Consider the following 452409-nt stretch of genomic DNA (forward strand, 5'->3'; position numbering starts at 1 on the left):
GATCCGGCGCTGCGCGCCCCGCAGTACTTCGCGTACGCCGACTGGCCCGGCTACACGATGGTCAACCCGGTCATCGCCTCCACCCGCTCCGGCGGACCGATCGCCGCCGCGTACGCCACCGTGCGCCACCTGGGCGACGACGGCTACCTGCGGCTCGCGACGGCCACCCGGGACGCCGTCGCCGGCCTGGCCGACGCCGTGCGCGCCGTCGACGGGCTGCGGCTGATGGCCGAGCCGGAGTCGACCGTCGTCTGCTTCACCACCACCGACCCGGGCCTCGACCTCTTCGTCCTGGTCGACGAGCTGGCCGCCCGCGGCTGGCACACCCAGCCCCAGCACTCGTACGCCGACCTGCCGCGCAGCGTGCACCTGACGGTGACGGCCGCGGTGGCGCCCCGGGTGGCGGAGTTCGGCCCCGACCTCGCCGACGCCGTGGCCGCCGCCCGGGCCGCCGGGCCGGTGGCGCTCCCCGCCGAGCTGCTCGCCCTCGCGACCACGCTCACCCCCGAGGCGCTCACCCCGGAGCTGGTCGCCGGCCTGGCGGGCGGGCTGGGCCTGGGCGGGCCGGCCGACGCCGCCGGTGCGGCCCCCGAGCGGATGGCGCTGGTGAACACCCTGCTCGACGCCGCGCCGCCGGCGCTGCGGGAACGGCTGCTGGTCGAGTTCGTCGGCCTGCTGCAACGCCCCACCTGGTGAGCTGGCGCCGGTCGCCACCGCGTCGGATGGCCGCCACAGACGGATCGGCCGGTGCCACCAGCGGCTGTGGTTGACTGGGGGGCGGTGCTCGGGAAGGGGGCGGTCGTGCAGGTGCCGGGAGTGCTCGGTGAGCCGATCCGGTTCGTGCTGAACTGGGGCCGCCGCTACTCGCTCTGGGTCTTCAACTTCGGCCTGGCCTGCTGCGCGATCGAGTTCATCGCGACCAGCATGGGCCGGCACGACTTCATGCGGCTGGGTGTCATCCCGTTCGCGCACGGGCCCCGGCAGGCCGACCTGATGGTGGTCTCCGGGACGGTCACCGACAAGATGGCCCCCGCCATCAAGCGGCTCTACGACCAGATGCCCGAGCCGAAGTACGTCATCTCGTTCGGCGCGTGCTCCAACTGCGGCGGTCCCTACTGGGACTCGTACTCGGTGACCAAGGGCGTCGACCAGCTCATCCCCGTCGACGTCTACGTGCCCGGCTGCCCGCCCCGGCCCGAGGCGCTGCTGCACGGCATCCTGCGCCTCCAGGAGAAGATCGCCGCCGAGCAGTCCGGGATCGGTGGCGTGCCCCGGCCGGATCCCCTCGCCGCGCCGGTCGACGCCCCGCCGGCCGACGCCGGGTCCACCGGCGCGCTGCCGCGCTCGGCGGAGTCGCTGACCGCCCCGCCGGTGCGCCCGCCCACCCCCTGAACCGCCGACGGTCCATTCCTGAGCGGCGGACCGTCCATCCCTGAGCTGCCTCGCCCGGCCGGCGCGTTCGTCCGCCCGCCCGCCTGAGCCGCCTCGCCCGGTCGGCCGAGAGTCCGGGTTGGCCGGCGGGGGCTAGCCTGCGCACCATGAACCACTCCGCCGACCAGCGTTCCGCCTACATCGTCGACGTGCTCACCGAGGAGTTCGGTGCGTCGATGGCTCTCGACCCGGCCGCCTTCCGGCGCAAGTTCCGCAAGATGGCCGCCTCGCCGTTCGCCTTCTACCGGGGCAGCGCCTCGCTCTTCTACGCCGACCAGGTCGGCGACTTCGCCGACGACCGGTTCCTCGACGACCGCACCAGCCGGGTGTGGATCCACGGCGACCTGCACGCGGAGAACTTTGGCACGTACATGAACGCCTCCGGGCAGCTCGTGTTCAACGTCAACGACTTCGACGAGGCGTACGTGGGGCCGTTCAGCTGGGACCTGAAGCGGCTGGCGGCCAGCGTGGCGCTGCTCGGCTACGCCAAGGCGCTCTCCGACCGGGCGATCAGCGACCTGGTCACCGGCTTCGCGCGGTCGTACCTGACCGAGCTGCGCGCCATCGCCGAGGGGGGCGACGACGCGATCGGCTCGATCACGCTCGACAACGCCGACGGGGTGCTGCGCCGGGTGCTCCAGCAGGCGCGGCTCAACACCCGGGTCGACCTGCTCGCCGCGCAGACCACCATCGACAACTACGAGCGCCGGTTCTCGCTGGGCGACGGCGTCTTCGAGATCGACGCCGAGACCCGGCAGCGGGTCTGCGCCGCGTTCGAGGAGTACCTCGGCACGCTGCCGGCATCCGGCGCCCAGGTGCGTCCGGTGGCCACGCACGTCAAGGACGTGGTGCTGCGCAAGGGGGTGGGCATCGGCTCGGCCGGGCTGCCGTCGTACAACCTGCTGCTGGAGGGGCACACCCAGGCGCTGGAGAACGACGTCGTCATCTACATGAAGCAGGCGCAGGTGCCCGCGGTGGCCCGGCACATCGCCGACGAGGCGGTCGCGAGCTACTTCCAGCACCAGGGACACCGCACCGCCGAGTCGCAGCGGGCACTCCAGGCGCACGCCGACCCGTGGCTGGGCTTCACCGAGCTGGACGGGGCCGGCCAGCTCGTCGCCGAGGTCTCCCCGTACGCGGCCGACCTCGACTGGGCCGACGTGAACGAGCCGGAGGAGCTGGCCGGGGTGCTGGCCGACCTCGGCCGGGCGGTCGCCCGGATGCACTCGGTGGCCGACGACGAGTCCAGCCACGACCTGGTCGACTACTCGACCGAGGAGGCGATCGTGGCGGCGGTGGACGCCGACGAGGCGGGCTTCGTGGCCCACCTGGTCGAATTCGCCCACACGTACGGCGTCCGCGCCCGGCAGGACCACCAGCTCTTCGTCGACCTGTTCCGCAACGGCCGGCTGCCCGGCCTCTGAGCGGGGATCAGGAGGCGAACTCCAGCACCACCTTGATGTCGTCCGGCTCGGGGGTGTACGCCTCGGCGTACGCCTCCACCGGCACCCGGCGGGTGATCAGCGAGTCGAGCCACGTGCGGTCGGCGCGGGCCAACGCGGCGGCGGCCAGGTCCCAGTGCCGGCGGTTGGCGTTCACCGAGCCGAACACCACGTTGTTCTCCAGCACCAGGGAACGGTTGAGCGCCCCGGCGTCGAGGTCGATGGTCCGCCCCCCGCTGGAGACGCCGGTCAGGCAGACGATGCCGGTCGGCGCGATCTTGTACATCGCGTCGAGGACGACGACCGGCGCCCCGGTGCACTCCAGCACCACGTCCGGTTCGAAGCCCAGGTCGCAGACGGATTCGGTGTGGTAGGTCGCCCCGAGCGCGCGTACCAGGTCCGGCTTCGGCCCGGTGGTGTTGCGGTCGAGCACGTGCACGTCGAGCCCGCGCTGCGTCGCCAGCAACGCGGCCAGCAGGCCGATCGGGCCCGCCCCGGTGACCAGTACGGTCCGTGGCTGCCACTCGGCGCGGGCGCCGATGCGCTCGATGTGCTCCCACGCCTTCGCCACCACGCTGGTCGGCTCCAGCAGCATGCCGACCGGGGCGAGGGAGCGGTCGAGCCCGACGGCGAAGCGGGGTTCCAGCCGCCACCGATCCCGCGCGAATCCGGGCAACCCCTTGATGCCGTGCTCGGTGAAACGGCCGTTGCGGCACATGTCCCACTCGCCGACCGCGCAGTTCGGGCAGGGCACCGGGTCGGGGTGCCGGACGACGCCCGCCACCAGGTCGCCGGGTCGCAGGCTGCCCGACGGGTCCTCCAGCACCCGGCCCAGCGACTCGTGCCCCAGCACCAGTCGGTCCGTGCCGGGCGGCGCCTCGCCGTACGCGCCGGCGATGATCTCCTGGTCGGTGCCGCAGATCCCCACCGCCAGTGCCTCGACCAGGATCGGGCCCTCCTCGGGCGGCGGCTCCGGATGGTCCTCGACCAGCCGCAGGGAGCCGGCTACACCTGGGTCGACAGTCACAGCACGCACGACCTCATCCTTCCCCGACCGACCGTTCCCCCGCCGCCAAAGCCCCACATCCCCACCCGGCCTCCACCCCACGCCACCCACCCCAGCAACACCCGCCCGGCCACGCCCACCTCACGCCCGCCCGGCCACGCCCACCCCACCCCGCCCGCGCGATCATGCAGTTGTGGTGGGGGACGGAGGGGGTGTTCCCGGGTGAACCGGGCACCACGACTGCATGATCGACGCGGTAGGGATGCGGCAGGGATGCGGCAGGGATGCGGCAGGGTGGAGGCGGGGGAAGGGAGGGGTGGGGCGTTCGGATGGGTGGGGGTGGTCGGGCAGGACCTAGGATCAGCGGCATGACTCCGGAAGAGGTCGGCCAGCGGATGGTCGCGCTGCTCGCGCCCGCCGAGGTGACCCCGTCGGTCTCCGGCGGCCAGGCGTACGCCCGGGCCACCGTCGACGTACCGCCGGTGAACTGGCCGGACGCGCTCCGCGCGGCCCGCGACGACGCGGAACTGGCCTGCGACTACTTCGACTGGCTCTCCGCCGTCGACGAACTCGCCGGTGGCTTCGACGTGGTGGCGCACCTCTGGTCCACCACCCGCCGGCACGGGCTGTTGCTGCGCACCCGGGTGCCGCGGGAGGCACCCGCGGTCGCCTCGGTGGTCGACGTCTACCCCGGCGCCGCGTGGCACGAGCGGGAGACACACGAGATGTTCGGCATCGACTTTCCCGGCCACGCCGGGCTGGCGCCGCTGCTGCTGCCGCCCGAGTTCGAGGGTCATCCGCTGCGCAAGGAGTTCGTGCTCGCCTCCCGGGTGGCGAAGCCCTGGCCGGGCGCCAAGGAACCGGGCGAGTCCGAGGCCGGCGGCGGGCGCCGCCCGATCCGCCCGCCGGGCGTACCCGCGCCGGGGGAGTGGGGGACGACGCCCACGCCGGCCGGCGCGGGCGGGGTCGGGGAGGGACCGCGCGGCGGTACGCCGGCCCGCCCGGCCCGGGAGCGGCCCGCCCGGCCGGCCCCGGGGGCGCGTCCACCCCGTACCGCCCGGCCCGCCCCCACCACCGACGGCCCGCCGCCCGGTCCGGCCGCCGCAGGTCCGGCGGACCGGCCGCCGGAGGAGCCGGGCGCTCCGGAGCGCTCCGGCGACGACGGAGGTACGCCCTGATGCCACTGTGGTTGGAGCTGGTCATCCGGCTGGGTGGCGTGCTGGTCGCCTTCCTCACCCTGCCGCTGTTGGTCGGGCAGGCCGAGCACAAGGTGATGGCGCACATGCAGGGCCGGCTCGGCCCGATGTACGCGGGCGGCTTCCACGGCTGGGCCCAGCTGGTCGCCGACGGCGTGAAGTTCGTGCAGAAGGAGGACGTCACGCCCCGGGAGGCGGACCGGGCGGTCTTCCGGCTCGCCCCGGTGGTCGCGCTCGTGCCCTACCTGCTGGTGCTGCTGGTGATCCCGCTCGGCCCGAACGACCTGGTCGGGCAGCCGCTGGACATCGGCCTGTTCTTCGTACTGGCCGTGGTGGGCGTGGGCGTCGTGGCGGTGCTGATGTCGGCGTGGGCGTCGGCCAACAAGTACAGCCTCCTCGGCGGGATCCGCGGGGCGGCCCAGCTGCTCGGCTACGAGTTGCCGCTGGTGCTGGCCGCCGCGTCGGTGGCGATGGCGGCCGGCACACTCAGCCTCTCCGGCATCGTCGAGGCGTGGCAGCCGTGGTGGCTGCTCTGGCAGGCCCCCGCCATGGTCGTCTTCTTCCTCGCCGGGCTCGCCGAGATCCGCCGCCCCCCGTTCGACATGCCGGTCGCCGACTCGGAGCTGGTCTTCGGCTACATGACGGAGTACACGGGCCTGCGGTTCGCGTTCTTCCTGCTCGCCGAGTACGTCGGCATCGTGGTGATCGCCGCGCTCACCACGGTGCTCTTCCTCGGCGGCTGGCAGGGGCCGTTCGCCGACGCGCAGCTCGGCTGGCTGTGGACGCTGCTGAAGGTCTTCGCCGTCTCGTTCCTGGTCATCTGGATCCGGGTCTCCTACCCCCGGCTGCGCGAGGACCAGCTCCAGCGCCTCTGCTGGCTGGTGCTCGTCCCCGTCTCCCTCGGCCAGCTCGTCCTCACGGCCGCCGTCCGCGTCGCACTGTGAGGAAGGGCCCCTCCGACGCGTCCGGTCAGGAAGGGCCCTTCCGCACATCTCAGGCGGTCAGCGCAGCGGGGTGTGGGCGGGGTCGACGCGCTCGGCGGGCGGGGGCGGCGGGGGCGGGGTGCCGTCGCCGAAGGGCCGGCCACCGAGGGCCTCCCGGCCGTGTGGGGTGAGCCAGTTCGCCAGGTCGGGACCGAGCGGCACCACGCCGGTCGGGTTGATGTCGCGGTGCACCTCGTAGTAGTGCCGCTTGATGTGGTCGAAGTCGACCGTGTCCCCGAAGCCGGGCGTCTGGAACAGGTCCCGGGCGTACGCCCACAGCACCGGCATCTCGGTCAGCTTGCTCCGGTTGCACTTGAAGTGGCCGTGGTAGACCGGATCGAAGCGGACCAGCGTGGTGAACAGCCGGATGTCCGCCTCGGTGATGGTGTCGCCGACCAGGTAGCGCTGCCCGGCCAGCCGCTCGCCCAGCCAGTCCAGCCGGTCGAAGAGCCGGTGGTACGCCTTCTCGTACGCCGCCTGGTCGCCGGCGAAGCCGCACCGGTAGACGCCGTTGTTGACGTCCCGGAACAGTGTCGCGCTCATCTCGTCGATCTCGTCGCGCAGCCGCTCCGGGTAGAGGTCGGGCGCCCCCTCGCGGTGGTACGCCGTCCACTCGGTGGACAGGTCGAGGCTCATCGGCCCGAAGTCGTTGGTGACCACCTGCCCGGTCGGCACGTCCACGATCGCCGGCACGGTGATGCCCCGCTCGTAGCCGGGGAAGCGGGCGAAGTACGCCTCGGCCAGCCGCTCGATGCCGAGCACCGGGTCGCGCCCGCCCGGGTCCAGGTCGAACGTCCAGCTCCGCTTGTCGTGGGTCGGGCCGGCGACCGCCAGGGAGATCGCGTCCTCCAGCCCGAGCAGCCGCCGTACGATGATCAGCCGGTTCGCCCAGGGGCAGGCGCGGCTGACCGCCAGCCGGTACCGGCCGGGCTCCACCGGCCAGCCGTCCCCGGCGTCGGCGGTGATCCGGGTGGCGATGTAGCGCTGGTCCCGGGTGAACTCGCCGCCCGGCTCGACGTACCTGCCGCCGGTGCGCATCAGCACCTCGTCTCCGTTGGTTGCCGCGCCGCCCTCGGTCCTGCCGTCCATGCCCGCCCCTCCACCGTCGTCCGTCGCTCGTCCCATCATGGCGGCTACGTCGCCCCCAGGCGCGCCGAGTCCCGGCCTCCGTCGTCGGGCGATCCGGCCGGTTAGGCTGCCGCGATGATCGATGTGGAGGTGGCGGCCCGACGCTTCATCGCCGACGTGTGGAACGCCGCGCGGGAGGAGTCGGCGTACGAACTCGTCTCGCCGGAGTGCCCGGGGCTGGGCGGGGCCGGCCCGGAGGCGACGCTGGCGTGGCACCGGGACCGTCGCGCCGCCTTCCCCGACCTGCGCTACAAGCTCGTGGACGTGGTGGCCGCCGGGGACCGGGTGGCGGTGCACTGGCGGGCCGCCGGCACCCACGCCGGCCAGTTCGGGCCGGTGCCGCCGACCGGGCAGGTGGTCAGCTACTCGGGGGCGAGCTTCCTGCGTTTCGACGACGCGGGGCGGATCGTCGACGTGTGGAGCTGCAACGAGCTGTTCCAGCTCCTCCAGCAGTTGGGCGTCGAGATGCTCCCGCCCGCGCCCGGTGGCGTCAGCGGGACCGGGGCGTGATCCTGGCGAGCGGGATGTCGATCTCCCACGGCTCCGGGACGAGGATGCCGTCGGTCATCCGGGCCTGCTCGACGTAGACGCGCTTCGCCGGGTCGAGCTTGTAGGCGTGCACGACGATCCCGGACTCGGTCTCGATCCGCCAGAAGTAGGGGATGTCCGCCTCGGCGTAGAGCGCGGGCTTGAGCACCCGGTCGATGCTCCGCGAGCCCTCGGAGACGATCTCGACCACCAGCATGACCTCGTGGGGCTGGTAGTACGACGGGTTGCGCGAGGCCGCGTCCAGCTCGGTGACCAGCACGTCGGGGATGAAGGACCGGGTCCGGGAGAGCCGCACCTCGACGCCCTGCGTGGCGTCGAGGTCGGGCGGGCAGGTTTCCTCGAGCGCGGCCATGAGGCGGCCGGCGATGGACTGGTGGAGTCGCGTGGGGGAGGGCGACACGATGAGGTTTCCGTCCAGGAGTTCGTGGCGGCGGCCGTCTTCGGGCAGGCGGTCGAGGTCGTCGACCGTCCACCCGCCCGGCGGCGGATGGTCGCCCTGCAGCGCGGCGGTCATGGCGAGCCCTTTCCGGTGCGTCGTTCTCCCCGCCTCACCGTACCGCTGGCAGACCCCGGGTGGTGGTCGCGCGCGCCGCGGCCACAGGGCAGGATGGTCGGCATGACCGACCGCAGCGAGCGCAGCGAACCGGGCGCCGACGCAGACCGTGGCCTGCCGGGCGCGGGCCTGGTCAAGGGGCTCGCGGTCACGTTGAAGACGATGACGCGCCGCTCGACCACCCAGCAGTACCCGGACGTCGCCCCCGAGCTGCCGCCCCGCTCGCGGGGGGTGATCGCGCTGCTGGAGGAGAACTGCACGGTCTGCATGCTGTGCGCCCGGGAGTGTCCGGACTGGTGCATCTACATCGACTCGCACAAGGAGGAGGTGGCGGTGCCCGGCGCCGCCCGCCCCCGCCAGCGCAACGTGCTCGACAAGTTCGACATCGACTTCTCGCTCTGCATGTACTGCGGCATCTGCGTCGAGGTCTGCCCCTTCGACGCCCTCTACTGGTCGCCGGAGTTCGAATACTCCGAGTACGACATCAAGGACCTGCTGCACGACAAGGACCACCTCGGGCAGTGGATGGGCACCGTGCCGCCGCCGCCCGCGCACGACCCGAACGGTGAGCCGGCGAAGGAGGAGACCGCCGCCGCGCGCAAGGCCGCGCCCGCCGCCCGTCCCGCCGCCCCGGCCGTACGCCCCGAGCCCGAGGCCGGCGCATGACGGGTGTGGACGTGCTGCTGCTCGCCCTCGGCGCGCTGGCGGTCGGCTCGGGCGTGCTGGTGGTGGCCACCCGGCACCTGGTCCGGGCCGGCCTCTACCTGGTGCTCTGCCTCGGCGCGCTGGCCGGGATGTACCTGGTGCTCACCGCCGAGCTGGTGGCCTGGGTGCAGGTGCTGATCTACGTCGGCGCGGTGGTGGTGCTGCTGCTCTTCGCGGTGATGCTCACGCGCGCCCCGATCGGCGCCTCCGACGACCTGGACCGGCCCGGCTGGGCGGCGGCGCTGATCGGCGGCGGCACCGGGCTCGGGCTGGCCGCGCTGCTGGTCGACGCGTACCGGTGGACGGCCGTCAGCCTGCCCGACGCGGGCACCACGGAACGGCTGGGCGACCAGATCTTCCGCAGCTGGGTGCTCCCCTTCGAGGTGCTCTCGGTGCTGCTGCTGTCCGCCCTGGTCGGCGCCATCGTGATCTCCCGCCCCGACATCGGCCGGCCGAGGGCCGCGCAGCCGGACGACGACGGCGGGCGGTCGCGGTGAGACCCGTCATCCCGTACGTCACCGCCGCCCTGCTGTTCGGCCTCGGCGTCTACGGCGTGCTGCGCCGGCGCAACGCGGTGCTGGTGCTGATGGCCGTCGAGCTGATGCTCAACGCGGTCAACCTGATCCTGGTCACCGCCGACACCACCGTGCGCGCGCAACTGCCGCACGGCGGGCAGGTCTTCGCGCTCTTCGTGATCGTGCTGGCCGCCGCCGAGATCGGGGTCGGCCTGGCGATCGTGCTCCAGCTCTACCGGCTGCGGGCCACCGTCGCCGTCGACGAGGTGCCGCTGACCGAGGGCCAGCCGGCCGGGCACCCGGAGGGGGAGCGGTGAGCACGACCACCCTGCTCGGCGCGCTGCTGCCGGCCGTACCGCTGGTGGCGGGTCTGCTCGGCCTGCTGCTGCCGCCCGCGCCACGCGCCGCCGGGACGGGCCCGGACCGGGCGCGGCGGGTGGCGATCGCGCTCGGCGTGGCCGGGGCGGCCGGTGCGCTGGCGCTCGCCGTGGCCCTGCTGGTCGCTCTCGACCGGCCCGCCGAGGCGTCCACCACCTGGGTGCGGCTGGGCGGGCTGACGGTGAGCCTCGGGGTGCGGCTGGACGGCGCCGCCGCGCTGGTCGCCGTCGCGGTCGCCACGGTGGCCCTGGCCGTGCAGGTCTACTCGGTCGGCTACCTGCGCCGGGGGCCGCACGACGACGTCGACACCGACCACCGCTACCCGCCGTACGCGGCGCAGATCAGCCTCTTCACCGCCGCCATGCTGCTGGTGGTGGTCGCCGGCGACCTGATCCTGCTGCTGGTCGGCTGGGAGGTGATGGGCATCTGCTCCTACCTGCTCATCGCCCACGACCGCCGGCTGCCGGAGGCGCCGGCCGCCGCCATGAAGGCGTTCCTGGTGACCCGGGTCGGCGACGTCGGCTTCCTGCTCGGCATCGCGCTGCTCGGCGTCTCGGCCGGCAGCTTCCGGATCGCCGACGTGCTCGCCCACGACCACGCCACCGGCACGCTGACCGCCGCCTGCCTGCTGCTGCTCGCCGGGGTGGCCGGCAAGAGCGCCCAGTTCCCGCTGCACACCTGGCTGCCGGACGCGATGGCCGGCCCGACGCCGATCTCGGCGCTGATCCACGCCGCCACGATGGTCGCCGCCGGCGTGTACGCGGTGACCCGGCTCTACCCGCTGTTCGAGCTGACCCCGGCAGCGCTGGCCGTGCTCGGCGTGATGGCCTCGGTGACCCTGCTGCTCGGCGCGTTCGCCGCCACCGCCCAGGACGACCTCAAGCGCGTGCTGGCCTGGTCGACGGTCTCCCAGATCGGCTACATGACGGGCGCGCTCGCGGTCGGCTCGCCGCCGGCCGCGTTGTTCCACCTGCTCACCCACGCCGCGTTCAAGGCGCTGCTCTTCCTCGCGGCCGGCGCGGTGATCCACGCCGTCGCCACCACGCTGATGTCCCGCATGGGCGGGCTGCGCCGCAGCATGCCGGTCACCTTCTGGTGCACTGTCGTCGGGCTGGGCGCACTGGCGGGGCTGCCCCCGCTGTCGGGCTTCTGGAGCAAGGACGGCGTACTCACCGTCGCCCAGGAGGCCGCGCTGCACGGCGCCGGCCCCGCCCCGGCCTGGGTGGGCTGGCTGGTCTGGCTGGCCGGGCTCGTCGGCGTCGCGGTCACCGCCTGGTACGCCACCCGGCTGCTGCTGCGCACCTTCTTCGGTGAGCCGCGGCTGCCGCTGGCGCACCCGCACGACCCGCCCGCCGTGATGCGCTGGCCGGTGCTGCTGCTCGCCGTACCGGCCGCCCTGCTCGGCCTCGCCGGCTTCGACTGGGCCTTCGCCCGCCGGTTGCTGCTCGCGCCAACCGCGGGCGAGCCGGGCGAGCACCTCCTGGTCCACGTCGGCCCGGAACTGCTGCTGCCGCTGGCGCTGCTGGCCGCCGGGGCGGGGCTCGCCTGGCTCCGCTGGCGGCGGGACCCGGCCGCCGACCCGGCGAGCGCGCTGGGTCCGCTGCGCCCGGTCTTCGCCGCCGCGTTCCGGCTCGACGACGTCCAGCGTGCCCTGGTCGTACGCCCGACGACGGCGCTGGCGCGGGCGGCGCGTACGACCGACGAGGTGGTGGTGGACGGCGCGGTCGAGGGCAGCGGCCGGGCCGCGCTCGGCCTCGGCGGCGGCCTGGCGGCGCTGCACCGCGCGGCGCTGCCGCGCGCGACGGTCGGCGTGCTGGCCGGGGCGCTGCTGATCGGCCTGGCGGCCGTCCTGATCGGAGTCTCCGCATGACCCTGGGTGAGTTCCTGCTGGTGGCGGTGCTGGCGCTGCCGGCGGTGGGCGCGCTCGCCGTGGCGGCGACACCCCGGGACCGGGCGGCCCGGATGGTCGGCACGGTCGTCGCCGCGCTGACCCTGCTGGCCGCCGCGCTGCTCTACCTCGGCGACCGCGCCTGGACCACGTACGCGGCGGACGCCCCCGCCGTGCGCCCCTGGCACCGGCTCGACCTGCCCTGGGTGCCCGGCCTCGACCTGCGCTTCCACCTCGGCGTGGACGGCATCTCCTGGCCGCTGGTCGTGCTGACCGCCCTGCTCACCCTCCTCTGCTGCGGCTACACCCTGTGGAAGGTCCCCGACGGCGGCAGCGGGCGGGCGCTGGTGGCCCTGCTGCTGGTCGTCGAGGTCGGCATCCTCGGCACCTTCCTCGCCCTCGACCTCGTGCTGTTCTTCGTCTTCTTCGAGGTCGTCCTGCTCCCGATGTACGCGATCATCGCCGGCTGGGGCGGCGCGGACCGGCGGCGGGCGGCGGCGAAGTTCGCCCTCTACACGCTGCTCGGCTCGGTGCTGCTGCTCGTCGGCGTCTTCGTGGTGGTGGCCGCCGCCGGCACGGCCGACGTGGTGGCGCTCACCGGCGGGACGGGGCTGTCCCGGGGCACCCAACTGGCGGCGTTCACGCTGCTCGCGCTGGCGTTCGCGGTGAAGAGCCCGCTGTGGCCGCTGCACTCCTGGCTGCCCGACGCGCACACCCAGGCGCCCACCGTCGGCAGCGTGCTCCTCGCCGGGGTGCTGCTCAAGATGGGCACGTACGGGCTGGTCCGCATCGCCGTCGGGGTGGCTCCCGAGGGCGCCCGCTGGGCCGCCCCGGTGCTCGGCGTGCTGGCGGTGGCGGCGATCCTGGTCGGCTCGCTGGTCTGCCTCGCCCAGCGCGAGCTGAAGCGGCTGATCGCGTACTCCAGCGTCGGGCACATGGGCTTCGTGCTGCTGGGGGTCGCCACGCTGACCGCCACCGGCATCCAGGCGGCCCTGATCGGCAACGTCGCGCACGGGGTGATCACCGGCCTGCTCTTCTTCCTCGCCGGGGCGGTCAAGGACCGTACCCACACCGGGTCGCTGGACGAGCTGTCCGGGCTGCGGGAGACCGCCCCCCGGCTCGCCGGGCTGCTCGGCTTCGCCGCCGTCGCCTCGCTCGGCCTGCCCGGGTTGGCCGGCTTCTGGGGTGAGGCGTTCGCCGTGGTCGCCGCCGTCGAGGTCGGCGGGGCGCTCTGGACCACCCTGGGCGTGCTGGCGGCGATCGGCGGGGCGCTCACCGCGGCGTACCTGCTGCGGCTGCTGCGTCGGGTGACGCACGGGCGGCCCAGCCCTGCGGTCGGGCGGCTCGCCCCCGGCCTGGCCGGCGTGGAATTGGCCGCGTGGGCGCCGCTGGTGCTGCTCGCCCTCGCGGTCGGGCTGGCCCCGACCCTGGTGCTCGGCGTCGCCGAGGCCCCCGTCGACGCCCTGGTGGAGGTGCTGCGATGAGCGAGCAGATCATGGGGGCCAGCGTGGTGCAGAGCGTCGACAACGTGGCGCTGCTCCCGGCGTACCTGGCCGCCGGCACGGCCGTGCTGGTGCTGCTCGCCGACCTGCTGGTGGCCCGGGGTCGGGTCACGCTGGCGACGGCCGCCGTCGGTTCGGCGGCCACGGCGCTGGGCGCGGTCCTGGTCGGCACGCGGGGCGAGCGGCGGACGTTCTGCGTCGGCCCCGACTGCTCGTACGTCTTCGGCGGCCGGGCCGCCCTGGTCGCCGTCGTCGTCGCCCTGCTCACCCTCGGCGTGCTCGCCTTGTCCGGCCCGCTGCTGCGGGCGGGGCAGTCGCCGACGGGCGAGTACTGCTTCCTGCTCGCCTGCTCGATGACGGGCGGCGTGGTGCTCGGCGCGGCCGGCGACCTGATCACCCTGATCGTGGCGCTGGAGACGCTCACCCTCCCGCTGTACGTCCTCGTCGGGCTGCGCCGGGGCAGCCTGGCCAGCGCCGAGGCGGCCGTCACCTTCTTCGTGGTGAGCGTCGTCGCCACCACGCTGACGCTGCTCGGGGCGGCGCTGCTCTACGCGGCCACCGGCGGGCTGCACCTGGGTCGGATCGGCACGCTCCTCGCCGACCGGCCGGAGGTGCTGGACCTGCCGCTCACCACCGCCGCCGTGGCGCTGATCCTGCTGGGGCTGGCGTTCAAGGTGGCGGCGGTGCCGTTCCACGCCTGGGCGCCGGCCACCTACGACGGCGCGCCGCTGCCGGTGGCGGCGTACCTGTCCACCGCCTCCAAGCTGGGCGGCGTGGTGGCCCTGCTCGCCGTCGTGCAGTACGCGCTGCCGGCCGACGTGACGGGCCCGGTGCTCGCCCTGCTCGCCGTGCTGACGATGACCGTCGGCAACCTGGTGGCGCTGCGCCAGCGGCGTACGGTCCGGCTGCTCGCCTGGTCCTCGGTCGCCCAGGCCGGTTACATCCTCGCCCCGCTCGGCGCGCTGGCGCTGGCCTCGGGGCGCACCGCCGACGCCCGCACCGCCGCGTACGCGGCCGCCGTCGCGTACGCCGTCTTCTTCGTGGTGCTGGAACTGGCGGCCTTCGCGGCCGTGGTGGCGCTGCGCCCGGCGGGCGCCGACGGCGGCATGGTCGACGACCTGCGCGGGGCGGCCCGGCGGCACCCGTGGCGGGCGGCGGCCCTCGGGCTGGCGCTGATCGGGCTCGCGGGCCTGCCGCCCGGCCTGGCCGGCCTGTTCGCCAAGGTGACGGTGGTCCGTTCGCTGCTCGACGGCGGCGCGGGCTGGCTCGCCGTGGTGGTGGCCGTGAACGCGGTGATCGGCCTCGCCTACTACCTGCGCCTCACCGCCGCCCTGTGGTCCGCGCCGTCGGACGGCAAGGCCCTCGCGTCGGGCGGCGCGGCCCTCGCGTCGGGCAGCCCGGCCCGCGCGGTCGACGACTCGGCCCTCCCGGCGGGGGCGGGCGCTCGTCTGGTCGGGGCCGTCCCGGTGGGCGTCGCAGGCGGCGGTACCCCGGCCGTGGCGCCCGTGCGGGCCTGGACGGTCGGCGTGGTGCTGGCCGTGGCTACGGCGGTGGCGCTGCTGCTCGGCTTCGCCCCGCAGCTCGTGCTCGACATCGCGGCCCGCTGACGCCTCGACTCCGCCGTCTCGGCACCCCATCTCGGCACTGACATCTCGGCACTGACGCCGCAGCACCGGCGGGCGGTCTTCCCGTTGTCGGGGGCGGCAATCATCACGGGCACTTCCGACATCTCAGGCAACTCCCAGCCATGAGACGGATGGTTGACGGGTACCGGGTTGTTGAACCGGTCAGCGGATCCCGTCATCCGTGCTGCACCGAAGGAGTTGATCGTGCACCACAACCGTCTGAAGACCGCCGCACTGCTCGGCCTGCTCACCTCGCTGATCCTGGCGGTGGGTTACTGGTTCGGCGGCAGTGGCGGCCTGGTCATCGCCGTCGTCGTCTCACTGGTGATGAACGGCGTCACCTACTTCTACTCCGACAAGCTCGCGCTGCGCTCGATGCGGGCGCAACCGGTCAGCGAGGCACAGTTTCCCGAGCTGTACCGGATGGTCCGCGAACTGGCCACGGAGGCCGGGCAGCCGATGCCCCGCCTGTACGTGAGCCCGACGTCGCAGCCCAACGCGTTCGCCACCGGGCGGAACCCGCAGCACGCGGCCGTCTGCGTCACGCAGGGGATCACCGAGATCCTCGACTACCGCGAGCTGCGGGGCGTGATCGGGCACGAGCTGTCACACGTCTACAACCGGGACATCCTCATCTCCAGCGTGGCGGCCGGTCTGGCCGGCATCATCACCATGCTGGCGAACATCGCCTGGTTCATCCCGCTGGGCGGGGGCAACGACGAGGACGCCCCGAACCCGGCCGTGCTGCTGCTCACCATCATCCTGGGCCCGATCGCGGCCACCGTCATCCAGCTGGCGATCAGCCGCAGCCGGGAGTTCCAGGCGGACGCCTCCGGCGCCCAGCTCACCCGGGACCCGCTCGCTTTGGCCAGCGCCCTGCGGAAGATCCACATGGGTGCCCAGCGCCGGCCGCTGCCGGCCCAGGGACAGCTCACCAGCACCGCCCACCTGATGATCGCCAACCCGTTCAAGGGCGGCGGCGTTGCGGCGCTCTTCTCCACCCACCCCCGGATGGAGGAGCGGGTCGCCCGGCTGGAGCGGATGGCCGCGAACAGCGGACCCGTGCAGTTCCAGCGCTGAGGCGTTGATCACCTTTCCGCCCGTGTCCGGTCCGCCGGGCACGGGCGGAAAGCCGTGTGAGCGCGTTAACCGTTCCTCTTCCGCCGCTGGCGGCGTTAGGGTCGAAAGGTTTCCCGCTCATTACATCCACTGGAGGTCGACCGTGGCCGCACTGCGCCAGTACCTGGGCGTCTGGCGGATCCCCGGAGCGCCGATGCTGCTGCTCACCGGCATCCTCGGCAGGCTCGGGATCGGCATGACCCCGCTGGCGCTGCTGCTGGTCGTCGAGCAGGTCACCGGCCGCTACTCGCTGGCCGCCGTCGCGGGGGGCATCTACGCCCTCTCCGGCGCCGCGCTCAGCCCCGTGGCCGGCCGGGTCGCCGACCGGATCGGCCCCACCCCGGTACTCGTCGGCACCGCGATCGCCCACCCGTTCGCCCTGCTCGGACTGCTCTGGTCGGCCCGCTCCGACGCCGGCAACCTGACGCTGGTCTTCGTGGCCTCAGGGGTCGCCGGGGCCACCTACCCGCCGCTGACCGCGGCGATCCGCGGCGCCTGGAACGACCTCACCTCGCCGGCGTCCGGCCGGTGGCACCTGCGCAACACCGCCCTCGCCGCCGAGACCACCCTCTTCGAGATCGTCTTCGTGCTCGGTCCGCTGCTGGTCGCCGGCTTCATCCTGTTCGCCGACGCCGGGGCCGCCCTGGTCGGTTCAGCCGTCGTGACCCTGGTCGGCACCATCGCGGTGGCGCTCGGCCGGGTCATGCGCGGCTGGCAGCCGCACCCGCGCGAGCACCAGACCAGAGGGCTCGGGCCGCTGCGCGTACCCGGCTTCCCGGCACTGCTGGTCTGCGTGGCCACCCTGGGCATCGCCTTCGGCGCGGCCGGCGTGACCGTGCCGGCGTTCGCCACCGCCTACACGGCCGACGACCCCGACAGCCTCGCCGGCGTACTGCTGGCCGTCTGGGGTGTCGGCAGCGCCGCGGGCGGTTTCTGGTTCGGTGTCCGCAAGCCGTCCCGGAACATGACCCGGCAGTTCTCGCTGCTGCTCGGCGGGGTGGCCGCCAGCTTCGCCGTCTTCGCGGTGATGCCCACCCCGCTGGCGCTGGGCACCGCCCTGGTGATCGGGGGCGCCATGATCGCGCCCGCGCTCACCCTGGAGAACACCCTGGTCGGCCGGGTCTCCCCGACCAGCATGCTGAACGAGGCGTACACCTGGGTGGTGACCATGTCCGTGGGCGCCAGCGCCGCCGGCGGCGCGGTGGCCGGCCTCATCGTCGATCACGGCGGCGGGGTGCCCTGGGCGTTCGTCTTCGCCGGGGCGGCGGTCGCCGTCGGGGCCGGGGTCGCCGCGCTGCCCTCCGGGCCCATCGCCCGCGCGGAGGCCACGGCGGTACGCACCGAAGAGCTGCTGCCCGCCTGACGCCCTCGGGGTTTCCGCCGGGCTGGCGGGGTACCACCCGGTCATGTTCGTCTTCTTCTCGAACCGGGTGGGCTGCCTCGGATCGCTGCTCATCAGCGCGATCCTGACGGTGGTCCTGCTGCTCGTCTTCTCCCGCTGACCGGCGCCTCCGCCGGGCGCTGAACGCCCTGGCCGGCCCTGTTCGTCGCAGGGCCGACCAGGTGCGCCGTCAGCGGTAGTTGGTGAACTGAAGGGCGACGCCGAAGTCCTCGCCCTTCAGCAGCGCGATGACGGCCTGGAGGTCGTCCCGCTTCTTGCCCGTGACCCGCAGCTGGTCGCCCTGGATCTGGGCCTGGACGCCCTTCGGGCCCTCGTCGCGGATCTTCTTGCTGATCGCCTTGGCCTTGTCCGAGTCGATGCCCTGGATCACCTTGCAGTCGATCTTGAAGATCTTGCCCGACGACCGGGGATCACCGGCGTCCAGCGACTTCAGGGAGATGTTCCGCTTGACGACCTTCTCCTTGAAGACCTCCAGCGCCGCCCGCACCCGCTCCTCGGTCTCCGCCTGGAGGCTGATGGCCTCCTCGCCCGACCAGGAGATCTCGGCGCCGGTGCCCCGGAAGTCGAACCGCGTCGCGAGCTCCTTCTCCGCCTGGCGGAGAGCGTTGTCGACCTCCTGGCGGTCGACCTTGCTCACGATGTCGAACGACGGGTTCGCTGCCATGCTCATGCTCCTGCTGTCCGGCGGTCTGTGGTCCTTCGTCCCCCGCTGACCAGCGGTACGACCCCCTGACGGTACCCGGTTGCGCCGAGGCCGGGGGGAGCCGCTATCCTTGCTTCCGCTGCCGCGTTACGACGCGGCGGGGTGCCCTGGCGGGTTGCCCGAGCGGCCAATGGGAGCGGACTGTAAATCCGTCGCGAAAGCTACAGAGGTTCGAATCCTCTACCCGCCACCAGGAGCACCAACGGCCCCTGACCAGCAGGAATGCTGATCAGGGGCCGTTGTCGTTGGTATGGCCGAGTCCGGCTGCGTCCAGCCGTTGACGACTGGTTGTGGGCAGATGGTGGGCAGGTCGATCTTGCCTCTGAGGGCTTCTCTGGAACTGCGACTGTTGATGTTGCTGGCTCTTGCCGGGGTGGCGTGGGCCGCGTGCGTAGCGACCGGCTGAGGGCTCCGGGCTGGCGTCTCGCTGGCTACGGGAGGTAGGTCGGGGGCAAGCCAGTCCCGGGGTTGGACTGGCGCGGCAGTCGGAAGCCCCGACTCTCGACCAGGTCGACCCGTTCGGCTTCCGTACCGCCTGGCCGTGATCGTGCCGCTCTTGGGGGCGGCGGTCCGGCGGCAGTCGGTGGCTCTCCGCCCCGGCGCCGAAGGCAGCCGGGGCGGCTTGCCGCCGGCCGGGTTACCGCCCCGCGCCGCGCGGAGCGCGGCGCCTTGATCCAGAAAAGAGTAAATCGGCAGCAGCGTGGTGGCGAGGGGTGGTAGCGAGGGGAGGGGGGAACGGGTACCTGATCTGTCCCTCCACAGTCGTCCCCGGGTCCTGCCGTGCGGTTGCCTGCTGAGTGGCGTGTCGTGGCCCGTGGCCCGTGGCCTGCCCGAGCGCATTTCCCTGGGCCGGTGGGCGGGGACGAGTCATCAGACGACGAGATTAGAAGGCTCGATGGCCTCCGGGGGGAAGCCCGCTTGAAGCCCAAGATCGGGTATGGCGTGGCGTCTTCTAGAGGTCCGACCTCCTCCAGGTGTCCGGCGCCATTACCCGCCCACCCGGTTGCAGGACCTCGTCGCACCCGGCGGCTAGAGTGCCGGGGTCGGGTAGTCCCTGCCCGCCGCAAGACGAACCGAGGAGTGCGCCGTCCTGTGAGTACCGAGGATGTACAGGGAACGGTCCGCCTGGCAGCGAAGACGTTGCTTCACACCCTCGACCCGAGCAGCTACCCTCATGGGGTGGACCGGCGCGACGAACTCATTATTCCTGTCAACAAACTCATTGATTTTGCGCCGGCAAAGCTCGGTGCGCGGATCATCGAGTTTGACGATGTGGTGTGCTCAATCACGGGGCTTCCGCAGTCGCAAATCCCGGCGCGGCTGGAAGGTGCTGTGGCTGGCATCGGTGGCGACAATACTTCGTCGCGAGCGCTCCGTCTATCGCTGTTAATCCTTCGAGACTACATCAACTCGGGATACTATCCACTTGTCCAGGACCGAAAGTTGCTCCTTGCTCCGCTCCTCGAGGCTCAGAACCTGGATGATATCCGCAGGCGGCAGGCGCTGAGGATGCTCTATCGCCAGGCGCGCCTCAACGCAGTAAGAGAGGCTAGTCAGCGCAAAGCGCTTGAAAAGTTCATTACCAGTCTGACCATAGCGGATTATCAACCGGGAAAGGTTGTATCCGCGCTGGAGGAGGCTCCTCCGGATCTGTCCATTCAAATCGCGCAGTCGGGGTCTGCTCGCCTGCTTTGGCGGGGTGTACGGACAACTTGGTCCATGACACCCGACGCCAGTGCGCCAGGCCGCGAAGTGTCAATCGTGCTGGCTGATCGACGTTGGCCGAGCACTCCGATAGCCGTCGCTCAGTTCCGCAATGTCGTTCCCGGTGTTCGGCAGCGAGACACCTGGCTGGGGATGACAGCCCGGAATGCGACTGGCGGGGCAGGCGGATATGTCGATCGGCTTGCAAAGCAACCCGACGAACGAACCGCAGTCGAGGCAACTGCAGCGGTGCTCCGAAACCTCCTCGGATCAGTGAACCTGGAGGGACTTCCCAGTATCTCGATGAAGGGCGGTGTGGATCAGGCGGATGAGTTGGCTAGGCTCGCCAGCGCGTCTCGTGATCGTTACAACAGCCTTCGCCGAGAGGGTCGCCCGGCCGAAGCCCGCAAACATCTGGCCGTTACGAAGCGAGCAGAAACAGCTGCCAACCTTAGCCTAGGGCTTGCTGGTCTTTCTGAATGTCAGTCCGATCCCTGTCCGAGTCGACTATTGCGAGCTGATTCAGAACTCCGCCGCAGGGTTGACGCGGGTCTGAGGAAGCTCTGGCATTACCACATGGGATTTGTTGCGCTTGAGATGAGCATCTGCGGGGCGGCGCCGCCATTCGGGGCATTGCGTGTTGGTAAATTGGCTGCCGCACTTGCCGGAAGTGAAGTCGTGTTGAACGCCTGGGGCAGGGATCGTCCACTTGGGGAGATCGCCGCCACGGTGTATGAGCCCCACGTACGTGAGAAGGTGCCTAACCCTGGTCCCCTTGTGGTTTTCACGAGTGGTCTCTACCCAGGGCACAGCTCTCAATACAACCGCGCTTCCAGTGGCGCACGGAAGTGGCGCCGAATCGGCGAAACCATGGGTTACGGCTCTTTCCATGTGGCGGCGGACACGGTCGATGCGGTGAACGCCTTCAACGAGGCGGTAGATGGGTACTCTCACATCACGCGAACCTTTGGAGAGGGGGCTAGCGCTCGTTTCCGGGCGATCGGGAAGGCGCTGTCGGGACTAGGCCTTCCCGACCTCCGCCGACACGACACGCGAAGGCCTCTGTACGCCTTGTCGTTAGTTGAGGATCCTGGTGGAGTATTGCTGGGCTGGTGCCCTGCGCCGGTGCCGAGCCGATTGGGTATCTCTGCCCACGAGATCGCACACCAGTGGTGGCAGCGGTGGGTCAGAGGGCAGGTCCCCCAACTTGCCCGAGAAGCCCGTGTGGCACCTGACCTCCTGGATGAGTTGCACGGGCTGCTACGCCAAGTCAACGAGTTGGAACCATCGACGCCACAGCCCCAATATGCGGCACGCCAATTGTCGCTTTTGGACCAAATGGGACAACGGCCTGTTGGTCTCGACGAGGTCGGGTAGATTCCCCGGACTGGTTCTCTAGAGGCTGAAGGGGTTGTGATTCCGACGAGCGAGAGACATGAAGCCCTCACTGCGCTGTTCAGGCGGGGCGAGATCTACGCCGACTCATGGCCCGAGGACGTACGTCGGCGTCTCAACGTCGAAGACCCTCTGGCTGACCTCCTGGCGACCGCTCTCGACAGTGGACGCCATGTAGTTCTTACAGGGAACGCCGGAGACGGAAAGAGCCACCTTGCTGTTACTGCTATGGCCGCAGCGAGGCGAAAGAACACTCTCGAGCCCGACTCGGATGAGCCGCCACGCGTACGAGCTGGCGAGAGGGTGTTCATCCGCGATGCCGCGGCCGTAAGCGATGAGGCGATCCTTGCTTGGACCTCGGCTGCGCTCAGCGCAAGCGCTCAACTCGTCATTACCTTGAATGAGGGCCCGCTAGCCTCACTGGCCGCTCTTCAACCTAACGGCGTCTACGCTGAGTTGCGGGATGTGGCCCACGCGCGGGCGCGAGGTGACGAAGCCCTGGACCCCGATGGCTTCTTGTTGGTCAATCTTGCTGGGCGCCAACTGGTCCATGGCGAATTCGTCGTCAAGGCCTTGGACCGATTGTTACCCGCCGTGGTGGCTTGCGACGGTTGCCAAGATGCCACCACATGTCCACGGACTGTCGGGCGCGACCTGCTACAAGCATCTAACACAGCAGCAATTCGTCTAACAGAGTTGCTGCGCCTGTTGGCTCACTCCGGTACACGGATGACGGCTCGGGACCTCTGGATGTTCCTGGTCGACCTCTTCTTCGGCTGGGAGTGCCCCCCCGCCGCCGGCGACGTGGAGAGGCTTCCGGGATGGTGGTGGTCTCGCGTCTTCTCGGATGAGAACTGGCTCGGGAAGGCGATCTCTAGGGAATTTGACCCGGTCAACGCAGCTGAGGGCTCGGTTGACGTTCAATTGTGGCTCGGAGATGCCATAGGCGCGGCCGTGCCACCTGCAGCCCTGCTGGTTGCCCCGTTTCGTCAGCATGCCGAAGAGTCAGGTGAAGCTCTCCGCGCCTTCAGTGCAGCAAAAAGAGCTTGGTTTTTCCTTTCGCCCCATGTTGACGCTGCGGCATTGGTGGCACGGCAATCCCGGATCCCGGGCTATACACGCCTTCTAGAGGTAGCGCGGGAGGATTCTCTCGCTGCTGCTCGCCGCATCGTCGCCCTAATTAATATGTACCGACTTAACGACAACGACGATCGGCGCCTCTACCTCAGCCAGCATCACGTGCTCACTGCTATCGAGCGCCCACGCGTCCTGGCAGCCAGTCAGACATACAACAGCGACGCCGTTCAGGTTAGAATTCCCTATGCATCCGAAGATCATGGAGTGGACACCGCCGGGTTTGCTCCTACTCGCCTTGAATTTAGATGGCCGGGGCAACGGGGCAATGTTTTAGTCGTCGACTACCCAACCTGGCTTCAGTTGCAGGAACAAAGGTCGATTCACGCAGATCGACGCCAGGAGGCGTTGGACGCCGCGCTGGACCTGTTTATCGGCAGTGCACCTGCCCGGCCTGACGGTGATCCCCAGATTTCTGTCTTTGACCACCGAACGGGCATTAAAACACGGATCACTGCCTTCAGCGGTAAGCATCCCGCATTCGAGGTGAACCGATGGTAGAAGTTGCTGGTCTCGAGCTGACGCCCTGGTTCCAGAACAATGTATCCATGAAGCTTGGGTTTAGTATTGCGACCACAAGCGCAGATCCAGTCCATGTTCTTAACGGCTTCCTTGGCGCTAGCTTTAAGGGTCCTCGTGCTCCACAACTAGCCAGGCAGATGATCGCAAAGAAAGAGCGGTCATGGTCCATCCCGAATGAAGATATCGCTTCGGTCGCCGCTGCCGCCGAGCGGCCGGTCAACCTGTCAGGCAGTCTCGCAGATATAGAGGTCCTGCGTCAGGTAATCCGGTCGCTCATAGCCAGCGACGGTGCCGTCTTTCCTTCCAACCAGTCGTATCAGGTAGCGCATCCTGGATTTGTTACGAATGATTGGACCGGAGGGGACATCGGCAAGCAGTGTGCGGCGCTCCTTCTGGAATACGGGGACGGCACTAAGGCGATGTCCTCGCTGATTGAGAGACTCTGCTCGCCGCAACCGAACCCGTTGTGGGCGCTTCAGTCGGTTTTTTCCGGCCAGCCTACCCCACCGGACTTCTCGATAGCGGCACCTGTGAAGGTACCGTGGGCCGAAGCAGAATCTTGCCGTCAGTTGGCACATAATTTGGGCCGCCTCCTGCATCGCTGCGTAACCCTAGGCGCGACTGGCGTTGATAGCCTTTCCGGTTTGCGAGTCCTCGCAAGCGCCTGCGAGTTTGTCTCCACCCTCATATATGCTCAGGTCCCTAGTTTGATGGGCCGTAGTCAATCCCTTGCACCCCTTCTTGTCGCGGTGTCGGATGAGGCGCCAACTGTCAGGGAGGTCTCAGCGCGCGTCTCGGTCCCAGCAGTGCATGGGGCAATGGATACGTGGATTGCCGAAATGCTTCAAGCCGAGGTTGCCGAGCGGCTGGGTGGGGCGGTGTCAGACCGCAGGGCCGTCGAGAAATTCCTGTTGAGGACGCTGCCTTACTCGCGAGGCGCAAAGATTGCCCGCTCGGCGCGAAGCGAACAGATGATAGCGAACGCTCCGGCAATGCTAAGCCAATTAGAATCTGGCCGCCAAAATGAAGACCTGGCCCTTCCGGCGGCTCTCGTGTTGCTCGACCTTCTGCGGACAACTATGTCCCAGAGCTACGATGGATGGTTTGACCACCACGCCCGCCGCTGCGGCTTTCTTGCGCCGCGCCGCGGCCGATCAGCCAAGCGTTTGTGTGTAGAGGCCCCTCTCGTCACGACGTTGGTTTTGGCGGGGCTCGACGACGATGAGACCCAAGTGGAGTACGGCTTATGGCTCGAACGGCTATCGTCGCGATTCGGTATTCACGTGGGGCCGAATGACGTTACGAGGACAATGGTTCCGCGGGCGTCTGAGGCTGACTTGGAGTCAAACCATGATGCCCTTTCTTTGCTCCTTGCGCGGGTTGGTCTGGCGCGCGCATACAGCGACAATACGGTGGAAGTACTAAGCCCGCTTCCGGTACGAACGGAGTACGATGGCTCCTGATGCATCCCCGGTCACCGGAGGTAGCTTGCTCGCCCAAGCAGTTACCGACACAATCGTTCGGCGCCTAGGATCGGGACTAGGATTCCTGCGGCTTCCACAGATCGCAACTCCGCTTCCAGTGGGCCAAATCCTCGGTCGGGTCTCACTGTCCGTTCCCGACCTTTGGATCTGCGATTTCACTGAATCTGTAATGTCGAACGACCGATCTACCAGCGACGTCCGCACCACCGTTCGGTGGCGCAATGAGGGCCGGATGCCCTTGCTGATAGTTGGAGATCTAAATCGAAATCGCGCTCGGGGCCTAGCTAACGTCGCGCAGGTTTCGGCGACTGAAGTGCGGGGACGCATCTTCGATACCCTCACAGGCAGTGCAGCCTCTGATTTTAGTGTGCAGATCCGACCGCTACTTCGATCGCTGCGTTCGTGGGACTTACCCTTGGACATGGTTGCAAACTACTGCGCGTCCCTTTCTCCCCTGGGAGCTGGCAGCGGCGACCAAGCGCGACAAGAGCTCTGGCGTCTCGGCTTCTTGCCGGATCTCTCTTTCTCAAAGATCGAACGTAGCCGACTTCGACTGAACCAACAGACGGTTGACCGGATTAGATCCTCGGATCTGGCCGAGTTGCAGCGACTAGTCTCTTCTAGCGCCCCAAGCTATTCTGTACTCCGCAGGTTCGCCAGGACTAACGACATTAGGCTCCTCGCTCGCTTGAATCTCGACGACGTGATAGAGGCGATCTCACAGTCGAAGCGCCGGCAGGCCGTGGGCCGCCCTGAGCGCAAGCCGAAGCAGACACCTGAGCCTTCCCGTACGCCCGACCTTGTTGATCTGGTCTTGGGCGACGGTGTTGAGGAAGAAGCGCTTCTGCAGGCCGTGCAGTCTCAGTCCGGGCAGACACTTGAGGTTGGCGGTGACCGCGTTGCGTGGTCTGGTTCGACCCTTACAGACATCCTAGATGACCCATCCATTTCCGAAGCGGCTGCAGGTACTCGCGAGACGGGTGCCGTAGAAAGCACAATGCCCGACCTGCGGCCTGACGGAAATGGCGCAAGTTTTGAGGGACCCGATGAAAGCGGCCTGACGGACACAGAGGAAGTCCCTGTTAACTGGCAGGCGGACTTCTATTCTCAGGTTGCCGGTGGCGTCAAAGGAGGGGGTGGCGTTCAATGGGTTGAAATGAGGCAAATCGCTGAATTTATTGAAGAACTCGCGTTAGATGCCCCTGCTCCTGCATCTGACGCATTGGCAGCGTTCCAGCAAATCGCCAACGCTCGTGCGGAGTTGTCGCCTTACGCGGGCTCGATAGCCAGCGAGGGCGTCCGCCTCCTGTTTGCCTCAGAGAGGCTGCTGAGTCAAGCCGACAACCTAATCTCCGGCTGGGACGACTTGTGGGATGCCCTACGCCGACTACGGGATAACCTGCCGCCCGAGGTCCGTACAGAAGTCCGCCGCATAGCGAATGACCTTACCCTTGTCGACCTCGTTGTTGAGTCGCCTGGTGACGGCCTCCAGGCACGGCTTCTGCCCCTTCATCCGGCTGTTATTGAACCACGCGCCCGCGCCGCGCGACTCTTCCTGGATGAGGCAAGGTCGGGTGAGGTTGATCCCGAATTCGTCGAGACCGTTTCTGTTAATCTTGACCCCGCTGCGCCGTCCATCGGAATCGTTTATCAGAACACGCCGGAGGCGTTGGCCTTCGCCGGTATCCACGGCACGGGCCTCCCGATTTACGCTAAGCGTCGGCTTGCGTCGGGAACGGAGGAGACAGTTCGGCTGGTAAGGCAGCTAATCGACAGATTTGTAGCTGTTCATCCCTTTGCCGAGGTTAGCTTTAGTGTAGCTCTTGTCAACCCTACGGCGGCGGTGGTCTCTCGTCTGTATCAGGCCTATGCGCACGATCCTAAAACGCGATTCGACCGGATTCGTGTCCGAGTCTTCGCTGAGATTGGCGCTGCTCAAGTTCGTGAAGACATCGCTAAGACGGCAGCCAGCGATGTAGACGAACCCGCAGGCAACATCCTCATCGACGTGGTCGAGGGATCACCCAGTCCCGAAAGCCTACGGGCGGGAGGCTCACCTCACCTTCTAGTGATGTTCAACGTCTCCGACAAGGGTGACGCGACGTTTGGGGCGCTCTGGGAGTCTCCGCAGCAGGGCAGTGTTGTGTCGAAGTGGAAGTTTGTTCCGCTACGTAGGATGACCGTAATCAAGCCGTCGCCCTCCGGACGTCTAGCGACGCTCCTCAACAAGCAGGCCGAACTCGCAGCCGGTGGTCAGGCTGAGTTGCAGCGAAGCCCATTACTTCGGGATCGAGAAGAGGTGGAACTCGCCGCACTTGGAGGAGAGGCTACCTGGCTCGTCCTCGTCGAGCCGACTAGCGCCTTGGCGGCACCTGAGAAACTTGACAATCGTCTGACTCTGGTCGGGCGACTGGGTAGCGGTGCCCACACTGCTTACATATACGGTCATAGCCCTCGCCTACTGGTTCAGCCGGCGTTGTCGATGCTGCAGGGCAACAGTTGGCTGGATCCCGAACCGGACGCTCTTCTGACGTTCCTCACAACGACTGTGCAGAGAGCGTTACCGGAGGGGCTGCTCGGATTCTTTGGATCCAATGGGGCTTTCCGGGATGACGCGGTGCTCGGACGAGTTGGCGTAGCGGCGGTGTTGGCTGATCTCCAAGACCGCGATGACGATGCACTGGTGATCAGCCTTGATACGGAAACCGCAAGTCAGTGGCTTCAGAGGCGTCCCACCAACAAGCGAGCCGATCTTCTTTCCTTTAGTTGGCCAGATGGTCGGCCGCGGGTCGAGGCGATAGAGGTGAAGGCGACTAAGGATCTTCATCCTGATCGCATTCCTGGGCCAGTTTTCGAAGCAGCCAAGCAGGTTCGTGAGATGCTCGATGTGCTTCGCGGCATCTTCGGCGCATCCACTGGTGATCCGTTCGCTGCGAGTCGTCGTGAGATTTTGAAGAGACAGGTTTTCCTCGAGGCTTTGCAACAGTGGGAAGTTCTGCGTCTTGACGACTGGGAGAGATACCGTCAACGCATCGCCAAACTGAACGCGGCGTTTGAGGTGGGCCCGCCGAATGCTTCTGTCGAGATTTCAGGTCGCGTTGTAGTAGTTGGTCCAGATGCCCCGAGAGGACCCTACCCTTCGCACGTAGGTGACGATAAACTCCCGCTTGAGGTGCTTGGTGGAGAGTGGCTTCGGCGCGCCTTGCGGCATGGCCGTAGCTATACAGTCATCCCTGCCGAACTCGGTGATCTGCTACCGGATGCAGTCAACCCACTTGGGGATTCGTCACACGAAAGAGGCGGTGATGTCGATATAGCTGACCGCGCAAGCGGCTCCGACACAAAAGATCTGGCGCAGACAACAGCGGATGAGACTGGCGAAGCGAACAGCCCGGCGGTCACGAGTAGTAGTAGTAGCGAGGCACTTTCCCGACGCGTCGCTGCCGCTTTGCATGCCCGACAGGTCCCTGTACGTCGGCTGGACCCAGCTGACATTACGGAGGGACCGTCCGTAATCCGAGTCCCGTTCGAGCTAGAAGCTGGCGCCCGCCTCTCCACGCTCGCTTCTCAGGAAGCGGATCTCGCCCGTGATCTGGGAGTGCCGAGCATCCGCGTTGATAACCTGCCCGGACGGGCCCGATATGCCGTTCTTGAACTGCCGCGGGAGAACCGTACTATCGCGGATGTGGCCTTATTGAATAGGCCAACTGGACCTGCTGTATCTATCGCCTTAGGAAGTGATCTTAGCTTCGCTCCGTTCTGGCTTCAGCTTTCGGAGCTACCGCACCTGCTGATTGGTGGCACCACAGGTAGCGGAAAGAGTATGCTAATTCGATCGATACTGTGGCAACTGACGCGGTTGTACGGGCCGGACGACCTAGATCTTATCCTGATTGACGCCAAAGGCATGAATGACTATCGAGACCTTGCCCGAGCGCCGCAGATCAGGAGTTCAGCGGACTATCATCTCGGCGCGACGGGTGCGTTCGATCTTCTACTGGATATCGTTGATCGCCGGCTGCCTGACAGGGTTGCAGAGTTTAACCGGTATGCAGAGGAAGCCCTTGGGCGCCCGGTGCCTCAACTTTTCACCGACATCGTATCGCTGGCCAAGGACTCGCTAGATCAAGGTTTACGCCCGCCGATGCGTCCTTTCGTAGTAGTGATTGATGAGTTTGCTGAGCTCGCGTTGTCCTCTGCCGATAAGCGGCGGTTCGAGACAGTTGTTACGCGATTCGTCCAACGGGCGCGGGCGGTGGGGGGGCACTTGATTGCAGCCACCCAGCGTCCGAGTGTTGAGATCGTTCCTGGAATCATGAAGGCCAACTTCGCTCGAGTCAGTTTGCGCGTTCAAAGCGCGGTAGATAGCCGAGTGATCATTGACTCGGCCGGCGCTGAGACTCTCCTGCCGCGAGGTGACTTGTTGTATTCATCTCCAGAGCTTGGCCTCGTGCGGCTTCAGGGTTTTGCCGCTCACGGGCCTTATCCGCCCGTGGAATAGGACGGACTTCGGATTTGAAGGCTGTCAACACGAGGACTTTCTGGCACTACCGTCTGCTTGGTAGCGGTCCGCTCTCTTCCGGCGGGTCGCTGCCCGGCCAGCCACGACGGCCCGGAAGTTGGCGGCTTATGCGGGGCAACTGCAGCAGGTGCGGGCCCTATCTGGCGTCGCCGTAGGTGTGGCGACGATGAATACTGCGAGTCCTACCGTCTTGTCGTGAGTAGCCTGTAGGTCCTGACGACTTCCCCGACGTAGCCATTTGTCCGGCTAACGCTCTCTTGTTCGATCAGGGTCGTGCCTACCTCAACAGCAAAGAGGGCGGCGAGTTCCGCGTCGGCGGCGACTTGACGGTGTCGCACTTCCGAAGCGGCACGCTTGTCTGACCCGCTCGTGTGCAATCGAGGGTTTGCGTAGGTGCCGCGACCGTGTTGGGTGGCAACCCAGCCTGCTTCTCGCAAGACCGAGATGGCTTGGCGAATTGTGCCACGGCTTGCCCGAAACTCGGCGGTAAGCACAGTCTCAGTTGGAAGGAGAGCGCCGGGCGGGATTCGGCCGCTTTCGATTTGCTCTCTCAACTCGTCGGCGATCGAGCGGTAGCGGGGCTGTCCGTAGTGCGGGGTGGGCACCTGCTCACCGTACCTGGCACTTGTCTTACCAAGTGCCAACCAAGTGACCTGTTTCGGAACCTAGACAACTCGTCCACTTGTAGATACGTTTCTTTGTGTGCGGCTGGGGTGACGGCTCGGTCAAGGTGGTCACGTGCCCGCCCTGGTCGCATCTGATGCGCGGCGTCCTGTCGGACCGGTTGCGGTAGCCGCGCGTACAAGTGGGCTTGGCGATACCCGACCCGTCTGTGTCGGACGGTGCGCCGTGCCTTCATCCGGGCCGGTGGCCGGCTGCATTCCCCCGTGGCTGGCCACCGGTCCCCGCCTACCTGTGGAGGTGCGATGTCCGGCTCTCATCGTCGACGCCGCTGGTTCTCGTCCTGGTGGTCCTGGTGGCGTCCTCCGACTCGGGCTGCCAGCTTCAACGCTCTGTCGAGTTCGCGCCCGAGTTCTGTCCCGCCCTCGCATCGGTGGGCCTTGGGACCGACGCGGGAGTTGCCCGCGCTGCGGTACGCGCCGCCGATGACGCGGGCGCAGGCCTACCGGGGCAACGGTGGGCGGTGGCCGCGGTGAGCCGTACTAGCAGACCGGCGGACGTCACGAGCCATCCGGACTGGTGTGCTCCAGATCGCTGCGGTCACGTGGTGCCGCCGCTGATGGCGCATATGGCCCGGCGCCATCGCGGGCCGATGTACCGGGTCGGCGACACCCGGGCGAGCGGCCACATCGTCACGTACCTCATCGGTGCCGATGCCACGGCGCCCTTGATCGCGGTTCACGCGACGTGTCGGGCCGGGATGGGCTGGGCGGAGTTGCCGTTGCCGCAGGTTGCCAAACTGGTCGAGCAGCTTCGCGGACTCCTGAAGCAAGCTGGCGGCCAGCAGGGGGCCGACGATGAGTGAGGGCGAACCCATGACGGAACGTCAGCCGTTGTCCTCGATCGAACCGGTCGTGTGCCCGATGTGGTGCCGGGGCTGCGGACCGAACGACCCGATGCACCGGGGCTTGCCCTCCACCATCGGGCGGGAGCGGACTGGCTGGGTCACCGTTCAACTGCTCGTCGACCGGTTCTCGCGGCGGGACCTGGCCGTGAAGCTCGACGCGACCCGCGACGGCGCAACGCAGACCGTGCTCATGTCGCCGGTACAGGTGGACCGGCTCGTTGACGAGCTGACGCGAGCCCGCCTGGAGATGCTGGCACCGATTGGCCGACACGAACGGGCGGAGGAGGCACGGTGAACTCCAACAGCCGGCGGGGCGTAGCGGCTCCTCGTACTCCCGCCCCTCGCCGCACGCAGTCACCGCGAGTGGCGGTACCGGTCTCTCCGGTTCCTGAGCGGCCCGCCGGGGGGACCACCTGGCAGACGTTGCAACGTCTAGGGGGTACGGTGACCGGTGTGCATAGCCGGGACTGGCGCCCTCGTTACCTGCAACTCGCTGAGGAGTTGCGGGCAAAGATCATGAGCGGTGAGCTGCCACCGGGCATCCTGATGCCGAGCGAGACCGAGCTGGCCGACTCGTCCGGCCTGTCCCGCACCAGCGTCCGCAACGCGATCAGGCAGCTTCGGGAATGGGGCCTGGTCCGGGCGGAGCAGGGGCGCGGCACCTACGTGCGGGCACCCCGCCAACGGGTACGCCGTCGCAACACCGAGCGATACCAGTGGGAGAAGGACCGGGTCCTACTCGACGAGGCCGAGCGGCTGAAGACCGGCGCCACCGAGCACGACACCGGCCTGACCGTCGATGATCTGAAGTTCCACGCCGAATACTCCCGGGTGAACGCTGACGAGGAGATGGCGGCGGCTTTGCGCGTCGAGCCGGGTACGCCGCTGCTGCGCCGGGTCTACTGGACGTCCTCCCGGCACGAGAACGCGCCGCTGACGGTGTCGTACTCATACCTGCCGTATGACCTGGTGGCCCCGAACCCGGACCTGCTCGACGAGAGCAAGGAACCCTGGCCCGGCGGTACGCAGCATCAGCTCTACACCCTCGGTATCGAGCTGGACCGGATCGACGACGAGGTTCGCGCGCGTCCTCCGTCGCCGGATGAGGCCGAGCTGTTGGACATCGACCCGGGCGTCTCCGTGCTCACCGTGCGGAAGACCTCCGTCGACACCACCGGCCGCGTCGTCGAGGTCGCTGACGTGGTGATGCCGGGTGACCGCACCGAGCTTGTCTACTCCCACAAACTCCAGCGGTGGAAAACTTGACGCAGTTCGTCTCGGTCATCACGCCGGTCCACGCGCCCAGCATCGAGTACCTGGCTGGCGCCTACGAGTCGTTGGCGAAGCAGGAGATGCCCGCCGGCTGGGACTGGCAATGGCTCGTCCAGGAGGACGGACAGACCGGCGCCTTGGTCGACGCGCTGCCCGACGATCCTCGGATCAGTCACGGCACTGGCCGTCCCGGTGGGCCTGGTGTGGCTCGCACCCTCGCGCTGTCCCGCGTCTCCGGGCAACTCATCAAGGTTCTGGACGCCGACGACCAGTTGACCCCCGGCGCGCTCGCCCGGGACATCGCCGCGTTCGGCGCGCACCCGCAGATCGGTTGGGCTACCTCGCGGGTACTCGATCTGCTGCCTGACGGGTCGACGGCCGGATGGGACCAGGACCCGGCCGGCGGGGTCGTCGACCGCGGATCGGTCCTGTCGTTCTGGCAAGCGAACGGCTATCGCGCGTCCGTGCACCCGGCGACGCTGTGCCTACGGCGGGATCTCGTCTTCGCCCTAGGCGGCTGGATGGCCCTGCCCGCCTCCGAGGACACCGGCCTTCTGCTCGCCGCCAACGCGGTCAGCGAGGGCTACTTCATCCGGGAGTACGGCCTGCTCTACCGCAAGTGGCCCGGTCAGGTCACCAGCCAGGCCGCACACCGGGAACCGGCCGAGTACCAGGGACGCATGAAGATTATCGAGGCCAGAGCCAACGCCCTGGCCTCGATGCTGCCCAACGGATTGCCGCTCACGCCTCCGGCGTAGCCTCGTGCCCCGGCATCCCGTGGGTACGCCGACGCTCCTTCATCTCCGCCTCGTAGATGTGCCGCCGCCCGCCGGCCAACTCCTCCCGCGCGTCCCGCTCGACCTCCTGGAACGCCGCGTAGTAGCCGTCGTCGAACTCCTCCATGATCTGGAACGTCCACCGACCCGGTAGCACGTTACGCCCCAACAGCTCGTGCTCAACCCGGTCGGCCACCTCATCGTGCCCAGCCTCGCGAAGCAGCTTCACCACCCGGTCAAGGGTGAGATCCGCGCCGCCGACGAGCTGGTGCGCTGAGTACAGGTGACCGCGTACCCGGTGGATCGTCTCCAGCGCCTTGCTCAACTCACCCAGAGCCTCAATCGTCGTATCGTCACAACCTGGTGGGCGAGAGTGCCTCGCATCTACCGTTGCGGAACGCTTATCTTCGGTCATTCCTAAACGGTATCAATGAATCTGCCCGACATGCCTGCAGCAAGATTGAGAAATCAGGGCTTTCCTGGCTTGCCGTGGACGTAAGCCCTAGGGCATGGAGAACGGATCGAAACCCTTCACCCACTTTTTCTGTTGCGGGTGCCAATCATACGCTTCGTCATCGTCCGCGCCGACGAACTCGCCAGTCTCGTCTTCGACCCACCTAAAGGGTGAATCTTTGGTGCCCCAGACGTAAGTTTCCTCCACTCCATTCACTATGGCATCTACGATGATTTGACCTTCGTAAAGATGGCCATGCTTTGAGTCGAGGGTTATTTGAGCGTTTAGGAATCCGGCGTCCCCTTGGCCGAGGGTGATGGAACCCGGTGGCATGACACGAGTCTCGTCACTGTCAAATTCCGAGAAGGTTGTTCGCTGCTTTACCGTATCGACAACAACGGAGACGCCCGCGTTCGAGCCGCCCCCGTAGCTGCACTTGATCAGGGTCCCTGCTGAGGCTGCCTTCCTGTTGAAAATCTTTGATCGTACGTCTTTGATCACGACGAGGTCCGAACTTCCAGCTTGAATCTCCAGCTTGAAACTTGCCCCCACGGTGTATATGTCAGGAGTGGCCGCGAACCAGCCGCTCCAGTCGTCGCAGTGACTCTGAGCCTCGTCTTCTGGGTAGTCGAGGGGGCGAGGTAAGTCCTGAGGGTGGCCGATATAAAAGGCGCGGAAAATGTTGTACAAGCTCAGCTTGACGTCGCCATAAGTGCGGGGAAGGACAGCGTTGCAAACGACCTGGTTGTTGTCGCCTTGCGCATTGCATTCGCCATTAATCCCTTCCTTGGAATCAGTGCATGCGGCCGCTATCGAGACTACAAGGGCCGCCAACCCCACCAGCGCAGCAACACCTTGCCACCAGGGGCGACCAAGCCAAAGGGGTGTTGAGAGAGTGAAGGATGGCGTGCGCCCTCCCTCGCCCTCGACTCTAGGCGAATTCATGTATCGCAGTATTGCTCCACTGTGGTCGCCTCAAACCGGCTGAATAGTTATGCCTGCTGTCTGATTGCGGACAGCTGCCGAGTAGAGGCACAACCGGGGCGCCTCTGCCTCGCCCGCTCCGCATCTCGCCGAACCACTTGTTGACTTGTCTGCCAAGTGCCGTCTACCTTGGTGTCTCAACTTGGCAGACATGCCAACAACCTGGAGGTTGAGCGATGGCTCTGCGTGGCGGTACGAGGTTCGCCGTGCGTTGTGAGGACGTGTTCCCGGCGGGATGCGCCCTGGTCCCCGAGTCCCTCGGTGAGGTCGAGGACTACGACGAGAAGACCGGTCGCCGGTCGCCGGCCAAGGACAAGCTGACCGGCCAGCGGGTGTGGCAGGTCCGCGTGATGGACCTGGACCCGGAGCTTGGCAAGCGGTCGCGGGAGACGACGGTCAAGATCTCCGCCGACTACCAGCCGGTCCCGCCGACGGGGGCGCCGTTCGAGGCGGTGGAGTTCGAGGGCATGACGGTCACGCCGTACGTGACCAATAACGGTCGGATGGCGTACTCGCTGCGGGCGACCGGGATGCGTGCCCCGGCGGGTGTGGCCGGTAAGGCGGCGGCGTAGCCGCATCTGGTGGGGGCGGGGCTGTCAGGTCTTGGCGGACGGCAGCCCCGCCCTCTGTCTCTTCCCCCTGCTCTGTCGAGAGAGGTAGTGACGTGTCCAAGCGTAGGCGTTCGCCTGCCCCGGCTCAGCCTCGGTGCGGCGTGTGTCAGTCCCGGTTCGACCCGGCCGCCGGTGCGGCTGACCGCTGCCCGCTCTGCCTCGGGCAGCTCGTTCTTCCCCTTCCCCCGGTTCGCAACTCGTCGGGTCGGTTTGTGTCGCTGCGGGGTGCGCGATGATCCGCCGGCCCCGTGGCGGGGTAGTGATGGTGACCGCCGGGGATCTGATGGTGATCCGGCCGAAGCGGTTCAAGCTGCCGATGTGGGTGGTCGTGCTCGGCCTGGTGCTGCGCTGGCTCGCCCTGGCCTGCTGGTGGTGCCTGCGTCACCCGGTCACCGTGGGCCTGGCCGTGCTCGCCGTCGTCCTCTACGTCGAGTATGGCTGGGCGGGTCTGATCGTGCCGCTGGTCCTGGCGTCGACGGTGTCCGCCGTGTGGCGGTGGCGCAATGAAGCGTCCTGGTGGCGGTGGTGCGCCGGGCCGCTGCTCGGCCGGTTCCGTCAGGTCTTCGTGTACCGGCGGGCGTGGCGTGAGGCCATGACCCTGTGCGGCCTGACCGAGACGTACGACCTCCAGCCTGTCTTTCCCACGCTGCTGCGGGTGCGCTCGGATCAGGCCCTCGACGTGCTGACCATCCGCATGGTCCGCGGCCAGACCCCGGCCGACTTCCAACGGGTCACGGCGAACCTCGCGTACGCCTTCGGCCGGCGGCACGCCCGCGTCTACTCCGAGCGGCCCGACGACCCGCCGACGCGTACCGGCTACTGGGCGCTGGTGCTGCGGCTGGTGGATCGGGTGCGGTTCCGGGACCGGCCGACCGTGGTCCACCTGGTGATCGTCCGTACTGATGCGCTGCGGCCGGTGGTGGCGCCGTTCGAGACTCCGGCGGTCCCGGATTTCACCGCTCTGCCGCTGGCGCGGCGGGAAGACCTGGGCACCTGGTGCCTGCACCTGCTCGCCACGCACGTCCTCATCGGCGGGGCCACCCGGTCCGGCAAGGGCTCGGTGCTGTGGTCGCTGGTCCGCTCGTTGGCCGGCGGCATCACCTCGGGCCTGGTGCGGCTCTGGGTGATCGACCCCAAGGGCGGGATGGAGTTCGCCATGGGTCGGCCGTTGTTCGCCCGGTTCGCCTGCAAGTCCTTCGAGGCCATGGCGGACCTGCTCGACGAGGCCGTGACGGTCATGCGGGAACGTCAGACCCGACTGGCCGGCAGGGTCCGGGTGCACACGCCGACTGAGGCTGACCCCCTGGTCGTGGTCGTCGTCGACGAGATGGCCGCGCTCACCGCGTACCTGCAAGACACCGACCTGCGGAAGCGTATCGCGTCCTCGCTGGGGCTGTTGCTGTCGCAGGGTGCCGGCGTCGGGGTCCTGGTCGTGGCGGCGTTGCAGGACCCGCGCAAGGAGGTGCTGCCGTTCCGGGACCTGTTCCCGACCCGCATCGCGCTGGGTCTGACGGAGGCGGCACAGGTCGATCTGGTCCTCGGCGACGGTGCCCGCAACCGGGGCGCGTTGGCTGACCAGATGCCCCGTTGGGCCAAGGGCGTCGGTTACGTGATCCTCGACGGCACCCCCGAACCCCTGCGGGTCCGGTTCTCGTACATCAGCGACGACGACATCCGCGACATGGCCCAGCAGTACCCGGCGCCGGTCGACGCGTCGGACATCCTCGCCCAGGTCGGCCGCGAGTCGGCCCCGGAACCGGTGCGCCCTCCGTTGCCCCGCAAGCCGTCCGGGCCGCTGCTGCCCGATGCGCTGCGCAACCTGCTCGACCGGGACAGCGGGGGTGATCCGCGGTGACGGCCACCCCGAACGGCCGCCGGTTCTACCGGCTCCGCACCCCCGAACCTACTACCGCCGTCTCCGTCCGGGTCGACCCCGAACGGCCCGACCCGTACCCGGTCTATCTGGCGGTCGGTGCGGGCCGACGGCGGATGTCCCTGACCCCCGACGAGGCGTGGGCGCTGTGGCGCTGCCTCTCCGAAGCGGTCGCCGCGCTCGGCACCCCTCCCGACTACATCCGCACCGACATCCGACCGGCCAGGAGGTAACCGCCATGACCACCCTCACCCGCTTCATCAACCGGCTCCGGCGTCCGCTGCGCATCCAGCTCGTCGGCCCCGCCGACCAGACCGCCGCCGCCCTGCACGGCCTGGCGCAGATGGTCAACCGCCGGACCGACATGAACGACCGGCGCATCCGCATCGACGTGACCATCCGCGAGAAGCCGTTGGAGGAGTGGCGATGACCGAACGCACCGAATCGGCCGTACGCCTGGTGATCCTGCTCGCCATCGGCACCATGGCCGGCGCCGCCGCCTTCACCCACGTCCACGACCTGTCCGTGGCCCACGGCCAACCGCACTGGATCGGCTGGGCCAACGCCGTGGCGGTCGAGCTGATGGCGATCTACCTCGGTCTGGAACTGCGCGCCCGCCGTCGTGCCCGCCGCCCGGTCGGCCTGGTCGCCTCGCTGCTCGTCGCGTTCGCGCTGCTGTCCCTCGCTGTCCAGGTCGCCGAAGCGGAACCCTCGGTGTGGGGCTGGATCGTGGCAGCCGTGCCGTCCCTGGCATTCCTCGCCCTGGTGAAGGTCGTTCTCTCCAACGCCCCGGCCACCCCGCCGGCCCCCGAACCGGACCAACCCCCGGTCGACTGGTCCGAGGTGCCCGAGCAGGTCGCTCCCGACCTTGAACCGGAGCGTCCGGCCGACCCCGTACCGCCGACTGTCCCGGCTCCCGCCGCCATCTCCGCCCCGGCGACGGTGCTGCCCCCGCGCGGCGTCGTCCAGCCCAACCGGCCGCACGTCGTCGGGATCATCCGATGACCGCAGCGACCCTGCCTGGCCTCGAACCCGCCCCGACCCCGGCTACTGCTTCTCGGCCGGGGTCGCGGGCGGCCCGCATGGCACTACCCCGCTCGGTCGACGTACTCAAAGAGATCGCCGCTGAGTATGGCGTCTGCGTCCGCCCCCTCGCGATGCGTCGCACCGACCTCGACACCGGCCTGACCGAGGTCATCGACCTGCCCTGCGGAGCCACCCGCGAGGACAAGTGCGCGCCGTGCGCGAAGAAGAACCGCCGGCTGCGGCAGGCCCAGATCCGCGAGGGCTGGCACCGTGACGACGAGCCGCTACCCGGCCCAGAACCCGCGACCGAGGAACAGAAGGCGCTGATCCTGCTTCGGGCACACTTCGAGTTCGCCCGCGACGAAGCATGCCGGGCCAGCCAGTACGACCAGGTCGCCGATCTCGACGAGGCAATCCGCGAGGTAGAGGAAGCCATTGCCGCTGAGGGTCTGCGCGGTCGCGTCGGGCCACCCCACGGCAACATCGACGAGGACTCCGACGATGAGCCCGGCCGCCGGCGCAAGCGCTCCACCCGGCGGCGTCAGGATGCCCCCGACCTGCCCCGGCGCAAGGTCGAACGGCGCACCATCGGCAAGACCTACACCGCCCCCGACGGCTCGACCTTCCGACCGTCGATGTGGCTCACGCTCACCCTCGACTCCTACGGGCCGGTCCGCCCGGACGGTACCCCGGTCAACCCCGACCGGTACGACTACCGCCGCGCCGCCTGGGACGCCGTGCACTTCCCCCGTCTGCTCGACCGGTTCTGGCAGAACCTCCGACGCTGCGAGGGCTGGAACGTCCAGTACGCCGGCTGCGTCGAGCCCCAACGCCGACTCGCTCCACACGCACACTTCGCCATCCGCGGCACCATCCCCCGCGACGTGCTCCGCACCGTGGCCGCCGCGACCTACCACCAGGTCTGGTGGCCGAGCGTGGATGTCCAGCGGTACACCCTCGACCGCCTCCCCGTCTGGGACGAGCAAGCGGCCGCATGGATCGACCCCGACACCCGAGAGCCGCTGACCACCTGGACGGAAGCCCTCGACGCCATCGACGACGACCCGGACGCCGAACCCGTGCACGTCGTCCGCTTCGGCTCCCAGGTCGACGCCCGCGGCGTCATGCCCGGCACCGAGGACGCTGAACGGACCATCCGGTACGTCACGAAGTACATCACCAAGCACACCGGCGACTGCCACAAAGCGACCACCGACCGGCAGCGCAAGCACCTCGACCGGCTCTGGCACCAACTCCAACTCACCCCCTGCACCGACCGCTGCGCGAACTGGCTCCTGTACGGCGTCCAACCGAAGAAGGCGCACGCGAAGCTCAAGCCCGGCCGCTGCAAGGGCAAGGTCCACCAGCGCGACACCCTCGGCATCGGCGGTCGGCGGATCCTCATCTCCCGCGACTGGTCCGGCAAGACCCTCGCCGACCACAAACACGACGCACGGGCCTGGGTACGGGCACTGCTCGGCGCCACCACCGACAGCGGCCCGGCCGGGCAGGTCGTCGACGACCAGGGCGCCACCGCCGAACGGGTCCGGCACGCCTGGGAACTCGCCCGCCCCGACGATCCCGACGTCGGCCCGCTGTCCCACAGGCTCATGCGCTCGATCAGCGAACGCGCCCGCTGGCGGACCGAACTACTCGCCGCCAAGGACCGCGCCGCCCAGGGGTCCGCAGATCTTTCGGCAACTCAGCACAACGCACAGCACCACGGGGAGGAAAGACAGTGAACGAGGAGTTGTTGACCGTGTCGGAAGTCCTCGCCGAGCTGCGCGTACCGCGCTCGACCTGGTTCTACTGGCGGCAGACCGGCAAGGGACCACGGGTGATCAAGCTCCCGAACGGGCAGCTTCGGGTCCGCCGGTCCGCGCTCGGTCGGTGGCTCGGTGAGCTGGAGCAGGACGCGGCGTGAAGAGCTACGAGGTCCAGATCTGGGAGATCGGCAAGCGCGCAGACCGGAAGGCTCGGCCGTGGCGGGTCCGCTGGGCGGTGAGCAGCCAGCGCTTCGAGGAGATGTTCCGTACCAAGGCCCTGGCGCACTCGTTCCGCGCCGAGCTGGTCCAGGCGGCCAACGCGGGGGAGCCCTTCGACCCAGCCACCGGCCGCCCGGTCTCGGAGGCCAGAACCAAGAACCCCACGACGTGGTACGCGCACAGCCGCGCGTACGTCGAAATGAAGTGGCCCCGGGCGGCGGCCAAGACCCGGCGGTCGATCGTCGAGGCGCTGACCTCGATCACGGTGACCCTGACCCGGTCGACGAAGCGGGGCCGACCGGATGACGCGCTGCTCCGTGAGGCGCTGTACCTCTACGGGCTCAACCCGCGTCGCTGGTCCGACGAGATCCCGGCCGACCACGCGGCGGCCCTGGCCTGGCTGGAAACCGCGTCGCTGCCGGTCGTCGAGCTGGACTCACCCGCGATGGTCCGCCGCGTCCTGGACAGCCTGTGCGTACGCCTCGACGGCAAGCCGGCGGCTGCCTCGACCGTCCAGCGCAAGCGGGCCACCTTCTACAACGCGCTCGGGTACGCCGTCGAGCTGGAACTGATCGACTCCAACCCGGTCGACCGGGTCCAGTGGACGGCCCCCGAGGTGGCACAGTCCATCGACCGGCGGGTTGTGGCGAACCCGGCCCAGGTCGCCACGCTGCTGGAGGCGGTGAAATCTCTCGGCAAACGCGCCGACAAGGTCACGGCCTTCTTCGGCTGTCTCTACTACGCGGGGATGCGACCCTCCGAAGCGGCCGATCTGCGGCGGGAGGACTGCGACCTTCCCGGGCACTGTCTCGGCTGTGGGACCGACTTCGACGACCTGGCGGCGGTCAAGCCTTCGGCCTCGTGTGACCACGAGAAGGTCGAGTACCGCTGGGGTCGCCTGGTGCTCGCCGGGACCGCCCCACGCGCCGGCTCGCACTGGACCGATGACGGCGGCTCTCACGAGCGGCGCGGACTCAAGCACCGAGGCCGACAGGAAACCCGGACGGTCCCCATCCCGCCCCGGCTCGCCGAGCTGCTGTGCGCGCACGTCGAGAATCACGGCGTTGGTCCGGATGGTCGGTTCTTTCGGGGCCTGCACGGCGGCCCGCTCTCCGAGTCGGTGTACGACCGGTGGTGGAAGCTCGCCCGCGAGAAGGCGCTGACCGAATCGCAGGTGGCCTCGCCGCTCGTGCGTCGGCCCTATGACCTGCGGCATGCGGCGGCCTCGCTCTGGCTGAATGCCGGCGTGCCGCCGACCGAGGTCGCCCGGCGCCTGGGCCACGGCGTCGCCGTCCTCCTCCGCGTCTACGCCAACTGCATCGACGGGGGAGACGACACCATCAACGACAAGATCGGGAATGCCCTCGGGTGACCCGTTGTTGCCGACAGGGCTGCGGCAGGTGAGGGCAGAGTGGCTGGCTGAAAGGGCAACGGCGCTTCGTGAGTGATCCGATGAATTTCCTGGGGAATTATGGGCTGCGGCCCACCGTGTCCAGCCGGTTGGCGGACGAGGTCGCAGAGGCCATGGCCGCGCGGGCGGCCGAGGAGGCAGAGCGCCACGAGCGGGCCGAGCAACGTGAGACGGAACTCTTGGAGCAGAACGTTGCCCTTACGCAGCGGTTCTCGGACTTCGTGACGAAGGTGGAGCGCGACCGGGCTGACGACCAGCAACGGCTTGAGCGTGCTGAGCAGAGAGAGCTTGAGGCTCTCGGGGTGGCCAAGGACAGCCGGCGTGTGGCCTGGATCTCGGCGATGGTCGCGATCGTCGCCCTGCTGGTCGCAGTCGCCGCGATCGTTGTACCCCTGGTCTGGCCCTCCAGCGAGATGCGCGCACCGGTGGTGACCCCTTCTGGTGCCGTGCCAGCGTCCACCAGTGCTCCTGCAGCGCCTCACGCTTCTCCAAGCTCGTCCGGGGACGCTGGCAGGCCGTCTGGTTCACCATCGCCCTCGGCGTCCTGAGACCTCGGCGAGTCTGGTGGGCGTGGGCAGGTGGTGGGCGGTTCACCGAACGGCGCGAGCGCAGCGGGAAGGGTCAGCAGCTCAGAGGCACTGAACCGGCCAAGATCGCGGACGCCCTGTAAATCCGTCGCGAAAGCTACAGAGGTTCGAATCCTCTACCCGCCACCAGGAGCACCAACGGCCCCTGACCAGCAGGAATGCTGATCAGGGGTCGTTGTCGTTTGTCCGGCTGCATCCAGCCGTTGACGACGGGCTGTGGGCAGGTCGATCTTGCCTTTGGGTCTTGTCCGGGCTGGGCCGGGGCCGGTGGGAACTGGTAAGGGTAATCGCGCCCGCCCTCGACCTCCGAGGGCGGGCACGGGCTCGCAGCGGTCAGCAGCAGTTTCCCTTGGCGCCAGCCGTGGCCGGTTCCTTGTCGTTTGCGGGGGTGCAGCACGCGCTCTCGGTGGCCTTCTTTAACTGGTCGGAGTCGGCCTTGACGGTGTAGACCTCCCAGGGCTCGTTGCCGGGGCCGCGTACCCAAACCTTGTCCTGGAGGGCGTAGCAGCATTCCGTGCTGTTTTCTTCGAGGGTGATCAGGCCGGAGTCGGTGAGCCGCCTGGTGGCGGCGTTGACCTCGTCGGTGCTGAACACCTCGATGCCCAGGTGGTCCATGACGGTCGGCTGGTCGGGCTCGCCTTCGAGCAGTACGAGCTTCAGCGGTGGGTTTTCGATGGCGAAGTTGGCGTAGCCGGGGCGACGCTTGGCCGGCTCAGTGTTGAACAGCTTCGAGTAGAAGGCGATGGAGCCTTCGAGGTCCGATACACGCAGGGCGAGTTGGGCGCGGGACATGGTTTCCCCTCCTGGCGGGTTCAGCGGATGTGGTGGCTGGTGAAAGCAGTGGTACGGGTGCACAGGGCGTCAGTCGTGGCAAGCCGCAGCGCAGACCTGCCCGTACGACTCGCCGGGTGTCACGGGCGGGCCGTGGCCGGGGCGGCGACGTGAACGCGGCGTGACCATCACTTCGTCCTTGCCTAGATGGTTTTCGAAGCAGGGCCTACGTTGCACGCTGTTTCGAGGTCTGTCAACCTAGAGGTGTGTCGAAACAAGCGCTGCCGGTGGTGGATCTCCAAACCGTGGCCTGCTGCTCCCCGATCGCGGTCCGCCCTCTGGACGCCGATCAAGCCGCGATGGTCGCGCCCATGTTCAAGGCCCTGGGTGACCCGATCCGGCTGCGGCTGATGTCGATGATCGCCTCGGTGCCGGAGATCTGCGTCTGCGATCTGACGCCGGCATTCGACTTGTCCGGGCCGACCATCTCCCACCACCTCAAGGTGCTGCGCGAGGCTGGCCTGGTCGACTCCGACCGACGCGGCACCTGGGTGTGGTATCGGGTCCGCCCGGAAGCGTTCAGGCAACTCGGCGCGCTGCTGGACATCTCCGCATCCGCGCAGGCCACCGCGTGACCCTCACCCGCGCCCGCCGGGCATGGGCCGAATTCACCGGTACGGCCCTGCTGGTCGCCGCGGTCGTCGGGTCCGGGATCGCCGCCGCCCGGCTATCGCCCACTGACGTCGGGCTCCAGTTGCTGGAAAACGCGATCGCCACCGCCCTCGCCCTGGGCGCGCTGATCCTCATGTTCGGGCCGGTGTCGGGGGCACACTTCAACCCGGTCGTCTCCGCCGTCGACTGGTGGCTCGGCCGTCGTGCCGGCACCGGCCTGACCGCCCGGGACCTCGCGGCCTACGTCCCCGCACAGGTCGCCGGGGCCATCGCCGGGGCGGTGCTGGCTGACCTCATGTTCGGACTACCCGCCGTGACCTGGTCGGGCACCGTCCGGGCCGGCGGGAACCTGTGGCTCGCCGAGGTGATCGCCACCGCAGGCCTGGTTCTCCTGGTCTTCGCCCTCGCCCGCACCGGTCGTACCACTGCGCCCCCGGCCGCCGTGGGCGCCTACATCGGCGCGGCCTACTGGTTCACCTCGTCCACCTCGTTCGCCAATCCCGCCGTCACCATCGGCCGTGCGCTCACCGATACCTTCGCCGGCATCGCCCCGGCGTCCGTGCCTGGCTTCGTCGCCGCCCAGCTCGCCGGCGGACTGGTCGCCGTCGCTGCCGTCGCCGCCTGGTACCCCCACGCGGCCGACTCCGCCGACTCCGTCGTGGTGCCGCACCTCGCTCGGGAGGGCCGATGAACGCCCCCGCCAGCAGCACCGGCATCACCATCGCCGCCATGGGCAACCAGCACGCCGACGCCGTGCTGGAGATCTACCGGCTCGGCATCGCCACCGGCAATGCCACCTTCGAAACCGAGCCGCCAACCTGGGAGCAGTTCACCGCCAGTCGGCTACCCGGTCATCGCTGGGTGGCCGTCGACCCCACCGGCCGAGTCCTTGGCTGGGTCGCCTGCTCCGCCGTGTCCGACCGGTGCGTCTATGCCGGGGTGGTAGAGCACTCCGTCTACGTCCACCCCGACGCCCGCGGCCAGGGAGTCGGCCGCCTTCTGCTCGACGCCCTGATCGCCTCGACCGAGCAGGCCGGCGTCTGGACCATCCAATCCGGCGTCTTCCCGGAGAACAACGCCAGCCTCGCCCTGCACACCGCCTGCGGCTTCCGCACCGTCGGCACCCGCGAGCGCGTCGGCCGTCACCATGGCGTCTGGCGCGACGTCACCCTCCTCGAACGACGCAGCCCCACCATCACCTGACAGGGACCTGTCCATGCGCCGAAAGCCCAGCGTCCTGTTCGTCTGCGTCCACAACGCCGGCCGTTCCCAGATGGCCGCCGGCTGGCTCCGCCACCTGTCCGGCGACAGGATCGAGGTCCGCTCCGCTGGTTCCGAACCGGCCGACCAGATCAACCCCGTGGCCATCGAGGCCATGCGCGAGGTGGGTATCGACATCACCGGTCAGACTCCGGCCCGGCTCACCTGGGACGCCGTCGAAGCCAGCGACGCCGTCGTCACCATGGGCTGCGGGGACGCCTGCCCCGTCTTCCCCGGCAGACGCCACGAAGACTGGAAGCTCACCGATCCCGCCGGCCAACCCCTCGACGTCGTACGCCAGGTCCGCGACGACATCAAGGCTCGGGTCATGCAGCTGCTGGCCAGCATCGAGCAACACGGTTGAGCAGGAGCGTGCGAGGCGGCGGCGACCGATTCGGTGACCGACGCCCAACTGAGGACCTGGCAGACTGACGCGCCCGTACCCGAAGGAGACGCATGGCGAAGCTCATCTACTCGATGATCTCCTCGCTCGACGGCTACGCCGAGGCGGCGGAGGGCGATCTCGGCGTCGGTGCCGAGGTCGAGGAGGTGCACACCTTCATCAACGACGTCTTCCGCCCCGTCCGCACGTTCCTCTACGGCCGGCGGATGTACGAGACGATGGTCTTCTGGGAGACCGCGCACACGCTGCCCGACGCGCCGCCGCACATCCTTCGGTACGCCCGCGACTGGCAGGCCGCGGAGAAGGTCGTGTACTCCACGACGCTGGAATCGGTGTCGAGCGAGCGGACCAGGATCGAGCAGAGCTTCGACCCCGACGCGGTACGCAGGCTCAAGGCCGAGTCCGAGCACGACCTCTCCGTCGACGGCCCGACCCTCGCGGCCCAGGCGATCAGGGCCGGCCTGGTGGACGAGTACCACCTGTTCATCACCACGAGCGTGGTCGGCGGCGGCAAGCGGTTCTTCCCCGACGGCGTACGCCTCGATCTCGAGCTGGTCGAGGAGCGTGCCTTCGACAGCGGACTCATCTACGCGCGCTACCGGACCCGCGTACTCCCGTCGTGATCGGGTGGGGGCATGAGTCTGAGCGTGGATGTCTTCGTCCTCGACGAGCACGGCGGGAGGCGGTTGGCGGAGTCTCCCGCCGACGGGTCGGACCTCGCGGGCTTTGAGAGCTGGCGTACGGAGGTGTGGGGCTCGCCCGCCGTCAGCTCGCTGGGGGCCCGGTACTTCCCGACGCTGGCGACGGGCGACCTGGTGGTCGCGCCCGACGAGGTGCCCGATTTCCTCGCCGAGTGCGACCTGATCCGCGCGAACCTCCACGCCATCGCCCCGGCCGACGGCGTGCGGAAGCCACACCAGTGGTACGTGGCGCAGATATCTGCGCGCCTGTCGAACGTCCGCGACGCGGCCCTACGGGCGCAGCGGATCGGCGGCGGAGTGATCGTCTGGTAGCGGGACTGGTGCGGACGTTTCCGGCGAAGCCGCGCTCGTGACGTGGACGGGTTTGTCACTCCGCCGTCAGAGCCCTGGCGCGATGGCGCAGAACGAGTATGGTGGTCGATGTCCGCTTGCGCCTCCTCCGCGGCAGGAGGTCACCCATGGTGAAGGCAGGTACGTCTGGACTCCCGGATCTTCCCCGAATTGCGCGGAAGGTCGCATTCCGCAATGTGCGAAGTGCACGGTGGCCGCTCAGCCCCGTGATCAGGGCTCGGTCGCAGCGACCCGTGGGCCGAACGGCGCAACGTCTCCGACGCTCGTCCGGTCGGTACGCGCACTGCTTTCCTGGGTACCTGCCTTGTGGCACGATCGTGGAACCTCCACCATCCCCGTGACACTTCCCCTGCAGGAGCAAACATGTCTCGTCGAAGGCTCGGCCGGCTGCTCGGCTCGCTTTTCGCGCTCGCCGCTGTCGCGAGCGGTGTCCTGGTCGGTGACCTCCAGGGTCTCGGCGACCTCCAGACCGCCGACATCATCTGGAACATGCCCGCGCCTCGCTGAGAGTCAAACAGCGCTCGATGACGTGAAGCCGGTGGGCCGGTAAAGGGGGACACGGGATGGCGGGTCGTGGCCCCACCGGCCCCCGCTCCACTGAATACGCATGGCTGATCACCGGGCCGCTGGCCCTGATCGCCATCGTCTGCGCGACGGCGGTCGGCCTGGTCGCACCGCAACCGTTCGGCGGGTGGTCGCTGGCGGTGCCACTCCTCGTGACCATGGTGGCCGCCGGGCTTCCGGTGCTGAACTTCACCGTGCGGCGGCAGTCCCTCGGCGTGGCCCTCACCGAGATCCCGCTGATCCTCGCGTTCTATCTCGTCGAACCGCTGACGGTCGTCGTGATCTACACGGTCGCGACGGTCGTGACCCACCTCAGGCACCGGTTCGGCGCGACGAAGTTCTGGTTCAACGTGGGCCGGGCGGCCGCAGGCTCGTCCCTGGCCGTCCTCGTACTCCAGGCCCTGCCGCCCATCGAGGGCGTCGGACCGGCCACCTGGCTCAAGCTGGCCTTCGCGGCCAGCATGGTCAATCTGCTGAGCATGGCCTCGGTCGCAGGCGTGCACACGCTCCTGCAGGGCTGGGCGGCGGGGCGCGGCGCGCTCCGGCAGTCCATGCCGGCCCTCCTGGCGGCGATGATCAACATCGCGAGCGGGATCATCGTCCTCATCCTCATCGTGAGCACCTGGTGGTCGTTGCTGCTGCTGGGGGCCCTCCTCGTCGCGCTGGCCTTCGTCTACCGCGCGTACGCCCAGTTCTTCCGGCAGCACCGCACCCTGACCGACATGTACGAGCTGAGTCGCGCGGTGAGCGAGAGCGGCGAGTACGGCACCCTGCCCGACGCCCTCCTGGGCCGCGTGCGGGCGCTCATGCAGGCGGAGTACGCCACGCTCTGGCTGCCCGCCCAGGGCCGACACCCGGAGGTGCTGCTGACCGCCCGCAACGACGCCCCCGGCCTGCTCGACTTCGCCAAGACCCCGGCCGCCCTGCGGGAACGGGCGCGCGACGAGGGTCGCACGGTGGCCGTCGGTAGAGGACTGACGACCGACGGTGACCTGCGCGCCACGCTCTCGGCGCACCGGGTCAAGGACGTGATCGTCCTGCCGCTGCGGTCCGGTCAGGCGGTCATCGGCACGCTGGAGGTGGCCAACCGGCTGGGGGACAGCAACTACTTCGTCCGCACCGACGTGCCCCTCTTCGAGACGGTGGCGGCGCACGCGGCGGTGGCGCTGGAGAACTCGCGGCTGGTCGACCGGCTCCGGCACGACGCCAGCCACGACGCGCTGACCAGGCTGCCCAACCGGCGGCGGATCACGGACGCGCTGGACGAGGCCGTCAAGATCCGGGCGCCCGGCGAGGTGGTGGCCCTGCTGTTGTTCGACGTCGACCGGCTGCGCCAGGTCAACGAGTCGCTCGGGCACGCCGCCGGCGACAAGGTCCTGGTGGAGGTCGCCAACCGGCTGCGCTCCTGCGTACCCTCGTCGGCCCTGGTCGGTCGGGCCGGCGGCGACGAGTTCCTGGTGACGCTGCGGTTGGAGAGCGCCGAGGCGGCGGTGGAGCTGGCCGCGCAGCTGCGCGAGCAGATCCGCGACGAGATGGTCTTCGACGCGCTCACCCTCGACGTGGACACGGCGGTCGGCGTCGCCGTGCACCCCGACCACGGCAGCGACGCCGCGTCCCTGCTGCAACGGGTGGACCTGGCGGCGACGGCGGCCAAGTCCGTGCCGGGGAGCGTGCAGCTGTTCAGCCCCGCGCTGGAGTCCCGGTCGCTGCGCCGGCTCGGCCTCGCCGGCGACCTGCGGCGCGCGCTCGACGACGACCAGCTGGAGGTCTACTTCCAGCCCAAGGTGACGCTGCGGGACCGCCGGCTGGTGGGCGTGGAGTGCCTGGCCCGGTGGGAGCACCCGGCGCACGGCACGGTCGCCCCGGAGGACTTCGTGGCGGTGGCGGAGCACACCGGCCAGCTCGGCCGATTCACCGAGTTCGTGCTCCGCGAGGGGCTGCGGCGCAGCCGGGACTGGACGCACGCCGGCCAGCCGCTCGCCGTCGCGGTCAACCTCTCCGCCCGTACGCTCACCGACCAGCACTTCCCGGCCCGTGTCAAGGAGCTGCTCGACGAGTACGGCGTACGGCCGCAGCTGCTCACGTTGGAGATCAAGGAGGCCGGGGTGCTGGACGGCACCGACCGGCCCATCCCGACCCTGCGGCGGCTGCGTGACCTCGGCGTACGGCTGTCGGTGGACGACTTCGGCACCGGCGACTCGTCCCTGGCCCACCTGCGCCGGCTGCCCGTGCACGAGGTGAAGGTCGACCGCTCCTTCGTGCAGGGCATGGCGACGGATCCGGGCGACCTGGCCATCGTCAACGCGGTGGTGACGCTCTCCCAGCAGTTCGGCCTGGCCGTGGTCGCCGAGGGCGTGGAGAGCGAGCTGACCCTGGAGCTGCTCCAGGACATCGGCTGTGAGATCGGCCAGGGCTTCCTGTTCAGCCGACCGCTGCCGTACGAGCGGCTGGAGGCCTGGTTCGGCGCCCAGGTTGACCCGGAGACGGTCTCGCCGGGGGAGCTGCCCCGGTTGCGCGCCGTGCCCTGATCTGCGGAAACGCCTTGGTGGGGGATCCGATTTCATCTGCGCCGCATGGCCGTGTAATGTATCCCCTGCGCGTCGCCCCCCGGGGAGATCGCGCAGGCCCCCTTAGCTCAGTCGGCAGAGCGTCTCCATGGTAAGGAGAAGGTCTACGGTTCGATTCCGTAAGGGGGCTCAGAGGGTCCGGCTGGACCCGCCACGGCGGTGTAGCTCAGATGGCAGAGCAAGCGGCTCATAATCGCTGTGTCGCCGGTTCAAGTCCGGCCACCGCTACTCTCGTCCACCGGGCCAGTTCCGGCGGTCGGTGGGATGGGCGCCACAGGCGCCCACTTTGCATGTCCGCGCCATCAGCGCGTAGGCTGATGCGCCGTAGTTGTTACCCGTAGCGAGGAAGGCACTCCGCCGTGGCGAAGGCGACCGATGTCCGGCCGAAGATCACTTTGGCGTGTGTGGAGTGCAAGGAGCGCAACTACATCACGCGCAAGAACCGTCGTAACGACCCGGACCGCATCGAGCTGAAGAAGTTCTGCCCGCGGGACGGCAAGCACACGGTCCACCGCGAGACCCGCTGACCCGTCGCCGGCACCGCCGGCCTGGTCTCCGACGCTTTTCGATCGCCGGTCCGTAGGGACGGCGCGGCTCTGGCCGCCGCCGCCCCGTACGGACCGGCGATCGTCGTTTGCGTGTAGGTTCGCCGCATGTCCCTGGACCCGTCCTTCGTCGGCCGGACGTATCCGCCGACCGCCCCCTATCAGGTGGGCCGCGAAAAGATCCGCGAATTCGCCACGGCGATCGGCGCCGCCGATCCGGCCCACCACGACCCGGAGGCCGCCCGTGCGCTCGGCCACCCGGACGTGGTCGCCCCGCCGACCTTCCCCATCGTGGTCACCATGGCGGCCAACCAGCAGATCATCGACGACCCGGACCTCGGCGTCGACTACAGCCGCGTCGTCCACGGCGACCAGCGCTTCGCCTACACCCGGCCCGTGGTGGCGGGGGACGAGCTGGTCTGTGTCAGCGTCATCGACGACGTCAGCAGCCGTGGCGGGCACGGCTTCCTGACCACCCGCACCGAGGTCGCCACCCCGGCCGGCGAGCCGGTGGTCACCGTCTGGTCGAAGCTCGTCGTACGCGGGGAGGGCTGAGATGGAGCTGCCAGCCAGGACGTTCCGGGTGACGCGTGCGGACCTGGTCCGCTACGCCGGCGCCTCGGGGGACTTCAACCCGATCCACTGGAACGAGCGGACCGCCACGAAGGTGGGTCTGCCGGGTGTGATCGCCCACGGCATGTACACCATGGCGCTGGTCGGCCGCGCGGTGGCGGAGTGGGCCGGCGCGCCCGACGCGATCGTCGACTACAACGTCCGCTTCACCCGGCCGGTGGTCGTACCGGACGACGACGAGGGCACCGAGATCGAGGTCACGGCGGTGGTCCGCGAGGTCACCGAGGACGGCCTGACCAGGCTCGACGTGACCGCCGTCTGCCGGGGCGAGAAGGTGCTGTCGCAGGCCCGGGCGACCGTCCGGACGGCCCGCTGACCAGGCTCCCGACGCGCGAGGGGCAGACCGGTTGGGAAAGTCGTGCCGCTACCCGTACACTGGTCCGCCGTGGGGCAAGTAACCCCTGCACGGTCGTGTGTGACCGGGCAGGGTGAGCATTGCCGCACAGGGGTGTAGCTCAATTGGCAGAGCAGCGGTCTCCAAAACCGCAGGCTGCAGGTTCAAGTCCTGTCACCCCTGCGCCTCAGGCCTGACCGTTCCCGTGGGTCGCGCCGCCGTACGGCGGCGTCCGGCCCGTGGTGGTGGCATCGGCGGGGTGGGCCCGAGGCATTCGGGCCCTACTCTGGCTGATCCGCCGGCCGCGGCCCGTCGCGGGACGGTTGGTCCGGCCGGCGTGACCAAACGCCGCGCACGCCCGACAGCGTGCGACCCCGACATCCCGCGACGGAGGGCGAAGTGGCCGACAAGAAGCGGCGCGGCGAGGACGCCGGCGACGACCGTCTGCACGACGAGGTCGTCGACGACGTGGCCGACGACGACGCCACCGACGCCGAGGAGCCGGTTTCCCGCGGCGGCACCGCGACGCGCTCCCGGGCGAAGGCGGATTCGGCGGACAGCCGCCCGAAGACCAAGGCGGAAACCGATCGCGTGGGTGTGTTCGGCCGCATCGCCCGATTCATCCGCGAGGTCGTGGCGGAACTGCGTAAGGTCATCTGGCCGACCCGCAAGGAGCTGCTGACCTACACGGCCGTGGTGGTCGCCTTCGTCGCGGTGATGCTGACGATCGTGGCCGGCCTTGACTTCGCCTTCGCGAAGGGCGTGCTGTGGGTCTTCGGCAACCCCAGCTGACCGGCCGACTGAGCCGATAGTGACGGAAGTGAGCGAGCGTGCCTGAGTACGACGAGACCGCCGAGACCACGGACGAGCAGTCCACGGTGGCGACGGCGGCTGGTGACGAGTCGGTCGAGGCCGCCAGCGAGCCGGAGTTCCCCACCACCGAGCCCGCCCCGGACGAGGACTACGACCCGGTGGCCGAGCTGCGGCAGAAGCTGCGCTACGCGCCGGGCGACTGGTACGTGGTGCACTCGTACGCCGGCTACGAGAACAAGGTCAAGACCAACCTCGAGACCCGGATCACGAGCCTCGACATGGAGGACTACATCTACCAGGTCGAGGTGCCGACCCGGGAAGAGGTGGAGGTCAAGAACGGGAAGCGGTCGCAGGTCCAGGCCAAGGTCTTCCCGGGCTACATCCTGGTCCGGATGGAGCTGACCGCCGAGTCCTACTCCTGCGTACGCAACACGCCGGGCGTCACCGGCTTCGTGGGCGCGACGGACCGGGCCGACCGCCCGGCCCCGCTCTCGCTCGACGAGGTGCTGAAGTGGCTGGCGCCGGCGGTCGAGACCGAGCAGAAGAAGGCCAAGCCCGAGATCAAGGTCCTCGACTTCGAGGTCGGCGACTCGGTCACCGTCACCGACGGCGCCTTCGCCTCGCTGCCGGCGACGATCAGCGAGATCAACGCCGACCAGCAGAAGCTCAAGGTGCTGGTGTCGATCTTCGGCCGCGAGACGCCGGTCGAGCTGAACTTCAACCAGGTCGCCAAGATCTGACGTCCGGATCGCCGGCGGTGGGCAGCGGCCCGCCGCCGGCGTATCCGTTCCGCCCTCCAGCCCGACCTCGGCGCAGGCGGCGGCGGGACGCTGCGCTACCCTAGAACGTCGCCGCTGTCGCATCGCGCTGACCGTGCGCGCCCGCGGCCGGCACCTTTCCCAGTTTCAAGCCCCAGGAAGAGACATGCCTCCGAAGAAGAAGCTCGTCAAGACTTTCACGCTTCAGCTGCCGGCGGGCCAGGCCACTCCGGCGCCGCCGGTCGGCCCCGCGCTCGGCCAGCACGGCGTGAACATCATGGAGTTCTGCAAGTCCTACAACGCGCAGACCGAGTCCCAGCGGGGCGACATCGTCCCCGCCGAGATCAGCGTCTACGAGGACCGCAGCTTCACCTTCGTGCTGAAGACCCCGCCCGCCGCCCGGCTGCTGATCAAGGCCGCCGGCGTGCAGAAGGGCTCGGGCGTCCCGCACAAGGAGAAGGTCGGCTCGGTCAGCCGCGCCCAGGTGCGTGAGATCGCCGAGAAGAAGATGGCCGACCTCAACGCCAACGACATCGACCAGGCTGAGAAGATCATCGCCGGCACCGCCCGGTCGATGGGCCTCAACGTCACCGACTGACCTCGGTAACCACCGGATCCAGTTCGTGGGAGGGCGCGCGGACCCCGCGGCCCGCCATAGACCACAGGAGTACGCAGAAAATGCAGCGCAGCAAGAGCTACCGCAAGGCCGCCGAGGTCATCGACCGGTCGAAGCTCTACACCCCCGCCGAGGCCGTGAAGCTGGCCAAGGACACCACCACCGCCAAGTTCGACGCCACGGTCGAGGTCGCCATGCGCCTCGGCGTCGACCCCCGCAAGGCGGACCAGATGGTCCGTGGCGTGGTCAACCTGCCGCACGGCACCGGTAAGACCGCCCGTGTGATCGTCTTCGCCGCTGGCGCGAAGGCCGAGGAGGCCGCTGGCGCCGGTGCGGACGAGGTGGGCACCGACGAGCTGGTCGCCCGGATCCAGGGCGGTTGGCTCGACTTCGACGCGGCGATCGCCACGCCGGACCAGATGGCCAAGATCGGCCGGATCGCGCGGATCCTGGGCCCGCGCGGTCTCATGCCGAACCCGAAGACCGGCACCGTGACGATGGACGTCGCCAAGGCCGTCGCGGACATCAAGGGCGGCAAGATCACCTTCCGGGTGGACAAGCACTCCAACCTGCACCTGATCATCGGCAAGGCCTCGTTCTCCGAGTCCCAGCTGATCGACAACTACGCGGCGGTCCTCGACGAGGTCCTGCGGGCCAAGCCGTCCGCCGCGAAGGGCAAGTACCTCAAGAAGGTCACCCTGACCACCACCATGGGCCCGGGCGTCCCGGTCGACCCCAACGTGGTGAAGAACCTGCAGGAGGCCCCGGCCGAGGGCTGATCCTCCCGTACCCGTGACGGGGCGTCGCCACATCGTGGCGGCGCCCCGTTCCGTGTGTCTGTGGATGGCAGGCCCGGCGTGTGCCTGGAGGACATCTGGCGGGCCACCGGGTGCCCGTTCCGGTCCTCAGTCCACGCCGCCGCGTCCGCCGGCGCCTGTCCGTCCTCCGGGCACACGACGGCCACGGGCGGGAGCGCCGCGAGAGTGCGGCGTCGGCCTGGGCGGGCGTGGCGGCCAGGCGGTGACTGCCCCGCTGCGGCTGTCGGCTGTCCCGTGGTGCCCTGGTGCTCCCCGGCTGCGGCTGGCAGCCTCCTGCGCTGCCCGTGCTACCTCCGCTGCGGCCGGTGGCCTTCGTGTTGCCCGTGCTGCCTCCGCTGCGGCCGGTGGCCTTCGTGTTGCCCGTGCTGCCTCGCTGCCGCTGGCGCCCTCTACGCAGCCGCGCTGCTTCCGCTGCCGCTCGGTCGGCCTCCTGCCTGCCAAGCGGGCGCTGGCTGCGGCGGGGAGTGACCGAGACACGCGATCCTCGCCGGTGTGACGTGGCGCACCGGGGGCGATTTGGTGGTCGCGGGGGCGCTCGCGTAACCTGGGCCGCGAAGTTCCACCCAGAGACCGCTGGTCACCGTGCCCCGGCACGGTCGAAGGTCCCGCGACTACGGGCGACCCGCGCAGGGCGGTAAGCGAAAATCGGTGCTGAGCATGGTCCGCGACCGTGCCCGTGTGCCGGCCCTCGCCCCGTGCGCCCTGCGCCGGGGCTTTTCTCGTTGTCGTGGCGCCTGCGCTCCCGTCGAAAGCTCCGGCCGACGACGGTGACCGGCCTCGAGTAACGAGAGAGGAGGGACATGGCGGACAAGCCGATCCGGGCCGACAAGGCCACGGCCGTCGCTGAGCTGACCGAGAGCTTCCGCAACGCGGGTGCCACGGTGCTGACCGAGTACCGCGGTCTGACGGTTTCCCAGCTCACCCAGCTGCGGCGCTCGCTCGGCAAGGAGACCAGCTACACGGTCGCGAAGAACACGCTGGCGAAGCGTGCCGCGACGGACGCTGGTATCTCCGGCCTCGACGAGATGTTCACCGGTCCTACCGCGCTGACTTTCGTTTCGGGCGACGTCGTCGAGGCGGCGAAGGGGCTTCGCGACTTCGCGAAGGCCAACCCGAAGCTCGTCATCAAGGGCGGCGTCTTCGAGGGCAGGGCCATCACCGCGGCCGAGGTCACGAAGCTCGCCGACCTGGAGTCCCGCGAGGTGCTGCTGGCCAAGCTGGCCGGCGCGATGAAGGGCAACCTGAGCAAGGCCGCGGCCCTGTTCCAGGCCCCGCTGTCGAAGACCGCCCGCCTGGCGGCCGCCCTGCAGGACAAGCGCGAGAAGGAGGGCGCCGAGGCGGCCTGAGGCCCCGCGGCGCACCCAGTTCTTACCTAACAGATTCAGGAAAGGACGCCAGACATGGCGAAGCTCAGCACCGACGAGCTGCTCGACGCGTTCAAGGAGATGACGCTGATCGAGCTCTCCGAGTTCGTGAAGCAGTTCGAGGAGACCTTCGAGGTCACCGCCGCGGCTCCGGCCGCGATGATGGTCGCCGGCCCGGGTGGCGGCACCGCTGCGGCCGAGGCCGAGCCGGAGAAGGACGAGTTCGACGTCATCCTCGAGGCTGACGGCGGCAAGAAGATCCAGGTCATCAAGGTCGTGCGCGAGCTGACTGGCCTGGGCCTCAAGGAGGCCAAGGACCTGGTCGAGGCCGCTCCGAAGGCCGTCCTGGAGAAGGCCAACAAGGAGACCGCCGACAAGGCCAAGGCCAAGCTCGAGGGCGAGGGCGCCAAGGTCACCCTCAAGTGACCTGACGCACCACCACGGCGCGTCCGGCTCGGGTGAGCCCGGGCACATCGCGTCACGGCGGGCGGTGATCCGACACCGGATCACCGCCCGCCGTCTTGGTGGATTCGGCGGCAGGCGCGGTGAGCAGGGCTTTGACGCTCCGGAACGGTCGGCGGCGGTAGCCCGTCGGTGGGAAAGACGCGGCGACCCGGATGCCGGGCCTTGACGCGGCCCCGGCCTGACAGGCACGCTGACACAGCAAGACCTTCCGCGCTTGCAACGGCCACCACTTGGGTAATGGCAGCGGCGACATCGTCGGCTGCGAGCACCTGAGCGGCCCGGCAGGAACGTCGCGTTCCGAGCGGCCCGGTGAGACCCCGTTCGAGGAGGTCCCGAGGCACGTTCCGCGACGACCTGCGGGGTGGGCTGGACAGCGGTTAGCCTCTCGGCTACACTGCTAGTTTGCGCTGCCTTCCGACTTGACCCCTGCTCGGAAATGTCCGGTTACGGATATTTCTGGTGGGGTCATTGGAGTGCACGCGTACCAGCCGTTCTGCAGCACCGGTCCTCGGAAGGACGCATCTTGGCAGCTTCCCGCCCTGCGAAGACCAGTCGTACGTCGAGCGCATTCGCTCCCCGCCGAGTTTCATTCGGCAGGATCACCGAACACCTCGAGGTCCCCAACCTCCTCGCCATCCAGAACGAGTCCTTCGACTGGCTCGTCGGCAACGAGGCTTGGCAGGGCCGGTCGGCGGACGACCCGCACGCACGCTCGGGTCTCGCGGAGATCCTCGACGAGATCAGTCCCATTGAGGACTTCTCCGGCACCATGTCGCTCTCCTTCTCGGCTCCGCGCTTCGACGAGGTCAAGGCCTCGATCGAGGAGTGCAAGGAGAAGGACCTGACCTACTGCGCCCCGCTGTTCGTGACCGCGGAGTTCACCAACAACACCACCGGCGAGATCAAGAGCCAGACGGTGTTCATGGGTGACTTCCCGATGATGACGCCGAAGGGCACCTTCATCATCAACGGCACCGAGCGCGTCGTCGTCAGCCAGCTCGTCCGGTCCCCGGGCGTCTACTTCGACAAGCAGCCGGACAAGACCTCCGACCGCGACCTCACCAGCGTCAAGGTCATTCCCAGCCGGGGCGCCTGGCTGGAGTTCGACATCGACAAGCGCGACACGGTCGGCGTCCGCATCGACCGCAAGCGCCGGCAGGCCGTCACCGTCCTGCTCAAGGCCGTCGGTTGGTCCGCCGAGCGCATCCGCGAGCGGTTCGGCTGGTCCGAGCTGATGATGACCACGCTCGAGAAGGACCACATCGCCGGCGCCGACGAGGCGTTGCTCGACATCTACCGGAAGCTCCGCCCTGGCGAGCCGCCGACCCGCGAGAACGCCCAGACCCTGCTCGACAACCTCTTCTTCAACCCGAAGCGGTACGACGTCGCCAAGGTCGGTCGTTACAAGTTCAACAAGAAGCTCGAGCTGGAGGTGCCGATCACGACCGGCACCCTGACCGAGGACGACATCGTCGCCACCGTGGAGTACCTCTGCCGGCTGCACGCCGGTGAGGACGGCTACGAGGCCGACGACATCGACCACTTCGGCAACCGGCGCCTGCGTACCGTGGGTGAGCTGATCCAGAACCAGGTCCGGGTCGGTCTGTCCCGGATGGAGCGCGTCGTCCGTGAGCGGATGACCACCCAGGACGTCGAGGCGATCACGCCGCAGACCCTGATCAACATCCGCCCGGTGGTGGCGGCGATCAAGGAGTTCTTCGGCACCTCGCAGCTGTCCCAGTTCATGGACCAGACCAACCCGCTGGCGGGCCTGACCCACCGGCGCAGGCTGAGCGCGCTCGGCCCGGGTGGTCTGTCCCGGGAGCGGGCCGGCTTCGAGGTCCGCGACGTGCACCCGTCCCACTACGGCCGGATGTGCCCGATCGAGACGCCGGAAGGCCCGAACATCGGTCTGATCGGCGCGCTGTCCACCTTCGCCCGGGTCAACCCGTTCGGCTTCATCGAGACGCCGTACCGGAAGGTCGTCGACGGTCGGGTCACCGACCAGATCGACTACCTGACCGCGGACGAGGAGGACCGGTTCGTCAAGGCGCAGGCCAACGCGCCGTTGAAGGCCGACGGCACGTTCGCCGAGGACCGGGTCCTGTGCCGTCGTAAGGGCGGCGAGACCGAGGACGTGGTGCCGAGCGCCGTCGACTACATGGACGTGTCGCCGCGGCAGATGACGTCGGTCGCGACCGCCATGATCCCGTTCCTCGAGCACGACGACGCCAACCGGGCACTGATGGGCGCGAACATGCAGCGCCAGGCGGTGCCGCTGGTCAAGGCCGAGTCCCCGCTCGTCGGTACCGGCATGGAGTACCGCGCCGCCGTCGACGCCGGTGACGTGGTCGTCGCCGAGGTCGGCGGCGTCATCGAGGACCTCTGCGCCGACTACATCACCATCCACCAGGACGACGGCCACCGCCGCACGTACCTGCTGCACAAGTTCCGCCGCTCCAACGCCGGCTCCTGCGTCAACCAGAAGCCGGTCGTCTTCGAGGGCGACCGCGTCGAGGCCGGTCAGGTCATCGCCGACGGTCCGTGCACCGACGAGGGCGAGATGGCGCTCGGGCGCAACCTGCTCGTGGCGTTCATGTGCTGGGAGGGCCACAACTACGAGGACGCGATCATCCTGTCGCAGCGCCTCGTGCAGCAGGACGTGCTCACCTCGATCCACATCGAGGAGCACGAGGTCGACGCCCGGGACACCAAGCTCGGCCCGGAGGAGATCACCCGCGACATCCCGAACGTCAGCGAGGAGATGCTCGCCGACCTCGACGAGCGCGGCATCATCCGGATCGGCGCCGAGGTCGTCCCCGGTGACATCCTGGTCGGCAAGGTCACGCCCAAGGGCGAGACCGAGCTGACCCCGGAGGAGCGGCTGCTCCGCGCGATCTTCGGTGAGAAGGCGCGCGAGGTCCGCGACACCTCGCTGAAGGTGCCGCACGGCGAGACCGGCACGGTCATCGGCGTGCGTACCTTCTCCCGCGAGGACGGCGACGAGCTGCCGCCGGGCGTCAACGAGCTGGTCCGGGTCTACGTCGCCCAGAAGCGGAAGATCCAGGACGGCGACAAGCTCGCCGGCCGGCACGGCAACAAGGGCGTCATCTCCAAGATCCTGCCGATCGAGGACATGCCGTTCCTGGAGGACGGCACGCCCGTCGACATCGTGCTCAACCCGCTGGGTGTGCCGTCCCGGATGAACATCGGCCAGGTGCTGGAGACGCACCTCGGCTGGGTGGCGAAGACGGGGTGGAGCGTCGACGGCGACGACGCCGAGTGGAAGCGCCAGCTGCGCTCCATCGAAGCGCACGAGTCGGAGCCGGACACCAACGTGGCCACGCCGGTCTTCGACGGTGCCCGCGAGGAGGAGATCTCCGGCCTGCTGGCGTCGACCCTGCCCAACCGGGACGGCAAGCAGCTCATCGGCTCCTCCGGCAAGGCGCAGCTGTTCGACGGCCGCTCCGGCGAGCCGCTGCCGGACCCGATCGCGGTCGGCTACATCTACATCCTCAAGCTCAACCACCTGGTCGACGACAAGATCCACGCCCGGTCGACCGGTCCGTACTCGATGATCACGCAGCAGCCGCTGGGTGGTAAGGCGCAGTTCGGTGGTCAGCGCTTCGGTGAGATGGAGTGCTGGGCGATGCAGGCGTACGGCGCCGCCTACGCCCTGCAGGAGCTGCTGACGATCAAGTCCGACGACGTCCTCGGCCGGGTCAAGGTCTACGAGGCCATCGTCAAGGGCGAGAACATCCCGGAGCCCGGCATCCCGGAGTCGTTCAAGGTGCTGCTCAAGGAGCTGCAGTCGCTGTGCCTCAACGTCGAGGTGCTCTCCAGCGACGGCGTGGCCCTGGAGATGCGCGAGACCGACGACGAGGTGTTCCGCGCCGCGGAGGAGCTGGGCATCGACCTGTCCCGGCGCGAGCCGAGCTCGGTCGAAGAGGTCTGAGGTGGTGGTTCGGGGCAGGGTCACCCTGCCCCGGACCCCGCTGGTTAGCTAGCAGTACAGACGACGACATAGGGGACATAGTGCTCGACGTCAACTTCTTCGACGAGCTGCGCATTGGCCTCGCCACCGCCGACGACATCCGTCAGTGGTCCCACGGTGAGGTCAAGAAGCCTGAAACGATCAACTACCGCACCCTGAAGCCGGAAAAGGACGGGCTCTTCTGCGAGAAGATCTTCGGTCCGCAGCGCGACTGGGAGTGCTACTGCGGTAAGTACAAGCGGGTCCGGTTCAAGGGCATCATCTGCGAGCGCTGCGGCGTCGAGGTGACCCGGTCGAAGGTCCGCCGCGAGCGGATGGGCCACATCGAGCTCGCCGCACCGGTGACCCACATCTGGTACTTCAAGGGCGTGCCGAGCCGGCTGGGCTACCTGCTGGACCTCGCCCCCAAGGACCTCGAAAAGATCATCTACTTCGCCTCGTACGTCGTGACCAGCGTGGACGCGGAGTCGCGTCACCGTGACCTCTCGACGATCGAGAACGAGATCCTGGCCGAGAAGCGGCAGGCGGAGAACAGCCGCGACTCGGAGATCGAGAAGCGGGCCACCAAGCTCGAGGCCGACCTGGCCGAGCTGGAGGCCGAGGGTGCCAAGGCGGACGTCCGGCGCAAGGTCAAGGAGGGCGGAGAGCGCGAGATGCGCCAGATCCGCGACCGGGCCCAGCGCGAGATCGACCGCCTGGACGAGGTGCTGGACACCTTCCGCAAGCTGGAGCCGAAGCAGCTCGTCACCGACGAGTTGCTCTACCGCGAACTGCGGGACCGCTTCGGCGAGTACTTCACCGGCGGCATGGGCGCGGAGGCCATCAAGGCGTTGGTCCAGAACATGGACCTCGACGCCGAGGCCGAGAACCTGCGCGAGACCATCCGCTCCGGCAAGGGTCAGCGGAAGATCCGGGCGCTCAAGCGGCTCAAGGTCGTCGCGGCGTTCCTGAACACCCGCAACTCGCCGCTCGGCATGGTGCTCGACTGCGTGCCGGTCATCCCGCCGGACCTGCGCCCGATGGTGCAGCTGGACGGTGGCCGCTTCGCGACCTCCGACCTGAACGACCTGTACCGCCGCGTGATCAACCGGAACAACCGCCTCAAGCGGCTGATCGACCTCGGCGCGCCCGAGATCATCGTCAACAACGAGAAGCGGATGCTCCAGGAGGCCGTCGACGCGCTGTTCGACAACGGCCGCCGCGGTCGTCCGGTCACCGGGCCGGGTAACCGCCCGCTGAAGTCGCTGTCCGACATGCTCAAGGGCAAGCAGGGCCGGTTCCGGCAGAACCTGCTGGGCAAGCGCGTCGACTACTCCGGCCGTTCGGTCATCGTCGTCGGCCCGAAGCTCAAGCTGCACCAGTGCGGCCTGCCCAAGCAGATGGCGCTGGAGCTGTTCAAGCCCTTCGTGATGAAGCGGCTGGTCGACCTCAACCACGCGCAGAACATCAAGTCCGCCAAGCGGATGGTCGAGCGGCAGCGCCCGGTCGTGTGGGACGTGCTGGAAGAGGTCATCGGCGAGCACCCGGTCCTGCTGAACCGGGCGCCGACCCTGCACCGCCTGGGCATCCAGGCCTTCGAGCCGCAGCTCGTCGAGGGCAAGGCCATCCAGATCCACCCGCTGGTCTGCACCGCGTTCAACGCCGACTTCGACGGTGACCAGATGGCGGTGCACGTGCCGCTGTCCGCCGAGGCCCAGGCCGAGGCGCGGATCCTGATGCTGTCGTCGAACAACATCCTCAAGCCGGCCGACGGCAAGCCGGTCACCATGCCCACCCAGGACATGGTCATCGGTCTCTACCACCTCACCCACCTCACCGCGGGTGAGAAGGGCGAGGGCCGGGTGTTCAGCTCGGACGCCGAGGCGCGGATGGCGTACGACAACGGCGAGCTGCACCTGCAGGCCCCGGTGAAGATCCGTCTGCGGGGCGTGGTCGGGGTCGACAACGGCGCCGGCGCCGAGGCCTGGAGCGCCCCGGAGGGCTGGGTCGAGGGCGAGCCGCTGACCGTGGAGACGACCCTCGGTCGGGTGCTGTTCAACGAGACGCTGCCGCAGGGCTACCGCTTCGTGAACTACGAGATCCGCAAGGGTCAGCTCTCCGCGATCGTCAACGACCTCGCCGAGCGCTTCCCCAAGGTGGCGCTGGCCGCCACCCTGGACGGGCTCAAGGAGGCCGGCTTCCACTGGGCCACCTGGTCCGGCGTGACGATCGGCATGGAGGACGTCATCGCCCCGCCGCGCAAGCGGGAGATCCTGGAGCGGTACGAGAAGGAAGCCGACCAGATCGACAAGCAGTACCAGCGCGGTCTGATGACGCCGGAGGAGCGCCGCGGCGAGCTCATCCAGATCTGGACCAAGGCGACCAACGAGGTCGCCAAGGAGATGGACACCGCTCTGCCGCAGGAGAACCCGCTGTGGAAGATGATCAACTCGGGCGCCCGCGGTAACCTCCTCCAGCTCCGGCAGATCGCGGCGATCCGTGGTCTGGTGGCCAACCCGAAGGGCGAGATCATCCCGCGGCCGATCAAGGCCAGCTACCGGGAGGGTCTGTCTGTGCTGGAGTACTTCATCTCCACGCACGGTGCCCGTAAGGGCCTCGCGGACACCGCCCTGCGTACCGCCGACTCGGGTTACCTGACCCGTCGTCTGGTGGACGTCTCGCAGGACGTCATCATCCGCGAGGAGGACTGCGGCACCGACCGCGCCATCCCGATGCAGATCGGGGAGCGGCTCGACGGCAAGCTCGTCGTGCACGAGCACGCCGAGACCAGCGTGCACGCCCGGACGCTGGCCGACGACATCAAGGGGCCGGACGGCGTCGTCGTCGCCGAGCGGGGCCAGGACATCAACTCCGTCCTGGTCGACAAGATCGTCGCCGCCGGTACGGAGACGGTGCGGGTGCGCAGCGTGCTCACCTGCGAGTCGAAGCTGGGCGTCTGCGGGGCGTGCTACGGCCGCTCGCTGCCGACCGGCAAGACCGTGGACGTCGGCGAGGCGGTCGGCATCATCGCCGCCCAGTCGATCGGTGAGCCGGGCACCCAGCTCACGATGCGTACCTTCCACACCGGTGGTGTCGCGGGTGAGGACATCACCCAGGGTCTGCCGCGTGTCACGGAGATCTTCGAGGCCCGGGTCCCGAAGGGCAAGGCGCCCATCGCCGACACCCCTGGCCGGGTCCGGATCGAGGACGGCGAGCGCTCGCGGAAGATCATCGTGGTGCCGGACGACGGCAGCGACGAGATCGTCTACGACAAGATCTCCAAGCGGGTCCGGCTGCGGACCCACGACGGCGGTCACGTCGAGGTCGGCGAGAAGCTCACCGAGGGCACCATCGACCCGCACGAGCTGCTGCGCATCCTCGGCCCGCGCGCGGTCCAGGTCCACCTGACCCAGGAGGTCCAGGAGGTCTACCGCTCGCAGGGTGTGCTCATCCACGACAAGCACATCGAGATCATCATCCGCCAGATGCTCAAGCGGGTGACGGTCATCGACTCCGGCTCGACCGAGTTCCTGCCGGGCGTGCTGGTCGACCGGGCGCTGTTCGAGTCGGAGAACCGCCGACTCGTCTCCGAGGGCGGCGAGCCCGCCGCCGGCCGGCCGGTGCTGATGGGTATCACCAAGGCCTCGCTGGCCACCGACTCCTGGCTCTCGGCGGCCTCCTTCCAGGAGACCACCCGGGTGCTGACCGACGCGGCGATCAACTCGCGCAGCGACTCGCTCGTCGGCCTCAAGGAGAACGTGATCATCGGTAAGCTCATCCCGGCCGGTACGGGCATCAGCAAGTACCGCAACGTCCGGGTCGAGCCGACCGAGGAGGCGAAGGCCAAGGTCTACTCCATGACCGGCTACCCCGAGACCGACTACGGCTTCGGGCCGGCCAGCGGCCAGGCGGTTCCGCTGGACGACTTCGACTTCGGGTCGTACCGCTAACAGCACGATCGACGAGGCCCCCGGCACGTGCCGGGGGCCTCGCCGTGTCCCGGGACCGGGTGGCCCGTGCGGGCGCCGTGGCGCAGCGGGCCGGGGCATGATGGGGGCATGACGACCGCACCCGGGCAGGCGCCCGTCGCCCAGCCGGGGCCGCCCCGCCATCCGCTCGACCCCGATCCGACGCGGGCCACCAAGGCGCGGGCGGTCTTCGCGCTGGGGTTGATGGGCGCGCTGACCGGCCTGTTCATCGGCGGCGTGGTGCCGGCCACGGTGGCGCTCCAGCTCGCCCGCCAGGCGCGTCGGGAGGCGTACGCCTCGGGGGGTTTCCTGACCGGTGCGGCCTGGCTGCGCCGGGGGGAGCGGCTGGCCTGGACGGGCCTGGTGCTGGTGGCCGTCAGCCTGGTCGCCGCGGTGGTCCTCGGCGTGGTCCGGCTCGCCGACACGCCCTACGGGCAGGACTTCGCACCCAACGTGGACTGACCGACCGCCGGGGGAACGGTTCGCGCCGGGCGCCGCCCGCCGGACCGTCGGCGGTAGCCTGGCCCGGTGTCCGTCGCGCGGCGGTGGACGCCGCGACGTCGACAGGAGGACCCGTGACGGAACCGGCGCGCCACCCCGGCGGTGATCCCGTGGCGCCCCCCTGGGGTGGCCCGCCGGTGGGCGCGGGCCCGGCGCCGGGTTGGGGCCCGGGGCCGGCTGCCCCGCCTCCGCCTCCGCGCGAGGCCGCCCGGCCGCCGAAGCGGGTCGACCCGGTCGCTGGTACGCCGTTCGGCGTGGTGCATCTCGACGTGCCGCCGGTCACCTCCGGCCTCGCCGTGGGTTCGCTGGTGGCCGGGATCGTCTCGACCCTGGTCTCGATGCTGGTGATCTGCATCGGCGCGGTCGGCGGGGCGGGCGGCGCGTGGGCGGCGGGAGCGTTCACGGTGCTGGGCGTGCTGGCCGGCGCGGGCGCCGTCGTCGCCGGCCTGCTGGGGCTGCGACAGATCCGGCGCCCGGCGGCCCCGCCGGCGGTCCGGTTCTCCGGCCGGGGCCTGGCGCTGGCCGGCGTCTGCTGCGGCGCGGCGGGGCTGTTGCTCAGCCTGTTCGGCTTGGGGCTGGCGTTGCTGCTGGGCCTGGGGTGACCGCTGCGGCGCACCGGGGGAGGTGGCCGCGGTCGTGACGGGGTCGACGGGCTGGTCCGCGGGGAAGCCGGTACACTCGGGTCCGTAGGTGCCCACCACGGGCGGGTAGGCGCGACGGGTTCGATCGGCGGGCGGTGGACGTCCCGCCAGCCGCTCCGTTTTGACCTGTGCGGTTGTGGTAGGTACTCTTTCCCCTTGTGCCCGGGCAAGCCCGGGCGACTCGTGCGTGCGCTGGATCCGGCAATCCGGAGATCCCGTGGGAGCACGACAAAGCCAAAGATCCGGCGCGCGGCCTGCCGTGTGCCGGTGCAAGACCCCGGTCGACACGCGCGAGCGTCGGCGCCGGGACCGTGAGCTGGGCGACACGCCCGACCGCGGGTGCCGGGACCGCCGCGAGGTGGCCCTGGCGGGAATGTAGGAGAGTCGGCCATCAGGTCGGCTACGGCAGACGGTGCGGCCGCCACCAGGCGGTCGAAGGGAGCGGAGAAACCCGGTGCCCACGATCCAGCAGCTGGTCCGAAAGGGCCGCCAGGCGAAGACGAGTAAGACCAAGACCCCGGCGCTGAAGGGTTCCCCTCAGCGGCGCGGCGTGTGCACCCGCGTGTACACCACCACCCCGAAGAAGCCGAACTCGGCGCTGCGCAAGGTCGCTCGTGTCAAGCTCAGCAGCCAGATCGAGGTGACCGCCTACATCCCGGGCGTCGGCCACAACCTGCAGGAGCACTCGATCGTGCTCGTCCGCGGCGGCCGTGTGAAGGACCTCCCCGGCGTGCGTTACAAGATCGTCCGCGGCTCGCTGGACACCCAGGGTGTCCGCAACCGCAAGCAGGCGCGCAGCCGTTACGGCGCGAAGAAGGAGAAGAGCTGACATGCCGCGTAAGGGACCCGCTCCGCGGAAGCCGCTGGTCGCTGACCCGGTGTACAACTCGCCGCTGGTCACCCAGCTGGTGAACAAGATCCTCCTGCGCGGTAAGCGTCAGCTCGCCGAGCGCATCGTCTACGCCGCCCTCGAGGGCTGCCGCGAGAAGTCCGGCACCGACCCGGTCGTCACTCTCAAGCGGGCGATGGACAACGTCAAGCCGACCCTCGAGGTGCGCAGCCGCCGCGTCGGTGGCGCCACCTACCAGGTCCCGGTCGAGGTCCGCCCCGCCCGGGCGACCACCCTGGGCCTGCGCTGGCTGGTCACCTACTCCCGCGCCCGTCGCGAGAAGACCATGGTCGAGCGGCTGATGAACGAGCTGCTGGACGCGAGCAACGGCCTCGGTGCCGCCGTCAAGCGGCGCGAGGACACGCACAAGATGGCCGAGTCCAACAAGGCCTTCGCGCACTACCGCTGGTAACACCCTGGTTCCGGCGCCCTCGTGGCGCCGGAACCGCCACCAGTTGTGTCGAGACGACGATAAGTAGGGATTGAAGTGGCCGCCGCAGACGCGCTCGCCAACGTACGCAACATCGGCATCATGGCCCACATCGATGCCGGTAAGACCACCACCACCGAGCGGATCCTCTTCTACACCGGTATCACGTACAAGATCGGTGAGGTCCATGAGGGCGGTGCCGTCATGGACTGGATGGAGCAGGAGCAGGAGCGTGGTATCACCATCACCTCCGCTGCTACCAAGTGTGAGTGGAAGGGCCACACGATCCAGATCATCGACACGCCCGGCCACGTCGACTTCACGGTCGAGGTCGAGCGGTCGCTGCGGGTGCTGGACGGCGCGGTCGCGGTCTACGACGGCGTCGCCGGCGTGGAGCCGCAGACGGAGAACGTCTGGCGGCAGGCGGACAAGTACAACGTCCCCCGGATGTGCTTCGTCAACAAGCTCGACCGGACCGGTGCCGACTTCTTCCGCTGCGTGCAGATGATGATCGACCGGCTCAACGCCACCCCGCTGGTGCTCCAGATCCCGATCGGCGCCGAGTCCGACTTCATCGGCGTGGTCGACCTGGTCGAGATGCGGGCGCTCACCTGGCGCGGCGAGACCCAGAAGGGTGAGGACTACGCGGTCGAGGAGATCCCGGCCGACCTCGCCGACTCCGCCGCCGAGTGGCGCGAGAAGCTGATGGAGACCCTGGCCGACGTCGACGACGCGGTGATGGAGAAGTACCTGGAGGGCGAGGAGATCTCCGTCGAGGAGATCCGGGCCGCCATCCGTCGGGCCACCATCGCCGGCAAGGCCAACCCGGTCCTCACCGGCACCGCCTTCAAGAACAAGGGCATCCAGCCGATGCTGGACGCGGTCATCGCGTACCTGCCGTCGCCGCTGGACATCCCGGCGATCGAGGGTACGGCCACCGACGGCGAGACCCCGATGCAGCGCAAGCCGTCCAAGTCGGAGCCCTTCTCGGGCCTCGCCTTCAAGATCCAGACGGACAAGCACCTCGGCAAGCTCACCTACGTCCGGATCTACTCCGGCACGCTCGAGTCCGGCTCCCAGGTGGTCAACTCCACCAAGGACCGCAAGGAGCGGATCGGCAAGATCTACCAGATGCACGCCAACAAGCGGGAAGAGCGCAGCTCGGCCCAGGCTGGCGACATCATCGCGGTGCAGGGTCTGAAGCAGACCACCACCGGTGACACGCTGTGCGACCCGGCGAACCCGGTCATCCTGGAGTCGATGACCTTCCCGGAGCCGGTCATCGAGGTCGCCATCGAGCCGAAGACCAAGGCCGACCAGGAGAAGCTCAGCACCGCCATCCAGCGGCTGGCCGAGGAGGATCCGACCTTCCGCGTCAAGCTGGACGACCAGACCGGCCAGACGGTCATCTCCGGCATGGGCGAGCTGCACCTGGACATCCTGGTCGACCGGATGCGCCGCGAGTTCAACGTCGAGGCCAACATCGGTAAGCCGCAGGTGGCGTACCGCGAGACCATCCGCCGCAAGGTGGAGAAGGTCGAGTACACCCACAAGAAGCAGACCGGTGGCTCCGGCCAGTACGCGCGGGTCATCATCAGCGTGGAGCCGCTGCCGCTGGGCAACGACGCGCCGACCTACGAGTTTGCCAACGCGGTGACCGGTGGCCGCATCCCCCGGGAGTTCATCCCGTCGGTGGACGCGGGCGCCCAGGACGCCATGCAGTACGGCATCCTCGCCGGCTTCCCCCTGGTGGGCGTCAAGCTCACCCTGGTGGACGGCCAGTACCACGAGGTCGACTCGTCGGAAATGGCATTCAAGATCGCCGGCTCGATGGCGATGAAGGAGGCGGCCCGCAAGGCCGACCCCGCTCTCCTCGAGCCGATGATGGCCGTTGAGGTCACCACTCCTGAGGAGAACATGGGTGACGTCATCGGCGACCTCAACTCCCGCCGCGGCATCATCCAGGCGATGGAGGAGCGCAGCGGCGCCCGCGTCGTCCGGGCTCTGGTGCCGTTGTCGGAGATGTTCGGCTACGTCGGCGACCTGCGGTCGAAGACCCAGGGCCGGGCTAGCTACAGCATGCAGTTCGACTCCTACGCCGAGGTTCCGTCCTCGGTCGCGAAGGAGATCATCGCCAAGGCGACGGGTGAGTGACCCTCACCTGACGTGACTGATGATCCGGGGCGGTCGCGGGAGGGTGCTCCCGCCCGCGACCACCTCGGTCGGAACGCGTGAGACCGGGCCTGTAGGCTTCATCGCCGCAGAACCCACCAAAGCTCTCCGGCCGTCAGGCCGGAAAGGCTGTCGACAGAGTCCTAAGCGCCGACCGGCGCGCCGGGGCGAACGAACCAAGAAGTCCACAGGAGGACCCAGTGGCGAAGGCGAAGTTCGAGCGGACTAAGCCGCACGTCAACATCGGCACCATTGGTCACATCGACCACGGTAAGACGACGCTGACGGCGGCCATCACCAAGGTCCTGCACGACCAGTACCCGGACCTGAACCCGTACACGCCGTTCGACGAGATCGACAAGGCGCCGGAGGAGAAGGCCCGCGGCATCACGATCTCCATCGCGCACGTCGAGTACCAGACCGAGGCGCGGCACTACGCGCACGTCGACTGCCCCGGTCACGCCGACTACATCAAGAACATGATCACCGGTGCCGCCCAGATGGACGGCGCGATCCTGGTGGTCGCGGCGACCGACGGCCCGATGCCGCAGACCCGCGAGCACGTGCTGCTGGCCCGCCAGGTCGGCGTGCCGTACATCGTCGTGGCGCTCAACAAGAGCGACATGGTCGACGACGAGGAGCTCCTGGAGCTCGTCGAGCTCGAGGTTCGTGAGCTGCTGTCGAACCAGGACTACCCGGGTGACGACCTGCCGGTCGTCCGGGTCTCGGCGCTGAAGGCCCTCGAGGGTGACCCCGAGTGGACCGGCAAGCTGCTGGACCTGATGACCGCGGTCGACACCGCGATCCCGCAGCCGGAGCGCGAGACCGAGAAGCCGTTCCTCATGCCGATCGAGGACGTCTTCACGATCACCGGTCGTGGCACGGTCGTCACCGGTCGCGCGGAGCGCGGCGTGCTCAAGCCGAACGAGGAGGTGGAGATCGTCGGCATCCGCGAGAAGTCGATGAAGACCACCTGCACCGGCATCGAGATGTTCCGCAAGCTGCTCGACGAGGCCCGCGCGGGCGAGAACGTCGGTCTGCTGCTGCGTGGCATCAAGCGCGAGGACGTCGAGCGCGGCATGGTCGTCATCAAGCCGGGCACCACGACCCCGCACACGGAGTTCGAGGCGACGGTCTACATCCTCTCCAAGGAGGAGGGCGGCCGGCACACCCCGTTCTTCCAGAACTACCGTCCGCAGTTCTACTTCCGGACCACGGACGTCACCGGTGTCGTCACCCTCCCCGAGGGCACCGAGATGGTCATGCCGGGTGACAACACCACCATGACGGTGAAGCTGATCCAGCCCATCGCCATGGAGGAGAACCTCAAGTTCGCGATCCGCGAGGGTGGCCGCACCGTCGGCGCCGGGTTCGTCACCAAGATCATCAAGTGAACTAGGTAACCCCGATTAGACCCGCCGCCGGTCGTGCGGCATACTAGTCAGGTTGCGTAACGACAGTTCGCTGCCTGTGTTCGGCTTCCGCTGAACCTCCGGGTGGTAGGACAGTCGAGCGTGGGGTGGTTGGCGGCCCGTCCGCCAACCACCCTCGCGCGGCGTTCAGGTCGCGGTAGTGCGATCGACGCCTTGACCCACCGCGCGGTCAGAGTCGCTCCGGAGTCCCGGGGCGGAGCCTGGCCCGAGGGCGCGACACGCCCGACCGCGGGGGTCGGCGAAGTGGGCCTGTGCCAGCCGGTACAGGCGCCCGCAACACAGCGGCATCGAGAGAAGGAACAGAAGCCACCATGGCGGGACAGAAGATCCGCATCCGGCTCAAGGCCTATGACCACGAGGTCGTCGACTCCTCGGCGCGGAAGATCGTCGAGACGGTGACGCGTACCGGGGCGCAGGTCGCGGGCCCGGTGCCGCTGCCCACGGAGATCAACCGTTTCTGCGTTATCCGCTCGCCGCACAAGTACAAGGACTCGCGCGAGCACTTCGAGATGCGCACGCACAAGCGGCTGATCGACATCATCGACCCGACCCCGAAGACGGTCGACTCGCTCATGCGCCTCGACCTGCCGGCTGGCGTCGACATCGAGATCAAGCTGTAGGGACCGGACAAATGGACAGGCAAGTCAAGGGGATCCTGGGCGCCAAGCTCGGCATGACCCAGGTCTGGGACAACAACCGCGTTGTCCCGGTGACCGTGGTCGAGGCCGGCCCGTGCGTCATCAGCCAGGTTCGTAGCGCCGAGAAGGACGGTTACTCCGCGGTCCAGCTGGCGTACGGCAAGATCGACCCGCGCAAGGTCAAGAAGCCGATCAGCGGGCACTACGCGAAGGCCGACGTCGCGCCGCGTCGTCACATCGTCGAGCTGCGCACCAGCGACGCCGCCGACTACTCGCCGGGCCAGGAGGTCACGGTCGAGGAGTTCCCGGCGGGCATGTCGATCGACGTGACCGGCAAGACCAAGGGCAAGGGCTACGCCGGCCCGATGAAGCGGCACGGCTTCCACGGTCTGCGCGCCAGCCACGGTGTCGAGCGCAAGCACCGCTCGCCCGGCTCCATCGGCGCCTGCGCCACCCCGGGTCGTGTCTTCAAGGGCACCCGGATGGCCGGCCGGATGGGTGGCGTGCGCTACACCGTCCAGAACCTGACCGTCCAGGCGGTCGACACCGAGAACAACCTCCTGCTCGTCCGTGGCGCCATTCCCGGCCCCAAGGGCGCGCTGGTCCTGGTCCGTACCGCGGCCAAGACCAAGGCGAAGAAGGGCGGTGCGGCCAAGTGACCACCGTTGACGTCCTCACCGTCGAAGGCTCCAAGAGCGGCTCCGTCGAGCTGCCCGCCGACATCTTCGACGTCCAGGCCAACGTCGCGCTGATGCACCAGGTCGTGGTGGCCCAGCTCGCGGCGGCCCGGCAGGGCACGCACAAGGTCAAGACCCGCGGCGAGGTCGCCGGTGGCGGCAAGAAGCCGTACAAGCAGAAGGGCACCGGTCGCGCCCGGCAGGGCTCGATCCGCGCGCCGCAGTTCGCCGGCGGTGGCGTCGTGCACGGCCCCGTGCCGCGCGACTACAGCCAGCGCACCCCGAAGAAGATGAAGGCCGCCGCCCTGCGTGGCGCCCTCTCCGACCGGGCCCGCGCCGGGCAGGTGCACGTCGTCGAGGCGTTCGTCTCGGGCGAGAAGCCGTCGACGAAGGCCGCTCTGGCCACGCTGGCGAAGCTGACCGAGGCCCGCCGGGTCCTGGTCGTGCTGAGCAGCACCGACGAGCTGAACTGGGTGTCGCTGCGCAACGAGCCGCGGGTGCACCTGATCGAGGCCGGCCAGCTCAACACGTACGACGTGCTGGTGGCCGACGACGTGGTCTTCACCAAGGACGCCCTCGACGAGTTCCTGGGTGTTCCCGCCGAGACCACCGAGGAGGGTGGCAAGTGAGCACGATCGCCGACCCGCGCGACATCATCGTGGCGCCGGTCGTCTCGGAGAAGAGCTACAGCGAGCTGAACCGCAACTGGTACACCTTCCTGGTGCACCCGGACGCGAACAAGACCGAGATCAAGATCGCGATCCAGCAGATCTTCGACGTCCGCGTCCTGACGGTCAACACGCTCAACCGCCAGGGCAAGCGCAAGCGGACCAAGACCGGTTTCGGGCAGCGCAAGGCCACCAAGCGGGCGATCGTGAAGCTGGCTGACGGTGACCGTATCGAGGCCTTCGGCGGCCCGGTCAGCTGAGGGGTGTAGACAATGGCTATCCGTAAGTACAAGCCGACGACGCCGGGCCGGCGTGGCTCCAGCGTCGCCGACTTCGCTGAGATCACCCGGTCGACGCCCGAGAAGTCGCTGCTGGCTCCGCTGCCGAAGAAGGGCGGGCGTAACGCCCACGGCCGGATCACCACGCGGCACCACGGCGGCGGTCACAAGCGCCAGTACCGTCTGATCGACTTCAAGCGGGTCGACAAGGACGGCGTGCCGGCGAAGGTCGCCCACATCGAGTACGACCCGAACCGCACCGCGCGCATCGCGCTGCTGCACTACGCCGACGGCGAGAAGCGCTACATCATCGCGCCGAAGGACCTGAAGCAGGGCGACCGCGTCGAGTCCGGTCCGGGCGCCGACATCAAGCCGGGCAACAACCTGCCGCTGCGCAACATCCCGGTCGGTACCACGATCCACAACGTGGAGCTGCGTCCGGGCGGCGGCGCCAAGCTGGCCCGTTCGGCCGGCGTCGGCATCCAGCTGCTCGGTCGTGAGGGCGCGTACGCGACCCTGCGTATGCCGTCGGGCGAGATCCGGCGCGTCGACGTCCGCTGCCGCGCGAGCATCGGCGAGATCGGCAACGCCGACCAGTCGAACATCAACTGGGGCAAGGCCGGCCGCATGCGGTGGAAGGGCAAGCGCCCGACCGTCCGTGGTGTCGCGATGAACCCGGTCGACCACCCGCACGGTGGTGGTGAGGGTAAGACCTCCGGTGGTCGCCACCCGGTCAACCCGCAGGGTAAGCCCGAGGGCCGCACCCGTCGTAAGGGCCAGCCGAGTGACCGGCTGATCGTCCGCCGCCGCTACGCCACGCGTAAGCGCGGCTGAGGGAGATAAGACATGCCTCGCAGCCTGAAGAAGGGCCCGTTCGTGGACGACCACCTGCTCAAGAAGGTGGAGACGCAGAACGACAAGGGCTCGAAGAACGTCATCAAGACCTGGTCGCGGCGTTCGACGATCATCCCGGAGATGCTGGGTCACACGATCGCCGTGCACGACGGACGCAAGCACGTCCCGGTGTTCGTGACCGAGGCGATGGTCGGGCACAAGCTCGGCGAGTTCGCGCTGACCCGCACGTTCAAGGGTCACGAGAAGGACGACCGGAAGAGCCGTCGGCGCTGACGCCGCGGGCATACGGATAGAGGAACAAGGGGTTACAGCGATGCCAGGAAAGGGCGACGCTCCGGTGCTTCCGGGCGCGCGGGCGGTTGCGCGACACGTGCGCATCTCGCCGATGAAGGCGCGCCGGGTGGTCAACCTCGTCCGCGGCCTGCCCGCGAAGGAGGCGCTCACGGTGCTGCAGTTCGCGCCGCAGGCTGCGAGCGAGCAGGTGTACAAGGTGCTCGCGAGCGCCATCGCCAACGCGGAGAACAACGAGCGGCTGGACCCCGACGCGCTGCTCGTCAGCGAGGCGTACGTCGACGAGGGCCCGACCATGAAGCGGTTCCAGCCGCGGGCGCAGGGCCGGGCGTACCGGATCCGCAAGCGCACCTGCCACATCACGGTCGCGGTCGAGGCGGTTGCGCCGGCCGCGCCGAAGAAGGCGGCCGCGAAGAAGGCGGCCCCGGCGAAGCAGGCGGAGCCGGCGGAGACGGCCGAGACGCAGAGCAAGACGGAGGGCGCCGAGTAATGGGTCAGAAGGTTCACCCGCACGGGTTCCGGCTCGGCATCTCGACCGACTGGAAGTCCCGCTGGTTCGCGGACAAGCTCTACAAGGACTACATCGGCGAGGACGTCAAGATCCGCCGCATGATGTCCAAGGGCCTCGAGCGCGCCGGCATCTCCAAGGTCGACATCGAGCGCACCCGCGACCGGGTCCGCGTCGACATCCACACCGCCCGGCCGGGCATCGTCATCGGCCGTAAGGGTGCGGAGGCCGACCGGATCCGCGGCGAGCTCGAGAAGCTGACCGGCAAGCAGGTCCAGCTGAACATCATCGAGGTGAAGAACCCCGAGTCGGACGCGCAGCTCGTCGCACAGGGTGTGGCCGAGCAGCTCTCCAGCCGGGTCAGCTTCCGTCGGGCGATGCGCAAGGCCATGCAGTCCGCGATGAAGAACCCGGTCTGCAAGGGCATCCGGGTCCAGGTCTCGGGTCGCCTCGGCGGCGCCGAGATGAGCCGGACCGAGTTCTACCGCGAGGGCCGGGTTCCGCTGCACACGCTGCGGGCCAACATCGAGTACGGCTTCTTCGAGGCCCGTACGAGCTTCGGCCGGATCGGCGTGAAGGTCTGGATCTACAAGGGCGACGCGGTGCCGGGTCGGGAGACCCCGACCGAGGCTCCGTCGCGTCCGCGCCGTGACCGTGGCGACCGTCCGGAGCGGCCGCGCCGTGGCCGGTCCGGTTCGTCCGGGACGACCGCCGGCGGGACCGAGGCCGGTAGGGCCGCCGCCGCGACGACCATCGCGCAGCAGGCCGAGACGCCGAGTGGTGACGCGGTGGATCCCGCCGCCGTCGCCGCCGCGGCAGAAACGCAGCAGGAGGGCTGACAGATGCTGATGCCGCGCAAGCCCCCGAAGGGCTTCCGCAAGCCGCACCACCCGGACCGCAGTGGCGCGTCCAAGGGTGGTAACCGGGTGGTGTTCGGCGAGTTCGGAATCCAGGCTCTCGAGCCGGCGTACGTGACCAACCGCCAGATCGAGTCGGCGCGTATCGCGATGACCCGCCACATCAAGCGTGGTGGCAAGGTCTGGATCACGATCTTCCCGGACCAGGCTCTCACCAAGAAGCCGGCGGAGACCCGGATGGGTTCCGGTAAGGGTTCGCCCGAGTGGTGGGTCGCCAACGTCAAGCCGGGGCGGGTTCTCTTCGAGATGTCCTTCCCCAACGAGCAGATCGCGCGAGAGGCGATGCGTCGCGCGATCCACAAGCTCCCGATGAAGTGCCGCATTGTTACGCGCGAAGTGGGTGAATCCTGATGGCAGCGGGCGTTAAGGCCTCCGAGCTGCGTGAGCTCTCCGAGGAGGAGCTGGTCACGAAGCTGCGCGAGGCCAAGGCGGAGCTGTTCAACCTCCGCGTGCAGGCCGCGACCGGCCAGCTGGACAACAACCGGCGGCTGCAGGTCATCCGTCGGGAGATCGCCCGGATCTACACGATCATGCGTGAGCGCGAGCTGGGTCTCTCGGCCGCGCCGACTGAGGTGACTGCATCATGAGCGAGAACACCACCGCCACCGCGCGGGCCCGCCGCAAGGTGCGTGAGGGCCTCGTGGTCAGCGACAAGATGGAAAAGACCGTCGTCGTCGAGGTCGAGGACCGGGTCAAGCACGCGCTGTACGGCAAGATCATGCGCCGTACCAGCAAGTTGAAGGTGCACGACGAGCAGAACACCGCCGGCATCGGCGACCGGGTCCTGATCATGGAGACCCGGCCGCTGTCCGCCACCAAGCGGTGGCGCCTCGTGGAGATCCTGGAAAAGGCCAAGTAGCGAAGGCTCGAGCTCGCCCGGCGTCAGTCGGGCGCGGGTTCCGCCAGGCTCCGGCCGCCGTGCGCGGCCGGAGAACCGGCAGACATAGGAGATAGACGTGATTCAGCAGGAGTCGCGACTGCGCGTCGCCGACAACACGGGTGCTCGGGAGATCCTGTGCATCCGGGTTCTCGGTGGCTCCGGTCGGCGCTACGCGAGCATCGGCGACGTCATCGTGGCCACCGTCAAGGACGCGATCCCCGGTGCCGGTGTGAAGAAGGGCGACGTCGTCAAGGCCGTCGTCGTTCGTACCGCCAAGGAGAGGCGGCGGCCGGACGGTTCGTACATCCGCTTCGACGAGAACGCCGCCGTCATCATCAAGGACGGCGGGGACCCGCGCGGTACCCGTATCTTCGGCCCGGTGGGCCGGGAGCTGCGGGACAAGCGGTTCATGAAGATCATCTCTCTCGCGCCGGAGGTGTTGTGACCGTGAAGGTCAAGAAGGGCGACACGGTCGTCGTCATCGCCGGCAAGGACAAGGGTGCCAAGGGCAAGGTCATCGCGGCCTACCCGCGGCAGGACAAGGTCCTGGTCGAGGGCGTGAACCGGGTCAAGAAGCACACCCGCATCAGCACCACCCAGCGTGGCGCCAAGACCGGTGGCATCGTCACCCAGGAGGCCCCGATCCACGTCTCGAACGTGATGGTCCTGGACTCCGACGGCAAGCCGACCCGCGTCGGTTACCGGATCGACGACAACGGCCAGAAGGTCCGCATCGCGCGTAGCACCGGTAAGGACCTGTGATGACCACGGCTACCGAAACCAAGACCATGCCGCGCCTCAAGGAGCGGTACCGCAACGAGATCGTGGCGCAGCTGCAGGAGCAGCACCAGTACGGCAACCCCATGCAGGTGCCGCGGCTCGTCAAGATCGTCGTCAACATGGGTGTCGGCGAGGCTGCCCGGGACGCCAAGCTGATCGACGGCGCCGTCCGGGACCTGGCGACCATCACCGGCCAGAAGCCGCAGGTGCGGCGGGCGACCAAGTCCATCGCGCAGTTCAAGCTCCGCGAGGGCATGCCGATCGGTGCGAAGGTGACCCTTCGCGGCGACCGGATGTGGGAGTTCCTGGACCGGCTGCTGTCGATCGCGCTGCCGCGTATCCGTGACTTCCGTGGTCTGGACGGGCGCAAGCTCGACGGGCACGGCAACTACACGTTCGGTCTGACCGAGCAGTCGGTGTTCCACGAGATCGACCAGGACAAGATCGATCGGCAGCGGGGCATGGACATCACGGTGGTCACGACCGCCACGACCGACGACGAGGGCCGGGCGCTGCTCAAGCTCCTGGGCTTCCCGTTCAAGGAGAACTGAGATGGCCAAGAAGGCGCTGATCCACAAGGCGGCCGCGAAGCCGAAGTTCTCGGTTCGCGCGTACACCCGCTGCCAGCGGTGCGGGCGTCCCAAGGCGGTCTACCGCAAGTTCGGTCTCTGCCGGGTCTGCATCCGGGAGATGGCCCACCGCGGTGAGCTGCCGGGCGTGTCCAAGGCTTCCTGGTAAGGGCGACCGCGTCCCGGCCCCAGGGCCGGGACCCCTTGCACCGATCACGTATTGCTCTTCGCCGTAGGCCCGGGGCGGAAGGCCCCGGGAACCCCGGCGAGAAAGGCTGACGAAATCCATGACGATGACCGACCCGATCGCAGACATGCTCACGCGTCTGCGTAACGCCAACCAGGCGTACCACGACCGGGTGACGATGCCCTACTCGAAGATCAAGGCGAACATCGCCGAGGTCCTCAAGGCCGAGGGCTACATCGCCACCTGGTCGGTCGAGGAGCCCGAGGAGGGCGCCGTCGGCAAGCGACTGGTCGTCGAGCTGAAGTACGGCCAGAACCGGGAGCGGAGCCTGGCCGGCATCAAGCGAGTGTCCAAGCCCGGTCTGCGGGTTTACGCCAAGTCGGACGGGCTCCCGCGGGTGCTCGGCGGGCTGGGCGTGGCGATCATTTCGACGTCCCAGGGGCTGCTCACCGACCGGCAGGCCCGCAAGCGGAGCGTTGGCGGGGAAGTCCTCGCCTTCGTCTGGTAACGGGAGACAGGTAGAAATGTCGCGTATTGGACGTAAGTCGATCCCGGTGCCAGCCGGCGTCGACATCACGATCGACGGGCAGACCGTCAAGGTCAAGGGCCCGAAGGGCGAGCTCTCGCACACCCTGGCCGAGCCGATCACGATCGACCGGGCCGAGGACGGGCAGCTGAACGTCAACCGCCCGAACGACGAGCGCAAGGCCAAGGAACTGCACGGCCTCAGCCGTACCCTGGTCGCCAACATGATCGTCGGCGTCACCGAGGGCTACCGCAAGAGCCTGGAGATCGCCGGCACCGGTTACCGCGTGACCGCCAAGGGCCAGGACCTGGAGTTCGCGCTCGGGTTCTCGCACCCGGTGCACGTGGCGGCCCCGGCCGGCATCACCTTCACGGTGGAGAAGCCGACGCTGTTCCACGTGGCCGGCATCGACAAGCAGCTCGTCGGTGAGGTCGCCGCCAACATCCGGAAGATCCGCCCGCCGGAGCCCTACAAGGGCAAGGGCGTGAAGTACCAGGGCGAGGTCATCCGCCGTAAGGCTGGAAAGGCAGGTAAGAAGTGAGCGCCACGCTGCTCAAGCGCCGCCGCGGCGTCGCCGCCAAGCGTGCTGTCGGGCGTGCGCGCCGGCACTTCCGGGTCCGCAAGAACGTCAGCGGCACCGCCGAGCGTCCCCGCCTCGTGGTCACCCGCTCCCTGCGGCACATCGTCGCCCAGATCGTGGACGACACCAAGGGTCACACCCTGGCGTCGGCCTCGACCCTGGACGCCTCGCTGCGCGGCGCGGAGGGCGACAAGAGCGCCCTGGCCGGCAAGGTCGGCGCCCTGCTCGCCGAGCGGGCCAAGGCTGCCGGCGTCTCCAAGGTCGTCTTCGACCGCGGTGGCAACCGGTACGCGGGGCGGGTCGCCGCGCTTGCCGATGCCGCCCGCGAAGCCGGGCTCGAGTTCTAGAAACCCCGTCACGAGAGAGAAGGAAGGCTGCTGATGCCAGGTCAACAGCGCCGTGGCGGCGGGTCCGGTGGCAACGAGGGTGGTCGCCGCGACAACCGCCGTGAGGGCGGCCGCGGAAACGCGCCCGTCGAGAAGACCCCGCACCTCGAGCGGGTCGTCGCGATCAACCGCGTCGCCAAGGTCGTGAAGGGTGGTCGTCGCTTCAGCTTCACCGCCCTGGTGATCGTGGGCGACGGCGACGGCACCGTCGGTGTGGGCTACGGAAAGGCCAAGGAGGTGCCCGCGGCGATCGCCAAGGGCGTCGAGGAGGCCAAGAAGCACTTCTTCAAGGTGCCGCGGATCGCCTCCTCGATCCCGCACCCGGTGACGGGTGAGGCCGCGGCCGGTGTGGTGCTGCTCAAGCCGGCTTCCGCCGGTACGGGTGTCATCGCCGGCGGTCCGGTGCGTGCCGTGCTGGAGTGCGCGGGTATCCACGACGTGCTCTCCAAGAGCCTCGGTTCGTCGAACCCGATCAACATCGTGCACGCCACCGTGGCGGCGCTGAAGGGGCTCGAGTCCCCGGAGGCCGTCGCCGCCCGTCGTGGCCTGCCTGTCGAGGACGTCGCGCCGGCCGCCATGCTGGCGTCGCGGGCGGGGGTGGCGTCCTGATGGCTCGCCTGAAGGTCACCCAGGTCCGGTCCGAGATCGGGACCAAGCAGAACCAGCGTGACTCGCTGCGTTCGCTCGGTCTCAAGCGGATCAACGACGTGGTGGTCAAGGAGGACCGTCCGGAGATCCGCGGCATGATCTTCACGGTCAACCACCTCGTGAAGGTCGAGGAGGTCGAGTAATGACGATCAAGGTCCACCACCTGCGCCCGGCGCCCGGTGCCAAGACCGCGAAGACCCGGGTGGGTCGCGGTGAGGGCTCCAAGGGCAAGACCGCCGGTCGCGGTACCAAGGGTTCCAAGGCCCGCAAGAACATCTCGGCGGCGTTCGAGGGTGGGCAGATGCCCATCCACATGCGCCTGCCGAAGATGAAGGGCTTCAAGAACAAGTTCAAGGTGGTCTTCCAGGTGGTCAACCTGGACCGGCTCGCCGAGCTGTTCCCGAACGGCGGCCAGGTCGGCCCGATCGAGCTGGTCGAGGCCGGCGCGGTCCGCAAGGGCCACCCGGTGAAGGTCCTCGGCACCGGGGACCTGGGCGGGGTCGCCCTCCAGGTGTCGGCGCACGCGTTCAGCGCGTCGGCCAAGGAGAAGATCACCGCCGCCGGTGGCTCGGTCACCGAGCTGTAGGGGCTGTACGACCCGTGGCGCCCGCTCAGTTGTCGCAACTGGGCGGGCGCCATGGTCTGCCTGGCATGTGTGCGCCGGGTAACATCGGATTCGGTTTATGTAGCCGGGCACATCTGCCCGGACCGGGATCGGGCTGTTAGAGTCCCTTCCCAGCCATGGATATCGGGCACTCGCCCGGCAACCACCCGACCGCCAGGGATGACCGGCGGCCCGCCTCGCGCAGGAGGAAGAAGTTGCTGTCCGCCTTTCTCAGTGCGTTCCGAACGCCTGACCTGCGCAAGAAGCTGCTGTTCACAGTAGGCATCATCGCGGTCTACCGGCTCGGGGCGACACTGCCCAGCCCGGGCGTCTCGTACGGCAACGTCCAGAAGTGCCTCGACGCCATGGAGAGTGGCTCCACCGGCGTCATGAACCTGCTCAACCTCTTCTCCGGCGGAGCGCTGCTGCAGCTCTCGGTCTTCGCGCTGGGCATCATGCCCTACATCACAGCGTCGATCATCCTGCAGCTGCTGACCGTGGTGATCCCCCGGCTGGAGCAGCTCCGCAAGGAGGGCCAGGCCGGCCAGGCGAAGATCACCCAGTACACCCGCTACCTGACCCTGGGCCTCGGTGTCCTCCAGGCGTCGGCGTTCGTGGCGCTGGCCCGCTCCGGGCAGCTCTTCAACAACCAGTGCGACCAGTTCCCGATCATCCCCGAGGGGACCGGGATCCCGGACTGGCTGACGCTCAGCCTCCTGGTCATGACGATGACCGCCGGCACCGGCGTGGTGATGTGGCTCGGCGAGCTGATCACCGACCGGGGCGTCGGCAACGGCATGTCCGTCCTGATCTTCACCTCGATCGCCGCCCGGCTCCCCAGCGAGGGCTGGCAGATCAAGCAGACCGGCGGCTGGGGCAAGTTCCTGCTCGTCATCGCGCTGGTCCTGGTGGTCATCACCGCGGTCACCTTCATCGAGCAGGCGCAGCGCCGCATCCCGGTGCAGTACGCCAAGCGCATGATCGGCCGGCGGTCGTACGGCGGCACCTCGACCTACATCCCGCTGAAGGTCAACCAGGCGGGTGTCATCCCGGTCATCTTCGGTTCGTCGCTGCTCTACCTGCCCCAGCTGGCGCTGCAGTTCTTCGACCAGAACAACCCGGGCAAGACCCAGGCGTGGATCCAGAACAACCTGGTCGACCCGACCAGCCCGATCTACATCTCGGTCTACTTCCTGCTGATCATCTTCTTCACCTACTTCTACGTCTCGATCACGTTCAACCCGACCGAGGTCGCGGACAACATGAAGAAGTACGGCGGCTTCGTGCCGGGCATCCGCCCCGGCAAGCCGACCGCCGACTACCTCGACTTCATCCTCAGCCGGATCACGCTGCCCGGCGCCCTCTACCTGGGCATCATCTCGATCCTGCCGAACTTCTTCTTCATCTGGCTGGACAAGCAGCAGTACCTGAACTTCCCGTTCGGCGGCACCGCTGTGCTGATCATGGTCGGCGTCGGTCTGGAGACCACGAAGCAGATCGAGAGCCAACTCATGCAGCGGAACTACGAAGGGTTCCTGCGGTAGATGAGACTCGTTCTGGTTGGCCCGCCGGGGGCGGGCAAGGGCACACAAGCCGAGTTCATCGCCGCGCACCTGTCGGTACCGAAGATCTCGACCGGCGACATCTTCCGGTCGAACGTCTCGCAGGGCACGCCGCTCGGCGTCGAGGCGAAGCGCTACATGGACGCCGGTGAGCTGGTGCCCGACGAGGTCACCATCAACATGGTGCGCAGCCGGCTCGCAGAGCCGGACGCCGCCGAGGGCTTCCTGCTCGACGGCTTCCCGCGTACCACGCCGCAGGCCGCCGCGCTGGACAAGCTCCTCGCCGACCTGGGCACCGCGCTGGATCTGGTGCTGGAGCTGGTCGTCGACGACGACGAGGTGATCCGGCGGCTCTCCGGCCGGCGTACGTGCCGGGGCTGCGGCAAGATCTGGCACGTCGAGTTCGACGCCACCTCGCGCGAGGGCATCTGCGACCGGTGCGGCGCCGAGCTGTTCCAGCGCGACGACGACAAGCCGGAGACGATCGCCACCCGCCTGCGGGAGTACGCGGACAAGACCGCGCCGTTGGTCGACTACTACGGCGCCCAGGGCAAGCTGGTGGGCATCGACGCCACCGGTCCGGTGGAGGACGTCACGGTCCGCGCCATCGACGCCCTGCGGTCGTACGGCGGCTGAGGTCCCGCCGGACCACGGCGGATAGAGTGCGAAGAGCGGGGTACGTCCGACGTGCCCCGCTCTTCGGCATCAGCAACGAAAGGTATCGGCTCCATGCGTCGTCCCCAGCTGGACATCCAGCTGAAGACCCCTGACCAGATCGAGAAGATGCGGGCTGCCGGGCTGGTGGTCGCCGAGGCGCTGCGTCGGATGCGGGAGGCGGTCGCCCCCGGGGTCAGCACCGCCGACCTGGACGCCATCGCCGAGTCGACCATCCGCGAGGCCGGTGCCGTCCCCTCGTTCAAGGGCTACCACGGCTTCCCCGCGTCGATCTGCTCGTCCGTGAACGAGCAGGTGGTGCACGCCATCCCATCGGCACAGCAGGTGCTCCGCGACGGCGATCTGATCTCCATCGACTGCGGTGCGGTGCTCGACGGCTGGCACGGCGACGCCGCCATCACCGTGGGCGTGGGCGAGGTCGACCCGGCGCTGCTGAAGATGACCGCGGTGGCCGAGGACGCCATGTGGGCGGGCATCGCCGCAGCCGCCCGGGGCGCCGCCAGCGGCAAGGGCCGCCTCACCGACATCTCGCACGCCGTGGAGGACGCCGTCCGCAAGGGCGGCCGGTACGGCATCGTCGACGGCTACGGCGGGCACGGCATCGGCACCGAGATGCACCAGGACCCGCACGTGCTCAACCACGGGCGGCCGGGCAAGGGCCCCCGCCTGGTGCCGGGCATGGCGCTGGCAATCGAGCCGATGATCACGATGGGGTCGCCCCGGACGGTCGAGCTCTCCGACGGCTGGACGGTCATCACCCGGGACCGGTCGATGGCGGTGCACGTCGAGCACACGATGGCGCTGCTCCCGGACGGGGTCTGGGTGCTGACCGCGCCGGACGGCGGACGCGCCCGCCTGGGCGAGCTGGTCACCTCCCGCCAGCCCGCGGACTCGCCGACCCGCTGATCCGCCGGGCGCGCGCCGCAACGGGTGCAACGCCACCGCCTGGCCCGGTGCCCGCTCGCCCGTCGGCCGACCCTGTCGACCGTGCAGGGGTGGGCCGGTGGGAGGGGCGTGGCTGGTGGGGTGGTGGCATGCTTGCGGGCATGGATGGACGCGACCGGATGCGGGCCGCCGACGCCGACCGTCAGGCGGTCGCGGAGCGGCTGAGGGCGGCCGTGGACGAGGGCCGGCTGGATCTGCACGAGTACGACGAGCGCCTCCAGCGGGCGTACGCCTCGCGGACGTACGGCGAACTGGACGCGCTGGTGACCGACCTGCCGGCGAACGGACACCTGCCGGTGCCGGCCGCCCCCGCGGCGTCGCAGCTCGCCACACCCTCGCCCGACGTCGCGTCGCCGGCCGAGGGGGACGGGGCGCGGGACACCTCGTCGGTGGTCGTCCCGTGGCTGGCCGAGGTCTGGCTGCCGTACCTGCGGGTGGTCGCGATCGTGGTGAGCGTCTGGGCGGTGACCTCCGTGCTCTCCGCCGACCTGCTCTACTTCTGGCCCGCCTGGGTGGCGGGACCGTGGGGAGCGGTGCTCGTGGTGCGCACGGTCGCCGGCCTCACCGGGGGAGAGCCGCGGCGACAGGCGGTGAAGCGGGAACGGCGACGCGAGCGCCGGCTGGCGAAGCGGGCGCGGAAGCGCGAGCTGGCCGCCGCCGACGGAGAGCGCCGGCCACGGGAGCTGGCGGCCACGGAGGCGGACCAGCCCCGACCGGAGGAGCTGGCGCCCGCCCAGGAGGACCCGCCCCGACAGCGGGAGCTGGCGGCGGTCGACGGGGACCGTCAGGAGCGGGAGCCGCGGGTGGGGGAGGCGCGACGGGGGCCGGAGGCGGAGTTTCCGGCGGCCCGGCGGGACCGCCTGCCCGACGCCGACGCCGAGCTCTGAACGGCCCCTTCTGTCCGATTCGACGCACCGATTCCCGGCCGGTTTGGCGACGGCCCGCAGGCGGGCGTACACTTTCTGATCGGCGCACAGCGTCCACTCCGGCATGCCCACCCTGCGCTTCGGTGGGAGTCGGAGCCGCGGCTGGCGCGGGCAATCTGATCTTGATCGGTGGCCCGTGTAAGACGTTGTGGGCCGTCCGGAGCAACCGACGTCAGGACAGCGGAGGACATGCCGAAAAAAGACGGAGCCATCGAGATCGAGGGTCGGGTCATCGAGCCCCTGCCGAACGCCATGTTCCGGGTGGAGCTCGCGAACGGCCACAAGGTGCTGGCTCACATCAGCGGCAAGATGCGGCAGCACTACATCCGTATCCTGCCGGAGGACCGGGTCGTCGTCGAACTTTCGCCGTACGACCTGACCCGCGGGCGCATCGTCTACCGCTACAAGTAAGCCTGACGACGGCCGGGACGTCCCCGTGTCCGTCTTCGACGTCCGGTGTCGCGCCTCGGCGCGTCGTCGGGCCAGATGGGAAGTAAGGCAACCGTGAAGGTCAAGCCGAGCGTCAAGAGGATCTGCAACAAGTGCCGGGTCATCCGTCGGCACGGCCGGGTCATGGTCATCTGCACCGACCCGCGCCACAAGCAGCGCCAGGGCTGAACCAGTTCCGGCCGACCGTGTGACAACGGTCGGTCGAAATCGGTCCGGGCCGCGGATCCAGGCAACGAATCACATGCTCGTCCCAGCCGCGGGCGGTGCGCGTCGCGTACCTCATCGTGGTTGACCCCCGGTCGGAGGCCGGGGCCCGCTCGGGCAACGACCGACCCCGGTCGCCGGCGCACGACGCCGGAAGGACAGGGGCGGCCGGTAGCGGGGTGGGACGGGTCCACACCTCCGCACAACACCACGAGGAGCACGCCCGCACATGGCACGTCTAGTCGGCGTCGACCTCCCCCGCGAAAAGCGGATGGAGATCGCGCTCACCTACATCTTCGGCGTGGGCCGCACCCGCGCCCTGGAGACGCTCGCCGCGACCGGCATCTCGCCGGACAAGCGCGTTCGGGACCTCACTGACGAGGAGCTCGTGCAGCTCCGGAATCACATCGAGGGCAACTACAAGGTTGAAGGCGACCTGCGCCGCGAGGTCGCCGCTGACATCCGCCGCAAGGTCGAGATCGGCTGCTACGCGGGTATCCGGCACCGCCGGGGCCTGCCCGTGCGTGGCCAGCGGACCAAGACCAACGCGCGGACCCGTAAGGGCCCGAAGCGGACCGTCGCCGGCAAGAAGAAGCCCGGCAAGAAGTAACTAGGAGCGCACAGACTTATGCCACCGAAGGCTCGTGCCGGAGCCGCCGTCAAGAAGGTCCGGCGCAAGGAACGCAAGAACGTCGCCCACGGGCAGGCGCACATCAAGAGCACCTTCAACAACACCATCGTGTCGATCACCGACCCGACCGGTGCGGTCATCTCCTGGGCCTCCTCGGGCCAGGTGGGCTTCAAGGGCTCCCGCAAGTCGACCCCGTTCGCCGCGCAGCTGGCCGCCGAGGCCGCCGCGCGTCGGGCGATGGAGCACGGCATGCGCAAGGTCGACGTGTTCGTCAAGGGACCCGGCTCCGGCCGGGAGACCGCCATCCGTTCGCTGCAGGCGGCCGGGCTCGAGGTCGGGCAGATCTCCGACGTCACGCCGCAGCCGCACAACGGATGCCGTCCGCCGAAGCGTCGCCGGGTCTGAGAGGTTAGAGAGAGATGGCTCGTTACACCGGTGCTGACTGCCGCCGTTGCCGGCGGGAGAAGATGAAGCTGTTCCTCAAGGGCAGCAAGTGCGATGGTCCGAAGTGCCCGTTCGAGTCCCGGCCGTTCCCGCCCGGGCAGCACGGCCGCGGCCGCACCAAGGAGACGGAGTACCTGCTCCAGCTTCGTGAGAAGCAGAAGGCCCGCCGCGTGTACGGCGTGCTGGAGAAGCAGTTCCGTGGCTACTACGAAGAGGCCGTCGGCAAGAAGGCCAAGACCGGCGAGGTTCTCCTGCAGATCCTCGAGTCGCGGCTGGACAACGTGGTCTACCGGGCCGGCTACGCCGGTTCCCGTGACATGGCCCGTCAGCTGGTCAAGCACGGTCACTTCACCGTGAACGGCAAGAAGGTCGACATCCCGTCGTACCGCGTCAAGGAGCACGACATCATCGAGGTCCGGGGCAAGAGCAAGCAGCTCACCCCGTTCCTGGTGGCGCAGGCTCAGGCCGGTTCGCGGTCGGTGCCGGCGTGGCTGGAGGCGATCCCCAGCCAGATGAAGATCCTCGTGCACTCGCTCCCGGCCCGCCAGGTCATCGACACGCAGGTCCAGGAGCAGCTGATCGTCGAGCTCTACTCCAAGTAGTCGGAGCTCGTTGCGGTGGCCCGCCCTTCCGGGGCGGGCCACCGGAACAGTTTGTCGTGGGCGTCATATGGCGGGCGCCCCGGAAGAGAAGAGAAGACATGCTCATCAGCCAGCGACCGACTCTCTCCGAGGAGTCGATCAACGAGACCCGGTCCCGGTTCACGATCGAGCCGCTGGAGCCGGGCTTCGGCTACACCCTGGGCAACTCGCTGCGGCGCACGCTGCTGTCGTCGATCCCGGGTGCGGCGGTCACCTCGATCAAGATCGACGGCGTGCTGCACGAGTTCACCACGATCCCCGGTGTCAAGGAGGACGTGGTCGAGCTCGTCATGAACATCAAGGAGCTGTGCGTCAGCTCCGAGCACGACGAGCCGGTCAGCATGTACCTGCGCAAGCAGGGCCCGGGCGACGTCACGGCGGGCGACATCCAGCCGCCGGCCGGCGTCTCGGTGCACAACCCGGACCTGAAGCTCGCCACCCTCAACGGCAAGGGCCGGCTCGACATGGAGCTGACCGTCGAGCGGGGTCGCGGCTACGTCACGGCGGCGCAGAACAAGCAGGCCGGCGCCGAGATCGGCCGGATCCCCGTCGACTCGATCTACTCGCCGGTGCTGAAGGTCACGTACCGCGTCGAGGCGACCCGTGTCGAGCAGCGGACCGACTTCGACCGGCTGATCATCGACGTCGAGACCAAGCCGTCGATGGGCCCGCGTACCGCGCTGGCCTCCGCCGGCTCGACGCTGGTGGAGCTGTTCGGGCTGGCCCGGGAGCTGGACGAGACCGCCGAGGGCATCGACATCGGGCCGTCCCCGCAGGACGCCCAGCTCGCGGCGGACCTGGCGCTGCCGATCGAGGAGCTGGACCTGACCGTCCGCTCCTACAACTGCCTCAAGCGCGAGGGCATCAACTCCGTTGGTGAGCTCATCGGGCGTACCGAGGCCGACCTCCTCGACATCCGCAACTTCGGTCAGAAGTCGATCGACGAGGTCAAGATGAAGCTCGCCGGGATGGGGCTGGGGCTGAAGGACTCGGCCCCGAACTTCGACCCGGCGCACGTCGTGGACGCCTTCGGTGAGGCCGACTACGACACCGACGACTATCGCGAGACCGAGCAGCTCTAGTCCGCGCTGCCGCCACACCTGAGGAGCACCAAGCATGCCCACGCCCACCAAGGGCCCCCGCCTCGGCGGCAGCCCCGCGCACGAGCGGCTGATGCTGGCCAACCTGGCCACCGCGCTGTTCCAGCACGGCAAGATCCAGACCACCGAGACGAAGGCCCGGCGGCTGCGTCCGCTGGCCGAGCAGCTCATCACCAAGGCCAAGCGCGGCGACCTGGCGTCCCGCCGGCGGGTGCTGGGCGTCGTCAAGGACAAGGACGTGGTCTACGCCCTGTTCGACCAGATCGCGCCCCGGTTCGCCAACCGCAACGGTGGCTACACCCGGATCGTGAAGACCGGTCCGCGCAAGGGTGACGCCGCCCCGATGGCGATCATCGAGCTGGTCGAGGAGCTCCAGGTCGCCGAGCCGAAGGCGAACAAGAAGACCGCCGCCCGCAAGGCCGCGCAGCAGGACAAGGTCGAGGCGCTCGCCCCGGCCGAGGAGGCCCCGAAGGCGACCTCGGGCGACCAGGACGCCGAGGCGCCCGTGTCGGCGTCCGGCGACACCGCCGCCGCCCGCGAGGACAGCGACGAGGCCGGCGAGAACGACAAGGCCTGATCCAGGCCACCGTCGGGCCCGGCACCCCTTCGTGGGGTGCCGGGCCCGACCCCGTGAGGCGGAGGTACGAGTGGACGAGCGCACCCGGCTGCGGCTGGACGTCGCGTACGACGGGTCGGGCTTCTCCGGCTGGGCCGCCCAGCCGACGCGGCGTACGGTCGCCGGGGTGCTCGTGGAGACCCTCGACCTGGTCCTCGGCGCGGGTACGGCGACCGGGCTGACCGTGGCGGGCCGCACCGACGCCGGCGTGCACGCCACCGGGCAGGTCTGCCACGTCGACCTGCCGAGCGTCGTCTGGCGGGAGCACGAGGGGCGGCTGCTGCGCCGACTGGCCCGACTGCTCCCCACCGACGTCCGGGTACGCGCCATGGCCGAGGTGCCCGCCGACTTCGACGCCCGGTTCTCGGCGACCTTCCGTCGCTACGAGTACCGGGTCACCGACGCCACCTGGGGTGCCGAGCCGCTGCGCCGGCACGAGATCCTGGCCTGGCCGAAGCCGCTCGACCTGGCGGCGTTGAACGCCGCCGCCGCCGGGCTGGTGGGGGAGCACGATTTCGCCGCGTACTGCCGGCGCAAGGAGCACGCCACCACGCTGCGCGAGGTGACCCGGCTGGACTGGCGGCGGGACCCGGACGGGATCCTCGTGGCCACCGTGCAGGCCGACGCGTTCTGCCAGGCGATGGTGCGCAGCCTCGTCGGCGCCATGCTGGTCGCCGGGGACGGGCGCCGGCCGGTCGAGTGGCCGGGCAGCCTGCTGGCCCGCCGGGAACGCTCCAGCGAGGTGACCGTGGCGCCGGCGCACGGGCTGGCCCTGGTCGCCGTCGGCTACCCCGAGGACCCGGCCGAGTACGCCCGCCGCGCCGAGGCGACCCGGCAGCTGCGCGTACCCGTGGAGGGCTGACCGCCCGCCTCCCCGGCCGTGCCGCCGGAGCGGCCAGGGCGGGGCCGCCCGTTTCCGGTAGAGCGTCGTCGAGCGTCAAGGAGTGGAAGCCGTGCAGGAACCTCGTCGTGGGCGGGATCTCGGCATCGTCGTGGGGGTGCTGCCGACGGGCCCCCTGAACGCCGTCACCGACGTGCCCGGCGTACGGGTGGGCCACACCACGCTGGTCGTCGGGGAGAGCATCCGCAGCGGGGTGACGGCGATCGTCCCGGACCAGCTCACCGACCGTCGGTCGTTGCCGGCGGGGCTGTTCGTGGGCAACGGGCACGGCAAGATGGTCGGGTCGACCCAGGTGGCGGAGCTGGGCGAGATCGAGACGCCGGTGGTGCTGACCGCGACGCTGTCGACGTTCCGGGCGGCGGACGCGCTGCTCACCTACATGCTCCGGCAGCCGGGCCGGGAGACGGTCGAGTCGCTGAACCCGGTGGTGGCGGAGACCAACGACGGTCTCCTGTCGGACATCCGGGCGCGGCCGGTGCGGGAGGAACACGTCCTCGGGGCGCTGGAGGAGGCTCGCGGCGGACTGCCCGCGGAAGGTGCCGTCGGCGCCGGTACGGGCACGTCGGCGCTCGGTTTCAAGGCCGGCATCGGGACGTCCTCGCGGCTCGCCACCACATCCCGCGGCACCGTCACCGTCGGTGTGCTGGTGCAGGCCAACTTCTCCGGCGTGCTCCAGGTGGCCGGGGTGCCGATCCGGCCCGAGCAGGTGGGCGTGCCTGCCCCCGCGTTCCCGGAGCGGCCCGCGCAGCCGGGCAACTCCTGCGTCATCGTGGTCGCCACGGACGGCCGCCTCGACGCGCGGCAGTTGGGCCGCGTCGCCCGCCGGGCCATCTTCGCCATGGCGCGGGTCGGCTCGGACTTCGCCGGGGGCAGTGGCGACTACGCCCTGGCGTTCTCCACCGCCGACACGCAGACGCCGACCGCGCCGGAAGCCGATCTGGAACCCGTCTTCGCGGCGGTGCTGGAGGCCGTGGAGGAGGCGCTGCTGAACTCGCTGTTCATGGCGCGTACCACCGTCGGCGTCAAGGGACGGGTCAGGTACGCGGTCCCGCACGACCGGATGCGCGACCTGCTACGGGCGCACCGGGTGCAACTCGGGGCGTGACCGGGCCGACCCGGCAGCCCGCGCATGGGGCTGCGCCGGCGGCGGCAGCGGTTGCCGCTCCGGGCCCCGCCACCGCCCGCTACGCGGAACGGGTGCGTGGCCCGTGGCCCACGCACCCGTCGCGGCGCGATCCGGTCAGTCGTTCCCGTCCTGCGTACGGGTGTCGTCCACGCCCTCGTCGGTCGGCTGGCCGGCCGTACCGCCGTCGGCCCGCCGCTCCAGCACGCCCCGGTTGAGGTGCAGCTCGATCATGTCGAAGAGGATCTCCCGGGCCTTCGTGTCGCCGGACCGGATCGCCTCGCCGTCGCTGCGGGCCACCACCGCGTACGCGAGGTAGTGCCCCCGCACCTGCCAGCCGACGCGGGCCGGAGCGGTGGCGATCGCCGCGCTGTCGTCGCTGGCCGCCATGCCCCGCAACCGGCCCTCCCGCTCGTCGAGCAGCACCCGGATCCGGTCCCGGGCGCGTTCGGCGTTCGCCCGGTCGATGAGGTTGAACAGCCCGGTGGTGACGAGGTGGTCGCCGTCGGGCGTCCGCAGCGTGGCCCGGACCACCTGGGTGCAGCCGAGGCGACCCAGCAGGTCCGCGACCTCACCGGTGGCCGCCACCGCGCAGCTGGCGCTCGACTGGGTCTTCAACACGCGGTACGCGGGCTCGCCGTCGGCGACGACGAGCTGCTTGCCGGGGAAGAGCTCCTTGGCGGTCAGTGGCGCCGCGTCGGTGTCCCGGGAGTCCAGGGCCTGCGTCTCCGTGTCGCCGGGCGCGGCCGCCTCCGGCTGGGTCGTCTCCGTGGTCAGCGGGTTCTTGTCGCGTTCGGCCAGCAGGGCGGCGGCGCCGAGGCCGCAGAGCGCGAGCAGCGCGAGGACGGCCGCGCCGCCGACCACGACCTGCCACAGCCGACCACCGCCGCGCCGCTGCTGCGGCAGCCCGGCCGACCGGGACGGCTCGGCCGACGTCGGTGGCTCGACGGGGGGCGGTTCGGCCGGCGACGGATGCGGGACCATGGGCGGTTCGGCCGGTCGGATCGGCGACTGCGCCTCGCTCGGCGGGGCCGGCGACTGCGCCTCGCTCGGCGGGGCCGGCGACTGCGCCTCGGCGGCTGTCCGCGCGTGGTCCGGCAGCGGCGGTGGCTCCTGCGGCGCGGCGCGGAGCGGCTCGCGCGCGGCGACGGGCGGCGCGACCCGGGTGGCGCGGGGCAGCGACGGCGTCGGGAAACGGGACGGGGAAGGACCGGCCGGGGGAGGCGGACCGGCACCGAGCACCGACCGGTCGGACCCAGGCTCCGGGTACTCCATGAATGCGTCCTCATCGGACTCGTACCGATACACCATGCCGCCCAGACTAGGAGGCATTGTCCCTTTAGGGGTGAATAATGGAAAATTGTGCGTGGGTCGTGCCGCCCCGTGGTGGGCTCGCGCCGCAGACATCCGCCGTAGAGCCCTGCGGCCCCGCGCCGCCGCGGACCCGTGGTGGGCGCGCGCCGCCGTGCCGGGCGGCGGTGCGAGAATTGCCCGCGTGACCGGCGAACACTACTTCACCGCTGAGCCCTCGGCCGCCGCCAACCCGCGCGAGGTCGAGTTCTCCGTCGCCGGCCGCGACTACACGCTGGCCTCCGCCGCCGGCGTGTTCTCCGCCGCCCGCCTCGATCCTGGCACGGCGGTGCTGCTGCGCAAGGCCGACCTGCCGGCCGCCGGGACCGCCGGTGCCCTGCTCGACCTCGGCTGCGGCTTCGGGCCGATCACCTGCGTACTCGCCAGCACGGCACCCGCGGCGACCGTGTGGGCCGTCGACGTCAACGAACGGGCCCGGGAACTCACCGCGGCCAACGCGGCGCGGATCGGCGCGGCCGACCGGGTGCACGTCGCCGCGCCGGACGACGTACCGGCCGAGCTGACCTTCGCCGAGATCTGGTCCAACCCCCCGATCCACGTCGGCAAGGACGAGCTGCACGCGATCCTGCTGCGCTGGCTGCCCCGGCTCGCCCCGGACGGCGTCGCCTGGCTGGTGGTGGCCCGCTACCTGGGCGGGGACTCGTTGCAGCGCTGGCTCGTCGAGCAGGGCTGGCAGGTGGGGCGGCACGCCAGCCAGAAGGGCTTCCGGGTGCTGCGGGTCACCCGGTAATTGGTTGGGCCGCCCGGCCCGCGCTCAGGCAGGATGCCGACGTGGGATACGTGGACGTGGCAGCGGTCGGGCACATCCTTCCCGACGGTCGGGAACTCTTCTCCGACGTGTCGTTCCGGGTCGGGGAGGGCGCCAAGGTCGCCCTGATCGGGCCCAACGGCGCCGGCAAGACGACGCTGCTGCGGATGGTCGCCGGCGACCTGCCGGTGCAGACCGGCGCGATCGCGCGTACCGGCGGGCTGGGCGTGATGCGCCAGTTCATCGGCATGATCGGCGACGAGTCCACGCTGGCCGACCTCGCGCTGTCGCTCGCCCCGCCGGCGCTGCGCGACGCCGGCCGCCGCCTGGCCGAGACCGAGCAGGCCATGCGCGCCGCCGAGGTCCGCGGCAAGTACAGCACCGCCGCCGGCAAGGCCCAGCTGGCGTACGCGGACGCGCTCGCGGCCTGGGGCGAGGTCGGCGGGTACGACGCCGAGGTGCTCTTCGACACGGTCGCCACCACCGTGCTCGGGCTGCCCTGGGACGGTGCCCGGGACCGGGCAGTCCGCACCCTCTCCGGCGGGCAGCAGAAGCGCTTCGCCCTCGAACTGCTGCTGCGCGGCCCCGACGAGGTGCTGCTCCTCGACGAGCCGGACAACTTCCTCGACGTGCCCGGCAAACGTTGGCTGGAGGGGCGGCTGCGCGAGTCCGGCAAGTCGGTGCTCTACGTCTCGCACGACCGGGAACTGCTCGCCCACACCGCCGACCGGGTGGTGGCCGTGGAGGGCGGCAGCGCCTGGGTGCACCCGGGCGGCTTCGCGAGCTGGCACTCCGCCCGGGTGGCCCGGCACGCCCGCCTCGACGAGCTGCGCCGGCGCTGGGACGAGGAACACCAGAAGCTGCGCGAGCTGATGCTGATGTACAAGCAGAAGGCCGCGTACAACGACGGGTTGGCGTCGCGCTACCAGGCCGCGCAGACCCGGCTGCGCAAGTTCGAGGAGGCCGGGCCGCCGCCCGTACCGCCGAAGGACCAGGACATCCGGATGCGGCTGACCGGCGGGCGGACCGGCAAGCGCGCGGTCATCTGCGAGCAGCTGGAGCTCGACGGCCTGACCTACCCGTTCGACCTGGAGATCTGGTACGGCGACCGCGTCGCGGTGCTCGGCGCAAACGGCACCGGCAAGTCGCACTTCCTGCGGCTGCTGGCCCGGGGCGGCACCGATCCCGACCCCGCCAACGGCCCGGTCGACGGCGCCGCCGCGCTCGCGCCGGTGGCCCACGACGGGGTGGCCCGGCTCGGCGCGCGGGTACGCCCCGGGCACTTCTCGCAGACCCACGACCGGCCGGAGCTGATGGCGAAGACCCTCGTCGAGATCCTCTGGCGGGGCGACGAGCACCGGGCCGGCATGGACCGGCACGCGGCGATGGCGGCACTGAGCCGGTACGAGCTGGCGGCGCAGGGCGACCAGCGCTTCGGCACCCTCTCCGGCGGTCAGCAGGCACGCTTCCTGGTGCTGCTGCTGGAGCTGTCCGGCGCGACGCTGCTGCTGCTCGACGAGCCCACCGACAACCTCGACCTGGCGTCGGCGGAGGCGCTGGAGGCCGGGCTGACCGCGTTCGAGGGGACCGTCGTGGCGGTGACCCACGATCGCTGGTTCACCCGGACCTTCGACCGGTTCGTGCTGTTCCGGGGCGACAACGAGGTGGTGGAGACCCCGGAGCCGGTCTGGGACGTGGCGTGAGCCCCGCCGACCTGGCGACCGCCTTCGCACTGTCGGCGGCGTGTCCCGGGCGGCGGGCATAGGGTGGATCACGTGACTGAGATGACCTACCGCCGGTTGGGCGACTCCGGGCTCGTGGTGTCCGTGGTCGGCATCGGCTGCAACAACTTCGGCCGCAAGCTCGACCTCGACGGCACCCGGGCGGTGGTCGACGCCGCGCTCGACGCGGGGATCAACTTCTTCGACACCGCCGACATCTACGGCGAGCCCCAGGGCGGCTCCGAGGAACTGCTGGGCCAGGCGCTCAAGGGCCGGCGCGACGACGTGGTGGTGGCCACCAAGTTCGGGATGGACATGCACGGCATGAACGGTCCCGACTTCGGCGCCCGGGGCGCGCGCCGTTACATCGCCCGGGCGGTCGAGGCGTCGCTGCGTCGGCTCGGCACCGACCACATCGACCTGTACCAGATGCACGAGCCCGACCCGGGCACCCCGATCGACGAGACCCTGGCCGCGCTCGACGACCTCGTCCGCGCCGGCAAGGTCCGCTACCTGGGCAACTCCAACTTCGCCGGCTGGCAGATCGCCGACGCCGACTGGGTGGCGTCGTCAAACGGCCGGTCCCGGTTCATCAGCGCCCAGAACCACTACAGCCTGCTGGAGCGCTCCGTCGAGACCGAGGTGGTGCCGGCGTGCGAGCGGTTCGGCCTCGGGCTGCTGCCGTTCTTCCCGCTGGCCAACGGGCTGCTCACCGGCAAGTACAAGCGCGACCAGGCCCCGCCCGCCGGCAGCCGCCTCGCCGGTGGCGGCCGGTACGCCGAACGCCTCGCCGCCGCCGACTGGGACACGATCGAGGCCATCGAGGCGTACGCCGCCGAGCGGGGGCTGTCGATGCTCCAGGTGGCGATCGGCGGGCTGGCCGGGCAGCCGGCGGTGACCTCGGTGATCGCCGGCGCCACCACGCCCGAGCAGGTACGCGCCAACGCGGAGGCCGGCACCTGGCAGCCCACCGACGAGGACCTCGCCGCCCTGCGCGCCATCCTCTGACCCACCCGCGCTGGCTGCCGCGCCCGCCGCCCGCGCCCACCCCGCCCGTGCCCGGGCGGGAGGCGGTGCTTCCACGGGTGGAACATCAGGGACCTTTCCCGCCCCGGGAGACAGCCCTGGTGTTCCACCCGTTCCCGTCGGCTCCGTCATGACTGCCGTTCGAGTTGGTCGATGTTGAGGGTGTGCGGCGGCGGTGGGCGTAACGGCACTCTGCCGGTGTGGACATCTGCCGGCGGTGGAACGCCACGGCTGTCACCGGGGGCGGTTGACCGACCTGGCGTTCCACTCGTCGGCGCGTTCGCGGAGGGCGGCCGTGACGAGGCGTACCGTCCGGTTTCGGTTCCGGAGCACGTCGTCGGCGGTGAAGCGCAGGACGATCCAGCCGGCCGCGCGTAGCGCGTTCAGCCGGGCGACGTCCTGCCGGAAGTGGACGCGTTCCCGGTGGTGGTCGCCGTCGTACTCGACCGCGACGCGCAGGGCCGGCCAGGCCAGGTCGACCCGGCCGACGAAACGGCCGGCGGCGTCGCGCACGTCGTGCTGCGGCGTGGGCGGGGGCAGCCCGGCGTCGAGCAGGAGCAGCCGGAGACGGGTCTCCATCGGGGACTCGGCCAGCGGCTCCGCCAGCGCCAGGATCTCCCGCAGCAGAGGCAGGCCGGGCCATCCGTGCCGCGCGTCGGCGTACGCGCGCAGTGCGGCGAGCTTCACCACCCGGCGGTGCAGCAACGCGTCCACGGCGACCAGAGCCTCGTCCCGAGGGGCCTGGCGGCCCAGGTCGAAGGCGGTGCGTAGGGCAGTGGTGACGGGCAGGCCGCCGAAGCGCGTGCGGTCGGAACCCGGCACCACGGATCGGGTCACCCGAAGACGAGGATGGGGTCGCATTCGCGCGGCGCGTGGTACCAGTACGGTGACCGGCGCGTCCCGGGCCAGCAGGTCGACGCCCCAGAGGTACGCGGCACTCCTTCCGGCGATCGCGGCGCCGGAGGGCAGGAGCAGGGCCACCGCATCGCACCAGAGCCGATGATCTGGCGCGAGCAGCGCGTCCCGATGCACGTACACATCGGGTAGCAGGCGTTGCCAGGACGGCCCGCGCAGCATGGCGCGGGTCAGGAGTCCGTCGGCGACGGCGGCGCTGGCGCGGAACGGCAGGAAGGCGAGGCCGGGCGGTACGCGGGCGGCTGAGGGCATCGGGACAGCGTGGCGTGACGAGGTTCTCGCCCGCCGCCCCACTCGCCGGGATCGGGTTGTCGGTGTGAGATCCGCGCTCCGACCTTGGCGGATCCGGCGATCCGTCGTACGGTGACAGCCGCAAGTGACCCACGGGAGCCCGGTGGACCGGGCTGAGAGGGGGGCTGTCAGCCCCCGACCGTCGAACCTGATCCGGGTAATGCCGGCGCAGGGAGGAGTGTTGCCGTGCCGTCCCTCGGGCGACTGCATCTCATCACCGACACCCGACCCGGGCGGGATCCGCTGGCCGTGCTGCGGGCCGCCCTACCGGTGGCCCGCACGGAACTCGTCGTGCAGGTCCGGATGACCGACGACGCCACCGACCGGGAGGCGTACGACCTGGCCTGCCGGGTCGTGGCGCTCTGCGCACGATACGGCGCCACCTGTCTCGTGAACGACCGGCTGCACGTGGCGCTGGCGGTGGGTGCCGCCGGTGGGCACGTCGGCGCGGAGGACCTGCCGGTCGCGGCGGCCCGCCGGGTGCTCGGCCCGACGGCCGTGCTCGGCGCCACCGCCCGCGAGCCGGCGACGGCCGCCGAGGCGGTCGCCGCCGGGGCCAGCTACCTGGGCGTGGGCCCCTGCCACGCCACCAGCACCAAGTCGGGGCTGCCGGCACCGATCGGCCCGGCGGGGGTTAGCGCCGTCGCCACCGCCGTGGACGTGCCGGTCGTCGCGATCGGCGGGGTGACCGCCGCCGACGTGCCCGCGCTGCTGGCCGCCGGGGCGTACGGGGTGGCGGTGGTCGGGGCGCTCTCCGGGGCGGAGGATCCGGGGCGGGCGACGGCGGAACTGCTGGGAGCGCTGGGGTGCTGAGCCGGCCGGACGTCGCCGTGGTGGGGGCGGGACCGGTCGGGCTGGCGATCGCCTGGCGCTGCGCGCAGCGCGGACTGCGGGTCGTCGTGCACGACCCCGCCCCGGGCACCGGCGCGTCCCACGTCGCCGCCGGGATGCTCGCCCCGGTCGCCGAGGCGTACTTCGGCGAGCACGAGCTGACCGGGCTGCTGACCGCCTCCGCCGCCCGCTGGCCCGCCTTCGCCGCCGAGCTGACCGCCGCCACCGGCGTCGACGTCGGCTACCGCACCGAGGGCACGCTGATGGTCGGGCTGACCGCCGACGACCTGGCCGAGGCGCGCCGGCTGTGGGCGTACCAGCAGGGGATCGGACTGCCGGTGACGCCGCTGCGCCCGTCGGCGCTGCGGGACCGCGAGCCGGCGCTGGCACCCCGGGTGCGCGGCGGCGCGCTCGCCGCCACCGACCACCAGGTCGACCCGCGGCGGCTGGTGCCGGCGCTGCGCGCGGCCGCCGAGCGGGCCGGCGCCACGCTGGTCCCCGCCGTCGTGCGCGCCCTGTCCGACGTGGACGCGCGGGTCACGGTGGTCGCGGCCGGTTGCGGGGCGGCGGCCCTGACGGGGCTGCCCGTGCGACCGGTGAAGGGGCAGGTGGTCCGGCTCCGCGCGCCCGGCGGCGGTGCGCCGGGCTTCCGGCACGTCATCCGGGGGTACGCCGACGGCGAGCCCGTCTATCTCGTGCCCCGCGCGGACGGGGAGGTGGTGGTGGGCGCGACCGTCGAGGAGCGCGCCGACACCGACGTCTCCGCCGGGGCGGTGCTGCGGCTGCTCCGCGCGGCCGTCGACCTGCTGCCCGAGTTGGCCGAGTACGACCTGGTGGAGACGGCCGCCGGCCTGCGCCCCGGCACCCCCGACAACGCCCCGATCCTCGGTCCGCTGCCGGGCCGGCCCGGCGTGCTCGCCGCGACCGGACACCACCGGCACGGCATCGTGCTCACGCCGGTCACCGCCGACCTGATCGCCGACCTGGTCGTCACGGGGACGGCGGACCCGCTGCTCGCCCCCTTCACCCCGGCCCGGTTCGCGCCGCCCGAGCCCGCCGAACCCGCCCCCGACCCGGCCGCCTTGCCCGGTCCGGCCGCTGTCTCTGGTCCGGCCGCCGCTCCCGGTCCGGCCGCCTTGCCTGGCCCGGCCGTCAGCGTCGGTCGGGCGCCTTCCGGCGGGCCGGGGGTCGTCGCCGGGCCTGTCGTCCCGGCCGTCGAGAGCCGGTCCGGTGCCGGACCGGCCGTACCCGAGGAGGAGCACACGTGGAACTGACGGTGAACGGCACCGGGCGCAGCCTGCCCGGCGGGTCGACCGTGGCGGACCTGGTCCGGGTGGTCACCGACCAGCAGCGTGGGCTCGCCGTCGCGGTCAACGGTGAGGTCGTGCCGCGTGCGGGCTGGCCGGCGACCGTGCTGCGCGACGGCGACCGCGTCGAGGTGCTCAGCGCCGCGCAGGGCGGGTGACGCGGTGAGCTTCGACCTGGGCGGCGTGAGCTTCACGTCCCGGCTGATCCTCGGTACCGGCGGCGCGGCCAACCTGCGCGTGCTGGAGGACGCGATCCGTGCCTCCGGCACCGAACTGGTCACCCTGGCCCTGCGCCGGGTCGACACCGCCCCGGGCGCCGCCGGCGGGCTGCTGGACCTGCTGGACCGCTGCGGCGTACGGCTGCTGCCGAACACTGCCGGCTGCTACACGGCGGGCGAGGCGGTCAAGGTGGCGCACCTGGCCCGGGAGGCGTTCGGCACGGACTGGGTGAAGCTGGAGGTGATCGGCGACGAGCGCACGCTGCTGCCCGACGGGGTGGAACTGCTGCGCGCCGCCGAGGAACTCGTCGCCGACGGGTTCGTCGTGTTGCCGTACACGTCGGACGACCCGATCCTGGCACGCCGGCTGGCCGACGTCGGCTGTGCCGCGGTGATGCCGGCGGGCGCGCCGATCGGCTCCGGCCTGGGCGTGTCGAATCCCCACCACATCCGGCTGATCCGGCAGGGCGTCGACGTGCCGGTGATCCTGGACGCCGGCATCGGCACCGCGTCCGACGCCGCGCTGGCCATGGAGTTGGGCTGCGACGCGGTGCTGCTCGCCAGCGCGGTCACCCGGGCCGCCGACCCGGTGGCGATGGCCACCGGGATGCGGTACGCGGTCGAGGCCGGCCGGCTCGCGTACGGGGCGGGGCGGATAGCGCGCCGCTTCCACGCGCTCGCCTCCACTCCGGACGAGGGACGGCCGGACCTGTGACCCGCCCCATCCCCACCAGCCCACCCCCGTCCCCGGCCCTGTTCCCAGCCCCGCCGCTGGCTCCGGCTTCGACCCCGGCAGATCTTGGTAGGAAACGGCCCTTCGAGGGGCCAGTTCCTACCAAGATCTCGGACGGTCCGGCGATTTCGGATCGTCCGGGGATCTCGGGCGGTCCGGTCGGCGTCGTGTTGCTTACCGACCGGAGGCAGGCTCGGCGGCCATTGGCGGAGGTCGTGGCGGGGGCGGTGGCCGGGGGAGTGCGATGGGTGGTGCTGCGGGAGAAGGACCTGCCCCGTGCCGAGCGCGCCGCGCTCGCCGTCGACCTGCGCGCGGTCCTCGCCGACGCGGGCGGCACGCTGGTCGTCGCCGGCCCCGACCCGCTCGGCGGGGACGCGGTGCACCTGCCGTCTGCGGGGCCGTACCCGCCGCCGTCCCTGGGCCTCGTCGGCCGCTCCTGCCACAGCCGCGCCGAACTGGCCCGACTGACCACCGAGGATTACGCCACCCTGTCACCGGTCTTTCCCAGCCGGACCAAACCAGGCTACGGCCCGCCACTGCGCGCCGACGGGCTGAGCGAGCTGATCGGGGCCAGCCCTGTTCCGGTCCTCGCGTTGGGCGGAGTGCAGAGCCCGGAGCAGGTGGTCGCCTGCGTCGAGGCGGGAGCCGTCGGCGTGGCGGTGCTTGGCGCGATCATGCGCGCCGACGACCCGACCGGGGACGCCGCCACGCTCACCGCCGCCTTCCGGTCGGCGGTCCCACCGCAGCCTCGCGGCCAGTGGGCACGCGCGGAGGTCTCCACGACGGGGCTGCGGCCGACCGTGCCCACGGAGGGATCAAGCCTGACCGCCCGGAGTGGGCACGGTCGGCCGCAGCCCTCAAGCGCCACGACCGTCCACGCCCGGCCCGAGATTCGGAGTGAAGACGGTTGGCCGGAGCCCTCAAGCGCCACGGTCGTGCAGGCCCGGCCCGAGCGTCCGTCCGCCATCACGGAAGAGGAACGATGACCCCGACGACCGTGCTCACCATCGCCGGCTCCGACTCGGGCGCCGGTGCCGGGATCCAGGCCGACCTGAAGGTCTTCGCGGCCCTCGGCGCGTACGGCACCAGTGTGCTCACTGCGGTCACCGCGCAGAACACGCGGGGCGTCGACGCCGTGCTGCCCTTGCCGCCGCGAACGGTCACCGAGCAGCTCGACAGCGTACTCGCCGACTTCACCGTCCGCGCCGCCAAGACGGGCATGCTCGGCACCCCGGCGGTCGCCGAGGCGGTGGCCGACGCCGCGAAGGACGGGCGGCTGCCGCACCTCGTCGTCGACCCGGTGCTCGTCGCCACCAGCGGGCACCGGCTGGGCGTGGTCGCCGCCGTCGAGCGGCTGTTGCCGTACGCGCAGGTGGCGACGCCGAACTGCGCGGAGGCCGCAGCCATCACCGGACGCCCGGTGACCACGGTCGAGGAGATGGTCGCCGCCGCCGAGGCCCTCGCGGCCGGCGGCCCGCCGCACGTCGTGGTGACGGGCGGCGACGTGGACGCCGACGGCGAGGCGATCGACGTGCTGCACGGCGGCGGCGTCACCACCCTGCTCCGCGCGCCCCGGGTCGACACCCGGCACAACCACGGCACCGGGTGCTCGTTCTCGGCGGCGATCGCCGTCCGGCTGGCCCTCGGCGACCCGGTGCCGACGGCCGTCGCCGCCGCCAAGGAGTACGTCCTGCGCGCGCTGACCGGCGCGCGGGACTGGGAGCTGGGCGCCGGACGCGGACCCCTCGACCACTTCGGCTGGTCCGCCTGACCAGCGGGGACGGCGCGTCCCAAGGGCACGTGGAGGGCGCCCCTTCAGTCGCGGTGGTGGCGGCCGGTGGAGCGCAACGACCGTCGGCCGGTCTCCTGCTCCGGCTCGTTGTCCGGAACCGGCTTGCTCAGGCCGGTGACCCAGTCCACGTACTCCTCGTCCTGCGCCGGCAGCGGTTCGGATTCGCGGTCGGCCGGAGCGTCCTCGATGCGGGCCCGGTTGCGGCGGAACAGGCCCAGCCGCCCCCGGCCTCGGCCGGTGGGCTGTTCGGGCGCGGCGGACGAGGTGGACCCGGCCGGTGTCTTCGCCTCGGCGGCGTTCTCCGGTACGGCGTCGGCGGACGTTGAAGCGGGGCCGCCCCGGCGTGCGGTGGCGAGCGCCTCCCAGCTCGCGGCGCGGGCCAGGTCGGGAATCGGCGCCCGATGACGGGGCCGGGGCGTCGACTCGGGCGAATGCGCCGTGGTCGGTTCGGTCCTCCCGGTGGTGGCTTCGGTCTCGGGCCGGGGCGTCGGCTCGGACGCGTGCTCCGTGGTCGGTTGCGCCGCCGCAGTGGTGGTTCCGGGCCGGGGCCGGGACGGGGACGGCTGCGCCGGTGCGGCTGGGGGCACGGTGACGGGCCCGGGAGCCGCCGTGCTGTTCGCGGCGGTCGTTCCGGCTGCGGCGGCGGTCGTTGCGGGGGAATCGACCGACGTCGACTCGGGCGCGGAGGCGGCACCTGCCGGCGACGTGTGCGGCGAAGTCGTGGACGACGAGGCGTCGACCGGCGCGGGCTGTGGTGCGGTGGCGGCGGAGGGCGCGGCGGCGTCCGGGGACGTCGGCGGGGCCGCAGCTACCGGCGGAGGCGCAGCTACCGGCGGTGTCACAGCGTCCGGCGGGGGCGTAGCGACCGGCGGTGTCACAGCGTCCGGCGGGGGCGTAGCGACCGGCGGGGGCGCCGCGGTCACGGGGCCCTCCGCGGCTACGGGCGTCGGGTCCGTACCTCCCGGTGTCGCGGCGGCGGGCTGGCGCGGCGACCGGGGCTTGCGGGTACGGCGGGGCTTGGGTGCGCTCGGGGCGGCCTGCTGTTCGGCACCAGCCTGCACCGGCCGACCTGCGGACGTCGGTCCCTCGGCCGGCTGCGCAACGAACGCCGGTCCCTTGGCCGGCTGCGCGGCGGGTGTGGGTCCCTCGGCGGGCATCGGTCCTTCGGCAGGCTGGGCGGCGGACGTCGGTTCCACGGCGGGCGGCGCTGCGGACGTCGCTCCCTCGGCCGGTCGGTCCTCGGCTTCCGGTGCTTCGGTCGCCGGCGCCGCTGCGGCGGTCGGGGTCGGCAGTGACGATGACCGACCTGCCGGGGCCGGCGAGGCGGTCGAGCCGGGCGCACTCGGGGCGGACGGGGCGCGCTCGGCGTCGTCCCGCGCGCGGGCGGGCTGCGGCGTGAGCGGGCGGTCGGCTGCGGTTGCGTTGTCGGTCGCGGGTGGGTTGTCGACCGGTGTGGCGGACGTCCGCCGCGCATCCGCGCCCGTCCGGGCTCCGGCGGGAGCGGGGGCGGTTCCTCCGTCGGCGGGCCAGTCCCAGTGCGGCGGGACGGCCCGGGGCGCGGGGACGTCGCCGCCGGTGGCGGTGCCCGACCCGGAGCCCGTACCGCTGGCCCGGCCGGCGACCACGTCAGCACGAGGCCCGTCGGCGGCGACCAGGTCAGCACCAGGCCCGTTGGCGGCGACCAGGCCGCCGCCAGCCTGGTCGCCGGCCAGATCGGCGCCGGCCAGGTCGACCGTCTCCGGCTCGTCCCCACGGGCGGACGCGGACGCCTGCGGCAGGTCCGGACCGGCGGGCAGCGGACGCAGGATGTCGGTGGGCTCGATGGCCCCGGTGGGGGCGGTGTGCGTGCCGAGCGGCCAGCGCAGCAGCGCGGCGGCGGCCGCTCCGAGCGCACCGGTGGCCACGGCGAGCAGCGCCGCGTAGTACGGCATGAGCTGGTAGCGGTCGACGTTGTCGCCCGGGCCCGCGGTCAGGTAGGCGAACGCGACCAGCACCGGTCCCGCCACGCCCGTCGCGCCGCTGACCAGCGGCGGGTGGCCGCGCCACCGGGACACCGCGCCGGTGGCCGCGCCGGCCAGCAGCGCCACCAGCGGCAGGACCACCAGGGCCAGCCGCTGCGCCGCGTCGGCGTCGAGCGACGCCGGCTCCAGCACCCCCAGCCGTACGGTGTCCAGCGGCCCGGTCGAGAACAGCGACGGCGCCACCGAGACCAGGGCCAGCAGCCAGACCACGCACGCGACCGCCGCCATGTTCCATCCCACCGGCGGCCGGAGCAGTACGGCGATGGCGGCGCCGGCACCGGCCAGCGCACCGAGGACCGCGCAGATGCCGACGGCCCAGACGGGGTCCACGGAGACGAGTTCGGCGGCCCGTGCGGGCTGCATGCAGAGCGGCGCGACGACGGTGGCGCCGAGCGCGGCGCCTCCGGCGACGGCGAGCAGCTGCCCGGTGCCGGCCAGCCCTCCGTCCCGGCGGGCCAGGCGTTCGGTCAGCACCGCGCCCACCACTGCGGCGTTCGCGGCGAACCAGCCCGCCCAGACGAGCTGGGCCGGCCACTGGTTGATGGTGGCGCCGGTGAAGGTGCCGGTGAGCCGGACGATGCCGAAGCCGAAGGCGACGCCGAGCTGACCGGCCCCGGCCAGCAGGCTCACCCCGAGCGCGGTGAGCAGCAGTCTGCCCCAGGTCCGAAAGGCCATGTCCGGCACGTTACGCACCTGTTGACCAGCCCGCCACCGGCGCGCCGCGAGCCGGTGGCGACCCGCCGGCCAGCGGGTTACTTCAATTCGACAAGCCGGGCCAGGTACGTCGTGTCGCCCACGTTGGTCAGCATGTGCACGGCGCCCGGATCCCGGTAGACCACCCCGCCCGTCGGCTCGTCGGCGTCGATGAGGGTGCCGTCGATCGTCTGCACGACGTTCTTCGCCCCCTGGATCGCCACCACGAGGTACGGGTGGTCGTGCCGGTGCAGCGGCTGGCGTTCGCCCGGCTCCAGCCGGATGTGCCAGACCCGGACCCGGTCGTTCTCGTACACGATCTCCTGGCCCACCGGGCCGAGTTCGAGGTGTGTGTCGGTCATCGGATTCCGTCCAGTCGGGGGAGCACCTCGGCGGCGATGAGCTCCAGGTGGTCGAGGTCGGCGAGGTCGGTCAGCCGCAGGTGTACGCGGGTGGCGCCGATGGCGGCGAACTCGCCGATGCGGTCCACGAGCTGCGCGGGCGAGCCGACCACCGTGTCCTCCGGCGGCAGCGCGCTCTTGGTGTGCAGCGGTGCGGCACGGCGGTGCGCCTCGGCGTCGGTGCGGCCGATCGCCACGACGATCCCGGCGGAGAGGGTGAGCGGGGCGCGTCCCGACTCGGCCCGGCCGGCCCGGTCGCAGGCCTCCCGCACCCGCTCGTACGCGGCGGCGGTCTCCGCGACGGTCTTGAACGGCAGGTTGAACTCGTCGGCGTAGCGGGCGGCGAGGTCGGGGGTGCGCTTCGGGCCGCGCCCGCCCACGATGACCGGCGGGCCGGGCACCTGCACCGGCTTCGGCAGGGCGGGGGCGTCCACCAGCCGGTAGTGGTCGCCGGTGAAGCTGTACGTCTCGCCCGGGGGCGTGCGCCACAGTCCGGTGAGGATCTCCAGTTGCTCGGCGAGCCGGTCGAATCGCTCGCCGACGCCGGGGAACGGGATGCCGTAGGAGGTGTGCTCGCGCTCGTACCAGCCGGCGCCGATGCCGAGGTCGACCCGGCCGCCGCTCATCTGGTCCACCTGGGCGACCATCACGGCCAGCGGGCCGGGCAGCCGGAAGGTGGCGGAGGTGACCAGGGTGCCGAGCCGGATCCTGCTGGTCTCGCGGGCCAGCGCGGCCAGCGTCAGCCAGGCGTCGGTGGGGCCGGGCAGGGCGGGCTCGTCCCCCATCGCCTGGTAGTGGTCGGCGCGCAGGAACCCCTCGAAGCCGCCGTCCTCGGCCAGCCGGGCGAAGCGGAGCTGGTCGTCGTAGCTGGCGCCCCGGTGCGGCTCGGTGAAGACGGTGACCCGCATGCTCATGGCCGTTCCGCGCCGGCTGTCGCCGGCAGGTCCCGTTCCATGAGGAGTTCGTGCAGGTCGGCGCTGACCCGGGCGACGTCTGCCAGGTGCGCGTTGCGGCCGAGGGTGCGCGGTCGCGGGATGTTCACGTCGACGACCTTGCGGATCCGGCCGGGCCGGGGGCTGAGTACGACCACCCGGTCGGCCAGCAGCACCGCCTCGTCGATCGAGTGGGTGACGAAGACGACGGTGGCCCCGGAGGTCATGTGCACGCGTTGCAGCTCGCCGGAAAGTTCCTCGCGGGTGAGCGCGTCGAGCGCGGAGAACGGCTCGTCCATCAGCATCACCCGGGGCTCGCCGATCAGTGACCGGCACAGCGACACCCGCTGCTGCATGCCGCCGGAGAGCTCGTGCGGCAGCCGCTTCTCGAAGCCGCCCAGTCCGGCGAGTTCCAGCAGCTCCCGGGCCCGGTCGCGGTGCTTGGCCCGCTTCCAGCCGAAGATCTCCACCGGCAGCAGGACATTGTCCAGGACGGTGCGCCAGGGGAGCAGGGCCGGTCGCTGGAAGAGCATCGCAATGTCCGGGCGCGGCTTGGTGATCGGCGTACCGGCCACGGTGATGCTGCCCTCGGTCACCGGGAGCAGACCGGCGATCAGGCGCAGCAGCGTGGACTTGCCGCATCCGGAGCGGCCGAGCACGGCGACGAACTCGCCCGGCGCCACGTCGAGGTCGATGCCGCGCAGCGCCTCGACGCGGCCGCTGCGGCCGTCGAAGGTACGGGACACCCCGGAAAGCTTGATCATCCCGGCGGCCTCCTGAGTCGACGATCAGCAATCGCGGCCCAGGGTAACCGGCCCGTGTGGATGGTATGGCGTCCGGGGTGGACGCGAGGATTTTTGCGTAACGAAACCCATACGCCTGGCATTGTGAAGGATGGTTTCTCGTACGCTGTGCCAGCTAGTCCCCTCCAGACGGTTGGTGTCGGCTCAACCCCTCGGCCGGCCCCGCCAGACAACCCCCCTCCGGCGGCGGCGTGCCGCTCCGGTCGGAAAGGACATGGTGCACAGATGAGAAGGCTGACCCGTACGGTCGCTGCCGTTGCGCTGGCCACCGCCCTCGCCCTGGTCTCCGGGTGCAGCGGCGACTCGGACTCCGGCGCAGACAAGGGCGGCAACGGCGCGGCGTTGGAGAAGGTGACATACCTCACCTCGTTTGGCAACTTCGGCCGGGACTCCTACGCCTGGGTCGCGAAGGAGAAGGGCTTCTTCAAGGAGGCCGGGTTCGACGTCGACATCAAGCCCGGTCAGGGCACCGGCGCGGTGATCCAGCAGATCGTCGGCGGCCAGGCCCAGTTCGGCCCGATCGACCTCACCGGCGGTCTGCTCCAGGTCGGCAACGGCCAGGCCAAGGACTTCGTCGCGGTCGCGGCGATCCAGCAGCGCACGATGGCCGCCATCGCCACCGTCGAGGGCAAGGGCATCGCGTCGCCGAAGGACCTCGAGGGCAAGAAGCTCGCCGACACCGAGGGCTCCGTCGTCCGCAACCTCTTCCCGACGTACGCGCGGATGGCCGGCGTGGACGCGAGCAAGGTGACCTGGGTCAACGGCCAGGCGCAGGCCCTGATGGGCATGCTCGGCTCCGGCACGGTGGACGGCATCGGCCAGTTCGTCGTCGGCCAGCCCACCATCGAGACGGTGACCAAGCAGAAGGCCGTCATGCTGCCCTACAGCAACGTGATGCAGGACCTCTACGGCAACGTGCTGATCACCTCCTCCAAGCTCGCCAAGGAGAAGCCGGAGATGGTCAAGCGGTTCACCGGTGCCCTGTTGAAGGGCCTGGACTACGCGCTGACCAACCCGCAGGAGGCGGGTGAGCTGCTGAAGAAGAACGTCGACGCCGCGAACCCCGCCGCGGCCGCCGCCGAGCTCCAGCTCATGGCCGGCTACGTACGCTCCAGCAACTCCGGCACCCAGCTCGGCACCCTGGACAGCGGCCGGGTCGCCAAGAGCATCGCGATCCTGCAGGGCGCCGGCTCGCTCAAGCAGAACATCACCCCCGACCAGATCATCGACTTCAGCCTCGCGCCGAAGGCCTGACGGACGCCGACCACGGCACGGGGGTGCGGTCCACCCGGGGCGACCCGGGGGCCGCACCCCCGTCGCGTGCCGGCCCGGCCGGCAGGAGAGGAGAACCCGTGACGGAGAAGACCGCTACCCGGTCCGGCCACACCGGGAAGCAACCCGCGGGTGCCGGTGCGCCCCGACCGGCACCCGCGCGCCGGTCCGGTCTACGCCCGGCGGCCGTCGGGCTGCCGCTGCTCGGCGCCGTGATCACGCTGGCCGCCTGGTGGCTGGTCACGTCGGGCCTGGAGCTGGTGCACCCCGTGTCGCTGCCCCCGCCGCAGGCGGTGTGGCAGGCACTGGTCGCGGGCGGGGACGTGCTGATGCCGTCGCTCGGCGTGACCACCATGATGACGGTGCTCGGATTCCTGCTGTCGACGCTCGCCGGCGTGCTGATCGGGATGGCCCTGGCCGCGTCCCGGCGCGTCGAGCGGATGTTCGCGCCGCTGCTGGTGGCGGTCAACGCGGTGCCGAAGATCGCCCTCGGTCCGCTGCTGGTGGTCTCGGTCGGCTGGGGTACGAAGCCGATCCTGACCATGGTGTTCCTGCTCTGCTTCTTCCCGATCGTGCTCTCCACGGCGACCGGCCTCACCACCACCCCGGCCGACCTGGCCGAGCTGGCCCGGTCCCTGAACGCCTCGTGGTGGCAGGCGTTCCGCAAGGTGCGTCTCCCCGCCGCGCTGCCGCAGATCTTCGTCGGGCTCAAGGTGGCCATGCCGCTGGCCGCGATCGGCGCGGTGATCGGCGAGTTCTATTCGGACAAGCCGGGGCTGGGCTACCAGATCCTCCAGTACAACGGTGTCGGCGACACCGCGACCGCCTGGGCGGCGATCATGCTGATCGCGCTGATGAGCATCGCGCTCTACAGCGCACTGTCCCTGGTCGAGCGTCTCGCCCTGCCCTGGGTCCGGGCCACCACGTCGGCCCGCTGACCCGCCGCGACGGGGCGACGGTGTGGCCCGCCGGACAACGGCGGGCCACACCGCCCGGTCAGCTCGCGAGGCGCCAGCGCCCGTTACGCGCCACCAGGGTGGTGAGGGCCTGCGGCATCAGGCCGGAGTGGTTGTCCGGCGTCATCCGGATCGGCCCGGAGAGACCGTCCAACTGGGTCGTCTCGAGCACGTCCCGGATGCCGTCACGGTCGACCTCGCCGGGCTCGCTGCCCGCACGCAGCTCGGCGTCGGCGATGAGCTGCAAGGCGTCGGCGGCGAACGAGGAGGACCCGTTGTAGCCGCCGAAGCGGGCGGTGTAGTCCTGGAACCACTGCCGCCGGGCCGCCTTGGCCGGCGTGGTGGCGATCACGTCGTCGATCACCATCGTCTGGGTGAAGACCAGCGTGGCGCGTTCGGTCGCCCCGGACGCGGCACCGAGGAAGAGGTCGCCGGCAGCCGCCGCGTCGAAGAAGAGGTCACCCTCGAACTTGGCCTGCTTCGCGGCGGTGGCGGCCAGCGTCGCCTGCTCCGCCGAGGTCCAGATGACGATCGCGTCCGGCTTCTTCCCGACCAGTGCCTTGACCTGCGGGCCGACCTCCGTGTCGGTGGTGCGGACGGCCTCCTCGCGCAGCAGCTTGACGCCGCTCTTGGCGAACTCGGCGCGCAGCGCGGTCAGCCCCTCGCGGCCGTAGGCGTCGTCGCTGTGCAGCACGGCCGCCTTGCGTACGCCCTTGCGGCGCATCTCCCCGGCGAGGGCGGCGGCGCTGTCGGCCGCGTTCGGGGAGAGCTTGAACACGTACCGCCGTTCGGCGACCGGGGTGGTCACGGCGCTGGACGCGGCGAGCGCAATGGTGGGAATTCGCTTCTCGTTGATGGTGCGTACGGCACCGACGGCGCATTCGTTGCAGCCGCCCATGATGATGGCGCTGACTTGGGAATCAGCGCTGAAATCACCGATGTTGCGCAGCGACTCGCTCGCGTCCGACCGGTTGTCCTTCACCCGCAGCTCGACCTTGCGGCCGTTCAGCGCACCGGAGGAGTTCAGCTGGTCGACCTTCAGTTCCAGCGCCCGCTGGTACGCCTTGCCGATGGGTGCCGCCGCGCCGGAGAGTTCGAGGTCCGCAGCGATGACGATGGGACTGGTGTCCTGCTCGTCCGCCCCAGACTGGCAGCCGGTGAGCGTGGTGGCCAGCACGGCCGATGCGATCGCCGCGGCGGTCGCGGAGCGGATGGGGCTCAACTCAGTCCTCCAGATGCGGCCCGGGACGATGCCCGGTCACCGCCGGGTTGTCCGTCCTCAGTGGAGGAACGGGATCGGTCTGCCGTACGGTGTGCGCGAAGCCTGCAAAACCTTGCCAACGCCGGGCCCTGTGGTCAAGCGGAGCGTCGGAAGCGTTTCGGGACGCGTATCCCACATGGTGGGGCAACGGGAAGTTTGCAAACGCTTACTAATACGACACGGATGACCACTCTGGAGTTACATGCCCTGTTCACGGGCATGGAGAAATGAAGGTATTAGTTGACCGGATCGCGGGATGCGTGCCCTCCAACCGTTTCCTACCCCACTGTGGCTTCCCAAACAGGATCACTTCTGATGAAATCGCGGCCGTGCCGCGTGTGGCGCAGTCCGCTGCACCGGGCGCGAGTCGGCGGGGCAGGCGTGGAAGAAACGACGGAGGCGATGTCGTGAGCACCGGACCGACGACCCTGCCCGCGGGTGGCGACACCGAGCAGCCGAAGCGGCGCTGGTTGCCCCGGCTCCGTGACGTGCGGATCCGCTCCAAGCTCGCGCTGATCCTGGTCGTGCCGGTCGCCGCGGTGCTCGCGTTGGCCACGGTGCGACTCGTCGCCGTCGGCGAGAACACCTTCGACGCCAACCAGGCGCGCGCGCTGACCGCGCTCTCCATCAACGTCTCCGCGCTGACGCAGGACCTGCACCAGGAGCGGATGGCCGCCGCGGCCTTCCTCTCGACGCCGCAGCAGAAGGCCGACGCCTACAACCTGCGGGTGCGCAGCACCGACCAGCGGGTCGAGGCGTACCGGGCCGAGCGCGGACGCGTCGGCGAGGTGCCGGCCGCCGTGGGGGAGCGGCTGGCGAGGATCGACGATCACCTGGAGACGCTCGCCAGCACCCGGCAGGAGGTGCTGGACCGCCAGCAGATGGCGGTCGCCGAGGCCGCGCTCCGTTACGGCGTCATCATCACCGACCTGGTCGCGTACGGCGACGGCCTGGCCCAGCTGCCCGGTGACGAGCGGCTCTCGGACGCCCGGCGCGCGGTCGCCGCGTTCGCCCGCGCCAAGGCGGCCGTCGCCGAGGAACAGTCGGTCGTCTACACCGCCCTCGTCGCCGGCCGGCTCGACGAGGAGCAGTTCTCCTCCTTCGTGGCCACGCTGACCAGCCAGCAGGAGGCCCTGGTCTCCTTCTCCCTGGCCGCCGAGCCGGCCCAGCGCGCCCTGGTCGACAGCACGGTCTCCGGTGACGCGGTCACCCTCGCCGACCGGGTGGCCGCCGACATCACCCGCTCGGTCGGGCAGCCCTCGCTGGTGAGCGCCCAGGACGCCACGGCCGCCATCGGCGCCGTCAACGACCTGATGCGGTGGGCCGAGATCCGGCTCCAGGACCGGTTGCTCAGCCAGGCCGACCAAGCCCGGTCGGACGTCATCCGGCAGGCCATCATCGAGTCGGCGCTGGTCCTGCTGACCCTCATCGTCGCGGTGACCCTCGCCGTGGTGCTGGCCCGCTCGCTCAACCACTCGCTGCGCAGGCTGCGGGAGGGTGCCCTCTCGGTGGCGAACCACGACCTGCCGGACGCGGTGCAGCGGCTGCAGAACGTCGGCAACGTCGGCGACGGCGGCGTCGAGGAGATCGTCCGGCAGGTACGCGATCCGATCAAGCTCACCAACCGCGACGAGGTGGGCCAGGTGGCGCTCGCCTTCAACGTCGTGCACCGCGAGGCGGTCCGCGTGGCGGCCGAGCAGGCCGCGCTGCGTACCAGCGTCTCGGCGATGTTCCTCAACCTGGCCCGCCGTAGTCAGACCCTGGTCGACCGCATGATCGGCGAACTCGACGCGATCGAGCGCGGCGAGGAGGACCCGAAGCGGCTCGCGCAGCTGTTCGAGCTGGACCACCTCGCCACGCGAATGCGCCGCAACGACGAGAACCTGCTCGTGCTGGCCGGTGCCGACTCGGCCGTGCCGCGCCGCGACGACGCCCTCCTGGTGGACGTGCTGCGTGCCTCCCAGTCCGAGGTGGAGCTCTACAACCGGATCGAGTTCGGCACCGTCGACACCGACATCTCGGTCGCCGCGCACGCGGTCAACGACGTGGTCCGGCTCGTCGCCGAACTGCTCGACAACGCCACCCGCTTCTCGCCGCCCACCACCACCGTGGTGGCCGACGGCCGGCGGATCCGGGACTACGTCCTGATCCAGGTCGAGGACCGGGGCCTCGGCCTCACCGACGACCAGCTCGACTCGCTCAACCGGCGGCTGGCCGCCCCGCCGAGCGTCGACGTCGCGGCGTTCCGGCTGATGGGTCTGGCCGTGGTCAGCCGGTTGGCGTCCCGCTACGGCATCCGGGTGGAGCTGCGCCGCAACGTGGAGGGCGGCACGGTCGCCCAGGTGACGCTGCCCGCCGCGACGGTCGTACTGCCGCCCGTGCACAGCCGGGACCAGCAGATCACCCGCCCCCGGCAGCCGCTCGCGGTCGAGCAGAGCCCCCTCACCCCGGCCGGCCTCGCCGAGCCGGCCAGCGCGGGGCGTACCGCCTCGGCCACCCTCACCGACCAGTGGCGCTCCGCCGCCCCGGCGCCCTGGCAGGCCCCGGAGCAGGCGCGGGACACCGCGGCCCCCGTGCAGGCCGGCGGCCTGACCGCGCCGCAGCCGACCGTTCCGCAGGCGCCCCCGGCGCGGCCGGCCTTCCCCGGCGGCGCCTCGGTCGGCACACCGACCGTCGCGTACCCCACGGTCGAGTCGCTGCCCAGGCGCGTCCCCGGCGGGGAGTCCGCGGCGCCGGGCACGCCGGGCCTGCCCGCCGGCCCGATCGCCGGGTCGCCGGGTGCCACCGGGCTGAGCGCGGATCCGGGTGCCGGCCGTGGCCTCGGGGCCGGCCTGGCCGCCACGGCCCCGCTCGCCCCGCGCCCCGCCGCGCCGATCACCCCGCGCCCCGAACTGCCGGCCGAGGCACCGATCTTCCGGGAGATGGAGGCGGTGTGGTTCCGGTCGCACGGTAACGACGCCACGGCCATCTTCACCCGCCCGGACTTCAGCCAGTCGCCCGCGGCGCAGCAGGCCGCTGCGGCACAGGCCGCCGCGGCACAGGGCGCCGGAGCGCCCGCAGCCGGGATGCCGGCCGCCGCCCAGCCGGCACCGGCACAGCCCCGCACGCCCCGGCTGCCCACCCGCACGCCGGGCAGCACCGACACCGCCCCGCCCCCCGCGCAGCCGGCACCGCCGTCGTACGCCCCGCCGGCCGCGACGCGGCCCAGCATGCCGGACACACCCCCCGCGGCGGCGCCTCCCGCAGACCCGCCCTCGGCGGCATCCGCCGACGCCTGGCGGACAGCGGCAGACGAAGGCTGGTCCCGGGCCAGCCGGGCGGCGGCCCCCGCCACCGCCGGCACCACCCGCTCCGGGCTGCCCAAGCGGCAGCCGCAGGCACAGCTCGTGCCCGGCGGGATCGAGCCCCGGGCCGGCCGCGACCGCAGCCGGCGTACCCCGGACGAAGTTCGGGGCCTGTTGTCGGCCTACCACCGCGGCGTGCAGCGCGGCCGGGCGGCCGGAACGGACCAGGACAGCACCTCGACCAAGGAGACGAGTCGATGAACAGGCCAGCGGCCATGCAGGACATGAGTTGGTTGCTCACCAACTTCGCCGACAGCGTGGCGGGAATCGCCCACGTGGTGGCGGTGTCCGCCGACGGGCTGCTGCTCGCCTCCTCGCGGGACCTGCCCCCGGACCGGGCGGACCAGCTCGCGGCGATCACCTCGGGCGTGGTCAGCCTGACCGAGGGCGCCGCCCGGATGTTCAGCGCCGGCGGCGTGCTCCAGACGGTCATCGAGATGGACAGCGGCTATCTCTTCCTGATGTCGATCAGCGACGGCTCCTCCATGGCAGTGCTGGCGGCCCGTAGCTGCGACGTCGGTCAGGTGGGTTACGAGATGGCGTTGCTGGTCGAGCGGGTCGGTGCGGCGCTGGTGCCGCTGCCCCGGGACGCGGTGCGGTCCTAGCGGAGGACGCGACGTGCGGGCCGTACGTCGCCAGGACGAGAAGATCCGGTGCCCGACCAGGGGCCCCGGCCGGGAAAGGAGGTGATCGTCGATGGACCAACGGCGCGTGGACCCACGTGGTGCGCTGGTACGGCCGTACGCGGTCACCCGCGGCCGGACAGAGGCCCGGATGGACATCGCCCTGGAGGCGGTCCTGACGGCCAGCGCGACCCAGGCCGCGGAGGCCCGCTTCGCGGGGCACGACAAGCACCGCATCGCCACTGTCTGCGAGGGCCGGGCACAGTCGCTGGCCGAGATCTCCGCGTACACCCGGATGCCGCTGGGCGTCACCCGGGTGCTGGTCGCCGACATGGTGGCCGAGAGCCTGCTGACGCTACACACTGCCGCTCCCGCCGAGGGGTTCGAGGAGCGGATGGAAATCCTTGGAAGGGTGCTAAGTGGACTTCGCAGGCTATGACCCCGCCGGGGCCCGCCGAAACCGGGGAATCATCTCCGCGAAGATCGTGGTCGCGGGTGGCTTCGGCGTGGGCAAGACGACGCTGGTCGGCGCGATCTCGGAGATCACCCCGCTGAGAACCGAGGCGGTGATGACCGCGGCCGGTGTCGGCATCGACGACCCGTCCAAGGTGCCGGGGAAGCAGACCACCACGGTCGCCATGGACTTCGGCCGGATCACCATGGCCGAGGACCTGATCCTGTACCTCTTCGGCACGCCGGGCCAGACCCGCTTCTGGTTCATGTGGGACGAGATCATCAAGGGCGCGGTGGGGGCCGCCGTGCTGGTGGACACCCGCCGGATCACCGACGCCTTCGCGCCGCTGGACTACTTCGAGAACCGCCGGCTGCCGTACGTGGTGGCGTTGAACCGGTTCGACGGCGCGCCGCAGTACGAGCTGGAAGAGGTCCGCGAGGCGCTGGCCATCTCGCCGGACGTGCCGCTGGTGCTGACCGACGCCCGGCACCGGGACGCGGTCAAGCAGGTGCTGGTGACCGTCGTGGAGCACGCCATGCTCCGCCTCGAGGCAGAGCACGGCCGGGGCTACCCGACGCCGGTCGGCTGACCGGGTCGGCTACCGCCTCCGGGTCCCCGCTCAGTCGACCCGGAGGCGGTAGCCGCGCTTGACGACCGTCTGCACCACCCGGGGCGCGCGCAACCCGGCGCGCAGCCGGGCCACCGCCATCTCCACGGCGTGCTCGTCGGCGCCGCGGGGCAGCGTACGCAGCAGGGCGGTCCGGGACAGCACCCGACCGGGCGAGGCGCACAGTGCCCGCAGCACCGCCATCGGCGCCGGCGCGAGCGGGCGCAGCTCGCCGTCGACCACGGCGGCGTGCCCCCGCAGCGTGAGCAGGTGACCGGCCACCTTCAGGGTGACCGTGCGGCGCGGCAGCTCGTCGACGATCATCCGCACCAGGGCACCCAGGCGGGCCCGCGCCGGCGCGCTGACCGGCACCCCGCGCCGCAGCAGCGGCCCGGCGGTGACCGCGCCCACGCAACTGGCGAGCACGTCTCCCCGGAACGCGTCGAGCACCGCCTCGCAGCGGTCCCCGGCGGCGTGCAGCAGCGCCTCCGTCGCCGGGGCCGAGGTGAAGGTGACCGCGTCGACCAGCCGGCCGGCGACCAGGTCGATCAGCCGGTGCAGCGGGGCCGGGTCGGTCGGCGGCGCCCAGCGGTAGACGGGCACCTCGATCACGGTCGCCCCGGCCGCCTCCAGCGCCAGCGTGCACTCCGGCTGCCGGTCGCCGTGCAGCTGCATGGCGACCACCTGCCCGGCCACGCCGCGCCGGCACAGGTGCTCGACCACCTCCTCGCAGCTCTCCGAGTCCGGTGACCACTGGTCGTGCAGGCCCGCGGCCCGGATGGCTCCGCGCGCCTTGGGACCCCGGGCGACCACGTACGCGTCGGCGAGCACGCCGCGCAGCGGCTCGGCCAGCCCCCAGCCCTCGGCCGCCTCCAGCCAACCGCGCATCCCGATGCCGGTGTTGGCCATGAGGACGTCGGGCGGCCGTTCCAGGCAGGCCCGGGTGGCCGCGCGCAGGTCGGTGTCGTCGGCCAGCGGCACGATCCGCAGCGCCGGGGCGATCACCACCCGGGCGCCGCGCCGCTGCAGCAGCGCGGCGAGTTCGTCCCGCCGGCGGTCGGCGGTCACCCCGATGGTGAAGCCGGCCAGTTCGTCGCGCATTCACCCCTCCCGTCGCAGCCGCACCTCGACCAGGCCGTCCCGGCAGCGCACGTCGTGCCGGGGCACGGCGACGCCGGGCAGGTCCAGGCAGACTCCGGTGCGCAGGTCGTACACCTGCTTGTGCAGCGGCGAGGCGACCGTCGGCACCTCGCCCCGGCTACCGACGAGCCCGCGCGACAGGACGTACGCCCCGGCGACCGGGTCGCGGTTGTCGAGGGCGAACAGCCCGTCGACGGTGCGGAAGAGGGCCACCTGCACGCCGTCGACGAGCGCGGCGACGCCCCGCTCGGGCTCCAGCCGGTCAAGGGGGCAGACCGGCGTCCAGGCGCGCGTGGCGGTGGGCAGTGTCGTGGTGGTCACGGCCGTACCTCCGGCATGCCCAGCGCGACCGGCTGCCGGCCCGCACGTGGGCGTTCTGGTCGGGGATCCCCGGTGCCCGCCGGCCGGCGGGCCGGGACGGGTTGGCCCCGTTCGAGGGCGAACGTGATGGACGGGTCGGGAACCTCCGGGGCGTTGACGAAGGAGGCGAACCGGCGCAGCCGTACCGGGTCCTCCAGCACGTCGCGCCACTCGTCGGAGTACGACTCGACGTGCCGGGCCATCGCGGCGTCGAGTTCGGCGCAGAGGCCGAGCGAGTCGTCCACGATGACCGCGCGGAGGTGGTCGAGCCCGCCCTCCATCGCCTCGATCCAGGCGGCGGTACGTTGCAGCCGGTCGGCGGTGCGGACGTAGTACATCAGGAACCTGTCGACCAGCCGGACGAGCGCCTCGGTGGACAGGTCGGTGGCGAAGAGGTCGGCGTGCCGGGGCCGGAAGCCGCCGTTGCCGCCGACGTAGAGGTTCCAGCCGGTGTCGGTGGCGATGACGCCGAAGTCCTTGCTGCGCGCCTCGGCGCACTCGCGGGCGCACCCCGACACCGCCGACTTGATCTTGTGTGGGGCGCGCAGTCCCCGGTAGCGCAGCTCCAGGGCGATGGCCAGCCCGACCGAGTCCTGCACCCCGTACCGGCACCAGGTCTCGCCGACGCAGGACTTCACCGTGCGCAGCGCCTTGCCGTACGCGTGGCCGGACTCGAAGCCGGCGTCGACCAGCCGGCGCCAGATCTGCGGCAACTGCTCGACCCGGGCCCCGAACAGGTCGATCCGCTGCCCGCCCGTGATCTTCGTGTAGAGCCGGAAGTCCCGGGCCACCTCGCCGATCACGATGAGCTTCTCCGGGGTGATCTCCCCACCGGGGATCCGGGGCACCACCGAGTAGCTGCCGTCGCGTTGCAGGTTGGCCAGGAAGTGGTCGTTGGTGTCCTGCAACGACGCCTGCTCCCCGTCCAGCACGTGGCCGGCGCCGAGGGAGGCGAGGATCGAGGCGACCACCGGCTTGCAGATGTCGCAGCCGCGACCCCGGCCGTGCTCGGCGACGAGCCGCGAGAAGGTGCGGATGCCGCGTACCCGCACGATGTCGAACAGTTCCTGCCGACTGGCGTCGAAGTGCTCGCAGAGCGCCGTGGACTGCCGCACCCCGGCCGCGTCGAGCAGCTGCTTCAGCATCGGCACGCAGGAGCCGCAGCTCGTCCCCGCCCGGGTGCACGCCTTCAGCGCCGGCACGTCCGTGCAGCCGCCGGCGATCGCCGTGTCGATGTCGGCGCGGGTCACCGCGTTGCAGGAACAGACCTGCGCGGCAGCGGGCAGGGCGCCGGCCCCCGCGCCCGCCGCGCCGGCCGGGGCGAGCAGCGCCAGCGGGGGAGCGGGCAGGGGACCGCCGACACTGGCCCGCAGCGCCGGGTACGCGCTCGCGTCGCCGACCAGCACCCCGCCCAGCAGGGTCTGCGCGTCGTCGGAGAGAACCAGTTTGGCGTAGACGCGGGTGGCCGGGTCGGTGAACGTGACGTCGAGGCAGCCCGGCGTGGTGCCGTGCGCGTCGCCGAACGAGGCCACGTCCACGCCGAGCAGCTTCAGCTTCGTGGCGGTGTCCGCGCCGGGGAAGGTGGCCGCCCCGCCCACCAACCGGTCGGCGACCACCTCGGCCATCGCGTACCCGGGGGCGACCAGGCCGTGACAGGTGCCGTCGACCGCCGCGCACTCGCCGACCGCCCAGATCCGCTCGTCGGCCGTCCGGCAGGTGCCGTCGACCAGCACCCCGCCGCGCGGGCCCAGGGCGAGACCGGCCGCCCGGGCCAGCTCGTCGCGGGGCCGGACGCCGGCCGCGACCACCACCAGGTCGGCGTCGACCACGGTCCCGTCGGCCAGTTCCAGCCCGGCGACCGCGCCGTCGGGGCCGGGCCGGACGGCGGTGGTGGCCACGCCCAGGTGGGTGCGTACGCCCAGCTCGTCGACGTACCGGCGGAGCATCGCGCCGCCGGCCGGATCCACCTGCACCGGCATCAGCCGGGGCGCGAACTCCACCACGCTGGTCGCCAGCCCGAGCAGCCGCAGCGCGTTCGCCGCCTCCAGCCCGAGCAGCCCACCGCCGATCACCGCCCCGGTACGCCGGCCGCGCGCGTGCTCCCGGATCGCCGCCAGGTCGTCCAGGGTCCGGTAGACGAACACCCCCGGCAGGGTCGCGCCCTCCACCGGCGGCACGAACGCGGACGAGCCGGTGGCCAGCACCAGGGCGTCGTACGGGTGCTCGCCGGCCGCCGTGCGCACCAGCCGCCGCTCCCGGTCGATCTCCGTGGCCGGCTCGCCCAGGCGCAGGTCCACCCCGTCGTCGGGGGTGTGCAGGTTCAGCTCCTCGGCGCCGACCCCGTCGAAGAAGGCCGAGAGCCGCACCCGGTCGTACGCGGGGCGGGTCTCCTCGGCGAGGACGGTGACCCGCCACCGTCCGTCGGGGTCGCGGGCGCGCAGCGCGTCCACGAGGCGTTGCCCGACCATCCCGTTGCCGACGACGACCAACCGACCACCGCTCATGACGGCACTCCGCTGCGCTGCGTGCCGTCATGAGGCACCGTCGCACCGAGCCTGCTGATTCGCTCGCTCCGCTCGCTCATCGCGTCACCTCCACCGATTCCACTTCCGACAACCAGCCGACGATGCCGGCGACCGCGTCCCGGCAGCTCCCGCATCCAGTGCCGGCCCGGGTCGCGGCGACCACGGCGTCGACCGTCCGGGCCCCGGAACGCCAGCAGCTCACCAGCGCTCCCTTGCTGACGTCGTTGCACCGGCAGACGGTCGCCGCGTCCGGCATCAGCGCCGGGGTCGCGGCGGGCGTGGCCGCCGCGCCGAACGACCGGCCGAGCAGCAGGCCGCGCCGGTCGGCCGGCACCGGCTGGCCCCGGTCGAAGAGCTGGATGACGGTGCCGACCGCCGGGTTGTCGCCGAGCAGGATCGCGCCGGTCAGCCGCTCGTCGCGGATGCGCAGCCGGGCGTACGTGCCCCGGGCCGGGTCGGCGAAGGTCAGCTCCTCGCCGGTCCCGCCGTCGCCCGGGTCACCCATGGCGGCGAGGTCGATGCCGGCCGCCTTGAGCCGGGTCACCGCCGGGCGGGGCCGGTAGCGGGCCCCGGCGTCCTCCCCGGTGAGCACCTGCGCCACCACCCGGGCCTGCGCCCACGCCGGGGCGACCAGCCCGGTGAGGGCGCCGTCGTGCTGGGCGCAGTCGCCGATCGCGGAGATCCGCGGGTCGCTGGTGCGCAGCCGGTCGTCGACCAGCACGCCCCGATCCACGGCCAGCCCCGCGGCGGCGGCGAGGGCGGTGTCGGGGCGTACCCCGCAGGAGAGGACCAGCAGGTCGGCGGCGAGCGAGCGGCCGTCGGCCAGGTCGAGGTGGACCCCGTCGGCGTCCGCGACCACCCCGGCCGCCGCCACGGCCAGGTGGGTGCGCACCCCGAGGCCGGCGAGCGTGTCGGCCAGCACGGCCGCGCCGGCCGGGTCGAGCTGCCGTTCCATCAGGTACGGCACCGGGTGCACCACCGCGACGTCGAGGCCCCGGGCGGCGAGCGCGCGGGCCGCCTCCAGCCCGAGCAGCCCGCCGCCGAGCACCAGGGCGCGGCGCGCGCCGGCGGCCACGGCGAGGATCCGTCGGCAGTCGTCCAGGGTGCGGAACGGCACCACCCGCTCCGGCAGCCGGGGCCCGTCCAGCCCGGGCAGCGGGGGCACCACGGCCCGGCTGCCGGTGGCGAGCACCAGATGGTCGTACGCGACGCGGTCGCCGTCGTCGGTGCGGACCGTGCCGCTGGCGCGGTCGACGGCGGTGACGCTCACCCCGGTACGCAGGTCGACGCCCTGCCCGGCGGCCTCGGCCAGCTCCACGTCCGGCTCGCCGACCTTGCCCGCCAGCAGGGTGGAGAGCATGATCCGGTTGTACGCCCGGTGCGGCTCCGCGCCGAGCACGGTGACCTTCCGGTCCCCGCCCCGGGCGTGCAGCTCGCCGGCCAGCCGGGAGCCCGCCATCCCGTTGCCGATGATCACGATGCGCTCGGTCATGGCACCCTCTCCAGCCGGACGGCGCAGATCTTGAACTCCGGCATTCCGGAGACCGGGTCGACGGCGTCGTTGGTGACCGAGTTGGCGCGCGCGGCGCCGCCCCAGTGGAACGGCGCGAAGACGGTGTCCGGCCGGATGGCGGTGCTGAGCCGGGCCGGCGCGCGCAGCTCGCCCCGGCGGGAGACCACCCGCACCGGTTCGCCGTCGCCGATGCCGAGCCGCCCGGCCAGGTCGGGGTGCAGCTCGACGAACGCGTCCGGGGCGGCCCGGCGCAGCGCGGCGACCCGGCGGGTCTGGGTGCCGGACTGGTACTGCGCGAGGACCCGGCCGGTGGTGAAGTGCAGCGGGTACTCGGCGCAGACCTCCTCGGCCGCCGGCCGGTGCTCCACCGCGTGGAACCGGGCCCGCCCGTCCGGGGTGGGGAAGCGGTCGGCGAAGAGCCGGGGGGTGTCCGGGCCGTCCTCGGCGGGGCAGGGCCAGAAGACGCCGTCGTGCTCGTCGATCCGTTCCCAGCTCACCCCGGCGTAGTCGGCGATCCCGCCGGCCGAGGCCCGCCGCAGCTCCGCGAACACGATCCGCGGATCGGCGGCGTCCTCCCCGCCGGCGCCACCCCGGAGCCGGGCGGTGAGGTCGGCGAGGATCCCCAGGTCGGTACGGACACCCGGCGGCGGCGTACGCAGGGCGCGGCGGCGCAGCACCCGGCCCTCCAGATTGGTCATCGTGCCGTCCTCCTCGGCCCACTGGGCGGTGGGCAGCACCACGTCGGCCAGCGCGGCCGTCTCGGAGAGCAGGAAGTCGGCGACCACCAGCAGGTCGAGATCGCGCAGCCGGCCCTCGATCCGGGCGGCCCGGGGCGCGGAGACCACCGGATTCGAGCCGAAGACCAGCAGCGCCTTCGGGCCGGCGGGCGTGCCCAGCGAGTCCAGCAGCTCGTACGCCGGCACGCCCGGCCCGGGCAGGTCCTCGGCCGGCACCCCCCAGACCCCGGCGACGTGTTCCCGGGCGGCCGGGTCGTCGATCCTGCGGTAGCCGGGGAGCTGGTCGGCCTTCTGCCCGTGCTCCCGTCCGCCCTGCCCGTTGCCCTGCCCGGTGAGGCAGCCGTACCCGGAGCCGGGGCGGCCGGGCAGGCCGAGGGCGAGCGCCAGGTTGACGAAGCCGGTGACCGTGTCGACGCCCTTGGCATGCTGCTCGGCGCCGCGCGCGGTCAGGATGATCACGCGCTCGGCGGTGCCGAGGGCCCGGGCGGTCGCCTCCACGTCGGCCACCGGCACCCCGGAGAGCGCCTCGGCGCGGGCCGGCCACCAGCCGGCCGCCACGCGGCGGACCGCCTCGAAGCCGACGGTGCGCCCGGCCACGTACTCCCGGTCGATCCAGCCCTCGGTGAGCGCGATGTGCAGCAGCGCGTTCGCCACCGCCAGGTCGGTGCCCGGCAGGGGTTGCAGGTGCAGGTCGGCTTGGCGGGCGGTGGCGGTGACCCGGGGGTCGACCACGATCAGCCGGCCGCCGCGCTCGCGCTGCTCGGTCAGCCAGCGCACCAGCGGGGGCATGGTCTCCGCCGGGTTCGCGCCGACCAGCAGCAGCGTGTCGGCCCGGCCCAGGTCGGCCAGCGGGAACGGCAGGCCCCGGTCGATGCCGAAGGCGCGCATGCCGGCGGCCGCCGCCGAGGACATGCAGAACCGTCCGTTGTAGTCGATGTGCCTCGTACGCAGCGCCACCCGGGCGAACCTGCCCAGCGCGTACGCCTTCTCGTTGGTGAGTCCGCCGCCGCCGAAGACGGCGACCGCGTCGGGTCCGTGGCCCTCCTGGACGGTGCGCAGGCCGGTGACGATCCGGTCGAGGGCGGCGTCCCAGGTCGCCGGGTGCAGCTCGCCGTCGGCCGGGTCCCGCAGCAGCGGGGTGGTCAGCCGCTCGGGGTGGTCGAGCAGCTCGGCGGCGGTCCAACCCTTCTGGCAGAGGCCGCCCCGGTTGGTGGGGAACTGCCGGGGCAGCACGCTCACCCGGCCGGGCTCCTCGCGCAGCGTCATCCCACACTGGAGGGCGCAGTACGGGCAGTGCGTCGCCACCTGGCGGGGCGTCCGGCCCGGTCCGGTCGCCGCGTGTGCACCGTCTGTCATGTCGGCAAAGCGTGCCGGTGAGCGGTTTCCGGTCCGGGTCCCGTTTGTTTCGGTCCTGTCAAGAGCGGCTCACACCGCACGCTGGCAGCGGGCAGGTTCGCAGCGTTTACAATGTGGGAGCTTGTTCCTATATTTTGGGAGGCGCGATGGACGTGGCCGAGGCCTTCGACGCGGTGGCCGGCAGCTACGACGAGGCCCGCCGGCGCCTGGTGCCCTGCTTCGACGCCTTCTACGGCACCGCCGTCGAGGTGGCCGCGCCGCCGCTGCGTGCCGCGCTCGCCGCAGGGCGTACGCCCGAGGTGCTGGACCTGGGCGCGGGCACCGGGCTGCTGTCGTTGCTGCTCGCCGCCGCCGTGCCGGGGATCCGGCTGACGCTGGTCGACGCCGCGCCGGCCATGCTCGCCGTCGCCGCCGACCACCTGCGGACCCGTGGGGTGGCCCATCGGACGGTCCTGGCCGACCTGGCCCACCCGCTGCCCGCCGGGCGCTACGACGCGGTGGTCAGCGCGCTGGCCGTGCACCACCTCGACGACGCCGGCAAGCGTGAGCTCTACCGCCGGGTGCCGGCGGCGCTGGCGCCCGGTGGCGTCTTCGTCAACGCCGAGCAGGTCGCCGGCCCCACCGAGGCGCTGGACCGGCGCTACCACGAGGTATGGCTGGCGCAGGTCGCCGCACTGGGATCCGACGCCGACGAGATCGCCGCCGCCGAGGGCCGGATGGCGTACGACCGGCCCGCGCCGGTCAGCGCGCAGTGTCGCTGGCTGGCAGAGGCCGGCCTGGTCGACGTCGACTGCCACTTCAAACAGTGGCGGTTCGCCGTGTTCGGCGGTCGGCGCGGGTGAATGACGCACGGATGCCGAACTGACACCGACGTGGCCGTAGCCGGCGCACCTGCCCCGGCTACGGCCGGTCGGTGCGCCCGTCGAGGTGGCCTTCAAGGCGTTGGGCGAACCGGTGCGCCCCGGCCTTGCGCAGGTGGGCGATCAGATCCTGCTCATCGCGATCCTCGGTGACCAGGCTGCGTCGGTAGTAGGAGACCTGTTTCAGGACGACGCGCTGGACCAGTCCCATCGACGTGTCGGCGACGTAGGCGAGGCAGTCGCTCTCCAGCGAGAGCAGGCTGATCCAGTCGCGCAGGGTCCGTGAGTACAGGATGTTGGCGTCCAGGAACACCAAGGGGGCGCCGAGCGTCACAGTGGACACCGTATCCAGCGCCGGAGGGTGACCGCGCTATTCGTCGACGTTGAGCCCGAGCGCGTCGGATTCCAGCATCAAGGCCTCGTACGACTTCCGGCGCTCCCGCATCTGGCGCTGCCGGAACGCCAGGACGTCGGAGAGGAGCAGCCGCCGGTGGCTGCCCACCCGATGGCAGGGGATGGCAGCGGTCTCCAGCAGGCGGACCAGCGTCGGGCGGGACATGCCGAGGAGCTTGGCCGCCTCGGTCGTCGACAACTCCCGGGCAACGGCGCTCACGGCGACTCCGTCGCCACGGGCGAGCAGTGCCGATGCGTGCCGCAGGACGTCGAGCAGTTGGGCGGGGAGTTCGACCTCCTCGCCGTTCGGCGAGACGAGGCGAGCCTTCGCTGTCGGGGCCTCGTCCGGATGGCGCCTGAGGAGTCTGTCGACCGCGGCGACCTGGCTGCGCTCGGCTCCCGCGCTGGGCATGACGGACGTCGTCCTGGCGGTCGGGCTCACGGGCGTCCCCCCCTCGTGCGGCAGGCCGTTCCAGAAGCTGTCCTGACGCTTCGGACATCGTCTCCTGCAAGCGCAACAACCGCAAGCGCAATCGAATATTTCAGTTATGTGGCAGTGGCGGTTTGCCGTGTTCGGCGGTCGGCGCGAATAGGTGGGGTCGACGGGATGACTGCCGGTCATACCGATGGGTAGTCTGCTCGGCATGACTGCCAAGGTGACCCTGTCGTTCTCAGACGAGACGATCGAGGAGGCCCGGCGGTTCGCGAAGCGCGAGGGGCTCTCCCTGTCGGCGTGGATGGACCAGGCGGCCCGCGAGAAGGCGCTGCGCGAGGTCTTCACCGCGCACGCCGCCGCCGTCGGCCGGGCCGGTCTCGACCTCGAAGCCGCCGCCCTCGCCGACGCCCGCGAGGTGGGCATGGTCGACGACGTGCTCTTCGGCGGGCGCCCGCGTGCTGCGTAGGGGCGAGGTCTGGCGCATCGACGGCGCCCGGGAACGGCTCGGACTGGTCATCAGCTCCGACGTCTACAACTCCACCGACGTGCCGATCGTGATCGTGGCCGAGGTGGTCGAGGAGGCGCTGCTGCGCGACTCGCCCCTGGCGGTGCCGATGGGCGCGTACGTGGTGATGCCCGACCGGCTCTCCTCGCCGATGAAGAAGTGGTTCACCGAGTGCGTGGACGTCGCCGACACCGAGACCATGCACCGGGTCGGCCGGGCGCTACGCATCCTGCAAGAGCTCTGACATCTCACCGGCGGCGTCCGCCCGTGGTGCGGTCTCCGTTGCCGTCCCGACCCGCGACGGGCACGGCGGGGTAATCCCGGATTCCTAGCGTTCCTCCAGGTCGCACCGACGAGGAGGAGCCGCCCGTGAGCGCACTCGCCCCCACCACACCCCTGGCCCCGGTCGCGCCGCCGGCCGCCGGCCGCCGGCGCCGCATCGACGACTGGCGCCCCGAGGATCCCGAGTTCTGGCGTACGACGGGGGCGCGGATCGCCCGCCGCAACCTCTGGGTCTCGATCTTCGCCGAGCACGTGGGCTTCTCCGTGTGGAGCCTCTGGTCGGTGACGGTGCTCTTCCTCGGCCCCGGGTACGGCATCGACCCGGCGGGGAAGTTCCTGCTCACCGCGGTGCCGGCCGCCCTCGGGGCGGCGCTGCGGCTGCCCTACACGCTGGCCGTGGCACGCTTCGGCGGGCGTAGGTGGACGATCGTCAGCGCGCTGCTGCTGCTCGTCCCGGCCGTGCCGATGACGGTGCTGCTGGAACCCGGCGTCTCCTACTCCACCCTGATGGTGCTGGCCTGCCTGACCGGCGTGGGCGGGGGCAACTTCGCCTCCTCGATGGCGAACATCAACCTCTTCTACCCGCAGCGGCTCAAGGGCCGGGCGCTCGGGCTCAACGCCGGCGGTGGCAACCTCGGCGTGCCGGCGGTGCAACTGGTCGGCCTGGCGGTGCTGGCGACGGCGGGCGCCGCGTACCCCCGCCTGGTGCCCGCCGTCTACCTGCCGCTGATCGTGCTGGCCGCTCTCGCCGCCGCACGCTGGCTGGACGACGTCCCGGGGGCGCGCAACGAGCCCGGCGCGCTGCGCGAGGCCGCCCGCGACCCGCACACCTGGGTCGTGTCGCTGCTCTACGTCGGCACCTTCGGCTCCTTCATCGGTTTCGGCTTCGCCTTCGGCCAGGTGCTCCAGCTCCAGTTCGCCGAGCGCTTCCCGACCCCGGTCGACGCCGTCTGGCTGACGTTCCTCGGCCCGCTGATCGGGTCGCTGGTCCGGCCGGTCGGCGGCCACCTCGCGGACCGCCTCGGCGGGGCCCGGGTGACCTTCTGGAACTTCGTCGCGATGGCGGCCGGCGCCGCCGTGGTGCTCCTCGCGGCCCGGGACCGCTCGTTCTGGCTCTACCTGCTCGGCTTCCTGTCGCTCTTCGTCTTCTGCGGGATCGGCAACGGCTCGACGTACAAGATGATCCCGGCGATCTTCCGGGCCCGCGCGGCGGCCGACGTGGCCGCCGGCCGGCGGGACGAGGCCACGGCGCGGCGCTGGGCCGGGCGGATGACCGGTTCGCTGATCGGTATCGCCGGGGCGGTCGGGGCCTGCGGCGGACTGCTGGTGAACGTCGCCTTCCGGCAGTCGTTCCTGGCCCGGGGCAGCGCGGACGCGGCGTACGTCGCCTTCGTCGTCGCGTACGCGGTCTGCTTCGGGGTGACCTGGCTGGTCTACCTGCGCCCGGGCGTACGCCGGGCAGTCGGGGTGTGAGCACCGCCGGGTATCCTTCGGGGGCCAGGCGGGGGCGTACCCCCGTTTTGACCTGCCGATGGGGCGGCGGGTATCGTTGCCTGCTGTTGTACGACATCCAGAGGCGTGCCGCCTGAGGTACGCTTGGTCGTTCGTGCGCGCCCGGTAACCTCGGCGCGCGACCCCAGACCGACGACGAGACAAGGTATACCTGTGCGTACGTACAGCCCGAAGCCGGGTGAGATCGAGCGTCAGTGGCACGTCATCGACGCCTCTGATGTCGTGCTGGGCCGCCTGGCCACCCACGCCGCCACGCTGCTGCGCGGCAAGCACAAGCCGACTTTCGCGCCGCACGTCGACACGGGCGACTTCGTCGTCATCGTGAACGCGGGCAAGGTCGCGCTGACCGGCAACAAGCGCCAGACCAAGATCGCCTACCGCCACTCCGGTTACCCGGGTGGTCTCAAGCAGGTCGGCTACGACGAGCTGCTGACCAAGCGTCCCGAGCGGGCCATCGAGCTGGCCGTCAAGGGCATGCTCCCGCACAACAAGCTCGGCCGTCAGCTCATCAAGAAGCTGAAGGTCTACGCCGGTGCCGAGCACCCGCACGGCGCGCAGCAGCCGGTGCCGTTCGAGATCAAGCAGATCGCGCAGTGAGCGCGGGCGAAGGAAACAGCATGACCGACATCACCGAGACCGAGGTCGCCCCCGAGGCCACCGAGGCGCCGGCGCCCGTCGCCCGCGCGCCGCGTGGTGACCGCCCGATCCAGACCGTGGGTCGGCGCAAGGAGGCCATCGTCCGGGTGCGCATCGTCCCGGGCAGCGGCAAGATCACCTGCAACGGCCGGGACCTCGAGGCCTACTTCCCGAGCAAGGTGCACCAGCAGCTCATCAAGGACCCGCTGGTCACCGCCGAGAAGCCGGAGGCGTTCGACGTCATCGCCAACCTGCGTGGCGGCGGCACCACCGGCCAGGCCGGCGCGCTCCGGCTGGCCATCGCCCGGGCCCTGATCGTCAGCGAGCCGGACGACCGCCCGGCGCTGAAGAAGGCCGGCTTCCTCACCCGGGACGCCCGGGTCAAGGAAAGCAAGAAGTACGGCCTCAAGAAGGCCCGTAAGGCTCCCCAGTACTCGAAGCGCTGATCAACAGCTGCGCGTTGTACTTCTGACGAACGGCCGGGTCGCCTCCCCTCGATGGGAGGTGGCCCGGCCGTTCGCCTTTCCTGGACCGTTTCATCGGAGGTTGGCGGGTATGGGCCGGTTGTTCGGCACGGACGGCGTACGCGGGCGGGCGAACGCGGATCTCACGCCTGAGTTGGCGCTGGCGGTGGCGGTCGCCGCCGCGCACACGCTCGCCGAGTCGGACCGGAGCCATCCCCCGTTGGCCGTGGTCGGGCGGGACACCCGGGCCAGCGGCGAGATGCTGGAGGCCGCCGTGGTGGCCGGGCTCACGAGTGCCGGCGCCAACGTGGTCCGGGTGGGCGTGCTGCCGACCCCGGCTGTGGCGTTCCTCACCGCCGAGACCAAGGCCGACCTGGGCGTGATGCTCTCCGCCTCGCACAACCCGATGCCCGACAACGGGATCAAGCTCTTCGCCGCCGGCGGGCACAAGCTGCCGGACGAGATCGAGCTGCGGATCGAGTCGGCGGTGGAAGCCAACGCCACCACCGCCTGGAAGCGGCCGGTCGGCGCCGGCGTCGGCCGGGTGCACGACCTGCTCGACGGCGCCGACCACTACGTGCAGCACCTGATCGGCACGGTGCCGCACCGCCTCGACGGGCTCAAGGTCGTGGTCGACTGCGCCAACGGCGCGGCGGCCGAGGTGGCGCCCGTGGTGTACCGGGAGGCGGGGGCCGAGGTCGTCGCCATCTACGCGGAGCCGGACGGCCTCAACATCAACGACGAGTGCGGCTCCAACCACATCGAGGCCCTGCGGGCCGCCGTGGTCGAGCACGGCGCGCACCTGGGTATCGCCCACGACGGCGACGCCGACCGCTGCGTGGCGGTCACCGCCGACGGCGACGAGGTCGACGGCGACCAGGTGATGGCGATCCTCGCGCTCGCCATGCGGGAGGCCGGCACCCTCACCGACGACACCCTGGTCGCCACCGTGATGAGCAACCTCGGCCTGCGGCTGGCCATGTCCGCGCAGGGCATCCGACTGCTCGAGACCAAGGTCGGCGACCGGTACGTGCTGGAGGAACTGCGCGCGTCCGGCCTGGCGCTGGGCGGCGAGCAGAGCGGGCACATCGTGATGCCCGCGTACGCCACCACGGGCGACGGCGTGCTGACGGGGCTGCACCTGATGTCCCGGATCGCCGCCACCGGGAAGTCCCTCGCGGAGTTGGCCGCCGTGGTCACCAAGCTGCCGCAGGTGCTGATCAACGTGCCGGTGGGGGACCGTACGGTCGGCGCCGCCGCGCCCGCCGTCCGGGCCGAGGTCGAGCGGGCCGAGGCGGAGCTGGGCGAGACCGGCCGGGTGCTGCTGCGCCCCTCCGGCACCGAGCCGCTGGTCCGGGTCATGGTCGAGGCGGCCACCGAGCACACCGCCCGCGAGACGGCCGAGCGCATCGCCGACGCGGTTCGCGTCGCCAGCCCCGCCTGAGCACCCTCCCGCTCCGGCGGCCGTCCGGTCGTCGGGGCGGGTGTGACGGGTCGGCGTGAGTAACGTCGGACCCGTACCTGGCGAACGGTCCCTCGGCGCAGCCGCAACGGTTCGTGACGGGACTCGTTCGGTCATCCGCCGTCTCCCAGGCGTCAGCGCTCCGCACCGAACGACCGCTCGACCGTCGACATTGGAAGGTTGTCCGCTGCGGGCGCCATCCATACTGTCAGCGACGTGATCGCTACCGGAAGGGATGCGGGCGGGGAGCGACGGGACCTGTTCCCCGTGCTCGTCGAACGCAACCTGCGTCGCGCCGGGCGGTCGTGGCACGGGCTGCGCCGCCGTGCCGAGGCCGAGCTGCCGGCCCGCCGCCCGGGCACCGTCCGGGTGTTCGAGGTGGCTGGGCGGCACGTCGTGGAGCCGATCGGTGTCACGTCGGATCCTGTCGCCCCGGTGGACGCCGGCAGCGTCGCCCTGGTCGACCTGCGGCCCCGGACCCTCTTCGTGGAGGTGCTGCTCCGGCCGCCGACAGGTGCGGACAGGTGTGTCCTCAAAGTCGGCTTCCGAGCGCGGGTCGTCGACGCCGCGACCGTCGCCCGGCTCCGGATCACGAACCTCTTTCCCGAGTTGGACGCATTCATCAACCAGAGCCAGCGGTTGCGCTGGTTGGTGACGGGCACGAGCCTGGACCGCCTGGACGAGGCGTACTTCCGCATCCACCAGCGGCTGATAGCGCAGTGCCACGCCAACCCTCCGGACGTCCCCGGGATGCAGATCCGACTCGTGTCCGTGCACGTCACGATCGTGTAGCCGTCAGGCCAGGCCTCGCCCCGAAGGACGGACGATGACCGCAGACGACCAGCCGGGCAGTTCCTCCGACGGCCCGGCAGCACCAGGCCCGGGGGCACCTCGCGACGATCCGGCCGCAGCCGGCGGCGTCAGTGCCCCGGAGGTGGACGACCGGGCCACCCTGGCCGGCATCGCCGGCCGGCCGGCACCCGCTGCGCTACCGGGCCGGTGGGACGCCGGACGTCTCCTTCGTGGTTTCTGTGGGGTCGATGAGACGCTGCTCGCCTGGGTGCCGCAGGAACGCGCCCGGTACACCGGCATGGGTGGTGCCGTGCTCTTCACCGCGCTCATGGCGTTCGGTTCCATGTCGGTGGCCCTCTTCATCGCCTTCCCCGAGGCCGGCGCGGGAGCCGTACTGCCTGCGGCGGGGCTGTGGTTCCTGCTGATCCTGAACTTCGACCGCTGGCTGGTCGCCACCCCCCTGTCGAGCAGCGGGCTGCGGAAGCTGTGGACGGTCCTGATCCGGATGGGCATGGCTCTGATCTTCGGCGTCGTCGTCGCCGAGCCGTTGGTGTTGGTGGTGTTCCACAGTGCCGTGACCGAGAAGGTGCACGATCTGCGCCGTATGGAGGTCAACGAGTTGCGGGCGCAATGGGAGCACTGCAACCCGTTGGCCGCCGCGACTCCGCAAGGCGGAAACCAGACGGGGGCGGCCACGGTTCCCGCCGGCGGTGCCGTCCCGGCTCCAGCGGCGACGCCCGGCACTGCCGGGACCCGACCCGGAATGTCCTCGCGCCGGGACGGCGAGGAATGCGCCGAGCGTGTCGTGCCGACGCCCGAGGTCATCACGGCGTTGCAGAACGAGTACAGCTCGAAGCAGCAGCAGCTCGTCGACCTGCGGACCACGCTCGCCCCGCTGCGCCAACACCACGATGCCCTCGTCAGGAAGTCCCAGGACGAGTGCCTGGGCAAGCCCGGCGTCGGGCAGACCGGGCGATACGGTGACGGGCCCGTCTGCAAGCGCCTGACCGGGGACGCGGAGCGCTATGCCGAGCTCAACCGGCTCGACGAACTGACGAAGAGCGCCGCGACGCTGACGGGCCAGCTCCAGGAGCTGACCGGGAAGATCCACGACGAGAGCGTCAAATGGATCGAGACGCGACGGACGCACATCGACGCCGAGGTGCAGGAGAAGAAGGACAATTTCGGGCCTGTCGGCCTGTTGGAGCGCATCGAGGCGCTGCACCGGCTGGCGGCTGAGCACGCCGCCCTGGCGTTGGGGATCTGGGCGGTACGGGCGCTGTTCATCCTGGTGGACCTGGCTCCGGCTCTGGTCAAGTTCAACTCCGGCACGACCACGTACGAACGGTTGACGCAACGTAGCCTCAACCTCGGCGAGATGCGGTACTCGGCGTTGGCGCTGGAGGAGACCGCACGGGCGCACCGGTGGGCGGAGGACCAGAAGGAAAACCTCGACGTCGAGCGAGCCAGGTCGGCCGCCGGACGGGCGGCCGAGTACGACACCATCGTTGACGAGCTGGAACGGCACTGGGCCCGGGCCGCCTCCGACCTGCCCCATCCGCCGGGCGGACTCGGCCAGTCGGACCGCGGTTTCCCGATGTCGGAGTCGGCGTACTCGTACGCAGCCGAGGAGACCCTCCCCCACGAGGATCCGCCCGACCGGATGGAGGGGGAGGAGGAGTTCGGCGCGGCCTCCGGTGGGCCGGTCGATGACGAGGAGCTGACACCGCGCGAAACCCACGTCCGCCGGGCGATCCGTTCGCTGCCACGGATGAACGTGGTCACCCTCGGGGGTGTGGGGGTCGGCAAGACGACGTTGATGGCGGTCATGTTCGCTGAGCTGGAGGACGACGAGCATCGGCCCGGCCGGGGCTACCGGATCATCTGCCCGGACGTCGAGCAACGGGACGCGCTGTCGCGACATGCGATGGCGGTGCGGGCACCGGGCATCGACTGGCCCGAACACACCAGCACGGACACGGTCCAGGAGTACGAGTTCGACTGCCTGGTGCGGGTGGACCACGAGGAGTTTCCTGTCCTGCGGCTGCGCTATTTCGACTACGCCGGCGAGTTCATCGAACGCGGCACGGGAATCGGTCCGGCCGACCGGGCGGAGTTGGCGCGACGGGTCGGAGCCGCGGATGCCGTCCTGTTGATCGTGGACGGCGTCCGACTGCGCGACTGCGAGGACGATCCGCGGCAGCGCAACGACTTCGACCACCTGCTCAAGACCTGCGTGCAGTGGACCGAGGGGGCGGACTGCCCGGTCCAGGTGGTGGTGACCAAGTGGGATTGCCTGGAGGACGCCCCGGACTCGGCCGGCCGGCCGTGGGACCGGGAACGGCTGGTGCTCGCGCTGGAGCGCTACCCCGCGATGCGTCGGCTGGCAGGCCGCCGCCAGAGGCTGGCTGGCGGTGGCGGCGGCAGTCCCGGCCTGCGGGTGATCCCGGTTTCGGTCGTGGGCAGCGGCGCGGTGCGGGAGCGGTCGGGTCCCGGCTATCCGCTGATGGAGAAGGTCGGTCCGGGTACCCCGATCAACGTGGATGTGCCGTTCGCCGGACTGCTGCCCGACCGACTGCTCCAGGTGCTCGACGGCATGGGGCACGGCGCACTCAAACGTCGACTCCGCATCGCCCGCCGCCGCCGGATCCGTTACCGCGTGACGACCGCGTTGACCGGTGCGAAGCAGCTGTTGCGCGGACTCACGCTGCAACTCGACGTGGGCTTCGCCTCGCTGGGCTGGCAGCACCAGGCCGCCACGGATCCCAGTGCGGGTTGGCTGGCCTCGGGCGTGCTGGAGGAGCGCCTGGTCACCCTGCGCCGTGACATCGCCCGCGACGCCGAGCTCGTGGGCAACGCCCAGGAGCTGCGCAGGCGGGCCGACTGGTCGCTGCGGGCCAAGTTGCGCGTACTGGAGTGCTTCACCCGTCGCTTGGCCCGCTTCGACCGGGAGTTTCCCGGCCGGGGTCTGCGCGACACGACCGTGGGGGAGTGAGCGGTGAGTGCGAACGCGGTTGCCCGTCGTCCGGACGGACCGATGTGGCCGTTCCTCATCAGCCCGGCGGGCCGGGGCGGCAACCGGCCCATCATCCTCCCCGACCTGGACCTCGGCCACGACTCCGGCCAGCGGTTACAGGCCCTCGTCCACGGCGCCGCCGACGGTGTGGTCCAGGTGCGGGAGCTCGACACCCACCGGCACGGACACCTCACCGCGGTGTTCCGACGCGTCCGGGCGGCCAGCGACGGCACCGCGCACCTGTGGGACCTGTCCCGTCAGCGGCGGATCGCCAGCCTGGTCGGACACGTCGCCCGGGTCACCGACGTGACGTTCTCCCGTGACGGAGCCCTGGTTGCCACAGCCAGCTGGGACCACACGGTGCGTGTCTGGGACGTCCGCTCGGCCCAGTCGGTCGCTCTCCTGGACCACGACTCCTGGGTGGTGGGATGCCGGTTCTCGCCGGAGGGGCGTTCGGTGGTCACGGCCACCATCGACGGCACGATCACGACGTTCGACGTGGCGTCCGGCGACCGGATCTCCGTCAGCCGGGTGGCAGCCGTGCTCACGGGGGCGGTGGAGATCAACCATGTCGGGCGGGTGCTCTTCGTGGCAGCCGCCGACCACACCATCCGGGCGGTCAGGCTGCGTACCGGCGAACAGCTCGCGGCGCTGCGCGGTCACGGGGACAGGGTCACCGCCTGCGCGCTGGCCCCGGAGGGAAGGCGGTTGGCCAGCGCCAGCCGCGACGGGACCGTCCGGGTGTGGGACCTCGACACCGGACGGGAGCAGGCCACCCTAACCGGCCACCGGGACTGGGTGACCGGCTGCGCGTGGCCCGAGCGGCACCTGCTCGTCTCGGCCGGGTGGGACGGCGCGCTGCGGCGCTGGTACCCGCGGTCCGAGGTGCTGCTACAGGAGGTGGGGCCGCTGCGGGCGTGCGCGGCGGTGCCCGGCACCGGCCGGCTGCTGGTTACCGGCGAGCACGGTCGCATCGTCGAGCGGCACGCCGACCGGCCGGACAGGACCAGGGTGCTCGCCGGAGACGCCGGCTGGATCGACGTGGCCGGCTGCTCGGCCGACGGCCGCCTGATGGTGACCGGCAGCCACAACGACGGGCCGGTCGGACGCCATCCGTTCCGGGACGGGTTCGGCCGCCCGGTGACGATGGTCGAGGGCGTCCTGCTGCCGGGGCGTCGCGGCGAGAGCGTGCTGACCGATCTGGACTGGCAGCGGGTGCATGCGGTATGCCTGGACGGTCTGGGCATCGCCCTCACGGATGAGCGGGGACAACTGGTGGTCCGCGGCGAGCCCCAGGTCCGACGTGGCGAAGCCGACGCGCGGCCCCGCACGGACATAGCGCCGGGTCCGAGCGGCCGGCCGAGAAGGAGTCTCGCCTCCGCTGTCGAACCAGCGGAGCCACCGCCCCGCCGCGGCCTCGGGTGTGCGCTGCCCGCGATCGTCGCCGCCGTGGGGGCGGGCGCCCTGTGGGAGTTCCTCACCCGTCTGCTCGGCTGAACCGGCCGACGCCGGGGTGCCGACCCCGGGAGGCGCCGCGACGCCCGTGCTCCGGGTCAGCCGGTTGCCAGGCGGCGCAGCCGGTCGACCGCCTCGGTCAGCACCTCCGGGCGCTTGCAGAAGGCGAAGCGGATCAGGTGCCGGCCGGCCTCCACGTCGTCGTAGAAGACCTGCGTCGGGACGGCCACCACGCCGCACCGCTCGGGCAGCGACCGGCAGAACTCCACCCCGTCCCGGCCGCCGAGCCCGGTGACGTCGGCGGTGACGAAGTAGGTGCCCTCCGGCGCGAGCACCCCGAACCCGGCGTCGGTCAGCCCGCCGACGAGCTGGTCGCGGCGGGCCTGCATGCCGTCGCGGAAACCCGTGAAGTAGTCGTCCGGCAGGGCCAGGGCCACCGCGACCGCCGGCTGGAGCGGCGCGGCGTTGACGAAGGTGAGGAACTGCTTCACCCGCAGCACCGCCGACACCAGCGCCGCTGGGCCGCTCACCCAGCCGACCTTCCAGCCGGTGCAGGAGAACGTCTTGCCGGCCGAGGAGATGCGCAGGGTGCGCTCGCGCATGCCGGGCAGCGTGGCCAGCGGGACGTGCGGGCTGGACGCGTCGGTGAAGACCAGGTGCTCGTACACCTCGTCGGTCACCGCGTACGCGCCGTGCTCCTGGCACAGCTCGGCGATCAGCGTCAGCTCGTCGGGGGTGAACACCTTGCCGGTCGGGTTGTGCGGCGAGTTCAGCAGCACCAGCCGGGTGCGCGGGCCGAACGCGGCGCGCAGGGCGGCCGGGTCGAAGGCGTACCGGCCGTCGGCGGCGGGGCGCAGCGTGACCGGGCGCCGGACCGCGCCGGCCAGCGCGATCGAGGCGGCGTACGAGTCGTAGTAGGGCTCGAAGCAGACGATTTCGTCGCCCGGCTCGCAGAGCCCGAGGATGGCGGCGGCGATCGCCTCGGTGGCGCCCGCCGTCACCACGATCTCGCCGTCCGGGTCGTACTCCAGGCCCCAGAATCGGCGCTGGTGCGCGGCCACCGCCGCGCGCAGCGCCGGGACGCCCGGACCCGGCGGGTACTGGTTCTGCCCCGAGCGCAGCGCCTCCGCCGCGGCGGCGAGCATCTCCGGCGGCCCGTCGGTGTCGGGGAAGCCCTGCCCGAGGTTGACCGCGCCGGTGCGCACGGCGAGGGCGGACATCTCGGCGAAGATGGTCGTCCCGAACGGGCGCATCCGGGCCACCAGCGGGTCGACATCGTCGGTCGTCGTCATTCGGTCAGCCTAGGGGCCGCCGTCGCCGGGACGCACCGCGCGGATGGCGCGGCCCGGAGGAGAGGGTGGCCGTCAACCGGTGCAGGTGGCCCGCCATCCGCCGTTCGAGATGTTCGGCGGGCCGGTCTCCACGCCGCCGATGGTGACCCGGCAGCCCATCGTGGGCGCGTCGTCGGTGCGCTGGGTGACGACCACCGTCCGCTGCGTCGAGCCGTCGCTGACGAAGCTCAGCCGCCACGGCAGCTTCCTCCCGCTGAGCTGGCGGAACTGCCCGGCGGCGTCGAAGTACTCGATGTCGGCCAGCCCGGTGCCGGTGGCCTCGTAGACGACGGTCGCCGGCCAGGTCGGGCCGGGGGTGGCGCTCGCGGTGGCGGGTGGCGCGGAGGCCGGGGGCGCGGCCTGCGGCACCTCGGCCGTGCAGGAGGCCGACGTCGCCAGGGCGGCGAACAGGGCGAGCGAACGGGCGGTCCGCAGCAGCCGGCGGGCGTGCGGATGCGGTGTCGTGGACGGCGTCGACATCGGTTCCCTGGCGGTGGGGGGCGGTCTGGCGGTCAGAGTCTGGCGGGTGTGTCCCCTCTACGCAACCGCGTTCCGATCCGGCGGTTCAGCCCGCCGAAGCCGCCGTCGCGACCGGCGTCCGAGGCCGTGGACGATGCCCGGGTACGCCCTGTTCGCTCAAATTCAGTGATCGTATGCCCGGCTTTCGCGCAGGCGTGATGAGTGAAACTGGGTTAGGCTGCGGGACATGTGTGGAATCGTGGGTTACGCCGGCACGCGCCCGGCGCTCGGCATCGTGCTCGACGGACTGCGGCGGCTGGAATACCGCGGCTACGACTCGGCCGGCGTCGCCATCGTCTGCGACGGCGTACTGCTGACCGAGAAGAAGGCCGGCAAGCTGGCCAACCTGGAGAAGGTGCTCTCCGAACGGGCCGCCGAGGATCCCACGTCCTGCGCGGCCAGCCCGATCGGCATCGGGGACGGCACCACCGGCATCGGGCACACCCGCTGGGCCACCCACGGCGGCCCGACCGACCGCAACGCCCACCCGCACCTGGCCCCCGACGGCCGCGTCGCCGTGATCCACAACGGCATCATCGAGAACTTCGCGAAGCTGCGCGCCGAGCTGGAGGCCGACGGCGTGCAGTTCACCAGCGACACCGACACCGAGTGCGCGGCGCACCTGCTCTCCGCCGCGCTCGCCGACCTGCGCGCCGCCGGCCACCCCGACGGGCCGCAGCTGCTCGCCGCCGGCATGCGGGTGGTCTGTCAGCGGCTGGAGGGCGCGTTCACGCTGCTCGCCGTCGATGCCGCGGTGCCCGGCGCGGTGGTCGGCGCCCGGCGCAACTCGCCGCTGGTGGTCGGGCGCGGCGACGGGGAGAACTACCTCGCCAGCGACGTGGCCGCGTTCATCGAGCACACCCGGGAGGCGGTGGAACTCGGCCAGGACCAGATCGTCCTCATCACCGGCGACACCATCGAGATCACCGACTTCGCCGGCCAGCCCGCCAGCGGCAAGGACTTCCACATCGACTGGGACTCCTCGGCCGCCGAGAAGGGCGGCTACGACTGGTTCATGCTCAAGGAGATCGAGGAGCAGCCGCAGGCCATCGCCGACACGCTGCTCGGCCGGCTCACCGAGACCGGCGAGATCATGCTCGACGAGGTCCGCCTCAGCGACCAGGACCTGCGCGACGTCGACAAGATCTTCATCGTCGCCTGCGGCACCGCGTACCACTCCGGTCTCGTCGCCAAGTACGCCATCGAGCACTGGACCCGGATCCCGTGCGAGGTGGAGCTGGCCAGCGAGTTCCGCTACCGCGACCCGGTGCTCGACCGGTCCACGCTGATCGTGGTGATCTCGCAGTCCGGCGAGACGATGGACACCCTGATGGCGCTGCGGCACGCGAAGGAGCAGAAGGCCCGCGTGCTGGCCATCTGCAACACGAACGGCTCCACCATCCCCCGCGAGTCCGACGCGGTCCTCTACACCCACGGCGGGCCCGAGATCGCCGTCGCGTCCACCAAGGCGTTCCTCACCCAGCTCGTCGCCTGCTACCTGATCGGCCTGCACCTGGCCCAGGTGCGCGGCATCAAGTTCGCCGACGAGGTGGCCGCCGTGGTGGAACAGCTCCACCAGATGCCGGGCAAGCTGCGTGAGCTGCTGGACCGGATCGAGCCCGTCCGCGAGCTCGCCCGCGACCTGAAGTCCGAGCCGACTGTGCTCTTCATCGGCCGGCACGTGGGCTACCCGGTGGCCCTGGAGGGCGCGCTCAAGCTCAAGGAGCTGGCGTACATGCACGCCGAGGGCTTCGCCGCCGGTGAGCTGAAGCACGGCCCGATCGCGCTGATCGACAAGGGAACCCCGGTGATCTGCATCGTGCCGTCCCCGGTCGGCCGGGGGATGCTGCACGACAAGGTCGTCTCCAACATCCAGGAGGTGCGGGCGCGCGGCGCCCGGACGATCGTGATCGCGGAGGAGGGCGACGAGGCGGTCGTCCGCTACGCCGACCACCTGATCTACGTGCCGCGTACGCCGACGCTGCTCGCGCCGCTGGTCACCACCGTGCCGTTGCAGGTCATGGCGGCCGAGATCGCCGCCGCCCGGGGGCACGACGTGGACCAGCCCCGCAACCTGGCGAAGTCGGTCACGGTCGAGTAGGTCCGGCCGCCCCGCCACCGGGCCCCCGTCCGCCGCACCGGTGGGCGGGGGCCCGGTGCGTACGCGGGTCACCGGCCGAGCACCACCCGGGCCATTCCGTCGAGGGCCGGGTTGTCGGCCGCCCAGTAGCCGGTGTGCCCGTGCCGACCGCTGGGGAACGTACGCCCGCCGAAGCCCGGGTGCGACGGGTCCTGCCCGAACCACAGCTCGCGCTCCGGCGCGCCGAGCAGCGCCCCGATCGCCGGACCGACCGGCGACGCGCCCAGCAGGGCACGGCGGGCCAACTCGTCCGGCGACCGGGCCCACCGGATCACGTCGTCCGGCGCGGTGCTCGCCCAGACCTGCCCGGGCGGCAGGCCCAGCTCGCCCGCGTGCGTGACGCCCACCCCCGGCGAGCCGACGAAGACCAGGGCGTCGGCAGCCAGCCCGTGGTCGCGGGCGGCCGTGCCGACCACCAGCGAGCCGTAGCTGTGCCCGAGTACGGTCTGCCGGCCCGGTGGGTCGTCGTGGGTCGTCCGCAGCCCCTCCTGGAACCGGTGCAGCGCGGGGCCGGCGTCCCGGGCCTGGCCGGGCCAGGCCGCCTCGTGCAGGAAGTCGGGGGCGTCGTAGTCCAGCCAGAGCACCGCGGCGGCCTCCTGCTCGGGGGCGAGCGTGGCGCAACGGGACAGCACCCGGGCCGCCCGCCCCAGCTCGTCGGGCACGTCGTGCAGGCCGGAGGTCATCCCGGGCACGTAGGTCAGCACCCGGGCCGAGCGGTCCGGGTTGCCCAGTGCCACCACCGCCCGCCCCTCGCCCGCCGTGCCCAGCCCCAGCAGGTAGGCCCGGGGCTGCTCGTCGCCGGTCAGGCGGGCGGTCAGCGCGTCCAGCCCCGCCAGGGACTTCCCGACCCGCGCCAGCCCGGCCAGCTCGACCGGCCCGCGCGGCACCCGCTCCAGCAGGCGTCGCCGCGCGGCCAGCAGTTCCTCCCGCCGCGCTTCGAGCAGCAGCCGGTTGGCCTGGTCGCGGGCGGCCACCGGCACCCCGTCGAGGCGGCCGACCAGTTCCGGCTCGTGCGCGACCAGCCACCGGCGCTGCGCGGAGGTGAGCCGGGCCCACCACGCCCGCACCGCGCCCGGGTCGGCGCCGGGCCCCGGGCGGCCGGGCGGTGGCGCGTCGGCCCAGCCCACGCGGGCGGCGTCGGCCAGCGCGTCCAGCCGCGCCGCAGCTTCCCGGTCGGCCGCCGTGGCCAGCACCAGGGCCGCCCGGATCGCCGCGCCCGCCCCGGCCACGCCCGCCCCGGCCACGCCCGCCCCGTCCGCGCCTGCCCCGGCCCCACCCGCGCCGCCCGCCCCGGACCCGTGCGCGCCCGATCCGGACCCGCCAGCTCCGCCCGCCCCCGATCCGCCCGCGCCGGTGCCACCCGTGCCGGGCGCGTTCGTCCCGGTGCTGCCCGTCCCGGCCAGGGCGGTCGCCGGGGCGCGGGCGGGGCCGGCGGTGACCCGGCCCTGCCGGTCGACCCCCAGCCCGGCCGCCTCGGCGCGGGCCACGGCGGCGGCGAGCCGGGCCTTGGCGGCACCCAGCCGGCCGGCGAACTCGGCCAGCACCTGGTCGGCCTCGATCAGGGCGGGGGAGAGGGCGGCCAGTTCGGCACGCAGCGCCGCGAGCCGGGTGCCGGCGGCGTCGGCCGCCCCGCCCGACCAGCCGCCCCGCAGCAGCGCGGCGCCGGCGGCCAACTCGTCGGACCGGCGCGCCGCCGGGCCGGTCAGCCCCCGCCAGGCGACCCCGGCGGCCCGCCACGCGCCGGGGTCGGCCGCCCACAGCTGCCGGTAGCCGACGTCCGTCGCGCGGTCGGCGGGGTGCGCCGGACGTCCGGCCGGCCGCGTCGGAGCTGTCCGGCCCGCCGGCCGCGCCGGGCGGCCCGTCGCCGGGGGCGTGGTCACCGGGGCAGTACGGTGAGCCGTCCGGCCGCCCGGTCGTCCACCGCCTCGTACGCCTCGGCGGCGGCCCGGACCGCCCCGGCCGTACCGGCCACCCGGGCACCGAGCCCGCCGAACCAGGCGTGCACGGCCGACTCCAACCCCGTCAGCGCCGCCCCGGTCGACCACTGCGCAGCGGACACCACCAGCCCCGGCACCCCGGCCAGCCCGTGCGCCAGCCGGTACGCGTCGTCGTCGAGCCCACGCGCGGCCCGGCGCAGCGCGTCGGGTCGTACGGTCAACGGCTCCTCGGTCATCCTCGGCCCCCCGCCTCGCGGAAACATCGACGGGCGCGACGTTAGGCGTCGTCCACATCCCCGCGCGCGGCCTGTGGACGACGGCCCTTCCGGCGTACGTCCCGTCGTCCACAGGCGTTGCCCCGCGCCGAACCGACGGCTAATCTGCGGCCGCCCGCGCCGGTAGGGTGAGCGGGTGATCGTCGCTGTCGGCATCGACGTCGTCCTCGTCGAGCGGTTCGCCAAGGCCCTGGCACGGACACCGCTGCTCGCCGACCGGCTCTTCACGGAGGCCGAGCGCCGCACCCGCTCCGGCAACCCGCGCTCGCCCGAGTCGCTGGCCGCCCGCTTCGCGGCCAAGGAGGCGGTCGCCAAGGCGCTCGGCGCCCCGGCCGGCCTGAGCTGGCACGACTGCGAGATCGTGCCGGACCCGGACGGTCGCCCCTGGCTGACCGTCTCCGGCACGGTCGCGGCGGCGGCCACCGAGCGCGGGGTCAACCGCTGGCATCTCTCGTTGTCCCACGACGGCGGGATCGCCTCGGCGATGGTGGTCGCGGAACGGTGACCGGGGCGTGCCGGCTCGCGGCACGCCGGGGATCGGACGAAACGGGGTGGCATGAGATCGGTGTGGCGGGTCGCGGACGTACGCGCGGCGGAGGCGGGCCTGATGGCCACGCTGCCCGCCGGGACCCTCATGAAGCGCGCGGCGGCCGGGCTGGCCCGCCGCTGCGCGCTGCTGCTCGCCGACCGGGGCGGCGTCTACGCGGCGCCGGTGCTGTTGCTGGTCGGCTCCGGCGACAACGGCGGCGACACGCTCTACGCCGGCGCGCACCTGGCCCGGCGGGGCGCGGCCGTGTCGGCGCTGCTGCTGACCCCCGGCCGGGCGCACGCGGAGGGGCTGGCCGCGCTGCGGGCCGCGGGCGGGCGGATCGTCGACCGGCCGCCGGGAACCGTCGACCTGGTGCTGGACGGCATCGTCGGTATCGGCGGGCGCGGCGGGCTGCGGGACACCGCCGACCAGCTCGCCGCCAGCCTCGTGCGGCACCACGGGCGCGACGGCGAACCGGCCGCCGTGGTCGCCGTGGACGTGCCCAGCGGGGTAGCGGTCGACACCGGGCACGTGCCGCTGACCGCCTCCGGCCGCCCGAGCGCGGTACGGGCCGACGTGACGGTGACCTTCGGTGGGCTGAAGCCCGCCCTGGTGGTGGGTCCGGCCGCCGCGCTGGCCGGCGAGGTGGAGCTGGTCGACATCGGGCTGGAGCCGTGGCTGCGGGGCAGTCCGGCGCTGGGCGTGACCGAGTGGTCGGACGTCGCCGACTGGTGGCCCCGGCTCGGCCCGGCCTCCGAGAAGTACACCCGGGGCGTGGTGGGCGTCGCGACCGGCTCGGCGACCTACCCCGGCGCGGCCGTGCTCTCCGTGGCCGGGGCGCTGGCCGGCCCGACCGGCCTGGTCCGCTACGCCGGCTCGGCCCGGGCCGACGTGCTGCGTCGGCACCCGTCGGTGATCGCGACCGGTCGGGTCGCCGACGCCGGGCGGGTGCAGGCGTGGGTCTGCGGCTCCGGTCTGGGCACCGGCGAGGAGGCCGCCGGGGAGCTGCGGGCGGTGCTCGCCGCCCCGGTGCCCGTGGTGCTCGACGCAGACGCGCTGACCCTGCTGGTCGACGGCTCGCTCGCCGACCGGCTGCGCAAGCGGGACGCCCCGATCGTGGTCACGCCGCACGACCGGGAGTTCGCCCGGCTCTGCGGGGAGGAGCCGGGCGCCGACCGGGTCGCCGCCACGCTGCGGCTGGCCGCCTGGATGAACGCGGTGGTGCTGCTCAAGGGCGACCGTACGGTGATCGGCACGCCGGACGGCCGGGCGTACGTGAACCCGACCGGCACCCCCGTGCTGGCCACCGGGGGCACCGGCGACGTGCTGGCCGGGTTGCTCGGCTCGTTGCTCGCGGCCGGTCTGCCTGCGGAGCGGGCGGCGACCGCCGCCGCGTACCTGCACGGGCTGGCCGGCCGGGAGGCGGCCCGGGGCGGGCCGGTGACGGCCCCGGACGTGGCCGACGCGCTCCGCCCGGTCATCGCCCGTCTCGGCTGACCCGCTGGCCCCGGCAGAACCGGCGGCACCTCCTGCCACTGTCGGCACCGCTCAGCGGACCCGCCTCCTGCCTCGGCCGCGTCGACTGCGCTGGCCTCGGCCGGGGCGATCGGCGGTGAAAGTAGGCTGGGGGCATGTGGCAGGCCGAGGTGCGCGTGGACCTGGACGCGATCCGCGAGAACGTGAGCCGGCTGAGGGCCGGCACCAGCGCCGAGCTGATGGCGGTGGTGAAGGCCGACGGCTACGGCCACGGCATGATCCCGGCCGCCCGCGCCGCCCTCGACGGCGGGGCCGACTGGCTGGGGGTCTGCACCCTGGACGAGGCGCTCACGCTGCGCCGGGCCGGGATCGGCGTGCCGGTGCTGGCCTGGCTCCTCGCGCCGGGGCTGCCGCTGCACGAGGGCGTCGCCGCCGGGATCGACCTCGGCGTCGCCAGCCTGCCCCAGCTCGACGAGATGGTCCAGGCGGGCCGCGCCGCCGGCCGGCCGGCCCGGCTGCACCTCAAGATCGACACCGGGTTGGCCCGGGGCGGCGCGACCGTCGCCGACTGGCCGGCCCTGCTCGACGCCGCCGCCAAGGCGCAGGCCGACGGCCTGGTCGAGGTGGTCGGGGTGTGGAGCCACTTCGTCTACGCGGACTCGCCCGGCCACCCGACCATCGACCGCCAGATCGCCGTCTTCCACGAGGGGATCGGCATGGCCGAGCAGGCCGGCCTTCGGCCGCGCTACCGGCACCTGGCCAACTCGGCCGCCACGCTGACCCGGCCCGACACCCACTTCGACCTGGTCCGCCCCGGGCTGGCCGTCTACGGCCTCTCCCCGGTGGCCGGCGAGCGCTACGACCTGCGCCCGGCGATGACCGCCCGCGCCCGGGTGATGCTCGCCAAGCGCGTCCCGGCCGGCTCCGGCGTGTCGTACGCGCACACCTACACCACCGAGCGGGAGGCCAACCTCGCGGTGGTGCCGCTCGGCTACGCCGACGGGGTGCCCCGGCACGCCTCGAACAGCGGCCCCGTGCAGCTCGGCGGCAAGCGCCGCACGATCTCGGGCCGGGTCTGCATGGACCAGTTCGTGCTCGACTGCGGCGACGACCCGGTGGCCGCCGGTGACGTGGTCACCCTCTTCGGCACCGGCGCCGACGGCGGGCCCACCGCCGACGACTGGGCCGAGGCGGCCGGCACCATCAACTACGAGATCGTCACCCGGTTCGGCGGCAGCCGGGTGCCACGCGTCTACGACGGCGAGCGCCCGTGACAGCCCGCTCCCGCATCCCGCTGCCGCGTACCGGGCACGCCAGGGCGGCCGTCGGCGCGCTGGCCGCCGTCGGGGTCGCGGCCGCCGGGCTCGCGGCCGGCGTCGCCACCGAACGCGCCCTGGTCCGCAAGCTCAAGGCGGACCCCACCGACCCGTACGCGGGCGAGGTCTTCGACGAGCAGCGGTACGACGAGTCCTTCCGGCTGGAGATGCCCGACGGCACCGACATCCACGTCGAGGTGGTGGAGCCGACCCGCCCCCGCCCCGGCAACCCGACCGTGGTGCTGGTGCACGGCTTCTGCCTGGACATGGGCACCTTCCACTTCCAGCGCAAGCTGCTCGCCGAGCAGGGCGAGCACCGGATCGTCGCGTACGACCAGCCGGGGCACGGCCGGTCGGGGCGGCTGGAGACCGGCGAGTACGACCTCACCGCGCTCGGCCGGACGCTGCGCGAGGTGATCGACCGCGCCGCCCCGGAGGGGCCGCTGGTGCTGGTCGGCCACTCGATGGGCGGGATGACCATCATGGCCTTCGCCGAGCTCTTTCCGGAGCTGTTCGGCGACCGGGTCGTGGGCACCGTGCTGATGGCCACCTCGGGCGGTCTGCTCGCCGAGACCAAGCTGGTGGCGCCCGCCCTGCTCGGCCGCGTCGGCACGCCGGTGCTCTACATGGTCGGCAACGTCACCCGCTACGGCGGCCCGGTGATCGACCGGGCCCGCAGGTCCACCACCAACGTGGCCTGGCTGCTCACCCGCAGGTACGGCTTCGGCACCCGCCACCCCAGCTCGGCCCTGGTGTCGTACGTCGAGACGATGAACTCCCGCACGTCGGCCGACACGGTGACCCGCTACCTGCGCACGCTGGCCACGCACTCGCGGTTCCCGGCCCTCGCCGCGCTGGCGGACACCCCCGTGCTGGTGGTCGTCGGCGACAAGGACATGATCACCCCCGTGACGCACTCCGAGGAGATCGTCCGGCGGCTGCCGCACGCCGAGTTCGTCAAGATCTCCGACAGCGGGCACGTGGTGATGCTGGAGCACGCCGACGAGGTCAACGCGGCACTGCTGCGGTTCCTGGAGGCGCTGTGAGCCGGGGGGACGAGGCGCTGTGAGTCACGTCGTGAAGCTGCCGACGGTCGACGACACCCACGAGTTCGGGCGGCGGTTGGCCGGGCTGCTGCGTGCCGGCGACCTGCTGCTGCTGACCGGGCCGCTCGGCGCCGGCAAGACCGCGCTGACCCGGGGCATCGGGGCCGGGCTCGGGGTGCTCGGGGACGTCACCTCGCCCACCTTCGTGATCGCCCGGGTGCACCGGCCCGACCCGGCCCGGGGCGGCACGGTGGCGCTGGTGCACGCCGACGCGTACCGGCTGGGGGACGCCGCCGACCCGCGTGCCGAGATCGACGACCTCGACCTGGACGCCTCGGTGGACGACTCGGTGACCGTCGTGGAGTGGGGCGAGGGCCTGGTCGAACAGTTGGTCGACGCCCACCTGCGGGTACGCCTCGACCGGCGCGACGACGACACCCGGGTGGTCGAGCTGGAGCCGGTCGGCGGCGACTGGGCGCGGCGGCTGGCGACGCTGCGCTGACCGAGGCGGGGCCCCGGTCGACGAGCGCCGCCGAGCCGGCCGGCGGGAACGCCTAGGGCTGGAGGGGCATCGTCCAGCAGTTGGAGTGGGCCGTCCTGCCCCCGAGGCGGTCGGCCATCCAGGACACGGCATTGCCCTGGTCGGTGATGAGCGGCACCAGGTGGTTGGTGAGGATCTTGTCCCCGAGGTTCGGCAGGCTGATGGCCTCGTAGGTGACGTTGGCGCCCTTGCGGCACCAGTCGACGGCCAGCTGGCGGGACTGCCGGTAGGGAACGATGTCGTCCTGGACGCCGGCCGCCAGGCGTACCGGGCCGGCGGGCTTCAGCGTGCCGATGCGCTGCCTGTCGAGGGCCGCCTGCGCCTGGGGGGAGGCCGCGATGACCTCGCCGAGGGACCTGCCGCTGATGGTCCACTTGTTGCTCTTCGTGAAGCCGTAGCCGAAGAGCGCGTCGCCGACGCACATGGTCGACATGTCCTTCAGCGCCGCCCTGCCGGTGGTGTTGATGTTCGCCTCGACGACGTCGCGCAGGGCCGGGTCGGACTGGGCGAAGCCGTTCATCGACCAGCCCAGCGCGCCGGCGAGGGCGCTGCCGTCGATGCCCTTGAGGACCGCGGTCAGGTCGGCGGGCGGGGCGCCGACGTAGGTGCCGGCCAGCGGCACGTCCGGTGCGTACGTGGGCTGCAGTTCCGCGGCCGCCGCGCTGGCGCCGCCCCCCTGGCTGTAGCCGTACAGGCCGACGCGTGAGTCACGGGTGACCGATGCCCCCGGCACGGCACGTGCGGCGCGGGCCGCATCCAGCAGGGCGTGCCCCTGGTCGAGGCGGTTGACGTAGGTGTGCAGCCGGTCGGTGGCGCCCAGACCGACGTAGTCGGTGACGACGACCGCCGCGCCGGTCGAGAGGAGGCGGTAGATGGCCAGGGCCTCGTAGCCGACCGACACGGTGTCGCCGCGCAGGGTCAGCGGATACTGCAACGCCATCGAGGGCGCGCACTGGTCGCCCTGCCCCACGGTGCCGGAGGCGACGGCCACGAGCGGGCGCGGGCCGGTGCCCCGCCACGACGCCCACGGTTCGATGTAGGCACCGGTCACGCCGACAGCCTGGCCGTTGGAGTCGGTGGACCGGTACATCAGTCGGGTCGCCGTGCCCGGCATCGGGCGACCGTCCAGGCCGGGGATGCTCAGGCCGAGCGGCAGCGGCTCGCTGCGGATCAGTGCGCCGTTGGTGGCGGGCAGTTCGGCGGGCGGGTTGTAGAAGACGGGGATCGTCACGCCGCGGGAGACCACGGGTGCCGACGCGTCGGCGGCGGCCGGTACGCCGGAGACGCCCAGGCAGACTGCCGTTGCCGCCGCGACGGCCAGGGTGCGCATGCTGGTCGCCCGCAGTCGGGTGCCGGGGGCCGTCGGGTGTGTGGGGTCGGGGGTGGAACAGGGACGGGGGATCCTGCGGCTCACAGATCGCTCCTCATGAGCATGGATGGAGGTGGATGCAAGCTAGCAGCGCCCCGAGCCGCAGGTGACCAGCCGGTAAGTTACGCTACGGTAACTATTGCTGGTCGATCCCGCGTCGACGCCGGCCAAGCGACGCGTCGCGCCCGCCCCGTCGACCGTGCCGCCCCCGTCGGCCGCCCCCGCTCGCCGACCGCGTCGCCCCCGTCCGTCGACCGCGTCGCGGCCCGGGTGGCCCACGCGTGCGGACGATCCGGCCCAGCGCCTGACCGCGCGGTGTCAAGGGATGTCGGTTGCCACTGGTATGAAGGTGGCGATCGACTACGAAAGGTTGCCGATGCCCGACGCCGCCCCCACCCTGGACCTGCTGGCGCTGCTGCCGGAGGACTGGCGTGCCGTGCTCACCCCGCACCTCGACTCGGCCCGCACCGCCGAGTTGGCCGCGTTCGTCGCGGGGGAGTACGCGACCCGCACCGTCTTTCCGCCGGTCGAGGACCTCTTCTCGGCCTACCGGCTCTGCGCGCCGGCCGACTGCCGGGTGCTGATCCTCGGGCAGGATCCCTACCACAAGGCGGGGCAGGCGCACGGGCTCAGCTTCAGCGTGCGCGAGGGCGTGAGCGTGCCGCCGTCGCTGCGCAACGTCTTCAAGGAGCTGGGCGAGGACCTCGGCGTGCCGAAGCCGCGCGGCGGCAACCTCAGCGGCTGGGCGGCGCAGGGCGTGCTGCTGCTCAACTCCGTGCTCACCGTCCGCGAGGCGACGCCCGGCTCGCACGCCAACCGTGGCTGGGAGGAGTTCACCGACGCCACCATCCGGGCGCTCGACGCCATGGACTCCCGCGTGGTCTTCCTGCTCTGGGGCGGCTACGCGCGCAAGAAGGCCGCCCTGGTCACCAACCCGCAGCACGTGGTGCTGGAGGCCGGGCACCCCAGCCCGATGAACCCGCGCGGCTTCCTGGGCAGCCGCCCGTTCAGCGCGGCCAACAAGGCGCTCGCCGACGCCGGCCTGCCCACGGTCGACTGGGAGCGTTCCGCCGGCTGACAACAGGGCACTTTCGCGGTGACGGCGCGCTGACCGTCCGTTGTAGCCTGTGCTGCGAGCGGTCGGTCGGCGCGTACGCCGTGGCGGTGCCGACCTCGCCGAGCAGCGACGCGAGCCGGGAGGCGGCGATGGCGGCGACGGTCAGCGAACAGCGGTGGCGGGTGGCGCGGACGGCGTTGGCGGAGCAGACGGACCGCTTCCTCGACCTGGTCCGCGCCACCCCGCCGCACGCGATGGCCACCGCCCACTGGTCGGTGACCGACACGCTGGCCCACGTGGGCTCCCTCGCCTGGTACTACGTCTGCCTGGTGGACCCCGGGCATCCGCCCCTGCCGGTGCCGGGCCTGCACCGGCAGTTGCCCGACATCACCGTCGACACGGTGGCGGACTTCAACGACGTGCTGCTGCGGCACCTCACCGAGCGCGAGCCGCAGGCTCTGGCCGACCGGCTGCGGGCCGACGTCGGGCAGCTCCTCGCCGCCTGCGACCACCGGCGCCCCGACGAGACGGTGCCCTGGCTCGGTGGCGCCCGGGTACCCCTGGCCGGCCTCTGCGCGCACCTGGTCAACGAGCTGCTCATCCACGGTCACGACGTGGCTCGCGTCGCCCGGCGGCCGTGGTCGCTGCCCGGCCGGGACGCCGCGCTGTTCATGGAGCTGTTCCTGGCCGGGGTGGTCCGGCACGGCTACGGGCGGCTCATCGACGGCGGTGCGCCGCCGAGCGAGCGCCCGGTCGTGGTCGAGTTCCGTTCGGCGTACGCGGACCCGGTCCGGCTCATGCTGCACCGGGGGCGGATGACGTTCGCCGACCCCGACGCCCCGGCGGACGCCCGGATCGACCACGACCCCGGCACGCTCAACCTGATGATGTTCGGCCGGGTCAGCCGAGCCCGGGCGGTGCTCACCGGCAAGGTACGCGTCAGCGGCCGGCGTCCCTGGCTGCTGCCAGGTTTCCTGCGCAAGTTCCGCACCCCGAGCTGACTCCGCCGGCCCGCCCCGCCGGCCGGGGCGTGACCGGGGGTGACGACGGGGGCGACTAGGCTGGCTCACCGTGCTCGTACTGGTGGTGGACAGCTCGACCCCCGCGGTGACCGCGGCGCTGGCGGAGGTCACGGCGGAGGGCGTGGCGACCCGTGCGCACCGTCGCACGGTCGACGCCCGCGCCCACGGTGAACTGCTCGCGCCGCAGGTCGACGCCGTGCTCGCCGAGGCCGGCGCCCGCCCCGCCGACCTGGGCGCGATCGTCGCCGGGCTCGGCCCCGGCCCGTTCACCGGGCTGCGGGTGGGACTGGTCACCGCCGCCACCATCGGCCAGGTGCTGGGCGTCCCGACGTACGGCGTCTGCTCGCTGGACGCCATCGGCCACCCGGCAGCCGCCGGCGAGCCGGTGCTGGCGGCGAGCGACGCGCGCCGCCGGGAGATATACTGGGCGGTCTACGACGGCGCCGGCCAGCGGATCGTCGGGCCGGAGGTCTCCACGCCGGCGGTCGCCGCCGAGCGCGCCCGCGACCTGGCCGTGACGGTCGCGGTGGGTGACGGCGCGCACCGGTACGCGGACACGCTCGGCCTGCCCGTGCGGGACGAGCCCCGCTACCCGGACGCCGACGTGCTGGCGACCCTGGCCGCCGAGCGCATCCGGGCCGGCGCCCCCTCCGAGGCGCTCACCCCGCTCTACCTGCGCCGTCCGGACGCGGTGGCGGCGACGGCCCGAAAGCCCGTCCTACCGTGAGCGCGAGGAGTGAGCGGGTTTTGCGAGCCCCGCAGTCGCGAGCCGAGGGCCTGCCGTGACGGTCCGGTTGGAGCGGTTCCGGTGGTGGCACGTCGACGACGTGCTGCCGATGGAGGCGGACCTGTTCGGCGCCGAGCAGTGGTCGGCGGCGATGTTCTGGAACGAGCTGGCCAACGGGCACTTCTACCTGGTCGCCACGGGCGACGACGGCACCGTGCTCGGCTACGCCGGGCTGACCGCGACCCCGCCCGAGGAGGCGTGGGTGCAGAACATCGCGGTGCGCCGGGACGCCCAGCGGCGCGGTGTCGGCCGGCTCCTGCTGGAGGCGCTGCTCGCCGAGGCCGCCCGGCTCGGCGTCCGCAGCGTCCTGCTGGAGGTCGCGGCGGACAACGCCCCCGCCCAGAAGCTCTACGCGACGTACGGCTTCGAGCCCATCGGCGTACGGCGCGGCTACTACCAACCGAGCAACACCGACGCGCTGGTCATGCAGCGCCGGCAGGATGTGAGCGATGACTGACGAACCCCTGATCCTCGGCATCGAGACCTCCTGCGACGAGACCGGGGTCGGCATCGTACGCGGGCACACCCTGCTGGCCGACGCGCTCGCCTCCAGCGTCGAGCAGCACGCCCGCTTCGGCGGCGTCGTGCCGGAGGTGGCCAGCCGGGCCCACCTGGAGGCCATCGTGCCGACCATGGACCGGGCGTTGAAGGAGGCGGGGGTGACCCTCGCCGACATCGACGCGATCGCGGTCACCTCCGGGCCGGGGCTGGCCGGCGCGCTGCTGGTCGGGGTGGCCGCCGCGAAGGGCTACGCGATCGCCGCCGAGAAGCCGGTCTACGGCGTCAACCATCTCGCCGCGCACGTCGCCGTGGACACCCTGGAACACGGCCCGCTGCCCGAGCCGGCGATCGCCCTGCTGGTCTCCGGCGGGCACTCCTCCCTGCTGCTCGTCGACGACCTGGCCCGGGGCGTCACCCCGCTCGGCGCCACCATCGACGACGCGGCCGGCGAGGCGTTCGACAAGGTGGCCCGGCTGCTCGGGCTGCCGTTCCCCGGCGGCCCGTACATCGACCGGGAGGCCCGGGCCGGCGACCCGGCCGCCATCGGCTTCCCGCGCGGCCTGACGGCCGCCAAGGATCTGGCCGCCCACCGCTACGACTTCTCCTTCTCGGGCTTGAAGACGGCGGTGGCCCGCTGGGTCGAGGCGCGGCAGCGGGCCGGCGAGCCGGTGCCGGTCGCCGACGTGGCCGCGTCGTTCCAGGAGGCGGTCTGCGACGTGCTGGTGCGCAAGGCGTTGGACGCCTGCCGGGCCAACGGCGTCGAGACGCTGGTGATCGGCGGGGGCGTGGCGGCCAACTCCCGGCTGCGGGCGATGGCCGAGCACCGCGCCGCCAGGGACGGCATCCGGGTCCGGGTGCCCCGACCCGGGCTCTGCACCGACAACGGCGCGATGGTCGCCGCCCTCGGCTCGCACCTGGTCGCCGCGGGTGTCGCGCCGAGCCGACTGGACCTGCCCGCCGATTCCGCCATGCCGCTGACCACGGTCAGCGTGTGAACCCCGAGGACGGCTGACGTGATCGTGCGGATGTGGGAGGCGCGGGCGGAGCCGTACGGCGTCGCGGACCTGATCACCTGGGTCTGCGACACCGCGCTGCCGGAGTTCGAGCACGACCCGATGCACCTGTCCAGCGAGGTGTTCTCCTCCACCGACCACCGCGTGGTGGTGATCTCCAAGTGGCGCAGCAACCCGCGCCCGCTGCCGGAGCCGCCGCCGACGTTGCTGGCCCGCCCGGCGCACTCGTGGGACTTCACCCAGGTCGACCGCTGAATCGGTCCGGCCGGGCGGGACGAGACCGGAACGTGAGCCACGGCACGGCGTACGCGGTAAATGGTTGGCGGGACGGTCGGCCCGGCACCTAGCGTCGGTGGCCCATGCGCTCCTCACCGGCCGGGGACCCCGGCGTACCCGACATCCGCTCGGCGACCCGCTACCTCTGGTGGCTGGCCGGGCGGCACAAGGTGCTGCTCACCGTCGGGATCCTGCTGGGCGTCGTCTGGATGGTCGCCCAGGCGCTGGTGCCGGCGGCCATCGGCCGGGCCGTCGACGGGCTCACCCGCCGGGACGAGGGCGTGCTGCTCACCTGGGGACTGGTGCTGCTCGGGCTGGGCGCGCTCCAGACGGTCGCGGGGATCCTGCGACACCGCTGCGCGGTGTACAACTTCCTCGCCGGGGCGTACCGGACGGTGCAGTTGACCGTGGACGCGGCGAACCGGCTCGGTGCCGCGCTGCCCCGCCGGGTCTCCGCCGGCGAGGTGGTGAGCATCGGTACGGCCGATATCAGCCAGATCGGTTCGGCCATCGACATCACCGCCCGGGGCACCGGCGCGATCGTGGCCATCGTCACCGTGGGGGTGATCCTGCTCAGCGCCTCCGTGCCGCTCGGGCTGGTCGTGGTGCTCGGGGTGCCGCTGCTGATGGCGGTCGTCGGACTGCTCATCCGCCCGCTGCACCGGCAGCAGCAGGCGTACCGGGACTCGGAGGGGGCGCTGACCGCCCGGGCCGGCGACATCGTCTCCGGGCTGCGGGTGCTGCGCGGCGTCGGCGGCGAGCCGGTGCTCTCCGGCCGCTACCGGGCACGGTCGCAGGCGCTGCGCGCCGACGGCCTGCGGGTGGCCCGCATCGAGTCGCTGCTGGAGGCCGCCCAGGTGCTGCTCCCGGGGGCGTTCCTGGTGCTGGTGACCTGGCTCGGCGCCCGGTTCGCGCTGCGCGGCGACATCAGCGCCGGTCAGCTCGTGGCGTTCTACGGCTACACCGCGTTCCTGGTCAGCCCGCTGCGGCAGCTCACCGAGGCGGTGGACAAGCTGACCCGGGGGCACGTCGCCGCCCGGCGGGTGGTGCGGCTGCTGCGACTCACCCCGGAGCTGACCGACCCGACCGACCCGGCCACCCTGCCGGACGGTCCAGGCGAGCTGGTCGACGTGGCCTCCGGCGTGACCGTACGACCGGGCCGGTTCACCGCGCTCGCCGCGAGCGCACCCGAGGACGCGGTGGCGATCGTGGACCGCCTCGGCCGGTACGCCGACTCGGACGCGACGCTGCACGGCGTACCGCTGCGGGAGGTGGCGCTGGCGACGGTGCGGGAGCGGATCCTGGTGGCCGACAACGACGCGCACCTGTTCACCGGCCCGCTCCGCGCGGAGCTGGACCCGCGGGACCGGGCCGACGACGCGGCGATCGCGGCGGCGCTGGCGGCGGCGAGCGCGACCGACATCGTCGAGGCGCTGCCCGACGGGCTGGACAGCGCGGTCGCCGAGCGCGGCCGGGAGTTCTCCGGCGGCCAGCAGCAGCGGCTGCGGCTGGCCCGGGCGCTGGTCGCCGACCCGGAGACCCTGCTGCTGGTGGAGCCGACGAGCGCCGTGGACGCGCACACCGAGGCCCGCATCGCCGACCGGCTCGGCGCGGCCCGGGCGGGCCGGACCACCCTGGTCTGCACCACCAGCCCGCTCGTGCTGCACCGCGCCGACCACGTGATCTTCGTGGAGGACGGCAAGGTGGTGGCCGAGGGCCCGCACTCCGCACTGCTCGACGGCGAGCCGCGCTACCGGGCGACGGTCAGCCGGGGGGAGGACTGATGGCCACCGAGCTGCCCGTCGCCGACGCGCGCCAGGTGCGCCGCTACGCCCACACGCTCGTCCGCCGGCACCCGAGGGCGCTCGGGGTCGCGCTCGGCCTGCACGCGCTGGCCGCCGCGGCCGGCCTGGTCGCACCATGGCTGCTCGGCGACCTGGTCGAGGGGATCTCCCGGGGCACGTCGGGCGTCACCGTCGACCGGATCGCCCTCCTGATCGCCGGCTTCGTGCTGGTGCAGTCGGTGCTGATCCGCTTCGCCCACCTGGCGTCGGCCCGGCTCGGCGAGCGGGTGCTGGCCGAGCTGCGCGAGGAGTTCGTCGACCGGATCCTGGCGTTGCCGCTGGCCACCGTGGAACGGGCCGGCACGGGCGACCTGCTCACCCGGACGTCCCGGGACGTCTCCGCGCTGTCGAGGACGGTCCGGCTGGCGGTGCCGGAGACGCTGATCGCGGTCGTCACCGGCTGCTTCATCGTCGGCGCGCTGCTCCTGGTCGATCCGCTGTTCGCGCTGCCCTGCCTGCTCGCGGTGCCGCTGCTGTGGGCCGGCACCCGCTGGTACCTGCGCCGCGCCCCGGACGGCTACCTGCGGGAGAACGCCGCCTACTCCGACATCACGGACGGCATCAGCGAGACGTTCGAGGGTTCGCAGACCACGGAGGCGCTGCGGCAGCAGGCGCGCCGCCGGGCCCGCACCGACGCCGACATCCGTCGGTCGTACGCGGCCGAGCGCTACACCCTGCGGCTGCGTACGGTGTTCTTCCCGATCGCCGAGATCGGCTACGTGCTGCCGGTGGTGGCCACGCTGATCATCGGGGGCTGGTTCTACCTGAAGGGCTGGGTGAGCCTCGGCGAGGTCACCGCCGCCACGCTCTACGTGCAGCAACTGATCGACCCGGTCGACCGGCTGCTCTCCTGGCTGGACGAGTTGCAGGTCGGCGGCGCCTCGATGGCCCGCCTGCTCGGGGTGGCCGACGCCGACCCGCCGCCCGGGGCACCGGCCCCGCCTGTCGGCGCACCGGCCCCGTCCGCTGGTGGTTCCCCGGCCCCGGCCGCTCCTCCGCCAGCGGGGGACCGGCGCCTCGCCGCCCGGGACGTCCGGTACGCGTACCGGGAGGGCCGGGACGTGCTGCACGGCGTGACCCTGGTGCCGGAGCCGGGGGAGAAGCTGGCCATGGTGGGTCCCTCGGGCGCCGGCAAGTCCACCCTCGGGCGGCTGCTCGCCGGGGTGCACGCGCCCCGTACCGGCTCGGTCACCGTGGCCGGTCGGCGGCTCGACGAGTTGCCCCTGGCCGAACTGCGTACGCACGTCGCCCTGGTCACCCAGGAACACCACGTCTTCATCGGCACGCTCAGGGAGAACGTGGCGATGGTGCGACCGGATGCCGACGAGGCGGCCGTGCGGTCGGCACTGGCCGCCGTCGACGCGCTCGACTGGGCCGACGGGCTGCCCGACGGGCTGGACACGACGGTGGGCGCCGGCGGTCATCCGCTGTCGCCCGCGCAGGCGCAGCAGTTGGCGCTGGCCCGGCTGGTGCTGGCCGACCCGCACACCCTGGTGCTGGACGAGGCCACCTCGTTGATCGACCCCCGTGCCGCCCGTCACCTGGAGCGTTCCCTCGCGGCCGTCCTCGCGGGCCGTACGGTCGTGGCCATCGCGCACCGCCTCTTCTCGGCGCACGACGCCGACCGGGTCGCGGTGGTGGAGGACGGCCGGATCGCCGAGATCGGCTCGCACGACGAGCTGGTCGCGGCCGACGGCTCCTACGCGGCCCTCTGGCGTTCCTGGCACGGCACCGCCTCCTGACGCGCGGCGCGGCGCGGCGCGTCGTGTCCGGGCCGTCGCGGTTGCTGCCGGCGGACGGGGTGCCTGTTTCCGGGTTCGAGGGTGCCGCGCCGGACCGCCGTACCACGATGGTGAAGCGGCAGGCGACCGGCGCGCTCCCGTCACCACGGCGTCGGCCGGTGACGGGGGTGCGACGTGGGTGGTCTCGAACTGATCGTGGTGCTGGGCGTCACGGTGCTGGTCGGCACGACCCTCGGCGGGCGGTACAGCGTCGCGCCTCCGGTCCTGCTCATCACGATGGGCGCGTTGCTCGCGCTCCTGCCGCCGCTGTCGCACGTGGTGCTGGAGCCCGACGTGGTGCTGCTGCTGTTCCTGCCGGCGATCCTCTACAAGGAGAGCATCACCACCAGCCTCCGCGAGATCCGCACGAATCTCCTCGCGATCACGTTGCTCGCCGTGGGGCTGGTCGTGGCGACGATGGTCGCGGTGTCGCTCGTGTCGCAGCGGTTCGGCGTCGACCCGGCCGCCGCCTGGGTGCTGGGCGCGGTGCTCGCGCCGACCGACGCGGCGGCGGTTGCCGGCCTGGCCAAGCGGATGCCGCGCCGGATCCTGACCACCCTGCACGCCGAGAGCCTGATCAACGACGGTACGGCCCTGGTGCTCTTCTCCGTCGGGCTGGGCCTGATCGTGGGCGGCACCGAGCCGGGGCTGCTCGGGCTGACCGAGCGGTTCGTCCTCGCGTCGGTCGGTGGTGTCGCCGCGGGCCTGCTGGTCGGTGGCCTGGTGATCCTGCTCCGGCGGCGCCTCGACGACCCGCTGCGTGAGGGCGCGCTGAGCGTGCTCACGCCGTTCGTCGCGTTCCTCCTCGCCGAGTTCGTGCAGGCCAGCGGCGTCCTGGCGGTGGTGGTCGCGGGCCTCATGCTGTCGTACGCCGCTCCCCGGGTCATCCGGGCCCGATCCCGGGTGCTGGCGCTCGGCTTCTGGGACCTCACCACGTTCCTGATCAACGGTGGGCTCTTCGTACTCCTCGGGATGCAGATCCCGCGCGCCCTGCGCAGTGTGACCGGCCTGTCGGTGACGCGGGCCCTGACCATCGCGGTGGTGGTGACCGGCGTGGTCGTGCTGACCCGGATGCTGTGGATCCACCTGGCGGCCTTCGCCTTCCTCGTCGTGGACCGCCGGGCGGCACAGCAGGACGAGCGGGTCAACTGGCGGGTGCGTACGGCGGCCGGGTGGGCCGGGTTCCGGGGCGCGGTCTCCCTCGCGGCCGCCCTCGCGGTGCCGGTGACCACGCCCACCGGCACGCCCGTGCACGGGCGTGACCTGATCATCTTCACCACCGCGGTGGTCATCCTGCTGACGATGCTGGTCCAGGGCACCACGCTGCCCGCAGTCGTCGGGTGGGCGGGGCTGGTCGGCGACACCCGACGGCTCGGTGAGCTGCGGCTGGCCCGGAGGCGGGCCGCCGAGGCCGCGCTGGCGGTGCTGCCCGAGGTCGCCGACCGGATCGGCGCGGGACCGGAGGCGGTGGACCGGCTCCGGGCGGACTACGAGCAGCACCTCGACGACGCCCGCTCCACCGACGACGACCATTCGGCCGAGCGGGCCCGGGAACTCGACCGGCGGCTGCGGCTCGCCGTGCTCGAACACAAGCGGCGCGAGATCACCAGGCTGCGGGACACCAACGAGATCGACGACATCGTCCTGCGCGAGTTGCAGGCGGTTCTCGACGTCGAGGAGATCCGCCTGCTGGGCCCGGAGGCCAACGACTAGCGGCGCGACCGCCGAGCGGGGCCGGAACGGTGGTGGTGGCCGGGCCGGGCGGCCCGGGTGATTACTCACCGCAACGAGGTCGACGAGAGGGCCTTGTTCTCACGCACGGTAGTCACTTTCGCCGGACCCTGGAGCGCGAGCGACGCCGTTTCGGCACCGTGCCTCCTGACCAGCGGTTTCTTCGCGGAGCCGTCGGGCGGGTCGACTCACCCCGCGCCCCCTTTGCTCTGCAGCCGCCGACGCACCAGCCACCGGCTGTAGCCGGTGCGTGGATGGCTGCAGAGCAAAGGGGGCGAGGCAGGTGGCCGGCGGCGACGCGGAAACGCCCGCGATGACTACTTGAAGTCACGTCAGTGGTCAGGTTGCCCGCCGTGAGTCGCCAGGGCAGTGAGCGGCGCCGGCACCAGCAGGGCCGCCGAGACAGCAGCGGGACAGGCCCGCCGAAGGACGGCGGCGGTCAGGTGCGGCGCAGGATGCGGTACGTGGCGATGCCGCCCGTGCCGAGGGCGGCGAGGAAGACCAGCCACACCACCGTGCTGCTGACCCCGATCGGCGGGCCGGAGTTGGCGGAGGCGGCGGCGAGCAGGCTGTCGTCGCCGGGCGCGGGCAGGGCGGCCGGCGGCAGCTCCGGCCAGCGTACGAGGCCTGTGCTCTCCAGCATCTGCATGTGGTGCAGGACGAACCGGTTGGCGTCGTCGGCGAGCTTGCGGATCACCGGGTCGCGGGTGCTGGCGCGGACCGCCCCGATGACCGGGAAGATCTTGCCGTGGGCGACCCGGAGCCGGGTGACGAAGACCTGGTCGAAGCGGGCGCCGGAGGCGTTCTGCATCTCCGTCAGCCAGCCCTTCTGCTCGGCCGTCGGCTCGCTGGGGATGCTCGCCCCGAGCTTGTTGGCCGCCGCGACCGTGAGCCGGTCCAACTCCTCGTGTTCGGTGGCGATGCCGGCGCCGATCTCGCGTACCTTCGCGCTCTGGCCCTTCTCGGCGGCCATCTGCCCGGCCGGCATCTCCCAGAGCCCGGCCAGGCGCACCCCGTTGAGCAGTGCGGCGTCGGCCGCGTTGAGCTGCTGGCCGCCCGGCGCGGCGGCGGCCACGACGGGCAGTGTCCCGAGCCCGGCGGCGACGGCGACGAGCAGCACCGCCAGGCGGGGACCGCGGTGTCCCCGTGGGCGACGGGCGGATCTGAGCGGTGCCATGTCCGTGGTGCCTCCTCGGTCCGTGGCGAACGGGTCCGGGGCGGGCAGCGCCTGCGCCCTCGCCCGCCCGCGCTCTGGTACGGACAGGCCGAGCGTTCGGTTCACCGGCCCGCTGCCGCCGCCGCCCGCGCCGCGCCCGGCCCGGCCGCTCTCGCCGGTGGCACTCCGCTGTTCCGGTGCGCCGGGCCGAGGCGGGCCGGGTGGGCCGGGGCGGGCCGGGGCGGTCGCCGGCTCGCCGTCGAACCCCGTCGAGGCTCGCCGGTCGCGGCATCGCAGGGGGGCGGTCAGCCGGCGTCGAGGGGGGCGGCGAGCAGGCGTTCGAAGGCCAGCTCGGCGGCGCCGATCAGCGCCGCGTCGTCGCCGAGTTTCGGGGTACGTAGCCGGACGTGTTCCAGGCAGGCCGGCAGGGCGACCGAGTTGAGCCGGCTGCGTACCTGGGCGGCCGACGCGAGGTAGAGGTCGCGCATGCTGCCGCCGAAGATGACCATCTCCGGGTTGAAGATGTTGACCAGGTTGGCCACCCCGAAGCCGAGCCAGTCGCCAGCCTGGCGTACCGCCGTCTGTGCCCGCAGGTCGCCCCGGTCGGCGGCGTCGAAGACGGCCAGCAGCGCGTCGCGGCCCCGGGCATCGGAGCGGCCGGCGGCGCGCAGCAGCGCGTACTCGCCGATCTCGGTCTCCCAGCAGCCCCGGGAGCCGCACTCGCAGGGCGCGCCGTCGCGGACGACCACCATGTGGCCGACCTCGCCGCCGTAACCGCCGTGCCCGGTCAGCCGCCGCCCGCCGGCGATGATGCCGGCGCCGACGCCGACGTCCCCGTACAGGTAGATGACGTTGTCGCAGCCGGCCGCCGCGCCCCGGGCGTGCTCGGCGAAGGCCGCCACGTCGGCCACGTTGCCGACCGTGACCGGCACGTCGCAGCCCAGCTCGGCGCCGAGCGCCGCACCGATCGGCTCGTCCACCCAGCCGGTGGTCGGGCCCAACCGGACCAGCCCGTCGTCGCGGCGGACCATCCCGCAGACCGCGACGCCGGCGCCGACGCAGACGGCGTCGGCCGGCGCGCTCTGCCGCATCTCCTTGACGGCCCCCGCCAGCAGCGGGGCGGCCTCCGCGGCGGTCAGGCCCCGGGGGCGGTCCAGCTCCCGGCGGTCGAGCACCGCGCCGCCGAGACCGACCCGCGCGGCCCGCAGCCGGTCGACCTCGATGCTGTACGCGTACGCGTGCACCCGGTCCGACTCGGGCCGGACGACCAGCGACGGTCGCCCGGCCCGGCCGGTCTCCTTCGGCGTCGCCTCGCTGACCAGCCCGGCGCCGGCCAGGTCGGCGGTCAGCGCGCCGATGGTGCTGCGGTTGAGCCCCAGGGTGGTGGTGAGCTCGGCACGGGTGGTGGCCCCGTGCACGTGCACGTACCGCAGCAACGCGCCCAGGTTCTGCCGGCGGATCTCGTCCTGGCTGGGTCCCGCGCGCATCGCCGTCGTCACTTCCGGTGTCGGCTGTTCAGCGGTTGCCGGTGGCGGCGGAGCGCCGGCGGGAGAACGCGTCCACGCTCGCGGCGAGCAGCAGCACCACGCCGGTGACCACGTACTTCACCCCCGAGCTGTATCCCATCAGGCCCATCCCGTTGTCGATGACTGCGACGACCGCGCCGCCGAGTACGGCGTCGAGCACCCGGCCCTTGCCGCCGAAGAGGCTGGTGCCTCCGATGACTGCCGCGCCGACCGCGTAGAGCAGTACGTTACTGCCACCAGTGTTGGGGTCCACCGAGTTGGCCCGGCTGGCGGCCACGATGCCGCCGACGGCCGCCATCGAGGAGCAGATCACGAAGACCGAGATCCGGATCCGGTCCACGTTGATGCCCGCCCGGCGCGCCGCCTCCTTGTTGCCGCCCACCGCGTAGACGTGCCGGCCGTAGCTGGTGCGCTGGAGCACGAAGGTCCAGAAGACCAGCAGCAGCGCGATGATCGGCACCACGATCGGCACGCCCTTGAGCGAGCTGATCACGACGTTGCGGCTGCGCTCCAGGTTGAGGATGAAGACCGCCGCGCCGAGGATGAGCGCCAGCCCACCGATCCGGGCGAACACGACCGCTACCGGGTCGGTCGTCAGCCCGCGGGCGGCCCGCGTACGGTGCCGGAGCAGTTGCACGGCCGCGTAGCCGGCGACCGCCACGGCGGCCAGGATCCACCCGAGTACGGGCGGGAGGTTGCGGTTGGCGATGGCCACCAGCACCTCGTCGCGGACCGAGATGTTGGTGCCCTCCTCCATGAGCATCAGCACGATGCCCTGGAAGGCGAGGAACCCGGCGAGGGTCACCACGAAGGACGGGATGCCGATCTTCGCCACCAGGAAGCCGAGGGCGGTGCCGATGGCCACGCCGGTGACGACCGCGGCGAGCACGGCCACGTACCACGGGTAGCCGAGCACGGTGACGACGTTGGCGAGGATGGCGGCGCAGACCCCGCTGGCGAAGCCGGCGGAGAGGTCGATCTCGCCGAGCAGCAGGACGAAGACCAGACCCATCGCGATCAGCGTGACCGCGGCGCCCTGGGTGAAGAGGTTGGCGAAGTTGCCGGCGGTGAGGAACGACGGCCGCATGATCGAGAACATCGTGCAGAGCGCGACCAGGCCGAGGACGGCGGGCAGCGCGCCGATGTCGCCGCCCCGGACCCGGCTGACGTAGTTGCGGACGTGGCCGCCGAGGGTGGGCGGCGGTGTGACGGCCGCCGGGCCCTCCTTCCGTACGACGCTGGTGCTCATCGGACGCCTCCTGGGTTGCTGCCGGCCGGCTCCGCGCCGTGCCCGTTGCCGCCGTTGCCCGGCTCGGCGGCGAGCCCGAGCCCGCCGGAACGGCCGGCGGTGATCAGCTCGACCACCTGCGAGTGGGTGATGTCGGTGGTCTTCACCTGGGCGACCATCTGGCCGAGGTAGAGCGCGGCGATCCGGTCGGAGACGGCGAAGACGTCGTTCATGTTGTGCGAGATGAGCACCACGGCCAGCCCGTTGTCGGCGAGCCGGCGGACCAGTTCCAGCACCTGGGCGGTCTGCGCGACGCCGAGTGCGGCGGTCGGCTCGTCGAGGATGACGAGCCTGCTGTTCCAGAGCACGGCCTTGGCGATCGCCACGGTCTGCCGCTGGCCCCCGGAGAGGCTGGAGACGTGCTGCCGCAGCGACTTCACGGTCCGTACGCTCAGCCCGGCGAGGGTGTCGGCGGCCATCTGCTCCATGGTCGGCTCGTCGAGCACGATGCCGCTGCGCTTCTCCCGGCCGAGGAACATGTTCTGCACGATGTCGAGGTTGTCGCAGAGCGCGAGGTCCTGGTAGACGACCTCGATGCCGAGCGCGGCGGCGTCGCGGGGGCTGTTGATGGTCACCGGCCGGCCGTCGAAGCGGAACTCACCGGCGTCGGTGGGGTGGATGCCGCTGATGCACTTGACGAGGGTCGACTTGCCGGCGCCGTTGTCGCCGACCAGCGCGGTCACCTCACCCGGGTGGGCGGTGAAGGCGACGTCGCGCAGGACCTGGACGGGACCGAAGCTCTTGTCGATCCCGCGTAGTTCCAGCAGGGGGGTTGCGGACACGGGGGTCTCCTTCAGGTGGCGGGAGGTCTCGGATCCCGTCCGGCGCGAACCGCCGCCCGGCACAGGGTCCGTGCCGGGCGGCGTGCGCGTGGATCGGGTACGGGTCAGCTGATGCCGGCGTCGGCGCAGAGCTTGGCGTACGCCCCGGCGCAGACCTCGTCCTTGGTGACGAAGCCGTCGGCGATGACGTCCTTGACGTTCTCCTTGAAGATCAGCTTCGGGGTCAGCAGGACCGCCGGGACGTCCCGGCCACCCTCCGGGTCCTTGACGACCTGGCCGGTCTCCTTCTTGTCACCCTTGGCCACCGCGATGGCCAGGTCCGAGGCGGCCTTCGCCTCGTCCCGGATCGCCTTGTAGACGGTCATGCACTGGTCGCCGGCGAGGATGTTCTGCAGGCCCTGCGGGGTGGCGTCCTGGCCGGTGACCGGGACCTTGCCGTTGAGCTTGTTCTTCTTCAGCACCGAGATGGCCGCGTTGCCGAGGCCGTCGTTGGCGGCGAGCACACCGTCGATCTTGCCGCCGGTCTGGGTGAGCATCTGCTCGAAGATGGTGGCGGCCTGGGCGTTGTCCCACTCCGGGACGTTCTGGTCCGGGCCCTTGGTGTACTCCTTCGAGTCGAACTTCGGCTTGAGCACCGAGTCGTACCCGTTCTTGAACAGGGTGGCGTTGTTGTCGGTCGGCGAGCCGTTGAGGTAGGCCACGACGGGGTTCTTGGCGCCCTTGTCGGTCAGGCACTTGCTCAGGCCCTCGCCCTGGAGCTTGCCGACGACCTCGTTGTCGAAGCTGACGTAGTAGGTGGCCGAGCCGCCCAGCGTGAGCCGGTCGTAGTCGATCGTCGCGACGCCCTGCGACTTGGCCTTGTCGAGTACCGCCTTGCCGGTGCCGGAGTCCAGGTTGACGATCATCAGGGCGGTGACGCCGCTGGTGATCATCTGGTCGGCGATGGTCTGGAACGCGGTCTTGTCGCCCTGCGCGTTCTGGATGTCGTAGTCGACGCCGGCGGCCTTGAACGCCTCCTCCAGGAACTTGCGGTCCGCGCCCTCCCAGCGGGCGGAGGACTTGCTGTCCGGCAGGATCACGCCGATCTTCGGCTTCTTCTCGGTGGAGCCGCCAGCGTCGGAACCGGAGTCGTCGCCGCACGCGGCCAGGCTGCCGGCGGCCAGCAGGCCCACGGCGGCGAAGGTGAGGAAGCCCTTGCGCATCTGCAGGGTCCTTTCGGGGGGTGGGGGATGATGTTGGTTTGTTGTGTCCGGCAACGTATTCCGCGTCACGCTGTGGGCACAAGAGTGCCGAGGTGACGAGTTTGTTGTCGGCAGTAACAATTCAGCAACGTCCCTGACACCCGGCCGTCGCCGGACGCGGGAGCGCTCCCGGGGAACGGCGGCGGTGGCGCAGCTCAGCGGGTGGACAGCGGCGCCGTGGCCGCGCCGGTGAGCGCCACCAGATCCTGCGGGGCGAGCTGGAGTTGGAGGCCGCGCCGGCCCGCCGAGACGTACACGGTGGGATGGTCGAGCGCCGACGAGTCGAGCACCGTGGGCAGGCGTCGGCGCTGGCCGAGCGGGCTGATGCCGCCGCGCACGTAGCCGGTGGCCCGCTCGGCGGTCGCGCGGTCGGCCATGGCGGCCCGCTTGCCGCCGACCGCCGCGGCGAGCGCCTTGAGGTCCAGCTCCCCGGTCACCGGCACGACCGCCACGGTCAGCGCGCCGTCGACCTCGGCGACCAGCGACTTGAACACCCGCTCCGGGGCCACCCCCAACGCCGCCGCGACCAGCGCGCCGTAGTTCGGCGCGGCGGGGGAGACGTCGTACGGATGGGTGGTGTGGGCGATCTTCCGCTTCGTCAGCAGCGCGGTCGCCGGAGTGCCCTGTCCCGCCATGACCGACAAGCTAACCCCGGGCGGCGCGACCCGCGAGCCGAAATGCGCGTCACCCGACCGGCCGGCAGACCAGCACCGTCGGCGCGCCGGCCACCCGGGTCAGCACCAGGCTGGCCGCCTCGCCCCCGGCCAGCCGCAGGTCCCGCCGCAGCTTCTCCGGCTCAAGTGCGGACCCGCGCTTGAGGATCTCCACCCGCCCGACCCGGCGCTCCCGCAGCAGCGCCCGCAGCCGCTTGAGCGAGAACGGCAGCACGTCGGTGACCTCCAGGCAGCGGGCGAACGGCGTCGGCGTCGGCGCGTCCGCGTAGAGGTAGGCGATGCTCGGGTCGGCCAGCGTCGCGCTCAGCGTGTCCGCCAGCTCCGCGACCAGGTGCGCGCGGACCACCGCCGGATCCGGGTCGTACAGGAAGCGGCGCGCCGGGCCGACGGTGGCCTCGACGTCGCCGGAGCCGGTCAACTGACGGCTGCCGGCAGCGTCGACAGAGGATCCTTCCCTGCCCCGCAGCAGGGTGGCTCGGCGAGGGGTCTCGGCGAGCCGGCCGCACCACAGCGCCGCCTCGACCAGGTCTCCGTCGACGCTGACCCACTCCGCCTCCGCGCCCGGCGGGATCAGCGCGTGGTCGATGCCGGGCGCCACCTTCACGACGGTGTACGGCACCCGCTCGGCCAGCCCGACCACGAAGTCCCAGGGCGGGGAGTACGCGTTCGGGTCGAAGATCCGCCGCCCGGTGCCCGCCTTCCGGCGCGCCGGGTCGCAGAAAACCCCGTCGACGCGGTCCACGTCGAACGCCGTGGCGTCGCCGCACTCCACCGTGAACAACCCGGCCAGCCCGGCCGCCTCGGCGTTCGCGGCGGCCATCGCGGCGGTCACCGGGTCGGCCTCCACGCCGTACACCCGGATGCCGGCGCGGGCGGCGGCGAGCGCGTCCGCGCCGAGGCCGCAGCCGAGGTCGGCCAGGGTGCGCACCCCGGCGGCCCGCAGCCGGGCGGCCCGCCGCGCCGCGACGACACCGCGCGTGGCCTGCTCCAGACCGGCGCGGGTGAGGAACATCCCGGCCGCCGCCGGCCCGAACTTGCCGACCGCCCGGCGGCGTAGCTCGGCCTGGGTGAGCGCGGCCGCCGCCAGCCCGGCCGGCAGTCCGGCCGAGCGGAGCGCGGCCGCCGCGGTCAGCGGATCGCCGCCGGCCACCCGCGCGGCGGCGTCGAGCGCGGCCGACCCCTCGGGCGTACGCAGAGCGGCGAACTGGTCGAGGTCCACCCGCTCATTGTGGTCGGCGGACGCGACGCGCCGGCCGGCGGGTTGGCACTCTCCTTGACGGAGTGCTAGCCGAGGAATAACCTGCGATTAGCACTCTCACCCCGAGGGTGCCAGCTTCCGGGTCCCGTGACCCGGGCGCTGAACGCCAGGCGGACCGGCACCCGCGACGACGGCCCCGCCCGGTGGCATGTGGCAGATTGACGCTGGTCGGCATGCCGGCCGGTAACGAAACCAAGTACCCGGGAGGGTATGCCCGTGACTACCGCGACCAAGGTTGCGATCAAGCCGCTCGAGGACCGCATCGTGGTCCAGGCGAACGAGGCCGAGACCACCACCGCCTCCGGCATCGTGATCCCCGACACCGCCAAGGAGAAGCCGCAGGAGGGCACCGTCCTCGCTGTCGGCCCGGGCCGGATCGACGACAAGGGCAACCGCGTGCCGGTCGACGTGAAGGTCGGCGACACCGTCCTCTACTCGAAGTACGGCGGCACCGAGGTCAAGTACGCCGGCGAGGAGTACCTGGTGCTCTCCGCCCGCGACGTCCTCGCGGTCATCGAGAAGTAAGCAACCGATCAGTGTCGTCGCCCCGGTCCGGCTCGCCGGGCCGGGGCGACGACGCTTCGAAGGGACATTCATGGCGAAGATCCTGAGCTTCTCGGACGACGCCCGGCACCTGCTCGAGCACGGTGTCAACGCCCTCGCGGACGCGGTCAAGGTCACCCTCGGCCCGCGCGGGCGCAACGTCGTCCTGGACAAGAAATTCGGTGTGCCCACGATCACCAACGACGGCGTGACCATCGCCAAGGAGATCGAGCTCACCAACCCCTACGAGAACCTCGGTGCGCAGCTGGTCAAGGAGGTGGCGACCAAGACCAACGACGTCGCCGGCGACGGGACCACGACCGCCACCGTGCTGGCCCAGGCGATGGTCCGCGAGGGTCTGCGCAACGTCACGGCCGGCGCCAACCCGGCCGGCCTCAAGCGGGGCATCGACGCGGCGGCCGCCAAGGTCTCCGAGGCGCTGCTCGGCCGCGCGGTCGACGTCGCCGACAAGGAGTCGATCGCGCACGTCGCGACGATCTCCGCGCAGGACGCGACGATCGGCGAGCTGATCGCCGAGGCGATGGAGCGGGTCGGCCGCGACGGCGTCATCACCGTCGAGGAGGGCTCCGCCCTGCACACCGAGCTGGACGTGACCGAGGGTCTCCAGTTCGACAAGGGCTTCATCTCGCCGAACTTCGTCACCGACATGGAGTCGCAGGAGTCGGTCCTGGAGGACCCGTACATCCTGATCACGACCCAGAAGATCTCGGCGATCGAGGAGCTGCTGCCGCTGCTGGAGAAGGTCCTCCAGAACAGCAAGCCGCTGCTGATCATCGCCGAGGACGTCGACGGCCAGGCGCTGTCGACGCTGGTGGTCAACTCGATCCGCAAGACCCTCAAGGTCTGCGCGGTGAAGGCCCCCGGCTTCGGCGACCGGCGCAAGGCGATGCTCCAGGACATGGCGATCCTCACCGGCGCCGAGCTGGTCGCCCCCGAGCTGGGCTACAAGCTCGACCAGGTGGGCCTGGAGGTGCTGGGCACCGCCCGGCGCGTGGTGGTCGACAAGGAGAACACCACGGTCGTCGACGGCGGCGGCAAGGCGAGCGAGGTCGCCGACCGGGTCGCGCAGATCCGCAAGGAGATCGAGGCCTCGGACTCCGACTGGGACCGGGAGAAGCTCGCCGAGCGGCTGGCCAAGCTGTCCGGCGGCATCGCGGTCATCAAGGTCGGCGCCGCGACCGAGGTCGAGATGAAGGAGCGCAAGCACCGCATCGAGGACGCGATCGCCGCCACCAAGGCCGCGGTCGAGGAGGGCACCGTCCCCGGCGGTGGCGCCGCCCTGGTGCAGATCCTGCCGGCGCTCGACGACGACCTCGGCTTCACCGGTGACGAGAAGGTCGGTGTCTCGATCGTGCGCAAGGCGCTGGTCGAGCCGCTGCGCTGGATCGCCCAGAACGCCGGCCACGACGGCTACGTCGTGGTGCAGAAGGTCGCCGGCAAGGACTGGGGCCACGGCCTCGACGCCGCCACCGGCGAGTACGTCGACCTGGCGAAGTCCGGCATCGTCGACCCGGTGAAGGTGACCCGCAACGCGGTCACCAACGCCGCGTCGATCGCCGGTCTGCTGCTCACCACGGAGAGCCTCGTGGTGGAGAAGCCGGAGAAGGCCGAGCCGGCCGCCGCCGGCGGTCACGGCCACAGCCACGGCCACGGCCACCAGCACGGCCCGGGCTTCTGACCCAGCCGTACGCCTCGTCGGGGCGCACCGTCCGTGTGACGGTGCGCCCCGACGCCTTTCCACCCACACGACGTGACCACCGCCGGCCGATGCGACTGCCCGCTGGTGTGACCACCGCCCACCGGTGCGACCAGCCCGTCTGCGCGACCATCCGCCCGCGACGTGACGGCCGGGCACGCGCGTCGGGAACGGTGGTCCGTTGACAGCCGGGAACGCCGCGACGCCGCGTCTCCGGGTGGGACGCGGCGTCGGGTGGTCTTCGCGGGCGGCCGGTTCAGGCGATCTTGCGCTGGGCGGGGACGGTCGACCGGTGCGGCTGGCCCAGGCGGGCCTCCAGCCGGGCGACGTCGACGCGGCTCTGGCGGCGGTCGGCCAGGTCCTCCCAGCCGACGGCGAGCAGCCGCAGCCGCTCCGACTCGCTGAAGCCGCCCCACACGCCGTACGGCTCGCGGACGGCGAGGGCGTGGGCGGCGCACTCGGCCCGGACGGGGCAGGCGCGGCAGACGGCCTTGGCGCCGGACTCCCGACGCAGGCGGGACGAGCCGCGCTCGCCGTCCGGGTGGAAGAACTGTGCGCTGTCCCGGCCCCGGCAGGCACCGAGCCGCTGCCAGTCCCAGAGGTCGACGATGGGTCCGGGCAGTCTGCGTACGTTCGACATCAGCACCCCTCCTCCCGCGCGGCACCGCGCAGATCCTGGTGAATCGGCGTCCGGGCGACGGTCCGCGCAGGCGCGCCGTTTCCGGCCTGGGGGCTTGGTACCCGGGCGGCCGCCCGCTCACACGCCTGTGATCGAAAACTTCCGGCAAGCGGTGGCATATGCCCCACTTGTCGGAAAAGTTCGGAGGATTGCCGGAACCCCCTCGCGACCCGACCCCGTCATGGTCTGCTCTTGGGCGGAGAGGAGACCACTGTGCGTACGGTTCTCGTGTGCGTTCGGACACCGCTCGCGGCGCAGCATCTCGCGTCGGCGGCGGCACGACTCGGCTTGTCCGCCGCGGTGCGGACGGCCGTCTCCGATCCCGAGGTGATGCTGCGGCTGGCCGAGCGCCCGGCCGACGTGGTGCTGGCCGACACGGCCCTCACCCGGCCGGACAGCGCGGGCTTCGTGCGGCGGGTGCTCGCCCGCGCGCCGCAGGCCTCCGTGCTGCTGCTCGGCACCGAGGAGTCGGAGGCGGCGGCGGCCACCATCAGCGCGGGTGCCCGGGGGCTCATCCAGGGCGTCGACCACGACCTGACCAGCGCGGTGGCGAAGGCCCTGCTGCTGCTCTCCGCGCCCGGCCGGGCCGCCCGCCGCCCGGCCACCGATCCGGCCCGGGACACCGCCGCCGTCGGCGGTCCCGCCCGTACCGGTCCGGCCGGCCGGGTGCCCGCCGAGCCCGGCCCCACCTGGTCGGGAACGTCCCCGGACGGCGCGGCCCCGACGGTCGTACCGTCGCAGCGCGGCGACGACCCGGCCGAGCCGACCGACGAGCCGGCCGACGCCGTGCCGGCCGGGCGGCGGAACGGGTCCGGCCCGCGCGGCGGCCGGTCCCAGGTCGGCCTGACCGAACGCGAGCTCCAGGTGCTGCTGGGCATGGCGGAGGGCAAGAGCAACGCCGAGATCGGCCGGGAGCTGTTCGTCTCGGAGGACACCGTGAAGACCCACGCCCGCCGGCTGTTCCGCAAGTTGGGCGCCCGGGACCGCGCGCACGCGGTGGCGGCCGGTTTCCGCGCCGGCCTGGTGGCCTAGTCGCGCCCTTGGCGGTGCGGCGAGCCGCCCGCGGACAGGATCCTCAGGGTGACCGTCGCCTCGAAGCGGGGGCGGTGCCGGCCGGCGGCTCGGCGGGAGCCGTGCCGGTGCGCGGTCCTCAGGCGGGAGGCGTACCGGTGCGTGCGGGGCGTACCGCGGCGACGAGGACTTCAAGGTCATCATCCGCACCGAGCCTAGGTGCCTCTTCCCGAACGGTCACCGGCGGTGACGATCGGTGATACCCGCGCGCCTGGGGCAGCCGCCCGCTCAGCGTCCGGGCTCGGGCTCGGGCTCCTCGTCGGTGCCCTCGGTCAGCGTGTCGTGCACCCCGTCGGCGTAGCCACGGGCGTAGTCCCACGTGACGTAGTGGTCCGGGTCGGGGTCGTAGGCCGGCTCGTGCACCCGGGGGCGCCCCGAGCTGAGCAGGTGCCGCAGGTTGCCACGCAGCAGGTCCCAGTCGAAGTAGTGCGGCTCCCGGCAGTCCTCGCACTCTATGACGAGCCCGCGTACCCCGATCGGCGCCAGCAGCGCCTGGTAGATCTCCAGGTCGGCCAGGTCCTCCAGCACGTCCTGCCGCTCGACGTCGGTCAGCGGGTCGAGCGGGGCGTCGTCGCCCGGGTCATGCAGGCCGGCGGCCGGATCGGCCGGGTCGCCGTTGAAGGGGTCGATGGGCTCGTCGTGCACCCCCTCACCGTAGACCCAACGCCACGGCCGCGTCCGCCCCCGGCCACCGGTGACCTGCGCCGCCACCGGCCGGGGACGGCCCGGGTCGGTGGGTACGATGAGACGACGCGCCCGTCACCCGGCGTGTGCCGGTGCCCGCCCGCGCCACCTCGCTGAAGCCCATCCGAGCAGCTCAGGGGAGCAATCGTGGAATTTTCGCCCAACACCGATCTTCCGGCCGGCGCCGACAGCGGGGAGTTGGGCGGCCATCTGCCGGAGCTGCCCGCGGGCTCCGCCCGGGTGGTCCCGCTCGGGTTGACCTTCGACGACGTGCTGCTCCAGCCGGGCGAGTCGGACGTGGTGCCCAGCCGGGTCAACACCGTGACGAAGCTGACCCGCAACATCAGCCTCTCGATCCCGCTGCTGTCCAGCGCGATGGACACGGTGACCGAGGCCCGGATGGCGATCGCCATGGCCCGTCAGGGCGGCATCGGCGTGCTGCACCGCAACCTCTCCCTGGAGGACCAGGCGCTCCAGGTCGACCTGGTCAAGCGCTCCGAGTCCGGCATGATCACCAACCCGGTGACCGCCAGCCCCGACGACACCCTGCGCGACGTCGACGCCCTCTGCGGGCGCTACCGCATCTCCGGCGTGCCCGTGGTCGACGGCGAGGGCCAGCTGGTCGGCATCGTCACCAACCGCGACATGCGGTTCGTCTCCGACCCGGCAACGCCGGTCCACCAGATCATGACCCGCATCCCGCTGATCACCGCCCCGGTCGGGGTGAGCAAGGACGACGCCCTCGACCTGCTGCGCCGGCACAAGGTCGAGAAGCTGCCGATCGTCGACGACTCGGGCCGGCTGCGCGGACTGATCACGGTCAAGGACTTCACCAAGAGCGAGCAGTACCCGAACGCCACCAAGGACGACGCCGGCCGGCTGCGGGTCGCCGCCGCGGTGGGGGTCGGCGACGACGCGTACAAGCGGGCTCGCGCGCTGGTCGACGCGGGCGTCGACGTGCTGATCGTGGACACGGCGCACGGGCACCAGCGGGCGGTGCTGGACATGGTCCGCCAGCTCAAGAAGGACGTGACGATCGACATCGTCGGCGGCAACGTCGCCACCTACGCGGGCGCGAAGGCGCTGGTCGACGCGGGGGCCGACGGCGTGAAGGTCGGCGTCGGGCCGGGCGCGATCTGCACCACGCGCATCGTCGCGGGGGTGGGCGTACCGCAGATCACCGCGATCATGGAGGCCGCCCGCGCCGCGCGGCCCGCAGGCGTTCCGGTGATCGGCGACGGCGGCATCCAGTACTCGGGCGACATCGCCAAGGCGCTCGTGGCGGGCGCGGACACGGTGATGCTGGGCAGCCTGCTGGCCGGTTGCGAGGAGAGCCCCGGCGAGCTGATCTTCATCAACGGCAAGCAGTACAAGGCCTACCGGGGCATGGGCTCCCTCGGCGCGATGCAGTCCCGTGGCCAGGGCAAGTCGTACTCCAAGGACCGCTACTTCCAGCAGGACGTGCTGGCCGAGGACAAGCTGGTCCCCGAGGGCGTGGAGGGCCAGGTGCCCTACCGGGGCCCGCTCTCCGCGGTCGCCCACCAGCTCACCGGTGGGTTGCGCGCGGCGATGGGGTACGTCGGCGCGGAGAGCATCCCCGAGCTGCACCGCCGGGGCCAGCTCATCCGGATCACGGCGGCGGGGCTCAAGGAGAGCCACCCGCACGACATCCAGATGACGGTCGAGGCGCCCAACTACCACTCCCGCTGACCATCCCCCCTGCGACAACTGGAGTCCCCCATGCGTGACGTGGTCGAGATCGGGCTGGGCAAGACCGCGCAGCGCGGCTACCACCTGGACGACATCGCCATCGTGCCGAGCCGCCGGACGCGGGACGTCGACGACGTCTCCACCGCCTGGCAGCTCGACGCCTACCAGTTCGGCATCCCCTGCGTCGGGCACCCCTCGGACGCGACGATGAGCCCGGCGTCGGCCGTCCGGCTCGGCGAGCTGGGCGGTCTCGGCGTACTCAACGTCGAGGGTCTGTGGACCCGCTACGAGAACCCGACCAAGGTCCTGGAGGAACTGTCCGGGCTCGACGAGGACGCCCGTACCACCAAGCGGCTCCAGGAGGTCTACGCGGAGCCGATCCGCCCCGACCTGATCGCCGAGCGGGTGCGCGAGCTGCGCGCCGGCGGCGGCACGGTGGCGGTGCGGGTCTCCCCGCAGCACACCCTGGCGCTGGCCCCGGTGATCCTCGACGCCGGCGTGGACATCCTGGTCATCCAGGGCACCATCGTCTCGGCCGAGCACGTCTCGACCACCGACGAGCCGCTCAACCTCAAGGAGTTCATCGCCGACCTCGACCTCCCGGTCGTCGTCGGTGGCTGCACGGACTACAAGACCGCGCTGCACCTGATGCGTACGGGCGCCGCCGGCGTGATCGTCGGCATCGGCGGCGACGAGTGGTCCACCACCGAGTCGGTGCTGGGCATCCGGGTGCCGATGGCGACCGCGATCGCCGACGCGGCGGCGGCCCGCCGGGACTACCTCGACGAGACCGGCGGCCGGTACGTGCACCTGATCGCCGACGGCGACATCGAGACCTCGGGCGACATCGCCAAGGCCCTCGGTTGCGGCGCGGACGCGGTGATGCTCGGCGAGCCCCTGTCGCTCTGTGCCGAGGCGCCGGCCGGTGGCGCCTGGTGGCACTCCGCCGCCAGCCACCCGTCGCTGCCCCGGGGCGCGTTCGAGACGGCCGGCGATCCGCTCGGCTCGATGGAGCAGCTGCTCTTCGGCCCGGCCGACGAGCCGGACGGCCAGCTCAACCTCTTCGGTGGGCTGCGCCGCGCGATGGCCAAGTGCGGCTACCGCGACCTCAAGGAGTTCCAGAAGGTCGGCCTGGTCCTCGACCGCTGACCTGCGCAAGCAGCACCATCCGCACCGGCCGCGCCGATAGGCTCGGCCGGTGCGTCGTACCCGCCGTCGGTTCCGCCCCGCGCTCGCCGTCGCCGTCGTCGCGGCCCTGGCGTTCGCGGCCTGCACCGACGGCGACGAGCGGGACGGCTTCCGCCCGGGGGCGGCCGACCTCGGCGACCCGTACGTCCCGGGGGCCGGCAACGGCGGCTACGACGTCGCGGGCTACCGCCTCGCCGTGCGCTACGACCCGGCGTCCGACCGGCTCTCCGGGCGGGCCACGGTCACGGCCACCGCGACCGCCGCGCTGTCCCGGTTCAACCTGGACCTCGCCGGCCTGGACGTGTCGCGGGTGACCGTCGACGACCGGCCGGCCGGGGCGGCGCGCGACGGCGACGAGCTGGTGGTCACCCCGCGCGACGGGCTCTCCCGGGGCGCCCGGTTCACCGTCGCGGTGGACTACTCCGGCGTGCCGGCGGCGAAGGCCGACGGGCAGCTCGGCAGCGGCGGCTTCCTGCACACCGCCGACGGCGCGATCGTCGTCGGCCAGCCCTGGTCGGCGGCCACCTGGTTCCCGGTCAACGACCACCCGTCCGACAAGGCCACGTACGACATCGAGGTGACCGTGCCCGACGGGCTGGCCGCGCTGAGCAACGGGGTGCCGGGGGAGCGGACGAGCGCCGCCGGCTGGACCACCTGGCGCTGGGCCGAGCGGACCCCGATGGCGAGCTACCTGAGCACCCTGGTGATCGGCGACTACCGGGTACGCAGCGGCACGCACGCCGGCAGGCCGATGGTCACGGCGGTGCCGGCGAGCCTGCCGGCGGACGGGCCGGAGGCCGCCTCGCTGGCCCGTACCGGCGAGATCGCCGACTTCCTGGCCAGCCGCTTCGGGCCGTACCCGGTCGACTCCTACGGCGGGATCGTGGTCACCGACGCCCGGATCGGCTACGCGCTGGAGACCCAGTCGCGACCGGTCTACGGGCCGGGCTTCTTCCGTGGCGGCCGGCCCAACCCGGGCGTGGTCGCGCACGAGCTGGCCCACCAGTGGTTCGGCAACAGCGTGACGCTGAGCCGGTGGAGCGACATCTGGCTCAACGAGGGCTTCGCCAGCTACGCGGAGTGGCTGTGGGAGGAGCACGACGGCGGTCGCAGCGCGCAGCGCAACTTCGAGCTGGAGTACGCCGCGACCGACTGGTCCCGGCCGTCCGTCGACCCCGGACGGTCCCGGTTGTTCGGTGCGGCCGTCTACAAGCGCGGGGCGCTCGCCGTGCACGCGCTGCGCCGTACGGTCGGCGACGACACGTTCTTCCGCATCCTGCGGACCTGGACGGCCGAGCGGCGCGACGGCAACGCCACCACCGACGACCTGGTCGCGCTGGCCGAGCGGGTGGCCGGGAGACCGCTGCGCCCGCTCTTCGACGCCTGGCTCGTCGGCGGGAGCGCCCCCGCACTGCCCTGACAGGGCTCCCGCCGGCGCTCGGTAGGCTGCGGCCGGACCCGGCGCGGCACCGCCGGCCCGACCGGCCGTCGCCGGGTGCCGAGCGAGCGGCACCGGCCGGCGCGGGTCCACCACGGTCGCCGGTGGGGCGGCGACGCAGGGAGGGGACGAGGCGATGACGCTGTCACGGCGGACGCTGTGCGCGGGCACCGGCCTGCTGCTGGCCGGGACGCTCGGGCTGGCCGGCTGCGGGTCGTCAGACGAGCCGGAACCGGCCCCGACGCCGGCCGCCGCCCCACCCGCCGCGACGCGCCAGTTCAAACCCGGTGCGGCCGGCGTCGGCGACGAGTACTTCCCGACCTACGGCAACGGCGGGTACGACGTCAGCCGCTACACGGTCAAGGTGCGGTACGACCCGGCCGAGGACCAGCTCAGCGGGACCACCACCGTGCAGGCGGCGGCGACCGGCGACCTGTCCGCGTTCAACCTGGACCTGGCGGGGCTGACCGTGCGGTCGGTGACGGTGGACGGGGCCCCGGCGAAGCACGGCCGCAAGGGCGACGAACTGGTGGTGACGCCGGCCCGTGGTCTGATCGCGGGCAACGGCTTCGTCGTCGAGGTCGCGTACGAGGGCAGGCCGGAGCCGCTGCGCAACGAGGTCATCGGCAGCGGCGGCTTCCTGCACACCGACGAGGGGGCGATCGCGCTCGGCCAACCCGAGTCGGCGAGCACGTGGTTCCCCGTCAACGACCACCCCTCGGACAAGGCCACCTACGACTTCGAGATCACCGTGCCGAAGGGGCTGACGGCGGTCAGCAACGGTGTGCCGGCGGGAAAGAGCACGACCGGCGACTGGACCACCTGGAAGTGGGCCGAGCGCAGCCCGATGGCGAGCTACCTGAGCACCCTGGTCATCGGTAGGTTCCGGATCACGGAGGGCGAGCACAAGGGCCGCCCGGTGTTCCACGCGGTCACCACCGACCTGCCGGAGGGCGCGGCGGACCGGTCGATCGCCGGCACCGTGCGGGTGGCCGACTACCTGGAGAGCGTCTTCGGGCCGTACCCGTTCGGGGCGTACGGGGGCGTGGTGATCTCCGACGCCCGGATCCGGTACGCCCTGGAGACGCAGAGCCGCCCGGTCTACTCCGCGGGCTTCTTCTCCGGCGGCGAGAATACGGGCGTGGTCGCGCACGAGCTGGCGCACCAGTGGTTCGGCAACAGTGTGTCGCTGGCGAAGTGGCAGGACATCTGGCTCAACGAGGGCCTGGCCACGTACGCCGAGTGGCTGTGGGCCGAACACGACGGCGGGCGCAGCGCCCAGCAGGAGTTCGACGCCCGGTACGCGGGCTCCCCGGGCCAGGTGTGGCGGACGCCGCCGGGCGAGCCGGGGGTGGCGAACCTGTTCAGCGAGTCGGTCTACCAGCGCGGCGGGATGACGGTGCACGCGCTGCGGGTGAGCGTCGGCGACAAGGCGTTCTTCGAGATCCTCAGGACGTGGGCGGCGCAGAAGCGCGACGCGAACGCGACCACGGCCGAGTTCGTCGCGCTGGCCGAGCGGGTCTCGGGTCAGCAGCTCGACGACCTCTTCGAGGCGTGGCTGTACGGCACGCAGCGACCGGACCGTCCCCAGCGGCGGCGGTGACGGCGTCCGACCCGCGCGAGCGGCGGGGGCGGCCCCGTCAGCCCGAGCGCCGGTGACGGCGGTCAGCGCGTGACGCGCAGCTTCGGGTTGGCGGCGAGGTAGGCGTCCGCCCGCCCGGCGCGCAGCTCGGTGATGAACTTCCGCCCGGTCTGCGTGAGTTCCTCGCCCCGGTAGGCGCCGCCCCGGCCGACGGCCGCGCCGGGCAGGTCGACCAGCACCAACCGGTCCGGGGTGAGCCCGCCGAGGGCGTACGCGACGTCCACGACGCGCGGCCCGCCCGCGTAGACCAGGGTGTCGCCGAGTGCGTCGACCACCTGCTGGACGCGCTCCGGCTGCCGGGCCAGGTCCTGGTCGACGATCTTCGTCGCCAGCGCCTTGAGCAGTTGCTGCTGGTGGCGCTGCCGGGCGTAGCCACCGCCGGTGGTGTAGCGCTGCCGCGCGTAGTCCAGCGCCTGCCAGCCGGTGAGGTGCCGCTCGCCCTTCTCGTAGACCATCTGCGGCCCCACGTAGCCGCCGCCGCCCGGCGCGGCCTCGCGGTGCCGCCCGTCGGGGCGGCGGTGCAGCGAGACCACCCGCTGGTCGATGTAGAGGTCCACCCCGCCGAGGCTGTCCACGAGCCGGTCGAAGCCGTTGAAGGTGATCACCGCGCCGGCGTCGAAGCGCAGCCCGGTGTAGCCGCTGACCGTGCTGCGCAGCAGTTCGTACCCCTGGGCGGTGCTCGGCTGTCTGGGCTTGCCGGGCACCCGGCTGCCGTAGCTCATCGCGTGGGTGAGCTTGGTCCTCCCACCCCGGTAGCCGGCCTTCGGGAAGGCCGGGATGTCGACCAGCAGGTCGCGGGGGAGGGAGAAGAGGTACGCCCGGTCGAGGCCCTTCGGCACGTGCAGCACCAGCACGGCGTCGCCGTGCGGCTCCCAACCCGGCACGCTGACCCGGGTGTCCACCCCGACGAGCAGGAGGTTGAGCGGGCCGGTGATGTCGGCGCCCGGCGGTGCGGTCGGGCTCGGGCTCGGGGTGGGGCTCGCCTGCGGCGTCCCGGTGGCGCCCGCCGGCCCGATGCCGCGCTGCGGGGCGTCGTCGCGGACGAGCCGGGTGACCACCAGGGCACCCGCGGCCACCAGGACCACCGCCGCCAGGGCGGCCAGCCCCAGCAGCCATCGGGGGCGTGTTGCCCCTGCCCGCTCCGTCATGCGACACCCCCGTTGATGACAACGCCCCGCCGGGTGCCCCGAGTTGTGGCGTGAGTCTCCGGATCATGGACCGGGTGCATGATCCCGCGAAATCGGGCGCTGGCGCGATGGCTACTCAGCGGTAATGATGCGGTAATGCGGTATGACGTGCTCGTCATCGGGTCCGGCTTCGGGGGCAGCGTCACCGCGCTGCGGCTGGCCGAGAAGGGCTATTCGGTCGGGGTTCTGGAGGCCGGGCGGCGGTTCGCCGACGACGAGTTCCCGCAGACCTCCTGGCGGCTGCGGCGTTTCCTGTGGGCGCCGCGCCTCGGCTGCTACGGCCTCCAGCGGATCACCCTGCTGCGCCCGGCCGACCGGAAGGCCGGCGGCGGCGTGCTGGTGCTCGCCGGCGCCGGGGTCGGCGGCGGCTCGCTGGTCTACGCCAACACCCTCTACGAGCCGCTGGACGCCTTCTACGCCGACCCGCAGTGGCGCGACGTCACCGACTGGCGCGACGAGTTGGCCCGCCACTACGACCAGGCGAAGCGGATGCTCGGCGCCACCACGTACCCGCACGTCACGCGCGCGGACCGGGCGATGCGGGCGGTGGCCGACCGGATGGGGGTGGGGCACACCTACCACGCCACCCCGGTCGGCGTGTTCATCGGCCGCCCCGGCGAGCGGGTCAGCGACCCCTACTTCGGCGGCGTCGGGCCGGAGCGTACCGGCTGCACGCACTGCGGAGGGTGCATGACCGGCTGCCGGCTGGGCGCGAAGAACACGCTGGTCAAGAACTACCTGTGGCTGGCCGAGCGGCTCGGCGCGCGGGTGCACCCGCTGACCACGGTCACCGCCGTCCGCCCGGTCGACGGGGGCGGGTACGCGGTGCACACCGTGCGTACCGGGGCGTGGCTGCGTACGCGGCGGCAGGTGTTCCACGCCGACCAGGTGGTCTTCGCCGCCGGCGCGCTCGGCACCCAGCGGCTGCTGCACACCATGAAGGCGCAGGGGGCGCTGCCCGCGCTCTCGCCCCGCCTCGGCGAGCTGACACGGACCAACTCGGAGGCGATCCTCGGCGCCTCGGTGCCCCGTCGGCGGGCCCGTGAGCAGGGGCTCGACTTCACCGAGGGCGTGGCGATCACGAGTTCGTTCCACCCCGACCCGCAGACCCACATCGAGCCGGTCCGCTACGGCCGGGGCTCGAACGCGATGGGGCTGCTCCAGTCGCTGCTGGTCGACGGCGGGCCGCGCCGGGTCCGCCGCTGGGTGGGGGTCCTGCTGCGTCAGCCCGGCACGGCGGCCCGGCTGGCCTCGGTGCGGGGCTGGTCGGAGCGTACGGTGATCGCCCTGGTCATGCAGTCGGCGGACAACTCGCTGACCACGCGGCTGCGGCGCGGCCTGCTCGGCCGGCGCCTGGTCTCCGGGCCGGGGCACGGCACGCCCAACCCGACCTGGATCCCGGCCGGCAACCAGGCCGCCCGCCTGCTGGCCGAGGAGATCGGCGGTACGCCCGGCGGGGCGCTGACCGAGCCGTTCGACATCCCGCTGACCGCGCACATCCTCGGCGGGGCGGTGATCGGCGCCACCCCGGCCGACGGCGTCATCGACCCGTGGCACCGGGTGTTCGGCCATCCGGGGCTGCACGTGGTCGACGGGGCGGCGATCTCGGCGAACCTCGGGGTGAACCCGTCGCTCACCATCACGGCGCAGGCCGAGCGGGCGATGTCCTTCTGGCCGAACAAGGGCGAGGAGGACCCGAGGCCGCCCGTGGGCTCGCCGTACCGCCGCCTCTCCCCGGTCCCGCCGCGCCATCCCGCCGTCCCACCGGACGCCCCGGGCGCCCTGCGTCCCTGATCTCGGTGTCGCCTGTTTCGCGCCGGTCGTCGGGGCGGCCGGCCCGAGATCACCAGCGGTGGTGTGACGTGCGGCGGGGCGCGGTGGAGCGGGCGGGCCGGGTCGGTAGGCTTTCTGCACATGAGCACGCCTCGCCCCGTCCTCGTGGTGGACTTCGGAGCCCAGTACGCCCAGCTCATCGCGCGTCGGGTGCGTGAGGCCAACGTCTATTCCGAGATCGTGCCGCACTCGATGCCGGTCGCCGAGATGCTGGCGAAGGATCCGGCGGCGATCATCCTCTCCGGGGGCCCGTCGAGCGTCTACGCGCCGGACGCCCCGCAGATCGACGCCGGCATGTTCTCCGCCGGGGTGCCCGTCTTCGGCATCTGCTACGGCTTCCAGGCGATGGCCCAGGCCCTCGGCGGCACGGTGGCCCGCACCGGCAACCGCGAGTACGGCGGCACCCCGCTGCGCCCCCGCCTCCTCGACCCCGGCGTGCTGCTGCGCGACCTGCCGGCCGACCTGCCGGTGTGGATGAGCCACGGCGACTGCGTGACCGAGGCCCCGGAGGGCTTCACGGTGACCGCCGAGTCGGCGGGCGCGCCGGTCGCCGCGTTCGAGGACCTGGCCGGCCGCCGGGCCGGCGTGCAGTTCCACCCGGAGGTCGGGCACACCGCGCACGGCCAGGAGATGCTGCGCCGCTTCCTCTACGACATCGCCGGCATCGAGCCGACCTGGACGCCCGCGAACATCATCGACGAGCAGGTCGCCCGGATCCGCGAGCAGGTCGGCGACAAGGAGGTCATCTGCGGCCTGAGCGGCGGGGTCGACTCGGCCGTCGCCGCCGCGCTGGTGCACAAGGCGGTCGGTGACCAGCTCACCTGCGTCTTCGTCGACCACGGCCTGCTGCGCGCCGGCGAGGCCGAGCAGGTGGAGAAGGACTACGTCGCCGCCACCGGCATCAAGCTCAAGGTGGTCGATGCGCAGGAGCGGTTCCTGGGCGCGCTGGCCGGGGTGACCGACCCGGAGCAGAAGCGGAAGATCATCGGCCGGGAGTTCATCCGGGTCTTCGAGGCGGCGGCCCGGGAGGTCGCCGCCCACGGCGACGTCGAGTTCCTTGTTCAGGGCACCCTCTACCCGGACGTGGTCGAGTCCGGCGGTGGCACCGGCACCGCCAACATCAAGAGCCACCACAACGTCGGCGGCCTGCCGGAGGACCTGAAGTTCGCGCTGGTCGAGCCGCTGCGCACGCTGTTCAAGGATGAGGTCCGCACGCTCGGCCTCCAGCTGGGCCTGCCCGAGGCGATGGTCTGGCGGCACCCGTTCCCGGGCCCCGGCCTGGCCATCCGGATCATCGGCGCGGTCGACCGGGAGCGGCTCGACCTGCTCCGCCAGGCCGACCTGATCGCCCGGGAGGAGCTCACGGCCGCCGGCCTGGACCGGGGTGTCTGGCAGTTCCCGGTGGTGCTCCTGGCCGACGTGCGCAGCGTCGGGGTGCAGGGCGACGGCCGCAGCTACGGGCATCCCGTGGTGCTGCGGCCGGTCTCCAGCGAGGACGCGATGACCGCCGACTGGTCCCGCCTGCCCTACGAGGTCGTCGCCCGGATCTCCACCCGCATCACCAACGAGGTCGCCGAGGTCAACCGCGTCGTGCTGGACGTGACGAGCAAGCCGCCGGGCACCATCGAGTGGGAGTGACCGCGCCTCACGCCGCCGGCGGGTAGGTCGGCGGTGCCGGCTGCGCGTCGGCGGCCGGTGGCACGGTGGGCGCGGGGTGCGGCCAGGCGGGCGCGCCGGCCGGCTCCTCGGGCATCAGGAACCACATGATCGGGTACGCGAGCAGCGCGAGCCCGCCGGTGAGCAGGCCGGCGACCGCGAAGGCCACCCGGACCAGGGTGGGGTCGACGGCGAAGTACCGGCCGAGGCCGCTGGCCACTCCGGCGATCATCCGGTCCGTTACGGGGCGACGGAGCTGCTTGTACGGGGGCTGGGAAGGGGCGGTGTAGGTCATGCCTCCACGGTCCGCGCCCGCCGTCGGACCAGCCTCGGTGACCGCCCGGATCCATACCCTGACTCGCCCCTGAGACGCGAGCTTTCAGTCAGGAATCTGACTCTTTTCGATGCAGGTGATCCGGGCCGGGGAGAATTTGGCCCCGTGACCACCATGCTGGAGCCGCTCCGCAGGATCGCGGCATACGCAGTTTGTGCTGATTCAGTCGGCCGGGTGTTGCTGGTCCGCGCATCGGAGCGCTCCGGCACCCCTGGCACGTGGTCCCTGCCCGGCGGGGCGGTCGACCACGGTGAGGACCCGCACCACACCGTCGTCCGGGAGACCGCCGCCGAGACCGGCCTCTCCGTCACCGTCGCCGGGCTGCACGACGTGCTCGCCGACATGCGGGCGCTGCCGGAGCGGGGCATCACCATCCACACCGACCGCCTGATCTTCCAGGTCTCGGTGCGGGGCGGGACGCTCGCCGACCGGGTCGACCGGCCCACCGACCTGGCCCGCTGGGTCACCCCGGAGGAGGCGCGCGAGCTGCCGCTGCGCTCGTTCACCGCGCGCGCCCTGGGCCTGCCCACGTCGTCGGCCGACATCGTGCCGGACGAGGCACCGGAGTTCCCCTCGTTCTACGCCGTTCCCGGTCCCGACGGGCTGCACCGCGCCCAGCGCTTCGCCGCGTACGCGGTGGTGACCGATCCGGACGACCGGGTGCTGCTCACCCGCGTCTCCGACGGTTACCCGGGCGCGGGCTGCTGGCACCTGCCCGGCGGTGGCACCGACTACGGCGAGCAGCCCGGCGCCGCCCTGATCCGGGAGCTGGTCGAGGAGACCGGGCAGAACGGCCGCCTCGTCGAGCTGCTCGGCGTGGCCAGCCACCGCGACGCCGCCTCCCTCGGCCCGGAGGGCTACCCGATCGACTGGCACGGCGTACGCGCCTTCTACCGGGTCGTGGTCGACAAGCCGGCCCCGCCCACCGTGGCCGACGTCGGCGGTTCGACCTGCGAGGCCCGCTGGTTCGCCCGCGACGAACTGGGCGCCCTCCCCACCGACCGCCTGACCGAGGTGACGGCGGAAGCCGTCCAGGCGGCCCGCCTGGCCTGACCCACCCTCCCGCCCTCGCCCCGGTCCCGTGCGTCGACCGGGCGGCGCGTCGGCCGCCCGGCGACTAACGTCATGATCGACGGAGCGGGTCGGGGCGGGCGGGGGAGTACGGGCGGGTGGAGCAACAGCGACGGGTCGGCGCGTACGGGGTGTGCCGTGGCTCGGACGGGCGGGTGTTGTTGGTGCGGGGTTCCGCCCTGTGCCCGTGCCCGGGCGTCTGGCAGCTGCCCGGCGGCGGGATCGAGCACGCCGAGCACCCGGCGCACGCGGTGGTCCGCGAGTTCGCCGAGGAGACCGGCCTCACAGTCGAGGTGACCATGCTGCGGGCGGTGCTCGCCGACGTGACGACCTTCCGCGACGTCGGCGTCGCCGTGCACACCGACCGCCTGGTCTTCGACGTCGTCGCGCGGGGCGGGCGACCGCGACCCGAGCCGGCCGGCGGCACCGACGAACTGGGCTGGTTCACGACCGCCGAGGCGGGGCAGATGCCGCTGATGCCGTTCACGGCCGAGCTGCTCGGTCTGCCCGCGTCGCCCCTGCCGTCCGATCTGCCCCGTGCGGTGGCGACGGAGCCCGAGCCCTCGGCCGACCGGCGGCAGCGCTTCGGCGCGTACGGCCTGGTCACCGACCCCGCGGGCCGGGTGCTGCTCACCATGATCGCCGACGGCTACCCGGGCGCGGGCCGGTGGCACCTGCCCGGCGGCGGGACCGACCACGGGGAGCAGCCGGTCTCCGCCCTGCTGCGCGAACTGGTCGAGGAATCCGGCCAACTCGGTCGGGTGGTCGAGCTGATCGGCGTCGACAACCTGCACAACCCGGCCGCGCTGGGCCCGGAGGGGCGCCCGCTCGACTGGCACGGCGTCCGGGTGGTCTACCGGGTGGCGGTCGACGTGCCCACCGAGGCGCGGGTGACCGAGCTCGCCGGCGGCTCCACGGCCCGCGCGGCCTGGTTCACGCCCGAGCAGCTCGCCGGGTTGCCGCTCACCGAGCTGACCGCCCTGACGCTCACCCCGACGGAGGATCGTCCGTAACCGGACATCGACGCCGCCGGCACCCGCTCACCGAGCCGAGGGAGACGGGGTCCGGTACATTCGAGGTGGGGTTGGTGGAGGAAACGGGCGATGAAGCCCGGGATGGGAATAAGAGAGCGGTTTGCACGGTTAGACCAGTTGCAAGTACCGCCGGCAGCTATCGCCAACCCACGCTCCCCTATGCGATGGTGTACTCCGCAAAACGGCTGCCGGGCCAGAAAGGTCCGGCACGAGACAGCCGGACACCCGCCCTCGCGGCGGCAGACCGATCCGGTGATGGAGGAAACGTGCCGAGAGCCCCTTGGCGCCGGCGTCGTACCACTGACAGTCCGCGTCCCGCAGGGCGTCGCTGGGCGGGCCCATTGCGCCGCAGCGGCACACTCGCCCGACAGGTGCTGCTGGTCCGCGTCGGGCGCCGCGACGGTGACCTGCACGGCGGCGACCACTCGATGCCCGAGCACCGCTACGTCGACCGGCCGCGTCGCCCCTACGGGCTGACCCGGGTCGAGCGCGCCGAGGTCGCCCCGGTCGTCCCGGTCAGCCCCGCCCTCGGCCCCACGACACCGGTCGACGAGCCGGCGATGTCGATCCCGCTGCTCCCCGGCGAGCGGACCCTCGCCCGCCGGATGAAGTTCGCGGTGGTCAACGCCTGCACGCTCAGCAGCCTGATGCTCGGCATGGCGGCCATCTTCCTGGCCATGCAGGGCGACGTACGCGTCGCCGCGTTCTGCCTGATCGCCTGCGTCATCTTCGACGGCCTCGACGGCGCGCTCGCCCGCAGGTTCGGCGTGGCCAGCCCGTTCGGCGCGCAGATGGACTCGCTCGCCGACATGTGCTCGTTCGGCCTCGCCGCCCCGGTGGTGGTCTACGCCTCGCTGGCCGGCTCGGTCTCCACGCCGGCCGCCGCGGTGGCCTGCGCCCTCGTCGCGGCGTGCGCGGCGATCCGGCTCGCCCGGTTCAACGTCTCGCCGAAGGACGGCAGGTTCTTCTGCGGCGTACCCACCACCATGGCGGCCGCCGTGCTCGCCCTGACCGTCGCCATCGGGCTGCCCGTACCGGGCATCGTGCAGGTGGCAGGAGTGGCGATGCTCGCCTTCGCCATGGTCTCCAGCTTCCCGTACGCCAAGCTCGCCCGGCTGGTGAAGCTGCCGCCGTGGCTGTGGCTGGCCCCGGTGATCGGCGCGCTGATCGACATCCGGCTCACCTTCGCCCTGATCGTGGTCGGTTACCTGGTCAGCGGCCCGGTCCTCTGGCTGCGTCAGCGCCGCACCGCCTGACCCACGTACGCGAGAAGGGGCGCCGCGATCCGCGGCGCCCCTTCTCCGTGTCGTCCGTCAGTGCCAGCGGGCGATGACCGTCGAGCCCCCGACGACCTTGTCCCCGGGGCCGACCAGCGGCTCCGCCGCGTCGACCGGCAGGTAGACGTCGGTGCGCGAGCCGAACCGGATCAGGCCGAAGCGCTCACCCCGGGCCAGCAGGGCGCCGATCGGCGCCCGCTGCACGATCCGCCGCGCGATCAGGCCGGTGCGCTGCGCCACCACCACCGTGCCGTGCGCGGTCTCCAGCACCGTGTACGCGGCCACGTTATGCTCGGCCGCCGGCTTCATCGCGTTGGCGAAGCCACCGTCGGCGACGAAGTAGTCGACCACCTTGCCGGCCACCGGCGCGCGGTTGACGTGCACGTCCAGCACTGACAGGAAGACCGCGATGCGCAGCCACTCGCCCTCGCCGAAGCGCTCGTCGTGCAGCCGCTGCACGGACAGCACCCGGCCGTCGGCCGAGGCGACCACCGCCGACGGGTCCTCCGGCACGTCGCGCTCCGGGTCCCGGAAGAAGGCGGCCACGGGGGCGGCGGCCAGGGCCGGCAGCAGCCAGAGCTTCGACTTCGGCCGGGTCGCCCGGGCCACCGCCGCCAGGCCCAGCGCGATGCCGGCCGCGGCCACCCCGTTGGAGTCGATGTGCATGCCGCGGGTCAGCGGGACGCTGGACGGGCGGTACGCCGGGGCCAGCCGGGCCGCCGACGCGGCGTCGGCCGGGGTGTAGCGGAGCCGGTACACCCGCAGCGGCGGCGTGTTGCGCAGCACCAGGTCGACGCCGACGCCGTACAGCGCGCCCTGCCGGTCCAGTTCGGCGGCCGCGCCCGCGGTGCGCCCCGGCGTGGCGGTCGTGGCCACGCTCAGCACGGCGCCGTCGGTCAGGTACTTCGTCAGGCCCTCGACGGCGGCGCGGGTCTCCTCGGCCGTGCCGGTGAGCGGCTCCCCGGCGACGACCACGGCGGCGGGCTCGGCCTCGGCAAGGGTGTCGACCACGCGGACCCGGTCGGCCACCCAGCGGCCCTGCGCGGTGACGTGCTCCCGCAGGGCCGCCGGGGTGGTCGAGCCGGCGGGCACCAGGGTGAGGGTGTCGCCGGGTAGCAGCGCGTCGACCGCCGCGGCCAGCACCGCGGACTCCGGCGTCGCGCCGACCAGCAGCGCGCCCTTCGGGTCGTTGATCCGGGCCAGTTCGGAGACGAGGGTACGGGCGGCTCGCTCGCCGATGCGGACCGGAGCGGACCGGCCGAAGGTGCGCACGGCGGGGGACTGCGTCATGTCGGACGGACTCCTGACGGGGTAGAGACGGGAATCGCGGCGGGACCGCCACGGCGGCGCGGGTCCGGCCGGCGCGGCGGCCAGGTCGGCGCGGGTCGGCCGGCGGAGGCGAGTTCTCCACGGCCAGCATAGGCCGCCGCCGACACCGGCCGCACCGCTGTGGTCAGCCGCGCGTGCGCTCGTCGCCGGCCGTCGGTCCGTCGGTCCGCCCGGGCGGGACGTCGTCCACGTCGGCCGTGCGGTCCTCGACGGCCTCGGGCCGGGTGTCCGTGACGGCCTCCGTCGGCCACTCGTCGGCCTCGTCCCCTGCGCGCGGCCCGGTAACCGGCCCGCCCGGCATCGGCCCGCCGGGCGCGGACCCGCCACTCGTCGGTCCGCCGCTCGCCGGCCCGCCGCTCGTCGGGCCTCCCGAGGTCGGTCCGCTCGGCGTGGGGCCTCCCGAGGTCGGTCCGCCCGAGGTGGGTCCGCCCGGCGTCGGGGTGCCGGTCGGCGGCGCGGACACGTCCCAGTCGGAGCGACCACCCCAGTCGGAGCGCTCGCCCCAGCCGGACAACGGGCCGCCCCACGCCGCCGGCTCGTCGGCCGCCGTCGGCCGGTCGAGATCCCAGCGCGTCGGGTCGACCTCGGTGGCCTGTCGGTCCGGCCCCGCCCAACCGGCCGGCTCCGGCGACGGCGGGGCCGAGGCGGGCCCGGTCGGGGCCGGGGGCGCGTCGGGGCCGGCGTCGGTCCCGGCGGGCGGGGTCGCGTCGGCGGACCGCCCGGAGCGCAACGCGCCCACCAGGCCCAGCAGTCCGATCAGGAACAGCGCGCCGGCCAGGAACCAGCCGACGGGCGGGAGGGCGAGCCCGAGCAACTGCGCGAGCAGCCACCAGGCGGCGAGTCCGAGGAAGATCAGCCCGAAGGCGAACGACACGAGGTCGGTGCGGTGGGCCTTCACCGGGTCACCTCCAGGTTGCCCGCGTTCACGTGGATGTAGAGCCGCAGCGTGCCGCCGCCGGGGCCGTCCGGGCCCAGGTCTGTCGCCTCCCGCAACTTGCCGGCGAGCCCGCCGGAGCGCTTGCCGAAGACGACCGCGTCGCCGGCGTTGACGTCGGCCACCGTGGTGACGTCGACGTTCGGCGGCACCACCACCGTGCACTCGCCGAAGTTGACGGCGACGGTGATCTCGGTGTTCTTCTTGTCGAAGTCGACCGCGCGCAGGTCCAGCACCGTGTCCCCGAAGCTGTTCTCGTACCGCAGGGCGAGGTCGCGGTGGTCGGCGGGCGCCCAGGTGACGTTGCCGTCGACGCCCCGGATCCGGTCGTACGACTCGGCGACCGTGGCCGTCGCGAGCGCGGCGGCGGCCACCAAGCCGAGCGCGATCAGCCAGCGGGCCCGTCCGAACCAGGTGCCGACCAGCAGGCCGAGCCCGATGGTGACCAGCGTGGCCGCGAAGTACGCCGACGCACCGACGTCGTAGAAGTCCAGCAGGTCGACGACGGCGACCACGCCCAGGGCGAGGAAGATCAGCGAGAACGTCACCGCGCCGAGGGGGGAGCGCTCGCGCGGTCGCTTCGGCGGCTTCACCCGCGGCTTCGGCAGCACGGGCGGCACCACGGTCGGCCCGGCGTACGGGCCGTGCGGGGCGAACGGGGGCCGGTAGCTCGGGGGCCGGGGCGGGAGCACCGGGTGGGTCGGCTCCGAAGCCGCCGAGGTCGCGGCGGGCCAGCCGGAGGTGGGCGGGGCCGGCGGCCAGCCGGCGGTCGGCGTACCCGTCGAGGGGCGGGCGGGGGCCGGAGCGGCCGGTGGCCACGCGGGCAGCTCGGCGGTGGGCTCGGTCGGCCGGCCGGGGACCGGGGCGCTCCAGGCGGCCTGGGCGGCGGGACCCGGCGGGGGCGGGACGGGGCCCGCCCCGGGCGGCACGGCCACGGCCGGCTGGGCAGCGTCCGAGACCGGGGCGGGGTAGCCGACCGGTGGCACCGGCCCGGGCGGTGCGGTGGGCGGAGCGGGCGGTACGCCCACGGCTCCGCCCTGGATGTCGCGGTGGTCGCGGTTCAGCAGCAGCGCGCCGCCGATCAGGATGGTGACACCGAGCAGCACCGCCCGGAACGCGTCCGTGACGATGTAGCCGAAACTGATCGCGACCAGGATGCTCAGCACGATCACGGTGACCGGGGACATGCTGGAGCGCCCCCGGCCCAGCATGGACTCGACGGGAGAGGCGCCGTCCCCCTCGCCGGGGATGATCAGCCAGGCGGTGACGTAGACCAGGATGCCGATGCCGCCGAAGAATCCGAGCACCGCCAGCAGCACCCGCCAGAGGACGGGGTCGGTGTTGGTGGCCCGGCCGATGGCCGCGCAGACGCCGGCCAGGTAGCGGCCGTCGCGGGGGCGCACCAGCCCGTACCGCGAGGTGAAGCCGGCGCCGCCGAACGACGGCTGCGGTCCGGGCCCGGCCCCGGGCGGTGGTGTTCCCCCCGCGTGCCCGGCGGCGGTCGGCGGGGCCCCGGGGGGCGGCGCCGCGGAGCCGGCGGGCGGTGTCGCGGCGGGGGGTGGCCCGCCCGGCTGTGCCGCCCCGGGGCTGGCGGACTGGGCAGCTTCCTCGGTCATGCCTCGATCCTGCTGCCCCGACCCGCCGGGTGGCCTCAGGACCCGACCCTGACCCCACCCTGAGAATCCGGCGGCCCGAATGTCGGGGGCGTCCCCGTGGTCGGGTGGTGGCGCGCCGTGTGACGATCGATCCGGCGCCGACAGCGCGCCGGCTCCGGCCCCATGCCCGCCGTGACCAGGGAGTACCCGATCAGCGCCGTGACCCAGCCACCCCGCCTCTACCGCGCCCCCGAGCACCGGATGGCCGCGGGGGTGGCCGCCGGCATCGCCGACCACCTCGGCATCTCGGTGCTGCGGGTACGCGTCGCCTTCATGGTGCTGCTGGGGCTGAGCGGGCTCGGTCTGCTGCTCTACGCGGCCTTCTGGGCGGTCGTGCCGCTGCGCCCGGGCGACACCGCCGTACCGCCCCGCAGGGACGTCGCCCAGCTCCTGCCGTTCGTGGCGATAGGCCTCGGCGTACTGCTGGTGCAGGTGATGGTCTTCGACTCGATCGGTGCGACGGGCACCGCCGGCTGGCTGGTGGCGATCATCGCGGTCGGCGCCGGGGTGATCTGGCACCAGTCCGCCCCCGAGCGGCGCCGGCAGTGGGGCGACTCCATGCCGGTGCCGTGGCTGGGCGCGGTGGTGGAGGAGAGCGACCGCCGGGCCTTCGTGCTCCGGTTCATCGGCGGCGGGGTGCTGGTCGCGGTGGGCATCATCGGTGTCGCCGCGGTCTACTCCCCGGCGCAGAACTTCGACGCCGTGCTCAACGGCGTGATCTTCGCCCTGGTCGGGCTCGCCGGGGTCGGCGTGGTGGCCGCGCCGGTGCTGTGGCGGACGTACAACCAGCTCCGGTCGGAGCGCGAGGGGCGCATCCGGGAGCAGGAACGGGCCGAGCTGGCCGCCATGGTCCACGACCAGGTGCTGCACACCCTGGCCCTGATCCAGCGCAACGCGAGCGACGTGAAGACCGTCCAGCGGCTCGCCCGCGGGCAGGAGCGCTCGCTGCGCAACTGGCTCTACAAGCCCACCGGCTCGCCCACCGAGCGGTTCGCCGCCGCCCTGGAGCAGGCTGCCGCCGAGGTCGAGGACACGTTCGCGATCACGGTGGAGGCGGTGGTGGTCGGCGACCGGGAGACCGACGAGCGGGTCGGCGCGCTGGTGGCCGCGGCGCGCGAGGCGCTGGTGAACGCCGCCCGGCACGCCGGCGTGCAGACCGTCTCGCTCTACGCGGAGGTCGAGCCCGATCAGGTCAGCGTCTTCGTCCGGGACCGGGGGAAGGGCTTCGACCCGGATACGGTGGAGGACCACCGGCACGGGGTCCGGGGTTCGATCATCGGGCGGATGAAGCGGCACGGCGGCCGGGCGGAGATCCGCTCCGGGCCGGGGGAAGGCACCGAGGTCCGGTTGATCCTGCCGATCACCCGGGACCCGGCAACGGCGGAGAGGGACAAGTGATGACCGAGCAGTCGATGGAACCGGTCGAGGGGGCGGCTGCCCGTACCGAGCGGCTGCGGGTCTTCCTCGTCGACGACCACGCCATGTTCCGCGCGGGGGTCCGCGCCGAGCTGGGCGCGCACGTCGAGGTGGTGGGTGAGGCGAGCACCGTCGGCGAGGCGGTCACCCGCATCGCCGCCACGTCGCCCGACGTGGTGCTGCTCGACGTGCACATGCCCGACGGCGGGGGCCGGGCGGTGCTGGAGGCGATGCGGCGTACGCACCCGCAGGTCAGGTTCCTGGCGCTGAGCGTCTCGGACGCGGCGGAGGACGTGATCGGGCTGATCCGCGCCGGTGCGCGGGGCTACGTCACGAAGACGATCTCCCCGGACGAGCTGGCCGCCGCGGTCCGCCGGGTGGCCGACGGCGACGCGGTGTTCAGCCCCCGGTTGGCGGGGTTCGTGCTGGACGCGTTCGCGGCCCGCCCCGACGCGCCGGTGTCCGACCCCGAGCTGGACCAGCTCACCAACCGCGAGCGCGAGGTGCTGCGGCTGCTGGCCCGGGGGTACGCCTACAAGGAGATCGCCAAGGAGCTCTACATCTCCATCAAGACGGTGGAGACCCACGTGTCGAACGTGCTGCGCAAGCTCCAGATGTCCAACAGGTACGAGTTGTCCCGCTGGGCGGCGGACCGCCGGCTCGTGTGATCCATTTCTTTTCCCCGTCATTTGGGACACAAGCGGTGAATGCGGCGCACCGGGGCTGACAAGCGATCAATTTCCGTCCCATAATGCCCCGTCGCGTTCTCGCGTGCGGGTGGTGCGCATCCCGCGGGAACGGCGGCTTCACGCAACCCGCCGTGCGCGGGTCACCCCTGGGGAGAGGTGCACGAATCTGATGTTCGGACAACGAGGACGGCGCTGGGCGCAAATCGCCCTGGCGACCGTCGCTGGTGGCGCGCTGGCACTTGGCTCCGCAGTGCCGGCCGCCGCCGCTCCGGCCGACGGCGTGGCCAAGGCGACGGGCTTCAGCGCCAAGCTGATGCTCAACGGCAAGGTGGGCACGCAGCGGTCGCTGGCGCTCAAGATCGACGGCAAGCTCGTCCCCGCCTTCTGCATCGACTACCACACCAAGGTGGCGATCGACGGCAAGTACGAGGAGGGCACCTGGAGCGAGTCCCAGGTGAAGAACCTCGGCAAGGTGCAGTGGGTGCTCACCCACGGCTACCCGAACGCCGACTCCGCCAAGCTGCTGACCGCCGCCGGCGCCGCCGCCCCGGCGGAGGCGGAGGTCGACCAGCTGCTCTACTTCGGCACCCAGACCGCCATCTGGAAGTTCAGCGACGGCATCACGCTCGGTGACTGGGTCGACGGCAAGGGTCTGCTCGTCAAGGAGCAGTACGACGTGGTCAAGAAGGTCCACGACTACCTGGTCGCCAACGCCACCGACCAGCCCGAGCCGAAGGCCGAGCTGAGCGTCGACCCGGCGAGCGCCAAGGCCACGGTCGGCGAGAAGGCCGGCCCCTTCACCATGAAGGGCCCGGCGGGCGAGATCACCGTCGCGGTCAGCGGCGGCTCGGCGGTCGACGCCGAGGGCAAGCCGGTCACCACGACCACCAACGGTGGGCAGTTCTGGCTGACCGCGGACGGCGCCGGTGCGGTGAAGGTGACCGTTTCCGCCCAGGGCTCGGTCTCCTTCGGCCGGGTGTTCCTCTTCACCGGCAACTACGCCGCGCAAAAGCTGATCCTCGGTGGCAGCACCGGTGAGACCGTGACCGCCAAGGCCGAGGCCGCGTTCGCCGCCGCCCCGGCTGAGTCGCCGTCGCCGAGCGCCCCGGCTGAGTCGCCGTCGCCGAGCACCCCCGCGGAGTCGCCGTCGCCGAGCGCCCCGACCGACAGCCCGGCCCCGTCCACCTCGCCCGCGGGCAACGGTGGCGACCTGCCGCTGACCGGCTCCCCGATCGCCGCCTCGATCGCCGCCGGCGTGGCGCTGCTGGCCGCCGGTGCCGTCGCCGTGCTGCTGTTCCGCCGCCGCAAGCTGCGCTTCACGGCCTGATCGACGCGTCAGTTCCCCGGCCCCGGTACCGCCCCGCGCGGTGCCGGGGCCGTTCGCTGCTCCGCCCCTCCCGGCGGGATCGCGCCGCGTGGGCTCGTCCGGCCGCCGAAGGCCCGTCGGGCGGGAACAGGCGCACGGCACCGCGCGCCCTCGTCCACCCGGTCGGCCATGGCATCCGCACAGCCGACGTCGGCATCGTCCGGATGGTCAGAAACGGCCAACGCCCGGACGACCCCGGATCGTGCCGGACCAGGCGCGGGGAAGGTCACAGCCGCCGGGTCAGCGCCCAGGTCGGCACCCCCGCCGAACCATGTCGTTACTGCTCAGAGCGGTATTACCGGCGTACATCATGATCTTTTTTCAAGTATCGGCAACACGGCGACCAACTAACGGCTTGATAACGGCACCTTCACGGAACGGGCCGGTTGGTGTCACAGTGGCAGCACCTCACCCCTCGTGTGAGGCACTCCGTACGGCCTGACACCACGGGCCCGCCTGACGATGGCGCTCCGTGGTGTCTGGTGTGCGCGGTGCCGAGCGCGGCGGGCGGGGTGGCCCGGCGGATCGGTACATCATTCTTGTCCCGAATTCACTGCGGTGAAACCGGTTCCCGCACTGCGGGCAGCCGGGTGTGTCACCCCCCATACGTGCGTGAAACCCACGACGGATCCAGGTTCAGAAAGAGGAGGCCCCTCGGAATGAGAGTCTCGAAGCGGGCGAGTAGCGCCGTCGCGCTGGGCGCGGCGTTCGCGCTCGTCGCGTCCGGCTGCTCGAGCAGCGACAGCGACGGCGGGGACGCCGGCGCGAGCAGCGACGGCGCGATCATCATCGACGGCACGCAGCCGGAGGTCGGCCTGGTCCCGGCGAACACCACCGAGACCGGTGGTGGGGCGATCATCGACTGGATCTGGACCGGTCTGGTCGAGTACCCGAACGACGGCAGCGCCCCGCGCAACGCCGTCGCCGAGTCGATCGAGACGACCGACTCCAAGGTCTACACGATCAAGATCAAGAAGGACACGAAGTTCCACGACGGCACCGTCGTCAAGGCCAAGAACTTCGTCGACGCCTGGAACTGGGGCGCCTACTCGCCGAACGGCGCGCAGAACGGCAGCTTCTTCGCCGACATCCAGGGCTTCGAGGACGTCCACACCGAGGACCCGGACGGCGCCGAGGGCCCGCAGAAGGCCCCGGAGCCGAAGGCCAAGGAGATGTCCGGCCTGAAGGTCGTCGACGACTTCACCTTCGAGGTCACCCTCGCCGCGCCGACCGCGGTCTTCCCGACCAAGCTCGGCTACAGCACCTTCATGCCGCTGCCGGACGCGTTCTTCACCCAGGGCGCCGAGGCGTTCGGCAAGAAGCCGATCGGCAACGGCCCGATCAAGTTCGTGTCGTGGGAAGACGACGTCGAGATCAAGCTGACCCGCTTCGACGAGTACTCGTTGAACGACAAGCTGAAGATCAAGGACGTCACCGTCAAGATGTACCAGGACGACACGGCGGCCTACAACGACCTGCTCGCCGGTAACCTGGACTTCCAGCAGCAGGTTCCGGTGTCCGCGCTCGCGGGCGACAAGTGGAAGACGGACCTGGGTGCCCGGGGCATCGCCTCCACCACGCCGTCGACCGGCATCATCGCCTTCCCGATCTACGACAAGCGCTTCAAGAACCCGAAGCTGCGCAAGGCGATCTCGATGTCGATCAACCGCCAGGAGATCAGCGACAAGATCTTCTTCGGTAACCGCAAGCCGGCCGACAGCTGGGCCAACCCGCTGACCCCGGGCGCCAAGGCGGGCAACTGCACCTCCTGCCAGTTCAACGTCGAGGAGGCCAAGAAGCTCCTCGCGGAGGCCGGCGGCTTCACCGGCGAGCTGGTCATGTTCTACAACGCCGACGCCAGCCACAAGGAGTGGATGGAGGCCGTCGCGCAGCAGGTCAAGACCAACCTCGGCATCAACGCCCGCGCCGAGGGCGTCCCGACCTTCGCGGTGTTCCGCCAGAACATCAACGCCCACAAGATGACCGGCATGTACCGCGCCGGCTGGCAGCAGGACTACCCGGACGTCGAGAACTGGGTCGGCCCGCTCTACGTGACCGGCGGTTCCTCGAACGACGGTCTGTACAGCAACCCGCAGGTCGACGCGCTGGCCAAGGAAGCCGCCTCCGCGCCGAGCCTGGAGGCCGCGCACGCCAAGTACGCCGAGGCGGTCGCCCTGATCGACCAGGACGTCCCCTCGATCCCGGTCTACTTCGGTGGTCAGCAGTCCGGCCACTCGGAGAAGGTCAAGAAGCTGGAGCTCTCCAACGTCGGTGAGCTTGACCTCACCTCGGTCGAGCTCTGATCCGAACGGTCTGACCCCGGGTCGGGCTCACCTACCGGTGAGCCCGACCCGGGCCGTTCCGCGAGGGGTGTCACCACGCTCCTCGCCACGTCTGTCATCCCCGTGTCGGCCGTCCGACGCGCGCCCCCTGTCTGGAGGACCACCCCATGGGCCGTTATCTGTTGAGACGGCTACTCCAACTCGTCCCGGTCTTCATCGGGACGACGTTCCTGATCTACTGGCTCGTGTGGTCGGTGCCCGGCGATCCGTTCGCGGGCAAGTGCGGCGAGCGTCCCTGCCCCGACAGCTTCGTCAACAAGATGACGGAGAAGTTCAAGCTCGACGAGCCGCTGCTCGTGCAGTACGGCAACTACATGAAGAACCTCTTCCAGGGTGACTTCGGGGAGACGTTCGGCGGTCGGCAGATCGGCGACATCATCGCCACCGCGTACCCGAACACCCTGAAGCTGGCCCTGGTGGCGCTCGCCATCGAGGCGGTCATCGGCCTCACCGCGGGCGTGCTCACCGGCCTGCGCCGCAACGGCTTCCTGGACAACCTGGTCCTCGTCTCCACCCTCTTCCTGATCGCGCTGCCGATCTTCGTCATCGGCTTCGTGGCCCAGTGGCTGCTCGGCGTGCAGTGGGGCATCGTCAAGCCGACCGTCTCCAACGAGATGCGGCTCTCCGAACTGATCGTCCCCGGCTTCGTGCTGGGCAGCGCCTCGATGGCGTACGTCGCGCGGTTGGCCCGCACGAGCATCGCGGAGAACCGCCGCGCCGACTACGTCCGCACGGCGATCGCCAAGGGCCTGCCGATGCGCCGGGTGGTCGGGGTGCACCTGCTGCGCAACTCGCTCATCCCGGTGGTGACCCTGCTCGGCACCGACCTCGGCGCCCTGATGGGCGGGGCCATCGTCACCGAGGGCATCTTCCAGATCAACGGGATCGGCCGACAGGTCTACCGCGCGATCATTACCAAGGAGAGCGCTACCGTTGTCTCCATCGTGGTGGTCCTGGTGCTCGTCTACCTGCTGATGAACCTGCTGGTCGACCTGCTCTACGCCGCCCTGGACCCGAGGATCCGCTATGAGTGAGCGCAGTGAACGAATCATCATTGCCGCGTGCGAGGTCACTCGTGTCCGCGCCGAGCGGAGCGAGGTGCTGGCATGAGTGACCCGAGTGCCGCCTCGATCGTCAGCACGCCGCCCGCGCAGGCACCCGACGAGATCGGGGCGCCGACCAACGCGGGTCTGCCGGAGAACGCCCGCAAGGACAAGCCGCGCGGCCTGCTCGGCGACGCCTGGCGCGACCTGCGCCGCAAGCCGCTGTTCTGGATCTCCGCGGCGTTCATCTTCCTCTTCCTGCTGATGACCATCTTCCCGTCGCTGTTCACCTCCGGCGACCCGGAGAACGGCGATCTGCAGAACAGCCTCGTCGGCCCCTCTTCCGAGGCCTGGTTCGGCTACGACTTCCAGGGCCGCGACGTCTTCGCCCGGGTGATCTACGGCGCCCGCGCCTCCATCGTGGTGTCCCTGCTCTCCGTGCTCGGCGTGCTGCTTCTCGGCGGCGCGATGGGGATCGTCGCGGGCTACCGGGGCGGCTGGGTGGACGCGCTGCTCTCCCGTATCGCCGACGTCTTCTTCGGGCTGCCGTTCGTGCTGGGTGCCATCGTGATCCTGACGACCTTCAACGGGTCGGGCACGAGCAACACCAAGGCGGAGATCATGGCCCTGGTGAGCATCTCCCTGGTCGTGCTGGGCTGGCCGGTCGTGATGCGGCTGATGCGCTCCTCGGTGCTGGCCACCAAGGAAGCGGACTACATCGTCGCCGCCCGCGCGCTGGGTGCCGGCACCGGCCGGATCATCATGAAGCACCTGCTGCCGAACTGTCTCGCCCCGCTGCTGGTCTACGGCACGATCCTGGTCGGCTCCTACATCGGTGCCGAGGCGACGCTGTCCTTCCTGGGTGTCGGCCTGAAGAGCCCGGTGGTCTCCTGGGGCATCATGATCAACGAGGCGCAGAACCTCCTCCGCGTCGCGCCGTACCTGCTCTTCTTCCCCGCCGCGTTCCTCGTCACCGCCGTCCTGAGCTTCGTGATGCTCGGTGAGGCGGTCCGCGAGGCCCTCGATCCGAAACTCCGCTAGGGGAGATTCAGTTGTCCGACATTCTGGTGTCCGAGCAGTCCGCGGCCGGTGCGTCCGGCCGCCCCTCGGGCAGGTTGCTCGAGGTCGACGACCTCCGGGTGGAGTTCCGTACCCGGGACGGCGTCGCCAAGGTCATCAACGGGGTCACGTACCACGTCGACGCGGGGGAGACCCTCGCCGTGCTCGGCGAGTCCGGCTCCGGTAAGAGCGTCACCGCGCAGACCGTCATGGGCATCCTCGACACGCCGCCGGGCTTCGTCACCGGCGGGCAGGTCCGCTTCCACGGCAAGGACATGCTCGGCATGTCCTTCGAGGAGCGGCGCCGCATCCGCGGCGAGGGCATCGCGATGATCTTCCAGGACGCGCTCTCGGCGCTGAACCCGGTCTTCACCGTCGGTTTTCAGATCGCCGAGCAGTTCCGGGTGCGGCGCGGCATGAGCCGCGCCGACGCGAAGAAGCGCGCGATCGAAATGCTCGACCAGGTCAAGATCCCGAACGCCAAGGGCCGGTTCAGCAGCTACCCGCACCAGTTCTCGGGCGGTATGCGGCAGCGCGCGATGATCGCGATGTCGCTCGCCCTGGACCCGGAGGTGCTGATCGCGGACGAGCCGACCACCGCGCTCGACGTGACGGTGCAGGCGCAGATCATGGACCTGCTCGCCGAACTCCAGCGCGAGCGGCAGATGGGCATGATCCTGATCACCCACGACCTCGGCGTCGTCGCCGACGTCGCGGACCGGATCGCGGTCATGTACGCGGGCCGGATCGTCGAGGAAGCCAACGTCTACGACCTGTACGCCAAGCCGGCGCACCCGTACACGATCGGCCTGATCAACTCGATCCCGCGACTCGACGAGAAGGGGCAGCAGCTCCGGACGATCAAGGGCCTCCCGCCGAACCTGATGAACATCCCGTCGGGCTGCCCGTTCAACCCGCGCTGCCCCATGGCACAGCCGGTCTGCCGGGAGAAGGTCCCGCCGCTGCTGCAGGTCGGTTCCGGCCGGGCCAGCGCCTGCCACTTCGCCGAGGAGCTGGTGAACCGTGACTGAGAACATCCTCGAGGTCCGTGACCTGGTCAAGCACTATCCCGTGACCCGGGGCGTGGTGTTCAAGAAGACCATCGGTCACGTCAAGGCGGTCGACGGCGTCTCCTTCGAGCTGAAGGCCGGGGAGACCCTCGGCGTCGTCGGCGAGTCGGGCTGCGGCAAGTCCACGCTCGCCCGGGTCCTGATGAACCTGGAGAAGCCGACCGCCGGCAGCGTCCACTACAAGGGCCAGGACATCTCCAAGTTCTCCGGCGGGGCGCTGCGGCGGCTGCGCCGGCAGATCCAGCTGGTGATGCAGGACCCGTACACCTCGCTGAACCCCCGGATGACGGTCGGCGACCTGATCGGCGAGCCGTTCGAGATCCACCCGGAGGTGGCGCCGAAGGGCACCCGCCAGGGCAAGGTCAAGGAACTGCTCGACCTGGTGGGTCTGAACCCGGAGCACATCAACCGGTACCCGCACCAGTTCTCGGGTGGTCAGCGGCAGCGCATCGGCATCGCCCGCGCGCTCGCCCTGCGGCCCGAGATCATCGTCTGCGACGAGCCGGTCAGCGCCCTGGACGTGTCGATCCAGGCCCAGGTGATGAACCTGTTGGAGAAGCTCCAGGGCGAGTTCGGCCTGTCGTACATCTTCATCGCGCACGACCTGTCGGTGGTCCGGCACCTGTCGGACCGGGTCGCGGTCATGTACCTCGGCAAGATCGCGGAGATCGGCACCGAGGACGAGATCTACGAGCGGCCGACCCACCCGTACACCCAGGCGCTGCTCTCGGCCGTGCCGGTGCCGGACCCGACCGTCCGGGAGAACAAGGCGATCATCCGCCTCACCGGTGACGTGCCGTCGCCGGTGAGCCCGCCCTCGGGCTGCCGGTTCCGCACCCGGTGCTGGAAGGCGCAGGACATCTGCGCCGAGCAGGTCCCGCTGCTGGAGGTCCGGCCGGGCTCGGACCACCCGAGCGCCTGCCACTTCGCCGAGAAGCGCGAGATCGTGCAGACGCACGAGGCGTGAGCCCCGCGGAGCCGCCTGCCGACGTCATCGCGACGGCGGCAGGCGGTTCCGTCTTTTCCGGCGACCGCGCCGGCGTACGCCGGCGAGGGGGCCACGGTCGGCGTACGCCTCACAGGGGGCCGCGGCCGGCGCGGAGCAGCAGCAGTGCGAGCTGCGTACCGTCGGCGCCCAGGGCGACCCGGAAGCGCTCCAGGATCTCCCGTTCCCGGGACAGCACCAGCCGGGTGCCGCCGGAGGCCATCCGCGTCACCCCCACCTCCTGCGAGAGCTGGGCCCGCTCCTGCCACAGCTCGATCAACGCCCGGTCGATCTCGTCGATCCGCTCGCGGATCTCGACGATCCGGGCCGCCGCGGTCGGCTCCGGAGTGCCGGTACGCGCCTCCGGCCCGGCGCCGGCGTTTTCCGGCGCGTCGGCCGGGGAACCGGAGGCACCCGGGCCGGGTCGGCCCGTCTCGGGGCGCCGCAGGCTGCCGTTGGACTCCACCACGTCTGTCATCATCGGGTACCCCTCGCCGTCAGGTGCCCGGTGCCCGGATCCCGGGACGAAGAAAGCCCCGGGCTCCAGGAGCCCGGGGCTTTCTCGTAGGTCTGGTTGATCAGGCGCGACCTACGGCTGCCGGACTCCCGGTGCCGTAGTAAAAGTAGAAGCGCTGACCGAACATGTCGTCGAGTATGCCGACCCTGGCCCGGCCTGCGCAAGGATTCGGCGCAACCCGTGACCGGACGGGCGGTCCCGGTGCCGTCGCGACGCCGGGACCGCCCGCGCCTCAGCCGAGGCGGGTGATGCGGTCGGCCGGGCCGGGAGCGACCGGGGCGCCGGCGCCCAGGTAGGCGATCAGCGCGTCGACGTCGAAGCCGGGGGCGGTGGTCCGGTTGGTGCCGGCCTGGAGCTCGGTGAAGCCGTCCCCGCCGTTGGCCAGGAAGTCGTTCGTGGTGACCCGGTAGCTGGCGGCCGGGTCGACCGGCGCGCCGTCGAACGCCAGGGCGCTGACCCGGGAGCCCACCGGGGCCGTGCTGTCGTAGGAGTAGGTCAGCCCGGCGGACACCTGGAGGATGCGCTGGGTGGTCTGCCCGTTGAAGCCCACGAACTGCTGCTCCAGCACGTTGCGCAGCTGCGCGCCGGTGAGGGTCTGGGTGACCACCAGGTTGTTGAACGGCTGGACGGTGAACGCCTCGCCGTAGGTGATCTCGCCAGGGTCCTCGTCGCCGGCCGAGGCCGCGTACGGCAGGGACGCCCGGATGCCGCCCGGGTTCATCAGTGCGATCTGCGCCCCGTTCGAGCGGGTGTACGCGAGCTGCGCGTCGGCGATCACGTCACCGAGCGGGCTTTCCCCGTTCGGCCGGACGTCGCGGACGATGTCGGCCGAGATCCGGCCCACCACCCGGTTGGCGATGGGCGCGACGGCCCTCCGGTACTTGTCGGCCAGCGCCTTCGCGCCCGGGTCCACCAGGTCGGGGTTGCGCACGTACGTGCCCGGCGCGCTCTCCTGCCAGCCGCCGTCCGGTTTGCGTACGCCGTTCTCGACCACGACGTTGCGGGCGGAGATCCCGGTGAACCGGCCCGTGCGCCGGTCCAGCGAGTAGTCCACGTCCGTGATCAGCTGGCCGTTGTTGCCGGCGCTGGTGACCACGCTGCGGGCGCCGGAGGAGTTCGGCAGCGAGCAGGAGTAGAAGCGGTGGGTGTGGCCGGAGACGACCAGCCCGAACTCCGGCCGCAGGCCGCGGACGATGTCGACGATCGGGCCGGAGAAGTTGGCGCAGTCCGAGACGCCGGGGGTGGCCGGCGGCGGCGACTGGGCCCCGCCCTCGTGCACCAGCAGCACCATCGCCTTGACGCCGAAGAGCTTGAGCACGCCGGCCCACTTGTTGGCGGTCTGCACCTCGTCGGTGAACTTCACGGAGGTGATGCCGGCCGGGTTGACGATGCCCGGGGTGCCCTCCAGGGTCACGCCGACGAAGCCGACGGGCACCCCGCCGACGAACTTCACGTCGACCGGGGGCAGGATCGGCAGGCCGGTCTTCCTGCTGACCGTGTTGGCGGCCAGGTAGGTGAACTTGGCGCCGGCGAAGCCGTCCCCGTCCTGGCAGCCGTCGACCGGGTGGCAGCCGCCCTTGTTGATCCGGATCAGCTCGTCGACGCCCTCGTCGAACTCGTGGTTGCCGACGGAGCTGACGTCGAGCCCGATCTCGTCCATCAGCTCGATGGTCGGCTCGTCGTGGAAGGCGGCGCTGACGAGCGGGGTGGCGCCGATCAGGTCGCCGGCCCCGACGGTGGTCGTGACGCGCCCCTCGGCCTTGGCCTCGGCGCGCAGCTTCTTCAGCCAGGTGGCGAGGTACTCCACGCCGCCGGCGGGGGTGCCGTTGACCGTCGCGCCGCTGCCGCCGGGCGGGTCGATGGCGCCGTGGAAGTCGTTGTAGCTCAGGAAGTTGCCCTTGACCTCGCCGCCGGTCGGGACGGCGTAGGAGACCGAGACGGGCGTGAGGCCGGCCGCCTGGTCGGTGGCGGGGTCCGGCGCGGGCCGGGAAGCGGTGGACAGCGTGGCGACGACGGCCAACGCGAGGGTGGGCGCGGCGAGGTGGCGCAGCGCCGCCCGACCGCGCGAACGCGGCTGAGTCATGGTCGTTCTCCCAGTCGTGTACGGGGGAGGAGCCGGATTTTCACCGTCATCGTTGTGCATGGGGGACGGCGGCACCAGACACGACAAGGTGACAGCTTCGTCTCGACCGGTGGTAAGAAAGGACCCTTCCTGCGACCCGACGGTACGTGGCGGGGAAGTGTCCGCCGGGCGGCATAGACTCGCCGTGCGATGCATCCTCTCTTCGACATCCCCGCGTCCCCGCCCGCCCCGACGGCGCCGCACCGGCCCCGGCCGGCGGCCGTCCACCTCGATCCACAGGCCCTGGTGGAGGGCCTCAACGGGCCGCAGCGCGACGCCGTCACCCACGCCGGCTCGCCGCTGCTGATCGTGGCCGGTGCGGGTTCGGGCAAGACCCGGGTGCTCACCCACCGGATCGCCTACCTGCTGGCCGCCCGGGACGTGCACCCCGGCGAGATCATCGCGATCACCTTCACCAACAAGGCCGCCGGCGAGATGAAGGAGCGCGTCGCCAACCTGGTGGGTCCCCGCGCCCGCCTGATGTGGGTGTCGACGTTCCACTCCGCGTGCGTACGCATCCTGCGTGCCGAGCACGAGCACGCCGGGCTGAAGTCGACCTTCTCGATCTACGACGCCGACGACTCCCGCCGGCTGATGCAGATGGTCGCCAGGGAGCTGGACCTCGACCCGAAGCGCTACCCGGCGCGCGGGCTGGCCGCCCAGGTCTCCAACCTGAAGAACGAGCTGGTCGATCCCGAGGAGTTCGCGGGGCGGGCCAAGGGCCCCAACGAGCGGGCGCTGGCGGAGGCCTACACGCTCTACCAGCGGCGGCTGCGCGAGGCGCACGCGCTGGACTTCGACGATCTGATCATGACGACCGTGCACCTGCTCCAGTCCCACCCGCACGTCGCGGAGAGCTACCGCCGGCGGTTCCGGCACGTCCTGGTCGACGAGTACCAGGACACCAACCACGCCCAGTACGTGCTGATCAAGGAGCTGGTCGCCGGCACGGAGGGGATCGAGCCGGCGGAGCTCTGCGTGGTCGGTGACGCCGACCAGTCGATCTACGCGTTCCGGGGCGCCACGATCCGCAACATCCTGGAGTTCGAGCGCGACTTCGGCGACGCCCGCACGATCCTGCTGGAGCAGAACTACCGCTCCACCCAGACCATCCTCAACGCGGCCAACGCGGTGATCGACCGGAACACGTCGCGCAAGCCGAAGCGACTGTGGAGCGAGGCGGGGGCCGGCGAGCCGATCGTCGGCTACGTGGCCGACACCGAGCACGCCGAGGCCGACTGGGTGGCCCGCGAGATCGACCGGTTGGTCGACGCCGACGAGACCCGCCCCGGCGACGTTGCCGTCTTCTACCGCACCAACGCCCAGTCCCGGGTCTTCGAGGAGGTGTTCATCCGGGTCGGCCTGCCCTACAAGGTGGTCGGCGGGGTGCGCTTCTACGAGCGCAAGGAGGTCCGCGACGCGCTGGCCTACCTGCGCGCGGTGGTCAACGACGACGACACCGTCAGCCTGCGCCGGATCCTCAACACCCCCCGGCGGGGCATCGGCGACCGGGCCGAGGCGTGCGTGGAGGCGCTGTCCGGCCGGGACCGGATCTCCTTCGGCGCGGCGCTGCGGCGGGCGAAGGACGCTCCGGGCATCTCCACCCGGGCGGCCAACGGCATCGCCGACTTCGTCGCCCTGCTCGACGGCGCCCGCGAGCTGGCCGAGACCGGCACCCCGGAGGAGGTGCTGGAGGCGCTGCTGACCCGCTCGGGCTACCTGACCGAGCTGGAGGAGAGCCTCGACCCGCAGGACGCGGGCCGGGTCGACAACCTCCAGGAGCTGGTCAGCGTCGCCCGGGAGTACACCGAGCGGATCGAGGCGACCGGCGAGGAGGGGGAGCGGGCGACCCTGGCGGGGTTCCTGGAGCAGGTCGCGCTGGTCGCCGACGCCGACCAGGTGCCGACGGACGACCCGGACCACCAGGGCGTGGTCACCCTGATGACGCTGCACACGGCGAAGGGCCTGGAGTTCCCGGTGGTCTTCCTGACCGGTCTGGAGGACGGCGTCTTCCCCCACCTTCGCTCGCTGGGCGACAGCCGGGAGCTGGAGGAGGAGCGCCGGCTGGCGTACGTGGGCATCACCCGGGCCCGTCAGCGCCTCTACCTCTCCCGGGCGGTCACCCGCTCGGCGTGGGGGCAGCCGGCCTACAACCCGCCGTCGCGGTTCCTGGAGGAGCTGCCGCCGGAGCTGGTGCGCTGGGAGCGCACCGAGGGGTCGTACACCTCGTGGGCCGGCGGTGGCGGCGGCGTGGGTGGCCGCGCGGACCGGGTGCCCGGCGGGCGTGGGGGCTTCAACGGCGGCACGCCGAAGGCGGCGCAGCTGGCGAAGCGGCTGGGGGTCGACGCCAGCCGCCTGACCACGGCGAGCGAGTTGCCGCAGGGGCCGAAGGTCGCCGTCGGCGACCGGGTCAACCACCAGCGCTACGGCCTGGGCCGGGTGCTCGCCGTGGAGGGGCACGGCCCGGGGGCGCGGGCGCAGATCGACTTCGGCGACCAGACGATGTGGCTGGTGCTCCGGCACGCCCCGATCGACAAGCTCTGAGCCTCCGGCACCGGGCACCAGCCGCGGGGCGGTCCGGGGGCGGCGGGCGCGCCAGCGGCCCGGCCGGTGGGAGCTTCCGGCTGGCCGGTCGCCATCGTGTGTTGCCGCCACGGCCCGATCCGGTGACGCGTCGGAGCGTGGCGCCGCCGGTCTTCATCGCGTGTGCCGCCACGGCCCGATCCGGCGGCGCGCCGGACCGGACCGTGGCGGCACACGCGGGTCAGCAGGCCACGTCGATGCCCCGGGCGCGCAGGAACGGCGCGGGGTCGATCTGGTTCCACATCTGGCCCTGGTGCACCTCGAAGTGCAGGTGCGGGCCGGTGGAGTCACCGGTGGAGCCCTCCAGGCCGATGGTCTGCCCGGTGCTGACCTTGTCGCCCACGCCCACCTTCGTGGTGCTCAGGTGCGCGTAGTGGGTCAGGTAGCCGTTGCCGTGGTCGATGAAGACGGAGATGCCGTACCCGTCGCCGACGTCGCCGGCCTTGGTGACGGTGCCGCCGAAGGCCGCGCGGACCGGGGTGCCGGCGGGCAGCGCGAAGTCGATGCCGGCGTGCTGGGTGCCCCAGCGCGGGCCGTAGCAGGAGGTGATGGCCGCGCCCTGCATCGGGATGACCCAACCGGGCGTCGGCTTGCTGGTCGCCTTCGGCTTCGGCTTGGCCGTGGTGGCCTTCGGCTTGGGCTTCGCCGCCGGGCTGGCCTTCGTCGGGCTGGGCGTCGGGCTCGCCGAGGGGGTGGCGGAGGGGGCGGCCGGGGCGGTCGTCTCGCGGGCGGAACGGTCGGCGCGGTCGGCGGCCTCCGCGCGGGCGGCGGTGTCCACGGCGGCGGCCGGGACGGAGGGGCCGTCGTTCCCGGTGGCCGCGAAGGCGGCGCCGCCGAGGCCGAGGCCCGTCAGGGCCACCGCGGCGATGATCACGCGGGTGCGGCCGCCGACCCGCTTCCGGTGCCGGGCGGGGGCGTCGGGGGTGTTCTCGTTCCGAATGTCTTCCTGCACGGCGGACCTTCACTGATCGAGGGGGCACTTGACCTCGAAATACTGGTGTCGCGACGGTGCGTGACGGGTAGTGGACAGGAGCGCGGCGGGTCGGCGGCGACTCTCGTCGTCCGATGCGTCCCCGTTCAGGGTTTTCGAGCGCAAAAGTGATCATGCCGGTGCGTGTCGCCGGTCACAGTCGCGTGGGTGACTCGGCTCACTTTGCGCGAACCGGGGCAACGAAAAACCGCCCGGATCGACAGCTCCGGGCGGTTGACGGGCGGTGCGCAGCGTCAGGACGCGGCTACCTCGCTGTAGTACGCCTCTACTTGTAGCTGGATGTCCACTCCGCGCTCCTTGAGCCACGGCACCGGGTCGAGCGGCTCGCCCTTGACATGCACCTCGAGGTGCAGGTGGGAGCCGTAGGAGTGGCCGGTGTTGCCGACGAGGCCGAGCTGGTCGCCCGCCTTCACCTGCTGCCCCTCCTGCACGCTCAGAGCGGAGGAGTGGCCGTAGATCGCCTCGCTGCCGTCGGCGTGCTGGACGATCACCGTGTAGCCGTAGCCGCCGAACCAACCGGCCTTCGTGACGGTGCCGGCGTGGATGGCGACGTAGGGCGTGCCCTCGGCGGCGACCAGGTCGACGCCGGTGTGCAGCTTGCCCCACCGCATGCCGTAGGGCGAGTTGAACTCGTAGCCCTGGAGGGGGAGGAGCCAGACCTCGGGCTCGGCGGACTTCTCGGCTCCGGCCCGGTCGCTGTCGCGGCTGGAACGGTCGGCGGCTTCCGCGCGGGCGGCGGCGTCCTGGTTGATGGTCGAGGCGGCCTTGAGCTCGTCGAGGACCGACGGGCTGACGCTCTTGGCGTCCGGCAGGGCACCCGCGCCGATGGCGACGATGCCGGCGCCGACGAACGCGGTGGTGACGACGGCCGCGTAGCGGCTCCGCGGGGGGGTGGGTACGCGGCGGCGACCGCGATATCGATCGGGCTCAGACGACAGGCGCTGGCGCACGCACACCCTCCGTTGTCGGGGATCCGAAGCGGCTTCCTCGACGCCCGTGAAGTTCCGGTGAACGTCGCCTGGCCGCGTCGTCACCCGTCCGTGGACCTGATGACAACCGTGGACACGTTAGCCAACCACCAGTCCCGTCACAAGCCGAAGCGCCGAATTGCCGACGTGATCTGTCCCTTTCCGTCCGTGATTGTCACGGCTCATACCCGTCGAACGGTGCCTCCGTAACTGCCCGTTCGTCGCGCACGGTGACCGAACGGCGGAGTCGTCCGGCTTGACGCCGGGCGGCGTCATGATCCGCAGTACCGGCGCCGGTGGCCATCGTCACCCGCCGCGCGCGCCGCGAGTTCGCCGCCCGGATTTCCCGGGCAGGGGTGAGCGGGTTACCGTTCGTTCAGTGAAGCCGCGGAGCCGGTGAAAGGGATGCGCTGATGAGCTCTCGTGTACGGGTCGTCGTCGCCAAGCCGGGCCTGGACGGCCACGACCGTGGTGCAAAGGTCGTCGCGCGTGCCCTGCGGGACGCCGGCATGGAGGTCATCTACACCGGCCTGCACCAGACGCCGGAGCAGATCGTGGAGACCGCCATCCAGGAGGACGCCGACGCGGTCGGGCTCTCCGTGCTGTCGGGGGCGCACATGACGCTGTTCCGGCGGGTGGTGGAACTGCTCGGTGAGCGTGACGCCCGCGACATCGTCGTTTTCGGTGGCGGCATCATTCCCGACGCCGACATTCCCGAGTTGCAGCGGCTCGGCGTCGCCAAGATCTTCACGCCGGGCGCGACCACCCAGTCGATCGTGGAGTGGGTCCGGCAGAACGTCGCGCAGCCGGTCGCCTGACGAGGGCCCGGCAGCCCGTTCGGCGCCGGGCGCCAGCAACCGCGCGCGTGGCTGGTCGACGGCCGACCCCGGACAGGGGGAGGGGCCGGACGCACCCCTCACACGTCCGGCCCCTCTATGCACGATGCCCCGCCGCCACCCCTCGACCGACAGGGCATCGGCCGCTCCCGTCGCCGCGCTGCGTGCAGCGCTCCGACACCTGACTCAACGACGCCTCCACAAAGGGGTTACGCAGCCCCGGGAACATCCCCCGGACGGCTGACATCACGCGGAACTCGCGGAAAGGCCGCGCGACACGGCCGATTGTGCATTACCGCACAACGCGCACCCGCTCGGTTGCCGGCGGTGTCCACCTCGCTAGGCTGCGCCCAATGGCCTGTTTCAAGCGATGACAGGCGTCAAACTGTTTTCCATACGCTGGTGGCGGCGCGACGGCGCGCCGCGGAGACGGGACGGGACGCGCAAACGTGGACCTGTACGAGTACCAGGGGCGGGACCTGTTCGAGCGGCACGGCTTGCCCGTGCTCGCTGGCGGCGTCGCCACGACCCCGGAGGAGGCCCGCGCGATCGCCGAACGCCTCGGCGGTCGGGTGGTCGTCAAGGCGCAGGTGAAGGTCGGTGGCCGCGGTAAGGCCGGCGGCGTGAAGCTGGCCGAGGGCGCGGAGGAGACGGTGGCCCGCGCCACCGACATCCTCGGCATGGACATCAAGGGCCACACCGTCCACAAGGTCATGATCACCGTGACCGCGGACGTGGCCGAGGAGTACTACTTCTCGTACCTGCTCGACCGGGCGAACCGCACCTTCCTCTGCATCGCCAGCGTCGCGGGCGGCATGGACATCGAGCAGGTCGCCGCCGAGACCCCGGAGAAGGTCGTCAAGGCCCCGATCGACGCCAACACCGGCGTCGACGAGGCGAAGGCGCGCGAGATCGTCTCCGCCGCCGGCTTCCCGGCGGAGGTCGCCGACCAGGTCGTCGAGGTCGCCGTGGGCCTGTGGAAGGCCTTCGTGGCCGAGGACGCCACGCTGGTCGAGGTGAACCCGCTGGCCAAGACCGGTGAGGGCAAGCTGCTGCTGCTCGACGCCAAGATCACCCTCGACGAGAACGCCGCGTTCCGGCACCCGGACCACGAGGCGCTGGTCGACCAGGCCGCGGTGGACCCGCTGGAGCAGGCCGCCAAGGAGAAGGACCTCAACTACGTCAAGCTCGACGGCGAGGTCGGCATCATCGGCAACGGCGCCGGCCTGGTCATGTCGACCCTCGACGTGGTCGCGTACGCCGGTGAGCGGCACGGCGGCGTCAAGCCGGCCAACTTCCTCGACATCGGCGGTGGCGCGAGCGCCGCCGTGATGGCGAACGGCCTGGAGATCGTCCTCTCCGACCCGTCGGTGAAGAGCGTCTTCGTCAACGTCTTCGGCGGCATCACCGCCTGTGACGAGGTCGCCAACGGCATCGTGCAGGCGCTGGCCCTGCTCGAGCAGCGCGGCGAGCAGGTCACGAAGCCGCTGGTCGTCCGCCTCGACGGCAACAACGCCGAGGCCGGCCGGGCGATCCTCGACGGCGCGAACAACCCGCTGGTCCAGCGGGTCGACACGATGGATGGCGCGGCCGAGCGGGCCGCCGAGCTGGCGGCTGCGGGGGTCTGACAATGGCTATCTGGCTGACCAAGGACTCGAAGGTCATCGTCCAGGGGATGACCGGTTCCGAGGGTTCCAAGCACACCCGGCGGATGCTCGCCGCGGGCACCAACGTCGTCGGCGGCGTCAACCCGCGCAAGGCGGGCCAGACGGTCGACTTCGACGGCACCCAGCTGCCGGTCTTCGCCAGCGTCGCGGACGCGATGGCGCAGACCGGTGCGGACGTCACGGTGATCTTCGTACCGCCGCAGTTCACCAAGGGCGCGGTCGTCGAGGCGATCGACGCGGGGATCGACCTGGCCGTGGTGATCACCGAGGGCGTGCCGGTGCACGACACCGCCGCGTTCTGGGCGTACAACGTCGCCAAGGGGGAGCGGACCCGGATCATCGGCCCGAACTGCCCGGGCATCGCCTCGCCGGGCGCCTCCAACGCCGGCATCATCCCGGCCGACATCACCGGCACCGGCCGCATCGGCCTGGTCAGCAAGAGCGGCACGCTGACCTACCAGATGATGTACGAGCTGCGCGACATCGGCTTCTCGACCTGCGTCGGCATCGGCGGTGACCCGATCATCGGCACCACGCACATCGACGCGCTCGCCGCGTTCGAGGCCGACCCGGACACCGACGCGATCGTCATGATCGGTGAGATCGGTGGCGACGCCGAGGAGCGGGCCGCCGAGTTCATCAAGGCGAACGTGACCAAGCCGGTGGTCGGCTACATCGCCGGCTTCACCGCGCCGCCCGGCAAGACCATGGGGCACGCCGGTGCGATCATCTCCGGCTCGGCGGGCACCGCCGACGCCAAGAAGAGCGCGCTGGAGGCCGTCGGCGTCAAGGTCGGCAAGACCCCGACCGAGACCGCCAAGCTCATGCGGGAGATCATGTCCGCGGGCTGAGCCCGGCTGACGTACGACCGGAGGGCCGACCGTTCGCGGGCGGCCCTCCGTCGTTGCCGGCGCGACGTGACCGGCAGCGGCGCCGGGATGGCCTCAGTCGTTGTAGAGCGGGTAGTTGCCGCCGGCCCAGAGGATGCCGCTACCGATGATGTTGAGCACGCCGAACGCGATCGCCAGGTAGCCGAGCACGGGGGACTGGCCGAAGCGCTTGGCGTCCCGGATCGACAGGTAACCGAAGACGATCCCCAGGATGCCGCAGCAGAGCAGGCCGAGGATGATGCCGAGCACGCCCCAGAGCACCGTGCGGTCGCTCCCGGCCGCGGCCGGCGGCGGCGGGGGCGGTGGATACGGAGTGTTCACGGCTCTCCTCCGGGCGTCGGTGTCACGACCCTCGGTCGCGTCCCTGCGCCCGAGGCTAGACCGGATCGGGGGCCGGAGATGGTGGATCACGGAACTCGTCGCCGCTGCGGGGCGGTATCGGACTGCCGCTGCCGGCCCGGCATGCCAGAGTAGACGCGATGTCCTCCGTCACCCCTGATCAGCCCAGCCGTCCCGGCACCGGCGTCGGCCCCGGCGCCCGGCCCGCCGCGCCCGTCGGACGCGGCCGGCGGGTGCCCGCGCCGCGCGCCGGCGAGCCGCGCCGCAGCCGCGCCCCGCTCGCCGTCGCCGCCGGGGTGGCCGCCGGCTGGGCGGCGCTCACCTCGTGGCTGCCGGTCGTGGTCGTGCTCTGGCTGTTCCAGCTCAGTGAGGGTGCGGCGTCCGTGTCGGACGCGCTCCGCGCCGGCCTGGCCGGTTGGCTGCTCGGGCACGGAGTCCCACTGGAGACCGTCGCCGGTCCGTTCGGGCTGGCCCCGCTGGCGCTGACCGCACTGGTGTTCTGGCGGTTGACCCGGGCGGGCGTGCACACCAGCCGGGCCATCGGCGCGCGCGGCGGGCGGTCACCCCGGCAGGCGCTCCTCGCCGCCGGCGCGGTCGGCGTCGCGTACGCGCTGCTCGGGGTGCTCGGCGCGGCCCTGGCCGGCGTCCCCCTGGTCCGCGCCGGGCTGACCCTCCTGCTGTTCGGCACCCTCGCGGCCCTGGTCGGCGCGGCCCGGACCACCCACGTGGCCGGTCTGCTCGCCGCGCGCTCCCCGGAGCCGCTGCGCGACGGCATCCGCACCGGGCTCGTCGCCGGGCTGCTGCTGTTGGGCGCGGGAGCCGGTGCGGCGGGGCTCGCCGTGGCCACCGGAGGCGGGGACGCCGCCGACCTGATCGGGGCCTACAACACCGGGGTCGCCGGCCAGGCCGGGATCACGCTGGTCAGCCTCGCCTACGCGCCGAACGCCACGATCTGGGCGGTCAGCTACCTGCTCGGCCCCGGCTTCGCTGTCGGCACCGACACCGCCGTACGCACCAGTGAGGTCTCCGTGGGGGCGCTGCCGGCCGTACCGCTGCTGGCCGGGCTGCCGCGCGGGCCGGTCGACGGCCTCGGGGCCGCGCTGCTCGCGGTGCCGGTCCTCGCCGGCATGGCCGCGGGTTGGCTGCTCGCCCGCCGGCTGCTCCGGATCGCCGCCGACGACCGGGCGCCGCTGCGCTGGGGACCGCTGCTCGGGCCGGCGGCGCTCGCCGGTCCGGTGGCCGGCCTGCTGCTGGGCGTCGCCGCGGCGGCCTCCGCCGGGTCGCTCGGCGGCGGCCGGCTGGCCGAGGTGGGGCCCGTCGCCTGGCAGGTGGCGGCGGTGGGGGCGGCGGTCATCACGGTCGGGGCGGTGATCGGCGCCGCCGCGACCCGTGCGCTGTCCCGCGCGCCCCGCTGAGGGCCGACAAAACCGGAGGGGCGCCCCGGCCGAGCCGGGACGCCCCTTGTCGCATGCCGGTCAGGGGATGAAGAAGCCCAGGCCGAGGAAGCCGAACTGGAGCAGGCTGAGCACGATGCCGACGGCGCCGCAGATCAGGCCGGCGAGGGCCTGACCGCCGTTGTCGGCGAGTCCCTGGTCGGCCTTCTGCTTGCCCATCCACCCGGTCACCAGCGCGCCGATGCCCAGCGGGATGCCGAGGTAGCAGCAGACCAGCGGGATCGACGCGATGCCGATGATCATGGACACCAGGCCGAGGGTGTTCTCCTGCTGTCCCGGCCCCTTACCCGCGAACCCCGCGTTCGGGTACATGGGCGGCGGCGCGTACGCCTGCTGTCCGTACGGGTCCTGGTACGGCGGCTGGCCGTACGGCTGGCCCGAGCTGGGCTGCTGCCCGTACGGGTCCGGCTGGCCGTACGGCTGGCCGGAGGTGGGCTGCTGCTGACCGTACGGGTTCGGCGGAGCGGCGTACGGGTCCTGCGGGGCGTACGGATCCTGCGGCTGCCCGGAGACGGGCTGCTGACCGTACGGCGCCGTCGGCGGCAGGGCGTACGGGTCGTGGTGCGGCGCGGTCGGATCCTGGTGCGGCTGCTGACCGTACGGATCCTGTCCGGGGTAGCCGGGCTGCATGCGACTCCTCGTCCGATCTGTCAGTAGCTGCTGGTGGAGGTGCTGCCGCCCACCACGCCGGCGAGCCCACCGAGCAGGCAGCACAGCAGCACGATCACGTACCAGCTGATGCCGACGATGAGGGCCCACTTGGACCACTTCTTCGACTCGGCGGCGGCGGCCTGGGCCCCGGCGTAGTCGCCCTGCTGGAGCAGCGGGTTCACCTTGGAGGCGTTGATGATCGCCGGGATGGCCAGCGGCCAGAAGAGGAAGATGGCGACGATCGACATCGTCATGTTGTTGTTGATCTGCGGCTGCTGCGGCTGGTATCCGGGCTGCATCTCGGCGTACTCCTCATTCCACTCGACACCCCGTTGGGGCGTCGGATCACTGACGGGTGCGGGCCTGACGCGCGCCGGCCCGAGCGACCGGCAGCGTACCTGGTCCCGGCCATTCACGTCGTCGGTGAATGTCGCAATGCCCAGCGGATGGAGCAGACGGCACGCCCGATAGGCTGGCCCGGTGACCGAGCCCGCGCCCGTCGCCCGCATCGTCGTCCTGGTCTCCGGCTCCGGGAGCAACCTTCAGTCCCTGCTAGACGCGGGTGCCGATCCGGCGTACGGGGCCAGGGTGGTGGCCGTCGGCGCGGACCGGTACGGCATCGCGGGTCTGGACCGGGCCGTCGCGGCGGGGGTGCCGACCTTCGTGGAGCGGATCGCCGACCACCCCAGCCGCGAGGACTGGGACGCGGCGCTGACCGCCCGGGTCGCCGAGCACCGGCCGGACCTGGTCGTCTCCGCCGGCTTCCTCAAGCTGGTCGGCCCGCGCTTCCTGGCCGCCTTCGGCGACCGCTACCTGAACACCCACAACACGCTGCTGCCGGCGTTTCCCGGCATCCACGGTCCGCGCGACGCCCTCGCCTACGGGGTGAAGGTCACGGGGGCCACGCTCTTCTTCGTCGACGCGGGCATGGACACCGGCCCGATCGTCGCGCAGGTCGCCGTGCCCGTGCACGACGACGACGACGTCGAGACGCTCACCGAGCGCATCAAGGAAGCCGAGCGGCGCCAGCTCGTCGAGCAGGTGGGCCGCCTGGTCCGCGAAGGTTGGACGATCACCGGAAGAAAGGTCACTGTTCCGTGAGTTCCACTCAGGACGAGCGCCGCCCGATCAGGCGGGCGCTGGTCAGCGTGTACGACAAGACCGGCCTGGTCGAGCTGGCGCGGGCGCTGCACGCGGCCGGGGTGGAGATCGTCTCGACCGGCAGCACGGCCTCGACCATCGCCGGCGCGGGCGTGCCGGTGACCCCGGTGGAGACGGTGACCGGCTTCCCGGAGATCCTCGACGGCCGCGTCAAGACGCTGCACCCGAAGGTGCACGGTGGGCTCCTCGCCGACCTGCGCAAGGACTCCCACGTCGCCCAGCTCGACGAGCACGGCATCGCGGGCATCGACCTGCTGGTGTCGAACCTCTACCCGTTCCAGGCCACGGTCGCCTCCGGGGCCGGCGTCGAGGAGTGCGTCGAGCAGATCGACATCGGCGGTCCGGCCATGGTGCGGGCCGCCGCCAAGAACCACGCCTCGGTCGCCGTGGTGACCGATCCGGCCGCGTACCCGGCGCTGCTCGCCGCGCTCGACGGGGGCGGCTTCACGCTGGCCCAGCGGCGGGTGCTGGCCGCCCGTGCCTTCGCCGTCATCGCCGAGTACGACGTGGCGGTGGCCGAGTGGTGCGCCACCACGCTGGCGCCCGAGGAGAACGGCTGGCCGGACTTCGCCGGGCTGGCGCTGCGCCGCTCGGCGGTGCTGCGCTACGGCGAGAACCCGCACCAGCCGGCCGCGCTCTACGTCGACCCGGCCAGCCCGGCCGGGCTGGCCCAGGCCGAGCAGCTGCACGGCAAGGAGATGTCCTACAACAACTACGTCGACGCCGACGCGGCGTGGCGGGCGGCCAACGACTTCGCCGACCAGCCGGCGGTGGCGATCATCAAGCACGCCAACCCGTGCGGCATCGCGGTCGGGGCCGACGTGGCCGAGGCGCACCGCAAGGCGCACGCCTGCGACCCGGTGTCCGCGTACGGCGGGGTGATCGCCGTCAACCGGCCGGTGAGCGTGGAGCTGGCCCGGCAGGTCTCGGAGATCTTCACCGAGGTGCTGGTGGCGCCCGGGTTCGACGAGGGCGCGGTGGAGGTCCTCCAGGCCAAGAAGAACATCCGGCTGCTGCGTGCGCCGGCGTACGGCCCGCTGCCGGCGGAGTGGCGGCAGGTCACCGGCGGCGTACTGGTGCAGGTGGCCGACCGGATCGACGCCGAGGGCGACGACCCGGCCAACTGGCGGCTGGCCACCGGGGAACCGGCCGACGAGGCGACCCTGCGCGACCTGGCCTTCGCCTGGCGGGCGGTGCGCGCGGTGAAGAGCAACGCGATCCTGCTCGCCAGGGACGGCGCGACCGTCGGTGTCGGGATGGGCCAGGTCAACCGGGTCGACTCGGCGCAGCTCGCGGTCAGCCGGGCCGGAGCGGACCGCGCCCGCGGCTCGGTCTGCGCCTCGGACGCGTTCTTCCCGTTCGCCGACGGCCCGAAGATCCTTATCGACGCCGGCGTCCGCGCGATCGTGCAGCCGGGCGGCTCGATCCGCGACGACGAGGTGATCGCCGCCGCCAAGGAGGCCGGCGTCACCATGTACCTGACCTCCACCCGCCACTTCTTCCACTGACCACCCCCACCCCCTCCCTCCCCTCTCCCCTTCTTGAGGGGTCGACCATGCAGTTGTGGTGCCCCGCGGAAGGGGCGAAAAGGTGCTGTCCGCCCACCGCAACTGCATGATCGACCCGGACGGTGGCGGTTCAGGGGGTGGGGCGGAGGGCGGCGAAGTGGCAGGCCGAGGGGTGCGGGTCGGCCGCGCGGGGGACCGTGTGGGGCTCCTCGATGGCGCAGACCTCCTGCGCCTTCCAGCACCGGGTGCGGAAGTTGCAGCCGCTCGGCGGGTCGGCCGGGCTCGGCACGTCGCCGGTGAGCCGGATCATGCTGCGCTGGTCGCGGGCCTCCGGGTCCGGCACCGGCACGGCCGAGAGCAGCGCCTGGGTGTACGGGTGCGTGGCCCGCTCGTAGATCTCGTCCTCGGTGCCGATCTCCACGATCTTGCCGAGGTACATGACCGCGACCCGGTCGGAGATGTGCCGGACCACCGACAGGTCGTGCGCGATGAAGATGTACGACAGGCCGAACTCGTCCTGGAGCTTCTCCAGCAGGTTGATCACCTGGGCCTGGATCGACACGTCGAGGGCGCTGACCGGCTCGTCGCAGACGATGATCTCGGGTCGCAGGGCGAGCGCGCGGGCGATGCCGATGCGCTGCCGCTGGCCGCCGGAGAACTGGTGCGGGTAGCGGTTGATGTGCTCCGGGTTGAGGCCGACCACGTCGAGCAGCTCCCGTACCCGGCCCTGCCGGCTGCCCTTCGGCGCGGCGTCCGGGTGGATCTCGAACGGCTCGCCGATGATGTCGCCGACCGTCATCCGGGGGTTCAGCGAGGTGTACGGGTCCTGCATGACCATCTGCATGTTGCGCCGCAGCCGGCGCAGCTCGGCACCGGAGGCGGAGAACAGGTCCCGTCCCTCCAGGGTGGCCCGGCCGGCGGTCGGCGTCTCCAGCCGCATGAGCAGCCGGGCCAGCGTCGACTTGCCGCAGCCGGACTCGCCGACCACCCCGAGGGTCTCGCCCCGGCGCAGCTCGAAGCTGACCCCGTCGACGGCCTTGACCGCGCCGACCTGCCGCTGGAACAGCACGCCCCGGCGGATCGGGAAGTGCTTGACGAGATCGTCGACGGCGAGGATCGTCTCGCCGCGCACCTTGGTCGGGCTAGCGGGCGCTGTCATCACGCACCTCCTGGGCGAAGTGGCACGCGCTGGTCCGGCCGTCGCCGAGGACCAGGTCGTCCGGCACCACGTCGACGCAGACCTGCTGCACGTACGGGCACCGGGGGTGGAAGGGGCAGCCGGACGGGATCCGCATCAGGTTGGGCGGCAGTCCCTTGATCGTGGCCAGCTCCTGACCCCGTACGTCCAGCCGCGGGATCGACTCCAGCAGCCCCTTCGTGTACGGGTGGGCCGGCGCCCGGTAGAGCGAGCGGACGTCGGCGTGCTCGACGATGCGGCCGGCGTACATGACGGCGATCCGGTCCGCGACGCCGGCCACCACGCCGAGGTCGTGCGTGATCAGGATCATCGCCATGTCGAGGTCGCGGCGCAGGTCCGCCAGGAGGTCCATGATCTGGGCCTGCACGGTGACGTCGAGGGCGGTGGTGGGCTCGTCGGCGATCAGCACCCTCGGGTTCATGGCCAGCGCCATCGCGATCATGACGCGTTGCCGCATTCCGCCGGAGAACTGGTGCGGGTAGTCGCCGAGCCGGCTGGCGGCTGCCGGGATCCGTACCAGGTCCATCAGCTCGACGACCCGCCCGCGGGTGTCCGCCTTGGACATGCCCTCGCGCCGGCGCAGCGTCTCGCCGATCTGCCAGCCGACCGGGAAGACCGGGTTCAGCGCGGAGAGGGCGTCCTGGAAGATCATGGCGATATCCTTGCCGCGTACCTGCCGGCGCTGCTCCTCCGGCAGCTTCAACAGGTCCCGCCCCTGGTAGAGGACCTCTCCGGAGCGGATCACGGCGGGCGGCGTGTCGAGGATGCCCATGATCGCCTGCGCGGTGACCGACTTGCCGGAGCCCGACTCGCCGAGCACCGCGAGCGTCTCACCGGGATCCAGGTGGTACGACACCCCGTTGATCACCTTGGCCACGCCCTCGCCGGTGCGGAACTCGACGTGCAGGTCCCGTACGTCCAACAGGTGCCCACCCTCGGGCGTCGGTGAGGCCGGCGTGGGCCGGACGGCGGACTGACTCACGGTTCACGCCTTTCGTTCGCGACGGGTGGGCGCGTCATCGCAGCTTCGGGTCGAAGGCGTCGCGGATCGCGTCGCCGAGCATGATGAACGCCAGGACGGTCAGCGCCAGGAACGTCGAGGGGACCAGCAGCGGGGTGGCGGCCTCCCGCATGTGCACCCGGCCGGAGTCGATGTCGATGCCCCAGGAGATGGTCGGGGCCCTGAGCCCGATGCCGAGGAAGCTCAGCGTGGCCTCGGCGGCGATGAACGAGCCGAGGGCGATGGTCAGCACCACGATCGCCGGGGCGAGCGCGTTCGGCAGGATGTGCCGCAGCATGATCCGGCCGTCGCCGGCCCCGAGCATCCGGGCCGCCGCGACGTAGTCCTGCTCCTTGGCGGTGATCACCGAGGAGCGGACGACGCGGGCGGCGGTGGTCCAGCCGAGGATCGCCAGCACGAAGACGACCGCGCCGATCCGGACCGCCGAGCTGTCGCTGTTGACCCGCTTGAGCAGCACGATCGCGGCGAGCAGGAGCGGGATGCCGAGGACGATGTCGATCACCCGGGAGAGCACCGCGTCGACCCAGCGGCCGAAGTAGCCGGCCAGCATCCCGACGGTGAGCGCGATCAGGCCGGTGAGCAGCGCGGAGAGCGCGCCGACCAGCAGCGACGCGCGGGCCCCGTAGACCGCCCGGGAGTACGTGTCGCAGCCCTGGAAGTCGTACCCGAAGATGGCCCCGCCGGACGGCCCGGCGTGCTGGCGGGCCAGCACGCAGTCGCGCGGGTCGTTGGCCGTGAACAACCCGGGAACGGCCGCCATGGCGGCGACCAGCACCACCAGGGCGAGGCTGATCCAGAAGATCGGCTTGCGGCGCAGGTCGCGCCAGGCGTCGCCGGCCAGGCTGCGGGGCTTCTGCGGTACGCCCACCTGGCTCGGCGCGCCCGGCTCACCCGACGGTCCCCGCCGCGCGGTCTGGTTCTCGGTCGCGGCGACGGTCTCGAAGTCACTCATGGCCGACACCTCGCTGCGTGCTCCCGCACCTGCTCACTCATAGCGGATCCTCGGGTCGAGTACGGCGTACAGGACGTCCACCACCAGGTTGGAGACGAGGTAGACCACGACGAGCACGCTGACGATGCCCACCACCAGCGGGCCGTCCTCCGTGCGGATGCCGCGGAAGAGGTTGAAGCCGACCCCGGGGATGTTGAACACGCCCTCGGTGATGATCGCGCCGCTCATCAGGTTGCCCAGCTCGACGCCGAGGAAGGTGACCACCGGGATGAGCGAGTTGCGCAGCACGTGGACGGTGACGATCCGCCGCCTCACCAGTCCCTTGGACCGGGCGGTGCGGACGTAGTCGGCGCGCAGGTTCTCGGCCACCGACGTCCGGGTCAGCCGCAGGGCGGTGGCCAGCGAGAGCGAGCCGAGCACGATGCCGGGCAGCAGGAGCGCGTACAGGTCCGGGTTGGCGCCGGCGGTGGGTGGGAAGAGCTGCCACTTGACGCCGAGGAGGTACTGCGCCAGCGGGGCGAGCACGATCGTCGGGATGCCGAGCACCAGCAGGGTCAGCAGCAGCGTCGAGTTGTCGAAGATGCTGGCCCGCCGGATGCCGGCGAGTACGCCCGCGGTGACGCCGAAGAGGATGGTGACCGCCATGGCGATCAGCGCCAGCTTGACCGTGACCGGCCAGGCGGCGGCCAGGATGTCCCCGATCGAGCGTCCCGTGAGGGACTGCCCGAGGTCACCCTGGAGCAGGTTCTTGAGGTAGTCGAAGTAGCGGTAGAAGAAGCCACCGACCCCGGTCCGGTCGAGGTGGAACTTCTCCGTCAGGTACGCCCGCTGCGCCGCCGTGACCGGGCGCTCGCCGGCGAGCGCCTGGATCGGGTCGCCCTGGCCGGCGAACATCAGCGCGTAGACGATCAGCGTCGTCCCGAAGAACGCGAGGACCATCTGGAGCAGACGCCGCAGGATGAAGCGGAACATACTTGGCAGTCTGGCGGAAAAAGTGCGAAGAGGATGGCGGGTCGGGCCACCGTACGCCGATGGCCCGACCCGTCATGCCGTGGTGTTACTTGACGGCCTCGATCTTCAGCAGGTCGATCCGGTCGAAGAGATCCATCTCCACGTTCGTGACCTTGGTCGAGTGGCCGAAGTTGTTCTGGCCGTACCGCAGCGGGATCACCGGCAGGTCCTGCGCCAGCAGGTCCTCCGCCGCCTGGTACTTCTTGATCGCCTCTTCCTCGTTCGCGGCGCTGGCGCCCTCGGCGAGGAGCTTGTCGAAGTCCGGGTTGGCGTAGCCGTAGTAGTTCGACGAGCCGTTGCCGCTGTACAGCGGGCCGAGGTAGTTCTCCATGGACGGGTAGTCCATGACCCAGCCCATCCGGAACAGGCCGACGGGCTGCTTGTCCTTCACCTTGGTCAGCAGGTCCGCGAACTTCGGCTCGGCGGTGCCCACGCAGTCCACGCCCAGGTTGGCCTTGAGCTGGTTGCAGGTCGCGTCGATCCAGTCCTTGTGGCCGCCGTCGCCGTTGTAGGACAGCTCGATCTTCGCGGGGCCGCCCGCGGCCTGGTAGAGGGCCTTGGCCTTGGCCGGGTCGAACTCGCCGGCCTCGCCGATGGTGTTGTCGCGGTAGCCCGCGACGACCGGCGAGACGAACGAGCGGGCCGGCTGCTGCGAGTCCTTGAAGATCGACTTGGTGATCTCGTCCCGGTCGATCGCCATCGAGATGGCCTTGCGCACGTCCGGGTTGCTGAACTCCTCCTCGAAGGTCGGGAAGGCCAGGAACTGGAACGACGAGGCGGGGCTCTGCTTGAACCGGTCGCCGAGGTCGGTGTCGGCCGTCGAGAGGTTCTCGGTCGGGATGGTCTTGATGACGTCCAGGTTGTCCGAGAGCACGTCCGCGTACGCGGCGGTCGGCTGCTGGTAGATCCGGAACTCGACGCCGGCCACCTTCGGCTTCTCGCCGGGGAAGGCGTCGTACTTCTCGACCTCGACCTTGGCGTCGTGCTGCCAGGTGCCCTTCATCTTGAACGGGCCCTGGCCGACCGGCGCCTGCTCGTACCCCTCGGCCAGCACGCCCGGGGCGGAGAACGCCGCCTTGGGCATCGGGTAGAAGGCGGTGTAACCGAGCATGGTCCGGAACTCGCTGTACGGCTGGGACAGCGTGACGGTGAAGGTCAGGTCGTCGACCTTCTTCAGCCCGCTGAGCGTCTTCGCCTTCGGGGTCTCCCCCTGCATGTCCTCGTAGCCGGCGATCTTCTCGAAGAAGTAGCTGGAGTTCTGGCCGTTCGGGGCGTACGCGCCGTAGTTCCAGGCGTCGACGTAGTTGTCGGCGGTGACCTTCTCGCCGTTGTGGAAGGTGTAGCCGTCCTTCAGCCTGACCGTCCAGGTCGTGTTGTCCTCGGACGTCACCGACTCGGCCGCCACCTCGTAGGGCTTGTTGGCCTCGTCGTAGTCGACGAGCGGGCTGAACAGGGCGGCGAGCACCTGTGAACCGCTCGTCTCGTTGGTGTTGGTCGGCACCAGGTGCTGCGGCTCGGCGATCTCGATCCGCACGGCCGCGTCGGGGTTGCTCTCGCCTGATCCACCGTCGCCGCCCGAGCCGCAGGCCACCAGGCCCAGGGTCACCGCGAGCGGGAGGGCGGTCCAGGCAGCGAGCCTACGAACACGCATGTAGCCTCCTCATCTCCTCACGCTGCGCAGTCAGGCCCGGCGTTGGGTGTACGCTGCGCAACGTTGGGCAACGGTAGGCCGCCGGCCGGCGATCGACAACGACTGGGTTGCGAACGGGTAACGGAGTCCCGGTGGAGGGCTTGCCGGGACGGGCTGCGTCTGCTAATGCCCCTGGCGCGGAAATCGAGCGTTGAACTGTGAAAACTCTCGACGCTTCCGGTGCCCGTCGCGAACGGGCTGCCACCCTGCGTTCGCTCGCGCGAGGCGTGTCCGCCCATCCCGCGAAGTGCCGGGAGTCCGGATCCGGGAGCGACCCCCATCACTCGATGGTGACTAACGGTGATTAAATCCACGTCACCCATCGTGATCGGCGGGTCGGCTTGGCTCAGGTCGTCGGATGGTCGGCCGTGGGCCGTGAGACGATCTGGACGTGACGGCGACGCTTCTGGACGGCAAGGCGACCGCGGCCGAGATCAAGGACGAGCTGCGGACACGGGTCAAGGCACTGGCGGAACGCGGTGTCACCCCCGGGCTCGGCACCGTCCTGGTCGGTGCGGACCCCGGCTCCCAGGCGTACGTCAACGGCAAGCACCGGGACTGCGCCGAGGTGGGCATCGCCTCGATCCGCCGCGAGCTGCCGGCCGACGCGACCCAGGCGCAGGTCGACGCCGTGCTCGCCGAGCTGAACGCCGACCCGGCGTGCCACGGCTACATCGTCCAGCTGCCGCTGCCGGGCCACCTCGACACCCAGCGGGTGCTGGAGCTGATCGACCCCGACAAGGACGCCGACGGGCTGCACCCGGTCAACCTCGGCCGGCTCGTGCTCGGCTACGACGGTCCGCTGCCCTGCACCCCGCGCGGCATCGTCGAGCTGCTCCGCAGGCACGACGTGGCGCTGCGCGGCGCCAAGGTCGCCGTGGTCGGTCGCGGCAACACCGTCGGCCGCCCGCTCGGCCTGCTGCTCACCCGGCGCAGCGAGAACGCCACCGTGACCCTCTGCCACACCGGCACCCTCGACCTGGCCTCGCACACCCGGGCCGCCGACATCGTCATCGTGGCCGCCGGCGTGCCGGGCCTGCTCACCGCCGACATGGTCACGCCGGGCGCCGTGGTGGTCGACGTCGGCATCACCCGGGTGATCGGCCCGGACGGCAAGGGCCGCTACACCGGCGACGTCGCCCCCGAGGCGGCGGAGGTGGCCGGCAAGCTGGTGCCCATGCCGGGCGGTGTCGGCCCGATGACCCGCGCGATGCTGCTGACCAACGTGGTGGAGCGGGCCGAGCGCGGCTGAGCCCCGTCCGGCTCCCAGCCAATGGGACGTCCGGCCGCCCCGCCCCGGAGCCGGGACGACGGTGACGTTCGCCCCATCCCGGCGATGGCCGCCGCCCCTGCCCTGAGGGGTGCCAGGATGACTGATACGGTCCGGAAAACCGACTGGTAGCAGGGAGTGGGACGACCATGGGTAAGAAGGTCACTGTCGTCGGGGCTGGCTTCTACGGCTCCACCACCGCGCAGCGCCTGGCCGAGTACGACGTCTTCGACACCGTCGTGATCACCGACATCGTGGAGGGCAAGCCCGCGGGTCTCGCCCTGGACCTCAACCAGTCGCGCGCCATCGAGGGCTTCGAGACCAAGGTGGTCGGCGTGACCACGGGCCCGAACGGCGAGGGCTACGAGGCGATCGAGGGCTCGGACGTCGTGGTGATCACCGCCGGCCTGCCGCGTAAGCCGGGCATGAGCCGGATGGACCTGCTCGAGACGAACGCCAAGATCGTCCGTCAGGTCTCCGAGAACGTCGCCAAGTACGCCCCGAGCGCCGTCGTCATCGTGGTGTCCAACCCGCTGGACGAGATGACCGCGCTGGCCCAGCTCGCCACCCAGTTCCCGAAGAACCGGGTCCTCGGCCAGGCCGGCATGCTGGACACCGCCCGGTTCAGCAACTTCGTGGCCGAGGCGCTGAACGTACCGGTGAAGTCGGTCAAGACGCTGACCCTCGGTTCGCACGGCGACACGATGGTGCCGGTGCCCTCCAAGAGCACGGTCGACGGCAAGCCGCTGCGCGAGGCCATGCCGGCCGAGCAGATCGAGGAGCTGGTCGTCAAGACCCGCAACGGCGGCGCCGAGGTGGTCGCGCTGCTCAAGACCGGTTCGGCGTACTACGCGCCGTCCGCCGCCGCCGCCCGGATGGCCAAGGCCGTCGCGGAGGACTCCGGCGAGGTCATGCCGGTCTGCGCCTGGGTTGACGGCGAGTACGGCATCTCCGGTGTCTACCTGGGCGTCGAGGCCGAGATCGGCGCCGAGGGCGTCAAGCGGGTCGTCGAGACCGACCTGGACGCCGACGAGCTGGCCAGCCTGAAGGAGGCCGCCGAGGCCGTCCGCGCCAAGCAGGGCGACGTCGCCAACATGTGATCCACCCGTCGAAGGGGCACGCCGGTCCGCCGGCGTGCCCCTTCGACGTCTGCGTCCTACAGCGCGACGAACGCCTCGCCCAGGTGCGGGGTGGCGAGCACCGCGGGGCCCCGCGCGGCCAGGTCGCGCAGCAGGCCCACCCGCGAGGCACGCGCCGCGTCGGCGTCCTCCTCGTGGGCGTACGCCAGCCCGGGGTCGACCAGTTGCACGGCGTGCACCAGCAGGTCGCCGGTGAGCAGTAGCCGCTCGTCGCCGACCTCCAGCAGCACCGACTGGTGCCCGGGCGTGTGCCCCGGTGTCGGCAGCAGCCGTACGGTCGGGTCGAGCCTCTCCTCGCCGTCGACCACCCGGAGCTGGCCGGCGGCGCGCAACGGCGCGACGAGGCCGGCCGACAGCCCCGGGTTGAGCTGCCCCACGGCGGCCAGCTCGGCCCGTTGGAGCAGGTAGTCGGCGTTCGGGAAGTACGGCGTGCCCGGCGAGCCGGTGACCGCCCAGCCGACATGGTCGGTGTGCAGGTGGGTGAGCACCACCGTGCGTACGTCGGCCGGGTCGATGCCGGCGGCGGCGAGCTCGGCCGGCAGCCGGCCGGGCACCGGCGCCCAGCCCGAGGCGGGGGAGCCGGCCGGGCCGATTCCGGCGTCGACCAGGGTCACCGGCCCGTCCCCGGCGCGGATCGCGAAACTGCGGAACGGCAGCCACCACCGCCCGTCGGCGGTCACCGTGGCCGGGTCCCTCCGGTCGGCCGCGCGCCAGTGCTCCGCCGTGGCGTCCGGGAACGCCTCCGCGCGGGGCTGGAAGAACGGCCCCTCGCCGTCGGTGAGCGCGGTGACCGTGATAGACCCGAGGTTGCGGCTCAGTGGCATCCGGCGATGGTGCCAGCGGTCTCCCGTGCCGTGCACGTCGTTATTCCGGCCCGACCGAGGCCGGCTGAGGGTTGCCGACCAGTTTCCAGTACGCTCGTACTGCTTGAGCACGTGTCCCCCGAGAGGAGCGCCGGCCGATGGCGAAGATCAAGGTAAACAACCCGGTCGTTGAGCTCGACGGCGACGAGATGACCCGGATCATCTGGAAGCAGATCCGGGAGCAGCTGATCCTGCCCTACCTCGACGTCGACCTGCACTACTACGACCTGTCGATCCAGCACCGCGACGAGACCGACGACCAGGTCACCGTCGACGCCGCCAACGCCATCAAGGAGCACGGCGTCGGCGTCAAGTGCGCGACCATCACCCCGGACGAGGCCCGGGTGGAGGAGTTCGGCCTGAAGAAGATGTGGCGGTCGCCGAACGGCACGATCCGCAACATCCTCGGCGGTGTCGTCTTCCGTGAGCCGATCATCATGTCCAACGTGCCGCGGCTGGTCCCCGGCTGGACCAAGCCGATCATCATCGGCCGGCACGCCCACGGTGACCAGTACAAGGCCACCGACTTCGTCGTCCCGGGCCCGGGCACGGTGACCATCACCTACACCCCGGCCGACGGCGGCGAACCGATGGAGATGGAGGTCGCCAACTTCCCCGGCGGCGGCATCGCCATGGGCATGTACAACTACGACGAGTCGATCCGGGACTTCGCCCGCGCCTCGTTCCGCTACGGCCTGGACCGCAACTACCCGGTCTACATGTCGACCAAGAACACCATCCTCAAGGCGTACGACGGTCGGTTCAAGGACATCTTCGCCGAGGTGTTCGAGGCCGAGTTCAAGGCCGAGTTCGACGCCGCCGGTCTCACCTACGAGCACCGGCTCATCGACGACATGGTCGCCGCCGCGCTCAAGTGGGAGGGCGGCTACGTCTGGGCCTGCAAGAACTACGACGGTGACGTGCAGTCCGACACCGTCGCGCAGGGCTTCGGCTCGCTGGGCCTGATGACCTCGGTGCTGCTCTCCCCGGACGGCCGTACGGTCGAGGCCGAGGCCGCGCACGGCACGGTCACCCGGCACTACCGGCAGTGGCAGAAGGGCGAGAAGACCTCCACCAACCCGATCGCGTCGATCTACGCCTGGACCCGAGGGCTGGCCCACCGGGGCAAGCTGGACGGCACGCCGGCGGTCACCGAGTTCGCCAACACCCTGGAGCAGGTCATCGTCGACACCGTCGAGGGCGGCCAGATGACCAAGGACCTCTCGCTGCTCATCTCGCGGGACGCCCCGTGGCTGACCACCGACGAGTTCATGAACGCGCTCGACGAGAACCTGGCCCGCAAGCTCTCCGCCTGATTCTCCACCCGCCCCGTCGAGGGGCAACCGGTCCGCCGGCGTGACCCCTCGACGGGCCTCCCGGTGGCGTCACCGCTGTGGCGCTGCCGCTGCGGCACCCAGGAGCCCGCCGGCATCCCCGGCGGGCTCCCACCGTTCCCACGGTGCCTGCTCTCCCCGCCGGCCGTCCCGCCCGCCGCCCGCCGACTCCTCGGCTCACCCGTTTTCGCGGCGTGTCGGCGGGGCGACACGCGGGTCGCGTCACCTGCTTCGGCGCGCCTCGTTGACCTGGGTGGACGAGATGCCAGTCGCGTCCAGGAAGGTTGACCGCGGTCGCCTCGCGGCAAGCGTGCCGATCAGCCAGCCTTCCCGGCTGTCGCGCACAGCCAGCCGTCCCTTCCCTGCGGGGGGCCCTGTCCCGGGCCCCCCGCGCCCTGTCTTCCCACCAATCTGCGACGGCGGTCGGCTGTCGGCTCGCCGGGCCCGGACGTGCGGAAGGACCCTTCCTCCACGACAGGCGTCAGGCAGGTGCCCTTCCTGCCACCCGGTGCGCGGAAGTTCGGGCGGTCACACCCTGGGCAGGAGTTCGGCGGTCACGCCGCGCGCAGGAGTTCGGCGGCGCGCTCGGGAGCGACGTCGCTGATGAAGACGCCCATCGCGGACTCCGATCCGGCCAGGTACTTCAGCTTGTCCTTCGCGCGCCGGATGCTGAACAACTGCAGGTGTAGGTGGCTCAGCTCGCGGTCGACGCGTACCGGGGCCTGGTGCCAGGCGGCGATGTAGGGCATGGGCGCGTCGAACAGCCCGTCGAAGCGGCGCAGCAGGTCCAGGTAGAGCGGCCCGAAGGCGTCCCGCTCGGCGTCGTCGAGCGCGGGGACGTCCGGCACCGGCCGGTGCGGGGCCACGTGCACCTCGAACGGCCAGCGGGACGCCGCCGGGACGTACGCCGTCCAGTGCTGGTTGCTGGCGACCACCCGGTCGCCGGCGGCCCGCTCGGCGGCGAGCACGTCGGCGTAGAGGTTGCGCCCGCCGGTGCGGTCCGCGTGCCGGCGGGCGGCGGCCAGCAGCGCCCGGGTCCGTGACGTCACGAAGGGGTACGCGTAGATCTGGCCGTGCGGATGGTGCAGGGTCACGCCGATCTCCACGCCCCGGTTCTCGAAGCAGAACACCTGCTCCACCCCGGGCAGTCGCGCGAGCGCCGACGTGCGGTCGGCGAGCGCGTCGAGGACGGTACGCACCCGGCGCGGCGGGAGGGTGGCGAAGGAGGCGTGGTGGTCGTCGGTGAAGCAGACCACCTCGCAGCGGCCCCGACCGGGCCGGACCGGGGTGAACCCGGTGATCTCGGCGGGCTCGTCGGCCACCCGGCCGCTGAACGCCGGAAACCGGTTCTCGAAGACGGCGACGTCGTAGTCGGGTGCCGGGATCTCGCTCTGCCGACCGTCGGTGCTGGGGCAGAGCGGGCACTGGTCGGCCGGCGGGAGGAAGATGCGGCCCTGCCGGTGCACGGCGACGGCGACCCACTCGTCGGTCAACGGGTCCAGGCGCAGCTGCGAGGCGGGCGTCGGCGGGGGCAGTTCGCGCCGGTCGGGCTGGTCCCGGACGGCGTCGTCGCGTTCGTCGAAGTAGATCAGTTCCCGGCCGTCGGCCAGCGTGATCGCGGTGCGCTTCACCTCGACGTCCCCGCGGCGCTCGTCGTGGCCGCCCGTTCCGTGCCCGTCGCGGGCACCACCACCAGCTCGCCCACCCGGTCGGCGAGCACCCGCCGCGCGTCGGGGGGCAGCCGGTCGTCGGTGACCAGCACGTGGGCGGCGGAGAGCTCGACGATCGAGGAGATGCCGACGGTGCCCCACTTGGTGTGGTCGGCGAGCACCACCAGCCGGTCGGCGGCGGCCACCAGGGCGCGGTCGGTCTCCGCCTCCATCAGGTTCGGGGTGGTGAATCCCGCCCGCTCGGTGATCCCGTGCACGCCGAGGAAGAGCAGGTCCAGGTGCAGCGACCGGATGGCGGCCACGGCCAGCGGTCCGACCAGCGCGTCCGACGGCGTACGCACCCCGCCGGTGAGCACCACCGTCTGGTCCGACCGGCCGCCGGCGTGCAGTATCTCGGCCACCGGCAGCGAGTTGGTGACCACGGTCAGGCCCGGGACGTCGGTCAGTCGGCGGGCCAGCTCGGCGGTGGTGGTGCCGGCGGAGAGGGCGACCGCCGCCCCGGGCCGGACCAGCTCGGCGGCGCGGCCGGCGATGGCCGCCTTCTCCGCGAGCTGCCGCACCGACTTGGCCCGGAAGCCCGGCTCGTCGGTCGAGCCGGGGCCCGCCACCGTGGCGCCGCCGTGCACCTTGGCCAGCAGGCCGCGCTCGTGCAGCGCCTCCAGGTCGCGGCGGATGGTCATGTCCGAGACGCCGAACTCGGCGGCCAGCTCGGAGACCCGTACGCCGCCGGTGGCGCGGACGCGGTCCAGGATGGCCGCCTGCCGTTGCTGAGCGAGCATTCCCGGTACCTCCGCGCCTGCCGCGTACCCTCACGCGGTTGAACGTGTTCGAACAAGTTTGAACACTAGCGCGGGGCAGGGAACCACGGACAGGCGGAGGGCCGATCAGAGGGACGGGTGTCGGGGCTCGACCCAGCCCGTCTCGTTCAGGTGGTGCAGGACGGCCTCCACCGCCTCGTCGATCGTCAGGTCGCTGGTGTCGACCACCAGGTCCGCGTCGGTCGGCTCCTCGTAGGGGTCGTCGATGCCGGTCATCCCGGTGAGCAGGCCGGCTCGGGCCCTGGCGTAGAGGCCCTTGCGGTCGCGCTGCTCGCAGACCTCCAGCGGCGTGGCCACGTGCACCAGCAGGAAACCCGCGCCGGCGGCCAGCGCCATCTCCCGGGCGGTCGCGCGGGCCTGCGCGTAGGGGGCGATCGGGCAGCAGATGCCGACGCCGTGGTGCCGGGCGATCTCCGCCGCCACCCAGCCGATCCGCCGGACGTTGAGATCCCGGTCGGCCTTGCTGAAGCCCAGCCCGGCGGAGAGTTCGCGGCGCACCACGTCCCCGTCGAGCAGCGTGACGCTCCGGTCGCCCTGCTCGCGCAGCACGTCGGCCAGGCCCCGGGCGATCGTGGACTTGCCCGAACCGGAGAGCCCGGTCAGGAAGATCACCAGGCCCCGGTGCCGCCGGGGTGGCCGGGCCCGCGCCAGCTCCTTCGCCACCGCCGGCGGGGTGTGCCACTCGGGCAACGGGAAACCCCGGTCCAGCAGATCGTCGATCTCCGGCTGGGTCAGCGCCAGGCGCCGGTTGCGCGGCGGGATGTCCTCCCGCCAGCGCCACTGCCCGTCGCGGTTGTCGTAGGCCAGCTCGCGCGGCACCAGCACCCGCAGGCCGGCGCCGGAGAGCATCTCGCCGGTGGAGAGCAGGTGCGTGACGCCGTACGCCGCCGACACCCGGGCCCGCAGCAGAGCGTCGCTGATCTCGTCGCGCCGGCGCGACAGCGGTACGGCGACCAGCGTGGCCGGCGGCATCCGGTCGCGGGCCGCGAAGATGCTGCGCACGAGCGACTCCGGGGGCAACCCGCCGAGGGCGTCCTCCCCGACCGGGATCATCACCAGCAGGTGGGCGCCGAGCGTGCGGACGGCGTGCGCGATCTGGGCGAGCTGCGGCCGGTGCAGCGGGCGGTCGGCGATCACCCCGAGCACCCGCCCCGACGGCAGCAGCGGGCGTACCTCCTCCGGGGTGCGGCGCAGCCGCTGGAACGGGCCGTGGCCACCGTCGCCGAGCCGGCGGACGGTGCCCCCGACGCCGGCCACCCCGTCGCGGACCGGCCACGCGTCGGCGACCTCCAACGCCGCGACCGGCGCGCCCTCGCCGTCGGTGAGCACCAGGGTGCGGCGTGCCTCGTCGCGCGGGTCGAGGCCCTGGGCCAGCGCCGTCGGCACCTGGAGGGTCACCGGCACCGGCCACGGCGAGCCGTCGGCGAGCCGGCCCCGGCGGCTCACCGAGACCAGGTCGGCGCGGGTCATGAAGCCGACCAGCGGGGCGTACGCCCCGATCAGCAGCAGCTCCAGGTCGGCCAGCTCGCCGGGGCGCGGCGTGTACGCCGGCGCATCCCGGAGCACCTCGTCGGGCAGCACCCAGCTGTTGCTCATCCATCCCCCAAACGACGCTGGTCGGCACACAGTTTCTCAGCCGGCCTGCGATCGGTCGAGAGCGCCACTCCACCCGGGCGCCACGGTAGGGGTGGCGGCCGGCGGGTCAGCGGGGCGGGGTCAGGGGCGCGGCCCCGAAGGAGACGGCGAACCGCTTGCACCAGATGGAGACGCTGGTCAGGCCCGTCAGGTCGACGTCGGCCGGGATGTCGTAACCCTGGTCGCCCCGGTTGCCCTTGAGCCGGCCCAGCTCGACCCACCGGCCGTCGTCGAAGACCCACCACCCGGCGGTGCCGCTGCGCACCGGCTGGTCGGTGAGCCAGACCCGCAGGTCAGGGCCGTTGGAGGTGGCCAGGCCGACGAGTTCCAGCCGGTGCCGCCCGTCGGGGGTGCGGACGATCCGCGCGCTGCCCGACGTGTCGTGCTCGTGGGTCACGAAGTCGCCCTGCCCGACGAGGACCGGCCCGGCGGGCGCGGCACCCGGGGCGGAACCCGTCGGCGCCGGCGTGGCCGCCACGCTGGAGAGCGCCTCGTCGACCTCGGCGTCGGTGACCAGCCTCCAGGGCTGAAACCAGTAGAGGCCGAACGCCGACCCCGCGGCGAGGATGGCGACCACCACCCACGTCAGCGGCGCGCGCAACAGTCGGGTCACGCGTCCAGTGTGTCGGCCCGGCCGCGTCCTGTCTGCCCCGTCCGGCCTGGCTGAGGTCGATGCGTGCCGACGGTGCCGGCGGCCCGCCACCTGCAGGGACCCTAGGGGACGCGGGCCGCCAGGATCAGGGGAGTGCCCGGGGGCGAGCCGCTGCCCACAGCGGGCGTCGCCTCCTACGCTGTACGACGTGACACTCATCGCGACCGAGTCGCTGACCAAGACGTACGGGGGTGGGGTCACCGCGCTGGCCGACCTGACCGTCGCGGTCGAGCCGGGGATCGTGGGGTTGGTGGGCGCGAACGGCGCCGGCAAGTCCACCCTGATCAAGATCCTGCTCGGCCTCCTCGCCCCGACCAGTGGCCGGGTCCGGGTGCTCGGCCTCGACCCGACCACCGACTCCGCCCAGGTCCGCGCCCGGGTGGGCTACATGCCCGAGCACGACGCCCTGCCGCCGGACCTCTCCGCCGCCGAGCTGGTCACCCACCTCGGCCGGATCAGCGGGCTGCCGCGTACGGTCGCCCGGGAGCGGGCCTCCGAGGCGCTGCGGCACGTCGGGCTCTACGAGGAGCGCTACCGCCCGGTCGGTGGCTACTCCACCGGCATGAAGCAGCGGGTCAAGCTCGCCCAGGCCCTCGTGCACGACCCCGACCTGCTGCTCCTCGACGAGCCGACCAACGGCCTCGACCCGGCCGGCCGCGACGCCATGCTGGCGCTGGTGCACCGCATCGGCACCGAGTTCGGCATCTCCGTGCTGGTCTGCTCGCACCTGCTCGGCGAGGTCGAGCGGATCTGCGACACCCTGGTCGCCATCGACGGCGGGCGGCTGCTGCGCGCCGACCACATCTCCGCCATGACCTCGGCCACCGACGTGCTCGCCGTGGAGGTCAGCGAGGGCACGGAGGAACTGGCCGCCCGGCTGGCGGCGCTCGACCTGCCGGTCCGCCGGGACGGCCGCCTGCTGCTGGTCGAGCTCGCCGACGACGCCACCTACGACCTGATCCTCGGCGCGGTCGCCGAGCTGGACCTGCCGCTGCACCGGCTGGACCAGCGCCGGCACCGGGTGGCCGAACTCTTCGCCACGAGGGAGCCCAGCCATGCCTGAGCCGACCGGCGTCATCCACGACATCGGCTACCAGCGCTACACCGGCCCCCGGCTGGGCCGCCGGGCCGTCTTCGGCGCCCTCTACCTGCACGGCGTGCGGACGGCGTTCGGGCTGGGCCGCAGCGCCAAGGCCAAGATCTTCCCCTGGCTGGTGGTCGCCATCGTCACCGTGGTGGCCGCCGGGCTCACGGCGGTGCGCAGCCAGATCGGCGAGGCGGTGATGACGTACGCCCAGTTCGCCGACAACATGAGCTGGCTGGTCATCTTCTTCGTCGCGGTGGTGGCTCCCGAGCTGGTCTCGCGGGACCTGCGCAGCGGCGTGCTGCCGCTCTACTTCTCCCGGCCGCTGCCGCGTTCGGACTACCCGCTGGCCAAGCTGCTGGCGCTGGCGACCGCGCTCTGGTTGCTGCTCGGCGGGCCGCAGCTGGTGATGTTCCTGGGCGCCGCCTTCACCACCGGCGACGGCATGCGCGGCGTCTGGAACGAGCTGCTCGACCTGTTGCCCAGCCTGCTCTACGCCGGGCTCTGGGCGGCGGTCTTCGCCTCGGTCGGGCTGCTGGTCGCCTCCCTGACCGGCAAGCGGGCGTTCGCGGCCGGCGGGATCGTGGCCGTGTTCCTGATGACCACCCCGATCGTCGGCACCCTGTCGATCATGCCCTCCCAGACGGTCAACGAACTGGCCTTCCTGGCCTCGCCCTCGACGATCGTGGGCGGGGTGGGCACCTGGGCGCTCGGCGACCTGCTGCTGTTCGAGGGGGAGGGCGGAGTGCCGATCGGCGACTTCGGCCCGGTCTACGCGGTCGCCGCCGTGCTGCTCGTGGCCGGCTGCGTCGCCCTGCTGATGCTGCGATACCGGAAGGTGGCCGCCCGATGACCACGATCAGCGTCGACCAGGCGGCGGGGACGCCGACCGCCGCCGCCAGCACCCTCGACCTCGCCGGCGTCTCCCGCTGGTACGGCAACGTGGTGGCCGTCAACGACGTCAGCATGAGCCTCGGCCCCGGCGTCACCGGGCTGCTCGGCCCGAACGGCGCCGGCAAGACCACGCTGCTGCACATGATGGCGGGCTTCCTCGCCCCGTCGCGCGGGGCGGTCAGCCTGGACGGCCGGCCCACCTGGCGCAATCCCGAGGTCTACCGTCGGCTCGGCCTGGTCAGCGAGCGGGAGGCGGTGCACACGTTCCTCACCGCGTACGAGTTCGTGCTGGCCAGCGCGAAGCTGCACCGGTTGCCGGACCCGGCGGAGGCGGCCCGCCGGGCGATCGCCCTGGTGGAGATGGAGGGCGCGCAGGACCGCCGGATCGGCACGTACTCCAAGGGCATGCGGCAGCGCGCCCGGGTGGCCGCGGCGCTGGTGCACGAGCCGCAGGTGCTGCTGCTCGACGAGCCGTTCAACGGGATGGACCCGCGCCAGCGGCTGCACATGATGGAGCTGCTGCACCGCCTCGGCGACGCCGGCCGCACCATCCTGTTCAGCTCGCACATCCTGGAGGAGGTCGAGCAGGTCTCCGGCACCGTCCAGGTGATGGTCGCCGGCCGGCTGGCCGCCTCCGGCGACTTCCGTACCATCCGCCGGCTGATGACCAACCGGCCGCACGTCTTCGCCGTGCACTCCACCGACGACCGGGCGCTCGCCGTGGCGCTGATGGCCGAGGCGTCGGTGACGGGGGTCGAGCTGGGCCGCGCCGGGTTGACCGTGCGGGCCGGCGACTACGGCGCGTTCACCCGCGTCCTGCCGAAGATCGCCCTGGCCAAGGGCATCCGGGTGCGGCAGTTGGTGCCCGAGGACGAATCCCTGGAGAGCGTCTTCTCCTACCTCGTGGAGGCCTGAACCCATGTCTACCGTTTCCTGGATCACCGTGCGGGGGCTGTTCGGGCGTCGCCGGTTCCTCCTGCTGCTGCCCCTCCCGGTGGTGCTGGTGCTGCTCGCCGTGCTCTCCCGCTCGCTCGGGGTGGACCCGGGCCAGTGGGGCCCGCCGGTGCTGGTCGGCCTCGGCCTGGCCGTGGTGCTCCCGGTGGTCGCCCTGATCGTAGGCACCGGCGTGCTCGGGGCCGAGATCGACGACGGCACGGTCGTGCACATCCTGACCAAGCCGCTGCCGCGCTGGCAGATCGTGCTGCCCAAGCTGGCGGTGGCCACCGGCGTCACCGCGGTCACCGTGGCCCTGCCGCTCTACGTGGCGGGCGTGCTGGCCGACTCCGTACGGCTCGGGTTGGCGCTCGCCGCCGCGTCGGCGGTCGGTGCGCTGGCGTACTCGGCGCTGTTCGTGGCGCTCAGCATGATCACCCGGCGGCCGGTGCTGCTCGGCCTGGTCTACGTGCTGATCTGGGAGGGCCTGCTCGGCAACGTCGTCAGCGGCACGAAGGTGCTCTCCATCCAGCAGTACGTGATCAGCCTCGCCGACAAGATGGCCCCCACCAGGTTGCTGGAGGCCGGCGTCTCGGTGCCGGTGGCGGCGGTGATGGCCGCGTTGATCAGCGTGGGCTTCACCGTGCTGGCGATCGACCGGCTGCGCTCGTTCAGCGTGGCCGGCGAGACGAGCTGATCTCCGCCGGTCCGGGCGCCCCGCCGCCCGCCGAGATCCGCGGCGCGACGTGACGGTCGTCCGGGCGGCCCGACCCGCGATGGTAGGGCTGTCCGGATGGACCGGGTCGGGCGGCTGGGCGAGGCTGACGGGGTGAGCGCGGAGACGGGGCTGGTCATGACTCGGGAGTCGTACCCGGATGCCGGCCGGCACTGGATGGTCAGCCTGGCGGTGGCCGGACTGGCGGCGGCGGCGACCACCACGGCCGCGCAGGCCACCGGGCACTTCCACTGGTGGGCGGGGTTCGTGCTGATCCCCGGCGCGCTGATCGCCGCCACCGGCGGGCCGCTGCTGGCCCGGGGCGGCGGGCGGGCCTTCGCCGGCTACGTGGTCGCCTGCCTCGGCGCGCTGGTCTTCGCGGTCGGGGCGCTGCTGATGTTCGGCGTGTTCGGGCGGGGCTGGCCCCTGATGGTGATCCTGCCCTGCCTGGCGGTCGCCGGCACCTACCACTGGCGGCTGTTCCACCCGCTGGCCCGGGGGCTGCACCGGACGGTCTCCCTGCTGGCGCTGGCCGGCGCCCTGCTGCTCGGCGGGACGCTGCAACTGATCCGCGTCGGCCTGGTCGGGGTGGGGGCCGCCGGGATGTGGGGGGCGTTCCTGATGCTGGCCGGGGTGATCGTGCTGGGCAACGCGGTGGAGCTGACCCGGCACCGGATGCCGTACCGCCTCCAGGCGATCACCCTGCTGGTCGGCCCGGCCGTCGTCGCCTTCCTGCTCGGGCTGCGCCTTTTGCGCGGCTGGTAGACCTCACCGCGCCGGATGGGCTCGCCAGCCCGGTGCCGCGCCAGCCCCGCCCCGCCGCGCCAGCCCCGTCCCGCCGCGCCGGGTGGGGCGCGACGGGGCGGGGGTCAGAACGCGCAGGCGATCACGAGTTCCGGGGTGCGGTCGGGGAGCAGGTCCAGCTTGGCGATGCGGCCGGCGGCCCGGAGGTCGTCGGCGATCACGGTCAGCTGGTCGAGCAGCGCCGCCGGGCCGAGCGCCTCGGCCAGCGGCACCTCCGCCCTCATCGACAGTTTCCGCTCCGACTTGGCGCGACGCACCTGGCTGAGCGCGTCGGCGGCCAGCCGCAGCAGCTCCGGTTCGCCGGCACCCTGGATCGCCCGGTCCACCTCGTACGTGGTGGGCCAGGTCGAGCGGTGCACCGACCCGTAGCGCCACCACGACCACACCTCCTCGGTCGCGTACGGCAGCACCGGGGCGAAGAGCCGCAGCTGCACCGAGAGCGCGGTGGCCAGCGCCGCCCGGGCGGAGTCCGCCCCCGGCCCGGAGCCGTAGGCGCGCTCCTTCACCAACTCGATGTAGTCGTCGCAGAACCGCCAGAAGAAGCTCTCGGCGACCTGCAACGCGGCCGTGTGGTCGTACGCCTCCAGCGCCGACGTCGCGGCGGCGACCACGCCGGAGAGTTCGGCGAGCATGGCGCGGTCCAGCGGCTCGGTCGCCGGGGAGCGCAACGCGTCGGCGGCGCCCAGCCCGAGGGCGAACTTCGAGGCGTTCAGCAGCTTGGTGGCCAACCGCCGGCCGACCTTGATCTGGGCCGGGTCGAAGGCGAGGTCCATGCCCGGCCTGCCGTTGGCCGCCCAGTAGCGGACCGCGTCGGAGCCGTGCTGCTCCAGCAGCGCCATCGGGGTGACCACGTTCCCCTTGGACTTCGACATCTTCTTCCGGTCCGGGTCGAGGATCCAGCCGGAGAGCACCGTGTCCCGCCAGGGCAGCACCCCGTGCTCCAGGTGGGCGCGGACCACGGTGGAGAACAGCCAGGTGCGGATGATCTCCTGCCCCTGCGGGCGCAGGTCCATCGGGAAGACGCGGGCGAACAGGTCCGGATCGGTCTCCCACCCGCCGGCGATCTGCGGGGTCAGCGACGAGGTGGCCCAGGTGTCGAGCACGTCCGGGTCGCCGACGAAGCCGCCCGGCAGCCCGCGTAGGGACTCCTCGAACCCGGGCGGGGCGTCGCTGGACGGGTCGACCGGCAGCGCGGACTCCTCCGGCGTGAGAGGCTGGGACCAGTCCGGCTCGCCAGCGTCGTCGAGCCGGTACCACACCGGCACCGGCACGCCGAAGAAGCGTTGCCGGCTGACCAGCCAGTCACCGGTCAGGCCGCCCACCCAGTGCTCGTAGCGGTGCCGCATGTGTTCCGGCACCCAGCGCAGTTCCCCGCCCCGGGCCAGCAGTTCGGCGCGCAGCCCCTCGTCGCGCCCGCCGTTGCGCAGGTACCACTGCCGGGTCGAGACGATCTCCAACGGCCGGTCGCCGCGCTCGTAGAACTTCACGGGGTGGGTGATCGGTCGCGGCTCGCCGACCAGGTCGCCGGCGTCGGCCAGCAGCTCGACGATGGTCCGCCGGGCGCCGTTGACGGTCTGCCCGGCCAGCGCCGCGTAGGGACCCGAAGGCACCCCGGCCGGCGCCTCCGGCAGCAGCCGGCCCTCCCGGCCGATCACCACCCGGGTGTCCAGGCGCAGCTCCCGCCACCAGGTCACGTCGGTCAGGTCGCCGAAGGTGCAGACCATCGCCGCGCCCGTGCCCTTGGCCGGGTCCGCCAGCGGGTGCGCCCGCACCGGCACCTCGACCCCGAAGACCGGCGTACGCACGGTGCCGCCGACCAGGTCGGCGTACCGCTCGTCGTCGGGGTGGCAGACCAGCGCCACGCAGGCCGGCAGCAGCTCCGGACGGGTGGTGTCGATGAGCACCTCGCGCCCGTCCGGCCCGGCGAAGCGCAGCCGGTGGTACGCCCCGGGCCGCTCCCGGTCCTCCAGTTCCGCCTGCGCGACGGCGGTGGCGAAGCCGACGTCCCAGAGCGTCGGCGCCTCCGCCTGGTACGCCTCGCCCCGGGCCAGGTTCCGCAGGAACGCCCGCTGTGACGTGGCCCGGGCCAGGCGGCCGATCGTGGTGTACGTCAACGACCAGTCCACGGAGAGCCCCAGCCGCCGCCAGAGCGCCTCGAAGACCTGCTCGTCGGCGACGGTCAGCCGCTCGCACAGCTCGATGAAGTTCCGCCGGGAGATCGGGGTCGGGTCCCGGCGGGCCGCCTCGTCCACCGGTGCCTCGGGGGCCCGCCAGTCCGGGTCGTACGGCAGCGCCGGATCGCAGCGCACGCCGTGGACGTTCTGCACCCGGCGCTCGGTGGGCAGGCCGTTGTCGTCCCAGCCCATCGGGTAGAAGACCGTGCGTCCGCGCATCCGCTGGAACCGGGCCACCACGTCGGTGTGCGTGTACGAGAAGACGTGTCCCATGTGCAGCTCGCCGGATACGGTCGGCGGCGGGGTGTCGATCGCGTACACGTCCGGGCGCTCCTTCGAGCGGTCGAACGCGTACGTGCCCTCCTCCTGCCAGCGGCGCGCCCACGTCTCCTCGATGCCGTCCAGGCTCGGACGGTCGGGGACGCCGGCGCGGGCCGTCCTCTCCGTGTCTGTCATCGGTCGATCGTAGGCAGCGGCCGGCGGCCGGACCACGGCTTAACGTGTCCGGCGACGCCGCCCGGCGCGCGACAGCCGTAGGCCCCCGCTGCCTCGTCGGGCCCACGCCGCTGGCGAGCACACGGCCGTCGGCTTCCCGTCAGCGGCGCTCGTGCCCGAGCAGCCACCTCTTCACGTCCAGCCCCCAGCGGTAGCCGCCGAGCGTCCCGTCGGTACGCAGCACGCGGTGGCAGGGCACGAACAGGGCGGCGGCGTTGCGGGCGCAGGCCGCGGCGGCGGCGCGTACGGCGGCGGGGCGGCCGGCCAGCCCGGCGAAACCGGTGTAGGTCACGGGCTCGCCCGGTTTCACCTCGCGCAGCACCTGCCAGGCGTGCGCCATGAACGCGCCCCCCGTGTGCTGCTCGACCGGCACGGCGTCGATCGCCGCCAGGTCACCGTCGAGGTAGGACGCCACGGCGGCGCTGACGGGGCCGAGGTCGGCCCGGTGCCGCAGCGGTGCCCGCATGGTCGGGTGCACCAGGGGGAGCAGGCTCTCGGGATCGCCGGTGAAGCCCGCCGCCCGGACCGCGCCGGCCGGGCCGGCGACGATGCTGAGCGGGCCGGCGGGGGTGTCGATGACGGTGCTGTCGTTCATGCTCATGCTGCTCTCCAGAGTCGGATCACCGCGTACGAGCGCCAGGGGCGCCAGCGGTCGGCGTACGTGTCGAGGGACCGGTGGTCGTCGGGCAGGCCGAGGGCGGCGGCGCCCCGGCGTACGGCGAGATCGGTGGGGAGCAGGACGTCCGGGTCGCCGAGGGCGCGCATCGCGACGTAGCCCGCCGTCCAGGGTCCGATGCCGGGCAGCGCCAGCAGCCGCCGTACGCTCTCCTCGCGGTCCCCGCCCGGCGCCAGGTCCAGGGACCCGTCGGCGACGGCGCGGGCCAGCCCCCGGATCGTCTCCCGCCGCCCGGCCGGCATCCCGAACACCTCGTCCGGCACCCCGAGCACCTCCTCGGCGGCGGGGAAGCCGGCGAGCCACGGCTCCGGCCCGTCGGGGCCCTCGGGCGCGGGTGGGCGCAGGTGGGTCAGCAGGCGGGTGAGGGTGGTGCGGGCCGACCGGACGGAGACCTGCTGGCCGACGACCGCGCGTACGGCCATCTCGAAGCCGTCGACCGAGCGGGGGAGGCGGATGCCCGGCTCGGCGGCGACCGCCCCGGCCAGCCCCGGGTCGGCGGCGAGGGTGCCGTCGACGGCGGTCGGGTCGGCGTCGAGGTCGAGCAGGCGGCGGCAGCGGGCCACGGCGGGGGCGAGGTCGCGCATGTCGGTCAGCCGCAGCGTCGCCGTCACGTGCCCGTCCGCCGGCGTCAGGGCCGCCTCGCCCGGGCCGTGCGGCAGCCGCAGGCCCCGCCGGTACGTCCCGTCGCGCACCTCCTCGACGCCGGGCAGCGCGCGCAACGCCAGGAAGTCCAGCAGCGCCTGCGCGTGCAACGGCGGGCGGTACGCGAGCCGCAGCGTGATCGTGCCCGCCCCGCCGGGCGTACGCGGCCGGCCGCGCGTGGTGCGCAGCTCGGACGGGGCCGCCCCGAACACCTCCCGGACCGTGTCGTTGAACTGCCGTACGCTGCCGAACCCGGCGGCGAACGCCACCTCGGCCATGCCCAGCCCCGTGGTCTCGATGAGGGTGCGGGCGGTCTGCGCGCGTTGCGCCCGGGCCAGGGCCAGGGGGCCGGCGCCCATCTCGGCCCGCAGCATCCGGTGCAGGTGCCGCTCGGTGTAGCCGAGCCGGGCGGCCAGCCCCGGGATGCCGTCGCGGTCGACCACCCCGTCGGCGATCAGCCGCATGGCCCGGCCCACCACGTCGGCCCGTACGTCCCACTGGGGGGAGCCCGGGGCGGCGTCCGGGCGGCAGCGCCGGCAGGCGCGCAGGCCCGCCGTCTGGGCGGCGGCGGCCGAGGGGAAGAACCGGACGTTCTGCCGCTTCGGCGTCGTCGCCGGGCAGGACGGCCGGCAGTAGATCCCGGTCGACGTCACGCCGGTGTAGAACCAGCCGTCGAACCGCTGGTCGCGGCTGTCGACCGCCCGGTAGCACCGCTCGAAGTCCAACTCCACGCCACCGATGATGCTCCTGCCCGGTGCCCCTGGCTCGCGGGAATCGGACGTGGCCGTGCGCGAGCGAACGGGACGCCGGCCCCGAAAGTGTCGGTTGTGGTCGGTACCGTCCGGCCACCAACTCAAGAAGGGGTGCGGCGATGGCGAGCGTGGCGGGTCGGGAGGCGGCGTCGGCACGGGACGGGCACCCGCCGCTGGACGACGTGGTGGTGCAGCGCTTCTACGAGCGGATGCGCGCGGTCGCTCCGGCCGCCGTCGGCGCGATCGAGCGGGACCGGGCCGGCGATCCGGGGCGGGCGTTCGGCGACACCGCCTGCGGTCGCCTCGTGCGTTCGCTCGACGCCGACGGCCTGCGCGCGCTGGGCATGTGGGTGCACCACTGGTGCATGCGGTTCTACGACGACGACACGAGGGTGGCGCTGCGCCTGGTCCGGGAGGTCGCCGGTCGCGCCGGGCTGGGCTGGACGGCCGACGAGGTGCGCTGGATGCTCCGCGAGTCCTACGCGGCGGGCCCCGCCGCCGAGGCCCGTTTCGCCCTGCCGCTGGCCGCCGCCGGGGAGTTGGCCCCCGGCACCCTGCGGATCGAGGCGGTGGTGCCCCGTCAGGCCGGCCCCCGCGACTGACCACCCGGCAGTTGCCCGCGGGCGTCCGCCGCGCCCTGGTCGCCGCGGGCTGACCGCGCCCGGCCCGTCCGGCGGCAGGGGGAGGGGCCTCGGGCAGGATGGGCAGCGCAGACCCTGACGGAAAGGACGACCGTGCCCGCCAGCGAACCGACCATCCTCGCCACCAGCATGGGCATCTACGCGCCGCGCCACGAGGGCGGCACCCGGCGGGTCAACCCCGTCTTCGACCTCGCCGCCGAGCTGGCCGGGGCCGGGCCGGAGCCGAGGATCTGCTTCCTCAACCAGGCCGAGGGGGACCAGCCGACCACGCTCGCGCGGGTCTACGAGGCGTTCGCCGGCAGCCGGTTCCGGATGACGCACCTGGCGCTGTTCCCGATGCCCAACGTCGACGACCTCCGCGCCCACCTGCTCGCCCAGGACGTGGTCTGGGTGGGTGGCGGGAGCGTCGCCAACCTCTGCGCGGTCTGGCGGGTGCACGGCCTCGGCGAGATCCTGCGCGAGTGCTGGGAGGCCGGCGTGGTGCTCGGCGGCGTCTCCGCCGGCTCGATCTGCTGGCACGCCGGCGGGGCCACCGACAGCTTCGGCACCACCCTGCGCGGCTTCACCGACGGCTTGGGCTGGCTGCCCTACGGCAACGGCGTGCACTACGACAGCGAGGAGCAGCGCCGGCCGCTGATGCACCGGCTGGTCGCCGACGGCACGCTGCCGACCGCCCACTGCACCGACGACGGCACCGGCCTGCTCTACCAGGGCACCCGGCTGGTCGAGGCGGTCGCGGACCGCGAGGGGGTCTCGGCGTACGAGGTCAGTCGCGCCGAGGACGGCACCGCCCGGGAGACCCCGATCCCACCACGCCTGCTCCCCTGCTGACCCGCCGCACCGGCCCCGCTCCCCGCGCCCTTCGGGCCGATCCTGGTACGAGACTGCCCTTCGAGGGGCGCTCCCGTACCAGGATCGGTCGGGCGTGGTCCGGCACCGGCCTGGCTCGTCGGGGCTGTGGGGCAAGGGCGTAAGCTGGCTCGTCGTGAGTCTCACCATCGGCATCGTCGGCCTGCCCAACGTCGGCAAGAGCACCCTGTTCAACGCGCTGACCAAGAACGACGTGCTCGCGGCGAACTATCCGTTCGCCACCATCGAGCCCAACGTCGGCGTGGTCGGGCTGCCGGACGAGCGGCTGCACAAGCTCGCCGAGATCTTCAGCTCGCAGAAGGTGCTGCCGGCCCCCGTGTCGTTCGTCGACATCGCTGGCCTGGTGCGCGGCGCGTCCAAGGGGCAGGGCCGGGGCAACGCCTTCCTGGCGAACATCCGCGACGCCTCGGCGATCTGCCAGGTCGTCCGGGCCTTCTCGGACCCGAACGTGGTGCACGTCGACGGCAAGGTCTCGCCGGCCGACGACATCGAGACGATCAACACCGAGCTGATCCTCGCCGACCTGCAGACCCTGGAGAAGGCGCTGCCCCGGCTGGAGAAGGAGGCCAAGCTCCGCAAGGATCGGGCCGCCGCCGTCACCGCCGCCAAGCAGGCCGTCGAACTGCTGGACACCGGCGTCACCCTCTACGCGGGCGCCAAGGACGCGGGCATCGAGCTGGAGCACCTGCGCGAGCTGCACCTGCTCACCACCAAGCCCTTCCTGTACGTCTTCAACGTCGACGAGGCCGAGCTGGGCAACGCCGAGTTCCTCGACGAGCTGCGCGCCCTGGTCGCCCCGGCCGACGCGGTCTTCATGGACGCCAAGATCGAGTCCGAGCTGGTGGACCTGCCCGAGGAGGAGGCCCGCGAGCTGCTGGAGTCGATCGGCCAGCCCGAGCCGGGCCTGGACCAGCTCGTCCGGGTCGGCTTCCGCACGCTCGGGCTCCAGACGTACCTCACCGCCGGCCCCAAGGAGGCGCGGGCCTGGACCATCCCGGTCGGCGCGACCGCGCCGGAGGCCGCGGGGGTCATCCACTCCGACTTCCAGCGCGGCTTCATCAAGGCCGAGGTGGTCTCCTTCGACGACCTGGTCGCGGCCGGATCGATGGCGGCGGCAAAGGCCGCCGGCAAGGTCCGGATCGAGGGCAAGGAGTACGTCATGCAGGACGGCGACGTCGTGGAGTTCCGCTTCAACGTCTGAGCGCGGACGCTTCCGCAGATCAGGAGTTCGCGCCCGGGGCACATCCCGGACACAGCCCCGGTTCCGCTCCGGCTCGGGAGGCGTCGGAGTGATCCAAGGGCGGACCTGACGGCAGGCTGATCCCGTGGCCGACGGCGGGGACCCTCCCTGGCGAGGCCGGACGGATGTACGGTCCCTCGCCATGAGCTATGACCTGATCTTCGTGCCCCGAGGCGACGACCAGTCCTGGGATGACGCGTTGGACGCGGCAGAGGAGGCCGGCAGCGACGAGCGCCCCAGCGACGAGGCTTGGGCGCGACTGGTGGCGGCGGCGCGGCAGGTGCTCGGTGAGGTTTTCGTCTTCGAGGGGGCTCACAACTACGAACTGACGCATGAGACGACTGGCATCCAGGTCAGCTACCACGCAGCAGAGGCTGGGATCACGGTTCCCTTCTGGTGCCGAGGCGGAGATGCTCGGGCGGTCGTCACGGCGATGTATCAACTCGGCGAAGCCGTCCAGGCGGTCACGGGCCTACCCGGGTACGACCCCCAGCTGGAGCTGCCGTTGCCCGATGCCCTCGCGCAGCCGGAGCTTGCCGTCAGGGTCTTCAATGACGTCGCGGCGTCCTTCGCGGAACGAGGGATTTCCAGCCCCAGCAATGGCTGAGTGACTATCGGTTAGGAAACAGACGCGAGGGCTGCCTTGCCATGCTTGCTTTACTGATCCAATGCAGAGCCGACGGTTCGTGTATCTGCTCTTGATGGTGGGCGGTGCAGTGATGGCCGTCACCGGAATCGCCATGACCATGGCGTACGTGCCCGAAGCGCGTTGGCCTTTCTCCGCCCCGAGCCTGTGCGCGATCGGTGGTGTGGTTACGGGGATCGGCGTCCGGGGCGCCCGGAGGCAGCGACGTTCCGAGAAGCAGGTGGCGTCTTCTGGGGTGAGGATGTCCTGTTCGGCACAATCGGAGCGCCGTAAGGGTGTACCCGAGGACTTTTCGTAGCCCCTACTGTCACTACCTATGACCCACCCGTACCAGCTGCCCCAGCCGCCCCAGCCGCCCCAGCCGCCGAAGCGGCGCACGCTGCGCACCGTGTTGATCGTCGTCGGCGTGGTCCTCGTGCTGTGCTGCGGTGGCGCCGGCATCGGCGGCTTCTTCCTGTACAAGGGGGTCAAGGGTGCGACGGATCCGGCGCGGCAGGCCGCCGAGTCGTTCGTGAGCCACCTGGAGGCGGGCGACCCGGACGCGGCGTACGAGCTGTTGTGCGGCGACACGCGCGCCGGGTACACGAGGGAGGCGTTCGCCCAGGGTGTCGCCAAGGAGCCGAAGATCCGCGGTCACAAGGTGAACGGCGTGAACGTGCAGAGCGTCAACGGCCGCACGTCGGCGACGGTGCGCATGGCGCTGACGCTGGACAGCGGCTTCACCGACCAGCACATGTTCATGCTGGTGAAGGAGGACGGCGCCTGGAAGGTGTGCGGCCAGCCGTACTGACGCGGATTCCGTCAGCTGCCAGCAGCCCCGGATGCTGGCCGGCCCCTGTGGTGTCAGCCGAGTCCCGCCCAGGGATCCTCCCGGCGCCACACGGTCGGCAGGTGCAGCGCGATCCGGTCGTGCTCGGCCAGCCGGACGAGGACCCGCATGGTGCGGTCGAGGTCGTCGCCCGCGTACGGCAGGGCGCGCAGCGGCTGGTCGAGCGGGCGGAAGAAGTCGTCCCAGTGGACGAGGACCACTCGCCGCGCCCCGACAGCCCGTACGGTCTGGGCCCAGTAGGCACGGACGTACTCCTCGTCCTGCGCGCCGAGCTGGCCGACGCCCAGGTAGACCACGTCGGCCCGGTACCCGTCCAGCGCCGAGGGTCGGTAGCCGGCGCTGCCCTGGACCAGAGCCGTCCGGCCGCTCGTGTGCGCGACGAACACGGACCATGCCTCACCGCACCGGTAGGCGGCGGCCCTGGCAGGGGACACCACGGGCGCGGTGATGGCGCCGGGGTAGCGATCCGGTGGGCAGTGCGCGGACTCGACGAACGTGAGGGTGAAGGGGCCCCGGGTCACCGGCTCGCGCGGCGTGACGACCTGGATGCGGTCGTCGCTGAGACCGGCGCCTCGACCGACCCAGGCTGCGGAGAGGCCACCGGTGAGCACCGCACCGGTGCGCAGGGCGACGGTCGCGGAGTCCAGGACGTGGTCGAAGTGGGTGTGCACCGGGACCACGGCGGCCAGCCTGCGTCCGCCATGGTCGTGGTCCAGTCCCAGCCGGGTGAGCGCGGCGGCGATGCGGGCGTCGTCGGGCGCGAGCCTGCGCAGGGCGACCCGGAGCAGGGACGGCCGGGAGAAGAACCCGTCGGTCAGCACTGCCGTGTCGCCGGCGTCGAACAGCAGGCTGGCGGTGCCGAGGAACGTGACGCTGAAGCCCTCGGCCGCCAGCGGGACGTCGAACCGGTCGGCGTAGGCGTCGATGTCGGGGCGGCCGAACCTCAGGCGCATGGTCGGACGCTACCTGTTCGAGCGGGAGACCAGTGGGCCGCGTGAGACCGCACGTGAGGCGGGCGGGACGACGGCGTACGTACCGTCAGCGGCGGACGGCGGCCAGGGCTCCGGCGACGACGGTTCCGAAGCCGATGGCCATCAGGGGCAGCCCCCACCCGAAGGGCAGTTCACCGACCCAGTTGATGTTGCTGCGTTCCGGCAGGGAACCCAGGCTCACCGCGACCACGGCGCTGGCGAGGAACATCCCGGCCACCGCCGCGCCAACGGTGAGCAGAGCGAACCCCGCCGCCCGGCGGGCCCAGAAGCTGGCACCGAGGGCGGTCAGGAGAAGAACCACCACCCACCAGGTCCAGCCGCCTCCGACTTCCAGGTAGGCCCAGCCCGAATACGACCACAGGTACCTCTCGCTGATCCGGAACCACGGGGTCAGGTACCCGAGCAGGGTGATGCTGGTGCCGAACATGAGCAACACGTCGGGCGCAGGCCGGTACCACGGGGGCGAGTCGTCCATGGGTGCCGAAGGTAGCAGCCAGCGTCATCCGTACCCCGGTCGCGGGAGCGCGGCTCAGCCGCTGCGTGGGGCGTACATGATGATGGCGACCCCGACCAGGCAGATGGCCGCGCCGACCAGGTCGTAGCGGTCGGGGCGGAACTTGTCGACGAGCATGCCCCAGGCGAGGGAGCCGGCGACGAAGACGCCGCCGTACGCGGCCAGGATGCGGCCGAAGTTCGGGTCGGGCTGGAAGGTGGCGACGAAGCCGTAGAAGCCGAGGGCGATGACGCCCGCCGCCACCCACAGCAGCCCCCGGTTCTCCCGCCAGCCCTGCCACACGAGCCAGGCCCCGCCGATCTCGGCGAGCGCGGCGAGCAGGAACAGCAGGATGGAACGGGCGACCGTCATGCGGTCGAAGGTAGCGGGAGCACCACCTGCCCCACGGGCGGGAGCCGCGTGCTCACCGCCCGGTGGTCGCTGCCCTCGCCTGGTCGGCGAGGCCGTCGAGCACGTCGGCGTGTGCCGCGGGCACCCGGACGTCCAGCGTCAGCGCGTCCGGGCCGGACCGGGAGAGGTCGAACGTGAAGAACGAGCAGCAGGCGGATTCGCGCTCAATCAGGTCGCCGGGTCGGACCTACGATCGGGCGGTGCAGAAGGTACGCCTCCGCAGGCTTCCGCTGACGTCACCGCCGATCCCGGCGGGTGGCGGTCGGATCGAGTCGCCGGCCGGCGAGCTGGCCCAGATCGTCAACGGCGGCACCTACCGCTTCCTGGCGTACCTGGAGTTCCGGCCGGACGCCCGGCCGCGCGGCAACCACTACCACGTCCACAAGACCGAGACGCTGTACGTGATCAGCGGGCGGCTCCGGGCGGTGTTCCGTGACCTGGACTCCGACGAGCGGACCGAGCTGACGATCGGGGCGGGGGACCTGGTGACCGTGCAGCCGCGCTGCGCCCACGCCTACCACGCGCAGGAGCACGCGCAGGCCGTCGAGCTGGCGGACACGCCGTACGACCCGACGGACACCCACCCCTGGGACGTCGCGGACATCGGCTGACGATCTTGGTACGAAACGGCCCTCGGAGGGGCCGGGATCTACCAAGATCTCCACGCCGCCCGGGTGGCGGAGGCACCGCTGCGGCGGGGACGGGAAGGTGGACGGGTGAAACTCGACTGGTCGGGCTGTCGGAACGCCCGTGACCTCGGCGGCCTGCCCACGGTGGACGGTGGCCGGATCCGTGCCGGCGCACTGCTGCGGTCGGACGGCCACCACCTCCTGACCCCTGCGGCCGTCGAGTCCCTTCGACGCGGGCCGGTCAGCCGCATCGTCGACCTGCGCTGGTCGTGGGAGTGCGCGCGGGATCCCAGCCCGTTCGCGGGCGAGCCGGTCCACCGCCACGTGCCGATGCTCAACGACGTGCTGGGCTATGAGCCGCCGCCGGACACCTACGTCCCCATGCTCGACCACAACCGGTCGCGCATCGGCGCGGCCTTCCGGGCCGTGGCCGAGGCGCCGCCGGGCGGTGTCGTCGTGCACTGCCACGAAGGCCGGGACCGAACGGGGGTGCTGGTGGCGCTCCTGCTGACGGTGGCGGGCGTCGCCGCCGATGTCGTCGCCAGGGACTACGCGTGCACCGACGGCTGCTCGCCCGGGGCGATGCTGCACACACTGGCGCATCTGGCGGACCGCTACGGCGGAGCGACGTCGTACCTCACCGGGGCCGGCGTCGAGGCCGGGACGGTGGCGGCGGCACGTGCCCGGTTGCGGGAGTAGTCGGGACGGTCGCTGCCCGGCGCGTGAGTCAGCCGGCGGCGGGGCGCGTCAGCTCGACCTGGTCGCCGGCCAGCACCTCCGTGGTGCCCTTGGGGTGGCGGACCTCCAGCACCGGCACACCCTCGTCGAGCTGCAAACTCCGCCGCTCCTCACCCGTGGGCATCCGCGCGATCACCGTCCCACCGGAGGGCACCTCGACCGGCCGGCGTGCGGGTGTCTCGCGCACGTGGCTGCCGTGGCCCCTTACCGTGCTGATCAGCCCCTCGGATCGCAGCAGTGAGATCGCCATGCGCACGGCTTCACGGCCGATCCCGTACTCCTGTGTCAGCCGTGTCTCACTCGGCAAGGTTGCCCCAGGGCTGAACTCGCCCGATTCGATGCGCTGCCGAAGCTGCTCGGCGAGTTGCACATAGACCGGGGTGTGCGAGCGCGGATCGATGGTCATGGCACATAAGCCTTGTTCCCCCGTCGGCAGGTCTGGTTGTGCCCCTGAGCCCCTGGGCCTATAGTCCCAGTAACGCTTGGTGCTCGGGTGGAAATGCTCCGTCACTAGGTGACTGGCCCGCCGTCATGCTCGCCTTACCGCCGGAGGTCACTGCTCATGAGAGTCGCCCGGGAGCGTTTCGTCATTCACCTGCCGGTGGTCACGAGGGACCTGCTCTCCGCCGTACGCCTGGCTCGGGTGGTGGCGCGGTGGGCGAGCGTGCTCGCGCAGACCGACCCCGGCGAGACCACGGTCTCCGCCGAGGACGCGCAGCACCTGCGGCACCGGGTCTTCTGTGACACGCTGCTGCCCGAGGGCCGGCGCTGCCTGCTGCGGGCCGACCACGACGGCCCCTGCACCCGCCGCCCGGCGAAATTCTGAGATCGCCGGCCGCAGGGTGTCCGGAACCGGGCCGCCCGTTCGTCACCCTGGTGACCATCCGACACGGAGGAGCGGCATGAAGTACCTGATGTTCGTCTGCACCGACAGCGAGCCGGACACCGACCGGGCCGACTGGCCGGACATCGAGGCGTGGGTCGAGGAGAACGACGCCCGGGGCCGGCGGCTGACGGGCGACGCGCTCGCGGAGACGACGGCGGCCACGACGGTACGCGTCCGCAACGGGGAGCTGCTGGTCACCGACGGCCCGTTCGCCGAGACCAAGGAGGTGATCGTGGGCTTCGACCTGCTGGAGTGCGCCGACCTGGACGAGGCGATCGAGGTGGCGCGCGCCCACCCGATGGCCCGCCAGGGGCGGCTCGAACTGCGCCCGGTCGTCGGCCTGGATGGCTGACGGCCCCGCCGACCCGCTCGCGGTGGCGGCTGCCGTCGCCGCCGCGAGCACCGGATCGTACGCCCGGATCGTCGCCACCCTGATCCGGGTGACCGGCGACTGGACCCTGGCCGAGGACTGCGCCCAGGAGGCGTGGGCGCTCGCGCTGACCCGGTGGCCGGCGGAGGGCGTGCCCGCCAACCCGGGCGGCTGGCTGATGACGGTGGCCCGCAACCGCGCGATCGACGTGCTCCGGCGGGCCTCGGTCGAGCGGCGCAAGCTGCGTGAGCTGGCAGTGCTGACGCTGACCGGACCGGAGCCCGGCCCGGGGACGACGGGGGAGGGGGAGATCGTGGACGACCGGCTGCGGCTCGTCTTCACCTGCTGCCACCCGGCCCTGTCGCCGGAGGCGCGGGTCGCCCTGACGCTGCGTACGGTCTGCGGGGTGCCGGCGGCCGACATCGCGCGGGCCTTCCTGGTCACCGAGTCGACCATGACCCGGCGGCTCACCCGGGCCAAGGCGAGGATCGCCGCCGCCGGCATCCCGTACCGGGTGCCGACCGGCCCGGCGCTCGCCGAGCGGCTCCCGGGCGTCCTCGCCGTGCTCTACCTGCTCTTCACCCAGGGCTACGACGCCGACGGCGAGCCCGCCTTCGCCGACGAGGCGATCCGGCTGGCCCGGCTGCTCGACCGGCTGATGCCGGCCCAGCCCGAGGTGGCGGCGCTGCTGGCGCTCTTCCTCCTCCAGCACTCGCGGCGCGACGCCCGGCGCGACCGCGACGGCAACCTGCTCACCCTCGACCGGCAGGACCGCTCCCGCTGGGACCACGACGCGATCGCCGAGGGGGTCGCCATCCTCGCCCGGGTCACGGCGGACGGCCCGTACGCCCTCCAGGCCCGGATCGCCGCGTGCCACGCCACCGCCGCCTCCGCCGAGGCCACCGACTGGATCGCGATCGCCGAGGCGTACGACCGGCTAGCCCGGCGGCAGCCGTCGCCGGTGGTGGAGTTGAACCGGGCCGTCGCGCACGGCTACGCGCACGGGCCGGCGACGGGGCTGGCGCTGCTGGCCGCCGCCCGGGCCGGCGGGGCGCTGGACGGCTATCCGCTCGCCGTCGCCGCCGAGGCCGAGCTGACCGCCCGGCAGGGCGACCGGCACCGGGCCGCCGAGCTGTTCCGACGGGCCGCCGAGGCACACTCCGGCGCCACCCGGCGAGCCCTCCTGGATCGCGCGGCGACCCTGCTGCCCGGACACTGACCCGGTGCGCCGACCGGCGAAGGGAGCGGCCGTTCCGTCGGATCGGCCGCTCCCTCCGCGCTGCGTCCCGGTGTGCCTACCCCTTGCGGTACACGGAGACGTGCGAGGCGCTGTCCGGCCCGAAGGGCGACCGGTGCCAGTCGGCGTAGCGCTCGGCGAGCCGGAGTCCGGCCCGCTCCGCCAACTCGTCGACCTGCTCCGGCCAGAGATAGCGCATCGCGAAGGGCCGCAGGTGGACGCCGTTCCGGTCGAACGTGATGGTCTGCCGGACGAACGTCTGTGCCGCCCGGTCGTACTGGTGTACACGGATGGTGGCAGAGTCCTCGGTCACCGCCCGCATCTGGACCTGCTCGTCCCGGTCGAAGTCGGCCGGGTCCGGCACGAACGCCTCGATGACGAACGCGCCGCCCGGCGCGAGCACCCGGGCGACGTTGCGGAAGCAGTCCGCCTGCCGCTCGGCGTTGACCAGGTTGAACAGGGTGTTGAACACCAGGTACGCCAGCCGGTACGGGCCGGTGACCGGCACGTCGGCCATGTCGCCGATGGCGACCGGGATGTCGGCGCCGCCGGGCTTGGGGCGCATCTTCGCCACCATCTCCGGTGACGCCTCGACGCCCTCGACGGTGACACCTCGCTCGGCGAGCGGCAGCGCGACCCGGCCGGTACCGATGGCGAGCTCAAGGACCGGGCCGCCGTCGGCCAGGGCGGCGAGGAAGTCGACCGCCGGAGCCGGGTCCGGGCTGCCGGGACCGTCGTAGGTGTCGGCCCACTGCCGGCCGAAGAGACCGGGATCGTCGAAGACCGACATCATCGGCCTCCCCGGGGCACGCGGTCAGCGCCCTCCGGCGCGGGTGGTGCGGAAGTGCGGGTGTACACGAAGCCTCGATTCCGGTTGGTCGGGGGTTCCTGCCTGGACGGACCTCGACGCGTCGGACATCGTCGTCTCCCTTCACTCGGCCTGACCCCACCCAACCGGCCCCGGACGGCGCCGGCAACCGATTTACCCGCCGCCCGTGGGCTTCGCCGCCCCGCTCAGCTGATGTGGTGCAGGATCACGTTGTGTACGTGGTGGCTCTTGTCGGCGCCCCGGAACTCCACCTCGTAGGTGTGCGTGCCGACGTGGATCGCGATGGCGCCGGTCGAGAAGAACGAGCCGCCCCACGACTTGTTGCTGACCACGCTGACGCTGGTGATCTTCGAGTACGGGATGCTGGTGATGGCGTACCGCTTGCCGACGAAGGAGCGGTCCTGGATGATGACGCGCCGGTCGGTCAGGCCGATGAAGCCGGTGCCGGTGCCGACTGCGTCGTAGACGGCGATGATCTGCTCCCCGTGGAGCAGGCCGCTCTGGATCTGCTGGAACTGTTCTTTGCGGTCGTACGTCGCGTTCGCCATGCCCTCAACGGTAGGCCGGGCATGCCAACCGAAGATCACTCCCGACGGGCCAGGACGAGGAACTCGCCATCGCCCCGGCCCACGGGCTCCCCGCCCCAGCCGCCGAGGACCCGTTCGACGGCGAACCCGGCCGACCGCAGCGAGCCGCGCAGCTCCTTCTCGGTTCGGAAGCGCAGGGTGGCCGAGCTGAGCAGTTCCTCGCCGTCGCCGAAGAGGTAGTGGTGGGTGAAGTCGACGCGGCCACCGGCCACCGCGTGCACGCGTGTCCACGCCTGGACCACCCCACCGTCGGGCAGGGCGATCCGCCGCCGCGAATCGACCGGGTTCCAGCGTTCCCACCGCCGGTCTTCCGGGTCGCGCGAGTCGAACACCAGCCGGCCGCCGGGCACCAGCGCCCGGGCCAGGTCGGCGAGCGTACGCGCCCACTCGTCGTCGGCCACGAGGAACTGCGCGACGTGGCTGGTCAGCACTGCCACGTCGAAGGACCCGTCCGCCAGTACGGCCGAGGTGCCCTCGATCCACGTCACCCGCTCGGCACCCGGCTTGGCGCGGGCGGCGTCGAGGGAGGCGTGGGCCGGGTCGACGCCGGTGACGGTGTGGCCGGCGTCGGCCAGCGCGAGGGCGAGCCGCCCGGTGCCGCAGCCCAGGTCGAGGACCCGTACGCCGGGTGTCTCGCTGACGACGGCGAGGAACCACTCGTCGTCACGTGACCAGGGGCACTCGGCGTCGTAGACCGGGACCAGCCGTGGATGACGGAACTCGCCGTGCCTCATCGGCGTCGATCATGCCATTCCGGCCGGCGTCCGTCAGGCCGCGTTGGCGTCGGTCGCGGCGCGGACGAACTCGTGGACCCGGGCCGTGCCGTTGCTCTCCCGCCAGATGAGGCCCCGCCGGATCGGTGGCGCGTCGCGGATCGGCACGTACGCCACGTCGGGGCGCGGGTAGTAGCGGCGGGTGTGTTCGCCGACGGGCAGCACCCCCCGACCCATGGCGACCAGCGTCAGCATCTCCGAGAACGTGTTGCCGGCCGGTCCCTTCGGCACGGGCCGGCCCGACGGGGTGTGCTCGGGGGTGCGGTCGCGCTTGAACCCCGCCGAGGTCACGGCCGGGTACTGCACCACCGGATGGTCGCCGAGCGTCTCCAGGCTGACGGACTCCTCCCGGGCGAGCGGGTGCCCGGCGGCCACCGCGAGCAACCGCCGTTCCTCCAGCAGCGCCGGGCCGCAGGCCATCCCGTCGAAGGGGTACGCGGCCATCAGGATGTCGACGGAGCCGTCGAGCAGGCTCTGCCGGGAGTCGAAGAGCTGCACCTCCCGTACCTCGACCTGGCACTCGGGGTGGCGCTGCGAGAAGAGGGCGACGGCCTTGAGCAGCGTCGGCGCGGTCCACTCACCGAGGAAGGCGACCCGCAGGCGTCCGGTCACGCCCCGCCCCGCCTCGACGGCCCGGCGTACCGCGTCGTCGATGCCGGCGACCAGCGGCGCGAGGTCGGCGGCGAGCTGACGGCCGATCGGGGTGAGCTGCACGACGCGGCTGGTACGGGCGAACAGTGGGGCGCCGACGCGGCGTTCGAGCTTCTTCACCACGTGGCTGATCCGCCCGGTGGTCACCCGCAGGCGCGCCGCCGTCCGGCCGAAGTGCAGCTCCTCGGCGAGGGTCAGGAAGGTCTCCAGCTCGTGTCGTTCCAGCACGTCCCGCCCCATCGTTGAATCCGGCTCAACGATGGTAGTGCGATCGCGTCTTGGTCGGCCGCGCCCGCCGGCGGATCGTGAGTGGCATGGAAACGACGACAGTCACCGACTACCTGGCCGCCCTCGACGCCCCGCTGCGGGAGGTCGGCGAGAAGCTCTGCCCGATCATCGAGGCGGCCCTGCCGGACGTGACGGGCGCGATGTGGCACGGGCACCCCGTCTGGGGTCTCGGCGACCGCCCGGGCCGGCGCCCCGTCTGCCTGGTGAAGGCGTACGCCGCGTACGTCACCTTCGGGCTGTGGCGCGGCGCCGAGGTCACCGACCCCTCGGGGCGGCTCGTCCCCGGTGCCCGGCAGATGGCCACCGTGAAGCTGCGGACCCTCGCCGACGTCGACCCCGCCCTGTTCACCGACTGGCTGCGCCAGGCGCACGCGCTGGAGACGAGGTGAGCGCGGTGCGGGTCACGGGCTTCGACCACCTGGTGCTCAACGTGACCGACGTCGAGCGCGCGTTGGACTTCTACTGCGGGCAGCTCGGCCTGGCGCCGGTACGGGTCGACCGGTGGCGGGCCGGCGAGGTCCCGTTCCCCTCGGTACGGGTCGACGCGGGCACCATCATCGACCTCGTGCGCCGCGACCGGGGCGGGACCAACGTCGACCACTTCTGCCTGGTGGTAAAGCCGCTGGACTGGGCGCAGGTGATCGCCTCAGGTGCCTTCGCGGTGATCGAGGGCCCGGTGGGCCGGTTCGGCGCGCGCGGCGACGCCACCTCGATCTACGTGCGGGACCCGGACGGCAACGTCGTCGAGCTGCGCTGTTACCCCGAGGACGACGCCTGACCGGCCGGTGACCCGGGCCCGGCGGGGTGCCCCGGGCGGTGCCGGCCGGGGAGGGATCAGGGTTCGGTGACCGCCCGGTACGCGTCCTCGATGCGCGCGGCCAGCAGGACCTCGCCCTCGGTCAGCGGCACGCTGCCGTGCCCGACCCGGATCTGGGTCTGGTCGGCCCGGCGGCTGATCTCGGGGCGCAGGTGCAGTGCGTCGGCGACAACCTTCACCCGTTCGGTGAGGGCGGCGTGCTGCGAATCGTCGATGGTGAGGGTGCGTCGGATCTGCTCACCCTCCCGGATCCAGCCGGTGAGGAGGGTGAGGGCGTCGCTGAGATAGTCGTGCTTAGATCGACTGCTGAACAGCGCGCGCATCACCGCACCTCCCAGGCGCCGTTGCCGGCTTGTGGCCAAATCGTCGCCGTCCCGTGTCTTGTCGGTGCCTTCTAGTCTGTCCTCGCATGCTGGGTGTGTCCACGCCCACACTTCCGGGTTCTCCTGCCCTGACGGTCAGCCACGGTACCCAAACCGCCGATTGATCTGGCACGCTGGATGCCCGTGCGGACCGAACGGGCTAATGGCGGTGGGCAGGCCGAGCGACGGGACCTCAAGGTGATCGTCGGGGCGGCGATCATCAGGGACGGCCGGGTGCTCGCCTGCGCCCGTTCCGCCCCGCCCGAGGTGGCGGGCATGTGGGAGTTCCCCGGCGGCAAGGTGGAGCCGGGCGAGAGCGAGACCGCCGCGCTCGCCCGCGAGTGCGCCGAGGAACTGGCCGTCCGTGTGGAGATCGGCGACCGGGTGGGCCGCAACGTCCGGATGGCCCACGGTCGTTCGGTGCTCAAGGTCTACGCGGCCCGCCTGCTGCACGACGACCAGCCACAGGCCCTGGAGCACTCGGCGCTGCGCTGGCTAGCGGCGGACGAGTTGGACAGCGTCACCTGGCTTCCCGCCGACGCGCCGATCGTCGCCGCCCTCCGGCCCATCCTGTCCGCCTGACGGAAGCGGACACCCGGGCCGAAAGAGGACGGGGGCCGGCAGCATCAAGCCGCGGCCCCCGTCATCGTCAGCGCACTCAGTGCTTGTCCTGCTCCGGGTGGGCGAAGTTCAGGTGCTCAGGCGGCAGCGGGAAGGCCACGTCGTCGCCGAACGGCGACGGCGCGGCGGCCCGGTCGAACGTGAGCTCCGTCAGCGGCAGCCTGCCGTGCGCGTCGACGGCGGGCGCGGTCGGCTTCGGCACCTCGCGGTGCCAGTTGACGCCCTGCTGCGCCTGCACCTCGGCGTGCGGGTCGTGCGAGCCGCCCGCGTGCGAGTGCACGCCCCCGTGGGCGGCGCTCTGGCGCACCGCGCCACCGACGTGTTCGCTGGTCACGATGGTCTGCGGCACCTGACCCCTCCGGAAGATCTTGCTACCAAGCCACACAAGGGGATCGTACCTGCGGTCGACGACCCGCTCCTTCATGGGGATGATCCCGTTGTCCGTGATCTTGATGTGCTCGGGGCAGACCTCGGTGCAGCACTTGGTGATGTTGCAGAATCCGAGACCCTGCTCGGCCTGCGCGTACTCCTTGCGGTCGCTCTTCGCGTCCAGCGGGTGCATGTCCAGCTCGGCCGCCCGGATGAAGTACCGGGGCCCGGAGAACGCCTGCTTGTTCTCCTCGTGGTCCCGGATGACGTGGCAGACGTTCTGGCACAGGAAGCACTCGATGCACTTGCGGAACTCCTGCGAGCGTTCCACGTCGACCTGCTGCATCCGGTACTCGCCGGGCGCCAGGTCGGCCGGCGGCGCGAACGCCGGCGTCTCCCGGGCCTTCTCGTAGTTGAACGAGACGTCGGTGACCAGGTCCCGGATCACCGGGAAGGTACGCAGCGGGGTGACCGTGACCGTCTCGTCCTCCGTGAAGGTGGACATCCGGGTCATGCAGCTCAGCCGCGGCTTGCCGTTGATCTCCATCGAGCAGGAGCCGCACTTGCCGGCCTTGCAGTTCCAGCGGCAGGCCAGGTCGGGGGCGTCGGTCGCCTGGAGCCGGTGGATGACGTCGAGGACGACCTCGCCCTCGTTCACCTCGACCATGTAGTCCTGGAGCTCGCCGCCGTTCTCGTCGCCCCGCCAGATGCGGAACTGGCGCTTGGCGCCCGACTTACCCGGCCCCGGGGAGTTCTGGTTACCCATTGCGTCAGCGCTCCTTCTCGGTCTCGACGTGGGCGACTTGGGCGTCGAACTCGGCGAGTTCCTCGTCCGTGAGGTACTTGGCCAGCTCCGCGCGGTCGAAGAGGCCGATCAGCTCCGGGCGCATCTTCGGCAGCGGCTTGCGCTCCAGGCGCACCGTGTCGCCCTCCAGGGAGCAGACGAGGTTGACCCGGCGCCAGGACGGGTCCATCGCCGGGTGGTCCTCGCGGGTGTGCCCGCCGCGCGACTCGCGCCGCTCCAGCGCCGCCTTCGCGGTGCACTCCGAGACGACCAGCATGTTGCGCAGGTCGAGCGCCAGGTGCCAGCCCGGGTTGTAGCGCCGGCCGCCGCTCGCGCTGACCTTCGCCACCCGCTCCCGCAGCTCCGCCAGCCTGATCAGCGCGTCTTCGAGCTCGCCCTCGCGGCGGATGATGCCGACCAGGTCGCCCATGACCGCCTGGAGGTCCTGCTGGAGGGTGTACGGGCTCTCGCCGGTGTCCCGCTGCAACGGCGCGAGGGCCGTCTCCACCGCGGCCTCGACGGCGGCGATGCCGACCTTCGGGCGCGCGGGGAGGCTGTCGGCGTACGAGGCGGCGTGGCCGCCCGCGCGCTTGCCGAACACCAGCAGGTCGGACAGGGAGTTGCCGCCGAGCCGGTTGGAGCCGTGCATGCCACCGGACACCTCGCCCGCGGCGAAGAGGCCCCGCACGTGGCCGAACGCGGCACCGCTGTCGGGGTCGACCTCGACGCCACCCATCACGTAGTGACAGGTGGGGCCGACCTCCATCGGCTCCTTCGTGATGTCGACGTCGGCCAGCTCCTTGAACTGGTGGTACATCGACGGCAGGCGGCGGCGGATCTCCTCCGCCGGCTTACGCGAGGCGATGTCCAGGTAGACGCCGCCCGCGGGGGTGCCCCGGCCGGCCTTCACCTCGCTGTTGATCGCCCGCGCCACCTCGTCGCGCGGCAGCAGCTCCGGCGGGCGCCGGTTGTTGTCCGGGTCGGTGTACCAGCGGTCCGCCTCCTCCTCGGTCTCCGCGTACTGCTTGCGGAAGACGTCGGGGACGTAGTCGAACATGAACCGCTTGCCGTCGGAGTTCTTCAGCACGCCGCCGTCGCCGCGTACCGACTCGGTGACCAGGATGCCCTTCACCGAGGGCGGCCAGACCATGCCGGTCGGGTGGAACTGGAGGAACTCCATGTTGATCAGCGTCGCGCCGGCCCGCAGGGCCAGCGCGTGACCGTCGCCCGTGTACTCCCAGGAGTTCGAGGTGACCTTGTAGGAGCGGCCGACGCCGCCGGTCGCCAGCACCACCGCCGGCGCCTCGAACAGGACGAACTCGCCGGACTCCCGGTAGTAGCCGAACGCGCCGGCGACCCGGTCACCGTCGAGCAGCAGCTCGGTGATCGTGGTCTCGGAGAAGACCTTGATCCGGGCGTCGTACGAGCCGTGGTCGCGCTTGTCCTCCTGCTGGAGCGACACGATCTTCTGCTGGAGGGTGCGGATCAGCTCCAGGCCGGTCCGGTCGCCGACGTGCGCCAGGCGGGGGTACTCGTGGCCGCCGAAGTTGCGCTGCGAGATCTTCCCGTCCTTGGTGCGGTCGAAGAGCGCACCGTACGTCTCCAGCTCCCAGATGCGCTGCGGCGACTCCTTGGCGTGCAGCTCGGCCATCCGGAAGTTGTTGAGGAACTTGCCGCCGCGCATCGTGTCGCGGAAGTGCACCTGCCAGTTGTCCCGGCTGTTCACGTTCCCCATCGCGGCGGCGGCGCCGCCCTCGGCCATCACCGTGTGCGCCTTGCCGAAGAGCGACTTGGAGATGATCGCGGTCTTCTTGCCGGCGAGGCGGGCCTCGATCGCCGCGCGCAGGCCGGCGCCGCCGGCCCCGATCACGACGACGTCGTAGTGGTGTCGTTCGATGCGCGTGGTGGAACCCGCGTGGTCGTGAGGATTCGTCATGTCAGAGGCCCTCTAGTTGATGAACCGCAGGTCGTTGAACCAGCCGGCAGCCAGCGCCATGACGTAGAAGTCCGTCAGGGCCAGCGTGCCGAGGGTGATCCAGGCGAGCTGCATGTGCCGGACGTTCAGGGCCGAGACGAAGGTCCAGGCCCGGTAGCGCACCGGGTGCTTGGAGAAGTGCTTGAGCCGCCCGCCGATGATGTGCCGGCACGAGTGGCAGGAGATCGTGTACGCCCACAGCATGACCACGTTGCCGAGCAGGATGAGGTTGCCCAGCCCGAACCCGAAGCCCTTGGGGGAGTGGAAGGCCAGGATCGCGTCCCAGGTGTTGATCAGCGAGATGATCGCGGCGGCGTAGAAGAAGTAGCGGTGCAGGTTCTGCCCGAGCAGCGGGAACCGGGTCTCGCCGCTGTAGGACTTGTGCCCGTCCGGGACCGCGCAGGCGGGCGGCGACAGCCAGAACGACCGGTAGTACGCCTTGCGGTAGTAGTAGCAGGTGAGCCGGAACAGCAGCAGGAACGGCAGCGTCAGCGCCGCGTCCGGGATGATCCACCAGCCGGGCAGGAACCGTCCGAAGTGCGCGGCCTCCGGCAGACACCGGTCGGTCACGCAGGGGGAGTAGAACGGGGTCAGGTAGTGGAAGTCCTCGACCCAGTACCACTTGTGCATGAAGACCCGGACCGTCGCGTACGCCACCCATGCGCCGAGCCCGATCACCGTGATCAGCGGGGCGAGCCACCAGCGGTCGGTACGCAACGTCTTCGCCGCGATGGCGGCGCGCGCCCGCGCCCCCAGCGGCCTCGTTGCCGTTGATGTCATTCAGTCGTCTCCCTGACAGGACCCTCACGGGGCGGATCAAGTTCCGGTCGGCATGCGGACCGCGAACCCGCGCCGCCTGCCGCGTCATGCGCACACCAACGACCACGCCGACGATTCGGCGCAGCTAAGTGACACACGTTACGCCGATCTCTGCGAGCCGTCCGCGCAAGGCAGTGTCCCGTGTGTCCGGGCTGGTGGGAAGCCCTGGACGGTGATCGATGGCCGGATGTTAAGAACTTCACCGGAGCGGGGCGTGCGGTGTCAGGCGAGCAGATCCGCCGGCCGGATGGCGGCCCGGACGGGCTCGGTCGGCACCAGCGTCCCGCCGAGGGCGAGGTACTCCTCTTCGCGCCACGGGCCGTCGTGGCCGAACACCGCCGCGGTCATGGTCACCCCCGCCTCGTGCCGGCGGGAATCCTTCCAGGGCTGCCGCGCCCATCGTCGCACCCGCTGTGCGTGCGGGACGTCAACGCCCGTGAATGGCGAGGTGAGGGTGTTCACGCCCGTTGCGGACTCGTTACGCTGTGGCCCGCTGACAGCACCCGGCTTTGTAGCTTATTTTCACCCTCAGTGGTTTCCTGTAAGTTCTCTTCGTCACTGAGGGAGGCGGTCGTGGACAGTCCCGGGTCGGCGCCGTCCGGAAAACCGGACCGCCCCAGCGCGCCGGAGCAGCGCTCCGGCCAGGATCCCTACCTGCGGGTGAGCGACCTGCGGGTCCGGTTCGACACCGAGGACGGCGTGGTGCGCGCCGTCGACGGGGTGTCGTTCGAGGTGGCCCGGGGGCGCACCCTCGGCATCGTCGGGGAGTCCGGCTCGGGTAAGAGCGTCACCTCGCTGGCCATCCTCGGGCTGCACAGCGCCAAGCGGACCAGCATCACCGGGGAGATCTCCGTCGGCGGCCGACAGCTGGTCGGCCTGCCCGACGAGGAGGTACGCCGGCTGCGCGGCCGGGACATGGCGATGATCTTCCAGGATCCGCTGTCGGCGCTGCACCCGTACTACACGGTGGGCAGGCAGATCGCCGAGGCGTACCGGGTGCACCACCCGAAGGCCGGCAAGCGCGAGGCCCGCCAGCGCGCCGTCGACATGCTGGGCCGGGTCGGTATCCCGCAGCCGGCCCGCCGCTTCGACCAGTACCCGCACGAGTTCTCCGGCGGCATGCGGCAGCGGGCGATGATCGCCATGGCGCTGGTCAACGACCCGGACCTGCTGATCGCCGACGAGCCGACCACCGCCCTGGACGTGACGGTGCAGGCGCAGATCCTCGACCTGCTGGCCGACCTCCAGGCCGAGTTCCACTCCGCGATCATCCTGATCACCCACGACCTGGGCGTGGTCAGCCAGGTCGCCGACGAGGTGCTGGTCATGTACGGCGGGCGGGCCGTCGAGCACGGCAGCGTCGAGCAGGTGCTCCGCCGGCCGCAGCACCCGTACACCTGGGGTCTGCTCTCCAGCGTGCCCTCGCTGCACGGCGACGCGGACGCGGACCTGGTGCCGATCCGGGGCAACCCGCCGAGCCTGATCAACCTGCCGTCCGGCTGCGCCTTCCACCCGCGCTGCCGGTACGCCGACCGCAACGGCGACCGGTCCCGCACGGAGGTCCCCGAGCTGCGTCCCGCCGGCGCGCCCGGCCACCTGGTCGCCTGCCACCTCTCCGCCGACGACCGGACGCGCCTGTACGCGGAGGACATCGCCCAGGTGGGAGTCGCCCGGTGAGCGCGAGGAACGCAGCGCAGCGGAGTCCCGCAGTCGCGAACGAAGGTGGCATCCCGGTGAGCGCGAGGAATGCAGCGCAGCGGAGTCCCGCAGTCGCGAACGAAGGTGGCACCCGGGTGAGCGCGAGGAACGTAGCGCAGCGGAGTCCCGCAGTCGCGAACGGAGGTGGGCTCCGATGAGCACCCAGGTGGACACCGGGCCGGTGCGCCCGGCCGAGACCGCTGAGCCGCTGCTGCGGGTGCGGGGGCTGACCAAGCACTTCCCGGTGCGCGAGGGCCTGCGGCGCGGCGGGCTGGTCCGGGCCGTCGACGGGCTGGACTTCGACGTGCGGCCGGGCGAGACGCTCGGCCTGGTGGGCGAGTCGGGCTGCGGCAAGACGACCACGGGGCGGATGCTGGTCCGCCTGCTGGAGCCCACGGCGGGCAGCATCGAGTTCGCCGGGCGGGACATCACCCACGCCGGCCGCCGCGAGCTGCGGGCGCTGCGGCAGGACCTCCAGATCATCTTCCAGGACCCGTACGCGTCGCTGAACCCGCGACACACGGTGGGCCGGATCGTGGCGATGCCGTTGCAGGTCAACGGGATCGAGCCGCCGGGCGGGGTGAAGAAGCGGGTCCAGGAGCTGCTGGAGCTGGTCGGGCTGAACCCGGAGCACTACAACCGCTACCCGCACGAGTTCTCCGGCGGCCAGCGGCAGCGCATCGGCATCGCCCGGGCGCTGGCGCTGCGACCGAAGCTGATCGTCGCCGACGAGCCGGTCTCCGCCCTGGACGTGTCGATCCAGGCACAGGTGGTCAACCTCCTGCGCGACCTGCAACGCGATCTCGGCCTGGCGTTCGTCTTCATCGCCCACGACCTGGCCGTGGTGCGGCACTTCTGCCAGCGGGTCGCCGTCATGTACCTCGGCAAGATCGTGGAGATCGGCGACCGGGACGACATCTACGAACGCCCGCAGCACCCGTACACCCGGGCTCTGCTCTCGGCGATCCCCGACGTCACCCAGCTCGGCGCGGCGGGCCGGATCCGGCTCTCCGGGGACGTCCCGACGCCGCTGGACCCGCCGTCGGGTTGCCGTTTCCGCACCCGGTGCTGGAAGGCGCAGGAGCGGTGCGCCACCGAGGAGCCGGCGCTGGTGCCGCGCGGCGGCGACCAGGCCACCGCCTGCCACTTCCCGGAGACGGGGCCGGCCGGTGACGACGCGCCGTCGGTGGACCCCGGGACCGCCGGGGCCGGTACGACCGCCGAGGAGGTGGCGAAGTGAGCCTGTCCCCGGTCGAGGGCACGGCGCTGGCCGAGATCGAGTCCGGCGCGGACACCGGCGAGCAGAAGACGCTGATCGGCCGCTCGCCCGGCCAACTCGTCCTCAGCCGGCTGCGGAAGGACCGCACGGCCCTGGTCAGCGGGATCGTGCTGGTCGTCTTCGTGCTGCTGGCGTTGGGTGCGCCCCTGGTCCAGCGGCTCTACGGGGTGACGCCGAACGAGCAGTTCGGCGACCTGCTGGACAGCACCGGGATGCCGCTGGGGTACGTCGGCGGAATCAGCGGCGACCACTGGTTCGGGCTGGAACCCGGCCTGGGCCGGGACATCTTCATCCGGATGATCTACGGCATCCGCACCTCGCTGCTGATCGCGCTCGGCGCCGCCCTGATCACCACGGCGATCGGCGTGGTCCTCGGGATCCTCGCCGGCTACCTCGGCGGCGTGGCGGACGCGGTGATCAGCTGGGTGACCGACGTGGCCCTGGCGATGCCGTTCCTGATCTTCGCGCTGGCCGTGGTGCCGACGTTCTCGCTGCGCTTCTACGGGCCGCGTGACGAGGTGCCGACCTGGTTCGCGGTCACCACGCTGATCGTGGTCTTCACCGCGTTCGGCTGGACCAGCACCGCGCGGCTGGTCCGGGGGCAGGTGGTGTCACTGCGCGAACGCGAGTTCGTGGAGGCGGCGAAGGCCAGCGGCGCGGGGCTCGGGCACATGCTCTTCCGGCAGCTGCTGCCGAACATCTGGGCCCCGATCCTGGTGTCGTTCTCGCTGCTGGTGCCGTCGTACGTGACCAGCGAGGCGGCGCTGTCCTTCCTCGGCGTCGGGCTGCCCGAGTCGGTGCCCAGCTTCGGCCGGATGATCTTCCGGAGCATCGACTACCTGCAGACCGACCCGGCATACGTCTTCTTCCCCGGCATCACGATCTTCGCGCTCGTGCTGGCGTTCAACCTCTTCGGCGACGCGTTGCGTGACGCGCTCGACCCGAAGTCGTCACGGTAAGGGGTACTGCGCATGGTGCGCTTCCTGCTGAAGCGGGTGACGCTCGCGATCTCGGTGCTGTTCGCGGTGAGTGTGGTCAGCTTCCTGCTGTTCTTCGCGCTGCCCGCCGACCCGGTGACCGGCATGTGCCCGAAGAACTGCAACGCCGAGCGCCTCGAACGGGTGCGGACGGAACTGGGTCTCAACGAGCCGAAGGTGCAGCAGTACGCCGACTACATGAAGGGCATCTTCGTCGGCCGCGACCTGGGCAGCGCGCAGGGCGGCGAGTGCGCGGCGCCCTGCCTCGGCTACTCGTACGTCAACAGCGAGGCGGTCACCGACACCTTCGCCCGGGTGCTGCCGGTGACGTTGAGCATCGTCCTGCCCGCGGCGGTGCTGTGGCTCGCCGTCGGGGTCGGGCTCGGCATGGTCTCGGCGCTGCGGCGCGGCTCGCTGCTCGACCGGATCTCGATAGGTCTCACCCTGACCTTCGCCTCGCTCCAGCTCTACTTCGTCGGCGCGGTCCTGTTGCTGGTCTTCGTGTACACGCTGAAGATCCTGCCCACGCCGCGCTACACGTCCCTGTTCGAGAGTCCCCTGGAATGGGCGCGGGGGCTGGTGCTGGCCTGGGTCACCCTGGCGCTGCTCTTCTCCGCGATCTACGCCCGGCTGTCCCGGGCGCAGATGCTGGAGACGCTCTCGGAGGACTTCGTGCGTACCGCCCGGGCCAAGGGCATGCCGAAACGCAAGGTGTACGGCAAGCACGCGCTGCGCGCGGCGATCACGCCGATCGTCACCATCGCCGGCCTCGACGTGGGCGCGGCGCTCGGCGGCACGGTGATCACCGAGACCACCTTCGGCATCCAGGGACTGGGTCGTACGGCGGTGGAGGCGGTCCGTCAGGGTGACCTGCCGACGATCATGGGGACCGTGCTCATCGCCGCGCTGTTCGTGGTCATCGCCAACATGGTCGTCGACCTGCTCTACGCGTTCGTCGACCCTCGGGTGCGCCTCGGCTGACCCCGGTCCGCCGGGTGCCGATCGTTGTAGCCCCGTTATCCGCTCGAAATTTACCGTCATTGAAGGCTAGGCGAAGCTTTCCTTCATCGGCGATCCGGAGGAGTGAGAATGCGAGCAAGACGCGTCACCGCCCTGGGCGGTGCGATCGCACTGATGGTTTCCCTCGGTGCGTGCAGCGAGAACACCGGTGACGACACCGGCGGGGTGGACACCACCAAGCCGCGCACCGGCGCCATCGCGACCGACCCCAAGGACTCTCTCGGCCCGGCGCCGGAGGTGCCCGGCGCGGCCAAGGGCGGCACGTTCTACATCCTGCGGCAGAACAAGATCTCCCACATGGACCCGCAGCGGATCTACTCGTTCGCGGGCCTGATGGGCAGCCAGCTCTACGCCCGCTTCCTCACCACGTTCAAGGACGACGGCAAGGGCAACGTCACGCTGGTCGGCGACCTGGCCGAGACCCCCGGCACCAACGTCAACAACGACTGCAAGGTCTGGGAGTTCAAGATCAAGCAGGGGGTGAAGTTCGAGGACGGCCGGCCGATCACCAGCAAGGAGATCGCGTACGGCATCGCCCGGTCCTTCGACCCGGACCTCACCGGCGGCCCGACCTACATCCAGGAGTGGCTGGTCGACAGCCCGCAGTACGACACCAAGTGGGACTTCAAGGCCAACAAGACCTCGCTGCCGCCGGGGCTCACCACGCCGGACGAGAAGACGCTGCGCTTCGAGTTCAACAAGCCCCGCTGTGACCTGCCGTTCGCCGTCTCGCTGCCGGCCACCGCGCCGCTGCCGGCGGACAAGGACACCGGCGTCAACCTGGACAACCAGCCGTTCTCGTCGGGCCCGTACAAGATGACCAAGCACACGCCGGGTGTCGAGATCGTGCTCGAGCGCAACGAGCACTGGGACCCGGCCACCGACGCCGTGCGCCACCAGTACCCGGACAAGTTCATCTGGTCCCTGGGCGCCGACCAGGCCGCCCAGACCAACCGGGTGCTCGCCGGCACCGGCAACGACGCCGCGGCGGTCGCCACCGGCGGCGTCCCGTCCGAGCTGATCGCCAAGGTCACCGGCGACCCCAAGCTCAAGGAGCGGATGATCGTCGCCGCCACGCCGAACGCGTACCGGCTGAGCATCAACACCACGCGCGTCACCGACCTGGCGGTGCGCCAGGCCATCAACTACGCGATCGACCGCACCAGCATCACCAAGAACCTCGGCGGCCCCTACGGCGCCGTGCCGCTGACCACGCTGCTGCCGCCCACCACGCTCGGCTACAAGCAGTTCGACGCGTACCCGGCCGGTGACAGCGGCAACCCGGAGAAGGCCAAGGAGGTGCTCGCCGGCAAGACGCAGAACCTGGTGCTGCTCACCTCCGACGTGAGCAGCTCCCAGGAGCGGGCCACCCAGATCAAGAACGCCCTGGAGAAGGTCGGCCTCACCGTGACGATCAAGACGATCCCCGAGGACGGCTACCTCGACACGGTGAAGAAGAAGGACAACCCGTACGACCTCTGGGTCGACTCGTGGGCGGCCGACTGGCCCAGCGGCGCGGCGATCCTGCCGGTGCTCTTCGACGGCCGTGGCATCAAGGCCGAGGGCAACAGCAACACCTCGCAGCTCAACAACGAGGCGATCAACGCGGAGTTCGACCGGGTCCTCGCGCTCGACCCGGCCAAGCAGGCCGAGGAGTGGAGCAAGCTCGACGAGCGGCTCATGAAGGAGACGGCGCCGGCGGTGCCGCTGTACACCGAGGTGGTCTCCGTCGCGCACGGCGAGAAGGCCGGTGGCATCTTCGTGGGCAGCATCTTCGGCTGGCCGAGCTTCGTGGACGCGTACGTCAAGCAGTGACACCGGGCAGCGCCGGTGCTCCCACCGGCGCGCTCTGAAGTGCAAGGAAGGGCACCTTCCCGACGCTGAGCGTCAGGGGAGGTGCCCTTCCTGCACCGCCTTACGCCAGGTGGCGGCGGACGAAGTCGAGTTCCAGCTTGAGCAGGCGTTCGGCGGTGCCGCCGGCGGCCATGTGGGTGGCCCCCGTCAGCGGGAGCACGGAGTGCGGGCGGCCCGTCGCCAGCAGCGCCGCCGACAGCCGCAGCGTGTGCGCGGCCACCACGTTGTCGTCGGCCAGGCCGTGCACCAGCAGCAACGGCCGGGCCTCCGCCGGGTCCGACACCGGCTCGCCGGCCAGTTCCACAAGCGAATGGTGCGCGTAGATGTCCGTGCCGTCCTCCGGCAGACCCAGGTAGCGCTCGGTGTAGGCGGTGTCGTACAACGCCCAGTCGGTGACGGGCGCCCCGACGATGCCGCAGCGGAACAGCTCCGGGTGCCGCAGCACCGCCAGCCCGGCCAGCCAGCCGCCGAACGACCAGCCGCGCACCGCCACCCGCTCCAGGTCGAGGTCGGGGTGCTTGCCGGCCAACGCGGTGAGCGCGTCCACCTGGTCGAGCAGGACGACGTCGGCCACCCGCCGGTGGATCGCCTTCTCGAAGGAGGGGGCCACGCCCGGCGTACCGCGGTTGTCGATGGTGACCACCGCGAAGCCGGCGTCGGCCCACCACTGCCGCTCCAGCCACGCCCCACGGGCGGCCAGCACCTCCTGGTGCCCCGGCCCGCCGTAGACGTCCAGCAGCACCGGCAGCCGCCGGCCGGTGACGTAGTTGTCCGGGTAGAGCACGGCCGTCGGCAGGCGCCGGTCGGTGACCCGCTCCAGCAGCGGCAGCGGCGCGTACGGCGGGGTGGCGGCGAGCGAGCGCAGCACGCCCACCTCGCGCTCGCCCTGCCACACCGTCCACCGGGTGCCCGGGTGGTCGAGCGAGGCGCTCCCCACCACCAGCACGTCCCCGCCCACGGCGGCCGTGTGCCAGCCCGGGTCGGTGGTGATCCGGCGGGCGTCCACCCCGCCCCCGATGGTGGTACGCACCCGGAACAGGTGCCGCTCGCTCGGCTCCCCGTCGCTCGCCTCCACCAGCAGGTCGGCCGGGCCGCTGCCACCCGGCAGCCGCCCCACCACCCGCCGCACGTAGAGCGACGGCGGCGTGAGCAGGGTCCCGTCGGCGAAGAGGCAGCGCGCGTCATACCCGTCGTGGGCGAGTTCGCCGCCGACCAGCACCCGGCCGTCCGGCAGGTGCGCCGGCGTCCCGGGGATCGGCTCCACCCAACGCGGGTCGGCCAGCTCGGCGTGCACCTGGGTCTCGCCGGTGCGCGGGTCGACGGCGAGCACCAGGCCGTGCTGCTGGGAACGGCGCAGCACGGTGATCAGCGGGCCGCCCTCGGCCCAGTGCACGGCAGTCAGGTACGGGTAGGTCTCCCGGTCCCAGTGCACGTCGACCCAGCCGTCGTCGAGATCCAGCAGGTGCAGGCTGACCTCGGCGTTCGCGCCGCCCGCCGCGGGATAGGCGACCGTGGTCGGCGGGCTCGCCGGGTCGGCCGGGTCGTGCAGGTGCCAGCGTTGCACCCGGGACTCGTCCACCCGGGCGGCCAGCACCGAGCGGCCGTCCGGCGCCCACCAGTAGCCGCGGAAGCGGTGGAACTCCTCGGCCGCGATGTGCTCGGCCAGCCCCCAGGTCACCCCGGAGTCCTCGCCGGCCAGCAGGGTGTCCGTGCCGTCGTGCTCGACCACCCGCAGCTGACCCCGGCGGACCCCCTCGGCGGCGTCGGTGACGTACGCCAGGCGCTGCCCGGTGGGGTCGGGACGGGGATCCAGCACCGGGCCGACGGTGGCCACCTCGACCACGTCGCCGTGCACCAGGTCGGCCCGGAACAGCCGCCCGGCCAGCGCGAAGACCGCCACCCGCCCGGCGCCGTCCAGCGCGTACGAGCCGATGCCGGAGGCGCTCAGCCGCAGCCGCTCGCGCAGCGCGCGCTCGCCCGGGCTCAGCGCGTCGGGGTCGGCGTCGGCCCCGAGCAGCGCCGCCGGATCGGCGACCAGCCGCTCCTCGCCGGTCGCCACGTCGAGCAGCCAGAGCGCGTCGGCCGGGTCCTCCGGGCCGGCCGAACGCAGGAACAGAACCCGGGAGCCGTCGTCGGCCACGGTGACCGCCCGAGGCGCTCCGCGGCTGAACCGACGGGTGCGGGCGGCCAGCTCCGGAAAGTCCACAGCCCAGATCGTAGAGCGGTGACGGGGGGTGATGTGGCGGACCTGCGCGGACGCGTCAGGGCCGGCCGGGCAGAACCGCCGGTTAGAGTGACCGGCGTGACGACGCTGCCTGACCGCCGGCTCCTGCTGGTCCACGCGCACCCCGACGACGAGTCCATCGGCACCGGCTCGACGATGGCGCACTACGCCGCCGCCGGCGCCCACGTCACCCTGGTGACCTGCACCCTCGGCGAGGAGGGTGAGATCCACGTGCCGGCGCTGGCACAGCTCGCCGCCGCCGAGGCCGACCAGCTCGGCGGTTGGCGGATCGCCGAGCTGAACGCCGCCTGCGCCGCGCTCGGCGTCACCGACCACCGCTTCCTCGGCGGCGCCGGGCGCTACCGCGACTCCGGCATGATGGGTCTCGCCACCAACGAGCATCCCCGGGCCTTCTGGCAGGCCGACCTCGACGAGGCCGCCGGGCACCTGGTGGAGATCATGCGGGAGGTACGCCCGCAGGTCATGGTCACGTACGACGACAACGGCTTCTACGGGCACCCGGACCACATCCAGGCGCACCGGGTGGCGATGCGCGCCCACGAGCTGGCCGGCGCGGAGGGCTTCGCCCCAGCGAAGGTCTACTGGACCGCGATGCCGCTCAGCGTGCTGGAGGCGGGGATGGGCCACTTCGTCGAGTCCTCCGACAACCCCTTCGCCGGCATCCAGGACATCTCCGAGCTGCCCTTCGGCACGCCCGACGAGCAGATCGCCGCGCGGATCGACGCCACCGACCAGCACGCCGCCAAGGAGGCGGCGATGCGGGCGCACGCCACGCAGATCCCCGACACCTCCTGGCTCTACTCGATCGCCGGGAGCTTCGGCGGCGAGTTCATGGGCATGGAGTACTACACCCTCGCCGTCGGGCAGAAGGGACCGGGCAGCGGCCCGTACGGCTGGGAGGACGACCTCTTCGCCGGGCTCGACGTCGCCGACGGCCCGGACCGGTCCCCGGTCGCGGCGGCCGGTCTCCGGTGACCCTGCCCGTCGCGTCGATGTCGGCCGCCCCGGAGGAGACAGCGCCGCCACCGTCCGGGCAGTCCCGGCGGCTGCTCGACCTCGCCCTGCGCGTCGCCGGCGGGCTGGTCGCCGTCCTCGCCGGGACGCTCACCGCGGTGCTGGAGCTGCTGCTGGCCACGCTCCGGGTAGGCGGGCACCTGATCGGCGTCTCGGTGCTCGTGGCGATCGGCGCGAACATCGCGCTGAGCTGGTTCGCGCACGAGACCGTCGGCCGTCGCTGGGCGGTGGCGCTGCCGGCGACGCCGTGGTTCGTCCTGATGGCGGTCGCGGCGGTCCGCACCGCCGAGGGGGACCTGCTCGTCACCGGCGACAACTGGGTCGGCCTGGCGATGATCGTGGCCGGCGCGATGACCTTCGCGGTGATGGGTTTCCGGCAGGTACTGGCACCGCCACCGGTCCGGTCGGGGGACTGACGCCGCACAGGTTGCGGTGGTAGACATTCGTGCCAAGGATGCCCGCCGCCGGGGCGGGCGGTACGGCTGGAGGCGTGCGATGAGGGAGCGGTGGCGCGCGATCGGGATTCTCGCGGTCGCACTGTTCGCGGTCAACGTGGTCGCCCGGCTGGTCACCCGGTTCGGCTTCGACGGCGATGACACGGCCGCCGCCGACCGGGTGTCGCTGGGGATGTTCGTGGTGATCGGGCTGGTCCTGGCCGCGGTCGCCTTCTTCTGGGGGAAGCGTCGGCCGGTCGCCGCCTGGGGCGCGGACGTGGCCGCCGCGGCCGGGATCGCGCTGCTGCTGACGGTGCTGGTCGGGCCGCTGCTGGTCGGGGACAACCCGTTCGGCGGGGGCGCGGGCATGTTCTTCGCCCAGATCTGGCTCTACCTCGCGGCGGCCGGCGTCGGCGTGCTGCTCGGCTTCCTGCTGGTCACGGCGCTCGGCCTGGACTACCGCTCGCAGTCGCTCAAGCGGTACGCCGAACTCAGGGCCACCAAGCCCCGCCGCGTGGTCCGCCGCTGACCCACCCACCGGGCCAGCCCGCCCTCCCCTTCCCCACCCCACCCCTTCTCCCGCCCACCACCCCCGCCTCACCGCGTCGATCATGAAGTTGTTGCCACTGAAAGCGCTTTCCGCTGGCAATAACTTCATGATCGACGCGGCGGGCAGAAGGGCGCGGCGGGTGGAGGGGCAGGGGACGGCGGAGGGGAGGGGGAGCGGGAGCGGGGCCGGGTGGGGTCAGGGTGGGGGTGTGCGGGTCAGGTAGGTGTGGTGGGTGGTGAAGCCCAGGGTGCGGTAGAGGGCCACCGCCGGGGTGTTGCGTTGCTCGACCTGGAGGAAGGCGCGCGAGGCGCCGGTCGCGGCGCCCCAGTCGGCGAGCGCGCGGATGATCCGGCCCGCCAGGCCCTGCCGCCGCGCCTCGGGCAGCACCTCGATCAGGCTGAGCCCGAGCCAGCGTCCCTGCCCGGTGACCGTGCCCCGGCCGATGGCGAGCAGCGCGCCGTCGGCGTACACGTGGGCGAAGCGGACCTGGTCCACGGCGGTGAGCACGTGCCGGGCGGCGTCCGGCAGGCCGCCCTTGCGGCCGGCGGCGACGGTGAGCCAGTCGTCCGACGGGCCGGTGGCCAGCACGACCGGCGGTGCCCCGGCGCGCTCCGGCGCGGCCGGCGGCAGCCCCGCCAGCGGCACGGTCTGCACCAGTACGGGCGGTCGGCCGACCCAGCCGCGGGCGTCCAGCTCCGCGCCGACCGGGGCGGCGAGGGGCAGCGGGGTGTTGACCATCGGCGGCAGGCCGAGGTCGGCGTACCAGCGCTGCACCGCGTCGAGGGCGGCGGGCAGCGGCCGGTCGGGGTCGCCCACGGGCAGCGCCGAATTGGCCCGGCCGGTCCAGCCGCCGGCGGCGCGCAGCCGCCAGTCGCCGAGCCGTCCCCGTACGGCGGCGGGCCAGGCCTCGTCGGCGGCCAGTTCCAGCTCGACCACGGCGGCGGCGGTGGGCCGGCGGGCCGGCGGCACCCGTTTGGCCCGGTGCACCTCGACCACCGGGACCTGGAGCCGGCCCTGCGCGGTGGCGAGTGTGAGGTGGGTGTCACTCAGCTCGACCAACTCGCCGAGGGCGTCCGAGTAGAGCGGCCGACCTTCGCGAACCCCCACGATCCGGCGCACCACGATCCGGTGTCCCACATCCTGCTGTCGGAGCACGATCGACCCCCTCCCCGGCGAGATACTAGGCTCTTACCGTCGCGGGTGATCGCGGCGTGTCTTGCGGAGGAGAAGACCGGTGACCTACATCATCGCCGAACCGTGCGTGGATGTGCTCGACAAGGCTTGCATCGAGGAATGCCCGGTCGACTGCATTTACGAGGGCAACCGGATGCTCTACATCCACCCCGACGAGTGCGTCGACTGTGGTGCCTGTGAGCCGGTCTGCCCGGTCGAGGCGATCTTCTACGAGGACGACGTCCCGGAGCAGTGGAAGGACTACACCGGCGCCAACTACGAGTTCTTCGAGGAGCTGGGCTCGCCCGGCGGTGCCTCGAAGATCGGCAAGGTGGAGAAGGATGCCACCTTCGTCGCCGCGCAGCCGCCGCGCGGCGAGGGCCACTGAGCCGGCCCGCGCCGGTCTCGTCGCGGCTGCCCGAGTTCACCTGGGACGCTCTGGACGCCGCGGCGACACTGGCCGCGGCGCACCCTGAGGGTCTGATCAACCTCTCCATGGGTACGCCGGTCGACCCGGTGCCCGGGGTGATCCGGCAGGCGCTGGCCGACGCGTCCGACGCCCCCGGCTATCCGCTGACGGCCGGCACCCCGGTGCTGCGCGACACGATCGCGGCCTGGACCGCGCGGGCCTGCGGCGCCGGGGTCGACGGTCTCGGCGTGCTCCCGACGATCGGCTCGAAGGAACTCGTCGCATGGCTGCCCACCCTGATCGGGATCGGCCCCGGCGACGTCGTCGTGGTGCCCTCGATCGCCTACCCGACGTACGAGGACGGGGTGCGGCTCGCCGGCGCCACAGTCGTACGCGCCGACTCGCTGACCGCCGTCGGCCCCACCTCCCGGGTGCGCCTGGTCTGGGTCAACTCGCCGGGCAACCCCACCGGCCGGGTGCTGCCCGCCGCCCACCTGCGCAAGGTGGTCGACTGGGCCCGGGAGCGCGGCGCGGTGGTCGCCAGCGACGAGTGCTACCTGCCGCTGGGCTGGTCCGCCGCACCCGTCTCGGTGCTCTCGCCCGAGGTCTGCGGCGGGTCGTACGACGGGGTGCTGGCCGTGCACTCGCTCTCGAAGCGCTCCAACCTGGCCGGCTACCGGGCGGGGTTCGTGGCGGGCGACCCGGCGCTGGTGGCGGAGCTGCTCAAGATCCGCAAGCACGCCGGGATGATCGTGCCGGCGCCGGTGCAGGCGGCGATGGTGGCCGCGCTGCGCGACGAGCGGCACGCCGACGAGCAGCGGGAGCGCTACCGGGCCCGGCGGGACGTCCTGCACGCCGCGTTCACCGGCGCGGGCTTCACCGTCGAGCACTCCGAGGCCGGGCTCTACCTCTGGCTGACCCGGGGGGAGGACTGCTGGGAGACGGTCGACTGGCTGGCCCGGCGGGGCATCCTGGTCGCCGCCGGAGCCTTCTACGGCCCGGGCGGCCGGCAGCACGTCCGGGTGGCCCTGACCGAGTCCGACGAGCACGTGGCGGCGGTCGCCGGCCGGCTCGCCTGAGCGGGACCGGCGGCGCGTGATGGCGGACAGTCCCCGAGGACGGCTTCGGGCCGCCGTGGTGGGCACCGGCCTCATCGGCGGCTCGATCCTGCTCCGGCTGCACGAGGCGGGGCTGGACGTCGTCGGCTGGGACCCGGACCAGGCCACCCGGGCGGCGGGCCGCGAACGCGGGGTGGCCTTCCCCGACGAACTGGGCGAGGCGGTCCGTGACCGCGACGTCGTGTTTCTCTGCGGTCCGCTGCCGAGCCTGCCGGAGACCCTGCTCAGCGCCGTGCGGCACACCCGCGACGAATGCGTCCTCACCGATGTGGGCAGCACGAAGGGCGCGGTGGCCGCCTTCGCCGCCGCCCACGGGTTGACCGACCGGTTCGTCCCCGGCCACCCGATGGCGGGTACCGAGCGGTCCGGGATCACCGCCGCCGTGCCGGCCCTCTTCGCGGGCGCCGCGTGGGTGCTCTGCCCGGCGGCCGAGGGCATCGGGCCGTTCCGGATGCTGTCGAGCCTCATCGTGGACGTCTTCGACGCCCGGGTGGTGCCGATGTCGCCGACGGTGCACGACTCGGTGGTGGCGCTCGCGTCCCACATCCCGCACCTGCTCGCCGGCAGCCTCGCCGGCGCGGTCGCGGGGTCGGACGTCACGGATGCCGTGTTGGGCCTCGCGGCGGGCAGCTTCCGTGACGGCACCCGGGTCGCCGGCACCCCGGCCCGGCGTACGGCCAACATGCTGCTCGACAACCGCGAGCAGGTGGTACGCCAACTCGGCCAGGTCAGCGCGTTCCTCGACGGGCTGGCCGCCGCGTTACGCGCCCGGGACGACGACGCCCTGGTCGCTCTCCTCCAGCGGGCGCAGGGCCTGCGTACCGCCTTTCTCGACCGTGACCTGCTCGCCCACCGGCGGGAGTTCCCCGCCGACGGTGACCACCGCGCCGAGGTCGCGTACCTGATGGGCCTGGGGGCCGCCGGCGGCTACCTCACCGGGTGCCGGATCGACGGCGACCGGGTGGGTTACACGGGCCACCTCCCGCCGGCAGCGCCGGCCGACGTGCGCTGAGACGGCGGGCGGGCCGGTGGACGCGCGGTTAGGGTGAAGGCATGGTGGACGGGCCGGTGGTTACGGTGCGCGGTGAGGCGTACCGGGAGGTGGCTCCGGAGGTCGCCCGGTTCTCGGTGACCGCCAGGGCACGCGACCGGGACCGGGAGGCCACGCTGACCCGGCTCGCGGAGCGGGCCGCCGCCGTGCGGGTGCTGCTCGACGGCGAGGGCGCCGGCATCGACCGGCGGGAGACCGGCGAGCTGCGGGTGCGGCCGGAGACGCGGCGATCCGGCGAGCGGGTGGTGGCGTACAGCGGCAGTGTGACCACGACCGTGACGGTCAGCGACTTCACCGCGCTCGGCGAGTTGATGCTGCGCCTGGCGGACCAGGACCAGGTCGAGGTCGCCGGGCCGTGGTGGTCGCTGCGGCCGGACAGCCCGGCCCACCGGGAGGCCCGGCACGCCGCCCTCGCCGACGCCCTGCTGCGTGCCCGCGAATACGCCGAGGCGCTCGGCGCCCAGGTGACCGCCCTGATCGAGCTGTCCGACGCGGGCGCCATGGAGCAGCCGATGATGAGCCGGATGGCGTACGCGGCCGGCGGTGCCGGCGGTGGCACGCCGGAGCTGGAACTCGACCCGCAACCGCAGACCGTGCACGCCGCGGTGCAGGCGCGGTTCGCGATCAGCGAGCCGGTCCTCGGCTGATGGCCGCGCCCCGGGTCGTCGGGATCGACGAACTGGTGAAGCGGGCGCGGGCCCTCGCCGAGGCCGGCCCGCGGCAACTGCTCGGCATCGCCGGGCCGCCCGGCGCGGGCAAGTCGACGCTGGCGGAGCGGATCGTCGAGGCGGTCGGCGCGACGGCCCGGCTGGTGCCCATGGACGGGTTCCACCTCGCCCAGGCCGAGTTGCGCCGCCTGGGCCGGGCGGAGCGCAAGGGGGCGCTGGACACCTTCGACGCCAACGGCTACGTCTCGCTGCTGCGCCGCCTGCGGCGGCTGGAGCCGACGGCGGTCTACGCGCCGGCGTTCCGCCGGGACCTGGAGGAGCCGGTGGCCGGCTCGATCGAGGTGCCGCCGTCGGTGCGGCTGGTAATCACCGAGGGCAACTACCTGCTGATGGCCGGGACGCCCTGGGACGAGGTGCGGCAGCTGCTGCACGAGGCGTGGTTCCTGGACCTGGACGCCGAGCTGCGGCTGCGCCGGCTGACCGCCCGGCACGAGGCGTACGGGCGGTCGCCGGAGCAGGCGCGGGAGTGGGCGACGGGCAGCGACGAGGCCAACGCCGCCCTGGTGGCCGACACCGCGCGCCGCGCCGACCTGGTGGTCCGGCTCGCCGAGCCACCGCCGCCCTGACGAGGAACCACGCTCAGCCCTCGGACGAGGAACCACGCTCAGCCCTGACGGGGCCAGGCGGGGTCAGCCGGAGCCGCGCCTCGGTGCCGGGACGCCCCGGCGCAGCAGCCACGCCACCCGCGAGCGTTCCCGGTGGAACTCGGGCGCCTCGGGATAGCCGCTGTGGTTGCGGATCGGTGGGTCGGCCACCTCCCCGTCGCTGGGGTGCAGCGCCTCCGGGTCGCGTACGGGCAGGTCCCGTTCCCCGGCCGTGACCGGCCAGCCGAGCGGGTCGGTGTCCCGCCAGAAGTTGGTCCAGCGGATCCGGCCGTCGGGCGAGGTCAACGCCTCGGCCAGCACCGGCAGCCGGTCCGGGCCGAAGTATCCGGGAAAGACCCGCCCGTAGAGCCGGGTCAGCTGACAGCCGTACGAGAAGAACCAGATCCTCCGCCGCGACCGGGCGGGCAGTTGGAGGAGCACCGCCGCGCAGATCACCGTGCCCTGACTGTGCCCGGAGAGGATGATCCCGTCCACGCTGCGGGGATCGTGCTCGGCGAGCGCCAGCAGCCCGGCGGCGCGGGTCTGCAACTCGGGTACCGCCCGCTCGGCGTAGCTGGGCGGGGCCAGCGGGTGCGCGGTCCGGGGCCAGAAGGTGCCCACGTCCCAGACCACGCCGACCGAGCGGCGGACGACGTCGTTGCGGTAGACCAGCAGGCCCACCGTGGCGATCAGCATCGGCAGCCAGCCGAGCAGCCGGTCGCCCATCTCGGAGATCCAGGCGATCACCGCCGCGCCGCCGGTCGCGTCCGTGGGGTGCGGCGGTTTGCGGGCGAGCAGGGCGGCACAGGCGAGGGCCGTCAGCACGAGGGACACGACGGCGTACCAACCGACCAGCCGTACGGCATGGTCGCCGACCAGCCGGTGCAGCGCCCGCCACGCGCTGACGTCGCGGCAGCGCCGCAGCTCGTGCGCCGAGAGGGGAGTGGCGGTGCGTGCCGTCGCCTCCGCGTACTCGTGCCGGCGCAGGCGGAGGTAGAGCAGACCGGCCCGGGCGGCCGTGGCGGCGAGCGCGAGCAGGGCGCCGGCGAACGCGAGCCCGGCCCACATCACGGGGACCGGGGGCGTCACCACGGGCCCGTCGGGGTGCGGGTCGCCGTTCAGTCGGCCGGTGATCCAGTAGAGCAGTCCGGCGCTGTAGGAGACGCAGAGGATCCAGCCGAAGCCGGCGATGACGGCCGGGGCGCGACCGCCCCAGGCGAGGTCGGTGTGGGGTGACAGGGGCTGTCGCCCGGCCGGCGCAGGGATGCGCGGCAGCAGCAGTCCGGTGGCGGCCAGGGCGACGACCGGGACGACGACCGCCCAGAAATCCAGCGCCGCGGGCGGGGGCGGCAGCGCGGGCAGCCAGCCGGTGAACCAGGCGAACCCGAGAACGAGCAGCAGGCCGGCCGCCGCCGGCGCGGCCAGCGCCCGCCGCCCGGAGCGGGCCACCGCGCCGATCGCGATCAGCAGCAGCAACTGTCCCGTGCCGAGCCAGGCGACGATCCAGTCGAGGCCCGGCAACGACCGGTCGGTCGGGCAGGTGCCCGGACCGCCGGACGATCCGGGCGCGGCCGACGCGACGGCGTACGGGAGGCAGTCGGGCGCCGGGCGCAGGTTGGGCAGGGGCGTGCCCGCCGCACCCTCGGGCAGCAGCAGGATCAGCACCGTCCCGACCAGCCCCGCGGCGGTGAGCACGGCGACCGTGACGCTCCACCCGCCGAGCGGGGTGGCTCCCGCGCGCCGGGTCAGGCCGGGTCTCGCGAGCGCCACGACCGCGACCAGCACGACGGCGACGAGCGCCGCCACGGTGGTCCAGGCGACGGCCGCCCGTACGCCCCGGGGCGGGTCCATCGCGAGGACCGCGCCCAGCGGTACGGCGGCGGAGACGACCACGCCGGTGCACAGGTGCAGCACCGCGCCCCTGCGTAACTGGCCCTCGCCGATCCAGAAGGTGCGGTCCTGCAACGGATTGTCGGGCGGGCCGGGGGGCGGCTCGGGCGTGGCCGGGCCCGGCGCGGGCTGCGCCGACCCGTCCGCGGGTACGCCGGTCGGCTGCGGGGCCCCCGACGGGAGCACCGGTTCGGCGGGCATCTGCGCCTCGTACTGGTAGGTCCGCCAGGTCACCAGCCCGATCAGGGCCAGCACGCCGAGCGGTAGGAGCAGGCCGACGGCCAACGATCGCGCGCCCTCGCTCCACCAGCCCTGCCCCAGGAACTCCCAGGGGCCGGGGACGCGGCGCAGGCAGTCCGTGTCGACGCACTGCCAGCCCACGAGGTCGACCCCGACGGCGGTGAGGGTGAGGGCGAGGGTGCCGGTGAGGCTCAGGCAGAACAGCCGGATGAGCCAGGCCGTGGTCCCCGAGGTGCTGTTCCAGCGTTCGGCGGCGGCGTCGGCCGGGACGGACGGCCGGGCGTGCAGCGCGACGTTGGCCAACGTGAACGGGAGCAGCAGCGTCCACAGTGCGCGCTCCACGTCCCGCGCGGTCCGCGCGCCGGAGGTCAACTGCCCCCAGCTGTACGCCTCGACGACGACCGGGTCAGCCGGCTCGGCGGCAGGGGAGCGGTAGAAACCGGTGACCGGTCCACCCGCGACGAGCCACGGCGGGGGCGGCGCGTCGGCCCCCGGCGCCGGACGCAGGCCGAGGATCTGACCCGGGGGAGTGTTCGAGACCCCGTGCACGCGCAGTTCGAGAACCGGATCGTCCATGCCCGCCCCCTGGTGACGACGTCACCACCCACAGTGCCGGGTGGCATGCGTGTCGCGCCAGTGATCGGAGGGTGTTTGTGCAGGTGGTGGGCTTGATCGTGGTCAGTCGAGCTGGCGTACGACCCGGGCCGGGTTACCGACGGCGACGACGTTCGCCGGCAGGTCCCTCGTCACCACGGCGCCCGCGCCGACGACGGTGTTCTCCCCGATGGTGACGCCGGCGAGCACGATGGCCCCGCCGCCGAGCCAGACGTTGTCGCCGATGGTGATCGGCTTGGCCGCCTCCCACTTGTCGCGGCGGGGGCCGGGCTCGACGGGGTGGGTGGGGGTGAGCAGTTGCACGTTGGGTCCGATCTGGACGTCGGCGCCGATGGTGATCGGGGCGACGTCGAGGAGGACGGCGTTGAAGTTGACGAAGCTGCGCGGCCCGATCCGGACGTGCCGGCCATAGTCGACGTAGAGCGGTGGCCGGACGTTGGTGCCCTCGCCGACCTCGCCGAGCAGGTCGCGCAGGGCGGCGAGCCGGGCCTCGGGGTCGGCGGCGGGGCTGGTGTTGAAGCGTTCCATCAGCCGCGTGGCCCGGTCCAGGTCGGCGGCGATCTCCGGGCCCTCGGCGATGTAGGGCTCGCCGGCCAGCATGCGTTCCTTCATGGAGGTCACCGGCCGATCATCCCCGAAGCGGGGGGCCGGTTGTTGGCTGGTCCGTCATCTTCGTGTCTTCATTTTGCATACCCGGTATGCAACCCTGATGACTGTCAATGCGTCTCTCTCTACAGGTAGTAACGCCCGACGAGGAGGATCCGTTGCAGCGAAGAAGAAAACTGGTCGGTCTCGGTCTGGTGCTCGGCATGGTGCTCGGCACCCCCGGCATGGCCGTGGCCCAGGCACCCGCCGATCCGGCCGCCCGTCCCGAGCCGACCGCCGGCCCCGCCGCGTCGTCTCCGGCGGCGGGCGCGGCCAGCCGCCCGGTCACCGTCACACTGCTCACCGGCGACCGCGTCACCCTCACCGGCACCCGGGCCAGCGTGCGTCCCGCACCCGGGCGCGAGGACGTCCGCTTCCTGACCCGACGCGACCGGGGCCACCTCTCGGTGGTGCCCGAGGACGCCGTGGCGCCGATCCGCGAGGGGCGGGTCGACCCGCGGCTGTTCGACGTCACCGAGTTGGTCGCCGCCGGCTACGACGACGCCCGGCGCGACGACCTGCCCCTGCTGATCACCGGCGGCAAGGGCGCGGCCCGGCGCTCGGCCGTGCCCGGCGGGGTGACGGTCACCCGCGAGCTGCCCGCCGTCGGCGGGCTCGCCGCCACCGCCAGCAAGCGGCGGGCGGCGGAGGTCTGGGCGGCGGTCGCCGCCCCCGGCGCGAGGGTCGGCGCGGCAGGGGGCGCCGACCGGATCTGGCTCGACGGCCGGCGGCAGCTCACGCTCGAGCGCAGCGTGCCGCAGATCGGCGCGCCGGAGGCGCACCGCGCCGGATTCACCGGCCGGGGGATCCGCGTCGCCGTGCTGGACACGGGGATCGACGCCACGCACCCGGACCTGACCGGTCGGGTGGCGCAGCGGCAGAACTTCACCGAGGAGTCCGCGCCGGGTGACGTGGTCGGGCACGGCACGCACGTCGCCGCGACCATCGCCGGCACGGGCGCCGCGTCCAACGGGCGGCACCGGGGCGTCGCCCCGGACGCGACGCTGCTCGACGGCAAGGTCTGCGAGACGTACGGCTGCCCGGAGTCGGCGATCCTCGCCGGCATGCAGTGGGCGGCGGTCGACCAGCGGGCCAACGTGATCAACCTGAGCCTCGGCGGCTTCGACACCCCGCAGCTCGACCCGCTGGAGGAGGCCGTCAACACGCTCACCGCGCAGACCGGCGCCCTCTTCGTCATCAGCGCCGGCAACTCCGGCCGGTTCGCCCCGGTCAGTTCCCCCAGCACCGCCGACGCCGCCCTCTCGGTGGGCGCCGTCGACCGGGACGACAGCCTCGCCGACTTCTCCAGCCGTGGTCCCCGTACGGGCGACGACGCGATCAAGCCCGACATCACCGCCCCCGGGGTGGGAATCGTGGCGGCGCGCAGCCGGGACGGGGTGATCGGCGAGCCGGCCGGCGACGGGTACGTGGCGCTGTCGGGCACCTCGATGGCCGCCCCGCACGTCAGCGGCGCGGCGGCGCTGATGGCCCAGAAGCACCCCGACCACAAGGGCGGCCGGCTCAAGGCGCTCCTGATGTCCTCGGCGAAGCCCAACCCGGAGCTGACCGCGTACGAGCAGGGGGCCGGGCGGGTCGACCTGTCGAAGGCGGTCTGGCAGAACCTGACCACTGACCCGCCGAGCGTGTCGCTGGGGCGGGCACTCTGGCCGCACGACGACGACACCCCGATCACCCGCACCGTGACCTGGCGCAGCGACGGCGCGACGATCGACCTGGAGCTGGCGGTCGAGGCGACCGGTCCGGACGGCAGACCCGCGCCGGCCGGCATGTTCACCCTCGGCGCGAGCCGGATCAGCGTGCCGGGCGGTGGCACGGCGAGCGCCACCGTCACCGCCGACACCCGGGTCGACGGCCCGGACGGCCACTACACCGGCCGGATCGTCGCCCGCTCCGCCGGCTCGGTGGTGGCCAGCACGCCGCTGGCCGTGTACCGGGAGGTGGAGAGCTACACGGTCACCGTCCGGCACCTGAACCGCGCCGGCGCGGTCACCGGTGCGCACGGCACCACGCTGGTCTCGCTGGACAGTTTCGACGCGTACGAGCTGTACGACGCGGACGGCACCGCCGAACTGCGCGTCCCCAAGGGCCGGTACGGGCTGGCGAGCTGGGTGTACGACGTCGAGGGCGAGGAGTACGTCGCGGCCACCCAGCTCGTCCAGCCGGAGCTGGCGGTCGCCGGGGACACCCGGCTCACCCTCGACGCCCGGCGGGGCAAGCCGGTCCGGATGAGCGTCCCGCAGCGCTCGGCCACCCCGGCGCTCGTGGTCGTCGAGGCGAACTTCCTCATCGACGGGGGCGGCTACTCCTTCGGCCTGCTCGACTCCGACTTCGACGGTCTCTTCACCGCCGGGCTCGGGCAGCCGGCGCCGGGGGACCGCTTCTTCTCCACGGTCAGCAGCCAGTGGGCCGACCTGGAGGCGGCGAGCAGCCCCTACCTCTACGCCCTCAGCGAGGCCGTGCCCGGCCGGCTGCCGACCGGCTTCGTACGGCACTACCGGGCGAAGGACCTGGCCACCGTCACCCACCGGTTCAACGGCGGCAGCCCGGGCCTGGTCACCGACCGGTTGGTCTTCGCGCACCGGGACCCCGATCTCGGCGGCTGGGCGGTCGGCGTGCCCACCGCCACGCCGGGGCAGCGGGTCGAGCACTACAACACCCGGGACGTGCGCTGGTCGACCGAGCTGCTCTTCGGGGTGCCGAACCCGGACGGCTGGCCCGACACCAAGGCCGTCCTGTACTCCGAGGAGCGGAGCCTGCGGGCCGGGCGGCACTACCGGGAGAGCTGGAACAGCGCGCCGTACGGGCCGTCGTTCCCGGCGGCCGGGATCGTCCGGCAGGGCGACCACATCGAGGTGAACCTGCCGCTGCACAGTGACGCCGAGGGGCACCCGGGCGGCTCGCTCGCCGACACCGCCCGCACCGCCCTCTACCGCAACGGGGCGCTGGTCGGCCAGACGCCCGAGCCGGCGTACGGCAGGTTCGAGGTGCCGCCGGGCGCGGCCGACTACCGGCTGGAGACGTCGTCGAAGCGGAGCTTCACCGACCTCGCCACCGAGGTGTCGGCCACCTGGACGTTCCGGTCCCGGCACGTCACCGGGGACGACCCGGCCGTGCTGCCGGCGTCGGCGATCCGGTTCGCGCCCCGGCTGGACCGGGACAACACCGCCCCGGCGGGCCGGAGCTTCGTGATCCCGGTGACGGTGCAGCGGCAGCCGGGCGCGCCCCCGGCCCGGGTGGCCGCGTTGACCGTCGACGTCTCCTACGACGGCGGGAAGACCTGGCAGCAGGCCCGGGTCCGGCCCGACGGCCAGGGCTGGGCGGCCACCGTGCGGCACCCGTCCGGCGCCGGACACGTCTCGCTGCGGGCCACCGCCCGGGACACCGCCGGCAACACGGTCACCCAGCGCGTCATCCAGGCGTACCGCCTGCGCTGAGACGTACCCCCGCCGGGTCCGCGGCCGACCGCGGGCCCGGCGGGGTCGCCCCGTCAGTCGTTGGCGTGCAGCGCGGCGTTCAGTTCGATGCCCCGGCCGGCGCGCTGCTTCGCCTCCAGCGCACCGGTGACCGAGTTGCGCCAGAACAGCAGGTTGTCCACGCCGGAGAGTTCGCGGGCCTTCACCACCCGGCCGTCCGGCAACGTGATCTTGGAGGCGGCGGTGATGTAGCAGCCGGCCTCCACCACGCAGTCGTCGCCGAGCGAGATGCCCACGCCCGCGTTCGCGCCGACCAGGCTGCGCTCGCCGATGCGGACCCGGTCGGTGCCGCCGCCGGAGAGGGTGCCCATGATCGAGGCGCCACCGCCGATGTCGGAGCCGTCACCGACCACGACGCCCTGCACGATCCGGCCCTCGACCATTGAGGTGCCGAGCGTGCCGGCGTTGAAGTTGACGAAGCCCTCGTGCATGACGGTGGTGCCGGCCGCCAGGTGCGCACCGAGCCGCACCCGGTCCGCGTCGGCGATCCGCACGCCCGACGGCACCACGTAGTCGGTCATCCGGGGGAACTTGTCCACCCCGTAGACGGCCAGGTGGCGGCCGGCGGCCCGCTCGATGACCCGCAGCTCGTCCACCCGCTCCGGCGGGCACGGCCCGGCGGAGGTCCAGGCCACGTTCGCCAGCTTGCCGAAGATGCCGTCGAGGTTGAGCTCGTTGGGTCGCACCAGGCGGTGGGAGAGCAGGTGCAGCCGCAGGTACGCGTCGGCGGCATCCTTGATCGGGTCGTCCAGCGAGCCGATCACGGTGACCACCTGGACGGTACGCAGGCCCGGCAGCGCCCGGTCGCCGACCGCTCCCGGCGGCAGGTCCAGCACGTCCGCCTCGTCCTCGCCGGCCACGAGCGGCAGTTCGCCGAGGCCCAGTTTGCCGGTCGGGTACCAGGTGTCGAGCGTCTGGCCGTCAGCGGTCACGGTGGCCAGGCCGATGCCCCAGGCGGATTCGGACGTCACTGATTCACCTCTCGTTCGTGCTGCGGGCCGGCGAATCCCGCGCGTCCCGCGTCGCACCCGGGCCTCCCCGGAACGCTCGCTTCCCGCGCTCGCCGGATCTGACGGTACCGTGCGAACCATGGAGAACCCGCTGACCCCCGAGGTCCTGGCCGATCCGGTGGCGCTGACCCGTGCGTTGGTCGACATGGAGTCCGTTTCCCTCAACGAGAAGGCCATCGCCGACTGCGTGGAGCAGGTGCTGCGGGGCGTGCCGCACCTGAGGACGTACCGGCACGGCAACACGGTGATGGCCCGGACCGAACTGGGCCGCGACCAGCGGGTGGTGCTCGCCGGTCACCTGGACACGGTGCCGCTGAACAACAACTTCCCGTCGACCACGCGCGGCGACCTGATGTACGGCTGCGGCACCTCCGACATGAAGTCCGGGGTGGCGTACGCGCTGAACCTCGCGGTGCACCTGCCGGACCCGCGCTACGACGTGACGTACTTCTTCTACGAGGCGGAGGAGATCGAGCAGAAGTACAACGGCCTCTTCCTGGTCGCCGAGGCGTACCCGGAGTGGCTGGAGGCGGACTTCGCGGTGCTGCTGGAGCCGACGCACGGCATCGTCGAGGCCGGGTGCCAGGGCACCATGCGCTCGGTCGTCACCACCACCGGCGTACGCGCCCACTCGGCCCGCTCCTGGCACGGCGTGAACGCGATCCACGCGGCCGGCGAGGTGCTCGACCGGCTGACCGCGTACGAGGCACGCCGGGTCACCATCGACGGCTGCGACTACCGGGAGGGCATGAACGCGGTCCGCATCCACGGCGGCGTGGCCGGCAACGTGGTGCCCGACCGGTGCGAGGTCGAGGTCAACTACCGGTTCGCGCCGGACCGCACCCCGGAGGAGGCCGAGGCGCACCTGCGGGAGGTCTTCGCCGGCTTCGAGGTGCGGATCACGGACTCGGCCGCCGGCGCCCCGCCCGGGCTGGAGGCGGCACCCGCCCAGGAGTTCCTCGCGGCGGTGGGCGCCGCGCCGATCGGCAAGCTGGGCTGGACGGACGTGGCCCGGTTCGCGGCCATGGGCATCCCGGCCCTGAACTTCGGCCCCGGGGACCCGAACCTCGCCCACCACCCCGACGAGCACGTCGAGATCAGCAAGATCCGGGAGGGCGCCGCCACGCTGTACCGCTGGCTCGCCTCCGCCTGACGTACGGCCGGCGGGTGTCCGGGGCGCTGGCCCTGGACACCCGACATCGCCTCGCGCCGGGTCATGCACGGAGGGTCCGCGTCGGACGACGCGGACCCTCCGTCACGGTGCTGCCGGTGCGGGTCAGACGCTGGTGGACGCCTCGCTGGGCCGGGCGTCGGTCTGGCCGTTCTGGTCGGTGGACGGTTCCATCAGGCGGGCGCGGCGGCGCTCGGCCACCACGTCGCGGATGCGGCGCTGCATCTGCCGCCGGATCCGGATCATCTCGCTGTTGCTGATCACGCTGACTCCTCCCCCGCGCGCGCCGGGGCATACCCGGTATGTGAATAGTAAGACGTCCGTGCGACCGAATTAGTTGCCCAAGATCGGAGATTATTTTCAGCCGCCGCGTGGCGGGCCGCCACCCGCACGGCGAGGGACCCGCCCCGCCCGCCCTCGTCCGTCGTCCGGGAGCCTCCTGGCCGGTTGGCGCAGGTCCGGCCCGTGGTGCCCGTACCTGGTGGGTGTCGCTCCACTACGGTGGCTGCATGGGTCAGAGCAATGGGCGGGAGGCCGGCCGCGAGCCGGGACGGGAACGGCACCGGGGAGCCGTGACGCTGCGGCGGCAGGCGATCACGAGCAGCACCGCCGACCAACGCCTGCTCGATTCGCGGGGGCGCAGCGACTGGAAGACCAAGGACGCCTGGCGGGCGCTGCGCATCCTCTCCGAGTTCGTCGAGGGTTTCGACACCCTCGCCGACCTGCCCCCGGCGGTCAGCGTGTTCGGCTCCGCCCGCAGCCGGCCGGAGAGCCCGGAGTGCCAGTTGGCCGAGGCGCTGGGCGCCGCCCTCGCCCGGGCCGGCTACGCGGTGATCACCGGCGGCGGGCCGGGCGTGATGGAGGCGGCCAACCGGGGCGCCAGCGAGGCCGGCGGGCTGTCGGTCGGTCTCGGCATCGAGCTCCCCTTCGAGCAGGGCCTCAACGACTGGGTCGACCTGGCCATCGACTTCCGTTACTTCTTCGCCCGCAAGACGATGTTCGTCAAGTACGCCCAGGCGTTCGTCGTGCTGCCCGGCGGGTTCGGCACCATGGACGAGCTCTTCGAGGCGCTGACCCTGGTGCAGACCGGCAAGGTCACCCGGTTCCCCGTGGTGCTGATGGGCGCCGACTACTGGAGCGGCCTGCTCGACTGGCTACGCGACACGATGGCCGCCGACGGCAAGATCGGGCCGGTCGACCTGGAACTGATGTGCGTCACCGACGACGTCGACGCGGCGGTCCGGCACATCGTGGAGGCCGAAGCCGTCCTCAACGTCGAGCAGGAGGCGGTCCGCGAGGAGGCCGTCGCCCGCGTCGCCGCCGACCAGCAGGCCGCCGCCGAGGCGGGCGACGAGAACCGGGAGCGCTGACGTGGCGGCGATCTGCGTGTTCTGCGCCTCCTCCCGTACGCTCGACCAGCGCTGGCTGGATCTCGCGGCCGAGACGGGCGCGGAGATCGCCCGGCGTGGGCACACCCTCGTCAGCGGCGGCGGGTGCGTCGGCATGATGGGTGCGCTGGTGGACGGGGCGCGGTCCGCCGGCGGCCGGACGATCGGGGTGATCCCGCAGTCGCTGGTCGACCTGGAGGTCGCCGACCTGGCGTCGGACGAGTTGCTCGTCACCGACTCGATGGCCAGCCGCAAGACCATCATGATCGACAAGTCGGACGCGTTCCTCACCCTGCCGGGCGGGCTCGGCACCCTCGACGAGCTGTTCGAGGTCTGGACGACCGCCACGCTGGCCCTGCACGCCAAGCCGATGGTCCTGGTCGACACCGACGGCTTCTACCGCCCGGTGCTCGACTGGCTGGGCGCGCTGGCCGACCAGGCCTTCCTCAAGCCCGCCGGCCTGGGCCTGCTCACCGTGACCGACACGGTCCCCGCCGCCCTGGACGCCCTGGAACTCCGCATGGCGTGACCCCGGTCGGGGTGGCGGGGCGGGGGTGTCGTACCGGCGTGGTGGGATGAGCGGATGCAGGCGTACCGGCTGGTGCGCCGGCCTGCCGAGGCGGTCCGGGGGGACCAGCGGCCCGGCGGGCCGGCCCGGGGGGACGGTCGGTCCGGCGGGCCGACCGAGGGTGAGCGGCGGCCTGGCGGGCTGGCCGAGAGTGAACGGCGGGCCGGGGGACCGGCCGAGGGCGAGCGGCGTGCGGGGGAGGCCACCGAGGGGCCGCGGCGGTCCGGAGGGTCGGCTGGCGGGGGCGCGCGACGCGGGGCGGCACGCCTGGTCGACCCGCGCCAGGCCGAGATCGTGGCACACACCGACGGGCCGATGCTGGTGCTCGGCGGTCCCGGCACGGGCAAGACCGCCACGCTGGTCGAGGCCGTCGCCGCGCGGGTGGGCGAGGGCGTCGACCCCGAGCGGATCCTGGTGCTCACCTTCGGCCGCCGGGGCGCCACCGCGCTGCGCCAGCGGATCGAGGCCCGGATCGCCGAGGGCGGGCACCGCGTGCTGCGTGAGCCGCTGGTGCGCACCCTCCCGGCGTACGCCTTCGGGCTGTTGCGCCGGGCCGCCGCCGAGCGCGGCGAGCCGTCCCCCCGGCTGCTCACCGGTCCGGAGCAGGATCTGATCATCCGTGAGCTGCTCGACGTGGTCGGCGAGGAACCCGACGACGACCCGGTCGGCTGGCCGGAGGACCTGCGCCCCGCCCTGCGTACCCGGGCCTTCGCGGCGCAGCTGCGCGACCTGCTGATGCGTGCCGCGGAGCGGGGCGTCGGCCCCGTCGAGCTGGCCCGGCTGGGCGAGAAGCTCGGCCGCGCCGACTGGCCCGCCGCCGCGCGCTTCCTGCGGGAGTACGTGGCAGTGCTCGCCCTGCGCGACGTCAGCAACCGCGGTTCCGTGGCGTACGACCCGGCCGAGCTGGTCCGGGCCGCGACCGGGATGCTGCTCGACGATCCCGAACTGCTCGCGGCCGAGCGACGGCGGCTGGCGTACGTCTACGTCGACGAACTGGCCGACACCGACCCGGCCCAGCAGGATCTGCTCGCGACGGTGGCCGGGGGCGGCAAGCCCCTGGTCGCGTTCGCCGACCCGGATTCGTCCACGTACGCGTTCCGTGGCGCGGATCCGGCGGCGGTCGCCACGTTCCCGCACCGCTTCCGCACCGCCTCGGGAGCGCCCGCCGCGCAGGTGGTGCTCACCACCTCCTACCGCAGCGGCGCCCGGCTGCTCGCCGCCTCCGGCCGGCTGGCGCGGCGGCTGCGCGGGCCGGCGGCGCACCGACGGCTGCACCCGCTGCCCGACGCGCCACCCGGTTCGGTCGAGGTACGCACCTTCCGCTCGGCCACCAGCGAGGCGGCCTGGCTGGCGCACGCGCTGCGCGAGGCGCACCTGCTCGGCGGCGTGCCCTGGTCGGAGATGGCCGTGCTGGTGCGCTCCACCGGTCGGCAACTGCCCTCGCTGCAACGCGCCCTGCACGCCGCCGGCGTGCCCACCGTCGTGCACGGCGAGGACCTGCCGCTGCACCTGCAACCGGCGGTCGCGCCGCTGCTGCTCCTGCTGCGCTGCGCGCTGGAGCCGGAGCGGCTCGACGAGGAGGCCGCCGTCGCCCTGTTGCACTCACCGCTCGGCGGCGCCGATCCGCTGGCCGAACGGCGGCTGCGGCAGGGGCTGCGCGCACTGGCGCTGGCCGGCGGCGACCGCCGGCCCTCGGGCGAGCTGATCGTGGAGGCGCTGCGCGACCCGGCCGAACTGGCCGGGATCGAGCGGCACTGGGCGGAGCCCGCGCAGACGGTGGCGGGTCTGCTGGCCGTCGCCCGGGAGACCGCCGCGCGGCCCGGCGCGACGGCGGAGGACGTCCTCTGGGCGGTGTGGCGGGCCAGCGGGCTCGCCGAGCTGTGGTCGGCGGCCACCGGCCGTGGCCAGGTCGTGGCCGGTGAGGGCGACGTCGCGCGGCGCCGCCGCGCCGAGGCGGCAGACCGCGACCTCGACGCCGTGATGGTGCTCTTCGACGCGGCCGCCCGGTTCACCGACCGGCTGCCCGGCGCGCGTACGGAGGTCTTCCTCGACCACGTCCTCGGCCAGGACCTGCCGGCCGACACCCTCGCCGCGACCGCCGACCGGGGGGAGGCCGTGCGGCTGCTCACCGCCCACGCCGCGAAGGGGCTGGAGTGGGATCTCGTGGCGGTCGCCGGGGTGCAGGAGGGCGTCTGGCCCGACCTGCGGCTGCGCGGCAGCCTGCTCGGCTCGGAGCGCCTGGTCGACGTGCTGGCCGGGCGGACCGCCGGCGCCGGCGCGGTGGCCGTCCTCGTCGGGCAGTCCTCGGCGCTGCTCGACGAGGAGCGCCGACTGTTCCACGTGGCGGTCACCCGGGCCCGGCGGCGACTGCTGGTCAGCGCGGTCGCCTCCGCCGCGGTGGGCGGCGACGACCACGAGGAGCAGCCGAGCCGCTTCCTCTACGAACTGGGCCCGTCCGACCCGACCGAGCCGACTGGCCCGTCCGGTCCCACCGGGCCGACCGGCCCGTCCGATCCCACCGGGCCGACCGGGCCGACCGGCCCGTCCGATCCGGATCGGGACGCGGCGCAGCGCCCGGAGGGAAGCGGTCCCGCTGACGCCGGGGAGGAGCCGGACCGGCCGGGCGCCTTGCCGGTGAGCCGGCCGCCCCGGGCACTGACCCTGCCGGCGCTGGTGGCGGAGCTGCGTACCGCCGTGAGCGACCCGGCCGCGCCCTACGCCCGGCGGCAGGCGGCTGCCGCCGAACTGGCCCGGCTCGCCGCCGCCGGGGTGGCCGGCGCGCACCCCGACGACTGGTGGGGGCTGCGGCAGCTCTCCGACGACCGCCCGCTCGTCGACGAGGGTGACGCGGTCCGGGTCACCCCGTCGGCCATGGAGAGCGCGCTGCGGTGCAGCCTGCGCTGGCTGCTGGAGCGGCACGGCGGCAGCCCGCCGGCCAGCGCCGCCCAGGGGGTCGGCAACCTGGTGCACGCCGCCGCGATGCTCGCCGAGGACGCCAGCGCCGACCGGGGCGCGCTGCTGGACTACGTGGCCGCCCGGTTCGACGCGATCGAGCTGGCCGCCCGCTGGATGGTCGGGCCGGAGCGCAGCCGAGCTGAGGCGATGGTGGACAAGCTGCTGCGCTGGCTGGCCGCGAACCCGCGCCGCCTGCTCGCCATCGAGCACGAGTTCGCGGTACGCCTCGACGACCCGCAGCGACCGGTCGAGCTGGTTGGCCGGGTGGACCGGCTGGAGGTCGACGAGGACGGCCGGCTGGTCGTGATCGACCTCAAGACCGGCAAGTCCACCGCCGTCACGGCCCACGATCTCGCCGAGCACCCGCAGCTCGGCGCCTACCAGGCGGCGGTGGAGGCGGGCGCCTTCGCCGACTTCGGCGAGGAGTCCGGCGGGGCGGCCCTGGTGCAGCTCGGCACCGGCGCGAAGGACGCGAAGGAGCAGAGCCAGGCGCCGGCCGGGGAGGGGCCGGAGGCCGGCTGGGCGACCGCGCTGGTGCGGCGCACCGCCGATACGATGGCCGCCGCCACCTTCGCCGCCGTCGCCAACTCCAAGTGCCGGGTCTGCCCGGTGCGTACGAGCTGCCCGGTGTCCGGGCAGGGGCGTCAGGTGGTCGAGCCGCCGACCGCCCACCGTCCGGAGAAGACTTGACGCAGCCCGCCCTGTTCAGCAGCGCGGCCCCGGCGCCCCGGGTCGCCGACGCCGGCCCCCGGTACACGCCGGTGGAGCTGGCGAAGCTGCTGCGGCTGCCCGCGCCGACCCGGGAACAGGCGGCCATCATCGCGGCGCCCGTCGAGCCGCTGCTGGTGGTCGCGGGCGCCGGCTCGGGCAAGACCGAGACGATGGCCGCCCGGGTGGTCTGGCTGGTCGCCAACTCGTACGTGCGGCCGGAGCAGGTGCTCGGGCTCACCTTCACCCGCAAGGCGGCCGGGGAACTGGCGCACCGGGTGCGTACCCGGCTGGACCAGTTGGTGCGGCGGCTCGGGCGGCGGGGGCGCGACCCGCTGGACGATCCGCTGGCCGGGGAGCCGACCGTCTCCACCTACCACTCGTACGCCGGCCGGATCGTCACCGAGCACGGGCTGCGGGCCGGCTACGAGCCGTCCACCCGGCTGCTCACCGAGGCGTCCCGCTGGCAGTTGGTCGACCTGCTGGTGCGCAACTACGACGGCGACATGTCCGGGGTGGACCGGATGCCGAGCACCGTCACCGACGCGGTGCTGGCGCTCGCCGGGGAACTGGACGAGCACCTGGTCGACCCGGACGCGCTGGCCGCGTGGACGGGCCGCTTCTTCGCCGACGTGCAGGCACGCCCCGGCCGGGTCTACGCCGACGTACGCAAGGCGCTGCAACTCCAGCAGACCCGGCTGAAGCTGCTCCCGCTGGTGCGCGCGTACGCCCGGCGCAAGGAGGACTTCGAGGCGATGGACTTCGCCGACCAGCTCGCCCGGGCGGCCCGGGTGGCCCGGGACCACCCGGGGGTCGGCGAGATCGAGCGGGACCGTTTCCGGGTGGTGCTGCTCGACGAGTACCAGGACACCAGCCACGCCCAGGTGGTGCTTCTCAACGCGCTCTTCGGCGGCGGGCACCCGGTGACGGCGGTCGGCGACCCGTGCCAGTCGATCTACGGCTGGCGCGGGGCGAGCGCCGGCACCCTGGACCGCTTCCCCACGGAGTTCGCCCGCGCCGGCGGCGCGCCGGCCGAGGTGCTCGGCCTCACCACGAGCTGGCGCAACCGGCCCGAGATCCTGGGTGTCGCCAACGCCCTGGCCACCCCGCTGCGGGCCGCCGGCGCCCGGGTGCCGGAGCTGCACGCGGCGATGAGCGTCAAGGAGCCGGTACCGCACCGCAGCGCCCGGGGCGCCGCCGGCGGCACCGTCCACTGCGCCCTGCTGCGCACGTACGCCGACGAGGCCGACTGGATCGCCGACAGCGTCCTGAACGCGTGGCGAGGTGCGGCGGGGACGCCCGGGGTGCTGCCCGAGCACATCCCGGTGCCGCTGCGGCCGACGACCGCCGTGCTCGTACGGCTGCGCAGTCAGATCCCGGCGATCGAGTCGGCGCTGCGCGAGCGCGGCCTGCCGGTCGAGGTGGTCGGGCTCGGCGGCCTGCTCGACACCCCCGAGGTGCGGGACGTGGTGTGCACCCTGCGGGTGCTGGCCGATCCCACGGACGGGGCCGCACTGCTGCGGCTGCTGACCGGCGCGCGCTGGCGGATCGGGCCACGTGACCTGGTGGCCCTGCACCGCCGGGCGAAGGCCATCGCGGCGGCCCGGCGCAAACTCGCCGACGACGGCACCCCGGAGATCAGCCCGGACCTGCTCGACGAGGCGACCCTGGTCGAGGCACTGGCCGACCTGGGCCCGGCGCAGGCGTACTCGGCGGAGGGCTACGCGCGGCTGCGGGCGTACGCCCGGGAGCTGGGCCTGCTGCGCTACCGGCTGGACCAGTCGCTGCCGGAGCTGATCGCGGACATCGAGCGGACGATCGGCCTGGACGTGGAGGTGGCGGTGCGGGCCGGCCGGGACGGGGCCGGGGACGCCGGCCTGGCCCGGGGCCACCTGGACGCGCTCGGCGACGTGGCCGCCCGGTTCAGCGGGGAGACGCCGGGCGCCACCCTGTCGGGGTTCCTGGCCTACCTGGCCGCCGCCGAGGACGAGGAGCGCGGCCTCACCCCGGGTGAGGTGGAGGTGGTCGAGGGTGCGGTGCAGATCCTCACCGCCCACGCCGCGAAGGGCCTGGAGTGGGACGTGGTCGCGGTGGCCGGGCTGAGCCGGGGTGTCTGGCCGGGACCGGTGCGCAACTCCGACCACTGGCTCGGCGGTCTGGGCGTGCTGCCGTTCCCGCTGCGTGGCGACGCCGACGGGCTGCCGGAGCTGGGCCTGGACGAGGCGGCGGACCAGCGGGGGGTGGCCCGGGCGGTGGAGGACTTCACCGACGCCTGGCGGGCGCACGACGAGCGGGAGGAGCGCCGGCTGGCGTACGTGGCGGTGACCCGGCCCCGCCGGCTGCTGCTCTGCTCCGGCTACTGGTGGGGGGAGGGCACCAAACGGCCGCGCGGCCCGTCGGTGCTGCTGCGGGAGGTGCACGACGCCTGCCTGGACGCCGGCGCGGGGCACCTGGTCGACGAGTGGACGCCGGAGCCGCCGGGCGACGCGGTCAACCCGACGACCGAGGTGGTGTTGCGCGCCGAGTGGCCGGCCGACCCGCTGGGCGTACGCCGGCCGGCGCTGGCCGAGGCCGCCGCCCTGGTCCGCCGCTTCCTCACCGACGGCGACCCGGCCGCCCGTCCAGTGCCCGACGGGGGTACGCCCGCCCGTCCGCTGCCCGGTGGCGAGCCGGGCGAACGGACGCTGCCCGGCGGCGAGCCGGCCGTCCGCCCGCTGGCCGGCGGCGACGACACCGCCGGGGCGGGCACGGACCCGGCGGCCGACGACGCGGACGTGTCCCGGTGGCGGCGGGAGGCCGACCTGCTGCTCGCCGAGCGGGCCGAGCTGACCCGGCAGTCCGGCGCGATCGAGGTGGCCCTGCCCGGCCAGCTGTCGGTGACCCAGCTGGTGGCGCTGCGCCGCGATTCGGCGGCGCTGGCCCGCGCGTTGCGCCGCCCGGTGCCCACCGAGCCCAATCCGTACGCCCGCCGGGGCACCGCCTTCCACAGCTGGCTGGAGCAGCGGTTCGGCGCCGACCGGCTGCTCGACCTGGACGAGTTGCCGGGTGCGGCCGACGCGGACGCGGCGCCGGACGAGGCGCTGGCCGAGCTCCAGGAGCGCTTCCTGGCCAGCGAGTGGGCCGACCGGGTGCCGGTCGAGGTGGAGGTGCCCTTCGCCACGGTGATCGCCGGCGTGGTGGTCCGGGGGCGGATGGACGCCGTCTTCGCCCGACCGGGCGGGCGCTTCGACGTGGTCGACTGGAAGACCGGCCGGCAGCCCGCCGGCCCCGCCGCCGACGTGGCCGCCGTACAGCTCGCGGTCTACCGACTGGCCTGGGCGGAGCTGGCCGGCGTGCCCGTGCGGCGGGTGGGCGCCGCGTTCCACTACGTACGGGACGGGGTGACGGTCCGGCCGGCGGACCTGCTCGACGCGGAGGGCCTGACGGCGCTGATCGCCTCCGTGCCGGAAATTCCGGCAGACGGTGGTGCCGGGCCGAATCCGTGATAGGTTGATCGCGTTGCAGTTATGGTTCCCAGAGACTCTGTGTGCGCCTGGAGGATTGTGGCCCAGGCGCTCTTTGTTGTGTCCGGAGTTCTCCGGGCGGGGCGACCAGAAGCGACAAGCGAGCCAGGCAGTTCCGCGTGGCGCGCTCCTCTTCGAGCCCGTAACAAGTGCGGGTTCGACGTTCCGTCAAGGAGACGAAACAAAAATGGCTATTGGCACCGTCAAGTGGTTCAACGCTGACAAGGGCTTCGGCTTCATCACCCCGGACGGCGGCGGCGCCGACGTCTTCGCCCACTTCTCGGCGATCCAGACCTCCGGCTACCGGAGCCTGGACGAGAACCAGCGGGTCGAGTTCGAGGTGACCCAGGGCCAGAAGGGCCCGCAGGCGGAGAACATCCGCCCGCTCTGATCTCCGGATCTCCAGAAACACCCACCGCGCCCTCCGGGTGCGGTGACGGGACCGGTCCGCCGCGCCGTCGACCTGCGTGAGCAGGCGGCGAAACGGCGGCGGGCCGGGCCCCGTACCCCTTTCGGTTCGTGCTTGTGAGTCACCCGTGGCCTGGTCCGCCGGTGACAGCGCCGCCTCCGGCGCCCTCCCTCGACACGTGCCGCGTCGAGGAAGGCTTCCGCATGACCACCGTCGTACCCTCGTTCGCCCTCACCGGGCTGGCCCCGGCACTGCTCGCCGAGCTGACCGCCCAGGGCATCACCGAGCCGTTCCCGATCCAGTCGGCGACCCTGCCGGACTCGCTCGCCGGCCGGGACGTGCTCGGCCGTGGCCGTACCGGCTCCGGCAAGACGCTCGCCTTCGGGCTTCCCCTGCTGTCGCGCACCGCCGGCCGCCGGGCCCGCCCGGGCCGCCCGCTGGCCCTGGTGCTGGTGCCGACCCGCGAGCTGGCCCAGCAGGTCACCACGGCGCTCGCCCCGTACGCCCGGGCCGTCGGGCTGCGCTGCGCCACCGTCGTCGGCGGCCTGTCGTTGCAACGCCAGGCCGACGCCCTGCGTGCGGGTGCCGAGCTGGTCGTGGCGACCCCCGGCCGGCTGCACGACCTGATCAACCGTGGCGACGCCCGGCTGGACCAGGTGGGCATCACCGTCCTCGACGAGGCCGACCAGATGGCCGACATGGGCTTCCTGCCGCAGGTCACCAAGTTGCTGGAGCAGGTCGCCCCGAACGGGCAGCGGATGCTCTTCTCGGCCACCCTCGACGGTGGCGTGGACCGGCTGGTGCGCCGCTTCCTCAGCGACCCGGTCTCGCACTCGGTCGACCCGGGTACCGCCACGGTGACCGCGATGACCCACCACGTGCTGCACGTCGACGCGGCGGACAAGCCGACCGCGCTGACCTGGATCGCCGCCCGGGAGGGTCGCACCATCCTGTTCATGGGCACCAAGCACCGCGCCGACCGGCTCGCCCGTCAGTTGCTGGCCAAGGGGGTACGCGCGGCGGCACTGCACGGCGGGAAGTCGCAGCCGCAGCGCACCCGGATCCTGGAGCAGTTCCGCACCGGGCAGGTGACGGCGCTGGTCGCCACGGATGTGGCGGCCCGGGGAATCCACGTCGACGGGCTGGACATGGTGGTCAACGTGGACCCGCCCACCGAGGCGAAGGACTACCTGCACCGTGGTGGGCGTACCGCCCGGGCGGGGGAGTCGGGCACGGTGGTCACCCTGGTCCTGCCGGAGCAGCGTCGGGACGTGTCCCGGCTGATGTCGACCGCCGGCATCCGTCCCGAGTCCGTCCAGGTGCGTCCCGGCGACGAGGCCCTGACCCGGGTGACCGGCGCCCGGGAGCCGTCCGGCGTGCCGGTGACGATCACGCCCCCGCCGCAGGCCACCACTGCCAAGCCCGCGGGCGGCCGGTCGGCCGGTCGCGCCGGTGAGGGCGGCCGTACCACTGAGGGCGGCCGGGCGGGTGAGGGCGGTCGGGCTCCGCACCGCGCCTCGGGGCGGCCCCGTCGCTCCCGCCGTCCCCGGGCCCCGCACGCCTCCTGACCGACGTCCTTCCCGCTCCTCCCACCGGCTCCGGGCACCTCGTGCCCGGAGCCGGCTGAGTCTTGAATCAGCACATGTTGCGTCCGATCGGCGGCTGTTTCCGACGCCCCGGGTGGTGAAGGCTGAGTGCGGGGGAAGATCCGGGCGGAAGCGTCCGGCGGGGAGGGGTGACGATGGTGGGGGACGCCGGCTCGGGTGCCGTGCGGGAGTTGTTGCTGGTGCTCGCGGTGGCGCTGGCTGGGCTGTTGCTCGCGGTGGTCGCGGTGTTCACGCCGTGGCACGCCGCCCCGGACGGGGCCGCGCCCGCCGCTCCCGTCGAGCTGCGCAGCCCGACGGAGCAGCCGGCCGCCACCGCAGGCTGACCAGCCGAACACTCCTGCGGCGCCCGGCCGAGGACGACGGCGTCGCGACCGGCAAGGGGGATGGCCGGCCGCGACGCCGTCGCTCGGGGCGGTGCTTGAGGAGGACCGAAGGTCAGCGGGCGCGCGTCTCCCCGGCGCCGGCCGGCCGGGGCTGCGCCCCCAGCAGGTCGGCGAGGCTGGTCCGGTCGACCACCAGCGCGATCGCGCCGTGCACGGCCAGCCAGACGTCCCGCAGGCCGGTCGCCACGCCCGCGTAGCCGGCGCTCTCGGCCGGCAGGCCGCGGACGGTCGTCAGGGAACCGCCGACCGCGCGCAGCACGTCCCCGACGCTGATCTCCGCGGCGGGGCGGGCCAGGGCGTAGCCGCCCTCCGTGCCCCGGTGGCTCACCAACAGCCCGGCCCGTCGCAGGTCGACCAGGATGCCCTGGAGAAAGCTCAGCGGGATGTCCTGGGCGTCGGCCAGCGCTCCCGCCTTGACCAGCCCGCCGCCGCCGGGAGCCGAGGCGGCGACGGCGAGCATGGCCCGGAGCGCGTAGTCGCTGCGCGCGGAGACGTACACGTCACTGACCCGCCTGGTCCAGCACGCCCCAGCGACGCCGGATCGCCTTGTCCGCCGCCCCGAACGCGGCGTCGACCACCAGGCCGAGCACCAGGATCACGATCATCGTGGAGATGAGCCAGGGCGAGTCGGAGAGTTCCCGCGAGTAGGTCAGTTGCGCGCCCAGCGACGTCTGCGAGATGCCGACCACGATCAGCTCGCCGGCCATCAGGCTGCGCCAGGAGAACGCCCAACCCTGCTTGAGGCCGGCCACGATGGCCGGCAGCGCGGCGGGCGCGATGACGTACCGGTACAGGTTCAGTCCCCGGGCGCCGAGGTTGCGGCCCGCCCGCAGCAGCAGCGGCGGCACGTAGTCCACGCCGGCGATGACGCCGTTGGCGATGGACGGTGCGGCGCCGAGCACCACCACGAAGAAGATCGCCTTCTCGCTCAGCTCGAACAGCAGGATCGCCAGCGGGAACCAGGCGATCGACGGCATGGTCTGCAACGCGGTGATCATCGAGCCGATCGCGGCCCGCAGGATCCGCGACCGGGCCACCGCGAGGCCGAGCAGCAGGCCGACGGCGACCGAGAAGAGGTAGCCGACGGCCGCCCGGCGCAGGGTGGTGACCAGCCCGTCCCAGAGCTGTACGCCGCTGATCTGCCGGAGCAGTTCCTTGCCCACGGCCGCCGGACCGGGCAGCGAGTACTCGGGCTTCCAACCGGTCCAGACCACGATCTGCCAGGCGGCGAGGGCGAGGGCGAGGGCGGCCAGCTTCGGCCAGGTCGCCGCCCAGAGCCGGCTGGCCCGGGTACCGCTCTCCTCCCGGCCGGCCAGCTCCAGGGCGTCCAGCCCGGAGATCTCCGCGTCGGTACGCGGGGCGGTGGCGAGGGTGTCACCGGCCATGGCGGCCCACCTCCGTACGCAGGCGGTCGGTGACCTCGGCGGCGATCGCGGCGACCTCGGGGGAGTCGATGCGGCGCGGCCGGGGCACGTCGACCGGGGTGGACCAGATGATCCGGCCGGGCCGGCTGGAGAGCAGGATGATCCGGTCGGCGAGCCGGGCCGCCTCGCGGACGTTGTGCGTCACGAAGAGCACGGTGAGCCGCCGCTCGGTCCAGATCCGTTCCAGCTCGTCGTGCAGGATGTCGCGGGTCATCGCGTCGAGCGCGCCGAACGGCTCGTCCATCAGCAGCACCGGCGTGTCCAGGGCGAGGGTGCGGGCCAGCGCCACCCGCTGGCGCATGCCGCCGGACAGCTCGTGCGGGCGCTTGCGGCCGAAGTCGGCCAGGTGCACCGCGCCGAGCAGTTCGGCCACCCGGTCCCGCCGCGCCGCGCGGGGCAGCCCGCGCAGCTTCAGCGGCACCTCGACGTTGCCCTCGACGGTCAGCCAGGGGAAGAGGGCGGGCTCCTGGAACATCAGCCCCGGGTCGACGCCCTCGTCGAGGGCGATCCGCCCGCCGCTGGGCCGGTCGAGGCCGGCGACCAGGTTGAGCAGGGTGCTCTTGCCGCAGCCGGACGCGCCGACCAGGCAGACGAACTCGCCCGGCGCGACGTCGAGGGAGACCCCGTCGAGGGCGACGACGGCGTTCGCTCCGCGCCCGTACACCTTGGTGACGCCGTGCAGCGCGACCGAGCCGGTCGCGCTGCGTGGCGTCGTCGTGGTCGACGTCATGGTTGGGCGACCTCTGTCTTGCCCTGGGCCTTGAGCACCTCGTTGAGGTGGGTCAGGTCGTAGAGGCCGTCGAGGCTGACCGGCTGGGTCAGCTCTACCGCGACGGCGTGGTCGAGCCCGGTCTTCAGCGACGAGGCGATCGGGTCGTTGGTGAACTCCAGCGTCGGCCACGCCTGCTTGATGAGCTTCAGGTCGAGCGGCTTGCCGCTGATCTTTCCGATGTGGTCGGAGATGGCCTGGTGCGTCTCGTCGGGCCTGGTGTTGACGAACTCGTTGGCCGCCACCTGGCCCTCGACGAGCTTCTTGACCACGTCCGGGTGTTCCTTGAGGAACTTGGTGCTGACGATCAGGTTGGTGATCACGAACTTCCGGTCCGGCCAGAGGTCGCGCTCGTCGACGAGCACCTTGCCGCCCGCGTTGACCAGCCGGGACACGAACGGCTCGGGCACCCAGGCGCCGTCGATGGCCCCGCTGTTGAACGTCTCCACGGTCTGGGCGTTCTCCTGCGGGACGATCTTGACGTCGCCGCCGCCCTCCTTGGTCGTCGTGAGGCCCTTCTCCTTGAGCCAGTAGCGGATGGCCACGTCCTGGGTGTTGCCCAGCTGCGGGGTCGCGATCTTCTTGCCCCGGAGCTGCTCCACCGAGGTGATCTCCGGCTTGACCACGAGCGCGACGCCGCCGGAGGCCGCGCCGGAGATGACCCGGACGGCCTCGCCCTTGGACTTGGAGAAGGCGTTCACGGTGGGGTTCGGGCCGATGTACGTGGCGTCGAGCGCGCCGGAGAAGATCGCCTCGATGGCGGCGGGGCCGGCGTTGAAGGTCTTCGTCTCCAGCTTGACGTCGCTGCCGAGCTTCTCGGCGAAGATGCCCTTCTCCACGCCGACCACCGCCGGCGCGTGGGTGATGTTGGGGAAGTAGCCCAGCCGTAGCGTGGTCGGGCCGGAGCCGCCGCCCGCGCTCTCGCTGTCGTCGCCGCAGGCGGCGGCCGTGCCCAGGGTCGCCGCGCCGACGACGGCGAGGGTGGCCAGGGAGACCAACCGACGCAAGGGGAGCCGTCTCATCGTCCATCCAATCCGCAGTATTCCTACTTAGTTGGTAGGAAGACTGGGGCAGGCGGTGAACTCGCGTCAAGGGGCATCCGCATGGCGGGATTCGTGTCCCAAAAAAGTCGGCAATCTCTACTGGTTGGATGGGTTTCGCGGCACCTGTTCCCGGGACGGCACCGGAGCGCCAGGGAGGGCGGCCGAGCCGCCCCGGGCACCGCTCGGGACACCTGGCGAAAGGTCACCTGTGGCGGGGGTGCCGACGCGCTAGGGTCGATCCCGTGGCGGCCCGGAGATCGAGAATTCCAACGACGAGATACCCGGTCGAGCGGTTCACCCTCGACAACGGCCTGCGGGTGGTCCTGACCCCGGACCGCAGCGCCCCGGTGATCGGGGTGGCGGTCGTCTACGACGTCGGCATCCGCTCCGAACCCGAGGGGCGCACCGGCTTCGCCCACCTCTTCGAGCACCTCATGTTCCAGGGCTCGGAGAACCTGGAGAAGCTGGCGCACTTCCGGCACGTGCAGGGGGCGGGCGGCACCTTCAACGGCTCCACCCACCTGGACTACACCGACTACTTCGAGGTCCTGCCGAGCAACGCCCTGGAGCGGGCGCTGTTCCTGGAGGCCGACCGGATGCGCGCGCCGAGCCTGACCGAGGAGAACCTGCGCAACCAGGTCGACGTGGTCAAGGAGGAGATCCGGGTCAACGTGCTCAACCGCCCGTACGGCGGCTTTCCCTGGCTGACCCTGCCGCCCGTGCTGTTCGACACCTTCCCGAACGCGCACGACGGCTACGGCTCCTTCGTCGACCTGGAGTCGGCCACCGTCACGGACGCCGCGGACTTCTTCCGCCGCTACTACGCGAGCGGCAACGCGGTGCTGGCGATCGGCGGCGACATCGACGTCGCCGAGGCGACCACGCTGATCGAGCGGCACTTCGGCGACGTGCCGGCCCGCCCCGCCCCGCAACGGCCCGACTTCGCCGAGCCCGACCTGACCGAGGAACGGCGCGCCTCGTACACGGACAAGCTGGCCCCGTTGCCGGCGGTGGCCGGCGCCTGGCGGGTCCCCGACCCGATCACCGACTTCGCCGCCTACCTGCCGTACGTCGTGCTGGCGGAGGTGCTCACCGACGGCGACGCGTCCCGGCTGGTCGAGCGGCTCGTCCAGCGGGACCGGGCGGTCACCGGCCTCGGCGGCTACGTCGGCTTCATGGGCGACCCGTTCGACGTGCGGGACCCGACGGCGCTGCTGCTCGAGGCGCACCTGCCGCCCGGCGGGAACGTGGACAAGGTGCTGCGCACCATCGACGAGGAGTTGGACCGGCTGGCCGCCGACGGCCTGGCCGAGGGGGAACTGGCCCGCACCCAGGCCCGGATGGCGACCCACCTGCTGCGCGGCACCGACGCGGTGCTCGGCCGGGCGTTGCAGATGGCCGTGCTGGAGCAGCAGCGGGGCGAACCGGGGCTGCTCAACGACCTGCCCCGGCTCGTCGGCGAGGTCACCGACGAGCAGGTCCGCGCCGCCGCGGCCACCCTGCGACCCGAGCGCCGGGCGTCCATCGAGGTCGTTCCGGGAGGTGCCGGGTGAGCGCGAGGAGTGAGCCGGTTTTGCGAGCCCCGCAGTCGCGAACGGTGGGTGGTTCGGTGAGCGCGAGGAGTGAGCCGGTTTGGCGAGCCCCGCAGTCGCGAACGAAGGAGGGCCGGTGACGACGGCAACCGCACAGGCCGCGCCGCGGGAGCTGCCGCCGCTCGGCCCGAACCGCAGGCTCAAGCTGCCGAAGCAGGCCGAGCGCACGCTGGGCAACGGGCTCACCGTGATCGTCGTACGCCGGCCGGCGGTGCCGCTGGTGGAGGTGCGGCTGTGGATGCCGTTCGGCCGCGCCCACCTCGCCCGGGGCGCGATGCTCGCGCAGACCCTGCTCTCCGGCACGCGGACCATGTCCGGCGTGCGGATCGCGGCCGAGTTGCAGCGGGTCGGCGGCGGGCTCTCCGCAGGGATCGACCCGGACCGGCTGATGCTCTCCGGCGCCGCGCTGGTCACCGGGCTGGACCGGATGCTGGAGATCCTCGCCGAGGTGCTGACCGACGCCAGCTACCCCAACGACGACGTCGCCACGGAGCGCGACCGGCTGGTCGACCGGATCCAGGTGGCGCGGAGCCAACCGGCGCACCTGGCCCGCACCGCACTGCTGCGGCGGATCTACGGCACGCACCCGTACGCGGTGCAGACCCCCGAACCGGAGGCGGTCCGGGCGGTCCGGCCGGGAGTGCTGCGGACCCTGCACGCCCAGCGCGTCCACCCCGCCGACGCGGTGCTGGTGCTGGTCGGCGACGTGCAGCCGGATCGGGCGCTGGACGCGGCCGAGAAGGCTCTGTCGGGATGGAACGGCGCGGGGCACACCGCCGACCTGCCGCCCGCCCCGCCGCTGGAGCCCGGGCCGCTGCTGCTGGTCGACCGCCCGGGATCGGTGCAGTCCTCGCTGCGGATGGCGCTGCCGGCGGTGCCGCGTACCCACCCCGACCACGCCGCGCTGCAACTGGCCAACCTGATCTTCGGCGGCTACTTCTCCTCCCGCTGGGTGGAGAACATCCGCGAGGACAAGGGCTACACGTACGGCGGGCACTCCGTCGTCGAGCACTCGGTGGCCGGGTCGGTACTGGTCGCCGCCGTCGACGTGGCCACCGAGGTCACCGGGCCGGCGCTGCTGGAGACGACGTACGAACTCGGTCGGCTGGCCACTCTCGCGCCCCGCGAGGACGAGCTGGAGCAGGCCCGTCAGTACGCCCTCGGCACCCTCCAGCTGGGGATCTCCACCCAGGCCGGGCTCGCCTCGCTGACCAGTGCGTACGCCGGCAGCGGGCTGCGGCTGGACTTCCTCGCCGAGCACGCCGCACGGCTGGCCGGGGCGACCGTGGCGGAGGTGGCGGAGGCGGCGGCCCGCTACCTCGCCCCGGCCCGCGCCGCCACCGTGGTGCTGGGCGACGCCGAACGGATCGCCCCGCAGTTGGCGGCGCTGTCCCCGGTCACCACCGAGCCGGCACGACCGTGAACGGGGAGGTCGCGCCGCCGCTGGCCCGTTCCACCCTGGACCGGGCGGCGCACCGGCGTACCGACCCGGCGTGGTTGGCGCAGGCGTGGAGCCAGGCCCGGGTGCTGGTGCTCGACTCCGGCGACGGCGGCCGGACGCTGGTGCGTACCGAGGCGTCGCCGCCGACGCTGGTGCTGCTCGACCCGGCCGGGCTGCCGGAGCCGGCGGCACCGATGTTCCTCGGCGTCGAGCCGGACGGGGTGCCGGTCTTCGCCGTGGACGCCCCGCTGCCGGCGGTGCCGGGGGCCCGGGCGGCACACCTGCGCGAGGTCGGGCACCTGCTGGGCGACCGCGACGCCGGGCTGTTCACCACCGCGCTGGCGCTGCTCAACTGGCACCTGCGGCACCGCTACTCGTCGGCCACCGGGCACCCGACGGAGGTGGACGAGGCCGGCTGGTCCCGGGTGGACCCGGCCGGGGATCGCCTCTGGCCGCGTACCGATCCGGCGATGATCGTGCTGGTGCACGACGGCGTCCCCGGTCTGGACGGGCGCTGCCTGCTCGGCAACAACGCCACGTGGCCGCACACCGATGGCGAGCGGCGGTTCTCCTGCCTGGCCGGCTTCGTCGAACCGGGGGAGTCGGCCGAGGCGGCGGTGCTGCGCGAGGTCCGCGAGGAGGTCGGCGTCCCGATCGAGGGCATCTCGTACGCGGGCAGCCAGGCCTGGCCGTTCCCCGGCTCGCTGATGCTCGGGTTCCTCGCCACCGCGGATCCGGAGCACCCGGTGCAGGTGGACCCGACGGAGATCGCGTACGCCCGGTGGTTCTCCCGCAGGGAGATCGGTGCGGCCCTGGCGGGACGGCCGGTGCAGGTCGGCGGCGCCCGGCTGGTGCTGCCGCCGCCGTCGTCGATCGCGCTCTTCCTCATCCACCGCTGGCTCGACGGGCACTGCTGAGCCGGTCCCGCCGGCGAGCCCGATGGACCGTGGCGGGTCCGGCGTGGAGCGCCGGATGATCGGCGGCGGGGTCCGGTGGCCGTGCGCGCGGGTGTCCCGCCGGGCCGGGAGGTCGTGCGGTCCCGGCCCGTGGCCGCCGTTGCCGCGACGGTCACGGACCGGGAACACGGGCCGTCGTGGCCGGCTGGGGCAAGGAGCACGGCGGGGGAGCCGGTCCGACCACGACGGACGTCTTGGGGTACGGGTCAGCTGCCGCGGTCGTCGGGTGCGGCAACCGAGCCGCAGCCCGGCTCGTCGAGCGGGAGGACCTTGACCCGTTGCTTCCCGGAGCGGACGGCGCCGACGGTGGCGAGGGCCCGGGCCAGCAGCAGCGCGGCGTCGCGCTCCTCGGCGTGCACGATCTGTCGGCGCGGCTCGGGCGCGGTGGTCTCGTCACGCAGACGGCCGCCGCACGCCCAGGCGGCGGCGATGTCCACGTCGGCGGCGGCGCGGATGTCGGTGCGAACGATCAGGAACCGCATGCGGGTCTCCGGATGAGTCGCGACGGTGGGGAACGGGTGGAAGTTCCACGTCACTCTGTCGTCATGTTACGCCGCACGGCAGTCTCATCAAGTGAAACGCGACGATTGGTTCGGAGCCTCATCCGATCATCGGATGCCTGGTCGGCGGGGTGGAACGGCGCAGACGCGACGGGGCCGCCGGCACACTGCCGGCGGCCCCGCGACGCGCGACGGATCAGTTCAGATCGAACTGTCCGGTCTTCGCGCCGGCGATGAAGCCCAGCCAGCCCGCCCGGTTGAACAGCAGCACCGGACCGCTCTGGTCCTTGCTGTCCCGCAGGGCCACCGCGGCCGGCCCGGTCCTCAGTGGTGCGACCTCCACGCAGTTCGAGGTCTGGCTGCGCGTGCTCTTACGCCACGGGGCGTCCGCGAGCTGGTCGATCACGGACGGCATGTTGCGGATCTCGTTCATCGTGCCACTCCTGAGGTGAACTGCTCCGATGGAACGAGTGGCGCCGCACGGCCCGACGGTGGTCCCCCCGTGCTCACCGATCCGTCAGGCGCCCGGAGTGCCGGCGGCGTTGGGTCGGCGCCGTTGCCGACCCGTACGCCACCGTGGGCGCGGTCGCCGTGCCGGGCAGCCGTCCCGTCGCTTCGATCAGCCAGGAGAGGGTTTCCGACTCGGAGAGTGCCGCCATGCATAGCCACTCAAACACCACTTTATAGCGGTTTAGGGTGTTTGTATCGGTTGACATGACGTCGGTGAACCCCCCTTCGATCGCCAGCGTCTCCGGATCGAGCGGATCCGCGAACCGGTAGACCGAGAACGCGGTCGGCGGCAGGTACCAGTTGCCGATCTGCGTGTCGCGCGGCAGCACGTGCAGCGTGACGTTCGGCAGCATCGCCAGCTCGCAGAGCTGGACGAGCTGCTCCCGCAACACCTCCGGGGGCCCGGCCCGGCAGCCGAGCGCCGCCTCCTCCAGCACCGCCGTGTAGCGGGGCGGGTCGCCCGTGCGGGTGAGCAGCGACTGGCGGGCCAGCCGGGCCTGCACCTCGGTGCCGATGTCCTCCCCGGCCTCCGGCTCGCCGGCCTCGTCGCCGACCTGCCGGGCCGAGGCGATCCGCACCGACGCGTAGCCCGGCGTCTGGAGCAGGCCCGGCACCAGGACGGGGTTGTACTCCGAGATCTCCGCACAGCCCGCCTCCAGCTCGGCGAAGCTGCGCTGCTGCTGGGTCATCACCGGGTAGTTCCGCAGCCAGCCGCGGATGTCACCGGCCTCCCGCGTGATGCCCAGGAGTTCCTGGCGCACCGCCTCGTCGGCGCCGTAGAGATCCAGCAGCACACGGACGTCGTCCGGGTCCGGGCGGCTGCGGCCGTTCTCCAGACGGGACAACTTGGACGCGGACGCCCAGCCGATCCGCTCGATGACCTGATCTCCCGTGAGACCCGCGGCCTCGCGCAACCGGCGCAGTTCGGTGCCCAGCCTGCGACGGCGCAGGATCGGGCTCGGTGAGGCAGGAGGCACGACGTCCTCTTTCCCGTGGACCGCCGCAGACGCGACGGTAACTGTATGAAATTCGCCCCCCACGGTCAGTATGGACGGCGCGCCTCCCGCCGGAGGTCCCGGTGGGGGGCGTGTCTCGCAGAAAAGAGGACCGTGAAGGGACGCGGCGTCCGGTACGGCGCCGTCGGCCCACCCACGCCAGACCCCGCCCGCGCCACACCCCGATCGCGCCACGCCGCGCACCACCCCCGTCGGAGGGACCCCATGCGCACCGTCCTGCGCCGCCCGGATTTCCGCCTGCTCTTCGGCGGCCTGCTCGCCAGCATGGCCGCCGAATCGATCCTGCTGCTGGCCCTCGCCATCTGGGTGAAGGACCTGACCGGGTCGGACGGGCTGGCCGGCGCCACCATCTTCGCGGTCATCGCCCCGATGACCCTGGCCCCGCTGGTGGGGTGGATCGTCGACCGCTATCCCCGCCGCCCGTTCTTCGTGGCGGCGAACCTGGTGACGGCCGTACTGCTCACCCCGCTCCTCGCGGTGCGCGACCGGACCGACGTGTGGGTCATCTACGTGGTGGCGGCCCTGTACGGCCTGTCGTACATCACCCTCAGCGCGGTGCTCAGCGGCCTGATCCGCCAGATCGTGCCGGTGGACCTGCTGGCCGAGGCGAACGGCGTGCTCCAGACCGTGCGCCAGGGGCTGCGCCTGATCGGCCCGCTGGCCGGCGCCGGGCTCTACGCCGCCGTCGGCGGCTGGGTGCTGGCGGTCATCGGGATGGTCGGCTTCCTGTCGGCGGCCGTCGTCGTGGGCCTGCTCCGCACGACCGAGACGCCGCCGACCGGACCCGCCCTGCGCTGGCCGGCCGAGGTGGGCGCGGGGCTGCGGCACCTGGCCGGGGAACCGGCGCTGCGCCGGGCACTGCTCGGCTACGGGCTGGGGTCGCTGGCCATGGGCTTCAGCGAGTCGCTGATCTTCGCGTACGTCGATCAGGGGCTCCGCCGCGACGCCGCGTTCGTCGGCGTGCTGGTCACCGTGCAGGGCATCGGTGGGCTGGTCGGCGGGCTGCTCTCGCCGGCCGTCGTGCGTCGCGCCGGGGAGGTGGGCACGCTCGCCGCCGGGGTGGCGTTCTTCGGGCCGGCCTCGCTGGCCCTGGTCCACCCGAACCTCTGGCTCGGCTTCGTCGCGGTGCTGCTGGCCGGGGTGTCGCTACCGCTGACGATGGTCGGGCTGCACACGTTGATCCAGCGGCGTACCCCGTCGGCCCTGCTCGGCCGGGTCGCCGCCGCGTCGGAGGCCGTGGTCAGCGGCCCGCAGGCACTCTCCATCGGCGCGGGGGCGCTGCTCGTCGGGGTGCTGGACTACCGCGTCCTGTTCGCCCTGATCGGGGTGGCCACCCTGCTCGCCGGCGGCTACCTCTGGCACGGCCGCACGCTCAGCCCGCCGCCGCCCGTGCGGATCCCCGCCCCCCGCCGGCCCACCGCCGGGCCCGCCTCTGCCGGCCGGCCTGCCGCCGGGGGCCAGGAGGTGGTCCGCACCACACCGCCGCGGCGGTGAGCCGCCGGCCTCCGTCGTCGCCGGGACCACCCGGCGGTACGCGACGAGCGGCCGGCCCGGGTGGGCGGCCGCTCGTCGTCCGTGGTGCGTCGGGTCAGGCGTCGATCGTGGCCAGGTGCTGCTTGACCTGGACGATCGAGGGGTTGGTCAGGGCGCTGCCGTCGGCGAAACGCAGCGTCGGGACCGTCTGGTTGCCGCCGTTGACGCTCATCACGAACTCCGCGGCCTTCGGGTCCTGCTCGATGTCGACCACCTCGTAGCCGATGCCCTCCCGGTCGAGCTGCGACTTCAGCCGGTGGCAGTAGCCGCACCAGGGGGTGGAATACATCGTCAGCATGGTTCAGGTCCTCCAACGGTCCGCCCGGCGGCTTGCCGGTCAAGCCCAGGCTAATCGCTGCAACGTCCGGCGGAGCTGAGACAATTCCTCGCTGTGGCGGTTCACTCGGCATCCGAACGTGTGCTCGTCGGGCTCGACCCGGAGCAGCGGTCGGCGGTGACCGCCCCCGCCGGCCCGGTCTGCGTCCTTGCCGGCGCCGGCACCGGCAAGACCCGCGCGGTCACCTCCCGGATCGCCCACCGGGCGCTCTCCGGGGAGATCTCCGCCCGGCACGTGCTCGCGGTGACCTTCACGGCCCGCGCCGCCGCCGAGATGCGGGCCCGGCTCACCGCGCTCGGGGTGGGCGGCGTGCAGGCGCGGACGTTCCACGCCGCCGCGTTGCGCCAGGTGCGCTACTTCGCGCCCCGCCTGCTGGAGGGGCGGGCCATGCCCGAGCTGCTGGACAGCAAGGTCCGGCTGGTCACCCTCGCCGCGGCCAAGGCCGGTCTGCGTACCGACCGGGCGGCCGCCCGGGACCTGGCCGGCGAGATCGAGTGGGCCAAGTCGTCGCTCGTGGAGCCGGGGGAGTACGTCGTCGCGGCGGCCAAGGCGATGCGCGACACCCCGCACGAGCCGGCCCGCGTCGCCGAGGTCTTCGCGGCGTACGAGCGGCTCAAGCGGTCGAACGGGGTGATCGACTTCGAGGACATGCTGCGCGCGGCGGTCTGGGGCATCGAGGAGCACCGGGACGTCGCCGAGCAGGTCCGCGCCCAGTACCGGCACTTCGTCGTCGACGAGTACCAGGACGTCAACCCCCTCCAGCAGCGGCTGCTGGACGCCTGGCTGGGCGGGCGGGACGACCTGACCGTGGTCGGCGACGCCAGCCAGACGATCTACTCGTTCACGGGGGCCACCTCGTCCTACCTGGTCGACTTCCCGCGCCGCTACCGGGGCGCGACGGTGGTCCGCCTGGTCCGCGACTACCGCTCCACCCCGCAGGTCGTCGGGCTGGCCAACGCGGTGATCTCCCAGGCGCGGGGCGCCGAGGCGCGGCTGCGCCTGGAGCTGGTCGGTCAGCGCCCGCCCGGCCCCGAACCGGAGCTGCGGATCTTCACCGACGAGCCGGCCGAGGCCAACGCCGTGGCCGCCCGCTGCCGGGCGCTGGTCGACGCCGGCACCCCGGCGCGGGAGATCGCCGTGCTGTTCCGGACCAACGCGCAGTCCGAGGCGTACGAGAAGGCGCTGACCGAGGCGCAGGTGCCGTACGTGGTGCAGGGGGCGGAACGGTTCTTCGAACGCGCCGAGGTCCGGCAGGCGATGGTCGGCCTGCGCGCCGCCACCCGCTCGATCCCCGGGGAGACCCCGCTGCCCCTCGCCGTGGTGGAGGCACTCGCCGCGGTCGGCTGGGCCCCCGACGCGGCCCCCGCCGGTGGCGCCGCCCGCGAGCGGTGGGAGGCGCTCGCCGCGCTGGTGCAACTCGCCGAGGAGTACGCGGCCACCCCGCAGGTCGTGCCGATCGGGCCGGCCGCCTCGGTCGAGCGCCCGGTCACCCTGGCCGACTTCAACGACGAGCTGGCCCGCCGGGCCGCCGCGCAGCACGTGCCGACCGTCGACGGGGTGACCCTGGCCTCGCTGCACTCCGCCAAGGGCCTGGAGTGGGACGCCGTCTTCCTGGTCGGCCTCTCCGAGGGCACCCTGCCCACCACGTACGCCAAGACCGCGGAACAGGTCGAGGAGGAGCGCCGGCTGCTCTACGTCGGCGTCACCCGGGCGCGGGAGTGGCTCTGGCTGTCGTACGCCTCGGCCCGGTCCCCGGGCGGGCGGGCCCGGCGGCCCTCGCGCTTTCTGCCGCAGCTCGACCGCTCCGGCGGGACCGAGCGGGCCGGGGCCTCGTCGGCGGCGCGGCGGCCGGAGCGTCGCCGGACCCAGATCGTCTCCTGCCGGATCTGCGGCGCCACCCTGCTCGCCGGGCCGGACCGCAAGCTCGGTCGCTGCCCCACCTGCCCCTCCGACATCGACGAGGAGCTGCACGAACGGCTGCGCGAGTGGCGCCAGCGGGTGGCCGGTGGGCAGCGGGTACCGGCCTATGTGGTCTTCACCGACGCCACCCTGGTCGCGCTCGCGGAGCGGCGCCCCGGCCGGGCGGAGGAGCTGATCGCGATCGCCGGCATCGGGCCCCGGAAACTCGGCCTGTACGGGGAGGCGGTGCTGGCGCTGGTGGCGGGCGCGGCGGTCGACGAGATCTGCCCGGAGAAAACTTTCGAAATCTCGCCGTAAATTCGTTTGCCCTCGCCCCGTGACGAGGAATAGCCTCATGGCACACCTCGCGAGCGGCGCCATTCTGGCTGCTCACGAGGGGTAGAGACCGTATCGGCACGAGTGAACGTCAGAGGAGGTGGCACCGATGGAGATCGTCTACAACTGCGAGCGTCCGGCGGCGCTGCCCGCTGCCGTCGCTCCACTGTCGGCTGTCCCGGTGGCCCTCGCCGCTGCGCGACCGTCGGTTTCCCAGGTGCAGCAGGTCGAGGCTCAGGCCGAGCTGATCCTTGCCGCCGCACCGAACGGGACCCGGGGGACCAGTGGCTTCACGGGCAAGGACGTCGATGCTGTCAAGCGTCACATGGACGTCCGCGGAGTTCCACCTCGAGGTAGACGCGTCTGATCTTCAGACACCGGCTCACCTCGAGGCCGCGGAACCCGCTACCGGGATCCGCGGCCTCAGTTTTTTGCCCGCCAAGTATGTCGGAAACGCGATCCACGAGATCGAAGTGAGAGAGAGGTGACCGGGCGATGAGTCTGGCGTTGGCCCCGCTCGACGTGAGCGTCGAGGTGGAGGCGAACCTGCCCTGCCGGAAGTTCGACCCCGACCTGTGGTTCTCCGACTCGCCCGCCGAGCTCGAGCTGGCCAAGTCGCTCTGCGGGGACTGCCCGCTGCGCGTCGAGTGCCTGGCCGGGGCGGTGGAGCGGGCCGAGCCCTGGGGCGTCTGGGGCGGCGAGATCTTCGAGCGTGGCGCGGTCGTCCCGCGCAAGCGGCCCCGTGGCCGTCCGCGCAAGGAGGACCTCGCCCGCGACGCGGCGCTCCGGGTCGAGGCCGAGGCGCGACTGGCGGCCAGTGGGCTGTCCGAGTCGCGTACGACGGTCCGGCTGGCGGCCTGACATGCACCCGATCCAACCCACCCATGCCGGTGTCACGCCGGCGACGAGAGAGCTGACCACGATGCTGAACGTTCTTGACGGAGTCGCCGAGATGCAACTACTTCACGAAGCGTTGTCCCGGGCTCGAATGCGCCGGCCTCAGGCCGGTCGTACCACCACGAGCACTGAGGCAACCCTTTCCGCCCGTACCGTCGCGATGAACAGCCGTACCCAGGCTGCGCGCGAGCTGGGCGTTCTCTAGTACCCACCGAGAGCCGAGGGGCGGTGACCGAGACCCGGTCACCGCCCCTCGGCGCGTTCGCGCCCTTTCCCGCGCCCGATTCGTGCCCGCTCCGCAGCCGGCCGGCCGTTCCGCCAGGCGGCTCGGCGGTCGCGCCCGGCTCCGCCGGCCCGGGTTGTCGGTCTGCCGTCTCGCCGGGCCTGCCGTGCTGCCGTGCGGCCTACGGTCAGCCGCCGGCCGAGGGCTGGCCGGCCGACGGGGCGAAGCCGGGCAGCCAGCGCTCCAGGACGCCCCGGTAGGGCGCCTTCGCCTCCAGCTGGCAGAGCACACCGATCGAGCCGAGCGTCACCCGGTGGATGAGCAGGTACGACGGCGGCAGGTTGAGCTGCCGGCTCAACTGGTACGCGGGGGAGCGGGGACTGGCCAGCCGGGTCGCCTCCGTGCGCAGCCAGGCCCGGGTGAACCGGAACTCGTCGGCGGCGATCGGCTCCAGCATCGGACGCAGGAAGTCGAGCACCGCCTCGGCGTCGATCTCCTCGGTGGAACCGATGAAGCCCTCCGCGCGCAGGCCCGCGACCACCTCGGCGGCGTCGCCCCGCAGCGCCAGCGCGGCGATGCGACCGATCGGCTCGGGCGTACCCTCCGGCATCCGGGCCACCGCGCCGAAGTCGATCACGCCCAGCCGACCGTCCGCCAGCAGCCGGAAGTTGCCCGGATGCGGGTCGGCGTGCAGCAGCCCGGCCCGCTGCGGTGCGGACAGGTGCAGGATGGCCATCAGCCGGCCGGCCTCGTCGCGCTGCTCCTCCGTGCCCTCCCGGATGATCTCCGCGAGCGGGGTGCCCTCGACCCACTCGGTGACCAGGACCCGGGGCGAGGCCGAGACCACCGCCGGGATGAAGATCTCCGGATCGTCCGCGTACGCGGCGGCGAAGGCCCGCTGCGACTCGGCCTCCAGCTCGTAGTCCAGCTCCTCGGTGATGCGTTCCCGCAGCTCGACCAGGAGCGGCTTGACGTCCAGCCCGGGTTGGATCGCCCGGAACATCCCACCGAGCCGGGAGAGCTGCTTGAGATCGGCGAGGAGGGCGTCACCGGCGCCCGGGTACTGGATCTTGACGGCGACGTCGCGGGTGTTCGGCGCGCCGGAGGGACCGTAGCCCGGCTCCCGCCACACCGCCCGGTGCACCTGGCCGATGCTGGCCGCGGCGGCGGGGGTGTCGTCAAACTCCACGAACCGGTCCCGCCAGTCCGGCCCGAGCTGCTCGGCGAGCACCTTGTGCACGCTGGCCACCGGCAGCGGCGGCGCGGCCTCCTGGAGCTTGGTCAGGGCCTGCCGGTAGGGGGCGGCGATCTCCTCGGGCAGGGCGGCCTCGAAGACCGACAGCGCCTGGCCGAACTTCATCGCACCGCCCTTGAGCTGCCCCAACACGCTGAAGAGCTGCTCGGCGGTGCGTTGCTGGATCTCGGCGGAGATCACGTCGGAGGCGAGCCCGGTGACGCGCTTACCCATGCCGAGGACGGTCCGACCGGCGAAGCCGAGCGGCAGAGCGGCGAGCTTGGCGGTCCGGGACACGGCCCGGCGCGGGATGTCGGTCACCCGGCCATTGTTACCGACTCCGGGGGCCCGCGGCTGCTCTGCCGCCGGGCTGGCTGCCCATCCCCGCACCAGGGGGCCCTCATCGCCGCCGCCGGGAGCATCCGCAGGAGGGGTGCGGCGGCCACGTCCTGCGGCGGAACCGCCCCGCCCCGGCGATCTCCACGGCGCAACCCAGGGTCTCCGGGACGCCCCCGTCGAGCTGGGCCAGCGCCTCGGCCGTCGCGTACGCCACGGCCGCCAGGAGGGTCGCCGTGGCGCACGCCTGCTCGCCGGCGCCCGTGGCGAGCTGGGCGGCGAGCGCCGGCCAGTCCGGGTCGCGGTCGGCCCGGTGCAGGTCGAGGCAGTGCAGGCAGGGGCCGGTGGGCGGGCGGACGAGCGGGCCGACCACGGGCACGCCCTCCCGCAGGCCGAGCAGCAGGTGGGGCTGACGGCGCTGGGCGTGACCGGCGGCGAGCAGGGCGGCGGGTCGCTCCGTACCGAGCTGGACGACCAGGTCGACCCGGCCCCGCCGTGGGACACCCGTGCCCGTGCCGGGGGCGGCCCGCTCGACGGCGTCGCGTACCGCCCGGGCGAGCGGACGGCCGAGCGCGGCGGCCGGGATGCCGGTGCCGACCAGATCCGCCGGTCGCACCGGGCCGGTGAGGTCCGGGTGCACGTGCCCGACCCCGGCCTGGGCCAGCGCGAGGGCGACGGGGGCGCCGAGGCGGCCGGTGCCGCTGACCACCACCCGGGCGGCCAGCCGCCGGCGCAGCACCTGGGCGGGCGTGCCGGGCAGTCGCGCGGCGGCCAGGGCGAGCGCCTCGGCCTCGGCCGTGAGCCGGGCCCGGGGCTCGCCGGCCAGGTCCCTCGGCAGCAGGGTGTGCGCGGGTACGACCAGACCCGCGGCCCGCAGTGCGTCGAGCAGGGTACGGGCCTCGTCGGGCGCCACCTCGGCGGCCACGGCCTGCGCCAGGACCAGCCGTTCGCTCCGGGTGCCGTCGAGCAGGTCGAGCAGGCGGGCGGCCCGGGGATCGGCGATCTCCAGCAGTACGGCGCGGCCGGGCTCGACGCCGAGCTGCAGGGTGTGGCGGTTCCGCCAGAGCCGGGTGAGGCCCGGCAGCAGGGTGGGGCGGGGCGACGTGGCAGGACGCATGACACGAATCGTGACCGTGTCCGTGCTCACCGTCGTTCGTTGTCCACAGGTGGGCGGTGCCCTGTCCAGGGTTGTCCACAGAAAATCGCGGGATATCCACAACCAGCCGGTAACCATGTCGGCGAGCCGACAGTGGGTGGCCGGACGCGCCGGGGTGAGCGGTCGGGCACGCCGGTCGGCGGATGGGCCGGGGTGCCGGTCGGCGAGAGCGCAGGGGTGGGCCGGGTGGCCGAGGCGACGCCGGACCGGGCGCGTACATGTCGGAGGGGGCGGCCGGCGGCCGCCCCCTCCGACGCATCCGTACGGGTCAGACCTTCGCCTTGCCCAGGATGCGGTTCACTGTTGTCCCGCAAACCGGACACTTGCCCTTGGCCATGTTCATCCCGGTCTTCGAGACCTCGACGCGACCCTCGAAGTCCCGCTTCTCCTTGCACTTGACGCAGTAACCGTTGTAGCTCTGGGCCTGGTCGGCCACGGTGCCCTCCTCGTCTCGTCCGCCGGCCGATGCCGTCCCGGCGGGGTTCCCGGCGGCGGGCCACTCGGGCACCGGCGCTGGGTCGTTCTCCCGCGGCCACGCTCGTGACCGCTGGTGCGCGGACCCTACCCAGGTCTGGGCGGTTCCATGTCAGCTGTGCTTCGTCACTGTGAGCAAGTCGACGTCGAGAGTGTGCATGGCGAATTACGTCGGATAAGTCAGTTTCGCGGGGACACGCCGACCGAATCCGGTCAGATGCCCCGTGCGGGGACCCCGAGCTGCGGACGCTTCGGAGATCATCTACGGTGTGGGTGCGTCCAGCGGACGCGACGCCCCGCCCCTCGGTGCGGCCCCGTCGCCCCCGCCGGCGGTCGCCACGAAGGGTGACGGCGGCGAATCGCAGGGCCCCGGCAAAGAATTTTTTCGGGACTCCTGCCGACCAATCACCATTTTCCGGGCGGGTGTCGGGGTGTTGACCCTTGCGGACCCCTGGTCAGTACGCATTAGCTTTCCATCGTGACAGGAATCCGAGGCTGCGCGGCCCGCTGATGGCAGGGGCGCGGAAGCCGGTCGTCGAAGTACGGCGCAGCCAGCGTCGGCGACGCACGGTGTCCGCCTACCGCGACGGTGAGCGGGTCGTCGTCCTCATTCCCGACCAGTTCTCCCGGGCCGAGGAGAGCGAGTGGGTCGACCGGATGCTCGCCCGGCTCGCCGCCCGGGAGGGGCGTCTCGCCCGCTCCGACGCCGAGTTGCTCGCCCGGGCCACCCGCCTGATCAGGCTCCACCTCGCCGAGTACGGCGCAGAGGCCGTGCCGGCGAGCGTCCGCTGGGTCACCAACCAGAACGGCCGCTGGGGCTCCTGCACCCCGGCCGACGGCACGATCCGCATCTCGCACCGCGTCCAGGACATGCCCGACTGGGTGATCGACTACGTGCTCATGCACGAACTCGCGCACCTCATCGTGCCCAGCCACAACGCCCGGTTCTGGGCGCTCGTCGCGCGCTACCCGAAGTCCGAGCGGGCGCGCGGCTACCTGGAGGGCGTCGCGGCGGCCTCCGGCACTCCGCTGGCTGACTGACTGCCTCGTAGTGGTCACCTCCGCCCGGAGCGCGTTCGTCAAGAGACGGCTGCGGCCTGACAGCCGCGATCCCATGCGTCGGTCACCTGCGCCAGCGAGATCCTGGTAGGAAACGGCCCCTCAAAGGGCCTGTTCTTACCAAGATCTCGACGCTGCCTTCCGCCGCCGCTTACTGCGTCTCCCGTCGGCCGCTCATCGGGTCTCCCGTCGGATAGGCCGCCAGGTCTCCTGTCGGCTGCCCGCCAGGTTTTCCGTTCGCTGCCCGCCAGGTCTCCTGTCGGCTGCCCGCTACCTGTCCCGTCGGCCTCCGGGTCTAGGGTCGTGGGGTGGCCCGACGTGTGGTGGTGGCGTTGCTCGGACCGGTGGACTGGGCGCCGCCCGGCATCGACCCGGCGCACTGGCGGGCGGCGCTCGCCGAGGACGTGGTCGACCTGCTCGCCACGCTCAACGAGGTGGAGACGGCCGTCGCGGTCACCCCGGCGGACCGGCAGTTGGCCGACGCGGTCGTCTGGCCGGACACCACCGTGTACGAGGTACCGGAGGCGACGCCGAACGCCGTCTTCGCCGCTCTCGCCGACGCCGGCTACGACCAGGCGGCCGTGATCGCCGGCGACGCGCCGGACGTGCCGGGCCTGACCATCGGCAAGCTGCTGCGACCGCTCACCACCCGGCCGGTCGCAGTCGCCCCGGTCGAGGGCGGTGGGCCGGGGCTGCTCGGGGTGGCCACGCGGCTGCCCGTACCGGCGTGGCTGCCGGCGCTGGACCTGGACACCGCGCGTCCCGCGGCCGTGCGCGCGGTGGCGCCGCGACCCGGCGACCTGGCGGTCACCCCTGCCTGGCGGCGCATGCGCGGGCCGGACGACCTGGCCTTCCTCGACCCGGCGGTGGAGGGCTGGGAGACCACCCGCGCACTGCTCTCCGGCACGGCACAGCCCCGCTGACCGGCACCGCCCTCGCCGACGTGGGCCGCCGACCTGGGACGTCGGTCAGGGCCGCCGACGTGGGCCGCCGGTCAGGGCCGCCCGGCTCCGGGGAGTCGGGCGGCGTCCGTCGTCGGGGCGGGTCAGGGGCGGGAGTCGCCGTCCTCGGTGCCGTCGTCCGGGCGCTTCTGCTCCGGCTCGCCCGGGGCCTTCTCCTCCGGGCCGCCCGGCGCGCTGAAGTCGAAGTTCTCCAGATCGCCGAGGTCCCACTCGGACATCGCGAAGGCCACCGGGTCGGCGAAGTCGTCGTCGGAGGGGAGCAGGTCGGGGTGACCCCACAGGGCGTCCCGGCCGGAGATGCCCCGGTGTTCGGTGAGCGCCGCCCAGAGCGCCGCCGCCTCGCGTAGCCGGCGCGGGCGCAGCTCCAGGCCGACCAGCGCCGCGAAGGTCTGCTCGGCGGGACCGCCGGCTGCCCGGCGGCGGCGGAACGCCTCGCCGAGGCTCACCACGTTGGGCAGCCGGCCGCTCGCGGCGCTGTCCACCACGTGGCACACCCAGCCCTCGACCAGCGCGAGGGCGGTCTCCAGCCGGGCCAGGGAGGCCTTCTGCGCCGGGCTGTCCTCCGGCGTGAAGATGCCCTCCAGGGCGATCGCCTGCATCGACTCCGGGTCGGTCGGGTCGACCCGGCCCATCGCCTCCTCGATCGCCTCCCGGTTGACCCGGATGCCGGCGGCGTACATCTCCACGGCGTTGAGCACGTGCCCGCGCAGCCACGGCACGTGCTGGAAGAGCCGCTGGTGGGCCGCCTCGCGCAGGGCCACGTAGAGGCGTACCTCGTCCTCGGGCAGCTCCAGGCCCTCGCCGTACGCCCGGATGTTGGCCGGGATCAGCGCGGCCGTGCCGGCCGGGCCGAGCGGCAGCCCGATGTCGCCGGCGGAGAGCACCTCCGCGGCGAGCGAGCCGAGCGCCTGACCGAGCTGGCCGCCGAAGAGCGCGCCACCGAGGGTGGCGACCATCGACTGCATCGGGCCGAGCTGGGCGCGCGCCTCCGGCGGCACCAGGTCACCCATGGCGCCGACCATCCGGCTGGCCACCGGGTCGCAGAGCTTGCGCCAGACGTCGAGCGTCTTGTAGATCCACTCGTTGCGGTTCCAGGCCAGCGAGGTCTGGATGCCCGACGGCAGGGCGGAGGCCGGCTCCAGCCACAGGTCGGCGAGCCGCAGCGCCTCCTCGACCGCGTTGCGCTCGAAGGGCGACACCGCCGGGTCGCCCGAGGCGGCGAGCTGGCTGGCGGCCACCTGGCGGGCCAGGTCCCAGTTGACCGGACCGCTGCCCGACGCGGAGAGCAGGTGCTGCAACTGCGACATGAACTGCTGCATCTGCGCGGGATCGTTGGGGTCTGGTGGTTGCCCACCCGGGAGCGCGAAACCGAACGGAATATCAGGCACGACGTCTACGGTACGCGCGCCGCGCCCCAGGTAGCCGCCGCTGGCGTTGCGCTGAGGGCGAAGTCGCGATTCACCCGCCGGCGGCCCGGATCCCGGTCGGTACGCTCTGCCGCATGAGACGTCGCGGCGTGACCGTCCTGCTCGGTGCTCTGCTCACCGCTCTGCTCAGCATCGGCGTGCTCGGCGCGCCCATCCCGTACGTGGTGCTCGGCCCGGGGCCGACCGTCAACACGCTGGGCAAGGAGAACGGCAAGGAGGTCATCCAGGTCACCGGCCGGGAGACGTCCACCTCCGCCGGCCAGCTTCGGCTGACCACGGTCGGGGTGCAGCCCTCGGTCAAGCTGCGCTCGGCGATCCAGGGCTGGTTCTCCGACGACGAGGCGGTGGTGCCCCGCGAACTGGTGTACCCGCCCGGGGAGAGCCGCAAGCAGGTCGAGGAGCGCAACGCGGAGGACTTCCGCGTCTCGCAGACCAGCGCGGAGACCGCGGCGCTGCGGGAACTGGGCTTCCCGGTGCAGGTGGTCGTCAAGACCGTGGCCGCCGACGGACCGGCGGCCGGCGTACTCAAGCCCGGCGACGTGCTGACCTCCGTCGACGGGGAGCCCGTGCCGCTGGCCGCCCGCCTCACGGAGCTGATCCGGGCGAAGCCGGCCGGTACCGCGCTGGAGATCGGCTACACCCGTGGCGGGGCCGCCGCGACGGCGAAGGTCACCAGCCGGGAGCAGGACGGCCGGCCCCGCATCGGCGTGGAGATCGAGCAGCAGCAGCCCCACCCGTTCACCCTCAACATCGATCTTGAGGACATCGGCGGGCCGAGCGCCGGCCTGATGTTCGCCCTCGGCATCATCGACAAGCTCACGCCGGAGGACCTGACCGGCGGGAAGATCATCGCGGGCACCGGCACGATCGACGACTCCGGGCGGGTCGGCCCCATCGGCGGCATCGCCCAGAAGCTGGTGGGCGCGAAGGACGCCGGAGCGGTGGCGTTCCTGGTGCCGGCGGACAACTGCGCCGAGGCCGTACGCAACCCGCAGCCGGGCCTGCCGTTGCTGAAGGTCGGCTCGCTGGACGAGGCGTTGACCGCGCTGGAGACCCTGCGCGCCGGGGGCCAGCCCGCCCGCTGCTGACCACCGACGCCCGCAGAGCCGACACCGCCGCGGCGGGCCCGGGCGCGCTGCCGCCGGGCACCCCGGCGGGCTCGCACCTGGCCCGGGTGCGCCGCGGTTTCCGGCGCGCGGGGCGACAGCCGGGCGGGTCCGTACGGGCTGCGCCTTCCATCGACGCTCCTGCCGCCCGGGCGGCACCGCGTGACCTTGGACCGACACGTTCAGGAACACCCCGTACTCTGGGTGCCTGGTCGGAGCCGATCACATCGAGCGTGCGGAGCCAACAGTGGTCATGCGTAGCAGCAGCCCCCTGCCGAGGATGAGCCGACGCGGACGCGTCACGATCGGTGTCCTGGTCGGGGTGTTCGTGCTCTTCACCCTGCTCGGCTGGGGTGTCCAGGCCTGGACGGACTGGCTGTGGTTCGAGGAGGTCCGCTACACCGGTGTCTTCACCGGGGTGCTGACGACCCGGCTGCTGCTCTTCCTCGCCGTCGGCCTGGGCATGGCGCTGATCGTCGGCGGCAACCTCTGGCTGGCCCAGCGGTTGCGCCCCCGTACGCGCCCCCACTCGCCGGAGCAGGCCACCCTGGAGCGCTACCGGATGCTGCTGAGCCCCCGGCTCGGCCTGTGGATCGCGCTGGTCGCCACCGTGGTCGGCCTCTTCGCCGGGCTGTCGGCACAGAGCCGGTGGAACCAGTGGCTGCTCTTCCGCAACGGCGGGGACTTCGGCGTGAAGGACCCGGAGTTCAACATCGACGTCGGCTTCTACGTCTTCCAGCTGCCGTTCCTGCGCTACCTGCTCGGGGTGGGCTTCACCGCGGTGGTGCTCTCCGTGATCGGCGCGCTCGCCGTGCACTACATCTTCGGCGGCGTCCGGCTCCAGGGCGTCGGCGACCGGATGACCAACGCCGCCCGGGCCCACCTGAGCACGCTCGTCGCGGTCTTCGTCCTGCTGAAGGCGCTCGCGTACGTGCTGGACCGGCGCGCGATGCTGCTGGAGTACGGCAACGGCCCCGTCTACGGCGCCGGCTACGCCGACGTCAACGCGCTGCTGCCGGCCAAGGAGATCCTCGCGTACATCTCCATCGTGGTGGCGATCGCGATCATCATCTTCTCCAACGCCTGGATGCGGAACCTGGTCTGGCCGGGCATCTCGCTGGCCCTGCTGGGCGTCTCCGCCGTGGCCATCGGCGGCATCTACCCCTGGGCGGTGCAGACCTTCGAGGTCAAGCCCAGCGCGAAGGAGAAGGAAGCGCCGTACATCGAGCGCAGCATCAAGGCCACCCGCGCGGCGTTCGGCCTGGAGTCGGCCACCACCACGCCGTACGCGGCGAGCAACCTGACCCCGCCGGCGAGCCTCGCCACGGACACCTCCGTGGTGCCGAACATCCGGCTGCTCGACCCGCAACTGGTCTCCGAGACGTACACCCAGCGCCAGCAGGTCCGGCAGTTCTACGACTTCGGCGAGAAACTGGACGTCGACCGGTACGGCGTCAACGGCAAGGTGCAGGACTACGTGGTCGGCCTCCGCGAGGTCAACTACCGGCAGCTGACCCCTCAGCAGAACACCTGGATCAACCGGCACACCGTCTACACCCACGGCTACGGGCTCGTGGCGGCGCCCGGCAACCGGGTGGTCTGCGGCGGCCAGCCCTTCTTCGTCTCCGGCTTCCTCGGCGACCCGCAGGAGCAGCAGAAGGAGCAGCAGGGCCAGCAGACGAGCGAGCAGTGCGCCTCGCAGACCGAGCAGATCGCGGCGAAGCAGCCCCGCGTCTACTACGGCGAGCGGATGGACGCCAGCGACTACGCGATCGTCGGCCAGAGCGACCCGGAGCGGAAGGCGGAGTTCGACCGCCCGGTCGGCGAGGGCGGCGAGTCCTACACGTACACCGGTGAGGGTGGCGTCGAGATCGGCTCGTTCACCCGGCGGCTGCTCTACGCGATCAAGGAGCAGGAGTCGAACTTCCTGCTCTCCGACGCGGTCAACGACAACTCCAAGCTGCTCTACGTGCGTAACCCGCGGGACCGGGTGGAGAAGGTCGCCCCGTTCCTCACCCTCGACGGCGACCCGTACCCGGCGGTGGTGGACGGCCGCATCCAGTGGATCATCGACGGCTACACCACGGCGGCGACCTACCCGTACGCGGAGCGCGTCAACCTCCAGGAGCAGACGGCCGACGAGCTGACCGGGCGGGGCACCTTCCAGCTCGCCCGGGAGAACGTCAACTACATCCGCAACTCGGTCAAGGCGACCGTCGACGCGTACGACGGCACGGTCCGGCTCTACGAGTTCGACGAGACCGACCCGGTGCTCAAGGCGTGGAACAAGGCGTTCGGCGGCGACCTGGTGGTGCCGAAGGCGGAGATCCCGGCGGAACTGGCCGAGCACTTCCGCTACCCGGCCGACCTGTTCAAGGTGCAGCGCAACCTGCTGACCCGGTTCCACGTGACCGACCCGGGCGCCTTCTACTCGGAGACGGACTTCTGGCAGGTGCCGAACGTGCCGGACGCCCCCGACACCGGCCAGAAGCAGCCGCCCTACTACCTCTTCACGCAGTTCCCCGGCCAGGAGGCGCCACGCTTCCAGCTCACCTCGGCGGTCACCCCGAACGGCCGGGAGAACCTCGCCGCACTGATCTCCGGGTCGTACGTCGACGGGCAGCCGAAGCTGGAGGTGCTCGACCTGCCCGACCAGACCCGGATCTCCGGCCCGGTGCAGGTGCACCAGTCCATGACCAACAACGCCAACATCCGGCAGCAGCTCAACCTGCTCCAGTCCCAACAGGCCCAGGTGCAGTACGGCAACCTGCTCTCCCTGCCGTTCGGCGACGGCATGCTCTACGTCGAGCCGGTCTACGTGAAGACCGCCGCGCAGAACGCGCCGCCGCTGTTGCAGCGGGTGCTGATGTCCTACGGCGACGGCGGCTCCTACGTCGTGCTGGCCAACAACGTCACCGACGGCATCAAACAGCTCATCGAGCAGGGCAAGCAGGCCGCCGCCCCGGGCACCCCACCGCCCGCCGGTGACACCCCGCCGCCGACCGGGGGCACCCCGCCGGGCGGGACCGCGCCTCCGATGACGGGCGAGTTGGCCGAGGCGGCGAACCGGGTCCAGGCCGCCATCGCGGAGGTCCGGGCCGCGCAGACCTCGGGCGACTTCGAGCGGTACGGGCGCGCGTTGAAGGCACTGGACGAGGCGCTCACCGCTTTCCAACAGGCCCAGCGGGCAGCCAGCACCCCGACCCCCGGGGCGAGCGCCCCGGCCTCCCCGTCGCCCGGAGCCAGCACGCCGGCGTCGCCGGCAGCGAGCGGCAGCGCCGCACCGACCCCGGGCGGCTGACCGGCACCACCCCGCACAGCGCCCCCGGCCCACGGACCGATCCGGTCCCACGCCGGGGGCGCTGTCGTGTTCGCGACGACCGGCCCGGCACCCGCAACCCGCCGCCCCGAGACGCCGTCTTCCCTGCAAGAGGCGGGAATGCGCCGCCGTTCGCGGCGGCGGGGCGCCCGGATCGGCGCGACGACCGGGAAGCGTGGGTCGGAGACATGAGAGACGCGACGAGCTTCGACGAGTTCTACCGGAGCACCTCCCGACGGATGCTCCGCTTCGGCTACGCCGTCTCCGGCGACCACACCGAGGCGCAGGACCTGGTGCAGGAGGCGTACGCCCGGGCCTGGCGGCAGTGGGCCATGCTGGCCGCCCACCCGGCACCGGAGGCGTGGCTGCGGCTGGTGGTCGCGCGGCTGGCCACCGACCGGTGGCGTCGGCTACAGGGTTGGCGCGCGGCGCTGAGCCGTACCGGCCCGCCCGAGCCGGTGCCGCCGCCGAACGAGGACGCCGTGCTGCTCGCGGGCGCGCTGCGCCGGCTGCCGGCAGCCCAGCGGCAGGCGCTCGCCCTGCACTACCTCTTCGACATGTCGGTGCAGGACATCGCCCGGGAGACGCAGGTGCCCGCCGGCACCGTGAAGTCCTGGTTGTCGCGGGGGCGGGCGCGGCTGGCCACGCTGCTGCCCGGTCTGCCCGCCGAGGAGTTGGAGGCGAACGATGTCGCGTGAACTGTCCGAGCTCTACCGGTCGCTCGCCGCGCACGCCGACGGCCGTACCCTGACCGTTCCCGCCGACCTGCGCAGGCGCGCCGACCGGCGGGCCCGGTTCCGGATCACCGGTGCCGCGCTCGGGACGGCGCTGCTGGTCGGTGGGCTGGCGACCGGCACCGGGCTGGTGCTCGCCGGGGACCACGGGACCGTTGCGCCGCCCGCCGCCGTCCCGCCCCCGACCGTCCCGGCGTCGCCGGCCGGCTCCGCACCGCCGGCCGCCCCGACCCCGACGAGCGCGCCGCGCACCGGCTCGCCCTCGCCGACGGGTACGCCGGGGAAAACCGGCACCACGCCGCCCCGGGCGCCCAGGAGCATCCCGGACCGGGCGTTCTTCGTCCAAGCGGCTGGGAACCGTACGGGCATGGAGCCGGTCTTCCGGGACACCGACGCGCTGCCGGCGCTCTGCGACGCGCGCTACGGCAGCGACGCCGGGATCGTGCAGCGCCGCACCCGCAACCTGGCCTACAAGCTGCCGCAGACCCCTCGGGGGTACGTCCCGGACGGCAGCTACGCGCACACCATCACCCTCTACCGACCGGGGCGGGCCGCCGAGTTCCTCCGCGAACTGCGGGCGGCGGTGCGGGGCTGCCCCGCGCAGCCCGGAGTGGGCGGCGGCAACGCGTCGACCTCCCGCCCGCGCCTGCTGGCCGACGGCGACTTCGGTGACGGGTCGGTGCTGTTCGAGATCCGGACGCCCGTCCGGGACATCGACGGCAGGCCCACGGGCGACGACGAGGTCCGCCTGGTCCGGGTGATCCGGGTCGGCGACGTGGTGACCGTGCTCTGGGAGCAGGGCTGGGAGGGCACCTCCTCGATCCGGTCGCAGGTCGACGCCGACAGCCGACGGGCGGTGGACGCGATCGAGGACTGGCTGCGCTGAGATCCGCCCGCGCGGGCGGGCCCGGGGCGGGCGGGCCCGGGGCGGGCGGGCACGGGTCGGGCGGGCACGGGTCGGGCGGCGTGCGCCGGGGTCGTTTTGCGGCAACGGGGGTGAGTGGGATACGGTGTACGAACCGACGCGGGGTGGAGCAGCTCGGTAGCTCGCTGGGCTCATAACCCAGAGGTCGCAGGTTCAAATCCTGTCCCCGCTACCACGACGGAACGGTCCCGGAGTTCACTCCGGGACCGTTCCGCATTCCCGGCTCCATCTGCGGCCCGACGATCAAGCGGCTCCGGCTTTCGACTCCGGTTCCGGCTTTTACTCAGCTCCCGGCTCCCGACTGTGGCGCTTACTTGGCTCCCGGCTCCGGCTCTCCTCCGGCTCTGGCTCGTACTTGACTCCCGGCTATGGCTTCCGGTCCGGCTCTTGCTTGGCTCCTGGCTGTTGCCCTGGCTCTGACATTGGCTCGGGTTCCGGTCCACGGCTCCTTGCCTGGCGCGACGCCGGCCACTCCGCCTCGTCGCTGCCGCCCATCCACGAGCGCGGGTCCTGTCAGAGATGATCAGGACGCCATGGACCCTAAAACGCCTGTATTACGTCCATGACGTCCTGATCATCGGCGCTGGCTCCAGAGGAGGCATCGCGCTCGCGCCAAGGGAGGCGTGTTGCCTTCGTGAGAGGACGCATCGGGCGGCCAGAGCGGCCTGCTCGCGCCAGAGCGGTGCGCTCGTGTCAGAACGGTGCGGCTCGTGCCAGACGGCGTGCTTGCGCCCGAGGACGTGCTTGCGCCAAGGGGCGTGCTTGCGCGAGAGGAGGCGTCGCGCGGCAGGGAGGCGTGCTTCCACGAGGCGTGCTTTCACGAGGCGTGCTTTCACGAGGCGTGCTCTCGCGAGGCGTGCTCGTGCGAGACGGGTAGCTCGGCAGCGGATCGGGACGTTCCATCACGGCGACTGCGGTCGGAGGCAGCGGGAGTCGGTTGGGGAAGGCGGGGCCGCGCCGGTCTCCGACACCGGTTCGCGCTGGTCGGGACGGGTCTACGGCAGGATCGGGGGTCCGCTGATCATCGTGGCGTCGAGTGCGCTAGAGTTAACGAGCCGACGCGGGGTGGAGCAGCTCGGTAGCTCGCTGGGCTCATAACCCAGAGGTCGCAGGTTCAAATCCTGTCCCCGCTACCACGACAGAACGGCCCCGGAGTTCACTCCGGGGCCGTTCTGCATTTCTGCCCCCGCCCCCTTTGCTCTTGCCCGCCGGTTGTCGGCGTCCCGCCTGCCCGCTTGCCGCGTCCCGACCTCTGCTACCGCTTTCCTCGTCGACCGACGTGCCGAGTTTGCGGTCGTGGGCAAGGATGTTGGCATGTCTTCATTCGGTAAGTTCTGGGGCCGGTTGACCACCGTTTTCGGTGCGGTCGTGTTGTCGGTGTTCGTGCCCGTTGCGGCCTGGGCGTCCACCGGCACGGGTGAACTCGTGGTGGAGGCCGCGCGGCGGCGGCGCGGCGGCGGCTTCGGCTTCATCGGCCTGCTCTGCTGCCTGGTCGTGGTCGCTGGCGTCGTCTTCCTGCTGCTGCGCCTGATGCGCAACCGCCGGGGCGGCCCGCCGCGCTGAGACAGGGCGGCACGCCGGCTCCTCGGCGGAGCGCCAACTGAAGGACCCGTCGGCACCCCGCCGCGGCCACTGCACCCCGCCGCGACCATTGGCGTCCCGCCGTGACCATTTGGCGTCCCGCAGTGACCCATTGGCGTCCTGCCGTGACCACTGCCTCCCCGCCATGGCGTCGGCGAACGAGCCGAGCGTCGGGGGACACAGGCCGCGTACCCGGACGTGCTGGCTGGCGGGTGGCGCATGGTCCTGCCATGAAACGCAGGGCGCCATCGTGGCCGCAGCGTCCCGTTTGCGCGGTTGTGCAGTGGCGGGCCCTAGCCGGCCAGCGTCGCGTCCGCCTGGGCCATGAAGCGGGCCGCTGCCGCGCGCGGCCCGGTCCTGCCGCCGCGAATGCTCTCGGCGGCCTCCAGCAGCAGCGCCCGCACCCGGGGGTGGCCCTGCGGCGGCGGGCTGGGGGCCGGCCCCAGCCGGTCGGCCAGTGCGCTGCCGAGGGCGGCCGCGCGCCGCTGTGCGGGGTCGGTGATGCTGCCTTCGACGAAGCTGCGTACGGCGAGGCTGGGGCTGAGGCCGCGCTCGTGGCCGAGCACCGTGCCCGCCTCGCCGTTGCCGGTGAGGAAGTTGATCACGTCGGCGACCAGGGCGGGGTGTCGGGTGCCGTGGAAGGCCGCCCAGTACATCGACGCCCGGTGCCACTGCGCCTCCGGAGGACCCGGCATGGCGGCCAGACCCAGTTCGGCGTCGGTGAGCCGCTGGAGCTCCGGTAGTTGGTGCGACCAGGCGAACGAGGCGGCCGTGGCGCCGGTGACCACGAGCTGCCGGGTCGGTTCGCCGCCCTCGGCCTGCTCCACCAGGGCGGCGCTCGGGGTCGCCCGGCCGGAGCGGGCGCGCCGCCACAGTTCGAACCACTCGACCAGTGCGTCGGTGCCGAATCCGAGCTGTCGGCCCCGGTAGAACTCGCCGCCCTGGCCGCGCAGCCAGAGCCAGAATGCCCGGTAGTCCCCGGACGGGTCCATCGTGCCGGCCACCCGGCCCTCGCCGGCCCGGGTGACCTGCCGCGCCCAGGCGATGTACTCCGCCCAGGACATCCCCGTGGTCGGCTCGGGCAGCCGCAGCCGGCGCAGCAGCGTGCGGTCGTAGACCACGGCGGCGGCGGTCTGTGCCGCCGGGACGCCGAACGTACGCCCGTCGACCTGCCCGTAGCGGACCAGGCCCGGGGGCAGCGTGCGCAGGTCGAGGCGGTGATCGGCGACGTACCTGCTGAGGTCGAGGACGATCTCGCGGCGGGCGTACTCGGTCAGGATGCCGTCGTCGAGCTGGATCAGGTCGGGCACGTTGCCGCCCGCGGCCTGGGTGGCCAGCCGTTCGTAGTAGCCGTCGGCGCCCTGCCAGGTGATCCGGAACCCGACGCGGGGGTTGCGGTCGGTGTAGAGCCGCAGCACCCGTTCGGTGAGTTCGGCACGCTGGGCGCCGCCGTACCAGAACACCGACAGCTCGACCGGCCCGGTCTCCACGGGGGCGACCCGGATCTCGCTGCACCCGGTGAGCCCGCCGGCGGCGAGCACCGGTGCGCCCATCATCGCGGCGAGCACCCGACGGCGTCCCGGGTCCGCTCCGGTGCGGGGCAGCGGGGGTCGGGCAGCGGGCACGGAGACTCCTGGCGGACCGGTGGGGGCGGGCGGCCGGATCATTCACGCAGGCGCGCGGGAGGGTGTCAACGTACGTCCGGCCACACCGCCGCATCCCGAGGCGTACGCATCGCTGCCTGAAACCACCGGCAGCGGCCGTACCTGGCCCGCATGGTGTACTAGGGCGCGTGGAACTTCTGCACTCGGGCAAGGTCAGGGACGTCTACGCCGACGGCGACGACCTGATCCTGGTCGCCTCCGACCGCATCTCGATCTACGACGTGGTGCTGCCGACGCCGATCCCCGACAAGGGCAAGCTGCTCACCGCGCTCTCGCTGTGGTGGTTCGAGCAACTGGCCGACCTGGTGCCGAACCACGTCATCTCCGCCACCGACGTACCGGGGGAGTTCGCCGGCCGGGCCATCCGCTGCCGACGCCTGGAGATGGTGCCCGTGGAGTGCGTCGCCCGTGGCTACCTGACCGGCGGCGGCCTCAAGGAGTACCAGCGCACCGGCGCGGTCTCCGGCGTCGAGCTGCCGCGCGGCCTGGTCGAGGCGTCCATCCTGCCCGAGCCGATCTTCACCCCGTCGACCAAGGCGCCGATGGGCGAGCACGACGAGCCGATCACCTTCGCCGAGGTGGTGGACAAGGTCGGCGCCGAGACGGCCGAGCGGCTGCGCCGGATCACGATCGACGTCTACCGCCGGGGCGCGGAGCTGGCCGCCGACCGGGGCATCCTGGTGGCCGACACCAAGCTCGAGCTGGGCTGGGCGCCGGACGGCACGTTGATGCTCGGCGACGAGCTGCTCACCTCCGACTCGTCCCGGTTCTGGCCGGCGGAGTCGTACCAGCCGGGCCGGGCGCAGTTCTCCTACGACAAGCAGTACGTCCGGGACTGGGCGGTCCAGAGCGGCTGGGACAAGCAGGCCCCGGCGCCCGAGGTGCCGGCCGAGGTGGTCGAGGCGACCCGGGCCCGGTACGTGGACGTGTACGAGAAGCTCACCGGCAACCGCTGGGACTGATCCCCGCGCGCCGCCACGGGCGCGGGTGCCGCCCACGACGGTCGGGCGGCGCGCTCACTCCACCCAGTCGAGGGTGCGCTGGACGGCCTTGCGCCAGTTGCCCAGCTCCCGCTCCCGGTGCGCCGGCTCCATCGTCGACTCCCACTGCGCGTCGGAGCGCCACTGGGCGCGCAGCGTCGCCAGGTCGGGCCAGAAGCCGACCGCCAGGCCGGCCGCGTACGCCGCGCCGAGGCAGGTGGTCTCGGTGATCCGGGACCGGACCACCGGCACGTCGAGCACGTCGGCGAGGAACTGCATGAGCAGCCCGTTGGCCGTCATCCCGCCATCGACCCGCAGCCGGCGTAGCGCCACGTCGGAGTCGGCGTTCATCGCGTCGACCACCTCGCGGGTCTGCCAGGCGGACGCCTCCAGCGCCGCCCGGGCCAGGTGCCCCTTGGTGATGTACCCGGTCAGCCCGGCGATCACCCCGCGCGCGTCGCTGCGCCAGTGCGGGGCGAACAGCCCGGAGAAGGCCGGTACGACGTAGCAGCCGCCGTTGTCGTCGACGGTGCGCGCCAGCTCCTCCACCTCGGACGCGGTGGAGATCAGCCCGAGGTTGTCGCGCAGCCACTGCACGAGCGAGCCCGTGACCGCGATCGCCCCCTCCAGCGCGTACGCGGCCGGCTGGCCGTGGATGCGGTAGGCGACCGTGGTGAGCAGGCCGTGGGTGGAGGGGACCGGGCTGGCGCCGGTGTTGAGCAGCAGGAAGCTGCCGGTGCCGTAGGTGCACTTGGCCTCGCCCGGCTGGAAGCAGGTCTGCCCGAACAGGGCGGCCTGCTGGTCGCCGAGCGCGCTGGCCACCGGTACCCCGGCCAGGACGCCGGTGGCTTCCCCGTAGACCTCGGCGGAGCTGCGGATTTCCGGCAGCATCGCGGCCGGCACGCCCATCGCGTCGAGCAGTTCCGGGTCCCAGTCGAGGGTGCCGAGGTCCATCAGCAGGGTGCGGCTGGCGTTGGTCACGTCGGTGACGTGCCGGCCGGTCAGCTTCCAGATCAGCCAGCTGTCCATCGTGCCGAAGAGCACCTCGCCGGCCTCGGCGCGCTCCCGCAGCCCGTCGACGTGCTCCAGCAGCCACCGCAGCTTCGGTCCGGCGAAGTAGGTGGCCAGCGGCAGCCCGGTGCGGGTGCGGAACCGTTCCTCGCCGTACGCCTGGTCGAGCTCGCGCAGCAGCGGGCCGGTGCGGGTGTCCTGCCAGACGATCGCGTTGGCCACCGGCCGACCGGTCGCCCGGTCCCAGACGACGGTGGTCTCCCGCTGGTTGGTGATGCCCACGGCGGCGAGCCCGGCGGCGTCGGTGCCCGCCGCGTGCAGCGCCTCGCGGACCACCCGCTGAACGTTGTCCCAGATCTCCTCCGCGTCGTGCTCCACCCAGCCGGGCCGGGGGAAGATCTGCCGGTGCTCCCGCTGGGCCACGGAGACGATCTCTCCGGCCCGGTCGAAGACGATGCACCGCGAGGAGGTGGTGCCCTGGTCGATGGCGGCGACGTACTGGGGGGTCACGGCAGCACCGTACCCGGACCGGAGGCGCCCCGCCGACCGGCCGCGCCCCGCCTGCGGGTCCCGGCCCCGGTCGGGGGCGAACCGGAACGACCTCCGTACGATGTGTGGACGTGCGCGACATCGCCGTCTTCAGTGGAACCGCCCACCCCGAGCTCGCCGCCGAGATCTGCGCCCACCTCGGCGTGCCGCTGCACCCGGTGCGCGTCTCCCGGTTCGCCAACGACTGCCTGGAAGTGCAGTTGCAGGCCAACTGCCGGGAGCGGGACGTCTTCCTGATCCAGCCGTTGGTGCCGCCCGTGCAGGAGAACCTGGTCGAGCTGCTGCTCATGATCGACGCGGCCCGGGGCGCCTCGGCCGGCCGGATCACCGTGGTGCTGCCGCACTACGCGTACGCCCGGTCGGACAAGAAGGACGCGCCACGCATCTCGATCGGCGGGCGGCTCGTGGCGGACCTGCTCACGTCGGCGGGCGCGGACCGGGTGCTGGCGATGACCCTGCACTCGCCCCAGGTGCACGGCTTCTTCAACGTGCCGGTCGACCACCTGCACGCGCTGCGCGAGCTGGCCGACCACTTCGCGCGCTACGACCTGAGCAACGCGGTGGTGGTCTCGCCGGACCTCGGCAACGCCAAGGAGGCGGCGGCGTTCGCCCGGCGGCTCGGCACCCCGGTGGCCGCCGGGGCGAAGCAGCGGTTCAGCGACGACCGGGTCAAGATCAGTGCGGTGATCGGCGACGTGGCCGACCGGGACGTCATCGTGCTCGACGATGAGATCGCCAAGGGCAGCACGGTGATCGAGCTGATGGAGCATTTGCGGGAGCTGAAGGTCCGCTCGATCCGCCTGGCCTGCACGCACGGCCTCTTCTCCAGCGGGGCGCTGCGGCGGCTGAGCGAGCAGGAGGGCGTGCTGGAGATCGTCTGCACCAACACGGTGCCGATCCCGGCCGACAAGCGGGTGCCGAAGCTGCACGTCCTGTCCGTGGCGCCGGCCCTGGCCGAGGCGGTACGCCGGATCCACAACGGCGAGTCGGTGAGCGCGCTGTTCGCCTGACCTCCGCCCCGCCCGGGTGGGGTCAGTCGCGGCGGTGGCGACCGCTGTGCTGGGGGGCCTCGACGGCGGCGCTGATGCGTACGGTGGTGCCGCGCGTGCCGGTCTCGACGTCCATGCTGTCGCTCAGTTCCCGGGCCAGCCAGAGACCCCACCCGCCGGCGGTGTCGGCGGCGGGGCGGCTCCGGTCGTCCAGCCGCTGCGTGCTGATGCCCTGCCCGTGGTCGGAGACCTCGCAGACCAGCTGCCCCGACTGCCGCCACAGTCGCAGCCAGCCCCGGCCGCCGCCGTGGCGGACCGCGTTGGTGATCAGCTCGTTGACCGCCAGCACGAAGTCGTCCAGGCGCTGCCCGCTGAGCCCCGCGGCGTGCGCGCAGGAGGTGACCGAGTGGCGAAGCTCGGTCACCTGGGCCTGTTCGAAGGCCTCGGCGATGAGGAGGGAAGGTTCGATGGGCACAACCGTACGCTGTGCGCCGGGTTCCGCATTCGTCATGGCCCCGTCCCGACAGCGGATCGCGATGTTTTTCGCGGCTTTTCTACCGTACGTCAGGATTTCTCGAAGCGCATCCGTCGGCCCGCCGGCCGTTTCACCGGCTGTGGCATCGTGACGGGCGTGTCGACCCCGCACGGTGGTTTCGAGGTCCCGCTCTGGCGGGCCATCGCCGTGTTCCGGGTGGCCTCCCTGGCGTACGTCTGCGCGCTGGCGCTCCGGGACGCCGACCGGTACGCCCACCCGCTCGCGGCCGGCGGACTGGTCCTGCTGATGGCGGCCTGGACCGGCGTGACCGCCGTCGGCTACGCCGACCCCGCCCGCCGGGGCTGGCCGCTGCTCCTGGCGGACCTGGGGCTCGTCCTCGGCATCATGCTGGCCACCCCGTGGGTGATCGGGCGGGCGGCGCTCGCCGCCGGCGTGCCCTCCCTCGCGGTGGCCTGGCTGGCCGGCCCGGTGCTGGCGTGGGCGGTCTCCGGCGGCCGGCGGCGGGGCACCGTCGCCGCCCTGGTGCTCGGCGCGGCGGACCTCGCCACCCGCGAACGCATCGGCCAGTCCTCGCTCACCGGGGTGATCCTGCTGCTGCTCGCCGGCGTGGTGGTCGGACACGTCGCCCGGCTGGCCGTGACCGCCGAGGAGCGGCTGCACCGGGCCGTGGAGCTGGAGGCCGCCGCCCGGGAGCGCGAGCGGCTGGCCCGGGACATCCACGACTCCGTGCTCCAGGTGCTCGCGCTGGTGCAGCGGCGCGGCGCCCACCTGGACGGCGAGGCCGGGGAACTGGCCCGGCTCGCCGGGGAGCAGGAGGCCGCGCTGCGCGCCCTCATCGGCGGCGTCACGCCGGCCGGGTCCACCGCTCCCGGCGGCCCGGTGGACCTGCGCGGGCTGCTCGGCCGGTACGCCTCGGCCACGGTCTCGCTCTCCGCGCCGGCCACCCCGGTGCCGCTGCCCGGTCGGGTCGCCCACGAGCTGGCCGCCGCGACCGCCGCCGCCCTCGACAACGTGGCCCGGCACACCGACGGGCGGGCCTGGGTGCTGGTGGAGGACGAGGGGACGACGGTCACGGTGTCGATCCGCGACGAGGGGCCGGGGTTTCCCGACGGCCGGCTGGAGGAGGCCGCCGCCGAGGGCCGGCTGGGCATCGCCCGGTCGATCCGGGGCCGCCTCGCCGACCTCGGCGGCACCGTGCGGATCACCTCCGCGCCGGGCGTCGGCACCGAGCTGGAACTGACCGTGGAGCGCGAGGACCGGTGAGCGCGAGGAGTGAGCCAGCCCCGGTCGCGAACGAAGGAGGGGCCGTGACAGGCGTACGCGTGATGGTGGTGGACGACCACCCGATGTGGCGGGAGGGGGTGGCCCGGGACCTCACCGAGGCCGGCCACGTCGTCGTCGCCACCACCGGCGAGGGCCGGCAGGCGGTACGGGTGGCCGCCGCCGCCCGACCCGACCTGGTGGTCCTCGACCTGCAACTGCCCGACGTCTCCGGGGTGGAGGTGATCCACGGGCTGCGCGCCGCGCTGCCGCAGGTGCGGGTGCTGATGCTCTCGGCCAGCGGCGAGCAGCAGAGCGTGCTGGACGCGGTCAAGGCGGGCGCCACCGGCTACCTGGTGAAGTCGGCCGCCCCGGCGGAGTTCCTGGAGGCGGTGCGCCGGACGGCGGCGGGGGATCCGGTCTTCACGCCCGGGCTGGCCGGGTTGGTCCTCGGCGAGTACCGCCGGCTCGCGGCCGACCCGGACGGTGCCGACGCCGCCGAACGGGGCGCCCGGGGCGCCGGCCCGGCACCCCGGCTGACCGACCGGGAGACCGAGGTGCTGCGCCTGGTCGCCAAGGGGATGTCCTACAAGCAGATCGCCGAGCGGCTCGGCCTGGCCCACCGTACGGTGCAGAACCACGTGCAGAACACGCTCGGCAAGCTCCAGCTGCACAACCGGGTCGAGCTGACGCGGTACGCGATCGAGAAGGGCCTGGACGACTGAAGGGCCGCCGGGGAACCGCCCCCCCGAAGGGTTCCCCGGCGGCCCGGCTCAGACCGAGTGCGGCGGGCGCGTCTCGTGGATGGCCAGCTCCTCGGCGCTCGCGCCCCCGCCCGCCGAACCGGCGTCGTACGCGACCGAGTCGGTCTCCTGGTCGGTGTGCGCCCCCTCGTCCGGTTCGACGAGCCGGCCGACCTGGCCGTCGGTGACGCCGCCGAGCTGACCGTGGTCGTAGAGGGAGACCGGCGAGTCGGGGTCGGACGTCGGACCGGGGTCGATCACGTCCGCGTCGAGCTGGGCCTGCGCCGCGGCCTCCTCGCTGTCGGCCTCGGCGGCGATGTCCGGGTCGACGGGACCGGCGAGCGGGTCGTCGGCGGAGCGTTCGTACTGTTCCCGGTCGAGCTTGTAGTCCAGCGACTCGCCGTCGAGCTGCTCGTCGGCGGTGGTCCCGAACCGGTCCACCGCCACCGGCGTCCGGTCGCCCGGCAACTGGGCGGGCTCCGGTCCGTCCGCCTCGCGCCCGGTCAGGACGTCGTCGTCGGCGGTCGAGTCGTCGTCGGCGGTGTCGGGCAGGCCCTCGGCCTCGGGGTCGGACACGGGGGTCGGGTACTCGTCGTCGCGCATGGCTGAGCACTACCCACTGCCCTCCCGGCATAACCGGTACCGCCCGTGGCCATCCGGGCGCAAGGGGCGTCTCGGGGGACGGCGGGGCAGGATCGGGACGCCCGTCGGCCCTGGTCGCCGGCGGTCAGCCGTGCTGATCGGCGGCCGTCAGCCGTGGTCGCCGGCCGTCAGCCCTGGTCGCCGGCCTCGTCGGCGGCGTGCAGCACGCACCACACGACCTTGCCGTCCGGCACCCGGCTGCTGCCCCAGCGGCGGGCGACGGTGTCGATCAGCAGCAGCCCGCGCCCGCCCACGGTGTCCGGCGCGGCCGTCCCGGTGAACGCGGGCTGCCGCGACGAGTGGTCGCGTACCGCCAGGTGCAGGGTGTCGTCCCGGGGCGCCAGGCGGACCGTCATCGGGGTGCGCGCGTGGGCGACGACGTTGTTCACCATCTCGGTGACGGCGAGGCAGGCCGGCTCGCTCAGCTCGGGCAGGCCCCAGGCGGCGCACCCCTCGGTGACGAGCTGCCGGGCCTGCCGGGCGGCCTCGACGACGGGCGGCAGGTCGACCTCGACCACCGCCGCCATGGGCGCGACGGCCAGTCCGGCCATCGCCCCGTCCAGGGTCGGCCAGGCCGGCACCCCCTCGACGGCCCCGGTCGGATCGCAGAGCAGCAGGTCGGCGGCGGGCCAGTCGCGCACCTCCCGGCGTACCTCGGCGAAGACGTCCCGGGCCGCCGGGTCGGCCACCCGCAGGTCGGTGAGGTCGGCCACCACCGGGCCGGGCCGGCCGCAGAGCCGGGCGAGCAGGCCGTCGCGTACGGCGTCGACGCTGGACCGGTCGAGCACGCCGGTCACCCGGATCACCCCCGACGCCTCGTCGGTCGCCACCCGGCAGCGCGTGTCGGTCCCCATGATCGGCCCATTCTGCACCGCCCGCGCGGAGCGCGCAGCCGACCGCCCACCTTCCGACATCAGCGCTCCGTCCGCGCCCGGCGGGTCATCGCGGCCACCGTACCGACGGCCGTCCCCGCGGCGGCCAGCCCGAACGCGGCCGTCATCCGTACCAGGTGCCGCCGCCGGCCGTGCCAGCCGCCCTCCCGCCGCGCCGCCGCGTCGGGGCGGAACACGTTGCCGGTGCTCTCCGGTCGCGGGGCGGGCCCGAACTGGGTGCGGTGCGTGTACCAGCCGAGGACCCGTTCGGCGAGCGCCGGGGCGAGCCGCCACTGGAGGCCGATCAGCCGGGCGGCCCCGCCGGCGTACGCCTCGCGCCGGGGGCGGCGCAGCAGCCGGACGATCGTCTCGGCCACCACCTCCGGCGGGTACACCGGGGGCGGCGGCACCAGCTCCCTTCCGCTGTGGTTGGCGGCGTGCCGGAAGAACGGGGTGTCGATGGTGGCCGGCAGCACCGTGCAGATCGAGACGTGGCCCCGGCCGGTGACCCGCATCTCCTGACGGACGGTGTCGGCCAGGCCACGGATGCCGTGCTTCGCGGCGTTGTACGGCGACTGGTAGGGCATCGCCACCTCGGCCAGCACCGAGGCGTTGTTGATCAGCACCCCGCCGCCCGCCGCGCTCAGGTGGGGCAGGGCGGCCCGGGTGCCGTACGCGGCGCCGAGCAGGTTCACCTCCAGCACCCGACGGAACTCCGCCACCGGGATCTCGTCGAAGAGCCCGACCGCGCCGACGGCGGCGTTGTTGATCCAGCCGTCGATCCGGCCGAACTCGGCGACCGCGCGGGCGGCGAGGCGCTCCAGGGCCGCCGGGTCGGTCACGTCGGTCGGCACCACCAGCGCCCGTCCGCCCAGTTCCCGGCACCGTACGGCGACCTCTTCGAGGGCCACCTCGCTGCGGGCGGCCAGCACCACGGCGGTGCCGTGCCGGGCGAGGGCGTACGCGGTGGCCGTACCGATGCCGCTGGAGGCGCCGGTGAGCACCACGGTGGCGTCGGCGAGGCTGCGGGTCAGAGGCATCTCTCGCCCGTACCCCCGGCGGCAGGGGTCATGCGGCCGACGTGGCACGGGATCGGCGTGTTGCCGTCGCGAGCATTCGCCGGGCTCTTCCCGATCTGCCAGGTTTCGGCTCGCCGGGGTTCGGTTAATGGGACCCTCTGACCGAGGACCACCGCTCGAGAAGATCGCATGGAGGTGACCCATGCGCGTCGGCCTCGTCTGCGCGCACGCCGGCCCACCCAGGGGCGCCGACGGCCTGACCGTCGGCACCCACCAGCACATCGCCCGGGTCGCCGCCGAACTCGCCGCGCGGGGTCACGACGTCCGGGTGTACGAGCGCCGCGACGACCCGGGCCTGCCGGACACGGCGACGGTCGACGGTTACCGGGTGGAGCGGGTGCCGATCGGCCCCGCCGCCCCGCTGCCCACCGCCGAGCTGGTGCCGCACGTGTCCGCGTTCGGCGCCTGGCTGGCCGACCGGTGGGTGGGCGACTGGCAACCCGAGGTGGTGCACGGGCACTACTGGGTCGGCGGGCTGGCCGCCGCGCACGCGGTCCGCGAGACCGACATCCCGGTGGTGCAGACCTTCCACTCCCTCGGCGTCGAGCAGCTGCGCCACCTCGGCCGGCAGTACGACGGGCCGGGGGAGCGGATCCCGCTGGAGCGCGCGCTGACCCGGGCGGTGGACATCGCGGTCGCCCAGTGCACCGACGAGGTCGACGAGCTGACCCGGATGGGGCTGCAACGCGCCTCCGTGGCGATGGTGCCGGCCGGCGTGGACACCACGCAGTTCCACCCCGACGGCGAGGCCGCCCCCCGCGACCGCCGGCCCCGGATCCTCTCCGTCGGCGGGCTCTCGTCCGGACACGGCCAGGAGGACCTGATCCGGGCCATGCGGCTGGTCGGCGACGCCGAGCTGGTGATCGCCGGGGGACCGCCCGCCGGGCAGCTCGCCAACCACGCCGAGGCCCGACGGCTGCGCGAGCTGGCCGAGCGCAGCGGGACGGCCGAGCAGGTGAAGCTGGTGGGCGCGGTGCCGCACGAGCAGATGGCCACCTGGTACCGCTCGGCCGACGTGGTCGCCTGCACGCCGCACTACTCCTCGGCCGGGCGGGTGTCGCTGGAGGCGATGGCCTGCGGGGTACCCGTGGTCGGCTACGCCATGGGCGGGATCGCCGACGCGGTGGTGGACGAGGTCACCGGCCGGCTGGTGCCGCCGGGCGACGTCCGCACGCTGGGCGTGACGCTGCGTCGGCTGCTCGCCGACAACGCCGGGCGCTTCGCGTACGGGCACGCCGCCGTGGACCGGGTCCGGTGCAGCTACACCTGGGAGCGGACGGCGGGCGCGCTGGAGCGCCTCTACGAACGGGTGGTGAGCCGGCGCAAGCCGGTCGAGGCGGCCTGATCCGCCCGGCTCCCTCAGCTCGGACGACCGGTCGCCCCGGCGCCGACCATGTCCCGGTCCCGTTCCCCGGCGACCGCGTGGTGGTGCTGGGGTTCGGCGTACCGGGTGAGGCCGATGACCGCCGCGAGGGTGACCAGGAAGCCGACGGCCGCGAGCCACTCCCGGCCGGGCCAGATCTTGTCGTTGAGCAGCAGCAGGCCGACGACCGCGGCGGGCACCGCCCCGGCGGCGTCCATCGCCGCCACGGCGGCCGTGGTCGAGCCGCGCTGCATGGCCAGGCCGAGCAGCAGCTGGCCGACGATCGAGTGGGCGATCAGCAGGTAGAGCAGCGGGTCCCGGACGAACGCCTCGGGCGTCGGGGCGGAGGCCAGCGGCCGGGCGGCGACCGCCGCGGCGGAGAACGCCAGCCCGGCCAGCGCGCCGAGCGCCACCGAACCGGGCGCCCCGTGCAGGCGTACGGCGAAGAAGCCGATCACGGCGATCACGCCGAGCGCCACTGCCAGGGCGATCATGCCGGTGGTGCCGAGCGGCTTGGCCGGCGCGGGCTCGGCGGAGAGCACCAGCGCGGTGATCCCGGCGAACAGCAGCACCAGCAGGGCCACCTCGGCGGCCGGCAGCCGCCACTTCAGCACCAGCACGCCGAGCAGGGCGGTGACCCCGAGCCCGGCGGCGACGCTGGACTGGACCAGGAAGAGCGGCAGGTCCCGCCGGGCGAGCAGGGCCAGCACGAACCCGGCCACCTGGCAGCCGAGCCCGATCAGGTAGGCCCGGTGACCCGCCAGCCGCAGCAGCAGCCCCGGGTCGAAGGAGTGGTGCACGGTGGTGCGGGCGGCGGCCACCGACTGGAGCAGGTTGGCGACGCCGTACGCGACGATCATGGCCGCGAGGAAGCACCAACCGGAGGAAACCACCTGGCGAGGATAGAGGCTGCCGGGGGTCAGTGCTCGATTGGCCGACCCAGCCGGGCGAGGATGTCGGCGTGCAACGCGCCGTTGCTGGCCACGGCGCTGCAATCGGCGCCCGCATCGCCGGCGGGGGCGGGCCGGCCGGCCAGGTCGGTGAACGCCCCGCCCGCCTCGGTGACGATCGGCACCAGCGCGGCGACGTCCCACAGCGACAGTTCCGGCTCCACCATCACGTCCAGTGCGCCCTCGGCCAGCAGCATGTAGCCGTAGAAGTCGCCGTAGGCCCGGCTGCGCCAGGTGTCGCGCATGAGCTGGAGCATCGCGTCCAGCCGGCCGGCGGACTCCCACCCCGTCAGCGACGAGTAGCAGAAGCTCGCGTCGGAGAGGTCCCGGACGGCGGAGACCCGGATCGGCACGCCCCCGGCGGCGTCCGGACCCGCGTACGCGCCCTCGCCGAGGGCACCCCACCAGCGGCGGCCGAGCGCCGGCGCGGAGACCAGCCCGGCGACGGGACGATCCCCCTCCAGCAGCGCGATCAGCGTGGCCCAGACCGGCACGCCACGGATGAAGTTCTTCGTGCCGTCGATCGGGTCGACCACCCAGCGCCGGCCGTCCGGGCCGCTGGCGGGCTCCTCGCCGTACTCCTCGCCGAGCAGGCCGTCGGCCGGCCGGTGGGCGGCCAGCAGGGCCCGGATCTCGCGCTCCACGGCGGTGTCCGCGTCGGAGACCGGGGTCAGGTCGGGCTTCGCCTCGACCCGCAGGTCGAGCGCGCGGAACCGGGCCGTGGAGACGGCGTCGGCGGCGTCGGCGAGCAGGTGGGCGAGGGCGATGTCGTCGGCGTACCCGGGCATGCCCCAAACGGTAACGGCGACCGGCTCAGGACCCGGCGAGCGGGTCGCCGGGATTCCGCTGGTCGGCCTCCGCCCGCGCGTCGCCCTCGCCCGACCGGGAGGCCAGCAGCCGGCGGTACGAGGCCAGCCGGCGCGGATCGGCCTTGCCGGCGGCGACCCACGCGTCCAGCCCGCAGTCGGGCTCGTCCGGCGTGTGCGGGCAGTTGGCGGGGCAGTCGACCGTCCCCTCGACCAGGTCGGGGAAGCCGTGCAGCAGGCTGTCTGCGGAGACGTGCGCGAGCCCGAAGCTGCGTACGCCCGGGGTGTCGACGATCCAGCCGGCCGGGGCGTTCCCGCCGTGCGTCGGGTCCCGGGGCAGTCGCAGCGCCACCGCGCTCGTGGAGGTGTGCCGGCCCCGGCCGATCGCGCTGACCGTGCCGACGGCCCGCGCGGCGTCCGGCACGAGTCGGTTGACCAGCGTCGACTTGCCCACCCCGGAGTGCCCCACCATGACCGAGATCCGCCCGGCGAGCAGGCTGCGCAGGGCGTCGAGGTCGGAGTCCGGGCGGATCAGCACGTACGGCAGCTCCAGCTCGGCGTAGTAGCCGAGGACCGCCTCGGGGCCGGCCAGGTCGGCCTTCGTGAGGCAGAGCAGCGGCTCGATGTCGGCGTCGTACGCGGCCACCAGGCACCGGTCGATGAACCCGGTGCGCGGCGGCGGGTCGGCCAGCGCGCTGACGATGACCAACTGGTCGGCGTTGGCGACGACCACCCGCTCCAGCCGCCCCTCGGCGGTGGTCTCGTCGTCGTCGGCGGTGCGCCGCAGCACCGACGTGCGCTCGGCGATCCGGACGATGCGGGCCAGCGCCCCGGCCGTGCCGGAGGTGTCGCCGACCAGGCCGACGCGGTCGCCGACCACCACCGACTTGCGCCCCAGCTCCCGGGCCCGCATCGCGGTGACCAGGGGAGCGTCCGGCCCGGCGTCGGGCGGCACACACGTGTAGCGGCCCCGGTCGACGGCGATCACGAAGCCGTCCACCGCGTCCTCATGCCGTGGGCGGGTGCGGGTACGCGGGCGCGACGACCTGCCGGGACGGACCCGGACGTCGTCCTCGTCGTACTCCCGCCGTCTGGTCGCCAGGACGCGGCCCCCTTCGTCGTGTCAGCTCTTGCCGGTCACCATCGCCGACCATAGTGCCGGAAACTCGGGCATGGTCTTCGAGGTGCACGACACGTCGCTCAGCTCGACGCCCGGCACGGCCAGGCCGGCCACGGCGGCGGCGTGCGCCATCCGGTGGTCGTGGTAGGTCTCGAACACCCCGCCGTGCAGCGGCCGGGGCCGGATCTCCAGCCCGTCCGGGGACTCGGTGATGTCGGCGCCCAGGGCGGTGAACTCCCGCGCCAGCGCGGTCAGCCGGTCGGTCTCGTGGCCCCGGATGTGGCCTACGCCGGTGAACACCGACGGCGAGTCGGCGAGCATGGCCAGCGCGGTCAGCGCCGGGGTCAGCTCGCTGACGTCGGAGAGGTCGGCGTCCAGGCCGTGCACCACGCCGGTGCCCCGGACCGTCAGCCCGGCGGTGGAGAGGGTCACCTCGCCGCCCATCCGCTGGAGCAGCGAGCGGAGCTGCTCGACGGGCTGGGCGCTGCTGCGCGGCCAGCCCTGGAGGGTCACCTCCCCGCCGGTGACCAGGGCGGCGGCGAAGAACGGCACGGCGCCCGACAGGTCGGGCTCGATCTCCCAGCCGCGCCCGGTCAACGGGCCCGGCTCGACCACCCACACGTCGGGCGTGCCGTCGTCGACGGCCGCGCCGGCCGCCCGGAGCATCTGCACCGTCATCCGCAGGTGCGGCGCCGAGGGCACCGGCGGCCCCACGTGCCGGACCACCACGCCCCGGTCGAAGCGTGGCGCGGCCAGCAGCAGCCCGGAGACCAGTTGGCTGGACGCGGAGGCGTCGATGACCACCTCACCGCCGGCCACCCGCCCGGCGCCGAGCACGGTCAGCGGCAGGCTGCCGGTGGCGGGGGCGTCCACGCGTACGCCGAGTGAGCGCAGCGCCCCGATCAGCGGGCCGAGCGGCCGGGTGCGGGCCTGCGGGTCGCCGTCGAAGGTGATCCGCCCGTCGGCCAGGCCCGCCACCGGCGGGACGAAGCGCATCACGGTGCCGGCCAGGCCGACGTCGACGTGCGCGGGGCCGGCCAGCGGGTGGGGGCGTACGAGCCAGCGCTCGTCGTCGCTGATCGACATGTGTGCGCCCATCGCGCGCAGCCCGGCCGCCATCAGTTCGGTGTCCCGGGCGCGCAGCGGCCCGGTCAGGGTCGACGGGCCGCTGGCCAGCGCGCTCAGCACCAGCGCGCGTGCGGTCATCGACTTGGACCCGGGCAGGCGCAGCGTGGCCCCCACCGGATCGGAGGCGGTCGGAGCGGTCCACGGCTGCGGCGGCCGGGTCGCGATCAGGTTCCCCACGCCTCCATTCTGCCGCCTCCGGCGCGGGCGCGGCCGGTCGGCGCGCTCACTCCCGGTCAGCGGGACAGCCGCTGGGCGCGCGGCAGGTTAGCGTGTGCGGCATGTGCGGGAGGTACGCGACGACCCGGAGCGCGGGCGACCTGAGCGCGCTGTTCGAGTCCCAGGACGAGACCGGCGGTCGCGTCGGCCCCGACCACAACGTCGCGCCCACCGACCCCGTGCCGCTGGTGCGGATCAGTCCCGAGGGGCACCGCGCGCTCTCGGTCGGCCGTTGGGGGCTGGTCCCGTCCTGGTCCCGGTCGCCCGCCGGGGCCGCCCGCATGATCAACGCCCGCGCCGAGACGGTCGCCACCAGCCGCGCGTACGCCGGGGCCTTCGCCCGTCGCCGCTGCGTCGTCCCGGCCGACGGCTGGTACGAGTGGGTCCGCACGGCGGACGGGCGCAAGCAGCCCTACTACATGACCCCGGCGGACGGCTCGGTGCTCGCGTTCGCCGGCATCTGGTCGGTCTGGGAGGGCTCCGGCGGTCCGCTGCTCACCTTCAGCGTGCTCACCACTGCCGCGCTCGGCGAGCTGGCCGAGGTGCACGACCGGATGCCGCTGCTGCTGACCCGGGAGCGCTGGGGGGCGTGGCTGGCGTCGGACGAGCCGGAGTCCCTGCTCGCGCCCCCTCCGCCCGACTGGCTGGCGGCGCTGGAGATCCGGCCGGTGGGCACGGCGGTGGGTGACGTACGCAACGACGGGCCGCAGTTGACCGAGCGGGTGCCGTTGGCGGGGACCGCCACGCCGGAGGAAATGACGCTCTTCTGACAGTCCGACACATTGTCGGGTGTGATTTGCCAGAGTTGCGGCCGAAAGGTCGCCCTGTCGTTCCCCCATATTCACCGGGAAGTCTTGTCCCGATGTCCGTAAGTGCGATAGAACACAGCGCCGGTAGTTGGGAGTCGATTCGCACGGGGCGGACGACGCGCACCGAAATCTTGCCGGTCCCACGGGGGAGGTGGGTGGATGACACGGGCACGTATGCCCCGCCCGCACGAGGTGGCCGCCGCACGACGAGATCCGCGGCTGTTGCGTGCGTTGCGGGAGCGGCGACAGGACGAGGCGTGGCGGACCAGAGGAACCTGCCGCAACATCGACCCGGAAACGTTCTTTCCGGCGCCGAACGAACCAGCCGACGCCGCCGTCGCGCTCTGCCGGAGCTGTGACGTGCAGGGCTCCTGCCTGGCCTGGGCGCTGGAGGTGGGTGACTGTCACGGCGTCTGGGGCGGCACCACCCCGCGCGAACGGCGGGCGATGCTGGTGGCCTGGCGCGACGAGGTGCAACCGGATCCCGACGCCGCCGGCGAGGCGGGCCCGCCGGTCCGGGACCGGTTGCTCACCCTGGTGCCGCTGAGCTGACCGTCGACTGACACGGTCGCAGCCGGCCCGCCACCTCGGCGGGCCGGCTGCCCGTCGTGCCGGGGCCCCCGCAGAATGGGCCGATGCCGCAGGACGACGAGATCTCCACCCCGCGCGGGCCCGCCCGGGTCGACACCGACCCGCCGGCGGGCGCGCCGAGCGCCCTGCTGGTGCTCGGCCACGGCGCGGGCGGTGACGTCGACGTGCCCGACCTGCGTGCGCTCCGGGACGCGGCGGTCGACGCCGGTCTGGTGGTTGCCCGGGTGACCCAGCCGTACCGCGTCGCCGGCCGGCGCGCGCCGGCCCCGGCGGGGCACCTCGACGAGGCGTGGAGCGCGGTGCTCGCCGTGCTGCGGCAACGGCATCCCGGCGTACCCCTGCTGGTGGGCGGACGCTCCAGCGGCGCGCGGGTGGCCTGCCGCACCGCGCGGGCGGTGGGCGCCGCCGGCATCGTCGCGCTCGCGTTCCCGCTGCACCCGCCCGGCCGACCGGAGCGGTCGCGGGCGGCGGAGTTGACGACGGGCCTGCCGACCCTCGTGGTCAACGGCGACCGCGACCCGTTCGGGGTGCCCGGGCCGGGGCCGGGCGTGCACGTGGTGACCCGCCCGGGGGAGCGGCACGACCTGCGGGGCGACCCGGCCGGCACGGCCGCGGTCGTGCGCGACTGGCTGCGCGCGGAGGGCTGGACGCGCGGCTGAGCGTTTCCGCTCGCGGCGGCGGGTCGTTGCATCGGATGGCGCCGGCCGCCCGGTTCGGGTGGCGACGCCGGTCCTCCCAGGCCCTTCCTGGTCCCAGCGGCGGCCTCCGTCGGCGCCGGGACCGGGAACGGGAGGCCGGCGGAATGCCCTGCCCCGTCGGGGGCGTTGCACCCCCCGGACGACATTTCTGGCGAGGGGGGAGACGGGTGCCGACGGAGACGCGGGTCCGGGAACGGGACGAGCGGGAGACGCGGCAGCTGCGACGGCTGCTGGGCGGCCCGGACTGGCCCGCGGTGGTGCCGCCGGTCGGCCCGGCCGCGAAGGGCACGCCCACGGTGAGCACCAGCACACCCGCCGGAAGTGAATCTGCGGGCACGCCCGTACGCGTATCCTCGGCGGGAAAGCATCCGACGCGAGGGGATGTGCGGTTGACCACCGAGAAGACGGACGAGCGCAGGGCCCGCTTCGAGCGGGACGCGATGCCCTTCGTCGATCAGCTCTACGCTGCCGGGCTGCGGATGACCCGCAACCCGGCGGATGCCGAGGACCTGGTCCAGGAGACGTACCTGAAGGCGTACGCCGCCTTCCACCAGTTCGAGCAGGGCACGAACCTCAAGGCGTGGCTCTACCGGATCCTCACCAACACCTACATCAACTCCTACCGCAAGCGGCAGCGCCAGCCCATCCAGGCACCGACCGAGGAGATCACCGACTGGCAGCTCGCCGAGGCCGAGTCGCACACCTCCAGCGGGCTGCGGTCAGCCGAGACCGAGGCGCTGGACCGGCTGCCGGACAGCGACGTCAAGGAGGCCCTCCAGCAGTTGCCGGAGGAGTTCCGGCTGGCCGTCTATCTGACCGACGTCGAGGGCTTCTCCTACAAGGAGGTCGCCGACATCATGGGCACGCCGATCGGCACGGTCATGTCGCGCCTGCACCGGGGCCGACGTAATCTGCGCAAGCTGCTCGAGCAGTACGCCGCCGAGCGGGGCTTCAGCGCCGCGGCGTCGAAGAAGGGCTCGACCGCTTCCGCCGGCCGGGAGGTCTGACATGAGCTGTGGGGATCCGCACGAGACGGACTGCCGAGAGGTCATCGCGGAGGTCTACCTCTACCTGGATCTGGAGTGTGCCGAGGAGCGGCGCGCGCTGATCCGGCACCACCTCGACGAGTGCGGGCCGTGCCTGCGCGAGTACGGCATCGAGCAGGAGGTGCGGGCGCTGGTGGCCCGCTGCTGCGGCAACGAGACCGCACCCGACCAGTTGCGGGAGCGGCTGCGGCTGCGCCTCACCGAACTGGTCGTCTTCGAGAGCACCGAGTCGAAGGAACTGGCCGACTGAGGTCGGCCGGGGCAGACAGCAACGCCGGTGGTCCGGGTCGTGACGACCCGGACCACCGGCGTCTGCGCTGACGTGAGGCCGGGCGGTGGGCCCGGCCGCCGGTCAGGAGTTGGGGCGCTTGCCGTGGTTCGCGCCGCTCTTCTTGCGGGCCTTCTTCTTGCGGGCCTTCTTCGCCATGGTGACCTCCTCGTGATGGTCGGATCCGCCTGCGCACGAGCTCGGCGCCGGTGCACGCACCGGTCCTCCCGGCGCCGGGGTCCGACCCGCTGATGCTAGTGCGGCCGGCACCCGCCGTCGTCCGCCGGGCCCATGTCCGGTCATCCACCGGCCCGGGTCGCTCCACGCCCGTCGGCGGTCGCCCGCATGATTGGATACGTCGGCAGGCAATCGCGAGAGGGAGGGCCCTGAAGATGGCCGAGGAGATCCGCGCCGAGATGGTGGCGAACGTCTGGAAGGTCGTCGCGTCGGCCGGGGACACCGTGTCGGAGGGGGACACGCTGGTGATCCTGGAGTCGATGAAGATGGAGATCCCCGTGGTCGCCGAGGCCGACGGTGTCGTCAAGCAGCTCGCGGTCAACGAGGGCGACGTCGTGCAGGACGGTGACCTGATCGCGGTGATCGATTGACCGGCCTCTCGGTCCGGCGGGCCGGGCCGGACGACTTCGCGGCGGTGGCCCGGCTGACGGTGGCTGCGTACGAGGCGGACGGCCAGTTGAAGGGCGAGCACGGCTACGCCGACGTGCTCGCCGACGTGGCGTCCCGGGCACAGGACGGCGAGGTGCTCGTGGCCACCGACGACGCCACGGGTGAGCTGCTCGGCTCGGTGACCTTCGTCCTGCCCGGCACCCGCTACGCCGAGCTGTCCCGGGCGGGCGAGGCGGAGTTCCGGATGCTGGCGGTGGACCCGGCCGCGCAGGGGCGGGGCGTCGGTGCGGCGCTGGTCGAGGCCTGCGTGTCGCGGGCGACCGAGCTGGGCTGCTCCGCCGTGGTCATCTGCGTACGCCGCGGCTTCGCCGCCCCCGCCCAGCGGCTCTACCTGCGCCGCGGCTTCGTCCGGGTGCCCGAGCTGGACTGGGCGCCCCTGGCCGGGGTGGAACTGCTCGCTCTCCGGTTGGCGCTCACCGGCGGGTGAGGCGGCGCCAGAGGCGGCTCAGGGGGGAACGCTGCCGGGGCGCCGGGCGGGTGGCCGTCAGCACGGCGGCCAGGGCCGCCGTCTGCGGATCCAGGGCCGGGCTGGCCAGGGCCAGGTGCGCCAGGGAGGGCGCGATCGGCACCGGGCGGGTCCGGGCGACCGCCGCCGCGTCGGACAGCACTCCGGTCATCACCCGGGCCACCTCGGGGCGTACGTCCGGATCGACCCAGGCGGCGGTGACCAGGGCGAACAGGGCCGCCTCGGTGACCCAGTCCTCGACACCCCAGACCAGGTCCAGCAGCACCCGGCGCCGGGTCGACTCCGCCCACGGCTCGTCGGTGCGGTGGTGCAGCAGGCCGAGGCACGCCCACACCTGCACGCAGCGCACCCAGAGCGACGGGTCCTGCCCGAGTACCCGGCCCAGCGCCGTGGGCGGCGCCTCCGGCGGGTGCGCCAGCAGGCCGAGCAGGTCGGCCAGCTCCAGGGTGGCCAGGCCCACCGCCGCGTCGTACGCCGCCGGCGGGTGCGGCCACGCCGGGTGGGCGAGCTGCCGCAGCCGCGCGGCCGCCTCCGGCGAGGGCGCCGGCACGGCGGGCACGATCGTCGGCCCGTCGTGGTGCCAGAGCCGCAGGGCGGTGGGCCGTCGGGGCTCGCGCGGGTCCGGATCGGGTACGCCCGCCACCTCGACGCGCAACCCGGGCGCGGCCGTCGCGGCGGTACGCAGCGCGCTGGGCGGCGCGGGTGAGCCCAGCCGTACGACGCCGAGGCCGGCCCGCTCGTCGGTGACTGCCTGACGCAGCGCGTCCACCAGCGGCCCGGTCGCCGGGGTGAGCTGGCCGAGCCAGGGGCGGCCCCGGCAGCTCTCGGCCAGGTCGCCGTGCTCGTGCGTGTCGTCGGGGTGGTCGCGGACGAAGTCGGCGAGCGCGACGAGGTGCGCCACGTCGCCGTCGCGCTGGTGCCGTAGCCGGTGCGCGGTGTGCACGGCGCACTCGAAGGAGGGGTCCCGGGCCAGGGCGCGGTCTATCCAGTCGAGCGCCTCGTCGAGCCGCCCGTTGTCGGCGAGGGTGCCGGCGATGTCGGCGTAGACGGTGAGGTCGTCGGGGTCGTGCGCCACGGCCCGGCCGAGTGCCGCCAGCGCTTCGCGGGTACGCCCGGCGCTGCGGTACGCGTACCCGAGCCACACCTCGCCGATCTTCGACGGCTCCGCGCGTACGCCCCGGGCAGCCCAGCGGATCGCCAGGTCTGCCTGCCCGACCCGCCTGGCCAGCGCGGACGCCGCGCCAAGCAGCAGGGCGTGTTCGGGGTGGACGGTGACGGCGTTGCGGGCCAGCGCCAGGTAGGGGGCCAGGGCGGCCCGGCCGGCCCGGGGCACCGGGTCGGCCACGGCGGCGCAGACCTGCATCAGGATCCGGGCGGTCCGGTCGGGTTCGAGGCGCTCGGCGAGGTCCGGGGTGGTCACCCACGGGACGCCGGCCCAATCCGTCGCGGGCGCGTGACCGGTGGCCGCGACCAGCAGGTCCAGCCCTTCCGCCGGCCGGCCGGCGGCGGCGAGCAGGTGGGCGCGGGCCACCACGGCACCGACGAAGGCGTGGCCCTGGAGCGGGAAGAGGTCGACGCCGCCCGTGCCGTCGGCGGCGGCCAGGCGGGCGAGCGTCTCGTGCACCTCGGGCAGCGTCGGGGCCTGGGCCAGCGCGGCGGCGACGTGGCTCGCCGCGTGTGCCAGGTCGCCGTCGTCCATGGCGAGGCGGGCCAGGGCGAGTTCCTCCGCCGCGGTCGGCGACCGGTCGTCCTCGGGCACGTGGTCCTCTCGCTCGTCGTGGAATCGGGCAAGCGTAGGTGGAGCGGGGTCGGGCAAGCCTAGGTGATGCCGAACCGAGATGGTGATCATCTGCGCACTACTGCTCGTTCGATTGCTCGTTCCAGATCAAAGGTGCAAGACTGAGCAGGAAACGCGCGGCAATCGCGCAGTGGGAGGAGTTTCCGTGACGCGTGCAGGGGCTGGCATGGCCGCCGACATCGACGAGCAGCCGGCGGGCTACGAGCGACTGCTCTCCGCCGAGCACGCCGGGGCGATCGCCCGGGTGGCGGCGGTCATCGCCGAGCGCCGCCCCCGACACGTGGTCTTCACCGCCCGGGGCACCTCCGACCACGCCGCCCTCTACGGGGCGTACCTGACCGAGATCCGGCTCGGGCTGCCCGCCGGCCTCGCCTCGCCCAGCGTCGTGACCCTCTACGGCGCCACGCCGGACCTCTCCGACGCGCTGGTCGTCGGCGTCAGCCAGAGCGGCGGCTCGCCCGACCTCGCCGAGGTGCTGCGCACCGCCCGTGACTCCGGCGCGCTGACCCTCGCGGTCACCAACGCGCCCGACTCCCGGCTGGCCGACGTCGCCGAGCTCAGCGTCGACATCGCCGCCGGGCACGAGCGCGCGGTGGCCGCCACCAAGACCTACACCGCCGAGCTGCTCGCCCTGCTGATGCTCGTCGAGGGCGTCCGGGCCGGCGACGGCGCGCTGCCCGCCGACGAGCGCGCGGCGCTCGCCGCCCTGCCCGAGCTGGCCGCCCGCACGCTGGAGGACCCCACCCCGGCCCAGCTCGCGCCCCGCTACCGGTTCGCCGGCCAGCTCGTCACCACCGGCCGCGGGTACGCGTACCCGACCGCCCGCGAGGCCGCGCTGAAGCTGATGGAGACCTCCTACCTGCCGGCGCTCGCGTTCTCCGGCGCCGACCTGCTGCACGGCCCCCTCGCCATGACCGACCCGGACGTGCCCGTGCTCGCCGTGGTCGGCTCCGGGCCGGGCGGCCGGTCGATGGGGGAGGTGCTGCCCCGCCTCGGCGAGCGCCGCGCCGACGTGGTGGTGGTCGGCTCCGCCGACGTCGAGGGCGCCACCCGGATGGCGGTCCCGGAGGTCGACGAGCGGTACGCGCCGCTGCTGGACATCCTGCCGTTGCAGCGCCTGGCGCTGGCGCTGGCACTCGCCCGGGGCGAGGACCCGGACGCGCCGCGCGGGCTGAAGAAGGTCACCGCGACGATGTGACGCCGGTCGTGGCACGCTGGTCAGCGTGTCCACGCTGCGCGACCTCGCCGAGGAGCACACCCGCCTCCGTCCGGCCGACATCGACCACCTGCACCGGATCGCCGGCGACTGGCAGTTGCTGTCCGATCTGTCCTTCGCCGACCTGCTGCTCTGGGTGCCCGTGGACGGCGACGGCTCCTTCCTCTGCGTCGCCCAGGTCCGGCCGACGACCGCACCCACCGCGTACCTGGACGACCAGGTGGGGCGGATCGTCGGCGGGCCCGAGGTGGCGCACCTGGAGGTCGCCCACCGGCAGGGCCGGATCTGGCGGGAGGGCGACCCGGTCTGGTACGGCGACGTGCCGGCCCGGCACGAGGCGATACCGGTCCGGCTGCGTACCACCGACGGGGAGGCCGGCGAGGTGATCGCCGTGGTGGGGCGCGACACCAACCTCTCCACCGCCCGCACCCCGAGCCAGCTGGAGCTGAACTACCTCACCACCGCCGACGACCTGGCCCAGATGATCGCCGACGGGACCTTCCCGCCGCCGCGCCATCCCGGGGAGACCACGTCGGCCCCGCGCGTCGGCGACGGGCTGGTCCGGCTCGACGCCGGCGGCAAGGTCACCTACGCCAGCCCGAACGCGCAGTCGGCGTACCGGCGGCTGGGCTACGCCTCCCACCTCGTGGGCGAGGACCTGGCGGCGCTGCACCGCAGGCTGGCCAGCGACCCGCTGGAGGGCACCGACGCGGCGAACGGGATCCTCGCCGCGCTGCGCGGCGAGGCGCCGCCCCGCCGGGAGATCGACGCGCGGGGCGCGACGATGCTCACCCGGGCCCTGCCGCTGATGCCCGCCGGGGTGCCGATCGGCGCGCTGGTGCTGGTCCGCGACATCACCGAGGTACGCCGCCGCGACCGCGCTCTGATCACCAAGGACGCCACCATCCGCGAGATCCACCACCGGGTGAAGAACAACCTCCAGACCGTCGCCGCCCTGCTGCGGCTCCAGGCCCGCCGGGTCTCCATGCCGGAGGCCCGGGTCGCTCTGGAGGAGTCGGTACGCCGGGTCGCCTCCATCGCGCTGGTGCACGAGACCCTCTCCATGTCCAGCGACGAGGCGGTCGAGTTCGACGGCATCGTCGACCGGGTGGCCAGCGCCGCGACGGAGGTGGCCGCCACCGAGGCGACGGTCGGCATGCGGCGCGAGGGCAGCTTCGGCGTACTGCCCGCCGAGGTGGCCACGTCGCTGGTGATGGTGCTCAACGAGCTGCTGCTCAACGCCGTCGAGCACGGCTTCCCGTCGGACGCCGAGGCAGCCACCGCCGAGGCCGGTTCCGCGACGCCCGCCGCGGCTGTCCCGGCGGCGGCTGGGCCGGTTGCCGCGGAGGTGGTGGTGTCGGCGCACCGGTTCCGCAAGATGCTGCACGTCTCGGTCACCGACAACGGGCGCGGGCTGCCACCCGACTTCGACGCCGAGCGGGGCGGCAACCTCGGCCTGCAGATCGTCCGGGCGCTGATCACCGGCGAGCTGCGCGGCACCATCGAGCTGCGCGACGGCGCGAAGGGCGGCACGGAGGCGACGCTCGTCGTTCCGCTGGCCCGCAGTGCCCCCGACGGCCGTTCCGCTGGCTGACCCCCGGCGGTGCCGGCGGGCCGGGCGGGAGCGGCGGTGCGGCCGGGAGCGGCCAGCGGGCCGGACGGGAGGTGCCTGCGGGGCCGGCAGGTCAGCGGGTCAGTAGGGCGACGGTCAGCCCCGGGCGCGGCCAGATCCGTTCGACGGTGAACCCGTCGCGTAGCGCGTCGCCCTTGGCGCCGGCGACGGCGGCCAGCGGATCGTCGCGGCGGCCGGACACCACCAGCCAGACCCGGTCCACGCCGGCCAGACACTCGCCCGGGCGGGCGCACTCGGTGGCCCACAGGTCACCCCGGCGGGCCTGGTCCTCGACCACCAGCACGTCCCGGGGTCGACGCTCGCCCAGGTGGTACGCGAGACCCACGTCGAGGAAGAGCCAGCTCTCGCGGGGGGAGTAGACGACGGCGTCGCCCGGCCGCTGAGCGTCGGCGACGATCCGGGCCGCGCCCCGGTAGTCCACCGTCGCGTTGCGCGGCCACTCGTGGGTGCGCCGCAGCGCCGCCTGGTCGGGCAGCCCGAGCAGCCCGGCCAGGGCGACGACGGCCAGCGCGGGCGGCAGCGGCACCGCCGTCAGCGCCGCGCCGGCCAGCAGGCACGCGAACGGCACCACGAAGACGAGGTAGCGGGGCACCCAGAGCGGTACGGCCAGCCCCGCGGCGAAGAGCAGCAGCACGGGCAGCAGCACGGCGAGCCCGGGCAGCAGGGCGCGCCGGCCCAGCCGCGCCGCCCCGAGCGCCGCGAGGCCCACCAGCACCCCGCCGACCACGCCGCTCTGCGCCACCCCGCCGGGGAGCGCGGCGAGGTCGTCGGGGCGTACGGCCTGCACCCAGTCGAGCTGCCGGGAACGCTGTGTCCGGGCGAGCAGCACCAGCGGGGCCAGCAGCAGTGCGCTCGGCAGCAGGGCGAGCACCCAGCGCAGTTGCCGGTTCGGCGGTCCCGTACGGCGGGTGGTGAGCACCGCCACCGCGTGCGCGGCGAGCAGGGTGAGCGCGACCAGATGGGTGAGCCCGAGCGCGGCGACGACGGCGGCGTACCCGGCCCAGCGCGTCCACCCCGGCCGCGCCAGCGCCTCGACCAGCAGCAGGGTCGCCAGCACCGCCAGGAGGGTGGCCAGCGCGTACGGGCGGGCCTCCTGTCCGTACCGCGACGTGCCCGGCAGCACCGCGAAGAGCAGCCCGGCGAGCAGCCCGACCCGGGTGTCGAACAACCGCTGCCCGAGGAGCGTGGTGAGCCCGGCGGTGGCGGCCATGGCCAGGGCGGCGGGCAGCCGCAGGGCGGTCACCGAGTCGCCGAAGACGGCCACCCAGGCGTGCATGAACAGGTAGTAGGGGCTGGTGGCGGCGTCGATGGTGCCGGCGAGCCGGACGAGGTCGGCGGGCGACCGGCTCGCCGCACTCCAGGTGGCCAACTCGTCGCGCCAGGGCTGCGCGTGGTCGATCCCGGCCAGCACGACGGTCAGGGTGAGCAGCGTCGGCACGATCCAGACCAGCCGACCCGTGCGATCCGGCCCGCCCACCGCCTCGCGCGCCGGCGGGACGCGGTCGCCGGGCAGGTCAGCGGAACCGGTCACATACCGCAGCGTCACACAGTCCGGCGGCCCGGTGCGCCGATCCGCCGATCGGCGGCTGACCCACCACATGGCCGCACCGGGGAGCGCGCGCCACGAGCACCGGGACGCCGACCAGGTGCCGTCGACCCGGAGCGTGGCGGCGTCAGCCCTCGACCGTGATCCCGTGCTCGCGGCACGCGGTCACGAGGAGGGGCAGCGCCTCGCGCAGTGACTGCCGGTAGAGCTCGGCGCCCGGACCGGTCTCGCCGCGCTGGCGCTGCACCCGTTCCACGGAACCGACCGCGAAGGGTCCCACCTTGGCCAGGCGGGGGTGCGAGGATGCCTCGAAGAGTTCGTTCAGCTCGACCAGCTTCTCGCGGGGCACGGTCTCCCCTTGCTCGCCGCGGATCAGCACCCCGGCGGAGCGGCACGCGCGTACGCCGCTGTCCTCGTCCTCGGGCGCCGCGAGGCTCCGGTACGCCACCACCGCGCCGGCCCCCACCAGGAGCAGCCCGAGCAGGGCGGCCACGGCCACCACGACGCGGCGTCGGCTGCGCCGAGCCGGATCGCCCGCTGGCGCGGTCCCGGTGTCCGTCATGTCGGCGGGCGGGTGGGTCATGGACACGTCCTCCGTTCGGGTGGCGGCGGAGCTTAGCACCGGCGGCGGTGGCGCCGTGGCCCGTGATGTGGGATGAGCACGTACGCGGTGGCTGACCCCCGTCGGGTTGTGGCAGCATCACCTTCATGAGCGCCGCCGTCGTCCGCCGCTTCGTGGCCCGTCGCCACGTCGACTACGGCCGCGTGCGCAGCGCCATCTGTCCGGCCTACTGACGACGCCCGACCCAATCTGTCTCGGGCGCGCCGCGCGCCGGCTGTTCCGACACCGTTGTCGCCAGCCCGTTCCGACGGGTCGGCCGCGCGCCTCGCGTATCCAGAGGCACCCCAGACAACGGAGGACGCCGCCATGGCGGTCAGCAGCATCCCGGCCCGGGCCGGGGACCCGACGTCCCCTCGACCGGCCCGTGCCCCCCGCCGGGCCCGGGGCGAAGGCCAGTGGGCGCTCGGTCACCGCGAGCCGCTCAACCCCAACGAGCGGATCAAGAAGGACGACGACCCGCTGAACGTACGGGCCCGGATCGAGAACATCTACGCCCACCAGGGGTTCGCCTCCATCGACCCGCAGGACCTGCGCGGCCGGTTCCGCTGGTGGGGCCTCTACACCCAGCGCCGGGCGGGCATCGACGGCGGTCGCACCGCCGTGCTGGAGCCGCACGAGCTGGAGGACGAGTTCTTCATGCTCCGCGTCCGGGTGGACGGGGGCGAGCTCAACCTGGCGCAGCTGCGGGTGGTCGCGGACATCTCCCGCGAGTTCGCCCGGGACACCGCCGACATCACCGACCGGCAGAACATCCAGTACCACTGGATCCGGGTCGAGGACATGCCGGAGATCTGGCGTCGGCTGGAGTCCGTCGGCCTGCAGACCACCGAGGCGTGCGGCGACTGCCCCCGCGTCGTGCTGGGCAGCCCGGTCGCCGGGGTGGCCCGCGACGAACTGCTCGACCCGACGCCGGCGGTCGACGAGATCGTCCGCCGGTACGTGGGCGACAAGGCGTACTCGAACCTGCCGCGCAAGTTCAAGACCTCCATCTCCTGGCTGGTCGACACCCCGTACGAGGCGAACGACATCGCCTTCCTGGGCGTGGACCACCCGGACCACGGGCCGGGCTTCGACGTGTGGGTCGGCGGCGGCCTGTCCACGAACCCGATGCTGGCCCAGCGGCTCGGCGTCTGGGTGCCGCTGGACGAGGTGCCGGACGTCTGGGCGGGCGTGGTCGGCATCTTCCGCGACTACGGCTATCGCCGGCTGCGCCACCGCGCCCGGCTGAAGTTCCTGGTCGCCGACTGGGGCGTGGAGAAGTTCCGCGAGGTGCTGGAGAAGGAGTACCTGGGCCGGGCCCTGCTCGACGGCCCGGCACCGCAGCTGCCCGACCGGCCGGTGGACCACATCGGGGTGCACCAGCAGCGTGACGGTCGCCACTACGTGGGCGCCGCCCCGGTGGTGGGCCGGGTCTCCGGCGGGCAGCTCGCCCGCCTGGCCGACGTGGTCGAGGCGCACGGCAGCGGGCGGGTGCGGCTCACCCCGTACCAGAAGCTGCTGGTGCTGGACGTGGCGCCGGAGCGGACCGACTCGCTGGTGCGCGAGCTGCGGGGGATCGGCCTGGAGGCGCAGCCGTCGGCCTGGCGGCGCGGCACCATGGCCTGCACCGGCATCGAGTACTGCAAGCTGGCGATCGTCGAGACCAAGGCACGCGGCGAGGAGCTGGTGGCCCGGCTGGAGGAGCGGCTGCGCGACTTCGACGCCGACATCTCCATCCACCTCAACGGCTGCCCCAACGCCTGCGCCCGCACCCAGGTCGCCGACATCGGCCTCAAGGGCCAGCTGGTGGTCGGCCCGGACGGCAGCCAGGTCGAGGGCTTCCAGGTCCACCTCGGCGGCGGGCTCGGCATGGCCGAGGGGCAGACGGCCGGGTTCGGCCGCAAGCTGCGCGGTCTGAAGACCACCGCCGACGAGCTTCCGGCGTATGTGGAACGGCTGGCCCGGCGCTACCTGGCGGGCCGGGAGGCGGACGAGACGTTCGCCAACTGGGTGATCAGGGTCGACGAGGAGGAACTGCGATGAGCGAGCGTAGCGAGCGAACCAGCGGGGCCGGCGCCGTGGAGCCTCGTCGCGGCGCCGGGCGAAGCGAGGTGACGCGATGAGCGAGACCCGTTCCGCGCCGCTGTACTGCCCGTACTGCGGCGAGGAGGACCTGCGGCCGAGCGAGGCCGGTCACGGCGCCTGGGAGTGCCACGCGTGCGCCCGGGTGTTCACGGTGAAGTTCACCGGGCTGCTCGGCCGGGCGGTGACCCGGTGAGCGGCGGCTCGGGCGAGCGGCCCGGCCTGGTCTCGGCGGCGGGCCTGGGCCTAGTGGGTCCGGGCCCTGCGGCACCGGCCGATCCGGCCCGGCGCGACCCCGACGAGTTGCGCGCGCTGGCCGAGGAGGCCGGCCGGGAACTGGAGGGCGCGCCCGCGCTGGAGATCGCCCGCTGGGCGGCCGAGACCTTCGGCGACCGGTTCTGCGTCACCAGCTCGATGGCCGACGCCGTGCTGGCCCACCTGGTCTCCCGGGTCGCCCCGGGGGTGGACGTGGTCTTCCTCGACACCGGGCTGCACTTCCCGGAGACGCTCCGCGTCCGCGACGAGGTGGCCCGGACGCTGCCGGTGAACGTGCGCTCGATCCGGCCGCGGCTGACCGTGGGCCAGCAGGACGGCCAGTACGGCCCGCGCCTGTTCAACAAGGCCCCGGACGACTGCTGCCAGCTGCGCAAGGTGGAGCCGCTGGAGCGGGCGCTCGCCGGCTACGACGCCTGGGCGGCCGGGCTGCGCCGGGACGAGTCGCCGACCAGGGCGAACACGCCGGTGGTGACCTTCGACGCACGCCGGGGCAAGGTCAAGGTCAACCCGATCGCGGCGTGGCCGCAGGCCGACGTGGACGCCTACGTCGCCCGCTGGAACGTGCCGGTCAACGAGCTGTTCCGGCAGGGCTACGGCTCGATCGGCTGCTGGCCCTGCACCCGCCGTACGAAGGCGGGGGAGGACCCCCGGGCCGGCCGCTGGGCCATGTTCGAGAAGACCGAGTGCGGACTGCACGTCTGACCGGGCCGCTCCCGGTCCTTCCGGCGCCGTGGGGCGCGTCCGGACCGTCCGGACCGCTCCCGGTACCTCCCGTGCCGTCGGGGGCGTCCGGGCCGCTCCCGGTACCTCCCGTGCCGTCGCGGCCGCCGGGGGAGGCGGATCCGGTGGTCCTGGTCGCCCACGGCAGCCGGGACCCGAGGGCCGCCGAGGCGACCCTTGCGCTGGCCCGGGCCGTGTCAGCCGCCCGCCCGGGCACGCCGGTGCTGGCGAGCTGGCTGGACCACACGGAGCCGGGACCGGCGACCGTGCTGCGGGACCTGGCCGCCGCCGGGCACCCCCGGGCGGTGCTGGTGCCGCTGCTGCTCACCGCGGCGTACCACCGGCGGGTGGACGTACCGGCGGCGGTCGCGGCAGCCCGGGCGGCGGGGGCAACCATCGCGGTACGGGTGACCGACGTGCTCGGCCCGTCCGGCGGAGAGGTGGACGCCGCCCTGCTGGCGGGCCTGCGCCGACGGCTGGGCGAGGCGGGTCCGGGGCGGTTCGACGGGCTGGTGCTGGCGGCGGCCGGCACGAGGGACGCGCGGGCACGCGGGTCGGTGGGCCTGGTGGCCGCCGCCCTGCGCGCCGGTCTCGGTGTGCCGACCCGTGTCTCGTACGCCTCGGCGGCCCCGCCGGCCGTCGCGGCGGCGGTGGGGCGGCTGCGGGCCCGGGGCGCCGGACGGGTGGCGGTGTCCTCGTACTTCCTGGCTCCGGGGCTCTTCCACGACGCGGTCGCGGCGGCGGCGCGGGGCGCCGGGGCGGTGGCGGTGTCCGCCCCGCTGACCGACGCGCCGGAGTTGGCCGACCTGGTCCTGCGCCGGGTGGACGCCGTCGCCCGGGTGGCCGGGCTCACACCCCGCCCCTGACCCCGGAGCGGCGCCCGGCGGCTGTCCGGCGGGATGCCCCGGCTTCCCGTCCGTGGGCAGCGGGATGCCCCGGGGGTTCCCGCCCACGGACAGCAGTACGCCCCGGCCAGGCGGACCCGGCCGGGGCGTATCGCTGGTGTGCTGGATCAGGCGGAGTGAGCGCGCAGCACTCGGAGGCCACCGCGGCGCTTGACAGCCCGCCGCTCCTCCTCGCTCATCCCGCCCCAGACGCCGGCGTCCTGACCGGACTCCAGCGCCCACTGCAGGCACTGGTCGGTCACGGAGCAGCGCCGGCAGACGGCCTTGGCCTGCTCGACCTGCAGGAGAGCCGGTCCGGACGTCCCGATCGGGAAGAACAGCTCCGGGTCCTCGTCGCGGCAGACAGCATGGTGACGCCAGTCCATGGCGGCAACACTCCTCATTCTGGGTGGGTGGCAGAGATTGCTTTGTTGCTTTTCCTATATGCATCCGCAGCGCCGAATGGTGACGGTTCGCGTTTGACTATTCGGCAGTGCGTGAGCAGGCTGTGGTGGCCCCGCGGACCTGCTGGAACAGCTCACCCTTACGAGCGCGTCCAGGCAATGTCCCGGTAACTCAAGTTCGCTTGTGAATACTTTCACGAACGCCTGGGATGTCAAGGGTGACGCTCGGAAAAACTCCGGGCGGTGAGCAAGCCCACAACCCATTTGTCCGGATTCCAGTGCCTTCCTGGTTACCCGGCGTACCACTGTCGAGAATCAATATAGTACAGTCCACGCGACATTGCTGACATTTCCGGCACCTGCCCCTCGGTGTGGCGGCCGTCGCATCGTCCGGCGTCGTGGCCGCGTTGACCTAGGGCAGTACCCGAGACCTAGCAGATTACTCTCAGTGCGGCGGGAACGGATGTGAATCTGACTTTCTCCCGTGCGCCAAGGTAGTCGCCGTCGAGCTGGAACGCCTGGGGCCGCGCCGAGAGCAGGGTGAACTCGGCGACATCGTGCAGCCGCAGCACCTGGCGGCCGTGCGGATCGGGCGTCCGCGAGAAGAACTGCGTCACTGTGCGTGTCGTACTGGCCACCCGGAGCTGACGCAGCGCCAGCACGTCCAGGCCCAGATCGAAGGACGCCTCCGGGTTCGGGTTGACCTCGCGGTCGCCCAGGTACGTCCACGGCGCGGTGTTCTGGATGATGACCGTCGCCAGTTCGCCCTCCGCCGACTCGCCCGGGCGCTCCAGCCTGATCGCGGGATGGCGCCGGTCGGAGCCGAGGAAGTACTGGGCCGCGGTGGCGCGGAAGTAGAGCGCGGGCGTCGAGACCCGACCCCGCCGGCGGGCCTGCTCCACCCGGTGGATGACGGCCGCGTCGATGCCGAAGCCCGCGCAGAAGGTGAAGTAGCGCTCGTCGGCCCGGCCCAGCCCGATCGTCCGGTACCGGCCCAGCCGCAGGCCCTCCAGGATCATGCTGGTCCCGTCCGGCCAGTCCCGGGGCAGGCCCAACGCCCGGGCGAAGACGTTGGTCGAGCCCCCCGGCACGGTCGCCAGCGCGGGCAGCCGCTCGGCCGACGTGGCGCCGTGCGGCAGGGTCGGGGGCTGCGCCGTCATCAACCCGTTGACGACCTCGTTGACCGTGCCGTCGCCACCCAGCGTGACCACGACGTCGACGCCCTCCTCGGCCGCCTCGCGCGCCAGGTCGGTCGCGTGCCCCCGTCGTCGGGTGTAGCGCACGGAGAGATCGACTTCGCTGCGCAGCGCCCGGACCAGGACGTCCCGGCTGCGCTCGCTGGTGGTGGTGGCCTTCGGATTGACCACCAGGACGGCCCGCATGGGCGGCACTGTACCGCGCGCCACCACGGGTATCGTGGCGCGCGTGACCATGGACTCCGACCCGATCCCCGCCACCCTCCGCTGGGCGGTCCGGCTGTTACGGGCCGAGGCGGTCGCCGTGGGAGTGGTCGCCGCGTGGCTGCTCTGGGCCGACCTCACCGCCACCACCACCGACCTCACGTCGGCGTTGCTGGTGACCGCGTTCGCCGTCGGCGCGGCGGCGGCCCTCTGGGCGCTGGGCGGCGCGCTGACGCGCCGCAGGGCCGGGGCCCGGGCCCCGGCGATCGTGCTGCAGTTGATGCTGCTGCCGATCGGGTGGTTCATGCTCCAGGGTGGAATGGCGTGGCTCGGCGTACCACTGATGGCGCTCGGTCTCGGCGTGACCGCGCTGCTGGTCAGCACCCCCAGCGCCCGGGCCCTCGGCGTCGGGTGACGCCTGCCCGGCCGGCCGCGGGGGCGGGCGGTCAGTAGCCGGAGGCGCGGCGGGTGAGCAGCGAGATGGTGGCCCGCCCGTCGGCGGCCGTCGCGCCCGCCGACGTGGTCAGCGCGGTGAGCACCTTCCAGGCGAAGGACGACTCGGCGGGGAGCGTGGCACCGCGCACGGTCGGCACGGTCACCTCGACGGTCAGCGCGTCGTCGGTGACGGCGAAGCGGCAGTCGAGTTCCGCGTCGCGGGTGGCGATGGCGAGCAGCATGGCGCACGCCTCGTCGACGGCGATGCGCAGGTCCTCGATCTCGTCGAGGGCGAACTGCAGCCGCGCCGCGAGCCCGGCGGTGGCGGTACGAAGCACCCCGAGGTAGCCCCCGTCCGCGGGCACGGTGAGGTGCACGACGTCGTCGTCGGTCGTCGGCTGCCCGGTCAGTTGAGTCACCACTCATCCCCCCGGTCGGGGACTCTACCCGCTCGGTCGTCCGTACGTGTGGGGACCGCCACGTGCCCGTTCGGCCCCACGGCGACGACGGCCGGCACGCCCTCGGGACGTGCCGGCCGGATCGTCGGCGGACCGGTGACGGTCACGCCTGCTTGGTCTCCCAGAAGATCTTGGAGATCTCGTCGATCTTCTGGAGCAGCTCGTCGGCCTTGGACGGGTCCGTGCCGCCCTTCGCGCCGGCGGCGCCGGCCAGCTTGGTGGCCTCGTTGAACAGCTGGTGCAGGTTGGGGTACTTCTCGAAGTGGGCCGGCTTGAAGTAGTCGGTCCAGAGCACCCACAGGTGGTGCTTCACCAGGTCGGCGCGCTGCTCCTTGATCAGGATGGCGCGGGTGCGGAACTCGGGGTCGGTGTTGGCCTGGTACTTCTCGCAGATCGCCTTCACCGACTCGGCCTCGATCCGGGCCTGGGCCGGGTCGTAGACGCCGCAGGGCAGGTCGCAGTGGGCGCTGGCGGTCACGCGGGGCGTAAGGATGCGCGGAAGTCGCATCAGGATCCTCCATGGGAAGTTTGCGATGATCCAAGACGACATTACTCCTGGACGGGCGCCGGGGAGGGCGGGTGGAGGGGAAACCGATGGGTACCGGTCGCCCGGTGGCCGCTCCCCGGCTCCGGTGGCCGCTGACCGCCGTGCTGGTGACCGGTCCCTCCATGTCGCCCACGCTGCGCCACGGCGACGCGGTGCTGGTGCGTCCCGGCGGCCGGGCGGTGCGTCCCGGCGACGTCGTGATTGCTGTCTTCCGTAGCCGCCCCGACCTGCTCGTGGTCAAGCGCGCGGTCCGTGCCCAGGACGGCGGCTGGTGGCTGCGCGGCGACAACGACCTGGTCACCGACGATTCCCGGGCGTACGGGGTCGCCGACGTGCGGGGGCGCGTGGTGATCCGCTACTGGCCCCGCCCCGCGTGGGTGCGCCGGCGGATATGACCCCGCTCACATCGGTGTGACGGTGGCGACACTATGCTCGGGAACGTGCCCGGGTGACCCCCGCACCGCGTGCCGCCGCCGGGCGCCTCACCTCGCGTCCGCGCCGGCCGCTCCGTCTGCTCGACAGATCCTGGAGTCACCATGTCATCGTCCACTGTGGACCCCGCCGATGCCGTCTTCCGGCTGCACCGGGGCGGCAAGATGGCCGTCACCTCGACCGTTCCGCTGACCAGCCGCGAAGACCTCTCCCTCGCGTACACCCCGGGTGTGGCCCGGGTCTGCGAGGCGATCGCCGCCGACCCGTCGCTCGCCGACGACTACACCTGGGCGTCGCACACCGTCGCCGTCGTCACCGACGGCACGGCCGTACTCGGGCTGGGCAACATCGGCCCGCGCGCGGCACTGCCCGTGATGGAGGGCAAGGCGGTGCTGTTCAAGCAGTTCGCCGGCGTCGACGCGGTACCGGTCTGCCTGGACACACAGGACGTGGACGAGATCGTGGCCGTGGTGCGCGCGCTGGCCCCCTCGTTCGGCGGGATCAACCTGGAGGACATCAGCGCCCCGCGCTGCTTCGAGGTGGAGCGCCGCCTGGACGAGGCCCTGGACATCCCGGTCTTCCACGACGACCAGCACGGCACCGCGATCGTCGTGCTCGCCGCCCTGCGCAACGCCGCCACGCTGCTCGACCGCAAGCTCGGCGACCTGCGGGTGACGGTCAGCGGCGCCGGCGCGGCCGGGGTGGCGGTGACGAAGATGCTCATCGCCGGCGGCGTGAACCCCGACCAGGTGGTGGTCTGCGACTCCAAGGGGATCATCGGCCGGCACCGGTCCGAACTGACCGGCAGCAAGGCCGAGCTGGCGGCGAGCACGAACGCCGACGGTCGCGAGGGCGACGTCACCGAGGCGCTGCGCGGCGCGGACGTGCTGATCGGCGTCTCGGGCGGGCAGATCCCGGAGGCGGCGGTGGCCGGCATGGCCCCCGGCGGCATCGTCTTCGCGCTGGCCAACCCGACCCCCGAGGTGCACCCGGAGGTGGCCGCCCGGCACGTGGCGGTCGTCGCCACCGGCCGCAGCGACTACCCCAACCAGATCAACAACGTGCTGGCCTTCCCGGGCGTGTTCCGCGGCGCGCTGGACGCCCGCGCCACCCGGATCACCGAGGGGATGAAGGTCGCCGCCGCCGACGCCATCGCCGGCGTGGTGGCCGAGTCGCTCACCGCGGAGGCGATCGTCCCGTCCCCGCTCGACCCCCGGGTCGCCCCGGCGGTGGCCGAGGCGGTGGCCGAGGCCGCCCGCCGCGACGGCGTCACCCGCTGAACGTGTGACGAAGGGCTCCTTCCTGCCGCCCAGCCGGCAGGAAGGAGCCCTTCCGCACGCCGATGCCCTTCTTGTCGAGGGCTCGGCTTGTTACGGTGCCGATCATGCGTGCCGCCTTCGCCTCCCACTTCGACGACGCCAACCCGCTCGCCGCGCTCACCGTCGGCGAGCAGCCCGAGCCGACTCACCCGGCCGACGACTGGGTGACCGTGCGGGTGCGGGCCAGCTCCCTCAACCACCACGACCTGTGGTCCCTGCGGGGGGTCGGGCTGCGCGCGGAGCAGCTGCCGATGATCCTCGGCTGCGACGCCGTCGGGGTGGACCCGGACGGCAACGAGGTCGTCGTCTACCCGGTCATCCCCACCCCGGGCGACCCGCGCGGCGTCTCCATCCTCTCGGAGCACTTCCCCGGCACGCTGGCCGAGCGGGTGGCCGTACCCCGGTCGAACCTGCTGGCCCTGCCGGCGGGCCTGGCGGCGGCCGACGCGGCCTGCCTGCCGACGGCCTGGCTGACCGCGTGGCGGATGCTGACCACGGTGGGCCGGGTCGACGAGGGCGACGCCGTGCTGGTGCAGGGCGCCGGCGGGGGCGTGGCCACCGCGGCCGTCGCGCTCGCCGCCGCGATGGGCAAGCGGGTGTACGCGACCAGCCGCGACGCCGCCAAGCGGGAGCGGATCGCCGAGCTGGGCGCCACCGCCGTCGAGCCCGGTGCCCGGCTGCCGGAGCGGGTCGACGTGGTCATCGAGACGGTCGGCGCGGCCACCTTCGACCACTCGCTGAAGTCCGCCGCGCCGATGGCCCGGATCGTGGTCTCCGGCGCCACCGCCGGGCACGAGCCGAAGGTGAACCTGCGCCGGGTCTTCGCCATGCAGTTGGAGATCCTGGGCACCTCGATGGGCACCTCCGACGAGCTGGCCGCCCTGCTCGCCTTCTGCGCGGAGCGCGGCGTACGCCCGGTGGTGGACACCGTGGTCCCGTTCAGCCGGGTCGCCGACGCCTTCGCCCGCCTGCACTCCGGCGACGTCTTCGGCAAGGTCGTCGTCGACCACACCGCCTGACCCCGCCCCGGTTCTTCTCCGGGCGCGATCTTGAAGGAAGCGGGTCAGAGGCGGTTGTCGAGGGTCGCGATGTCGTCACGGGCGGCGTCCGTGGGGATGCGGCCCTTGGCGGCCTGGTCGCCGTAGAGCGACCAGCGCAGGAACTCGACCGTGGTGTCCGACACCACCCGCAGCGCCGTGCCGTCGCTGAGCAGCGCCCGGCCGTGGTCGCCCTTCGGCAGGCTCAGCATGGCCTTCGGCCACGGCACCTTGTCGTAGACCGCCTTGCCGGCGGCGTACTCGACCACCTTGTCGGCCTCGCCGTGCACGAAGAGCTGCGGGGCGGCGGCGCCCGCGAAGGCCGTACCGACGCCGAGCGCCGTGCCGGCGAAGACCACGCCGGCGTCCAGCCGCTCGTCCCGGCCGGCCGTGAAGAGGCCGATCGTGGTCACCCCGCCGGCCGAGTGCCCGGCCGCCGCCACCCGGTCGGTGGCGAGCCGGCCGCGCAGCGCGTCGCCGTCCCTGCCGTCGAGGGCGAGCACCTGGGTCAGGACGTACGACACGTCGGCCGGCTGGTTGAGCACGTCCAGCACGTTGCCGTCGCCGCCCCGGGCCGTGTGCGGGAAGGTCGGCGCGGCCACCACGAACCCGGCCGCCGTCCAGCGGGTGAGCAGCGTCTCGTAGTCGGCCGGCCGGCTGTTCAACCCGTGGCTGAACATGACGACGGGAAACTTCCCCTCGGCGGCGTCCGCCGACCGCTCCGGCTGACCGCCGGGCTTCCCCGCCGCCGGGTACCAGATGGTCACCGGCAGCGGTCGCTTCCCGTCGCGGTTCAGCTTCAACTGGCGTACGCCGACGGCGAAGGCCTTGCCGGGCGCGGTGCCGGCGGGTACCTGCGGGGTGGGGGTGACCGCCTGCGCGGGTGGCGCCGGAGCCGTCACCTGCGGAGCCGCTGCCTGCGGGGCCGGCCCGGCGTCGTCGGAACAACCGACCAGCCCGGCGGCGAGCAGTACGGAGGCGAGCAGGGCAGGGGCGACACGACGCGGCATGGCAACGATTGTGCCTCGCGGGCGTGCCCCGGCCCGCGCAGACCGCCGCAGTACGCCCTCACACCCTGCGCTGCCTCCGCCCCGCCCGCTGCCCTCCGCTGCCACTCGCTGCTTGCGCCCACGCCCGCTGCTTGCGCCCACGCCCCCCACGCCCGCTGCCTGCCCCTGCGGCTGGGCCGAGGAGGCACGCAACCGCTGGTGAGAGGGCTGGCCGCTGCGGTACCGGGGCTGCTGGCCGCGCCTGGGCCGGTGGCAGCACCTGGGCCGCTGGATGCGCCCCGGCCGGTGGATGCGCCCCGATGATCAGGACGCCATGGACGTTACCGGGCCGTTTTAGGGTCCATGGCGTCCTGATCGCTGCTGGTTGGCGCACCAGCTTGCTCTCCGTATGAGCAGTTCCCGTCGGCTTGGGCGGGAGGCGGTTCGCTGACGGCCCGCACGAGTGGCGCACCGGCGACTCCGTCGCTCGGAGGCCGGCGGAGCGTCAACCGGTCCCGAAGTGCCGCTCGGCGGCACCGGCGGCGCGGAGGCGGCTGAGGTCGGCGGCGTCCTTCGCCCGCCGGGGTCGCCCCGGCATCCAGACGGGGAACATCTCCTTGAACTCGATCTGGGCGGCCACCGAGATCATCGGGACGGTCAGCGGGCCGATCCGACCGGGCGGACCGGCCAGCATCCCGTCCGGCAGCGTCGTGCCCGCCCACGGCCCGGCACCCACCACCACCTGCCCCGTCGCGTCCCGCGCCAGGTACGCGACGCTCATCTCGACATCGGCGCGGAGAAGATCGAGCTGCACGTCGACGGGCATCCGGGGGTCGATCCGCCAGCCGCGTCCGGTCATCAGGCCGGCCAGTCGATCGGCGTCGGCGCGCCAGCAGTACCAGTCGACGTCCACGTGCGGCCGCGTCACCTCGCCGAGGTGGAAGTCCATCGCCCAGCCGCCCCGCAGCCACACCTCAATGCCCGCCGCCGACGCCGTCGCGGCCAACTCGCCGATGCCGTCCAACTGCCGCCCCGCGAGACCATCCACCACGGCAACCTAGCTCTGCCGCCCTGTGCACACCACGCCGTTACCCGCGCCAGGGACCACTTCCGGCCCCGTGTGGGGACGACTTTCGACTCCGTGCCTGGGGCGCCCCTGGCCCTGTGCCGGAACAACCTCCGGCCCCGTGCCAGGGACAATCCCCGGACTTCGTGCCAGGGACAAGCCCCGGCCCCTCCGCGCCAGCGGCACATCCTGGTCCGGGCTCGCGCCGGCCAACTCCGAGCGCCGGCCAACTCCGAGAGGCGGCCAACTCCGAGAGGCGGCCAACTACGTCGGCATCTGACTCGACGCGCCCTGCGGCACCGGACCCCGGCGTCTAGCAACGGTGCCCGGCGCGACCCAGGTTCGTGTGCAGCACCACCCCGGTGGCGTTGAGTCGGGCTCCGAGCGGTGCCCGGCCTGCCGAGCGGCGCCGGCCTGCTTCGAGCGGCGCCTGTGCCGGGTCGCGGCTCCCTTTGGCTTCGGACATCCGGGCGGGAGGGTCAGCGGGCGGGGCGGGTCTCGTAGAGCGTCACGCCGGGGCGGCGGGCGACGGCGGGCAGGCGGCGGCCGGCCGCCTCGTCGCCGTACAGGGTCCAGCGGAGGAAGTCGGTGGTGGTGGCCAGGACCTGGTCGAAGCCGGGCCGCCCGGGGTTCAGGTACTCGCCGTGGCCCTGCCCGAGCAGGCTCAGGAAGGCGGTGGGGCCGGTCGTGCGCTGGTACGCGGCGCGGCCGACCGTCGCCGGCACGATCCGGTCGGCCGTACCGTGTACGAAGAGCAGCGGGGCCGCCGGCCCGGCGAAGCTGCCGGCCATCCCGCCGCCAGCGATCACGATGCCCGCGCGCAGCCGCCCCGAGCGCCCGGAGGTGAACATGCCGGCCGTGGTGAAGCCGCCCGCCGAGTGGCCGGCGGCGGCGATCCGGGCGACGTCGAGGTGCCCGGCGAGCGGGTCCCCGGCCCGGGTGTCGAGCCGCACCAGGTGCCGGATCAGCCGCCAACCGTCGGCGGGCTGGTGGCGTACGTCGGCACGGCTGAACCGGGCCGTGCCGCGCCGGGTGTGCGGGTAGGCGGGGGCGGCCACCACGAACCCGGCGGCGGCCCAGCGGGAGGTCAGCCCCGCGTGCAGCTCGGGCAGGCTGTGCAGCCCGTGGCTGTAGACCACCACGGGGAAGCGTCCGACGGCCACCGTGCCGTGGTCCGCCGGGTACCAGACGGTCACGGGCAGGGGGCGCGCGGAGGCCGGGTCGACGGTGAACGTGCGTACGCCGACCGCGTAGGCCGCCACGGGCGCCGGACGGGCCGGCGGCACCGCGCCAGGCGCGGCGGTGGCGGCCGGGGCGCAACCGGCCAGCAGCGTCGTCATCAGTGCGGCGACCAGCCGCCTTGTCCCCACGGATTCACGGTAGGTGCCCAGCGGCCCGCAGTGGTCCCGCCGTCCGGACCGGACGCCCTCACCACCCGGCCGGATCGTCTCCACCGGCCGGCTCGACCTGAGGCCGGGGAGCGTGCGGGGGACGGCGGCGCGGAACCGGCGTCGCTATGGTCAGCGGCATGGTGGAGAAGCACACAGACCCGAGCGGCAACACCGAGGCGTTCCGCGCGTTCGCCGACACCGCCGATCCGGAGCCGCCGGCCGGCGCCTCCCGGACGCCGCTGATCGTCGGCGCGGTGGTCGTCGTGGTCGTACTGGTCGCCCTGCTCGCCTGGCTCGCGCTGGGCTGAGCGGCGTGGAGCCGTCTGGCGGCCCGAAGCCGGGCGCGGGGGAGCCGTCGCCGGCAAGCCCGGAGCCAGCGGTGGGCGCGGGGGGCCGCGACCGGCGCGGCGATCAGACCGACGCCGGCCCGCCGGGAAGCCCGGAGCAGGCGGTGGGCCCGGGGCGTGTTCCCGGCCGGTGGCGTCGGCTGCGCTCCCGGCTGCGCGGCGTCCACCGGCGCAGCGCCGTCATCGGTCTGGTGCTGCTGCTCGCGGGCCTGACGAACGCGGTGGCCACCGGGGCGTACAAGTGGCACCTGCACGCCAAGGCGGAGCGGCTGCGCGCGGACGGCGTCCCGGTGCGGGCCACCGTGACCGACCGGCGCGACAACGTGGGGCGCGGCGGCGGCACCGACACCGTCCGGGTCTGGTACGAGTACGGCGGCGTCCAGCACGACAAGCGCATCCTCTGCGGCTCGGCCGGCGGCTGCGCCGAGGAACCCCCGGCGGCGATGACACTCTGGGTCGATCCGGAGCGGCCGGCGGAGTTCGTGGCCGCCAACGGCAACACCGACGACTCGGTCTTCTTCCTCAACTCCTGGCGCGGCATCCCGTTCGGGCTGCTGGGGGCGGCGTTGGGCGGGGGATTCCTCTTCGCGGCCCTCGTTCCGACGGGGATGTTCGACCGGCCCGCCCTCGCACCGCCCCGGCGGGGCCGGGGACGCGACCGCGTCCGGCGCACCCGGGCCGCCCGGCGACGAGGAAAGGCCCGCCGCTGAGGCCGACGGTGACGGCGCGAATCCCGACCACGGCTCGCGAATTCGCCCGCCGCGAAGGCGGTCAGCCGGTCAGGCGGTGGCCTCGACCACCGCGCGGGTCTGGAGGGCGATCTCCCGCTCCTCGTCGGTGCCGATGACGCAGACGGTCACCTCGGCGCCCTCCGGCGAGATGACCCGGTCGCCGGTGCCGGCGTTGCGGTCCGGGTCCACCGCGATGCCGAGCCGTTCCAGGCCGGCCATGGCGGCGGCGCGGACCGGGGCGGCGTGCTCGCCGACGCCGGCCGTGAAGGTGACCGCGTCCACCCGGCCGAGCAGCGCGTAGTAGGCCCCGACGTAACCGGTGATCCGCCGGCAGCAGACGTCGAAGGCGAGGGCCGCCGCCGGATCGCCGTCCGCCCGGCGCGCGAGCACCTCGCGCATGTCGTTGGCGCCGGTGAGCCCGAGCAGGCCGCTGCGGTGGTTGAGCAGGTCGTCGATCTCGTCGACCGAGAGCCCGCCCTCCCGGCGCAGGTGGAAGATCACCGTCGGGTCGAGGTCGCCGCTGCGGGTGCCCATCACCAGGCCCTCCAGCGGCGACATGCCCATCGAGGTGGCCACGCTCCGGCCGCCGGCCACCGCGCAGGCGCTCGCGCCGTTGCCGAGGTGCAGGGTGATGCTGTTGACCTCCGCGTACGGGCGGCCGAGCAGTTCGGCGGTGCGCCGCGACACGTACGCGTGCGAGGTGCCGTGGAACCCGTAGCGGCGGATGCCGTACCGCTCGGCGGTGTCCCGCTCGATCGCGTAGGTGGCGGCGGCCTCGGGCAGGGTGTGGTGGAACGCGGTGTCGAAGACGGCGACCTGCGGCACCTCCGGCAGTGCCGCCCGCGTGGCCTCGATACCGGTCAGGTTGGCGGGGTTGTGCAGCGGCGCCAGCGGGATCAGGTCGCGGATCGCGGTCAGCACCGCGTCGTCGATCAGCACGGGCTCGCCGAACCGCTTCCCGCCGTGCACGACCCGGTGCCCGACGGCGGTCAGGCCGGTCACGTCCAGCCCGTCGAGGATGTCCCGGACGGCCGTCTCGTGGTCGGCCGGCCCGCCGCCGGCCTCGCCGACCCGCTCGACGGTGCCCTTGTCGACCACCCGGTCACCGTCGAAGAGCCGGAACTTCACCGACGACGACCCGCAGTTGAGCACGAGCACCCGGGAGGGGGACGGATCCGGCGTGGTCATGACGACTCCTCGGCGGCCGCGGCCTGGATCGCGGTGATCGCCACGGTGTTGACGATGTCCGGCACGGTGGCGCCCCGGGACAGGTCGTTCACCGGCCGGCGCAGGCCCTGCATCACCGGCCCGACGGCCACCGCCCCGGCGGACCGCTGCACCGCCTTGTACGTGTTGTTGCCCGTGTTCAGGTCCGGGAAGATGAAGACCGTGGCCCGGCCGGCGACCTCGCTGCCGGGCAGCTTCGTCGCCGCCACCGCCGGGTCGATCGCCGCGTCGTACTGGATGGGCCCCTCGACGAGCAGGTCCGGGCGGCGTTCGCGGACCAGCGCGGTCGCCGCCGCGACCTTCTCCACGTCGGCGCCCGCCCCCGAACTGCCGGTGGAGTAGGAGAGCATCGCGAGCCGGGGCTCGATGCCGAACCGGGCGGCGGTGTCCGCCGAGGAGATGGCGATGTCGGCGAGTTGGGCGGCGTCCGGGTCGGGATTGACCGCGCAGTCGCCGTAGACGAGCACCCGGTCGGCGAGCAGCATGAAGAAGACGCTGGAGGCCACCGAGACGCCCGGCACGTTCCGGATGATCTCGAACGCGGGGCGGATGGTGGCGGCGGTGGTGTGGGTCGCGCCGGAGACCATCCCGTCGGCGTGCCCGGAGTGCACCATCAGCGTGCCGAAGTAGTTGGGCTGGGCGACGATGTCGTGGGCCAGGTCGACGGTGACGCCGCGGTGGGCGCGCAGCTCGGCGTACGTGGTGGCGAACTCGTCGCGCCACTCGCTGGTGACGGGGTCGACCACCTGCGCGCCGGTGATGTCGATGCCCAGCTCGCGGGTGCGCCGGGCGATGTCGTCGGGGCGGCCGAGCAGGGTGATGTCGGCGACGCCCCGGCGCAGCAGGATCTCCGTGGCCCGCAGGATCCGTTCCTCCGCCCCCTCGGGCAGCACGAGGTGCCGGCGCCGGGCCCGGGCGCGGTCGATCAGGTCGTACTCGAACATCAGCGGGGTGACCCGCTCGGAGCGGCTGACCCGCAGCCGGCGGGCCAGGTCGTCGGTGTCCACGCAGCGCTCGAACGCGCCGAGGGCGGCCTCCACCTTGCGCGGGTTGGTCGCGCTGGGCCGCCCCTCGATCCGACTGGACGCGGCGACGGTATCGTAGCTGTCGCTGGGCACGGAGAGCACCGCGAGCCCGGTGTTGAGCCCTTCGACGAGTCGCATCGCGCGCGGGTCGGGCCGCTCGCCGAGGGTCAGCACCAGCCCGGCGACCGAGACCTGCCCGGCCACGTGCGCCGCGCTCGCCGCCACCAGCAGGTCGGCCCGGTCGCCCGGGGTGATCACCAGCGCGCCCTCGGTGAGGTGGTCCAGCAGCGTCGGCACGTGCGCCGCCCCCACCACGTAGTCGAGCACGTCGCGGCTGAGCGCGTCGTCGTCCCCGGCGAGCAGGGTGGCGCCGAGCGCCGCCGCCACCTCGGCCACCGTCGGCGCCGACACGGTCGGCACCTCCGGGATGGCGTACGTGGGGACGGGCAGCTCGGGCATCGTCATCGGGCCGGGGACCCGGTTGGCGATGACGGCCAGCACCGTCGCCCCGAGGTCCTCCAGATCGTGGTACGCCCCGCGCGCCGCCGCCGCGATCGCCGCCGGATCCTGCTCGAAGCCGTCGACGACGGGCACCACGACGCTGCCGAACTCGGTGGCCAGCCGGGCGTTGAAGGCCAGCTCGCGGGGGCCGGCCCCGTCGCCGCCGTCGGCGAAGTCGCTGCCGACCACGACCACGGCGGGGCAGCGCCGCTCGACCGCCCGGTAGCGCTCGACGATGCGGCTGACCAGTTCCTCCCGCCGCCCGTCGGCCACCAGCGCGGTCGCCTCGGCGTAGCTGGTGCCGCTCAGGTCGACCAGGGGCGGCTCGATGCGGTAGCGGTCACTGAGCAGGGCGAGGATCGGGTCGGGGCCGTTCCCGCGCACCAGCGGCCGGAACGCGCCGATCCGCTCGACCTGCCGGGACAGCAACTCGGCCAGGCCGAGGGCGACGGTCGACTTTCCCCCGCCCGAACCCACGCTGGTCAGGTACACGCTCCGGGCCACGCCCTCACGCTACAAGATCGTGGAGGTGCCCGCCGCGATCCATATCGTGAGCAGGGGGGATGCTCGTCTCACTCCGCGGGCGGACTGACCGCTCCGACCGGCGACGTTCCTAGACTCGCTACCCGTGCCCGACCGTTCCGCCGCAGCTCAGGCGGCCATCGACAGCCCGACCGTCGTCCAGGAGACGAATGTAGGGCCAGCCGTCGTGCCGGCCGGTACCCACGCGCCGACGGTCGTCCACGCGCCGGTCGACGCGCCGACAGTGGTCCACCCGACGGCCGACGCCCCGACGGCGCCGCTGCCGGCGGTGGACGCCCCGACAGTGGTCCGCCCGACGGCACCGCTGCCGGCGGTGGACGCGCCCACGGTGGTCCGCCCGGCGGTCCACGCGCCGGGGGCACCGCTGTCGATGGTGGGCACTCCGACGGTCCGGGCTGCGGCGGACGCCCGACCGGGGGCGGACGCCCCGACCGCCGTCCACGCCGCCGTGCCCTCGTCCGCGCCGGTCTTCGTCGACCCGAGCGGGCGACGCCGGCAGCGGCTGCGCTGGCTCGCGTACGCCCTGGGGCTGGCCGGCGTGGCGTACACCGCCCTGGTCGGGATGAGCTTCGTCGGGGGACCGGTGAGCCCGGAGAACGTCCTGCCCTTCGTCGAGTCCACCCGACGCCCCTGGACCCCGCCGCCGGCGCCCGCCGCCCCGGAGCCGGCCGTCGGACGGTCCGCGCCGGTCGTGCCCGGCGACAGGTCGACCTCGGGCACCCCGGCGGCGCCCCGGTCGTCCTCGCGTCCGGCGCAGACGCCCGCCGGCACGCCATCCGCCCCCGGCCGCACCACCCCGCCCCCGGTCTCACGGTCACCCGCGACCACCACCCCACCCGCCCCGCCGGCAGCCGAGCCGCCGCCGGAGGAACCGTCCCCGGTGATCGAGCCGCCGCCCGCTCCCGGGGAAGCGGACGGCGATGGCTGACCGCGCGCGTCCGCGCGGGTCCGGGACGGCCGTCCGCCGCCACCGCCGGGCCCGGCGGGTCGCGCCGCCGCCCAGCTGGACCGTGCTCGGCATGCTGCTCGTCGTCCTGGCCGGTGTGCTCCTCGTCGACGCGTACGCGAACGCCGCCTTCGTGCCCGAGCGCCGGCCGGCCGGCACCGGCCAGGACCGGGTGCCCGACGAGGTGGTGCGGGGCGGGCCGATCATCAGCGCCGGTGACGAGCGGACCCGTTCCTACCGGCTGCCGCCCCGCACCGTCTCGCTGACCTTCGACGACGGCCCGGACCCGTACTGGACCCGGGAGGTGCTCCGGGTGCTGGACGCCCACCAGGTCAGGGCCACCTTCTTCGTGCTGGGGGCGCAGGTCGCCCGGCATCCCGAGCTGGTCCGGGAGATGTCGGCGGCCGGGCACGAGATCGGGGTGCACACCTTCACCCACCCCGACCTGAGCACCATGCCGGGCTGGCGGCGCCGCATGGAGTACGCCCAGACCCAGCTCGCGGTCGCCGGCGCGGCGGGAATCCGGAGTTCGCTGGTGCGGTTCCCGTACTCCTCGCACGCCCACGCGCTCGACGACCGGGACTGGCCGCTGGTCACCGAGGCCGGCGACCTGGGCTACCTGACGGTGCTCAACGACACCGACAGTCGGGACTGGGCGCTGCCGGGCGTCGAGCGGATCGTCGAGAACGCCACGCCGTCCGGGTACGCGGGCGCGATCACGCTGTGGCACGACGCCGGCGGCGACCGCGCGCAGACCGTCGAGGCGCTGGACCGGTTCATCCCGTTGATGAAGGCGCGCGGGTACGAGTTCACCACCGTCACCGGCGGGCTGAACCAGGCGTTGGCCGGCGCGGGGGTGCAGCACGAGGTGATCGGCAACCCGGCCGCCTCCGTCGGGGACCGGTGGCGGGGGCGGATGCTGGGCTGGGCGGTGCGGGGCGCGGACCGGACGATGAGCGGCTTCGGGCTGCTCTTCGTCGTCGTCGGGGTGCTCACGGTCGGGCGTACCGCACTGCTCTTCCTGCTCGCCGGGCGGCACGCCCGGCGGCGGCGTGCCCGGGACTGGACCTGGGGGCCGCCGGTCACCGCGCCGGTGTCGGTGATCGTCCCGGCGTACAACGAGAAGGAGGGGATCGCGGCGGCGGTCCGCTCGCTGGCCACCGGCGACCATCCCGGGGGGATCGAGGTGGTCGTCGTCGACGACGGCTCCACCGACGGCACCGCCGACATCGCCGAGGGGCTCGGCCTGCCGAACGTCCGGGTGGTCCGCAGGCCCAACGGCGGCAAGCCGAGCGCGTTGAACACCGGCGTCGCGCTGGCCCGGCACGACCTGATCGTGATGGTCGACGGCGACACCATCCTCGAACGGGACTCCGTCCGGCGGCTGGTGCAGCCGTTCGCCGACCCGCAGGTCGGCGCGGTGGCCGGCAACGTCAAGGTGGGCAACCGGGACAGCCTGATCGCCAAGTGGCAGCACATCGAGTACGTGATCGGCTTCAACCTCGACCGCCGCCTCTACGAGTCGATGCGCTGCATGTCGACGGTGCCGGGGGCGATCGGCGGCTTCCGGCGGGAGGCGCTGGTGTACGCCGGCGGGATGACCGACGACACCCTGGCCGAGGACACCGACATCACCATGGCGCTGGGCCGGGCCGGCTGGAAGGTGGTGTACGAGGAGACGGCGCGCGCCTGGACCGAGGCCCCGGCGACGATGGGGCAGCTGTGGAAGCAGCGCTACCGGTGGAGCTACGGCACCATGCAGGCGATGTGGAAGCACCGGCGGTCCCTGCTCGACCGGGGCGCGTCCGGCCGGTTCACCCGCCGCTGCCTGGCCTTCCTCAGCCTGTTCGGGGTGCTGCTGCCCCTGCTGGCGCCGGTGATCGACCTGATGGCCCTGTACGGGTTGTTCTTCCTGGACAGCACCGCCACGGCGGTGGCCTGGCTGGCCATGCTCGGGTTGCAGGCACTGACCGCCGTGGTGGCGTTCCGGCTGGACCGGGAGAAGCTGGGCGTGCTGTGGGTGCTGCCGCTCCAGCAGTTCGTCTACCGGCAACTGATGTACCTGGTGATGCTCCAGTCGGTGGTCACCGCGTTGACCGGCGGCCGGCTGGGCTGGCAGAAGCTGCGGCGGACCGGCCTGGCACCGGCGGAACGCGGCGGCGCGGCTGACCGACCCGCTGCCCTGACCAACCCGCTGCCCTGACCGGCCGGCTGCCCTGACCGGCCCGGGCCGGCTGAGCGGTTGACCTGCCCGGGTCGGCCGGGTGGGGTCAGCCGGCGCGCCGGGCCAGGCCGAGGGCGTACTCGGGCCACCAGACGCCGCTGTCCGGCTCCCCGGGGCGGCAGGCGCCGTCGGACTCACCCGGGTACTTGATCCAGAGCAGCGCGTCCACCCGTGGCAGGCCCGGGTCGGCCGTCGGCTCCTCACCGAGCGCCCGCCCCGGCGGATTGCACCAGCTGGGCGCGCCGCCCACCGTGGTGCCCGCGTGGGGGCCGTTGCCGCTGCGGCTGGTGTCGACGACGAACCGGGTGCCGCCGCCGAGGGCGTCGGAGACGCGGTGGCCGTAGCGGACGTTCTGCGCGGTGTCGACGAAGTTGGCCACGTTGAGCGCGAAGCCGTCGGCCTCGCCGATCCCCGCCCGGTCGAGCGCCGCCGCGAGCGCGGCCACATCGGAGACCCAGCCGGGGTGCCCCGCGTCGACGTAGACCCGGGCGCTGCCGGTGCTGCCGAGCACCGTGACGGCGTCCCGCAGCAGCGTGAGCCGCCCGTCGGGGTCGCGGACGCAGCCCTGCACGGCGTCCGGCACCGCCCCGGGTTCGAGGACCACGGTGACCGGCCGGCCTCCGACGCCCGCCGCGAGGTCGCGGATCCAGCGCTGGTACTCCGCCGGACCGCCGGCCCCGCCGGTGCCCTGCCGACCGCAGTCGCGGTCGGGGATGTTGTGCACCACCAGCAGCGGCGTCTGGCCGGCGAGCGCCGCCCGCCCCAGGAACGCGTCCACCTCGTCGCGGACCGCCGGCCCGCCGGTCAGCCACTTCGCGCTGGGCCGCGTGCCGATCCGGCGCAGCGCCGCCGCGTCGGCGGTCCGGCCCAGCGCCTCCCACCGGTCCGCCTCCGCCGCCGCCGGGTTGCCCGGGTCGACGTAGAAGACCGGGGGCAGGTCCACCGCCGGGGACCCAGTTGCGCTCCCCGGCGCCGGCACGGGGCGTGGGGGTTCCGCGCCGCAGCCCGCGAGCAGCAGCGCCACGGCGGCACCCGCCGCCAGGGCCGACCGGCGTACGGGTGTGCGGCGGGAGCGGTTCGGTGGGGGCACCAGGGACGTCCGTTGCTCCGGGGTGATCCGGCTCAGTCCTCGTCCTCGTCGTCGAGGCGGGCGAGCCAGGTGGCGAAGCGCTCGATCGGGGTCTCGAACTCGGGGTTGAGGTCCACGAAGTCGCGTAGGCGCTCGCCGAGCCACTCCATGCTGACCTGCTCCTCGCCCCGGCGCTCGACCAGTTCCTCGATACCGCGGTCGGTGAAGTACATCCTGTCCGTTCCCTCTTCGTCGCTGTGCTGTGCGGGCCGTGGTGCCGCCGGACCTGCCGGCGGCGGGAGCCGGGACGGCGACCGGGGCAGAGCCGTCAGGGTCGACGGGCTCTGCCCCGGTGCGCTCGGCGGTGCGTCAGGTCACGGGCGGGGCAGGGCCGCCTCGATCAGCGCGGTGTGCTCGACCTCGTGCATCTTGGCGGAGCCGACGGCGGGGGCTGCCGCAGCCGGGCGGGAGATCCGGCGCAGCCGTACCTCCGACAGGTGCTCCAGCAGGTTGAGCGCGACGAACGACCAGGCACCCTGGTTGGCCGGCTCCTCCTGCACCCAGGCGAAGTCCTCGGCGTTCGGGTACGCCGCCAGGGCGGCCCGGATCTCCTCGACCGGCATCGGGTAGAGCTGCTCGATCCGGATGATCGCGGTGTCGGTGACACCGCGCTCCTGCCGGGCCTGGAACAGGTCGTAGTAGACCTTGCCCGAGCAGAGCAGCACCCGCTTCACCTGCTCCGGCGCCGGGGAGCCCGAGTCGGGCAGGACCGGCTGGAAGGTGCCGGTGGTGAAGTCCTCCACCGGGGAGACGCAGAGCTTGTGCCGCAGCAGCGACTTCGGCGTGAACACCACCAGCGGCTTGCGCTTCGGCGACAGCGCCTGGCGGCGCAGCAGGTGGAAGTAGTTCGCCGGGGTCGTCGGGATGGACACCCGCATGTTGTCCTCGGCGCACATCTGCAGGAACCGCTCCGGGCGGCCGGAGGTGTGGTCCGGGCCCTGGCCCTCGTGGCCGTGCGGCAGCAGCAGCGTGACGGCGGAACGCTGGCCCCACTTCACCTCGCCGGAGGAGATGAACTCGTCGATCACCGACTGGGCGCCGTTGACGAAGTCGCCGAACTGCGCCTCCCAGCAGACCAGCGCGTCGAGGTTCTCCACCGAGTAGCCGTACTCGAAGCCCATCGCCGCGTACTCGCTGAGCAGGGAGTCGTGCACGAAGAACCGCGACCGCTCGCCGTCGGCGGTCAGCGACTGCAACGGCAGGTAGTCGTTGCCGGTCTGCGCGTCGACCACGGAGGCGTGCCGCTGCACGAAGGTGCCCCGGCGGGAGTCCTGCCCGGCGAGCCGGACGGTGACCCCGTCGTGCAGCAGCGAGCCGAACGCGATGATCTCGCCGAAGCCCCAGTCGATGTTGCCCTCGACGGACATCTTGGCCCGCCGGTCGAGCAGCTGCTGGATCCGCTTGTGCGGGGTGAAGCCCTCCGGCAGGTTGACGTGCGCGTCGCCGATGGCCCTGACGACGGCGGCGTCCGTGGCGGTCTGCACCTGCGGCTCCGGCTCGTCCTCCCGCTTGGGGCGGCTGAGCTGCCGCGGGGTGGTGGCCGCGTCGCGGGTGGCCTTGAAGACCCGCTCGAGCTGCGCCTGGTAGTCGCGCAGCAGCTCCTCCGCGTCCTCCACGGTGATATCGCCGCGCCCGATCAGCTCCTCGGTGTAGAGCTTCCGGACGGACCGCTTCGAGTCGATGATCTTGTACATCTGCGGGTTGGACATCGACGGGTCGTCGCCCTCGTTGTGCCCGCGCCGCCGGTAGCAGACCATGTCGATGACGACGTCCTTGTTGAACTCCTGCCGGTACTCGAAGGCCAGCCGGGCGACCCGGACCACGGCCTCGGGGTCGTCACCGTTGACGTGGAAGATCGGCGCCTGGATCATCCGGGCGACGTCGGTGCTGTAGAGGCTGGAGCGGCTGTACTCCGGGGCGGTGGTGAAGCCGACCTGGTTGTTGACCACCACGTGGACGGTGCCGCCGGTGCGGTAACCGCTGAGCTGCGAGAGGTTGAGGGTCTCGGCGACCACGCCCTGGCCCGCGAAGGCGGCGTCACCGTGCACCGCCAGCGGCAGCACGGTGTAGCCCTCCAGCTTGAGGTCTATGCGGTCCTGCTTGGCCCGGACGATGCCCTCCAGCACCGGGTCGACGGCCTCCAGGTGCGACGGGTTCGCCACCACCGAGACCTTGACCGAGTGGTCGCCGTCGGGCGTGGTGAACTTGCCGTTCTGGCCCAGGTGGTACTTCACGTCGCCGGAACCCTGGGTGGAGCGCGGGTCGAGGTGCCCCTCGAACTCCGAGAAGATCTTCTCGTACGGCTTGCCGACGATGTTGGCCAGCACGTTGAGCCGACCCCGGTGGGCCATGCCGATGACGACCTCGTCCAGGCCGCCCTCGGCGGAGGCCTCCAGCACCTCGCCGAGCAGCGGGATCAGCGACTCGCCGCCCTCCAGCGAGAAGCGCTTCTGCCCGACGTACTTGGTCTGGAGGAAGGTCTCGAACGCCTCGGCGGCGTTGAGCCGGTTGAGCACGTGCTTCTGCTCGTCGGCCGACGGCTTCTCGTACTTGCGCTCGATCCGCTCCTGGATCCAGCGCCGCTCCTCCGGGTCCTGGATGTGCATGTACTCGATGCCGACGCGCCGGCAGTACGAGTCGCGCAGCACACCGAGGACGGCGCGCAGCTTCATGCGCTGCTTGCCGGCGAAGCCGTTGACCGGGAACTCGCGGTCGAGGTCCCAGAGCGTCAGCCCGTGCTGGAGCACGTCCAGGTCGGGGTGCTTACGGATCTTGAACTCGAGCGGGTCGGTGTCGGCCATCAGGTGCCCGCGCACGCGGTACGCGTGGATCAGCTCGTGCACCCGGGCGGTCTTGTTGATCTGGCCCTCGCTGTTGACCGCGACGTCGCGCATCCAGCGCACCGGCTCGTAGGGGATGCGCAGCGAGGTGAAGATCTGGTCGTAGAAGCCGTGCTCGCCGAGCAGCAGCTCGTGCATGACCTTCAGGAACTCGCCGGACTGGGCACCCTGGATGATCCGGTGGTCGTACGTGCTGGTGAGGGTGATGACCTTGCTGACGGCCAGGTCGGCCAGGGTGGCCTCGGACATGCCCTGGTAGGGGGCCGGGTATTCCATCGCGCCGACACCGATGATGGCGCTCTGCCCCTGCATGAGCCGCGGCATCGAGTGCACGGTGCCGATGCCGCCGGGGTTGGTCAGCGAGATCGTGGTGCCGGAGTAGTCGTCCATGGTCAGCTCGTTGCGGCGGGCGCGCCGGACCACGTCCTCGTACGCCTGCCAGAACTGCCGGAAGTCCATCTGCTCGCAGGCCTTGATGGAGGGGACCACCAGGTTGCGGCTGCCGTCCGGCTTGGAAAGGTCGATCGCGATGCCCAGGTTGACGTGCTCGGGCCGGACCATCACCGGCTTGCCGTCGGTCTCGGCGAAGGAGTTGTTCATCTCCGGGTGGGCGACCAGGGCGCGGACCATCGCGTAGCCGATGAGGTGGGTGAAGCTGACCTTGCCACCGCGCCCACGGGCGAGGTGGTTGTTGATCACGATGCGGTTGTCGACCAGCAGCTTGGCCGGGACGGCGCGCACGCTGGTGGCGGTCGGCACGGCCAGCGAGGCGTCCATGTTCTGGACGATCTTCGCCGCCACGCCACGCAGCGGGGTGGTCTGCGGGCCGGTGGCGGTCGGCTTGGTCCCCGCCGGCTTGGCGGGGGCCGCCTTCGCGGGCGCCGGCTTGGCCGGGGCGGCCTTGGCCGCGGGCTTCTCCTGCGTGGGCTCCGGCTTCTTCTCGGCCGGCTTCTTCTCCGCCGGCTGCGCGACCGTGGTGGCCGCCTCCTGCTGGCCGGCGGGCTCCGGCTTGGCGGCCGGCTTCGGGGCCTGCTCAGCTCCACGCGGCTTTCCGGCGCCGGGCGCCGGGCGGTAGTCCGCGAAGAAGTCGTGCCAGGCCGAATCGACGCTGGTGGGGTCGGCGAGGTAACGCTGGTACATCTCCTCGACGATCCATTCGTTCGGACCGAAACCCGCCAGCGGGTTCTCCTGCGAAGTCTGCTGGGTCGACACGGCCGGTAATCGCCTCTTTCACGCGGGTTTTGTGTGGCACGCGGTGTCCGTAACGCCCTACCTGCGAGCGCGCACGAGACGGCTCCCAGGCTACGCCGTACGGATGCCGCAGGCATTTCCGCCTCCGACGCGTGGTCGGTTTCACAGAAGATGCCAGAAGTTCACCATACGCTGCGTGTTTGGTCGGCTGCTGGTATGGCCCCGCATGTGGGCGACGGCCGCCGCGACGGCAGCGGGGGTGGTGCGCCGCACCACCCCCGCCGTCGTCGTCGTCCGTACCCGTCAGGAGATGTCGCGCCGCCGGGTGATCAGGACACCGGCGACCCCGCTCACCACGGCGTAGCCGATCAGCACGAGTGCGCCGACCCACCACGCGGGGGTGAAGTCCGTCTCGCCCTCGCTGACCATCACCGTCGAGGCGACGGCCGGCCAGATCACCTGCCACTTGATGACGGCCTCGCTGTTGAGCAGGTTCGACAGCAGCACGAAGAGCAGCCCCACGACCTGCGTGCCGACCAGGTACAGCACCGCGGCGGTGATCACCGCGCCGAGCTGGTTGGTGATCAGCGTGCCGATGCCGATGCCGAGGACCGTCCAGATCGCGTACGCCAGCAGGTTGAGCAGCAGCGCGCGCTGCACGGCCCACTCGCCGAGCAGGGTGCCGTGGCCGTTGGCCGAGAGGAACAGTGCCCCGGCCACCAGGTCGATCAGCGTGGTCACCAGCCAGAAGGCGAAGCCGAGCAGGCTGGCCGCGACCAGCTTGCTGATGATCACCGACGTACGCCGTGGCGTGGCCAGGAACGTCGTGGTCGCCGTCTGGTGGAAGAACTCGTTGGTGACCATCAGGATGCCGATCAGCATCACGAACATCAGGCCCAGGTACTGCCCGGAGGTGTAGAGGTTCGCGGCCTGCGCCGCCGCGGAGGCCTGGTCGCCCGTGACGCCCAGTTCCTCGGCGTTGCCGCTCAACGTCTCGTTGGCGACCCAGGCGTTGAACGCGAAGGCCAGCGCGATCGACAGGAACGCGGCGATCGCCAGCCACCACCACGCGCTGGTGGTACGGATCTTGAGAAGCTCGGACCGGACGAGGTTCATCGGATGCCCGCCTTTCCGGCCGTCAGCTCCAGGAAGACCCGTTCGAGGTCGGGTCGTTCCGTGGTCAGTTCGTGCAGTTCGACGCCCGCCGTCAGGGCGGCCCGCCCCACGGTCGGGGCGTCCACCCCGCCCACCAGCAGGACGCCGTGCTCGTCGACGTCGACGGTGGCCGGTCCGTCCTTGAGGGCGGCGGTCAGCGCGTCGGCCTGCGGGGTGCGTACCCGCACCCGGACGCCCTGCGCCATCGAGCCGATCACCTGCTCGACCGTGCCCTGCCGGACCAGCTGCCCCGCCGCGATGATCACCACGTCGTCGGCGAGCAGCTGCATCTCCGACAGCAGGTGGCTGGAGACCAGCACGGTGCGGCCCTCGTGCGCGAGGCTCTTGAGGAACCCGCGCATCCACCGGATGCCCTCCGGGTCGAGCCCGTTGGCGGGCTCGTCGAGGACCAGCACGCGCGGGTCGCCCAGCATGGCGGCGGCGATGCCGAGCCGCTGCTTCATGCCGAGCGAGTAGCCCTTGAACTTGCGCTTCGCCGCCGGGGTGAGCCCGACCTGCGCCAGCACCTCGTCGGCCCGGCTCTTCGGCAGCCCGGCCGCCGCCGCGATCACCCGCAGGTGGTTGATGCCGGTACGACCCTTGTGCGCGCTGGACGCCTCCAGCACGGCACCGACGTGCCGCAGCGGGTCGGTCAGGTCGGCGTACCGCCGCCCGCCGATGAACGCCTCGCCGCTGGTCGGGGTGACCAGGTTCAGCAGCATCCGCAGCGTGGTGGTCTTGCCGGCACCGTTGGGGCCGAGGAAGCCGGTCACCCGCCCCGGTTCGACGGTGAACGACAGGTTGTTGACGGCCCGGACGTTCTTGTACTGCTTCGTCAGGCCGGACACCACGATCTGACCGTCAACGGTGGGGCTTCTCTGCCCGTCAGTCATTGCTCTCCTTCGTGCGGTGGCGTCGGGGTACGCCGTGACACAGCGTGGCGGGCGGGCGCAAGCAGGTCAATCAGGCGCGCTTCTTTGATCCACCTCCGCCTCAGGCGGGAGGCGCTCATCCCCAGGGAGGATTATCCGATCTCTTCGGCCACCGAGATCCAGGTCGCCCGGGCCCAGGCCAGGAGGGTGCCGTCGGGGGCGTACAGGCTGGTGTGCACGAGCGCCTTGCGGCCCTCGCCGCCGACCATGACGCCGGTCACCACGCACTCGTCGCCGGGTTCGGGCAGCGCCGCGACCACCGCCGCGATCCGGCCGAGGACGTACGGCCGGCCGGGAGCGATCACCGCCCAGCCCCCGGGGCAGTCCAGCGCCGCCCAGACGGTGGGCGTCGTGACGGAAGCCGGCACCCGGAACGGCGCGGCGGTACGACCGTCCGGCAGCCGCCCCGGAAAGATCCGCAGCCCGTCGACCCGGTCCGGGCCGCAGACGTAGCAGCCGGGGAAGGGGTGGTCGACCAGTCCGGCGTACGCCGCCGAGGCGGCTCGCGCGGCCGGCAGTTGCACCGGCGGCACCACCGCCCGGGGGTCCTCCGTGGGGCGGACCTGGGCGACCACGACGCCCTGCCGGTCGCGGACCTCCCCGTCGACGAGAGTGAGCGGGGTCTCCAGCGGAGGCGGGCGACGCAGCGTGACCTCGACCGGCCCCGGAGCGCCGGACCCGGCGGCGAAGACACCGGCGCTCCAGCCGCCGTTGCCCGAACCGGGCGGCCCGTTGAAACGCGACTCGATGATCATCAAACACCTCCGGCGACGACGTCCGGCCCCGTCGCCGGCACGCCCCCGGCAGCCTCGCACAAGCTCGGTGAGTCGCCGCAGCCGTGAGCGCCTTCGCTGCGGAGGCGCGAACATCCGTGACGATCAGGACGTCATGGACCTCACGGGGCAGTTTTGAGGTCCATGGCGTCCTGATCGCGAGTGGGCGGGTGTCGCGTTGGGTGCGGTGGCCCGTGACGGTGGTTGTCCGCTTGTTCCGTCGCGATGTATCGCGTTAGTGTCCTGCCCATCCGGCGCTGTCAGCGGCGTCGCGTCGTACAGGGGAGGCCCCGTGGGCCACGGCGAGGGCGGGCTGCCGTGACCGCCGTGTTCAGTCACGGGCGGCTCCGGCTCTACCTGCTCAAGCTCCTCGACGACGGCCCGAAGCACGGCTACGAGCTGATCCGGCTGCTGGAGGCACGCTTCCAGGGCCTCTACGCGCCCAGCGCCGGCACGATCTATCCCCGGTTGCGGCGGTTGGAGACCGAGGGGCTCGTCACCCACACCGCCGTCGGAGGCCGCAAGGTCTACGAGATCACCGAGGCGGGCCGGGCCGAGCTGCGGCAGCGATCCGGCGAGCTCACCGCCCTGGAGTCGGACATCGTCGCCTCGGTGCGGGAGTTGTCCGACCGGCTCGGAGAGATCCACCACGAGGTCTGCGGCACCGTCCGCGACCTGGAGCGGGAGCTGCGCGAGGCGGTCCCGCGGACCCGCCGTACCCGCTGGTCGCCCCCCAACCCCACCCCCGCGCCCCCCGCCGGCCCGGCGTCGGCGCCCGGCCCCGCGCCGACGCCGCTCGACGAGTTCGACCAGCGGCTGGCCGCCTTCGCCGGGGAGGCGGGAGCGCTGGTACGGGCCCGGCGACCGACCGACTCGCAGCTGCGCACCGCCGTACGACTGCTCGACGGCGCGCTGGACGGGCTGCGCCGGCTGCTGCGCTGAGCGGTCGTCGTCTCACAGGTTATTTCCAGCGAGTGCCCAGCGCGGACGCAGCGAGAACACGGATGATGGCGGGCATGGCCACTACCCAGACCGAGGCGCGACTGCTCGTCGTCGAGGACGATCCCAACATCCTCGAACTGCTCTCCGCGAGCCTACGCTTCGCGGGCTTCGACGTGGCCACAGCGACGAGCGGCAGTTCCGCCCTCAACGCCGCCAAGGACCACCGGCCCGACCTGGTGGTGCTCGACGTGATGCTGCCGGACCTGGACGGCTTCGAGGTCATCCGGATGCTGCGCGAGGGCGGCACCCGTACGCCGGTGGTCTTCCTCACCGCCCGCGACGCCACCGACGACAAGATCCGCGGGCTGACCCTGGGCGGCGACGACTACGTCACCAAGCCGTTCAGCCTGGAGGAGTTGACCGCCCGCATCCGGGCGGTGCTGCGGCGGACCAGCAGCGGCGAGCAGGCGCCCTCCCGGCTCACCTTCGCCGACCTGGAGCTGGACGAGGAGACCCACGAGGTGCACCGCGCCGGCCAGCGGGTGCAGCTCTCGCCGACCGAGTTCAAGCTGCTGCGCTATCTGATGCTGAACGCCAACCGGGTGCTGTCGAAGGCGCAGATCCTCGACCACGTGTGGAACTACGACTTCCGGGGCGACGACAACATCGTCGAGTCCTACATCTCCTATCTGCGCCGCAAGGTGGACAACACCCAGCCCCGACTGATCCACACGCTGCGAGGCGTCGGCTACGTCCTCCGCAAGCCGGCGGCGTGAACGCGCTCCACCAGGGAAAGACGTGGCTGCGCGGCGTACCGCTGCGGGTGAAGTTGGTCGCCGCGGTGCTCGCCCTGGTCGCCGCCGCGCTCCTGGTGATCAGCTCGTTGACCACCGTCTTCCTGCGGGGCTACCTCATCGAGCAGGTGGACGGGGAACTGCGCGGCACCACGCGCTCCGTCGACGCGGCGCTGAATCTCTACAAGGAGGGCGGCCGGGGCGGCACCGTGCTGCCCAGCGACTTCGTCGTGGCCCTGGCCCAGCCGGGTGAGGTGATGTCGCCCGTCTACGACTACCGCAACTTCCGGTCCGAGCAGCTGCCCCGGCTCCCGGACACCGTCGAGGGCTTCGCGGAACAGACCGGCAAGCCGCGTACGGTCACCTCCGAGGACCACAGGTCCCGCTGGCGGATGCTCTACACGCAGTTGCCGGACGGCGAGATCCTCATTGTCGGGCAGCACCTGAGCGACGTCGACCGGGCCGTCAAGCGGCTGGTCTGGATAGACCTGCTGGTCGGTGGCGCGGTGCTGATCCTGCTCGCCTCCATCGGGGCGGCGATCGTCCGTACCAGCCTGAAGCCGCTGGTGGAGATCGAGCGTACGGCTGCCGCCATCGCCGGGGGTGATCTCACCCGGCGGGTGCCCGACCCGGAGCAGGGGCAACCCGTGCCGACCTCGGAGCTGGGTCGGCTCTCCCGGGCGTTGAACGCCATGCTGAACCAGATCGAGGTCGCCTTCACGGCGCGGGCGGCCTCCGAGCTGGCCGCCCGGTCCGCCGAGGCCAGCGCCCGGGACGCGGCCGGCGCGGCGTTGGCCTCGGAGGCGCGGGCCCGGCGCTCCGAGGAGCGGATGCGGCAGTTCGTGGCGGACGCCTCGCACGAGCTGCGGACCCCGCTGACCACCATCCGGGGCTTCGCCGAGCTCTACCGGCAGGGCGCGGCCCGCGCGCCGGAGCAGACCGCCGACCTGCTGCGCCGCATCGAGCAGGAGGCGGCCCGGATGGGGCTGCTGGTGGAGGACCTGCTGCTGCTGGCCCGACTGGATCGGGAACGACCGCTCACCCTCGCCCCGGTGGAGCTGCCCGTGCTGGCCAGCGAGGCGGTCGAGGCCGCCCGGGTGGTGGCACCGGAGCGCCGGATCGAGCTGGACGTCAGGCCCGGCTCCGGCCCGCTGGTGGTCTACGGCGACGACGCCCGGCTGCGCCAGGTCATCGGCAACCTGATGACCAACGCCCTCACGCACACCCCGCCGGACGCCTCGGTGACCCTGCGGCTGCGTTCCGAGCCGGGGAACCTGGCCGTGGTGGAGGTGGCGGACACCGGCCCCGGACTCACCCCTGAACAGGCGGAACGCGTCTTCGAGCGCTTCTACCGGGTGGACGCGGCGCGTACCCGGCGGGCCGGGGGCAACACCGGCACCGGGCTGGGCCTGGCCATCGTCGCGGCGCTGGTGCGCGCCCAGCACGGCACGGTCGAGGTCGCCGAGACCCCCGGTGGGGGAGCGACCTTCCGGGTCCGGCTCCCGCTCGTGCCGGAGGGTGACGCCGAGGACGATGGCGACGCCGAGGGCGAGTGACTTTCAGCCAACATTCAGGTGGGTTCCAGGCGGATCGCAGTGGTGCGCGGCAAGGTGGAGACATGACCGAGCACGAGTCCGACCCGCAGCGCCGGCCGGCCCACCCCGACGCCGAGCCGTCGCACCCCACCGCCGAGCTGCCGCGCGCCGAGCGCGCGCAGTCCGACTCCGCCCCCACCGTCGGCTTCACCACGCCGCCCGCCGGCGAGCCGACCCCCGTCTCCGGCGGCCACCCCGCGACCCCCGTCTCCGGCGGCCACCCCGCAGCCCCCGTCGTCGGCGGACACTCCTCGGCCCCCGTCTCCGGCGGCCACCCCTCGGCCGGTGGCGAGGCGTCGCGTACCGCCGAGGTGGGCCCGGCCGCCGACGGCCCGCGCGCCGGCGAGCCGGCCCGCGCCCCCGAGGCCGCGCCACCCACCCCGCCCGGTCCCTTCGCGCCGGCCCCGGCCGGCGCGCAGTATCCGGCCCCCGGCCAGCCCCAGCAGGGGCATCCGCAGGCACCCGGGCAGCCCGGCCACCCGCACGCCGTGGGCCAGCCGGGCTATCCGCAGCCCGGCTACGCGCAGGCCGCCGGCCAGCCCGGCGCGCCCTGGTACGGCCAGCAGTCCGGCTGGGGTGGCGGGGGACAGCCGGGCCAGCCGTACGGCCACCAGCCGCACCACCCCGGCCAGCCGCTGCCGCCGTGGGCGCCCCCGCAGGCGGGCCCTCGCCCCGGCCGGATCGCCAAGTTCGCCGGCGCGGGCGTCGCGGTGTTCGCGCTGATGCTCGGCTCGGGCGTCGCCGGCGGGGCGCTCGCGCTCGCCGTCGACGGCGACTCCGGCATCACGCGCAACTACTCGGCCGCGCCCATCATCAACAGCGCCGACCTGCCCCGGATCGCCGCCGCCGTGCAGCCCAGCGTCGTCTCGATCGCGACGGACAACGGCGAGGGCTCCGGCGTGATCCTCACCGCCGACGGCTTCGTGCTCACCAACAACCACGTCGTCTCCTCCGGCAGCGGGGACCGGGTCGTGGTGACCTTCGCCGACGGCAAGACGGCCCAGGCCCGGATCGTCGGCACCGACCCGAAGACCGACCTGGCGGTGGTGAAGGCCAGCGGCGTCAGCGGCTTGAAGGCCGCCACCTTCGGCGACAGCGACGCGATGCAGGTCGGCGACCAGGTGCTCGCCCTCGGCAGCCCGCTGGGCCTCCAGGGCTCCGTCACCGCCGGCATCCTCAGCGCCCGGGACCGCACCATCCAGGCGGGCAGCGGCGAGCAGCGGCAGGAGTCCAACCAGGGAGCCTCCTCGATCGCCGGGCTGCTCCAGACCGACGCGCCGATCAACCCCGGCAACTCCGGCGGCGCCCTGGTCAACACCCGGGGCGAGGTGATCGGCATCAACACCGCGATCGCCACCGCCGGGCAGGGCAGCACCGGCAACATCGGCCTCGGCTTCGCGATCCCCAGCAACAAGGCCAAGGACGTGGCCGGCAAGCTCCAGCGGGGCGAGAAGGTCAGCCACCCGTCGCTGGGGGTCAGCGTGACCACCGCCGAGGGCGGGGGCGCCCTGGTCGCGGCGGTCACCCCGGGCAGCGCCGCCGAGAAGGCCGGACTGCAGCGCGGCGACGTGGTGACCCGGTTCGGCGACAAGCCGGTCAACGACTCGGACGACCTGGTCGGCGCCGTGCAGGCCGGCAAGGTCGGCGACCGGGTCCAGGTGACCTACAAGCGCAACGGCAGCGAATCCACCGCGACCGTGACGCTCGCCGAGGCGTCGTAACCGGTAACCACGACATTCCTCCTCCCTCCGGCGGCGGGTGGCGGGGCCAAGGGGGTTGGCTCCGTCACCCGCCGCTCCCTCCCCAGACGGCGGTTCACCCGGTGCGGGTGAACCGCCGTCACCCTTCGCGCCGGCATCGTCGGCGAGGACCGGTGAGGCGTACGGGGGGGTGCGATGACCACGGCAGCGGCCGTCCGGACGGACGAGCGGATCCAGCGGGACGTGCTCGACGAACTGGCCTGGGACGCCCAGGTGCAGCCGAACGAGATCGGGGTGAGCGTCCACGACGGCGTGGTGACCCTGACCGGTCAGGTCGACGCGTACGCGCTCACCTGGGCGGCGCGACGCTGCGCGCAGCGCGTACGGGGGGTGCGGGCGGTCGCCGACGAGATCGAGGTGCGGCTGCCCGGCGAGCCGGGGCGTACGGACGCCGAGATCGCGATCGCGGCGAGCCGGGCACTGGAGTGGGACAGCTTCGTGCCCGCCGAGCGACTCGACGTCACCGTGTCCGACGGCTGGGTGCTGCTCCGGGGCGAGGTGGAGTTCGGCTGGCAACGGCGTACCGCCGAGTGGGAGCTGCGCCGGCTGCGGGGCGTACGCGGGGTGACCAACCTGGTCGACGTGCGGCCCGTCATCCAGCCGGACGCCGAGCGCCGACGGCGCGACCTCCAGCGGGCGCTCGGGCGCGGCCTCGGCACCGAGCGGGTGACCGTCGAGCTGGACGGGGACACGGTCGTGCTCGCCGGGGTCGTCCGATCGTGGTGGGAACGGGACGAGGCGGAGCGGACGGCGTGGTCCGGCGAGGGGGTACGGGCGGTGCGGAACCGGCTCCTCGTCGGCGGGTGACCGCCCGGATCATCCCGTTTAGTGGTGCCGCCGCCGGGAAACCGGCGGGGATCCCGCCCCTCAGGCGGGGCCCGGTCGGGGCGAGGCGGCCGGTGCTGCACAGCAGTGACCGAGGGGGAGGTTCCGTGGCCGTCGAGCATCCGTCGCCCGAGCGATCGGCACAGGGACCGTTGCGGATCGCGATGGTGGTGCCGCCCTGGCTGTCGGTGCCGCCACCCGGCTACGGCGGGCTGGAGCAGGTGGTGACCGGCCTGGTGGAGACGCTGATCGAGCGAGGTCACCAGGTCACCGTCTTCGGGGCCGGCCGCGAGCACGGCACACCGGCCGAGTTCGTCTCCACGGTGCCCGACCTGCAGTTCGAGCGGCTCGGCGAGGCGCTGCCCGAGCTGGCCCACCTGGCCCGGGTCAACCACCGGGTCCACGCGGGCGACTTCGACGTCGTCCACGACCACACCACCATCGGCCCGCTGATCGCCGGCCACCGGGTCGTGCCCACCGTGGCCACCGTGCACGGCAACCCCGTGGGCGAGTACGGCGACGTGCTCAGCGAGGCCGACACGGGCGTCGGGCTGGTGGCCATCTCGCACGCCCAACGCCGGCTGAATCCGGCGCTGCCCTGGGTCGGCACGGTGCACAACGCGATGGACCTCCGGGGCGTCCCGCACAAGACCGCGCCCTCGCAGGGGCCGGTGCTCTGGCTGGCCCGGTTCAGCCCCGACAAGGGCCCGGACGCCGCGATCCGGGCGTGCCGCGCGGCCGGTCTGCCGCTGGTGCTGGCCGGCAAGTGCAACGAGCCGGCCGAGCACCGCTACTACGACCAGGCGGTCCGGCCCCTGCTCGGCGAGGACGTCCGGGTGGTGTTCGACGCGGGCCGGGCCGAGGCGCTGCGGCTGCTGGTCGAGGCCCGGTGCCTGATCATGCCGATCCAGTGGGAGGAACCGTTCGGCATGGTGATGGTGGAGGCGATGGCGACCGGCACGCCCGTGGTGGCGCTGGACCGGGGCGCCGTACCGGAACTCGTCCGGCCCGGGACGACCGGCCTGATCTGCGAGCACGTGGACGAGCTGCCCGCCGCGTTGCGGGCGGCGACGGACCTCGACCCGGCGGCCTGCGTCGCGCACGTGGCGGAGAGCTTCTCCACCGAGAAGATGGCCGTCGGCTACGAGGACGTGTACCGGCGCTTCATCGCCGAGGTGGCGGCCGTGGAGGCGCGCAGGCCGGTCCGGGCCAGGGCCCGCTGACCGCCGGTCAGACCTGCGCGGCGGCGAGCGCGGTGATCGCGCTGTCCAGCCGGCGGGCGTACGCGTCGGTGACGGCGCCCTCACCGCGTCGCACCGCGACCTTCTCGCGGAGCCGGGCGATCCGCTCGCCCAGGTCGCCGGAGCGGGCGCGGGCCGCGTCGGTCAGGTTGCGCAGCTCGTTGCGGAAGTCGAGGCCCACGTCGGGGCGGATCCCCCCGTCGTCGAGGCCCGCGCCGATCAACCCGTCGACCCGGTTGGCCGCCTCGATGAGGTCGCCGGGTTCCGGCGGTGTCCGGGCCGGCCCGGGCGCGACCGGTGCGGCGGACGTCGGCGCCGAGGTCGCCGGGGGCGGTACGACGTCGGCCGTCGGCGTGGCGGAGGCCGCCGGCTCGGACGGACCCGTGGTGGGCAGCGCCCGGGGCGGGCTCGCCTCCTCCTGACGGATCGCGGGCACGGCCAGCGCCACCCCCACGAGCAGTACGACCGGCACGACCAGCACCGGCCGTGGCAGGCGACGTCGACGCCGCTGGCGGGCGAGGCGGGCGCTGCGCGTCTCCGCCCCGCTGCCCGGCCCTGCCGCCTCGTCCGGTCCCGCCTTCCCGCCCGGCCCTCCTGCTGCCCCGCCCGGTCCTGCTGCCAGCGGCAGGGTGGCGGGGGTGGCAGCTGCCTGGGGGACGGTGGCCGCCGGTGCCGGGGCCGGCAGCGTCGGGAGGGTGACCGTCGGCGCGAGCATGGTGGCGGCCTGCGGGTCGGCGGGGAGCAGTTGGTCCCGCAGGAGCGTGGCGACCTGGCGCGCGGTGGGCCGGTCCAGCGGGTCTCGCGCCAGGCAGCGCAGGCACGTGCGGGCCACCTCCGGCGGCAGGCCCGGCAGGTCCGCCAGCGAGGGTGGCCCCGCCCCGGCGAGCGCCTCGCTGAGCTGCTCCCAGGTGTCCGCCGGGTACGGCACCCGACCGGTCAGCGCCTCGTAGAGCAGCACGCCGAGGGAGTACACGTCGGTCGCCGGCTGGGCGGGCGCCCCGTCGAGCCGCTCCGGGGCCACGTACGCGGGCGTGCCGAAGGTGCCCCCGTCCTCGTCGTCGTCCGGCGCGCCGATCCGGGTGGCGATGCCGAAGTCGAGCACCTTGGCCCCCGCCCGGGTCATCATGACGTTGGCCGGGGTGATGTCCCGGTGCACGATGCCGAGCCGGTGGGCGGCGGCGAGCGCGTCCGCCACCTGGGCCCCGACCTCGGCCGCCTCGGTCCACGGCATCGGCCCCTCGGTGAGCCGGACCTCCAACTCCTCGCCGGTCAGCAGCTCCATCACCACGAACGACGTGATCGAACCGTCGGGCGCGACCGTCTCGCCGTAGTCGTGCACCGAGGTGACGTGGGGGTGGACGAGCTGGGCGGCGGCGCGCGCCTCCTCGCGCACCATGTCGCGGAAGCGGGCGTCGGCCGCGAGCGACGGGGCGAGCACCTTCAGCGCCACGGTCCGGTCGAGGACCTCGTCCCGCGCCCGCCAGATCACCGACATGCCACCGGCGCCGATCTGGTCGACGAGCCGGTACCGGCGGGCCAGCAACCGGCCGGGGTGCAGTGCTGGCTTCACGGATCGCACCTGCCTCGCTGTGGGAGCGCTATCAGGTTGCGTGAATGTGTCGGGCCTGTCAACGGTCGGCTACCTTCCGGAGCCGGGCCCGGTCCTGGCGGCCCCGGCAGCCGCCGACCCTGGAACGCCGAGCGCACCTTCGACGTGGGCGACCCCGACGAGCTGCTGGCCTGCGCCGGAGAGCGTCGTCGCCGCCACCTCGCCGGGCGGCCCCGGGCGGCCCCTTTCGCGCCCGTGCCAGGATGAGGCCATGTCGCGGGGACCGGTGGCGTTCGTACTGGGGGGCGGGGGAGTCCTCGGCGCTGTCGAGGTGGGCATGCTGCGGGCACTGTTCCGGGCCGGCATCACGCCCGACCTGGTGCTGGGGACCTCGATCGGGGCGGTCAACGGCGCGCTGGTCGCCGCCGAACCGTCTGAGGCGGTCACCGACCGGCTGGTCCGGCTCTGGGCCTCCCCCGAGGCGAGCGAGGTGTACGGCGACTCGGTGGCCCGCCAACTGCGCCGGTTCGCCGCCCGTACCCACCTGCACTCGCCGCGCCCGCTGCGCAAGCTGCTGGAGGCGGAGCTGGGCGCGGAGACCACCTTCGCCGACCTCCAGGTGCCCTTCCGCTGCTGCGCGGCCAACATCGAGCGGGCCGCGGAGCACTGGTTCGACCGCGGGCCGCTGGTGCCGGCCGTACTCGCCTCCGCCTCGGTGCCGGGGCTGCTGCCGCCGGCCCGGATCGACGACCAGCACTACGTCGACGGCGGGATCGTCAACTCCATCCCCATCGGGGAGGCCGTCGCCGTGGGCGCGAAGCGCATCTTCGTACTCCAGGTGGGCCGGATCGAGCGGGAACTGACGCCGCCCCGGCGGCCCTGGGAGATCGCCCAGGTCGCGTTCGAGATCGCCCGGCGGCACCGGTTCGCCCGGGAGATGGCGGCCCTGCCCGACGGGGTGGAGGTGCACGTGCTGCCCACGGGAGGGTTGGAGCCGCGCGACGACACGCCGTGGGCGTACCGCGACATGGCGGCGGTGGGGCGGCGGATCAGCCGCGCCTACACGGCCTCCCGGCGCTACCTGGCCACGCAGCTGGAGCACTGATGCCGCTGCCGCCGAGGTGGGCCCGCCGGTTGTTCCTGGCCCCCGGCGTGGTGCTGCTCGCCTTCCTGGTGGTGACGACCCTGCCGGTCTGGGCGCTGCTCGCGGCGGCCGTCTCGCCGCTCGTTCCGGGCCGGCTGCGGCCGTTGCGCCTGCTCTGGCTCGGCTGCGTCTACCTGGTCTGGGACGCCTCGGCGCTGCTCGCGCTCTTCCTGCTCTGGGTCGCCTCCGGCTTCGGCTGGCGGGTCCGCTCGCCGGGCTTCCAGCGGGCCCACTACGTGCTCGCCGGCTGGTTCCTGCGGATCCTCTTCTGGCAGGCCCGCTGGGCGCTGCACCTGAGCATCGACGTGGTGGGCACCGACCCCGACACGGCCCTGCCCGGCCGGCCCGAGCTGGTGCTCTGCCGGCACGCCGGCCCCGGCGACTCGTTCATCCTCATCCACGCCCTGGTCAACTGGTTCAACCGGGAGCCGCGGATCGTGCTGAAGGACAGCCTCCAGTGGGACCCGGCGGTCGACGTGCTGCTCAACCGGCTGCCGAACCGCTTCCTCGCGCCGGGCCCGGACGGTCGGGGATCGGTGACCGAGCAGATCGGGCACCTGGCGCAGGGCCTGGACGACGACGACGCCTTCGTGATCTTTCCGGAGGGCGGCAACTTCACCCCCGGTCGCCGGCTGCGGGCCATCGACCGGCTGCGCGCGCTCGGCCTCGAACTCATGGCGCGGCGCGCGGAACGGATGCGGCACGTGCTCGCCCCGCAGCCGGGCGGGCTGCTCGCGGCTCTGGACGCGGCGCCCGACGCCGGGGTGATCTTCGTGGCACACACCGGCCTGGACCGGATGCTCACCGTCGGTGACGTGTGGCGGGAACTGCCGATGGACAAGCGGATCGTCATGCGTTTCTGGTCGGTGCCGCCGGAGGAGGTGCCGGCCGGTCGGCAGGAGCGGATCGACTGGCTTTTCGACTGGTGGGCGCGGATAGACGAGTGGATCGCGGCCAATCGGGACGGTGCCGCGTAGGGTGCGCTCGTGGACCAGATCTGCGTGGTGACGACTGTGGTGGACGCCCGCTCGGTCGCTGACGTGATGGCGGCGGCGGCCGTCGCGGGACGGCTCGCGGCCTGCGCGCAGGTGGGCGGCCAGGTGGACAGCACCTACTGGTGGCGTTCCGGGGTGGAGACCAGCACCGAGTGGTCGGTGCAGTTCAAGACCGCACCGGACCGGGCCGCCGCGCTGGTGGAGCAGATCCGGGCCAGCCACCCGTACGAGGTGCCGGAGATCCTGGTGAGCCGGGTGGACAGCGGCGATCCCGGCTACGCCACCTGGGTGTACGAGCACACCCGGCCCTGAGTACGAGCACTCTGGTCAGGTGATCTCCCGGCCTTCATGATGGCCGGGTGCAGAACACCGGCTATCCCTGTCCCGCCTGCGGCGCGCCGGCCGACCTCGGTTCCGGCTGCTCCGGCTGCGGCCGGCCGCCGCACCCGGCCGCGGCCGAGGTGGTCCGGCTCGACCGGGAGATCGTCGCGCTCGGCGGCGAGGTCGAGCGGGCCCGCGCGACGTACCAGGGGCTCGTCGACCGGCTGGGCGCGGTCCGGCAGCGGCGGGCGGCGCTGGCCGCGGCGGTCCGGGCGGAGTTCCCCGTGCCGCGCCCGGCGGCTCCCGCGACTGCGACGCCGATGCGCCCCGCCGCCCCGAACCCGATGCCGGCCCACGCGATGCCGGCCCACCCGGTGCCGGCCCACGCTGCGCCGGGCGTGGTGCCGCCGCAGGCCGCGCCTCCGCCGCCCGGGTGGCCGGGCCACGCGCCGGTCGTCCCGGCGCCGGCCGGCGTCGGCGGGGCGGAGACCTCCACCCGTACGGTGCAGGGTCTGCTCTTCGTCCTCGGCGGGCTGCTGCTGGGCACCGCCGCGGTGGTCTTCACGGCGGTCGCCTGGGCGGCGGTGGGGGTCGCCGGTCGGGCCCTGATCCTGTTCGCGTTCACGGCGCTCGCCCTGGCCGTGCCGCTGGTGGCGGTGCGGCGCGGGCTGCGCGGCACGGCGGAGACCTTCGCCGCCGTCGGGCTGCTGCTGGTGCTCCTGGACGGCTACGCCGCCTGGTCGGTCGACCTGGTCGGCGTCGCGGACTGGCCCGCCACCCGGTACGCCGCGCTGGTCGGGGGGGCCAGCGCGGCGGTCGCCGCCGGGTACGCCCGGCTCAGCGGGCTGACGGTGCCGTGGTTCGCGGCCCTGGTGACCGCGCAACCGGTGCTGCCGCTGCTCGCCGCCGACGCGCGACCGGACGCCGCCGGCTGGGCGCTGGTCTTCCTGGGGGTGGCGCTGCTCGACCTGGCGGTGCTGGTCGCGTTGCGCCGTCGCAGCGGCCCGTCGACGGGTGCCGCGACCGTGGGCGCCCCGCTGGCGGACGCCGCGACCGTGGGCGCCCCGCTGGCGGACGCCGCGACGGTGGGCGGCCCGTCGGCGGAGGCCGGTCCGGTGGGCGGCGTCCCGGCCGTCGCCGGGGCGGTGCGGCCGGGCGCCGCGTCGCCCGCGCCGACCGGGGAGCGGCCGGCGGTCGTCGCCGGGCGTGTCCTCGCCTGGGTGGGGCACGCGGGCGCGCTGCTCGTGGCCGCGTGCTGCGCGGTGGTGCCGTTGGCCGTCGGCCGGGCCGCCGGCATCCCGCTGCTGGCCGGGGTGCCGCTGCTGCTCGTGGCGCTGACGCTGCTGGGCACCGCGCTGCTCACCGGCGGGGCCGTGTTCCGCGCCGTGGCCGCCGCGCTGCTGGTGCCGGTGCTGGCCGGCGCGCTGGTCCGCCCGATGGCGGAACTGGGCCTGTCGCCGGTGCTCTCCGCGCTGGTCGTGGTGGCCCTGGCCGGCGCGGTTCTGCTGCTGCCCGCCGGGTGGCGGACCGGTCCCCGCGCGGGCGCGCTGCTGGTGGCCGGCGGGACGGCCCAGTTCGTCGTGCTGCTGGCCGTCGCGCTCGCCGGCGCCACCGCCGGCCGCTCGCTGCCGCCGTGGCGGGGGGCCGCTCCCGGACCCGAACTGGACCAGGGCTGGCAGCTCCCGGTGGTGATCGCGCTGACCGTGGCCGCCCTGGGGCTGCTGCTGCCGAGGGCCGCCCGGCCGGCGCTGGCCGCGATCGGGGTGGCGGCCGTCGCGCTGGCGGTGCCCGCCGGCTGGCCGTCGCCCTGGCCCGCGGTCGTGGCCCTGGACCTGGTGGCGGCGGTCGGCCTGCTGGCCCTCGCCGTGGCGCGTCCGGGCGTCCGGTCCTGGACGTCCCTGGCGGCGGGGGTCGCCGGAGCCGTCCTGCTCGGGCACGGCCTGGTGGTCGGGCTCGCCGCGCCCGCCGGGGCGGGGGCGGCGCTCGGGGTGCTGCTGGTCGTCGGGACCGCTGTGGCGGCGGCCGGCCGGCGCGGCACGCCCGTGCAGCGCGGGGTGGCGGGGGCGGCGTTGTCCGTCGTACCGCTCGCCGTCCCGGCCGTCGCGGTCGTCGCCCTCCTCGCCGCCGCCGCGCCGGCCTGGTGGCAGGCGCGGGCGGCGCTCGCCGCCGTCGCGCTGCTGCCCGTCGGACTGCTCGCGGTCCGCCGGCACTGGCCCGACCTGCGGGCGTACGCCTCTGTCGGCGTCGCCGTGGCGGTCACGGCGGTCGGGTTGGCGCCGGTGGCCGTACCGGCCGACGAACCGGTGGCGCTCTACGCCGCCGTAGCGGTGCTGCTGGCGGCGCTGGGCGGCGCGGGGCGCTCCGACGTCGTACTGCGGGTGGCCGGCGTCGGGCTGCTCGTGGTCTCGGTCGCCACCGCGGTGCCGGTGGTGCTGAAGGCGCTCTTCGCCCCGTACGGCGCGGTGGCGCCCTGGTCCGGGGTGCCCACCGTACGGGCCGATGCGGGGGCGTTCCCGGTGGGCCTGGCGCTGGTCGCGCTCCTGGTGGCCGGGATGGTGGCCGGCCGGCGGGACCGGGGCGTCGGCCGGCCCGACCCCACCGCCGTCCCGACCAGGGGTGGCGGCTGGTGGCGGGCCGCGCTGGTCGCGGTGCCGTTCGCCGCCGCCGCGCTGCCCGTACTGCTGATGGCCGCCGGCGTGCCGTGGCCGGTGCTGCCGGTCGTCACGCTGCTCGTCGGGGTGGCCCTGGTGCTGTGCGCCGCGCTGGCCGCGTCGCGCCCCCTGCTCGCCCCGGTCGGGCTGCCGGTGGGGCTGGTGCTGGTGCTGTCCGGGCTGCTCGGGCTGCTGGCCACCCGGGCGGGCACGATCGTCGGCCTCGGCGTGCTCGTGGTCGCGGCGACGGTGGTCGGCGTCGCCGCCCGCCGGGACGACGCCCGGCTGGGCGGCGCCCTGGCCGCGGTGGCCGCCGCGACCGGCCTCGCGGTCGTCGCGCCGCTGGCCGGTGGGCTGCCGGTACGGGCGGCGGCGTTCAGCGTGCTCGCCGTCGCGACGCTCACCCTGGCCGCCGCAGCGGTGCTCAACCGCCCCGGCGGGGTGGTGGCGACTCCGGGTCGGCGAGGGCGGGACGCGGCGGTGGCGCTGGACGCGGTGGCCCAGGCGGTGGCGCTGGTCGCGCTGCTGCTCGCGGTGGGCTCGCTCCGGCACGCGGCGGCGGTCTGTGTGCTGTGGGGCGCCGCCGTCGCGTTGCGCGTACTGCGCCGGGGCGAGTCGTCGGGCCGGCGGTGGGTCTTCGCGGGCATCGCCGGCGGCAGCGAACTGCTCGGCGGCTGGCTGCTGCTGGCCGCCGGGAGCGTGGCGGTGCTGGAGGCGTACACGGTGCCGGCGGCCGCGCTGGCTCTCGTGGCGGGCCTGGTGGCGCTGCGTACCCGGCCCGGGCTGAACAGTTGGCTGGCGCTGGGCCCGGGGCTCGCCGCCGCGCTGCTGCCGAGCCTGGTGTCGGTGCTGGTGGCCCCGGACGCGCAGCCGTGGCGGCGGCTGCTGCTGGGTGTCGCCGCGCTCGGCGTGGTGCTCGCCGGGGCGACCCGCCGGTGGCAGGCGCCGGTGCTGCTGGGCGGGGTGACCCTGGCGCTGCTCGCGCTGCACGAACTGGTCCGGGGCTGGGACCTGCTGCCCCGGTGGGTCTTCCTGGCGGTCGGCGGGTTCGCGCTGATCGGGCTCGCCACCACCTACGAGCGGCGCCGCCGCGACCTGGCCCGCCTCCGGGCCGCCGTCGGCCGGATGGGCTGACGGGCCGGTCGGGCTGACGGGCCGGTCGGGGCCGGACCCGCTGACGGGGCCGCTCACGGGCCCGCGAGGTAGGGCTCGCCCTACCTCGCACTCGGGGGTGTGCAGGGTTACTCAGCGCAACCGTTTCACCGGAGACTCGAAGGGGACGCGCCGGCCGGCGCGAACCGTGATCGACGAACGGGAACGGGGGCGTGATGGTGCTGGAAGCGGTGGCGGATCCGCCGGTACGACGGGGGAGTGACTACGCGCAGTTGTCCCGGCGGATCAGCGGGGCGGGCCTGCTGGAGCGACGTCCGGGACGGTACGTCACCCGGATCGTGCTCACGCTGGGTGTCTTCGCGGCCGGCTGGGTCGCGGTCGGCCTGCTCGGTGACTCGTGGGCGCAGTTGCTGGTGGCCGTCTTCCTGGCCGTCGCCACCACCCAGGTCGCGTTCCTCGGTCACGACGCGGGCCACCGGCAGATGTTCCGGCGGCGTGGACCGAGCGAGGCCATCGGCCTGCTCACCGGCAACCTGGCCGTCGGGCTGAGCTACGGCTGGTGGGTCGACAAGCACAACCGCCACCACGCCAACCCCAACCACACCGACGAGGACCCGGACGTCGGGGCCGGCGCGCTGGTCTGGACGTACGAGCAGGCCGCCGCGACGCGCGGACTCGGCCGCCGGCTGGCCCGTCGGCAGGCGTGGCTGTTCTTCCCGATGCTGCTGCTGGAGGGGCTCGCCCTGCACGTGGCGAGCGTACGGGCGATCGTGGGGCGGGACGCCGACGGCGCCTTCCGTACCCCCATGCGACGTCGAGGCGTCGAGGCGCTGCTGCTGGCCCTGCACGCGGTGGCCTACGTCGGCGCGCTGCTGCTGGTGATGTCGCCGCTGAAGGCGCTGCTCTTCGTCGCCGTACACCAGGGACTGTGGGGCCTCTACATGGGCTGCTCGTTCGCCCCGAACCACAAGGGCATGCCGATGCCCACCGCCGACGACAACCTGGACTTCCTGCGCAAGCAGGTGCTCACGTCGCGCAACGTGCGGGGCGGGCGGGTCGTCGACGTCGCCCTGGGCGGGCTCAACTACCAGATCGAGCACCATTTGTTCCCGAACATGCCCCGGGCCAACCTGCGCCGGGCCCGGCCGATCGTGCGCGCCTACTGCGCCGAGCGGGGCATCCCGTACGCCGAGACGGGGCTGGTCGAGTCGTACCGTCAGGCGCTCGCGCACCTGCACGAGGTGGGCCGGCCGCTGCGCGGCTGAGTACGCGCGACGGGGGCGGCGCGGTCGGCGCCGCCCCCGTCCGTGCGTGCGGTCGGGCTGAAGAGGAACCCGGCTCAGGAGCCGAGGGACTCGATCAGCTCCTGCGGGGCCTCCTGCGTGTCGCCGGCAGCGGGCTTCTTCACGGTGACCGGGGTGCCGAAGTCCGAGTACGTGGTGATCATGGTGCCCAGCGACTCGTGCAGCACCTGGGTGTCGACGGCGAACTCGACGAGCCGGCCCTGGTCGTCGACCCGGGCGGTGAACGGTACGGCCTTGGCCTTGTCGCCGAGGGCTTGGATGGCCTTGTCGTCGGGCTTGGTGCGGGTGTAGTCGAGGACGCCGGAGTAGGTGCCCGGCCCGGTCTTCTCGACGTCGACGACGCTCTCGACCATCTGCTGCGCGCCGCCCGGGTCACCGTCGGGCATCATGTTGAGCTGGGCGCTCTTGCCGAGCTTGGTGACGTCCATGTGCATCCACTTCTTCGGCATCCCCTCCATGCCGGTGACCTTCAGGTAGACGTCGTCGCCGAGCATCAGGATCCGGAAGGTGCCCTCCGCGCCCATCTTCAGCGTCATGTCGCCGCTCTTGGCGGCCGGGTCCATCATGCCGTCGCCGTTGATGACCGGCGACGTCAGCTTCACCTTGACGCTCTGCTGGTTCAGCTTCTTCGCCGCGGCGCCCAACTCCGCGCGGGCGTCGGCCGGGGCGCTGCTGGCCGCCGCCGCGCCGGTGGTGGCGCCCCCGTCGCCGGCCGGAGCCTCCGCGTCCGTCCCCCCGCCGCACCCGGTGAGCCCGAGAGCGAGCGCGGCGACGAGTGCGACCCCCGTGGTCGCCAACCGTCGAGTGTTCATCGTGGAATCTCCTCACGCAGGGTTGGCCGGGGATGACGGCTGGTCACGGCCCCGGCCGGGCCGCCGGTCAGCCTAACCCGCCGCTGCACAGCCGCCCATCTATGTCGTGGCGTCCTCCGGGCCACGGTGCCGCCGGTGGCCGGCCCACGACCCCGGCCCCGGCCCCGGCTCGCGCCTACCTGCCGCCCGGGTCGGTGACGGCCTCCGCCGCTGGTCGGCGTCGTCGCGCGGTCCCGGTAGGGTCTCCCCATGGCAGACCTGCTCACCGCCGAGGCGGTGCGAGACGAGTTGGGCGAGCTGGCGGGCTGGTGCCGCCGCACGCCCCCGCTGAGCGGCTTCACCGGGCGTGACCTGGGACCGACCCGGCGGATCGGCGACATCGTGGGGAGCGTCGGATGAGATTCGAGATCAGTAAGGTGCTGGACGCCATCGAGGGCCGGGTCAGCACCGATCCGTCGCTGGCCCGGGCCGTCGTCGACCTGGCCGAGGTGATCCGCTACCAGGATCTCGACGGCGGCCGACCGGCGAGCCTGCTCCGCCTCGGCATGGTGATCGACGCCCTCGCCCGGGAGATGGAGGAGGACAGCGTCCCCGTCTACGCGGTGGTCCACCGGGCCCTGCTCTCCGACGCCGACCTCACCTCCAACGAGCGCATGGTGGTCCGCCGGTGGGCCGACGACGGGCTGGTCGAGGTGCTCGACAACCCGGGCGACCGGATGCTGGAGGTGGCAGACCTGCTCGGGTTGCCGGTGCTGACCCGGGTGCGGGCCGACGGCCTGCGCGGGCGCTACCCGTGGCTGGTCGAGCAGGCCGGTCGGGTGCTCGCCCCGGTCCCCGGCGCCGGGGGACCGGCCTTCGTCGCCCACGTCGGCGGCGGGCACACGCCGGTCGCCGGTGACCGTTCGCCGGCCGGCGCGAAGCTGCTCGCCCGGAAGTGGCGGTGCCCCGAGCCCGGCTGTGCGCTCTTCGGTGGTGGCGGGGGCGGTGGGGCCTTCGCCGACCTGGCCGGGGTGGTGGAGCGCAGCCCCGCCGGCCAGTCACCGCCCACCCTGCGCGGCGGCGCGCCGACCTGCCCCCGGCACGGCGCCCGGCTGGGCGACGCCGGTCCGCGACCGCGCAGCGCCGTCCTCGCCGTCCGGGTGGGTGGGCTGATCCGGCGCCGCTTCGTGCTCACCGAGGAGCAGCCGGTGGTGGTGGGCCGGGCACCCGACCAGTCCGGGGGGATCGTCCTCGGGCAGTGGCTCAACGACGAGGCGCGCCGCTGGATCAGCCGCAGCCACGTCCGCTTCGAGCTGCGGGTCGGCGAGGTGATCGTGACCGACGTGAGCACCAACGGCTCGGGCATCCGCCCGAACGGCTCGATGGTGGAGGCCGAGCGCGTCCCGCTGGCGCCCCAGCAGTCCCGCGTGCTGGCCGAGGGCGACATGGTGGAGCTCTATCCCGGGGTGCAGATCGGCCGGCCCGGCGAGCTTCCCACCGGCGCCTCCTACACGCCGACCTCGGTCATGGCCGAGGCCCCCACGATGGCGATGCGCCTGCCCCGCTGATCCGCCGGGCAACGACGGCGGGCGCCGGGACCGTGGTCCCGACGCCCGCCTTTCGTCGTACGGGGCTCAGCCGGCCAGCACGGCGGCGAGCTGGGCGACCGCGTGGTCGATCTCCTGCTCGGTGATCACCAGCGGCGGGGCGAGCCGGATGGTGGCGCCGTGGGTGTCCTTGGCGAGCACCCCGCGCTCGGCGAGCCGCTCGCACGCCTCCCGGCCGCTCATCAGCGCCGGGTCGATGTCGAGGCCGGCCCACAGGCCACGGCCCCGCACCGCCACGAGGCCCCGGCCGACCAGCGACCGGAGACCGGCGTGCAGTCGGGCGCCCAACTCGGTCGAGCGGCGCTGGAACTCGCCGGTGGCCAGCAGCCGGACGACCTCGGTCGCGACGGCGCACGCCAGCGGGTTGCCGCCGAACGTGGAGCCGTGCTGACCCGGCCTGAGCACGCCGAGCACGTCGGCGTTCGCGGCCACCGCGGAGACCGGCACGATACCGCCGCCCAGCGCCTTGCCCAGCAGGTACATGTCGGGCGTGACGCCCTCGTGGTCGCAGGCGAAGGTGTCCCCGGTCCGGCCGAGGCCGGACTGGATCTCGTCGGCGATGAAGAGCACGTTCTGCTCGGTGCAGACCCGGCGTACGCCCGGCAGGTAGCCCTCCGGCGGCACCACGACGCCCTGCTCGCCCTGGATCGGCTCGATCAGGACAGCGACGGTGTTCTCGTCGATCGCGGCGGCCAGCGCGTCCAGGTCGCCGTAGGGCACCACGGTGAAGCCCGGGGTGTACGGCCCGAAGTCGGCCCGCGCGTCCTCGTCCGTGGAGAAGCTGACGATGGTGGTCGTACGGCCGTGGAAGTTCCCCTCGGCCACCACGATGTTGGCCTGGCCCGGGGCGACGCCCTTGACCTGGTAGCCCCACTTGCGGGCGACCTTGATGCCGGTCTCCACCGCCTCGGCGCCGGTGTTCATCGGCAGCACGAGGTCCTTGCCGCACAACTCGGCCAGCTCGCGGCAGAAGTCGGCGAACTGGTCGTGGACGAACGCCCGGCTGGTGAGGGTCAGCCGGTCGAGCTGGGCGTGCGCGGCCGCGATCAGCGTCGGGTGCCGGTGGCCGAAGTTCAGTGCCGAGTAGCCGGCCAGGCAGTCGAGGTAGCGGCGACCGTCCACGTCGGTCAGCCAGGAGCCCTCGGCGGAGGAGATCACCACCGGCAACGGGTGGTAGTTGTGCGCGGTCCACCGCTCCGCGTCGCGGATCGCCTCCGGCGTCCGCAGCATGTCGTCGATCACTGGCTCGCCTTTCCCTGACGGAGTCGCAACGTGCAGCACTTCGGTCCGCCGCCGGCTTTGCGCAGCTCGGAAAGGTCGACACCGATCGTCTCGTAGCCCCGGTCGCGCAGCTTCGCGGCCAGCCCGGTGGCCTGCGCCGGCAGCACCACGTGCCGGCCGTCGCTGACCGCGTTCAACCCGAAGACCTCCGCGTCGGCCAGGGTGGCGTGCACCGCGTCGGGGAAGAGCCGGCGCAGCACCGCCCGGCTGCCGGGCGAGAACGCCTCCGGCAGGTACGCCACGGTCCGTTCGTCGAGCACGGTGAGCGCGGTGTCCAGGTGGTAGAAGCGGGGGTCGACCAGTTGCATGGTCACCACCGGGTAGCCGAAGACCTCCTGGAGTTGCGCGTGCGAGGCGTGCGCGGTGCGGAAGCCGGTGCCGGCCAGCAGGAAGTCGCCGGCCAGCAGGATGTCGCCCTCGCCCTCGTTGACGTGCTTCGGGTCGTGCATCTCGAAGCCGGCGGCCTCGAACCAGGCGCGGTAGGCGGGGGCCTCGTCGGCGCGCTGCGGGTCGCGGAACTGCACCGCCATCGCCTTGCCGTCGATCACGGTGCCGCCGTTGGCGGCGAACACCATGTCGGGCAGGCCGGGCACCGGAGCGATCTCCTCGACGGTGTGGCCCAGGTCCCGGTAGGTCTGCCGCAGCTGCTCCCACTGCCGGACGGCGAGGTCGACGTCGACCGGCGCGGTCGGGTCCATCCACGGGTTGATGGCGTAGTCGACGGCGAAGTACGTCGGCCGGCACATCAGGAAGCGCTGGCTGGTGGCGTCCATCGTCATTGTCCTGCTCCCAGGGTCGGGCGCGCCCGGCCACCTTCGGCCCACGGGCTGGCGCCGTTGCTCAACGCTATGTCGGCACCGATGATTGAATCCACCGCTGGAAGTTGCGCAGGCCGACGGATCGTTGCGTCTGGGGGATTGTGAACGATGGTTCGTTGCGTACGGCGCCGCGTGGAGGCGCTCCGCCGGGACCCGGCCCGGAAAACACTTCGGGGGCGGCGAACCGCCGCCCCCGAAAAGGGTTGCCCGGCTGGTGAACCACCAGGCTGGTCGGGCGTCGCCGGTGAACCACCGGCGCTGCCGGCACGTCGCCGGCGAGCCGATCATTGCCCGCTAGAAGCGGTCCACAAACTGTGAGTCGAGCCACTCGCGGAACCGCTGCACCCAGTCCCCGTCGGTGGTCGGCCAGTCGAACTGGCCGGTCATCGCCAGCACGCCGAGCACCACTGCGCCGAGGCCCAGCGCGATGCCGAGCAACGCGTCGGTCTTGCCGGCGATGTGCCGGCGGCGGGTGGCCATCAGGCCGAGCACCGCGAGGATCGCGCCGAGGGCGCCGAGCGCGATGCCGTAGCCGGCGAGGGCGCCGGTGAGCACGAAGAGCGCCCCGGCCACGCCGACGACCAGACCCAGCGTGGCGAGCAGGCTGGCCCGGGGCTTCGGGCCGGCGACCACGGGCCGCTCCGGCTCCCGGTCGGCGACGCCGTCGCCGTCGCGGTCGACGGGACGTTCGACGGTGCGGTCGCGGTCGAGCGGGCGCTCCGCGGTGCGGTCCCCGTCCGGCCGGGTCACCGGCGCCGACGTCTTGCGGTCCAGGTCGGTCGTGCGGCCGTCGAGGGTCCGTTCCAGGGCCGGGTCGGGGTCGGTGCTCCGGGGGACGCGCCGGTCGTCGTCGGTGGGCCGGCCCGTGGCCGCGCGGGCGACGGCCGCCCGCTCGGCCGCCCGCCGCTCGGCGTCGGCGTCCCGCCCGTCACCCGTCCGCCTGTCGCCGCTCCGCCCGTCGCCGCCGGGCGCCGTGCTGCTGCGGTACGTCGTCTGCTCGCCGTCCCGGTCGGTGACCGCCGGGCGGCTGGACCCGGGACTCGGGTCCCCGTCGGTCCGGGCCGCGTCGTACCTACCGGTGGCGGCCGGAGCATCGCGACCGTCGGGGTTCTCGTCCCGCGTGGGCGCCTCTTCCGACCGCCGCGACAGCGAAGGGATCCTGACCACAACACACCTCCTGGGGAAATGCGTGGTGGCTGATGGGATCGACGCCGCCCACGCGTTACGTCACCCGGGTACCCAGCCGGCCGTTCTCCGACACCAGGGGGTGGACCCGGACGGCGTGGCTATCCTTGGCACCCGTGCCAGAGGGACACACCATCCACCGCCTGGCGGCGCGGCACTCCGAGATGTTCGCCGGGGACAAGCTGCACGCCGCCAGCCCGCAGGGCCGCTTCGCCGAGGGCGCGGCCCGCCTCTCCGGCACCGTCCTGGAGGCCACCGAGGCGTACGGCAAGCACCTGCTGCACCACCACGCCGGCGAGCTGACCCTGCACGTCCACCTCGGGCTCTACGGCAGGTTCGCCGACGGCGCCGGGGAACCGCCGGAGCCCGTCGGCCAGGTGCGGCTGCGGTTGACCAGCGACCGGCACTGGCTCGACCTGCGTGGGCCCACCGCCTGCGAGCTGCTCACCCCGCCCGAGGTGGCGGCGCTGCGTGCCCGGCTGGGCCCCGACCCGCTGCGCGCCGACGCCGACCCGGAGCGGGCGTACGCCCGGATCTCCCGCAGCCCCACGTCCATGGCGGCGTTGCTGCTGGACCAGTCGGTGGTGGCCGGCACCGGGCTGATCTTCGTCACCGAGGCGCTGTTCCGGGCCGGGCTGCCGCCGACGCTCCCCGGCCGGCGGCTGACCCGCGCCGGCTGGGACGCGCTCTGGGCCGACCTGGTGGCGTTGATGCGGCTCGCCGTCGATCGCGGCCGGATCGACACCGTCCGCGACGCGCACCTGCCCGAGGCGATGGGTCGCCCCGCCCGGGTCGACCGGCACGGCGGCGAGGTGTACGTCTACCGCCGCCCCGGCGACCCCTGCCACGTCTGCGGCACGCCGGTGCGCCGGGGCGAACTGGCCGGCCGCAACCTCTACTGGTGCGCCACCTGCCAACCAGGCTGACAGGCCCCGCCGCTCCCGTCCGAAGTTGTAGGCGGCCGAGACGTCCGACCTGGTGACGGCGGCGGAGATGGTGCCGGCCGCCCTCCGGGTGGCTCGGCCGCCTCTCATCGCGTGCCGAGCAGCCAGCGGACCACCTCCACCTGGTTGGGGAAGACCCGGCCCTCGCCGATGCTCCAGGCCAGCGTCTGCCCGATCGTCCAACCGCGTACCCGCTCCCGGTCGAGGCCCAGCTCCGCGCTGAGCCGGTCCAACCGGTGCCGTACGGCGTCCGGTGAGTGCCCCAGCTCCGCGCCGCGCACCAGCGGCACCACGCCGAACTCGCGCTCGCCGGTCAGCGGCTTCGGGTCGATGAGCAGCCACGGCTCCCGGGTCGCCCGCAGCACGTTGCCGGCGTGCAGGTCCTGGTTGACCAGCACCTGCTCGCCCTGGCTGCCGACCAGGTCCGTCAGCAGCCCCAGCGCCGCGTCGACCAGCCGCCGCTCGTACGGCCGACCGGCCCGCTCCCAGTTCGCCGGCAGCCGTTCGAGCCAGCCGGCTACCTCGTCGGCGAGCGGGGTGAACGGCGGGCCGGCCGGTCGCCACAGCCGGGGCAGCAGCCCGACCGCCACGTCCAGCGCCGCGTCGGCGGGCAACGCGTGCAGCGGCGTGCCGGGCACGCACCGCTCGACCAGCAGCGCCCGCCGCTGCGGGTCGTGCCCGAGCAGCCGGGCCGCGCCCGCCCCGGCCCACTGATCCAGCGCCGTCGCCTCGTGGACGCTGTCGGGGTCCGGGTACTGGAGCTTCAGCACCGCCGGCGTGCCGTCGGGCAGCTCCGCCGGCAGGGCCAGCGAGGCGAAGGCGTACGGGAAGGGTGGCCCGAGCCGCAACGACCATCTGGCGGCGCAGGCGGCCAGCCGCTCCGGCAGCGCCGCCAGCCACTCGCGCCCGGCCGGCACGTCCCGCACCCAGCCCAACCCGTCCGGAATCAGGAGTTCGGAATCCATCCGGCCATCCTGGACCCCGGGCCCGCCACCGCGCAGCACCGATTCCGCCCACCGCCCGCCCTGCCGGTTGACCAAGAGGTTTCGGCCCGCCACGGAGATCGAACCGGACGCGAACCTCTTGATCACCGGGCCGGATCGCGGACGGGGAGGGGGCGGGACCGGGCGGAGGGCGGGCGGGGAGGACGGTGGGCGGGGCGGGGAGAGGTCAGCGGAGGCGGCGGATGTCGCCATGAGCGCGGTAGAAGCCGCCCCGGCCGGACTCGCGGACCTGCGTGACCAGGTAGCGTGCGCCCGGCTCGCGGATGCCCTTGGGGAACTGCACGGACCAGTCCCGGTGGTAGCCGGGGGAGAGCACGTGCACCCGCAGCCGGCCCCGTTCCTCGACGCACTGCACGATCACGCCGCCGTCGACGTCGCTGGTCACCTCGACGGTCGTCCAGGCCGCCGGCTCCGGCATCCGGGGCGGGGCCTTCACGTCGACGACCTCCGGCACGCTGCCGGCCTCCGCCGCCCGGATCGCCGGCTCGCTGGCGTCGACGCAGGCCAGGTAGCCGCCGGTGGTGACCACGTAGAGCCGGTCCTCGTGGTACTGCATCGAGTAGGCCGAGCCGCAGCCGGTCCCGAGCTTCCACAGCCGGTTGCCGGCCTGGTCGAAGCAGTAGATCGAGGACTGGCTGTCGCCGGCGAAGACGTACCGGCCGCCCTCGGCGGTGGCGCAGGAGAAGACCGGGGCGTCGCAGCGGTAGCTGTGCTCGACGCGACCGTCCTTCGCCAGGCGCACCACCTCCCGGGTGCCGGTGCCCGCGAACACCGCCCCGGGCTCCTGCCAGCCGAAGAGCACCGAGCCGGTACGGGTGTGCCACAGCTCCCGGCCCGTGCGCCAGTCGTAGCCCGTCACGCCCTGCGAGTGGCCGTGGTAGAGCGCGTCGGCGTCGCAGCGCACCATCCACGCCGACCGGCCGCGACCCTGCCGGCGCCAGAGGAACTCGTCCTCGTGGTCGACGGCGACGATGCCGCCGCCCGCGTCGGAGACGCCCAGCACGCCGTCGTGGATGTCCAGCCAGTAGATGTCGATCTCCGGCGCGATCTCGTAGGCCACGCGGGGCACCTTGCCCGACAGGTCGTAGACGTTGCCGTCGTCGCAGCCCGCGTAGATCCAGGCGTCGTCGGCGACGATGCACTTCACCCCGTCGGGGAGGCGGACCTGGTTCAGCACCCGGGCGTCGTGGCCGAGCGTCGTGATGACGCCGCGCTCGTTGCCGACCATGCAGCTCTGCCCGTCGACGAAGATGCCGAAGGCGGGGGCGCCGGAGTCGTAGCGCCACAGCACCGGGGCGGTGCGGGCCGTGGAGCGGGTGCTGACGATCTGCCGCCGGGAGACCGCGCGCTTCTGCCGCACCCCCGGTACGGCCGGGGCGTACCCCTTGCGGACCTTCTCGCCGATCTTCTTGGCCGCCGCCGCGCGGGCCTTCGCGTTGTCGGCGTAGGCCGTGGTCTTGATCTGGCCCTGGTCACCGATCCGGCCATAGCGGACGGTCAGCGCGGCGTCGTCGACGACGACCTCGTAGAACTTGTGTGCACCGTCCACTTCGGACAGCTCGAGGTAGGTCGTCTCCTGCGACATGGGGGCCTCCGAGGGGGTCAGCGACCGGCCCGACGTGGCCGGCGCGGCGAGCGCGGGCACACGCTAACCGTCACCCCCGACAAAGCCCCGCCGAGGTGTGCGGAAGGGCCCCTTCCTGTGCCTCAGGCGTCAGGAAGGGACCCCTCCGCGCGGCTACCGGGCGGTGGCGGCCAGGGCGTCGACAGCCTTGCGGGCGGCGATCAGCACCGGATCCCAGACCGGGGCGTACGGCGGGGCGTAGCCCAGGTCCAGCGCGGTCATGTCGTCCACCGTCATGCCGTTCCACAACGCCACCGCGAGGGTGTCGATCCGCTTCGCCGCCTCGGACCAGCCGACGATCTGCGCCCCGAGCAGCCGTCCGCCGGGCTTCTCGGCGATCAGCTTGACCGTCATCGGCCGGGCACCCGGGTAGTAGCCGGCGCGGTTGGTCGACTCGGCGATCACCGAGACGAACTCGAACCCCGCCGCGGCGGCGTCCTTCTCGCGCAGCCCGGTGCGCCCGACCTCCAGCTCGCAGACCTTGGTGACGGCGGTGCCGATCACCCCCGCGAAGGTGGCGTACCCGCCGCCGATGTTGATGCCGGCGACCCGGCCCTGCTTGTTGGCGTGGGTGCCCAGCGGCACGTGCACGGGCATCCCGGTGACCCGGTGCACGGTCTCCACGCAGTCGCCGGCGGCCCACACGTCCGGCACCCCCTGCACCCGCATCCGGCGGTCCACCCGGATCCCGCCGGTGGTGCCCAGCGGCAGGCCGGCCGCCTCCGCGAGCGCGGTGTTGGGGCGTACGCCCAGACCGAGGACGACCACGTCGGCGGGGATGGGCCCCTCGGCGGTCAGCACCGCGGAGACCCGTCCTTCGGTCTCCTCCAGGCCGGTCACCCCGAGGCCGGTGCGGATGGTGATGCCGATGCCCCGCATGGCGTCCGTGACGAGTTCGGCCATGTCCGGGTCCACGGTGGCCATCGGCTGCTCGGCCTGCTCGACGAGGGTGACGCTGAGCCCGCGCTGGATCAGCGCCTCGGCCATCTCCACGCCGATGTAGCCGCCGCCGACCACCACGGCCCGGCGCGGCCGGGGCTCGGCGTCCAGCCACTCGCGCAGCGCCGCGCCGTCGTCGAGGGTCTGCATCCCGAAGACCCCGTCGGCGTCGGTGTCCGCCCAGTCCGGCTTCGTGGGCACCGCCCCGGTGGCGTACACCAGGGTGTCGAAGCGCTCCCGGACCTCGCCGCCGCCGTCAAGGTCCCGCGCGCGGACCTCGCGCCGGTCGAGGTCGATGGCGGTCACCTCGTGCCGGAGCCGGACGTCGATGTCGAACTTCTCCCGGAAGGTGGCCGGGTCGCGGGCGATCAGCTGGTCCCGCTCGGGCACCAGCCCGCTGATCCAGTACGGGATGCCGCACGCCGAGTACGAGGTGAAGTGCCCCCGCTCGAAGGCCACGATCTCCAGATCGCCGCGGTCGCGGCGGCGTCGCGCCTGGGACGCCGCCGCCATCCCCGCGGCGTCCCCACCGATGACGATCAGCCGTTGCGCCACGGGCACCATCCTGTCACGAACGGCTCGCGCCGCGGGTCTGTCGCGCGACGTCCTCCACCACGTCCACGAGCTTGCCGGTACGCGCGAAGACGGCGCGCTGCCGGGCCGCCCCGGTGCCGTGCCGGCGCAGCCCGGCGACGAGATCGGTCACCTCGTCCAGGTCGCCGTGGCGTTCCAGCGCCGGGCGCAGCCTCTCGACGAGCTGGTCGAACAGCTCCCAGGCCGGCCGCAGCTCGCCGTCGGTCAGGTCGACGCCCTCGCCCTCCAGCCCGTCGTGCGCCGCCCGCCAGTGCGCGGCGACCAGCAGGTGGTGGTCGGTACGCAGGGCCGGCCGCCCGGCGGCGATGTCGTCCATCGCGGTCGCCACCATGGCCCGGACCAGGGCGGCGACGAGCACCGCGTCGTCCACCGACGGGCAGACGTCACCGATGCGGATCTCCACCGTCGGGTACTTGGCCGACAGGCGGGCGTACCAGTAGAGCATCCCCTCGTCGAGCATCACGCCGCTGGCGATGAGCTGCCGGATCAGCCGCTCGTAGTGCTCGTGCGACTCCAGGAACGGGGTGGGCGCCACGGACGGCCAACGCTCCCACTCCACCGAGCGCCAGCTCGCGTAGCCGGTGTCCTCGCCCCGGGCGAAGGGGGAGTTGGTGGTCGCCGCGTGCAGTACCGGCAGCCAGGGCCGGACGTGGTTGAGCACCTGCACCCCGGTGTCCGGGTCGGGCACCCCGACGTGCACGTGCATGCCGTTGTTGCCGGGGCCGGGGACGAGCAGGCGGAACCGCTCGATCATCCGGTCGAAGCGGGGCTTGTCGACCACCGGCGGCACGGGACCGTCGACCGGCCCGGTGCCGATGGCCAGCAGCCGTACGCCCGCGCGCTCGGCCGCGTCGGCGAGTGCGGCCCGCAGCACGCCGAGGGAGTGCCGGATCGAGGAGAGTTCCAGGCCGGGCGGGCTGCCGATCTCGATCTGGCTGGTCTGGAACTCCCGCTCCACCTGACCGCGCAGCTCGGGCGGCACCTGCTCCATGACGAGGTCGACGGCGGGCACCGCCGCCCCGGTGTGCGGATCGACGAGCAGGAACTCCTCCTCGACACCCACCGTGAGCAGGTCGGTCCCCTCGGTCGTCCCGTTCGGGGCCTCCACCACCTGGCCGGTCATCGTCACCACCGTCCGTTCGCGCCGGCGGCGGTCCGTCCGCGCCGGGTCGGTCGGTGGTTACCCACCGTGCGGAGGCGGGGAAACGCGGTCCGGCGTGTCGGCGCGCCCCGATCCGCGAGCCCGCGCGGGTGGGGCCGGGTCAGTGCGGCGAGCGGTCCTCCGTGGCGTGCACCAGGGCGCGGACGCGGCGCAGCGTGGCGTCGGGGGCCATGATCGCCTCCCGCCACCGGTCCAGCGTCCGGCGCAGGTCCCACACCGTCGCCTTGAGCTGCCGTTCCTGCTCGCGGGCCGAGTCGAGCTGCGCCCGGGCGAGCAGGGCGGCCTCCTCCAACTCGGCGACCCGGGTGCGCAGCGGTTGCACCAGCGTGAGGGCGGCGTCGGTGAGGGTGTCGGCGGCGTCCGCCTTGAACTTGCTCCGCTGCACGACGACCGTCGCGATGACGGCGAGACCCCCGGTGCCTCCGAGCACACCGAGGATGGAGAGCAGAACCTGCACCCAGTGCGGGGCGGACGGCGTCGAGGCGTTCACGTCCCACCTCCGGCGGGAACCGTGCCACCACCGGACAGCCCGGCGAGCGGAGCCACCTGGGTGAGCCGGCGCAGGTCGATCGAGAGCTGGATGGCGCGCCACCCCGAGCCGAAGGCGACCGCGACGACGAACGACGTCGCGGCGATCCCCTGTAGGCCGGCGATCACCGTCAGGGCGACGGCGTACATGCCGGTGACCGTGCCCAGCATGAGCACCGACGCGAGTTCGATACCGAGGCTGGTGGAGAGCCGGCCGGGCCAGGCCAGGCCCAGCAGCCCGGCGCAGCCGGCCACGATGAGCCCCGACTCCCATCCCACCTGGATGGGACCCGGCATCGCCATCTCGACCGACTGCGGTCGGGCGTCGAAGATGATCAGCAGGATCCCGCAGACCGGGGCGGTCGCCATAATGGCGATCTCGAAGGGCTGGTGCCTCGAGCGGATTCGGTTGTGGGGCACGGCGGCTCCTCAGGATGGGCCCGCCACCTCGTCGAGGCGATCCGTCGGCGGGGGCGGGCGCCCGTTGCCGACGGTGTGCCGGGAGGGCCCGCTCCCACCGCCCGGATCGCGGGCACCCTGACGACGCGGGGCACCTGGCGACCGAACGGGCCGACCCGCCCACGTCGGCGGTCGACGTACCAAGTCGTACCACTTCCGGCGCGCCTGCGTCCAGCCGGTAAGTGTCGTAAAAGAGCAGGTCAAGGCGGGTGTGGAAGGGGCGTCGACCGAACGGGCCGGGCGGCGTGACAACGGGTCCTAGGCTGGTCGCATGCCGGGGCTGCCAGGGGTCGCGCTGGGGACGTGGGCGTACGTCCTCGTCCACCTGACGCTGCTCGCCGACCGCCCCGCCGAGCTGCTCGCGGGGGCCGTGCTCGCCGCGGTGGCACTGCTGGCCGTCGCGCTCGCGGTGCGCGCGGCCGGCGTCGCCGACGCGCCCCGGGCCGGCCGGGCCACCGCCCTGCGCGCCCGGGCCCGGCACCGCCGGTTGCCCCGGCAGGTCGACCCGGACGCCGCCGGGCGTCCCCGGCCCCGCGCACCCGGGCCGCACCCCTCGGCCGCGTAGCACCGCCGCGCGGCCGATTCCGCCGTTCACCCGCCCGCCCCGGCGACACCGCCCGGGGCGGCACTCCGGAATCGGACCGAGGGGTCACCCATGCTCGCCTTCGCACCTCTGCACGACGCCGTCGGCGCCGCCGGCCGCGCGCTCACCTGGTTCACCACCCTGCTCGAACCGCTGGCCGGCGACGCGGCCACGGCCGCCGCCATCGTCGTCCTCACCGTCGTCGTCCGGTTGCTGATCTCGCCGCTGGCCCTCGCGCAGGTGCGCGCGGAGCGGCGTCGCGCGGCGCTCGCCCCCGAGGTCCGCGAGCTTCAGCGACGGTACGCGGACGACCCCGCCCGGTTGCAGGGCGAGTTGTACGCGCTCTACCGGGCCAACGGCGCCAGCCCGGTCTCCGGCTGCCTGCCACTGCTGCTCCAGGCCCCGATCCTGCTGGTGATGTACCGGCTCTTCACCACCGCCGAGGGTGGCACGGGGCTGCTCGGCGAGCGGCTGGCCGGCGTGTCGCTGGGCCACCACCTCGGCGACGGGCTGGGCGGCGGGGCGCTGCCGCTGTTCGGCGCCCTGCTGGCGGCCCTGCTCGCGCTCGCCTGGTGGACGTCGCGGCGGATGCGGCGTGCGGCGGCGGCGACCGCGACGGTGGCCGGTACGCCGACCGAGGGGCCCGGTGCGGCCGTGCTCGGTCGGCTGCTGCCGCTGTTGCCGTACACGACGCTGCTGGTGGCGCTGGTGCTGCCGCTCGCCGCGGTGATCTACCTGGTCACCACCACGGCCTGGTCGGCGGCGGAGCAGGCGGTGCTGCGCCGCCCGCGCCCGGTGCCGGCTCCCGCCGAGGGCCGTTGACGCGGCGCCGCCCGGGTGCGGTGCGGGACCCGGGCGGCGCCGCCATTGACGGACGTTGACATCTGTGGCATCGGCACGTACAACTCGTGAGAGAGCGCTCTCTCGACCGTCCCCGCAGAGAGGCACGTCAATGACACCTGCCCCGGCGGCGCCCGCCGCCCCGCCCTCGCGACGCCGGCTGCCGCTGGCGCTGGCCCTGTTCACCGCCGCCACCACCGCGCTGACCGGAGTGACCGTGACCGCCAACGCGGCGGTCCCGTCGCCCGCGCCCGGCTGGAGCCTGGTGTGGAGCGACGACTTCACCGGCGCGGCCGGCACGCTGCCGTCCGCTGCGAACTGGATCATCGACACCGGCACCAGCTATCCCGGCGGCCCGCCGAACTGGGGCACCGGGGAGATCCAGACCTACACCAACAGCACGGCCAACGTCAGCCACGACGGCGGCGGCAACCTGCGCATCACCCCGCTGCGCGACGCCTCCGGCGGCTGGACCTCGGCCCGGATCGAGACCGTACGCAGCAACTTCAAGGCTCCCGCCGGCGGCGTGCTGGCCATCGAGGGCCGCATCCAGATGCCCAACGTGACCGGCGCCCAGGCGTCCGGGTACTGGCCGGCATTCTGGGCGCTCGGCTCGCCGTACCGGGGCAACTACCAGAACTGGCCCGGCATCGGCGAGTTCGACGTGATGGAGAACGTCAACGGCCTCAACTCGGTCTGGGGCGTACTGCACTGCGGGGTGGCCCCGGGCGGGCCGTGCGACGAGTTCAACGGCATCGGCGCGTCCCGGGCCTGCCCCGGCAGCACCTGCCAGTCGGCCTTCCACACCTACCGGTTCGAGTGGGACGCCTCCGTCAGCCCGCAGCAGTTGCGTTGGTACGTCGACGGGCAGCTGTACCACACGGTAAGCCAGTCCCGCGTCGGCGAGCCGTACTGGTCGCAGATGACCAGCCACGCGGGCTACTTCCTGCTGCTCAACGTGGCGATGGGCGGGGCCTTCCCGAACGGCGTGGCCGGTGGCGCCACGCCGACCGCCGCCACCGTCCCCGGCCGGCCGATGCTGGTCGACTACGTGGCGGTGTACAGCCGGGGCGGCGGCACCACGCCTCCGCCCACGACCCCGCCGCCGACGACCCCGCCGCCCGGCGGGGTGCGCGACGCGTACGCGACGATCCAGGCGGAGGCGTTCAACGCGCAGAACGGCGTGCTCGTCGAGGCGTGCGCCGAGGGCGGGCAGAACATCGGCGCGCTGCGCAACGGCGACTGGGTGCGGTACGACAACGTCGAGTTCGGCTCCACCCCGCCCCGCGACTTCGTGGCCCGCGTCGCCTCCGGCGCGGCGGGCGGGGTGAGCGGACTGGTGGAGGTCCGGCTGGACAGCCCGACCAGCCCGCCGATCGGCAGCTTTGCGATCGGGAACACGGGCGGCTGGCAGAGCTGGCGTTCGGTGCCTGGCAACGTCGCCGGTCCGACCGGCCGCCGGACGGTCTACCTGACCTTCACCAGCGGACAGCCCGCCGACTTCGTCAACGTCAACTGGTTCACCTTCCGCCGCTGACCACCGTGGAGCCCTCGGCCGCCACCGAGGGCTCCACGGCGTCCGTCCGGAGTCCTGTCCCGCGCCCGTCACGGCCCCTGCCCGGGGTCCCGCCGCCGCATCGCCGGGACCCGCCGCCGCCCGGCCTGAGCCCCGCGTGCCGCGCCGCCGGGTCGCGCCGGTTCCCCGCGTGCCGCGTGGCGGATCGCGCTGAGTCCCCGCGTGCCGCGTGGCCGTGCTGCGCCGAGTCCCCCCTTGCCGCGTCGCCGGGGCCCGCGTGCCGCGTCTGTCGATCGCCGGGGCTCTCGCCTGCCGGCAGTCTGTTCTGGACAGAAACAGTTAACACTCCTAATAATAGGCGTCAATGTCGATGCCGGTGGATGGTGGCCGGTGCTGGAGGGTGTCGTGAAACGATCCAGATCTCTGGTGTTCTCGCTGGTCACAGCCGTCGTCGCGGCGCTCGGAGCGGTGTGGGTGGCGTTGCCCGCGTTCGCTGCCGGGGTGACCGCCAGCTTCGTCAAGACGTCCGACTGGGGATCGGGCTGGGAGGGCAAGTACACGATCACGAACGGGGGCGGAGCCGCCGTCGACGGCTGGAGCCTGGCCTTCGACCTGCCGGCCGGCACGACCCTCGGCAGCTACTGGGACGCGCTGCTGACCTCGTCGGGCCAGCGGCACACCTTCACCAACCGGTCCTGGAACGGCCACATCGCCCCCGGGGCCTCGGTCTCGTTCGGCTTCCTCGGCTCCGGGTCGGGTGCGCCCACCAACTGCCAGCTCAACGGCGCGGCGTGCGGGGGCGGCACGAATCCCACCACCGCGCCGCCGACGACCGCGCCGCCGACGACCGCACCCCCCACCACCCCGCCCCCGACCACGCCGCCACCGACGAGCCCGCCGCCGAACACCGGCCTGCCGAAGCACATCCTCACCGGCTACTGGCACAACTTCGACAATCCCGCCGTCGAGTTGCGACTGCGTGACGTGCCGGCCGAGTACGACGTCGTCGCGGTCGCCTTCGCCGACGCCACCGCCACCCCCGGCGCGGTCGCCTTCGCCGTCGACCCCGGCCTGTCCGCCGCCCTCGGCGGCTACACCGACGCCGACTTCTCCGCCGACGTACGCACCCTCCAGGCCCGGGGCAAAAAGGTGATCATCTCGGTCGGCGGGGAGACGGGTCGGGTGGCGGTCAACGACGCCGCCTCCGCCGCCGCGTTCAGCGACAGCGTCCACGCGCTCATCCAGCGGTACGGCTTCGACGGCGTCGACATCGACCTGGAGAACGGGCTGAACCCGACCTACATGGCCCAGGCGCTGCGCTCGCTGCGGGCAAAGGTGGGGAGCGGACTGATCATCGCGATGGCTCCGCAGACCATCGACATGCAGTCACCGGACACCAGCTACTTCAAGCTGGCGCTCGACATCAAGGACATCCTCACCGTCGTGAACACCCAGTTCTACAACTCGGGGGCGATGCTCGGCTGCGACCGCAACGCCGCGTACGCCCAGGGGACGGTGAACTTCATCGTCGCGCTGGCCTGCATCCAACTGGAGGCCGGGCTCCGCCCGGACCAGGTCGGCCTCGGCCTGCCGGCCGGCGCCGGCGCGGCCGGCGGCGGCGTCGTCGCGCCCTCCGTGGTCAACGCGGCGCTGGACTGCCTGGCCCGGGGCACCAACTGCGGCAGCTTCCGCCCGCCGCGCACCTACCCGGGCATCCGTGGCGCGATGACCTGGTCGGTCAACTGGGACGTGACCAACGGCAACACCTTCGCACGCACGGTCGCCCCCCACCTGAAGACCCTCCCCTGACCAACCCCCCACCCCGCTACTCCCACTCCCAATGACCCATCCCCGCCCCCGCTCGCCCGCCCCTGCCACCGCCCCGCCCCGCCCCGCTCGCCCGCCCCCATCCCCCGCGTCGATCATGCAGTTGTGGTGGTTCTAAAAAGCCACGCAAGCGGCTACATCGGCACTACGACTGCATGATCGACGCCGGCAGGGCGGGGACGGGGTGGGGTGGGGTGGGGTGGAGACTCATGTGGGTGGGCGGGGCGCTCGGTGGCGGTGGCGGGGGCGGCGTGGTCGGTGAACTGCCCTGCTGTCCCGGGTGGGTCAGTGGGTGGCGTCGGCGTGGTCGTGTTGGCGGGCGCGGCGGCGACGGGTCTTCTTGACCGCCCACCAGGCGATCATGACGACGAAGACGGCGATGATGCCGTAGTCGAACCACTTGCTGTACTGCTCGATCTGCTGCCAGCGGGAGCCGAGCGCGTATCCCAGACCGACGAAGAGGGCGTTCCAGATGCCGCTGCCCAGCGTGGTGAACGCGATGAACTCCGGCAACGGCATCCGGTTGGCCCCGGCGGGGATGGAGATCAGGCTGCGGACCACCGGCATCATCCGGCCGAAGAGCACCGCCCACCGGCCGTGCCGCTCGAACCAGCGGTCGGCCTTCTCCAGGTCGTCGAGGTCGACCAGAGGCAGCCGGTCGAGCCAACGCTTGAGCCGGTCCTCGCCGGCGACCGCGCCCAGCCAGTAGAGGACGAGCGCCCCGCCCAGGGAGCCGGCGGTGGCGGCGAGCCCCACCAGGACGACGTTGAACCGTCCCTCGCTGGCCAGGTAGCCGGCCATCGCCAGGACGATCTCGCTCGGGATCGGCGGGATGATGCTCTCCAGGGCGACCAGCAGGGCCACCCCGATGGCGCCGGCGGCGTCGATCACTCCCGCCACCCAGCCGGTCAGGCCGCCGAGTTCGGTCGGGTCGACGTTCTCGGCGAGTGCCATCGCGATCCTTTCGGCCGGGTCCGATCAGAGTCATCTACCCTGCGGCCTGGCCGTCACACCTGCCGGTGAGCGGGGCCACCCGGCTTCACCCCTGCGGGTGCAGTTCCGCGTCGGCCGGCCCCCGCCGCCAGCCGGTGAACCGGACCCGCAGGCCCGCCCGCGTGGGGGAGCAGCAGTACGGCCCGGCGAGCGCCACCGCCTGCGGGTCCAGCGGGGCGAGCCGGACCAGCCGCGACGGCTCGTCGTCCGCCCGGGCCCGTACGGTGAGGGCGTCCCGGTCGCGGCTGACCCGCACGGTCACCTCCCGACCGGCCCACAGCGGCACCGGGGCGACCGACCAGTCGGAGACCTCACGGGTCACCACGGCGCCGACCTGCGGCTGACCGTCGCTGACCTCCACTCCGGCCTTGACCCAGTTCCGCTCGTCCACCCGCACCAGCACGCCGGCCTGGTCGAACTGCTCGCCGTAGTCGAGGACGAAGGTGACCTCCACCGCCTCGCCGGCGGGCAGCGGCGCGAGCAGCGCCGGGGCGTCGTCGTGGACGAAGCCGTACGAGGTGTGCCGCCACAGGTCGCTGCCCTCGGCCGGCTGCACCAGCAGGTCGCCCGCCGGCCCGCCCTCGACCAGCACCGGCTCGTTCCACCACTCACCCTCGGCCCAGTCGATCCGCCGCTGCGCGTAAGCCATGCCGGGACGGTACCGCCGGTGCTGCCCCCGGCGCTTCCCCCTCGGGCACGACGGCGGGGATCACAATCGGGCTCGTCTATATTCACGTCGTTGACGGACGTTCGGGAAGACGGCGGAGAGGGCGTGGCGTGGGGGAGAAGGTGGGGAGGCGGCTGCGGGCGCTGGTGGTGGCCGCAGTGGTCCTGTGTGGACTCGCGCTCGTGCCGGCGCAGCCGGCGTCCGCGCAGGCCGGGGCCATGATCCAGCCGGTGGGCGGGCGGGTCACCGGAGTGCTGTCGAACAGGTGCGGCAGCATCGACGGCGACCACTACGGCGTGGACATCGCGGGGAACGGCGGGACGGCGATCGGCGCCGCCTACCCGGGCACGGTCACGTTCGCCGGTTGGACCTCCGGCGGGGGCAACTCGGTGACGCTCTCGCACGCCGGTGGTTACCAGACCCGCTACCTGCACATGGTGCAGCCGGCCTCGGTCGCGACGGGGCAGCAGGTCGGGCAGGGCCAGGTGCTCGGGTACGTCGGCAGCACCGGCAACTCCACCGGCCCGCACCTGCACTTCGAGATCCGCCGCAACGGTGCGGTCCAGGACATCGCCCCGGCCTACACCTGCGGCGGCACGGTCAGCAAGGGCGCCCCCATCAACCTGCCGTTCCCGGACCTGGCACCGGTCAACGCCGCTCCCGACCGGTTCGCGTTCGTGAATTCGGCGGGTGTGTTGTACGCGAAGGACGGCGCGTACTCGTCGTGGCAGGCGGTCAATGCTGGTGGGGCGACGAGGGTGGTGCTGGCCGGTAACCGGATCGGCTGGGTGCAGGGCGGCGACTTCTATGTCAAGGAGGGTGTCTTCGGTCAGTGGTTGACGTTGGCCGGGGGTGGGCAGGTGCGGGACATCGCGGTGAGTGGTGATCGGTTCGCGTTCGTGAATTCGGCGGGTGTGTTGTACGCGAAGGACGGCCTGTACTCGTCGTGGCAGGCGGTCAATGCTGGTGGGGCGACGAGGGTGGTGCTGGCCGGTAACCGGATCGGCTGGGTGCAGGATGGCAACTTCTATGTCAAGGAGGGTGTCTTCGGTCAGTGGTTGACGTTGGCCGGGGGTGGGCAGGTGCGGGACCTCGCGGTGAGTGGTGATCGGTTCGCGTTCGTGAATTCGGCGGGTGTGTTGTACGCGAAGGACGGCCTGTACTCGTCGTGGCAGGCGGTCAATTCCGGCGGGGCGACGAGGGTGGTGCTGGCCGGCAACCGGATCGGCTGGGTGCAGGGCGGCAACTTCTACGCCAAGGAAGGCATCCAGGGCGGGTGGCTCACCCTGGCCGAGGGCGGGCAGGTCAGCGACGTCGCGATCGGCGGCGACGACTGGTTCGCGTTCGTCGGCGGCGGGAACTTCTTCGCCAAGCAGGGCGTCTACGCCGGGTGGCTCACGATGGCCGGCGGCGGGCAGGTCGGCGACGTCGACATCGCCACCTGAGCGCCCGCCCCCGCCGACGGGCGGTGCGGACGACGCAGTGCCCACCGCCCGTCCCGACCACGGAACCCCAGGCCCGGGGGTTTGCGGGGGCGCGGGATCGGAGACATAACCCCGGCATGGCTGACAGGTGGTACTCGGAGGCGGTCGTCTACTGCCTCGACATCGACACGTACGCGGACTCCGACGGCGACGGGGTCGGTGACATCCGGGGGCTCATCGGGCGGCTGGACTACCTCGCCCGGCTGGGCGTGACCTGCCTCTGGCTGCACCCCATCCACCCGTCACCCAACCGCGACGACGGCTACGACGCGACCGACTTCTACAACGTCGACCCGCGCTTCGGCACCCTCGGCGACTTCGCGGAACTGCTGCACCAGGCGCAGAACCGTGGCATCCGGGTGATCATCGACCTGGTGGTGAACCACACCTCGAACGAGCACCCGTGGTTCCAGTCCGCCCGCTCGTCGCCCGACTCGCCGTACCGCGACTGGTACGTCTGGGCCGACCACGAGCCGAGCGACCGGCACCAGGGCATGGTCTTCCCCGGCGAGCAGCACGAGACGTGGACCTACGACCGGACCGCCAAGGCCTGGTACTACCACCGGTTCTACAAGTTCCAGCCGGACCTGAACTTCACGAACCCCGCCGTCCGGGCCGAGATCAAGAAGATCGTCTCGTTCTGGCTCCAGCTCGGCGTCTCCGGCTTCCGGATGGACGCGGTGCCGTTCATCATCGAGCTGACCGAACCGGGCAACCCGGACTCGCCGAAGGACTTCGAGTTCCTCAGCGAGCTGCGCCAGCACGTGCAGTGGCGCCGGGGCGACGCCGTCCTGCTCGCCGAGGCCAACGTCGAGCCCGACGAACTGCCCACCTTCTTCACCGACGTAGGCGGCTCGGCGAACCGGCTGCACATGCTCTTCGACTTCATGCTCAACGGGCGGCTGATGCTGGCCCTGGCCCGGCAGGATCCCGAGCCGATCATCGAGGCGCTGCGGGACACCCCGGCGCTGCCCGAGGGCGGGCAGTGGGCCACCTTCCTGCGCAACCACGACGAGATCGACCTCTCCCGGCTCACCGCCGAGCAGCGCAACCAGGTGTACGAGCAGTTCGGCCCGGACGAGAACATGCGCATCTACGACCGGGGCATCCGCCGCCGGCTCGCCCCGATGCTCGGCAACGACCGTCGCCGCATCGAGCTGGCGTACTCGTTGCAGTTCTCGCTGCGCGGCACGCCGGTGCTGCGCTACGGCGAGGAGATCGGCATGGGGGAGGACCTGTCGCTGCCCGGCCGGGAGGCGATCCGTACCCCGATGCAGTGGTCGTTCCAGCCGAACGCCGGCTTCTCCACGGCCGACCCGGAGAAGCTGATCCGCCCGGTCATCGACAAGGGCGAGTACTCGTACGAGAAGGTCAACGTGACCGCCCAGCGCAGCGACCAGAAGTCACTGCTCGCCTGGTTCGAGCGGATGATCCGTACGCTGCGCGAGGCCCCCGAGGTGGGCTCGGGCTCGACCACCCACATCGACGTGGCGATGCCGCCGGGCGTGCTGGCGCACCGGGCCGACGGCCGCACCGGCACGATGGTCTTCGTGCACAACCTCGGCACCACCGACGCCGAGGTGGACCTCAGCATGCTGGAACCGGAGGCGGACCTGCCCGTCGACGTCCTCTCCGACCGCAACTACGGCGACGTCGGCAAGCTGGACCGGCTCAAGGTGGCCGGCTACGGCTACCGGTGGATCCGCCTCTGCCGGGGCCGCGGCCTCTGACCCGGTCGCCACGCCGAACACCGGCCGCTCCCGCCGAGGCGGGGGCGGCCGGTCACTCCCGCCAGCCGGCCAGTTCGACGCCCTTGGCGAGTTCGACGCGGAAGCCCAGGGTGATCTCACCACTGTCTCCCGGACCGAGCCGCAACTGCCAGGTCAGCTCGCCCAGCTCGGTGCGCTCGGCCGGGGGCGGGACGAGGGTGGCATCGCGGACGAGGACCGCCTCGTCGCGGGACACCGGCAGTTGGTCGCGTACCTCCACCGTCGCCGGCCGGGACGTGTGGTTGGCCACGCTGATCCGGTATTCCACGTCCCGCCGCCGGGTCGAGCCGAGCGTGGCCCGGGTGTCGGCGCGTCGGCTGAGTTTCCGCTCCACCCGGACCCGGTCGTCCACGCCGAGCGCCAGCTCGGTCTCCTCACCGGGTGCCCACGTCGGCAGCCGGGTGGCCGCGACGAAGTCGGCCCCGTGGAAGACCGCCGCCGGGCCGGGGAGCAGCGTGTGCGGCGAGGTGTTGCGGACCGTCGCGCGCAGGTGCGCCTCAGCCGCGCGGACCGGCACGGTCACGTGGTCCAGCCGGGCCGGCAGCTCCAGCACGGCGATGGTGGCCCGGTGGGCGCTGCCGTCCGCCGGCACCGCGACCGGGCGGGCCGGCCGGTAGGTGGCCGCCGTGACCCCCTGCTCGACGGTGGCCACGCTCTCGCGCATCTCGGGGCGCGGCGCGCCGGACCGGGCCACGGCCCCGGCGGGCGGACCGCCGGGCGCCGCGGGGGCCGGCATCGCGCCGAAGCTGGCCGCCCTCGGCATCGGCGGCGGCACCGGCCGGAGCCGGTCGAGATACCAGGGCGTCAGCTCGGGTACGCGGGTCGCCGCCGCCGGCCGGGCCGTCGAGAGTTCGAGTACGCACTCCGGCCAGTCCTCGCCGGTGTCCTGGCTGACCAGCCCGAACCAGGTGACGGTCATGGTGTCGTCGACCAGCCGCAGGTCGTAGGAGGGCTGCCAGCGGGCCCCGTCGATCAGGTAGCTCAGCTCCAGGTCCAGCTCGTCGTCGTCGGCGTCCACCGCCACGGTCACCTCGGCGGCCAGCCGGTCCGGTTCCCGTTTGCCGCTCGCGGCGTCCAGCTCCCGCCGGACGGCCGCCAACTCCTCGGTCAGGTCGGTACGCCGCCGGGCCAGGCCACGCCGGCGGCCCTGCGAGTCGGCGAGCTGGCCGGCCACCGAGTCGGCGAAGGCGGCCACGTCGGTCGGGGCGGCGTCGCCGGAGGCCAGCGCGCGGGCGTACGTGCCGCCGGCCCGGTCGGCCAGCCGGGTGAGGAACTGCCCCCGCTGCGCCTCGACCTCGTCCGCGTCGTCGATCTCGGCCAGCTCGTCGGCCAGCTCCCGGCTGCGCTGCTCCAGCTCGCGGACCTGCCCGTCGGCGCTGCGCGCCTGCCGCCACGTCGTGACGTCCACGCCGAGCACGGTGGCCGCGCCCCGGCCGCCGACGCGCAGCGAGTCCCGCCGTACGCCCAGCGGCAACGGTGCGATGCGTACCCGGTGCTCACCGGCGGCCAGCCGGGTGCGGCCCCGGCGGGTGACCCGGGCCCGGTCCGGGTAGACGGTGACGCCGACGACGGGTGCTTCGATTTCCACTGCCCTCACGGCGGCGAGAGTAGTAGGGCGGTGCTCGCACCGGCGTTCCGCGCCGGGCCGCCACGGCGTACGGCTGGGTTAAGCTCCTTCGATCGATTGCAGGTTACCGGGAGGTAGGCATGTCGGAGGAGCAGCGGGTCGCCATCGTCACGGGGGCGGCGCGGGGGATCGGGGCGGCGACCGCCCGGCGGCTGGCGGCCGACGGCCTCGCGGTCGCGGTGGTCGACATCGACGAGTCCGCGACCAAGGAGACCGTGGACGCCGTCGCGGCGGCCGGCGGCCGGGCGCTCGGCGTCGGCGCGGACGTGTCCGACCGGGCCCAGGTCGAGGCGGCCGTGGAACGGATCGCCGCCGAGCTGGGCGCCCCGACGGTGCTGGTCAACAACGCCGGCGTGCTCCGCGACAACCTGCTGTTCAAGATGACCGACGCCGACTGGGACACGGTCATGGGCGTGCACCTGCGCGGCGCGTTCCTGTTCAGCCAGGCCGCCCAGAAGCACATGGTCGAGGCCAAGTGGGGCCGCATCGTCAACCTGTCCAGCACCTCGGCGCTCGGCAACCGGGGCCAGGCGAACTACTCGGCGGCGAAGGCCGGCCTCCAGGGCTTCACCAAGACCCTCGCCATCGAGCTGGGCCCGTTCGGGGTGACCGTCAACGCGGTCGCGCCCGGCTTCATCGTCACCGACATGACCGCCGCCACCGCCGCCCGGATGAAGGTCGACTTCGAGGCGCTCCAGAAGCACGCCGAGTCGGAGATCGCGGTGCGCCGGGTCGGCCGCCCCGAGGACGTCGCGCACACCATCTCGTTCCTGGCCAGCGAGGGCGCCTCCTTCGTCTCCGGCCAGGTGATCTACGTGGCCGGCGGCCCGAAGGACTGAGCCCCCGCGTACGCCCCGGCGGGCACCCGCCCGCCGGGGATCAGGCCGCCGGGGCGGGGCGGGTGCGCCAGAGCCAGAGCAGGCCGAGCACCGGCAGGACCAGCGGGACGTAGCCGTACCCGCTGCCGAACTGCGACCAGACCGTCTCGTCGGGGAAGAGCTCCGGCTCGACGAGGCTGAGGGCGCCGACGCCGAGCACCCCGGCCAGCTCCACGGCGCAGCAGGCCAGGGCGACGCGGCGGCCGGCGGCGCCGGCGCGGGCCAGACCCACCGCCGCGACGATGTAGATGGCCGCCGCGAGGGCCGAGAGCAGGTACGCCACGGGCGCCTCGTCGAACTTCGTGGCGATCTGCAGGCCGGCGCGGCTCGTCGCGGCGATCGCGAAGATCAGGTAGACCGCGATCAGCAGCCGGCCCGGCCCGGCGTTGGTCCGCTTCGCCTCCGGGGCGCGTACGTCAGCCACCCAGCACCTCCCAGGTCTGCTGGAGCCGTACGACGACCACCGGCGTGACCAGGCAGACCGCGCAGACGATCGCCGAGCCCCAGCGCGTCGGCTCCATCCGGGCCAGCACCCAGGCCAGCGGCGGCAGGCAGACCACCGTGGCGACGTACCCGAAGAAGGCGCCCGGCTCGCCCGGCCGCTCGCCGCCGGCGAGGGCGACCAGCGCCACCGCCGCGAGCGCGAGCAGCGCCACCTCCAGCACGGCCAGGCCGGCGAACTGCACCCGGTCCGGTGCGCGGTGGCGCAGCGTGGCGACCAGCGCCCACGCGGCGATGAGGAGCGACAACACGATCGAGGCGGTCGCGAGGAGCCCGTCCACCGGCGATGACGCCGACGCTGCGCTGGTCACCGGGGCCATCCGGAGTGCGGTTCGGTCACCGGCACAGCCTACTAACCCACGTAGTACACCCTGTCACCCGCCGCCCCGCCGCCCCGCCGCAGCGCTCCGTCACCCGTGAGCCGTCCGGCGCCCGGTCCGATCCGACGCCCGGCGCCCGGCGCCCGGCGGGGCGGATGCGGGTCCGGCCGAGGGGTTGACTGTCGCGAAGGGACGGTCGAACCCCTATCGACCCCTATTCGCGAGCAGGGGCACGGTTGCGCAGCGTTAGTCTCTGATGACGTCACGCGACTCCGACGGCACGTTCGTCTGACGGAGAGGACCACCATGTCGTTGCCCACCATTCCCCCGGCGCTGAGCGTGGTGATCCCGACCTACCAGGATCCGCAGTGCCTCGCGCTGACCCTCAAGGCACTGACCCGACAGACGCTGTCGCCGGAACGCTTCGAGGTGATCGTGGTCCGGGACGGTGGCTCGTCCGACGGATACGCGGAGGCCCTCGTCGAAGGTGCCGGCCTGCGCCTGCGCGTACTGGAGCTCGCCGAACGCAGGGGTCGCTCGGTCGCCCGCAACGAAGGGGTGCGGCGAGCCGCCGCGCCCCTTCTGGTCTTCCTTGACGCCGACTCGTGGGCCGTGCCCGAACTGCTGGAGCGGCACCTGACGTGGCACGGCAGCCCCGGCAGCGCGGCGGTGCTGATCGGCCGGCGGGACGAGATCGGGCTGGCAGACCTGCCCGCCGTGCTGGCCGGAGAGTCGGACTCGATCGCGCGCGCCTTCCCGCGCGGCGGCGACCTGCGGTTCGGGACGGGGCTTCCGGACGACGGCGGCGACTGGCTCCGGGCCGGCTGGGTGATCGCCTACACGCACAACGTCTCGCTCTCCCGTTCGCTCTTCACACAGGTCGGTGGCTACCGCGAGGCGTTCGGGCTGAGCTACGGCATGGAGGACGTCGAGCTGTTCTACCGCGTGGACCGGAGCCTGCCGGGCGGCGTCAACTTCGGCTACGACGACGAGGCCCGGGTCGTCCACCTGCCGCACTACAAGAACATCAACCGCGACTTCATGGAGTTGAAGGCCAACTTCCAGCAGGCCGCCAAGCTCTATCCCTGCATCGAGTGGGAACTCCTCAGCGCCGTCATGGGATACGAGGCGATCCGGCGGATCCTGCACTACCGGGCCCTCGTCGACGAGTGCGTCGAGCGGTCGGCCTGTGCCATCGGGCCCGCCGCCGCCCGGCTCGGCGGCCAGTTGCGGGGGCCCCGGACCCTCTGGATCGGCACCGGCCGCGCCGAGTCGGGGCTGCCGGCCTCGGCGCCGACCTTCGACTACGCCGCACCCATCGGGCCGGCCAACTCCCACCTGCTCGGCCTCGCCCCACCCATGCCGCCGGGCAGCCTGGACGCGGTGGTCAGCGTCGACTTCTGGCGGTACCTGCTGTGGCCGGAGCTCTGCCAGTTCATCTCCGCCTCGCTGGCGCTGAGTGGCGAGGTGCACCTGGTCGCCACCGCCGACTCGACGCCGGGGATGTGCGCCGCCGACCCACAGACGCTGGACTACCTGCGCCAGGCGCAGGCCGCCCAGTGCACGGCTGAACTGCGCGCCGTCGAAGGGCTCGGCCACGTGTTGACCCTGCGGGCCCGCCGGCCGGTGCCCCGTGCCGTGCGCCGGATGCCCGCACAGACCGCCGCCCGGACGCGACCCACGGCACTGGCGCCGGGGCGCACCCCGACGCGGGGATAGCGGATCGACGGTGCAGCCGGGCCCGACAAGGGTGTCGGGCCCGTTCCACCGCGCCCGGATCCGCGGCTAGAGACGGAAAGGCGAGCACATGCGCGTACTGCTGTCGACTCTCGGGTCGCGGGGTGATGTCCAACCACTGGTGGCGCTGGCGTCGCGGTTGAAGGCTCTCGGCCTGCACGTGCGCCTCTGCGCCCCGCCGGACTTCGCCCGCTGGGTGAGTACCTTCAAGATCCCCTTCGTGCCCGTCGGCCCGCCCTGGCGCAGGTCGGCGGCGCCCGGGCCGCGCGCCGCCGTGCCCCGGCCCTCGCCCGCACAGGTCCGCAAGTTGGCCGAGTCCTCCATCGGCATCCAGTACGAGGTGCTGTCGGCGGCGGCCCGGGACTGCGACGTCCTCGTCGCGTCGACCGGCCTCCAGGTCGCCGCCCGCACGGTCGCGGAGAAGCGGGGCATCCCGTACGTCTACGCGGCGCTCTGCCCGGCGGCCCTTCCCTCACCGCACCATCCGCCGCTGCCGCTGCCCCTCCTCGGGGAGAGACCGGCACCCGAGTCGGCCGACAACGGCGAACTGTGGGCCGCCAACCTGCGGCACGTCAACGACACCTTCGGCGTGCCGCTCAACGCACTGCGGTCGGCGGTGGGACTGGTCCCGGTCGACGACGTCAGCGACCACATCCACACCGACCAGCCGTGGCTGGCCACGGATCCGACGCTGGCACCCTGGCCGGACGCCGCCGACACGGCCGTCTACCAGCCGGGCGCCTGGCTCCTGCCGGACGAGCGGCCGCTGCCCGCCGAGCTGAGGGCCTTCCTGGACGCCGGCGGACCGTGCGTCTACGTCGGATTCGGCAGCGTCGCCGCGCCACCGGGACTGCTGGAGACGGCTGTCCAGGCGGTACGCGCGGTCGGCTGCCGGTTGGTCGTCTCCAGGGGCTGGGCGCCATTGTCGCGGACTGACCGGGCGTCCGACTGTCTGGTCGTCGGCGAGGTCAACCAGCAGGCGCTGTTCAAGGAGGTGGCCGCGGTGGTCCACCACGGCGGCTCGGGCACCACGACCACCGCCGCGCGGGCCGGCACGCCGCAGGTCGTCATACCGCAGGTCTACGACCAGCACTACTTCGCGCGGCGGGTGGCCGCCCTCGGCATCGGCACCGCACACCCCGGCGCGGTGCTGACCGTCGAGTCGCTGACCGAGGCGCTCGGCGCCGCGCTGCGCCCCGAGGTGGCCGACCGTGCCCGCGAGTTCGCCGCCGTCGTACGCACCGACGCGGCACAGCTCGCCGCGACCCGGTTGACCGCCGCCCTGGGGGCCTGAGGCGTAGACGAGCGGCGGTCCGCCACCGGTGCCGCGTCCACCCCGGACCCGACACCGGTGGCGGACCGGGGCGGGACGCCGCGACGACTTCCGACACGGCCCCCGGCGTGGGTACCGGCCGCGGGTACCGTGGTGGGACGACGACGGGTGGAGGTTCTCGTGGTGCGGTTCGGGTTGTTCGGCACCGGTCACTGGGCGGCCGAGACGCACGGGGCGGCGCTGGACACGCACCCCGGGGTCGCGTTCGCCGGCGTCTGGGGCCGGGACCCGCGCAAGGCGGCGGCCCTGGCCGAGCGCTACGGGGTGCCGGCGTTCGACGACGTCGACGCGCTCGTCGACGCCTGCGACGCGGTCGCCGTGGCCCTCCCGCCGGACGTCCAGGCCGACATCGCGGTCCGCGCGGCCACCGCCGGCCGGCACCTGCTGCTGGACAAGCCGCTCGCCTTGAGCGTGGCCGACGCCGACCGGGTGGTCGACGCCGCGCAGGCGGCGGGCGTCGCCTCGGTGGTCTTCTTCACCGGCCGCTACCAGCCCGACGTGGCCGCCTTCCTCGCCTCGACGGCCGCCGTCGGCGGGTGGCACACCGCCAAGGCGGTCCGGTTCGGGTCCATCTTCCAGCCGGGCAGCCCGTACGGCGCCTCGCCCTGGCGCCGGGAGCACGGCGCGCTGTGGGACGTCGGGCCGCACGCGCTGTCGCTCCTCCTGCCGGTGCTCGGCCGGGTCACCCGCGTCGCCGCGATGGATGGGCCGCGCGGGCTAGTGCACCTGCTCCTCACCCACGACGGGGGCGCGACCAGCACCGTCTCGCTGACCCTGGACGCCCCGCCGGAGGCGGTGAGCCGGGAGTTCGTCTTCTACGGCGAGAACGGCGTCGAGACCGTTCCGGCCGGCGAGGGTGACTCGGTGACCGCGTTCGGGGTGGCGGTCGACCAGTTGCTGGAGGAGATCGGGTCGGGCACCCGCGACCACCACTGCGACGTGCGCTTCGGCCGCGAGGTCGTCGCCGTGCTCGCCGCCGCCGAGACCGCCCGCGCCGAGGGCCGCACCGTGGACCTGTCGGGCTGACCCGCCGACGAGGCGGAAAAGCGGTCGCCTTCCGGCGGGGGCGTGGCTAGGGTCGCGGCATGTTCGCGCACGCTCTGATCGAGGCGGTCGGCACGCCGGCCGCACTCGGGCCGCTGCTGGTGGCCCGCCCGCGAGTCCGGCGTCCGGCCCTGTCCGGCGCGATCCGCGACTGACCCGCACCGCACAGACGACGCCACCGCCCGGCGAGCCCGGGCGCCGCGCCGTCCCGCCACGCCCCCGGGCACCGTCCCGGGCAGGTGCCGCCCGCACCTCGCGTGGCGTTGCGCTGTGCACCACCGATCCCCCGCGCCACGCACAGGGCCGTCCGAGTCCCCTGAATTCTCCGGACAGGCCCCCGTTCCCGGCTGCCTGTCCGCTCCGTCGCCGCACGGCGACAGACAGGACGACGACCCGTGGCGCCCCGCCGTACCCGAGCAACCGAACGCGACCGGTCCCGTCGCGTACTATCCCAGAACTTCCTCGCCGACCCGGCCGCGATCGCCCGGCTGGTGCACGCCGCCCGCCCCCGGCCCGACCGGCTCCTGCTGGAGGTGGGCGCCGGCCGGGGCCAGCTCACCCGGCCGCTCGCCGCCCGCTGCCGGCACCTGACGGCGTACGAGGTGGACCCGGCCGCCGGTGCGGAGCTGGCCCGCGTCTGCGCGGCCCTGCCGAACGTGGCGCACCGGCAGGCCGACTTCCTCACCGCCGCGCCGCCGCCCGAGGAGTTCGACGTGGTCGGCAACATTCCCTGGTCGCTGACCTCGGCCGTGGTGCGCTGGTGCCTGTCCGCGCCCGGCCTGCGCGCGGCCACCCTGCTCACCCAGCTCGAGTACGCCCGCCGCCGCAGCGGCGACTACGGCCGGTGGACCAGGCTGACCGTGCTGACCTGGCCGGAGTTCGGTTGGCGGCTCGCCGGGCGGGTGCCCCGTACGGCGTTCCGCCCGGTGCCGAGGGTGGACGCCGGCATCCTGCGCGTCGAGCGGCGACCGGAGCCGCTGCTGGCCGCGGCGGCGCTGCCCGCGTACCGCCGGATGGTGGAGATCGGCTTCGACGGGGTCGGCGGCTCGCTCGCGGCCTCGCTCGCCCGGCACCACCCGCGGGCGCGGCTGTCGGCGGCGCTGCGGGCGACCCGGCTCGACCCGACCATCCCGGTCGGGCACGTCTGGCCCGAGCAGTGGCTGGTGCTGTTCCGGCTGCTGCACGCCCGCTGACCGGTCGTCGTGCCGCGTCTGCCGCCGCGCGTCGGTGGTGGGCAGGCGGCCGGTGGGACCATGTGGGGTGAGCCGGGCCCGGCTCAGGCCAGCGTGTTCAGGGCCTCGCCCAGCTCGGCGGGGGAGTCGAACTCCTCCGCCGGCAGGGCCCGCAGCGTCTGGAGCATCTCCGTGCTCACCCCGTTCTCCTGGGCCCAGCGGACCAGGTCCTCCCGGGAGACCGGATAGTCGAGCCCGGCCAGGTACTCCTGCAACTGCGCGCCGGTGACGGTCATGCCGGCGGGCTACCCGCTCAGCCCGCCGGCACACGGTTTCCGCCCCGCTCCGCGCCGTGCGTGCTCCCGGCGCCGGACGACCGGGTACGCGGCACGAGATCACCGCCACCGGGCGTCGGCCGTGGCCGGGGCGTGATCGGTTTGCCCGGCGGCGCGCCGGGTAGCCGCCCGCATGCTGGTTCAGCGGCTCGGCGCGCCGAGCGACTTCGACCCGTTGCTGGAGCGCGTCCGGGACGCCCGGATCGTGATGATCGGCGAGGCGACGCACGGCAGCTACGACTACTACCGGCTGCGCGAACAGCTCACCCGCCGGCTGATTGCCGAGTGCGGGTTCTCGTTCGTGGCCGTGGAGGGGGACTGGCCCGACTGCGACCGGGTGCACCGCTCGGTGACCGCCGCCCCGGGCGGGGCCGCCGACCCGCGTACCGCGCTGGAACGCTTCGAGCGCTGGCCGACCTGGATGTGGGCGAACGCCGAGGTGGCCCGCTTCTGCTCCTGGCTGCGGGCGTGGAACGTGGAGCGGCCCGAGGACGCCCGGGCCGGCTTCCACGGCCTGGACGTCTACAGCCTCTGGGAGTCCATGCAGGCGATCTTCGACTACCTCGGCGAGGAGGACCCGGGCTCGCTGGAGGCGGCGCAGGAGGCGTACCGCTGCTTCGAGCCGTACGGCAAGCGGATCGAGGAGTACGGCGCGGCGAGCCGGTTCGTCTCCGCCCGTTGCGAGGAGGAGGTCGTACGGCTGCTGGCGCGTACCCGTGAACAGGCCGCCGGGGACGGCCCGGACAGCTTCTCGGCCTGGCAGAACGCGGAGGTGGTGGCCGGCGCGGAGCGCTACTACCGGGCGATGGTGCGCGGCGGGCCGGAGTCGTGGAACATCCGGGACACGCACATGGCGGACACCCTGGACCGGCTGCTGGAGCGCTACGGCCCGGGCGCGCGGGGCATCGTCTGGGCGCACAACACGCACGTCGGCGACGCCCGCGCCACCGACATGGCCGCCGACGGGATGGTCAACGTCGGCCAGTTGGCCCGCGAGCGGCACGGGGCCGACCAGGTGGTCCTGGTCGGCTTCGGCGGCTACCGGGGCACGACGATCGCCGCGCCGCGCTGGGGCTCGCCGGCCGAGGCGATGATCGTGCCGCCGGCCCGCCCCGGATCGGTGGAACACCGGCTGCACGAGCTGATGCCCGAGCGGGCGGTGCTCGTCTTCGGCGGCGACGACCAGCCCGGCTGGGTCACCGGGCCCGCCGACCACCGGGCGATCGGGGTGGTCTACGACCCGTCCTTCGAGGCGTGGGGCAACTACGTGCCGACCCGCCTGGGGGAGCGCTACGACGCCTTCGTCTGGTGCGACGAGACGACGGCCCTGCACCCCCTCCCCGCCCTGAGCACCCCGGGCGAGATGGAGACCTACCCGGCCGGGGTCTGACCCCTCCCGCTCCCGCTGATCATGCAGTTGTGGTGCCCGTTCCAGCCGGCTTCGCCGGTTGTGCGGGGCACCACAACTGCATGATCGACTCAGGCGGGTCAGGCGGGTCAGGCGCGGGCCGGGGCCTTCTCGTCCAGGTGGGCGCGCAGGCCCTCGCCCTCGATGTCGACGTTGGGCAGGATCTTGTCCAGCCAACGCGGCAGCCACCAGGCGCGCTTGTCGAGCAGCGACATCACGGCCGGCACGATGGTCATCCGGACCACGAACGCGTCGATGGCGACGCCGATGGCGAGCGCGAAGCCCATCGACTTGATGACCGGGTCGTCGAGGAAGACGAAGCCGCCGAACACCGAGATCATGATCAGCGCGGCGGCGGTGACCACCCGGGCGCCGTGCCCCATGCCGTTGATGGTCGCCTGCTGCGCGGTGTCGCCGTGCACGAAGTCCTCCCGCATCCGGGAGACCAGGAACACCTCGTAGTCCATCGCCAGGCCGAACAGGATGCCGATCAGCAGGATGGGCAGGAAGCTGACCAGCGGGCCGGGCGTGTCCAGGCCGACCAGGTCGGCGAGGTGGCCCTGCTGGAACACCGCCACGGTGATGCCGAACGTGGCGGCGACCGTGAGCAGGAAGCCCAGCGCGGCCTTGACCGGCACCAGCACCGAACGGAAGACCAGCATCAGCAGCAGCACCGAGAGCCCCACCACCAGCAGCAGGTACACCGGCAGGGCGTCGGAGAGCTTCTCGGAGACGTCGATGCCGATCGCGGTCGCCCCGGTCAGCAGCACGTCGACGTCGCGGAAGTCGCCCACCGCCGCGCGTACGTCGTTGACGAGCGTCTCGGTGGCCTCGTCGGTCGGACCCGTCTTCGGCACCACCCCGAGCAGCGCGGTACGGCCGTCCGGGCTGAGCTGCGGCGGAGCCACCGCGAGGACGTTCTCGGTGCGCTGGACCAGCGCGGTGACCTGCGGGATGGCGGCTGCGGTCTCCTGCGGGTCGTCCCCGGCGACCACCACCGCGAGCCGGCCGGTGAAGCCCGGTCCGAAGCCCTCGACGATGAGATCGTTCGACTCCCGGGCCGGCGAGCCGACCGGCGCGGTGCCGGCGTCGGGCAGCGACAGCCGCATGTCCGGCGTGGGCAGGGCGAGCAGCCCCAGCCCGAGCACCCCGACCAGGATGACCGGCACCCGGAACCGGGTGGCGAGACGCGCCCAGCGGAACCCGAAGCCCGAACGGTCCTCGGCGGGCGGGGTCACCGGAGCGGCGGCGTCGACCGCCCCGTCCCCGGCCGGCACGGTGGTGCGCAGCTTGCGGGGCAGCACCCGGCGGCCGGCGAAGCCGAGCAGCGCCGGCTGGAGCGTGATCGCGACCAGCACCGCGACGGTGACCGTGGCGGCGGCGGCCAGACCCATCACCGTGAGGAACGGGATGTTCACGACGGCCAGCCCGGCCAGCGCGATGACCACGGTGGCGCCGGCGAAGACCACGGCCGACCCGGCCGTGCCCACGGCCCGGCCCACCGCCTCGTCCGGCGACAGCCCCTCCAGCAGGTTCTGCCGGTAGCGGGAGGTGATGAAGAGCGAGTAGTCGATGCCGACCGCGAGGCCCAGCATCAGGGCGAGGATCGGCGCGGTGGTGCTCAGGTCGACCACGCTGCTGATGGTGAACAGGCCCGCCATGCCGACGCCCACGCCGATCAGCGCGTTGAGCATGGTCATCCCGGCCGCCACGAGCGAGCCGAACGTGACCACCAGGACGAGCGCGGCGACCGCCACACCGATCACCTCGGTGGAGCCGACCTCCGGCACGCTGCTGAGCACCTCGCCGCCGGGCGCGACCTCCCAACCCTGGGCCTCGACGCGCTCGCCGACCTTCTCGTACGCGTCACGCTGGTCGTCGGTCACCTCGTCGGCGCCCGTGGCGAACTGGACCTGGATCAGCGCGTACCGGCCTTCCGGGGAGACCGCTCCCACCTGGAACGGGTCGACGGCGCCGACCACGCCGGGCAGCGTCCCGGCCTCCTGGATGAGCTCCTTCACCACGGCCTGCCCCTCCGGGCTGGCGAGCGCGCCGTCGGCCGGGGCCTTGACCGCGATCGTGCCGGTCGCGCCGCTGGCCGCCGGGAACTGCTCGGCGAGCAGGTCCAGGGCGCGCTGCGACTCGGTGCCCGGCATGGTGAAGTTGTCGGCCAACTGGCCGCGCAGGGTCCCGGCGGCGAGGCCGAGACCGACGAGTACGACGAGCCAGATGGCCGCGACGAGTCGCCGCCGGCGCATCGAGCCCCGGCCGAGCCGGTAGAGGAGGGTGGCCATGAGTTCCTTGTCCTCGGTCGTGGAATGGGTGGAAACAGATCAGTCGACGGGCTCCAGCGCCCGCCGGGCGAGTGCCAGCAGGGCGGCGCGCAACTCCTCGTCGGGCACGTCGCCGAACTCCCCGCAGGTCTCGGAGATGCCGGCGAGCAGCACGAGCGCGGCGATCCGGGCCGACGGGCGTTCCGGGTGCCCGGCGAGCGCGTCGACCAGCCGCTCGGAGATCCGCTGGATGTGCGCGAAGGCGGGCTGCTGGAGCAGCTCCGGGAACTCACCCCGGAGCAGGGCGATCTCGCGCCGGAAGCGGACCGCGAGGTCGACGAAGCCCTCGGCGGCGACCCGTTGGGCGGTCGCGCCGCGATGCGCGCGGATCCGCTCGTCGAGCGCGTGGAGGACGCCGATCGCCGGGGCCATCAGCTCGGTGAGGATGGCCTCCTTGTTGGCGAAGTGGTAGAGCACCGCCGCCTTGGAACAGCCGACCTCGCGGGCGATGTCCTGCAACGAGGTGCCCCGGTAACCGGTCGTCGCGAACCGTCGAGCCGCCGCCGCAAGGATCTCGTCGTGCGTCTCCGGAACCATCCGCGCCATGCCGGTCCACCTCCCCGACCAGCATGCCTGACCGATCGGTCAGACCCTGACCGATCGGTCAGATGAGTGACGTGGCGTTTCCCACAGACGGCCGAGGTTTACGGCTCCGCCGGCCGTCCGACGAGGCCGTCGCCGGTTCGGGCGGGAGTCCCGCCCGCCTGGTCGGCCGCGCCGTGTGCCCGGTCGTACGCGGCCCGGGCGTCGGCGATCGCGCTCCGGTGCCGTTCCGCCCAACGGGTCAGGGCGACCAGCGACTCGTAGAGCTCCAGCGCCATCGGCGTGGCCGTGTACTCCACCTTCGGCGGGACGGTCGGATGGACCGTACGGCGCAGCAGCCCGTCGCGCTCCAGGTTACGCAGGGTCAGGGTGAGCATCCGGCGGCTGATGCCCTCCACGCGGCGCTCCAGCTCGGTGAAGCGCACCGGGCCCCGGGAGGCGGCGACCAGGATGCCGATGCTCCACTTGCCGCCCACCCGGTCCAGCACCTCGCGGACGGTGCACGCCTCGGCCTGACCGGGTGCGACCGCCCCGCACGCCCGCGCCGCCCGGCCGGCGGTCGCCTCGCCGTTCCCCTGGGCCATGAAGGTGCCTCCCTCGCTCTGCCCCCATGGTCACAGAGTCGCCGCGACCGGCCTGACCTGGGTGGTCGACGCTGAAGGGGGCCGGTCAGTCGACACCGGGCGTGTTCACCCCGCCGCGTCCGGTTGACCGCCGGCCTCCGGCCCGCGAAGGTGGTCGGATGAGTGGCGCTGACGAAAGCCGGGACGGGGTGTCGCTGACCAACCTCGACCAGCCGCTGTCCGACACCGCCGGCGCGACCAAGCGGGACCTGGTCGACTACCTCGACGCCGTGCACGAGCGGATCCTGCCGCAGCTGCGCGGCCGGCCGCTGTCGGTGATCCGCGTCCGGCCGGGGCAGCCGCCGTTCATGCAGAAGAACCTGCCGAAGTACACCCCGGACTGGGTGGCCCGCACGCCGGTCTGGGCCGAGGCGTCGCACCGCGAGATCTCGTACGCGCTCTGCGACGACCGGCGCACCCTGCTCTGGTTCGCCAACCAGCGCGCCGTCGAGTACCACCCCACCCTCGCCACCGTCGAGGACCTGCACCGCCCCACCCACCTGGTGCTCGACCTCGACCCGCCGGAGGGGGACTCGTTCGCGCTGGCGGTCGCCGCCGCCCTGCTGGTCCGGCAGGCGCTCGCCGACGCCGGGCTCACCGGGGCGGTCAAGACCAGCGGGGCCAAGGGCGTGCACGTCTTCGTGCCGGTGGCGCGGGGCGCCACGGTCGAGGACATGGCCGCCGCGACGCGGGCGGTGGCGGCCCGCGCCGAACGGCTCGACCCGGCGCTGGCCACCACCGCCTTCATCCGCGAGGACCGGGGCGGCAAGGTGTTCGTCGACTCGACCCGCGCCGGCGGGGCGACCGTGGTGGCCGCCTACAGCCCCCGCCTGCGGCCGGGCGTGCCGGTCTCCTTCCCGGTCGACTGGGCCGACCTGGGCGACGTCACCCCGGCCGACTTCACGATCCGTACCGTCCCGGCGCTGGTCGCCGACCGCGACCCGTGGACCGAGCGGCTGCCCGCGCCGCAGCGGCTCCCGGCGGACCTGGTCGCGGAGGGGCACACCATCCCGATCGCCCGGGTGCAGGCCATGCACGAGGGCAAGCGCCGGGCCCGCGCCCGCCGCGCCGCCGGCTGACGTACGCCCACCAGCCGCGCCGCGCCGACCCTGCTCGCCGCCCTTCCTGCTGCTGTCGACCATCCCGCGCTACGGCGGGGAGCGATCCCCGACTGCGCGGACGGGCGACCGATCCGTGCCGCCGTACGCCCGGAGGCGACGCCGTCATGGCGCTCCCGGGCGGCAGACGGGCGACGGCGGCCGACCTAGCGTCGACGACGACCCGGCGGACGGCGTCGGGACGACCCGGCGGCGGACGGCGTCGGCGGATCGGCAGGAGGAACCATGACCCGCAGCAGGTTGACCTGGGCGGTGCTCGTCGCTCTCGTATGGGCGGCCATGATGTCGTTCGGCGGCGTCGCCGCCGAAACGGTGATGCTCTACCCGAACATCTTCGGGGACCCGCCGGCGTCGCTGGACCGCGCCCGCGAGTTCCTGGTAGCGGGCGGCCCGAGCGACTACTTCCCGCCGCTCGGCGCGACCGTCGTGCTCGCCAGTCTCGTGGCGGCGGTGCTCACCTGGCGCGACCGCCGGCTGCGCTGGTGGATCGCCGGCGCGGCCGTGGTCTTCGTCGCCTGCGAGTTCCTGTTCTCGGTGTTCTTCTTCTGGCCGCGCAACGAGATCATGTTCGTCGACCCGGTCGGCACGCACTCCCCGGAGTACCTGCGCCAGGTCGCGGCCGAGTTCGTCGCCGGGCACCGGGTGCGCCTGGTGGGCGGGGCGGTGACGGCAGCGTTGGCGTTCACCGCGCTGCTGCGCTGGGCGACGGCGCCTCGGACCTGACGCGGACGAGCGAACGGGTGGACGCCCGGCGTCCTGCATGACCCGCCCTGCGGCCGTCACCGCGTGAGCGCGTCCGGCTCGCTTGCGCGGGACGCGAGCGCCTCGTCGATGACTGCTTGCAGCCGGTCCCGGGTGTCGATGAGGTCGACGATCTGGCGGCTGATGCGGTCGTGTTCGGTGACGAGGCGGGCCAGCGACTCGGGGGTGCTGATCCCGGTGTCCACGCAGGGCAGCAGGTCACGGATGGCGGTGCTGGACAGCCCGGCGGCGTACAGCTGCTGGATGAGCCGGACGCGGTCGACGGCGGTGGCGGGGTAGTGCCGTTGCCCGCTGGGGCTGCGGTGGGCGGCGAGGATGCGCTGCTCCTCGTAGTAGCGCAAGGCGCGCACGCTCACCCCGGACACGGCGGCCAGCTCGCCGATGCGCACGATGTCCTCCTCGTGGCCGATCAGGTCCCGGCCGGGTCAGCCTACGTCCGGCTACAGGCGTCAGCGGTGCACGCCCAGTGGCGGCCCGAGCTGGTTGGGGCGCTGAAGGCGCTACGTCGGCCGGACGGCGCCATCGACGGCCGGCCGCCGCGGTGAGGTCGCCGAGGCGGAGTCCTGGCGACCGCGGGCGGTCCGCTGCGGGCTCCGGTGGGGACGGAGCCCGCCGGGGCTGGAGCCGGGTTCAGGCGGCGCGGTCCATGACGGCTTCGAGGTCCAGCTCGCCCGCCCGGGTCTGCATCCCGGCGTCGAGGTAGCGGGCGGTGCGGTCGAGTGCCGCCTGCGGTGAGGGGTACACGAGGCCGAGGGCTTGCGCCTCGCGGGTCAGGCCCTCCTCGAGCCGGTCGCCGCCGGTCGCGGCGTTCACCGCGGCTTTCGCGGCGGCGATCTGCTGCGGGGTGAGTGCGGCCATGCGTCGGGCCAGGTCGGCGACGAAGGCGTCGAGTTCGCCGGCGGGAACGGCCCGGTTGATCCAGCCGTAGCGCTCGGCGGTGTCGGTGTCGTACAGCCCGGCGCCCAGGATCGCCTCCAGCGCGCGCGGCCGGCCGATCAGCGAGGACAGCAGCTGGGTGCCGCCACCACCGGGAATGATGCCCAGCCGGGTCTCCAGCTGCGACATCCAGGTGCGTCCGGCGGCGGCGAAACGCATGTCCATGGCGGTGGCGAGTTCGTTGCCGCCCCCGCGGAGCCGTCCGGACAGCTTCGCGATCGTCACCTGCGGCAGGGACCGGATCGACAGCATCAGGTGCTGCATCGGGTTGAGCTGCGCAGTGCCCGTGTCGTCGGCGCCCAGGGCCATGAACCCGGCGGGGTCGGCGGCGAAACACGCGTCGACGTGGGCGGAGAAGAACTCCGGTACGTCGCTCTGCACGACGACGACCCGCACGTCGGTGTCATCGCCGACGGCACGCACGAAACGCTTCAGTTCGGGCACCAGTGTCGCGTCGAGCAGGTTCAGTGGCGGGTGGGACAGGGTCACCCAGGCGACGCCGTCGGCATCGGTGATCCGCAACGCGGTGAAATCGGGGTACTGCATCGTGTTCCTCCACGCGGTGACCGCCCACCCGGTGTGGCCGGCCTCGCGAAAACGACGCTAGGACCTGACGTTGGCGTCAGAGGCAAGGGCTGTGACCCGGGTCATCAGACGGCGGCGGCGATGCCTCGGTCCGGTCACAGTGTCCACCCCCGTGCTGCGGACGGAGGCCGTCGTCCTCGTGCCGCGAACCTGAAGCTGCTGACCGAGGCGGTCGTGCCACGTGCTGCGAAGCCTGAAGCTGCGGGCCCAGGCGGTCGTGCCCGTAATGCGAAGTCTGAAGCTGCGGGCCGGGGAGGGCGGGCGACGGTCGGATGCGGGCCGGACCGACGAAGAAGGCCACTGACCGGTGTTGTTGCTGGTCAGTGGCCTTAGCGCAGGTGGCGCATGTTTTGTTGTGTGTGCCCCCGGCAGGATTCGAACCTGCGCCCCCGCCTCCGGAGGGCGGTGCTCTATCCCCTGAGCTACGGGGGCTCAGCGACTGGAGAAGACTAGCAAACGCCTCCCCGGAACGCCGAATCGGTATCCGGTCCTCGCCCTCGTGTCGCCCCTGCCCGTTCCACCTGCGCCTACCGCCGCCAGACGGAGGCGGCTGACGAGAGCCTCGGCGGGCGCGAGTGGAACCTCACGGTTGTCTCCGGGCGCCGGATGCACCCCTGACGTTCCATTCGCCAATGCCGCGGGCGGCCAGGCCGACGACGGCGCCGGCCAGCCCGACGGGGCCGCCCGGTGCGTGCCCTCGTTCGGGCCCGGGACGAGGGCCGCCGGGGCCGTTGGCCGCATCGGGGCCGCCGAACGCCAGAAGTCCGCCTCGGGATCGCCGGATGCCGGCAAGCCCGCCTTCGGAGCCGTCCGGTGCGTTCCGGTGCCCGGGGACGTGGTGTGGTCACCCGGGCGGGAGCGGTCAGGCGGCGACGGCGCGACCGCAGCTGGGCAGCGGGTGCAGCACGATGCGCCGGGGCAGGCGCCGGGGCCACTCGTTGCGGGGCCAGGAGCCGTCCACGATCAGGTGCACGGTCCGCTGCTCCTCGCCGCTGAGCCGCAGTACGAAGTCGCGGGGGAGCGGCGGATCGACCGACGGTGTGGTGATCATGAAGCGCACCCGGCCGCGCGCCGAGACGGCGGAGATGACGTCCGCCGCCGGCATCGTGCCGCGCAGGCGTACCCGGCCGATCCAGTAGACGTCGGCGAGGTGCTCCTGGGCCGCCCGGGTGATGATCGGGTAGTCGCTGCGGACCCAGCGTTCCACCGCGCCGACGCAGAGGCCGCAGGCGCGCTCCCGGGGCTCCCGTGGGCCCAGCCCCCAGGCCCGCAGGTACGCCCCGACCGCCCCGGCGTCCATGGACGCCTCGAAGCGGCGCTGGATGAGGGCGTGCAGGCTCTGCCGCGTCCACAGCTCCTCGTCCAAGCCCAGCTCGTCGGGGTAGACGCCCCGCAGGACGTCGATGAGTTCTAGCTCCTGTTCGCGGCTGAGCGTTCCCGGCTCGCCCTGCCGCTGTCCGCGACGGACGGCTGCCACCGCCCCGTCACCGCCGATGGTGTGGCGCCGGCACCAGCTGGTGACCGAACGCCGTGCGTCTCTCAGTGCAACCCCCACGTCCTGCGCAACGAGCCCGAATCGCTACTGGTCACGATATGTGTGGAGAAAACTCTCTTAGTGTCGAAGTCGGTCTCAAGGTGCATCATGTTCTCTAGTGCGCCAAAACGGACACTGGTGGGATGGCGGGCTCCTCCGGCAGCGAGGCGGATCGCGACGACCAGGAGGCCCTGCCGGCCTCGGGCACCAGCGGCCTCGGGCACCCTGCCTCGGGCACCGCCGGCCTCGGGCAATACCGGCTTCGCGCTGCCGGCCTCGGGCACTGCGGGCCTCGGGCGCTGCCGGGCCGCACCCGCCCGCAGCCGCCACCGTCCGGGCCGCCGTGCGACGGCGAGAGGCCCACGTCGAGCCGGATCGGACCGGCGGTCGACGTGGGCCTCTCGGTTGGCAGCGATGTCGGCAGGCGACGTGGGCGCCTTCCGGGCTGGTCGGCGGGCGGGGTCAGCCGCCCAGGCGCTGCAGTGCGTTCTGGAGGTTGGTGAGGTCGTTGCGCTGGGTGTTCTTCATGGTCTGCGCGGTCCTGACCACGTCGGTCTCGTCGCTGACCTCGAGGATTCCGTCGATCATGTGGATGCCGCCCAGATGATGCTTGATCATCAGTTGCAGGAAGAGGACGTCCAGCTCCCGGCCCTCCGCCGCGTGCAGCTTCGCCATCTCCTCGGGAGTGGCCATGCCCGGCATCAACCCGTTCTTGACCAGGCCGGCGCCGTCGGACATCCAGGACATCGGCGGCTTGCTGCCCGCCGGGTCGAGCCCCCACGAACGCAACCACGTGTGCATGGTGCCGATCTCGCCCTGCTGGGCGGTGGCGATGTCGCCGCCGATGCTGCGGACCTCCGGGTCGCTGCCCTTGTCGAAGGCGACCAGGCCCATCTCCACCGCCTGCGCGTGGTGGGTCATCATGTCCCGGGCGAAGCCCGCCTCGGCCGAGGCGTCACCGGGGCGGGTCAGCCGGGGCGTCAGCATGCCGCCCGCGTACCCGAGGAGCAGCCCGACCACGACGGCCAGGGCCAGCGCGGCCGTGCCCCAGCGAACCGGCGGCCGCCGCTCCTCCGGAGCCGGGGCGGCCGGCTCGCTGGTCTCGGTCATGGTCGGGATGCTCATCGCTCTCCTCAGCCCTGCGGCATCTGCGGGGCGTCGTCACGCGGGGTGGTGCCGGTGGCGGTGATGCCCTGGCTGCACAGCGCGGTCGGGCCCTCGATCGAGGCGTTGACCTTCAGCGTCTTGATGAACTCGTCGATCCGGCTGTCGTCGGCGTTGTCGACCTTGAGCTGGTAGCCCCACGCCTGGAGCGAGATCGGCTTGTCCAGCCCCTCGAACGGGCTGAGCATCAGCTTCTCCTTGCCCCGCACCTTGTCGGCGAGCTTCGTCACCTGGTCGGCCGGCAGGTCGGGGCGGTAGGTGATCCACACCGTGCCGTGCTCCAGGCTGTGCACCGCGTGCTCGTTGGCGATCTGGGCCGGGTAGACGTCGCCCATGCAGTTCTGCCAGGCCGCGTTGTGCGGGCCGGCCACCGGCGGCAGTACCGTGTAGGTGATGGGCCCCGCCTTGTGGTTACCGCCCGAGACGAGGTCCTTGTCCTTCTCGCGGTAGTTGACGATGCCCTCGATCGCGTCGGCCCGGTCCTCCCACGGCTTGGCGCCCTGGAACGTGGCCCAGGCGCCGTAGCCGATGATGGAGACAGCGAGCACACCCACGGCGACGAAGAGCGCGATCGGGCCCCAGGAGCGGCCCTGGCTCACCTTCACCGGGGCGATGGGCTTGCGGCCCTTGCCCCCGGCGCCGGGGCGGGTGCCGGTCGGCTTGCCGGACCCGGTCTTGGCGCCGGAGCCGGTCTTCGCGCCGCCGGACCCGGCCTTGGCGCCGGCGGCCGGCCGGCCCGCTGCCGGCTTCTTGCCGGTGCTGACCACGGACGGACGGCGCTCGGGGCTGCCACCCGGTGTGCTGATGCTCATCGTGCCTCGTCAGGTCGGTCGGTCAGGGGATCCGGCGGGCCGGTCCCACACACTGGGTCGCCGCCGCGGCTGCCGAGTCTACCCCCGATAACATGGATCGGTGACTCCCGCAGAACTCGCCGAGGTCGTCCTCTCCGCAGCCCACGCCGTCTTCACCGAGCGTGGCCTGGATCGCTCCGCTCTGCCGGAGCGGACGGTGGTCGAGCGACCCCGCAACCCCGAGCACGGCGACTACGCCTCGACGCTGGCCCTCCAGCTCAGCAAGAAGGTGGGCGTCGCGCCGCGCGAGCTGGCCACGGCCCTCGCCGACCAGCTCGGCCGGGCCCCGGGGGTCAAGTCCGTGGAGATCGCCGGTCCGGGCTTCCTCAACATCCGGCTCGACGCGGCCGCCGCCGGCCAGCTCGCCCGCGTGATCGTCGAGGCGGGCGAGGAGTACGGGCGCAGCGACCGGCTCGCCGGCCAGCGGATGAACCTGGAGTTCGTCTCGGCGAACCCGACCGGCCCGGTGCACATCGGCGGCGTCCGGTGGGCGGCCGTCGGCGACGCCCTGAGCCGGCTCCTGCGCGCCACCGGCGCCGAGGTCGGCACGGAGTACTACTTCAACGACGCGGGCTCCCAGATCGACCGGTTCGCCCGCTCCCTGCTCGCCGCCGCCAAGGGTGAGCCGGCCCCCGAGGACGGCTACGCCGGGGCGTACATCAACGAGATCGCCGACGCCGTGCGCGGCATCCGGCCCGACGTGCTGGAGCTGGACGACGCCGCCGCCCAGGAGGTCTTCCGGGTCGAGGGCGTGCAGCTCATGTTCGCCGAGATCAAGTCCTCGCTGCGCGGCTTCGGGGTCGAGTTCGACACCTACTTCAACGAGAAGGACCTGCACGACCGGGGCGAGCTGGACCTGGCGCTGCAGCGGCTGCGCGAGCAGGGCCGGGTGTTCGAGTCCGACGGCGCGACCTGGCTGCGCACCACCGACTTCGGCGACGACAAGGACCGGGTGCTGCGCAAGTCCAACGGCGAGTGGACCTACTTCGCCGCCGACTGCGCCTACTACCTGGACAAGCGGGAGCGGGGCTTCGACCGGGTCGTGATCATGCTGGGCGCCGACCACCACGGCTACATCGGCCGGATGAAGGCGATGGCCGCGTGCTTCGGCGACGACCCGGAGCGCAGCCTGGAGATCCTGATCGGCCAGCTGGTCAACCTGGTCCGTGACGGCGCGCCGGTCCGGATGAGCAAGCGGGCCGGCACCGTGGTGACCCTGGAGGACCTGGTCGACGCCATCGGCGTTGACGCCGCCCGCTACGCGCTGGCCCGCTACTCCAGCGACTCCCCGATCGACATCGACGTGGAGCTGTGGACCCGGGCCACCCGCGACAACCCGGTCTACTACGTGCAGTACGTGGCGGCCCGGACGGCCAGCGTGGGCCGCAACGCCGCCGAGGTGGGGCTGACCCGGGGCGACGCCGAGGCGTTCCGCCCGGAGCTGCTCGGCCACGAGAAGGAGAACGAGCTGCTCAAGGCGCTCGCCGAGTTCCCCGCCGTGGTGGCGGCGGCGGCCGAGCTGCGGGGCCCGCACCGGGTGGCCCGCTACCTGGAGGAACTGGCCGGGGCCTACCACCGGTTCTACGACGAGTGCCGGATCCTGCCGCGCGGCGACGAGGAGATCACCGATCTGCACCGGGCCCGGCTCTGGCTGAACGACGCCACCCGCACCGTGATCGCAAACGGCCTGCGCCTGCTCGGCGTCTCGGCCCCGGAAAGGATGTAGCTCACCCATGCGAGCGCGAGGAGTGAGCTTGCGAGCCCCGCAGGCGCGAAGGGACGAGCGGTAATGCGTGCTCACGAGGCCGGTGCGCTGCACGGCGACATCGGCAGCCGGGGACCGGCGTGGCTGCGTACGCCGGTCGACGTCAACGCCCTGGTGCCGGCGCTGTGGCCGCGCAACGTGACGCGCGGCGGCGACGGCGTGCTGGCCGTGGCCGGGCTCGGCGTCCGCGACATCGCGGCCGAGTTCGGCACCCCGGTGTACGTCCTCGACGAGGACGACCTGCGCTCGCGCTGCCGCGACTTCCGCGACGCGTTCGACGGCGTCGACGTCTACTACGCCGGCAAGGCGTTCCTCTGCCGGGCCGTGGTCCGGATGATCGCCGAGGAGGGCCTGCACCTCGACGTGTGCACCGGGGGCGAGCTGGCCACCGCGCTGTCGGCCGGGATGCCGCCCGAGCGGATCGGCTTCCACGGCAACAACAAGTCGGTGGCCGAGCTGACCCGGGCGCTCGACGCCGGGGTCGGCCGGATCATCCTCGACTCGTTCGACGAGATCGACCGGCTCACCGCGCTGGCCCGCGAGCGGGGCGTGCGTCCCCGGGTGCTGATCCGGGTCACGGTCGGCGTCGAGGCGCACACCCACGAGTTCATCGCGACCGCCCACGAGGACCAGAAGTTCGGCTTCTCCCTCGCGGGCGGGGCGGCGGCCGAGGCGGCCTTCCGGGTGCTCGACGACGACGTGCTGGAGCTGCGCGGCCTGCACTCGCACATCGGCTCGCAGATCTTCGACGCCAGCGGCTTCGAGGTGTCCGCCCGCCGGGTGCTCGGCCTCCAGGGGCAGATCCGCGACGCGCGCGGGGTGCAGCTTCCCGAGCTGGACCTCGGCGGTGGCTTCGGCATCGCGTACACGACCCAGGACGATCCGGCCGCCCCGCAGGACCTGGCGAAGCGGCTGCGCCGGATCGTCGAGGCGGAGTGCGCCGCCGAGCGGCTGACGGTGCCGCACCTGTCGATCGAGCCGGGCCGGGCGATCGTGGGGCCGGCCGTGTTCACCCTCTACGAGGTCGGCACGGTCAAGGACGTGGATGGGATCCGGACGTACGTGAGCGTCGACGGCGGGATGAGCGACAACATCCGTACGGCCCTCTACGACGCGTCCTACTCCGCGACGCTGGCGTCCCGGGCGTCGGCCGCCGAGCCGATGCTCGCCCGCGTGGTGGGAAAGCATTGTGAGTCCGGGGACATCGTGGTGAAGGATGAATTCCTGCCCGCCGACGTGCAGCCCGGAGATCTTGTCGCGGTGCCCGGCACCGGTGCCTACTGCCGGAGCATGGCCAGCAACTACAACCACGTGCCCCGCCCCCCGGTCGTCGCCGTACGCGGCGGCGAGGCGCGGCTGATCGTCCGGCGGGAAACCGAAGAGGACCTGCTCGCATTGGATGTGGGATGACGTCACCTGTGCGCCTGGCGCTGCTCGGCTGCGGCACGGTCGGTAGCGAGGTGGTCCGGCTGCTGCACGAGCAGGCGGCCGACCTCGCCGCCCGGATCGGCGCTCCGCTGGAGATCGCCGGCATCGCCGTACGCCGTCTCGGCCGCGACCGGGGCGACCTGCCGGTCGACCCGACCCTGTTCACCACCGACGCGCTGGGGCTGATCAAGCGCGACGACGTGGACGTGGTCGTCGAGGTGGTCGGCGGCATCGAGCCGGCGCGGGGCTGGCTGGTGGAGGCGCTGCGGGCCGGCAAGAGCGTGGTCACGGCCAACAAGGCGCTGCTCGCCGAGGACGGCGCCGCCCTGCACGACGCGGCGGCCGAGGGCGGCGGCGACCTCTACTACGAGGCGTCCGTCGCGGGGGCGATCCCGCTGCTGCGCCCGCTGCGCGAGTCGCTGCACGGCGACCGGATCAACCAGGTCACGGGCATCGTCAACGGCACCACCAACTTCATCCTCTCCGCCATGGACGCCACCGGCGCCGGCTTCGCCGAGGCGCTGGAGGAGGCGACCGAGCTGGGCTACGCCGAGGCCGACCCGACCGCCGACGTGGAGGGCTTCGACGCGGCGGCGAAGGCGGCCATCCTCGCCTCGCTGGCGTTCCACACCCGGGTGGGCGCGGCCGACGTGCACCGGGAGGGCATCACCGAGGTCACCGCCGCCGACATGGCCAGCGCCAAGGCGATGGGGTGCACGATCAAGCTGCTCTGCATCGCCGCCCGGGGCACCGACGCCGCCGGCCGGGAGACGGTCAGCGTGCGGGTGCACCCGGCGATGATCCCGCTGAGCCACCCGCTGGCCAGCGTCGGCGACGCGTTCAACGCCGTCTTCGTCGAGGCCGAGGCGGCCGGGCCGCTGATGTTCTACGGCCGGGGCGCGGGCGGCGCGCCGACCGCCAGCGCGGTGCTGGGCGACGTCGTGGCGGTCTCCCGCAACCGGCTCGCCGGGGTGCGGTCGGCCAGCGAGAGCGCGTACGCCGACCTGCCCGTGCGGCCGATGGGGGAGGCGCTGACCCGCTACCACATCAGCCTCGACGTGGCCGACCGGCCGGGCGTGCTGGCGGCGGTCGCGGGCGTGTTCGCCCGGCACGACGTGTCGATCGCCACCGTGCGGCAGGGCCCCGCGGGCGGCGGCGCGGCCGGCCGGGGCGACGACGCCGACCTGGTCATCGTCACCCACGTCGCGCCGGACGCGGCGCTCGCCGCCACCGTGCGCGAGCTGCGCGGGCTGGACATCGTCCGCTCGGTGGCGAGCGTGCTGCGCGTCGAGGGCGGGCTCTGACCGGCTGACCCACAGCCTCGGCGGGGCGGGCGCCTGCGCGTCTCGCCTGGTGGTTAACTGCGGGTGCGCCGGCGGCGACCCGGCGACGCTGGTCCAGGCTGGAGGCGTACCCGGCGCGGGGCGGGACGTCTTAGAGGCGAGGGAGAACGACATGTGGCGGGGCCTGATCGACGCGTACCGGGACCGGCTGCCGGTCACCGACGCCACCCCGGTCGTGACCCTGCACGAGGGGAACACCCCGCTGCTGCCCGCGCCGGTGCTCTCCGCCCGGCTCGGCTGTGACGTGTACCTCAAGGTGGAGGGCGCCAACCCGACCGGCTCGTTCAAGGACCGGGGGATGACGCTCGCGGTCTCCAAGGCGGTCGAGGCCGGCAACAAGGCGATCATCTGCGCCTCCACCGGCAACACCAGCGCCTCTGCGGCGGCGTACGCGGCCCGTGCCGGCCTGACCTGCGCGGTGCTCGTGCCGCAGGGCAAGATCGCGCTGGGCAAGCTGGCCCAGGCGCTCGTGCACGGGGCGAAGCTGCTCCAGGTGCAGGGCAACTTCGACGACTGCCTGTCGCTGGCCGCCAAGCTCGCCCAGGACTACCCGGTCGCCCTGGTCAACTCGGTCAACATCGACCGGCTGCACGGCCAGAAGACGGCCGCGTTCGAGATCGTCGAGGCGCTGGGCGAGGCCCCCGACATCCACTGCCTGCCGGTCGGCAACGCCGGGAACGTCTCCGCCTACTGGCTGGGCTACTCGGAGGAACTGCGGGACGGCAACGCCACCCGCGCCCCGAAGATGTACGGCTTCCAGGCCGCCGGCGCCGCCCCGATCGTCAGCGGCGAGGTGGTCCGCGAGCCCTCCACGATCGCCACCGCCATCCGGATCGGCAATCCGGCGAGCTGGACCAGGGCGCTGGACGCCCGGGACTCCTCGGGGGGCCTGATCGCCGCCGTCACCGACCGGGAGATCCTGGCCGCGTACCGGCTGCTGGCCCGCGAGGTCGGGGTCTTCGTCGAGCTGGGCAGCGCGGCCAGCGTGGCCGGCCTGCTCCAGCAGGCCGCCGCCGGTCGGGTCCCGGCCGGCTCGACGGTGGTCTGCACGGTCACCGGCCACGGCCTGAAGGACCCGGAGTGGGCGATCTCCACCGCGCCCGTGCCCATCACCATCGCCAACGACCCCCTGGTCGCCGCCCGCTGTCTCGACCTGGCCTGAGCCTCCGGTACGTGGCCTGAGCCACCACCGCCCGCAGCCGGTCATCCGCGCCGCGGCGGGCTGGCTGCGGCGCGGTGGCGCGAGTCCTGTCCATCGGACCGGGGGCAGGGGCCGACCGGGGTCGGTCGGGCACGGTGGGGGAGAATTCGTACCCCCGCCAATCGCCTTTTCAGGAGTGAGTCACGCCGATGTCGCTGCTCGCCAGATTCAGCCTCGCCAACCGAGGGCTGATCGCCCTCGTCGCGGTGGTGACCACGCTGTTCGGGGCGTTCGCCGTACCGTCCCTGAAGCAGCAGCTCCTGCCGTCGCTGGAGTTCCCCGCCGCGTTCATCGTGGCGGTCTACCCCGGCGCCGGTCCCGAGGTGGTCGAGTCGCAGGTCACCGAGCCCATCGAGAACGCCCTCCAGGGCATCCCCGGGCTGGACCAGGTCACCTCGACCTCCCGCGAGGGATCCGCGACCGTCCAGGTCCAGTACGAGTTCGGCACCGACCTGGACGACGTCGTCAACAAGATGCAGACCGCGCTCAACCGGATCGACGCGCAGTTGCCGGAGGGGGTCGATCCGCAGGTCATCGCGGGCAGCACCGACGACCTGCCGGCCGTGGTGCTCGCCGCCTCCGGCGGTGACGACCAGCGCGTCCTCGCGGAGAAGCTGCGCGCCACGGTGGTGCCGGAGCTGGAGGCGATCGAGGGGGTCCGTACGGTCGACCTGACCGGCGCGCGCGACGACGTCGTGGTGGTCACCCCCGACCCGGCCAAGCTGGCGGCGGCGAAGCTCCAGCCGGCCGCCCTCGGCGCGGCGTTGAAGACCAACGGCGTGACGGTGCCGGCCGGCGCGGTGACCGACGGCACCCGCGCGCTGCCGGTGCAGGTCGGCACCCGGCTCGTCACCCTGGACGACCTGCGTGGCGTCGTGGTGGCGCCGGCGACGGGCCGGGGGACGGTCCCGGTCCGCCTCGGCGACGTGGCCACCGTCGAGCAGCAGCTCGCCCCGGCCACGGCGATCACCCGTACGAACGGCAAGGACAGCCTGGGCATCATGGTCACGGCCTCCCCGGACGGCAACGCCGTGGAGATCTCCCACGAGATCCGGGACCGGCTCGCCGACCTGCGGGGCACCTCCGGCGCCGAGCTGACGGTCGTCTTCGACCAGGCGCCGTTCGTCGAGAAGTCGATCGAGAGCCTGACCACCGAGGGCCTGCTGGGCCTGGTCATGGCCGTCGTGGTCATCCTGGTCTTCCTGCTGTCGGTGCGCTCCACCGTGGTCACCGCGGTCTCCATCCCGCTGTCGGTGATGGTCGCCCTGATCGCGCTCTGGATCGGCGACTACTCGCTCAACCTGCTCACCCTCGGCGCGCTCACCATCGCGGTCGGCCGGGTGGTCGACGACTCGATCGTCGTGCTGGAGAACATCAAGAGACACCTGGAGTACGGCGAGCCGAAGCGGGAGGCGATCCTCACCGCCGTCCGCGAGGTGGCCGGTGCGGTGACCGCGTCCACCCTCACCACCGTGGCGGTCTTCGCGCCGATCGCGCTGGTGGGGGGCTTCGTCGGGCAGCTCTTCGCGCCGTTCGCGATCACCGTCACGGTGGCCCTGCTCGCCTCGCTGCTGGTCTCGCTGACCGTCATCCCGGTGCTCGCGTACTGGTTCCTGAAGCCCCCCGCCGGTGCGCCGGACGACGCCGTGGTGCGCCGGGAGGCGGAGGAGAAGGAGCTGCGCAACCCGTTGCAGCGGGCGTACCTGCCGGTGATCGGGTTCGCGACCCGTAAGCGGGGCACCCGGTGGATCACGTTGGGGCTCGGCATGCTCGTCCTGCTCGGCACCTTCGGCCTGTCGAGCCAACTGGAGACGAACTTCATCGACGACTCCGGGCAGGACACCCTGAGCATCACGCAGGAGCTGCCGGCGGGCACCGGGCTGGCCGGCACCGACGCGGCGGCCCGCCAGGTCGAGGCGGTGCTGGAGCGTACCGAGGAGGTCGAGACGTACCAGGTGACGGCGGGCGGCGGGGAGAACCCGTTCGGCGGTGGCGGCAACAACATCGCCACCTGGTCGCTGGCCCTCGGCGGCGGGACCGACGCCAAGCAGATGCGGGAGAAGCTGCGCCGGGAGTTCGACGCGCTCGGCCCGGGCGTCGGTGAGGTCAGCTTCGGCGCCGGTCAGGGCGGCACGGCGGCCAACCAGATCGAGGTGGTCGTGCAGGGCACCGACCCGGAGGCGCTGACCCGGGCCGCCGAGGAGGTCCGCTCGGCGATGGACGGGCTGGCGGGCGTCGAGGACGTCACCACCAGCCTCGCCACGCGGGTGCCGCGCGTCGAGGTGACCGTCGACCGGGTCGCCGCCGGCCGGGTCGGGCTCACCGAGGCCGCCGTGGGCCAGCTGGTGGCCCAGGCGTTCCGGGGCTCGCCCCTGGGGCAGGTCACGCTGGGCGACGGGCAGCGCGACGTGGTGCTGCGGTTCGCCGGCAAGCCGCCGATGACGGTGGCGGAGCTGCGCGCCATGCCGGTCGGGCCGGTGAAGCTCGACGACATCGCCGAGGTCGCCCAGACCGAGGGACCGCAGCAGGTGAGCCGGATCGACGGCGAGCGCAGCGTCTCCGTCACCGGTACGGCCACCGGCTCGAACCTCGGCGCCATCACGCAGGAGTTGCAGAAGAAGCTGGACGCCATCGACGTGCAGGGGGCGAGCTTCGAGATCGGTGGGGTCAGCGCGGACCAGGAGGAGGCCTTCGCCGATCTGGGCCTGGCCGTGCTCGCCGCCATCGCGATCGTCTTCCTGATCATGGTGGCGACGTTCCGGAGCCTGGTCCAGGCGCTGATCCTGCTGATCTCCATCCCGTTCGCGGCGACCGGCGCGATCGGCCTGCTGCTGGCCACCGGCACCCCGATGGGTGTGCCGGCGCTGATCGGCGTGCTCATGCTGGTCGGCATCGTGGTGACCAACGCGATCGTGCTGCTGGATCTGGTCAACCAGTACCGGGCCCAGGGCATGGGGGTGCAGGAGGCGGTGGTCGAGGGCGGCCGGCGCCGGCTGCGGCCGATCCTGATGACCGCCGTCGCCACCATCTTCGCCCTGTTGCCGATGGCCCTCGGCCTCACCGGGGAGGGCGGCTTCATCTCCAAGCCGCTGGCCATCGTGGTGATCGGCGGCCTGCTCAGCTCGACGCTGCTCACCCTGATCCTGGTGCCGACGCTCTACGCGATGGCGGAAAACACCAAGGAGTCGTTCCGGTCCCGGCGGACCCGCCGGTCCGGCGGGGCGGCCCCGGCCGACCGGGAGGGTGACGGCGAGCCGACCGTAGGCGGTGAGCCCGCCGCCGAGCCGGTCCCGGTGGCGGCCACGCCTGCCCCGTCCACCGCCGGCGCGGAGGCCGCCGACGCCGAGGCGTCCCGGCCCACGCCGTCGGGCGCGCTGGTGGACGGCACCGACCAGTTCGAGGTGCTGCGGCTACCGAAGAGCCGCCAGTCCCCGCTGCCCCCGACCGAGTAGCGACGCGTTCGCGAACGCCCCCGACGGGTACTGCCCGCCGGGGGCGTTCGCGTTGTGGACAGGTACCCGCCGTCCGGCGGGCCCGCGGTACGCCGCCCGGTAGGGTGCCGGACGTGCCGTCCACCGTCTCGGTTCTCGTTCGAAACCGGAGCTTTCGCAATCTCTTTTTCGCCGAGCTGGTGGTCTTCGGCGCCGACTGGTTCGTCATGGTGCCGCTGCTGGTGCTGTTGCCGGAGCTGACCGGCAGCGGTGTGTGGGGCGCGTTGGTGCTCGCCGTGGACACCGGAATCGTGGCGTTGCTGCTGCCGTACACGGGCACCGTGGCCGACCGGTTCGACCGGCGCAAGATCATGATCGTGTCGAACGTGGCGGCCCTGCTCGGCGTACTGCTGCTGCTCGGGGTGCGCAGCGCCGGGACTGCCTGGCTGGCGATGGTCGGCATCGGGGTGGTGGCCGTCGCGAAGGCCTTCTACTCGCCGGCGGCCCAGGCGGCGCTGCCCAACGTGCTCGACCCCGACGAACTGGCCGCCGGCAACGCCGTCGCGGGTTCGGCCTGGGGCACCATGACCGTCGTCGGCGCCTCCCTGGGCGGCGTGCTGAGCGCCGCCGTCGGCCCGTACGCCTGCTTCTGGGTGGCGGCGGTGGGCCTGGTGGCCGCCGCGGGCCTGGCCGCGTTCATCCGCCGGCCGTTGCAGGCGCACCGCGACGCGGACCTGCCGGCGCAGCGGACCTGGCCGGCGATCCGCGAGGCCCTCGGCTACATCGCGCACCGGCCGAGGGTGCTGGCGCTGGTCACCGTGAAGTCGGCGGTCGGCCTCGGCAACGGCGTGCTGACGGTGTTCCCGCTGCTCGCGGCGGTGTACGGCGTGGGTCCTGTCGGCGCCGGGCTGCTCTTCGCGGTCCGTGGGGCGGGGGCGCTCGTCGGGCCGATCCTGATGCGCCGGGTGCTCACCAACCGGGCCTGGCTGCTGCCCGGGCTGGCGCTGTCCATGTCCCTCTACGGGCTGGCCTACCTCGGCACCTCGGTCGCCCGCTGGTTTCCGTTGGTGCTGGCCCTGGTCTTCGTCGCCCACTTCGCGGGCGGCAGCAACTGGGTGATGTCGAACTTCGCCCTCCAGGGCGAGGTGCCGGACCGGCTGCGGGGCCGCGTCTTCGCCACCGACATGATGCTGGCGACCCTCGCCATCTCCGTCAGCCAACTCGCGGTGGCCGCCGTGGTGGACACGGTGGACGAGCGGGTGGTGCTGGCCAGCTGCGGTCTCGTCACGGTGCTCTACGCGGTCGGCTGGCGCATCGCCACCCGCCGGCTCTCGCTCACGGAGCCGGCCGGGCAGCCGGCCCCGAGCGTCGCCTCCTGACCGGCCCGCCCGTCAGGGCTGGTCCGTCCCGGTGCCCGTCGGCGCGTCCGGCACGGAGCGCTCGTCCCGCTGCGCCGGCACGTCGGCGCCGCCCGCCGGCCGCCATCCCGGGCCGGTCGCCGGGGTCGACCAACCGTTCGACACGGGCGCGCCGCCGCCGAGGGGCCCGGCCTGTGCGCCGCCGCCGAAGGGCCCGGCCTGTGCGCCGCCGCCGAAGGGCCCGGCCGCCGCGCCGCCGGGCCGCCGCCCGGCCAGCAGCGCCGCGATCAGCAGACCCAACCCGAGCGCGTACGCCAGGGCCAGCAACCCGCTGTTGGCCAGGTTCACCAGCTGGAAGTTCGACCGCCCCCAGTCGGAGGTGAACACGCGGGGCAGCAGCACGATCCAGGCGGTGCTGAGCACCTCGCCGAGCAGCAGCACCCCGAGCCCGAACAACGCCAGCAACCGGGGCCCACGGGTCAGCCGTCGCCCGGCCGCCGCGGCCAGTACGAGGCCGGCCAGCAGCACGAGCACCGTGGGCATCCTGAAGGCGATCGTCGTCGCCACGTATTCGAAGTTGTGCATCCCTGCCTCCGCCCGCCGTAGGTCGGGACAGGCTAACGGAACGGTGGGCCACCCACGAGCGTGCTGCGCGCCGGTCCGGCCCGTCCCATCCGGCGGACGGAGACCCGTCTCGTCGGTACGCGGCCCTACCATGAGCCGGTGCCGACGAACTTCACCTCCGGCCCGGTCCGGGTCCGTGTCCCCGCCACCAGCGCCAACCTGGGGCCGGGGTTCGACGCCCTGGGGCTCGCCCTGTCGCTCCACGACGACGTGGCCGCCGAGGTGACGGCGGAGGGAGTCACGGTGACCGTGGCCGGGCAGGGGGCCGGCGAGTTGCCGACCGACGACCGGCACCTGGTCGTACGCGCCATGCGGGCGGCGTTCGACGTGCTGGGCGGGCAGCCGCCCGGGTTGGCGGTGGAGTGCGTCAACCGCATCCCGCAGGCCCGTGGGCTGGGTTCCTCGTCCGCGGCGATCGTCGCCGGCGTGCTGCTGGCCCGCGCGCTGGTCAGCGACGGGGAGGCCCGCCTCGACGACGACGCCGCGCTGCGCCTCGCCGCCGACATCGAGGGTCATCCCGACAACGTGGCCCCGTGCCTGCTCGGCGGCTTCACCCTGGCCTGGACGGAACCGTCCGGAGCCCGGGCGGTGTCGCTGCCGGTCGCCGACGGCGTACGACCGACGGTCTTCGTGCCGGAGGAGCGCGGTCTGACGGCGACGGCGCGGGCCGCGCTGCCGGCAACCGTGCCCCACGGCGACGCCGCGCTCAACGCCGGCCGGGCCGCCCTGCTGGTGCACGCGCTGACCGCCGAGCCAGGGCTGCTGCTGCCCGCCACGGTCGACCGGCTGCACCAGGACTACCGCGCCGACGGCATGCCGGGCAGCGCGGAGCTGGTGAAAGTGCTGCGTGAGGCCGGTGTGGCCGCTGTGGTCAGCGGTGCGGGCCCGACCGTGCTGGCCCTGACGGAGCCGCCCGAGGGCTTCGCCGTCGGAACAGGATGGCAGGTCTGGCGGTTGGATCCAGACGGGCGCGGAGCACAGGTTGCCCGGGGTAGACTGGGACACGCAGAGCGGGACCCTGTTGCCGCAGGTCGGAAGAGTTGATTACGCTCTAGACTTAGCACAGCCGCGAAGCATGCGATCTCCCTGCGGGTCGGCGCACCCCCGAAGCTGTCGGCGGTCAGCCCGTCACCCCTGCCTAGGCCCACGCCGCACCGCAGTCTCCACAGGTCGCCGCAGGCGGCGAGACCTGCTCACCGACGTTTGGTGAGTCGGGAAACCGACCGGCTGCTGTGTCACAGACTCCCGCGACGCGTCCATGCGAGGCGGGTGCACCGAGGCCGCCCGGCCACCTTGTTTTTCGACTCCGGGCAGTCCCGGCCTATCGAGGGAAGGAATCCATTGAGCGACACCACCGACGTGACGTCGGATGTTTCCAACGTCGCTGGCGATGCCACCACCGCTGCGGCCCCTGCCCGTCGTCGGCGTAGCGGCACCGGCCTGTCGGCGATGCTGCTGCCGGAGCTGCAGAGCCTGGCCGCCTCGCTCGGCATCTCGGGCACGGCCCGCATGCGCAAGGGCGAGCTGATCAGCGCCATCTCCGAGCGGCAGGGCGGCGGCGCCGCCGGGACCCCTCGACCGCGGGCCGAGGTCGCGGCCACCGCCGCTGCCGCTCCTGCCCGTGAGGAGGCGCCCGCCGAGGCCCGGGGCGCCACGGAGCGGCAGGCGCCCGAGCGGCGCGCCGCGGAGCAGGCTCCGGCGGAGCCGGCGGCGGTCGAGGCCGAGCCGCGCCCCCGGACCAGGCGCAGCCGCGCCGCCACCGCCGAGGCGCGGGCCGCGGAGGCCCGTCCGGCGGAGGCTCCGGCGGCGGAGACGCGTACGGGCGAGGCCGAGGCCGGCGAGCGCGCCGACCGGGGCGAGAGCCGTGGCCGTGAGCGCGGCGACCGTGCTGAGCGTGCCGAGCGCGCCGAGCGGGGCGACCGTGCCGAGCGCGGTGAGCGTGCCGAGCGGGGCGAGCGTGCCGAGCGGGGCGACCGTGCCGAGCGGGGCGACCGTGCCGAGCGGGGCGACCGTGCCGAGCGCGGTGAGCGTGCCGATCGCGGCGACCGTAACGACCGCAACGAGCGGGGCGAGCGTGCCGAGCGTGGTGACCGCGACCGCAACGAGCGTGGTGACCGGGGCCAGCGCGTCGAGCGTGACAACGACGGTGACGACGACGAGGGCGGCGGCCGGCGCGGCCGGCGCAGCCGTTTCCGGGACCGCCGCCGTGGCCGCGGTGACCGCGCCGAGGGCGGCGACGGCGGGCGGGACGGCGGGCGCGAGCCGCAGGTCGGCGAGGACGACGTGCTCGTCCCCGTGGCCGGCATCATCGACGTGCTCGACAACTACGCGTTCGTCCGGACCACCGGCTACCTGGCCGGCCCGAACGACGTCTACGTCTCCATGTCCCAGATCAAGAAGTACGGTCTGCGGCGCGGCGACGCCATCACCGGTGCGGTGCGCGCCTCGCGCGACGGCGAGCAGCGGCGGGACAAGTACAACCCGCTGGTGCGGCTGGACACCATCAACGGGATGGAGCCGGACGAGGCGAAGCGCCGGCCGGAGTTCTACAAGCTCACGCCGCTCTATCCGCAGGAGCGGCTGCGGCTGGAGACCGAGCCGCACATCCTCACCACCCGGGTCATCGACCTGGTCATGCCGCTCGGCAAGGGCCAGCGCGCGCTGATCGTGTCGCCGCCGAAGGCGGGTAAGACGATGGTGCTCCAGGCCATCGCGAACGCGATCACGCACAACAACCCGGAGTGCCACCTGATGGTGGTGCTGGTCGACGAGCGGCCCGAAGAGGTCACCGACATGCAGCGGTCGGTGAAGGGTGAGGTCATCGCGGCGACGTTCGACCGTCCGCCGCAGGACCACACCACCGTGGCCGAGCTGGCGATCGAGCGGGCGAAGCGCCTGGTCGAGCTGGGCCACGACGTGGTCGTACTGCTCGACTCGGTGACCCGCCTCGGTCGGTCGTACAACCTGGCGGCGCCGGCCAGCGGCCGGATCATGTCGGGTGGTATCGACTCCACCGCGCTCTACCCGCCGAAGCGCTTCCTGGGCGCGGCCCGCAACATCGAGAACGGCGGCTCGCTGACCATCCTCGCCACCGCGCTGGTGGAGACCGGATCCATGGCGGACACGGTCATCTTCGAGGAGTTCAAGGGCACCGGCAACGCGGAGCTGAAGCTGGACCGGAAGATCGCTGACAAGCGCATCTTCCCGGCCATCGACATCCACCCGTCCGGCACGCGCAAGGAGGAGATCCTGCTCGCGCCGGAGGAGCTGGCCATCATCCACAAGCTCCGGAAGGTCCTGCACTCGCTGGACTCGCAGGCGGCGCTGGACCTGCTGCTGGACAAGCTCAAGCAGACCCGCACCAACATCGAGTTCCTGATGCAGATCGCCAAGTCGACGCCGGGGGAGTGACCTCCGCCGGGTGAGACGATCGGGAAGGGCACGGCCACGCGGTCGTGCCCTTCCCGCTTCTCCGACCCCGCTCTGGCGATGCGCTGGCGCCGACCGACCTCCACCATCCGGGCACGTCCCGCGTCGCGGGCACCTTCCACGTCGCCGGCCCGTGGTGCGCCGCCAGCCCGTTTCGCGCCGCCGGCACATCCACGTCGCCGGCTCACTTCGCGCCGCCGGCTCATTCCGCGCCGTTGTGCCGAGCCCGCCTCCCTGTCCCGCGCAACCGGCTACGGTGTGTCACCGATGTTCGCTACGCCTCCGATGTCACTCTTCGTGACATGATTCGGGCGCGCGCAAGGTCCCTCTGTCGGTCTCGTCGCTACCGAAGCTTTCTGAACAGGCATTTCTTCGTGGGGCCTGATCCCGCCGCCCAGTGCCCCCGCGCCCTTTGCTCTGCAGCCACATGCGCACCACTTACCCAACGTGTCCGTTGCGGATATGGCTGCAGAGCAAAGGGGACGGAGCGAGGAGGTGGGGGAGGTCGGCGACACGCGGGCGTCATCACCGTGTGTAGGTGCGGGTGGCGCCTGGGTGCGGCGCGAAACCCGACACGGAGCCCGGCGCGTATCCCGACGTGGAGCCCGGCGCGCCCGCCGCGAATCCCGAACGGGGGCGCCCGTCGGTGCGAGCCCGCATCGGTGCGGGGCGGGGAACGGGCGGAGTTTTCCTTCGCTTTGGCCGGCAGCTATTGAAACTTCTATTCACCGTCCGGTTGACTGTCGCCCATGCGTACCCGCAGACGATCCGCCCGGCTCGCAGGCGTCCTGCTGCTGACGCCGCTGCTCACCATGGCCGGCACCTTGCCGGCGACCGCCGGTGCGCCCGCCCCGGCCACCGACCCCTCCCTGACCGCCGCCGAGGACGCACCCCGTGCCTCCTCGTACTCCACGGGCTCCGTGACGCTCGCCGGCGACCCGGCCGCGAGCACGTCCGCCGCCACGGCCGTTACCGGCGTGGAGCCGGCCGGCGGGCTGGAGACCGCGAAGACCACCCGCCCGGTCGCCCCGGGCCTCGAACTGACCTCCTTCGACCGGTACGACGCCGACGGGTGGCTGCGCGCGGACGCGCTC

Annotated in this window: 418 protein-coding genes, 7 tRNA genes, 8 pseudogenes and 1 riboswitch (2 of these 434 cut by a window edge); of the genes and pseudogenes, 284 read left to right on the forward strand and 149 right to left on the reverse strand. The window is 72.7% G+C overall.

From position 1 onward, the window contains the following. From ACGFIG_RS02115 to ACGFIG_RS02125, 3 genes are all read left to right on the forward strand, one after another. Nucleotides 1-696 carry the 3' portion of a pyridoxal phosphate-dependent decarboxylase family protein gene (locus tag ACGFIG_RS02115; protein ID WP_392998313.1) on the forward strand. 798 nt of this gene lie to the left of the window's left edge, so only the last 696 of its 1494 coding nucleotides appear in the window; the start codon falls outside the window, past its left edge; the stop codon is at nt 694-696. A 105-nt stretch (nt 697-801) separates the two neighbouring features. After that, entirely contained in the window at nt 802-1392 is a 591-nt protein-coding gene (locus tag ACGFIG_RS02120; RefSeq protein WP_392999390.1) for an NADH-quinone oxidoreductase subunit B, read from the forward strand. A 146-nt stretch (nt 1393-1538) separates the two neighbouring features. Next, nucleotides 1539-2855, forward strand: a complete 1317-nt coding sequence (locus ACGFIG_RS02125) for a DUF2252 domain-containing protein (protein WP_392998315.1) — start codon at nt 1539-1541, stop codon at nt 2853-2855. Nucleotides 2856-2862: 7 nt separating this feature from the next. On the opposite strand, the gene ACGFIG_RS02130 is transcribed toward ACGFIG_RS02125, so the two are convergent. After that, nucleotides 2863-3909, reverse strand: coding sequence for a glucose 1-dehydrogenase (locus tag ACGFIG_RS02130; RefSeq protein ID WP_392998317.1), 1047 nt, complete (start codon nt 3907-3909; stop codon nt 2863-2865). 338 nt (nt 3910-4247) lie between these two features. Here ACGFIG_RS02130 and ACGFIG_RS02135 point away from each other — a divergent pair, with 338 nt between their 5' ends. Together ACGFIG_RS02135 and ACGFIG_RS02140 are read left to right on the forward strand one after the other, a co-directional pair. Then, nucleotides 4248-5057, forward strand: a complete 810-nt coding sequence (locus ACGFIG_RS02135; RefSeq protein ID WP_392998319.1) for an NADH-quinone oxidoreductase subunit C — start codon at nt 4248-4250, stop codon at nt 5055-5057. After that, entirely contained in the window at nt 5057-6019 is a 963-nt protein-coding gene (locus ACGFIG_RS02140) for an NADH-quinone oxidoreductase subunit H (protein ID WP_392998321.1), read from the forward strand. The genes ACGFIG_RS02135 and ACGFIG_RS02140 overlap by 1 nt, the downstream gene beginning before the upstream one ends. A gap of 57 nt (nt 6020-6076) precedes the next feature. Here the strand turns inward: ACGFIG_RS02140 and ACGFIG_RS02145 are convergent, their stop codons facing one another. Further along, nucleotides 6077-7147 (reverse strand): glutathione S-transferase family protein, encoded by a 1071-nt coding sequence (locus ACGFIG_RS02145; protein WP_392998323.1) that lies wholly within the window; start codon nt 7145-7147, stop codon nt 6077-6079. A gap of 114 nt (nt 7148-7261) precedes the next feature. On the opposite strand from ACGFIG_RS02145, the gene ACGFIG_RS02150 reads away from it, so the two are divergent. Continuing rightward, nucleotides 7262-7696 carry an ester cyclase gene (locus ACGFIG_RS02150; protein ID WP_392998325.1) on the forward strand — a complete coding sequence of 145 codons (435 nt, stop codon included), beginning with the start codon at nt 7262-7264 and terminating at the stop codon, nt 7694-7696. Here the strand turns inward: ACGFIG_RS02150 and ACGFIG_RS02155 are convergent. Then, nucleotides 7677-8249, reverse strand: coding sequence for a Uma2 family endonuclease (locus ACGFIG_RS02155; RefSeq protein ID WP_392998327.1), 573 nt, complete (start codon nt 8247-8249; stop codon nt 7677-7679). The two genes, ACGFIG_RS02150 and ACGFIG_RS02155, sit on opposite strands and share 20 nt — an antisense overlap. 93 nt (nt 8250-8342) lie before the next feature. On the opposite strand from ACGFIG_RS02155, the gene ACGFIG_RS02160 reads away from it, so the two are divergent. The 8 genes from ACGFIG_RS02160 (at nt 8343) to ACGFIG_RS02195 (ending at nt 17383) form a co-directional block, all read left to right on the forward strand. Beyond that, entirely contained in the window at nt 8343-8954 is a 612-nt protein-coding gene (locus ACGFIG_RS02160) for a NuoI/complex I 23 kDa subunit family protein (RefSeq protein WP_392998329.1), read from the forward strand. Next, complete coding sequence (locus ACGFIG_RS02165) at nt 8951-9490, forward strand: NADH-quinone oxidoreductase subunit J (protein WP_392998331.1); 540 nt, start codon at nt 8951-8953, stop codon at nt 9488-9490. Before ACGFIG_RS02160 ends, ACGFIG_RS02165 begins: the two co-directional genes overlap by 4 nt. After that, nucleotides 9487-9825 carry an NADH-quinone oxidoreductase subunit NuoK gene (gene nuoK, locus ACGFIG_RS02170; RefSeq protein WP_392998333.1) on the forward strand — a complete coding sequence of 113 codons (339 nt, stop codon included), beginning with the start codon at nt 9487-9489 and terminating at the stop codon, nt 9823-9825. The genes ACGFIG_RS02165 and nuoK overlap by 4 nt, the downstream gene beginning before the upstream one ends. Beyond that, the gene (locus tag ACGFIG_RS02175; RefSeq protein WP_392998335.1) at nt 9822-11756 is read left to right on the forward strand and encodes an NADH-quinone oxidoreductase subunit L; all 1935 of its coding nucleotides are present in this window, start codon (nt 9822-9824) and stop codon (nt 11754-11756) included. The genes nuoK and ACGFIG_RS02175 overlap by 4 nt, the downstream gene beginning before the upstream one ends. Further along, nucleotides 11753-13258 (forward strand): NuoM family protein, encoded by a 1506-nt coding sequence (locus ACGFIG_RS02180; protein WP_392998337.1) that lies wholly within the window; start codon nt 11753-11755, stop codon nt 13256-13258. The genes ACGFIG_RS02175 and ACGFIG_RS02180 overlap by 4 nt, the downstream gene beginning before the upstream one ends. Next, the gene (locus ACGFIG_RS02185; protein ID WP_392998339.1) at nt 13255-14883 is read left to right on the forward strand and encodes an NADH-quinone oxidoreductase subunit N; all 1629 of its coding nucleotides are present in this window, start codon (nt 13255-13257) and stop codon (nt 14881-14883) included. The genes ACGFIG_RS02180 and ACGFIG_RS02185 overlap by 4 nt, the downstream gene beginning before the upstream one ends. 222 nt (nt 14884-15105) lie before the next feature. Next, nucleotides 15106-15981 (forward strand): zinc metalloprotease HtpX, encoded by an 876-nt coding sequence (gene htpX, locus ACGFIG_RS02190; protein WP_392998341.1) that lies wholly within the window; start codon nt 15106-15108, stop codon nt 15979-15981. Between the two features lie 142 nt (nt 15982-16123). After that, nucleotides 16124-17383 (forward strand): MFS transporter, encoded by a 1260-nt coding sequence (locus ACGFIG_RS02195; protein ID WP_392998343.1) that lies wholly within the window; start codon nt 16124-16126, stop codon nt 17381-17383. Nucleotides 17384-17426: 43 nt separating this feature from the next. On the opposite strand, the pseudogene ACGFIG_RS02200 reads toward ACGFIG_RS02195, so the two are convergent. Further along, nucleotides 17427-17555: pseudogene (locus ACGFIG_RS02200) on the reverse strand (DUF1275 domain-containing protein); the annotation flags it as partial. A 36-nt stretch (nt 17556-17591) separates the two neighbouring features. Further along, the gene (locus tag ACGFIG_RS02205; protein WP_392998345.1) at nt 17592-18086 is read right to left on the reverse strand and encodes a YajQ family cyclic di-GMP-binding protein; all 495 of its coding nucleotides are present in this window, start codon (nt 18084-18086) and stop codon (nt 17592-17594) included. A 148-nt stretch (nt 18087-18234) separates the two neighbouring features. On the opposite strand from ACGFIG_RS02205, the gene ACGFIG_RS02210 reads away from it, so the two are divergent. The 5 genes from ACGFIG_RS02210 to ACGFIG_RS02230 all read left to right on the forward strand — a co-directional run bounded on the left by ACGFIG_RS02210 (nt 18235) and on the right by ACGFIG_RS02230 (nt 28865). Next, a tRNA-Tyr gene (locus ACGFIG_RS02210) sits at nt 18235-18318 on the forward strand. A gap of 899 nt (nt 18319-19217) precedes the next feature. Then, nucleotides 19218-21206: a Druantia anti-phage system protein DruA gene (locus ACGFIG_RS02215; RefSeq protein WP_392998347.1), complete on the forward strand. Its 1989-nt coding sequence runs from the start codon at nt 19218-19220 to the stop codon at nt 21204-21206. A gap of 321 nt (nt 21207-21527) precedes the next feature. Beyond that, nucleotides 21528-22859: a hypothetical protein gene (locus tag ACGFIG_RS02220; protein WP_392998349.1), complete on the forward strand. Its 1332-nt coding sequence runs from the start codon at nt 21528-21530 to the stop codon at nt 22857-22859. Between the two features lie 158 nt (nt 22860-23017). Further along, nucleotides 23018-24343 (forward strand): hypothetical protein, encoded by a 1326-nt coding sequence (locus ACGFIG_RS02225; protein WP_392998351.1) that lies wholly within the window; start codon nt 23018-23020, stop codon nt 24341-24343. 709 nt (nt 24344-25052) lie between these two features. Next, a complete protein-coding gene (locus ACGFIG_RS02230) occupies nt 25053-28865 on the forward strand; it encodes a DNA translocase FtsK (RefSeq protein WP_392998353.1) in 3813 nt (1270 codons plus the stop codon). A 203-nt stretch (nt 28866-29068) separates the two neighbouring features. On the opposite strand, the gene ACGFIG_RS02235 is transcribed toward ACGFIG_RS02230, so the two are convergent. Next, nucleotides 29069-29491, reverse strand: a complete 423-nt coding sequence (locus tag ACGFIG_RS02235; protein WP_392998355.1) for a GntR family transcriptional regulator — start codon at nt 29489-29491, stop codon at nt 29069-29071. Between the two features lie 623 nt (nt 29492-30114). On the opposite strand from ACGFIG_RS02235, the gene ACGFIG_RS02240 reads away from it, so the two are divergent. The 4 genes from ACGFIG_RS02240 (at nt 30115) to ACGFIG_RS02255 (ending at nt 32444) form a co-directional block, all read left to right on the forward strand. Continuing rightward, complete coding sequence (locus tag ACGFIG_RS02240; protein ID WP_392998357.1) at nt 30115-30372, forward strand: hypothetical protein; 258 nt, start codon at nt 30115-30117, stop codon at nt 30370-30372. Then, a complete protein-coding gene (locus tag ACGFIG_RS02245) occupies nt 30365-30709 on the forward strand; it encodes a precorrin-4 C11-methyltransferase (RefSeq protein ID WP_392998359.1) in 345 nt (114 codons plus the stop codon). Before ACGFIG_RS02240 ends, ACGFIG_RS02245 begins: the two co-directional genes overlap by 8 nt. A gap of 149 nt (nt 30710-30858) precedes the next feature. Then, on the forward strand, nt 30859-31680 hold the full coding sequence (locus ACGFIG_RS02250) for a GntR family transcriptional regulator (protein WP_392998361.1): 822 nt from the start codon (nt 30859-30861) through the stop codon (nt 31678-31680). Beyond that, nucleotides 31668-32444: a glycosyltransferase family 2 protein gene (locus tag ACGFIG_RS02255; RefSeq protein ID WP_392998363.1), complete on the forward strand. Its 777-nt coding sequence runs from the start codon at nt 31668-31670 to the stop codon at nt 32442-32444. The genes ACGFIG_RS02250 and ACGFIG_RS02255 overlap by 13 nt, the downstream gene beginning before the upstream one ends. On the opposite strand, the gene ACGFIG_RS02260 is transcribed toward ACGFIG_RS02255, so the two are convergent. Then, on the reverse strand, nt 32428-32877 hold the full coding sequence (locus ACGFIG_RS02260) for a hypothetical protein (protein ID WP_392998365.1): 450 nt from the start codon (nt 32875-32877) through the stop codon (nt 32428-32430). The two genes, ACGFIG_RS02255 and ACGFIG_RS02260, sit on opposite strands and share 17 nt — an antisense overlap. Nucleotides 32878-32964: 87 nt before the next feature. Next, the gene (locus tag ACGFIG_RS02265) at nt 32965-33756 is read right to left on the reverse strand and encodes a hypothetical protein (RefSeq protein WP_392998367.1); all 792 of its coding nucleotides are present in this window, start codon (nt 33754-33756) and stop codon (nt 32965-32967) included. Between the two features lie 320 nt (nt 33757-34076). Here ACGFIG_RS02265 and ACGFIG_RS02270 point away from each other — a divergent pair, with 320 nt between their 5' ends. The 9 genes from ACGFIG_RS02270 to ACGFIG_RS02310 all read left to right on the forward strand — a co-directional run bounded on the left by ACGFIG_RS02270 (nt 34077) and on the right by ACGFIG_RS02310 (nt 41354). Beyond that, entirely contained in the window at nt 34077-34472 is a 396-nt protein-coding gene (locus tag ACGFIG_RS02270) for a transcriptional regulator (protein WP_392998369.1), read from the forward strand. Between the two features lie 301 nt (nt 34473-34773). Then, nucleotides 34774-36366: an FtsK/SpoIIIE domain-containing protein gene (locus ACGFIG_RS02275; RefSeq protein ID WP_392999392.1), complete on the forward strand. Its 1593-nt coding sequence runs from the start codon at nt 34774-34776 to the stop codon at nt 36364-36366. Beyond that, a complete protein-coding gene (locus ACGFIG_RS02280; RefSeq protein ID WP_018807974.1) occupies nt 36363-36617 on the forward strand; it encodes a hypothetical protein in 255 nt (84 codons plus the stop codon). The genes ACGFIG_RS02275 and ACGFIG_RS02280 overlap by 4 nt, the downstream gene beginning before the upstream one ends. Nucleotides 36618-36622: 5 nt before the next feature. Further along, complete coding sequence (locus ACGFIG_RS02285; protein WP_363926348.1) at nt 36623-36814, forward strand: hypothetical protein; 192 nt, start codon at nt 36623-36625, stop codon at nt 36812-36814. Then, nucleotides 36811-37389: a DUF2637 domain-containing protein gene (locus tag ACGFIG_RS02290; protein WP_392998371.1), complete on the forward strand. Its 579-nt coding sequence runs from the start codon at nt 36811-36813 to the stop codon at nt 37387-37389. Before ACGFIG_RS02285 ends, ACGFIG_RS02290 begins: the two co-directional genes overlap by 4 nt. Beyond that, a complete protein-coding gene (locus ACGFIG_RS02295) occupies nt 37386-39152 on the forward strand; it encodes a replication initiator (protein ID WP_392998373.1) in 1767 nt (588 codons plus the stop codon). The genes ACGFIG_RS02290 and ACGFIG_RS02295 overlap by 4 nt, the downstream gene beginning before the upstream one ends. After that, nucleotides 39149-39334: a helix-turn-helix transcriptional regulator gene (locus ACGFIG_RS02300; RefSeq protein WP_392998375.1), complete on the forward strand. Its 186-nt coding sequence runs from the start codon at nt 39149-39151 to the stop codon at nt 39332-39334. The genes ACGFIG_RS02295 and ACGFIG_RS02300 overlap by 4 nt, the downstream gene beginning before the upstream one ends. Continuing rightward, complete coding sequence (locus ACGFIG_RS02305; RefSeq protein WP_392998377.1) at nt 39331-40767, forward strand: tyrosine-type recombinase/integrase; 1437 nt, start codon at nt 39331-39333, stop codon at nt 40765-40767. The genes ACGFIG_RS02300 and ACGFIG_RS02305 overlap by 4 nt, the downstream gene beginning before the upstream one ends. A 68-nt stretch (nt 40768-40835) precedes the next feature. Then, nucleotides 40836-41354 carry a hypothetical protein gene (locus ACGFIG_RS02310; RefSeq protein ID WP_392998379.1) on the forward strand — a complete coding sequence of 173 codons (519 nt, stop codon included), beginning with the start codon at nt 40836-40838 and terminating at the stop codon, nt 41352-41354. Nucleotides 41355-41726: 372 nt separating this feature from the next. Here the strand turns inward: ACGFIG_RS02310 and ACGFIG_RS02315 are convergent, their stop codons facing one another. Beyond that, a complete protein-coding gene (locus ACGFIG_RS02315; protein WP_392998381.1) occupies nt 41727-42185 on the reverse strand; it encodes an ArsI/CadI family heavy metal resistance metalloenzyme in 459 nt (152 codons plus the stop codon). 245 nt (nt 42186-42430) lie between these two features. On the opposite strand from ACGFIG_RS02315, the gene ACGFIG_RS02320 reads away from it, so the two are divergent. The 62 genes and pseudogenes from ACGFIG_RS02320 to ACGFIG_RS02625 all read left to right on the forward strand — a co-directional run bounded on the left by ACGFIG_RS02320 (nt 42431) and on the right by ACGFIG_RS02625 (nt 89227). After that, nucleotides 42431-42799, forward strand: a complete 369-nt coding sequence (locus ACGFIG_RS02320) for an ArsR/SmtB family transcription factor (protein WP_392998383.1) — start codon at nt 42431-42433, stop codon at nt 42797-42799. Beyond that, nucleotides 42796-43503, forward strand: a pseudogene (locus ACGFIG_RS02325) (aquaporin); the annotation flags it as partial. The gene ACGFIG_RS02320 and the pseudogene ACGFIG_RS02325, both read left to right, overlap by 4 nt. Nucleotides 43504-43523: 20 nt before the next feature. Further along, nucleotides 43524-44039, forward strand: coding sequence for a GNAT family N-acetyltransferase (locus ACGFIG_RS02330; RefSeq protein ID WP_392998385.1), 516 nt, complete (start codon nt 43524-43526; stop codon nt 44037-44039). Between the two features lie 13 nt (nt 44040-44052). Beyond that, the gene (locus tag ACGFIG_RS02335) at nt 44053-44460 is read left to right on the forward strand and encodes an arsenate reductase ArsC (protein ID WP_392998387.1); all 408 of its coding nucleotides are present in this window, start codon (nt 44053-44055) and stop codon (nt 44458-44460) included. A gap of 92 nt (nt 44461-44552) precedes the next feature. Then, the gene (locus ACGFIG_RS02340; protein ID WP_392998389.1) at nt 44553-45122 is read left to right on the forward strand and encodes a dihydrofolate reductase family protein; all 570 of its coding nucleotides are present in this window, start codon (nt 44553-44555) and stop codon (nt 45120-45122) included. A gap of 12 nt (nt 45123-45134) precedes the next feature. Next, nucleotides 45135-45512, forward strand: a complete 378-nt coding sequence (locus ACGFIG_RS02345) for a hypothetical protein (protein ID WP_392998391.1) — start codon at nt 45135-45137, stop codon at nt 45510-45512. 402 nt (nt 45513-45914) lie between these two features. Continuing rightward, nucleotides 45915-46058: a hypothetical protein gene (locus ACGFIG_RS02350; protein ID WP_392998393.1), complete on the forward strand. Its 144-nt coding sequence runs from the start codon at nt 45915-45917 to the stop codon at nt 46056-46058. A 56-nt stretch (nt 46059-46114) separates the two neighbouring features. Then, nucleotides 46115-48643 carry a putative bifunctional diguanylate cyclase/phosphodiesterase gene (locus tag ACGFIG_RS02355; RefSeq protein WP_392998395.1) on the forward strand — a complete coding sequence of 843 codons (2529 nt, stop codon included), beginning with the start codon at nt 46115-46117 and terminating at the stop codon, nt 48641-48643. A gap of 96 nt (nt 48644-48739) precedes the next feature. Then, nucleotides 48740-48812 (forward strand) — tRNA-Thr (locus ACGFIG_RS02360). 25 nt (nt 48813-48837) lie between these two features. Beyond that, nucleotides 48838-48910 (forward strand) — tRNA-Met (locus ACGFIG_RS02365). A gap of 131 nt (nt 48911-49041) precedes the next feature. Continuing rightward, entirely contained in the window at nt 49042-49209 is a 168-nt protein-coding gene (rpmG, locus tag ACGFIG_RS02370; RefSeq protein ID WP_013288652.1) for a 50S ribosomal protein L33, read from the forward strand. A 126-nt stretch (nt 49210-49335) separates the two neighbouring features. Further along, nucleotides 49336-49782, forward strand: coding sequence for a MaoC family dehydratase N-terminal domain-containing protein (locus ACGFIG_RS02375; protein ID WP_392998397.1), 447 nt, complete (start codon nt 49336-49338; stop codon nt 49780-49782). Between the two features lies 1 nt (nt 49783). Further along, nucleotides 49784-50176: a MaoC family dehydratase gene (locus tag ACGFIG_RS02380; RefSeq protein ID WP_392998399.1), complete on the forward strand. Its 393-nt coding sequence runs from the start codon at nt 49784-49786 to the stop codon at nt 50174-50176. A 128-nt stretch (nt 50177-50304) separates the two neighbouring features. Then, a tRNA-Trp gene (locus tag ACGFIG_RS02385) sits at nt 50305-50377 on the forward strand. A gap of 216 nt (nt 50378-50593) precedes the next feature. Then, nucleotides 50594-50986, forward strand: a complete 393-nt coding sequence (gene secE / locus ACGFIG_RS02390) for a preprotein translocase subunit SecE (protein WP_392998401.1) — start codon at nt 50594-50596, stop codon at nt 50984-50986. A 38-nt stretch (nt 50987-51024) separates the two neighbouring features. Then, nucleotides 51025-51747, forward strand: coding sequence for a transcription termination/antitermination protein NusG (nusG, locus tag ACGFIG_RS02395; protein ID WP_357460220.1), 723 nt, complete (start codon nt 51025-51027; stop codon nt 51745-51747). A 184-nt stretch (nt 51748-51931) separates the two neighbouring features. Beyond that, nucleotides 51932-52363, forward strand: a complete 432-nt coding sequence (rplK, locus tag ACGFIG_RS02400) for a 50S ribosomal protein L11 (RefSeq protein WP_121399898.1) — start codon at nt 51932-51934, stop codon at nt 52361-52363. 80 nt (nt 52364-52443) lie between these two features. Beyond that, nucleotides 52444-53160 (forward strand): 50S ribosomal protein L1, encoded by a 717-nt coding sequence (gene rplA / locus ACGFIG_RS02405; RefSeq protein ID WP_392998403.1) that lies wholly within the window; start codon nt 52444-52446, stop codon nt 53158-53160. Nucleotides 53161-53999: 839 nt separating this feature from the next. Continuing rightward, a complete protein-coding gene (rplJ, locus tag ACGFIG_RS02410; protein ID WP_392998405.1) occupies nt 54000-54545 on the forward strand; it encodes a 50S ribosomal protein L10 in 546 nt (181 codons plus the stop codon). A 54-nt stretch (nt 54546-54599) separates the two neighbouring features. Next, a complete protein-coding gene (rplL, locus tag ACGFIG_RS02415) occupies nt 54600-54989 on the forward strand; it encodes a 50S ribosomal protein L7/L12 (protein WP_392998407.1) in 390 nt (129 codons plus the stop codon). Between the two features lie 562 nt (nt 54990-55551). Further along, a complete protein-coding gene (locus ACGFIG_RS02420) occupies nt 55552-58983 on the forward strand; it encodes a DNA-directed RNA polymerase subunit beta (RefSeq protein WP_392998409.1) in 3432 nt (1143 codons plus the stop codon). Between the two features lie 80 nt (nt 58984-59063). Further along, a complete protein-coding gene (locus ACGFIG_RS02425) occupies nt 59064-62951 on the forward strand; it encodes a DNA-directed RNA polymerase subunit beta' (RefSeq protein ID WP_392998411.1) in 3888 nt (1295 codons plus the stop codon). A 108-nt stretch (nt 62952-63059) separates the two neighbouring features. Next, nucleotides 63060-63431: a hypothetical protein gene (locus ACGFIG_RS02430; RefSeq protein ID WP_392998413.1), complete on the forward strand. Its 372-nt coding sequence runs from the start codon at nt 63060-63062 to the stop codon at nt 63429-63431. A 293-nt stretch (nt 63432-63724) separates the two neighbouring features. Next, on the forward strand, nt 63725-64072 hold the full coding sequence (locus tag ACGFIG_RS02435; RefSeq protein ID WP_392998415.1) for a hypothetical protein: 348 nt from the start codon (nt 63725-63727) through the stop codon (nt 64070-64072). Between the two features lie 493 nt (nt 64073-64565). Further along, on the forward strand, nt 64566-64940 hold the full coding sequence (gene rpsL / locus ACGFIG_RS02440) for a 30S ribosomal protein S12 (protein ID WP_014440718.1): 375 nt from the start codon (nt 64566-64568) through the stop codon (nt 64938-64940). A 1-nt stretch (nt 64941) separates the two neighbouring features. Beyond that, the gene (rpsG, locus tag ACGFIG_RS02445) at nt 64942-65412 is read left to right on the forward strand and encodes a 30S ribosomal protein S7 (RefSeq protein WP_013735957.1); all 471 of its coding nucleotides are present in this window, start codon (nt 64942-64944) and stop codon (nt 65410-65412) included. A 75-nt stretch (nt 65413-65487) separates the two neighbouring features. Continuing rightward, nucleotides 65488-67584 carry an elongation factor G gene (fusA, locus tag ACGFIG_RS02450; RefSeq protein WP_392998417.1) on the forward strand — a complete coding sequence of 699 codons (2097 nt, stop codon included), beginning with the start codon at nt 65488-65490 and terminating at the stop codon, nt 67582-67584. Between the two features lie 218 nt (nt 67585-67802). Then, a complete protein-coding gene (tuf, locus tag ACGFIG_RS02455) occupies nt 67803-68996 on the forward strand; it encodes an elongation factor Tu (RefSeq protein WP_088998349.1) in 1194 nt (397 codons plus the stop codon). Nucleotides 68997-69346: 350 nt separating this feature from the next. Next, complete coding sequence (rpsJ, locus tag ACGFIG_RS02460) at nt 69347-69655, forward strand: 30S ribosomal protein S10 (protein WP_007073037.1); 309 nt, start codon at nt 69347-69349, stop codon at nt 69653-69655. An 11-nt stretch (nt 69656-69666) separates the two neighbouring features. Then, nucleotides 69667-70332: a 50S ribosomal protein L3 gene (gene rplC / locus ACGFIG_RS02465; protein ID WP_392998419.1), complete on the forward strand. Its 666-nt coding sequence runs from the start codon at nt 69667-69669 to the stop codon at nt 70330-70332. After that, nucleotides 70329-70979 carry a 50S ribosomal protein L4 gene (gene rplD / locus ACGFIG_RS02470; RefSeq protein ID WP_101412800.1) on the forward strand — a complete coding sequence of 217 codons (651 nt, stop codon included), beginning with the start codon at nt 70329-70331 and terminating at the stop codon, nt 70977-70979. Before rplC ends, rplD begins: the two co-directional genes overlap by 4 nt. Then, nucleotides 70976-71278: a 50S ribosomal protein L23 gene (rplW, locus tag ACGFIG_RS02475; RefSeq protein ID WP_088998352.1), complete on the forward strand. Its 303-nt coding sequence runs from the start codon at nt 70976-70978 to the stop codon at nt 71276-71278. Before rplD ends, rplW begins: the two co-directional genes overlap by 4 nt. A 12-nt stretch (nt 71279-71290) precedes the next feature. Further along, nucleotides 71291-72130: a 50S ribosomal protein L2 gene (rplB, locus tag ACGFIG_RS02480; protein WP_013288631.1), complete on the forward strand. Its 840-nt coding sequence runs from the start codon at nt 71291-71293 to the stop codon at nt 72128-72130. A 12-nt stretch (nt 72131-72142) separates the two neighbouring features. After that, a complete protein-coding gene (gene rpsS / locus ACGFIG_RS02485; protein WP_007073032.1) occupies nt 72143-72424 on the forward strand; it encodes a 30S ribosomal protein S19 in 282 nt (93 codons plus the stop codon). Between the two features lie 40 nt (nt 72425-72464). After that, the gene (gene rplV, locus ACGFIG_RS02490; RefSeq protein WP_088998354.1) at nt 72465-72932 is read left to right on the forward strand and encodes a 50S ribosomal protein L22; all 468 of its coding nucleotides are present in this window, start codon (nt 72465-72467) and stop codon (nt 72930-72932) included. After that, nucleotides 72932-73789 carry a 30S ribosomal protein S3 gene (rpsC, locus tag ACGFIG_RS02495; protein WP_151453330.1) on the forward strand — a complete coding sequence of 286 codons (858 nt, stop codon included), beginning with the start codon at nt 72932-72934 and terminating at the stop codon, nt 73787-73789. Before rplV ends, rpsC begins: the two co-directional genes overlap by 1 nt. Nucleotides 73790-73792: 3 nt before the next feature. Beyond that, a complete protein-coding gene (rplP, locus tag ACGFIG_RS02500; RefSeq protein WP_007465292.1) occupies nt 73793-74218 on the forward strand; it encodes a 50S ribosomal protein L16 in 426 nt (141 codons plus the stop codon). Then, the gene (rpmC, locus tag ACGFIG_RS02505; RefSeq protein ID WP_007073028.1) at nt 74218-74454 is read left to right on the forward strand and encodes a 50S ribosomal protein L29; all 237 of its coding nucleotides are present in this window, start codon (nt 74218-74220) and stop codon (nt 74452-74454) included. The genes rplP and rpmC overlap by 1 nt, the downstream gene beginning before the upstream one ends. Next, complete coding sequence (rpsQ, locus tag ACGFIG_RS02510) at nt 74451-74726, forward strand: 30S ribosomal protein S17 (RefSeq protein WP_357089646.1); 276 nt, start codon at nt 74451-74453, stop codon at nt 74724-74726. Before rpmC ends, rpsQ begins: the two co-directional genes overlap by 4 nt. Before the next feature lie 97 nt (nt 74727-74823). After that, entirely contained in the window at nt 74824-75192 is a 369-nt protein-coding gene (gene rplN / locus ACGFIG_RS02515; RefSeq protein ID WP_007465279.1) for a 50S ribosomal protein L14, read from the forward strand. After that, a complete protein-coding gene (gene rplX, locus ACGFIG_RS02520) occupies nt 75189-75509 on the forward strand; it encodes a 50S ribosomal protein L24 (RefSeq protein ID WP_013288626.1) in 321 nt (106 codons plus the stop codon). Before rplN ends, rplX begins: the two co-directional genes overlap by 4 nt. Beyond that, nucleotides 75509-76078 carry a 50S ribosomal protein L5 gene (gene rplE, locus ACGFIG_RS02525; RefSeq protein ID WP_088998357.1) on the forward strand — a complete coding sequence of 190 codons (570 nt, stop codon included), beginning with the start codon at nt 75509-75511 and terminating at the stop codon, nt 76076-76078. Before rplX ends, rplE begins: the two co-directional genes overlap by 1 nt. A 1-nt stretch (nt 76079) precedes the next feature. Then, on the forward strand, nt 76080-76265 hold the full coding sequence (locus tag ACGFIG_RS02530; RefSeq protein ID WP_088998358.1) for a type Z 30S ribosomal protein S14: 186 nt from the start codon (nt 76080-76082) through the stop codon (nt 76263-76265). Between the two features lie 118 nt (nt 76266-76383). Further along, nucleotides 76384-76791 (forward strand): 30S ribosomal protein S8, encoded by a 408-nt coding sequence (rpsH, locus tag ACGFIG_RS02535; protein ID WP_013288624.1) that lies wholly within the window; start codon nt 76384-76386, stop codon nt 76789-76791. 16 nt (nt 76792-76807) lie between these two features. Next, complete coding sequence (rplF, locus tag ACGFIG_RS02540) at nt 76808-77350, forward strand: 50S ribosomal protein L6 (RefSeq protein ID WP_121399887.1); 543 nt, start codon at nt 76808-76810, stop codon at nt 77348-77350. Between the two features lie 8 nt (nt 77351-77358). Continuing rightward, complete coding sequence (gene rplR / locus ACGFIG_RS02545; protein ID WP_172894548.1) at nt 77359-77736, forward strand: 50S ribosomal protein L18; 378 nt, start codon at nt 77359-77361, stop codon at nt 77734-77736. Between the two features lie 33 nt (nt 77737-77769). Continuing rightward, nucleotides 77770-78384: a 30S ribosomal protein S5 gene (rpsE, locus tag ACGFIG_RS02550; RefSeq protein WP_007073019.1), complete on the forward strand. Its 615-nt coding sequence runs from the start codon at nt 77770-77772 to the stop codon at nt 78382-78384. After that, complete coding sequence (gene rpmD, locus ACGFIG_RS02555) at nt 78384-78566, forward strand: 50S ribosomal protein L30 (protein ID WP_012015110.1); 183 nt, start codon at nt 78384-78386, stop codon at nt 78564-78566. Before rpsE ends, rpmD begins: the two co-directional genes overlap by 1 nt. Then, nucleotides 78566-79009, forward strand: coding sequence for a 50S ribosomal protein L15 (rplO, locus tag ACGFIG_RS02560; RefSeq protein WP_392998421.1), 444 nt, complete (start codon nt 78566-78568; stop codon nt 79007-79009). The genes rpmD and rplO overlap by 1 nt, the downstream gene beginning before the upstream one ends. A gap of 233 nt (nt 79010-79242) precedes the next feature. Continuing rightward, on the forward strand, nt 79243-80571 hold the full coding sequence (gene secY, locus ACGFIG_RS02565) for a preprotein translocase subunit SecY (RefSeq protein WP_392999394.1): 1329 nt from the start codon (nt 79243-79245) through the stop codon (nt 80569-80571). After that, complete coding sequence (locus ACGFIG_RS02570; protein WP_392998423.1) at nt 80572-81225, forward strand: adenylate kinase; 654 nt, start codon at nt 80572-80574, stop codon at nt 81223-81225. It abuts the gene before it with no gap. 93 nt (nt 81226-81318) lie between these two features. Next, nucleotides 81319-82170: a type I methionyl aminopeptidase gene (map, locus tag ACGFIG_RS02575; protein WP_392998425.1), complete on the forward strand. Its 852-nt coding sequence runs from the start codon at nt 81319-81321 to the stop codon at nt 82168-82170. A gap of 158 nt (nt 82171-82328) precedes the next feature. Beyond that, a pseudogene (locus tag ACGFIG_RS02580) lies at nt 82329-82886 on the forward strand (DUF1707 domain-containing protein); the annotation flags it as partial. 438 nt (nt 82887-83324) lie between these two features. Beyond that, nucleotides 83325-83546, forward strand: coding sequence for a translation initiation factor IF-1 (gene infA, locus ACGFIG_RS02585; protein WP_007073013.1), 222 nt, complete (start codon nt 83325-83327; stop codon nt 83544-83546). Between the two features lie 93 nt (nt 83547-83639). Then, nucleotides 83640-83753, forward strand: coding sequence for a 50S ribosomal protein L36 (gene rpmJ, locus ACGFIG_RS02590; RefSeq protein ID WP_012184307.1), 114 nt, complete (start codon nt 83640-83642; stop codon nt 83751-83753). 265 nt (nt 83754-84018) lie between these two features. Then, on the forward strand, nt 84019-84399 hold the full coding sequence (gene rpsM / locus ACGFIG_RS02595) for a 30S ribosomal protein S13 (protein ID WP_091290326.1): 381 nt from the start codon (nt 84019-84021) through the stop codon (nt 84397-84399). Between the two features lie 18 nt (nt 84400-84417). Next, on the forward strand, nt 84418-84825 hold the full coding sequence (rpsK, locus tag ACGFIG_RS02600; RefSeq protein WP_014440747.1) for a 30S ribosomal protein S11: 408 nt from the start codon (nt 84418-84420) through the stop codon (nt 84823-84825). Between the two features lie 14 nt (nt 84826-84839). Further along, nucleotides 84840-85466 carry a 30S ribosomal protein S4 gene (gene rpsD, locus ACGFIG_RS02605; protein ID WP_392998427.1) on the forward strand — a complete coding sequence of 209 codons (627 nt, stop codon included), beginning with the start codon at nt 84840-84842 and terminating at the stop codon, nt 85464-85466. A 98-nt stretch (nt 85467-85564) separates the two neighbouring features. Next, nucleotides 85565-86587, forward strand: coding sequence for a DNA-directed RNA polymerase subunit alpha (locus ACGFIG_RS02610; RefSeq protein ID WP_013735931.1), 1023 nt, complete (start codon nt 85565-85567; stop codon nt 86585-86587). 34 nt (nt 86588-86621) lie between these two features. Beyond that, nucleotides 86622-87182: a 50S ribosomal protein L17 gene (gene rplQ, locus ACGFIG_RS02615; protein WP_392998429.1), complete on the forward strand. Its 561-nt coding sequence runs from the start codon at nt 86622-86624 to the stop codon at nt 87180-87182. A gap of 70 nt (nt 87183-87252) precedes the next feature. Continuing rightward, nucleotides 87253-88083, forward strand: coding sequence for a tRNA pseudouridine(38-40) synthase TruA (truA, locus tag ACGFIG_RS02620; protein WP_392998431.1), 831 nt, complete (start codon nt 87253-87255; stop codon nt 88081-88083). Nucleotides 88084-88174: 91 nt separating this feature from the next. Continuing rightward, nucleotides 88175-89227 carry a P1 family peptidase gene (locus ACGFIG_RS02625; RefSeq protein ID WP_392998433.1) on the forward strand — a complete coding sequence of 351 codons (1053 nt, stop codon included), beginning with the start codon at nt 88175-88177 and terminating at the stop codon, nt 89225-89227. A 135-nt stretch (nt 89228-89362) separates the two neighbouring features. Here ACGFIG_RS02625 and ACGFIG_RS02630 read toward each other — a convergent pair whose 3' ends face one another. Further along, complete coding sequence (locus ACGFIG_RS02630) at nt 89363-90556, reverse strand: hypothetical protein (RefSeq protein WP_392998435.1); 1194 nt, start codon at nt 90554-90556, stop codon at nt 89363-89365. Nucleotides 90557-90740: 184 nt separating this feature from the next. Between ACGFIG_RS02630 and ACGFIG_RS02635 the strand changes: the two genes are divergently transcribed. The 3 genes from ACGFIG_RS02635 (at nt 90741) to ACGFIG_RS02645 (ending at nt 94093) form a co-directional block, all read left to right on the forward strand. Continuing rightward, nucleotides 90741-91346, forward strand: a complete 606-nt coding sequence (locus ACGFIG_RS02635) for a class I SAM-dependent methyltransferase (protein WP_392998437.1) — start codon at nt 90741-90743, stop codon at nt 91344-91346. 41 nt (nt 91347-91387) lie between these two features. Continuing rightward, on the forward strand, nt 91388-93067 hold the full coding sequence (locus tag ACGFIG_RS02640) for an ABC-F family ATP-binding cassette domain-containing protein (protein ID WP_392998439.1): 1680 nt from the start codon (nt 91388-91390) through the stop codon (nt 93065-93067). 63 nt (nt 93068-93130) lie between these two features. Continuing rightward, a complete protein-coding gene (locus tag ACGFIG_RS02645; RefSeq protein ID WP_392998441.1) occupies nt 93131-94093 on the forward strand; it encodes an aldo/keto reductase in 963 nt (320 codons plus the stop codon). A 252-nt stretch (nt 94094-94345) separates the two neighbouring features. Here ACGFIG_RS02645 and ACGFIG_RS02650 read toward each other — a convergent pair whose 3' ends face one another. Further along, complete coding sequence (locus ACGFIG_RS02650; protein ID WP_392998443.1) at nt 94346-95278, reverse strand: DUF559 domain-containing protein; 933 nt, start codon at nt 95276-95278, stop codon at nt 94346-94348. A 122-nt stretch (nt 95279-95400) separates the two neighbouring features. Then, nucleotides 95401-95509: riboswitch (TPP riboswitch) on the forward strand. Here ACGFIG_RS02650 and thiE point away from each other — a divergent pair. From thiE to thiD, 6 genes and pseudogenes are all read left to right on the forward strand, one after another. Continuing rightward, a complete protein-coding gene (gene thiE / locus ACGFIG_RS02655; protein ID WP_392998445.1) occupies nt 95504-96130 on the forward strand; it encodes a thiamine phosphate synthase in 627 nt (208 codons plus the stop codon). It overlaps the preceding riboswitch by 6 nt. Continuing rightward, nucleotides 96124-97422 carry a glycine oxidase ThiO gene (thiO, locus tag ACGFIG_RS02660; RefSeq protein WP_392998447.1) on the forward strand — a complete coding sequence of 433 codons (1299 nt, stop codon included), beginning with the start codon at nt 96124-96126 and terminating at the stop codon, nt 97420-97422. The genes thiE and thiO overlap by 7 nt, the downstream gene beginning before the upstream one ends. After that, nucleotides 97413-97613 (forward strand): sulfur carrier protein ThiS, encoded by a 201-nt coding sequence (thiS, locus tag ACGFIG_RS02665; RefSeq protein WP_392998449.1) that lies wholly within the window; start codon nt 97413-97415, stop codon nt 97611-97613. The genes thiO and thiS overlap by 10 nt, the downstream gene beginning before the upstream one ends. 4 nt (nt 97614-97617) lie before the next feature. Then, nucleotides 97618-98388, forward strand: a complete 771-nt coding sequence (locus tag ACGFIG_RS02670) for a thiazole synthase (protein ID WP_392998451.1) — start codon at nt 97618-97620, stop codon at nt 98386-98388. A gap of 161 nt (nt 98389-98549) precedes the next feature. Next, nucleotides 98550-99131: pseudogene (locus tag ACGFIG_RS02675) on the forward strand (thiamine phosphate synthase); the annotation flags it as partial. A gap of 257 nt (nt 99132-99388) precedes the next feature. Beyond that, nucleotides 99389-100177, forward strand: a complete 789-nt coding sequence (gene thiD / locus ACGFIG_RS02680; RefSeq protein WP_392998453.1) for a bifunctional hydroxymethylpyrimidine kinase/phosphomethylpyrimidine kinase — start codon at nt 99389-99391, stop codon at nt 100175-100177. 44 nt (nt 100178-100221) lie between these two features. On the opposite strand, the gene ACGFIG_RS02685 is transcribed toward thiD, so the two are convergent. The 4 genes from ACGFIG_RS02685 to ACGFIG_RS02700 all read right to left on the reverse strand — a co-directional run bounded on the left by ACGFIG_RS02685 (nt 100222) and on the right by ACGFIG_RS02700 (nt 105009). Then, on the reverse strand, nt 100222-102894 hold the full coding sequence (locus ACGFIG_RS02685; RefSeq protein ID WP_392998455.1) for a hypothetical protein: 2673 nt from the start codon (nt 102892-102894) through the stop codon (nt 100222-100224). 77 nt (nt 102895-102971) lie between these two features. Beyond that, entirely contained in the window at nt 102972-103274 is a 303-nt protein-coding gene (locus ACGFIG_RS02690) for a cupin (RefSeq protein ID WP_392998457.1), read from the reverse strand. Beyond that, entirely contained in the window at nt 103271-104221 is a 951-nt protein-coding gene (locus tag ACGFIG_RS02695) for an LLM class F420-dependent oxidoreductase (protein WP_392999396.1), read from the reverse strand. Before ACGFIG_RS02695 ends, ACGFIG_RS02690 begins: the two co-directional genes overlap by 4 nt. A gap of 2 nt (nt 104222-104223) precedes the next feature. Next, the gene (locus ACGFIG_RS02700) at nt 104224-105009 is read right to left on the reverse strand and encodes an ABC transporter ATP-binding protein (RefSeq protein WP_392998459.1); all 786 of its coding nucleotides are present in this window, start codon (nt 105007-105009) and stop codon (nt 104224-104226) included. Nucleotides 105010-105273: 264 nt separating this feature from the next. Between ACGFIG_RS02700 and ACGFIG_RS02705 the strand changes: the two genes are divergently transcribed. Both ACGFIG_RS02705 and ACGFIG_RS02710 read left to right on the forward strand, forming a co-directional pair. Continuing rightward, entirely contained in the window at nt 105274-106302 is a 1029-nt protein-coding gene (locus ACGFIG_RS02705; RefSeq protein WP_392998461.1) for an ABC transporter substrate-binding protein, read from the forward strand. A 98-nt stretch (nt 106303-106400) separates the two neighbouring features. Next, entirely contained in the window at nt 106401-107258 is an 858-nt protein-coding gene (locus ACGFIG_RS02710) for an ABC transporter permease (RefSeq protein ID WP_392998463.1), read from the forward strand. A gap of 58 nt (nt 107259-107316) precedes the next feature. Here ACGFIG_RS02710 and ACGFIG_RS02715 read toward each other — a convergent pair whose 3' ends face one another. After that, nucleotides 107317-108498 carry an ABC transporter substrate-binding protein gene (locus tag ACGFIG_RS02715; protein ID WP_392998465.1) on the reverse strand — a complete coding sequence of 394 codons (1182 nt, stop codon included), beginning with the start codon at nt 108496-108498 and terminating at the stop codon, nt 107317-107319. 446 nt (nt 108499-108944) lie between these two features. Between ACGFIG_RS02715 and ACGFIG_RS02720 the strand changes: the two genes are divergently transcribed. The 4 genes from ACGFIG_RS02720 (at nt 108945) to ACGFIG_RS02735 (ending at nt 113547) form a co-directional block, all read left to right on the forward strand. Next, nucleotides 108945-112082: a nitrate- and nitrite sensing domain-containing protein gene (locus tag ACGFIG_RS02720; protein WP_392998467.1), complete on the forward strand. Its 3138-nt coding sequence runs from the start codon at nt 108945-108947 to the stop codon at nt 112080-112082. Next, nucleotides 112079-112486 carry a roadblock/LC7 domain-containing protein gene (locus tag ACGFIG_RS02725; RefSeq protein ID WP_392998469.1) on the forward strand — a complete coding sequence of 136 codons (408 nt, stop codon included), beginning with the start codon at nt 112079-112081 and terminating at the stop codon, nt 112484-112486. The genes ACGFIG_RS02720 and ACGFIG_RS02725 overlap by 4 nt, the downstream gene beginning before the upstream one ends. Nucleotides 112487-112577: 91 nt before the next feature. Next, nucleotides 112578-112943, forward strand: a complete 366-nt coding sequence (locus ACGFIG_RS02730; RefSeq protein WP_088998388.1) for a DUF742 domain-containing protein — start codon at nt 112578-112580, stop codon at nt 112941-112943. Then, nucleotides 112924-113547: an ATP/GTP-binding protein gene (locus ACGFIG_RS02735; RefSeq protein WP_334607644.1), complete on the forward strand. Its 624-nt coding sequence runs from the start codon at nt 112924-112926 to the stop codon at nt 113545-113547. The genes ACGFIG_RS02730 and ACGFIG_RS02735 overlap by 20 nt, the downstream gene beginning before the upstream one ends. Nucleotides 113548-113577: 30 nt before the next feature. Here ACGFIG_RS02735 and ACGFIG_RS02740 read toward each other — a convergent pair whose 3' ends face one another. From ACGFIG_RS02740 to ACGFIG_RS02760, 5 genes are all read right to left on the reverse strand, one after another. After that, the gene (locus ACGFIG_RS02740; protein ID WP_392998471.1) at nt 113578-114666 is read right to left on the reverse strand and encodes a uroporphyrinogen-III synthase; all 1089 of its coding nucleotides are present in this window, start codon (nt 114664-114666) and stop codon (nt 113578-113580) included. Further along, nucleotides 114667-115011 (reverse strand): nitrite reductase small subunit NirD, encoded by a 345-nt coding sequence (gene nirD / locus ACGFIG_RS02745; protein WP_392999398.1) that lies wholly within the window; start codon nt 115009-115011, stop codon nt 114667-114669. It lies immediately after the preceding gene. 11 nt (nt 115012-115022) lie between these two features. Beyond that, nucleotides 115023-117569, reverse strand: coding sequence for a nitrite reductase large subunit NirB (gene nirB, locus ACGFIG_RS02750; RefSeq protein ID WP_392998473.1), 2547 nt, complete (start codon nt 117567-117569; stop codon nt 115023-115025). A 76-nt stretch (nt 117570-117645) separates the two neighbouring features. Beyond that, entirely contained in the window at nt 117646-119082 is a 1437-nt protein-coding gene (locus ACGFIG_RS02755) for an FAD-dependent oxidoreductase (protein WP_392998475.1), read from the reverse strand. Continuing rightward, entirely contained in the window at nt 119079-121196 is a 2118-nt protein-coding gene (locus ACGFIG_RS02760; protein ID WP_392998477.1) for a molybdopterin oxidoreductase family protein, read from the reverse strand. The genes ACGFIG_RS02755 and ACGFIG_RS02760 overlap by 4 nt, the downstream gene beginning before the upstream one ends. A gap of 146 nt (nt 121197-121342) precedes the next feature. Between ACGFIG_RS02760 and ACGFIG_RS02765 the strand changes: the two genes are divergently transcribed. Continuing rightward, nucleotides 121343-122038: a class I SAM-dependent methyltransferase gene (locus ACGFIG_RS02765; RefSeq protein WP_392998479.1), complete on the forward strand. Its 696-nt coding sequence runs from the start codon at nt 121343-121345 to the stop codon at nt 122036-122038. Nucleotides 122039-122096: 58 nt separating this feature from the next. Here ACGFIG_RS02765 and ACGFIG_RS02770 read toward each other — a convergent pair whose 3' ends face one another. Together ACGFIG_RS02770 and ACGFIG_RS02775 are read right to left on the reverse strand one after the other, a co-directional pair. Beyond that, nucleotides 122097-122390, reverse strand: a complete 294-nt coding sequence (locus ACGFIG_RS02770; RefSeq protein ID WP_392998481.1) for a hypothetical protein — start codon at nt 122388-122390, stop codon at nt 122097-122099. A 36-nt stretch (nt 122391-122426) separates the two neighbouring features. Beyond that, nucleotides 122427-122861: a helix-turn-helix domain-containing protein gene (locus ACGFIG_RS02775; RefSeq protein WP_392998483.1), complete on the reverse strand. Its 435-nt coding sequence runs from the start codon at nt 122859-122861 to the stop codon at nt 122427-122429. 232 nt (nt 122862-123093) lie between these two features. Between ACGFIG_RS02775 and ACGFIG_RS02780 the strand changes: the two genes are divergently transcribed. The 9 genes from ACGFIG_RS02780 (at nt 123094) to ACGFIG_RS02820 (ending at nt 133051) form a co-directional block, all read left to right on the forward strand. Beyond that, nucleotides 123094-123351, forward strand: a complete 258-nt coding sequence (locus ACGFIG_RS02780; protein ID WP_088998395.1) for a DUF6364 family protein — start codon at nt 123094-123096, stop codon at nt 123349-123351. Continuing rightward, on the forward strand, nt 123341-123634 hold the full coding sequence (locus ACGFIG_RS02785) for a hypothetical protein (RefSeq protein WP_392998485.1): 294 nt from the start codon (nt 123341-123343) through the stop codon (nt 123632-123634). The genes ACGFIG_RS02780 and ACGFIG_RS02785 overlap by 11 nt, the downstream gene beginning before the upstream one ends. 125 nt (nt 123635-123759) lie before the next feature. Further along, on the forward strand, nt 123760-125145 hold the full coding sequence (locus tag ACGFIG_RS02790) for an MFS transporter (protein ID WP_392998487.1): 1386 nt from the start codon (nt 123760-123762) through the stop codon (nt 125143-125145). Nucleotides 125146-125337: 192 nt separating this feature from the next. Further along, a complete protein-coding gene (gene rplM, locus ACGFIG_RS02795; RefSeq protein ID WP_154941857.1) occupies nt 125338-125781 on the forward strand; it encodes a 50S ribosomal protein L13 in 444 nt (147 codons plus the stop codon). Between the two features lie 20 nt (nt 125782-125801). Next, entirely contained in the window at nt 125802-126266 is a 465-nt protein-coding gene (gene rpsI, locus ACGFIG_RS02800) for a 30S ribosomal protein S9 (RefSeq protein WP_088647409.1), read from the forward strand. A 109-nt stretch (nt 126267-126375) separates the two neighbouring features. Further along, on the forward strand, nt 126376-127728 hold the full coding sequence (gene glmM / locus ACGFIG_RS02805; protein ID WP_392998489.1) for a phosphoglucosamine mutase: 1353 nt from the start codon (nt 126376-126378) through the stop codon (nt 127726-127728). A gap of 234 nt (nt 127729-127962) precedes the next feature. Continuing rightward, on the forward strand, nt 127963-128538 hold the full coding sequence (locus ACGFIG_RS02810; RefSeq protein WP_392998491.1) for a hypothetical protein: 576 nt from the start codon (nt 127963-127965) through the stop codon (nt 128536-128538). A gap of 34 nt (nt 128539-128572) precedes the next feature. Further along, a complete protein-coding gene (locus tag ACGFIG_RS02815; protein WP_392998493.1) occupies nt 128573-131533 on the forward strand; it encodes a DUF4407 domain-containing protein in 2961 nt (986 codons plus the stop codon). 3 nt (nt 131534-131536) lie between these two features. Further along, a complete protein-coding gene (locus ACGFIG_RS02820) occupies nt 131537-133051 on the forward strand; it encodes a WD40 repeat domain-containing protein (RefSeq protein WP_392998495.1) in 1515 nt (504 codons plus the stop codon). Between the two features lie 56 nt (nt 133052-133107). On the opposite strand, the gene ACGFIG_RS02825 is transcribed toward ACGFIG_RS02820, so the two are convergent. Further along, nucleotides 133108-134301: a pyridoxal phosphate-dependent aminotransferase gene (locus tag ACGFIG_RS02825; RefSeq protein WP_392998497.1), complete on the reverse strand. Its 1194-nt coding sequence runs from the start codon at nt 134299-134301 to the stop codon at nt 133108-133110. A gap of 72 nt (nt 134302-134373) precedes the next feature. After that, on the reverse strand, nt 134374-134820 hold the full coding sequence (locus ACGFIG_RS02830) for an MmpS family transport accessory protein (protein ID WP_392998499.1): 447 nt from the start codon (nt 134818-134820) through the stop codon (nt 134374-134376). Between the two features lie 226 nt (nt 134821-135046). On the opposite strand from ACGFIG_RS02830, the gene glmS reads away from it, so the two are divergent. Continuing rightward, nucleotides 135047-136960 carry a glutamine--fructose-6-phosphate transaminase (isomerizing) gene (glmS, locus tag ACGFIG_RS02835; RefSeq protein WP_392998501.1) on the forward strand — a complete coding sequence of 638 codons (1914 nt, stop codon included), beginning with the start codon at nt 135047-135049 and terminating at the stop codon, nt 136958-136960. A 68-nt stretch (nt 136961-137028) separates the two neighbouring features. Here the strand turns inward: glmS and ACGFIG_RS02840 are convergent, their stop codons facing one another. Beyond that, on the reverse strand, nt 137029-138879 hold the full coding sequence (locus ACGFIG_RS02840) for an alpha/beta hydrolase (RefSeq protein ID WP_392998503.1): 1851 nt from the start codon (nt 138877-138879) through the stop codon (nt 137029-137031). Continuing rightward, entirely contained in the window at nt 138876-139172 is a 297-nt protein-coding gene (locus ACGFIG_RS02845) for a type VII secretion target (protein ID WP_392998505.1), read from the reverse strand. Before ACGFIG_RS02845 ends, ACGFIG_RS02840 begins: the two co-directional genes overlap by 4 nt. 175 nt (nt 139173-139347) lie before the next feature. Here ACGFIG_RS02845 and ACGFIG_RS02850 point away from each other — a divergent pair, with 175 nt between their 5' ends. The 5 genes from ACGFIG_RS02850 to tsaE all read left to right on the forward strand — a co-directional run bounded on the left by ACGFIG_RS02850 (nt 139348) and on the right by tsaE (nt 144080). Next, nucleotides 139348-139716 (forward strand): holo-ACP synthase, encoded by a 369-nt coding sequence (locus ACGFIG_RS02850; protein WP_088998407.1) that lies wholly within the window; start codon nt 139348-139350, stop codon nt 139714-139716. A gap of 51 nt (nt 139717-139767) precedes the next feature. Next, a complete protein-coding gene (locus ACGFIG_RS02855; protein WP_392998506.1) occupies nt 139768-141237 on the forward strand; it encodes an NAD(P)H-hydrate dehydratase in 1470 nt (489 codons plus the stop codon). A gap of 134 nt (nt 141238-141371) precedes the next feature. Then, nucleotides 141372-142490 carry an alanine racemase gene (gene alr, locus ACGFIG_RS02860; protein WP_392998508.1) on the forward strand — a complete coding sequence of 373 codons (1119 nt, stop codon included), beginning with the start codon at nt 141372-141374 and terminating at the stop codon, nt 142488-142490. Beyond that, nucleotides 142487-143578 (forward strand): alpha/beta fold hydrolase, encoded by a 1092-nt coding sequence (locus tag ACGFIG_RS02865; RefSeq protein WP_392998510.1) that lies wholly within the window; start codon nt 142487-142489, stop codon nt 143576-143578. The genes alr and ACGFIG_RS02865 overlap by 4 nt, the downstream gene beginning before the upstream one ends. 19 nt (nt 143579-143597) lie before the next feature. Continuing rightward, nucleotides 143598-144080 (forward strand): tRNA (adenosine(37)-N6)-threonylcarbamoyltransferase complex ATPase subunit type 1 TsaE, encoded by a 483-nt coding sequence (tsaE, locus tag ACGFIG_RS02870; RefSeq protein ID WP_392998512.1) that lies wholly within the window; start codon nt 143598-143600, stop codon nt 144078-144080. Nucleotides 144081-144132: 52 nt separating this feature from the next. On the opposite strand, the gene ACGFIG_RS02875 is transcribed toward tsaE, so the two are convergent. Continuing rightward, a complete protein-coding gene (locus ACGFIG_RS02875) occupies nt 144133-145533 on the reverse strand; it encodes a lipase family protein (protein WP_392998514.1) in 1401 nt (466 codons plus the stop codon). A gap of 331 nt (nt 145534-145864) precedes the next feature. Between ACGFIG_RS02875 and ung the strand changes: the two genes are divergently transcribed. The 9 genes from ung (at nt 145865) to ACGFIG_RS02920 (ending at nt 155482) form a co-directional block, all read left to right on the forward strand. After that, entirely contained in the window at nt 145865-146566 is a 702-nt protein-coding gene (ung, locus tag ACGFIG_RS02880; protein ID WP_392999400.1) for a uracil-DNA glycosylase, read from the forward strand. 86 nt (nt 146567-146652) lie between these two features. Next, the gene (locus ACGFIG_RS02885) at nt 146653-147546 is read left to right on the forward strand and encodes a hypothetical protein (RefSeq protein WP_392998516.1); all 894 of its coding nucleotides are present in this window, start codon (nt 146653-146655) and stop codon (nt 147544-147546) included. A gap of 70 nt (nt 147547-147616) precedes the next feature. Continuing rightward, the gene (tsaB, locus tag ACGFIG_RS02890; protein ID WP_392998518.1) at nt 147617-148294 is read left to right on the forward strand and encodes a tRNA (adenosine(37)-N6)-threonylcarbamoyltransferase complex dimerization subunit type 1 TsaB; all 678 of its coding nucleotides are present in this window, start codon (nt 147617-147619) and stop codon (nt 148292-148294) included. Between the two features lie 55 nt (nt 148295-148349). Further along, on the forward strand, nt 148350-148811 hold the full coding sequence (gene rimI, locus ACGFIG_RS02895; protein WP_392998520.1) for a ribosomal protein S18-alanine N-acetyltransferase: 462 nt from the start codon (nt 148350-148352) through the stop codon (nt 148809-148811). Next, nucleotides 148804-149850, forward strand: a complete 1047-nt coding sequence (gene tsaD, locus ACGFIG_RS02900) for a tRNA (adenosine(37)-N6)-threonylcarbamoyltransferase complex transferase subunit TsaD (protein ID WP_392998522.1) — start codon at nt 148804-148806, stop codon at nt 149848-149850. The genes rimI and tsaD overlap by 8 nt, the downstream gene beginning before the upstream one ends. Nucleotides 149851-149868: 18 nt before the next feature. Beyond that, the gene (locus ACGFIG_RS02905; RefSeq protein ID WP_392998524.1) at nt 149869-150123 is read left to right on the forward strand and encodes a hypothetical protein; all 255 of its coding nucleotides are present in this window, start codon (nt 149869-149871) and stop codon (nt 150121-150123) included. 104 nt (nt 150124-150227) lie between these two features. After that, entirely contained in the window at nt 150228-151928 is a 1701-nt protein-coding gene (locus ACGFIG_RS02910) for an ABC transporter transmembrane domain-containing protein (protein WP_392998526.1), read from the forward strand. Then, nucleotides 151928-153730, forward strand: a complete 1803-nt coding sequence (locus tag ACGFIG_RS02915) for an ABC transporter ATP-binding protein (RefSeq protein ID WP_392998528.1) — start codon at nt 151928-151930, stop codon at nt 153728-153730. The genes ACGFIG_RS02910 and ACGFIG_RS02915 overlap by 1 nt, the downstream gene beginning before the upstream one ends. Before the next feature lie 174 nt (nt 153731-153904). Then, on the forward strand, nt 153905-155482 hold the full coding sequence (locus ACGFIG_RS02920) for a Na+/H+ antiporter (RefSeq protein ID WP_392998530.1): 1578 nt from the start codon (nt 153905-153907) through the stop codon (nt 155480-155482). 457 nt (nt 155483-155939) lie between these two features. Here the strand turns inward: ACGFIG_RS02920 and ACGFIG_RS02925 are convergent, their stop codons facing one another. The 7 genes from ACGFIG_RS02925 to ACGFIG_RS02955 all read right to left on the reverse strand — a co-directional run bounded on the left by ACGFIG_RS02925 (nt 155940) and on the right by ACGFIG_RS02955 (nt 163386). After that, complete coding sequence (locus ACGFIG_RS02925) at nt 155940-156677, reverse strand: DUF4142 domain-containing protein (protein WP_392998532.1); 738 nt, start codon at nt 156675-156677, stop codon at nt 155940-155942. Between the two features lie 284 nt (nt 156678-156961). After that, nucleotides 156962-158143, reverse strand: a complete 1182-nt coding sequence (locus tag ACGFIG_RS02930) for an ROK family protein (RefSeq protein WP_392998534.1) — start codon at nt 158141-158143, stop codon at nt 156962-156964. 28 nt (nt 158144-158171) lie between these two features. Continuing rightward, complete coding sequence (locus ACGFIG_RS02935; RefSeq protein WP_392998536.1) at nt 158172-159431, reverse strand: sugar ABC transporter permease; 1260 nt, start codon at nt 159429-159431, stop codon at nt 158172-158174. After that, nucleotides 159428-160252, reverse strand: a complete 825-nt coding sequence (locus ACGFIG_RS02940; RefSeq protein WP_392998538.1) for an ATP-binding cassette domain-containing protein — start codon at nt 160250-160252, stop codon at nt 159428-159430. Before ACGFIG_RS02940 ends, ACGFIG_RS02935 begins: the two co-directional genes overlap by 4 nt. 104 nt (nt 160253-160356) lie before the next feature. After that, nucleotides 160357-161454, reverse strand: a complete 1098-nt coding sequence (locus ACGFIG_RS02945) for a sugar ABC transporter substrate-binding protein (protein ID WP_392998540.1) — start codon at nt 161452-161454, stop codon at nt 160357-160359. 194 nt (nt 161455-161648) lie between these two features. Further along, complete coding sequence (ybaK, locus tag ACGFIG_RS02950) at nt 161649-162128, reverse strand: Cys-tRNA(Pro) deacylase (RefSeq protein WP_392998542.1); 480 nt, start codon at nt 162126-162128, stop codon at nt 161649-161651. A 49-nt stretch (nt 162129-162177) separates the two neighbouring features. After that, complete coding sequence (locus tag ACGFIG_RS02955) at nt 162178-163386, reverse strand: methyltransferase domain-containing protein (RefSeq protein WP_392998544.1); 1209 nt, start codon at nt 163384-163386, stop codon at nt 162178-162180. Between the two features lie 249 nt (nt 163387-163635). Between ACGFIG_RS02955 and groES the strand changes: the two genes are divergently transcribed. Together groES and groL are read left to right on the forward strand one after the other, a co-directional pair. Next, complete coding sequence (groES, locus tag ACGFIG_RS02960; RefSeq protein ID WP_088998427.1) at nt 163636-163950, forward strand: co-chaperone GroES; 315 nt, start codon at nt 163636-163638, stop codon at nt 163948-163950. 70 nt (nt 163951-164020) lie between these two features. Continuing rightward, entirely contained in the window at nt 164021-165667 is a 1647-nt protein-coding gene (groL, locus tag ACGFIG_RS02965) for a chaperonin GroEL (RefSeq protein ID WP_392998546.1), read from the forward strand. A 274-nt stretch (nt 165668-165941) separates the two neighbouring features. Here groL and ACGFIG_RS02970 read toward each other — a convergent pair whose 3' ends face one another. Next, nucleotides 165942-166325 carry a WhiB family transcriptional regulator gene (locus ACGFIG_RS02970; protein WP_089003203.1) on the reverse strand — a complete coding sequence of 128 codons (384 nt, stop codon included), beginning with the start codon at nt 166323-166325 and terminating at the stop codon, nt 165942-165944. A 252-nt stretch (nt 166326-166577) separates the two neighbouring features. Here ACGFIG_RS02970 and ACGFIG_RS02975 point away from each other — a divergent pair, with 252 nt between their 5' ends. Beyond that, nucleotides 166578-167396 (forward strand): LuxR C-terminal-related transcriptional regulator, encoded by an 819-nt coding sequence (locus ACGFIG_RS02975; RefSeq protein ID WP_392998548.1) that lies wholly within the window; start codon nt 166578-166580, stop codon nt 167394-167396. Between the two features lie 267 nt (nt 167397-167663). Here ACGFIG_RS02975 and ACGFIG_RS02980 read toward each other — a convergent pair whose 3' ends face one another. Then, nucleotides 167664-168080 carry a DUF5319 domain-containing protein gene (locus tag ACGFIG_RS02980; protein WP_392998550.1) on the reverse strand — a complete coding sequence of 139 codons (417 nt, stop codon included), beginning with the start codon at nt 168078-168080 and terminating at the stop codon, nt 167664-167666. Between the two features lie 186 nt (nt 168081-168266). On the opposite strand from ACGFIG_RS02980, the gene guaB reads away from it, so the two are divergent. From guaB to ACGFIG_RS03000, 4 genes are all read left to right on the forward strand, one after another. Next, the gene (guaB, locus tag ACGFIG_RS02985; protein WP_392998552.1) at nt 168267-169829 is read left to right on the forward strand and encodes an IMP dehydrogenase; all 1563 of its coding nucleotides are present in this window, start codon (nt 168267-168269) and stop codon (nt 169827-169829) included. A 30-nt stretch (nt 169830-169859) separates the two neighbouring features. Further along, nucleotides 169860-170978: a GuaB3 family IMP dehydrogenase-related protein gene (locus tag ACGFIG_RS02990; protein ID WP_392998554.1), complete on the forward strand. Its 1119-nt coding sequence runs from the start codon at nt 169860-169862 to the stop codon at nt 170976-170978. 49 nt (nt 170979-171027) lie between these two features. After that, nucleotides 171028-172437, forward strand: a complete 1410-nt coding sequence (locus tag ACGFIG_RS02995; protein WP_392998556.1) for a M1 family metallopeptidase — start codon at nt 171028-171030, stop codon at nt 172435-172437. A gap of 154 nt (nt 172438-172591) precedes the next feature. Next, nucleotides 172592-174058 carry a M1 family metallopeptidase gene (locus tag ACGFIG_RS03000; RefSeq protein ID WP_392998558.1) on the forward strand — a complete coding sequence of 489 codons (1467 nt, stop codon included), beginning with the start codon at nt 172592-172594 and terminating at the stop codon, nt 174056-174058. A 62-nt stretch (nt 174059-174120) separates the two neighbouring features. Here the strand turns inward: ACGFIG_RS03000 and ACGFIG_RS03005 are convergent, their stop codons facing one another. Next, the gene (locus tag ACGFIG_RS03005) at nt 174121-175245 is read right to left on the reverse strand and encodes an LCP family protein (protein ID WP_392998560.1); all 1125 of its coding nucleotides are present in this window, start codon (nt 175243-175245) and stop codon (nt 174121-174123) included. A gap of 135 nt (nt 175246-175380) precedes the next feature. On the opposite strand from ACGFIG_RS03005, the gene ACGFIG_RS03010 reads away from it, so the two are divergent. Both ACGFIG_RS03010 and guaA read left to right on the forward strand, forming a co-directional pair. Continuing rightward, nucleotides 175381-177078 (forward strand): FAD-dependent oxidoreductase, encoded by a 1698-nt coding sequence (locus ACGFIG_RS03010; protein WP_392998562.1) that lies wholly within the window; start codon nt 175381-175383, stop codon nt 177076-177078. A 120-nt stretch (nt 177079-177198) separates the two neighbouring features. Beyond that, the gene (gene guaA, locus ACGFIG_RS03015; RefSeq protein WP_392998564.1) at nt 177199-178755 is read left to right on the forward strand and encodes a glutamine-hydrolyzing GMP synthase; all 1557 of its coding nucleotides are present in this window, start codon (nt 177199-177201) and stop codon (nt 178753-178755) included. A gap of 7 nt (nt 178756-178762) precedes the next feature. Here guaA and ACGFIG_RS03020 read toward each other — a convergent pair whose 3' ends face one another. After that, entirely contained in the window at nt 178763-179068 is a 306-nt protein-coding gene (locus ACGFIG_RS03020) for a PspC domain-containing protein (RefSeq protein WP_392998566.1), read from the reverse strand. Nucleotides 179069-179212: 144 nt separating this feature from the next. Between ACGFIG_RS03020 and ACGFIG_RS03025 the strand changes: the two genes are divergently transcribed. The 3 genes from ACGFIG_RS03025 (at nt 179213) to ACGFIG_RS03035 (ending at nt 182468) form a co-directional block, all read left to right on the forward strand. Next, nucleotides 179213-180160, forward strand: coding sequence for an NUDIX domain-containing protein (locus ACGFIG_RS03025; RefSeq protein ID WP_392998568.1), 948 nt, complete (start codon nt 179213-179215; stop codon nt 180158-180160). Between the two features lie 116 nt (nt 180161-180276). Continuing rightward, nucleotides 180277-181191 carry an NUDIX hydrolase gene (locus ACGFIG_RS03030; protein WP_392998570.1) on the forward strand — a complete coding sequence of 305 codons (915 nt, stop codon included), beginning with the start codon at nt 180277-180279 and terminating at the stop codon, nt 181189-181191. Nucleotides 181192-181553: 362 nt separating this feature from the next. Then, nucleotides 181554-182468 carry a CDP-alcohol phosphatidyltransferase family protein gene (locus ACGFIG_RS03035; RefSeq protein WP_392998572.1) on the forward strand — a complete coding sequence of 305 codons (915 nt, stop codon included), beginning with the start codon at nt 181554-181556 and terminating at the stop codon, nt 182466-182468. Nucleotides 182469-182525: 57 nt separating this feature from the next. Here ACGFIG_RS03035 and ACGFIG_RS03040 read toward each other — a convergent pair whose 3' ends face one another. The 3 genes and pseudogenes from ACGFIG_RS03040 to ACGFIG_RS03050 all read right to left on the reverse strand — a co-directional run bounded on the left by ACGFIG_RS03040 (nt 182526) and on the right by ACGFIG_RS03050 (nt 186368). Continuing rightward, nucleotides 182526-183779, reverse strand: coding sequence for a phosphatidylserine decarboxylase (locus ACGFIG_RS03040; protein ID WP_392998574.1), 1254 nt, complete (start codon nt 183777-183779; stop codon nt 182526-182528). A gap of 676 nt (nt 183780-184455) precedes the next feature. Beyond that, nucleotides 184456-184716, reverse strand: a pseudogene (locus ACGFIG_RS03045) (hypothetical protein); the annotation flags it as partial. After that, nucleotides 184713-186368: a PspC domain-containing protein gene (locus ACGFIG_RS03050; RefSeq protein ID WP_392998576.1), complete on the reverse strand. Its 1656-nt coding sequence runs from the start codon at nt 186366-186368 to the stop codon at nt 184713-184715. The gene ACGFIG_RS03050 and the pseudogene ACGFIG_RS03045, both read right to left, overlap by 4 nt. 171 nt (nt 186369-186539) lie before the next feature. Between ACGFIG_RS03050 and ACGFIG_RS03055 the strand changes: the two genes are divergently transcribed. The 8 genes from ACGFIG_RS03055 to ACGFIG_RS03090 all read left to right on the forward strand — a co-directional run bounded on the left by ACGFIG_RS03055 (nt 186540) and on the right by ACGFIG_RS03090 (nt 196359). After that, on the forward strand, nt 186540-187805 hold the full coding sequence (locus ACGFIG_RS03055; RefSeq protein WP_392998578.1) for a PspC domain-containing protein: 1266 nt from the start codon (nt 186540-186542) through the stop codon (nt 187803-187805). Then, a complete protein-coding gene (locus ACGFIG_RS03060; RefSeq protein ID WP_392998580.1) occupies nt 187805-188491 on the forward strand; it encodes a response regulator in 687 nt (228 codons plus the stop codon). Before ACGFIG_RS03055 ends, ACGFIG_RS03060 begins: the two co-directional genes overlap by 1 nt. Nucleotides 188492-188681: 190 nt before the next feature. Further along, a complete protein-coding gene (locus ACGFIG_RS03065) occupies nt 188682-189839 on the forward strand; it encodes a Cys-Gln thioester bond-forming surface protein (RefSeq protein WP_392998582.1) in 1158 nt (385 codons plus the stop codon). 698 nt (nt 189840-190537) lie between these two features. Then, a complete protein-coding gene (locus tag ACGFIG_RS03070) occupies nt 190538-192181 on the forward strand; it encodes an ABC transporter substrate-binding protein (RefSeq protein ID WP_392998584.1) in 1644 nt (547 codons plus the stop codon). 146 nt (nt 192182-192327) lie between these two features. Next, on the forward strand, nt 192328-193254 hold the full coding sequence (locus ACGFIG_RS03075; protein WP_392998586.1) for an ABC transporter permease: 927 nt from the start codon (nt 192328-192330) through the stop codon (nt 193252-193254). A gap of 72 nt (nt 193255-193326) precedes the next feature. Beyond that, nucleotides 193327-194304 carry an ABC transporter permease gene (locus tag ACGFIG_RS03080; RefSeq protein ID WP_392998588.1) on the forward strand — a complete coding sequence of 326 codons (978 nt, stop codon included), beginning with the start codon at nt 193327-193329 and terminating at the stop codon, nt 194302-194304. Nucleotides 194305-194330: 26 nt separating this feature from the next. After that, nucleotides 194331-195353, forward strand: a complete 1023-nt coding sequence (locus tag ACGFIG_RS03085; RefSeq protein WP_392999402.1) for an ABC transporter ATP-binding protein — start codon at nt 194331-194333, stop codon at nt 195351-195353. Next, nucleotides 195346-196359, forward strand: a complete 1014-nt coding sequence (locus ACGFIG_RS03090) for an ABC transporter ATP-binding protein (protein WP_392998590.1) — start codon at nt 195346-195348, stop codon at nt 196357-196359. Before ACGFIG_RS03085 ends, ACGFIG_RS03090 begins: the two co-directional genes overlap by 8 nt. Nucleotides 196360-196468: 109 nt before the next feature. Here the strand turns inward: ACGFIG_RS03090 and ACGFIG_RS03095 are convergent, their stop codons facing one another. Together ACGFIG_RS03095 and ACGFIG_RS03100 are read right to left on the reverse strand one after the other, a co-directional pair. Next, on the reverse strand, nt 196469-196858 hold the full coding sequence (locus ACGFIG_RS03095) for a chorismate mutase (RefSeq protein WP_392998592.1): 390 nt from the start codon (nt 196856-196858) through the stop codon (nt 196469-196471). A 268-nt stretch (nt 196859-197126) separates the two neighbouring features. Beyond that, complete coding sequence (locus ACGFIG_RS03100; protein WP_392998594.1) at nt 197127-198977, reverse strand: bifunctional metallophosphatase/5'-nucleotidase; 1851 nt, start codon at nt 198975-198977, stop codon at nt 197127-197129. A gap of 189 nt (nt 198978-199166) precedes the next feature. Between ACGFIG_RS03100 and pcrA the strand changes: the two genes are divergently transcribed. After that, the gene (pcrA, locus tag ACGFIG_RS03105) at nt 199167-201560 is read left to right on the forward strand and encodes a DNA helicase PcrA (RefSeq protein ID WP_392998596.1); all 2394 of its coding nucleotides are present in this window, start codon (nt 199167-199169) and stop codon (nt 201558-201560) included. Between the two features lie 220 nt (nt 201561-201780). Here the strand turns inward: pcrA and ACGFIG_RS03110 are convergent, their stop codons facing one another. Continuing rightward, nucleotides 201781-202551, reverse strand: a complete 771-nt coding sequence (locus tag ACGFIG_RS03110) for a peptidoglycan DD-metalloendopeptidase family protein (RefSeq protein ID WP_392998598.1) — start codon at nt 202549-202551, stop codon at nt 201781-201783. A gap of 272 nt (nt 202552-202823) precedes the next feature. Then, nucleotides 202824-203540, reverse strand: a complete 717-nt coding sequence (locus ACGFIG_RS03115; protein ID WP_392998600.1) for a M23 family metallopeptidase — start codon at nt 203538-203540, stop codon at nt 202824-202826. A 431-nt stretch (nt 203541-203971) separates the two neighbouring features. On the opposite strand from ACGFIG_RS03115, the gene ACGFIG_RS03120 reads away from it, so the two are divergent. The 3 genes from ACGFIG_RS03120 (at nt 203972) to sucD (ending at nt 206912) form a co-directional block, all read left to right on the forward strand. Next, a complete protein-coding gene (locus ACGFIG_RS03120; RefSeq protein ID WP_132230988.1) occupies nt 203972-204376 on the forward strand; it encodes a cobalamin B12-binding domain-containing protein in 405 nt (134 codons plus the stop codon). A 467-nt stretch (nt 204377-204843) separates the two neighbouring features. Beyond that, on the forward strand, nt 204844-206022 hold the full coding sequence (gene sucC, locus ACGFIG_RS03125) for an ADP-forming succinate--CoA ligase subunit beta (protein WP_392998602.1): 1179 nt from the start codon (nt 204844-204846) through the stop codon (nt 206020-206022). Between the two features lie 2 nt (nt 206023-206024). Beyond that, entirely contained in the window at nt 206025-206912 is an 888-nt protein-coding gene (gene sucD, locus ACGFIG_RS03130; protein ID WP_392998604.1) for a succinate--CoA ligase subunit alpha, read from the forward strand. Between the two features lie 93 nt (nt 206913-207005). On the opposite strand, the gene ACGFIG_RS03135 is transcribed toward sucD, so the two are convergent. Then, complete coding sequence (locus ACGFIG_RS03135) at nt 207006-207272, reverse strand: DUF4190 domain-containing protein (RefSeq protein ID WP_392998606.1); 267 nt, start codon at nt 207270-207272, stop codon at nt 207006-207008. 158 nt (nt 207273-207430) lie between these two features. On the opposite strand from ACGFIG_RS03135, the gene ACGFIG_RS03140 reads away from it, so the two are divergent. Then, on the forward strand, nt 207431-208705 hold the full coding sequence (locus tag ACGFIG_RS03140; protein WP_392998608.1) for a DUF6350 family protein: 1275 nt from the start codon (nt 207431-207433) through the stop codon (nt 208703-208705). 60 nt (nt 208706-208765) lie between these two features. Here the strand turns inward: ACGFIG_RS03140 and ACGFIG_RS03145 are convergent, their stop codons facing one another. Beyond that, nucleotides 208766-209374 (reverse strand): DUF4190 domain-containing protein, encoded by a 609-nt coding sequence (locus ACGFIG_RS03145; RefSeq protein WP_392998610.1) that lies wholly within the window; start codon nt 209372-209374, stop codon nt 208766-208768. 20 nt (nt 209375-209394) lie between these two features. Continuing rightward, entirely contained in the window at nt 209395-209694 is a 300-nt protein-coding gene (locus ACGFIG_RS03150; RefSeq protein ID WP_392998612.1) for a CD225/dispanin family protein, read from the reverse strand. Nucleotides 209695-209875: 181 nt separating this feature from the next. On the opposite strand from ACGFIG_RS03150, the gene purN reads away from it, so the two are divergent. Both purN and purH read left to right on the forward strand, forming a co-directional pair. Next, nucleotides 209876-210496 carry a phosphoribosylglycinamide formyltransferase gene (purN, locus tag ACGFIG_RS03155; RefSeq protein ID WP_392998614.1) on the forward strand — a complete coding sequence of 207 codons (621 nt, stop codon included), beginning with the start codon at nt 209876-209878 and terminating at the stop codon, nt 210494-210496. Then, nucleotides 210493-212064, forward strand: coding sequence for a bifunctional phosphoribosylaminoimidazolecarboxamide formyltransferase/IMP cyclohydrolase (gene purH / locus ACGFIG_RS03160; protein WP_392998616.1), 1572 nt, complete (start codon nt 210493-210495; stop codon nt 212062-212064). The genes purN and purH overlap by 4 nt, the downstream gene beginning before the upstream one ends. A 130-nt stretch (nt 212065-212194) precedes the next feature. Here purH and ACGFIG_RS03165 read toward each other — a convergent pair whose 3' ends face one another. From ACGFIG_RS03165 to ACGFIG_RS03185, 5 genes are all read right to left on the reverse strand, one after another. Then, nucleotides 212195-213223, reverse strand: a complete 1029-nt coding sequence (locus tag ACGFIG_RS03165) for an ABC transporter ATP-binding protein (protein WP_392998618.1) — start codon at nt 213221-213223, stop codon at nt 212195-212197. Continuing rightward, on the reverse strand, nt 213207-214244 hold the full coding sequence (locus ACGFIG_RS03170; protein WP_392998620.1) for an ABC transporter ATP-binding protein: 1038 nt from the start codon (nt 214242-214244) through the stop codon (nt 213207-213209). Before ACGFIG_RS03170 ends, ACGFIG_RS03165 begins: the two co-directional genes overlap by 17 nt. 34 nt (nt 214245-214278) lie before the next feature. Beyond that, complete coding sequence (locus tag ACGFIG_RS03175) at nt 214279-215235, reverse strand: ABC transporter permease (RefSeq protein WP_392998622.1); 957 nt, start codon at nt 215233-215235, stop codon at nt 214279-214281. Between the two features lie 33 nt (nt 215236-215268). Further along, a complete protein-coding gene (locus tag ACGFIG_RS03180; RefSeq protein ID WP_392998624.1) occupies nt 215269-216207 on the reverse strand; it encodes an ABC transporter permease in 939 nt (312 codons plus the stop codon). An 85-nt stretch (nt 216208-216292) separates the two neighbouring features. Next, nucleotides 216293-217897 (reverse strand): ABC transporter substrate-binding protein, encoded by a 1605-nt coding sequence (locus ACGFIG_RS03185; protein ID WP_392998626.1) that lies wholly within the window; start codon nt 217895-217897, stop codon nt 216293-216295. A gap of 430 nt (nt 217898-218327) precedes the next feature. Between ACGFIG_RS03185 and ACGFIG_RS03190 the strand changes: the two genes are divergently transcribed. Together ACGFIG_RS03190 and ACGFIG_RS03195 are read left to right on the forward strand one after the other, a co-directional pair. Beyond that, nucleotides 218328-219188 carry a bifunctional methylenetetrahydrofolate dehydrogenase/methenyltetrahydrofolate cyclohydrolase gene (locus ACGFIG_RS03190; RefSeq protein WP_392998628.1) on the forward strand — a complete coding sequence of 287 codons (861 nt, stop codon included), beginning with the start codon at nt 218328-218330 and terminating at the stop codon, nt 219186-219188. A 167-nt stretch (nt 219189-219355) separates the two neighbouring features. Next, nucleotides 219356-220306: a malate dehydrogenase gene (locus ACGFIG_RS03195; protein WP_392998630.1), complete on the forward strand. Its 951-nt coding sequence runs from the start codon at nt 219356-219358 to the stop codon at nt 220304-220306. Nucleotides 220307-220362: 56 nt separating this feature from the next. Here the strand turns inward: ACGFIG_RS03195 and ACGFIG_RS03200 are convergent, their stop codons facing one another. Next, nucleotides 220363-221169: an MBL fold metallo-hydrolase gene (locus ACGFIG_RS03200; RefSeq protein ID WP_392998632.1), complete on the reverse strand. Its 807-nt coding sequence runs from the start codon at nt 221167-221169 to the stop codon at nt 220363-220365. A gap of 137 nt (nt 221170-221306) precedes the next feature. On the opposite strand from ACGFIG_RS03200, the gene ACGFIG_RS03205 reads away from it, so the two are divergent. Next, nucleotides 221307-222524, forward strand: a complete 1218-nt coding sequence (locus tag ACGFIG_RS03205) for an NADP-dependent isocitrate dehydrogenase (RefSeq protein ID WP_132231004.1) — start codon at nt 221307-221309, stop codon at nt 222522-222524. Between the two features lie 572 nt (nt 222525-223096). Here ACGFIG_RS03205 and galT read toward each other — a convergent pair. The 4 genes from galT to ACGFIG_RS03225 form a co-directional block, all read right to left on the reverse strand. Continuing rightward, the gene (gene galT / locus ACGFIG_RS03210; RefSeq protein WP_392998634.1) at nt 223097-224173 is read right to left on the reverse strand and encodes a galactose-1-phosphate uridylyltransferase; all 1077 of its coding nucleotides are present in this window, start codon (nt 224171-224173) and stop codon (nt 223097-223099) included. Next, entirely contained in the window at nt 224170-224991 is an 822-nt protein-coding gene (locus ACGFIG_RS03215) for a DeoR/GlpR family DNA-binding transcription regulator (RefSeq protein WP_392998636.1), read from the reverse strand. The genes galT and ACGFIG_RS03215 overlap by 4 nt, the downstream gene beginning before the upstream one ends. A gap of 105 nt (nt 224992-225096) precedes the next feature. Continuing rightward, entirely contained in the window at nt 225097-226626 is a 1530-nt protein-coding gene (cysC, locus tag ACGFIG_RS03220) for an adenylyl-sulfate kinase (RefSeq protein WP_392998638.1), read from the reverse strand. Nucleotides 226627-226732: 106 nt separating this feature from the next. Continuing rightward, the gene (locus ACGFIG_RS03225) at nt 226733-227278 is read right to left on the reverse strand and encodes a DM13 domain-containing protein (RefSeq protein WP_392998640.1); all 546 of its coding nucleotides are present in this window, start codon (nt 227276-227278) and stop codon (nt 226733-226735) included. A 187-nt stretch (nt 227279-227465) separates the two neighbouring features. Here ACGFIG_RS03225 and ACGFIG_RS03230 point away from each other — a divergent pair, with 187 nt between their 5' ends. The 5 genes from ACGFIG_RS03230 (at nt 227466) to ACGFIG_RS03250 (ending at nt 231708) form a co-directional block, all read left to right on the forward strand. Further along, nucleotides 227466-228380 carry an ABC transporter ATP-binding protein gene (locus ACGFIG_RS03230; protein ID WP_392998642.1) on the forward strand — a complete coding sequence of 305 codons (915 nt, stop codon included), beginning with the start codon at nt 227466-227468 and terminating at the stop codon, nt 228378-228380. Then, nucleotides 228373-229254: an ABC transporter permease gene (locus ACGFIG_RS03235; RefSeq protein WP_392998644.1), complete on the forward strand. Its 882-nt coding sequence runs from the start codon at nt 228373-228375 to the stop codon at nt 229252-229254. Before ACGFIG_RS03230 ends, ACGFIG_RS03235 begins: the two co-directional genes overlap by 8 nt. Further along, a complete protein-coding gene (locus ACGFIG_RS03240; protein ID WP_392998646.1) occupies nt 229251-230210 on the forward strand; it encodes an ABC transporter ATP-binding protein in 960 nt (319 codons plus the stop codon). The genes ACGFIG_RS03235 and ACGFIG_RS03240 overlap by 4 nt, the downstream gene beginning before the upstream one ends. Before the next feature lie 4 nt (nt 230211-230214). Beyond that, on the forward strand, nt 230215-230925 hold the full coding sequence (locus ACGFIG_RS03245) for an ABC transporter permease subunit (RefSeq protein WP_392998648.1): 711 nt from the start codon (nt 230215-230217) through the stop codon (nt 230923-230925). Nucleotides 230926-231057: 132 nt separating this feature from the next. Continuing rightward, a complete protein-coding gene (locus ACGFIG_RS03250; protein ID WP_392998650.1) occupies nt 231058-231708 on the forward strand; it encodes a hypothetical protein in 651 nt (216 codons plus the stop codon). A gap of 104 nt (nt 231709-231812) precedes the next feature. On the opposite strand, the gene valS is transcribed toward ACGFIG_RS03250, so the two are convergent. The 3 genes from valS to ACGFIG_RS03265 form a co-directional block, all read right to left on the reverse strand. Next, nucleotides 231813-234377 carry a valine--tRNA ligase gene (valS, locus tag ACGFIG_RS03255; RefSeq protein ID WP_392998652.1) on the reverse strand — a complete coding sequence of 855 codons (2565 nt, stop codon included), beginning with the start codon at nt 234375-234377 and terminating at the stop codon, nt 231813-231815. 139 nt (nt 234378-234516) lie between these two features. After that, nucleotides 234517-235017 (reverse strand): methylated-DNA--[protein]-cysteine S-methyltransferase, encoded by a 501-nt coding sequence (locus ACGFIG_RS03260; protein ID WP_392998654.1) that lies wholly within the window; start codon nt 235015-235017, stop codon nt 234517-234519. Further along, complete coding sequence (locus tag ACGFIG_RS03265) at nt 235014-236465, reverse strand: AlkA N-terminal domain-containing protein (protein ID WP_392998656.1); 1452 nt, start codon at nt 236463-236465, stop codon at nt 235014-235016. Before ACGFIG_RS03265 ends, ACGFIG_RS03260 begins: the two co-directional genes overlap by 4 nt. A 140-nt stretch (nt 236466-236605) precedes the next feature. Here ACGFIG_RS03265 and ACGFIG_RS03270 point away from each other — a divergent pair, with 140 nt between their 5' ends. The 5 genes from ACGFIG_RS03270 to ACGFIG_RS03290 all read left to right on the forward strand — a co-directional run bounded on the left by ACGFIG_RS03270 (nt 236606) and on the right by ACGFIG_RS03290 (nt 240673). Continuing rightward, nucleotides 236606-237088: a hypothetical protein gene (locus tag ACGFIG_RS03270; protein WP_392998658.1), complete on the forward strand. Its 483-nt coding sequence runs from the start codon at nt 236606-236608 to the stop codon at nt 237086-237088. Between the two features lie 132 nt (nt 237089-237220). After that, on the forward strand, nt 237221-237958 hold the full coding sequence (locus tag ACGFIG_RS03275; RefSeq protein ID WP_392998660.1) for a Type 1 glutamine amidotransferase-like domain-containing protein: 738 nt from the start codon (nt 237221-237223) through the stop codon (nt 237956-237958). 154 nt (nt 237959-238112) lie between these two features. Then, a complete protein-coding gene (gene ychF, locus ACGFIG_RS03280; protein ID WP_392998662.1) occupies nt 238113-239198 on the forward strand; it encodes a redox-regulated ATPase YchF in 1086 nt (361 codons plus the stop codon). A gap of 181 nt (nt 239199-239379) precedes the next feature. After that, the gene (locus tag ACGFIG_RS03285; protein ID WP_392998664.1) at nt 239380-239844 is read left to right on the forward strand and encodes a hypothetical protein; all 465 of its coding nucleotides are present in this window, start codon (nt 239380-239382) and stop codon (nt 239842-239844) included. 355 nt (nt 239845-240199) lie between these two features. Further along, nucleotides 240200-240673 (forward strand): hypothetical protein, encoded by a 474-nt coding sequence (locus ACGFIG_RS03290; RefSeq protein ID WP_392998666.1) that lies wholly within the window; start codon nt 240200-240202, stop codon nt 240671-240673. Nucleotides 240674-240726: 53 nt separating this feature from the next. Here the strand turns inward: ACGFIG_RS03290 and ACGFIG_RS03295 are convergent, their stop codons facing one another. From ACGFIG_RS03295 to ACGFIG_RS03305, 3 genes are all read right to left on the reverse strand, one after another. Continuing rightward, nucleotides 240727-241665: an MBL fold metallo-hydrolase gene (locus tag ACGFIG_RS03295; RefSeq protein ID WP_392998668.1), complete on the reverse strand. Its 939-nt coding sequence runs from the start codon at nt 241663-241665 to the stop codon at nt 240727-240729. An 85-nt stretch (nt 241666-241750) separates the two neighbouring features. Beyond that, on the reverse strand, nt 241751-242179 hold the full coding sequence (locus tag ACGFIG_RS03300; RefSeq protein ID WP_392998670.1) for a hypothetical protein: 429 nt from the start codon (nt 242177-242179) through the stop codon (nt 241751-241753). Nucleotides 242180-242233: 54 nt separating this feature from the next. Continuing rightward, entirely contained in the window at nt 242234-242569 is a 336-nt protein-coding gene (locus tag ACGFIG_RS03305; RefSeq protein WP_392998672.1) for a YnfA family protein, read from the reverse strand. 239 nt (nt 242570-242808) lie between these two features. Between ACGFIG_RS03305 and ACGFIG_RS03310 the strand changes: the two genes are divergently transcribed. Beyond that, nucleotides 242809-243219, forward strand: a complete 411-nt coding sequence (locus ACGFIG_RS03310; RefSeq protein ID WP_392998674.1) for a cupin domain-containing protein — start codon at nt 242809-242811, stop codon at nt 243217-243219. Nucleotides 243220-243324: 105 nt separating this feature from the next. Beyond that, the gene (locus ACGFIG_RS03315) at nt 243325-243936 is read left to right on the forward strand and encodes a tyrosine-protein phosphatase (protein ID WP_392998675.1); all 612 of its coding nucleotides are present in this window, start codon (nt 243325-243327) and stop codon (nt 243934-243936) included. Nucleotides 243937-243964: 28 nt separating this feature from the next. Here ACGFIG_RS03315 and ACGFIG_RS03320 read toward each other — a convergent pair whose 3' ends face one another. Then, the gene (locus tag ACGFIG_RS03320) at nt 243965-244381 is read right to left on the reverse strand and encodes a GntR family transcriptional regulator (protein WP_392998677.1); all 417 of its coding nucleotides are present in this window, start codon (nt 244379-244381) and stop codon (nt 243965-243967) included. A 156-nt stretch (nt 244382-244537) separates the two neighbouring features. On the opposite strand from ACGFIG_RS03320, the gene ACGFIG_RS03325 reads away from it, so the two are divergent. From ACGFIG_RS03325 to ACGFIG_RS03335, 3 genes are all read left to right on the forward strand, one after another. Beyond that, nucleotides 244538-244801, forward strand: coding sequence for a hypothetical protein (locus ACGFIG_RS03325; RefSeq protein WP_392998679.1), 264 nt, complete (start codon nt 244538-244540; stop codon nt 244799-244801). Between the two features lie 76 nt (nt 244802-244877). After that, a complete protein-coding gene (locus ACGFIG_RS03330) occupies nt 244878-245213 on the forward strand; it encodes a YciI family protein (RefSeq protein ID WP_392998681.1) in 336 nt (111 codons plus the stop codon). Continuing rightward, nucleotides 245206-246450: an RNA polymerase sigma factor gene (locus ACGFIG_RS03335; protein ID WP_392998683.1), complete on the forward strand. Its 1245-nt coding sequence runs from the start codon at nt 245206-245208 to the stop codon at nt 246448-246450. The genes ACGFIG_RS03330 and ACGFIG_RS03335 overlap by 8 nt, the downstream gene beginning before the upstream one ends. 76 nt (nt 246451-246526) lie before the next feature. Here ACGFIG_RS03335 and ACGFIG_RS03340 read toward each other — a convergent pair whose 3' ends face one another. The 4 genes from ACGFIG_RS03340 to ACGFIG_RS03355 all read right to left on the reverse strand — a co-directional run bounded on the left by ACGFIG_RS03340 (nt 246527) and on the right by ACGFIG_RS03355 (nt 249536). Next, nucleotides 246527-247258, reverse strand: coding sequence for a class I SAM-dependent methyltransferase (locus ACGFIG_RS03340; protein ID WP_392998685.1), 732 nt, complete (start codon nt 247256-247258; stop codon nt 246527-246529). A gap of 224 nt (nt 247259-247482) precedes the next feature. Next, nucleotides 247483-247845 (reverse strand): PH domain-containing protein, encoded by a 363-nt coding sequence (locus tag ACGFIG_RS03345; protein ID WP_088998502.1) that lies wholly within the window; start codon nt 247843-247845, stop codon nt 247483-247485. A 35-nt stretch (nt 247846-247880) separates the two neighbouring features. Further along, nucleotides 247881-248618, reverse strand: a complete 738-nt coding sequence (locus ACGFIG_RS03350) for a class I SAM-dependent methyltransferase (RefSeq protein WP_392998687.1) — start codon at nt 248616-248618, stop codon at nt 247881-247883. Nucleotides 248619-248651: 33 nt separating this feature from the next. Beyond that, on the reverse strand, nt 248652-249536 hold the full coding sequence (locus ACGFIG_RS03355) for a LysR family transcriptional regulator (protein WP_392999404.1): 885 nt from the start codon (nt 249534-249536) through the stop codon (nt 248652-248654). A gap of 86 nt (nt 249537-249622) precedes the next feature. Between ACGFIG_RS03355 and ACGFIG_RS03360 the strand changes: the two genes are divergently transcribed. Next, the gene (locus ACGFIG_RS03360) at nt 249623-249985 is read left to right on the forward strand and encodes a DUF1801 domain-containing protein (RefSeq protein WP_392998689.1); all 363 of its coding nucleotides are present in this window, start codon (nt 249623-249625) and stop codon (nt 249983-249985) included. Next, nucleotides 249982-250374, forward strand: a complete 393-nt coding sequence (locus tag ACGFIG_RS03365; RefSeq protein WP_392998691.1) for a VOC family protein — start codon at nt 249982-249984, stop codon at nt 250372-250374. Before ACGFIG_RS03360 ends, ACGFIG_RS03365 begins: the two co-directional genes overlap by 4 nt. 56 nt (nt 250375-250430) lie before the next feature. Here the strand turns inward: ACGFIG_RS03365 and ACGFIG_RS03370 are convergent, their stop codons facing one another. Beyond that, complete coding sequence (locus ACGFIG_RS03370; protein ID WP_392998693.1) at nt 250431-250736, reverse strand: 4a-hydroxytetrahydrobiopterin dehydratase; 306 nt, start codon at nt 250734-250736, stop codon at nt 250431-250433. Between the two features lie 183 nt (nt 250737-250919). On the opposite strand from ACGFIG_RS03370, the gene ACGFIG_RS03375 reads away from it, so the two are divergent. Next, nucleotides 250920-251357, forward strand: coding sequence for a (deoxy)nucleoside triphosphate pyrophosphohydrolase (locus ACGFIG_RS03375; protein ID WP_392998695.1), 438 nt, complete (start codon nt 250920-250922; stop codon nt 251355-251357). A gap of 76 nt (nt 251358-251433) precedes the next feature. On the opposite strand, the gene ACGFIG_RS03380 is transcribed toward ACGFIG_RS03375, so the two are convergent. The 4 genes from ACGFIG_RS03380 to ACGFIG_RS03395 form a co-directional block, all read right to left on the reverse strand. Next, a complete protein-coding gene (locus ACGFIG_RS03380) occupies nt 251434-252531 on the reverse strand; it encodes a succinate dehydrogenase/fumarate reductase iron-sulfur subunit (protein WP_392998697.1) in 1098 nt (365 codons plus the stop codon). Nucleotides 252532-252535: 4 nt separating this feature from the next. Then, complete coding sequence (locus ACGFIG_RS03385; protein ID WP_392998699.1) at nt 252536-254485, reverse strand: fumarate reductase/succinate dehydrogenase flavoprotein subunit; 1950 nt, start codon at nt 254483-254485, stop codon at nt 252536-252538. A 12-nt stretch (nt 254486-254497) separates the two neighbouring features. Beyond that, nucleotides 254498-255304: a hypothetical protein gene (locus ACGFIG_RS03390; protein WP_392998701.1), complete on the reverse strand. Its 807-nt coding sequence runs from the start codon at nt 255302-255304 to the stop codon at nt 254498-254500. A 261-nt stretch (nt 255305-255565) separates the two neighbouring features. Then, nucleotides 255566-255697 (reverse strand): hypothetical protein, encoded by a 132-nt coding sequence (locus ACGFIG_RS03395; protein ID WP_392998703.1) that lies wholly within the window; start codon nt 255695-255697, stop codon nt 255566-255568. A 219-nt stretch (nt 255698-255916) separates the two neighbouring features. Here ACGFIG_RS03395 and ACGFIG_RS03400 point away from each other — a divergent pair, with 219 nt between their 5' ends. The 5 genes from ACGFIG_RS03400 (at nt 255917) to ACGFIG_RS03420 (ending at nt 262132) form a co-directional block, all read left to right on the forward strand. Continuing rightward, a complete protein-coding gene (locus tag ACGFIG_RS03400; RefSeq protein WP_392998705.1) occupies nt 255917-257020 on the forward strand; it encodes an ABC transporter ATP-binding protein in 1104 nt (367 codons plus the stop codon). 175 nt (nt 257021-257195) lie between these two features. Next, the gene (locus ACGFIG_RS03405) at nt 257196-258281 is read left to right on the forward strand and encodes an ABC transporter ATP-binding protein (protein ID WP_392998707.1); all 1086 of its coding nucleotides are present in this window, start codon (nt 257196-257198) and stop codon (nt 258279-258281) included. Next, the gene (locus tag ACGFIG_RS03410) at nt 258278-259279 is read left to right on the forward strand and encodes an ABC transporter permease (protein WP_392998709.1); all 1002 of its coding nucleotides are present in this window, start codon (nt 258278-258280) and stop codon (nt 259277-259279) included. The genes ACGFIG_RS03405 and ACGFIG_RS03410 overlap by 4 nt, the downstream gene beginning before the upstream one ends. Before the next feature lie 12 nt (nt 259280-259291). Next, the gene (locus ACGFIG_RS03415; protein WP_392998711.1) at nt 259292-260278 is read left to right on the forward strand and encodes an ABC transporter permease; all 987 of its coding nucleotides are present in this window, start codon (nt 259292-259294) and stop codon (nt 260276-260278) included. 108 nt (nt 260279-260386) lie between these two features. Then, entirely contained in the window at nt 260387-262132 is a 1746-nt protein-coding gene (locus ACGFIG_RS03420; protein WP_392998713.1) for an ABC transporter substrate-binding protein, read from the forward strand. Between the two features lie 100 nt (nt 262133-262232). On the opposite strand, the gene ACGFIG_RS03425 is transcribed toward ACGFIG_RS03420, so the two are convergent. Then, the gene (locus tag ACGFIG_RS03425; RefSeq protein WP_392998715.1) at nt 262233-264377 is read right to left on the reverse strand and encodes a prolyl oligopeptidase family serine peptidase; all 2145 of its coding nucleotides are present in this window, start codon (nt 264375-264377) and stop codon (nt 262233-262235) included. A gap of 87 nt (nt 264378-264464) precedes the next feature. Here ACGFIG_RS03425 and mshB point away from each other — a divergent pair, with 87 nt between their 5' ends. From mshB to ACGFIG_RS03440, 3 genes are all read left to right on the forward strand, one after another. Then, a complete protein-coding gene (gene mshB, locus ACGFIG_RS03430) occupies nt 264465-265391 on the forward strand; it encodes an N-acetyl-1-D-myo-inositol-2-amino-2-deoxy-alpha-D-glucopyranoside deacetylase (RefSeq protein WP_392998717.1) in 927 nt (308 codons plus the stop codon). A gap of 17 nt (nt 265392-265408) precedes the next feature. After that, nucleotides 265409-265846, forward strand: a complete 438-nt coding sequence (locus ACGFIG_RS03435; protein ID WP_392999406.1) for a hypothetical protein — start codon at nt 265409-265411, stop codon at nt 265844-265846. A 79-nt stretch (nt 265847-265925) separates the two neighbouring features. After that, nucleotides 265926-266393 carry a hypothetical protein gene (locus tag ACGFIG_RS03440; protein ID WP_392998719.1) on the forward strand — a complete coding sequence of 156 codons (468 nt, stop codon included), beginning with the start codon at nt 265926-265928 and terminating at the stop codon, nt 266391-266393. Nucleotides 266394-266609: 216 nt separating this feature from the next. On the opposite strand, the gene ACGFIG_RS03445 is transcribed toward ACGFIG_RS03440, so the two are convergent. Continuing rightward, the gene (locus ACGFIG_RS03445) at nt 266610-267569 is read right to left on the reverse strand and encodes a GNAT family N-acetyltransferase (protein ID WP_392998721.1); all 960 of its coding nucleotides are present in this window, start codon (nt 267567-267569) and stop codon (nt 266610-266612) included. Nucleotides 267570-267648: 79 nt separating this feature from the next. On the opposite strand from ACGFIG_RS03445, the gene fdxA reads away from it, so the two are divergent. From fdxA to ACGFIG_RS03470, 5 genes are read left to right on the forward strand one after another with little or no spacing between them, the layout of a single operon-like run. Then, on the forward strand, nt 267649-267975 hold the full coding sequence (gene fdxA, locus ACGFIG_RS03450) for a ferredoxin (RefSeq protein ID WP_091422126.1): 327 nt from the start codon (nt 267649-267651) through the stop codon (nt 267973-267975). Next, on the forward strand, nt 267972-269075 hold the full coding sequence (dapC, locus tag ACGFIG_RS03455) for a succinyldiaminopimelate transaminase (RefSeq protein ID WP_392999408.1): 1104 nt from the start codon (nt 267972-267974) through the stop codon (nt 269073-269075). Before fdxA ends, dapC begins: the two co-directional genes overlap by 4 nt. A gap of 19 nt (nt 269076-269094) precedes the next feature. Next, nucleotides 269095-270126, forward strand: coding sequence for a prephenate dehydrogenase (locus ACGFIG_RS03460; RefSeq protein WP_392998723.1), 1032 nt, complete (start codon nt 269095-269097; stop codon nt 270124-270126). Between the two features lie 41 nt (nt 270127-270167). After that, the gene (locus ACGFIG_RS03465) at nt 270168-270812 is read left to right on the forward strand and encodes an SIMPL domain-containing protein (RefSeq protein WP_392998725.1); all 645 of its coding nucleotides are present in this window, start codon (nt 270168-270170) and stop codon (nt 270810-270812) included. Next, the gene (locus tag ACGFIG_RS03470; RefSeq protein ID WP_392998727.1) at nt 270812-271459 is read left to right on the forward strand and encodes a nucleoside/nucleotide kinase family protein; all 648 of its coding nucleotides are present in this window, start codon (nt 270812-270814) and stop codon (nt 271457-271459) included. The genes ACGFIG_RS03465 and ACGFIG_RS03470 overlap by 1 nt, the downstream gene beginning before the upstream one ends. 63 nt (nt 271460-271522) lie before the next feature. Here the strand turns inward: ACGFIG_RS03470 and ACGFIG_RS03475 are convergent, their stop codons facing one another. Together ACGFIG_RS03475 and ACGFIG_RS03480 are read right to left on the reverse strand one after the other, a co-directional pair. Next, a complete protein-coding gene (locus tag ACGFIG_RS03475; protein WP_392998729.1) occupies nt 271523-274183 on the reverse strand; it encodes a hypothetical protein in 2661 nt (886 codons plus the stop codon). A gap of 102 nt (nt 274184-274285) precedes the next feature. Then, nucleotides 274286-274843, reverse strand: coding sequence for a sugar O-acetyltransferase (locus ACGFIG_RS03480; protein WP_392998731.1), 558 nt, complete (start codon nt 274841-274843; stop codon nt 274286-274288). 143 nt (nt 274844-274986) lie between these two features. Between ACGFIG_RS03480 and ACGFIG_RS03485 the strand changes: the two genes are divergently transcribed. Next, entirely contained in the window at nt 274987-278322 is a 3336-nt protein-coding gene (locus ACGFIG_RS03485; RefSeq protein WP_392998733.1) for a S8 family serine peptidase, read from the forward strand. A gap of 53 nt (nt 278323-278375) precedes the next feature. On the opposite strand, the gene dapD is transcribed toward ACGFIG_RS03485, so the two are convergent. Then, nucleotides 278376-279332 (reverse strand): 2,3,4,5-tetrahydropyridine-2,6-dicarboxylate N-succinyltransferase, encoded by a 957-nt coding sequence (dapD, locus tag ACGFIG_RS03490; protein WP_392998735.1) that lies wholly within the window; start codon nt 279330-279332, stop codon nt 278376-278378. A gap of 118 nt (nt 279333-279450) precedes the next feature. On the opposite strand from dapD, the gene dapE reads away from it, so the two are divergent. Beyond that, nucleotides 279451-280524, forward strand: coding sequence for a succinyl-diaminopimelate desuccinylase (dapE, locus tag ACGFIG_RS03495; RefSeq protein ID WP_392998737.1), 1074 nt, complete (start codon nt 279451-279453; stop codon nt 280522-280524). Nucleotides 280525-280647: 123 nt separating this feature from the next. On the opposite strand, the gene ACGFIG_RS03500 is transcribed toward dapE, so the two are convergent. Further along, nucleotides 280648-280806, reverse strand: a complete 159-nt coding sequence (locus ACGFIG_RS03500; protein WP_392998739.1) for a hypothetical protein — start codon at nt 280804-280806, stop codon at nt 280648-280650. Between the two features lie 245 nt (nt 280807-281051). Between ACGFIG_RS03500 and ACGFIG_RS03505 the strand changes: the two genes are divergently transcribed. The 7 genes from ACGFIG_RS03505 to ACGFIG_RS03535 all read left to right on the forward strand — a co-directional run bounded on the left by ACGFIG_RS03505 (nt 281052) and on the right by ACGFIG_RS03535 (nt 292003). Beyond that, nucleotides 281052-281912, forward strand: coding sequence for a TIGR00730 family Rossman fold protein (locus tag ACGFIG_RS03505; protein WP_392998741.1), 861 nt, complete (start codon nt 281052-281054; stop codon nt 281910-281912). Between the two features lies 1 nt (nt 281913). After that, nucleotides 281914-282459: a TIGR00730 family Rossman fold protein gene (locus ACGFIG_RS03510; RefSeq protein WP_392998743.1), complete on the forward strand. Its 546-nt coding sequence runs from the start codon at nt 281914-281916 to the stop codon at nt 282457-282459. Between the two features lie 354 nt (nt 282460-282813). Beyond that, nucleotides 282814-286143: an ATP-dependent helicase gene (locus tag ACGFIG_RS03515; protein ID WP_392999410.1), complete on the forward strand. Its 3330-nt coding sequence runs from the start codon at nt 282814-282816 to the stop codon at nt 286141-286143. Continuing rightward, complete coding sequence (locus tag ACGFIG_RS03520; RefSeq protein WP_392998745.1) at nt 286140-289646, forward strand: ATP-dependent helicase; 3507 nt, start codon at nt 286140-286142, stop codon at nt 289644-289646. The genes ACGFIG_RS03515 and ACGFIG_RS03520 overlap by 4 nt, the downstream gene beginning before the upstream one ends. Nucleotides 289647-289851: 205 nt before the next feature. Further along, complete coding sequence (locus ACGFIG_RS03525) at nt 289852-290055, forward strand: cold-shock protein (RefSeq protein ID WP_067374184.1); 204 nt, start codon at nt 289852-289854, stop codon at nt 290053-290055. Between the two features lie 221 nt (nt 290056-290276). Then, nucleotides 290277-291641: a DEAD/DEAH box helicase gene (locus ACGFIG_RS03530; protein ID WP_392998747.1), complete on the forward strand. Its 1365-nt coding sequence runs from the start codon at nt 290277-290279 to the stop codon at nt 291639-291641. A gap of 173 nt (nt 291642-291814) precedes the next feature. Continuing rightward, a complete protein-coding gene (locus ACGFIG_RS03535; RefSeq protein WP_392998749.1) occupies nt 291815-292003 on the forward strand; it encodes a hypothetical protein in 189 nt (62 codons plus the stop codon). A gap of 112 nt (nt 292004-292115) precedes the next feature. On the opposite strand, the gene ACGFIG_RS03540 is transcribed toward ACGFIG_RS03535, so the two are convergent. From ACGFIG_RS03540 to ACGFIG_RS03555, 4 genes are read right to left on the reverse strand one after another with little or no spacing between them, the layout of a single operon-like run. Next, the gene (locus ACGFIG_RS03540) at nt 292116-292562 is read right to left on the reverse strand and encodes an RrF2 family transcriptional regulator (protein ID WP_392998751.1); all 447 of its coding nucleotides are present in this window, start codon (nt 292560-292562) and stop codon (nt 292116-292118) included. 1 nt (nt 292563) lies between these two features. After that, nucleotides 292564-293448: an ABC transporter permease gene (locus ACGFIG_RS03545; protein WP_392998753.1), complete on the reverse strand. Its 885-nt coding sequence runs from the start codon at nt 293446-293448 to the stop codon at nt 292564-292566. Further along, the gene (locus tag ACGFIG_RS03550) at nt 293438-294217 is read right to left on the reverse strand and encodes an ABC transporter ATP-binding protein (RefSeq protein WP_392998755.1); all 780 of its coding nucleotides are present in this window, start codon (nt 294215-294217) and stop codon (nt 293438-293440) included. The genes ACGFIG_RS03545 and ACGFIG_RS03550 overlap by 11 nt, the downstream gene beginning before the upstream one ends. Beyond that, nucleotides 294214-295278, reverse strand: coding sequence for an ABC transporter substrate-binding protein (locus tag ACGFIG_RS03555; protein ID WP_392998757.1), 1065 nt, complete (start codon nt 295276-295278; stop codon nt 294214-294216). The genes ACGFIG_RS03550 and ACGFIG_RS03555 overlap by 4 nt, the downstream gene beginning before the upstream one ends. A gap of 263 nt (nt 295279-295541) precedes the next feature. Between ACGFIG_RS03555 and ACGFIG_RS03560 the strand changes: the two genes are divergently transcribed. The 3 genes from ACGFIG_RS03560 to nudC all read left to right on the forward strand — a co-directional run bounded on the left by ACGFIG_RS03560 (nt 295542) and on the right by nudC (nt 299249). After that, nucleotides 295542-296852 carry a M16 family metallopeptidase gene (locus ACGFIG_RS03560; RefSeq protein WP_392998759.1) on the forward strand — a complete coding sequence of 437 codons (1311 nt, stop codon included), beginning with the start codon at nt 295542-295544 and terminating at the stop codon, nt 296850-296852. 115 nt (nt 296853-296967) lie between these two features. After that, nucleotides 296968-298314, forward strand: a complete 1347-nt coding sequence (locus tag ACGFIG_RS03565; RefSeq protein ID WP_392998761.1) for a M16 family metallopeptidase — start codon at nt 296968-296970, stop codon at nt 298312-298314. Further along, the gene (gene nudC, locus ACGFIG_RS03570; RefSeq protein WP_392998763.1) at nt 298311-299249 is read left to right on the forward strand and encodes an NAD(+) diphosphatase; all 939 of its coding nucleotides are present in this window, start codon (nt 298311-298313) and stop codon (nt 299247-299249) included. Before ACGFIG_RS03565 ends, nudC begins: the two co-directional genes overlap by 4 nt. A gap of 245 nt (nt 299250-299494) precedes the next feature. Here nudC and ACGFIG_RS03575 read toward each other — a convergent pair whose 3' ends face one another. The 3 genes from ACGFIG_RS03575 to ACGFIG_RS03585 form a co-directional block, all read right to left on the reverse strand. After that, on the reverse strand, nt 299495-299770 hold the full coding sequence (locus ACGFIG_RS03575) for a hypothetical protein (RefSeq protein ID WP_392998765.1): 276 nt from the start codon (nt 299768-299770) through the stop codon (nt 299495-299497). 214 nt (nt 299771-299984) lie between these two features. Next, nucleotides 299985-300221: a DUF397 domain-containing protein gene (locus tag ACGFIG_RS03580; protein ID WP_392998767.1), complete on the reverse strand. Its 237-nt coding sequence runs from the start codon at nt 300219-300221 to the stop codon at nt 299985-299987. Nucleotides 300222-300294: 73 nt separating this feature from the next. Beyond that, nucleotides 300295-301275, reverse strand: coding sequence for a helix-turn-helix domain-containing protein (locus ACGFIG_RS03585; RefSeq protein ID WP_392998769.1), 981 nt, complete (start codon nt 301273-301275; stop codon nt 300295-300297). Between the two features lie 45 nt (nt 301276-301320). Here ACGFIG_RS03585 and ACGFIG_RS03590 point away from each other — a divergent pair, with 45 nt between their 5' ends. Continuing rightward, the gene (locus ACGFIG_RS03590; protein WP_392998771.1) at nt 301321-302808 is read left to right on the forward strand and encodes an MFS transporter; all 1488 of its coding nucleotides are present in this window, start codon (nt 301321-301323) and stop codon (nt 302806-302808) included. 94 nt (nt 302809-302902) lie between these two features. Here ACGFIG_RS03590 and ACGFIG_RS03595 read toward each other — a convergent pair whose 3' ends face one another. Next, nucleotides 302903-303145: a mycoredoxin gene (locus tag ACGFIG_RS03595; protein WP_210832370.1), complete on the reverse strand. Its 243-nt coding sequence runs from the start codon at nt 303143-303145 to the stop codon at nt 302903-302905. A gap of 93 nt (nt 303146-303238) precedes the next feature. Here ACGFIG_RS03595 and ACGFIG_RS03600 point away from each other — a divergent pair, with 93 nt between their 5' ends. The 3 genes from ACGFIG_RS03600 (at nt 303239) to ACGFIG_RS03610 (ending at nt 306280) form a co-directional block, all read left to right on the forward strand. Then, entirely contained in the window at nt 303239-305401 is a 2163-nt protein-coding gene (locus ACGFIG_RS03600; protein ID WP_392998773.1) for an ATP-dependent DNA helicase UvrD2, read from the forward strand. Nucleotides 305402-305528: 127 nt separating this feature from the next. Next, nucleotides 305529-305786 (forward strand): hypothetical protein, encoded by a 258-nt coding sequence (locus tag ACGFIG_RS03605; protein WP_392998775.1) that lies wholly within the window; start codon nt 305529-305531, stop codon nt 305784-305786. 128 nt (nt 305787-305914) lie between these two features. Continuing rightward, nucleotides 305915-306280, forward strand: coding sequence for a WhiB family transcriptional regulator (locus tag ACGFIG_RS03610; RefSeq protein ID WP_088998544.1), 366 nt, complete (start codon nt 305915-305917; stop codon nt 306278-306280). 446 nt (nt 306281-306726) lie between these two features. Here the strand turns inward: ACGFIG_RS03610 and ACGFIG_RS03615 are convergent, their stop codons facing one another. The 3 genes from ACGFIG_RS03615 to ACGFIG_RS03625 all read right to left on the reverse strand — a co-directional run bounded on the left by ACGFIG_RS03615 (nt 306727) and on the right by ACGFIG_RS03625 (nt 309701). Continuing rightward, nucleotides 306727-308094 carry an ABC1 kinase family protein gene (locus ACGFIG_RS03615; protein ID WP_392998777.1) on the reverse strand — a complete coding sequence of 456 codons (1368 nt, stop codon included), beginning with the start codon at nt 308092-308094 and terminating at the stop codon, nt 306727-306729. A gap of 79 nt (nt 308095-308173) precedes the next feature. Further along, nucleotides 308174-309226, reverse strand: a complete 1053-nt coding sequence (locus tag ACGFIG_RS03620) for a TOMM precursor leader peptide-binding protein (RefSeq protein WP_392998779.1) — start codon at nt 309224-309226, stop codon at nt 308174-308176. 307 nt (nt 309227-309533) lie between these two features. Beyond that, nucleotides 309534-309701 (reverse strand): DUF5679 domain-containing protein, encoded by a 168-nt coding sequence (locus ACGFIG_RS03625; protein WP_199714804.1) that lies wholly within the window; start codon nt 309699-309701, stop codon nt 309534-309536. A 548-nt stretch (nt 309702-310249) separates the two neighbouring features. Between ACGFIG_RS03625 and ACGFIG_RS03630 the strand changes: the two genes are divergently transcribed. Together ACGFIG_RS03630 and ACGFIG_RS03635 are read left to right on the forward strand one after the other, a co-directional pair. Next, entirely contained in the window at nt 310250-310780 is a 531-nt protein-coding gene (locus ACGFIG_RS03630) for a M48 family metallopeptidase (protein ID WP_392998781.1), read from the forward strand. Nucleotides 310781-311106: 326 nt separating this feature from the next. Next, nucleotides 311107-311721 carry a hypothetical protein gene (locus ACGFIG_RS03635; RefSeq protein WP_392998783.1) on the forward strand — a complete coding sequence of 205 codons (615 nt, stop codon included), beginning with the start codon at nt 311107-311109 and terminating at the stop codon, nt 311719-311721. A gap of 122 nt (nt 311722-311843) precedes the next feature. Here the strand turns inward: ACGFIG_RS03635 and ACGFIG_RS03640 are convergent, their stop codons facing one another. Continuing rightward, the gene (locus ACGFIG_RS03640) at nt 311844-313148 is read right to left on the reverse strand and encodes a zinc-dependent metalloprotease (protein WP_392998785.1); all 1305 of its coding nucleotides are present in this window, start codon (nt 313146-313148) and stop codon (nt 311844-311846) included. A 113-nt stretch (nt 313149-313261) separates the two neighbouring features. Here ACGFIG_RS03640 and ACGFIG_RS03645 point away from each other — a divergent pair, with 113 nt between their 5' ends. The 7 genes from ACGFIG_RS03645 (at nt 313262) to ACGFIG_RS03675 (ending at nt 320834) form a co-directional block, all read left to right on the forward strand. Continuing rightward, nucleotides 313262-314275: a PDZ domain-containing protein gene (locus ACGFIG_RS03645; protein ID WP_392998787.1), complete on the forward strand. Its 1014-nt coding sequence runs from the start codon at nt 313262-313264 to the stop codon at nt 314273-314275. 271 nt (nt 314276-314546) lie between these two features. Next, nucleotides 314547-317594, forward strand: a complete 3048-nt coding sequence (locus tag ACGFIG_RS03650) for a UPF0182 family protein (RefSeq protein WP_392998789.1) — start codon at nt 314547-314549, stop codon at nt 317592-317594. Nucleotides 317595-317800: 206 nt separating this feature from the next. Then, the gene (locus ACGFIG_RS03655) at nt 317801-318310 is read left to right on the forward strand and encodes a SigE family RNA polymerase sigma factor (protein ID WP_392998791.1); all 510 of its coding nucleotides are present in this window, start codon (nt 317801-317803) and stop codon (nt 318308-318310) included. Then, the gene (locus ACGFIG_RS03660) at nt 318300-319232 is read left to right on the forward strand and encodes a hypothetical protein (protein WP_392998793.1); all 933 of its coding nucleotides are present in this window, start codon (nt 318300-318302) and stop codon (nt 319230-319232) included. The genes ACGFIG_RS03655 and ACGFIG_RS03660 overlap by 11 nt, the downstream gene beginning before the upstream one ends. A 137-nt stretch (nt 319233-319369) precedes the next feature. Then, nucleotides 319370-319446: transfer RNA gene (locus ACGFIG_RS03665), tRNA-Met, on the forward strand. An 884-nt stretch (nt 319447-320330) separates the two neighbouring features. Further along, nucleotides 320331-320407 (forward strand) — tRNA-Met (locus ACGFIG_RS03670). A gap of 178 nt (nt 320408-320585) precedes the next feature. Further along, nucleotides 320586-320834 carry a hypothetical protein gene (locus tag ACGFIG_RS03675; RefSeq protein ID WP_392998795.1) on the forward strand — a complete coding sequence of 83 codons (249 nt, stop codon included), beginning with the start codon at nt 320586-320588 and terminating at the stop codon, nt 320832-320834. A 311-nt stretch (nt 320835-321145) separates the two neighbouring features. Here ACGFIG_RS03675 and ACGFIG_RS03680 read toward each other — a convergent pair whose 3' ends face one another. Then, a complete protein-coding gene (locus ACGFIG_RS03680; protein WP_392998797.1) occupies nt 321146-322477 on the reverse strand; it encodes an ABC transporter substrate-binding protein in 1332 nt (443 codons plus the stop codon). Nucleotides 322478-322644: 167 nt separating this feature from the next. Between ACGFIG_RS03680 and ACGFIG_RS03685 the strand changes: the two genes are divergently transcribed. Further along, a complete protein-coding gene (locus ACGFIG_RS03685) occupies nt 322645-323478 on the forward strand; it encodes a phosphoribosylaminoimidazolesuccinocarboxamide synthase (RefSeq protein ID WP_392998799.1) in 834 nt (277 codons plus the stop codon). Between the two features lie 54 nt (nt 323479-323532). On the opposite strand, the gene glpK is transcribed toward ACGFIG_RS03685, so the two are convergent. Beyond that, the gene (glpK, locus tag ACGFIG_RS03690) at nt 323533-325017 is read right to left on the reverse strand and encodes a glycerol kinase GlpK (protein WP_392998801.1); all 1485 of its coding nucleotides are present in this window, start codon (nt 325015-325017) and stop codon (nt 323533-323535) included. A gap of 110 nt (nt 325018-325127) precedes the next feature. Between glpK and ACGFIG_RS03695 the strand changes: the two genes are divergently transcribed. Continuing rightward, the gene (locus ACGFIG_RS03695; RefSeq protein WP_392998803.1) at nt 325128-326066 is read left to right on the forward strand and encodes a ribose-phosphate diphosphokinase; all 939 of its coding nucleotides are present in this window, start codon (nt 325128-325130) and stop codon (nt 326064-326066) included. A gap of 22 nt (nt 326067-326088) precedes the next feature. Here the strand turns inward: ACGFIG_RS03695 and ACGFIG_RS03700 are convergent, their stop codons facing one another. Then, a complete protein-coding gene (locus ACGFIG_RS03700) occupies nt 326089-326556 on the reverse strand; it encodes an ATP-binding protein (protein WP_392998805.1) in 468 nt (155 codons plus the stop codon). Nucleotides 326557-326676: 120 nt separating this feature from the next. Here ACGFIG_RS03700 and macS point away from each other — a divergent pair, with 120 nt between their 5' ends. Next, nucleotides 326677-327804 carry a MacS family sensor histidine kinase gene (gene macS / locus ACGFIG_RS03705; protein WP_392998807.1) on the forward strand — a complete coding sequence of 376 codons (1128 nt, stop codon included), beginning with the start codon at nt 326677-326679 and terminating at the stop codon, nt 327802-327804. 62 nt (nt 327805-327866) lie between these two features. After that, nucleotides 327867-328526, forward strand: coding sequence for a response regulator (locus ACGFIG_RS03710; protein ID WP_392999412.1), 660 nt, complete (start codon nt 327867-327869; stop codon nt 328524-328526). Nucleotides 328527-328574: 48 nt separating this feature from the next. Here ACGFIG_RS03710 and ACGFIG_RS03715 read toward each other — a convergent pair whose 3' ends face one another. The 3 genes from ACGFIG_RS03715 to ACGFIG_RS03725 form a co-directional block, all read right to left on the reverse strand. Continuing rightward, nucleotides 328575-329147, reverse strand: coding sequence for a DUF5709 domain-containing protein (locus ACGFIG_RS03715; protein ID WP_392998809.1), 573 nt, complete (start codon nt 329145-329147; stop codon nt 328575-328577). A 167-nt stretch (nt 329148-329314) separates the two neighbouring features. After that, nucleotides 329315-330040 (reverse strand): ATP-binding protein, encoded by a 726-nt coding sequence (locus ACGFIG_RS03720; protein ID WP_392998811.1) that lies wholly within the window; start codon nt 330038-330040, stop codon nt 329315-329317. A gap of 59 nt (nt 330041-330099) precedes the next feature. Then, nucleotides 330100-331098, reverse strand: a complete 999-nt coding sequence (locus ACGFIG_RS03725) for an SDR family oxidoreductase (protein WP_392998813.1) — start codon at nt 331096-331098, stop codon at nt 330100-330102. A 181-nt stretch (nt 331099-331279) separates the two neighbouring features. On the opposite strand from ACGFIG_RS03725, the gene ACGFIG_RS03730 reads away from it, so the two are divergent. After that, nucleotides 331280-332482: a glycosyltransferase gene (locus tag ACGFIG_RS03730; RefSeq protein ID WP_392998815.1), complete on the forward strand. Its 1203-nt coding sequence runs from the start codon at nt 331280-331282 to the stop codon at nt 332480-332482. Nucleotides 332483-332496: 14 nt separating this feature from the next. Here the strand turns inward: ACGFIG_RS03730 and ACGFIG_RS03735 are convergent, their stop codons facing one another. The 4 genes from ACGFIG_RS03735 to aroA form a co-directional block, all read right to left on the reverse strand. Further along, nucleotides 332497-333360 carry a hypothetical protein gene (locus ACGFIG_RS03735; protein WP_392999414.1) on the reverse strand — a complete coding sequence of 288 codons (864 nt, stop codon included), beginning with the start codon at nt 333358-333360 and terminating at the stop codon, nt 332497-332499. A 59-nt stretch (nt 333361-333419) separates the two neighbouring features. Then, nucleotides 333420-334238: a histidinol-phosphatase gene (hisN, locus tag ACGFIG_RS03740; RefSeq protein WP_392998817.1), complete on the reverse strand. Its 819-nt coding sequence runs from the start codon at nt 334236-334238 to the stop codon at nt 333420-333422. A gap of 25 nt (nt 334239-334263) precedes the next feature. Next, nucleotides 334264-335211: a ribosome small subunit-dependent GTPase A gene (rsgA, locus tag ACGFIG_RS03745; protein WP_392999416.1), complete on the reverse strand. Its 948-nt coding sequence runs from the start codon at nt 335209-335211 to the stop codon at nt 334264-334266. A gap of 168 nt (nt 335212-335379) precedes the next feature. Next, nucleotides 335380-336681, reverse strand: coding sequence for a 3-phosphoshikimate 1-carboxyvinyltransferase (gene aroA / locus ACGFIG_RS03750; RefSeq protein ID WP_392998819.1), 1302 nt, complete (start codon nt 336679-336681; stop codon nt 335380-335382). A gap of 101 nt (nt 336682-336782) precedes the next feature. On the opposite strand from aroA, the gene ACGFIG_RS03755 reads away from it, so the two are divergent. The 5 genes from ACGFIG_RS03755 (at nt 336783) to rsrA (ending at nt 340114) form a co-directional block, all read left to right on the forward strand. Continuing rightward, nucleotides 336783-337490: an SOS response-associated peptidase gene (locus tag ACGFIG_RS03755; RefSeq protein ID WP_392998821.1), complete on the forward strand. Its 708-nt coding sequence runs from the start codon at nt 336783-336785 to the stop codon at nt 337488-337490. A gap of 198 nt (nt 337491-337688) precedes the next feature. Then, nucleotides 337689-338081, forward strand: a complete 393-nt coding sequence (locus tag ACGFIG_RS03760) for a WhiB family transcriptional regulator (RefSeq protein ID WP_392998823.1) — start codon at nt 337689-337691, stop codon at nt 338079-338081. Between the two features lie 83 nt (nt 338082-338164). Further along, nucleotides 338165-338779 carry an alpha/beta family hydrolase gene (locus tag ACGFIG_RS03765; RefSeq protein WP_392998825.1) on the forward strand — a complete coding sequence of 205 codons (615 nt, stop codon included), beginning with the start codon at nt 338165-338167 and terminating at the stop codon, nt 338777-338779. A gap of 206 nt (nt 338780-338985) precedes the next feature. Continuing rightward, the gene (locus ACGFIG_RS03770; RefSeq protein ID WP_392998827.1) at nt 338986-339825 is read left to right on the forward strand and encodes a sigma-70 family RNA polymerase sigma factor; all 840 of its coding nucleotides are present in this window, start codon (nt 338986-338988) and stop codon (nt 339823-339825) included. Nucleotide 339826: 1 nt separating this feature from the next. Beyond that, complete coding sequence (rsrA, locus tag ACGFIG_RS03775) at nt 339827-340114, forward strand: mycothiol system anti-sigma-R factor (protein WP_392998829.1); 288 nt, start codon at nt 339827-339829, stop codon at nt 340112-340114. A gap of 102 nt (nt 340115-340216) precedes the next feature. Here the strand turns inward: rsrA and ACGFIG_RS03780 are convergent, their stop codons facing one another. Next, on the reverse strand, nt 340217-340291 hold the full coding sequence (locus ACGFIG_RS03780; RefSeq protein WP_369700219.1) for a 50S ribosomal protein bL37: 75 nt from the start codon (nt 340289-340291) through the stop codon (nt 340217-340219). Nucleotides 340292-340518: 227 nt separating this feature from the next. Here ACGFIG_RS03780 and ACGFIG_RS03785 point away from each other — a divergent pair, with 227 nt between their 5' ends. Beyond that, the gene (locus tag ACGFIG_RS03785; RefSeq protein WP_392999418.1) at nt 340519-340740 is read left to right on the forward strand and encodes a biotin/lipoyl-binding carrier protein; all 222 of its coding nucleotides are present in this window, start codon (nt 340519-340521) and stop codon (nt 340738-340740) included. Next, the gene (locus ACGFIG_RS03790; RefSeq protein WP_392998831.1) at nt 340737-341246 is read left to right on the forward strand and encodes a GNAT family N-acetyltransferase; all 510 of its coding nucleotides are present in this window, start codon (nt 340737-340739) and stop codon (nt 341244-341246) included. Before ACGFIG_RS03785 ends, ACGFIG_RS03790 begins: the two co-directional genes overlap by 4 nt. On the opposite strand, the gene ACGFIG_RS03795 is transcribed toward ACGFIG_RS03790, so the two are convergent. Further along, complete coding sequence (locus ACGFIG_RS03795) at nt 341233-342984, reverse strand: tetratricopeptide repeat protein (RefSeq protein ID WP_392999420.1); 1752 nt, start codon at nt 342982-342984, stop codon at nt 341233-341235. The two genes, ACGFIG_RS03790 and ACGFIG_RS03795, sit on opposite strands and share 14 nt — an antisense overlap. A 265-nt stretch (nt 342985-343249) precedes the next feature. On the opposite strand from ACGFIG_RS03795, the gene ACGFIG_RS03800 reads away from it, so the two are divergent. From ACGFIG_RS03800 to ACGFIG_RS03810, 3 genes and pseudogenes are all read left to right on the forward strand, one after another. Continuing rightward, nucleotides 343250-344281 carry an SIS domain-containing protein gene (locus tag ACGFIG_RS03800; protein ID WP_392999422.1) on the forward strand — a complete coding sequence of 344 codons (1032 nt, stop codon included), beginning with the start codon at nt 343250-343252 and terminating at the stop codon, nt 344279-344281. 25 nt (nt 344282-344306) lie between these two features. Next, a pseudogene (locus tag ACGFIG_RS03805) lies at nt 344307-345566 on the forward strand (histidine kinase N-terminal domain-containing protein); the annotation flags it as partial. Continuing rightward, nucleotides 345558-345893 (forward strand): annotated as a pseudogene (locus ACGFIG_RS03810) (ATP-binding protein); the annotation flags it as partial. The pseudogenes ACGFIG_RS03805 and ACGFIG_RS03810, both read left to right, overlap by 9 nt. A gap of 91 nt (nt 345894-345984) precedes the next feature. Here ACGFIG_RS03810 and ACGFIG_RS03815 read toward each other — a convergent pair. Together ACGFIG_RS03815 and ACGFIG_RS03820 are read right to left on the reverse strand one after the other, a co-directional pair. Continuing rightward, the gene (locus ACGFIG_RS03815; RefSeq protein ID WP_392999424.1) at nt 345985-347409 is read right to left on the reverse strand and encodes a glycosyltransferase family 39 protein; all 1425 of its coding nucleotides are present in this window, start codon (nt 347407-347409) and stop codon (nt 345985-345987) included. A 196-nt stretch (nt 347410-347605) separates the two neighbouring features. Continuing rightward, nucleotides 347606-348061, reverse strand: a complete 456-nt coding sequence (locus ACGFIG_RS03820; protein ID WP_392998833.1) for a hypothetical protein — start codon at nt 348059-348061, stop codon at nt 347606-347608. A gap of 345 nt (nt 348062-348406) precedes the next feature. Between ACGFIG_RS03820 and ACGFIG_RS03825 the strand changes: the two genes are divergently transcribed. From ACGFIG_RS03825 to ACGFIG_RS03840, 4 genes are all read left to right on the forward strand, one after another. After that, the gene (locus tag ACGFIG_RS03825; RefSeq protein ID WP_392998835.1) at nt 348407-350122 is read left to right on the forward strand and encodes a nitrite/sulfite reductase; all 1716 of its coding nucleotides are present in this window, start codon (nt 348407-348409) and stop codon (nt 350120-350122) included. A gap of 76 nt (nt 350123-350198) precedes the next feature. Continuing rightward, nucleotides 350199-350357, forward strand: coding sequence for an IS1 family transposase (locus tag ACGFIG_RS03830; protein ID WP_148796392.1), 159 nt, complete (start codon nt 350199-350201; stop codon nt 350355-350357). Then, the gene (locus ACGFIG_RS03835; protein WP_392998837.1) at nt 350354-351139 is read left to right on the forward strand and encodes a phosphoadenylyl-sulfate reductase; all 786 of its coding nucleotides are present in this window, start codon (nt 350354-350356) and stop codon (nt 351137-351139) included. The genes ACGFIG_RS03830 and ACGFIG_RS03835 overlap by 4 nt, the downstream gene beginning before the upstream one ends. A 110-nt stretch (nt 351140-351249) precedes the next feature. Beyond that, the gene (locus ACGFIG_RS03840) at nt 351250-352023 is read left to right on the forward strand and encodes a sirohydrochlorin chelatase (protein ID WP_392998839.1); all 774 of its coding nucleotides are present in this window, start codon (nt 351250-351252) and stop codon (nt 352021-352023) included. 146 nt (nt 352024-352169) lie between these two features. Here ACGFIG_RS03840 and ACGFIG_RS03845 read toward each other — a convergent pair whose 3' ends face one another. Then, a complete protein-coding gene (locus ACGFIG_RS03845) occupies nt 352170-352427 on the reverse strand; it encodes a WhiB family transcriptional regulator (protein ID WP_007072794.1) in 258 nt (85 codons plus the stop codon). Nucleotides 352428-352876: 449 nt separating this feature from the next. Then, a complete protein-coding gene (locus ACGFIG_RS03850) occupies nt 352877-353827 on the reverse strand; it encodes a diacylglycerol/lipid kinase family protein (protein WP_392998841.1) in 951 nt (316 codons plus the stop codon). Nucleotides 353828-353876: 49 nt separating this feature from the next. On the opposite strand from ACGFIG_RS03850, the gene ACGFIG_RS03855 reads away from it, so the two are divergent. Further along, nucleotides 353877-354260 (forward strand): hypothetical protein, encoded by a 384-nt coding sequence (locus tag ACGFIG_RS03855; protein WP_392999426.1) that lies wholly within the window; start codon nt 353877-353879, stop codon nt 354258-354260. A 31-nt stretch (nt 354261-354291) separates the two neighbouring features. Here the strand turns inward: ACGFIG_RS03855 and ACGFIG_RS03860 are convergent, their stop codons facing one another. Together ACGFIG_RS03860 and sodN are read right to left on the reverse strand one after the other, a co-directional pair. Continuing rightward, nucleotides 354292-354699 (reverse strand): ATP-binding protein, encoded by a 408-nt coding sequence (locus ACGFIG_RS03860; RefSeq protein WP_392998843.1) that lies wholly within the window; start codon nt 354697-354699, stop codon nt 354292-354294. A gap of 142 nt (nt 354700-354841) precedes the next feature. Further along, nucleotides 354842-355246 carry a superoxide dismutase, Ni gene (gene sodN / locus ACGFIG_RS03865; protein WP_357563499.1) on the reverse strand — a complete coding sequence of 135 codons (405 nt, stop codon included), beginning with the start codon at nt 355244-355246 and terminating at the stop codon, nt 354842-354844. An 86-nt stretch (nt 355247-355332) separates the two neighbouring features. Between sodN and ACGFIG_RS03870 the strand changes: the two genes are divergently transcribed. The 3 genes from ACGFIG_RS03870 to ACGFIG_RS03880 all read left to right on the forward strand — a co-directional run bounded on the left by ACGFIG_RS03870 (nt 355333) and on the right by ACGFIG_RS03880 (nt 358055). Continuing rightward, nucleotides 355333-355680 (forward strand): S24 family peptidase, encoded by a 348-nt coding sequence (locus ACGFIG_RS03870; RefSeq protein ID WP_392998845.1) that lies wholly within the window; start codon nt 355333-355335, stop codon nt 355678-355680. A gap of 141 nt (nt 355681-355821) precedes the next feature. Continuing rightward, nucleotides 355822-356997: an NADP-dependent malic enzyme gene (locus tag ACGFIG_RS03875; protein WP_392998847.1), complete on the forward strand. Its 1176-nt coding sequence runs from the start codon at nt 355822-355824 to the stop codon at nt 356995-356997. A 95-nt stretch (nt 356998-357092) separates the two neighbouring features. Further along, nucleotides 357093-358055 carry a zinc-binding dehydrogenase gene (locus tag ACGFIG_RS03880; protein ID WP_392998849.1) on the forward strand — a complete coding sequence of 321 codons (963 nt, stop codon included), beginning with the start codon at nt 357093-357095 and terminating at the stop codon, nt 358053-358055. A gap of 44 nt (nt 358056-358099) precedes the next feature. Here ACGFIG_RS03880 and ACGFIG_RS03885 read toward each other — a convergent pair whose 3' ends face one another. From ACGFIG_RS03885 to ACGFIG_RS03895, 3 genes are all read right to left on the reverse strand, one after another. After that, nucleotides 358100-359083 (reverse strand): alpha/beta hydrolase family protein, encoded by a 984-nt coding sequence (locus ACGFIG_RS03885; RefSeq protein WP_392998851.1) that lies wholly within the window; start codon nt 359081-359083, stop codon nt 358100-358102. Between the two features lie 484 nt (nt 359084-359567). Beyond that, complete coding sequence (locus ACGFIG_RS03890) at nt 359568-360110, reverse strand: nucleotidyltransferase domain-containing protein (protein ID WP_392998853.1); 543 nt, start codon at nt 360108-360110, stop codon at nt 359568-359570. 497 nt (nt 360111-360607) lie between these two features. Next, a complete protein-coding gene (locus ACGFIG_RS03895; RefSeq protein WP_392998855.1) occupies nt 360608-361498 on the reverse strand; it encodes an alpha/beta hydrolase family protein in 891 nt (296 codons plus the stop codon). Nucleotides 361499-361656: 158 nt separating this feature from the next. Here ACGFIG_RS03895 and ACGFIG_RS03900 point away from each other — a divergent pair, with 158 nt between their 5' ends. Together ACGFIG_RS03900 and ACGFIG_RS03905 are read left to right on the forward strand one after the other, a co-directional pair. After that, entirely contained in the window at nt 361657-361827 is a 171-nt protein-coding gene (locus ACGFIG_RS03900; RefSeq protein ID WP_392998857.1) for a hypothetical protein, read from the forward strand. A gap of 71 nt (nt 361828-361898) precedes the next feature. Then, nucleotides 361899-362576, forward strand: coding sequence for a DUF3592 domain-containing protein (locus ACGFIG_RS03905; protein ID WP_392998859.1), 678 nt, complete (start codon nt 361899-361901; stop codon nt 362574-362576). Between the two features lie 69 nt (nt 362577-362645). Here ACGFIG_RS03905 and ACGFIG_RS03910 read toward each other — a convergent pair whose 3' ends face one another. Beyond that, nucleotides 362646-363785: an acetate/propionate family kinase gene (locus ACGFIG_RS03910; RefSeq protein WP_392998861.1), complete on the reverse strand. Its 1140-nt coding sequence runs from the start codon at nt 363783-363785 to the stop codon at nt 362646-362648. Continuing rightward, entirely contained in the window at nt 363782-365854 is a 2073-nt protein-coding gene (pta, locus tag ACGFIG_RS03915; protein WP_392998863.1) for a phosphate acetyltransferase, read from the reverse strand. Before pta ends, ACGFIG_RS03910 begins: the two co-directional genes overlap by 4 nt. 124 nt (nt 365855-365978) lie before the next feature. Here pta and ACGFIG_RS03920 point away from each other — a divergent pair, with 124 nt between their 5' ends. Beyond that, nucleotides 365979-366821 (forward strand): hypothetical protein, encoded by an 843-nt coding sequence (locus ACGFIG_RS03920; protein ID WP_392998865.1) that lies wholly within the window; start codon nt 365979-365981, stop codon nt 366819-366821. Continuing rightward, a complete protein-coding gene (locus ACGFIG_RS03925) occupies nt 366814-369042 on the forward strand; it encodes a bifunctional polysaccharide deacetylase/glycosyltransferase family 2 protein (protein ID WP_392998867.1) in 2229 nt (742 codons plus the stop codon). The genes ACGFIG_RS03920 and ACGFIG_RS03925 overlap by 8 nt, the downstream gene beginning before the upstream one ends. Before the next feature lie 67 nt (nt 369043-369109). On the opposite strand, the gene ACGFIG_RS03930 is transcribed toward ACGFIG_RS03925, so the two are convergent. The 6 genes from ACGFIG_RS03930 to ACGFIG_RS03955 all read right to left on the reverse strand — a co-directional run bounded on the left by ACGFIG_RS03930 (nt 369110) and on the right by ACGFIG_RS03955 (nt 377065). Then, entirely contained in the window at nt 369110-370153 is a 1044-nt protein-coding gene (locus ACGFIG_RS03930; protein ID WP_392998869.1) for a glycoside hydrolase family 6 protein, read from the reverse strand. A 32-nt stretch (nt 370154-370185) separates the two neighbouring features. Beyond that, entirely contained in the window at nt 370186-370365 is a 180-nt protein-coding gene (locus ACGFIG_RS03935) for a DUF6104 family protein (RefSeq protein WP_392998871.1), read from the reverse strand. 141 nt (nt 370366-370506) lie between these two features. Beyond that, a complete protein-coding gene (locus tag ACGFIG_RS03940; protein WP_392998873.1) occupies nt 370507-374244 on the reverse strand; it encodes a multifunctional oxoglutarate decarboxylase/oxoglutarate dehydrogenase thiamine pyrophosphate-binding subunit/dihydrolipoyllysine-residue succinyltransferase subunit in 3738 nt (1245 codons plus the stop codon). Nucleotides 374245-374526: 282 nt separating this feature from the next. Then, on the reverse strand, nt 374527-375339 hold the full coding sequence (locus ACGFIG_RS03945; protein ID WP_392998875.1) for an ABC transporter permease: 813 nt from the start codon (nt 375337-375339) through the stop codon (nt 374527-374529). Continuing rightward, a complete protein-coding gene (locus tag ACGFIG_RS03950; RefSeq protein WP_392998877.1) occupies nt 375336-376271 on the reverse strand; it encodes an ABC transporter ATP-binding protein in 936 nt (311 codons plus the stop codon). Before ACGFIG_RS03950 ends, ACGFIG_RS03945 begins: the two co-directional genes overlap by 4 nt. A 131-nt stretch (nt 376272-376402) precedes the next feature. Further along, complete coding sequence (locus tag ACGFIG_RS03955; RefSeq protein ID WP_392998879.1) at nt 376403-377065, reverse strand: hypothetical protein; 663 nt, start codon at nt 377063-377065, stop codon at nt 376403-376405. 336 nt (nt 377066-377401) lie between these two features. Between ACGFIG_RS03955 and ACGFIG_RS03960 the strand changes: the two genes are divergently transcribed. From ACGFIG_RS03960 to ACGFIG_RS03985, 6 genes are all read left to right on the forward strand, one after another. Next, on the forward strand, nt 377402-378025 hold the full coding sequence (locus ACGFIG_RS03960) for a PadR family transcriptional regulator (RefSeq protein ID WP_392998881.1): 624 nt from the start codon (nt 377402-377404) through the stop codon (nt 378023-378025). A 74-nt stretch (nt 378026-378099) separates the two neighbouring features. Next, nucleotides 378100-378801 carry a response regulator transcription factor gene (locus tag ACGFIG_RS03965; RefSeq protein ID WP_392998883.1) on the forward strand — a complete coding sequence of 234 codons (702 nt, stop codon included), beginning with the start codon at nt 378100-378102 and terminating at the stop codon, nt 378799-378801. Further along, entirely contained in the window at nt 378798-380375 is a 1578-nt protein-coding gene (locus ACGFIG_RS03970; protein ID WP_392998885.1) for a sensor histidine kinase, read from the forward strand. Before ACGFIG_RS03965 ends, ACGFIG_RS03970 begins: the two co-directional genes overlap by 4 nt. 62 nt (nt 380376-380437) lie before the next feature. Then, nucleotides 380438-382135: a trypsin-like peptidase domain-containing protein gene (locus ACGFIG_RS03975; protein ID WP_392998887.1), complete on the forward strand. Its 1698-nt coding sequence runs from the start codon at nt 380438-380440 to the stop codon at nt 382133-382135. Between the two features lie 174 nt (nt 382136-382309). Continuing rightward, nucleotides 382310-382981: a BON domain-containing protein gene (locus ACGFIG_RS03980; protein WP_392998889.1), complete on the forward strand. Its 672-nt coding sequence runs from the start codon at nt 382310-382312 to the stop codon at nt 382979-382981. Nucleotides 382982-383163: 182 nt separating this feature from the next. After that, nucleotides 383164-384222, forward strand: coding sequence for a glycosyltransferase family 4 protein (locus ACGFIG_RS03985; protein WP_392999428.1), 1059 nt, complete (start codon nt 383164-383166; stop codon nt 384220-384222). Nucleotides 384223-384229: 7 nt separating this feature from the next. Here the strand turns inward: ACGFIG_RS03985 and ACGFIG_RS03990 are convergent, their stop codons facing one another. Continuing rightward, the gene (locus ACGFIG_RS03990) at nt 384230-385810 is read right to left on the reverse strand and encodes a protein kinase (RefSeq protein ID WP_392998890.1); all 1581 of its coding nucleotides are present in this window, start codon (nt 385808-385810) and stop codon (nt 384230-384232) included. Between the two features lie 250 nt (nt 385811-386060). Between ACGFIG_RS03990 and ACGFIG_RS03995 the strand changes: the two genes are divergently transcribed. The 5 genes from ACGFIG_RS03995 to ACGFIG_RS04015 all read left to right on the forward strand — a co-directional run bounded on the left by ACGFIG_RS03995 (nt 386061) and on the right by ACGFIG_RS04015 (nt 393278). Beyond that, complete coding sequence (locus ACGFIG_RS03995; protein WP_392998892.1) at nt 386061-386894, forward strand: patatin-like phospholipase family protein; 834 nt, start codon at nt 386061-386063, stop codon at nt 386892-386894. After that, nucleotides 386894-387910, forward strand: a complete 1017-nt coding sequence (locus ACGFIG_RS04000; RefSeq protein WP_392998894.1) for a 1-acyl-sn-glycerol-3-phosphate acyltransferase — start codon at nt 386894-386896, stop codon at nt 387908-387910. The genes ACGFIG_RS03995 and ACGFIG_RS04000 overlap by 1 nt, the downstream gene beginning before the upstream one ends. Before the next feature lie 9 nt (nt 387911-387919). Further along, nucleotides 387920-388240: a divalent-cation tolerance protein CutA gene (cutA, locus tag ACGFIG_RS04005; protein WP_392998896.1), complete on the forward strand. Its 321-nt coding sequence runs from the start codon at nt 387920-387922 to the stop codon at nt 388238-388240. Nucleotides 388241-388287: 47 nt separating this feature from the next. After that, a complete protein-coding gene (locus ACGFIG_RS04010) occupies nt 388288-392034 on the forward strand; it encodes an SCO7613 C-terminal domain-containing membrane protein (RefSeq protein WP_392998898.1) in 3747 nt (1248 codons plus the stop codon). Nucleotides 392035-392228: 194 nt separating this feature from the next. Beyond that, nucleotides 392229-393278, forward strand: a complete 1050-nt coding sequence (locus ACGFIG_RS04015; protein ID WP_392998900.1) for a fatty acid desaturase family protein — start codon at nt 392229-392231, stop codon at nt 393276-393278. A gap of 74 nt (nt 393279-393352) precedes the next feature. Here ACGFIG_RS04015 and ACGFIG_RS04020 read toward each other — a convergent pair whose 3' ends face one another. Next, the gene (locus ACGFIG_RS04020; protein ID WP_392998902.1) at nt 393353-394129 is read right to left on the reverse strand and encodes a hypothetical protein; all 777 of its coding nucleotides are present in this window, start codon (nt 394127-394129) and stop codon (nt 393353-393355) included. Between the two features lie 249 nt (nt 394130-394378). Here ACGFIG_RS04020 and ACGFIG_RS04025 point away from each other — a divergent pair, with 249 nt between their 5' ends. Both ACGFIG_RS04025 and ACGFIG_RS04030 read left to right on the forward strand, forming a co-directional pair. Continuing rightward, nucleotides 394379-394528: a hypothetical protein gene (locus ACGFIG_RS04025; RefSeq protein ID WP_392998904.1), complete on the forward strand. Its 150-nt coding sequence runs from the start codon at nt 394379-394381 to the stop codon at nt 394526-394528. Next, nucleotides 394525-395676 (forward strand): FHA domain-containing protein, encoded by a 1152-nt coding sequence (locus ACGFIG_RS04030; RefSeq protein ID WP_392998906.1) that lies wholly within the window; start codon nt 394525-394527, stop codon nt 395674-395676. The genes ACGFIG_RS04025 and ACGFIG_RS04030 overlap by 4 nt, the downstream gene beginning before the upstream one ends. Nucleotides 395677-395742: 66 nt before the next feature. Here ACGFIG_RS04030 and rocD read toward each other — a convergent pair whose 3' ends face one another. The 3 genes from rocD to ACGFIG_RS04045 all read right to left on the reverse strand — a co-directional run bounded on the left by rocD (nt 395743) and on the right by ACGFIG_RS04045 (nt 398981). Then, nucleotides 395743-396957, reverse strand: coding sequence for an ornithine--oxo-acid transaminase (gene rocD, locus ACGFIG_RS04035; protein ID WP_392998908.1), 1215 nt, complete (start codon nt 396955-396957; stop codon nt 395743-395745). Continuing rightward, nucleotides 396954-397769, reverse strand: coding sequence for a dimethylargininase (gene ddaH / locus ACGFIG_RS04040; RefSeq protein ID WP_357880823.1), 816 nt, complete (start codon nt 397767-397769; stop codon nt 396954-396956). The genes rocD and ddaH overlap by 4 nt, the downstream gene beginning before the upstream one ends. A 339-nt stretch (nt 397770-398108) precedes the next feature. After that, a complete protein-coding gene (locus tag ACGFIG_RS04045) occupies nt 398109-398981 on the reverse strand; it encodes a thrombospondin (RefSeq protein ID WP_392998910.1) in 873 nt (290 codons plus the stop codon). 134 nt (nt 398982-399115) lie between these two features. Here ACGFIG_RS04045 and ACGFIG_RS04050 point away from each other — a divergent pair, with 134 nt between their 5' ends. After that, a complete protein-coding gene (locus tag ACGFIG_RS04050) occupies nt 399116-399925 on the forward strand; it encodes an Fpg/Nei family DNA glycosylase (RefSeq protein ID WP_392998912.1) in 810 nt (269 codons plus the stop codon). Nucleotides 399926-400029: 104 nt separating this feature from the next. Here ACGFIG_RS04050 and ACGFIG_RS04055 read toward each other — a convergent pair whose 3' ends face one another. The 6 genes from ACGFIG_RS04055 to ACGFIG_RS04080 form a co-directional block, all read right to left on the reverse strand. After that, on the reverse strand, nt 400030-400908 hold the full coding sequence (locus ACGFIG_RS04055; RefSeq protein WP_392998914.1) for an aminoglycoside phosphotransferase family protein: 879 nt from the start codon (nt 400906-400908) through the stop codon (nt 400030-400032). A gap of 205 nt (nt 400909-401113) precedes the next feature. Continuing rightward, complete coding sequence (locus tag ACGFIG_RS04060) at nt 401114-402532, reverse strand: WGR domain-containing protein (RefSeq protein ID WP_392998916.1); 1419 nt, start codon at nt 402530-402532, stop codon at nt 401114-401116. Nucleotides 402533-402685: 153 nt separating this feature from the next. Next, nucleotides 402686-404065 (reverse strand): FAD-dependent oxidoreductase, encoded by a 1380-nt coding sequence (locus tag ACGFIG_RS04065; protein ID WP_392998918.1) that lies wholly within the window; start codon nt 404063-404065, stop codon nt 402686-402688. 13 nt (nt 404066-404078) lie between these two features. Further along, nucleotides 404079-405227, reverse strand: coding sequence for a glutamate--cysteine ligase (locus ACGFIG_RS04070; protein ID WP_392998920.1), 1149 nt, complete (start codon nt 405225-405227; stop codon nt 404079-404081). Nucleotides 405228-405366: 139 nt separating this feature from the next. Then, nucleotides 405367-405756 (reverse strand): hypothetical protein, encoded by a 390-nt coding sequence (locus ACGFIG_RS04075; protein ID WP_392998922.1) that lies wholly within the window; start codon nt 405754-405756, stop codon nt 405367-405369. After that, nucleotides 405753-406214: a hypothetical protein gene (locus ACGFIG_RS04080; protein ID WP_392998924.1), complete on the reverse strand. Its 462-nt coding sequence runs from the start codon at nt 406212-406214 to the stop codon at nt 405753-405755. Before ACGFIG_RS04080 ends, ACGFIG_RS04075 begins: the two co-directional genes overlap by 4 nt. A gap of 310 nt (nt 406215-406524) precedes the next feature. Here ACGFIG_RS04080 and ACGFIG_RS04085 point away from each other — a divergent pair, with 310 nt between their 5' ends. The 4 genes from ACGFIG_RS04085 to ACGFIG_RS04100 all read left to right on the forward strand — a co-directional run bounded on the left by ACGFIG_RS04085 (nt 406525) and on the right by ACGFIG_RS04100 (nt 411001). Then, nucleotides 406525-406818, forward strand: coding sequence for a DUF6412 domain-containing protein (locus ACGFIG_RS04085; RefSeq protein ID WP_392998926.1), 294 nt, complete (start codon nt 406525-406527; stop codon nt 406816-406818). A gap of 90 nt (nt 406819-406908) precedes the next feature. Next, nucleotides 406909-407658: a membrane protein insertase YidC gene (yidC, locus tag ACGFIG_RS04090; RefSeq protein WP_392998928.1), complete on the forward strand. Its 750-nt coding sequence runs from the start codon at nt 406909-406911 to the stop codon at nt 407656-407658. 130 nt (nt 407659-407788) lie between these two features. Next, nucleotides 407789-409213: a carbohydrate-binding protein gene (locus tag ACGFIG_RS04095; RefSeq protein WP_392998930.1), complete on the forward strand. Its 1425-nt coding sequence runs from the start codon at nt 407789-407791 to the stop codon at nt 409211-409213. 384 nt (nt 409214-409597) lie between these two features. After that, a complete protein-coding gene (locus ACGFIG_RS04100; RefSeq protein ID WP_392998932.1) occupies nt 409598-411001 on the forward strand; it encodes a chitinase in 1404 nt (467 codons plus the stop codon). A gap of 303 nt (nt 411002-411304) precedes the next feature. Here ACGFIG_RS04100 and ACGFIG_RS04105 read toward each other — a convergent pair whose 3' ends face one another. Both ACGFIG_RS04105 and ACGFIG_RS04110 read right to left on the reverse strand, forming a co-directional pair. Continuing rightward, the gene (locus tag ACGFIG_RS04105; RefSeq protein WP_392998934.1) at nt 411305-411973 is read right to left on the reverse strand and encodes a DedA family protein; all 669 of its coding nucleotides are present in this window, start codon (nt 411971-411973) and stop codon (nt 411305-411307) included. An 85-nt stretch (nt 411974-412058) separates the two neighbouring features. Further along, nucleotides 412059-412661 carry a DUF1349 domain-containing protein gene (locus tag ACGFIG_RS04110; RefSeq protein ID WP_392998936.1) on the reverse strand — a complete coding sequence of 201 codons (603 nt, stop codon included), beginning with the start codon at nt 412659-412661 and terminating at the stop codon, nt 412059-412061. Nucleotides 412662-412789: 128 nt separating this feature from the next. Between ACGFIG_RS04110 and ACGFIG_RS04115 the strand changes: the two genes are divergently transcribed. Both ACGFIG_RS04115 and ACGFIG_RS04120 read left to right on the forward strand, forming a co-directional pair. Further along, nucleotides 412790-414124 (forward strand): peptidoglycan DD-metalloendopeptidase family protein, encoded by a 1335-nt coding sequence (locus ACGFIG_RS04115; protein WP_392998938.1) that lies wholly within the window; start codon nt 412790-412792, stop codon nt 414122-414124. Nucleotides 414125-414240: 116 nt separating this feature from the next. Further along, nucleotides 414241-415893, forward strand: coding sequence for an alpha-amylase family protein (locus tag ACGFIG_RS04120; protein ID WP_392998940.1), 1653 nt, complete (start codon nt 414241-414243; stop codon nt 415891-415893). Between the two features lie 52 nt (nt 415894-415945). On the opposite strand, the gene ACGFIG_RS04125 is transcribed toward ACGFIG_RS04120, so the two are convergent. After that, entirely contained in the window at nt 415946-417520 is a 1575-nt protein-coding gene (locus ACGFIG_RS04125) for a DUF4139 domain-containing protein (RefSeq protein WP_392999430.1), read from the reverse strand. A 119-nt stretch (nt 417521-417639) separates the two neighbouring features. Here ACGFIG_RS04125 and fabG point away from each other — a divergent pair, with 119 nt between their 5' ends. Continuing rightward, nucleotides 417640-418398 (forward strand): 3-oxoacyl-ACP reductase FabG, encoded by a 759-nt coding sequence (gene fabG, locus ACGFIG_RS04130; protein ID WP_392998942.1) that lies wholly within the window; start codon nt 417640-417642, stop codon nt 418396-418398. Here fabG and ACGFIG_RS04135 read toward each other — a convergent pair. Next, a pseudogene (locus ACGFIG_RS04135) lies at nt 418371-418861 on the reverse strand (hypothetical protein). The gene fabG and the pseudogene ACGFIG_RS04135 sit on opposite strands and share 28 nt — an antisense overlap. Beyond that, a complete protein-coding gene (locus ACGFIG_RS04140; protein ID WP_392998944.1) occupies nt 418854-419258 on the reverse strand; it encodes a hypothetical protein in 405 nt (134 codons plus the stop codon). Before ACGFIG_RS04140 ends, ACGFIG_RS04135 begins: the two are co-directional and overlap by 8 nt. A gap of 306 nt (nt 419259-419564) precedes the next feature. Here ACGFIG_RS04140 and ACGFIG_RS04145 point away from each other — a divergent pair, with 306 nt between their 5' ends. From ACGFIG_RS04145 to erm, 4 genes are all read left to right on the forward strand, one after another. Continuing rightward, on the forward strand, nt 419565-420977 hold the full coding sequence (locus ACGFIG_RS04145) for a glycosyltransferase family 2 protein (protein ID WP_392998946.1): 1413 nt from the start codon (nt 419565-419567) through the stop codon (nt 420975-420977). Nucleotides 420978-421065: 88 nt separating this feature from the next. Further along, nucleotides 421066-422289 (forward strand): glycosyltransferase, encoded by a 1224-nt coding sequence (locus tag ACGFIG_RS04150; RefSeq protein WP_392998948.1) that lies wholly within the window; start codon nt 421066-421068, stop codon nt 422287-422289. A gap of 159 nt (nt 422290-422448) precedes the next feature. Continuing rightward, nucleotides 422449-423354 carry a Gfo/Idh/MocA family protein gene (locus ACGFIG_RS04155; RefSeq protein WP_392999432.1) on the forward strand — a complete coding sequence of 302 codons (906 nt, stop codon included), beginning with the start codon at nt 422449-422451 and terminating at the stop codon, nt 423352-423354. A 413-nt stretch (nt 423355-423767) separates the two neighbouring features. Continuing rightward, nucleotides 423768-424565, forward strand: coding sequence for an ErmE/ErmH/ErmO/ErmR family 23S rRNA (adenine(2058)-N(6))-methyltransferase (gene erm, locus ACGFIG_RS04160; RefSeq protein WP_392998950.1), 798 nt, complete (start codon nt 423768-423770; stop codon nt 424563-424565). Between the two features lie 83 nt (nt 424566-424648). On the opposite strand, the gene ACGFIG_RS04165 is transcribed toward erm, so the two are convergent. Beyond that, nucleotides 424649-424840, reverse strand: a complete 192-nt coding sequence (locus ACGFIG_RS04165) for a DUF2795 domain-containing protein (protein WP_392998952.1) — start codon at nt 424838-424840, stop codon at nt 424649-424651. Between the two features lie 172 nt (nt 424841-425012). Between ACGFIG_RS04165 and ACGFIG_RS04170 the strand changes: the two genes are divergently transcribed. Continuing rightward, the gene (locus ACGFIG_RS04170; protein ID WP_392998954.1) at nt 425013-426269 is read left to right on the forward strand and encodes an erythromycin esterase family protein; all 1257 of its coding nucleotides are present in this window, start codon (nt 425013-425015) and stop codon (nt 426267-426269) included. A 107-nt stretch (nt 426270-426376) separates the two neighbouring features. Here ACGFIG_RS04170 and ACGFIG_RS04175 read toward each other — a convergent pair whose 3' ends face one another. From ACGFIG_RS04175 to ACGFIG_RS04185, 3 genes are all read right to left on the reverse strand, one after another. Beyond that, a complete protein-coding gene (locus ACGFIG_RS04175; RefSeq protein WP_392998956.1) occupies nt 426377-428581 on the reverse strand; it encodes an MMPL family transporter in 2205 nt (734 codons plus the stop codon). Nucleotides 428582-428620: 39 nt separating this feature from the next. Then, nucleotides 428621-429166 carry a TetR/AcrR family transcriptional regulator gene (locus tag ACGFIG_RS04180; RefSeq protein WP_392998959.1) on the reverse strand — a complete coding sequence of 182 codons (546 nt, stop codon included), beginning with the start codon at nt 429164-429166 and terminating at the stop codon, nt 428621-428623. Nucleotides 429167-429264: 98 nt separating this feature from the next. After that, complete coding sequence (locus tag ACGFIG_RS04185; protein ID WP_392998961.1) at nt 429265-429747, reverse strand: winged helix-turn-helix transcriptional regulator; 483 nt, start codon at nt 429745-429747, stop codon at nt 429265-429267. 158 nt (nt 429748-429905) lie between these two features. Here ACGFIG_RS04185 and ligD point away from each other — a divergent pair, with 158 nt between their 5' ends. Together ligD and ACGFIG_RS04195 are read left to right on the forward strand one after the other, a co-directional pair. Continuing rightward, nucleotides 429906-430865 carry a non-homologous end-joining DNA ligase gene (gene ligD, locus ACGFIG_RS04190; protein WP_392998963.1) on the forward strand — a complete coding sequence of 320 codons (960 nt, stop codon included), beginning with the start codon at nt 429906-429908 and terminating at the stop codon, nt 430863-430865. Nucleotides 430866-431129: 264 nt separating this feature from the next. Then, on the forward strand, nt 431130-431627 hold the full coding sequence (locus ACGFIG_RS04195) for an anthrone oxygenase family protein (RefSeq protein ID WP_392998965.1): 498 nt from the start codon (nt 431130-431132) through the stop codon (nt 431625-431627). Between the two features lie 56 nt (nt 431628-431683). Here ACGFIG_RS04195 and ACGFIG_RS04200 read toward each other — a convergent pair whose 3' ends face one another. The 6 genes from ACGFIG_RS04200 to ACGFIG_RS04225 form a co-directional block, all read right to left on the reverse strand. Continuing rightward, nucleotides 431684-432055, reverse strand: a complete 372-nt coding sequence (locus tag ACGFIG_RS04200) for a MerR family transcriptional regulator (RefSeq protein WP_392998967.1) — start codon at nt 432053-432055, stop codon at nt 431684-431686. A gap of 241 nt (nt 432056-432296) precedes the next feature. Continuing rightward, entirely contained in the window at nt 432297-433148 is an 852-nt protein-coding gene (locus ACGFIG_RS04205) for an enoyl-CoA hydratase/isomerase family protein (protein WP_392998969.1), read from the reverse strand. Nucleotides 433149-433547: 399 nt separating this feature from the next. Next, nucleotides 433548-433619, reverse strand: a tRNA-Arg gene (locus ACGFIG_RS04210). Nucleotides 433620-434049: 430 nt separating this feature from the next. Beyond that, the gene (locus ACGFIG_RS04215; RefSeq protein WP_392998971.1) at nt 434050-434742 is read right to left on the reverse strand and encodes a winged helix-turn-helix domain-containing protein; all 693 of its coding nucleotides are present in this window, start codon (nt 434740-434742) and stop codon (nt 434050-434052) included. Nucleotides 434743-435183: 441 nt separating this feature from the next. Further along, nucleotides 435184-435846 (reverse strand): DUF305 domain-containing protein, encoded by a 663-nt coding sequence (locus ACGFIG_RS04220; RefSeq protein ID WP_392998973.1) that lies wholly within the window; start codon nt 435844-435846, stop codon nt 435184-435186. An 8-nt stretch (nt 435847-435854) separates the two neighbouring features. Further along, nucleotides 435855-436697, reverse strand: coding sequence for a DUF3105 domain-containing protein (locus tag ACGFIG_RS04225; RefSeq protein ID WP_392998975.1), 843 nt, complete (start codon nt 436695-436697; stop codon nt 435855-435857). A gap of 100 nt (nt 436698-436797) precedes the next feature. On the opposite strand from ACGFIG_RS04225, the gene argS reads away from it, so the two are divergent. From argS to ACGFIG_RS04255, 6 genes are all read left to right on the forward strand, one after another. Next, nucleotides 436798-438462, forward strand: a complete 1665-nt coding sequence (gene argS, locus ACGFIG_RS04230) for an arginine--tRNA ligase (protein WP_392998977.1) — start codon at nt 436798-436800, stop codon at nt 438460-438462. Between the two features lie 63 nt (nt 438463-438525). Beyond that, nucleotides 438526-439911 carry a diaminopimelate decarboxylase gene (lysA, locus tag ACGFIG_RS04235; RefSeq protein WP_392998979.1) on the forward strand — a complete coding sequence of 462 codons (1386 nt, stop codon included), beginning with the start codon at nt 438526-438528 and terminating at the stop codon, nt 439909-439911. An 8-nt stretch (nt 439912-439919) separates the two neighbouring features. Continuing rightward, on the forward strand, nt 439920-441233 hold the full coding sequence (locus ACGFIG_RS04240) for a homoserine dehydrogenase (protein ID WP_392999434.1): 1314 nt from the start codon (nt 439920-439922) through the stop codon (nt 441231-441233). A gap of 151 nt (nt 441234-441384) precedes the next feature. Beyond that, nucleotides 441385-442434 carry a threonine synthase gene (thrC, locus tag ACGFIG_RS04245; RefSeq protein ID WP_392998981.1) on the forward strand — a complete coding sequence of 350 codons (1050 nt, stop codon included), beginning with the start codon at nt 441385-441387 and terminating at the stop codon, nt 442432-442434. A 188-nt stretch (nt 442435-442622) separates the two neighbouring features. After that, nucleotides 442623-445925 carry an efflux RND transporter permease subunit gene (locus ACGFIG_RS04250; RefSeq protein WP_392998983.1) on the forward strand — a complete coding sequence of 1101 codons (3303 nt, stop codon included), beginning with the start codon at nt 442623-442625 and terminating at the stop codon, nt 445923-445925. 113 nt (nt 445926-446038) lie between these two features. Then, nucleotides 446039-447283: an MFS transporter gene (locus ACGFIG_RS04255; protein WP_392998985.1), complete on the forward strand. Its 1245-nt coding sequence runs from the start codon at nt 446039-446041 to the stop codon at nt 447281-447283. Nucleotides 447284-447295: 12 nt separating this feature from the next. Here the strand turns inward: ACGFIG_RS04255 and ACGFIG_RS04260 are convergent, their stop codons facing one another. Further along, nucleotides 447296-447847 carry a hypothetical protein gene (locus tag ACGFIG_RS04260; protein WP_392998987.1) on the reverse strand — a complete coding sequence of 184 codons (552 nt, stop codon included), beginning with the start codon at nt 447845-447847 and terminating at the stop codon, nt 447296-447298. A gap of 138 nt (nt 447848-447985) precedes the next feature. Here ACGFIG_RS04260 and thrB point away from each other — a divergent pair, with 138 nt between their 5' ends. The 3 genes from thrB to ACGFIG_RS04275 form a co-directional block, all read left to right on the forward strand. After that, nucleotides 447986-448930: a homoserine kinase gene (gene thrB, locus ACGFIG_RS04265; RefSeq protein WP_392998989.1), complete on the forward strand. Its 945-nt coding sequence runs from the start codon at nt 447986-447988 to the stop codon at nt 448928-448930. Nucleotides 448931-449227: 297 nt separating this feature from the next. Beyond that, nucleotides 449228-451297, forward strand: coding sequence for a transcription termination factor Rho (rho, locus tag ACGFIG_RS04270; RefSeq protein WP_392998991.1), 2070 nt, complete (start codon nt 449228-449230; stop codon nt 451295-451297). A gap of 767 nt (nt 451298-452064) precedes the next feature. Beyond that, nucleotides 452065-452409, forward strand: partial view of a phosphodiester glycosidase family protein gene (locus ACGFIG_RS04275; protein WP_392998993.1) — the start only. Its footprint extends 3153 nt past the window's final position; 345 of the gene's 3498 nt are visible here — the first part of the coding sequence; its start codon is at nt 452065-452067; its stop codon lies beyond the right edge, outside the window.

The sequence above is a fragment of the Micromonospora sp. NPDC049048 genome, from assembly GCF_043197615.1.
Taxonomy (GTDB): Bacteria; Actinomycetota; Actinomycetes; order Mycobacteriales; family Micromonosporaceae; genus Micromonospora.

Excerpts from the sequence above, each read along its gene's own strand:
- rplE (WP_088998357.1), top strand. The coding sequence starts at position 75,509 with ATGACCACGGCTACCGAAACCAAGACCATGCCGCGCCTCAAGGAGCGG.
- ACGFIG_RS03800 (WP_392999422.1), top strand. The coding sequence starts at position 343,250 with ATGGCCGCCGACATCGACGAGCAGCCGGCGGGCTACGAGCGACTGCTC.
- ACGFIG_RS02335 (WP_392998387.1), top strand. The coding sequence starts at position 44,053 with ATGCGCCGAAAGCCCAGCGTCCTGTTCGTCTGCGTCCACAACGCCGGC.
- ACGFIG_RS02185 (WP_392998339.1), top strand. The coding sequence starts at position 13,255 with ATGAGCGAGCAGATCATGGGGGCCAGCGTGGTGCAGAGCGTCGACAAC.
- ACGFIG_RS02755 (WP_392998475.1), bottom strand. The coding sequence starts at position 119,082 with ATGACCGAGCGCATCGTGATCATCGGCAACGGGATGGCGGGCTCCCGG.
- ACGFIG_RS02315 (WP_392998381.1), bottom strand. The coding sequence starts at position 42,185 with ATGTCCCGCGCCCAACTCGCCCTGCGTGTATCGGACCTCGAAGGCTCC.
- pcrA (WP_392998596.1), top strand. The coding sequence starts at position 199,167 with ATGCATCCTCTCTTCGACATCCCCGCGTCCCCGCCCGCCCCGACGGCG.
- ACGFIG_RS04185 (WP_392998961.1), bottom strand. The coding sequence starts at position 429,747 with ATGGCCCAGGGGAACGGCGAGGCGACCGCCGGCCGGGCGGCGCGGGCG.
- ACGFIG_RS02290 (WP_392998371.1), top strand. The coding sequence starts at position 36,811 with ATGACCGAACGCACCGAATCGGCCGTACGCCTGGTGATCCTGCTCGCC.
- ACGFIG_RS02145 (WP_392998323.1), bottom strand. The coding sequence starts at position 7,147 with ATGGACGGCAGGACCGAGGGCGGCGCGGCAACCAACGGAGACGAGGTG.
- ACGFIG_RS03120 (WP_132230988.1), top strand. The coding sequence starts at position 203,972 with ATGAGCTCTCGTGTACGGGTCGTCGTCGCCAAGCCGGGCCTGGACGGC.
- ACGFIG_RS03325 (WP_392998679.1), top strand. The coding sequence starts at position 244,538 with ATGAGAGTCGCCCGGGAGCGTTTCGTCATTCACCTGCCGGTGGTCACG.
- ACGFIG_RS02140 (WP_392998321.1), top strand. The coding sequence starts at position 5,057 with ATGCCACTGTGGTTGGAGCTGGTCATCCGGCTGGGTGGCGTGCTGGTC.
- ACGFIG_RS02945 (WP_392998540.1), bottom strand. The coding sequence starts at position 161,454 with ATGCGCAAGGGCTTCCTCACCTTCGCCGCCGTGGGCCTGCTGGCCGCC.
- ACGFIG_RS03985 (WP_392999428.1), top strand. The coding sequence starts at position 383,164 with ATGGTGGTGCCGCCCTGGCTGTCGGTGCCGCCACCCGGCTACGGCGGG.
- ACGFIG_RS03260 (WP_392998654.1), bottom strand. The coding sequence starts at position 235,017 with ATGAGCATGAACGACAGCACCGTCATCGACACCCCCGCCGGCCCGCTC.
- ACGFIG_RS02915 (WP_392998528.1), top strand. The coding sequence starts at position 151,928 with ATGGCCACCGAGCTGCCCGTCGCCGACGCGCGCCAGGTGCGCCGCTAC.
- ACGFIG_RS02610 (WP_013735931.1), top strand. The coding sequence starts at position 85,565 with ATGCTCATCAGCCAGCGACCGACTCTCTCCGAGGAGTCGATCAACGAG.
- ACGFIG_RS02740 (WP_392998471.1), bottom strand. The coding sequence starts at position 114,666 with ATGCGCGACGAACTGGCCGGCTTCACCATCGGGGTGACCGCCGACCGC.
- glmM (WP_392998489.1), top strand. The coding sequence starts at position 126,376 with ATGGGCCGGTTGTTCGGCACGGACGGCGTACGCGGGCGGGCGAACGCG.
- ACGFIG_RS03995 (WP_392998892.1), top strand. The coding sequence starts at position 386,061 with ATGTCGCGGGGACCGGTGGCGTTCGTACTGGGGGGCGGGGGAGTCCTC.
- ACGFIG_RS03755 (WP_392998821.1), top strand. The coding sequence starts at position 336,783 with ATGTGCGGGAGGTACGCGACGACCCGGAGCGCGGGCGACCTGAGCGCG.
- ACGFIG_RS02270 (WP_392998369.1), top strand. The coding sequence starts at position 34,077 with ATGGCTCTGCGTGGCGGTACGAGGTTCGCCGTGCGTTGTGAGGACGTG.
- ACGFIG_RS03435 (WP_392999406.1), top strand. The coding sequence starts at position 265,409 with ATGTCGGCCGCCCCGGAGGAGACAGCGCCGCCACCGTCCGGGCAGTCC.
- ACGFIG_RS04025 (WP_392998904.1), top strand. The coding sequence starts at position 394,379 with ATGGCAGACCTGCTCACCGCCGAGGCGGTGCGAGACGAGTTGGGCGAG.
- ACGFIG_RS04225 (WP_392998975.1), bottom strand. The coding sequence starts at position 436,697 with ATGAGCATCAGCACACCGGGTGGCAGCCCCGAGCGCCGTCCGTCCGTG.
- rpsQ (WP_357089646.1), top strand. The coding sequence starts at position 74,451 with ATGAGCGAGAACACCACCGCCACCGCGCGGGCCCGCCGCAAGGTGCGT.
- rplL (WP_392998407.1), top strand. The coding sequence starts at position 54,600 with ATGGCGAAGCTCAGCACCGACGAGCTGCTCGACGCGTTCAAGGAGATG.
- ACGFIG_RS03555 (WP_392998757.1), bottom strand. The coding sequence starts at position 295,278 with ATGAGACGGCTCCCCTTGCGTCGGTTGGTCTCCCTGGCCACCCTCGCC.
- ACGFIG_RS02165 (WP_392998331.1), top strand. The coding sequence starts at position 8,951 with ATGACGGGTGTGGACGTGCTGCTGCTCGCCCTCGGCGCGCTGGCGGTC.
- ACGFIG_RS04020 (WP_392998902.1), bottom strand. The coding sequence starts at position 394,129 with ATGAACACTCGACGGTTGGCGACCACGGGGGTCGCACTCGTCGCCGCG.
- ddaH (WP_357880823.1), bottom strand. The coding sequence starts at position 397,769 with ATGGACGCCACCAGCCAGCGCTTCCTGATGTGCCGGCCGACGTACTTC.
- sodN (WP_357563499.1), bottom strand. The coding sequence starts at position 355,246 with ATGCGACTTCCGCGCATCCTTACGCCCCGCGTGACCGCCAGCGCCCAC.
- ACGFIG_RS03385 (WP_392998699.1), bottom strand. The coding sequence starts at position 254,485 with ATGACGAATCCTCACGACCACGCGGGTTCCACCACGCGCATCGAACGA.
- ACGFIG_RS03415 (WP_392998711.1), top strand. The coding sequence starts at position 259,292 with ATGGTGCGCTTCCTGCTGAAGCGGGTGACGCTCGCGATCTCGGTGCTG.
- ACGFIG_RS02765 (WP_392998479.1), top strand. The coding sequence starts at position 121,343 with ATGGACGTGGCCGAGGCCTTCGACGCGGTGGCCGGCAGCTACGACGAG.
- ACGFIG_RS03575 (WP_392998765.1), bottom strand. The coding sequence starts at position 299,770 with ATGCGGTTCCTGATCGTTCGCACCGACATCCGCGCCGCCGCCGACGTG.
- ACGFIG_RS02650 (WP_392998443.1), bottom strand. The coding sequence starts at position 95,278 with ATGCCCTCAGCCGCCCGCGTACCGCCCGGCCTCGCCTTCCTGCCGTTC.
- rpsD (WP_392998427.1), top strand. The coding sequence starts at position 84,840 with ATGGCTCGTTACACCGGTGCTGACTGCCGCCGTTGCCGGCGGGAGAAG.
- ACGFIG_RS03620 (WP_392998779.1), bottom strand. The coding sequence starts at position 309,226 with ATGCGTCCTGCCACGTCGCCCCGCCCCACCCTGCTGCCGGGCCTCACC.
- rplV (WP_088998354.1), top strand. The coding sequence starts at position 72,465 with ATGCCAGGAAAGGGCGACGCTCCGGTGCTTCCGGGCGCGCGGGCGGTT.
- rpsM (WP_091290326.1), top strand. The coding sequence starts at position 84,019 with ATGGCACGTCTAGTCGGCGTCGACCTCCCCCGCGAAAAGCGGATGGAG.
- ACGFIG_RS03165 (WP_392998618.1), bottom strand. The coding sequence starts at position 213,223 with ATGACAGCGCCCGCTAGCCCGACCAAGGTGCGCGGCGAGACGATCCTC.
- ACGFIG_RS03655 (WP_392998791.1), top strand. The coding sequence starts at position 317,801 with ATGAGAGACGCGACGAGCTTCGACGAGTTCTACCGGAGCACCTCCCGA.
- rpsG (WP_013735957.1), top strand. The coding sequence starts at position 64,942 with ATGCCGCGTAAGGGACCCGCTCCGCGGAAGCCGCTGGTCGCTGACCCG.
- ACGFIG_RS04260 (WP_392998987.1), bottom strand. The coding sequence starts at position 447,847 with ATGCACAACTTCGAATACGTGGCGACGACGATCGCCTTCAGGATGCCC.
- ACGFIG_RS03535 (WP_392998749.1), top strand. The coding sequence starts at position 291,815 with ATGGTGGGGGACGCCGGCTCGGGTGCCGTGCGGGAGTTGTTGCTGGTG.
- thiD (WP_392998453.1), top strand. The coding sequence starts at position 99,389 with ATGACCCCGACGACCGTGCTCACCATCGCCGGCTCCGACTCGGGCGCC.
- ACGFIG_RS02685 (WP_392998455.1), bottom strand. The coding sequence starts at position 102,894 with ATGGCCTTTCGGACCTGGGGCAGACTGCTGCTCACCGCGCTCGGGGTG.
- ACGFIG_RS03420 (WP_392998713.1), top strand. The coding sequence starts at position 260,387 with ATGCGAGCAAGACGCGTCACCGCCCTGGGCGGTGCGATCGCACTGATG.
- ACGFIG_RS03730 (WP_392998815.1), top strand. The coding sequence starts at position 331,280 with ATGCGCGTCGGCCTCGTCTGCGCGCACGCCGGCCCACCCAGGGGCGCC.
- ACGFIG_RS03390 (WP_392998701.1), bottom strand. The coding sequence starts at position 255,304 with ATGACATCAACGGCAACGAGGCCGCTGGGGGCGCGGGCGCGCGCCGCC.
- ACGFIG_RS03000 (WP_392998558.1), top strand. The coding sequence starts at position 172,592 with ATGACGCTGTCACGGCGGACGCTGTGCGCGGGCACCGGCCTGCTGCTG.
- ACGFIG_RS03925 (WP_392998867.1), top strand. The coding sequence starts at position 366,814 with ATGGCTGACCGCGCGCGTCCGCGCGGGTCCGGGACGGCCGTCCGCCGC.
- ACGFIG_RS03885 (WP_392998851.1), bottom strand. The coding sequence starts at position 359,083 with ATGCCGCGTCGTGTCGCCCCTGCCCTGCTCGCCTCCGTACTGCTCGCC.
- fabG (WP_392998942.1), top strand. The coding sequence starts at position 417,640 with ATGTCGGAGGAGCAGCGGGTCGCCATCGTCACGGGGGCGGCGCGGGGG.
- ACGFIG_RS03270 (WP_392998658.1), top strand. The coding sequence starts at position 236,606 with ATGGCGAGCGTGGCGGGTCGGGAGGCGGCGTCGGCACGGGACGGGCAC.
- ACGFIG_RS03380 (WP_392998697.1), bottom strand. The coding sequence starts at position 252,531 with ATGGGTAACCAGAACTCCCCGGGGCCGGGTAAGTCGGGCGCCAAGCGC.
- ACGFIG_RS04070 (WP_392998920.1), bottom strand. The coding sequence starts at position 405,227 with ATGACCGGCCAGGTGGTGGAGGCCCCGAACGGGACGACCGAGGGGACC.
- rplC (WP_392998419.1), top strand. The coding sequence starts at position 69,667 with ATGGACAGGCAAGTCAAGGGGATCCTGGGCGCCAAGCTCGGCATGACC.
- ACGFIG_RS02570 (WP_392998423.1), top strand. The coding sequence starts at position 80,572 with ATGAGACTCGTTCTGGTTGGCCCGCCGGGGGCGGGCAAGGGCACACAA.
- ACGFIG_RS03075 (WP_392998586.1), top strand. The coding sequence starts at position 192,328 with ATGGGCCGTTATCTGTTGAGACGGCTACTCCAACTCGTCCCGGTCTTC.
- rplA (WP_392998403.1), top strand. The coding sequence starts at position 52,444 with ATGCAGCGCAGCAAGAGCTACCGCAAGGCCGCCGAGGTCATCGACCGG.
- ACGFIG_RS03200 (WP_392998632.1), bottom strand. The coding sequence starts at position 221,169 with ATGCCACTGAGCCGCAACCTCGGGTCTATCACGGTCACCGCGCTCACC.
- ACGFIG_RS02700 (WP_392998459.1), bottom strand. The coding sequence starts at position 105,009 with ATGATCAAGCTTTCCGGGGTGTCCCGTACCTTCGACGGCCGCAGCGGC.
- ACGFIG_RS04095 (WP_392998930.1), top strand. The coding sequence starts at position 407,789 with ATGACACCTGCCCCGGCGGCGCCCGCCGCCCCGCCCTCGCGACGCCGG.
- ACGFIG_RS03180 (WP_392998624.1), bottom strand. The coding sequence starts at position 216,207 with ATGTTCCGCTTCATCCTGCGGCGTCTGCTCCAGATGGTCCTCGCGTTC.
- rpmC (WP_007073028.1), top strand. The coding sequence starts at position 74,218 with ATGGCAGCGGGCGTTAAGGCCTCCGAGCTGCGTGAGCTCTCCGAGGAG.
- ACGFIG_RS02135 (WP_392998319.1), top strand. The coding sequence starts at position 4,248 with ATGACTCCGGAAGAGGTCGGCCAGCGGATGGTCGCGCTGCTCGCGCCC.
- ACGFIG_RS04110 (WP_392998936.1), bottom strand. The coding sequence starts at position 412,661 with ATGGCTTACGCGCAGCGGCGGATCGACTGGGCCGAGGGTGAGTGGTGG.
- ACGFIG_RS03020 (WP_392998566.1), bottom strand. The coding sequence starts at position 179,068 with ATGACCTACACCGCCCCTTCCCAGCCCCCGTACAAGCAGCTCCGTCGC.
- ACGFIG_RS03715 (WP_392998809.1), bottom strand. The coding sequence starts at position 329,147 with ATGCGCGACGACGAGTACCCGACCCCCGTGTCCGACCCCGAGGCCGAG.
- ACGFIG_RS03295 (WP_392998668.1), bottom strand. The coding sequence starts at position 241,665 with ATGCGCCTGAGGTTCGGCCGCCCCGACATCGACGCCTACGCCGACCGG.
- ACGFIG_RS02205 (WP_392998345.1), bottom strand. The coding sequence starts at position 18,086 with ATGGCAGCGAACCCGTCGTTCGACATCGTGAGCAAGGTCGACCGCCAG.
- ACGFIG_RS04250 (WP_392998983.1), top strand. The coding sequence starts at position 442,623 with ATGTCGCTGCTCGCCAGATTCAGCCTCGCCAACCGAGGGCTGATCGCC.
- rpmD (WP_012015110.1), top strand. The coding sequence starts at position 78,384 with ATGGCTCGCCTGAAGGTCACCCAGGTCCGGTCCGAGATCGGGACCAAG.
- ACGFIG_RS04195 (WP_392998965.1), top strand. The coding sequence starts at position 431,130 with ATGACCCGCAGCAGGTTGACCTGGGCGGTGCTCGTCGCTCTCGTATGG.
- ACGFIG_RS03285 (WP_392998664.1), top strand. The coding sequence starts at position 239,380 with ATGAGCTATGACCTGATCTTCGTGCCCCGAGGCGACGACCAGTCCTGG.
- ACGFIG_RS03350 (WP_392998687.1), bottom strand. The coding sequence starts at position 248,618 with ATGAGGCACGGCGAGTTCCGTCATCCACGGCTGGTCCCGGTCTACGAC.
- ACGFIG_RS03630 (WP_392998781.1), top strand. The coding sequence starts at position 310,250 with ATGGCAGGGGCGCGGAAGCCGGTCGTCGAAGTACGGCGCAGCCAGCGT.
- ACGFIG_RS02690 (WP_392998457.1), bottom strand. The coding sequence starts at position 103,274 with ATGACCGACACACACCTCGAACTCGGCCCGGTGGGCCAGGAGATCGTG.
- ACGFIG_RS02125 (WP_392998315.1), top strand. The coding sequence starts at position 1,539 with ATGAACCACTCCGCCGACCAGCGTTCCGCCTACATCGTCGACGTGCTC.
- ACGFIG_RS03405 (WP_392998707.1), top strand. The coding sequence starts at position 257,196 with ATGAGCACCCAGGTGGACACCGGGCCGGTGCGCCCGGCCGAGACCGCT.
- ACGFIG_RS03950 (WP_392998877.1), bottom strand. The coding sequence starts at position 376,271 with ATGACTGACGGGCAGAGAAGCCCCACCGTTGACGGTCAGATCGTGGTG.
- rpsH (WP_013288624.1), top strand. The coding sequence starts at position 76,384 with ATGACGATGACCGACCCGATCGCAGACATGCTCACGCGTCTGCGTAAC.
- ACGFIG_RS03460 (WP_392998723.1), top strand. The coding sequence starts at position 269,095 with ATGGCGGACAGTCCCCGAGGACGGCTTCGGGCCGCCGTGGTGGGCACC.
- ACGFIG_RS03095 (WP_392998592.1), bottom strand. The coding sequence starts at position 196,858 with ATGATGACAGACGTGGTGGAGTCCAACGGCAGCCTGCGGCGCCCCGAG.
- ACGFIG_RS03850 (WP_392998841.1), bottom strand. The coding sequence starts at position 353,827 with ATGCGGGCCGTCCTGGTGGTCAATCCGAAGGCCACCACCACCAGCGAG.
- rpsK (WP_014440747.1), top strand. The coding sequence starts at position 84,418 with ATGCCACCGAAGGCTCGTGCCGGAGCCGCCGTCAAGAAGGTCCGGCGC.
- ACGFIG_RS03040 (WP_392998574.1), bottom strand. The coding sequence starts at position 183,779 with ATGACGCAGTCCCCCGCCGTGCGCACCTTCGGCCGGTCCGCTCCGGTC.
- ACGFIG_RS03710 (WP_392999412.1), top strand. The coding sequence starts at position 327,867 with ATGGTGGTGGACGACCACCCGATGTGGCGGGAGGGGGTGGCCCGGGAC.
- yidC (WP_392998928.1), top strand. The coding sequence starts at position 406,909 with ATGCTCGCCTTCGCACCTCTGCACGACGCCGTCGGCGCCGCCGGCCGC.
- rplQ (WP_392998429.1), top strand. The coding sequence starts at position 86,622 with ATGCCCACGCCCACCAAGGGCCCCCGCCTCGGCGGCAGCCCCGCGCAC.
- ACGFIG_RS03830 (WP_148796392.1), top strand. The coding sequence starts at position 350,199 with ATGAGCGAGACCCGTTCCGCGCCGCTGTACTGCCCGTACTGCGGCGAG.
- ACGFIG_RS04060 (WP_392998916.1), bottom strand. The coding sequence starts at position 402,532 with ATGTCGCAGGAGACGACCTACCTCGAGCTGTCCGAAGTGGACGGTGCA.
- ACGFIG_RS03900 (WP_392998857.1), top strand. The coding sequence starts at position 361,657 with ATGGTGGAGAAGCACACAGACCCGAGCGGCAACACCGAGGCGTTCCGC.
- ACGFIG_RS03675 (WP_392998795.1), top strand. The coding sequence starts at position 320,586 with ATGTCTTCATTCGGTAAGTTCTGGGGCCGGTTGACCACCGTTTTCGGT.
- rsrA (WP_392998829.1), top strand. The coding sequence starts at position 339,827 with ATGAGCTGTGGGGATCCGCACGAGACGGACTGCCGAGAGGTCATCGCG.
- ACGFIG_RS04220 (WP_392998973.1), bottom strand. The coding sequence starts at position 435,846 with ATGAGCATCCCGACCATGACCGAGACCAGCGAGCCGGCCGCCCCGGCT.
- valS (WP_392998652.1), bottom strand. The coding sequence starts at position 234,377 with ATGACAGACACGGAGAGGACGGCCCGCGCCGGCGTCCCCGACCGTCCG.
- ACGFIG_RS02295 (WP_392998373.1), top strand. The coding sequence starts at position 37,386 with ATGACCGCAGCGACCCTGCCTGGCCTCGAACCCGCCCCGACCCCGGCT.
- ACGFIG_RS02775 (WP_392998483.1), bottom strand. The coding sequence starts at position 122,861 with ATGCCCAGCGCGGGAGCCGAGCGCAGCCAGGTCGCCGCGGTCGACAGA.
- ACGFIG_RS04175 (WP_392998956.1), bottom strand. The coding sequence starts at position 428,581 with ATGGCCACCCTCCTCTACCGGCTCGGCCGGGGCTCGATGCGCCGGCGG.
- ACGFIG_RS03720 (WP_392998811.1), bottom strand. The coding sequence starts at position 330,040 with ATGGGGACCGACACGCGCTGCCGGGTGGCGACCGACGAGGCGTCGGGG.
- ACGFIG_RS03610 (WP_088998544.1), top strand. The coding sequence starts at position 305,915 with ATGAGTCTGGCGTTGGCCCCGCTCGACGTGAGCGTCGAGGTGGAGGCG.
- ACGFIG_RS03195 (WP_392998630.1), top strand. The coding sequence starts at position 219,356 with ATGGGTAAGAAGGTCACTGTCGTCGGGGCTGGCTTCTACGGCTCCACC.
- ACGFIG_RS04205 (WP_392998969.1), bottom strand. The coding sequence starts at position 433,148 with ATGCAGTACCCCGATTTCACCGCGTTGCGGATCACCGATGCCGACGGC.
- rplF (WP_121399887.1), top strand. The coding sequence starts at position 76,808 with ATGTCGCGTATTGGACGTAAGTCGATCCCGGTGCCAGCCGGCGTCGAC.
- ACGFIG_RS04105 (WP_392998934.1), bottom strand. The coding sequence starts at position 411,973 with ATGGCACTCGCCGAGAACGTCGACCCGACCGAACTCGGCGGCCTGACC.
- ACGFIG_RS03550 (WP_392998755.1), bottom strand. The coding sequence starts at position 294,217 with ATGACGTCGACCACGACGACGCCACGCAGCGCGACCGGCTCGGTCGCG.
- ACGFIG_RS02155 (WP_392998327.1), bottom strand. The coding sequence starts at position 8,249 with ATGACCGCCGCGCTGCAGGGCGACCATCCGCCGCCGGGCGGGTGGACG.
- thrC (WP_392998981.1), top strand. The coding sequence starts at position 441,385 with ATGTGGCGGGGCCTGATCGACGCGTACCGGGACCGGCTGCCGGTCACC.
- ACGFIG_RS03595 (WP_210832370.1), bottom strand. The coding sequence starts at position 303,145 with ATGCTGACGATGTATTCCACCCCCTGGTGCGGCTACTGCCACCGGCTG.
- ACGFIG_RS03010 (WP_392998562.1), top strand. The coding sequence starts at position 175,381 with ATGCGGTATGACGTGCTCGTCATCGGGTCCGGCTTCGGGGGCAGCGTC.
- ACGFIG_RS02910 (WP_392998526.1), top strand. The coding sequence starts at position 150,228 with ATGCGCTCCTCACCGGCCGGGGACCCCGGCGTACCCGACATCCGCTCG.
- ACGFIG_RS02430 (WP_392998413.1), top strand. The coding sequence starts at position 63,060 with ATGACGACCGCACCCGGGCAGGCGCCCGTCGCCCAGCCGGGGCCGCCC.
- ACGFIG_RS04120 (WP_392998940.1), top strand. The coding sequence starts at position 414,241 with ATGGCTGACAGGTGGTACTCGGAGGCGGTCGTCTACTGCCTCGACATC.
- ACGFIG_RS03820 (WP_392998833.1), bottom strand. The coding sequence starts at position 348,061 with ATGACCCACCCGCCCGCCGACATGACGGACACCGGGACCGCGCCAGCG.
- ACGFIG_RS02380 (WP_392998399.1), top strand. The coding sequence starts at position 49,784 with ATGGAGCTGCCAGCCAGGACGTTCCGGGTGACGCGTGCGGACCTGGTC.
- ACGFIG_RS02730 (WP_088998388.1), top strand. The coding sequence starts at position 112,578 with ATGGACCAACGGCGCGTGGACCCACGTGGTGCGCTGGTACGGCCGTAC.
- ACGFIG_RS03240 (WP_392998646.1), top strand. The coding sequence starts at position 229,251 with ATGACCACGATCAGCGTCGACCAGGCGGCGGGGACGCCGACCGCCGCC.
- ACGFIG_RS04145 (WP_392998946.1), top strand. The coding sequence starts at position 419,565 with ATGTCGTTGCCCACCATTCCCCCGGCGCTGAGCGTGGTGATCCCGACC.
- ACGFIG_RS04015 (WP_392998900.1), top strand. The coding sequence starts at position 392,229 with ATGGTGCTGGAAGCGGTGGCGGATCCGCCGGTACGACGGGGGAGTGAC.
- rpsE (WP_007073019.1), top strand. The coding sequence starts at position 77,770 with ATGCCAGGTCAACAGCGCCGTGGCGGCGGGTCCGGTGGCAACGAGGGT.
- ACGFIG_RS04180 (WP_392998959.1), bottom strand. The coding sequence starts at position 429,166 with ATGGCGCGGATGGTTCCGGAGACGCACGACGAGATCCTTGCGGCGGCG.
- ACGFIG_RS03005 (WP_392998560.1), bottom strand. The coding sequence starts at position 175,245 with ATGACGGAGCGGGCAGGGGCAACACGCCCCCGATGGCTGCTGGGGCTG.
- ACGFIG_RS02695 (WP_392999396.1), bottom strand. The coding sequence starts at position 104,221 with ATGCGGGTCACCGTCTTCACCGAGCCGCACCGGGGCGCCAGCTACGAC.
- ACGFIG_RS03545 (WP_392998753.1), bottom strand. The coding sequence starts at position 293,448 with ATGGCCGGTGACACCCTCGCCACCGCCCCGCGTACCGACGCGGAGATC.
- ACGFIG_RS03590 (WP_392998771.1), top strand. The coding sequence starts at position 301,321 with ATGAAATTCGCCCCCCACGGTCAGTATGGACGGCGCGCCTCCCGCCGG.
- ACGFIG_RS02285 (WP_363926348.1), top strand. The coding sequence starts at position 36,623 with ATGACCACCCTCACCCGCTTCATCAACCGGCTCCGGCGTCCGCTGCGC.
- ACGFIG_RS03175 (WP_392998622.1), bottom strand. The coding sequence starts at position 215,235 with ATGAGTGACTTCGAGACCGTCGCCGCGACCGAGAACCAGACCGCGCGG.
- ACGFIG_RS02935 (WP_392998536.1), bottom strand. The coding sequence starts at position 159,431 with ATGAGCACCAGCGTCGTACGGAAGGAGGGCCCGGCGGCCGTCACACCG.
- rpsI (WP_088647409.1), top strand. The coding sequence starts at position 125,802 with ATGACCGACATCACCGAGACCGAGGTCGCCCCCGAGGCCACCGAGGCG.
- ACGFIG_RS02275 (WP_392999392.1), top strand. The coding sequence starts at position 34,774 with ATGGTGACCGCCGGGGATCTGATGGTGATCCGGCCGAAGCGGTTCAAG.
- ACGFIG_RS02815 (WP_392998493.1), top strand. The coding sequence starts at position 128,573 with ATGACCGCAGACGACCAGCCGGGCAGTTCCTCCGACGGCCCGGCAGCA.
- ACGFIG_RS04165 (WP_392998952.1), bottom strand. The coding sequence starts at position 424,840 with ATGACCGTCACCGGCGCGCAGTTGCAGGAGTACCTGGCCGGGCTCGAC.
- ACGFIG_RS03935 (WP_392998871.1), bottom strand. The coding sequence starts at position 370,365 with ATGTACTTCACCGACCGCGGTATCGAGGAACTGGTCGAGCGCCGGGGC.
- ACGFIG_RS02345 (WP_392998391.1), top strand. The coding sequence starts at position 45,135 with ATGAGTCTGAGCGTGGATGTCTTCGTCCTCGACGAGCACGGCGGGAGG.
- ACGFIG_RS03645 (WP_392998787.1), top strand. The coding sequence starts at position 313,262 with ATGAGACGTCGCGGCGTGACCGTCCTGCTCGGTGCTCTGCTCACCGCT.
- lysA (WP_392998979.1), top strand. The coding sequence starts at position 438,526 with ATGCGTGCTCACGAGGCCGGTGCGCTGCACGGCGACATCGGCAGCCGG.
- sucD (WP_392998604.1), top strand. The coding sequence starts at position 206,025 with ATGGCTATCTGGCTGACCAAGGACTCGAAGGTCATCGTCCAGGGGATG.
- ACGFIG_RS03765 (WP_392998825.1), top strand. The coding sequence starts at position 338,165 with ATGCCGCAGGACGACGAGATCTCCACCCCGCGCGGGCCCGCCCGGGTC.
- ACGFIG_RS04030 (WP_392998906.1), top strand. The coding sequence starts at position 394,525 with ATGAGATTCGAGATCAGTAAGGTGCTGGACGCCATCGAGGGCCGGGTC.
- ACGFIG_RS03870 (WP_392998845.1), top strand. The coding sequence starts at position 355,333 with ATGGGTACCGGTCGCCCGGTGGCCGCTCCCCGGCTCCGGTGGCCGCTG.
- ACGFIG_RS03320 (WP_392998677.1), bottom strand. The coding sequence starts at position 244,381 with ATGACCATCGATCCGCGCTCGCACACCCCGGTCTATGTGCAACTCGCC.
- ACGFIG_RS03795 (WP_392999420.1), bottom strand. The coding sequence starts at position 342,984 with ATGGACGACGGCGACCTGGCACACGCGGCGAGCCACGTCGCCGCCGCG.
- ACGFIG_RS02375 (WP_392998397.1), top strand. The coding sequence starts at position 49,336 with ATGTCCCTGGACCCGTCCTTCGTCGGCCGGACGTATCCGCCGACCGCC.
- rplB (WP_013288631.1), top strand. The coding sequence starts at position 71,291 with ATGGCTATCCGTAAGTACAAGCCGACGACGCCGGGCCGGCGTGGCTCC.
- ACGFIG_RS03650 (WP_392998789.1), top strand. The coding sequence starts at position 314,547 with ATGCGTAGCAGCAGCCCCCTGCCGAGGATGAGCCGACGCGGACGCGTC.
- ACGFIG_RS03855 (WP_392999426.1), top strand. The coding sequence starts at position 353,877 with ATGGACTCCGACCCGATCCCCGCCACCCTCCGCTGGGCGGTCCGGCTG.
- ACGFIG_RS03975 (WP_392998887.1), top strand. The coding sequence starts at position 380,438 with ATGACCGAGCACGAGTCCGACCCGCAGCGCCGGCCGGCCCACCCCGAC.
- ACGFIG_RS03335 (WP_392998683.1), top strand. The coding sequence starts at position 245,206 with ATGGCTGACGGCCCCGCCGACCCGCTCGCGGTGGCGGCTGCCGTCGCC.
- cysC (WP_392998638.1), bottom strand. The coding sequence starts at position 226,626 with ATGAGCAACAGCTGGGTGCTGCCCGACGAGGTGCTCCGGGATGCGCCG.
- ACGFIG_RS03215 (WP_392998636.1), bottom strand. The coding sequence starts at position 224,991 with ATGCTCGCTCAGCAACGGCAGGCGGCCATCCTGGACCGCGTCCGCGCC.
- ACGFIG_RS03100 (WP_392998594.1), bottom strand. The coding sequence starts at position 198,977 with ATGACTCAGCCGCGTTCGCGCGGTCGGGCGGCGCTGCGCCACCTCGCC.
- ACGFIG_RS03185 (WP_392998626.1), bottom strand. The coding sequence starts at position 217,897 with ATGCGTGTTCGTAGGCTCGCTGCCTGGACCGCCCTCCCGCTCGCGGTG.
- ACGFIG_RS04170 (WP_392998954.1), top strand. The coding sequence starts at position 425,013 with ATGCTGGTTCAGCGGCTCGGCGCGCCGAGCGACTTCGACCCGTTGCTG.
- ACGFIG_RS02180 (WP_392998337.1), top strand. The coding sequence starts at position 11,753 with ATGACCCTGGGTGAGTTCCTGCTGGTGGCGGTGCTGGCGCTGCCGGCG.
- glmS (WP_392998501.1), top strand. The coding sequence starts at position 135,047 with ATGTGTGGAATCGTGGGTTACGCCGGCACGCGCCCGGCGCTCGGCATC.
- dapE (WP_392998737.1), top strand. The coding sequence starts at position 279,451 with ATGGAGAACCCGCTGACCCCCGAGGTCCTGGCCGATCCGGTGGCGCTG.
- alr (WP_392998508.1), top strand. The coding sequence starts at position 141,372 with ATGTGGCAGGCCGAGGTGCGCGTGGACCTGGACGCGATCCGCGAGAAC.
- ACGFIG_RS03735 (WP_392999414.1), bottom strand. The coding sequence starts at position 333,360 with ATGATCGTCGCGTACGGCGTCGCCAACCTGCTCCAGTCGGTGGCCGCC.
- rpsC (WP_151453330.1), top strand. The coding sequence starts at position 72,932 with ATGGGTCAGAAGGTTCACCCGCACGGGTTCCGGCTCGGCATCTCGACC.
- ACGFIG_RS02725 (WP_392998469.1), top strand. The coding sequence starts at position 112,079 with ATGAACAGGCCAGCGGCCATGCAGGACATGAGTTGGTTGCTCACCAAC.
- ACGFIG_RS03825 (WP_392998835.1), top strand. The coding sequence starts at position 348,407 with ATGGCGGTCAGCAGCATCCCGGCCCGGGCCGGGGACCCGACGTCCCCT.
- infA (WP_007073013.1), top strand. The coding sequence starts at position 83,325 with ATGCCGAAAAAAGACGGAGCCATCGAGATCGAGGGTCGGGTCATCGAG.
- ACGFIG_RS03725 (WP_392998813.1), bottom strand. The coding sequence starts at position 331,098 with ATGCCTCTGACCCGCAGCCTCGCCGACGCCACCGTGGTGCTCACCGGC.
- ACGFIG_RS03360 (WP_392998689.1), top strand. The coding sequence starts at position 249,623 with ATGGAAACGACGACAGTCACCGACTACCTGGCCGCCCTCGACGCCCCG.
- ACGFIG_RS03525 (WP_067374184.1), top strand. The coding sequence starts at position 289,852 with ATGGCTATTGGCACCGTCAAGTGGTTCAACGCTGACAAGGGCTTCGGC.
- ACGFIG_RS02705 (WP_392998461.1), top strand. The coding sequence starts at position 105,274 with ATGAGAAGGCTGACCCGTACGGTCGCTGCCGTTGCGCTGGCCACCGCC.
- ACGFIG_RS04140 (WP_392998944.1), bottom strand. The coding sequence starts at position 419,258 with ATGGCCCCGGTGACCAGCGCAGCGTCGGCGTCATCGCCGGTGGACGGG.
- ACGFIG_RS03305 (WP_392998672.1), bottom strand. The coding sequence starts at position 242,569 with ATGACGGTCGCCCGTTCCATCCTGCTGTTCCTGCTCGCCGCGCTCGCC.
- ACGFIG_RS03760 (WP_392998823.1), top strand. The coding sequence starts at position 337,689 with ATGACACGGGCACGTATGCCCCGCCCGCACGAGGTGGCCGCCGCACGA.
- ACGFIG_RS02990 (WP_392998554.1), top strand. The coding sequence starts at position 169,860 with ATGCGTGACGTGGTCGAGATCGGGCTGGGCAAGACCGCGCAGCGCGGC.
- ACGFIG_RS03140 (WP_392998608.1), top strand. The coding sequence starts at position 207,431 with ATGTCCTCCGTCACCCCTGATCAGCCCAGCCGTCCCGGCACCGGCGTC.
- rplK (WP_121399898.1), top strand. The coding sequence starts at position 51,932 with ATGCCTCCGAAGAAGAAGCTCGTCAAGACTTTCACGCTTCAGCTGCCG.
- ACGFIG_RS02530 (WP_088998358.1), top strand. The coding sequence starts at position 76,080 with ATGGCCAAGAAGGCGCTGATCCACAAGGCGGCCGCGAAGCCGAAGTTC.
- ACGFIG_RS03475 (WP_392998729.1), bottom strand. The coding sequence starts at position 274,183 with ATGGACGATCCGGTTCTCGAACTGCGCGTGCACGGGGTCTCGAACACT.
- ACGFIG_RS02830 (WP_392998499.1), bottom strand. The coding sequence starts at position 134,820 with ATGTCGACGCCGTCCACGACACCGCATCCGCACGCCCGCCGGCTGCTG.
- ACGFIG_RS03290 (WP_392998666.1), top strand. The coding sequence starts at position 240,200 with ATGACCCACCCGTACCAGCTGCCCCAGCCGCCCCAGCCGCCCCAGCCG.
- ACGFIG_RS03330 (WP_392998681.1), top strand. The coding sequence starts at position 244,878 with ATGAAGTACCTGATGTTCGTCTGCACCGACAGCGAGCCGGACACCGAC.
- ybaK (WP_392998542.1), bottom strand. The coding sequence starts at position 162,128 with ATGGCGGGACAGGGCACTCCGGCGACCGCGCTGCTGACGAAGCGGAAG.
- ACGFIG_RS02760 (WP_392998477.1), bottom strand. The coding sequence starts at position 121,196 with ATGACAGACGGTGCACACGCGGCGACCGGACCGGGCCGGACGCCCCGC.
- ACGFIG_RS03605 (WP_392998775.1), top strand. The coding sequence starts at position 305,529 with ATGGAGATCGTCTACAACTGCGAGCGTCCGGCGGCGCTGCCCGCTGCC.
- ACGFIG_RS03875 (WP_392998847.1), top strand. The coding sequence starts at position 355,822 with ATGTCATCGTCCACTGTGGACCCCGCCGATGCCGTCTTCCGGCTGCAC.
- ACGFIG_RS03300 (WP_392998670.1), bottom strand. The coding sequence starts at position 242,179 with ATGGACGACTCGCCCCCGTGGTACCGGCCTGCGCCCGACGTGTTGCTC.
- ligD (WP_392998963.1), top strand. The coding sequence starts at position 429,906 with ATGAGTGGCGCTGACGAAAGCCGGGACGGGGTGTCGCTGACCAACCTC.
- ACGFIG_RS02245 (WP_392998359.1), top strand. The coding sequence starts at position 30,365 with ATGAGTGAGGGCGAACCCATGACGGAACGTCAGCCGTTGTCCTCGATC.
- ACGFIG_RS03465 (WP_392998725.1), top strand. The coding sequence starts at position 270,168 with ATGGTGGACGGGCCGGTGGTTACGGTGCGCGGTGAGGCGTACCGGGAG.
- rpsJ (WP_007073037.1), top strand. The coding sequence starts at position 69,347 with ATGGCGGGACAGAAGATCCGCATCCGGCTCAAGGCCTATGACCACGAG.
- ACGFIG_RS03700 (WP_392998805.1), bottom strand. The coding sequence starts at position 326,556 with ATGACGAATGCGGAACCCGGCGCACAGCGTACGGTTGTGCCCATCGAA.
- ACGFIG_RS03370 (WP_392998693.1), bottom strand. The coding sequence starts at position 250,736 with ATGCGCGCGCTGTTCAGCAGTCGATCTAAGCACGACTATCTCAGCGAC.
- ACGFIG_RS04150 (WP_392998948.1), top strand. The coding sequence starts at position 421,066 with ATGCGCGTACTGCTGTCGACTCTCGGGTCGCGGGGTGATGTCCAACCA.
- ACGFIG_RS02925 (WP_392998532.1), bottom strand. The coding sequence starts at position 156,677 with ATGGCACCGCTCAGATCCGCCCGTCGCCCACGGGGACACCGCGGTCCC.
- ACGFIG_RS03955 (WP_392998879.1), bottom strand. The coding sequence starts at position 377,065 with ATGATCATCGAGTCGCGTTTCAACGGGCCGCCCGGTTCGGGCAACGGC.
- ACGFIG_RS03580 (WP_392998767.1), bottom strand. The coding sequence starts at position 300,221 with ATGAACGAGATCCGCAACATGCCGTCCGTGATCGACCAGCTCGCGGAC.
- ACGFIG_RS02845 (WP_392998505.1), bottom strand. The coding sequence starts at position 139,172 with ATGACCGAGGAGCCGTTGACCGTACGACCCGACGCGCTGCGCCGGGCC.
- ACGFIG_RS03470 (WP_392998727.1), top strand. The coding sequence starts at position 270,812 with ATGGCCGCGCCCCGGGTCGTCGGGATCGACGAACTGGTGAAGCGGGCG.
- ACGFIG_RS03150 (WP_392998612.1), bottom strand. The coding sequence starts at position 209,694 with ATGCAGCCCGGATACCAGCCGCAGCAGCCGCAGATCAACAACAACATG.
- ACGFIG_RS02350 (WP_392998393.1), top strand. The coding sequence starts at position 45,915 with ATGTCTCGTCGAAGGCTCGGCCGGCTGCTCGGCTCGCTTTTCGCGCTC.
- ACGFIG_RS02225 (WP_392998351.1), top strand. The coding sequence starts at position 23,018 with ATGATCGCAAAGAAAGAGCGGTCATGGTCCATCCCGAATGAAGATATC.
- ACGFIG_RS03205 (WP_132231004.1), top strand. The coding sequence starts at position 221,307 with ATGGCGAAGATCAAGGTAAACAACCCGGTCGTTGAGCTCGACGGCGAC.
- ACGFIG_RS03515 (WP_392999410.1), top strand. The coding sequence starts at position 282,814 with ATGCTGGTGCTCGGCGGTCCCGGCACGGGCAAGACCGCCACGCTGGTC.
- ACGFIG_RS03050 (WP_392998576.1), bottom strand. The coding sequence starts at position 186,368 with ATGACCGAGGAAGCTGCCCAGTCCGCCAGCCCCGGGGCGGCACAGCCG.
- ACGFIG_RS03660 (WP_392998793.1), top strand. The coding sequence starts at position 318,300 with ATGTCGCGTGAACTGTCCGAGCTCTACCGGTCGCTCGCCGCGCACGCC.
- ACGFIG_RS02340 (WP_392998389.1), top strand. The coding sequence starts at position 44,553 with ATGGCGAAGCTCATCTACTCGATGATCTCCTCGCTCGACGGCTACGCC.
- ACGFIG_RS03945 (WP_392998875.1), bottom strand. The coding sequence starts at position 375,339 with ATGAACCTCGTCCGGTCCGAGCTTCTCAAGATCCGTACCACCAGCGCG.
- ACGFIG_RS03070 (WP_392998584.1), top strand. The coding sequence starts at position 190,538 with ATGAGAGTCTCGAAGCGGGCGAGTAGCGCCGTCGCGCTGGGCGCGGCG.
- ACGFIG_RS04085 (WP_392998926.1), top strand. The coding sequence starts at position 406,525 with ATGCCGGGGCTGCCAGGGGTCGCGCTGGGGACGTGGGCGTACGTCCTC.
- ACGFIG_RS02825 (WP_392998497.1), bottom strand. The coding sequence starts at position 134,301 with ATGACGACGACCGACGATGTCGACCCGCTGGTGGCCCGGATGCGCCCG.
- ACGFIG_RS03235 (WP_392998644.1), top strand. The coding sequence starts at position 228,373 with ATGCCTGAGCCGACCGGCGTCATCCACGACATCGGCTACCAGCGCTAC.
- groES (WP_088998427.1), top strand. The coding sequence starts at position 163,636 with ATGCCCGTGACTACCGCGACCAAGGTTGCGATCAAGCCGCTCGAGGAC.
- ACGFIG_RS04055 (WP_392998914.1), bottom strand. The coding sequence starts at position 400,908 with ATGGATTCCGAACTCCTGATTCCGGACGGGTTGGGCTGGGTGCGGGAC.
- ung (WP_392999400.1), top strand. The coding sequence starts at position 145,865 with ATGCCCGACGCCGCCCCCACCCTGGACCTGCTGGCGCTGCTGCCGGAG.
- rplO (WP_392998421.1), top strand. The coding sequence starts at position 78,566 with ATGACGATCAAGGTCCACCACCTGCGCCCGGCGCCCGGTGCCAAGACC.
- rplJ (WP_392998405.1), top strand. The coding sequence starts at position 54,000 with ATGGCGGACAAGCCGATCCGGGCCGACAAGGCCACGGCCGTCGCTGAG.
- ACGFIG_RS03245 (WP_392998648.1), top strand. The coding sequence starts at position 230,215 with ATGTCTACCGTTTCCTGGATCACCGTGCGGGGGCTGTTCGGGCGTCGC.
- ACGFIG_RS02160 (WP_392998329.1), top strand. The coding sequence starts at position 8,343 with ATGGTCGGCATGACCGACCGCAGCGAGCGCAGCGAACCGGGCGCCGAC.
- ACGFIG_RS02260 (WP_392998365.1), bottom strand. The coding sequence starts at position 32,877 with ATGACCGAAGATAAGCGTTCCGCAACGGTAGATGCGAGGCACTCTCGC.
- ACGFIG_RS03980 (WP_392998889.1), top strand. The coding sequence starts at position 382,310 with ATGACCACGGCAGCGGCCGTCCGGACGGACGAGCGGATCCAGCGGGAC.
- tsaD (WP_392998522.1), top strand. The coding sequence starts at position 148,804 with ATGACTGACGAACCCCTGATCCTCGGCATCGAGACCTCCTGCGACGAG.
- nirB (WP_392998473.1), bottom strand. The coding sequence starts at position 117,569 with ATGAGCGGTGGTCGGTTGGTCGTCGTCGGCAACGGGATGGTCGGGCAA.
- ACGFIG_RS03965 (WP_392998883.1), top strand. The coding sequence starts at position 378,100 with ATGGCCACTACCCAGACCGAGGCGCGACTGCTCGTCGTCGAGGACGAT.
- ACGFIG_RS02970 (WP_089003203.1), bottom strand. The coding sequence starts at position 166,325 with ATGTCGAACGTACGCAGACTGCCCGGACCCATCGTCGACCTCTGGGAC.
- ACGFIG_RS03340 (WP_392998685.1), bottom strand. The coding sequence starts at position 247,258 with ATGTCGGTCTTCGACGATCCCGGTCTCTTCGGCCGGCAGTGGGCCGAC.
- guaA (WP_392998564.1), top strand. The coding sequence starts at position 177,199 with ATGAGCACGCCTCGCCCCGTCCTCGTGGTGGACTTCGGAGCCCAGTAC.
- rpsS (WP_007073032.1), top strand. The coding sequence starts at position 72,143 with ATGCCTCGCAGCCTGAAGAAGGGCCCGTTCGTGGACGACCACCTGCTC.
- ACGFIG_RS03530 (WP_392998747.1), top strand. The coding sequence starts at position 290,277 with ATGACCACCGTCGTACCCTCGTTCGCCCTCACCGGGCTGGCCCCGGCA.
- ACGFIG_RS02355 (WP_392998395.1), top strand. The coding sequence starts at position 46,115 with ATGGCGGGTCGTGGCCCCACCGGCCCCCGCTCCACTGAATACGCATGG.
- ACGFIG_RS03505 (WP_392998741.1), top strand. The coding sequence starts at position 281,052 with ATGGGTCAGAGCAATGGGCGGGAGGCCGGCCGCGAGCCGGGACGGGAA.
- map (WP_392998425.1), top strand. The coding sequence starts at position 81,319 with ATGCGTCGTCCCCAGCTGGACATCCAGCTGAAGACCCCTGACCAGATC.
- ACGFIG_RS02330 (WP_392998385.1), top strand. The coding sequence starts at position 43,524 with ATGAACGCCCCCGCCAGCAGCACCGGCATCACCATCGCCGCCATGGGC.
- ACGFIG_RS03845 (WP_007072794.1), bottom strand. The coding sequence starts at position 352,427 with ATGGACTGGCGTCACCATGCTGTCTGCCGCGACGAGGACCCGGAGCTG.
- rplP (WP_007465292.1), top strand. The coding sequence starts at position 73,793 with ATGCTGATGCCGCGCAAGCCCCCGAAGGGCTTCCGCAAGCCGCACCAC.
- ACGFIG_RS02855 (WP_392998506.1), top strand. The coding sequence starts at position 139,768 with ATGAGATCGGTGTGGCGGGTCGCGGACGTACGCGCGGCGGAGGCGGGC.
- hisN (WP_392998817.1), bottom strand. The coding sequence starts at position 334,238 with ATGCCCGGGTACGCCGACGACATCGCCCTCGCCCACCTGCTCGCCGAC.
- ACGFIG_RS03440 (WP_392998719.1), top strand. The coding sequence starts at position 265,926 with ATGAGGGAGCGGTGGCGCGCGATCGGGATTCTCGCGGTCGCACTGTTC.
- ACGFIG_RS02630 (WP_392998435.1), bottom strand. The coding sequence starts at position 90,556 with ATGGTGTATCGGTACGAGTCCGATGAGGACGCATTCATGGAGTACCCG.
- groL (WP_392998546.1), top strand. The coding sequence starts at position 164,021 with ATGGCGAAGATCCTGAGCTTCTCGGACGACGCCCGGCACCTGCTCGAG.
- ACGFIG_RS02150 (WP_392998325.1), top strand. The coding sequence starts at position 7,262 with ATGATCGATGTGGAGGTGGCGGCCCGACGCTTCATCGCCGACGTGTGG.
- ACGFIG_RS04000 (WP_392998894.1), top strand. The coding sequence starts at position 386,894 with ATGCCGCTGCCGCCGAGGTGGGCCCGCCGGTTGTTCCTGGCCCCCGGC.
- ACGFIG_RS03910 (WP_392998861.1), bottom strand. The coding sequence starts at position 363,785 with ATGACCACGCCGGATCCGTCCCCCTCCCGGGTGCTCGTGCTCAACTGC.
- ACGFIG_RS02780 (WP_088998395.1), top strand. The coding sequence starts at position 123,094 with ATGACTGCCAAGGTGACCCTGTCGTTCTCAGACGAGACGATCGAGGAG.
- ACGFIG_RS03060 (WP_392998580.1), top strand. The coding sequence starts at position 187,805 with ATGACCGAGCAGTCGATGGAACCGGTCGAGGGGGCGGCTGCCCGTACC.
- ACGFIG_RS03065 (WP_392998582.1), top strand. The coding sequence starts at position 188,682 with ATGTTCGGACAACGAGGACGGCGCTGGGCGCAAATCGCCCTGGCGACC.
- ACGFIG_RS03345 (WP_088998502.1), bottom strand. The coding sequence starts at position 247,845 with ATGGCGAACGCGACGTACGACCGCAAAGAACAGTTCCAGCAGATCCAG.
- ACGFIG_RS03145 (WP_392998610.1), bottom strand. The coding sequence starts at position 209,374 with ATGCAGCCCGGCTACCCCGGACAGGATCCGTACGGTCAGCAGCCGCAC.
- ACGFIG_RS02930 (WP_392998534.1), bottom strand. The coding sequence starts at position 158,143 with ATGCGCGCGGGACCCAGCCAGGACGAGATCCGCCGGCAGAACCTGGGC.
- ACGFIG_RS03080 (WP_392998588.1), top strand. The coding sequence starts at position 193,327 with ATGAGTGACCCGAGTGCCGCCTCGATCGTCAGCACGCCGCCCGCGCAG.